The organism is Novosphingobium ginsenosidimutans (assembly GCF_007954425.1).
Classification (GTDB): domain Bacteria; phylum Pseudomonadota; class Alphaproteobacteria; order Sphingomonadales; family Sphingomonadaceae; genus Novosphingobium; species Novosphingobium ginsenosidimutans.
The window spans coordinates 2,086,189-2,535,350 of record NZ_CP042345.1 but is presented as its reverse complement, the minus strand read 5'-3'; the positions used below and the strand labels follow the sequence as shown (position 1 = coordinate 2,535,350).

Annotated in this window: 412 protein-coding genes, 11 tRNA genes and 1 other RNA gene (2 of these 424 only partly in view); 180 read left to right on the top strand and 244 right to left on the bottom strand. The window is 64.5% G+C overall.

Annotated features, from left to right (window positions below):
* Positions 1–317, bottom strand: the beginning of a protein-coding gene (gene recG, locus FRF71_RS12485) for an ATP-dependent DNA helicase RecG (protein ID WP_147090958.1). It extends 1,741 nt beyond the left edge of the window; the window shows 317 of its 2,058 coding nt (coding positions 1–317); it begins with the start codon at positions 315–317; its stop codon lies beyond the left edge, outside the window.
* A 112-nt stretch (positions 318–429) separates the two neighbouring features.
* Here recG and FRF71_RS12480 point away from each other — a divergent pair, with 112 nt between their 5' ends.
* The 4 genes from FRF71_RS12480 (at position 430) to mfd (ending at position 5,304) form a co-directional block, all read left to right on the top strand.
* Positions 430–930 (top strand): hemerythrin domain-containing protein, encoded by a 501-nt coding sequence (locus FRF71_RS12480; protein WP_147090957.1) that lies wholly within the window; start codon positions 430–432, stop codon positions 928–930.
* A 96-nt stretch (positions 931–1,026) separates the two neighbouring features.
* Positions 1,027–1,431, top strand: a complete 405-nt coding sequence (locus FRF71_RS12475) for a host attachment protein (RefSeq protein WP_147090956.1) — start codon at positions 1,027–1,029, stop codon at positions 1,429–1,431.
* Positions 1,432–1,472: 41 nt separating this feature from the next.
* Entirely contained in the window at positions 1,473–1,739 is a 267-nt protein-coding gene (locus tag FRF71_RS12470; protein WP_147090955.1) for an FAD assembly factor SdhE, read from the top strand.
* A gap of 91 nt (positions 1,740–1,830) precedes the next feature.
* Entirely contained in the window at positions 1,831–5,304 is a 3,474-nt protein-coding gene (gene mfd / locus FRF71_RS12465; RefSeq protein ID WP_147090954.1) for a transcription-repair coupling factor, read from the top strand.
* Here mfd and FRF71_RS12460 read toward each other — a convergent pair.
* A complete protein-coding gene (locus FRF71_RS12460) occupies positions 5,301–6,575 on the bottom strand; it encodes a GGDEF domain-containing phosphodiesterase (protein WP_147090953.1) in 1,275 nt (424 codons plus the stop codon). The two genes, mfd and FRF71_RS12460, sit on opposite strands and share 4 nt — an antisense overlap.
* 102 nt (positions 6,576–6,677) lie before the next feature.
* Between FRF71_RS12460 and FRF71_RS12455 the strand changes: the two genes are divergently transcribed.
* A complete protein-coding gene (locus tag FRF71_RS12455) occupies positions 6,678–7,457 on the top strand; it encodes an NAD kinase (protein WP_147090952.1) in 780 nt (259 codons plus the stop codon).
* A gap of 68 nt (positions 7,458–7,525) precedes the next feature.
* Positions 7,526–7,600: transfer RNA gene (locus FRF71_RS12450), tRNA-Asn, on the top strand.
* Positions 7,601–7,642: 42 nt separating this feature from the next.
* On the opposite strand, the gene FRF71_RS12445 is transcribed toward FRF71_RS12450, so the two are convergent.
* The 4 genes from FRF71_RS12445 to FRF71_RS12430 all read right to left on the bottom strand — a co-directional run bounded on the left by FRF71_RS12445 (position 7,643) and on the right by FRF71_RS12430 (position 11,889).
* Positions 7,643–8,374, bottom strand: a complete 732-nt coding sequence (locus tag FRF71_RS12445; protein ID WP_147090951.1) for a sulfite exporter TauE/SafE family protein — start codon at positions 8,372–8,374, stop codon at positions 7,643–7,645.
* A gap of 22 nt (positions 8,375–8,396) precedes the next feature.
* Complete coding sequence (secA, locus tag FRF71_RS12440; protein WP_147090950.1) at positions 8,397–11,102, bottom strand: preprotein translocase subunit SecA; 2,706 nt, start codon at positions 11,100–11,102, stop codon at positions 8,397–8,399.
* An 89-nt stretch (positions 11,103–11,191) separates the two neighbouring features.
* Positions 11,192–11,470 (bottom strand): hypothetical protein, encoded by a 279-nt coding sequence (locus FRF71_RS12435; RefSeq protein ID WP_147090949.1) that lies wholly within the window; start codon positions 11,468–11,470, stop codon positions 11,192–11,194.
* Between the two features lie 146 nt (positions 11,471–11,616).
* Positions 11,617–11,889: an HU family DNA-binding protein gene (locus tag FRF71_RS12430; protein WP_147090948.1), complete on the bottom strand. Its 273-nt coding sequence runs from the start codon at positions 11,887–11,889 to the stop codon at positions 11,617–11,619.
* 30 nt (positions 11,890–11,919) lie between these two features.
* Between FRF71_RS12430 and FRF71_RS15480 the strand changes: the two genes are divergently transcribed.
* The gene (locus FRF71_RS15480) at positions 11,920–12,060 is read left to right on the top strand and encodes a hypothetical protein (protein WP_161597964.1); all 141 of its coding nucleotides are present in this window, start codon (positions 11,920–11,922) and stop codon (positions 12,058–12,060) included.
* 52 nt (positions 12,061–12,112) lie between these two features.
* Here FRF71_RS15480 and lon read toward each other — a convergent pair whose 3' ends face one another.
* Positions 12,113–14,521 (bottom strand): endopeptidase La, encoded by a 2,409-nt coding sequence (gene lon / locus FRF71_RS12425; RefSeq protein WP_147090947.1) that lies wholly within the window; start codon positions 14,519–14,521, stop codon positions 12,113–12,115.
* A gap of 186 nt (positions 14,522–14,707) precedes the next feature.
* Between lon and FRF71_RS12420 the strand changes: the two genes are divergently transcribed.
* A complete protein-coding gene (locus FRF71_RS12420; RefSeq protein ID WP_147090946.1) occupies positions 14,708–16,000 on the top strand; it encodes a Xaa-Pro dipeptidase in 1,293 nt (430 codons plus the stop codon).
* Positions 16,001–16,018: 18 nt separating this feature from the next.
* On the opposite strand, the gene FRF71_RS12415 is transcribed toward FRF71_RS12420, so the two are convergent.
* The 8 genes from FRF71_RS12415 to FRF71_RS12380 form a co-directional block, all read right to left on the bottom strand.
* Complete coding sequence (locus FRF71_RS12415; RefSeq protein ID WP_147090945.1) at positions 16,019–16,357, bottom strand: YbaB/EbfC family nucleoid-associated protein; 339 nt, start codon at positions 16,355–16,357, stop codon at positions 16,019–16,021.
* A gap of 1 nt (position 16,358) precedes the next feature.
* Positions 16,359–18,113 carry a DNA polymerase III subunit gamma/tau gene (locus tag FRF71_RS12410; RefSeq protein ID WP_147090944.1) on the bottom strand — a complete coding sequence of 585 codons (1,755 nt, stop codon included), beginning with the start codon at positions 18,111–18,113 and terminating at the stop codon, positions 16,359–16,361.
* Between the two features lie 40 nt (positions 18,114–18,153).
* Positions 18,154–18,248, bottom strand: an RNA gene (ffs, locus tag FRF71_RS12405) — signal recognition particle sRNA small type.
* A gap of 171 nt (positions 18,249–18,419) precedes the next feature.
* On the bottom strand, positions 18,420–19,469 hold the full coding sequence (locus FRF71_RS12400; RefSeq protein WP_147090943.1) for a hypothetical protein: 1,050 nt from the start codon (positions 19,467–19,469) through the stop codon (positions 18,420–18,422).
* Positions 19,470–19,533: 64 nt separating this feature from the next.
* Positions 19,534–19,812, bottom strand: coding sequence for an ETC complex I subunit (locus FRF71_RS12395; protein WP_147090942.1), 279 nt, complete (start codon positions 19,810–19,812; stop codon positions 19,534–19,536).
* Positions 19,813–19,843: 31 nt separating this feature from the next.
* On the bottom strand, positions 19,844–22,294 hold the full coding sequence (gene hrpB, locus FRF71_RS12390; protein ID WP_147090941.1) for an ATP-dependent helicase HrpB: 2,451 nt from the start codon (positions 22,292–22,294) through the stop codon (positions 19,844–19,846).
* Between the two features lie 49 nt (positions 22,295–22,343).
* The gene (gene sciP, locus FRF71_RS12385) at positions 22,344–22,649 is read right to left on the bottom strand and encodes a CtrA inhibitor SciP (protein ID WP_272949942.1); all 306 of its coding nucleotides are present in this window, start codon (positions 22,647–22,649) and stop codon (positions 22,344–22,346) included.
* Between the two features lie 172 nt (positions 22,650–22,821).
* A complete protein-coding gene (locus tag FRF71_RS12380) occupies positions 22,822–23,838 on the bottom strand; it encodes a polyprenyl synthetase family protein (protein ID WP_147090940.1) in 1,017 nt (338 codons plus the stop codon).
* A gap of 88 nt (positions 23,839–23,926) precedes the next feature.
* Here FRF71_RS12380 and FRF71_RS12375 point away from each other — a divergent pair, with 88 nt between their 5' ends.
* Together FRF71_RS12375 and FRF71_RS12370 are read left to right on the top strand one after the other, a co-directional pair.
* Positions 23,927–24,217, top strand: coding sequence for a chorismate mutase (locus FRF71_RS12375; protein WP_147090939.1), 291 nt, complete (start codon positions 23,927–23,929; stop codon positions 24,215–24,217).
* 71 nt (positions 24,218–24,288) lie between these two features.
* Complete coding sequence (locus tag FRF71_RS12370; protein ID WP_147090938.1) at positions 24,289–25,038, top strand: DUF2059 domain-containing protein; 750 nt, start codon at positions 24,289–24,291, stop codon at positions 25,036–25,038.
* 18 nt (positions 25,039–25,056) lie between these two features.
* Here the strand turns inward: FRF71_RS12370 and FRF71_RS12365 are convergent, their stop codons facing one another.
* The 4 genes from FRF71_RS12365 to FRF71_RS12350 are packed head-to-tail and all read right to left on the bottom strand — an operon-like array spanning position 25,057 to position 28,367.
* On the bottom strand, positions 25,057–26,445 hold the full coding sequence (locus FRF71_RS12365; RefSeq protein WP_238339226.1) for a sensor histidine kinase: 1,389 nt from the start codon (positions 26,443–26,445) through the stop codon (positions 25,057–25,059).
* Between the two features lie 6 nt (positions 26,446–26,451).
* On the bottom strand, positions 26,452–27,129 hold the full coding sequence (locus tag FRF71_RS12360; RefSeq protein WP_147090937.1) for a response regulator transcription factor: 678 nt from the start codon (positions 27,127–27,129) through the stop codon (positions 26,452–26,454).
* A gap of 57 nt (positions 27,130–27,186) precedes the next feature.
* Complete coding sequence (locus FRF71_RS12355; RefSeq protein ID WP_147090936.1) at positions 27,187–27,480, bottom strand: PepSY domain-containing protein; 294 nt, start codon at positions 27,478–27,480, stop codon at positions 27,187–27,189.
* Between the two features lie 44 nt (positions 27,481–27,524).
* Positions 27,525–28,367: an aminotransferase class IV gene (locus FRF71_RS12350; protein WP_147090935.1), complete on the bottom strand. Its 843-nt coding sequence runs from the start codon at positions 28,365–28,367 to the stop codon at positions 27,525–27,527.
* 66 nt (positions 28,368–28,433) lie between these two features.
* On the opposite strand from FRF71_RS12350, the gene FRF71_RS12345 reads away from it, so the two are divergent.
* Positions 28,434–30,224, top strand: coding sequence for an ABC-F family ATP-binding cassette domain-containing protein (locus tag FRF71_RS12345; protein ID WP_147090934.1), 1,791 nt, complete (start codon positions 28,434–28,436; stop codon positions 30,222–30,224).
* Here FRF71_RS12345 and FRF71_RS12340 read toward each other — a convergent pair.
* Positions 30,221–30,694 carry a DUF6456 domain-containing protein gene (locus tag FRF71_RS12340; RefSeq protein WP_147091650.1) on the bottom strand — a complete coding sequence of 158 codons (474 nt, stop codon included), beginning with the start codon at positions 30,692–30,694 and terminating at the stop codon, positions 30,221–30,223. The two genes, FRF71_RS12345 and FRF71_RS12340, sit on opposite strands and share 4 nt — an antisense overlap.
* A gap of 93 nt (positions 30,695–30,787) precedes the next feature.
* Here FRF71_RS12340 and FRF71_RS12335 point away from each other — a divergent pair, with 93 nt between their 5' ends.
* Both FRF71_RS12335 and FRF71_RS12330 read left to right on the top strand, forming a co-directional pair.
* On the top strand, positions 30,788–31,360 hold the full coding sequence (locus FRF71_RS12335) for a helix-turn-helix domain-containing protein (RefSeq protein ID WP_147090933.1): 573 nt from the start codon (positions 30,788–30,790) through the stop codon (positions 31,358–31,360).
* Between the two features lie 14 nt (positions 31,361–31,374).
* Entirely contained in the window at positions 31,375–32,538 is a 1,164-nt protein-coding gene (locus FRF71_RS12330; protein ID WP_337678487.1) for a glycosyltransferase, read from the top strand.
* Here the strand turns inward: FRF71_RS12330 and secF are convergent.
* Genes secF through yajC form a run of 3 tightly spaced genes read right to left on the bottom strand, consistent with a single transcriptional unit; the run spans position 32,535 to position 35,502 of the window.
* A complete protein-coding gene (secF, locus tag FRF71_RS12325) occupies positions 32,535–33,512 on the bottom strand; it encodes a protein translocase subunit SecF (RefSeq protein ID WP_147090932.1) in 978 nt (325 codons plus the stop codon). The genes FRF71_RS12330 and secF overlap by 4 nt on opposite strands.
* Before the next feature lie 12 nt (positions 33,513–33,524).
* Positions 33,525–35,135 (bottom strand): protein translocase subunit SecD, encoded by a 1,611-nt coding sequence (gene secD, locus FRF71_RS12320; protein ID WP_147090931.1) that lies wholly within the window; start codon positions 35,133–35,135, stop codon positions 33,525–33,527.
* A 31-nt stretch (positions 35,136–35,166) separates the two neighbouring features.
* A complete protein-coding gene (yajC, locus tag FRF71_RS12315; protein ID WP_147090930.1) occupies positions 35,167–35,502 on the bottom strand; it encodes a preprotein translocase subunit YajC in 336 nt (111 codons plus the stop codon).
* A 255-nt stretch (positions 35,503–35,757) separates the two neighbouring features.
* Here yajC and FRF71_RS12310 point away from each other — a divergent pair.
* A tRNA-Pro gene (locus FRF71_RS12310) sits at positions 35,758–35,834 on the top strand.
* A gap of 28 nt (positions 35,835–35,862) precedes the next feature.
* On the opposite strand, the gene FRF71_RS12305 is transcribed toward FRF71_RS12310, so the two are convergent.
* From FRF71_RS12305 to FRF71_RS12295, 3 genes are read right to left on the bottom strand one after another with little or no spacing between them, the layout of a single operon-like run.
* Positions 35,863–37,722, bottom strand: a complete 1,860-nt coding sequence (locus FRF71_RS12305; protein WP_147090929.1) for an acetyl/propionyl/methylcrotonyl-CoA carboxylase subunit alpha — start codon at positions 37,720–37,722, stop codon at positions 35,863–35,865.
* Between the two features lie 11 nt (positions 37,723–37,733).
* Positions 37,734–39,335 (bottom strand): carboxyl transferase domain-containing protein, encoded by a 1,602-nt coding sequence (locus FRF71_RS12300; RefSeq protein ID WP_147090928.1) that lies wholly within the window; start codon positions 39,333–39,335, stop codon positions 37,734–37,736.
* Positions 39,335–40,501: an isovaleryl-CoA dehydrogenase gene (locus FRF71_RS12295; protein WP_147090927.1), complete on the bottom strand. Its 1,167-nt coding sequence runs from the start codon at positions 40,499–40,501 to the stop codon at positions 39,335–39,337. The genes FRF71_RS12300 and FRF71_RS12295 overlap by 1 nt, the downstream gene beginning before the upstream one ends.
* Positions 40,502–40,717: 216 nt before the next feature.
* Here FRF71_RS12295 and FRF71_RS12290 point away from each other — a divergent pair, with 216 nt between their 5' ends.
* From FRF71_RS12290 to accC, 7 genes are all read left to right on the top strand, one after another.
* Positions 40,718–41,161 (top strand): MarR family winged helix-turn-helix transcriptional regulator, encoded by a 444-nt coding sequence (locus FRF71_RS12290; RefSeq protein ID WP_147090926.1) that lies wholly within the window; start codon positions 40,718–40,720, stop codon positions 41,159–41,161.
* Positions 41,154–42,233 (top strand): HlyD family secretion protein, encoded by a 1,080-nt coding sequence (locus FRF71_RS12285; protein WP_147090925.1) that lies wholly within the window; start codon positions 41,154–41,156, stop codon positions 42,231–42,233. Before FRF71_RS12290 ends, FRF71_RS12285 begins: the two co-directional genes overlap by 8 nt.
* Positions 42,234–42,239: 6 nt before the next feature.
* Entirely contained in the window at positions 42,240–43,853 is a 1,614-nt protein-coding gene (locus tag FRF71_RS12280; protein WP_147090924.1) for an MDR family MFS transporter, read from the top strand.
* Between the two features lie 121 nt (positions 43,854–43,974).
* Positions 43,975–44,388, top strand: a complete 414-nt coding sequence (locus FRF71_RS12275; protein ID WP_147090923.1) for a holin family protein — start codon at positions 43,975–43,977, stop codon at positions 44,386–44,388.
* A 102-nt stretch (positions 44,389–44,490) separates the two neighbouring features.
* Positions 44,491–44,760 (top strand): hypothetical protein, encoded by a 270-nt coding sequence (locus FRF71_RS12270; protein ID WP_147090922.1) that lies wholly within the window; start codon positions 44,491–44,493, stop codon positions 44,758–44,760.
* 136 nt (positions 44,761–44,896) lie between these two features.
* Positions 44,897–45,346, top strand: coding sequence for an acetyl-CoA carboxylase biotin carboxyl carrier protein (gene accB, locus FRF71_RS12265; protein ID WP_147091648.1), 450 nt, complete (start codon positions 44,897–44,899; stop codon positions 45,344–45,346).
* Between the two features lie 12 nt (positions 45,347–45,358).
* Positions 45,359–46,708, top strand: a complete 1,350-nt coding sequence (gene accC, locus FRF71_RS12260) for an acetyl-CoA carboxylase biotin carboxylase subunit (RefSeq protein WP_147090921.1) — start codon at positions 45,359–45,361, stop codon at positions 46,706–46,708.
* A 24-nt stretch (positions 46,709–46,732) separates the two neighbouring features.
* Here accC and FRF71_RS12255 read toward each other — a convergent pair whose 3' ends face one another.
* Complete coding sequence (locus FRF71_RS12255; RefSeq protein WP_147090920.1) at positions 46,733–47,197, bottom strand: Lrp/AsnC family transcriptional regulator; 465 nt, start codon at positions 47,195–47,197, stop codon at positions 46,733–46,735.
* Positions 47,198–47,404: 207 nt separating this feature from the next.
* On the opposite strand from FRF71_RS12255, the gene FRF71_RS12250 reads away from it, so the two are divergent.
* The 7 genes from FRF71_RS12250 to FRF71_RS12220 all read left to right on the top strand — a co-directional run bounded on the left by FRF71_RS12250 (position 47,405) and on the right by FRF71_RS12220 (position 54,456).
* Positions 47,405–49,054, top strand: a complete 1,650-nt coding sequence (locus FRF71_RS12250) for a histidine kinase dimerization/phospho-acceptor domain-containing protein (protein WP_147090919.1) — start codon at positions 47,405–47,407, stop codon at positions 49,052–49,054.
* A gap of 85 nt (positions 49,055–49,139) precedes the next feature.
* A complete protein-coding gene (locus tag FRF71_RS12245; RefSeq protein ID WP_238339223.1) occupies positions 49,140–50,099 on the top strand; it encodes a polysaccharide deacetylase family protein in 960 nt (319 codons plus the stop codon).
* A 42-nt stretch (positions 50,100–50,141) separates the two neighbouring features.
* Positions 50,142–50,218 (top strand) — tRNA-Ile (locus tag FRF71_RS12240).
* 45 nt (positions 50,219–50,263) lie between these two features.
* Positions 50,264–51,733, top strand: coding sequence for a M20 family peptidase (locus tag FRF71_RS12235; RefSeq protein WP_147090917.1), 1,470 nt, complete (start codon positions 50,264–50,266; stop codon positions 51,731–51,733).
* Positions 51,734–51,754: 21 nt separating this feature from the next.
* Positions 51,755–51,831: transfer RNA gene (locus FRF71_RS12230), tRNA-Pro, on the top strand.
* Between the two features lie 91 nt (positions 51,832–51,922).
* Positions 51,923–53,308, top strand: a complete 1,386-nt coding sequence (locus FRF71_RS12225; RefSeq protein ID WP_147090916.1) for a DUF1800 domain-containing protein — start codon at positions 51,923–51,925, stop codon at positions 53,306–53,308.
* 2 nt (positions 53,309–53,310) lie between these two features.
* Positions 53,311–54,456, top strand: coding sequence for a DUF1501 domain-containing protein (locus FRF71_RS12220; RefSeq protein WP_147090915.1), 1,146 nt, complete (start codon positions 53,311–53,313; stop codon positions 54,454–54,456).
* On the opposite strand, the gene FRF71_RS12215 is transcribed toward FRF71_RS12220, so the two are convergent.
* Positions 54,453–55,796 carry a M28 family peptidase gene (locus FRF71_RS12215; protein ID WP_147090914.1) on the bottom strand — a complete coding sequence of 448 codons (1,344 nt, stop codon included), beginning with the start codon at positions 55,794–55,796 and terminating at the stop codon, positions 54,453–54,455. The genes FRF71_RS12220 and FRF71_RS12215 overlap by 4 nt on opposite strands.
* Positions 55,797–55,908: 112 nt before the next feature.
* On the opposite strand from FRF71_RS12215, the gene ettA reads away from it, so the two are divergent.
* The gene (gene ettA, locus FRF71_RS12210) at positions 55,909–57,588 is read left to right on the top strand and encodes an energy-dependent translational throttle protein EttA (protein ID WP_147090913.1); all 1,680 of its coding nucleotides are present in this window, start codon (positions 55,909–55,911) and stop codon (positions 57,586–57,588) included.
* Positions 57,589–57,592: 4 nt separating this feature from the next.
* On the opposite strand, the gene FRF71_RS12205 is transcribed toward ettA, so the two are convergent.
* Positions 57,593–58,183 carry a pyridoxamine 5'-phosphate oxidase family protein gene (locus FRF71_RS12205; protein WP_147090912.1) on the bottom strand — a complete coding sequence of 197 codons (591 nt, stop codon included), beginning with the start codon at positions 58,181–58,183 and terminating at the stop codon, positions 57,593–57,595.
* Positions 58,184–58,320: 137 nt separating this feature from the next.
* Here FRF71_RS12205 and FRF71_RS12200 point away from each other — a divergent pair, with 137 nt between their 5' ends.
* A complete protein-coding gene (locus tag FRF71_RS12200) occupies positions 58,321–59,295 on the top strand; it encodes an RcnB family protein (protein ID WP_147090911.1) in 975 nt (324 codons plus the stop codon).
* A gap of 63 nt (positions 59,296–59,358) precedes the next feature.
* Here FRF71_RS12200 and FRF71_RS12195 read toward each other — a convergent pair whose 3' ends face one another.
* Complete coding sequence (locus tag FRF71_RS12195; RefSeq protein WP_161597963.1) at positions 59,359–59,913, bottom strand: cytochrome b; 555 nt, start codon at positions 59,911–59,913, stop codon at positions 59,359–59,361.
* Positions 59,914–59,998: 85 nt separating this feature from the next.
* Here FRF71_RS12195 and FRF71_RS12190 point away from each other — a divergent pair, with 85 nt between their 5' ends.
* Together FRF71_RS12190 and FRF71_RS12185 are read left to right on the top strand one after the other, a co-directional pair.
* Positions 59,999–60,673: a prolyl hydroxylase family protein gene (locus FRF71_RS12190; protein ID WP_147090909.1), complete on the top strand. Its 675-nt coding sequence runs from the start codon at positions 59,999–60,001 to the stop codon at positions 60,671–60,673.
* On the top strand, positions 60,664–62,484 hold the full coding sequence (locus FRF71_RS12185) for a DUF885 domain-containing protein (protein ID WP_147090908.1): 1,821 nt from the start codon (positions 60,664–60,666) through the stop codon (positions 62,482–62,484). The genes FRF71_RS12190 and FRF71_RS12185 overlap by 10 nt, the downstream gene beginning before the upstream one ends.
* Positions 62,485–62,564: 80 nt before the next feature.
* Here the strand turns inward: FRF71_RS12185 and FRF71_RS12180 are convergent, their stop codons facing one another.
* Positions 62,565–64,157, bottom strand: a complete 1,593-nt coding sequence (locus FRF71_RS12180) for a lysine--tRNA ligase (protein ID WP_147090907.1) — start codon at positions 64,155–64,157, stop codon at positions 62,565–62,567.
* Between the two features lie 109 nt (positions 64,158–64,266).
* On the opposite strand from FRF71_RS12180, the gene FRF71_RS12175 reads away from it, so the two are divergent.
* Positions 64,267–65,952 (top strand): amidohydrolase, encoded by a 1,686-nt coding sequence (locus FRF71_RS12175; RefSeq protein ID WP_161597962.1) that lies wholly within the window; start codon positions 64,267–64,269, stop codon positions 65,950–65,952.
* 3 nt (positions 65,953–65,955) lie between these two features.
* Here the strand turns inward: FRF71_RS12175 and FRF71_RS12170 are convergent, their stop codons facing one another.
* Complete coding sequence (locus FRF71_RS12170) at positions 65,956–66,513, bottom strand: phosphoribosyltransferase (protein WP_147090905.1); 558 nt, start codon at positions 66,511–66,513, stop codon at positions 65,956–65,958.
* A complete protein-coding gene (locus tag FRF71_RS12165) occupies positions 66,506–67,522 on the bottom strand; it encodes an adenosine deaminase (protein WP_147090904.1) in 1,017 nt (338 codons plus the stop codon). The genes FRF71_RS12170 and FRF71_RS12165 overlap by 8 nt, the downstream gene beginning before the upstream one ends.
* Positions 67,523–67,813: 291 nt before the next feature.
* Between FRF71_RS12165 and FRF71_RS12160 the strand changes: the two genes are divergently transcribed.
* Positions 67,814–70,525, top strand: a complete 2,712-nt coding sequence (locus FRF71_RS12160; protein WP_147090903.1) for an ATP-dependent DNA helicase — start codon at positions 67,814–67,816, stop codon at positions 70,523–70,525.
* Entirely contained in the window at positions 70,522–71,061 is a 540-nt protein-coding gene (locus FRF71_RS12155) for a SixA phosphatase family protein (protein ID WP_147090902.1), read from the top strand. Before FRF71_RS12160 ends, FRF71_RS12155 begins: the two co-directional genes overlap by 4 nt.
* Here the strand turns inward: FRF71_RS12155 and FRF71_RS12150 are convergent.
* Entirely contained in the window at positions 71,058–71,597 is a 540-nt protein-coding gene (locus FRF71_RS12150; RefSeq protein WP_147090901.1) for an MOSC domain-containing protein, read from the bottom strand. The two genes, FRF71_RS12155 and FRF71_RS12150, sit on opposite strands and share 4 nt — an antisense overlap.
* A gap of 154 nt (positions 71,598–71,751) precedes the next feature.
* Here FRF71_RS12150 and FRF71_RS12145 point away from each other — a divergent pair, with 154 nt between their 5' ends.
* Complete coding sequence (locus FRF71_RS12145; RefSeq protein WP_147090900.1) at positions 71,752–72,732, top strand: NAD(P)H-dependent flavin oxidoreductase; 981 nt, start codon at positions 71,752–71,754, stop codon at positions 72,730–72,732.
* Positions 72,733–72,734: 2 nt separating this feature from the next.
* Here the strand turns inward: FRF71_RS12145 and FRF71_RS12140 are convergent, their stop codons facing one another.
* The 3 genes from FRF71_RS12140 to FRF71_RS12130 all read right to left on the bottom strand — a co-directional run bounded on the left by FRF71_RS12140 (position 72,735) and on the right by FRF71_RS12130 (position 74,644).
* Positions 72,735–73,262, bottom strand: coding sequence for an AHH domain-containing protein (locus FRF71_RS12140; RefSeq protein ID WP_147090899.1), 528 nt, complete (start codon positions 73,260–73,262; stop codon positions 72,735–72,737).
* Positions 73,262–74,044, bottom strand: coding sequence for a hypothetical protein (locus tag FRF71_RS12135; protein WP_147090898.1), 783 nt, complete (start codon positions 74,042–74,044; stop codon positions 73,262–73,264). Before FRF71_RS12135 ends, FRF71_RS12140 begins: the two co-directional genes overlap by 1 nt.
* Positions 74,045–74,170: 126 nt before the next feature.
* Complete coding sequence (locus FRF71_RS12130) at positions 74,171–74,644, bottom strand: flavodoxin family protein (protein ID WP_147090897.1); 474 nt, start codon at positions 74,642–74,644, stop codon at positions 74,171–74,173.
* 96 nt (positions 74,645–74,740) lie between these two features.
* Here FRF71_RS12130 and recJ point away from each other — a divergent pair, with 96 nt between their 5' ends.
* The 9 genes from recJ (at position 74,741) to phoB (ending at position 83,842) form a co-directional block, all read left to right on the top strand.
* Complete coding sequence (recJ, locus tag FRF71_RS12125; protein WP_147090896.1) at positions 74,741–76,528, top strand: single-stranded-DNA-specific exonuclease RecJ; 1,788 nt, start codon at positions 74,741–74,743, stop codon at positions 76,526–76,528.
* A gap of 81 nt (positions 76,529–76,609) precedes the next feature.
* A tRNA-Glu gene (locus FRF71_RS12120) sits at positions 76,610–76,685 on the top strand.
* A gap of 73 nt (positions 76,686–76,758) precedes the next feature.
* Complete coding sequence (locus FRF71_RS12115) at positions 76,759–77,946, top strand: sensor histidine kinase (protein WP_147090895.1); 1,188 nt, start codon at positions 76,759–76,761, stop codon at positions 77,944–77,946.
* Between the two features lie 57 nt (positions 77,947–78,003).
* Complete coding sequence (locus FRF71_RS12110) at positions 78,004–79,038, top strand: substrate-binding domain-containing protein (RefSeq protein WP_147090894.1); 1,035 nt, start codon at positions 78,004–78,006, stop codon at positions 79,036–79,038.
* 28 nt (positions 79,039–79,066) lie between these two features.
* Positions 79,067–80,461 (top strand): phosphate ABC transporter permease subunit PstC, encoded by a 1,395-nt coding sequence (pstC, locus tag FRF71_RS12105; RefSeq protein ID WP_147090893.1) that lies wholly within the window; start codon positions 79,067–79,069, stop codon positions 80,459–80,461.
* On the top strand, positions 80,454–81,683 hold the full coding sequence (gene pstA, locus FRF71_RS12100) for a phosphate ABC transporter permease PstA (protein ID WP_147090892.1): 1,230 nt from the start codon (positions 80,454–80,456) through the stop codon (positions 81,681–81,683). The genes pstC and pstA overlap by 8 nt, the downstream gene beginning before the upstream one ends.
* Positions 81,683–82,468 carry a phosphate ABC transporter ATP-binding protein PstB gene (gene pstB, locus FRF71_RS12095; protein ID WP_147090891.1) on the top strand — a complete coding sequence of 262 codons (786 nt, stop codon included), beginning with the start codon at positions 81,683–81,685 and terminating at the stop codon, positions 82,466–82,468. The genes pstA and pstB overlap by 1 nt, the downstream gene beginning before the upstream one ends.
* Entirely contained in the window at positions 82,468–83,151 is a 684-nt protein-coding gene (gene phoU / locus FRF71_RS12090) for a phosphate signaling complex protein PhoU (RefSeq protein ID WP_147090890.1), read from the top strand. The genes pstB and phoU overlap by 1 nt, the downstream gene beginning before the upstream one ends.
* A gap of 1 nt (position 83,152) precedes the next feature.
* Complete coding sequence (gene phoB, locus FRF71_RS12085) at positions 83,153–83,842, top strand: phosphate regulon transcriptional regulator PhoB (RefSeq protein ID WP_147090889.1); 690 nt, start codon at positions 83,153–83,155, stop codon at positions 83,840–83,842.
* A 4-nt stretch (positions 83,843–83,846) separates the two neighbouring features.
* Here the strand turns inward: phoB and FRF71_RS12080 are convergent, their stop codons facing one another.
* Genes FRF71_RS12080 through FRF71_RS12060 form a run of 5 tightly spaced genes read right to left on the bottom strand, consistent with a single transcriptional unit; the run spans position 83,847 to position 92,275 of the window.
* The gene (locus FRF71_RS12080; protein WP_147090888.1) at positions 83,847–87,338 is read right to left on the bottom strand and encodes an error-prone DNA polymerase; all 3,492 of its coding nucleotides are present in this window, start codon (positions 87,336–87,338) and stop codon (positions 83,847–83,849) included.
* 3 nt (positions 87,339–87,341) lie between these two features.
* A complete protein-coding gene (locus FRF71_RS12075; RefSeq protein ID WP_147090887.1) occupies positions 87,342–88,802 on the bottom strand; it encodes a UdgX family uracil-DNA binding protein in 1,461 nt (486 codons plus the stop codon).
* Positions 88,799–90,061, bottom strand: a complete 1,263-nt coding sequence (locus FRF71_RS12070) for a putative DNA modification/repair radical SAM protein (RefSeq protein ID WP_147090886.1) — start codon at positions 90,059–90,061, stop codon at positions 88,799–88,801. The genes FRF71_RS12075 and FRF71_RS12070 overlap by 4 nt, the downstream gene beginning before the upstream one ends.
* Positions 90,062–90,102: 41 nt before the next feature.
* A complete protein-coding gene (locus tag FRF71_RS12065; protein ID WP_147090885.1) occupies positions 90,103–91,626 on the bottom strand; it encodes a DUF6504 family protein in 1,524 nt (507 codons plus the stop codon).
* Complete coding sequence (locus FRF71_RS12060) at positions 91,577–92,275, bottom strand: hypothetical protein (RefSeq protein ID WP_192900011.1); 699 nt, start codon at positions 92,273–92,275, stop codon at positions 91,577–91,579. Before FRF71_RS12060 ends, FRF71_RS12065 begins: the two co-directional genes overlap by 50 nt.
* Before the next feature lie 113 nt (positions 92,276–92,388).
* Here FRF71_RS12060 and FRF71_RS12055 point away from each other — a divergent pair, with 113 nt between their 5' ends.
* Positions 92,389–92,865 (top strand): pyridoxamine 5'-phosphate oxidase family protein, encoded by a 477-nt coding sequence (locus FRF71_RS12055; RefSeq protein ID WP_147090884.1) that lies wholly within the window; start codon positions 92,389–92,391, stop codon positions 92,863–92,865.
* A 72-nt stretch (positions 92,866–92,937) separates the two neighbouring features.
* Here FRF71_RS12055 and FRF71_RS12050 read toward each other — a convergent pair whose 3' ends face one another.
* Entirely contained in the window at positions 92,938–94,491 is a 1,554-nt protein-coding gene (locus FRF71_RS12050; protein WP_147090883.1) for an amino acid permease, read from the bottom strand.
* Between the two features lie 144 nt (positions 94,492–94,635).
* On the opposite strand from FRF71_RS12050, the gene panB reads away from it, so the two are divergent.
* Complete coding sequence (gene panB / locus FRF71_RS12045; protein ID WP_147090882.1) at positions 94,636–95,505, top strand: 3-methyl-2-oxobutanoate hydroxymethyltransferase; 870 nt, start codon at positions 94,636–94,638, stop codon at positions 95,503–95,505.
* A 9-nt stretch (positions 95,506–95,514) separates the two neighbouring features.
* Complete coding sequence (locus tag FRF71_RS12040) at positions 95,515–96,585, top strand: DUF475 domain-containing protein (RefSeq protein ID WP_238339219.1); 1,071 nt, start codon at positions 95,515–95,517, stop codon at positions 96,583–96,585.
* On the opposite strand, the gene FRF71_RS12035 is transcribed toward FRF71_RS12040, so the two are convergent.
* The 7 genes from FRF71_RS12035 to FRF71_RS12005 form a co-directional block, all read right to left on the bottom strand.
* Positions 96,569–97,498 carry a bile acid:sodium symporter family protein gene (locus FRF71_RS12035; RefSeq protein ID WP_147090881.1) on the bottom strand — a complete coding sequence of 310 codons (930 nt, stop codon included), beginning with the start codon at positions 97,496–97,498 and terminating at the stop codon, positions 96,569–96,571. The genes FRF71_RS12040 and FRF71_RS12035 overlap by 17 nt on opposite strands.
* Before the next feature lie 25 nt (positions 97,499–97,523).
* A complete protein-coding gene (locus tag FRF71_RS12030) occupies positions 97,524–98,582 on the bottom strand; it encodes a CaiB/BaiF CoA transferase family protein (protein ID WP_147090880.1) in 1,059 nt (352 codons plus the stop codon).
* Between the two features lie 72 nt (positions 98,583–98,654).
* Positions 98,655–100,334 carry a tetratricopeptide repeat protein gene (locus tag FRF71_RS12025; protein WP_147090879.1) on the bottom strand — a complete coding sequence of 560 codons (1,680 nt, stop codon included), beginning with the start codon at positions 100,332–100,334 and terminating at the stop codon, positions 98,655–98,657.
* Positions 100,327–101,691 (bottom strand): PEP-CTERM-box response regulator transcription factor, encoded by a 1,365-nt coding sequence (prsR, locus tag FRF71_RS12020; RefSeq protein WP_147090878.1) that lies wholly within the window; start codon positions 101,689–101,691, stop codon positions 100,327–100,329. The genes FRF71_RS12025 and prsR overlap by 8 nt, the downstream gene beginning before the upstream one ends.
* Positions 101,691–103,823: an XrtA/PEP-CTERM system histidine kinase PrsK gene (gene prsK, locus FRF71_RS12015; protein WP_147090877.1), complete on the bottom strand. Its 2,133-nt coding sequence runs from the start codon at positions 103,821–103,823 to the stop codon at positions 101,691–101,693. Before prsK ends, prsR begins: the two co-directional genes overlap by 1 nt.
* A gap of 1 nt (position 103,824) precedes the next feature.
* Complete coding sequence (locus tag FRF71_RS12010) at positions 103,825–105,210, bottom strand: TIGR03013 family XrtA/PEP-CTERM system glycosyltransferase (protein ID WP_147090876.1); 1,386 nt, start codon at positions 105,208–105,210, stop codon at positions 103,825–103,827.
* 75 nt (positions 105,211–105,285) lie between these two features.
* Entirely contained in the window at positions 105,286–106,674 is a 1,389-nt protein-coding gene (locus tag FRF71_RS12005) for a helix-turn-helix domain-containing protein (protein WP_147090875.1), read from the bottom strand.
* Positions 106,675–106,819: 145 nt separating this feature from the next.
* Between FRF71_RS12005 and FRF71_RS12000 the strand changes: the two genes are divergently transcribed.
* A complete protein-coding gene (locus tag FRF71_RS12000) occupies positions 106,820–108,406 on the top strand; it encodes an isocitrate lyase (protein ID WP_147090874.1) in 1,587 nt (528 codons plus the stop codon).
* A gap of 68 nt (positions 108,407–108,474) precedes the next feature.
* Positions 108,475–108,651 (top strand): hypothetical protein, encoded by a 177-nt coding sequence (locus tag FRF71_RS15525; RefSeq protein WP_192900010.1) that lies wholly within the window; start codon positions 108,475–108,477, stop codon positions 108,649–108,651.
* A gap of 211 nt (positions 108,652–108,862) precedes the next feature.
* Here the strand turns inward: FRF71_RS15525 and FRF71_RS11995 are convergent, their stop codons facing one another.
* The 7 genes from FRF71_RS11995 to efp form a co-directional block, all read right to left on the bottom strand.
* A complete protein-coding gene (locus FRF71_RS11995) occupies positions 108,863–109,462 on the bottom strand; it encodes a DUF3501 family protein (protein WP_147090873.1) in 600 nt (199 codons plus the stop codon).
* Between the two features lie 4 nt (positions 109,463–109,466).
* A complete protein-coding gene (locus FRF71_RS11990) occupies positions 109,467–110,792 on the bottom strand; it encodes a heterodisulfide reductase-related iron-sulfur binding cluster (protein ID WP_147090872.1) in 1,326 nt (441 codons plus the stop codon).
* 65 nt (positions 110,793–110,857) lie between these two features.
* A complete protein-coding gene (locus tag FRF71_RS11985) occupies positions 110,858–111,283 on the bottom strand; it encodes a rubrerythrin family protein (RefSeq protein ID WP_147090871.1) in 426 nt (141 codons plus the stop codon).
* A gap of 147 nt (positions 111,284–111,430) precedes the next feature.
* The gene (locus FRF71_RS11980; protein WP_147090870.1) at positions 111,431–112,747 is read right to left on the bottom strand and encodes a M20 metallopeptidase family protein; all 1,317 of its coding nucleotides are present in this window, start codon (positions 112,745–112,747) and stop codon (positions 111,431–111,433) included.
* A 44-nt stretch (positions 112,748–112,791) separates the two neighbouring features.
* A tRNA-Leu gene (locus FRF71_RS11975) sits at positions 112,792–112,875 on the bottom strand.
* 53 nt (positions 112,876–112,928) lie between these two features.
* On the bottom strand, positions 112,929–113,750 hold the full coding sequence (locus FRF71_RS11970) for an inositol monophosphatase family protein (RefSeq protein ID WP_147090869.1): 822 nt from the start codon (positions 113,748–113,750) through the stop codon (positions 112,929–112,931).
* A gap of 7 nt (positions 113,751–113,757) precedes the next feature.
* Positions 113,758–114,324: an elongation factor P gene (gene efp, locus FRF71_RS11965; RefSeq protein WP_147090868.1), complete on the bottom strand. Its 567-nt coding sequence runs from the start codon at positions 114,322–114,324 to the stop codon at positions 113,758–113,760.
* 141 nt (positions 114,325–114,465) lie between these two features.
* Here efp and FRF71_RS11960 point away from each other — a divergent pair, with 141 nt between their 5' ends.
* On the top strand, positions 114,466–114,837 hold the full coding sequence (locus tag FRF71_RS11960; RefSeq protein WP_147090867.1) for a hypothetical protein: 372 nt from the start codon (positions 114,466–114,468) through the stop codon (positions 114,835–114,837).
* Here FRF71_RS11960 and thiE read toward each other — a convergent pair.
* A complete protein-coding gene (gene thiE, locus FRF71_RS11955; protein WP_147090866.1) occupies positions 114,834–115,451 on the bottom strand; it encodes a thiamine phosphate synthase in 618 nt (205 codons plus the stop codon). The two genes, FRF71_RS11960 and thiE, sit on opposite strands and share 4 nt — an antisense overlap.
* Before the next feature lie 16 nt (positions 115,452–115,467).
* Positions 115,468–116,127: a lysoplasmalogenase family protein gene (locus tag FRF71_RS11950; RefSeq protein ID WP_147090865.1), complete on the bottom strand. Its 660-nt coding sequence runs from the start codon at positions 116,125–116,127 to the stop codon at positions 115,468–115,470.
* Between the two features lie 71 nt (positions 116,128–116,198).
* Between FRF71_RS11950 and trmFO the strand changes: the two genes are divergently transcribed.
* A complete protein-coding gene (gene trmFO, locus FRF71_RS11945; protein ID WP_147090864.1) occupies positions 116,199–117,560 on the top strand; it encodes a methylenetetrahydrofolate--tRNA-(uracil(54)-C(5))-methyltransferase (FADH(2)-oxidizing) TrmFO in 1,362 nt (453 codons plus the stop codon).
* Here the strand turns inward: trmFO and FRF71_RS11940 are convergent.
* Both FRF71_RS11940 and FRF71_RS11935 read right to left on the bottom strand, forming a co-directional pair.
* The gene (locus FRF71_RS11940) at positions 117,557–118,024 is read right to left on the bottom strand and encodes an EF-hand domain-containing protein (RefSeq protein WP_147090863.1); all 468 of its coding nucleotides are present in this window, start codon (positions 118,022–118,024) and stop codon (positions 117,557–117,559) included. The genes trmFO and FRF71_RS11940 overlap by 4 nt on opposite strands.
* A 24-nt stretch (positions 118,025–118,048) precedes the next feature.
* On the bottom strand, positions 118,049–118,597 hold the full coding sequence (locus FRF71_RS11935; protein ID WP_345336111.1) for a squalene/phytoene synthase family protein: 549 nt from the start codon (positions 118,595–118,597) through the stop codon (positions 118,049–118,051).
* A 231-nt stretch (positions 118,598–118,828) separates the two neighbouring features.
* Here FRF71_RS11935 and FRF71_RS11930 point away from each other — a divergent pair, with 231 nt between their 5' ends.
* The 3 genes from FRF71_RS11930 to FRF71_RS11920 are packed head-to-tail and all read left to right on the top strand — an operon-like array spanning position 118,829 to position 121,325.
* Positions 118,829–120,412: a pilus assembly protein TadG-related protein gene (locus FRF71_RS11930; RefSeq protein ID WP_161597961.1), complete on the top strand. Its 1,584-nt coding sequence runs from the start codon at positions 118,829–118,831 to the stop codon at positions 120,410–120,412.
* Between the two features lie 8 nt (positions 120,413–120,420).
* Positions 120,421–120,873, top strand: coding sequence for a TadE/TadG family type IV pilus assembly protein (locus FRF71_RS11925; RefSeq protein WP_161597960.1), 453 nt, complete (start codon positions 120,421–120,423; stop codon positions 120,871–120,873).
* Positions 120,870–121,325: a TadE family protein gene (locus tag FRF71_RS11920; RefSeq protein ID WP_147090859.1), complete on the top strand. Its 456-nt coding sequence runs from the start codon at positions 120,870–120,872 to the stop codon at positions 121,323–121,325. Before FRF71_RS11925 ends, FRF71_RS11920 begins: the two co-directional genes overlap by 4 nt.
* A gap of 120 nt (positions 121,326–121,445) precedes the next feature.
* On the opposite strand, the gene FRF71_RS11915 is transcribed toward FRF71_RS11920, so the two are convergent.
* The 3 genes from FRF71_RS11915 to FRF71_RS11905 all read right to left on the bottom strand — a co-directional run bounded on the left by FRF71_RS11915 (position 121,446) and on the right by FRF71_RS11905 (position 124,301).
* The gene (locus FRF71_RS11915) at positions 121,446–122,804 is read right to left on the bottom strand and encodes a pyruvate dehydrogenase complex E1 component subunit beta (RefSeq protein ID WP_147090858.1); all 1,359 of its coding nucleotides are present in this window, start codon (positions 122,802–122,804) and stop codon (positions 121,446–121,448) included.
* Positions 122,804–123,874: a pyruvate dehydrogenase (acetyl-transferring) E1 component subunit alpha gene (gene pdhA, locus FRF71_RS11910; RefSeq protein ID WP_147090857.1), complete on the bottom strand. Its 1,071-nt coding sequence runs from the start codon at positions 123,872–123,874 to the stop codon at positions 122,804–122,806. The genes FRF71_RS11915 and pdhA overlap by 1 nt, the downstream gene beginning before the upstream one ends.
* A gap of 118 nt (positions 123,875–123,992) precedes the next feature.
* A complete protein-coding gene (locus FRF71_RS11905) occupies positions 123,993–124,301 on the bottom strand; it encodes an FtsB family cell division protein (protein WP_147090856.1) in 309 nt (102 codons plus the stop codon).
* A 341-nt stretch (positions 124,302–124,642) separates the two neighbouring features.
* On the opposite strand from FRF71_RS11905, the gene FRF71_RS11900 reads away from it, so the two are divergent.
* Positions 124,643–124,987: a winged helix-turn-helix domain-containing protein gene (locus tag FRF71_RS11900; RefSeq protein ID WP_161597959.1), complete on the top strand. Its 345-nt coding sequence runs from the start codon at positions 124,643–124,645 to the stop codon at positions 124,985–124,987.
* 1 nt (position 124,988) lies between these two features.
* Here FRF71_RS11900 and FRF71_RS11895 read toward each other — a convergent pair.
* The 4 genes from FRF71_RS11895 to grxC form a co-directional block, all read right to left on the bottom strand.
* Positions 124,989–125,065 (bottom strand) — tRNA-Arg (locus FRF71_RS11895).
* Positions 125,066–125,102: 37 nt separating this feature from the next.
* A complete protein-coding gene (locus tag FRF71_RS11890) occupies positions 125,103–125,570 on the bottom strand; it encodes a DUF1178 family protein (RefSeq protein WP_147090854.1) in 468 nt (155 codons plus the stop codon).
* 8 nt (positions 125,571–125,578) lie between these two features.
* The gene (locus FRF71_RS11885; RefSeq protein ID WP_147090853.1) at positions 125,579–126,397 is read right to left on the bottom strand and encodes a carbon-nitrogen hydrolase family protein; all 819 of its coding nucleotides are present in this window, start codon (positions 126,395–126,397) and stop codon (positions 125,579–125,581) included.
* Positions 126,398–126,406: 9 nt separating this feature from the next.
* A complete protein-coding gene (gene grxC, locus FRF71_RS11880) occupies positions 126,407–126,670 on the bottom strand; it encodes a glutaredoxin 3 (protein WP_147090852.1) in 264 nt (87 codons plus the stop codon).
* Between the two features lie 137 nt (positions 126,671–126,807).
* Between grxC and FRF71_RS11875 the strand changes: the two genes are divergently transcribed.
* A complete protein-coding gene (locus FRF71_RS11875; RefSeq protein ID WP_147090851.1) occupies positions 126,808–127,281 on the top strand; it encodes an Hsp20 family protein in 474 nt (157 codons plus the stop codon).
* Positions 127,282–127,505: 224 nt separating this feature from the next.
* On the opposite strand, the gene FRF71_RS11870 is transcribed toward FRF71_RS11875, so the two are convergent.
* The 3 genes from FRF71_RS11870 to tpiA all read right to left on the bottom strand — a co-directional run bounded on the left by FRF71_RS11870 (position 127,506) and on the right by tpiA (position 130,462).
* On the bottom strand, positions 127,506–129,140 hold the full coding sequence (locus FRF71_RS11870) for a CTP synthase (RefSeq protein WP_147090850.1): 1,635 nt from the start codon (positions 129,138–129,140) through the stop codon (positions 127,506–127,508).
* A gap of 100 nt (positions 129,141–129,240) precedes the next feature.
* Complete coding sequence (secG, locus tag FRF71_RS11865) at positions 129,241–129,630, bottom strand: preprotein translocase subunit SecG (protein ID WP_147090849.1); 390 nt, start codon at positions 129,628–129,630, stop codon at positions 129,241–129,243.
* Between the two features lie 73 nt (positions 129,631–129,703).
* Positions 129,704–130,462 carry a triose-phosphate isomerase gene (tpiA, locus tag FRF71_RS11860; RefSeq protein WP_147090848.1) on the bottom strand — a complete coding sequence of 253 codons (759 nt, stop codon included), beginning with the start codon at positions 130,460–130,462 and terminating at the stop codon, positions 129,704–129,706.
* 214 nt (positions 130,463–130,676) lie between these two features.
* On the opposite strand from tpiA, the gene FRF71_RS11855 reads away from it, so the two are divergent.
* The 10 genes from FRF71_RS11855 (at position 130,677) to lexA (ending at position 141,465) form a co-directional block, all read left to right on the top strand.
* A complete protein-coding gene (locus FRF71_RS11855) occupies positions 130,677–132,611 on the top strand; it encodes a peptidylprolyl isomerase (RefSeq protein ID WP_147090847.1) in 1,935 nt (644 codons plus the stop codon).
* Between the two features lie 12 nt (positions 132,612–132,623).
* Positions 132,624–134,135 carry an anthranilate synthase component I family protein gene (locus tag FRF71_RS11850; RefSeq protein WP_147090846.1) on the top strand — a complete coding sequence of 504 codons (1,512 nt, stop codon included), beginning with the start codon at positions 132,624–132,626 and terminating at the stop codon, positions 134,133–134,135.
* Positions 134,136–134,180: 45 nt separating this feature from the next.
* The gene (locus FRF71_RS11845) at positions 134,181–135,245 is read left to right on the top strand and encodes an alpha/beta fold hydrolase (RefSeq protein WP_147090845.1); all 1,065 of its coding nucleotides are present in this window, start codon (positions 134,181–134,183) and stop codon (positions 135,243–135,245) included.
* An 8-nt stretch (positions 135,246–135,253) separates the two neighbouring features.
* Positions 135,254–136,222: a prolyl aminopeptidase gene (gene pip, locus FRF71_RS11840; RefSeq protein WP_147090844.1), complete on the top strand. Its 969-nt coding sequence runs from the start codon at positions 135,254–135,256 to the stop codon at positions 136,220–136,222.
* Positions 136,223–136,255: 33 nt separating this feature from the next.
* Positions 136,256–136,840 (top strand): anthranilate synthase component II, encoded by a 585-nt coding sequence (locus FRF71_RS11835; RefSeq protein ID WP_147090843.1) that lies wholly within the window; start codon positions 136,256–136,258, stop codon positions 136,838–136,840.
* The gene (gene trpD, locus FRF71_RS11830; RefSeq protein WP_345335483.1) at positions 136,837–137,802 is read left to right on the top strand and encodes an anthranilate phosphoribosyltransferase; all 966 of its coding nucleotides are present in this window, start codon (positions 136,837–136,839) and stop codon (positions 137,800–137,802) included. The genes FRF71_RS11835 and trpD overlap by 4 nt, the downstream gene beginning before the upstream one ends.
* 206 nt (positions 137,803–138,008) lie before the next feature.
* Positions 138,009–138,785 (top strand): indole-3-glycerol phosphate synthase TrpC, encoded by a 777-nt coding sequence (gene trpC / locus FRF71_RS11825; RefSeq protein WP_147090842.1) that lies wholly within the window; start codon positions 138,009–138,011, stop codon positions 138,783–138,785.
* Between the two features lie 219 nt (positions 138,786–139,004).
* Positions 139,005–139,478: a cyclic pyranopterin monophosphate synthase MoaC gene (gene moaC / locus FRF71_RS11820; protein ID WP_147090841.1), complete on the top strand. Its 474-nt coding sequence runs from the start codon at positions 139,005–139,007 to the stop codon at positions 139,476–139,478.
* On the top strand, positions 139,478–140,680 hold the full coding sequence (locus FRF71_RS11815) for a molybdopterin molybdotransferase MoeA (protein ID WP_147090840.1): 1,203 nt from the start codon (positions 139,478–139,480) through the stop codon (positions 140,678–140,680). Before moaC ends, FRF71_RS11815 begins: the two co-directional genes overlap by 1 nt.
* 95 nt (positions 140,681–140,775) lie before the next feature.
* Positions 140,776–141,465: a transcriptional repressor LexA gene (gene lexA, locus FRF71_RS11810; RefSeq protein WP_147090839.1), complete on the top strand. Its 690-nt coding sequence runs from the start codon at positions 140,776–140,778 to the stop codon at positions 141,463–141,465.
* On the opposite strand, the gene FRF71_RS11805 is transcribed toward lexA, so the two are convergent.
* Positions 141,459–143,672, bottom strand: coding sequence for a ComEC/Rec2 family competence protein (locus FRF71_RS11805; RefSeq protein ID WP_147090838.1), 2,214 nt, complete (start codon positions 143,670–143,672; stop codon positions 141,459–141,461). The genes lexA and FRF71_RS11805 overlap by 7 nt on opposite strands.
* 28 nt (positions 143,673–143,700) lie before the next feature.
* Here FRF71_RS11805 and gltX point away from each other — a divergent pair, with 28 nt between their 5' ends.
* The 3 genes from gltX to FRF71_RS11790 are packed head-to-tail and all read left to right on the top strand — an operon-like array spanning position 143,701 to position 146,698.
* Positions 143,701–145,143, top strand: a complete 1,443-nt coding sequence (gene gltX, locus FRF71_RS11800) for a glutamate--tRNA ligase (RefSeq protein WP_147091645.1) — start codon at positions 143,701–143,703, stop codon at positions 145,141–145,143.
* A gap of 9 nt (positions 145,144–145,152) precedes the next feature.
* Positions 145,153–146,439, top strand: a complete 1,287-nt coding sequence (locus FRF71_RS11795; protein ID WP_420359382.1) for a citrate synthase — start codon at positions 145,153–145,155, stop codon at positions 146,437–146,439.
* A gap of 43 nt (positions 146,440–146,482) precedes the next feature.
* Positions 146,483–146,698 (top strand): hypothetical protein, encoded by a 216-nt coding sequence (locus tag FRF71_RS11790; protein ID WP_147090836.1) that lies wholly within the window; start codon positions 146,483–146,485, stop codon positions 146,696–146,698.
* On the opposite strand, the gene FRF71_RS11785 is transcribed toward FRF71_RS11790, so the two are convergent.
* The 4 genes from FRF71_RS11785 to FRF71_RS11770 form a co-directional block, all read right to left on the bottom strand.
* A complete protein-coding gene (locus FRF71_RS11785) occupies positions 146,654–148,090 on the bottom strand; it encodes a sensor histidine kinase (RefSeq protein ID WP_147090835.1) in 1,437 nt (478 codons plus the stop codon). The two genes, FRF71_RS11790 and FRF71_RS11785, sit on opposite strands and share 45 nt — an antisense overlap.
* Positions 148,091–148,092: 2 nt before the next feature.
* Entirely contained in the window at positions 148,093–149,049 is a 957-nt protein-coding gene (locus tag FRF71_RS11780; RefSeq protein ID WP_147090834.1) for a hypothetical protein, read from the bottom strand.
* Between the two features lie 25 nt (positions 149,050–149,074).
* Positions 149,075–150,253 carry a hypothetical protein gene (locus FRF71_RS11775; protein WP_147090833.1) on the bottom strand — a complete coding sequence of 393 codons (1,179 nt, stop codon included), beginning with the start codon at positions 150,251–150,253 and terminating at the stop codon, positions 149,075–149,077.
* A 100-nt stretch (positions 150,254–150,353) separates the two neighbouring features.
* A complete protein-coding gene (locus FRF71_RS11770) occupies positions 150,354–150,653 on the bottom strand; it encodes an Hpt domain-containing protein (RefSeq protein WP_147090832.1) in 300 nt (99 codons plus the stop codon).
* Between the two features lie 71 nt (positions 150,654–150,724).
* On the opposite strand from FRF71_RS11770, the gene FRF71_RS11765 reads away from it, so the two are divergent.
* Complete coding sequence (locus FRF71_RS11765) at positions 150,725–153,322, top strand: coiled-coil domain-containing protein (protein ID WP_147090831.1); 2,598 nt, start codon at positions 150,725–150,727, stop codon at positions 153,320–153,322.
* A 113-nt stretch (positions 153,323–153,435) separates the two neighbouring features.
* Here the strand turns inward: FRF71_RS11765 and FRF71_RS11760 are convergent, their stop codons facing one another.
* The 24 genes from FRF71_RS11760 to rpsB all read right to left on the bottom strand — a co-directional run bounded on the left by FRF71_RS11760 (position 153,436) and on the right by rpsB (position 176,986).
* A complete protein-coding gene (locus FRF71_RS11760) occupies positions 153,436–155,397 on the bottom strand; it encodes a potassium transporter Kup (RefSeq protein ID WP_147090830.1) in 1,962 nt (653 codons plus the stop codon).
* Positions 155,398–155,486: 89 nt separating this feature from the next.
* The gene (locus tag FRF71_RS11755; RefSeq protein WP_147090829.1) at positions 155,487–156,176 is read right to left on the bottom strand and encodes a tetratricopeptide repeat protein; all 690 of its coding nucleotides are present in this window, start codon (positions 156,174–156,176) and stop codon (positions 155,487–155,489) included.
* Entirely contained in the window at positions 156,173–156,586 is a 414-nt protein-coding gene (locus tag FRF71_RS11750; RefSeq protein WP_147090828.1) for a cytochrome c-type biogenesis protein, read from the bottom strand. Before FRF71_RS11750 ends, FRF71_RS11755 begins: the two co-directional genes overlap by 4 nt.
* The gene (locus FRF71_RS11745; protein WP_147090827.1) at positions 156,583–157,131 is read right to left on the bottom strand and encodes a DsbE family thiol:disulfide interchange protein; all 549 of its coding nucleotides are present in this window, start codon (positions 157,129–157,131) and stop codon (positions 156,583–156,585) included. The genes FRF71_RS11750 and FRF71_RS11745 overlap by 4 nt, the downstream gene beginning before the upstream one ends.
* Positions 157,128–159,071, bottom strand: a complete 1,944-nt coding sequence (locus tag FRF71_RS11740) for a heme lyase CcmF/NrfE family subunit (RefSeq protein ID WP_147090826.1) — start codon at positions 159,069–159,071, stop codon at positions 157,128–157,130. Before FRF71_RS11740 ends, FRF71_RS11745 begins: the two co-directional genes overlap by 4 nt.
* Complete coding sequence (ccmE, locus tag FRF71_RS11735; RefSeq protein ID WP_147090825.1) at positions 159,068–159,514, bottom strand: cytochrome c maturation protein CcmE; 447 nt, start codon at positions 159,512–159,514, stop codon at positions 159,068–159,070. Before ccmE ends, FRF71_RS11740 begins: the two co-directional genes overlap by 4 nt.
* On the bottom strand, positions 159,511–159,651 hold the full coding sequence (locus FRF71_RS15520) for a hypothetical protein (protein ID WP_192900009.1): 141 nt from the start codon (positions 159,649–159,651) through the stop codon (positions 159,511–159,513). The genes ccmE and FRF71_RS15520 overlap by 4 nt, the downstream gene beginning before the upstream one ends.
* Positions 159,644–160,384: a heme ABC transporter permease CcmC gene (ccmC, locus tag FRF71_RS11730; RefSeq protein WP_147090824.1), complete on the bottom strand. Its 741-nt coding sequence runs from the start codon at positions 160,382–160,384 to the stop codon at positions 159,644–159,646. The genes FRF71_RS15520 and ccmC overlap by 8 nt, the downstream gene beginning before the upstream one ends.
* Before the next feature lie 121 nt (positions 160,385–160,505).
* Positions 160,506–161,570: a Glu/Leu/Phe/Val family dehydrogenase gene (locus tag FRF71_RS11725; RefSeq protein ID WP_147090823.1), complete on the bottom strand. Its 1,065-nt coding sequence runs from the start codon at positions 161,568–161,570 to the stop codon at positions 160,506–160,508.
* Between the two features lie 41 nt (positions 161,571–161,611).
* A tRNA-His gene (locus FRF71_RS11720) sits at positions 161,612–161,688 on the bottom strand.
* Between the two features lie 186 nt (positions 161,689–161,874).
* Complete coding sequence (locus FRF71_RS11715; RefSeq protein ID WP_161597958.1) at positions 161,875–164,220, bottom strand: TonB-dependent receptor; 2,346 nt, start codon at positions 164,218–164,220, stop codon at positions 161,875–161,877.
* Positions 164,221–164,410: 190 nt separating this feature from the next.
* Complete coding sequence (rpmE, locus tag FRF71_RS11710; RefSeq protein WP_147090821.1) at positions 164,411–164,635, bottom strand: 50S ribosomal protein L31; 225 nt, start codon at positions 164,633–164,635, stop codon at positions 164,411–164,413.
* Positions 164,636–164,847: 212 nt separating this feature from the next.
* The gene (gene fabZ / locus FRF71_RS11705; protein WP_147090820.1) at positions 164,848–165,342 is read right to left on the bottom strand and encodes a 3-hydroxyacyl-ACP dehydratase FabZ; all 495 of its coding nucleotides are present in this window, start codon (positions 165,340–165,342) and stop codon (positions 164,848–164,850) included.
* Positions 165,343–165,363: 21 nt separating this feature from the next.
* Complete coding sequence (locus tag FRF71_RS11700) at positions 165,364–166,137, bottom strand: OmpH family outer membrane protein (protein ID WP_192900008.1); 774 nt, start codon at positions 166,135–166,137, stop codon at positions 165,364–165,366.
* Positions 166,137–168,863 (bottom strand): outer membrane protein assembly factor BamA, encoded by a 2,727-nt coding sequence (bamA, locus tag FRF71_RS11695; RefSeq protein WP_147090818.1) that lies wholly within the window; start codon positions 168,861–168,863, stop codon positions 166,137–166,139. Before bamA ends, FRF71_RS11700 begins: the two co-directional genes overlap by 1 nt.
* Before the next feature lie 149 nt (positions 168,864–169,012).
* Positions 169,013–170,128 (bottom strand): RIP metalloprotease RseP, encoded by a 1,116-nt coding sequence (gene rseP, locus FRF71_RS11690; protein WP_337678486.1) that lies wholly within the window; start codon positions 170,126–170,128, stop codon positions 169,013–169,015.
* Positions 170,125–171,282 (bottom strand): 1-deoxy-D-xylulose-5-phosphate reductoisomerase, encoded by a 1,158-nt coding sequence (locus FRF71_RS11685; RefSeq protein WP_147090817.1) that lies wholly within the window; start codon positions 171,280–171,282, stop codon positions 170,125–170,127. Before FRF71_RS11685 ends, rseP begins: the two co-directional genes overlap by 4 nt.
* Positions 171,282–171,959, bottom strand: coding sequence for a phosphatidate cytidylyltransferase (locus tag FRF71_RS11680; RefSeq protein WP_147090816.1), 678 nt, complete (start codon positions 171,957–171,959; stop codon positions 171,282–171,284). The genes FRF71_RS11685 and FRF71_RS11680 overlap by 1 nt, the downstream gene beginning before the upstream one ends.
* On the bottom strand, positions 171,946–172,590 hold the full coding sequence (gene uppS / locus FRF71_RS11675) for a polyprenyl diphosphate synthase (RefSeq protein ID WP_147091643.1): 645 nt from the start codon (positions 172,588–172,590) through the stop codon (positions 171,946–171,948). Before uppS ends, FRF71_RS11680 begins: the two co-directional genes overlap by 14 nt.
* Before the next feature lie 44 nt (positions 172,591–172,634).
* Positions 172,635–173,192, bottom strand: a complete 558-nt coding sequence (gene frr / locus FRF71_RS11670; RefSeq protein ID WP_147090815.1) for a ribosome recycling factor — start codon at positions 173,190–173,192, stop codon at positions 172,635–172,637.
* A 4-nt stretch (positions 173,193–173,196) separates the two neighbouring features.
* On the bottom strand, positions 173,197–173,916 hold the full coding sequence (gene pyrH / locus FRF71_RS11665) for a UMP kinase (RefSeq protein ID WP_147090814.1): 720 nt from the start codon (positions 173,914–173,916) through the stop codon (positions 173,197–173,199).
* A gap of 101 nt (positions 173,917–174,017) precedes the next feature.
* On the bottom strand, positions 174,018–175,034 hold the full coding sequence (locus tag FRF71_RS11660; protein WP_147090813.1) for an aldo/keto reductase: 1,017 nt from the start codon (positions 175,032–175,034) through the stop codon (positions 174,018–174,020).
* Positions 175,035–175,172: 138 nt separating this feature from the next.
* Positions 175,173–176,099, bottom strand: a complete 927-nt coding sequence (gene tsf, locus FRF71_RS11655) for a translation elongation factor Ts (RefSeq protein ID WP_147090812.1) — start codon at positions 176,097–176,099, stop codon at positions 175,173–175,175.
* Between the two features lie 89 nt (positions 176,100–176,188).
* Positions 176,189–176,986, bottom strand: coding sequence for a 30S ribosomal protein S2 (gene rpsB, locus FRF71_RS11650; protein WP_147090811.1), 798 nt, complete (start codon positions 176,984–176,986; stop codon positions 176,189–176,191).
* A gap of 335 nt (positions 176,987–177,321) precedes the next feature.
* Here rpsB and FRF71_RS11645 point away from each other — a divergent pair, with 335 nt between their 5' ends.
* Positions 177,322–177,573, top strand: coding sequence for a hypothetical protein (locus FRF71_RS11645; RefSeq protein WP_147090810.1), 252 nt, complete (start codon positions 177,322–177,324; stop codon positions 177,571–177,573).
* On the opposite strand, the gene FRF71_RS11640 is transcribed toward FRF71_RS11645, so the two are convergent.
* Genes FRF71_RS11640 through FRF71_RS11630 form a run of 3 tightly spaced genes read right to left on the bottom strand, consistent with a single transcriptional unit; the run spans position 177,518 to position 180,180 of the window.
* Positions 177,518–178,261 carry a CDP-alcohol phosphatidyltransferase family protein gene (locus FRF71_RS11640; RefSeq protein WP_147091642.1) on the bottom strand — a complete coding sequence of 248 codons (744 nt, stop codon included), beginning with the start codon at positions 178,259–178,261 and terminating at the stop codon, positions 177,518–177,520. The two genes, FRF71_RS11645 and FRF71_RS11640, sit on opposite strands and share 56 nt — an antisense overlap.
* Positions 178,262–178,299: 38 nt before the next feature.
* Positions 178,300–179,049 (bottom strand): phosphatidylserine decarboxylase, encoded by a 750-nt coding sequence (locus FRF71_RS11635; RefSeq protein ID WP_147090809.1) that lies wholly within the window; start codon positions 179,047–179,049, stop codon positions 178,300–178,302.
* Positions 179,050–179,052: 3 nt separating this feature from the next.
* Positions 179,053–180,180, bottom strand: coding sequence for a beta-ketoacyl-ACP synthase III (locus FRF71_RS11630; protein WP_147090808.1), 1,128 nt, complete (start codon positions 180,178–180,180; stop codon positions 179,053–179,055).
* Between the two features lie 150 nt (positions 180,181–180,330).
* Between FRF71_RS11630 and FRF71_RS11625 the strand changes: the two genes are divergently transcribed.
* From FRF71_RS11625 to FRF71_RS11605, 5 genes are all read left to right on the top strand, one after another.
* Positions 180,331–180,416: transfer RNA gene (locus FRF71_RS11625), tRNA-Tyr, on the top strand.
* A 41-nt stretch (positions 180,417–180,457) separates the two neighbouring features.
* Positions 180,458–181,264: a 23S rRNA (guanosine(2251)-2'-O)-methyltransferase RlmB gene (gene rlmB / locus FRF71_RS11620; RefSeq protein WP_238339217.1), complete on the top strand. Its 807-nt coding sequence runs from the start codon at positions 180,458–180,460 to the stop codon at positions 181,262–181,264.
* Between the two features lie 5 nt (positions 181,265–181,269).
* Positions 181,270–182,142, top strand: coding sequence for a hypothetical protein (locus FRF71_RS11615; RefSeq protein ID WP_147090807.1), 873 nt, complete (start codon positions 181,270–181,272; stop codon positions 182,140–182,142).
* 33 nt (positions 182,143–182,175) lie between these two features.
* Positions 182,176–183,402 carry a bifunctional glutamate N-acetyltransferase/amino-acid acetyltransferase ArgJ gene (gene argJ, locus FRF71_RS11610; RefSeq protein WP_147090806.1) on the top strand — a complete coding sequence of 409 codons (1,227 nt, stop codon included), beginning with the start codon at positions 182,176–182,178 and terminating at the stop codon, positions 183,400–183,402.
* Entirely contained in the window at positions 183,399–184,202 is an 804-nt protein-coding gene (locus FRF71_RS11605) for an inositol monophosphatase family protein (RefSeq protein ID WP_147090805.1), read from the top strand. Before argJ ends, FRF71_RS11605 begins: the two co-directional genes overlap by 4 nt.
* Here the strand turns inward: FRF71_RS11605 and trxA are convergent.
* The 9 genes from trxA to FRF71_RS11560 all read right to left on the bottom strand — a co-directional run bounded on the left by trxA (position 184,199) and on the right by FRF71_RS11560 (position 197,780).
* Positions 184,199–184,519: a thioredoxin gene (gene trxA, locus FRF71_RS11600; RefSeq protein WP_147090804.1), complete on the bottom strand. Its 321-nt coding sequence runs from the start codon at positions 184,517–184,519 to the stop codon at positions 184,199–184,201. The genes FRF71_RS11605 and trxA overlap by 4 nt on opposite strands.
* Positions 184,520–184,585: 66 nt before the next feature.
* Positions 184,586–188,059, bottom strand: coding sequence for a double-strand break repair helicase AddA (addA, locus tag FRF71_RS11595; protein WP_147090803.1), 3,474 nt, complete (start codon positions 188,057–188,059; stop codon positions 184,586–184,588).
* A complete protein-coding gene (gene addB / locus FRF71_RS11590) occupies positions 188,056–191,049 on the bottom strand; it encodes a double-strand break repair protein AddB (protein WP_147090802.1) in 2,994 nt (997 codons plus the stop codon). The genes addA and addB overlap by 4 nt, the downstream gene beginning before the upstream one ends.
* Complete coding sequence (locus FRF71_RS11585) at positions 191,042–191,746, bottom strand: nucleotidyltransferase family protein (protein ID WP_147091640.1); 705 nt, start codon at positions 191,744–191,746, stop codon at positions 191,042–191,044. The genes addB and FRF71_RS11585 overlap by 8 nt, the downstream gene beginning before the upstream one ends.
* A 20-nt stretch (positions 191,747–191,766) precedes the next feature.
* Positions 191,767–192,750, bottom strand: coding sequence for an aminoglycoside phosphotransferase family protein (locus FRF71_RS11580; RefSeq protein WP_147090801.1), 984 nt, complete (start codon positions 192,748–192,750; stop codon positions 191,767–191,769).
* A complete protein-coding gene (gene tsaE, locus FRF71_RS11575) occupies positions 192,741–193,190 on the bottom strand; it encodes a tRNA (adenosine(37)-N6)-threonylcarbamoyltransferase complex ATPase subunit type 1 TsaE (protein ID WP_147090800.1) in 450 nt (149 codons plus the stop codon). Before tsaE ends, FRF71_RS11580 begins: the two co-directional genes overlap by 10 nt.
* Before the next feature lie 144 nt (positions 193,191–193,334).
* Positions 193,335–195,692 (bottom strand): sensor histidine kinase, encoded by a 2,358-nt coding sequence (locus FRF71_RS11570; protein ID WP_147090799.1) that lies wholly within the window; start codon positions 195,690–195,692, stop codon positions 193,335–193,337.
* Between the two features lie 85 nt (positions 195,693–195,777).
* Positions 195,778–197,208: an adenosylhomocysteinase gene (gene ahcY, locus FRF71_RS11565; RefSeq protein ID WP_147090798.1), complete on the bottom strand. Its 1,431-nt coding sequence runs from the start codon at positions 197,206–197,208 to the stop codon at positions 195,778–195,780.
* 113 nt (positions 197,209–197,321) lie between these two features.
* Positions 197,322–197,780 carry an S-adenosyl-L-homocysteine hydrolase gene (locus FRF71_RS11560; protein WP_147090797.1) on the bottom strand — a complete coding sequence of 153 codons (459 nt, stop codon included), beginning with the start codon at positions 197,778–197,780 and terminating at the stop codon, positions 197,322–197,324.
* Positions 197,781–197,952: 172 nt separating this feature from the next.
* Between FRF71_RS11560 and FRF71_RS11555 the strand changes: the two genes are divergently transcribed.
* Positions 197,953–198,432, top strand: a complete 480-nt coding sequence (locus FRF71_RS11555; RefSeq protein WP_147090796.1) for a peroxiredoxin — start codon at positions 197,953–197,955, stop codon at positions 198,430–198,432.
* Positions 198,433–198,437: 5 nt separating this feature from the next.
* Positions 198,438–198,794 carry a DUF3147 family protein gene (locus tag FRF71_RS11550; RefSeq protein ID WP_147090795.1) on the top strand — a complete coding sequence of 119 codons (357 nt, stop codon included), beginning with the start codon at positions 198,438–198,440 and terminating at the stop codon, positions 198,792–198,794.
* Between the two features lies 1 nt (position 198,795).
* Here FRF71_RS11550 and FRF71_RS11545 read toward each other — a convergent pair whose 3' ends face one another.
* From FRF71_RS11545 to FRF71_RS11525, 5 genes are all read right to left on the bottom strand, one after another.
* Complete coding sequence (locus FRF71_RS11545; protein WP_147090794.1) at positions 198,796–199,224, bottom strand: PaaI family thioesterase; 429 nt, start codon at positions 199,222–199,224, stop codon at positions 198,796–198,798.
* Position 199,225: 1 nt separating this feature from the next.
* A complete protein-coding gene (gene folE / locus FRF71_RS11540) occupies positions 199,226–199,831 on the bottom strand; it encodes a GTP cyclohydrolase I FolE (RefSeq protein WP_147090793.1) in 606 nt (201 codons plus the stop codon).
* A 2-nt stretch (positions 199,832–199,833) separates the two neighbouring features.
* The gene (locus FRF71_RS11535; RefSeq protein ID WP_238339215.1) at positions 199,834–201,330 is read right to left on the bottom strand and encodes a phospholipase D-like domain-containing protein; all 1,497 of its coding nucleotides are present in this window, start codon (positions 201,328–201,330) and stop codon (positions 199,834–199,836) included.
* 213 nt (positions 201,331–201,543) lie between these two features.
* Positions 201,544–201,620 (bottom strand) — tRNA-Arg (locus FRF71_RS11530).
* Positions 201,621–201,665: 45 nt separating this feature from the next.
* On the bottom strand, positions 201,666–202,070 hold the full coding sequence (locus FRF71_RS11525) for a (deoxy)nucleoside triphosphate pyrophosphohydrolase (protein ID WP_272949941.1): 405 nt from the start codon (positions 202,068–202,070) through the stop codon (positions 201,666–201,668).
* 80 nt (positions 202,071–202,150) lie between these two features.
* Here FRF71_RS11525 and FRF71_RS11520 point away from each other — a divergent pair, with 80 nt between their 5' ends.
* Both FRF71_RS11520 and FRF71_RS11515 read left to right on the top strand, forming a co-directional pair.
* Positions 202,151–202,345: a Flp family type IVb pilin gene (locus FRF71_RS11520; RefSeq protein WP_147090792.1), complete on the top strand. Its 195-nt coding sequence runs from the start codon at positions 202,151–202,153 to the stop codon at positions 202,343–202,345.
* A gap of 94 nt (positions 202,346–202,439) precedes the next feature.
* On the top strand, positions 202,440–202,625 hold the full coding sequence (locus FRF71_RS11515; protein WP_147090791.1) for a Flp family type IVb pilin: 186 nt from the start codon (positions 202,440–202,442) through the stop codon (positions 202,623–202,625).
* Positions 202,626–202,704: 79 nt separating this feature from the next.
* On the opposite strand, the gene FRF71_RS11510 is transcribed toward FRF71_RS11515, so the two are convergent.
* From FRF71_RS11510 to FRF71_RS15715, 5 genes are all read right to left on the bottom strand, one after another.
* Positions 202,705–204,198: a M48 family metalloprotease gene (locus FRF71_RS11510; protein ID WP_147090790.1), complete on the bottom strand. Its 1,494-nt coding sequence runs from the start codon at positions 204,196–204,198 to the stop codon at positions 202,705–202,707.
* Between the two features lie 100 nt (positions 204,199–204,298).
* The gene (locus FRF71_RS11505) at positions 204,299–205,246 is read right to left on the bottom strand and encodes an acetyl-CoA carboxylase carboxyltransferase subunit alpha (protein WP_147090789.1); all 948 of its coding nucleotides are present in this window, start codon (positions 205,244–205,246) and stop codon (positions 204,299–204,301) included.
* Positions 205,247–205,255: 9 nt separating this feature from the next.
* Positions 205,256–206,149 (bottom strand): tyrosine recombinase, encoded by an 894-nt coding sequence (locus FRF71_RS11500; protein WP_147090788.1) that lies wholly within the window; start codon positions 206,147–206,149, stop codon positions 205,256–205,258.
* Positions 206,146–207,999 (bottom strand): hypothetical protein, encoded by a 1,854-nt coding sequence (locus FRF71_RS11495; protein ID WP_147090787.1) that lies wholly within the window; start codon positions 207,997–207,999, stop codon positions 206,146–206,148. Before FRF71_RS11495 ends, FRF71_RS11500 begins: the two co-directional genes overlap by 4 nt.
* The gene (locus FRF71_RS15715; RefSeq protein WP_272949940.1) at positions 207,996–208,124 is read right to left on the bottom strand and encodes a hypothetical protein; all 129 of its coding nucleotides are present in this window, start codon (positions 208,122–208,124) and stop codon (positions 207,996–207,998) included. The genes FRF71_RS11495 and FRF71_RS15715 overlap by 4 nt, the downstream gene beginning before the upstream one ends.
* 84 nt (positions 208,125–208,208) lie before the next feature.
* On the opposite strand from FRF71_RS15715, the gene FRF71_RS11490 reads away from it, so the two are divergent.
* Positions 208,209–208,793: a shikimate kinase gene (locus FRF71_RS11490; protein WP_147090786.1), complete on the top strand. Its 585-nt coding sequence runs from the start codon at positions 208,209–208,211 to the stop codon at positions 208,791–208,793.
* The gene (gene aroB / locus FRF71_RS11485; RefSeq protein WP_147090785.1) at positions 208,784–209,896 is read left to right on the top strand and encodes a 3-dehydroquinate synthase; all 1,113 of its coding nucleotides are present in this window, start codon (positions 208,784–208,786) and stop codon (positions 209,894–209,896) included. The genes FRF71_RS11490 and aroB overlap by 10 nt, the downstream gene beginning before the upstream one ends.
* On the opposite strand, the gene FRF71_RS11480 is transcribed toward aroB, so the two are convergent.
* The gene (locus FRF71_RS11480; RefSeq protein ID WP_147090784.1) at positions 209,880–210,653 is read right to left on the bottom strand and encodes an SDR family NAD(P)-dependent oxidoreductase; all 774 of its coding nucleotides are present in this window, start codon (positions 210,651–210,653) and stop codon (positions 209,880–209,882) included. The genes aroB and FRF71_RS11480 overlap by 17 nt on opposite strands.
* Positions 210,654–210,860: 207 nt before the next feature.
* Here FRF71_RS11480 and FRF71_RS11475 point away from each other — a divergent pair, with 207 nt between their 5' ends.
* Positions 210,861–211,802 (top strand): NAD(P)H-binding protein, encoded by a 942-nt coding sequence (locus tag FRF71_RS11475; protein ID WP_238339211.1) that lies wholly within the window; start codon positions 210,861–210,863, stop codon positions 211,800–211,802.
* 77 nt (positions 211,803–211,879) lie between these two features.
* The gene (locus FRF71_RS11470) at positions 211,880–212,284 is read left to right on the top strand and encodes an MAPEG family protein (protein WP_147090783.1); all 405 of its coding nucleotides are present in this window, start codon (positions 211,880–211,882) and stop codon (positions 212,282–212,284) included.
* Between the two features lie 17 nt (positions 212,285–212,301).
* Here FRF71_RS11470 and FRF71_RS11465 read toward each other — a convergent pair whose 3' ends face one another.
* The gene (locus FRF71_RS11465; RefSeq protein ID WP_147090782.1) at positions 212,302–213,090 is read right to left on the bottom strand and encodes an SDR family oxidoreductase; all 789 of its coding nucleotides are present in this window, start codon (positions 213,088–213,090) and stop codon (positions 212,302–212,304) included.
* A gap of 13 nt (positions 213,091–213,103) precedes the next feature.
* Positions 213,104–213,277 carry a hypothetical protein gene (locus FRF71_RS15475; protein WP_161597957.1) on the bottom strand — a complete coding sequence of 58 codons (174 nt, stop codon included), beginning with the start codon at positions 213,275–213,277 and terminating at the stop codon, positions 213,104–213,106.
* 144 nt (positions 213,278–213,421) lie between these two features.
* Between FRF71_RS15475 and FRF71_RS11460 the strand changes: the two genes are divergently transcribed.
* Both FRF71_RS11460 and FRF71_RS11455 read left to right on the top strand, forming a co-directional pair.
* Complete coding sequence (locus tag FRF71_RS11460) at positions 213,422–214,753, top strand: alginate export family protein (protein ID WP_147090781.1); 1,332 nt, start codon at positions 213,422–213,424, stop codon at positions 214,751–214,753.
* A gap of 341 nt (positions 214,754–215,094) precedes the next feature.
* Positions 215,095–216,597, top strand: coding sequence for a peptide MFS transporter (locus tag FRF71_RS11455; RefSeq protein ID WP_147090780.1), 1,503 nt, complete (start codon positions 215,095–215,097; stop codon positions 216,595–216,597).
* Here the strand turns inward: FRF71_RS11455 and FRF71_RS11450 are convergent.
* Positions 216,594–217,370, bottom strand: coding sequence for an acyl-CoA thioesterase (locus FRF71_RS11450; protein WP_147090779.1), 777 nt, complete (start codon positions 217,368–217,370; stop codon positions 216,594–216,596). The genes FRF71_RS11455 and FRF71_RS11450 overlap by 4 nt on opposite strands.
* A 47-nt stretch (positions 217,371–217,417) precedes the next feature.
* Here FRF71_RS11450 and FRF71_RS11445 point away from each other — a divergent pair, with 47 nt between their 5' ends.
* The gene (locus FRF71_RS11445; RefSeq protein WP_147090778.1) at positions 217,418–218,182 is read left to right on the top strand and encodes a cyclase family protein; all 765 of its coding nucleotides are present in this window, start codon (positions 217,418–217,420) and stop codon (positions 218,180–218,182) included.
* On the opposite strand, the gene FRF71_RS11440 is transcribed toward FRF71_RS11445, so the two are convergent.
* The 8 genes from FRF71_RS11440 to FRF71_RS11405 all read right to left on the bottom strand — a co-directional run bounded on the left by FRF71_RS11440 (position 218,179) and on the right by FRF71_RS11405 (position 226,524).
* Positions 218,179–218,613, bottom strand: coding sequence for a DUF488 domain-containing protein (locus FRF71_RS11440; RefSeq protein ID WP_147090777.1), 435 nt, complete (start codon positions 218,611–218,613; stop codon positions 218,179–218,181). The genes FRF71_RS11445 and FRF71_RS11440 overlap by 4 nt on opposite strands.
* A gap of 20 nt (positions 218,614–218,633) precedes the next feature.
* Entirely contained in the window at positions 218,634–220,652 is a 2,019-nt protein-coding gene (locus FRF71_RS11435) for an acetyl-CoA carboxylase biotin carboxylase subunit (protein WP_147090776.1), read from the bottom strand.
* Positions 220,653–220,663: 11 nt separating this feature from the next.
* Positions 220,664–222,787 (bottom strand): methylmalonyl-CoA mutase, encoded by a 2,124-nt coding sequence (gene scpA, locus FRF71_RS11430; RefSeq protein WP_147090775.1) that lies wholly within the window; start codon positions 222,785–222,787, stop codon positions 220,664–220,666.
* An 11-nt stretch (positions 222,788–222,798) separates the two neighbouring features.
* Positions 222,799–223,410 (bottom strand): glutathione S-transferase family protein, encoded by a 612-nt coding sequence (locus FRF71_RS11425; RefSeq protein WP_147090774.1) that lies wholly within the window; start codon positions 223,408–223,410, stop codon positions 222,799–222,801.
* Positions 223,410–224,207, bottom strand: a complete 798-nt coding sequence (locus FRF71_RS11420) for an enoyl-CoA hydratase-related protein (protein ID WP_147090773.1) — start codon at positions 224,205–224,207, stop codon at positions 223,410–223,412. Before FRF71_RS11420 ends, FRF71_RS11425 begins: the two co-directional genes overlap by 1 nt.
* A gap of 101 nt (positions 224,208–224,308) precedes the next feature.
* A complete protein-coding gene (mce, locus tag FRF71_RS11415; protein WP_147090772.1) occupies positions 224,309–224,761 on the bottom strand; it encodes a methylmalonyl-CoA epimerase in 453 nt (150 codons plus the stop codon).
* A gap of 9 nt (positions 224,762–224,770) precedes the next feature.
* Positions 224,771–224,995 carry a hypothetical protein gene (locus FRF71_RS11410; RefSeq protein WP_147090771.1) on the bottom strand — a complete coding sequence of 75 codons (225 nt, stop codon included), beginning with the start codon at positions 224,993–224,995 and terminating at the stop codon, positions 224,771–224,773.
* A complete protein-coding gene (locus tag FRF71_RS11405; protein WP_147090770.1) occupies positions 224,992–226,524 on the bottom strand; it encodes an acyl-CoA carboxylase subunit beta in 1,533 nt (510 codons plus the stop codon). Before FRF71_RS11405 ends, FRF71_RS11410 begins: the two co-directional genes overlap by 4 nt.
* Positions 226,525–226,634: 110 nt before the next feature.
* On the opposite strand from FRF71_RS11405, the gene FRF71_RS11400 reads away from it, so the two are divergent.
* A complete protein-coding gene (locus tag FRF71_RS11400) occupies positions 226,635–228,035 on the top strand; it encodes a helix-turn-helix domain-containing protein (protein WP_147090769.1) in 1,401 nt (466 codons plus the stop codon).
* Here FRF71_RS11400 and FRF71_RS11395 read toward each other — a convergent pair.
* From FRF71_RS11395 to pgi, 4 genes are read right to left on the bottom strand one after another with little or no spacing between them, the layout of a single operon-like run.
* Positions 228,032–229,048 carry an NAD-dependent epimerase/dehydratase family protein gene (locus FRF71_RS11395; RefSeq protein WP_147090768.1) on the bottom strand — a complete coding sequence of 339 codons (1,017 nt, stop codon included), beginning with the start codon at positions 229,046–229,048 and terminating at the stop codon, positions 228,032–228,034. The two genes, FRF71_RS11400 and FRF71_RS11395, sit on opposite strands and share 4 nt — an antisense overlap.
* Positions 229,049–229,060: 12 nt before the next feature.
* Positions 229,061–229,783: an SDR family oxidoreductase gene (locus tag FRF71_RS11390; RefSeq protein ID WP_147090767.1), complete on the bottom strand. Its 723-nt coding sequence runs from the start codon at positions 229,781–229,783 to the stop codon at positions 229,061–229,063.
* A 54-nt stretch (positions 229,784–229,837) separates the two neighbouring features.
* Positions 229,838–231,184 carry a glutathione-disulfide reductase gene (gorA, locus tag FRF71_RS11385; protein ID WP_147090766.1) on the bottom strand — a complete coding sequence of 449 codons (1,347 nt, stop codon included), beginning with the start codon at positions 231,182–231,184 and terminating at the stop codon, positions 229,838–229,840.
* A gap of 41 nt (positions 231,185–231,225) precedes the next feature.
* Entirely contained in the window at positions 231,226–232,740 is a 1,515-nt protein-coding gene (pgi, locus tag FRF71_RS11380) for a glucose-6-phosphate isomerase (RefSeq protein ID WP_147090765.1), read from the bottom strand.
* Between the two features lie 161 nt (positions 232,741–232,901).
* On the opposite strand from pgi, the gene lepB reads away from it, so the two are divergent.
* From lepB to FRF71_RS11360, 4 genes are all read left to right on the top strand, one after another.
* On the top strand, positions 232,902–233,771 hold the full coding sequence (gene lepB, locus FRF71_RS11375; protein WP_147090764.1) for a signal peptidase I: 870 nt from the start codon (positions 232,902–232,904) through the stop codon (positions 233,769–233,771).
* 4 nt (positions 233,772–233,775) lie between these two features.
* A complete protein-coding gene (rnc, locus tag FRF71_RS11370) occupies positions 233,776–234,444 on the top strand; it encodes a ribonuclease III (protein WP_147090763.1) in 669 nt (222 codons plus the stop codon).
* A 41-nt stretch (positions 234,445–234,485) separates the two neighbouring features.
* Complete coding sequence (gene era / locus FRF71_RS11365) at positions 234,486–235,394, top strand: GTPase Era (protein ID WP_147090762.1); 909 nt, start codon at positions 234,486–234,488, stop codon at positions 235,392–235,394.
* Between the two features lie 77 nt (positions 235,395–235,471).
* The gene (locus tag FRF71_RS11360; protein ID WP_147090761.1) at positions 235,472–236,191 is read left to right on the top strand and encodes a sterol desaturase family protein; all 720 of its coding nucleotides are present in this window, start codon (positions 235,472–235,474) and stop codon (positions 236,189–236,191) included.
* Here FRF71_RS11360 and FRF71_RS11355 read toward each other — a convergent pair.
* The 4 genes from FRF71_RS11355 to topA all read right to left on the bottom strand — a co-directional run bounded on the left by FRF71_RS11355 (position 236,188) and on the right by topA (position 239,921).
* Entirely contained in the window at positions 236,188–236,367 is a 180-nt protein-coding gene (locus tag FRF71_RS11355) for a hypothetical protein (RefSeq protein WP_147090760.1), read from the bottom strand. The genes FRF71_RS11360 and FRF71_RS11355 overlap by 4 nt on opposite strands.
* 198 nt (positions 236,368–236,565) lie before the next feature.
* Positions 236,566–236,982, bottom strand: coding sequence for a response regulator (locus FRF71_RS11350; protein ID WP_147090759.1), 417 nt, complete (start codon positions 236,980–236,982; stop codon positions 236,566–236,568).
* A 65-nt stretch (positions 236,983–237,047) separates the two neighbouring features.
* On the bottom strand, positions 237,048–237,311 hold the full coding sequence (locus FRF71_RS11345; protein ID WP_238339209.1) for a hypothetical protein: 264 nt from the start codon (positions 237,309–237,311) through the stop codon (positions 237,048–237,050).
* 78 nt (positions 237,312–237,389) lie between these two features.
* Entirely contained in the window at positions 237,390–239,921 is a 2,532-nt protein-coding gene (gene topA / locus FRF71_RS11340) for a type I DNA topoisomerase (protein WP_147090758.1), read from the bottom strand.
* Between the two features lie 78 nt (positions 239,922–239,999).
* On the opposite strand from topA, the gene FRF71_RS11335 reads away from it, so the two are divergent.
* Positions 240,000–240,560, top strand: coding sequence for a hypothetical protein (locus tag FRF71_RS11335; RefSeq protein WP_147090757.1), 561 nt, complete (start codon positions 240,000–240,002; stop codon positions 240,558–240,560).
* Here the strand turns inward: FRF71_RS11335 and FRF71_RS11330 are convergent.
* The 3 genes from FRF71_RS11330 to plsY are packed head-to-tail and all read right to left on the bottom strand — an operon-like array spanning position 240,557 to position 242,581.
* A complete protein-coding gene (locus FRF71_RS11330) occupies positions 240,557–240,907 on the bottom strand; it encodes a hypothetical protein (RefSeq protein ID WP_147090756.1) in 351 nt (116 codons plus the stop codon). The two genes, FRF71_RS11335 and FRF71_RS11330, sit on opposite strands and share 4 nt — an antisense overlap.
* 10 nt (positions 240,908–240,917) lie before the next feature.
* Entirely contained in the window at positions 240,918–242,000 is a 1,083-nt protein-coding gene (dprA, locus tag FRF71_RS11325) for a DNA-processing protein DprA (protein WP_147090755.1), read from the bottom strand.
* Positions 242,000–242,581 (bottom strand): glycerol-3-phosphate 1-O-acyltransferase PlsY, encoded by a 582-nt coding sequence (plsY, locus tag FRF71_RS11320; RefSeq protein WP_147090754.1) that lies wholly within the window; start codon positions 242,579–242,581, stop codon positions 242,000–242,002. Before plsY ends, dprA begins: the two co-directional genes overlap by 1 nt.
* A 75-nt stretch (positions 242,582–242,656) precedes the next feature.
* Here plsY and murI point away from each other — a divergent pair, with 75 nt between their 5' ends.
* The 3 genes from murI to hemA all read left to right on the top strand — a co-directional run bounded on the left by murI (position 242,657) and on the right by hemA (position 245,650).
* Positions 242,657–243,460 carry a glutamate racemase gene (gene murI, locus FRF71_RS11315; protein ID WP_147090753.1) on the top strand — a complete coding sequence of 268 codons (804 nt, stop codon included), beginning with the start codon at positions 242,657–242,659 and terminating at the stop codon, positions 243,458–243,460.
* The gene (locus FRF71_RS11310; RefSeq protein ID WP_147090752.1) at positions 243,460–244,371 is read left to right on the top strand and encodes an MBL fold metallo-hydrolase; all 912 of its coding nucleotides are present in this window, start codon (positions 243,460–243,462) and stop codon (positions 244,369–244,371) included. The genes murI and FRF71_RS11310 overlap by 1 nt, the downstream gene beginning before the upstream one ends.
* Positions 244,372–244,435: 64 nt before the next feature.
* Positions 244,436–245,650, top strand: coding sequence for a 5-aminolevulinate synthase (hemA, locus tag FRF71_RS11305; protein WP_147090751.1), 1,215 nt, complete (start codon positions 244,436–244,438; stop codon positions 245,648–245,650).
* Between the two features lie 76 nt (positions 245,651–245,726).
* Here hemA and FRF71_RS11300 read toward each other — a convergent pair whose 3' ends face one another.
* From FRF71_RS11300 to FRF71_RS11285, 4 genes are all read right to left on the bottom strand, one after another.
* A complete protein-coding gene (locus tag FRF71_RS11300; RefSeq protein WP_147090750.1) occupies positions 245,727–246,917 on the bottom strand; it encodes a type III PLP-dependent enzyme in 1,191 nt (396 codons plus the stop codon).
* 128 nt (positions 246,918–247,045) lie between these two features.
* Positions 247,046–248,290, bottom strand: a complete 1,245-nt coding sequence (locus tag FRF71_RS11295) for a serine hydrolase domain-containing protein (protein ID WP_147090749.1) — start codon at positions 248,288–248,290, stop codon at positions 247,046–247,048.
* Between the two features lie 36 nt (positions 248,291–248,326).
* Positions 248,327–249,526 (bottom strand): carboxynorspermidine decarboxylase, encoded by a 1,200-nt coding sequence (locus tag FRF71_RS11290; RefSeq protein WP_147090748.1) that lies wholly within the window; start codon positions 249,524–249,526, stop codon positions 248,327–248,329.
* On the bottom strand, positions 249,526–250,737 hold the full coding sequence (locus FRF71_RS11285; protein WP_147090747.1) for a saccharopine dehydrogenase family protein: 1,212 nt from the start codon (positions 250,735–250,737) through the stop codon (positions 249,526–249,528). Before FRF71_RS11285 ends, FRF71_RS11290 begins: the two co-directional genes overlap by 1 nt.
* A gap of 49 nt (positions 250,738–250,786) precedes the next feature.
* On the opposite strand from FRF71_RS11285, the gene FRF71_RS11280 reads away from it, so the two are divergent.
* The 3 genes from FRF71_RS11280 to FRF71_RS11270 all read left to right on the top strand — a co-directional run bounded on the left by FRF71_RS11280 (position 250,787) and on the right by FRF71_RS11270 (position 252,721).
* The gene (locus tag FRF71_RS11280) at positions 250,787–251,764 is read left to right on the top strand and encodes a threonine ammonia-lyase (protein WP_147090746.1); all 978 of its coding nucleotides are present in this window, start codon (positions 250,787–250,789) and stop codon (positions 251,762–251,764) included.
* Between the two features lie 71 nt (positions 251,765–251,835).
* Positions 251,836–252,267, top strand: coding sequence for an MAPEG family protein (locus FRF71_RS11275; protein WP_147090745.1), 432 nt, complete (start codon positions 251,836–251,838; stop codon positions 252,265–252,267).
* A gap of 16 nt (positions 252,268–252,283) precedes the next feature.
* Positions 252,284–252,721 (top strand): MAPEG family protein, encoded by a 438-nt coding sequence (locus FRF71_RS11270; protein ID WP_147090744.1) that lies wholly within the window; start codon positions 252,284–252,286, stop codon positions 252,719–252,721.
* Positions 252,722–252,771: 50 nt separating this feature from the next.
* Here the strand turns inward: FRF71_RS11270 and FRF71_RS11265 are convergent, their stop codons facing one another.
* Positions 252,772–255,291, bottom strand: coding sequence for a TonB-dependent receptor (locus tag FRF71_RS11265; RefSeq protein ID WP_147090743.1), 2,520 nt, complete (start codon positions 255,289–255,291; stop codon positions 252,772–252,774).
* A gap of 220 nt (positions 255,292–255,511) precedes the next feature.
* On the opposite strand from FRF71_RS11265, the gene infA reads away from it, so the two are divergent.
* The 5 genes from infA (at position 255,512) to FRF71_RS11240 (ending at position 257,618) form a co-directional block, all read left to right on the top strand.
* Positions 255,512–255,760 carry a translation initiation factor IF-1 gene (gene infA / locus FRF71_RS11260; RefSeq protein ID WP_147090742.1) on the top strand — a complete coding sequence of 83 codons (249 nt, stop codon included), beginning with the start codon at positions 255,512–255,514 and terminating at the stop codon, positions 255,758–255,760.
* Positions 255,761–255,769: 9 nt separating this feature from the next.
* Entirely contained in the window at positions 255,770–256,348 is a 579-nt protein-coding gene (locus FRF71_RS11255; RefSeq protein WP_147090741.1) for a Maf family protein, read from the top strand.
* Positions 256,341–257,291 carry a ribonuclease E/G gene (locus FRF71_RS11250; protein ID WP_147090740.1) on the top strand — a complete coding sequence of 317 codons (951 nt, stop codon included), beginning with the start codon at positions 256,341–256,343 and terminating at the stop codon, positions 257,289–257,291. Before FRF71_RS11255 ends, FRF71_RS11250 begins: the two co-directional genes overlap by 8 nt.
* Positions 257,288–257,458: a DNA gyrase inhibitor YacG gene (yacG, locus tag FRF71_RS11245; protein ID WP_147090739.1), complete on the top strand. Its 171-nt coding sequence runs from the start codon at positions 257,288–257,290 to the stop codon at positions 257,456–257,458. Before FRF71_RS11250 ends, yacG begins: the two co-directional genes overlap by 4 nt.
* 84 nt (positions 257,459–257,542) lie before the next feature.
* A tRNA-Phe gene (locus FRF71_RS11240) sits at positions 257,543–257,618 on the top strand.
* 36 nt (positions 257,619–257,654) lie between these two features.
* Here the strand turns inward: FRF71_RS11240 and FRF71_RS11235 are convergent.
* Genes FRF71_RS11235 through FRF71_RS11205 form a run of 7 tightly spaced genes read right to left on the bottom strand, consistent with a single transcriptional unit; the run spans position 257,655 to position 265,588 of the window.
* Positions 257,655–258,932, bottom strand: a complete 1,278-nt coding sequence (locus tag FRF71_RS11235; protein ID WP_147090738.1) for a methyl-accepting chemotaxis protein — start codon at positions 258,930–258,932, stop codon at positions 257,655–257,657.
* Positions 258,929–260,497: a putative bifunctional diguanylate cyclase/phosphodiesterase gene (locus tag FRF71_RS11230; protein WP_147090737.1), complete on the bottom strand. Its 1,569-nt coding sequence runs from the start codon at positions 260,495–260,497 to the stop codon at positions 258,929–258,931. Before FRF71_RS11230 ends, FRF71_RS11235 begins: the two co-directional genes overlap by 4 nt.
* 42 nt (positions 260,498–260,539) lie before the next feature.
* Positions 260,540–261,382, bottom strand: coding sequence for a CheR family methyltransferase (locus FRF71_RS11225; RefSeq protein ID WP_147090736.1), 843 nt, complete (start codon positions 261,380–261,382; stop codon positions 260,540–260,542).
* 4 nt (positions 261,383–261,386) lie between these two features.
* Positions 261,387–262,481 (bottom strand): chemotaxis-specific protein-glutamate methyltransferase CheB, encoded by a 1,095-nt coding sequence (gene cheB, locus FRF71_RS11220; protein ID WP_238339538.1) that lies wholly within the window; start codon positions 262,479–262,481, stop codon positions 261,387–261,389.
* Between the two features lie 2 nt (positions 262,482–262,483).
* Entirely contained in the window at positions 262,484–262,858 is a 375-nt protein-coding gene (locus FRF71_RS11215; RefSeq protein ID WP_238339207.1) for a response regulator, read from the bottom strand.
* 49 nt (positions 262,859–262,907) lie between these two features.
* Entirely contained in the window at positions 262,908–263,339 is a 432-nt protein-coding gene (locus FRF71_RS11210; protein ID WP_147090733.1) for a chemotaxis protein CheW, read from the bottom strand.
* On the bottom strand, positions 263,336–265,588 hold the full coding sequence (locus tag FRF71_RS11205; RefSeq protein ID WP_147090732.1) for a chemotaxis protein CheA: 2,253 nt from the start codon (positions 265,586–265,588) through the stop codon (positions 263,336–263,338). Before FRF71_RS11205 ends, FRF71_RS11210 begins: the two co-directional genes overlap by 4 nt.
* Positions 265,589–265,741: 153 nt before the next feature.
* On the opposite strand from FRF71_RS11205, the gene FRF71_RS11200 reads away from it, so the two are divergent.
* On the top strand, positions 265,742–267,145 hold the full coding sequence (locus FRF71_RS11200) for a methyl-accepting chemotaxis protein (protein WP_147090731.1): 1,404 nt from the start codon (positions 265,742–265,744) through the stop codon (positions 267,143–267,145).
* 280 nt (positions 267,146–267,425) lie between these two features.
* Here FRF71_RS11200 and FRF71_RS11195 read toward each other — a convergent pair whose 3' ends face one another.
* From FRF71_RS11195 to FRF71_RS11180, 4 genes are all read right to left on the bottom strand, one after another.
* Positions 267,426–268,517: an LLM class flavin-dependent oxidoreductase gene (locus FRF71_RS11195; RefSeq protein ID WP_147090730.1), complete on the bottom strand. Its 1,092-nt coding sequence runs from the start codon at positions 268,515–268,517 to the stop codon at positions 267,426–267,428.
* A 72-nt stretch (positions 268,518–268,589) separates the two neighbouring features.
* Complete coding sequence (locus tag FRF71_RS11190; RefSeq protein ID WP_147090729.1) at positions 268,590–269,504, bottom strand: aldo/keto reductase; 915 nt, start codon at positions 269,502–269,504, stop codon at positions 268,590–268,592.
* On the bottom strand, positions 269,501–270,514 hold the full coding sequence (locus FRF71_RS11185; protein WP_147090728.1) for a LacI family DNA-binding transcriptional regulator: 1,014 nt from the start codon (positions 270,512–270,514) through the stop codon (positions 269,501–269,503). The genes FRF71_RS11190 and FRF71_RS11185 overlap by 4 nt, the downstream gene beginning before the upstream one ends.
* Entirely contained in the window at positions 270,511–272,508 is a 1,998-nt protein-coding gene (locus FRF71_RS11180; protein ID WP_147090727.1) for an alpha-glucosidase, read from the bottom strand. Before FRF71_RS11180 ends, FRF71_RS11185 begins: the two co-directional genes overlap by 4 nt.
* Before the next feature lie 193 nt (positions 272,509–272,701).
* Here FRF71_RS11180 and FRF71_RS11175 point away from each other — a divergent pair, with 193 nt between their 5' ends.
* Complete coding sequence (locus FRF71_RS11175) at positions 272,702–275,089, top strand: TonB-dependent receptor (RefSeq protein ID WP_147090726.1); 2,388 nt, start codon at positions 272,702–272,704, stop codon at positions 275,087–275,089.
* 162 nt (positions 275,090–275,251) lie between these two features.
* Here FRF71_RS11175 and FRF71_RS11170 read toward each other — a convergent pair whose 3' ends face one another.
* Complete coding sequence (locus FRF71_RS11170; protein WP_147090725.1) at positions 275,252–276,487, bottom strand: MFS transporter; 1,236 nt, start codon at positions 276,485–276,487, stop codon at positions 275,252–275,254.
* 76 nt (positions 276,488–276,563) lie between these two features.
* Here FRF71_RS11170 and FRF71_RS11165 point away from each other — a divergent pair, with 76 nt between their 5' ends.
* Positions 276,564–277,670, top strand: a complete 1,107-nt coding sequence (locus FRF71_RS11165; RefSeq protein WP_147090724.1) for a YeiH family protein — start codon at positions 276,564–276,566, stop codon at positions 277,668–277,670.
* On the opposite strand, the gene FRF71_RS11160 is transcribed toward FRF71_RS11165, so the two are convergent.
* Both FRF71_RS11160 and FRF71_RS11155 read right to left on the bottom strand, forming a co-directional pair.
* On the bottom strand, positions 277,667–277,963 hold the full coding sequence (locus FRF71_RS11160) for a DUF1330 domain-containing protein (protein ID WP_147090723.1): 297 nt from the start codon (positions 277,961–277,963) through the stop codon (positions 277,667–277,669). The two genes, FRF71_RS11165 and FRF71_RS11160, sit on opposite strands and share 4 nt — an antisense overlap.
* Positions 277,960–278,715 carry a hypothetical protein gene (locus tag FRF71_RS11155; protein ID WP_147090722.1) on the bottom strand — a complete coding sequence of 252 codons (756 nt, stop codon included), beginning with the start codon at positions 278,713–278,715 and terminating at the stop codon, positions 277,960–277,962. The genes FRF71_RS11160 and FRF71_RS11155 overlap by 4 nt, the downstream gene beginning before the upstream one ends.
* 83 nt (positions 278,716–278,798) lie before the next feature.
* Here FRF71_RS11155 and FRF71_RS11150 point away from each other — a divergent pair, with 83 nt between their 5' ends.
* The gene (locus tag FRF71_RS11150; protein WP_147090721.1) at positions 278,799–279,263 is read left to right on the top strand and encodes a YybH family protein; all 465 of its coding nucleotides are present in this window, start codon (positions 278,799–278,801) and stop codon (positions 279,261–279,263) included.
* A gap of 109 nt (positions 279,264–279,372) precedes the next feature.
* Positions 279,373–281,505: a S46 family peptidase gene (locus FRF71_RS11145; protein ID WP_147090720.1), complete on the top strand. Its 2,133-nt coding sequence runs from the start codon at positions 279,373–279,375 to the stop codon at positions 281,503–281,505.
* 17 nt (positions 281,506–281,522) lie between these two features.
* Here the strand turns inward: FRF71_RS11145 and FRF71_RS11140 are convergent, their stop codons facing one another.
* From FRF71_RS11140 to FRF71_RS11095, 10 genes are read right to left on the bottom strand one after another with little or no spacing between them, the layout of a single operon-like run.
* Positions 281,523–281,831: a YciI family protein gene (locus FRF71_RS11140; RefSeq protein WP_147090719.1), complete on the bottom strand. Its 309-nt coding sequence runs from the start codon at positions 281,829–281,831 to the stop codon at positions 281,523–281,525.
* Entirely contained in the window at positions 281,831–282,727 is an 897-nt protein-coding gene (locus FRF71_RS11135; RefSeq protein ID WP_238339205.1) for a VOC family protein, read from the bottom strand. The genes FRF71_RS11140 and FRF71_RS11135 overlap by 1 nt, the downstream gene beginning before the upstream one ends.
* A complete protein-coding gene (locus FRF71_RS11130; protein WP_147090717.1) occupies positions 282,727–283,479 on the bottom strand; it encodes an enoyl-CoA hydratase/isomerase family protein in 753 nt (250 codons plus the stop codon). The genes FRF71_RS11135 and FRF71_RS11130 overlap by 1 nt, the downstream gene beginning before the upstream one ends.
* Complete coding sequence (locus FRF71_RS11125; protein ID WP_147090716.1) at positions 283,476–284,342, bottom strand: polysaccharide deacetylase family protein; 867 nt, start codon at positions 284,340–284,342, stop codon at positions 283,476–283,478. The genes FRF71_RS11130 and FRF71_RS11125 overlap by 4 nt, the downstream gene beginning before the upstream one ends.
* Positions 284,342–285,154: an SDR family NAD(P)-dependent oxidoreductase gene (locus tag FRF71_RS11120; RefSeq protein ID WP_147090715.1), complete on the bottom strand. Its 813-nt coding sequence runs from the start codon at positions 285,152–285,154 to the stop codon at positions 284,342–284,344. Before FRF71_RS11120 ends, FRF71_RS11125 begins: the two co-directional genes overlap by 1 nt.
* A gap of 2 nt (positions 285,155–285,156) precedes the next feature.
* Positions 285,157–285,462, bottom strand: coding sequence for an EthD domain-containing protein (locus tag FRF71_RS11115; RefSeq protein WP_147090714.1), 306 nt, complete (start codon positions 285,460–285,462; stop codon positions 285,157–285,159).
* A gap of 13 nt (positions 285,463–285,475) precedes the next feature.
* Positions 285,476–286,633 carry an amidase gene (locus FRF71_RS11110; RefSeq protein WP_147090713.1) on the bottom strand — a complete coding sequence of 386 codons (1,158 nt, stop codon included), beginning with the start codon at positions 286,631–286,633 and terminating at the stop codon, positions 285,476–285,478.
* Positions 286,633–287,991, bottom strand: a complete 1,359-nt coding sequence (locus FRF71_RS11105) for a phenylacetate--CoA ligase family protein (protein WP_147090712.1) — start codon at positions 287,989–287,991, stop codon at positions 286,633–286,635. Before FRF71_RS11105 ends, FRF71_RS11110 begins: the two co-directional genes overlap by 1 nt.
* The gene (locus FRF71_RS11100) at positions 287,988–289,265 is read right to left on the bottom strand and encodes an MmgE/PrpD family protein (RefSeq protein ID WP_147090711.1); all 1,278 of its coding nucleotides are present in this window, start codon (positions 289,263–289,265) and stop codon (positions 287,988–287,990) included. Before FRF71_RS11100 ends, FRF71_RS11105 begins: the two co-directional genes overlap by 4 nt.
* Entirely contained in the window at positions 289,262–290,494 is a 1,233-nt protein-coding gene (locus FRF71_RS11095; RefSeq protein ID WP_147090710.1) for an MmgE/PrpD family protein, read from the bottom strand. Before FRF71_RS11095 ends, FRF71_RS11100 begins: the two co-directional genes overlap by 4 nt.
* A 44-nt stretch (positions 290,495–290,538) precedes the next feature.
* Between FRF71_RS11095 and FRF71_RS11090 the strand changes: the two genes are divergently transcribed.
* Positions 290,539–291,282 (top strand): GntR family transcriptional regulator, encoded by a 744-nt coding sequence (locus FRF71_RS11090; RefSeq protein ID WP_147090709.1) that lies wholly within the window; start codon positions 290,539–290,541, stop codon positions 291,280–291,282.
* Between the two features lie 6 nt (positions 291,283–291,288).
* Here FRF71_RS11090 and FRF71_RS11085 read toward each other — a convergent pair whose 3' ends face one another.
* The 8 genes from FRF71_RS11085 to FRF71_RS11050 form a co-directional block, all read right to left on the bottom strand.
* Positions 291,289–292,374 carry a CaiB/BaiF CoA transferase family protein gene (locus tag FRF71_RS11085; protein WP_147090708.1) on the bottom strand — a complete coding sequence of 362 codons (1,086 nt, stop codon included), beginning with the start codon at positions 292,372–292,374 and terminating at the stop codon, positions 291,289–291,291.
* An 11-nt stretch (positions 292,375–292,385) separates the two neighbouring features.
* On the bottom strand, positions 292,386–293,597 hold the full coding sequence (locus FRF71_RS11080; protein WP_238339203.1) for a CaiB/BaiF CoA transferase family protein: 1,212 nt from the start codon (positions 293,595–293,597) through the stop codon (positions 292,386–292,388).
* Complete coding sequence (locus tag FRF71_RS11075) at positions 293,594–294,781, bottom strand: acyl-CoA dehydrogenase family protein (RefSeq protein ID WP_238339201.1); 1,188 nt, start codon at positions 294,779–294,781, stop codon at positions 293,594–293,596. Before FRF71_RS11075 ends, FRF71_RS11080 begins: the two co-directional genes overlap by 4 nt.
* Before the next feature lie 11 nt (positions 294,782–294,792).
* Positions 294,793–295,302 (bottom strand): MaoC family dehydratase, encoded by a 510-nt coding sequence (locus FRF71_RS11070; RefSeq protein WP_147090707.1) that lies wholly within the window; start codon positions 295,300–295,302, stop codon positions 294,793–294,795.
* A 2-nt stretch (positions 295,303–295,304) separates the two neighbouring features.
* Entirely contained in the window at positions 295,305–296,117 is an 813-nt protein-coding gene (locus tag FRF71_RS11065) for an HpcH/HpaI aldolase/citrate lyase family protein (RefSeq protein ID WP_147090706.1), read from the bottom strand.
* A gap of 120 nt (positions 296,118–296,237) precedes the next feature.
* Positions 296,238–299,285, bottom strand: coding sequence for an efflux RND transporter permease subunit (locus FRF71_RS11060; RefSeq protein ID WP_147090705.1), 3,048 nt, complete (start codon positions 299,283–299,285; stop codon positions 296,238–296,240).
* On the bottom strand, positions 299,285–300,328 hold the full coding sequence (locus FRF71_RS11055) for an efflux RND transporter periplasmic adaptor subunit (protein WP_147090704.1): 1,044 nt from the start codon (positions 300,326–300,328) through the stop codon (positions 299,285–299,287). Before FRF71_RS11055 ends, FRF71_RS11060 begins: the two co-directional genes overlap by 1 nt.
* Before the next feature lie 124 nt (positions 300,329–300,452).
* Positions 300,453–302,978, bottom strand: coding sequence for a TonB-dependent receptor (locus FRF71_RS11050; protein WP_147090703.1), 2,526 nt, complete (start codon positions 302,976–302,978; stop codon positions 300,453–300,455).
* A 116-nt stretch (positions 302,979–303,094) separates the two neighbouring features.
* On the opposite strand from FRF71_RS11050, the gene FRF71_RS11045 reads away from it, so the two are divergent.
* Genes FRF71_RS11045 through FRF71_RS11015 form a run of 7 tightly spaced genes read left to right on the top strand, consistent with a single transcriptional unit; the run spans position 303,095 to position 312,034 of the window.
* Complete coding sequence (locus FRF71_RS11045; RefSeq protein ID WP_147090702.1) at positions 303,095–303,754, top strand: GntR family transcriptional regulator; 660 nt, start codon at positions 303,095–303,097, stop codon at positions 303,752–303,754.
* A gap of 42 nt (positions 303,755–303,796) precedes the next feature.
* The gene (locus FRF71_RS11040; protein WP_147090701.1) at positions 303,797–304,720 is read left to right on the top strand and encodes a hydroxymethylglutaryl-CoA lyase; all 924 of its coding nucleotides are present in this window, start codon (positions 303,797–303,799) and stop codon (positions 304,718–304,720) included.
* A gap of 28 nt (positions 304,721–304,748) precedes the next feature.
* Positions 304,749–306,797, top strand: coding sequence for a hydantoinase/oxoprolinase family protein (locus FRF71_RS11035; RefSeq protein WP_147090700.1), 2,049 nt, complete (start codon positions 304,749–304,751; stop codon positions 306,795–306,797).
* 13 nt (positions 306,798–306,810) lie between these two features.
* Positions 306,811–308,697: a hydantoinase B/oxoprolinase family protein gene (locus tag FRF71_RS11030; protein ID WP_147090699.1), complete on the top strand. Its 1,887-nt coding sequence runs from the start codon at positions 306,811–306,813 to the stop codon at positions 308,695–308,697.
* A gap of 3 nt (positions 308,698–308,700) precedes the next feature.
* Positions 308,701–309,894 (top strand): CaiB/BaiF CoA transferase family protein, encoded by a 1,194-nt coding sequence (locus FRF71_RS11025; RefSeq protein WP_147090698.1) that lies wholly within the window; start codon positions 308,701–308,703, stop codon positions 309,892–309,894.
* Positions 309,894–310,526, top strand: coding sequence for an N-carbamoylsarcosine amidohydrolase (locus tag FRF71_RS11020; RefSeq protein ID WP_147090697.1), 633 nt, complete (start codon positions 309,894–309,896; stop codon positions 310,524–310,526). Before FRF71_RS11025 ends, FRF71_RS11020 begins: the two co-directional genes overlap by 1 nt.
* Positions 310,523–312,034 (top strand): aldehyde dehydrogenase family protein, encoded by a 1,512-nt coding sequence (locus FRF71_RS11015; RefSeq protein WP_147090696.1) that lies wholly within the window; start codon positions 310,523–310,525, stop codon positions 312,032–312,034. The genes FRF71_RS11020 and FRF71_RS11015 overlap by 4 nt, the downstream gene beginning before the upstream one ends.
* 3 nt (positions 312,035–312,037) lie before the next feature.
* Here the strand turns inward: FRF71_RS11015 and FRF71_RS11010 are convergent, their stop codons facing one another.
* On the bottom strand, positions 312,038–313,201 hold the full coding sequence (locus FRF71_RS11010; protein WP_161597956.1) for an FAD-dependent monooxygenase: 1,164 nt from the start codon (positions 313,199–313,201) through the stop codon (positions 312,038–312,040).
* 50 nt (positions 313,202–313,251) lie between these two features.
* Here FRF71_RS11010 and FRF71_RS11005 point away from each other — a divergent pair, with 50 nt between their 5' ends.
* The 4 genes from FRF71_RS11005 (at position 313,252) to FRF71_RS10990 (ending at position 317,764) form a co-directional block, all read left to right on the top strand.
* Positions 313,252–314,544 (top strand): MFS transporter, encoded by a 1,293-nt coding sequence (locus FRF71_RS11005; protein WP_147090694.1) that lies wholly within the window; start codon positions 313,252–313,254, stop codon positions 314,542–314,544.
* 105 nt (positions 314,545–314,649) lie between these two features.
* Positions 314,650–315,867: a class I SAM-dependent methyltransferase gene (locus FRF71_RS11000; RefSeq protein WP_238339199.1), complete on the top strand. Its 1,218-nt coding sequence runs from the start codon at positions 314,650–314,652 to the stop codon at positions 315,865–315,867.
* Between the two features lie 11 nt (positions 315,868–315,878).
* A complete protein-coding gene (locus FRF71_RS10995; RefSeq protein ID WP_238339197.1) occupies positions 315,879–316,223 on the top strand; it encodes a hypothetical protein in 345 nt (114 codons plus the stop codon).
* On the top strand, positions 316,223–317,764 hold the full coding sequence (locus FRF71_RS10990) for an FAD-binding oxidoreductase (RefSeq protein WP_147091633.1): 1,542 nt from the start codon (positions 316,223–316,225) through the stop codon (positions 317,762–317,764). The genes FRF71_RS10995 and FRF71_RS10990 overlap by 1 nt, the downstream gene beginning before the upstream one ends.
* Before the next feature lie 27 nt (positions 317,765–317,791).
* On the opposite strand, the gene FRF71_RS10985 is transcribed toward FRF71_RS10990, so the two are convergent.
* Positions 317,792–319,231, bottom strand: coding sequence for a flavin monoamine oxidase family protein (locus FRF71_RS10985; protein WP_147090692.1), 1,440 nt, complete (start codon positions 319,229–319,231; stop codon positions 317,792–317,794).
* Positions 319,232–319,387: 156 nt separating this feature from the next.
* On the opposite strand from FRF71_RS10985, the gene FRF71_RS10980 reads away from it, so the two are divergent.
* Genes FRF71_RS10980 through FRF71_RS10970 form a run of 3 tightly spaced genes read left to right on the top strand, consistent with a single transcriptional unit; the run spans position 319,388 to position 321,514 of the window.
* Positions 319,388–319,771 (top strand): c-type cytochrome, encoded by a 384-nt coding sequence (locus FRF71_RS10980; RefSeq protein ID WP_147090691.1) that lies wholly within the window; start codon positions 319,388–319,390, stop codon positions 319,769–319,771.
* A 4-nt stretch (positions 319,772–319,775) separates the two neighbouring features.
* A complete protein-coding gene (locus FRF71_RS10975; protein WP_147090690.1) occupies positions 319,776–320,729 on the top strand; it encodes an alpha/beta fold hydrolase in 954 nt (317 codons plus the stop codon).
* Complete coding sequence (locus FRF71_RS10970) at positions 320,726–321,514, top strand: alpha/beta fold hydrolase (protein ID WP_147090689.1); 789 nt, start codon at positions 320,726–320,728, stop codon at positions 321,512–321,514. Before FRF71_RS10975 ends, FRF71_RS10970 begins: the two co-directional genes overlap by 4 nt.
* A gap of 59 nt (positions 321,515–321,573) precedes the next feature.
* On the opposite strand, the gene FRF71_RS10965 is transcribed toward FRF71_RS10970, so the two are convergent.
* Both FRF71_RS10965 and FRF71_RS10960 read right to left on the bottom strand, forming a co-directional pair.
* On the bottom strand, positions 321,574–324,147 hold the full coding sequence (locus FRF71_RS10965; RefSeq protein ID WP_147090688.1) for a TonB-dependent receptor: 2,574 nt from the start codon (positions 324,145–324,147) through the stop codon (positions 321,574–321,576).
* Positions 324,148–324,260: 113 nt separating this feature from the next.
* Positions 324,261–325,055, bottom strand: a complete 795-nt coding sequence (locus FRF71_RS10960) for an IclR family transcriptional regulator domain-containing protein (RefSeq protein ID WP_238339196.1) — start codon at positions 325,053–325,055, stop codon at positions 324,261–324,263.
* Between the two features lie 118 nt (positions 325,056–325,173).
* Here FRF71_RS10960 and FRF71_RS10955 point away from each other — a divergent pair, with 118 nt between their 5' ends.
* A complete protein-coding gene (locus FRF71_RS10955; RefSeq protein WP_147090687.1) occupies positions 325,174–326,229 on the top strand; it encodes a DUF1838 family protein in 1,056 nt (351 codons plus the stop codon).
* 35 nt (positions 326,230–326,264) lie between these two features.
* Positions 326,265–327,578, top strand: coding sequence for an MFS transporter (locus FRF71_RS10950; protein WP_161597954.1), 1,314 nt, complete (start codon positions 326,265–326,267; stop codon positions 327,576–327,578).
* Here the strand turns inward: FRF71_RS10950 and FRF71_RS10945 are convergent.
* A complete protein-coding gene (locus FRF71_RS10945) occupies positions 327,575–328,498 on the bottom strand; it encodes an alpha/beta hydrolase (protein WP_161597953.1) in 924 nt (307 codons plus the stop codon). The genes FRF71_RS10950 and FRF71_RS10945 overlap by 4 nt on opposite strands.
* Between FRF71_RS10945 and FRF71_RS10940 the strand changes: the two genes are divergently transcribed.
* Both FRF71_RS10940 and FRF71_RS10935 read left to right on the top strand, forming a co-directional pair.
* On the top strand, positions 328,498–329,661 hold the full coding sequence (locus FRF71_RS10940; protein ID WP_161597952.1) for a serine hydrolase domain-containing protein: 1,164 nt from the start codon (positions 328,498–328,500) through the stop codon (positions 329,659–329,661). The genes FRF71_RS10945 and FRF71_RS10940 overlap by 1 nt on opposite strands.
* Positions 329,658–330,836, top strand: a complete 1,179-nt coding sequence (locus tag FRF71_RS10935; RefSeq protein ID WP_147090683.1) for a serine hydrolase domain-containing protein — start codon at positions 329,658–329,660, stop codon at positions 330,834–330,836. Before FRF71_RS10940 ends, FRF71_RS10935 begins: the two co-directional genes overlap by 4 nt.
* Before the next feature lie 4 nt (positions 330,837–330,840).
* On the opposite strand, the gene FRF71_RS10930 is transcribed toward FRF71_RS10935, so the two are convergent.
* Genes FRF71_RS10930 through FRF71_RS10920 form a run of 3 tightly spaced genes read right to left on the bottom strand, consistent with a single transcriptional unit; the run spans position 330,841 to position 334,038 of the window.
* Entirely contained in the window at positions 330,841–332,097 is a 1,257-nt protein-coding gene (locus FRF71_RS10930; protein ID WP_147090682.1) for a hypothetical protein, read from the bottom strand.
* 2 nt (positions 332,098–332,099) lie between these two features.
* Entirely contained in the window at positions 332,100–332,846 is a 747-nt protein-coding gene (locus FRF71_RS10925) for a maleate cis-trans isomerase family protein (protein ID WP_147090681.1), read from the bottom strand.
* A gap of 13 nt (positions 332,847–332,859) precedes the next feature.
* The gene (locus tag FRF71_RS10920) at positions 332,860–334,038 is read right to left on the bottom strand and encodes an FAD-dependent oxidoreductase (RefSeq protein WP_337678485.1); all 1,179 of its coding nucleotides are present in this window, start codon (positions 334,036–334,038) and stop codon (positions 332,860–332,862) included.
* Positions 334,039–334,238: 200 nt separating this feature from the next.
* Between FRF71_RS10920 and FRF71_RS10915 the strand changes: the two genes are divergently transcribed.
* The 7 genes from FRF71_RS10915 (at position 334,239) to FRF71_RS10885 (ending at position 341,999) form a co-directional block, all read left to right on the top strand.
* Complete coding sequence (locus FRF71_RS10915; RefSeq protein ID WP_147090679.1) at positions 334,239–335,156, top strand: polysaccharide deacetylase family protein; 918 nt, start codon at positions 334,239–334,241, stop codon at positions 335,154–335,156.
* Positions 335,156–336,007 (top strand): isocitrate lyase/PEP mutase family protein, encoded by an 852-nt coding sequence (locus FRF71_RS10910; RefSeq protein ID WP_147090678.1) that lies wholly within the window; start codon positions 335,156–335,158, stop codon positions 336,005–336,007. Before FRF71_RS10915 ends, FRF71_RS10910 begins: the two co-directional genes overlap by 1 nt.
* Positions 336,008–336,066: 59 nt before the next feature.
* Positions 336,067–337,497: an aldehyde dehydrogenase family protein gene (locus FRF71_RS10905; RefSeq protein WP_147090677.1), complete on the top strand. Its 1,431-nt coding sequence runs from the start codon at positions 336,067–336,069 to the stop codon at positions 337,495–337,497.
* A gap of 9 nt (positions 337,498–337,506) precedes the next feature.
* Entirely contained in the window at positions 337,507–339,840 is a 2,334-nt protein-coding gene (locus tag FRF71_RS10900; RefSeq protein WP_147090676.1) for a transketolase, read from the top strand.
* A 69-nt stretch (positions 339,841–339,909) separates the two neighbouring features.
* Positions 339,910–340,830: a DUF1838 family protein gene (locus tag FRF71_RS10895; RefSeq protein ID WP_161597950.1), complete on the top strand. Its 921-nt coding sequence runs from the start codon at positions 339,910–339,912 to the stop codon at positions 340,828–340,830.
* Between the two features lie 24 nt (positions 340,831–340,854).
* Entirely contained in the window at positions 340,855–341,358 is a 504-nt protein-coding gene (locus FRF71_RS10890) for a DUF3598 domain-containing protein (RefSeq protein WP_147090674.1), read from the top strand.
* The gene (locus FRF71_RS10885) at positions 341,355–341,999 is read left to right on the top strand and encodes a hypothetical protein (protein WP_147090673.1); all 645 of its coding nucleotides are present in this window, start codon (positions 341,355–341,357) and stop codon (positions 341,997–341,999) included. The genes FRF71_RS10890 and FRF71_RS10885 overlap by 4 nt, the downstream gene beginning before the upstream one ends.
* Before the next feature lie 60 nt (positions 342,000–342,059).
* On the opposite strand, the gene FRF71_RS10880 is transcribed toward FRF71_RS10885, so the two are convergent.
* Positions 342,060–344,600: a TonB-dependent receptor gene (locus FRF71_RS10880; RefSeq protein ID WP_147090672.1), complete on the bottom strand. Its 2,541-nt coding sequence runs from the start codon at positions 344,598–344,600 to the stop codon at positions 342,060–342,062.
* A gap of 146 nt (positions 344,601–344,746) precedes the next feature.
* The gene (locus FRF71_RS10875) at positions 344,747–345,430 is read right to left on the bottom strand and encodes a hypothetical protein (protein ID WP_147090671.1); all 684 of its coding nucleotides are present in this window, start codon (positions 345,428–345,430) and stop codon (positions 344,747–344,749) included.
* Positions 345,431–345,592: 162 nt separating this feature from the next.
* On the opposite strand from FRF71_RS10875, the gene FRF71_RS10870 reads away from it, so the two are divergent.
* From FRF71_RS10870 to FRF71_RS10835, 8 genes are read left to right on the top strand one after another with little or no spacing between them, the layout of a single operon-like run.
* Positions 345,593–348,067 carry a TonB-dependent receptor gene (locus FRF71_RS10870; protein WP_238339194.1) on the top strand — a complete coding sequence of 825 codons (2,475 nt, stop codon included), beginning with the start codon at positions 345,593–345,595 and terminating at the stop codon, positions 348,065–348,067.
* The gene (locus tag FRF71_RS10865; protein ID WP_147090670.1) at positions 348,067–349,095 is read left to right on the top strand and encodes a VOC family protein; all 1,029 of its coding nucleotides are present in this window, start codon (positions 348,067–348,069) and stop codon (positions 349,093–349,095) included. The genes FRF71_RS10870 and FRF71_RS10865 overlap by 1 nt, the downstream gene beginning before the upstream one ends.
* Entirely contained in the window at positions 349,085–349,813 is a 729-nt protein-coding gene (locus FRF71_RS10860) for a DUF3108 domain-containing protein (protein ID WP_147090669.1), read from the top strand. Before FRF71_RS10865 ends, FRF71_RS10860 begins: the two co-directional genes overlap by 11 nt.
* Positions 349,810–351,045, top strand: a complete 1,236-nt coding sequence (locus FRF71_RS10855; protein WP_202878082.1) for an MFS transporter — start codon at positions 349,810–349,812, stop codon at positions 351,043–351,045. Before FRF71_RS10860 ends, FRF71_RS10855 begins: the two co-directional genes overlap by 4 nt.
* On the top strand, positions 351,042–352,592 hold the full coding sequence (locus FRF71_RS10850) for an FAD-binding oxidoreductase (RefSeq protein ID WP_147090668.1): 1,551 nt from the start codon (positions 351,042–351,044) through the stop codon (positions 352,590–352,592). The genes FRF71_RS10855 and FRF71_RS10850 overlap by 4 nt, the downstream gene beginning before the upstream one ends.
* On the top strand, positions 352,589–353,650 hold the full coding sequence (locus FRF71_RS10845; protein WP_238339192.1) for a nitrilase-related carbon-nitrogen hydrolase: 1,062 nt from the start codon (positions 352,589–352,591) through the stop codon (positions 353,648–353,650). The genes FRF71_RS10850 and FRF71_RS10845 overlap by 4 nt, the downstream gene beginning before the upstream one ends.
* Entirely contained in the window at positions 353,650–354,375 is a 726-nt protein-coding gene (locus tag FRF71_RS10840) for a DUF3108 domain-containing protein (protein ID WP_147090667.1), read from the top strand. Before FRF71_RS10845 ends, FRF71_RS10840 begins: the two co-directional genes overlap by 1 nt.
* A complete protein-coding gene (locus tag FRF71_RS10835; RefSeq protein ID WP_147090666.1) occupies positions 354,375–355,373 on the top strand; it encodes a zinc-binding dehydrogenase in 999 nt (332 codons plus the stop codon). Before FRF71_RS10840 ends, FRF71_RS10835 begins: the two co-directional genes overlap by 1 nt.
* Here FRF71_RS10835 and FRF71_RS10830 read toward each other — a convergent pair.
* Complete coding sequence (locus FRF71_RS10830; protein ID WP_147091628.1) at positions 355,370–356,368, bottom strand: aldo/keto reductase; 999 nt, start codon at positions 356,366–356,368, stop codon at positions 355,370–355,372. The genes FRF71_RS10835 and FRF71_RS10830 overlap by 4 nt on opposite strands.
* Positions 356,369–356,383: 15 nt before the next feature.
* Positions 356,384–357,403: a zinc-dependent alcohol dehydrogenase family protein gene (locus tag FRF71_RS10825; protein ID WP_161597949.1), complete on the bottom strand. Its 1,020-nt coding sequence runs from the start codon at positions 357,401–357,403 to the stop codon at positions 356,384–356,386.
* 106 nt (positions 357,404–357,509) lie between these two features.
* Here FRF71_RS10825 and FRF71_RS10820 point away from each other — a divergent pair, with 106 nt between their 5' ends.
* Positions 357,510–358,676 carry an FAD-dependent monooxygenase gene (locus FRF71_RS10820; protein WP_147090664.1) on the top strand — a complete coding sequence of 389 codons (1,167 nt, stop codon included), beginning with the start codon at positions 357,510–357,512 and terminating at the stop codon, positions 358,674–358,676.
* On the opposite strand, the gene FRF71_RS10815 is transcribed toward FRF71_RS10820, so the two are convergent.
* The 7 genes from FRF71_RS10815 to FRF71_RS10785 are packed head-to-tail and all read right to left on the bottom strand — an operon-like array spanning position 358,673 to position 363,526.
* The gene (locus tag FRF71_RS10815) at positions 358,673–358,930 is read right to left on the bottom strand and encodes a hypothetical protein (protein WP_147090663.1); all 258 of its coding nucleotides are present in this window, start codon (positions 358,928–358,930) and stop codon (positions 358,673–358,675) included. The two genes, FRF71_RS10820 and FRF71_RS10815, sit on opposite strands and share 4 nt — an antisense overlap.
* Entirely contained in the window at positions 358,918–360,105 is a 1,188-nt protein-coding gene (locus tag FRF71_RS10810) for a class I SAM-dependent methyltransferase (protein WP_147090662.1), read from the bottom strand. The genes FRF71_RS10815 and FRF71_RS10810 overlap by 13 nt, the downstream gene beginning before the upstream one ends.
* A complete protein-coding gene (locus tag FRF71_RS10805; RefSeq protein ID WP_147090661.1) occupies positions 360,102–360,611 on the bottom strand; it encodes a DUF1330 domain-containing protein in 510 nt (169 codons plus the stop codon). The genes FRF71_RS10810 and FRF71_RS10805 overlap by 4 nt, the downstream gene beginning before the upstream one ends.
* Positions 360,608–361,063 carry a hypothetical protein gene (locus FRF71_RS10800; protein ID WP_238339191.1) on the bottom strand — a complete coding sequence of 152 codons (456 nt, stop codon included), beginning with the start codon at positions 361,061–361,063 and terminating at the stop codon, positions 360,608–360,610. The genes FRF71_RS10805 and FRF71_RS10800 overlap by 4 nt, the downstream gene beginning before the upstream one ends.
* Entirely contained in the window at positions 361,060–361,971 is a 912-nt protein-coding gene (locus FRF71_RS10795) for a polysaccharide deacetylase family protein (protein ID WP_147090660.1), read from the bottom strand. The genes FRF71_RS10800 and FRF71_RS10795 overlap by 4 nt, the downstream gene beginning before the upstream one ends.
* Complete coding sequence (locus FRF71_RS10790; RefSeq protein ID WP_147090659.1) at positions 361,968–362,846, bottom strand: polysaccharide deacetylase family protein; 879 nt, start codon at positions 362,844–362,846, stop codon at positions 361,968–361,970. Before FRF71_RS10790 ends, FRF71_RS10795 begins: the two co-directional genes overlap by 4 nt.
* Positions 362,846–363,526, bottom strand: a complete 681-nt coding sequence (locus tag FRF71_RS10785; protein ID WP_147090658.1) for an isochorismatase family protein — start codon at positions 363,524–363,526, stop codon at positions 362,846–362,848. The genes FRF71_RS10790 and FRF71_RS10785 overlap by 1 nt, the downstream gene beginning before the upstream one ends.
* Before the next feature lie 80 nt (positions 363,527–363,606).
* Here FRF71_RS10785 and FRF71_RS10780 point away from each other — a divergent pair, with 80 nt between their 5' ends.
* From FRF71_RS10780 to FRF71_RS10750, 7 genes are read left to right on the top strand one after another with little or no spacing between them, the layout of a single operon-like run.
* The gene (locus FRF71_RS10780; RefSeq protein WP_147090657.1) at positions 363,607–364,992 is read left to right on the top strand and encodes an alpha/beta hydrolase; all 1,386 of its coding nucleotides are present in this window, start codon (positions 363,607–363,609) and stop codon (positions 364,990–364,992) included.
* Positions 364,993–365,002: 10 nt separating this feature from the next.
* Entirely contained in the window at positions 365,003–365,485 is a 483-nt protein-coding gene (locus FRF71_RS10775) for a DUF3598 domain-containing protein (RefSeq protein ID WP_147090656.1), read from the top strand.
* A 9-nt stretch (positions 365,486–365,494) separates the two neighbouring features.
* Positions 365,495–366,862 (top strand): 3-isopropylmalate dehydratase large subunit, encoded by a 1,368-nt coding sequence (locus FRF71_RS10770; protein ID WP_147090655.1) that lies wholly within the window; start codon positions 365,495–365,497, stop codon positions 366,860–366,862.
* Positions 366,859–367,464 (top strand): 3-isopropylmalate dehydratase small subunit, encoded by a 606-nt coding sequence (gene leuD / locus FRF71_RS10765; protein WP_147090654.1) that lies wholly within the window; start codon positions 366,859–366,861, stop codon positions 367,462–367,464. The genes FRF71_RS10770 and leuD overlap by 4 nt, the downstream gene beginning before the upstream one ends.
* Complete coding sequence (locus FRF71_RS10760; RefSeq protein WP_147090653.1) at positions 367,461–368,393, top strand: hydroxymethylglutaryl-CoA lyase; 933 nt, start codon at positions 367,461–367,463, stop codon at positions 368,391–368,393. Before leuD ends, FRF71_RS10760 begins: the two co-directional genes overlap by 4 nt.
* Complete coding sequence (locus FRF71_RS10755; RefSeq protein ID WP_147090652.1) at positions 368,390–369,571, top strand: CaiB/BaiF CoA transferase family protein; 1,182 nt, start codon at positions 368,390–368,392, stop codon at positions 369,569–369,571. Before FRF71_RS10760 ends, FRF71_RS10755 begins: the two co-directional genes overlap by 4 nt.
* The gene (locus FRF71_RS10750; protein WP_147090651.1) at positions 369,571–370,137 is read left to right on the top strand and encodes a VOC family protein; all 567 of its coding nucleotides are present in this window, start codon (positions 369,571–369,573) and stop codon (positions 370,135–370,137) included. Before FRF71_RS10755 ends, FRF71_RS10750 begins: the two co-directional genes overlap by 1 nt.
* A 48-nt stretch (positions 370,138–370,185) precedes the next feature.
* Here FRF71_RS10750 and FRF71_RS10745 read toward each other — a convergent pair whose 3' ends face one another.
* The 7 genes from FRF71_RS10745 to FRF71_RS10715 all read right to left on the bottom strand — a co-directional run bounded on the left by FRF71_RS10745 (position 370,186) and on the right by FRF71_RS10715 (position 378,025).
* Positions 370,186–370,860 carry a hypothetical protein gene (locus FRF71_RS10745; protein ID WP_147090650.1) on the bottom strand — a complete coding sequence of 225 codons (675 nt, stop codon included), beginning with the start codon at positions 370,858–370,860 and terminating at the stop codon, positions 370,186–370,188.
* Between the two features lie 39 nt (positions 370,861–370,899).
* Complete coding sequence (locus FRF71_RS10740; RefSeq protein WP_147090649.1) at positions 370,900–371,256, bottom strand: hypothetical protein; 357 nt, start codon at positions 371,254–371,256, stop codon at positions 370,900–370,902.
* A complete protein-coding gene (locus tag FRF71_RS10735; protein ID WP_147090648.1) occupies positions 371,253–372,467 on the bottom strand; it encodes a class I SAM-dependent methyltransferase in 1,215 nt (404 codons plus the stop codon). Before FRF71_RS10735 ends, FRF71_RS10740 begins: the two co-directional genes overlap by 4 nt.
* Positions 372,468–372,632: 165 nt before the next feature.
* Positions 372,633–374,003 (bottom strand): cryptochrome/photolyase family protein, encoded by a 1,371-nt coding sequence (locus FRF71_RS10730; RefSeq protein ID WP_147090647.1) that lies wholly within the window; start codon positions 374,001–374,003, stop codon positions 372,633–372,635.
* Between the two features lie 54 nt (positions 374,004–374,057).
* Positions 374,058–375,011: a metal-dependent hydrolase gene (locus FRF71_RS10725; protein WP_147090646.1), complete on the bottom strand. Its 954-nt coding sequence runs from the start codon at positions 375,009–375,011 to the stop codon at positions 374,058–374,060.
* Between the two features lie 21 nt (positions 375,012–375,032).
* Positions 375,033–376,082: a 2-oxoacid:ferredoxin oxidoreductase subunit beta gene (locus FRF71_RS10720; RefSeq protein WP_147090645.1), complete on the bottom strand. Its 1,050-nt coding sequence runs from the start codon at positions 376,080–376,082 to the stop codon at positions 375,033–375,035.
* Complete coding sequence (locus tag FRF71_RS10715) at positions 376,079–378,025, bottom strand: 2-oxoacid:acceptor oxidoreductase subunit alpha (protein ID WP_147090644.1); 1,947 nt, start codon at positions 378,023–378,025, stop codon at positions 376,079–376,081. Before FRF71_RS10715 ends, FRF71_RS10720 begins: the two co-directional genes overlap by 4 nt.
* A 194-nt stretch (positions 378,026–378,219) precedes the next feature.
* Between FRF71_RS10715 and FRF71_RS10710 the strand changes: the two genes are divergently transcribed.
* Complete coding sequence (locus tag FRF71_RS10710; RefSeq protein ID WP_147090643.1) at positions 378,220–379,158, top strand: alpha/beta hydrolase; 939 nt, start codon at positions 378,220–378,222, stop codon at positions 379,156–379,158.
* 16 nt (positions 379,159–379,174) lie between these two features.
* Entirely contained in the window at positions 379,175–379,690 is a 516-nt protein-coding gene (locus FRF71_RS10705; protein WP_147090642.1) for an RNA pyrophosphohydrolase, read from the top strand.
* On the opposite strand, the gene FRF71_RS10700 is transcribed toward FRF71_RS10705, so the two are convergent.
* From FRF71_RS10700 to FRF71_RS10680, 5 genes are all read right to left on the bottom strand, one after another.
* Entirely contained in the window at positions 379,691–380,197 is a 507-nt protein-coding gene (locus tag FRF71_RS10700) for a tetratricopeptide repeat protein (RefSeq protein WP_238339189.1), read from the bottom strand.
* Positions 380,198–380,235: 38 nt separating this feature from the next.
* The gene (locus FRF71_RS10695) at positions 380,236–381,414 is read right to left on the bottom strand and encodes an RsmB/NOP family class I SAM-dependent RNA methyltransferase (protein ID WP_147090640.1); all 1,179 of its coding nucleotides are present in this window, start codon (positions 381,412–381,414) and stop codon (positions 380,236–380,238) included.
* Positions 381,415–381,421: 7 nt separating this feature from the next.
* Positions 381,422–382,876 (bottom strand): IMP dehydrogenase, encoded by a 1,455-nt coding sequence (guaB, locus tag FRF71_RS10690; RefSeq protein WP_147090639.1) that lies wholly within the window; start codon positions 382,874–382,876, stop codon positions 381,422–381,424.
* Positions 382,877–382,951: 75 nt separating this feature from the next.
* Positions 382,952–384,415 (bottom strand): M28 family peptidase, encoded by a 1,464-nt coding sequence (locus FRF71_RS10685; RefSeq protein ID WP_238339187.1) that lies wholly within the window; start codon positions 384,413–384,415, stop codon positions 382,952–382,954.
* Positions 384,416–384,547: 132 nt separating this feature from the next.
* On the bottom strand, positions 384,548–385,303 hold the full coding sequence (locus FRF71_RS10680; RefSeq protein WP_147090638.1) for a 3-hydroxybutyrate dehydrogenase: 756 nt from the start codon (positions 385,301–385,303) through the stop codon (positions 384,548–384,550).
* Positions 385,304–385,394: 91 nt separating this feature from the next.
* Between FRF71_RS10680 and ypfJ the strand changes: the two genes are divergently transcribed.
* The 3 genes from ypfJ (at position 385,395) to FRF71_RS10665 (ending at position 388,218) form a co-directional block, all read left to right on the top strand.
* Entirely contained in the window at positions 385,395–386,282 is an 888-nt protein-coding gene (ypfJ, locus tag FRF71_RS10675; protein ID WP_147090637.1) for a KPN_02809 family neutral zinc metallopeptidase, read from the top strand.
* A 112-nt stretch (positions 386,283–386,394) separates the two neighbouring features.
* Positions 386,395–387,033, top strand: coding sequence for a hypothetical protein (locus FRF71_RS10670; RefSeq protein WP_147090636.1), 639 nt, complete (start codon positions 386,395–386,397; stop codon positions 387,031–387,033).
* A gap of 36 nt (positions 387,034–387,069) precedes the next feature.
* Entirely contained in the window at positions 387,070–388,218 is a 1,149-nt protein-coding gene (locus FRF71_RS10665) for an alpha-hydroxy acid oxidase (protein WP_147090635.1), read from the top strand.
* A 65-nt stretch (positions 388,219–388,283) separates the two neighbouring features.
* Here the strand turns inward: FRF71_RS10665 and FRF71_RS10660 are convergent, their stop codons facing one another.
* Positions 388,284–389,819, bottom strand: a complete 1,536-nt coding sequence (locus FRF71_RS10660) for a M56 family metallopeptidase (protein ID WP_147090634.1) — start codon at positions 389,817–389,819, stop codon at positions 388,284–388,286.
* The gene (locus FRF71_RS10655) at positions 389,816–390,202 is read right to left on the bottom strand and encodes a BlaI/MecI/CopY family transcriptional regulator (protein WP_147090633.1); all 387 of its coding nucleotides are present in this window, start codon (positions 390,200–390,202) and stop codon (positions 389,816–389,818) included. Before FRF71_RS10655 ends, FRF71_RS10660 begins: the two co-directional genes overlap by 4 nt.
* A gap of 416 nt (positions 390,203–390,618) precedes the next feature.
* Between FRF71_RS10655 and FRF71_RS10650 the strand changes: the two genes are divergently transcribed.
* The gene (locus tag FRF71_RS10650; RefSeq protein ID WP_147090632.1) at positions 390,619–390,861 is read left to right on the top strand and encodes a type II toxin-antitoxin system ParD family antitoxin; all 243 of its coding nucleotides are present in this window, start codon (positions 390,619–390,621) and stop codon (positions 390,859–390,861) included.
* On the top strand, positions 390,858–391,148 hold the full coding sequence (locus tag FRF71_RS10645) for a type II toxin-antitoxin system RelE/ParE family toxin (RefSeq protein WP_161597948.1): 291 nt from the start codon (positions 390,858–390,860) through the stop codon (positions 391,146–391,148). The genes FRF71_RS10650 and FRF71_RS10645 overlap by 4 nt, the downstream gene beginning before the upstream one ends.
* A gap of 332 nt (positions 391,149–391,480) precedes the next feature.
* Here FRF71_RS10645 and sdhA read toward each other — a convergent pair whose 3' ends face one another.
* The 3 genes from sdhA to sdhC are packed head-to-tail and all read right to left on the bottom strand — an operon-like array spanning position 391,481 to position 394,070.
* On the bottom strand, positions 391,481–393,286 hold the full coding sequence (sdhA, locus tag FRF71_RS10640; RefSeq protein WP_147090630.1) for a succinate dehydrogenase flavoprotein subunit: 1,806 nt from the start codon (positions 393,284–393,286) through the stop codon (positions 391,481–391,483).
* Positions 393,283–393,669, bottom strand: coding sequence for a succinate dehydrogenase, hydrophobic membrane anchor protein (gene sdhD / locus FRF71_RS10635; RefSeq protein ID WP_147090629.1), 387 nt, complete (start codon positions 393,667–393,669; stop codon positions 393,283–393,285). The genes sdhA and sdhD overlap by 4 nt, the downstream gene beginning before the upstream one ends.
* An 11-nt stretch (positions 393,670–393,680) precedes the next feature.
* Positions 393,681–394,070: a succinate dehydrogenase, cytochrome b556 subunit gene (sdhC, locus tag FRF71_RS10630; protein WP_147090628.1), complete on the bottom strand. Its 390-nt coding sequence runs from the start codon at positions 394,068–394,070 to the stop codon at positions 393,681–393,683.
* Positions 394,071–394,192: 122 nt separating this feature from the next.
* Between sdhC and FRF71_RS10625 the strand changes: the two genes are divergently transcribed.
* Genes FRF71_RS10625 through FRF71_RS10610 form a run of 4 tightly spaced genes read left to right on the top strand, consistent with a single transcriptional unit; the run spans position 394,193 to position 397,649 of the window.
* Positions 394,193–394,912, top strand: coding sequence for an SDR family NAD(P)-dependent oxidoreductase (locus FRF71_RS10625; RefSeq protein WP_147090627.1), 720 nt, complete (start codon positions 394,193–394,195; stop codon positions 394,910–394,912).
* On the top strand, positions 394,902–395,807 hold the full coding sequence (gene bla / locus FRF71_RS10620; RefSeq protein WP_161597947.1) for a subclass B3 metallo-beta-lactamase: 906 nt from the start codon (positions 394,902–394,904) through the stop codon (positions 395,805–395,807). The genes FRF71_RS10625 and bla overlap by 11 nt, the downstream gene beginning before the upstream one ends.
* The gene (locus tag FRF71_RS10615; RefSeq protein WP_147090625.1) at positions 395,804–396,760 is read left to right on the top strand and encodes a 50S ribosomal protein L11 methyltransferase; all 957 of its coding nucleotides are present in this window, start codon (positions 395,804–395,806) and stop codon (positions 396,758–396,760) included. Before bla ends, FRF71_RS10615 begins: the two co-directional genes overlap by 4 nt.
* A 7-nt stretch (positions 396,761–396,767) precedes the next feature.
* Positions 396,768–397,649, top strand: a complete 882-nt coding sequence (locus tag FRF71_RS10610) for a DMT family transporter (protein WP_147090624.1) — start codon at positions 396,768–396,770, stop codon at positions 397,647–397,649.
* An 83-nt stretch (positions 397,650–397,732) separates the two neighbouring features.
* On the opposite strand, the gene ligA is transcribed toward FRF71_RS10610, so the two are convergent.
* The 6 genes from ligA to FRF71_RS10580 form a co-directional block, all read right to left on the bottom strand.
* A complete protein-coding gene (gene ligA / locus FRF71_RS10605; protein WP_147090623.1) occupies positions 397,733–399,793 on the bottom strand; it encodes an NAD-dependent DNA ligase LigA in 2,061 nt (686 codons plus the stop codon).
* 9 nt (positions 399,794–399,802) lie between these two features.
* A complete protein-coding gene (locus FRF71_RS10600; protein ID WP_238339185.1) occupies positions 399,803–400,492 on the bottom strand; it encodes a GNAT family N-acetyltransferase in 690 nt (229 codons plus the stop codon).
* A complete protein-coding gene (recN, locus tag FRF71_RS10595) occupies positions 400,489–402,153 on the bottom strand; it encodes a DNA repair protein RecN (protein ID WP_147090622.1) in 1,665 nt (554 codons plus the stop codon). The genes FRF71_RS10600 and recN overlap by 4 nt, the downstream gene beginning before the upstream one ends.
* 160 nt (positions 402,154–402,313) lie before the next feature.
* Positions 402,314–404,803 (bottom strand): TonB-dependent receptor, encoded by a 2,490-nt coding sequence (locus tag FRF71_RS10590; protein WP_147090621.1) that lies wholly within the window; start codon positions 404,801–404,803, stop codon positions 402,314–402,316.
* Between the two features lie 98 nt (positions 404,804–404,901).
* Complete coding sequence (locus FRF71_RS10585; RefSeq protein ID WP_147090620.1) at positions 404,902–405,084, bottom strand: YezD family protein; 183 nt, start codon at positions 405,082–405,084, stop codon at positions 404,902–404,904.
* Positions 405,085–405,196: 112 nt separating this feature from the next.
* The gene (locus FRF71_RS10580; protein WP_147090619.1) at positions 405,197–405,631 is read right to left on the bottom strand and encodes an RrF2 family transcriptional regulator; all 435 of its coding nucleotides are present in this window, start codon (positions 405,629–405,631) and stop codon (positions 405,197–405,199) included.
* Between the two features lie 236 nt (positions 405,632–405,867).
* Here FRF71_RS10580 and FRF71_RS10575 point away from each other — a divergent pair, with 236 nt between their 5' ends.
* Positions 405,868–407,988 carry a transglycosylase domain-containing protein gene (locus FRF71_RS10575; RefSeq protein WP_147090618.1) on the top strand — a complete coding sequence of 707 codons (2,121 nt, stop codon included), beginning with the start codon at positions 405,868–405,870 and terminating at the stop codon, positions 407,986–407,988.
* A gap of 1 nt (position 407,989) precedes the next feature.
* On the opposite strand, the gene FRF71_RS10570 is transcribed toward FRF71_RS10575, so the two are convergent.
* Positions 407,990–408,799, bottom strand: coding sequence for an outer membrane protein assembly factor BamD (locus FRF71_RS10570; RefSeq protein WP_147090617.1), 810 nt, complete (start codon positions 408,797–408,799; stop codon positions 407,990–407,992).
* Positions 408,800–409,025: 226 nt separating this feature from the next.
* Here FRF71_RS10570 and FRF71_RS10565 point away from each other — a divergent pair, with 226 nt between their 5' ends.
* The 6 genes from FRF71_RS10565 (at position 409,026) to FRF71_RS10540 (ending at position 414,087) form a co-directional block, all read left to right on the top strand.
* The gene (locus tag FRF71_RS10565; RefSeq protein WP_161597946.1) at positions 409,026–410,171 is read left to right on the top strand and encodes a GGDEF domain-containing protein; all 1,146 of its coding nucleotides are present in this window, start codon (positions 409,026–409,028) and stop codon (positions 410,169–410,171) included.
* A 443-nt stretch (positions 410,172–410,614) separates the two neighbouring features.
* The gene (locus FRF71_RS10560; protein ID WP_147090615.1) at positions 410,615–411,127 is read left to right on the top strand and encodes a LuxR C-terminal-related transcriptional regulator; all 513 of its coding nucleotides are present in this window, start codon (positions 410,615–410,617) and stop codon (positions 411,125–411,127) included.
* 59 nt (positions 411,128–411,186) lie between these two features.
* On the top strand, positions 411,187–411,522 hold the full coding sequence (locus FRF71_RS10555; RefSeq protein WP_147090614.1) for a hypothetical protein: 336 nt from the start codon (positions 411,187–411,189) through the stop codon (positions 411,520–411,522).
* A 463-nt stretch (positions 411,523–411,985) separates the two neighbouring features.
* Entirely contained in the window at positions 411,986–412,573 is a 588-nt protein-coding gene (locus tag FRF71_RS10550; RefSeq protein ID WP_161597945.1) for a JAB domain-containing protein, read from the top strand.
* The gene (locus FRF71_RS10545; RefSeq protein WP_147090612.1) at positions 412,570–413,121 is read left to right on the top strand and encodes a helix-turn-helix domain-containing protein; all 552 of its coding nucleotides are present in this window, start codon (positions 412,570–412,572) and stop codon (positions 413,119–413,121) included. The genes FRF71_RS10550 and FRF71_RS10545 overlap by 4 nt, the downstream gene beginning before the upstream one ends.
* A gap of 273 nt (positions 413,122–413,394) precedes the next feature.
* Complete coding sequence (locus FRF71_RS10540) at positions 413,395–414,087, top strand: hypothetical protein (RefSeq protein ID WP_147090611.1); 693 nt, start codon at positions 413,395–413,397, stop codon at positions 414,085–414,087.
* A 33-nt stretch (positions 414,088–414,120) separates the two neighbouring features.
* On the opposite strand, the gene FRF71_RS10535 is transcribed toward FRF71_RS10540, so the two are convergent.
* The 6 genes from FRF71_RS10535 to FRF71_RS10510 all read right to left on the bottom strand — a co-directional run bounded on the left by FRF71_RS10535 (position 414,121) and on the right by FRF71_RS10510 (position 421,127).
* Positions 414,121–415,173, bottom strand: a complete 1,053-nt coding sequence (locus tag FRF71_RS10535; protein WP_147090610.1) for a DNA cytosine methyltransferase — start codon at positions 415,171–415,173, stop codon at positions 414,121–414,123.
* Complete coding sequence (locus FRF71_RS10530; protein WP_147090609.1) at positions 415,170–415,877, bottom strand: MAE_28990/MAE_18760 family HEPN-like nuclease; 708 nt, start codon at positions 415,875–415,877, stop codon at positions 415,170–415,172. Before FRF71_RS10530 ends, FRF71_RS10535 begins: the two co-directional genes overlap by 4 nt.
* Positions 415,874–416,965, bottom strand: coding sequence for a DUF262 domain-containing protein (locus FRF71_RS10525; RefSeq protein WP_147090608.1), 1,092 nt, complete (start codon positions 416,963–416,965; stop codon positions 415,874–415,876). Before FRF71_RS10525 ends, FRF71_RS10530 begins: the two co-directional genes overlap by 4 nt.
* A gap of 318 nt (positions 416,966–417,283) precedes the next feature.
* A complete protein-coding gene (lepA, locus tag FRF71_RS10520; protein WP_147090607.1) occupies positions 417,284–419,101 on the bottom strand; it encodes a translation elongation factor 4 in 1,818 nt (605 codons plus the stop codon).
* An 80-nt stretch (positions 419,102–419,181) separates the two neighbouring features.
* Entirely contained in the window at positions 419,182–420,534 is a 1,353-nt protein-coding gene (locus FRF71_RS10515; protein WP_202878081.1) for an MATE family efflux transporter, read from the bottom strand.
* A complete protein-coding gene (locus FRF71_RS10510) occupies positions 420,531–421,127 on the bottom strand; it encodes a TetR/AcrR family transcriptional regulator (RefSeq protein ID WP_147090606.1) in 597 nt (198 codons plus the stop codon). Before FRF71_RS10510 ends, FRF71_RS10515 begins: the two co-directional genes overlap by 4 nt.
* 98 nt (positions 421,128–421,225) lie before the next feature.
* Between FRF71_RS10510 and FRF71_RS10505 the strand changes: the two genes are divergently transcribed.
* Positions 421,226–422,146, top strand: a complete 921-nt coding sequence (locus FRF71_RS10505) for an NAD(P)/FAD-dependent oxidoreductase (protein WP_147090605.1) — start codon at positions 421,226–421,228, stop codon at positions 422,144–422,146.
* Here the strand turns inward: FRF71_RS10505 and FRF71_RS10500 are convergent.
* Positions 422,143–424,365: a putative bifunctional diguanylate cyclase/phosphodiesterase gene (locus FRF71_RS10500; protein ID WP_147090604.1), complete on the bottom strand. Its 2,223-nt coding sequence runs from the start codon at positions 424,363–424,365 to the stop codon at positions 422,143–422,145. The two genes, FRF71_RS10505 and FRF71_RS10500, sit on opposite strands and share 4 nt — an antisense overlap.
* 93 nt (positions 424,366–424,458) lie before the next feature.
* Positions 424,459–427,065, bottom strand: a complete 2,607-nt coding sequence (locus FRF71_RS10495; protein ID WP_147090603.1) for an EAL domain-containing protein — start codon at positions 427,063–427,065, stop codon at positions 424,459–424,461.
* Between the two features lie 194 nt (positions 427,066–427,259).
* Here FRF71_RS10495 and FRF71_RS10490 point away from each other — a divergent pair, with 194 nt between their 5' ends.
* Positions 427,260–428,570: an FAD-dependent oxidoreductase gene (locus FRF71_RS10490; RefSeq protein WP_147090602.1), complete on the top strand. Its 1,311-nt coding sequence runs from the start codon at positions 427,260–427,262 to the stop codon at positions 428,568–428,570.
* A 95-nt stretch (positions 428,571–428,665) separates the two neighbouring features.
* Positions 428,666–430,420, top strand: a complete 1,755-nt coding sequence (locus FRF71_RS10485) for an N-acyl-D-amino-acid deacylase family protein (protein ID WP_147090601.1) — start codon at positions 428,666–428,668, stop codon at positions 430,418–430,420.
* 10 nt (positions 430,421–430,430) lie between these two features.
* Here FRF71_RS10485 and FRF71_RS10480 read toward each other — a convergent pair whose 3' ends face one another.
* Entirely contained in the window at positions 430,431–431,507 is a 1,077-nt protein-coding gene (locus tag FRF71_RS10480) for a DUF2855 family protein (RefSeq protein WP_147090600.1), read from the bottom strand.
* A gap of 163 nt (positions 431,508–431,670) precedes the next feature.
* On the opposite strand from FRF71_RS10480, the gene FRF71_RS10475 reads away from it, so the two are divergent.
* The gene (locus FRF71_RS10475; RefSeq protein WP_147090599.1) at positions 431,671–431,943 is read left to right on the top strand and encodes a DUF4242 domain-containing protein; all 273 of its coding nucleotides are present in this window, start codon (positions 431,671–431,673) and stop codon (positions 431,941–431,943) included.
* Between the two features lie 51 nt (positions 431,944–431,994).
* On the opposite strand, the gene dnaN is transcribed toward FRF71_RS10475, so the two are convergent.
* The 4 genes from dnaN to FRF71_RS10455 all read right to left on the bottom strand — a co-directional run bounded on the left by dnaN (position 431,995) and on the right by FRF71_RS10455 (position 435,998).
* The gene (gene dnaN, locus FRF71_RS10470; protein ID WP_147091623.1) at positions 431,995–433,113 is read right to left on the bottom strand and encodes a DNA polymerase III subunit beta; all 1,119 of its coding nucleotides are present in this window, start codon (positions 433,111–433,113) and stop codon (positions 431,995–431,997) included.
* 330 nt (positions 433,114–433,443) lie between these two features.
* Positions 433,444–434,193 carry a 3-oxoacyl-[acyl-carrier-protein] reductase gene (gene fabG, locus FRF71_RS10465; RefSeq protein WP_147091622.1) on the bottom strand — a complete coding sequence of 250 codons (750 nt, stop codon included), beginning with the start codon at positions 434,191–434,193 and terminating at the stop codon, positions 433,444–433,446.
* Positions 434,194–434,204: 11 nt separating this feature from the next.
* Positions 434,205–435,140, bottom strand: coding sequence for an ACP S-malonyltransferase (fabD, locus tag FRF71_RS10460; protein WP_147090598.1), 936 nt, complete (start codon positions 435,138–435,140; stop codon positions 434,205–434,207).
* A 45-nt stretch (positions 435,141–435,185) separates the two neighbouring features.
* Positions 435,186–435,998: an LD-carboxypeptidase gene (locus FRF71_RS10455; protein WP_147090597.1), complete on the bottom strand. Its 813-nt coding sequence runs from the start codon at positions 435,996–435,998 to the stop codon at positions 435,186–435,188.
* A gap of 185 nt (positions 435,999–436,183) precedes the next feature.
* Here FRF71_RS10455 and FRF71_RS10450 point away from each other — a divergent pair, with 185 nt between their 5' ends.
* On the top strand, positions 436,184–437,608 hold the full coding sequence (locus FRF71_RS10450; RefSeq protein WP_147090596.1) for a glutamate ligase domain-containing protein: 1,425 nt from the start codon (positions 436,184–436,186) through the stop codon (positions 437,606–437,608).
* Here the strand turns inward: FRF71_RS10450 and FRF71_RS10445 are convergent.
* Positions 437,597–438,547 (bottom strand): DUF808 domain-containing protein, encoded by a 951-nt coding sequence (locus FRF71_RS10445; protein ID WP_147090595.1) that lies wholly within the window; start codon positions 438,545–438,547, stop codon positions 437,597–437,599. The genes FRF71_RS10450 and FRF71_RS10445 overlap by 12 nt on opposite strands.
* 113 nt (positions 438,548–438,660) lie before the next feature.
* Between FRF71_RS10445 and FRF71_RS10440 the strand changes: the two genes are divergently transcribed.
* The 5 genes from FRF71_RS10440 (at position 438,661) to FRF71_RS10420 (ending at position 442,442) form a co-directional block, all read left to right on the top strand.
* Positions 438,661–439,518 (top strand): cupin domain-containing protein, encoded by an 858-nt coding sequence (locus FRF71_RS10440; protein ID WP_147090594.1) that lies wholly within the window; start codon positions 438,661–438,663, stop codon positions 439,516–439,518.
* Positions 439,519–439,657: 139 nt separating this feature from the next.
* Positions 439,658–440,020 carry a 30S ribosomal protein S6 gene (gene rpsF / locus FRF71_RS10435; RefSeq protein ID WP_147090593.1) on the top strand — a complete coding sequence of 121 codons (363 nt, stop codon included), beginning with the start codon at positions 439,658–439,660 and terminating at the stop codon, positions 440,018–440,020.
* Between the two features lie 3 nt (positions 440,021–440,023).
* On the top strand, positions 440,024–440,248 hold the full coding sequence (gene rpsR, locus FRF71_RS10430; RefSeq protein WP_147090592.1) for a 30S ribosomal protein S18: 225 nt from the start codon (positions 440,024–440,026) through the stop codon (positions 440,246–440,248).
* A gap of 13 nt (positions 440,249–440,261) precedes the next feature.
* On the top strand, positions 440,262–440,891 hold the full coding sequence (gene rplI / locus FRF71_RS10425; RefSeq protein WP_147090591.1) for a 50S ribosomal protein L9: 630 nt from the start codon (positions 440,262–440,264) through the stop codon (positions 440,889–440,891).
* 117 nt (positions 440,892–441,008) lie between these two features.
* Positions 441,009–442,442, top strand: coding sequence for an AMP nucleosidase (locus FRF71_RS10420; protein ID WP_147090590.1), 1,434 nt, complete (start codon positions 441,009–441,011; stop codon positions 442,440–442,442).
* Between the two features lie 61 nt (positions 442,443–442,503).
* On the opposite strand, the gene FRF71_RS10415 is transcribed toward FRF71_RS10420, so the two are convergent.
* The 5 genes from FRF71_RS10415 to FRF71_RS10395 form a co-directional block, all read right to left on the bottom strand.
* On the bottom strand, positions 442,504–444,315 hold the full coding sequence (locus FRF71_RS10415) for a M2 family metallopeptidase (RefSeq protein ID WP_147090589.1): 1,812 nt from the start codon (positions 444,313–444,315) through the stop codon (positions 442,504–442,506).
* A gap of 96 nt (positions 444,316–444,411) precedes the next feature.
* Positions 444,412–445,152, bottom strand: a complete 741-nt coding sequence (locus FRF71_RS10410) for an alpha/beta fold hydrolase (protein ID WP_147090588.1) — start codon at positions 445,150–445,152, stop codon at positions 444,412–444,414.
* A gap of 12 nt (positions 445,153–445,164) precedes the next feature.
* On the bottom strand, positions 445,165–446,190 hold the full coding sequence (locus FRF71_RS10405; protein WP_147090587.1) for an aspartate-semialdehyde dehydrogenase: 1,026 nt from the start codon (positions 446,188–446,190) through the stop codon (positions 445,165–445,167).
* 28 nt (positions 446,191–446,218) lie between these two features.
* Positions 446,219–447,577: a putative 2OG-Fe(II) oxygenase gene (locus FRF71_RS10400; RefSeq protein ID WP_147090586.1), complete on the bottom strand. Its 1,359-nt coding sequence runs from the start codon at positions 447,575–447,577 to the stop codon at positions 446,219–446,221.
* A protein-coding gene (locus tag FRF71_RS10395) for a S9 family peptidase (RefSeq protein WP_147091621.1) crosses the window boundary here: on the bottom strand, positions 447,574–449,162 show its 3' portion. Its footprint extends 649 nt past the window's final position; the window shows 1,589 of its 2,238 coding nt (coding positions 650–2,238); its start codon lies beyond the right edge, outside the window; its stop codon occupies positions 447,574–447,576. Before FRF71_RS10395 ends, FRF71_RS10400 begins: the two co-directional genes overlap by 4 nt.

Here is a 449,162-nt window from a genome sequence, read left to right as displayed (position 1 = left end):
GCGGAATAGGACGCCCGCCCAAAATAGCTGATCGCACACACATTGCCGATCGCATCCTGGGCCAGCACTCGAAACGGCCCCCGTCCACTTGAGCTGCGATGTTCGATCGGTGTCAGCGCAATGACGATGTTCTCGCCAACCGATGCCTCATCCAGATTGGCCACCGCCCGGCGTTCCACAAAGCGATCCGGGAGGTGATAGGCAAAGTCCTTGACCCGGGTCAGCCCCAGCTTCTCAAGCGGGCGCGCCAGCCCCGGGCCGACGCCTTTCAGGCTGTCAGCTGCCACAAACAGGGGGTTGAGCCGTTCGGGTCGCATGCTTCCTGATAGCCGCACGAGCAGCATTGTCGCCACCCTTAGCTTTAGATTGGCTGACGGAACTCAATGCCGCCCAATCCCGTTATGGCGAGGCACCCAATAGGAGAGTCCCGTGGCCGAAATTGAATTCACCGACGCCATTGCCATGCTGAAGGCCGATCATCGCAAGGTCGAAGACCTGTTTGCCAAGTTTGAGAGTGCCCGGGGTGAGAGCCGCATGCAGTCGCTTGCCACGCAGATCTGCAACGAACTCAAGGTTCATACGATGCTTGAGGAAGAGATCTTTTACCCGGCGCTCAAGGGCAAGATCGAAGACGACCTTTTGAACGAAGCCTACGTCGAGCACGACGGTGCGAAGGTGCTGATCAACGATATCTTGGGCGCTGCGCCGGACGAGTTCTTTGAAGCCAAGATCAAGGTCCTGTCGGAAGAGATAGAGCATCACGTCAAGGAAGAGGAAGAATCCCGCGTTGGCATGTTCGCTCAGGCGCGCAGTGCCGATGTCGACCTTGTGGCCCTGCGCGATGCGATGTTGGCCCGCAAGGCCGAACTGATGCCGCAGGCGGAAGCCAACGAACTGCCCGAGGCCGAAACCCGGACAATTCACGAATAGGCGCGCCGAACTTTGATGTAGCGCATGGACTGGCAACCCTGCGCGACATCAAATCAGCCGTGGGTCGCAACAGAACGCGGAACTTAGGAGCCGGACATGCTGCTGCCACATGGATGCTACGTCGCCCTGGTCGATGGTGAGACCTTTGACGTTTACCGCAACGCCGGTGCGGAGGCCGAGCCGCAACTGCTGCTGCTCGATCCGCCTGAAATTGACGCGACCAACCATTCGGGCGGCAGTCACCGTTCCAGCCCCGGAAACCACGCCGATAGCCAGGTTGCCGAGGACGCTCATGCCCGCGCTGCGGTGCACTGGCTGAACAGCCAGGTGCTGGAACACCGGATCAAGGATCTCGTCATCCTCGCTCCGCCGCGCACGCTGGGTGAGATGCGCCGCCACTATCACGGCAAGTTGCAAGAGGTTCTGCGCAAGGAAGTTGGCAAGGATCTGGCCGGGTTCGATCCGCGCGACATCATCCACGCGCTGCGCGAAGAACGCTGACCGCTTGCCTTGGCCGCTGTCGAAGCCTAGCGGCGTGAGCCATGATCGAGCCCAATCGCCTCAAGCGTCTGCAGTTCCGTGCCTGGCATCGCGGTACCCGCGAAGCCGATTACATGATCGGCGGCTTCTTTGATCGCTACCATGGCGAATGGGGCGAGGCCGAATGCGCCTGGTTCGAAGCCCTGCTTGAGGAAGAAGATGTTGACATCATGGGCTGGGCGCTTGGCACGCTGGACGTACCGGAAGAATATCGCGGTCCGTTGATGGATGCCTTCCGCAAGCTCGACTACGTCGAAATCCCGCACTGACACGGGGCTAAGCCCGCGCTAAGGCCGCCTTACCGATTCCCACCCCGCTGGCCGCAAAATGGCCCGCGGGGCAATTGTTGTTGCGCGCATCATGGTTGACCTGAACAAGATCCTCTCGGCGAAAGCGCCGCTTACCCTCGCCGGACTAGCGCGCGGGGCGCAGCCATTGGTGCTGGCAGACCTCGCCCGTGCCGCCACGGGTCGTGCCGTTTTCATCGCCCCGGACGAGGCGGCCATGCAAGCCGTTGCCGATACCGCTAGCTTCTTCGCGCCGGAGCTCGATGTCATTACCTTCCCGGCCTGGGACTGCCTGCCCTATGATCGCGCCAGCCCGGCCCTGTCGATCAGTGCCCGCCGCCTCGCTGCGCTCTACCGGCTCCAGGGAAAGCGTGAGGGGCCGCAGCTGCTGGTCACCACCATTAACGCCGTACTCCAGCGGGTTCTCACCCCGTTCCGGATCCGCGAATCGGTAAAGTTGCTAAAGCCTGGCATGGAGATCGGGCGGGAAAGTCTGATCGGCCTGCTCCAACGGCAGGGCTACAGCCGCACCGACACGGTGGTCGATGCCGGCGAGTTTGCCGTGCGCGGCTCGATCTTCGATATCTATCCCTCTGGCCTCGAGGCCGGCTTGCGGCTCGATTTCTTCGGGGATGAGCTGGAGACGCTGCGGCTGTTCGATCCCAACACGCAGCGCTCGATCGGCACGCGCGAGCAGCACCTGCTGCTGCCTGCCAGCGAAGCCTTGCTCGACGACCACAGCATCAAGCGGTTCCGCACCCGCTATCGCGAGCTGTTTGGGGCCAATGCTACCAGCGATCCGCTTTACCAGGCGGTCAGCGAAGGCCGCCGCCTCGCTGGCATGGAGCATTGGCTACCGCTGCTTGAAGATCGCATGGATACGCTGTTCGATCATCTTTCTGAAGACGATCTGATGGTGATCGACAGCGCCGCCCAGGGTGCCGCCGACGAACGCCTTGGCGACATCGCAGACTATTTTGCTGCGCGTACTGACACGGCCGGCAAGGCCGCTGGATCCTATCGACCGATCCAGCCCGATGCACTCTACCTGTCGCGCGATGAACTTTCAGATCGGCAAGCTGGCTGGCCGATCCACCGCGCTGATATCTTTGCCCAGCCAGACAGTGGCACCGTGGTCGATTTCGGCTTCTCCTCGGGCCGCGACTTTGCCCCCGAGCGTGCGCGCGGCGACAATGTTTATGAAGCGGCCGCGCGCTACCTCAACGGGCAGGCGGCCCAAGGCCGCAAGGCGCTGATTGCCTGCTATACCGCTGGCAGCCGGGCCCGGATTGCGGCGATCCTGGGCGAAGCGGTCAAGCCTGCGCCGGTCGAGGCGGAGACCTGGCAAGAGGCGCTAGGCCTTGCCGCCAAGGGCGTGCCGGTCGCGCTGGTGCTGCCGCTGGATAACGGCTTCTCGAACGCCGGCCTTGAACTGATCACCGAGCAGGACTTGCTGGGCGACCGTTTGGTCCGCCGCAAGAAGCGCAAGAAGAGCGCCGATGCGTTCCTGGCTGAACTGGCCGCGCTGACTCCGGGTGACCTGGTGGTCCACATGGACCACGGCATCGGCCGGTATGAGGGTCTGCAGTCAATCCCGGTCGGACAATCGCCGCACGACTGTGTCATGCTGACCTATGCCGGCGGCGACAAGCTCTACATTCCGGTTGAGAATATCGATGTCCTCAGCCGCTATGGCAGCGACAGCGAGTTGGTCGCACTCGACAAGCTCGGCGGCGAAGGCTGGCAGCGGCGCAAGTCTCGGCTGAAGGAACGCATCCGCGAGATCGCGCACGAGTTACTGCGCACCGCTGCTCAGCGCGCGCTGCGTCAGGCCGCCGTACTCGCGCCGGAACAGGCCAGTTACGACCAGTTCACCGATCGCTTTCCCTGGGCCGAAACCGAGGATCAGGAACGGGCCATCGAGGACGTTTTGGAGGATCTTTCTGCCGGAAGGCCAATGGATCGGCTGGTCTGCGGCGATGTCGGCTTCGGCAAGACCGAAGTTGCTCTGCGGGCCGCCTTTGTTGCCGCAATGAGCGGCCATCAGGTGGCGGTGGTTGCCCCCACGACCCTGCTTGCCCGGCAGCACTACAGCAATTTTGTAGAGCGCTTCGCAGGCTTCCCGCTCAACATCGGTCGCCTCTCGCGCCTGGTCCCGGCCAAAGAAGCGACCGCAACCCGCGATGGTCTGGCCGAGGGCACGATCGATATCGTGATCGGCACGCACGCGATCCTGTCGAAGTCGGTCAAGTTCAAGCGGCTCGGCCTGGTCGTGGTCGACGAGGAGCAGCGCTTCGGCGTCAATCACAAGGAAGCGCTGAAACAGCTGCGCACCAATGTCCATGTCCTGACGCTCACCGCCACGCCAATCCCGCGCACCTTGCAGATGGCCATGTCGGGCTTGCGGGAACTCTCCACCATCCAGACCCCGCCGGTCGATCGCCTGGCGGTTCGGACCTATGTGATGGAATGGGACAACATGGTGATGCGCGAGGCCCTTCTGCGCGAGCATCACCGCGGCGGGCAGAGCTTCATCGTCGTGCCGCGGATCGCCGACATGGAAGAGGTCGAGCAGTGGCTGCGCGATACTGTGCCCGAAGTGCGCTTCGTCACCGCCCATGGCCAGATGGGCGCGACCGAGGTGGAAGAGCGAATGAGCGCCTTCTACGAGAAGAAATACGAGGTGCTGCTCTCAACCACCATCGTCGAGAGCGGGCTCGATATCCCAAGCGCCAATACGATCATCATCCACCGTGCCGACCGGTTTGGCCTGGCACAGCTTTACCAGCTGCGCGGCCGGGTCGGTCGGTCCAAGCTGCGGGCCTACGCCTATCTGACCACGCCCGCTGATACGCAGCTCAACGCAGTGGCGGAAAAGCGGCTCAAGGTGCTGGGCGATCTCGACAGTCTTGGCGCCGGCTTCCAGCTTGCCAGCCATGATCTTGATATTCGCGGCGCAGGCAACCTGCTGGGTGATGAGCAATCGGGCCATATCCGCGAGGTCGGGTTCGAACTTTACCAGTCGATGCTGGAGGACGCGATCCTGGCCGCCAAGGCGGGGGACATGGGCATTGCCAAGGAACGCCACGCCCTTTCGCCGCAAATCACGGTCGATGCGCCGATCATGATCCCGGAAGACTATGTGCCCGATCTGGCAGTGCGGATGGCACTCTACCGCCGTCTCAACGATGCCGAGGACACGGGCGAAATTGAGGGAATCTCGGCCGAAATGATCGACCGCTTTGGCCCCCTGCCGGCACCAACCGCCAATCTAATCAAGCTGATCCAGATCAAGCAGCAGGCGATCATCGCCAACATTGCCAAGATTGATGTTGGGGCCAAAGGCACCTTGGTGAGCTTCCACAACGACGAGTTCGTCGATCCGGCTGGGCTGATTGCCTATACCGAACGGCTCAATGGCGCAGTCAAGCTGCGGCCGGACAGCAAGCTGGTGGTCAATCGTGCCTGGGCCGATCCGGTGGCGCGGCTCAATGGCCTGTTCCAGTTGACGAAGGGTCTCAGCGCGATCGCACGCAAGGCCCGTTAGGCGCTTGCATCGGTCAGGAACGCGCTTGCAGCCAGCGGTGGCGAGCGCAGGAACCCTTGATAGGCAAAGCAGGCTTCAGCCGCTGCGAGCAACCGTTGCGCTTCGGTCTCAACGCCTTCGACAATGATGGCGAGGTCAAGCGCGCGGGCCATGGCGATGATAGCGCGCAGCACGGCAAGATCCCGGGCATCGGTAGCCACGCCTTCGATCATCGAGCGATCGAGCTTGAGGTAATCGAGCGGCAGGAGCTTCAGATAGCGGAAATTGCAGAACCCGGCCCCAAAGTCATCGAGTGCAAACTTGATCCCGCTGGCTGCCAGACCGTTGAAGGCGGTCGCGGCGGCCGCAACATCTGCCAACAGGACTTGCTCGGTAACCTCGAGCGTCAGCCGCCAGGTCGGAAAGCGGCTGGCCTTGACCAAGGCGGCGAAGCTTACGCCAAAATCCCCGGCTGCAAGGTCATTGGGGGTAACGTTTAGGGAAAGACGCAGATCGCCGGGCCAGCGGGTTGCTGCCGTCAAGGCAATGCGCGCGATATGACGCGACAGTTGCGGAACATGGTCTGTCCGCTCGGCAATCGCGAACAGGCCGCCAGCACCAATCCGGCCAAGCGTCGGATGGTTCCACCGCGCCAGTGCCTCGGCCCCGATGAGTCGATCGGTGCCGCACGCATATTGCGGCTGGAACAGGACCTCGATCTCGTCGCGGTCGAGAGCTTGCAGTAGATCCGCCTCAAGCTGTGCTGCGCTGCGTCCGGGTCGTGTGCCCTCGCCATCAGCCCAAGCCAGCCGGCGACCCGGCTGGGTCACCAGCGTATCCAGCGCGTGCCCCAGGCGATCAAGCATCGAATCGGCACCTTCGCCGTCCAATCCGCGCAGCAAGGCAGCACGCGGGCTGAGGCGCAGCGTGCCGCCCACCGCCGCAATTGGGCGGGACAGTGCATCAAGCAACTGCGTCGCGACCAGCTGCCAGCGTTCGCGGCTGCACGGTTCGGAGCTCACCAGCAGGAATTGCCCGCCGCTGCTGCGGGCGACCAACCAGCTGCCCTCCAGTTCATCGGCCACGAAGTGCTTCAAGCGCGCTGCGCTCTCGATCAGCGCTGTATCGCCTGCGGCTGCGCCATAGGCCAGGTTAACCGCGTCGAACCGCCGCAGGCCGATCAGCAGGGCATGAACCTGCACCCCCTCGCTCAGCCATTCTGCCAGGCGCGTGCGCGCGGCATCCCTCCCGACCAGTCCGGTCAGGCTGTCACGGGTGACATCGAAGGGCATTGGCACACTCATTCAAGTGCTAACTAACAGCAGCTACCTACCAAACCCTTGCCAGGGCTATGCGTTGCCAAAACCGCCTGCGCCCCATATGCACCACGCAAGATGAGCCAACCGCCCCGCCTCGCCCTGCTGGCATCAGACACGCCGCGCGCCCAAGAGGCTGCCGAAGCCTATCGTGCGCGTGAAAGCTTCGTCAGCGAGGCCGAGGCTGAAGCCGTAATCGTCCTGGGCGGCGACGGGTTCATGCTGCAAACGCTACACCACATGCTCGATAGCGGGCGCGTGTTGCCGGCTTATGGCATCAACCAGGGCACCATCGGCTTCCTGATGAACCATCCGCGCGGGACCCGCACGCTGGCAGAGCGCGTGGCGCGGGCCCGCCGCATTGCCGTTGCCCCGCTGGAAATGACTGCGACCACCGGCAGCGGCAAGCAGGAGGCCTTCTACGCAATTAACGAGGTCTCGCTGCTGCGCGAAACGCGTCAGACCGCGCGGCTTGAGGTATCGGTCAATGGCAAGGTCCGCGTGCCGGACCTGGCCTGCGACGGCATCCTGGTGGCTACGCCGGCCGGCTCGACCGCTTACAATCTCTCTGCCAACGGCCCGATCCTGCCGCTTGGTTCGAACATGCTGGCCCTGACCCCGATCAGCCCGTTCCGCCCGCGGCGCTGGCGCGGGGCGATCCTGCCGGATCACTACGAGATTGAATTCCGCGTGCTCGATCCGGTCAAGCGGCCGGTCGCCGCCGTGGCTGACCAGAAGGAACTGCGCGATATCCTGGCGGTCAAGGTTCGCACAGCCCCGTCGCAGGCGCTGACGCTGCTGTTCGATCCGGGCAAGAGCCTGGAGGAACGCATCTTCGCAGAACAATTCCAGTTCTGACGCGCGACCCCCTTGCCAACCCGGTTTGCGGTGGTATAGGCGCGCACCTGTCCCGGAAACGGGACTGCTCCTCGATAGCTCAGCGGTAGAGCACTCGACTGTTAATCGAGCGGCCGTTGGTTCGAATCCAACTCGAGGAGCCACTATTTCCCAAAGGCCTCGCCGATCGGCGGGGCCTTTTGCTTTCAGCGCAGCAGCAATTGCGATCCGGCCCAGATTGTCAGGGCGGCGGTCAGCCAGCGGATTACCTTTTCGGGCAACAGGCGCTGCGCCATCAGGCTGCCGAGCTGTCCACCCGCAATCACCGCCACCAGCAAAGGCAAGGCACCGCCCAGCGCCTCGGCAAAGCGTTCCGGCCCGTTCTTGGTCAGTTGGCCGACCAATCCGGCGATCGAATTGATCAGGATGAAAAGGCTGGCCGTCGCCGCGATCTGCCGCGCGCGATTCCAGCGGGTGAGGTGCAGCAGCGGAGCGAGGAAGATTCCCCCGCCAATTCCAACGAGGCCGGCCAGATAGCCCAGTGGAGCAGCCGCAAATCCCATCCAGCGAGCGGCCGGCGCTGGTTGGCCTTCGCTCTCAGGAGAACGCGGCAACAGCAACGCCAGACCAGCCAGGATCAGGCTCAAGCCGAGCAGCAAGAGGAAAGTTGCTTCCTTGATCGGCGTCAGGCCGCCAAGAAACGCCAGGGGAGCGGCAACCAGGGCGAGGGTCAGCGCGCCGCGCCAAGGCACCAGCCCACTCCGCGCGAACCGAACCGTGCTGCCGCTGACGACTACGATATTGCAGCAAAGCGCGACGATCGGCAGCAGCCGATAATCGAACCCCACCAGCGCCAGCAGCGCGCTGTAGGTCGAACCGCCGCCGAACCCGACCGAGGCATAGAGCAGCGCAGTAACGAAGAAGCCCAGCGCCAGCATCAATCCCCCCTGCGCTAACCGGTCAGGCCACGGCGCCGTGGCAGTGCTTGTATTTCTCGCCCGAACCGCACGGGCACGGCGCGTTGCGTGACAGGCCCATTGCGGCATAGGGATCGCCACCCGCGGCAGCACCAGTACCCAACGCACCGAGCATGGCAGAAGCGCCCGGGGTCGAGATCGCGTCGTTCTCACCGGTGAAGGGGTCGATGTGGCTGGTCAGGAAATCGGGCAGATCGGGCAACTCGACCGGATCAGGCATGCGCAGCTCACTGTTCATCAGGATGCGGGTCACGTCCTCGCGGATCACTTCCAGCATGCGTTCGAACAGGCCGAAAGCTTCCTGCTTGTATTCGTTGATCGGCTGCTTTTGCGCATAGGCGCGCAGGAATACCACTTGGCGCAGCGCATCGAGCGTAGCGAGGTGTTCCTTCCAGTAGTGGTCAAGCCGCTCAAGGAGGACCTGCTTTTCAACCTGGCGCCAGATCGCGGCATCCTGGCCAACCTTGGCCTCCGCCCGCTCGTCCGCAAGAGCGACGATCCGCTCCTCGATGACGTCAGGCTCTAGCCCGTCTTCCTGCAGCCAATCCTGCACCGGCACGTCCATGCCGAGGATTTCGCCCAGCTTCAGTCGCAGCCCATCGATATCCCACTGTTCCGGATAGGATCCCGGCGGGCAGGCAGTGCCGACCAGCGCATTGATCGTATCGTGGCGCATGTCGACCACCACGTCGTCGATCGTTTCGGCATCCATGATGTCCGCGCGCTGTTCGTAGATTACCTTGCGCTGGTCATTCATCACGTTGTCGTATTCGACGACCTGCTTGCGGATGTCGTAGTTGCGCGCCTCGACTTTCTTCTGCGCAGTCTCGATCGCCTTGGACAGCCACTTCGATCCGATCGCCTCGCCATCGGCAAGGTTAGAGTTCATCATCTTCGAAAACAGCGTGTCCGGCCCGAAAATGCGCAGCAGGTCGTCTTCCAGACACAGGTAGAACTTTGACAGGCCTGGGTCGCCCTGCCGGCCCGAACGGCCGCGCAGCTGGTTGTCGATGCGGCGGCTTTCATGGCGTTCGGTGCCGATCACGCAAAGCCCGCCAGCGGCGAGCACTTGCTGCCGCTCAGCCTCGATCTCAGCCTCGATCTTCGCAATCGCCGCGTCGCGCTCGGGCCCTTCGGGCATGTCCTTGAGCTCATCCTCGATCCGGAACTCGGCATTGCCGCCCAGCTTGATGTCCGTCCCGCGGCCAGCCATGTTGGTCGCGATGGTCACTGCACCAAGCCGGCCGGCCTGGGCGACGATGTGGGCTTCCATCTCGTGGAAGCGGGCGTTCAGGACGGCGTGCTTGACCCCTTCCTGCTTGAGAAACTCCGAGAGCATTTCCGACTTTTCGATCGAAACCGTGCCGACCAGTACCGGCTGACCGCTTTCGTTCCTTTCGCGGATCAGTTTGGCGATCGCCTGAAACTTGTCGTTGGTGTTCTTGTAGAACTCGTCCTCTTCGTCGATCCGCTGGACCGGCACGTTGGTCGGGATCGAAACCACGTTCATGCGGTAAATGTCAAAGAATTCGGCCGCTTCGGTCGCCGCAGTACCGGTCATGCCGGCGAGCTTGGGATACATGCGGAAATAGTTCTGGAACGTGATCGAGGCCATCGTTTGGTTCTCGGGCTCGATCCGCACCCCTTCCTTGGCTTCAACCGCCTGGTGCAGGCCATTGGACCAGCGCCGGCCGTCCATCATACGCCCGGTAAACTCGTCGATGATGACGACCTTTTCGTCCTTGACGATGTAGTCGATGTCCCGTTTGAACATGACATTGGCCTTGAGGCTCTGGTCAAGGTGGTGGACCACCTGGGTGTTCTCGACATCGTATAGGTTCGACCCCACCAGCAGCCCAGCTGCCTCAAGCTGGCGCTCGGCCCATTCCACCCCTTCCTCGGTCAGGGTGATGTTCTTGGTCTTTTCGTCCTTTTCGTAATGCTCTTCAGCGATCTGCTTCACGATCGCATCAACTGCGATGTAGAGCTCGCTCTTGTCATCGGTCGGACCGGAAATGATCAGCGGCGTGCGCGCCTCGTCGATCAGGATCGAGTCTACTTCGTCGACGATCGCGAAATTGAACGGGCGATGGACCATCTGGCCCCGCTCCTGCTTCATGTTGTCGCGCAGGTAATCGAAGCCCAGTTCGTTGTTGGTCGCATAGGTGATGTCGCAGGCATAGGCCTCCCGACGCTGATCTTCGGGCATGTTGGGCACAATCACGCCAACGGTCAGGCCCAGGAACTTGTAGATCTGCCCCATCCATTCGGCGTCACGCTTGGCGAGGTAATCATTGACCGTGACGACGTGGACCCCCTTGCCTTCCAGCGCATTGAGGTAGACCGCCAGCGTCGCCACCAGGGTCTTGCCTTCACCGGTACGCATTTCGGCAATCTCGCCGCGGTGGAGAACGATCCCGCCGATCATCTGGACATCAAAGTGGCGCATGCCCATTCGGCGCTTGCCGGCCTCGCGCACGGTGGCAAAGGCCTCGGGCAAAATGTCGTCAAGCGTCTTGCCCTCGTCCAGCTGGCGGCGGAACTTGACGGTCTGGGCGGCCAGCTCTTGGTCGGTCAGGGCTTCGATCGTCGGCTCGAAAGCGCTGATCTGGCGGACAATCTTGTCCAGTGACTTGACGTACCGGTCGTTAGACGAACCGAAAATGGCCTTGGCGATGGCGCCGATCATGGGCAATTCCTGCTGATTCAATGGGATATGGGCAGGCGCGCAGCCGCCTGTGGCCGCGCGCGATCAGTGTACGGGATTTTGCGGAAACGCTATTCGAGCGCGCGGTCGGGACCGTAAAGAACCGAAGGAATATAGACCCGCCCACGCCCAGGACGAACCCGCGTGGCCTGACGTTCCCGCCGTTCCTTCTGGGTAACTGGGGCATCGACGGCCTGGGTCTGTGTTGGCGATGGCCGGGCCGAGCCGCGCACACCATCGGTCACGCCGATTTCGGTATCCGCATTGCCGTTCATGCGCGCCTGGACCGGGGCGGCCTGGGCGACAAGGCCGGTCATCAATGCCAGCAGTGCAAGGAGGATACGCTTCATTAGCGGCAATATAGGTGAGCCGTTGCCAACCGTCCACCCCGTGCGGACTCCCCTCCCCGAAAAGCCAAGCGCCGCGCCTGCATGGAGCAGACGCGGCGCAATCTGGCTAGGCGACCGCGAGGCGGTGCGGCCGTCAGAAGAGCTGCTTAGTTGACAGCATCCTTCAGGCCCTTGCCGGCCTTGAACTTCGGCTGGGCCGAAGCCTTGATCTTCATCGGTTCGCCGGTGCGCGGGTTGCGGCCGGTCGAAGCCTTGCGCTTGGCAACCGAGAAGGTGCCGAAGCCGACGAGGCGCACTTCATCGCCCTTCTTCAGGGCGCCAGTGATGGCGTCAAAAACGCCTTCAACAGCCTTGGTGGCGTCGTTCTTAGTCAGGCCGCTGGCATCCGCGACTGCGCCGATCAGGTCTTGCTTGTTCATGGAGAGTACCCCCTACCTTTATGGGAATTGATGACTGGTTTGATTCGCCTCGAAAAGCTGGCGGAATTGAGCCGCTTTTCCGGAAACTGTCAAAGCGAAACCTTGCTGATTTCGGGCGATTATCCACCGATTCCCGCCATTCCTGACCGTCTTTGTGCAGTAAAGCGATGATCCGGGCCGATGCTGCGATGCAGCGAATCGGCCCGGACCATGCAACCGGAACTCAGTGAGCGGTTCGCGCATCACCCGCGGGGGGGACAGTTGCGGCACTTGGCTGGCTGGCCAGATCGTCTGCCTCGGTCCATTCGATTGGCTCGGGTACCGAAACCAGCGCCCGCTCGAGCACTTGGTCGACATGGGCAACGGGCACGATCTCAAGCCCAGCCGTGATGTTCGCTGGCAGTTCAGCCAGGTCCTTCACGTTCTCTTCCGGGATCAGCACGGTTGTGATCCCACCACGCAGCGCCGCCAGCAGTTTTTCCTTGAGCCCGCCGATCGCGAGCACCCGCCCGCGCAGGGTGACTTCGCCGGTCATGGCAATGTCCTTGCGCACCGGGATCCCGGTTAGAGTCGAGACGATCGAGGTGACCATGCCGATCCCGGCGCTCGGGCCATCCTTTGGCACCGCTCCTTCGGGCAAGTGGATGTGGATGTCCTTGCGCGAGATCAGGCTGGGCTTGATCCCATAGGCCGGTGAACGGGCGCGGACGAAACTGAAGGCCGCCTGGACGGATTCGTTCATCACCTCGCCCAGCTTGCCAGTAGTCTTGATCCCGCCTTTGCCCGGCACCGTGACGCTTTCAATTGTCAGCAGCTCGCCGCCAACCTCGGTCCAGGCGAGCCCCGTGACGGCTCCTACCTGATGCTCTTCTTCGGCCTCACCAAATTTGAACCGCCGCACGCCGGCATATTCGCCTAAGTTGTCAGGCGTGATCGTGATCGTGGTTTCCTTGCCTTCAAGGATCTTGCGCAGGCCCTTGCGCGCCAGCCGCGCAATTTCGCGCTCCAGCGTACGAACCCCGGCTTCGCGAGTGTAATAGCGGATCAGATCGCGTAGCGCGGCTGATTCCAGCGTAAACTCACCGGCCTTAAGGCCATGGGCCTCGATCTGCTTGGCAACCAGGTGGCGCTCCGCAATCTCGACCTTCTCGTCCTCGGTGTAGCCCTCCAGCCGGATGATCTCCATCCGATCGAGCAAAGGCTGCGGGAGGTTGAGGCTGTTCGCCGTGCAGACGAACATCACGTCGGAGAGATCGTAGTCCAGCTCCAGATAGTGGTCCTGGAACTTGGCGTTCTGTTCGGGATCAAGCACCTCAAGCAGCGCCGAGGCCGGATCACCCCGGAAGTCCTGGCCCAGCTTGTCAATCTCGTCGAGCAGAAACAGCGGGTTGCTGGTCCCAGCTTTGCGCAGATTGCTGACAATCTTGCCCGGTAGCGATCCGATGTAGGTGCGGCGGTGGCCGCGGATTTCGGCTTCGTCGCGCACGCCGCCAAGCGACTGGCGAATGAATTGCCGCCCGGTCGCCTTGGCGATCGACTTGCCCAGGCTGGTCTTGCCGACACCCGGGGGGCCAACAAGGCACAGGATCGGGCCCTTGAGCTTGTTGGTGCGGGCCTGGACCGCGAGATATTCGACGATCCGGTCTTTGACCTTTTCCAGCGCATAGTGATCGGCATCGAGGATCGCCTGCGCAGCGGGAATATCACGCTTGAGCTTCGACTTCTTGCCCCACGGCAGCCCCAGCAGCACATCGAGATAGTTGCGGATGACAGTCGCCTCGGCGCTCATCGGCTGCATCGTGCGCAGCTTCTTGAGCTCGGCATTGGCCTTGGCCCGCGCTTCCTTGGACAGCTTAAGCCGGTCAATCTTTTCCTGCAATTCCTGCAGTTCGTTGCCATCGCTGGCATCGTCGCCGCCGAGCTCCTGCTGGATCGCCTTGAGCTGCTCATTGAGGTAGTATTCGCGCTGGGTCTTTTCCATCTGGCGCTTCACGCGCCCGCGGATGCGCCGCTCCACCTGCAGTACGCCCAGTTCACCTTCCATGAAGGAGTGAGCCATCTCGAGCCGCTTGAGCGGATCGATCTCGCTGAGCATTGCCTGCTTGTCGGCCACCTTGGTCTGAATGTGCGCGGCCACGGCATCGGCCAGTTGCGAAGGCTCGTTGATTTCGCCCAGGTTCTCACCGGCGTCCTGAGGCAGCTTCTTGTTGAGCTTGGCGTATTCGGCGAATGCATCGACGACCGAGCGCATCATTGCCTCGATCTCGCTGCCGCTGGCCTCGGGCTGGTCCATCGCCTCCACGCTGGCGACAACCATTTCGCCCGACGCCGTCGTTTCCAGCCGCAAGTCTTCCAGCCGCGCTCTTTGGCGAGCCTCGACCAGCACCCGAACGGTTCCGTCTGGCAACTTGAGCAGTTGGAGCACGGTCGCGACCACGCCGACGTCATAGAGATCGTCACCGTCGGGATCGTCGCAGCCCGGATCGAGCTGTGCGAGAAGAAAGATGTCCTTGTCGCCCGCCATTGCGGCTTCCAGCGCCGCAACCGACTTTTCGCGGCCAACGAACAGCGGCACGACCATGCCGGGAAACACAACAATATCGCGCAGAGGAAGTAGGGGGAGCAGTTGCATGGTGCTATCCAAAAATCATCCGGCGCCCGCCGGCGCCATCCGGGTGAATCCCGGTCTTGTCGCAGATATGGGGTCGACTCATGGACGGCGCAATGGGGGGCACTTTCAGGTCTGTGGACGGCGTGGGATTGCTATTGGCGTACGAACCTATCATCGTTGCGACGGTATTTAAGGAGATCATTGTCCATGAAGCGCCTTGCTCTTTCGCTTTCGGTCGCCGCCGCGGTGCTCGCTGTTCCGGCGCTGGCCAAGCCGACAGTGATCACCGCCGACCGCTATCTCGATGTCGCGAAAGGGACCTATGTTGAGCACCCGGCGATCTTCGTTGACGATGCTGGGCGCATTACCGGCATTGCCGATGCGCGAGTCATCAAGCTTTCTGCCGATGCGCAAGTAATCGACCTGCCCGGCAAGACCCTCGTACCCGGCCTGATCGACATGCATGTCCACCTTGACGGTCCCGCAGACATTGGCGGCTATCGCGGGCTAGAGTTCACCGACAGCTTCTTTGCGATGACTGCGGTCGGCAACGCGCGCGCCATGCTCGACGCTGGTTTCACCACAGTTCGCAATGTCGGTTCGGGCAACCGCAACGATATCGGCTTGAAGCAGGCAATTGCGAATGGTTACGCGATCGGCCCTCGGATTGTCCCAGCTGGCTACGCCCTGGGCGCCACTGGCGGGCACTGCGATTCTACTTTCCTGCCGCCCTCGCTCGAAAAGGCGACGAAGGAGGAAGGCGTCGGCGATGGCGAGGAGGAGCTGCGTTACCAAGTTCGCCGCCAGCGCAAGTTCGGCGCTGAAGTGATCAAGGTCTGCGCCACTGGCGGGGTCTTCAGCCGCAATACCGAGCCTGGCCAGCAGCAGCTTAGCGAGAGCGAGCTGCGGGCAATCGTCGATGAAGCGCAGATGTGGGGCCTGCGCGTTGCTGCCCACGCCCATGGCGCTCAGGGGATCAAGGCGGCGATCAGGGCTGGGATCGACACGATCGAGCACGTTAGCCTGGTTGACGATGAAGGGATCAAGCTGGCCGCAGCGCGTCCCAAGCCGGTCTATTTCTCGATGGACATCAAGAATACCGACTACACCCAGGCCGAAGGCAAAAAGAACGGCGTGCTGGAAGACAACCTGCGCAAGGACCGCGAAGTGGCGCAGATTCAGCGCGACAACTTCCGCAAGGCCTTCAAGGCAGGCGTAAAGATGGTGTTCGGATCGGATGCCGGGGTCATGCCTCACGGGCAAGTTGGCCAACAGTTCGCCACGATGGTCCAATACGGCATGACCCCGCTCGATGCGATCCGCGCCGCAACCCTCACCGCCGCGCAGGCGCTCGGCCAAGAGGGCGATGTTGGCCAGATTGCAACGGGGCGTTATGCAGATCTGGTCGCGGTTGAGGGCGACGTTCTGACCAACGTCCGCCTGCTCGAAAAGCCGGCAGCCGTCATCAAGGGCGGTAAGCGGATCGAATCGGCGCGCTGATCGGCGCGCCGAACCGCCTTACATTCCTGGCAGTTTGAACCCTGGCGGCAAACCCATGCCCGACTGCATCCGGGCCATTTCCTGACCGGCCACCTCATCCGCCTTGGCGCGCGCGTCGTTAAATGCAGCGGCGATCAAGTCTTCGAGAATACCCTTTTCTTCGGGCTTGAGCAGGCTGTCATCGATGTTGACGCCAATGATCCGGCCCTTCGCCGAGGCGCGGATCGTGACGAGTCCGCCGCCAGCCCGCCCTTCAACTTCAATCCCATCGAGCTTGGTCTGGCTTTCGGTCATCTGCTTCTGGATGGTCTCGGCGGCTTGCTGTGCGGCCTTGAGCATCTCTTCCATCGACTTCACGTCAGTTTCTCCACTTGTTGCCCAAGCTCGCGACGCGGGCGTCGGGCGTGTCTTCGATAATCTCAGCCTGCGGGAAGACCGCGAACGCAGCCTCGACCAGCGGGTGGCTCCTCAGCGCCGCATCTTCGGCGGCCTTTTTCGCTTCGGCCTGCTCACGCAAGGTCGGCGCTCCCTCGCCCTCGCCGCGCTGAACGGTCCAGCGCTCACCCGTAGCGCGGAGCAGCGCATCGCGCAGCTCGGGGCCAACATCGCCTGGATAGCCTGCGGCGACGGCATAGGTCAGCTCGCCGGGTGTCAGGGTTATGACGCGCACCCAATCGCGCATCACTTGCGCGACACGAAGCTGGCCAGAACGATCGACTGTTTCGATCAACTGCTCCCAACCCAGGCTTGCAACCGGAGCTGCTTCCAGCGCGGGTGCGGCGCCGCTTTCAGCTCTTGGGGCATTGGCCAGCGCGCTTTCCAGCTGCTTTGCCAAAGTGCCCGGATCGGGCAGGTCCGAAGCATGCAGCACGCGCAGCAGCGCCATCCGCGCGGCGACCAGCGGGTCCGGCGCAGTCTTGACCTCGTCATGGCCCTTCAACAGCAGCTGCCACAAACGGTGCAACTGGCCGGCCGACAAGCGTTGGGCCCATTCGCTCACTGCATTGCGTTCATCTACGGAGAAGGAAGATTCGTCGCGGCCAAGCTGCGCCAGCGTCACGCGGTGGGTTAACTCAAGTGCACCGCGCAGCAGCGCAGGGGGGTCGACGCCAAGGGCGAACTGCTGGTCGATCAGGTCCAGCAAGCCAGTAGCATCGCCACCTACCAGCGCCGCAAACAGTCGGCGCTGCGCCGTCTTGTCAGCCAGGCCCAGCATTTCCTGAACCTGGACAGCACTAACCTTGCCATCGCCGCCCAGATCAGCATGCGCAATCGCTTGATCAAGGATCGAAAGGCCATCGCGGACCGAACCGTCTGCAGCCGCAGCGATCATCGCCAAGGCTTCAGGCTCGGCCTCGACCCCTTCCTTGCCGCAGATCATCGCGAAGTGATCGGCGAGCAGTTCAGACGGGATCCGCTTCAGGTCGAACCGTTGGCAGCGCGAAAGCACTGTAACCGGCAGCTTGTCGACCTCGGTTGTTGCAAACAGGAACTTCACATGCGGAGGCGGCTCTTCCAGCGTCTTGAGCAGCGCGTTGAAGGCGTTGCGGCTGAGCATGTGGACTTCGTCGATGATGTAGATCTTGTAGCGCGCGGAAACGGCAGCATAGCGGACCGCCTCGATGATCTCGCGCACGTCATCCACGCCGGTGTGGCTGGCGGCGTCCATCTCGATCACGTCGATGTGGCGGCCCTCGGCGATCGCCAGGCACGGCTCGCATTGCCCGCAAGGATCGATGGTCGGGCCGCCCTGCCCATCCGGCCCAACGCAATTGAGCGCCTTGGCAATCAGCCGCGCGGTCGAGGTCTTCCCCACCCCGCGGATGCCCGTCATCAGAAAGGCATGGGCAAGCCGGTCACGCTTGATCGCGTTGGCCAGGGTCTGGACCATCGCATCCTGGCCGATCAGCTCGGCAAAGGTCTGGGATCGATACTTGCGGGCGAGCACCCGATAGGGCTGCGCAGAAATCACCGGAGCGGCAGCAGCTGGCTTCGGCGCCTGGCGCGGCTCTGGCGCGCCGAACATCGACTCCTGACCGGCAGCCTCGAGATCGGCTGCACTCAGGGCCTCTTCTTCAGGCTCGTCGCCGAAAATGTCGGGTGAATCGTCCATCGCGTCATAGGTAGGCGCTGGCGCTCGAATTGTCGAAGGTTGAAAAGGAGCCGGCCGACCCGCCGCAACCCGTTGTGGCTGCTTCCTTCCGGACCTGACCAGGTTGGCGGACGCAAGCGTCCGACCGACTCCCGGGCGGCCATATGGCGGCCTTGTCGCGTTTACGCAAGTCTTCGGAGAGCGAATCGGTTATCCCGAATGAGAGCAGCCCTCTGATGGGTGGAAAAACGGTCGGTCTTCGGGCCGACTGTTGCGGAGGCCGCCGGACGCCAACAGCGCGACCCTGGCGGATGGCGGCCCCGCTTACTAATCCAGACCAATCCCGAGCCGCTTTGCTTCCGCTTCAAGCACTGCGTTGACCCGAGTCCAATAGGCAACCTGCAGCCGGCTCTTCTCTTGCTCGAATACCATCAGCTTGCGCAACGCTTCGCAGCTTTTCGCAGCATCGCCGTTTTCACGCGCCGCAGCCAGCTCGCCACCGATCGCAAGAAACTGCATCATCTGGCGCATTTCACTATCGACGCTGGCCTTGGCCGCCGCTTCGCGCAGTGCAACCAGCCGGTTGTCATCGAGCTTGCCCGAACCGAGCAGCTTCCATTCCAACCAAGTGTTGAGCCGTTTGCCATATTGAGCCCGATCGCCTTCCTGCATGGTTGCGGCCAGGAACGGCACAAGCTCGGGCGATGCTTCATCAAGCTGGCCTTTTTCGACGGTCAGGCGCTGCAAGGCAGTCGATTGGCAGGCAGCCGGTTCTGGCAGGCGCAGGGCCGGGTCATAGGGCGGCGGCACTGGGCGCGGTGAGCCAGGTTCAAGCGTTCCGTCCTGCTCACGCCGCGACAGTTCCAGCAGGCCGGGATCGCCGCACCGCAAGGCCAGCGCGCCCGAGGCATCGAATTCGAGCAAAAGGCGCTGCTTGCCCTGCGGCCCGTCAACTTCGCGCTCCAGGGTCCGGCCGCCCAGCACACTTAGCGGCATGATCGTGTCGCCAAGTACCATCGGCTCCCACCCGGCGCGCATCATGGTTTCATCGAAACCTTCGAGCAGCGCATCATTCACATCGCCATCAGGGCTGGCAGCACGGAACGTGATCGCGGCAACCTTGCCGGACCAAGCGGTTTCTTCCAGTTCGGCTTCGGTGAAAGGTCGATAGCTGTCCGGCAGCTTGCGCAGACTGCGAAGGAGTTCGGGCGGCTGCTCGGCCCGGGTTGCCCCCAGCCGCAGCCCCGGCATGCCGATTACGGGGCAGGCCCGCGCAACCAGATCGGCGGAAATCGTTGGCAGTGCGGCTTGCGCTACCGCAGGCGCGCCGGTGGCGAGCAAGACGGCCGCGCAGACGCTGGCGATGAAGATCTTCATACTGGCAAATCCCCTGTCACGCGCAGCACATCAGGCAATCCGCCCGAATGCAGCATGAATAGGATCAGCGGAAATTGTCGGCGTAGCTCTGCAGCTTGAGGCGGCGCGGCGGGGTGGCGTGCACCGTCGCGGCAATGCCATGTTTGGCGGCATAGGCCTGAGCTTCGGCCATGGTCGCAAACCTTAGCTGCACCTGGGTCTGCGTATCGCCCGAACCCGACCAGCCCATCAGCGGATCAGGCTTGCGTGCCTCAGCCGGGGCGAAATCGAGGATCCACTGGTCCAGCAGGGCCTTGCCCGACTGCATGGCGTTCTTGGGGCGTTGGTAAATGCGTGCAGACATGGCCGTGCTTTCGGGCGAATCGTTGCGGGAATCAAGAGCGGCGCGACGCTTCGAAGGCGTTTTTCGTCTTGAGGCTGGGATCCTCGGTCCACGGGGCGTCGGGCCAGCGGTGCTTGGGATAGCGGCCCTTCATGTCCCGCTGCACGTCCTTCCACGATCCGCGCCAAAAGCCCGGCAGGTCGCGCGTGGTCTGTAATGGCTTGCCGCCTGGATCGGTCAGCTTGAGCAGCAACGGCAGTGGCGGCTGCCCAAATGTGGGGTGCCGGTCGATCCCGAACAGCGCCTGGACGCGAACTTCGACCGAAGGTCCGCCGGGATCGTCGTAATCAATGGCATGGCTTGTTCCGGCCGGCGAGGTGAACTGCGCTGGCACCAGCTTGTCGAGCGTCTGCAGCGCCGAGTAGTCCAGCCGGGCCCGCAAGGCGTCATGCAGCTTGCTGTGCTCGAGCGCGTCGAGCCGGCGGGAGAGCATCGGGCCAAGCCACTCATCAAGATCGGCCAACAGTGCTTGGTCGGAAAGCACCTCGATCCCGGCAAACCGCGCACGTTTGCGCAGTGCCTGGCTCGACTGGCCGAAGGGCACCACATCCAGCCCGTCCTTTCGAATGCGTTCGATCAGGAAGGCTCGGATCGCGGCAGGATCGGGCGAGGGATCGGATCCGCGGGCCAGGCCAATCGCGCCAAGGCGGGACTCGACCAATGCTTCGACCCGGCGCTCGTCCGATACCCAGCGCAGCACGGAACGACGTTCGATGCGATGCAGAAGCCAACGCTGGACCTCGGTTTCGCTCAGGGCAATCGCGCCAGTGATCCGCGCACCCTTGGCTTCACCCTGGGCATCGCCGACTGCAAGCCATTCCGCCCTAGCTAGTGAAGTGGTTGGATCAATCCGCAGTCCCCTGCCCCCGGCGGTCAGCCAGTCTTCGCCAGCAGCATCACGGCGCTTGGCCAAATTGTCCGGAAAAGCCTCTGCCAACAGAATGGCCAGCGGCGGCTGATCGTCGCAGCAATCCGGAACCAATTCCCTGGCCCGAACAGCCCAGCGCCGTGCCAATTGCCGTGATGCTTCAGCGCGGGGCGAGCGATCGCCATTCCAGCGGTCCAGGCGCTGTGCCAGGTCCTCCCCGCGGCCACCCAAGCCGCGTTCTTGCAGCAAGAGTGCCAGCTTCGCGGCATCTTCGGCTGCATCATGCTGCGCAGCATAGAGCAGCATGTGAGCCAGCCCGGGTGCCATCGGCAGGCTCGCCATGCTGCGTCCGTGCGGTGTGATAGCCCCCGCGTCGTCGAGTGCACCGAGTGCCTGCAAGCCAGTCTGCGCTGCGGCCAGAGCTGCGGCCGGCGGCGGATCGAGCCAGGCCATCTCAGGCACATTGGTTGCGCCCCACTGCGCCAGAGTCAGCAGCAGCGGAGCAAGATCGCTGGTCAGGATCTCCGGTGGCTCGAAGGCCGGGCGGCCTGCATGGGCCGCTTCTTCCCACAGCCGATAGGCAACCCCCGGCCCTTGCCGTGCCGCACGTCCTGCCCGCTGGGCAGCAGCGGCTTGCGAAGCGCGGTGCGTGACCAGCCGCGTGACCCCGGCCGCTTTGTCAAATTCCGCACGGCGCGAGAGGCCCGCATCGACCACGACTGAAACGCCATCGAGGGTCAGGGATGTTTCGGCAATGGCAGTTGCCAGCACGATCCTTCGTCGCCCCTCCGGATCACGCCTGATTGCTGCGCGTTGGGCAGCGGGTTCGCATTGTCCGTGAAGCGGCAGGATCGGTACATCGGCCAATCGCTGCACCAGCCGCTCACGGGTCCGCTCAATCTCACCGACACCAGGCAGGAAGGCCAGGATATCGCCCTGCTCCTCCCGCCAGGCGGTCAGGATTGCGCTCGCCATGGCCTCGTCCAAGCGCATTTCGGGACGCGCGCCGAGCCAGCGGGTTGCCAAAGGCCAGGCCTTGCCTTCGCTCTCGATCACCGGCGCATCGCCAAGCAGGCGGGCGAAGCGAGCGCCGTCGAGCGTCGCTGACATTACCACCAGCCGCAGGTCCTCGCGCAGCACGCTCTGGCTCTCGATCGCAAGGGCCAGGCCAAGGTCGCTATCGAGGTTCCGTTCGTGGGCCTCGTCGAACAGCACGGCCGAAACGCCCGCCAGTTCCGGATCGTTGAGCAGCGATGAGACGAAGATCGCCTCGGTCATCACGAGCACGCGGGTCTTGGCTGAGCGTTTGCTATCCAGGCGCGTAAGGTAGCCGATGGTCTCGCCGACCGGTTCGCCGAGCAGTTCCGCCATGCGCTCGGCTGCCGCACGCGCAGCAACCCGGCGCGGCGAGAGGATAATAACAGTACCACCGGTACACCAATCTTCACCAAGCAGGGCCGGTGCGACCGCTGTCGTCTTGCCCGCCCCCGGCGGCGCTATCAGCACTGCTGATGCCCGCCTCCTCAGGGCAGCCAACAGGTCTGGCAGGACAGCATGGATCGGCAGCGTGCTCACGCCTGACGCCATGGCGGGCCAGCCGCCATAGCGTCAAGTGAGAGCCCGGTCAGGAATTCAGCAGCTGCCGGCTCCGCCGCGCGGCGCGATCAAGCTGAACTGCGGCAACGCGCAGGCCAGCAACACCGGAGCGATCCAGCGCGTCTTCCCAGCTATAGTATTCGGCAAGTGACAGGTTGTAGCGTGACAGCGCTTCGTCGAGCGGCAGCAAGCCCGACTGGACTGCTGTAACAACCTGAGCCTTGCGGCTTGCGACCCAGCGCGTGGTGTGCGGCGGCGGCAGAGTTTCCAGGGTGAGTATTTCTCGGTTCGGACCAACAATCCGGACCGGGCGCGAATTCGTATATCCAAGCATGACCATGACCTCAGTTGAGTGAAACAACATCGGCCCCCAAAGCGAATCTCACTTTGGGCTGGCATGGTTAAATTGGCCTAAATTTGGAGCACGGCTCGTCGCACCTAAGCCGCAGAAATCGGCCAGTTGTGAGGCTGCGACGGTGAACGGTTCGTCGGTGCGAAAGCAACCCTTAGAAGCGCCGTGCGACAGCGAATTCGGCTGCTTCGACCATCGCCGCATGGGCTGCGCCTGCCGGAAAACCGGCAATAGCATCGATCGCGCGCTGGGCGAAATGGCGGGCACGTTCACGCGTGGCGCTGACGGTATCATGCCGCGCAATCAGCGAGATCGCATGGGCCAGGTCGGCATCCGAACTGCGATGGCCCTGGATCGCATCTTGCCAGAAGCGCCGCTCTTCATCTGAACCACGGGCGTAAGCCAGAATCACCGGCAGGGTCATCTTGCCCTCGCGGAAATCATCGCCCTTGCCCTTGCCCATCTCGCCGGCGTCGGAATCATAATCCATCGCATCGTCGACCAGCTGGAAGGCGATGCCGAGGTTGCGGCCATAGTCTTCCAGCGCGCGCTCGTCCGCTTCGCTGCGCTCGGCCACCACGGCGGCGATGCGGGTGGCGGCGGCAAACAGTGCAGCGGTCTTCGAACCGATGATCGAGAGATAGCGTTCTTCGCTCGTCTCAATCTGGCGCTGGGCGGTCAATTGGTCGACCTCGCCCTCCGATATGACCGAGCTTGCGTTGGATAGGATCTTCAGCACCTTTAGGCTGCCATCCTCAACCATCAATTCGAACGAGCGGGTAAACAGGAAGTCGCCGACCAGCACGGTAGCCGGGTTGCCGAATACGATATTGGCAGTCGACTTGCCGCGGCGCAGTTCGGAGCCATCGACCACATCGTCGTGCAGCAGGGTAGCGGTGTGAATGAACTCCACCGCAGCGGCGAGCTTATGGTGCCGCGTGCCGTGGTAATCGCACAGCGCCGCACCGGCCAGCGTCAACATCGGCCGCATCCGCTTGCCGCCGCCGGCGATAAGATGTCCTGCCAGGGTCGGGATCAACGGGATGCGGCTCTGCATCCGGTCAAGGATCACGGCATTAACGGCGTTCATGCCGTCGGCCGTGAGGGCAAGGATCGGCGCCAGTGAAGGCTCGGTGGCGCGCTTGCGCAGCGGGATAATGTCAGCGCTCATCAACAGCGCCCTAGCGAGGGTGCCCGCCCATCGGCAAGTGCAATTGCAGTAATAGCCTTTCGCAAAAGTGCATGCTAGCGCATCGAATATGTCCGAACCCGATCCCGTCCTCGCCGGCTATCGTGCCTCCATCGACAATATCGATGCCGCCTTGATCCACATCCTGGCCGAACGGTTCCGGATTACAAAGGCAGTGGGCACCTACAAGGCCGAGCATGCCCTGCCGGCTTCCGACCCCGGCCGCGAGGAACGCCAGATCGCCCGGCTGCGGCGCCTTGCCGTGGAGGCGAACCTCGATCCGGAGTTCTCAGAGAAGTTCCTGCGCTTCATCATCCAGGAAGTGATCCGCCATCACGAGCAGGCAGCTGAAGCGAAGTAGCCAACTTCGGCCGAGACAGGTCAATTTTTCAATGGCATAAGCCGGGGATTGCCACCACGGGAACCCTTTGCATGAAACACCTGCTGCTGATTGCCGCAGTCACCTTGTCCAGCCCGGTCCTGGCCCAGGAAGCGCCAGCGCCGCAGCCAGGTGTCGAAGCTCCGGCGGCCGAACCGGCCCGTTTGGCAGCAGCCCAAGCCGTGGTCGACAAGCTCTTTCCGACCGGCACCTATGCGCGGATTATGAACGGGACGATGGACACCGTCATGAAAGGCGCCATGGCCAGCGTCGGCGAGCTGCCACTGAAGGATCTTGCCGGGATCGGCGGCGTTCCGGAAGAACAGCTCAAGCAAATGGGCGATGGCAAGCTCAAGGAAATGCTGGCGATTCTCGATCCTGCCTTTGACCAACGGATGGCCGCCAGCATGCGGGCAATGATGCCCGAGCTCACCAAGCTGATGACCCAGTTCGAACCCGGCATTCGCGAAGGACTGACCGCTGCTTACGCCCGCCGCTACACGCCCGAGCAGTTGGCTGAAATGGGCCAGTTCTTCAGCACCCCAACGGGGTCGCTCTATGCCTCCGAATCGATGGTGATCTTCATGGATCCCGAGGTCGTGAACCGAATGATGGGCATGATACCAGAGATGACCAAACAGATGCCCACCGTGATGGGCTCTGTCGAACGCGCGATAGCCAGCCTGCCGAAGCCCAAGTCCCTCGAAGACCTCACCAAGACGGAGCGCACCCGCCTCGCAGCCTTGCTCGGGGTTAGCGAAGCCGAACTGATCAAGCGCAACAAGACCGATAAGCGCAGATAGGCGATCGTTGCAGGTCGATTAGGCGGCGCTGCGGCTGCTCGCCCGCGGCAGCCTTAGCTTGACCAGCAGCCCGCCAAGATCCTCGCTTTCTTCAAGCGTGACGCTTCCGCCATAGATCTCAGCCACGTCGCGGACGATGGCGAGGCCGAGGCCCGTGCCTGGCTTGCCAGTGTCCAGCCGTGCGCCGCGGTCGAAGATGCGGGTCCGTTCGGCCTCAGGTATGCCAACGCCATCGTCTTCGACCCAGATCTCGCACCATTCGGGCTCGGCCGTGGGGTCGATCGTCACGAAGACCGAACCGCCGCCATATTTGGCGGCATTCTCGATCAGGTTGCCCAGAATCTCATCCAAGTCCTGCCGTTCGATCGCCACTTCGGCGGCGCGATTGCCGTCGAGATCGAAGCGTGTCTTCTCGTAAAGCCGGGTCACCGCACGCAGCACGGCTTCAACGCTCTCGGCGACCGACGCGCGGCTAAGGCCAACAGCCCGCCGCCCCACTGCGCGCGCGCGGGCAAGATGGTGATCGACCTGTCGGCGCATCACCGCAGCTTCACGGATTACCGTATCGGACAGGTCAGGCGCCTTGGCCGTCGCGGCATTCATCACGACGGTCAGCGGCGTTTTCAGCGCATGAGCCAGGTTGCCGGCGTGGGTCCGCGCTTCCTCGGCCTGCTTTTCGGAATGGGCCAGCAGGGCGTTCAATTCCTGAACCAGCGGCTGGACTTCGAGCGGCAGGGGTTCGATCAGGCGGTTCTGGCCGGTCGTCCGCAAGTGTTGGATGGCAAGGCGGACGCGGCGAAGCGGGCCGAGGCCGTACCAGGATTGCAGCGCCGCCATCAGAAACAGGCCAAGACCAAGGACCAGAAAGCTCCAGACCAGGATCGACCGGATCCGGCTGATCTGCTCATCAAGGTCTTCGCGGCTCGCGGCGACGGCAAATTTCCAGCGGGTCTGGCTATCGGGCAGGATGACCGATCGTTCGATCACCCGCAGCGGCTCATCCGGGTACTGGAAGTTGTCATAGATGTGCGCCGCCTTGTCGAAGTGGTCGTGCTTCAGTTCAAGGCTGCGGTCCCACAGCGAGCGCGAAGGGAAATTCTCGTGCCCTTGCCCGGTCACCAGCCAGTAGCGGCCGCTGTTCGGCTCAAGGAACCGCTGGTCGCCAAGCGGTCGATTGAAGAACACCTCGCCATCCGGCCCGATTTCGGCTGAGGCAATCATTGCGTTCATTACATATTCGAGCTGCTCGTCGAAGTTGCGGCTGACGAGGCCGTTTAGTGTGCGATCAAGCGCAAAGCCGCCGAGCGAGAGCAGGACCACGATCCAACCCGCCGCAATCAGCATCATCCGGCGTGATAGCGACCCGGTATGCGCGGCATTCCGCGCCGAGGGATCACTCGCCGTCATCGTTGCCTAGCCGCGGCTGCCTTCGGCCGGATCGTCAAGGCTGTAACCGAGGCCGCGGATCGTGGTGATCACATCGGCCCCCAGCTTCTTGCGGATGCGGGTGACGAAGACCTCGATCGTGTTCGAATCGCGATCGAAATCCTGGTCATAGATGTGCTCGATCAGCTCGGTGCGGCTGACGACCTTACCCTTGTGATGCAGCAGATAGGAAAGGAGCTTGTATTCCTGCGCCGTCAGCTTGACCGGTTCGCCATTCAGCGTGACCCGACCCGAGCGGGTATCAAGCCGCACGTCGCCTGCGGTCAGTTCGCTGCTGGTATTGCCCGAAGCACGGCGGATCAGCGCGCGCAGCCGGGCGATCAGTTCCTCGGTCTGGAACGGCTTGGCCAGGTAATCGTCAGCCCCCGCGTCAAGCCCGGCAACTTTGTCCGACCAGCTGTCGCGCGCGGTCAGCACAAGGACCGGAAACTTGCGGCCTTCCTTGCGCCACATGCCCAGGACGGTAAGACCGTCAATCTCTGGCAGGCCCAGGTCTAGGATCACAGCATCGTATTCTTCGGTCGAGCCCATAAAGTGCCCGTCTTCGCCATCGGTCGAGAGATCGACAGCATAGCCGGTCGCTTCGAGCGTGGACTTGAGCTGCTTGCCAAGGGTCGGTTCGTCCTCGACGATCAGGATACGCATCGCAAATTTCCCCAGTAGTGTGATGCCGTTCTGCTTGGCGCGGGCAATGCCGTCAAGCTAACGGGACTGCCGCAAAACTTCGCCGGTGCGGGCGTCTACGTCGACGAACATGACGCGGCCGTCGCGAATGAACTTGAGGCGATAGGTATAGGCCGCCGGATCGTACTCCGGGCCAAGGTATTGCGCCCCCGCCATCATCGGCAGAACCCGGCGCTCGATCTCGCGCAGCGGGCGGACATTGCCGGCGCGAAGGTCCTTGCGGGCCATGCCAGCTTCGTCACCTTGGCTCGCGAAGGCAGGCAGAGCGGGAACGCTGGCCGCAAGGGCAAGGGCAAGAACGGTGCGGATCATGGCTCAGCGCCTAACCTGCCGGGATTGAACGGCCAGTGAATGGTTCATGATGCGCGCAACCGCCCAATGTAACGCTGCCGCAATTCCCCCGTCAGTGGGCCGGGTCGGCCATCGCCGATCGCGCGTCCATCAACTTCGACCACCGGCATGACGACCGTGGTCGCACTGGTGATGAAGGCCTCGCGTGCGGCAAACAGCTCTCCGACCGAGAAGGCCCGCTCTTCGACCGTGAGGCCCATGTCCCGCGCCAGCGGGAGGACCGAGAGCCGAGAGATGCCCGGCAGCACGCCATGGTCGACCGGGTGCGAAACCAGCACGCCCCGGCTGTCGATGATATGGGCGTTGGCACTGGTCCCTTCGGTCACCATGCCATCGTCAACCAACCAGGCGTCGTCCGCCCCCGCCTCGCGCGCCGCCTCCTTGGCCAGCACGGCATAGAGCAATTGCGTCGTCTTGGCCGAACGGAGCGCCCAGCGGCCTTCCGGATGCAGCACGATGCGCATGCCCTCCTGGGCCTTTGGCTGGTCGACAACCGCTGCGGCCTGGGTGAAAGCGAAGCGGGTGGCGGGAACCGGCTCAACTGGAGAGAGAAAGTCGCGGTCGGCCGGCGCGCCGCCGGTCACCTGCAGGTAGATCCGGCCTTCGGTCAGTCCATTGCGCCGGATCAGTTCATCAAGGATCGGCGGCCAATCTGTATCGTCCGTGATCCGCGCCAGCGCCATCGACCGCGTCAGCCGCGCCGAATGATGGGGCCAGTTACAGAAATGCCCATCGATCACCGGAGTAACTTCGTAGACTCCCTGAGCGAAGAGCAGCCCGCGATCGAAGATCGGGACCTTTGCTTCCGTTTCGGGCAGGAACTCGCCGTTGAGCCAGACTGTGCGCATGTCCCCTCATCCGCACCCCATCGGTGCTTGTCAACGCTCTGCCTCTCCCGCTAGGGCGCCCGGGCTATGGCCGCCGCACCGATCCTTTCCTGGGAAGCCCTGGGCCTGCAACAGGGCTCCGGCTGGCTTTTTCGCGATCTTGACCTGCACATCGGCCCGCGTGACCGGCTGGCGTTGATCGGCCGCAATGGTGCCGGCAAGACCACTTTGCTCAAGCTGATCTCGGGCGAGGTCGAGGCTGACAAGGGCAAGCGCTCGATCCAGCCTGGCACGAAGATCGTGATGCTGGAGCAAGATCCGTTCTTCACCGGCTATGACACGCTGATGGACTTTGCCTTGCACGGCAAGGATGCCCCGCCCCGTCACGAGGTGGAAGCCATCGCTGGCCAGTTGGGCATCGACATGAGCAGAAAGTCGGATAGTGCCAGCGGCGGGGAGCGCCGCCGTGCAGCGCTTGCCCGGGCGCTGGCCAGCGAGCCAGACTTGCTCCTGTTGGATGAACCGACCAACCACCTCGATATCACCGCGATCGACTGGCTGGAAAGCTGGCTCAGCCGCTATACCGGGGCCTTCGTGGTGATCAGCCACGACCGTACATTCCTGGAACGGCTAACCAAGGCAACCATCTGGATCGATCGCGGTTCGCTGCGCCGCAAGGAGATTGGCTTCGGCGGCTATGAGGCCTGGATGGAGCAGGTCTATGCCGAAGAAGCCCGCGCGGCTGAAAAGCTCGATGCCAAACTGAAGATCGAGGCGCACTGGCTGGAACGCGGCGTCACCGCGCGGCGCAAGCGCAACCAGGGCCGGTTGGAAAAGCTCTGGGAAATGCGTGCCCAGCGTGCCGCGATGCTCACCCCGCAAGGCACCGCGAAGCTGGGCCTGGCTGTGGATGATGCCAAATCCAAGGCCGTCATCGTGGCCGACAAGGTTGGCAAGAGCTTTGGCGACCGTCCGATCATCAAGGACTTCACCTTGCGGATCACGCGTGGTGACCGGATCGGGATCGTCGGCTCAAACGGTGCAGGCAAGACCACGCTCTTGAAGCTGCTGACCGGCGAGCTTGAGCCCGACACCGGCACGGTAACCCGCGCCAAGACGCTGCAAGGCGTGCTGATCGACCAGCAACGCAGCTTGATGTCGCCCGAAAAGCGGGTGCGTGATGTGCTGGCCGAGGGCGGCGACTGGATCGACGTGCGCGGGGTGCGCAAGCACATCCAGGGCTACCTTAAGGACTTCCTATTCGATCCGGGCCTCACCGATGCGCGGGTGGGAACGCTGTCCGGCGGCGAACGCTCAAGGCTGCTGCTGGCCCGCGAATTCGCCCGATTCTCAAACCTGCTGGTGCTCGATGAGCCGACCAACGATCTTGACTTGGAAACGCTCGACCTGCTGCAGGAAGTTATCGCGGACTATGACGGCACCGTCCTGATCGTCAGCCATGACCGTGACTTCCTGGATCGGACCGTCACGATCACGCTCGGGCTCGATGGCAGCGGCAAGGTCGATATCGTCGCAGGTGGCTATGCCGACTGGGAGAAGCAGCGGACCAGGCGGAATGTACCAGTCAAGGTAGCAAGGTATGCCGCCGATGCAGCGTCCGCCGCCCCACCGCCGCCGCCGCCAAAGAAGGCCAAGCTATCCTACAAGGACCAGCGCGATTACGAATTGCTTCCCCAGCGGATCGAAGAACTGCTGACCCAGATCGCCCGCGACGAAGCGTTGCTGGCAGATCCGGCGCTCTACACCCGCGATCCCGCCAGATTCGCCACGCTGACCAAGGCAATCGAAGCGGCCCGAGCTGAAAAGGAAGCGGCGGAGGAGCGCTGGCTGGAGCTGGCCGAGCAGGTCGAGGGCTAACCGATCCGGTAGAATCCGGCCACCCGATCAAGCGCAATTCGCAACACCAGTTTGCCGCTGCGCACCGGCCAGGCCAGCGCGCGCTCCGCAGTGGGGATGGACTCCCCGGCGCAGACCACCCGCCAGAGAATATCGCACAAGTCCCTGCCCGCGGCTGACAGCGCGCCATCAAAGCGTTGCCGCGCGGCAAGCTGCCGTTCGGTCGGGTTAAGCCCCCGCTCATTGCCACTGCCAGCCATCCGCACGACATCCCACCGCATCGTTACCCCGGGTGCGAGCTGGGCGCGCTCGAAATCGCGCCGCAAGCACTCGCCTGCCGCCAGCTGGGCATCGTTCAAGTGTCCGCGCGCGTGGAGCCAGGACAGCGGGCTTTCCGCAAGGTTCACGGTTACACGGCGGTGGCCGGCGCGTGGCGGCGTTGTCAGCGGGCCGGTGCTAACCAGTTCGCGTTCTACCAGAACCTGTTTGATGCGCGCCTCCTGTGATTCAACCGATTCGCAGCTTGCCAAATATGGCGATGTGTAGGAAAGCAGAAAAACCAATCTGGTTAATTGAGGTGCACCGTGATCAACCGCATCCGTGACATCCGCAAGCAGAAGGGCCTGACCTTGGCTGACGTGGCGGAGCGCTGTTCGCCGCCAACCACGGCCCAGACGATCGGCCGACTCGAAACCGGGATGCGGCAGCTTTCGCTCGCCTGGATGAACAAGATCGCTGCCGCGCTGGAAGTGGAACCCGAACTGCTGGTGCGCGGAGCAGAAAGCGAGCAGCCCCGCTACATCGCCCGCTTTACCGAGAACGGCGCCGAAGCCCTGCCAGCACCGCGCGATGCGATACTGCCGACCGAGCTGGGCGGGGATGCGCCGCTTGTGGCGCTGGCGATCGAGCAGGGCGCGGGAGACTATCGCGCCGGGGACCAGGTCTGGCTGCGGCAACACGGGCCAGAACACTTTGCCCGTCTGCTGAACCGCGATGTACTCGCCCCCCGTCCCGGGGGCCGGTTTGCCTTTGGACGGATGATCGATCGCGACGAGAAGCGGATTGCCATCCTGCCACCAGGTCCGGGCACGCGCCAGGTGGTGATCGATGGCCCGGCCTGGATCGCAGTTGCGGAAATGCTGGTTCGCAAGCTGTGACGCGGCCCTTGCGCGTGCTGTCGATCAGCACGCTCTATCCAAACGAACATACCCCCAATTTTGGCGTGTTTGTTGAGCGACAGATGCAGGCCGTGGCCAAGCGCGGCGATGTCGATCTGACCTTGGTCAACCCCATCGGCCTGCCGCCCTTCCCGCTCTCGCTCCACCCGCGCTATCGGCAGCTGCGCGACCTGCCCGAACGTGAGCACCGCAGTGGTGTAAACGTACTTCGCCCGCGCTTCAGCCTGCTGCCAATGGTGGGCGCACGGTTCAATGCCGGCGCCATCGTTCGCGCCGTCCTGCCACTCGTTCGGCGACTTCATGCCGAGCAGAAGTTCAATCTGGTCGATGCCCAGTTCTTCCACCCCGATGGCTACGCCGCCGTGCGGATCGCCGCCGTGCTCGGCCTGCCCGTCTCAATCAAGGCGCGCGGCGCGGACATCCAGCATTGGGGGCGCCAGCGCGCCACCGCGGCGCAGGTGCGCAAGGCCGGCCGCCGAGCCACCGGCCTCCTCGCCGTTTCCAACGGCCTGATTGACGATATGACGGCGCTGGGCATGCCGCGCGAGAAGATCACGCTGCACCGGACCGGTCTCGATGCCGACCTGTTCCGGCCTTACGATCGCCGATTGTGCCGCGACCAGCTGGGCCTGCCGCGTGACAAGCCGGTACTGGCGACCGTCGGCGCCCTAATCCCGCGCAAGGGCCAACGCTATGCAATCGAAGCGTTGGCGAAACTCCCTGGGGCAATCCTGCTGATCGCCGGTAAGGGCGACGATGAGGCGATGCTGCACCGCCTCGCAGCGCAGCTGGGCGTGGCCGAGCGGGTCCGTTTCCTGGGCGCAGTGCCGCACGCTGAATTGCCGGTCCTGCTCAACGCCGCCGATGTCCTGGTCCTGCCCTCAAGCAGCGAAGGCCTGGCCAATGCCTGGGTCGAGGCGCTGGCTTGCGGCACGCCGGTCGTGACCACGCCGATCCCCGGCGCACAGGAATTGATCACCGATCCCGACTGGGGCCGACTGGTCCCACGCGACGGCTCGGCCATCGCCGCTGCCGTCAGTGCCCTGCTGGCCGAACGTTCCTCACCCGAGCGGGTCCAGGAAGCCGTCGCAGGGATGAGCTGGCAGGCCAATGCCGCCGCGCTCGTGGAGCACTGGCGGCGCCTGGCCGGCGCTTAGGCGCCTTCGCGGGCCAGCCGTTCCTGACGTTCGATTTCGGTCTCGGTCGGCACGAAGCTGCTGGGATTGACCTTCAGCCAGATCAGGATTGGCGCGGCCATGTAAACCGAGCTGTAAGTCCCGACGAAGATCCCCAGCGTGATCGCAGCGGTAAAGCCGAAGATCACGTTCGGCCCGAGCAGCAGCAACGCGACTAGCGTGATCAGCACCGACAACGACGTCACCATAGTGCGGCTCAGCGTTTCATTGACCGACAGGTCGAGCAGTTCCGGCATGGGCATCTTGCGGAACTTCTTCATGTTTTCGCGGATCCGGTCGTAGATCACGATCGTGTCGTTGAGCGAATAGCCGATCAGCGTCAGGATCGCGGCAACGATGTTGAGGTCAAACTCCATCTGCGTCAGCGCAAACATGCCCAGCGTCAGCGACACGTCGTGGACCAGCGCGAACAGCGCACCGACGCCGAATTGCCATTCGAACCGGACCCAGATGTAGATCGAGATCGCGACCATGGCTGCAAGCAGTGCCTGCATCCCGGTCTTGAACAACTCGCCCGAAACCTTACCCGAGACCGAATCCACGCCATCAATCCGCGCATCGGTATGATCGGCCTTGATCGCGGCAGTAATCTTGCGCGCCATCTGGTCGGCCAGGTCGGCGTTCTGGGCTGAACCTTCGGGCAGTCGCATCCGGATCGAAACTTCGTTCGGCTTGCCGAATTGCTGGATGATCGGCTCGCCATAACCCAGCTTGCCAACCGTCTCGCGCAGTTCGGCGACTGGCGCGGCAGGGGTGTTGACGAAGGTCACACGGATCATCTGGCCGCCGACAAAGTCGACCCCCAGGTTGAGCCCCTTGGTCAGGATCATGCCCCACGAGGCCGCGATCAGCAGAAGGCTGATCGCGTAGAACGGCACGCGCCAGCGCAGGAAGCGGATGTTGGTGTTGTCGGGAACTAGCTTGAGCAGTTTCATCGGTTGGCTCCCTCAGAGCACCAGGTCCGACGGGCGCGCGCTGCGCAGCCAGCCGGCGACCCACATCCGGGTCAGGGTAACGGCGGTGAAGACCGAAGTGGCGATCCCGATCATCAGCACGATCGCGAAGCCGCGAACCGGGCCGGATCCGAATGCAAACATCAGCACGGCAGCAATCAGGTTGGTCGCATTGCCATCGAAAATGGCGCTGCTGGCTTCCTTATAGCCCATCTCCACTGCGTTAACGACGCGCCGCCCGCGCGCCCGCTCTTCACGGATACGTTCGTTGATCAGCACGTTGGCGTCCACTGCCGCACCGATTGTCAGCACGAAGCCGGCGATACCGGGGAGGGTAAGCGTGGTGTTCATGATTGCCATGATCCCCAGGATCATCAGCGTGTTTATGATCAGCGCGAGGTTGGTGTAGACCCCGAAGCGGCCATAGGTGATCAGCATGAAGATCATCAGCGCCAGGGTGCCAACGCCGAATGCAATCGCGCCCTTCTCAATCGAGTCCGCACCCAGGTCCGGACCGACCGAGCGCTCCTCTACCACCTTGAGGTCGACCGGCAGCGCGCCCGAGCGCAGCGCAATGGCCAGCTGGTTGGCGCTTTCGATGGTGAAGCTGCCCGATATCCGGGCCGTCCCGCCGATAATCGGCTCGTTGATCACAGGCGAGGACAGCACCTTGCCGTCAAGAATGATCGCAAAGGGCTTGCCAACATTATCCGTTGTTAGCTTGGCAAATTTGGCCCCGCCCTGCTGATCGAAGGTGATGGTGACGACCGGTTCGTTGGTTTGCTGGTCAAAGGACTGCTGGGCATTGGTCAGGCGATCGCCCTTGATGCCGCCAAGGCGCTTGACGGCAATGGCGCCAGCCGGCTGGTTCGAGCCCGGAGCAGCTTCCAAAGGCACGATTTCCGATCCCGGTGGGGCAATACCCTGGGCCACGTCGCTCGGCAGGGCCAGGCTGTCGACCAGCTTGAACTCCAGCTTCGCAGTCTGGCCCAGCAGGCTTTTCAAGGCGGCCGGATCCTTGAGCCCGGGCACCTGCACCACGATGCGGTTTGAACCCTGACGGATGATCGTCGGCTCGCGCGTGCCCAGCGCGTCGATGCGCTTGCGCACCACTTCGGTCGCGGTATCCATTGCCTGGCTGATCGCCAGGTCAATTCCCGCCTGGGTTGGGCGCAGAACGATCCGGTTGCCATCGAGCACCTGCAGGTCCCAATCGCGCTGGCCCGTCAGCTGGGCGCCACTGGTCAACGTTTGCAGCTGTTCGCGCGCAGCATCGATCTGGCCCGGGTCGGCCACGATGAAGCTGACCGTGCCGTCCTTGGTCGAAATGTCGCCGATGCGGATCGCCGGGTCAGCCTGGCGCATCCGTGCGCGGACATCCTCTTCCATCGTCTCAAGCCGCTGGCGCTTGACCTGCTCGGGGTTCGCCTCAAGCAGGATGTGGCTGCCGCCCGCAAGGTCGAGACCCAGATTGATCTTGGGGCTCGGCAAGCTGTCAGGCAGGTTCACCCCGCCGACCGACAGGAGCGAAGGCAGCGCCGCCAGGCAGGCCAACAGAGTAATGGACCACAGCCAAAGCTGCTTCCAGCGGGGAAAATCGAGCATCGAGGACCTGCCTTGGTAGTTTTTGACCGGATCAGTCGTTCGCGGCCGTGCCGTTCGGCGGGATCACGTCGGCGATGGTCGACTTCAGCGCCTTCACCTTCATGTTCTGACCTAGTTCGATCTCGGCGTAATTCTCATCAACCTTGATCACCTTGCCGATCAGGCCGCCGCCGGTCAGCACCTGATCGCCCTTCTTGATCGCGGCCAGCTTGGTTTGATGCTCCTTCTGACGGCGCATCTGTGGGCGCAGGATCAGGAACCAAAAGATCACGACCATAGCGACCAGCGGCAGGAACTGGATCCAGACCGGCGGTTCGGCGGCAGCACCGCCAGCGGCGGCAAGGAAGGGAAGAAGCGGTGTGTGCATCGCGGTTACGGCTTTCGTGACATAGGGTTGCCCCACGCCCGGGACCCGAGCCCCCGGCGCAATTGCGCGCGACTAGCAGCAAGCCGCTGCCATAGCAACGCAGCCACCCGTCGAACCCGGCGCAGATGGCGCTTGTCCGCGCAGGTTCAAGGTCTTGAACTGTGCAGTGATCCGATTGTCGCTGTACGCTTGCCATGATGCCACACCCTGCCTATAGGCGCGGCTCCCCAGCCCGCCATGCGGGCAGGAACCGGTCGGGACGTAGCGCAGCCTGGTAGCGCATCACACTGGGGGTGTGGGGGTCGGAGGTTCGAATCCTCTCGTCCCGACCAATTTCCACGGCAGCTTTTGAAATTCGCTTCAGTCGCCCTGCGGCTCGATCCGTGCCAGCAAAGCCTCGACCTGCACCTGCGACCCGGCCACGGCCGAAAGTTCCGCCACCACGCCGTCGAACGGAGCCACCAGGGTGTGCTCCATCTTCATCGCCTCAAGCGTCAGCAGCTTCTGGCCCTTGGTGACAGCCTGACCCTGGGTCACCTCGACTGCAATGATCTTGCCCGGCATGGGCGAGAGAATGTCGCCGTCATGGGCGGAGTGGTGGCCACCGCCATCGACCCGTTCCAGGCTATAGCGACGGGCAAACCCGGCGTTGAAGGTCAGCACTTCGCTGGCAGGAGTGTCCGCTTCGACTTCGTCCACAGCGACAATGTGCAACGCACCACCATCGTCAACCAGCCGAACTTCGGCGCGTGGTGCAGAGTTGGCCCGAAAGCCAAGTGCGGCGGACCAGGGCCCTGTTCCCGGGCTTGCGGCCAGCAAGGCCGCCGCTTCGGCCAGTTCTTCCGCGTCGGGTGCTGGCGCATGGACCAGCACATCAAGATCACGCCCGATCAGGCTTGTATCAACATCGCCAGACTGGAATTGAGGATGCTCAAGCAACAAGCCGAGGAACCCCGCATTGGTCCGAACCGGCCAAACTTCAGTCTCATCGACGCCTTGCAGAAGCGTTTGGATTGCTTCGTCCCGGTTGGTGCCGCGTGCAATGAGTTTCGCGATCATCGGATCATAAAAGGGCGAGACTGCGCCCCCTTCTTCGATCCCGGTGTCAATCCGCAGATCGTCGCCGAAGCGCAAATGCTCAAGCGGCCCAATGGCGGGCAAGAACCCTTTCGCCGGATCCTCGGCATAGAGCCGCGCTTCCATCGCCCAGCCATTGATGCTCAGTTCATCCTGCCGCAGCGGCAGCGGCTCCCCGCTCGCCACCCGCAATTGCCATTCAACAAGATCGACGCCGGTGATCTCTTCGGTAACCGGATGCTCCACCTGCAGGCGGGTGTTCATTTCCATGAACCAGATCCGGTCGGCGCGCAGGCCTTCAGACGCATCTGCGATGAACTCGATCGTGCCGGCGCCTTCGTAGTTGACCGCCTTGGCCGCGCGGACAGCAGCAGCGCAAAGCTCGGCGCGGGTTGCTTCATCCATTCCCGGCGCCGGGGCTTCCTCAATCACTTTCTGATGGCGGCGCTGGAGCGAACAATCGCGTTCGAACAGGTGCACGATGTTGCCGTGGCTATCGCCGAACACCTGCACTTCGATGTGGCGCGGGCGCTGGATGTACTTCTCGATCAGCACGTGGGCGTTGCCGAACGAGGCGCTGGCCTCGCGCTGGCAGGAAGCGAGGCTATCGGCGAAGTCGTCGGCCTTCTCGACCAGCCGCATCCCCTTGCCGCCGCCACCCGCCACAGCCTTGATCAGCACCGGACAGCCGATCTCGGCAGCCTGCTGCGCCAGGAAGGGCGGGTCCTGATTTTCGCCCAGATAGCCCGGGGTAACCGGTACGCCAGCTGCCGCCATCAGCTGCTTGGCGGCATCCTTCAGTCCCATCGCCTCGATCGAAGCCGGCTTGGGGCCGACCCAGATCAGTCCGGCATCGATCACCGCCTGCGCAAAGGCAGCATTTTCGGACAGGAAGCCATAACCGGGATGGATCGCCTCGGCTCCGGTAGCTTTTGCGGCGGCAATGATCTTCTCGCCCAACAGATAACTTTCGCGCGCCGGTGACGGGCCAATATGCACGGCCTCATCAGCGTGGCGAACGTGCAGCGCCTTCGCATCAGCATCCGAATAGACCGCAATAGTGCGGATACCCATTGCGCGCGCCGTGCGGATGATCCGGCAAGCGATTTCGCCACGATTTGCGATGAGGAGGGAGTTGATCATCAATTCCTCCATCACATCCGGAACACGCCGAATGCCGGACGATCCGGCATCGGCGCTTCAAGCGCGGCGGCCAGCGCGAGCCCCAGCACATCCCGCGTCTGGGCCGGGTCGATCACCCCGTCATCCCACATCCGCGCCGTCGCGTAATAGGGATTACCCTCGTCCTCGTACTTCTGGCGGATCGGGTTCTTGAAAGCCTCGGCCTCTTCCGGCGTCCACTTGGCGGCATCGCGGTGGACGGTTGCCAGGACCGATGCAGCCTGTTCACCGCCCATCACCGAAATGCGAGCATTGGGCCAGGTGAAGAGGAAGCGCGGCGAATAGGCGCGGCCGCACATGCCGTAATTTCCGGCGCCAAAGCTGCCGCCGATCAGGACGGTGATCTTGGGGACAGTGGCGGTGGCAACCGCCGTCACCAGCTTGGCTCCGTGTTTGGCGATGCCTTCCGCCTCGTATTTGCCGCCAACCATAAAACCCGAGATGTTCTGCAAGAACAACAGCGGGATCTTGCGCTGGCAGGCGAGCTCGATGAAGTGCGCGCCCTTCACGGCGCTTTCGCTGAACAGCACGCCGTTGTTGGCCAGAATTGCCACCGGCATGCCCCAGATATGGGCAAAGCCGCAAACCAGCGTGCTGCCGTAATGCGCCTTGAACTCGTGGAACTCGCTGCCATCGACCAGCCGGGCGATCACTTCGTGCACGTCATAGGGCGCGCGGACATCGTCCGGGACTACGGCGTAGAGTTCCTCCGCATCGTACTTCGGCGCGCGCGGCTCCATCAGCGGCAGGCCGTGATCGTGGCGCGGGCCAAGATGGGAGATGATATCGCGAACGATGGTCAGCGCGTGCTCGTCGTTCTCAGCCAGGTGATCGACCACGCCCGACTTGCGGGCGTGCAGATCGCCGCCGCCCAGGTCTTCGGCGCTGATTTCCTCGCCGGTCGCAGCCTTCACCAGCGGCGGCCCGGCCAGGAAGATTGTGCCCTGGTTGCGGACGATCACCGTTTCGTCCGACATCGCCGGGACATAGGCCCCGCCGGCGGTGCAGGATCCCATGACGCAGGCAATCTGCGGAATGCCCTTGGCACTCATATTGGCCTGGTTGAAGAAAATCCGGCCGAAATGATCGCGATCCGGGAAGACCTCGGCCTGGTGCGGCAGGTTGGCGCCGCCGCTGTCGACCAGATAGATGCAGGGCAAGTGATTGGCCTCGGCAATCTCCTGCGCGCGCAGGTGCTTCTTGACCGTCAGCGGATAGTAGGTGCCGCCCTTCACCGTCGCATCATTGGCGACGATCATGCACTGGCGGCCTGAAACGCGCCCGATCGCGGTGATGATCCCGGCGCCGGGGATATCCTCGCCATAGACACCATTTGCCGCGAGCTGCCCGATTTCGAGCAAAGGAGAGCCCGGATCGAGCAGCCGTTCGACCCGCTCGCGCGGCAGAAGCTTGCCACGGCTGGTGTGGCGTTCACGGCTCTTCTCGTCCCCGCCGAGCGCCGCATGCGCCACCCTGGCGCGCAACTCCTGCGCCAGCGCCCGGTTGTGCGCTGCGCGGGCCTTGGCCTGCGGATCGTCGACGTTCAGCGTGGTTGCGATGACCGGCGCGCTCATCAAGCCGCCCCGATCAGTTCGCGACCGATCAGCATGCGGCGGATCTCGTTGGTCCCGGCGCCGATATCGAGCAGCTTGGCATCGCGCAGGTACCGTTCGACTGGCCAGTCCTTGGTATAGCCAGCGCCGCCCAGCGCCTGAACGGCCTCGCCCGCCACCTTGAAGGCATTCTCGCTCGCCAGCAGGATCGCACCAGCCGCATCGAAGCGGGTGGTCTGCCCGGCATCGCAGCTCTTCGCCACGGCATAGGTATAGGCGCGGGCTGATTGCAGCGCGACGTACATGTCCGCCACTTTCGCCTGCATCAGCTGGAACGCGCCGATCGGCTTGCCGAACTGCTTGCGTTCCCGCAGGTAGGGAATGACCGTGTCGAGGCAGGCCTGCATGATGCCGAGCTGCAGCCCGGCAAGGACCACGCGCTCGTAATCAAGGCCGCTCATCAGCACGCCGACGCCGCCGTGGAGCGGGCCCATGATCCGGTCTTCGGGAATGAAGCAATCGTTGAACACCAGTTCGGCCGTGGGGCTACCGCGCATGCCCATCTTGTCGATCTTCTGGCCGATCGAAAAACCCTCATCGCCCTGCTCAATCAGGAAAGCCGTAATGCCGCGCGAACCAGCCTCGGGCGAGGTCTTGGCATAGACCACCAGCGTATCGGCATAGGTCGCGTTGGTGATCCAGAACTTGGTGCCGTTGAGCACGTAACCGCCCTGCACTGCGTCGGCCTTCAGCTTCATCGAAACGACGTCCGAGCCGGCCCCGGCTTCCGACATGGCGAGGCTGCCAACGTGTTCGCCCGAGATCAGGCCGGGCAAGTACTTCGCCTTTTGCTCATCATTGCCCCAGCGGCGGATCTGGTTGACGCACAGGTTGGAGTGAGCGCCGTAGGACAGGCCGATTGAGGCCGAGGCCCTGCTGACTTCCTCGACCGCGATAACATGATCGAGATAGCCCAGGCCCAGCCCGCCCCATTCCTCTTCCACGGTAATCCCGTGCAGGCCCAGCTCGCCCATTGCCGGCCACAGTTCGGCGCGGGGGAACCAGTCCTCCGCATCGGCGCGGGCGGCGAGCGGGGCAATCTGCTCATCCGCGAACCGGCCGGTGACCTCGCGAATCATCTGGGCGCTTTCGGTCAGGGCGAAATCGAAATCTGGGGTGGCGCGCATGGGGTCTCCTCTTGCCGGATCCGCATTAGCAAGGCGGACGGCTATCGCAAACAGGTTGCGGGTGAAATCAATTGCGCAAAAGGGCTACACAGATTGCGGCAGGCGATGGCCCCACGATCAAGGCCAAGGCCCGCAGGCGCCTTAGCGCGATAAACCGCAGCGCACGATCAGACATCTGTTGATTTACTAAGCCAGCATACTATATGAATGCTCGCTATGAGCACGACAGCATATCTTCTGAGTGATACGGCGCGGCATTTGCGGCGGGCCTTTGACGCACGCGTCCGGCGGCTGGGCATGACCAGTGCCCAGGCCCGGCTGCTGCTGACCCTGTCGCGTCAGGAAGGTGAGAATCAGGCCTATTACGCCGAACTGCTGGAGGTCGAACCGATCTCGCTGGCGCGGATGGTCGACCGGATGGAAGAAGCCGGATTGCTCGAGCGGCGGCGCGATCCCGCTGATCGTCGCGCCTGGCGCCTGTTCCTGACCGAGCGGAGTTTTCAATTGATTGACAATGTGAAGGCCGGGCTGGCCGGGCTGGAGGACGAAATGCTCGATGGTCTCGATGACGCCCAGCGCGCCCTGCTGTGCGCGGCGCTCGAGGCTATCCGGACCAACCTGTCGGGTTCCTTCGCGGTACTGGAGGCGGTCAATGGCTGACGCCGATCCGCAACTGAACGTGGCCGGAGAAGGCCACAAGGAAGCGCGGTTTCAGGCAGCAAAGCCAGCCCGGCGTTGGGGCCGGCTGGCCCTGATGCTGTCTTTGCCGGTGGCGCTGATTATCGGCGGTGCGATCTATTGGAGCAGCCTGCAGGGCAAGGTTTCAACCGACAACGCCTATGTTCACGTCGACAAGATTTCCGTCAGCGCCGAGGTTGGCGGCAAGATCATTGGCGTGTTCGTAAAAGAAAACCAGCACGTCAGAGCTGGCGACTTGCTGTTCAAGATCGATCCGCAGCCCTTCGAACTGCAACTGGCGCAGGCCGATGCCGCCATTGCCACGGCCCAGGCGAGTGAAATCGCGTTGTCCAATTCAACCGCACTGTCCGGGGTCGATCTTTCTTCGGCGCAGGAGCAGTTGGCCTTCGCCCGGACCAAGCTTGAGCGGCAGGAAGCGCTCTGGCGACGGGGGTTCACGACCAAGGCGACCTTTGATGCCGCCCAGCACGAGGTCGAAATTGCCAAGGAAGCCGTGCGCATGGCCGACGCCAAGCGCCGGGAGGCTGCTGCCAAGCTCGCCACCGGTTCGCAGGTGCCCGGCATCTATCCGCAGGTCGCGGCCGGACTGGCCCAGCGGCGCAGCGCCGAACTCAATCTGAGGCGCACTGAAGTGCGCGCACCGGTGTCCGGCGTGATCGGCCAGGCCGACCGGCTGATGGTCGGCCAGGATATCATCACCGGCCTGCCCGCGCTTACCCTGGTGGCGGACGGTTCGCAGTACATCGAGGCCAATTTCAAGGAAACCGACCTTGCCGAAATGCAAGTCGGTCAGCGCGCCGAAGTGCGGATCGATGCCTATCCGGGTGTGGTCCTCAAGGGGCATGTATCGGCCATCGGGGCAGGCACCGGCAGCGAATTCTCGGTGCTGCCTGCGCAAAATGCGACCGGCAACTGGGTCAAGGTAACGCAGCGCGTGCCCGTGCGGATCGCGATCGATACGCCCAGCCCGCGCCCGCTGATTGCCGGCCTATCCGTGAAGACCACCGTCTTCACCGCCAACCGCAAGGACTGATCCGCCGTGGCCGGCCAGGCACGTCCGGCCAGTACGGCACGGGGTCCAGCGGCATTGACTGTGCAGGAAGATGTCGCAGTCCTGCCGGTAGAAAGCCCCTACCTACTCGCGGTCGGGGTTATGCTGGCATCGCTGGTGCAGATCCTCGATTCGACCATCGCCAACGTCGCCATTCCGCACATGCAGGCGACACTGGGTGCGACCCCGGACGAGATCAGCTGGGTCCTGACTAGCTATATCATCGCTGTGGCCATCACCATGCCGATCACCGGATGGCTGGCCGACAAGGTTGGATCGCGCCGCCTGTTCCTGTTTTCGGTCGTCGGCTTCGTGCTCTCGTCGATGCTCTGCGGTATGGCCCAGAACATCACCGAGATGGTCATTTTCCGTGCGTTGCAAGGCGCAACTGGGGCTTTCATTGCTCCGCTCAGCCAGGCCGCGATGATCGATACCAACAAGCCGTCGCGTCAGGCGCAGATGATGGCGGTCTGGGGCATGGGGATCATGATCGGGCCGATCATGGGGCCGATCCTGGGGGGCTGGCTGACCGAAAACTGGAACTGGCGCTCGGTCTTTTACGTCAACGTGCCGGTCGGCATCATCTCACTCGCCATCCTCATCCCGCAGCTACCGTCGCGTCCGATCGTCAAGCGCCGGTTTGATGTGACCGGCTTTGCGCTGCTGGCAACCACGCTGACCGCGATCCAGCTGCTACTTGACCGCGGCAATCACATTGACTGGTTCGCCTCGGGCGAAGCCTGGATCTATGCCTTCCTCGGCTTGTCGGGCGCATGGATGACCTTGATTCACATGACCACCACCAGCAATCCCTTGTTCAACCGCAGCCTGTTCAGCGATCCCAACTTTGTTTCCTCGATCGCGCTCAGCGTGGTTATCGGGGTGGTGATGTTCGCAACCATGGCGCTGCTTCCGCCGATGCTACAGCGCCTGTTCGGCTATGGCGTGATCGATACTGGCGAGGCGCTGATGCCGCGCGGGATCGGCACCCTGATCACGATGCAGCTATCAGGCTGGCTGGTGCGCCGCGGGTTCGATCCGCGCATCCTGATTGCTATCGGCTTCACCATCGCGGCGGTCTCGCTTTGGGAAATGTCACTGTGGTCGCTGCAGACCGATTACAGCCACATCGCCTGGTCGGGCTTTATCCAGGGCGTCGGCATGGGGCTGGTCTTCATGCCAATGAATGCCAGCGCCTTTGCCACGATTACCCCGGCCCTGCGCACCGATGGCTCCAGCCTGCTCAACCTTTCGCGCTCAATCGGCTCGTCAATCGGCATTTCGATTGTCACCGCGATGCTCGCACGCAATCTCCAGGTCAGCCATTCCGACCTGGCTTCGCACATTACGCCTAGCTTCATGCAGATGGTCGATTTCTCGACCCTTGACCGTTTTCAAGACGCTGGGGAAACGGCGCTGCGGCTGGTCGATGCAGAGATCAACCGGCAGGCGGCGATGGTGGCTTACATCGACAATTTCTACATGATGATGTGGATGACCATCTTCACGATTCCGCTGGTCGCCTTGATGCGTCGCACCAACCTGCGGCAGCAACGTCCTGCTGCTGGCAAGCCGATGCCAGCTGCCGACATACCGCACTGATCGGCCGACACACGCCTGGCGGCTCCGGGGCGCTGGCCGAGTAACGCGGTCATTGAACGTTTTCCTACTCCCGCAAATTCAGTTATCTGGTTCGGCTTCTTGCTACCAAAGGAGCCCTCCCATGCCCATTCTCGAAGCCCTGATCGGCCCGGTTGCCGCGCTTATCGACAAAGTGATTCCGGACAAGGGCGCGCGCGACAAGGCCAAGCTTGAGCTCCTGCAACTGCAGGGCTCGCAAGCCCTGGCCGAGATCGAGGCGCGGCTTTCGGCCATCGTCGCCGAGGCCAACTCGCAAGATCCCTGGACCAGCCGGGCCAGGCCCAGCTTCCTCTACGTGATGTACCTGTTGCTGCTGTGGTCGCTGCCGATGGGGCTGGTCGCTGCATTCCGGCCCGAAACCGCCCAGGCCATCGCCGCCGGGATGACCGCCTATCTTTCGGCTTTGCCCGAGGCGCTCTATGCACTCTTCGGCACGGGCTATCTCGGCTACACGGCAGCGCGTCAGTGGGGCAAGGTCGCCGGCACCGACAAATAATCCCCATTGGCATAGTTATTTTCGAGTAAGCTTTTTGCGCTATCGCTCCTGTCCTGCTTGGACAGTTCCATCCGCCCAAAGCAGGACAAGGAGTGATTTTGCGTGTCTGATCGTGTCCCTACCCCCAGAAAATCGCTTGTGCTGGCCGCAACTGCGCTGGCCCTCGTGCTGGCGGGCTGTTCGGGCCGGGATGAGGCTGAAAAGATCGCAAGGGCCGAAGCCGCCGCCGATCGCGCCGAAGACGCCGCCAAGCGCGCCGAAGCTGCCGCCAAGCAGCTGCCGCCGCCGCCCGTCGAACCGGCTGCTGCCGACGAACCCGAAGAGCCTGAACAGCAGGCCGACGAGCCAGCGCCGGAACCTGAACCGGCCTAGCAAACCCTGTGGGTTGCGGCCCCCATGCCTTATCTCTGCTCTTGCCTAGGCTCGCGAGCCCGCGCATAGGCGGTTGCCAAAGCAACCAGTCGAGGATCGCATGGCCGACAGCAAGGCAGGCAGCCGCCCCACCGGAATGAATATCGATACCGCGCTGGTGCGCGAACTGGCGGAAATGCTCGCCGATACGGGCCTGACCGAAATCGAGGTTGAGGACGGCGATCGCAAGATCAAGGTTTCGCGCGGCGGCGGTATCGCCCCGGTGATCCACCACGCACCAGCCCCGGTTGCTGCCCCTGTTGCACCGGCTGCCGCAACTGCACCGGCCGCGCCGGTCGCGCCTGCCGCCGATCCCAATGCAGTCAAGTCGCCGATGGTCGGTACCGTCTACATGGCTCCCGAACCCGGCGCAGCCAACTTCGTGAGCGTCGGCCAGGCCGTGAAGGAAGGTGACACGCTGCTGATCATCGAGGCGATGAAGGTGATGAACCCGATCGCTGCCCCGCGTGGCGGCACGGTAACCGCGATCCTGGTCGACAATGCCCAGCCGGTCGAGTTCGACCAGCCGCTGGTCGTGATCGCGTAAGGCGCAAACTCAATGGGTATCAGCCGAATCCTGATCGCCAACCGCGGCGAGATTGCACTGCGCATCCACCGCGCGGCGCATGAAATGGGGATCGAAACGGTAGCGGTGCACTCGACCGCCGATGCCGATGCCATGCACGTACGGCTGGCCGATCATGCCGTCTGCATTGGCCCGCCGGCAGCCAAAGACAGCTACCTCAACGTCGCGGCGATCATTTCGGCAGCCGAGATCACCCATGCCGATGCGATCCATCCCGGCTATGGCTTCCTTTCGGAAAATGCCAAGTTCGCCGAAATTGTCGAAGCCCACGGCATCACCTGGATCGGCCCCAAGCCGGAGCATATCCGCACCATGGGTGACAAGATCGAGGCCAAGCGCACGGCCGGTGCGCTGGGCCTGCCGCTGGTGCCGGGTTCGGACGGCGCCGTTTCCGATATCGCTGAAGCCAAGGCGATTGCCGAAGCCGCCGGCTATCCGGTTATCATCAAGGCCGCCTCGGGCGGCGGTGGTCGCGGGATGAAGGTCTGCAACGGCCCGGACGAGTTGGAGACGCTGATCCAGCAGGCTGGCAGCGAAGCCAAGGCCGCGTTCGGCGATGCGACCGTCTACATCGAGAAGTACCTTGGCAATCCGCGCCACATCGAATTCCAGGTGTTTGGCGATGGCAACGGCAATGCGATCCACCTGGGTGAGCGCGACTGCTCGCTCCAGCGGCGCCACCAGAAGGTGCTGGAAGAGGCCCCCTCGCCCGTCATCAGCCCCGAAGAGCGCGAGCGGATGGGCGGGATCGTTTCCAAGGCGATGGCCGACATGGGCTATCGCGGGGCCGGCACGATCGAGTTCCTGTGGGAAAACGGCGAGTTCTATTTCATCGAAATGAACACCCGCCTGCAGGTGGAACATCCTGTGACCGAAGCGATCACCGGGGTCGACCTGGTGCGCGAACAGATCCGCATCGCCGATGGCAAGCCGCTGTCGGTCAAGCAGGAAGACATCGAGTTCAACGGCCATTCGATCGAATGCCGGATCAACGCCGAAGATCCCTGGAACTTCGCCCCCTCACCCGGCCTGGTCAGTGCCTATCACCCGGCGGGCGGGATGAATGTTCGCGTCGATTCAGGACTTTACGCCGGTTACAGGATCCCGCCCTACTACGATTCGATGATCGCCAAGCTGATCGTCAAGGGCCGCACCCGCGAAGGCTGCATCATGCGTCTGAAGCGCGCGCTTGAAGAAATGGTGATCAGCGGCGTCAAAACGAGCATCCCGCTCCACCAGGCGCTAATGAGCGAGCCCGACTTCATCCATGGCGATTATACGATCAAGTGGCTGGAGGAGTGGCTGGCGGGACGCCAAAGCTAATACCACCCGACTGAAAAGTCTGGATCACTCCAGCGGGACGCCCGGCATCTGCTTGGCAGTCCGAATCGTCAGCGAGGTCTTCACGCTCGCCACGTTCGGAGCCGGGGTCAGCTTGCTGGTCAGGAATTCCTGGAAGCTCTGCAGATCCTTGCTGACGATCTTCAGGATGAAGTCAATTTCGCCATTCAGCATATGGCATTCGCGCACTTCGGGCAGGCCTTTCATCGCCTCTTCGAACTGGCGCAGCGAATCCTCTGCCTGGCTCTTGAGACTGACCATCGCGAAGACGGTGATCGCAAAGCCCAGCTTCGAAGCATCGAGATCGGCGTGATAGCCGCGGATCACGCCCGATTCTTCCAGGCTGCGGACCCGGCGCAGGCACGGCGGCGCTGTCAGGCCAACGCGCTGCGCCAGCTCGACATTGGTGACGCGCCCTTCGGCTTGCAGTTCGGCGAGCAGACGCCGGTCGATTCCATCCAGATTTGCCATTTCACCCACCTTTTCGCGAGTGCCGCGGCCAGACAATGGTCCGGAACGGCAATATTCACAGTATTCCCTGCGTCTGCGCGATAATTTTATTGTTTCATATCGCAACCGTCCCGCTTTGCAACGCATCAATCGGAACGCTATGGCTGCGGCACCGGTTTGCTATGGCGGGTTGTCACCCGTGCGCCCTTGGGAGCAGAGCACAACCCGATGCATTTTGACGATCGCCTTGCCACGGTCCTGCGCTTGCGCGCAGACGGAGCCGCGCTGGGCCGCATCCAGTATCGTCAGTTGCTTGACCTTCTTGGCACGCAACCCAGTGAGGCGCGCGGCCCGAGCGTAGAGGCGGCCTATGCGCGGCTGGCCGAGCTGTCTGCCGTGATTCCCGCCGCCGATCGCGTTACCATGCTGCGCGATCAGGCGATGCGGTTGCGCTCACCGCGCCTCATCGCCACGCTGGCCGCTGCCGAACCGCAATTGGCCGAAGCCGCGATCGATGCCGCACGGTTGGAGCCGGCCGAATGGGCTGATCTTCTTCCCGCCCTTCCCCCCGCAGCGCGTGCGCGTCTCGGGAGCCGCAGCGATCTGCTGCCGCTGCTGGCCGACCAGCTGGAACGGCTTGGCATCCTGCGCCCGGGCTTGCCAGCATCGGCAAGGACTGTGGAAGTGGCGCCGCCAGCTGCGCCCTTTGTTGCCGCTCCGCCCGCCAAGCCGGCTGAGCCCGCGGAAGATTCGATCGGCGCGATCGTCAAACGCATCGAAGCCTACCGTAAGGCCCGCTCGCCCGACGGCCATGGTGAGGCCCCCCGGCTGCCGCTGGGCGAGGAACACATCCTGCAGGTACCGCAGTCGGCGGCGGCCTTCGATTTCGCCACCAATGCCAATGGGCAGATCGTCTGGGCCGATCCCGGTGTCGCGCCGATGGTAACCGGCCAGATGCTGGCACCGCCCGGCACGTCGGGCACTTTGCTGGCAGCAATCACCCGTCGTCAGCCGATTGCGGCCGGGCGGGTCGAACTGGCTGGTAGCAACTCGATCGCCGGTACCTGGCGCGTTGATGCAGCTCCGCGGTTCGATCCGCTAACCGGCCAGTTCCTGGGCCATCAGGGCCGGATGCGGCGCTGGCCCAGCACGCCAGCGCCGGCCGCGGCAACGCCGGACAGCGAAGCCGATCGGATCCGCCAGCTGCTCCATGAACTACGCACCCCGGTCAATGCGATCCAGGGTTTCGCAGAGGTCATCCAGCAGCAGTTGTTCGGCCCAACTCCGCACGATTACCGCGCGCTCGCCGCGACCATTGCCGGCGATGCGGCGCGGATGCTGGCGGCTTTCGAGGAACTGGAGCGGCTGGCCAAGCTGGAAAGCGCGGCAATGGCCCTGGAATCCGGCGAAACTGACGTCGCCGAAGTGGTCACTTCCACGGTCGCCCAGCTCGCCGCCCACACCGGCCAGCGCGGCAGCGGATTTACCGTTACGGCGACCGGCGGCCCCTGCCCGGTACCGCTTGACCGGCTGGAAGTGGAACGACTGGCCTGGCGACTGCTCGCTACTCTGGCTGGCACGGCTGCCCCAGGCGAGCAGCTGGGCCTGACGATTGTCAACGATCATGGCCAGCCAAAGATCACCTTTGCGTTGCCTGCAGCCCTGCAGGCTCGCTCTGACAAGGAACTGTTCGAGGCGGCACCTGGCGCTATCCCACAGGCAATCGCCGCAGGGGTATTCGGGGTTGGCTTTGCACTGCGCCTGGCACGGGCTGAGGCCGCCGCGGCCGGCGGCAAGCTGGAACGCGATGGCCCGGATCTGGTCCTGACACTCCCGGGCTTGACCAGCGCAGCGGAGCACCATAGCCAAGCGGGCTGAAACCGCAGCAACCTGCGGCAAAAAAGGGGAAAGCCGCACCGTGCCGCAGGTTCGCATTACCGACTTGCCGGCGCCGAAGCAGCATGTGCATTTTCCCGCCGACTTCGGCCAGCGCTTTATCCTGACAGTCGATACCGAAGAGGAGTTTGACTGGGCACAGCCCATTCGGCGCGAAGGCTATACGCTGCACTCGGTCACGCGGCTCGCTCGCTTCCAGGAATTCTGCGAAGGCGTGGGCGTCGTACCGATCTACCTGGTCGATTATCCGATCGCGACTTCACCCGCAGCTTGCGAAGCCCTGCGCCCGGCGATCGCAGCCGGTAAGGCTGAGATCGGGGTCCAGCTGCATCCGTGGGTCAGCCCGCCGCATGACGAAGATGTCAATGAATTCAATTCTTTCGCAGGCAATCTTCCCGCAGCGCTGGAGCGGGAAAAGTTCCGCAGGTTGCGCGATGCGATTGAGCAGGGGTTTGGCGCCATTCCACTGATCTATCGGGCGGGACGGTATGGTCTCGGGCCAGATACTGCCAGCGTCTTGACGGACCATGGCATTGCCATCGACACCTCGGTCCGCTCGCGCTTCGATTACAGCGTTGGTGGCGGACCAAACTATCGCGACCATCCGATCGTCCCTTGGTGGATCGACCCTGTGCGCGGTCTAATGGAACTGCCGCTAACCACCGTCTACTGGGGCCTGCTGCGCCAGTTCGGACCTTGGCTCTATCCCAAGATGTGGCGCGTGCCGCAGTTGCGCGGGCTCTTGGCGCGGATCGGCATGCTAGAACGAATTCCGCTTACCCCGGAAGGTGTTACGCTGGACGAGGTGATCCGCGGCATCGACATTGCGATCGACGAAGGCGTGCCGGTGCTGGTCTTCTCGTTCCACAGTCCTTCGCTCGCGCCCGGATTCACCCCCTACGTCCGGAGTGAAGCGGACCTTGACGCATTCTATGACTGGTGGCGGGCAGTCTTTGCCTACCTCCAGCGACGCCAGATTGCGCCAACCTCGGTTGCCGGGCTGATGCAATCGGTCACCCTTGCCTAAGCCGCAGGCGCGGGCTAACCGGAAATTCGCCATCGCGCAGATGGGCCTGTAGCTCAGTTGGTTAGAGCTGGCCGCTCATAACGGCTAGGTCGCGGGTTCGAGTCCTGCCGGGCCCACCACCCCTTCCACGGCCCATTGCCGACCGGCGGGGAGGGGAATTGAGAATGCGCAAGAAGATCGGGTTGGGAGTTCTGCTGGGCCTTGGCATTGCGGCCGGCGTGGTTGCCTGGAACACCGCGACGTTCAAGCCCGCCGGTCTGGCATCTGCCGATGATATCAAGCTGGCCGATGCGATCGATCCTGATCTCAACGCTGCGGCGAACCGACTGGGCGAAGCAATCCGTTTCCAGACCGTGTCGAACCAGGATCCGGCGCAGAACCGCATGGACCAGTGGAGCGGTTTCCAGTCTTGGCTCCAGACTACCTACCCCGCCGCGCACAAGGCCATGCAGCGAGAAATCGTCGGCAAGGCGACCCTGCTTTACACTTGGCCCGGAAGTGATTCGGCACTCCCGCCGATCATCTTGATGGCGCACCAGGACGTGGTGCCCGTCACCCCCGGCACGGAGAAGGACTGGAAGCACCCGCCGTTCGGCGGCGTAGTCGCCGATGGCGCGGTCTGGGGCCGCGGCGCGATCGATGACAAGGGTTCGCTAATCACCCTGTTTGAAGCGATGGAGCTGCTTGCTGCCAAGGGCTTCAAGCCAAAGCGCACAGTTATCGTAGTGGCCGGGCACGACGAAGAAGTTGGCGGGACGGGCGCTCAGGCAGCGGCCGCTGTCCTCAAGACTCGCGGCGTGAACTCGCTGTTCACGCTCGACGAGGGCAGCGCGATCATCAACGACGCGCCAATTGTCAATGGACCCGCGATCATGATTGCTGTCGCCGAAAAGGGCTATGCCACTTTGCGGGTCACGGCCAAGGCCGCCGGAGGCCACTCTTCGATGCCTCCGGAGGAGATTGGCACGGTCACCCTGGCCAAGGCGATCACCGCGATTCACGCCAAGCAGTTCCCTGCGCGGCTGGAACAACCGGGCTTTGGCACGGTCGAGGCACTGGCCGCCGAGAAAGGCGGGCTGATGAAGGTTGTCGCCGCCAATCCCTGGCTGTTCGGCAGCCTGATCAAGTCGCAGATGGGCAGCACGCCTGCAGGCGCCGCGCAGCTCCACACCACTATCGCTCCAACGATGCTGCAGGGCAGCCCCAAGGAGAACGTCCTGCCGCAGGAAGCTTTCGGCCTGGTCAACTACCGCCTGGCACCCTGGGATCGCTCAGCCGATGTCCTGGCCCGGGTGAAGGAAGCCGTTGGAAACCTGCCGGTCACATTCGCGTGGGAACGCGTGCCGGTTGAAGCCTCACCTGTCTCATCGACCAGTTCGCAAGGCTGGAAACTGATCCGCGCCGCCGCCGAAGCAGAGGCTCCGGGCGCGCCGGTGGCACCTTTCCTGGTCGTCGGCGGCACCGACAGCCGCTATATGAAGGATGTGAGCCAGGACACCTACCGGTTCCAGGCAATGCGGCTCTCCACCACGGAGACCAAGATGATTCACGGCACCAACGAACACATCACCACCGAAAATCTGCGCAGCATGATCCGTTTCTTCACGCGCCTGATTGCCACCAGCGCAAGTTGAGCCTAAGGCGCGCCCCACGGTCGGGGAGTGGCGCAGCCCGGTAGCGCGCTTGCTTTGGGAGCAAGATGTCGCAGGTTCGAATCCTGTCTCCCCGACCAATCTCTTTCCCAGCGACATCCCGATACAATTTGCGGCGTGACAGCGCCGGTCGGTACGGCATTGTATTGCCGATTGTGAGGGAGATCGCCGGTGCGCGACAGCAGCGTTGCACTCAACCGATTTGGCCTGGGCGGCAGAAAAGGCGAAGCACCGCCGCCAGAACCGCGCCGCTGGCTGCTTGAGCAATTCACGCGATTCGAGCCGCGTCCAGCGGCCATCCTGGCCCTGCCGGATAGTCCTGCGCTTGTCACCATGTTCCGCGAAGCGCGTGACAATCAGCGGGAAGCCAAGCGCGAAGCCGAGGCTGGTGACAACAAGCCTGATATCGCCCCCGAACTGCGCCCCTACCGCGCCCTGCGAGATGCCTATGGTGAGGCGGCGATGGTGCGGACCAATCTGGCCCTGAACACCCCCGCCCCGTTTGTCGAACGGCTGGTCCATTTCTGGGCCAATCACTTTGCCGTCTCGATCGACAAGCTGGTCTCCCTGGGGCTGGCCGGGGCGTTCGAGTTCGAGGCAATCCGCCCCAATGTGCTGGGCAAGTTCGGCGATCTGCTGCTGGCCGTAGAGCGCCATCCGGCCATGCTGCTCTATCTCGACCAGGCCCAGTCTATCGGCCCGGATTCGATGCTGGGCCAGATTGCCGCGCGGCGCGGAAACGCGCGCGGGTTGAACGAGAACCTGGCGCGCGAAATCCTGGAGTTGCACACGCTCGGTGTCCGCTCTGGCTACAGCCAGGATGACGTGACCGAATTGGCCCGGGCGCTGACTGGCTGGAGCGTGGGTGGCCTCGCCCAGCAGCCACGGCTGCGCGGCCCGGGCCCCGGATACTGGTTTGCCGACCTGATTCATCAACCGGGCGAGCGCAAGGTTCTGGGCAAGCGCTATGGTCAGCGCGGCGAGGCCCAGGGCGAGGCAATCCTGCGCGACCTGGCCGTCCATCCGGCAACGGCGCGCCATATAGCCACCAAGCTGGCGCGACACTTTGGCGGCGACGAACCACCCCCGTCGCTCATTACCAAGCTGGAGCAGGCGTTCCTCCGCTCGGGCGGCGACTTGCCGACAGTCTATCGTACCTTGATCGAAGCCCCGGAGCCGTGGAGCGGGCCACCGAAGTTCCGCACGCCGTGGGACTGGACGCTCGCCACCTTGCGCGCGGTCGGAACCGAGCGCCTGCCATCGCTGATCAACGCGAATGCGCTCAACCAGCTTGGCCAGCCGACCTGGAAGCCGGGTTCGCCGGCCGGATGGGACGATACGGCGCCAAGCTGGGCCGGTCCGGACGCGCTCTATCGCCGGGTCGAGGTGGCCGAGCGGATCGCCGCCCGCGTCGGCCCGATTGATGCGCGCACACTGGCCGAGCAGCTGTTTCCCGGTGCCCTCTCCGAGCCGACTCGCAAAGCGCTTGCCGGTGCGGAAAGCCCGGCCCAGGCCTTGGCGCTGTTGCTGGCTTCGCCCGAAATGATGCGGAGGTGACTATGATCGACCGGCGTTCCTTGCTGGCCAATGGTGCCCTGCTCTCTGGCGCGCTCTTTGCGCCGCGTATGGCCTGGGCAAGCGCGCCCACGGAGCGGCGGCTGGTCTTCGTGATCCAGCGCGGCGCAGCCGACGGACTTGCCACTCTGGCGCCGACGGGCGACCCGGCCTATGCGGCGCTGCGCGGCGAGCTGGTCGATATTGGCGGTGGCATCAAGCTGGACGGCATGTTCACGCTGCATCCCGCGCTGGCCCAACTTGCCTCGCGCTATCAGGCTGGCGAGGCGCTGTTCGTTCATGCCACCGCCTCGCCGTATCGTGATCGCTCGCACTTTGATGGGCAGAACGTGCTCGAGACTGGCGGCAAGCTGCCCTATGATCGTGACGATGGCTGGATGAACCGGCTGATCGGCTTACTGCCGAACAGCGATGCCAAGGCGCTAGCACTGTCTCCCGCCATCCCGACCGCACTGCGCGGACCAGCCTCCGTTTCGAGTTACGCCCCGACCAACCTGCCCGAAGCTTCAAGCGAGTTCCTGCAACGGGTCGGCAGGCTCTATGCCGAGGATCCCCAGCTTCACGGCCTGTGGAGCGAGGCGGTCCAGACCCGAGCCATGGCCAGCTTGCAGGGCGACGACAATGGCCGCGGTGCGGCGGCGGCAGGCAAGCTTGCCGCCTCGCTGATGACCGGGCCGGAAGGCGCGCGGCTGGTGATGGTCGAATCAAACGGCTGGGACACCCATGCCAATCAGCGCGGGCGGCTGGCCAACCAGCTTGGCGGGCTGGATGCCATGCTGGCCGCGCTGCGCGATGGGCTTGGGCCAGCCTGGGCCGACACCCTGGTGATCGTCGCGACCGAATTCGGCCGGACTGCCGCCGTCAACGGTACCGGAGGAACCGATCACGGCACCGGCGGTCTGGCGCTGCTCCTGGGCGGCACAGTCAAGGGTGGGCGCGTGCTGGCGGATTGGCCCGGCCTTGGGCCGTCAGCACTCTATGAAGGACGCGACCTTAGGCCGACCACGCCGCTAAACAGAGTGCTGGCGGGCGCGCTGGCCGGTCACTTCGGTCTCGACCCGGTCCGCGCAGCCAGCACGCTTTTCCCGGGCGGGACCGGCAAACCGCTGGAAGGATTGATCCGGACTTAGTTGCCGCTCAGCGGCCCGGGCTCGTTAGCCACGATCGCCAGCACGCGCCGCCATGCCTCGACATTCTGGGCAAGCTGCGCCGGGTCGACTTTATCCAGCGTATCGTCCGATGTGTGGTGCAGATCGAAATAGCGGGTGCCATCCTGGCTAAGGTCCACCACGGCGAGCTTCTGCGCCTTGGCAATCGCGCCTACGTCAGCCCCGCCGTTGGCCTTGCCGCCGGCACGGACCACTCCGATCGGCGCAAGCGAAGCCGCGATCCGGTCCGCCAGCGCGGCATTGCCAGGGCCGAAGTCGAACTGGACGCGCCAGACCTTGTCGGCGCCGAAATCGCTTTCCATCGCCAGGCCGTGCGGCTCGTTCTTGTGTGCCTCGGCATAGGCCGCGCCGCCGAACACGCCGACTTCCTCTGCTCCGGCCCAGAGGACGCGGATGGTGCGCAGTGCCTTGCCTTCCTTCTGAGCTGCCAAGGCGGCTTCAGTGATGATCCCGCAGCCCGCGGCATCATCGAAGGCCCCGGTGCCAAGGTCCCAGCTATCGAGGTGGCAAGCAACCAGGATCGGCGGTAGCGAAGGATCGCGGCCCGGCAATTCGGCAATGACATTGCCCGAAGGCAGCTTTGGCACTGGCTTGCCTTCCAACTGCAGCGCCAGGATCATCGGCTTGCCGCCCTTGGCAATGCGGGCGATCAGGTCCGCGTCGGGGTTTGAAACCGCGCCAGCCGGGATAGCTGTGACATCCTTGCTCCAGCTGGTCGCGCCAGTGTGCGGGTTGCGCTGCCAGTCGGTGCCGATCGAACGGATCACCACACCCGCCGCGCCCTTGGCGGCAGCAATCGAGGGGCCTTGCCGTCGGGCAGCGCCATAGGGGCCATAGCCTGCGCCATCCTGCGCCGCGCGCATGGCGTGGTCGATGAAGGCAATCTTGCCATTGAGCGAACCGTCCGGCGCCGCCTTCAGCGCGTCGAGCGTAGGGAAGTAGACCAGCGGCGCGTTGATCCCGCCCTTCGGCGTCGGCGCACTGTAACCCAGCGCGGCAATCGCCAGCTTATGCGGATAGGGCGCAGTCAGGCTGGCGCTTTCGGGGCCGCGGACCCAGCCATCGAACGTGAAAGGTTCGATCCGCACATTGTCAAAGCCCAGCGCTTTCAGCCGGACCACTGCCCAGTCACGCGCGGCCGCCTCACGATCGGAGCCGGCGAGGCGCTGGCCGATCTCGGTCGTCAGGCCGGCGGTGATGTCCCAGGCGGTACCCGAACCTTCGCTGGGCGGGCCGGCATGGGCAGCAGTGGCTAGCAGAAGGGCGGAGAGCGCGGCGGCGCGGGTAAGGGTCTTGAGCATGGACCTGCTTTAGCTCGCCGCCCTGCAAAGGCAATCCGCTTGCCCCGTGCCCTCCCGGCTTGTAGAGGCGCGGCCAAATCCCGTTACTCTTTTAGATTCCAGAGGACCCCTGATGGCCGCCCAATACGCCTATGTCATGAAGGGCATGACCAAGACCTTCCCCGGCGCGCAGAAGCCGGTGCTGAACAACATCAGCCTGCAGTTCTATCAGGGTGCAAAGATCGGCATCGTTGGCCCGAACGGCGCGGGTAAATCGACCCTGATGAAGATCATGGGCGGGATCGACACCGATTTTACCGGCGAAGCCTGGCCGGGTGAGAACATCACGGTCGGCTACCTTCCGCAGGAGCCGGAGCTCGACAAGACCAAGACCGTGCTTGAGAACGTCAAGGACGGCGCGCGCGCCACGGCCGATCTGGTCGATCGCTTCAATGCCATCTCCGCTGAAATGGGCGATCCGCAGGACGATACCGATTTCGACGCGCTGATGGAGGAAATGGGCGACCTGCAGGCCAAGATCGATGCGGTCGATGGCTGGACGCTCGACAACCAGCTCGAAGTCGCGATGGAAGCGCTGCGCTGCCCGCCGGGCGACTGGTCAGTCGAGAACCTGTCGGGCGGTGAAAAGCGCCGGATCGCGCTGACCCGCCTGCTGATCCAAAAGCCGGATATCCTGCTGCTCGACGAACCGACCAACCACCTCGATGCCGAAAGCGTCGAATGGCTGGAAAACCACCTCAAGGAATATGCCGGCGCGGTGCTGATGATCACCCACGACCGCTACTTCCTGGATAACGTCGTCGGCTGGATCCTCGAACTCGATCGTGGCCGCTACTTCCCCTACGAGGGCAACTACTCGACCTACCTGGAAAAGAAGGCCAAGCGCCTGGAACAGGAGGACCGCGAGGAAAGCGGTAAGCAGAAGGCGCTGCAGCGCGAACTGGAGTGGATCCGGCAGACCCCGGCCGCCCGCCAGACCAAGTCCAAGGCGCGTATCCGCAAGTTCGAGGAACTGCAGAACGCCCAGGACAATCGTCCGATCGGCAAGGCCCAGATCGTCATCCAGGTGCCCGAGCGCCTGGGCGGCAAGGTCATCGAGGTGAAGAACATCTCGAAGGCCTATGGCGACAAGTTGCTGTTCGAAGACCTCTCGTTCACCCTGCCGCCGGGCGGCATCGTCGGCGTGATCGGACCGAACGGCGCGGGTAAGTCCACGCTGTTCAAGATCATCACCGGCAAGGAAGTGCCCGACAGCGGCACGATCGAAATCGGCTCGACCGTGCACCTTGGCTACGTCGACCAGAGCCGCGACCATCTCGATCCCAAGCACAACGTCTGGGAGGAAATCTCCGACGGGCTCGATTACATGAAGGTCAACGGCCAGGACATTTCGACCCGGGCCTATGTTGGCGCGTTCAACTTCAAGGGCGCGGACCAGCAGAAGAACGTCGGCAAGCTCTCAGGCGGTGAACGCAACCGCGTGCACATGGCCAAGATGCTGAAGCAGGGCGGCAACGTGCTGCTGCTCGACGAACCGACCAATGACCTTGACGTCGAAACCCTCGCCGCGCTCGAAGACGCGATCGAGAACTTCGCCGGCTGCGCCGTGGTCATCAGCCACGACCGCTTCTTCCTTGACCGTCTGGCCACCCACATCCTGGCCTTCGAAGGCAACAGCCATGTCGAATGGTTCGAAGGCAACTTCGCGGCCTATGAAGAGGACAAGCGCCGCCGCCTGGGCGATGCGGCGGATCGTCCGACCCGCCTGGCCTACAAGAAGCTGACGCGCTGACCCGTCAGGGGATCACCCAGGTCCCCTGCCAGTCCTGACCCGGTCCGCTGCGCGCGAACTGCGCGCGGCGGTGGCCGCCATGCGCCAGGAAGAGCCAGTCAAGCAAAGTCGGTTGAACCAGCAGCACGGCAAAGTTTTCGCGCGCCGGCAGCAGTTGCTCCTCGCTGGGGCGAATGCCCTCGACCTCTACCGGCAGGCCGGAGCGCGGCTGGTCCGTGGGCGATCCCGGTGCGCCCAATGCCAGGTAGCAGCGCCGGGCATATTCGGAGGCCGCCGCCCAGGCTGCGTCGGCTACCGGCCCCGTACTTTCGATCCGGGCAGGACCTTTGACCCGCAACTGAATCTTGGCTTCAGGGTCAAAAGCCAGCACGCTCGCCATGCCATTTGCGCCGATCAATTGCGCCTTGGGACTGCGCGCATCGGTGTGAAACCGGAGCAGGCCGATGCCCGCATCGCAAGCGCGCAGGACCATCATCCTGAGGTCGCCATCGGCCGTTCCCACAACCGGGACATGCATCGGTGACTTCCGGTCGCGCGCGGCGCGAGTCAGGTGAGCAGCGGCATCGGCCAGCACGGCATCAAGCGTCTCGAACATGGCACGCCCCATACATCGCCCCGGCGGAAACCTGAACAGAGAACCCTAACGTCCATTCACCGTGGCGACAGCGCGAATCGCTTACCAAGTCCTGCAAGGTCGCCGCCGATGGTGCGGCGCGAGGATGGAGAACGGCCATGGCCGTCAAGTTCAAGTCAATCACCGGCAGGGTCAGCGCGCTGGCGCTTGCCGTTTCCGCATTGGCCCTGCCAGCTGCTGTGCAGGCCCAGGAACAAGGTGGCCGGTTCCGCGACCGCGAGGCGGCCGGTAATGTCGGTGGAGATAACGAAGCCCGCCGCGCGCCGCGCTCGGCTCCGCAGGGTGACAATGGTGGCGGCTGGTCGCGACCGGCCCGCACGGTCACTCAGGCCGCTCCGGCGGGCGACAACCAGCAAGGCCGTGCTGACCAGGCGCCCGGCTGGAATCGCAGTGCCGAGCGCCGCGAAGGCAATGGTTGGAACGGCAATGGTCGCAGCTGGGAAAACCGCGGCGGCGGTAACTGGCGGGGCGACAATGCCCGCCCGGCACCCGCCCCGCAGCCGCAGGCTGCGCCGGCGCCAACCGCCCAGGGTCGCAACCGGAACCAGGACCGGACGCTCCGTTCGGAGGATCAACGCCGGACTGATCGATCAGGCACCTGGTGGCGCCAGGAGGGCGACCGGACCTATCGCGATGCCGACCGCCGCGGCGATGACAACCGCTGGCGCGACCGCAACCGCGACGAGTACCGGCGCGACAATGACCGCCGCTGGGACAACAATCGCGGCGACCGCCAGCGCTATGGCTACAACCATGATTATCGCCGCTGGGACAATCGGTGGCGCGATAACCGGCGCTATGACTGGTATTCGTATCGCCGGAGCTACCCCAGCACCTTCCGGGTTGGCATCTACTACTCGCCCTACCGGAACTACAGCTATCGGCGCCTGAACATCGGGTTCTTCTTGGATTCGCTGTTCTATTCGAACCGCTACTGGATCAACGATCCCTGGCAGTATCGCCTGCCAGACGTCTACGGACCCTATCGCTGGATCCGTTACTATGACGACGCCTTGTTGGTGAACACCTACACCGGCGAAGTGGTGGACGTGATCTACAGCTTCTTCTGGTAACGGCTCACGAGTGGACGAGCCGTAGGAGGCCCCTGCCCGTAAACGGGTGGGGGTCTTCCCACATTAGCGCAGGAACGGCAGCATCCGCGCCATGGTGCCATCGCGGTCGAGGAACTGATGCTTGAGCGCGGCAGCGACATGCAAGCCGATCAGCAAGAGCATGGCCGTAGCGGTCACCTCATGCAGTTCATGGTACAGGCCGATAGTCGGTTTGTCCGATCCGACCGGGAGCGCGGGAAAATCGAACAGGCCGAACATGCTGACCGGCTTGCCCTTGCCGAAGGCCGAGTGGAGTCCCAGCCCCGCGAGCGGGACGGCCAGCATCAGCAGGTAGAACAGCGCATGGGTGGCCCGTGCCAGCGTCGCTTCCCAGGTCTTGAGCGTGGCGAGCAGTGCAGGCGGGCGATATACGAAGCGCCAGCCGATCCGCACCAGCGTCAGCAGCAGGATCAGCACACCATTGGCCTTGTGATAGCCCATGATGATCATCTTCTGGTCACGCGGCAGGTCTTCGGATGTCCAGGCACCGATGAAATTGCCAACGATCAAGAGGGCAATCAGCCAGTGGAGGATGATCGCTCCGCGCGAATAGCGTGCTGCGCTGTCACTTGTGCTCATGGAACAGCAGGTTGGCGCAAGCCAGGCGCGGCTGCAAGCAGCTTTTGCTTGCCCTGGCGCGCGGCGCGACGATAGGCAGGACAGCATGGAATATCCCCCCTGCCCCAACCCCGACAAGGTGGCGCTGATGCGCACGGGCGCACATGTCCGCCGCCGGCTGGAGGCCGACCCTGCGGTGCATAAAGTGCCGGTTGAACGGGCCGAAATCTGGGCCCTGTCAGAGTTTGTCAGCCCTTCCGAGTGCGAACAGCTTATTTCGATGGTCGATCGCACCGCCAAGCCTTCTGCCGTGCTCGACCATGGCTATGCTAATAACACCTGGCGTACGTCCTATTCCGGCGATGTCGAACGCGACGATCCCTTCGTGAAGATGATCGAACGACGGATCGACGACCTGCTGGGCCTGCCACACGAGTTTGGCGAAACCATGCAGGGGCAACGCTACGCCCCGGGGCAGGAATTCAAGGCCCACCAGGATTGGTTCTGGACCAAGGCCCCCTATTGGAAGATCGAAGCCAAGCGCGGTGGTCAGCGCGCAATCACGGCGATGATCTATCTCAATGATGTCGAGGAAGGCGGGACGACCGATTTTCCCAGGATCGGCGTCTCGATCCCGCCCCAGCGCGGGGCGCTCATCGTCTGGAACAACAGCACTCCGGACGGATCGCTCAACCAGGACACACTCCACGCCGGTACTCCGGTGATCAAGGGCACCAAATACATCATCACCAAGTGGTATCGTACCCGCAAATGGGGCTGACACGCGCGCTCTTGCTGGCGCTGGTGACGGCCGGGCTGCTGGCCCCAGCCGCTGCCCAGCCGATCCCGTCTGTCCCAATCGCGGGGGCACGGCAGGATGAGGACGCACGGCTGCTGGCCTTGCTCAACTCCTTCGCCCGCGCGCAGGAAGCGCTTGATCCGCTTGGTGCCGTCGCGCGCGGCGACAATAGCAATCCGGCGCAACTCCAGCGGCTGTTCAGCGATGAACTTGACGCCGCCAGGCGCGCCGAGCTGCGCCGCGAACTCGCGCTGATCGGTCGGATCAACCGCGCCGGATTGAGTCCTGAGCGGCAACTCTCCTATGATGCCTTTCAGCTGGAAACGCGTGAGGCGCTGGGCTGGCTCTCACCGGATATCCTCGCGCTCACTGCGGTGCGACCGTTCAACCACTTTGGCGGCTTGCATGAGGATTTCCCGGCGCTGATCGGACCGGGCGGCAGCCTGCCTTACCGCGATGAGCGGGAGTACCGCCGCAACCTGGCGTTGCTGCGCGCCTTTCCTGTCGTGCTTGACCGCGCCGTCGTGCGTTTTCGTCAAGGCGTGGACAGCGACGTGGTGGAGACCCGTCTGACCACGGCCAACATGATCGCCCAGCTTGACGAGATTCTTGCGCAGCCAGCGGAAGACTCGGTCTTTGCTGCCCCGTTGGTGGAAATGCCCGAGACAATCCCTTCCGCCCGGCAAGCGCTGATCCGCGCGGACTGGCTGGAAACCGTGCGCGGTGACGTGCTGCCCGCCTACCGCCGCCTGCGCCAGTTCCTGGCCGAGGAATACCTTCCGGCAGCCCGCGCAGAACCGGGCCTGGCCGCGATGAAGGGCGGCGCCGGGCTTTATCGGCGGCTGATCTTGCGCCACACCACGCTGCCGCTTGAACCAGGCACCGTGCACGCCCTGGGCTTGAGCGAAGTGATCCGGATCCAGGCCGAGATGGAGCAGGTAAAGGCAGCCCTCGGGTTCAAGGGCACCCTGTCCGCCTTTTTCAACCACATCCGCACCGATCCGCGCTTTCACCCCAAGACCGCCGAGGAGCTGGCTGAAGGTTACGCGGCCGTAGCCCGCGCGGTCGATGCGCAGCTGCCGCGCTTCTTCACCCGGCAGCCGCGCGGCCAGATGACCATCGCCGCCTATCCCGCCTCGCGCGGCAAGTTCGAGGCCGGTGGTTCCTATTCGCTCGGCTCTGCAGACGGGCGGCGGCCCGGAACGTTCTATTTCAACACCTATGACCTCGAAAGCCGGTTCCGTTCTGGCGTCACCACACTCTACCTGCATGAAGGTATTCCCGGGCACCACTTCCAGACCAGCCTTGCCCAGCAGGACCAGTCCTTGCCGGATTTCCAGCGCTTTGGTGATAACGCCGCCTATGTTGAAGGCTGGGCACTCTATGCCGAAACGCTGGGTTACGAGATGGGCCTCTACAAGGATCAATTGCAGCACTGGGGCACGCTCGATGACGAGATGCTCCGGGCAATGCGGCTGGTCGTGGACACCGGCCTTCACGCCAAGGGCTGGAGCCGCAGCCAAGCCGTTGCCTACATGCTCGCCAATTCCGGCATGGGCCGCAGCGATGCCGAGGCTGAGGTCGATCGCTACATTGCCAATCCCGGCCAGGCGCTGAGCTACAAGATCGGGGCCTTGACGATTCAGCGGCTGCGGCGCGAGGCCGAGACGGCGCTTGGCCCACGTTTCGACCTCAAGGCCTTCCACGAACAGGTTCTGGGTAGCGGAGTGCTGCCCTTGCCTGTGCTTGAAGCAAAGATCCGGCGTTGGATCGACGAAAGTTCACGGGGCTGAATTCGGCAACCAGGGTCGATGCGATTGGCTCCCATCAGGCTGCGCCAGACTGGTCGAAACCCGACCCTGATTCCGCCGACCTAGCTAAGCGCCTCGGCAATCAGTTTGCGGGTGTTGGCGATGCCGTAGAGCGCGATGAAGCTGCCCATGCGCGGCCCCTGGCTTGAGCCAAGCAGGGTTTCGTAAAGGCACTTGAACCAGTCGCGCAGCTGCTCGAACCCGTAATGCGGGTCCTTGCCGATTTCGTAGACCAGGTTCTGTAGCTCTTCCGCCGTGGCATCATCGCTGGTGGCAGCCAGTTCCTCGTCGAGCGCGGCCAGCGCCTGGGCTTCATTGCCCTCAGGTTTGCGGCGCTGCAGCGTCGGGGCGATGAAATCGCGGTTATAGGCCAGCGCATTGGTGACCAGCTTATCGAGCTGCGGGTGCGCCGCCGGATCGGCATTCTCGACATAGTTGCCAAGATAGGACCAGACCTGTTCCCGCGTCGCTCCAGCGCCCAGCACGCCAACCAGGTTCAGCAGCAGGCCATAGGTCACCGGCAGCTTGTCACCCGCCCCGCCCGCATCGCCATTGGCGCGCAGCAGGTGCCAGACCGGGTTGCCGAGTTGCTGCTCGACCGGCTGCTCGGCCAGCTTTTCGCGGAATTGCCAGTATTCGTCGACCGCGCGGGGGATAATGCCGACGTGGAGGCTCTTGGCGCTCTTGGGATCGCGGAACAGGTAAAAACCGAGGCTCTCTTCGCTGCCATAGGTCAACCACTGCTCGATCGTCAGGCCATTGCCCTTGGACTTGGAGATCTTTTCGCCGTTCTCATCAAGGAACAGTTCGTAGATCATGCCCTCCGGCGCGCGGCCGCCCAGCGCGCGGGCGATCTTGCCGCTTTCGCGCACGGAATCGGTCAGGTCCTTGCCGCACATCTCGTAATCGACGCCCAGCGCGACCCAGCGCATCGCCCAGTCGACCTTCCACTGCAGCTTGGAATTGCCGCCCAAGATGCAGCTTTCGACTATCTCGCCGTGATCTTCGAAGCGGACCAGGCCCGCTTCGGCATCGACGACCTCGACCGGCACCTGCAGCACTTGTCCAGTCTTGGGGCTTACTGGCAGGACCGGTGAATAGGTCTGGCGGCGCTCCTCGCGCAGGGTCGGCAGCATGATGTCCATGATCGCCTGCCAGCCCCGCAGAACGCCGCGCAGGGCATCGTCGAACTGGCCCGAATTGTAGCGATCGCTGGCCGAGACGAACTCATACTCGAAGCCGAACTGATCGAGGAATTCCCGCAGCATAGCGTTGTTGTGGTGGGCGAAGCTTTCATACTTGCCAAAGGGATCGGGAATGCGGGTCAGCGGGTGGCCAAGGTAGGCAGCCAGCAGGCCCTTGTTCTCGATATTGTCCGGCACCTTGCGCAAGCCGTCCATGTCATCGCTGAAGGCAACCAGCCGCGTCGGCGCGCCGCCCGTCAGCGTTTCATAGGCACGGCGGACCAGCGTGGTGCGGAGCACCTCCTGAAAAGTGCCGATATGCGGCAGGCCCGATGGACCATAGCCCGTCTCAAACAACACGGGCGTGCCATCGGGTTTCCCATCCGGATACCGCTTCAGCAGCTTGCGCGCTTCTTCAAAGGGCCAAGCCTTGGATACCTGTGCGGCGGAAAGGAGTGCTTCGTCGGTCATGATGCGGCCCTTTCGCGCCAAAGAGCGCGCGTTGCAAGGCGCGATTGCCGCTTGCATCGGGCGATCTGCGGCCCGAAAGTCCGGCCCCAAGAGGACGGGAGGGGCAACAATGCGAATTGCGGGATGGCTGGCGGCAGCCTGTCTGGTGCTGACCGCGCCGGCAACGGCGAAGGATGCAAGTGCCACGCTGTGGCGCGGCGGCACGATCATCACAATGGACGGCGAAACACCCGCAACGGCCGAGGCCGTGGTCGAACGCGATGGCAAGATCGTCTTCGTCGGCCCCGAACTTGGCGCGCGAGAAGCGGCCGGCAAGGATGCCAGGACGCGCGATCTCAACGGCGCGACGCTGTTGCCAGGCTTTGTCGATGCGCATTCGCACTTCGCGATCGGGCTCCAGACAGCAGGCGGTCTCGATCTGGCAGATCCGGCGATTGGCGATACTGCGTCCGTCAGCAAGCTTCTCGCCGCGGTCAAGGCTTATGGCGCCAAAGTGCCGAAGGGTGGCTGGGTCGTGGTCTGGCGCTATGACGATGCGCAATTGGCCGAACGCCGCCATGTTACGCGCGCCGAACTGGATGGCATTATGCCCGATCGCAAGGTCGTGCTGCTGCATATCTCGCTCCACGGTCTCGTCGCTAACAGCGCCGCGCTAAAGGCGGCAAAGCTGCGCGATGGCATGAAGCCGCCCGCTGGCGGAGTCATGCCCAGCGATGAAAAGGGCAGGCTGACCGGCCTGCTGTTCGAAAAGGCCATGCTGCCGATGTCGGCCGTGCTCCCGCAGCCGAGCAACGAGGCCCGACTTGCCGCACTTGACGGGGTCCAGATGCGCTATGCCCGCGAAGGCTTCACTTGGGCGCAGGACGGGGCAACCAACCCAGTCGATCTGGCCTTCCTTACGTCTCCAGCGGCCCAAGCAATGCTGAAGATCGATCTGGCGCTGCTGCCCTTCGCCATGACCGGGATCGATGCCGTGCTGGAGAACCCGGCCATGACCCCAGGCGCGCGGTTTGGGCGGGTCAAGTTGCAAGGCATAAAGTTCACGCTGGACGGCTCGCCACAGGCGCGCACTGCCTTTTTTACCCGTGACTATGCACTGGGATCACCCGATGGCCAGCATCCATGGCATGGCCAGCCGGTGACCAGCGATGCTGCCTTCCAGGCCCTGGCCCGCAAGGTCCATGAACGCGGCTGGCAGATCTTCGTCCACGCCAATGGCGATGCGGCGATCGACATGGCGATCCGCGGCTTCGATGCGCTGGGGATCAAGGCTGCCGACAATCGCCGTCCAGTCGTGATCCATTCGCAATTCATGCGGCCCGACCAGATCCCGGCCTATGTCCGGATCGGGGTCGGCCCCACCTATTTTTCCAACCATACCTTCTACTTCGCGGATACCCACCGGCGAAATTTTCCGGATGAGGTGGTCGATTTCATCAGCCCCTTCACCGCCAGCCGCGCCGCCGGGCTGATCCCGTCAAACCACTCGGACTATCCGGTCACACCGCTTGATACCCGCGCGCAGATGTGGAGTGCGATGGCCCGAACCTCGCGCAGCGGCGTGGTCAGTGGCGATGGCCAGCGCGAAAATGCCTTTCAGGCACTTCAGGCGCTGACCACAGGACCGGCCTGGCAGGTCTTCGAAGAAGACCGGCGCGGGCGGATCAAGGCGGGTCTGCTTGCGGACTTTGTGGTGCTGGATCGCAACCCGCTTACCACCCCAGTTGACCAGATCCGGGCGATCAAGGTGCTCGAAACGGTGAAGGAAGGCGAAACGGTCTGGCGCGCGAACTGACCATCAGCCTTCGCGAAGAATGATGCTCGCACCCGGCTTGTGAGCGCGGATTTCCGCTTCGGTCAAACCGCAGATCTCGTGCGGGAAGACCAGCCATTCCTCCGTTTCATGGACGAAGTAATCGGGCTTCAGCGAGGTCTGGTTGCGGCTGGGTTTATAATAGACCGTCGCGATCCTGACCGTTTCGGGCATGTTGTGCCGGCACCGGGTTTTCAATTCCTTGAGGAAGGCCTCGACCGAGCGGCCCGTGTCGAACACGTCATCGATCACCAGCAGCCGGTTCTCGGGGTCGAGCACGTCGATCAGATAGCCCAGGGCATAGACCCGCACTTCCTTGTCTTGCTTGTCGATCCCTGAATAGCTGGCCGTGCGGATCGCGATGTGATCCGTTTCCACGCCGCGATAGGCCAGCAGTTCCTGCACTGCGATGCCAACCGGTGCCCCGCCCCGCCAGATCCCGACGATATGGGTCGGCACGAAGCCCGAATCGATCACCTGGTTGGCCAGGGCAAAGCTGTCTTCCAGCAGCCGGTCGGCGGTGAGGTAAACCTTATCAACCACCGGCCACCTCGGTTATTTCAGCCAGGTGCTGGATCTGATCGGCCATTGGCAGGAACGAGCCGGTAAAGCTGTTCTCGGCCAGCTTGACGATCTCGGCCTCCGACAGGTCCAGCGCATCGGCAATCGCCCGGAAATTGTCGTTGATGTAGCCACCGAAATAGGCCGGATCGTCCGAATTGACCGTCGCCTTAAGGCCAAGGTCGAGCATCTTGCGCACTGGGCTTTGGCCGATGTCCTTGATCACGCAGAGCCGCAAGTTGGACAGCGGGCAAACCGTCAGCGTCAGGCCTTCGTCCGCGATCCGCCGGACCAGCGCCGCATCCTCCAGCGCGCGGTTGCCATGGTCGATCCGCTCTACCTGCAGCAGGTCCAGGGCCTCATGGACATATTCAGGAGGGCCTTCTTCCCCGGCATGCGCCGTGACGTGAAGGCCGAGTTCGCGCGCCTTGGCAAAGACCTTTTGGAACTTGCTCGGCGGATGGCCAACCTCGGACGAGTCCAGCCCAACGCCGTGAATGCGATCGATGTGCGGCATTGCCTGATCAAGCGTGGCAAAGGCCGCGTCCTCGCTCAAGTGGCGCAGAAAGCACATGATCAGCCGGTAACTGATCCCCAGCTTTACCTCACCGTCCCTCAGCGCCCGCTCGATGCCGTCCAGCACGGTCTCGAAAGCTAAACCGCGCTCAGTGTGCCCCTGCGGATCGAAGAAGATTTCGACATGGCGGACCGTATCTGTGGCCGCCCGCTCCAGATAGGCCCAGGTCAGGTCATAGAAGTCCTGTTCGGTCTGCAGTACAGACATCCCCTGATAGTAGATGTCGAGGAAGTCCTGCAGGTTCGAAAAGGAATAGGCCGCCCGCACAGCCTCGACCGAGGCAAAAGGGATCGACACCCCGTTGCGCTGGGCCAAAGCGAACAGCAATTCAGGCTCGAGCGAACCTTCGATATGGAGGTGGAGCTCGGCCTTGGGCAGGCGGGCGATCAGAGCGTCACGCGATGGATTCGACATGGCGGCATAGCTGGACTGCGCGCCTCGCGGGGTCAACGGGAACTACGGCGGCGCTGCCGCGTTATCCCGCGGCAACAAATGGGGCTTTTGCTATGCTCAACTTGCCTAGCCGTTCGCGCTTTCAGCATCTGCCACTCCACACTCCCCGCAACCTTGATCCGGTGCGGCGTCGCATGATCTTCGGCCCGCTGCGGCCAATGGAGAGCGACCAGCCCTGGTGGGAGCGACTTTTCAGCCGCTGAGGCGCTGCTCTGGCTTTTCCACGTTCCATTTTCGTTCTAGCAAGATCGGGTGACGGCCGCTCTGCCTTTGCCCGCGATTCACGCCAGCCATTCCGGCTGCTGGCTGCGCGACGGCTATGGCAACACCCGTGCGACCGGCAAGGGCGAGGCGATCATCGCCGCGGCCGACACGCCGCTGCTGTTGCTCAATGCCCCGCTCGTGGCGACGCGGCTGGGCTATCCCGACCTGTCCGGCCTCGACCTGCTGGAGCTGTTTGCCTTTGTCCACCCGGCGCGATTCGTGGTGCCGACCCCCAAGGGCTTGGCCCATGCATTGGACCTGCCCGAGCCGACCAGCGACGACGCTGTCCCCGCCCTGCTCCAGGTCGCGGCCGAAGCCTTGCTTTCCACTTGTGCCGACCCGGCCTGGCCAGAACGCGAAGGCGCGTGGAGCGCGCTCCAGAACCTGACCCGGCTGCGCTGGCCCTGGGCGCCCTTGCTGGCAGCGCGGCTGGATGCCCCGGCCAAGGCCGAACGCTGGCTCTTCGCACGCCTGCCAGAGTGGGAGGAGGCGCCAGAACGCCCCCAGCCAGCGCAGGTCTCGCTCCCGCAAGAAGCTATCACCCAGCGGCTGGGCCAGCTCACCGGTAGCGGGGCTGAAGCCCGTCCTGCCCAGGCCGCTTATGCCCGCGAGGCCGGCGAGGTGTTCGCCCCGCGCCGCCGCGAGGGACTGCCGCACTTGGTCCTGGCCCAGGCCGGGACCGGGATTGGCAAAACCCTGGGCTATCTCGCCCCTGCCTCGCTATGGGCCGAGCAATCGGGGGGGACGGTCTGGGTTTCGACCTATACCAAGGCGCTGCAACGCCAGCTCCGCCGCGAAAGCCGGCGCGCCTGGCCCGCGCAGCACGGCAATGGCACTCAGCCCGTTGTCGTGCGCAAGGGCCGCGAAAACTACCTGTGCTTGCTGAATCTCGAAGACGCCTTGCAGGGCGGTTTTGCCGGTCGCGCGGCGATCCTGGCGCAACTCGTAGCGCGCTGGGCAGCCTATAGCCAGGACGGCGACATGATCGGCGGGGACCTACCCGGCTGGCTTGGCACCCTGTTCCGTCAGCGCGGGATCAAGGCGCTGACCGACCAGCGCGGTGAATGCGTCTATGCCGGCTGTCCGCATTACCGGAAATGCTTCATCGAACGCGCCGCCCGCGCCTCAGCGCAAGCTGACCTCGTGATCGCCAACCACGCGCTGGTCATGGTCAACGCCGCGCGCGGCCGCGACCACGCCCAACGCCCGACCCGGCTGGTCTTTGACGAAGGCCATCACGTGTTCGAAGCGGCGGATTCTACCTTCGCCGCCGCGCTGACCGGTGCCGAGACAATCGAATTGCGCCGATGGGTGATCGGCCCGGAACGCGGCTCCAAGGGGCGGCGGCGCGGTCTGTCCGCTCGCCTTGCCGATGTTGCCAGCTATGATGAGGCCGGGGGCAAGGCCATTGCCGCCGCCCGCTATGCCGCCGAAGCCCTTCCCGGCGATGGCTGGCTCCAGCGTCTGGGGGAGAATGCGCCGTCAGGACCGCTTGAAGAGCTGCTCGCCGCAGTGCGCGCTACCGTCTATGCCCGCGACGAAAGCGGCGGACAGGACGCTGGCTATGGCCTCGAGACCGAGGCGGCGCAACTCGATGGCGCTTTCGTCGAGCGTGCCCAGGCGGCACAGGAAGCTCTGGCCGAACTGCGGGTGCCGCTGGTCCGGCTCGGTGTGCGGCTGGAGGCGATCCTGGCGGAGCCGCCCGACTGGCTCGACGGCGCGGGCCGCGCCCGGATCGAAGGGGCGCGTCATTCCCTGTCTTGGCGGATCGACCTGCTTGCGGCCTGGGAGGCCCTGCTCGACCGGCTCGGCGGTCCGGCCGATCCCGAATTCGTCGACTGGCTGGCGGTGGAACGCAGCGAGGCGCGCGAATTTGACGTCGGCATCCACCGCCGCTGGCTCGATCCAATGAAGCCGTTCGCCCGCACCGTGCTCGAAGGTGCGCACGGGGTCATGATCACTTCCGCCACCCTGCGCGACGGGCCGGATTGGGACACCGCAATTGCTCGCAGCGGCGCGGCTTCGCTCGAAATTGCTCCACGCCTGTCCAGCTTTGACAGCCCGTTTGACTACGCTGGTCAGGCCGAAGTGCTGATCGTGACCGACGTAGCCAAGGGCGATGTCGCTGCGCTGGCCGGAGCCTATGGCCGTCTGATCGAGGCCTCAGGCGGCGGTGTCCTTGGCCTGTTCACCGCGATCCGACGGTTGCGCGCGGTCCATGGCCGGATTGCCGACCGGCTCGCCCGCACCGGCCTGCCGCTTTATGCCCAGCACGTCGATCCAATCGATACTGGCACGCTGGTCGATATCTTCCGTGACGATCCGCGCTCCTCGCTGCTGGGCACCGATGCCCTGCGTGACGGGGTCGATGTGCCCGGCCATTCGCTGCGACTGGTGGTGATGGAACAGGTGCCCTGGCCCAAGCCTTCGATCCTGCACCGCGCGCGGCGGCTGGCGGGGGGCGGATCGGCCTATGACGACCAGATCATCCGCGCGCGCCTGGCCCAGGCCTTTGGCCGGCTGATCCGCAGCAAGGAAGACCGCGGCCATTTTGTTGTGCTCTCCTCGGCCTTTCCTTCGCGCCTGCTCTCGGCCTTTCCGGGCGGCACTCCGATTACACGGGTGACTTTGGACGAGGCTTTACAACGCGTCGGCACCGGTGTTTCTGGGCGCACCATTCCTAACGAGAGCCCTGCGTGAAAATCCTCGGTCTGTTCCGCCATGCCAAGTCCGACTGGGGCGATCCGCGCGCGCGCGATTTCGACCGGCCGCTGAATGAGCGTGGGCGCGCCGGTGCCGCCATAATGGGAAGGCACATTCGCGATCATGGGGTGCAATGGAACCGGGTTCTGTCCTCTCCCGCGATCCGCTGCGCCGAAACGATTGAACTTGCCTGCCACGCCAGCGGACAGCCAGTGAAGGTCAATTGGGACCGCCGCATTTACCTCGCCAGCAGCGTCACCCTGGCTGACGTGCTGCGTGAGCAGGATGACGATCCGTCCGCGATCCTGATGGTCGGACACAACCCTGGGCTGGAAGACCTGATTTTTGACCTGGTCCCGGACGATGGCACCAGCTCGCTGCGCGACGCGGTCGAGGAAAAGTTTCCCACTGCCTGTTATGCCGTGCTTGAGCTGGACATCGACCGCTGGGCCGACCTGCGCGATCGCTGCGCGCGCCTGGTCCACCTGACCCGCCCGCGCGATCTCGACCCCGCGCTGGGGCCCGCCTTCTAGACTACGCCCAGCCGCACATGGTCGGCCGGCACGTGTTCCAGGGCGACGACATCCCCAACTGAAACCATGCCGCTCGCCACCACGATCGCCATGATCCCGCACTTGCGGATAAGGCTGCCATCGGCCGCACGGTCAAGCACGGCGTCCATCAAACCGAGGGCAATCCCGTTGATCTGATGGCAGGGGTTGCGCAGGCCCGTCACTTCAATGACCGCATCCGGACCGAGCCGCAGACGCGTGCCGACCGATAGTTGCAGCAAGCCAATTCCTCGTGTGGTCACATTCTCGCCCAGCTGACCTGGCGCGACCTGGAACCCCTTGCCGGCCAGTTCTTCGAGCAGTTCGGTGTGGATCAGGTGAACCTGGCGCAGGTTTGGCAGGTGCGGATCCTTGGCCACCCGTGAACGGTGTTTCACTGTAATCCCCGCGTGGGCATCGCCCTCAACGCCGAAACCAGTGATCAGATGCAGCCGCTCTGCCGCCGCTTTCGAGAAATTGTGCGCGCCATCGCGCCCCAATGCAATGATCGTCCCCATGAGCAGACCGGAATAGCCCGCGATTGTGGCGGCAAGATGCCAAGCGCATCATTTTGCGCTCCTAGTTTTGGCAGGGTTCCCCCTCTCGACAGTGGCTTGGCCTCTGCTATGAGCGTCTTTAACCGTACGATTAAGCTATCGGAGAATGCCACCCATGCCGCTGCCCGCCCCGTTTGACCGCCTGCGCCTGCCCGTCATCGGTTCGCCGCTGTTCATCGTTTCGGGCCCCGAACTGGTGATTGCCCAGTGCAAAGCCGGGATCATCGGCAGCTTTCCGGCGCTCAACGCCCGCCCCTCGGGTATGCTGGATGAGTGGCTGCACCGCATCACCGAGGAACTGGCCGCGCACAACCGTGACAACCCGGATCGCCCGGCCGCGCCCTATGCCGTCAACCAGATCGTCCACAAGACCAACAACCGGCTTGAGGAAGACATGGAAGTCTGCGCCAAGTGGCAGGTGCCGATGACCATAACCTCGCTCGGTGCGCGCGAGGACATCAACAACGCGGTTCACGCCTGGGGCGGGATCGTGCTGCACGATGTGATCAACGATCGCTTTGCCCGCAAGGCAATCGAGAAGGGTGCCGATGGCCTGATCCCGGTCGCCGCAGGTGCGGGCGGCCATGCCGGCACATTGTCACCCTTCGCGCTGATGCAAGAAATCCGCGAGTGGTTCGATGGCCTTGTGGCACTTTCGGGCTCGATCGCCTGCGGCCATTCGATCCTCGCGGCGCAGGCCATGGGCGCGGACTTCGCCTATATCGGCACACCGTGGATCGCCACCAAGGAAGCCAATGCGGTTGACGGCTACAAGAACAGCATCGTCGAAGGCCGCGCTGACGACATTGTCTATTCGAACCTCTTCACCGGGGTACACGGCAATTACCTGCGCCCCTCGATCGTCGCTGCTGGCCTTGATCCGGACAATCTGCCGCAGAGCGATCCGAGCAAGATGAACTTCGGTTCGGGCGGCAATACCGAAGCCAAGGCATGGAAGGACATCTGGGGCTCCGGCCAGGGGATCAACGCGGTCAAGGCTGTCGAAAGCGTGGCTGACCGGGTTGATCGGATGGAAAGCGAATACAACCGCGCCCGCGCCGAACTGGCCGAAAAGGCCCGGATGGCGCTCGCCTGATCCTATGGCCCGCTGAGGTCAGTCGCAGGCCACAGGTCATCCACCAGGGCATCCAGTTCAGCAAAGTCAATACCGCTCCCTAGCGGGTCCTTGCGGCTGAGCAGCAGGCGCCGCCTTTGATCAAGCAAACGCCGCCGCAGGGCGCGTTGCAGCAGTTCGAGCCGGCCCAAGGCATCGATAACTGCTGCTTCCGGCGTCTGCGGGCGGGTGCGGGCCCAGCTGGCTTCGATCTGTCCAACCCGCTCGCTGACCAGTTCATTATAGGTGCGGTGCGGCCCACGGTGGAGCGGCAGACCGATCCGCAGCGCAGCTTGATCGGTTGCCGGCAGCAGCAGGCCATTGTGACGAAAATCCTCAAACCGCAGTCGATCCCGTCCGATCGCGCGCAGCAGGTTGGCCGTGCCATCCTGGCGAAGCAACTGCCGGGGCAAAAGATGGTGGCGCTGCAATCCGGGATCGAAGCTAGGCAAATCACGACGATTGACGGCGCGGAACGGCAACCAGGTCCGATCGCCCCTGCCGTGCGGCATTATTGCTCGCTATCCAGGCCGCTGACCAGAATACGTAGCTCGGTCCCGTCGCGCACGGGGACGGCCAGCAGGCGCTCCCCCCCCGGACCCGTGAAGTCGCGCTCTCGCTGCAAGGGGCCAATTTGGACCAGTTCGTGGATCAGCCGTACCGCCAGCCGGGCCAAAGTGGCGGCGGGCAGGCGCTTGTCAGGCTCAAAATACAGTTCCTGGCCGATCAGAAGCTGCAGCCCGCGCGAGGCAATCGCTCCGTTGGCCTTCTGCTCCAGCGCCGTCAGGATCAGGCCAGGAAAGGCGCCGCCATCAAGCCAAACCGCGATCGCGCGGCGGAACAGGTCCGGCGCCACCCATGATCCTGCCGGGGTCCATGTCACGGCCAGGACCCCAGAGAGTGCGGCCAAGTTGGCTCCCAGCTCGGCAATAACTTGCAGGACCGGGATCAGCCCCGCCCCACCCGCCAGATGCGGTGCTGGCGCAAGGCTGATAACTTCACCGGCCGGCATCGAGCGCAGGCCAACCGGCGGACCCGCCGGCGGTTGGGCATCGCCATCACCCGGTGCAAGGCCAGTGCAATCGAACGTCAGCCCATGCAGCAACAGTTCCGCCCAGGTGCCATCCGGGCTGCGATGGCTTAAGGAAAAGCTTGTGGCAGCCGAGGAGCCGCTGGCAGTGTCGGATGGCGAGACGGCAAGCGCATCCAACGCGGCGAGGTCGGGCCGGGAACCGGGCGCAAAGACAAAGCACAACCGTGGCGCTGCCCCCCAGCCCTGACTGATCTCGACCATATCGATCGCCGGTCCTCGTAAACTTTCGGAATGTCTCGCATTTTTAACAGCGCTTAGTCGAGTCCCTGCGGGCAAGTTGCGTCGGGTTTGGACCGAATAGTTGGAGCAAGCACCAAATCTAGCCCATCAAAAGACACCGCTGGCCAATCCTTCCGCGAGCGCGGCGCCAAGATCGGCAGCGCTCTCCAATGCGGCGGTCGGAACGACTTTTGGTGCAAGGATCGCCTCGGGCGTCTGCGCAGCCAGATTGACAATCAGCCGTTCAGCCACCCGCCGCAACCGCCAGCCGGTCACGATCCGGTCAAGTTGGGCCTGGGCACCATGGCCGTCGCTGCCTGCTGCGATAATGGAGGCGTATGCCCGCCCCTCGATCTGCCCCAGCAGCGGGTAGTAGCTGCGATCGAAGAACTCTTTCATCGCCCCGGTCATGCTGCCGAGATTCTCGGGAAAGGCGAAGAGATAGCCTTGCGCCGCCAAAAGATCGTCGGGCCTGGCCCGCTCGGCGGGAAGCAGAACGGCGCGCCCCTCCGCCGCTGTGAAGGCAGCTTCGGCCAAAGCGCGGGCGGCGCCAGTGCGGCTGTGCCAGATGATTGCCAGCATCGCGCAATCATGGCCCAGCGCAGCGTCGCTGCAAAGCCGTGAAAAGCAGCACCTCGCCCCTTCTCAGCGCGGACCGGTTCGGGTAGCCGGAATGCGATGGCCGCTGCCCCCTCCTCCATTCTCGGTATCGAGCGTTCACTGACCGGGCGCGCCTGGCGCTGGCGCGGTGGCAACATGGATCTTTCGACGAGCCCCGCCTCGCTCGATCACGATCTGGTCACCCAGCTTCTGCTGGCTCGCGGCGTGCCGCAGGATGATGTCGAGCGCCACCGCAACCCCTCGCTTCGCGCCTTTCTGCCCGACCCCTCAATCTTCCGCGACATGGACCTGGCGGCCGAACGGCTCGCCAGAGCAGTGCTGACAAACGAAACGCTGACCGTCTTTGGCGACTATGACGTCGATGGCGCGACAAGCGCCGCGTTGCTGATCCGGCTGCTGCGGATGCTTGGCCACCCAGCACGCTATTATATCCCCGACCGCTTGCTTGAAGGCTATGGCCCCTCGGGCGAAGCCCTGGTCCGGCTCGGCGAGGAAGGCTCAAGCCTGATCGTCACAGTCGATTGCGGGGCCATGGCCTATGAAGCGCTCGAAATGGCGCAGACCGCCGGGATCGACGTAATCGTGGTCGATCACCACAAATGCGCGCCCGAACTGCCCCGCGCACTGGCTCTGGTGAACCCCAACCGGCTTGACGAGGACGAACTCGCCGCCGCGCATGGCCATCTCGCTGCAGTCGGCGTCGCTTTCCTGCTGGCGGTAGCGACCGTTCGTCTGTTGCGCCAGCGCGGCTACTTCGAGAGCCGGCCTGAACCGGACCTGTTCTCGCTGCTCGATCTCGTTGCGCTGGGGACCGTGGCCGATGTTGCTGCACTCCATGGCCTCAACCGGGCGATGGTCGCCCAGGGGCTGAAAGTCATGGCGCGGCGCGAGAATGTTGGCATGGCCGCGCTGATTGACGCCAGCCGTCTCAACCGGGCCCCAACCTGCAGCGATCTGGGCTTTGCACTCGGGCCGCGCATCAATGCCGGAGGGCGCGTTGGCGAGGCAACGCTTGGCGTGCGCCTATTGACCACGGAAGACCCAGACGAGGCCCGTGCCATCGCCGCCCAGCTCTCACAGCTTAACGAGGAACGCCGCGCGATCGAGGCGGCGGTGCAGGAAGCAGCAGAGGCCCAGCTCGAAAGCCAGCACAATCGCGCGGTCGTGCTGCTGGCCGGTTCCGGTTGGCACCCGGGGGTGATCGGAATTGTCGCTGGGCGGATCAAGGAAAAGTCGGGCCGTCCCGCCATCGTCATCGCACTCGACGCAGATGAGCATGGCCACGGCAAAGGTTCGGGCCGATCAATCGCCGGGGTGGACCTGGGCGCTGCGATCATCGCCGCGCGCGAGGCCGGACTGCTGGTCGCTGGCGGCGGCCATGCCATGGCGGCGGGGCTGACTGTCGATCCTGCGCGGCTGAGCGCCCTGGCTGAGTTCCTCGACGAGCGGCTTGGTGCAGCCGTTGTTGCAGCCCAGGCCGGCCAATCGCTGCAACTCGACCTTGCGGTTGCACCCGGCGGGCTGGTGCCGCCGCTGGTCGAGACGCTGGAAAGCGCCGGCCCCTATGGCATGGGCTGGCCGGGACCACGGGTAGCGGTCGGTCCCGTGCGGCTGATCAAAGCCGATCTTGTCGGCAAGGACCATGTCCGGCTTATCGTGCGAGGCGACGACGGCGCGAGTTTCAAGGCGGTCGCCTTCCGTCAGGCCGAGACCGAGCTTGGCCAGGCGCTGCTCAACCGCGCACAAGGCCGGCGTTTCTGGCTCGCTGGCCGGGCCAAGATCGACGACTGGGGTAGCCGTCCGGCCGCAGAATTGCATGTTGACGATGCCGCCTGGGCCGATTGAAATATTCTTGCAAAAAGCGGCTTGACCCTCTCCCCCGGCTTCCCTAAACGCCCGGCCTGCCTGACGGCCTCAAGCCGGTTTGGCCCCTTCGTCTAGCGGTCTAGGACGCGGCCCTTTCACGGCTGAAACACGGGTTCGAGTCCCGTAGGGGTCACCACCAGCTTCCGGCAGGTGCCAGCGCAAAACGCTGCTGGCATGGCTTGCCCGGACAGACTAATCATCCCACCCGCATGACCGGCAAGCTCCCGCTCCCAGGATTGTTCCTTGCCGCACTTGGCGCGTTCGGACTTGCCGTCGCCGGCGTGAGCCTGTGGCTGGTGGCTGCCGTGCTGCTGATCTGGGGCGGTTCGCTGTGGCTGACCCTACCCGAACCCGAAGTGGCTGAAGCCCGCGTCGACAAGGCCGTGGTTACGCGCGATGCCGTGCGCGAAGCGATCGAATCGCTTGGTGCGCCGTTGCTGGTGCTGGAAGGCACGCGGATTGTCATGGCCAATGCCGCCGCCCGCGCCGCGCTCGGGGCCCATGTTCAGGGTCAGGACGCGCGAATCGGCCTGCGCCATCCAGATGCCATGCGACTGCTCGACATGGGCGATGGTGATAGCGTCACCATCCCCGGTTTCACCGGCACCCGCAGCCTGTGGCAGCTGACCCGTCGCCAGATCGACAAGCAGCGCTGGTTGATCGAGCTGGCCGACCGCACCACCGAGGCGGATGTCAGCCGCGCCCATACCGATTTCGTCGCCAATGCCAGCCACGAACTGCGCACGCCGCTCGCCTCGATCATCGGCTATGTCGAAACGCTGGAGGAAGGCGGCCCGGCGGTCGATGCCGAGGCGCAAAAGCGGTTCCTAAGCATTGTCCTGCGCGAAGCACGGCGGATGCTCTCGCTGGTCGAAGACCTGCTCTCGCTGAGCCATGCCGAGGCCGAAAAGCACGATCACCCCACCGAACCGCTCGATCTGGGCAAGCTCGCCGCCCGCGTGGTGGGAGAGGTCGCCTCGCTGCGCGGTAAGGAACAGGTCAAGCTCGTCGCTGCTGCGGACGGCGCGGTGGTGGCGGGCGATGCGACCCAGCTAGAACAGCTGCTCCGCAACCTGATCGACAACGCGCTTAAGTATGGCGGCGCAGATTCGCCGGTCGAAGTGAGCGTGGCAGCACAGCAAGCGAACACGATTGAGCTGATCGTAACCGACCACGGTCCAGGTATCGCACCCGAGCACTTGCCGCACCTGACCCGGCGCTTTTATCGCACCGATCCGGGCCGCAGCCGCGCATCGGGCGGCACCGGTCTGGGGCTGGCGATCGTCAAGCATATTGTGGAGCGTCACCGCGGGAAGCTGGACATTACCAGCACCCTCGGCGAAGGAACGCGGGTCGCTGTTTCGCTACCGAAAACCGAGCCGGCGGCGTTGTCATAAACTTGTCATGGAACTACTCCAGAGCGCTCTGGATCATGCTGATCGGAGGTTGATTCCATGAACAAGACCAAGCTGCTTATCGCCGCCGGTGCTGCCACCCTGCTGGCCGCCTGTGGCACCCAGTCCACTTCGCGTGACCAGATCCGTGCTGTTGGTTCCTCGACCGTCTATCCCTTTGCCAAGGCGATTTCGGACTCGCTCGCCAAGTCGAACGCCGAGATCAAGTCGCCAATCATCGAATCGACCGGCACGGGCGCCGGGATGAAGCTGTTCTGCGCCGGTGTCGGCGTGCAGCATCCCGACATCGTCAACGCCTCGCGCCGGATGAAGAAGTCGGAGTTTGAAGACTGCCAGAAGAACGGCGTGAAGGACATCATCGAAGTCCAGGTCGGCCTTGACGGGATCGCCTTCGCCGAAGCCAAGAATGGCCCTGACATCAAGCTGACCCAGGCCGATGTCTACGAGGCGCTGGCCGCCAACCCGTTCGGCAAGCCCAACACTGCCAAGACCTGGGCCGACGTGAACCCCGCCCTGCCGGCGATTCCGATCCTGGTCTATGGCCCGCCGTCGACTTCGGGCACGCGCGATGCGCTTAAGGAGCTGGTCCTGATGAAGGGCTGCGACACCGATCCGGCGATGAAGGCGCTTAAGGACAGCGACAAGGAAAAGCACGAGAAGATCTGCACCGAAGTGCGCAACGACGGGGCCTATGTCGACGCGGGCGAGAACGACAACCTGATCGTCCAGAAGCTGGAAGCCAATCCCAAGGCGCTGGGCGTGTTCGGCTTCTCCTACCTTGAGGAAAACGCCGACAAGCTGAAGGGCTCGCCGATGAACGGTGTCGACCCGACCTATGCCTCGATTTCGGACTTCAGCTATCCGGGTGCGCGGCCGCTTTACATCTACGTCAAGGCCGCCCACGTCAGCGCCATCAAGGGCCTGAAGGAATTCGTTGCCGAATGGGCCAAGAACTGGAGCAAGGGCGGTCTGCTCGCGCGCCAGGGCATGGTTGTCTCGCCGGATGACGTGCAGGCCAAGAATGCCAAGGTTGCCAGTGACCTGACCGTCATGGATGCCAGCGGCCTCAAGTAAGCCGTTACAACAGGGACCAGTACGAACGATGTCGCCAGCCATTCCTCTCCTGCTCGCCATTGGGCTGGGCTTGATTGCATGGCTGGCGGCACGTTCGAAAGCCTGGACCTTTAAGCGCGCGGCCCCGCCGGGGACCCGCGCGCCGCTGCATTCACTTCCCAATTATCATGGCTGGTACGTTGCCCTGTGGGCCGTCGTGCCAGCCATAGCCTTTGCTGCGGTCTGGGCGGCGATCAGCCCCAATCTGATTGTCACGCAAGCGCTATCCAACCCCGCTGCCGCCAGCCTGCCAGCGTTCGGCGTCGAACGCGATGCGATCATTGCCGAGGCTTATGCCACGGCTTCCGGATCGGCGGCTGCAGCCTTCAACCCCGCCGCGAACGCACTGGTCGAGCCTTTTGCCAGCGCCATTCGCCAGTTCGGAACAATCGGCCTGGCCGTTACCCTGCTGCTGGGCTTTGCAGGCGGCGCTTATGCCTTCCTCAAGCTGCGCCCGGATTTTACCGCCCGGACCCGGGTCGAACGTGCGGTGATGCTCGGTCTGTTGCTGGCCTCGCTGGTCGCCATCCTGACCACGTTCGGCATTGTCGCCTCGCTGCTGTTTGAGACGATCCGCTTCTTCGGCTTTGTCAGCCCGGCCGAATTCCTGCTTGGCACGCACTGGGGCCCAGACCCAATGGCGGCACCGGGTCCCAACCTGGGCGAGAACTATGGCGCCATTCCGCTGTTCTGGGGCACAATCTTTATCGGCGCTATCATTGCCATGATCGTGGCCATTCCCCTTGGCCTGATGAGCGCAATATACCTGACGCAATATGCCAGCGCCAATGTCCGCAAGTGGATGAAGCCGCTGCTCGAGATCCTCGCTGGGGTCCCGACTGTGGTCTACGGCTATTTCGCCGCGCTGACCGTCGCCCCGCTGGTGCGCGACGCGGCGCAAGGCATCGGCATCGCCAGCGCCTCGAGCGAGAGCGCCATGGCGGCAGGCCTGGTCATGGGCATCATGATTATTCCTTTCGTTTCCTCGATGGCCGATGACAGCATCGCCGCCGTGCCGCAGGCGATGCGCGATGGCAGCCTGGCCATGGGTGCGACCACCTCTGAAACGATCAAGAAGGTGCTGATCCCGGCTGCGCTCCCGGGCATCGTTGCCGGCGTCATGCTGGCCGTCAGCCGCGCGATCGGCGAGACTATGATCGTTGTCATGGCCGCGGGTGCGACCGCGCGGTTGACCGCCAACCCGTTCGAGACGATGACCACGGTGACCTTCCAAATCGTCGCCATGCTGACCGGCGAAGGCAGCTTCGATCACCCCGCGACCCTTTCGGCCTTTGCCCTGGGGTTCGTGCTGTTTTGCGTCACTCTCGCCCTCAACTTTATCGCCCTGCGCGTCGTCAAGCGGTTCCGCGAAGCTTATGAGTAACGTCTCCTCCGCCCGCCTGAAGGCCCGCTACGCGGCTGAGCGCCGGTTCCGCATGCTCGGACTGGCCGCCGTGGTGTTTTCGGCCCTGGTCCTGGCCTTCCTGCTCGTCACGATGACCGCCAACGCGGTCGGCGGGTTCAAGCGCGCCGAGCTGCGCTTCCCGGTCGATCTCGCGGCCAGCGGAATGACGGTCGATCCGGCCAGCCTGTCTGCCGACAATGCGATTGCGCAGCTGGAAGCGGCTGGCCTGCCCGACATTGTCGCAATGGCCGCCACCAAGGCTCTTGGTGCCGAAGCGGCTGCGGAAGTCGATCCGCAGGCCTGGCGCGAGCTGGCCAAGCGAATTGCCGCCGATCCGCAACTGCTACGCGGCACGGTGGAAGCCGAGCTGCCCGCCAGCGACGATCTCGCCTCGGCGCTGCGCGGCGATGGCGCGTCGGAAAGCCTCAAGACGATCGCCGCCAAGCTTCAGTCTGAAGGCAAGCTGGCCCAGGCCTGGGATCCCGGCTTCCTGAGCCGCGCCGACGCGACTGGCCCACAGGCCGTCGGCATTTGGGGGGCGCTCAAGGGCTCGATGCTGACCATGCTGATCACGCTCGCTCTGGCCTTCCCGGTCGGCGTACTGGCAGCAGTCTATCTTGAGGAATACGCCCCCAAGAACCGCTGGACCGAAGTGATCGAGGTTTCGATCAACAATCTGGCAGCCGTGCCTTCAATCATCTTCGGCCTGCTTGGTCTGGCGGTGTTCCTCTGGATCTTCCCCAATTACCGCTCGGCCCCGCTGATCGGGGGGATGACCCTGGCGCTGATGACCATGCCGGTGATCGTTATCTCCGGTCGCAACGCGATCAAGGCGGTGCCGCCCTCGATCCGTGACGCTGCGCTGGCAGTCGGAGCCAGCCGCGTCCAGACCGTATTCCACCACGTGCTGCCGCTGGCGCTGCCTGGCATCCTCACCGGTACGATCATCGGCATGGCTCGCGCGCTGGGTGAAACCGCGCCGCTGCTGATGATCGGGATGCGTGCCTTTGTCGCCACCCCGCCCGAAGGCTTTACCTCGCCGGCTTCGGTCCTTCCGGTCCAGATCTTCCTCTGGTCCGACGAGATTGATCGTGGCTTCGTCGAACGCACTTCCGCCGCGATCATCGTCCTGCTGGCCTTCCTGCTGGTGATGAACGGCCTCGCCATCTACCTTCGCAACCGTTTCGAGAAACGCTGGTAATGACCACGACCCACTCCCTTGATCCCGTGAACGCCAAGATCAGTGCGCGCGACGTCTCCATTTACTATGGGGACAAGCGCGCAATCGATGAGGTGTCGATCGACATCCCGACCGAATATGTCACGGCCTTCATTGGACCGTCGGGCTGCGGCAAGTCGACCTTCCTGCGCGCGCTCAACCGGATGAATGACACGATCGCCGGCGCCCGCGTCGAAGGCGAAATCACGCTCGACGGCGAAGACATCTACAAGTCCGGCATGGACGTGGTGCAGCTGCGCGCGCGGGTTGGCATGGTATTCCAGAAGCCCAACCCCTTCCCCAAATCGATCTATGAGAACATCGCCTATGGGCCGCGCATCCATGGCCTGGCCGGGAGCAAGGCCGATCTGGACGGCATCGTCGAGAAATCGCTCAAGCGCGCCGGCCTGTGGGAAGAGGTGAAGGACCGTCTGACCGAAAGCGGCACAGCCCTATCGGGCGGCCAGCAGCAGCGCCTGTGCATTGCCCGCGCAATCGCGGTTGATCCCGAGGTAATCCTGATGGACGAGCCCTGCTCGGCGCTCGATCCGATCGCCACGGCCCGCATCGAGGAGCTGATCCACGAGCTCAAGGGTCGTTACGCCATCGTTATCGTCACCCACTCGATGCAGCAGGCCGCGCGCGTCTCGCAGCGCACCGCCTTCTTCCACCTCGGCAAGATGGTGGAATACGGCAAGACCAGCGATATCTTCACCAATCCCCGCGAAGAGCGGACCAAGGATTACATCACAGGACGGTACGGCTGATGGCACAGGAACACACCGTAAAGGCCTTCGACGAGGACATCACTCGGCTGCGCGGCCTGATCGCCGAAATGGGCGGCCTGGCCGAAGTCTCGTTGGCCGAGGCAATGGAAGCCCTGGTCAAGGGCAACAGTGAGCTGGCCAAGGGCGTGATTGCCCGTGACAAGCGGATTGATGCCCTTGAAGCCGAAGTCGACCGTCTGGCCATCCGCGTGATCGCCCTGCGTGCACCGATGGCCGATGACCTGCGCGAAGTGATCGCCGCGCTGAAGATCGCCGGCGTGGTCGAACGCATCGGCGACTATGCCAAGAACATAGCCAAGAGCACCGACAAGATCGAGGGCCGCAAGAAGTTCGAGCCCCTGACTCTGATCCCGGCGATGGCCGAGGTCGCGGGCGAGATGGTCCACGATGTGATGACCGCCTTTGCCGCGCGCGATGCCGCGCTGGCAGCGGAGATCGTGGAACGCGATGACAAGGTCGATGCCTTCTACAACTCGATTTTCCGCAACCTCGTCAGCCACATGATCGAAAACCCGTCATCGATCAGCAGCGCCGCTGAACTGCTGTTTGTCGCCCGCAATATCGAGCGGATCGGCGACCATGCGACCAATGTGGCCGAAATGGTCCACTATGCGGCGACTGGCGCCTATCTGACCGACCGGGAAGACCTGGCAGGAGCCTGACATGAGCAAACCACGCCTGCTGCTGGTCGAAGACGATCCGGCGCTGGCGGAACTGCTGGAATTCCGCTTCACTGCGGAAGGCTATGCCGTGTCCGTCACCCCCGATGGCGATGAAGCCCTGCTGCTTGCCCAGGAGGAAGCACCCGACCTCGTCGTGCTCGACTGGATGGTCGAAGGGACCAGCGGGATCGAGGTCTGCCGCCGCCTGCGCCGCGACAAGGCCACGGCCCACGTGCCGATCATCATGTTGACCGCGCGCGGGGCCGAAGATGACAAGATCCGCGGGCTCGAAACCGGGGCGGACGATTACCTGACCAAGCCCTTTTCTCCGCGCGAGCTGATTGCCCGCGTCGGCGCGATCATGCGCCGGATTCGACCTGCCCTGGCCGGCGAAACGATCAGCGTGGGCGATCTCTCGCTTGACGCCACCGCCCACAAGGTAACCCGGCGCGGCCAGGTGGTTCAGCTTGGCCCAACGGAATTCCGGCTGCTCAAGTTCTTCATGGAACACCCCGGCCGCGTGTTCAGCCGCGGGCAGCTGCTCGATGCGGTTTGGGGCACCGAGAGCGAGATCGAACTGCGCACGGTCGATGTCCACATCCGCCGCCTGCGCAAGGGGATCGAGATCGATGGCGCGCCCGATCCGGTGCGGACCGTGCGTTCGGCGGGCTATGCGCTTGAGGCGGTTTGACGCTTCAATGAAAATCCCGCGATTTCGGAATAACGCGAGCATCGCGGGGATGGCCAGCACGGTGATAGGCTGGCATCCGGCCTTCGATCGGACGGCGCACTTCATCGGCGCGGTCTAGTGTTTCCGGCAGCAGGTCATCCGATAGTGCGTGGAGCGCTGGGGTGGCATCCGTCAGGTGGGTGGCGATGACGTGGATCACCTCGTCATCGTATTCGACCCGGCCCTTCACCTCGATCAGCCGGGCAGCCATGATCACCTTGCGCTGCTTTTCCATCAGGTCTGGCCAGATCACCAGGTTCACTACCCCCGTCTCGTCCTCCAGCGTGATGAAGCAGACGCCCTTGGCGCTACCCGGACGCTGACGGATCAGCACCACGCCCGCCACCTGCACGGCTGAGCGGTACTTGCGTTCCCTGAGTTCGCTCGCCCGGACAAATCCCCGGTCGGCCAGGCTGGCGCGCAGGAAGGCCAGCGGATGGGCCTTCAGGCTGAGCCGCTGGGTTTGGTAATCGGCGACCACTTCTTCGGACAAGGGCATGGCCGGCAGGCGGGTCAGCGCAGCCTCTGCCCCCTCGTCGCGCGCCGCCATGGCGGCGAACAGCGGCAGATCGGGTGCCGCGACCAGGCTGCGCGCATCCCACAAGGCTTGCCGCCGCGTGAGGCCGAGCGAGTTGAAGCAATCGGCCGCCGCCAGCCGCTCGATCAGCGCCGGGGATAGCCCGGCCCGCTCCTTCAGCTCACGCACATCGCGAAACGGCCCGGTTTCCCGCGCTGCAACGATCCGGGCGGCAGCAGCTTCGGGGAAGCCATCGACCTGACGCAAGCCGAGGCGCAAGGCACCGTCCTCCAGCCCATTGTCCCACCCGCTAGCATTCACATCGACCGGCAGCACCGCCACCCCATGCTCGCGCGCATCGCGCACGATCTGGGCCGGGGCATAGAAGCCCATCGGCTGCGAATTGAGCAGCGCGCAGGCGAAAGCCGCCGGGTAATGGCACTTCAACCAGGACGAGACATAGACCAGCAGGGCAAAGCTGGCGGCGTGGCTTTCCGGGAAGCCGTATTCGCCAAAGCCCTTGATCTGGCTGAAGCAGCGCACGGCAAAGTCCGGGTCATAACCGCGCGCCACCATCCGCCCGACCATCAGCTCTTCCAGTTCGTGGACCATGCCGCGGCTGCGGAAAGTCGCCATTGCCTTGCGCAGGCGGTTGGCCTCAAGGCTGGAGAACTTGGCGGCATCGAGCGCGATCTTCATCGCCTGTTCCTGGAAGATCGGCACTCCCAGCGTCCGGCCGAGGATCGCGGTCAGTTCATCCGGTGGCCCGTGTGCCGGACCGGGCGCCGGAATCTCCACCGCCTCGGCCCCGCGCCGCCGCTTGAGGTAGGGATGGACCATGTCGCCCTGGATCGGCCCGGGACGGACAATCGCCACCTCGATCACCAGGTCATAGAAGCAGCGGGGCCTGAGGCGCGGCAGCATGTTCATCTGCGCCCGGCTTTCGACCTGGAACACGCCGAGCGAATCCCCTTTGCACAGCATGTCGTAAACCGCCGGATCCTCACGCGGGACCGTGGCAAGCGTCAGGTCCTGCCCGTGAGACCCTCGCAGCAGATCAAGGCACTTGCGGATACAGGTCAACATACCCAGCGCCAGCACATCGACCTTGAGGATCCCGAGCGCGTCGATATCGTCTTTGTCCCATTCGATGAAACTGCGATCGGCCATGGCACCGTTGCCGATCGGCACGGTCTCGGTAAGCGCGCCTTCGGTGAGGATGAACCCGCCGACGTGCTGCGACAAATGCCGCGGCATTCCAATCATCTGTTCGGTCAAAGTCAGAACACGCCGCAAGTGCGGATCGGTGAGGTCCAGCCCGGTTTCCTGCGCGACATGGGCCTCCTTGATCGAGCGCCCGTGTCCGCCCCAGACCGTTTTTGCCAGCACAGAGGTGACATCCTCGGACAGGCCCATCGCCTTGCCGACCTCGCGGATCGCCATGCGCGGGCGATAGTGGATCACCGTGGCGCAGAGGCCGGCGCGGTGGCGACCGTACTTTTCGTAGATGTGCTGGATCACCTCCTCGCGCCGCTCGTGCTCGAAATCGACATCGATATCGGGCGGCTCGTCACGGTCCTCGGAAATGAAGCGTTCGAACAGCAGCGCGTGCTCAACTGGGTTGACCGAGGTGATCCCCAGGCAGAAGCACACGGCCGAATTGGCTGCCGAGCCGCGCCCCTGGCACAGGATCGGCGGCTCGCGGCTGCGCGCGAAATCGACGATCTCCTTGATGGTCAGGAAATACTGCGCAAGGCGCTTCTTGCCGATCAGCGCCAGTTCCTTGTGCAGCGTTTCGGCCACGCTTTCCGGCACACCGGTGGGGTAATGCAGCGCCGCCCCTTCCCAGGTCAGCCGCGCAAGATAGGCCTGGGCATCGAGCCCGTCAGGATAGGACTGGCGCGGATATTCATAGCGCAGTTCGTCCAGGCTGAACCGGCAAGCATCGGCAAGGTCCCGCGCCGCCGCGATTGCATGGGGCCAGCGCGCAAACAGCCGCTGCATCTCCTCAGGCGATTTGAGGTGCCGCTCGGCATTGGGCTCCAGCAGGTGCCCGGCTGCGGCGACCGTGGTCTTGTGGCGGATGGCCGTCATCACATCGTGCAGCGGGCGGCGCTGCGGGGCATGATAAAGAACCTGGTTGGTGGCGAGCAGCGAGAGGCCATGCGCCCTGGCCAGGGCATCGAGCCGCTCGATCCGGGCCAGGTCATCGCCGATGTAGAGATAGCTCGCGGCAAGGTGGCCCAGCGTTGGCAGCCGGGCGACCAGTTGGGGGAGCAGGTCCGGGAACGGGGCGGTAAGCAAACTCCCCCTCCTCTTTAAAGGAGGGGGTCGGGGGGTGGTGAATGTCCTGTTCGCTGCGCGAGCGCTGCCTGCGGCATCGCCACCACCCCCTTGCCCCTCCTCTAAAGAGGGGGGGGGGAAATGGATGATGTTACTCTCCACCGCCACCGTCAGTTCCGCATCGAGCTGCTCCGGCGGCACCAGTACCAGATGTACCCCTTCACTGTGCTCCGCTAGCAGGGCGAGGTCGATCTCGCAGGCGCCCTTGTCCTGCCATTCGCCATCCAGCTTAGTCATCCGCCCGGCCGAAATCAGGCGGCAGAGCCGGCCATAGGCCGCGCGGTCGGCCGGATAGGCAAGGAACACCAGCCCCTCGACCGTCTCGATCCGGCAGCCGATCACCGGCTTCAGGCCCAGCGCCTTCGCTTCGGCATGGATCCGCACCACCCCGGCCATGGTGTTGGCATCGGCGATCCCCACCGCGTCATAGCCCAGCGCTCGCGCCGTGGTGACCAGATCGACCGCATCGGACGCGCCGCGCAGGAAGGAAAAGCAGCTGACCAGCCCCAGTTCGACGAACGACGCCCGCGGCGGCGGTCCAAGGCCGGGAACGGGATCGACCCGCCGCCGCTCAGGGGTAAGCGGAGCCTCGGGCACGGGTCATCCCGCCAGTTCGGCCAGCCGCGCCGCAACCGCCCGCAGATCGCCGGCAAAGCGGCCTTCTTCCTGCGCACGCGGGCCGTCGTTAAGCCGCAACAGATAGGACGGGTGGGTAGTGATCCACAGCTCGCTGCCGTCATCCAAGGGCATGGGCTGGCCGCGCACCTGCTGGACGCTGACGGTTTTCCCCAGCAGGCTGCGCGCCGCACTCGCCCCCAGCGCCAGGACCAGGCGCGGGCGCAGCAAGGCGCGCTCACCCTCCAGCCACCAGCGGCAGATGTCGATTTCCTTGGCGGTAGGGTTCTGGTGGAGCCGCCGCTTGCCGCCCCCCCTCATTGGCTTGGGCACGAATTTGAAATGCTTGACCGCATTGGTCAGCCAGGCCCTCGACAGGTCCAGCCCGGCATCCTCCAGATGCGCGCGCAGCAGCCGTCCGGCCGGGCCGACGAAGGGCCGGCCCTGCTCTTCCTCGCTATCCCCCGGCTGTTCGCCGACGATTATCAGGCCGCCAAACCGGGCGGGATCGCTCTGCCCCTCGCCCGGCACGGCGCGGGTTCCATTGCAGCCGATCGGGCAGCGGCGACAGGCCATGATCGCCTGGGCAATTTCGGGCAGCGAACCAGGGCGCTCCTCGCCAAACATGGTGCCACCTTGATCGACCATCGCCGCCTCGCGTGCCTGGGCCCCGGCGATCAGCTCGGGGATGAGCGCCGCTTCGGGCAGGTTCTTCCAGTACCGGCGGGGCATCTCCTTGAGCATGGCCCCAACCTTCAACCGCGCCGGATTGAAGATCGATCCATAGTAGCGCCGCCACAGCTCTTCGGCGGCATCTTGAGCCGGGGCATCGGCGCGGGACGCGGGCGGACCTTCGGACAGCACCGCGCCATCCCAGTGGAGCGAACCCTGCGGGGTCAGGATCGCCCACCGCATCCCGGCAAAGCGGTTCACGAAGAACTCCGCATTGGCGCGCAGGATGTGATGCTCAGGCTCGAACCAGGCGATGTACCGTTCATCCTCCCCGCTGCCGATCTGCCGAAAACGGACGAAGGCGCGCATCTTGTGCATGTCACGCCGCACGGTTCGGGTCAGGCGGTGGAGCTGGCGGACATCGGCATCCGCCTCGTCCTCCATCAGCCCAGGGCGCTGCTGCAACCGCCAGAGCAAGCGGTAAAGCAAGGCAAAGCGCCCCTCGTCGCGGTGCAGCGCGGCCTTGGCGGCAAGGTCCAGGAAGGCCCGCGGCACCCGCGGCTGCGGCGCGTCGGCACGCGGCACGGGCAGACGTCGGCCGCTGGCAAAGAGATCACCCCCGCCCTCGCCCGGCATGTGCCAGGTTACCCGGTCCGGCGGGACATCGGCCATCAGCAACCGCCGCGCCTGCCCCCGCCAGCCGGCAAAATCGTCAGGCGCGGCCAGCGGCACGGCAAAGGCATCGGCGATCCGGGCGTCGCGGAAGGGAGTCATGCCGCGAACAGTTCAAGCTGCTGCGCCTTCGGCGGGGCGATCAGGGTCTTAAGGTCGGCCCGCTCGGTCAGCAGGGTCGGCCGCCAGTCCGCAGTGACGATAAAGGGGCGCAGCTTGGCGATCGAAACGGTCAGCCGCGCCACGTCATCAAGCCGCAAGGTGCGGTGGCGACGGGCAGAGAGGATCGCACCGACCGCCCGCGTGCCCAGCCCCGGCACACGCAGCAGCGTCTCGCGCGGGGCGCGGTTGACGTCGACCGGGAACTGGTCGCGAAACTTCAGCGCCCAGGCCAGCTTGGGGTCGATATCGAGCGGCAGCATCCCGTCGGTGCCCGCGGCCTGCTGCACCTCCTCTGGCGCGAAGCCATAGAACCGCATCAGCCAATCCGACTGGTAGAGCCGGTGTTCGCGAATCAAAGGCGGGCGCTGGAGTGGCAAGACCGCGCTGGCATCAGGGATCGGGCTGAAAGCCGAATAATAGACCCGGCGCAGGCGATAATCGCCATAAAGTCGGCTGGCCTTGCCGACGATGTCGGCATCGCTCGCGCCATCGGCGCCGACGATCATCTGGGTCGATTGCCCGGCCGGGGCAAAGCGCGGGGCCGACTTGAACCTTTTGCACGCGTCTTTCGCCTCGACAATCGCGGCCTTGACCGTGTCCATTGCACCTTCGATCGTCGCGGCGTTCTTGTCTGGCGCCAGCCGGGTCAGGCCGGCAAGGGTCGGCAGTTCGACATTGATTGAAACGCGATCGGCATAGAGCCCGGCGCGGGTAACCAGTTCGGAATCGGCCTCGGGAATGGTCTTGAGGTGGATATAACCGCGAAACTCATGCTCCTCGCGCAGGATCCGCGCCGCCTCGATCAGCTGTTCCATCGTGTGGCTGGAGCTTTTGACGATGCCCGAGGATAGGAACAGCCCCTCGATGTAATTGCGCTTGTAGAAGGCCATGGTCAGGTCGGCCACTTCCTGCGGCGTGAAGCGGGCACGGCGAACGTTCGAGCTCTTGCGGTTGATGCAGTAATGGCAATCGAACACGCAGTGGTTGGTCAGCAGGATCTTGAGCAGCGAGATGCAACGGCCATCGGGGGCATAGGCATGGCAGATGCCCATCCCCTCAGTCGATCCGATTGCCTTGCCGCCTCCTTTCGCGCCGTCCTTGCTGGTGCGGCGCGTGGTCCCCGAAGAGGCACAGGAAGCGTCATACTTGGCGGCATCGGCCAGGATGCCAAGGCGTTCGATCAGACTCGGTTGCGACATATGTTCTACATATGTTCTTATTGATCACCTGACCAGTCCCTTCAGGCGCAAAGGCCTTGCAAGAACCATTCAGGTACGCCCCCGCGCCCATCATCGGGCAGGCCGTTGCGGTAGATCCAGTAGCGTCGCCCTTCCCCGTCCTCGATCCGGTAATAATCGCGCAGTCGCACGGTCGAGCGTTCGCGCCACCATTCGGGGGCGATCCGCTCCGGCCCTTCGGCGCGGGTGATCTCGTGCACCTGTCCGCGCCAGCGGAACCGGCGTGGCAGGCCATCGGGGCTGGCATAGAGCACCGCGATCGGTTCGGCCCGGTCGAGCAGCTTCAGGGGCCGGGTATGGAACGGCAGATCGCCTTGGCTGACGCTCTCGCCCGCCAGCGGCGGCACCCAGCGCTGCGCGCGTTCGGGCACATGGCTGGCGCGCGGGACGGGACGGCGCACGGCATCCGGGCCAAGCCGGATCGAGAGCCGGTCGATACAGGCAGCGAGCGAGGTGCCGTGCATTTCCGCCGCCGCCTCGAAATCGCGCTGGCTAAGTGGTAGCGGCTCGGTCCAGGGCGCGCGCAGGCGGGCGAGTTCGATCCCGAACCCGGCGTCGAGATCGTCGAGCTTGCGGCCGAACAAGGCGGCAATATGGGTCGGATCGCGGCTGGCAGCGGCGAGTTCGAGGCGGCACTGCAGCACCTCGCCATCGACCTTCCACAGCGCCAGTTCCAGCCGCCGTGCGCCCAGTGCCCGCCCTTCCAGCACCCGCACCAGGTCGGCGCAGAGATCGCCCAGTACCTGATCGAGCAGGCTGCGGTGGCGGATCGGCTCCATCAGCCGCCGCTGGACCAGCGGCACGTCGACCGGCAGCACCGGCAGCAAGGGTTCCGGCACCCGCCCCCGCAACTGGTCGAGCCGGATCAGCGGATTGGCAGCAGGCGCCTTGTGGTTGCGGAACCGCCGCGCCAGCGCATCGCGCGCAACGCCTGAAAGTTCGCCGATCCGCTTGAGGCCAAGCCGGCGCAGCACCAGCACCGTTGCCGGATCGAGCCGCAGTGCGGCTACGGGGAGGTCGTCGAGGCTATCCTCCGGCTGGAGAATCGCTCCCTCCGGCCCATAATGCGCCAGCGCCCAGGCCGCGCCGGCCGTGGGAGCAATCGCCACCCGGGCCTTAAATCCACGCCGGGCAAGCAACTGAGTGGCATCGGCGATCAAGCCAGCCTCTCCCCCAAACAGGTGCGCCACTCCGGTTACGTCGATCACCAACCCGTCGGGCAGGTCAAGCGCAGACCATGGCCCCCAGCGCTGCGCCCACAGCGCCAGGGCCTCCAGCGCGGCGCGGTCGCCCGCCGGATCGGCCTGGGCCACGGCCAGGGAGGGGCACAAGGCCCGGGCATCGGTCAGCATGGTGCCGACCTGCACCCCCGCCTCCTGCGCAGCCGCATTGGTCGCGGTAAGCCGCGGGCCGTGGGCAGTATCGCTGATCAGGGCATGGGGAGCGGCATCGGCACCTTCCCCCGCACGCAGCCCTTCAGCCAGCCGCCAGCGGTCGATCGCCAGCCGCGCCAGCCAGATCGACATTATCCGTCGATTGCTGGGCTGGCTGGGCGACGAGAGCCTGTCCGTCATCGCGCAGGATCCATTCTCCGGGCGGGTGGTTGCGGGCGCGGAACAGTTCGGCGTGCCAGGCAGCAGTGCCGGGGGCCTGCGCGTTCCAACGCGGCGGAAGCGAGGCGGCCGGGCGCAAGGCCCAGCGCTGGCGGGCGGAGGACAGGTCGCGCTGTGCCCCCACGCGCACCAGCCACAGCGGTACGCCATGCTTTTCCGCCGCCAGACTGAGCCGGCGCTGGGCAGTGAGCGAGAGCGCGCGCGGGTTGCCAGCCATTTCCCCCACCACGAAAGCCAGGTCGCGGCAGCGCAGCCCCTCTTCCAGTGCAAACAGCGCATCCTCGGGAGTGGCGGTGACGACATGGATCAGCCGGTGGCGCAGCGCAGGCGGCAAGCCGGGGCGATAGGGCCGCCCGGTCTGCCGCAGGCTGGCGCGATCCTGCACCCACAGCCAGGGGCGCTCATCTTCCGGCGCCGCACGCTGGCTTTCCAGCGCCAGGGCAAAGGCCGCCCCGGCACAGTCCTGCGCGCTGGCAAACAGCTCGGCATGGGTCGCCCCGCCCCGGGCAGGAACAAGCGCGGCAGGCAGCGCAGGAGCGGTGAATGGGGCGGCGGCAATCATGCGAATCGAACCTTTTCTGTTCTTATTATGTTCTGTTTCGTAAAAGTGGCAAGGGGAACCCTGCCCGACCTCGCCCTCTTTCCCTCCTGCCTCATCAACAAGGAGACAAACCAATGCACTACGATCAGGGCGACCCCGAAGAGCTCAAGGAAAAGTTCTGGAAGGCGCTTGCCGCCTCCCCCTTCCTGATGCTCCAGCTCGATGCCGAACCGGACAGCGCCGCACCGATGACCGCCCAACTCGACAAGGATGCCAATTCGGCGATCTGGTTCTTCACCGCACCCGGCAACCGCTTTGCCACCGGTGGTCCGGCCACTGGGCACTTCAGCAGCAAGGGGCACGATGCCTTCGCCCGGATCACCGGCAAACTGACAGAGGAAACCAGCCGCGAGCGCAAGGATGTGCTGTGGTCCAACATGGTCGAGGCCTGGTTCCCCGAGGGCAAGGACAGCGCGATGCTGCTGCGGATGGACCTGGGCGATGCCGCGATCTGGGCCGGGGAACTAGGCGCGATCAATACTGCCAAGATGTTCCTGGGGATGGATGTCACCGACAGCATCAAGGGCGGCTATACCGAAACCAAGCTCTAGCACCGAAAAGGGCCGCTTCCTTTGCCAGGAAGCGGCCCCCTCTCCCCACCCATCCGGGTGAACTGGTTTGACTTAGTCGATGCTGGCGCCCGGCAGCGGCGGAACCGGCTGCGGCGGAATGCCGGCATCCTGTTCGTGCACTTCAACCAGGCCCCGGCCAACGTGGCTCTTGCGGCGGCCATAGGAGAAGTAGACCACCAGGCCTACCGCCGCCCAGCCCAGGAACATCAGTTCCGTGTAGCCCGACAGGTTGAAGAACAGGTAGGCGCAGCCCAGCACGGCCGCCGGCCCAACCAGCCAGATCGCCGGCGTGCGGAACGGGCGATGACGATCCGCCGCAGTGCGGCGCAGGATCAGCACCCCGATCGCAACGGTCATAAAGGCGAACAGCGTGCCCGAGTTCGAGATGTCAGCCAGCTGTCCAACCGGGAAGAAGGCCGCCGCCGCCGTCACGAAGACGCCGGTAATCATGGTCACCACGTGCGGGGTCTTGAACTTGGGGTGCACCTTGGCCAGCCCTTCGGGCAGCAGGCCATCACGTGCCATCACGAAGAAGATGCGGGTCTGGCCGAACAGCATCATCAGCACCACCGACGGCAGCGCCAGGAAGGCCGCGAGGCCGATCAGGTTGCCGACGTTGACGTAACCGATTTCACGCAGGACGTGGGCCAGGGCTTCGTCCGAGCAAACCAGCGGGGTATTACCTGCACCAGCCAGTGCAGCGCACTGTGCCTGCAGTTCCTTGCTGCCCGTGGCCAGCGCCTGTCCGGCCGAATCCATCACCGGCTGCGCGCCCATGGCGCCAATCGCGCCCGAGGCGACCAGCAGGTAGAAGATCGTGCAGATCACGAGGCTGCCGATCAGCCCGATCGGCATGTTGCGCTGCGGGTTCTTGGTTTCCTCCGCCGCGGTCGAAACCGCATCGAAGCCCACGTAAGCGAAGAAGATCGAGGCGGCAGCGGCCGAAATCCCGCCGAAGCCCAGCGGCGCAAACGGCTCGAAGTTCTCCATCTTCATCACCGGCACGGCCAGGATGATGAAGGCCGTGAGCGCGATCACCTTGATTACCACCAGCACGGCGTTGAACATCGCCGACTCCTTGGTGCCGATCACCAGCAGCGCGGTGACCAGCAGCGCGATCACCACGGCTGGCAGGTTGATCCCGCCGCCCACGGCCGCAAAGGCGCCCTTGGTGAAGAACGTTGGCAACTCTACGCCCAGGCCGGATTGGACCAGCCCGACGAAGTAGTTGGACCACCCGACCGAGACCGCCGAGGCCGCAATCGCATACTCCAAAATCAGCGCCCAGCCGACGATCCAGGCGACGATTTCGCCCATCGAGGCATAGGAATAGGTATATGCAGAGCCAGAAACCGGCACCATCGAGGCCATTTCCGCATAGCACAGCGCCGCCACCGCGCAGACGAAGCCGGCGATGATGAAGCTGATCAGCATACCCGGACCGGCCTTTTGCGCGGCTTCCGCAGTCAGCACGAAAATCCCGGTGCCGATGATGGCGCCCACACCAAGCATGGTCAGCTGGAAGGCACCGAGCGAGCGGTGGAGCGATTTCTTTTCGGCGGTAGCCAGAATGGCGTCTAGTGATTTGACGCGACCGAACAACATGCAATTCCCCTAGAATTAACGAGGCCGGTTACGCATCGCGCCCGGCCTTCCTGTCCCTGGCGTGGAAGCTAACGCCAACCCGGCCATTGGCAAGCGCAAACTCGCAGACTTCCCCAGCTTTGCCAGACAGTCTAAAGCCCCATCATGTCCACGACCTTCCAGCTCGACACGGCCACCAGCCGCGCCAATCCCACCCCCGCGCCGATGAAGCGCCTGACCATCCCGGCGATCCGTAAGCGCAAGGTGAATGGCATCACAGTCGAGCCGGTCGTAATGCTGACCGCCTATACCGCGCGGCAGGCACAATTGCTTGATGCGCATTGTGATCTGCTGCTGGTCGGGGATTCGCTCGGCCAGGTCATTTACGGCCTGCCCTCCTCGGTCCCGGTGACGCTTGACATGATGGCGGCGCACGGCGCGGCGGTGGTACGCGGATCCTACCATGCCGCCGTGGTGGTCGACATGCCCTTTGGCGCCTACGAAGCATCGCCCCAACAGGCCTTTGAAAGCGCCGCCCGGCTGCTCAAGGAAACCGGCTGCGCAGCGGTAAAGCTCGAAGGCGGCGCGGCCATGGCCGATACGGTCGCTTTCCTGACCCAGCGCGGGATCCCGGTGATGGGCCATGTTGGCCTGACCCCGCAGGCGGTCAACGTGCTGGGCGGCTACAATGCCCGCGGCCGGAGCGATGCCGAAGCCGCCAAGATCGTCGCCGATGCCAAGGCGCTGGATGATGCCGGGGCCTTTGCGATCGTCGTCGAGGGCGTGGTTGAACCGATCGCCATCGACGTCACCAAGGCAGTTAGCTGCCCGACCATCGGCATCGGCGCTTCGGCCCAATGCGACGGGCAGGTCCTGGTAACCGAGGACATGCTCGGCATGTTCGAACGCGTGCCCCGGTTCGTGAAACGCTATGAGGAAATCGCCGAGACGATCTCTGCAGCGGCGGCGCGCTATGCAACCGAAGTGCGGGAAAGGACTTTCCCTGGGGTTGAACAGACTTACCAGCCGAAATAGGGGCCCCTAATGCTGATGCGTTTCTACAAGGGCTCGATCCTTTTCACCCTCGTCTGCCTGGCGCTGGGCGCATGGTACGGCTGGGCCATGACCGGCAATGTTGCGGCGACAGCCTCGATGCTGTGGATCATCTTCGTCCTCTCGATCCTTGAGGTGTCGCTTTCATTCGACAATGCCGTGGTCAATGCGGCGGTGCTGAAGGACATGGACGACGTTTGGCAGCGCCGCTTCCTGACCTGGGGTATGGTCATCGCCGTGTTCGGGATGCGGATCGTGTTCCCGCTGGCAATCGTTGCCATTGCCGCCGGCCTTGGCCCGATCGATGCGCTCAACCTCTCGCTCAATAATCCGGCGGAGTATGAGCGGATCGTCAACAGCGCCCACGTCGGCATTGCCGGATTCGGCGGGGCATTCCTCGCCATGGTCGGTCTGTCGTTCTTTTTCGATGGCGAAAAGGACGTCCACTGGATCACCTGGATCGAGGAAAAGCTCTCGCTCGTATCGAACATCAAGGCCGCCGAGATCGCCCTCCTGCTACTGGTGCTCTATGCCATTTCGGGCATACTGCCGGCGGATGAGGCACTGACCTTCTTGGTCTCTGGGGTCCTGGGCCTGGTGACCTTTATCGCAGTGGAAGCGATCAGCACGATTCTGGAGATGCGCGAGGAAGCCATGAAGCTGCAGGGCGCCGTCGTTCGCTCAGGCCTTGGTGGATTCCTCTACCTCAACATCCTCGACGCATCTTTCAGCTTTGATGGCGTGATTGGGGCCTTTGCGCTGTCCAACAACATGGTGATCATCGCGCTGGGCCTGTCAATCGGGGCGATGTTCGTCCGCTCGATGACGATCCACTTGGTGAAACAGGGCACTCTCGCCGAGTATCGCTATCTTGAACATGGGGCATTCTGGGCGATCATTGCGCTGGGCGCGATCATGCTGCTTTCGGCAAGATTCCACATTCCGGAGACAGTTACCGGGCTGATCGGCGCAGTGCTGATCGGGCTGTCGCTGTGGTGGTCGATCCGCCACAATCGGCGCAATCCCGATGGTGAACTTGAGGCTGCTATTCGGGCGGATTGAGCCGTCCGGCAATCGGCGCAGCGATCACCAGCTGGACCAGGTGATAGAGCAAGATCGGCAGCAGCACGATGCCGGCGGCTGCGGGCGGGAACAGCACGGTCGCCAGCGGCGCACCCATCGCCACGCTTTTCTGCGCTCCGGCGAATAGGAAGGTGATCCGATTGGGCCGGTCCAGCCCGACTGTGCCGCCGACCAGCCAGGCGCCAAGGTGACCAAACACCAGGAACAAAGCTGTCCCACCCGCAAGCCACAGCCAACCCGCCGGGTCAATCAGCTGCCAGAACCGCTGCTCGACCGCGCCTGAGAAGGCAACATAGACCGCGATCGCAATCGAGGTCCGGTCCATCCGCGTGACCAGCTGACGATGCCCCGCGACCCAGCCGCCGAGCCGGCCCTGCAGGGCTTGCCCCAAGAGGAAGGGGATCAGCAGGATCGTTACCACCTTGATCAGCCCCTGGGCATGAAACTCCGCTGCCCCGCTCCCGGCGAGCAGCGAGAAGAGCGGTGCCGTGATAAAGACGCCAAGGATGTTAAGCAGCGCCGCTGCGACCACTGAACTGGCCACATTTCCGCCCGCGAGTGAGGAATAGGCCGTCGCCGACTGGACCGTGGAAGGCAGGCAACCCAGATAGAGAAAGCCCAGCGCCAGCAGCGGTGGCATCCAGTCTTGCCCGCCCCGCCATAGCACCCAGCCAGCCAGGGTCATGGCCCCGAACACCCATGCGTTCAGCGGCCAGAGGAGGCGATGATTGCTCATGCCCGCCAGTACTTCATGGCGCGGCAGGCGCAGGCCATTGAGGAAGAACAGCAGGAACACCGCCGCATTGGCAATGAACTGGGCGATGTCTCGCGCCGCGCCGTGGACCGGCAGGACCAGCGCCAGCCCGATCGCCAGCGCGAGCAGCCGCACCATCGGGTCGATGCGGCTCAGCAAAGGATCAGCGCCCAGCCAGTTTTACTGGCGGTGCTGGCGTGGCCGAGAAGCGCGGCGCCGGGGCCGGCTGGATCATTCCGCCATCTTCCACAAAGGTGCTGCGCGCCACGTTATGGGGGTGCTGCGGAGCTTCCTTGAGGCTGAGTACCGGGGCAAAACAGATGTCGGTGCCGTCCATGATCGCGCACCATTCGTCGCGGGTTTTGGTCAGGATCAGCGCAGTCATCCGCTCTTTCAGCTCATCCCATTTCATCGGGTTCATCTGCTGCACGAAGTCCGGGTCGCCAGCCAGGCCAGTCTTCTCCATTAGGATCGCGTAGAACTGTGGCTCGATCGAACCGAGCGAGATGTATTTGCCGTCCTTGGTTTCATAGGTGTCGTAGAAGTGCGTGCCGCTGTCGAGCAGGTTGACCCCGCGCTCGTCACGCCATTGGCCATTGCCGAGGAAAGTATAGGTCATCGCCGAAAGAATCGCCGCCCCATCGACCATCGCACAGTCGACCACCTGCCCCGCGCCGCCCGAGCGGGCATGGAGCACGCCGGCTACCACGCCAAAGGCCAGCATCATCCCGCCGCCGCCGAAATCACCCACGGCGTTGACCGGGAAAGTCGGCTTCTCACCCTTGCGGCCATAGGAATGGAGCGCGCCCGAAAGTGCGATGTAGTTGATGTCATGGCCGGCCAACGGCGCCATCGGCCCGTCCTGACCCCAGCCCGTCATCCGCCCGATAACCAGCTTGGGATTGATCCCAAGCAGCACGTCGGGCCCGATCCCCATCCGCTCGATCACTCCGGGACGATAGCCTTCGATCAGCGCGTCGGCTGTCTTCACCAGATCCTTGAGCTGCTCGATCGCGGCGGGGTCTTTAAGGTCGAGTTCGATCCGTTCGCGATTTCGATTGAGGATGTCACGGTTGCCGCCATCGCCAAAACGGCTGGAGGTGCCGGGGCGTTCGACCCGGATCACTCGCGCGCCGTGGTCGGCCAGCATCATGCCGCAAAAGGGTCCTGGGCCGATCCCCGCCAGTTCGATCACGGTAACCCCAGCCAGAACCCCTGCCATATCGCATCCTCCAAAATTTAATCGCGCGATTAGTTTTGGCGGGAGAGGCCCGGCTTGTCGAGAGGAAAGGCGTCAGCGCCGCAATTGCGCGCGGGCTTCCTGCAGCAGCGGATTACTGCCGCCCATCCGTTCGGCCTTGTCGAGTAGCGTAGCCGCCAGGTCCTGATTGCGGCGCAGTTTGGCCAAAGCCATCCCCTTGGCCAGAGCGGCAACGGGGCTGGCGCGTTGCAGGGCATAGGCCTTGTCCGCCGAAAGCAGCGCCGCCTCGGCATCGCCGCTGCGGAGCTGGGCGAGCGACAGTTCGGCCAGCAGCCGCGCATCACCGTGGCCAAGCCGTAGGTCAGCCTTCTCCAGCAAAAGACGGGCTCGCGCCCATGCCCCTGCCTGCGCCGCGCCGCCTGCCACAAGCCGCGGGGCGAGCAGACTTGCCGGATAGGCTGCGAGATAGCGTTCAGCCAGGGCCAACCCGTTGGCACTGCCAGCAGCGTAGGCTGCGCGCAGCATCAGCCATTCGGGAAAACGTATCTGCGCAGCGCGGCTATAGGACGCCAGCGCATCGCCGTTGGCGCGCTTCAGCAGGGCACTGTCCCCGGCCAGGACGAAGCTTTCGAACGAGCCAGGCCGCGCACCGCCAGCGCGCTCGCGTACCGCGAAGGGCAAAGCGCCCGCCGTCGCGGCACGATCGAGCAGCGCTGCCGCAGCGGCGCGATCACCCGTGTGTTCGTAAGACCGGGCGAGGACCGTCAGCAAGTAGGGCGAGGCATCCGGCCGGGCCGCATCAGGTCCAAACCGCTGCCGCAGCCGCGCGTGGTCCTCCACGGCCAGCAGCGCGCGGGCAAACAGCAGTTGCACCCGGTTGTTGAACGGCTGGCGCCGATCCAGCCGTTCCAGCATGTCGACCGCTATCGCGCTGTTCCCGGCTTCCAGCTCCAAGGCAGCCTGGAGCAGCTGCGCTGCCGGAACCTCGCCCAACTGGTTGCCGTTGCGATTGAGCAGATTCCGGGCCAGGTCGACCCGGCCCGCGCGCGCAGCAAGCACGGCTTGAAAATAGTACGGCATGGGGCTGCGCGGATTGAGTTCGGTAAAGCGCCGGACAATCGCCAACATCTCCACGGCGCGTCCGGCTTCGCCCAGTGCCGCAGCATAACCGATCAGCAGCGGCAAGTCGTTTGGCGCTGTCTCGAGTCCGCGTTCGAACAGCGGGATAGCAGCTACTGGTCCGGCGGCATCGTTGAGCAGTTGAGCGCGCAGTTCGATTGCGCGGGGACTGTCTGGCCCGGCCTGCATGGCCCGTTCTGCTGCCTCGATCGCCAGCAGATGTTCACCGCCGACGTAGCGCAGCCGGGCGATATCGACCCATAGCAAGGGATCGTTCGGGGTCAATGCCAGGGCCTTGTCAAAAGCCAGCCCGGCTTCCGGCAGCCTGCCTTCCAGCCGCAACAGCCGACCGGTCATTCGCCAACCGAGCGCCTGATCGGCCTTCGCGAACGCGCCCGGCTCCAGCCATTCACGGGCCTTGCGCAGATCACCCTGCAGCAGCTGCGCCTCGCCCATCCGAGCGGCGACATCGGCGCGGGTTGCCCCAGCGGCCAGGGCCTTGCGCAGTTCGACTTCGGCCGTGATCCCCTCGCCGCGTTTGGCCGCATCGGCAGCGGCACTCAGCGCTACTTCGACCGCTTCGGGCCGCGCGCCGAGCGGGCTGGTCAGCGCCAGCAGCGCTGCCGCAACCAACCCGAAGCGCCTGTCAGGCATGGAGATCGTATTGCTTGAGCAGGTCGTAGAGCGTCGGGCGGCTGATCCCGAGCAACTTGGCGGTGTTCGAGATATTTCCCTCGCACCGCGCCAGGGCGTGGCGGATCACCCGGCGATCGGTCTCTTCCCGTGCCGACTTGAGGTTGAGCACGTCATCGTCCTCAAGCTCCTTGTCAGCCAGATCGAGATCAGCCGCTCCGACCAGCTTGCCTTCGCTCATGATGACAGCGCGCTTCACCCGGTTTTCCAGCTCGCGCACATTACCTGGCCAATGCCAGGCATCGATCGCGGCAAGCGCGTCCGCGGCGAAGCCCTTGACCTGCGGGTTCATCTCGCGGGCGAACCGAGCGAGGAACGCTTTGGCGAGCAAGCCCGCGTCGCCCGGCCGTTCGGCCAGGCTGGGAATCTTCACGACGATTTCGGCAAGGCGATAGAACAGGTCTTCGCGGAAGCTGCCGGCCGCGATCATGGCTTCCAGGTCCTGGTGCGTGGCGCAAACGATCCGCGTATCGACCGGGATCGACTTTCTCGATCCAATCCGCTCGATCACCCGCTCCTGCAGGAAGCGCAGCAATTTGACCTGCAAGGGCAGCGGGATGTCACCAACTTCATCCAGGAACAGCGTGCCGCCCTGGGCCTGCTCGATCTTGCCCTCGGTAGTCTTCACCGCGCCGGTGAAGGCGCCCTTCTCGTGACCGAACAGTTCACTTTCAAGGAGATTTTCCGGAATCGCAGCGCAGTTGATCGCCACGAACGCCCCGCCCGCGCGGTCGCTCGCTTCGTGCAGGCCGCGGGCGAGCAGTTCCTTGCCGGTCCCGCTCGCGCCGAGCAGCATGACCGAGACATTGGTGTTGGCCACGCGCTCAATCGTGCGAGCCACCTTGACCATTTCCGGCGCTCCGGTGATCAGCCGGCCGAGTACCTGGTTGCCATGGTCGCTCTTGCTTGCGAGTTGGCGGTTCTCGGCCTCGATCTGGTGGAGCCGGTAAGCACGCTGGACGATCAGGCCCAGCGTCTCGATGTCGACCGGCTTCTGGTAAAAGTCATAGGCCCCGCGCGCGATCGCCTGGAGCGCAGATTCCCGCGCGCCATGGCCCGAGGCTACGATCACCTTGGTATCTGGCTTCAATGCCATGATCTCATCGAGCACGGCAAAGCCCTCGCTGGTGCCGTCGGGGTCAGGCGGCAAGCCAAGGTCGAGCGTAACGACGGGCGGCATTTCAGCCCGCAGCGCGGCCAGGGCCGAGGCCCGATCGCCGGCAATGATCACCGAGAAATCCGGATAGGCCCATTTGAGCTGGGCCTGCAGACCGGGATCGTCCTCGACGATCAGCAACTTGGGTTTGTAGTCGTTCATCAGGCTACCTTCGCGGCAAAATTGTTCAGCAGTTCGGCCGCCTCGGCCAAGGGCAGGCGGATCGTGAAGCGCGAGCCGAGCCCCTCGCGGCTTTCGACCGCCAGTTGCCCGCCCATCGCCTTGACCAGTTCGCGCGCCTCATAGGCGCCAATCCCGAAGCCACCCGCCTTGGTCGAGACGAAGGGCTTAAACAGCCCGGTGCGGACAAATTCGGCGCTCATACCCGCACCAGAATCGACCACTTCGATAAGGCCGTGAAACTGTTCGACCCCAACCTGGATATAGATGGGGCTGTCCGGTGCGCTGGCATCGATCGCATTCTGGATCAGGTGAACCAGCACCTGTTCGATCACTTCTTCGCGCCCGGCAACCAGGCAGGGCGCGGCCCGGACCAGTTCGACCGGGTGGCTCGCCTTGAACTGCGCAGCAACTCGTTTGGCCACCTGGTCAGCGGCAACCGGCGAGAGGCCCTCAACCGTAGTCGTTCCATAGCGCGACAGCCGCGCAAGCAGCGCGTTGAGCTTGTCGGCCGCATTGCGCAGCGTCACCAGCATGTCGGCCCGGAAATCCGGGTTCTCGGCGTGTGCCTCGGCGTTGCGGGCTAGGAGGCTCAACTGGCTGGCCAAGTTCTTGATGTCGTGCATCACGAAAGCAATGCGGCGATTGAAATCGTCAAAGCGCCCGGCCTCGGCCAGCGCTTCCTGACCGGACTGCTCCGCAAGGTAGCTGGCGAGTTGTTGCCCAGCGACGCGCAGCAGGTCGAAGTCTTCCCAATCGAGCCGGCGGGTCAGCGCCGGTCGCGCCAGCACCACCATGCCGACAAGCCGGTCAAAATGATGCAGCGGAACCAGCGCCCAGGCCCGCGGCTCGGCCAGCAACCAGTCCGGAACCGCGAGCTGCGGCGGCGCTCGGTCACCACTTGGCAATGACTCACCCCCGCGGAGTTCGTCGAGATCGACAATGAACCCGCCCGAACGATCTGCTTCAAAGCTCCGGACCGCCGCCATTGGCAGGGCAATGGCGGGCACGTCGGCCGTCGGCCATTGCCAGCGGCTGGCCAAGGCAAGGTCGCCCTGCTCGTTGGGCGTCAGCAGCAAGCCGGCGGGGCTGTCGGTCATGTCGGCGACGGCGCGGATGACGCGTTCGTGCAGCGGTCCGCCCTCGGGCCCGACGTGGGCCATGGTGCGGGTAAAGCGCAGCCATTCCTGCCGATAGTCATAGCGATGCTGGAACAGGTGTTTGGCCAGGGTAACCCGCAGCTTGGCGCGCAGTACGCGCGACGAAGCGAGGGTCGCCAGCATGATCGCCGCTGTCCCGGCGAACGCCAGCTGCAGTTCGGCGGTCAGCTCTTGTCCGGCCCATGCCAGCCAGCGTGCAATTGCCACCATGAAGACCAGGTATGCCCCGATGATCATCAGCGAGGCCGACTGGAACATCACGGCGCGCGACGGACTGAAGCGCAGCGCCTCGCTGCCGCGGCGCAGACCAAGCGCAATCAGTGCGCCAATAGCGAGTGCCGCAAGCCCGCGCAGTGCGACCAGGCCTTCACTGGTGCCGGCGAGGAGGTAGGAAACCGTATAGTGATTGAGGTCAAAACCCCACTGCGCGGCCAGCGCGAGCGCGGGCCAGCGCAACAATAGCCGGGCATTGGTCGATGCACCGCCATAAAGGTTGTGCACCAGCATCAGCCCGCCGGTCGCAACCAGCAGTCGGAACAACGTGACCGTGTGGAACGCCAGTTCGGCGAAGTGCCCCCCAAACGGGCTGGCGATCAGCAGGAGCTCGATCGCCAGCTGCAACAACTCGACAAACCCGACGGCCACCAGCAGCGGCCGAACCGGGGCCAGGCTGGCATGACGGCCATCGATTCCGAACAGACGGTAAAGTGCAAAGAGCCAGGCCAGGTTTCGCAGGCTGTCGGCCAGCTCGGCGCCAAGCGCGGCTGGTCCGGCCAGCGCGCCAATCAGCGCCCACAGCCCGGTCACTGCAACCGCAATGGTCAGCGCGGGTCGGGCCGTGCCGAATTTGCCTGGCCCAGCATGGAGCTGGCCAGCCGCGACCAGGCAGACGAAAGCCCCGGTCCCCCAGGCGACCGAGCCAACAATTGGCCACAGACCCGAAGTCACGCTCATCTCAGCGCGCCCCCTCGTTCCACAGCACCACCCGCAGGGTCTGCAAGAGGATCAATAGGTCAAGGAACGGGCTGTAGTTCTTGGCGTAATACAGATCGTATTCAAGCTTGTGCCGGGCGTCCTCGATCGAGGCTCCATAGGGGTAATTGATCTGCGCCCAGCCGGTGATGCCGGGCTTCACCATGTGACGCTCGGCATAATATGGCAGGTGCTGTTCCAGATCGGCGACGAATTCCGGCCGCTCCGGGCGAGGGCCAACGAAGCTCATCTCCCCCTTCAGCACGGTCCAGAGCTGGGGCAGTTCGTCGATCCTGGTCTTGCGGATAAGATTGCCGACGCGGGTAACGCGCGGATCGTCTTTCGCCGCCCACTGAGCTCCGGATGCTTCGGCATCGGTGCACATCGAACGCAACTTGATGACGCTGAACGGCTGGCCATAAAGCCCAACGCGGGTCTGGCGATAGAAGGCCGGGCCCCTGCTATCGAGACAGACCAAAAGCGCGAACAGCAGGATCACTGGTGCGGTTACGAGCAGAACCAGCCCGCTCGCGACAATATCGAAAAGTCGCTTGAGCGCGCGCGAGACCATTTGGCCCGATGAAAAGCCGTCGTTGAAGATGAGCCACGAGGGATTGACTGTCTCCAGATCGACCCGGCCGGTCTCGCGCTCGATGAAGCTGGAAAAGTCGTTGACGTGGACCCCAGTGGTCTTGATCCGCAGCAAGTCGGCCAGCGGCAGGGCATTGCGCCGCTCTTCCAGCGCCAGCACCACTTCGCTGATGCCCAGCCCTTCGACATGGTCGGTCAGGTTGTCAATTTCGTCGCGCAGAACCGGACTTGGAACGACTGGCTGAGCCCGGGTCATGGCGATGAAGCCGGCAATACGAAAGCCGCTTTCGGGACGCAGCGACAGCTGACGCAGGCGTTCGGCCCGCTGGCCAGCACCCAGCACGAGGATCTGGCGGCGAAAGGCATCGGCGCCCACTGCGGCCCCAACCAGAAGGCGATTGAGAACCAACGCGAAGACCGATCCAAGCATCGCGTAGGCCAGCGTGGAGCGCCAGAAGTTGCCCCCACCGGCGATAAAGTCGAGGAAGGCGAGGCCGATGATCCCGAACGAGATCGCTACCATCAGCCGCGCGGCGGCATAGCGCATCGACCGCAGCGCTTCGGGGCCATAGACGCCCACAGCGATCATCGCGGTCAGCATGACGATCGAATGCCCGCCCAGCTGCCAGAACCGATCCGACGTCGCGCCCGGATCCATCCCGATCTGCGCGGCCCGCAGCCGCCATGACAGATCACCTGCCAGATAGAGCAGGATCAGATCGATCACCCCGACCAGAATGACGGCATGAGGGATATAATGTTTGAACAGCCGGATCATTGGTCCCTGCGAGCCCGAGAACGTCGAACATGCCTAACGGGGACTTATGAAATGTCGGTAAACTTTACAGACGCGTCAGTCGGCAATGGTAAATGGCGTAAGCCCGCGGGAACGCTCGTCAAAGGCCAGCGCAGCGCCGCGCGGCGGGAGGGAACGTTGGCCGCAATCCTTGCGGTGACAGCCCGCACAGCCCGGCCCGATCGGCACGGCATGCGGCGCCTCGAACGAAACTCCGCGGGCCTGGGCCAGCGTGCCGGCCAGGCCCGCATCGATCCCCAATGCCACCACAAATCGCGGGCCCTGACCGCCCGGTGCGCCGCTACCCTCCACCGTCCGGGCAATCGTCAGCCAGAAACTCTCGGCCCCGCTCGGTTCGACGAAGCTGGCAAGCTGGACGCAGAGCTGCCCGGCCCGTTCGAACGCACGGTGTGCCACCCACAACGGGCAGCCGGTATCGCTGTCGAGCAAGGCGGTGCCACTGGCCCCGGCATAGCGCTTGGAGAACTGCCCCGCCCGGTCGACCCTCGCCATGAAGAACGGAAGCCCGCGCTGCCCGACGCGCTGGAGAGTGGTGAGCCGGTGAGCCAGCTGCTCGAACCCGACACCAAAGCGGCGTTGCAGGATCGGCAGGTCATAGCCAGTCGCCTCGCAGGCACGGATGAACCGGCCATAGGGCATCAGCACCGCTGCAGCGAAATAGGCCGTCAGGTGACGCCGGAACAGGCGCCACGCGGCGCGATCGGAGAATTGCGCGCCATTGGCCAGCGCGGTGATCTCGTCGCGCTGCTCAAGCAGGGCGAGTTGCAGCGCGATCTGGAAATTGCGCGACGAGGTGTCGAGCAGCTCCGACAATTGAAGCTGGCGGGCATGCAGATCGAGCCGGCGCAGCGCATCGGGCATGACTTCGACCGGCAGGATCCGCACCGCAATCTGGTGCTTTTGGCGCAGCCGCTCGGCCAGGGCAGCGCCTGTATCGGCATTGGAGAGGCGCAGCTCGTCGGCCATGGCCTCGGCCGCGCTGTCCAGATCGGGGAAATGGTTGCGCCAGCGCTCGATTTCGCGCCGAACCAGCTCCATCGGTTCGTCCGCCGCCGCGAGCCCGCCCCCGCCGCTGGCATCGAACAGGCGGGCGAAAGCGATCGCCGCCTGCGGGGCGGCGCTCAGCCATTCAGCGATTTCGTCACGATCGATTGCCAGGTCGGCAAACCGCGCATCGGCCAGTCGGCGGCGCAGGCCATCAATCCCGCCAACCGCCTCATCCTGGCGCAGGCTGCGCGGATCAAAGTCATACGCTTCCGCCAGCCGGACTAGCAGGCGGGCCGAGAGTGGTCGCTGGTTGCGTTCAACCAAGTTGAGGTAGCTGGGCGAAATGCCAAGCTGCGCGGCCATGGCCGATTGGGTCAGCCCCTCCCGCTTGCGCAGACGGCGGATTGCGGGTCCGGCAAGAAGCAGGGTGTCTGGCATCACCGCAATTTGTAACTTTATTTACAACTTTGCAAGCCAAGTCTTGTTTTGAAGCGCATCAAGACAAGAATTTTTGTAATTTGTTGGACAGCGACTCACCTCGCTCGGGTTAAGCAGGCGGTGTTCAAGCCCCTGGAGGTTCCCCGTGTCCTATTCCGATACCATCGCCGCCGCTGACAGCCAGATCAGCCGTTTCAACAACTGGGACGGGATCGACGCTGAATCGGTCGCTCGCATGCAGTTGCAGAACCGCTTCAAGACCGGGCTGGATATCGCCAAGTACACCGCCAAGATCATGCGGGCCGACATGGCCGCCTATGATGCCGATCCAGCCAACTACACCCAATCGCTGGGCTGCTGGCACGGTTTCATCGGGCAGCAGAAGCTGATCTCGATCAAGAAGCATTTCGGCAGCACCAAGGGCCGTTACCTTTATCTGTCGGGCTGGATGATCGCCGCGCTGCGCAGCGAGTTTGGCCCGCTGCCCGACCAGTCGATGCACGAGAAGACCAGCGTTCCGGCGCTGATCGAGGAACTCTACACTTTCCTGCGCCAGGCCGACGCCCGCGAGCTGGGCATGATCTTCCGCGAGCTGGACGAAGCCCGCAAGGCCGGTGACGCGGTCAAGGCCAAGGCGATCCAGAGCAGGATCGACAGCTACGAAACGCATGTCGTGCCGATCATCGCCGACATCGACGCTGGCTTCGGTAATGCCGAGGCGACCTATCTGCTCGCCAAGAAGATGATCGAGGCCGGTGCCTGCGCAATCCAGATCGAAAACCAGGTCTCGGACGAAAAGCAGTGCGGCCACCAGGACGGCAAGGTCACCGTCCCGCACGAAGACTTCCTCGCGAAGATTCGCGCAGTCCGTTACGCCTTCATGGAACTGGGCGTTGAGGACGGCATCATCGTTGCCCGCACTGACTCGCTTGGCGCAGGCCTGACCAAGCAGATCGCCTTCACCCGCGAAGCCGGTGACATCGGCGATCAGTACAACAGCTTCCTCGATTGCGAGGAAGTGACCGAGATCGGCCACGGCGATGTCCTGATCAGCCGCGACGGCAAGTTGCTGAAACCCAAGCGCCTGCCCAGCAACCTCTACCAGTTCCGCACCGGCACCGGTGAGGACCGCTGCGTGCTCGACTGCATCACCAGCCTCCAGAACGGCGCGGACCTGCTGTGGATCGAAACCGAAAAGCCGCACATCGGCCAGATCGGCGGGATGGTCAGCCGCATCCGCGAAGTCATTCCGAACGCCAAGCTGGTCTACAATAACTCGCCCAGCTTCAACTGGACGCTGAACTTCCGCCAGCAAGTGTTCGATGCTTGGACCGCAGAGGGCAAGGACCTGTCGGCCTATGACCGCGCCAAGCTGATGAGCGTGGACTACGACGGCACCGAGCTCGCCGCCGAAGCCGATGAGCGCATCCGCACCTTCCAGCGCGATGCCGCGGCCCAAGCCGGGATCTTCCACCACCTGATCACCCTGCCGACCTATCACACCGCGGCGCTCAGCACTGATAACCTGGCTCGCGAATACTTCGGCGAACAGGGCATGCTGGGCTACGTCAAGAACGTCCAGCGCCAGGAAATCCGCCAGGGTATCGCCTGCGTGAAGCACCAGAACATGTCCGGTTCGGACATCGGTGACGATCACAAGGAATACTTCGCCGGTGAAGCCGCGCTCAAGGCCGGCGGCGAGCACAACACGATGAATCAGTTTGCGGCATAAAGCCGCAGCAGGAACCAGTTCGCGGCATAAGGCCGGGAAACAAGACTAGCAGCAAGGAGTAAGGTGCGATGACCGATACGACCGCTACCGAAACCCGCGAACCGCAGCGCGCCCGCGCCCTGCTTTCGACGGCCGATTTCCAGCTGCTCCGGGCAGCCCTGGCCAGCCACGCGCGGGCCGTAGACGCCCCCGAAGAAATTGCGCGGATTAACGCGCTCTACCATCGGCTTGGCACCTATAGCTAAGCCCTAAGGCCTCCTGGGGAGGAGAAACGACGGTCGTCGGGGTGCCCCTTTCACCCCGGCGACCGTCAACGTTTTTGCAGCCACCTGGGAAATGCAGGGCAATTGGCCCTCGCCCGCTATAGTAGCGGCCAGGCGACGCGGCGTACCTACCGTGCCGCTTTTACCGCGTTTGCTGAAGCATTTCGCAGCGGCGCGGCATCGCTCAACGCGTTCAGCCGAAGCATTCCCGGCCGAGGTATTCGCGGCTGTCAGCACTGATGATCGCGGCGTGACCGTAGTTCGGGTGGTCGATCACGAGCATCGCGCTGCCCTCGCCCGACTGCCAAGCAGCAATCGCCGCATCATCGAAATCGAAGTGCAGGAAATGCACCGCGCTGGCCTTGCCGTCGCTCTCTCGCGTGCGTTCGACATCGCCCTCGGGCCGGGCCTTGATGACCTGACCGCCGACCTGGATCGCAATGTGGTCTTCCACCCCGCCGATCGTGCGCAGGAAGGCATCGCGGCGGACCGGATCCTCGATCTCGAACAGCAAAGTGCAGGTCAACTCGCGACCCTTGGGGACCATCGGGTCATAGGCCGACAGTTCGTCAACCAGCTGGTCCGCCCCGCCCTTTTCGATTCGCAGCATTTCCTGGACCTGCAGCCACATCGAATCCCAGGTCTCAAACAACGCGGTCGCATGGGGGCCAACGCCCATGCGGGTCAGCTTCTTGCGCAGCAGGGCTTCCTGCTTCTTGTCGTTCCGAATCAGCTCATAGCGATCGAGCGGCAGGATATCGTCGGCAGTGATGGTGCGGGCGTTTCTGGGCATGATCTTACAATCCATAAGCCTGGGCCATTACCTCAATCGGATGGCCAATACGGTCAGGGGCCACAGCCCCAGTGGTTTCGATCACCTGCTTCAGATGCGGGCCGGCCAGCGGGCATTCGCTGACGATCACATCGGGCTCGCTCTTCAGCAGGTTGCGCGCGGCGGGCTTGCCCACCTTCACGGCGCGGTCGAAGTTGTCCTTGAAGATCCCCCACTTGCCGCCGTGGCCCGAACAGCGCTCGGTCAGCGCGGGCTTGGCTTCGGGGATCAGCTTCAGCATCTCCATCGCCTTGGGACCCATGTTCTGGGCGCGGGCGTGGCAGGCAAAGTGCACCGCGATCGACGACGGCATGGCTTCGATCGGGGCAAGGCCAGTCTCTTTCGACAGCGCCACGACATATTCGGACACGTCGAAGGTGTGCTTGCTGAGCAGCTTCACCGCCTCGTTCTCCGGCTCGATCAGCGGCCATTCGAACTTGAGCATCAGCGCGCAGGAGGTGGTCAGCGGGACAATGTCCCAACCCTGCTCGATCAGCGGCTGGAAGAAGGCGGAGATGCGCGTGGCGGCACTGGCCACGGCGGGCAGATCGCCATTCTCGAACTTGGGCATGGCGCAGCAGTCAGGGTATTCAACCCGCACCTGCACACCGTTATGCGCCAGCACCTTGATCGCGGCCTCACCGGGGGTGCCATCGTTGAAGTTGTCGTGGCAGCCGGCATAGAGCACAACCTTCTTGCCGAAGGCCGGACCATCCGGATTGGGTGGCGGCGTGATGCCCACGGCCTTGTTGACGAGCGGCACCTCGGCAAAGGTCGGCACGTGGGCACGGCGATCGATCCCAAGGGTCGATTCCATCAGGCCGCGGGTAAAGTCATTGTCCGGATCTGTCGCCCAGTTGGCGATCCCGGCCACAGCCGAGCCCAGCTTGCCGTTGCGCGTCATCTTGGCGAGTTCGCGGTCGGCCAGCTTGGTTTCGCCCTTGCGATGCTCGATCGCGCGGGCGCGCAGCATCAGGTGCGGGAAATCGAGATCAAAGCTGTGCGGCGGCACATAGGGGCACTTCGTCATGAAGCACATGTCGCACAGCGTGCAGGCATCAACGACGGCCTGAAGCTGCGGCTTGGTCAGGTCCTCGACTTCCTCGTTCGGCGCCTCGTCGATCGCGTCGAACAGGATCGGGAAGCTGTCGCACAGGTTGAAGCACCGCCGGCAACCATGACAGATGTCATAGACGCGGCGCAGCTCGGCATCGAGCGCGGCTTCATCGTACCAGGCCTCATCCTGCCACGGAATAACGTGGCGGGTCGGCGCCTCCAGGCTGCCTTCCATGTCGGGAACCCCTGTATCTGGAATCAAACGCCGCCCCGGGACGGTCCCGGGACGGCGTAGATGGATCACGCGTCGGCGAGCAGGCCGTCGAGCGTCTTCTGGAACTTACCGGCGTGGCTCTTTTCAGCCTTCGCCAGGGTTTCGAACCAGTCGGCGATTTCATCGAAACCTTCGTCGCGGGCGGTCTTGGCCATGCCCGGGTACATATCGGTGTACTCGTGGGTTTCGCCGGCGATCGAAGCCTTCAGGTTGGCAACGGTGTCACCGATCGGTTCGCCGGTGGCCGGATCGCCGCACTCTTCGAGGTATTCAAGGTGGCCGTGCGCGTGGCCGGTTTCGCCTTCCGCGGTCGAGCGGAACACGGCGGCAACGTCGTTGTGGCCTTCGATGTCAGCCTTCTGTGCGAAGTACAGGTAACGGCGGTTCGCCTGGCTTTCACCAGCGAAGGCAGCCTTGAGGTTTTCCTCGGTCTTCGAGCCCTTAAGTCCCATGTTGTGTCTCCTTTGGCGGGGATTCGTGACTTTTGCGCAATGGGCAAAAGGTTCCCGCAATTCCAAAGGAAATTTCCGCGCTCGCTGATCGACAAAAGCGATCAATTTAATGCGAATAATTCGCAAAATCGGTTCATCGCAGAAGCGCTACTTTCGCGGCATCAACTCCAGGGTCGAGGCAACAAGCGCCTCGGTGCCGGCAGCGATCACCTTGTCCGCCTCGGGTGACCAGAACGGGCTGTGCAGCCCGGGGAGCTGGCGCCCCTCCTTTGCCGCCGCCTCTAGCTCAGCCGCTGGCCGTCCGCCGATCCAGAGGATCAGCGACTGCGTCTTGGGACCGGCCGCACGGGCGATTTCGCCAAAATCCTCGCCCGCCATCGAGGGGGGCGGGCTGGCGATGCGGTCCGCGCCGAACCGCTTGGTCAGCACGCCGCGCATCCGCTCGGCCAGTTCGGGCGTGTTCCAGGTCGCCTTGGCATAGGGCTCCATGATCGAGACGGCGGGCATGCGATCTTCGGGGACGCCCGATGCCATGGCCTCGGCCTTGGCAATCCGCTTGATCCCGTCGAGCAGCAGCTTGCGCGAGGCATCGGAATAGGAGCGGACCGTGATCTGCAGTTTCGCTTCGTCCGAAATGATGTTGTGTTTGGCCCCGGCATGGAAGGCACCGACCGTGACCACGCTGGGATCAAGCGGGTTGCTTTCGCGGCTGACCAGGGTCTGAAGCCGCATCACGATCGCGCTGGCGAGCACGATCGGGTCCTTGGTGGTGTGCGGATAGGCGCCGTGGCCGCCCAGGCCCTTGACCGTGATGTCGACGCTATCGACGTTGGCGAGGGCGAAGCCCGCTTTCACGCCAACCGTGCCCGAAGGCAGTTCGGCGGTGTCATGAAAGGCGATGGAATAGTCCGGCTTTGGAAACCGGGTCAGCAGACCGTCCTTGATCATCTCCAACGCGCCGAGGTTGATCTCCTCGGCCGGCTGGCCAACCATCACGAGCGTCCCTGACCACTTCGCCTTGTTGGCCGCCAGTACCCGTGCGGCCCCAATCCACCCCGCCATGTGGGTATCGTGTCCGCAGGCATGCATGATGCCGCTTTCGACGCCAGCAGTCGAAACCCCCCGCGCCTTCGAGGCATAGGGGAGGCCCGTCTGCTCGATCACCGGCAGTGCGTCCATGTCCGCCCGCACCAGCACCACCGGACCGGGACCGTTGCGCAGCACCGCGACCACGCCGGTCCGGCCCACGCCTTCCGTCACCTCGAACCCGGCCTTGCGCGCCGCATCGGCCATGATCTTGGCCGAGCGGACTTCCTGAAAGCTCAGTTCCGGGTGCTGGTGGAGATCGCGATAGATCTCCATCAGGCTGGGCAGCTCGGCCGCAACCTGGTCACGAATCGGATCGGCCTGCGCCGGCGCAGCGGAGGCAAGCAGAAGGGCGGCGAACGGGAGGATGTACTTCATGCGGCAAGGCTAGGCGGCAGAGCCGGCTCTAGCAATCCCGCAAATGGTGCCCCTGGCCCGACTCGAACGGGCACGTCTTGCGACAAACGATTTTGAGTCGTTCGCGTCTACCATTCCGCCACAGGGGCTCCTGCAACGCCGCGCGGCTTAGCCGCGCGGCCGCGCGGGTTCAAGTCATGCCTTACGCCTTCAGGCCGCCGACCAGCGACTTGTGCAGCCTTGAATGCAGCACATCGTTGGCGGCAAGGACCTGGGCATCGCAAACAGGCTGGGACACACCGCGCCAGTCAGACACGAAACCACCGGCCTCGCGCACCAGCAAGCACCCTGCAGCCGTGTCCCACGGCGATAGGCCGCTTTCCCAAAAGCCGTCAAAGCGGCCGGCCGCCACCCAGGCAAGATCCAGCGAAGCGGCGCCGAAGCGGCGGATGCCGGCAACCTGTGGTGCAAGCGCGGCATAGATCTTGGTCCATTCCACGCTGTCCCCACGCCCGGCAAAAGGAATGCCGGTGGCGATCAGGCTTTCGTCCATGTGGCGGCGCGAGGAGACCCGCAGGCGGCGATCCTGCAACCAGGCACCGCGGGTCTTTTCGGCCCAGAAGCTCTCGTCGGTGACCGGCTGGTAGACCAGGGCGGCGGTGATCTCGCCCCAGCCCTTCCCGTCAAGCCGCGGTTCCTGCACCGCGATCGAGATCGCGAAATGCGGGATGCCGTGGAGGAAATTGCTGGTGCCGTCGAGTGGATCGATGATGAAGCGGGGCTTGCCTTCTTCACCGGCGATCTCGCCGCCTTCTTCCATCAGGAAGCCCCAGCCCGGACGCGCCGCGCGCAGCTCGTCCCACAAAGTGCGCTCGGCGTGCTGATCGGCCTTGGACACGAAATCGGCCGGCCCCTTGCGGCTGACCTGAAGGTGCTCGACCTCGCCAAAGTCACGGCGCAAGCGGCCACCCGCCTTGCGGGCGGCCTTTTCCATCACGCGAATGAGGCCCGAAATGGCTGTCATGAGTGGTTTAGCCCGCCTTGCCGACGTAGGAACGCTCGTAAACGTCAACCACAATGCGGGTGCCGCTTTCGATATGCGGCGGCACCATCACGCGCACACCATTATCGAGGATCGCCGGCTTGTAGCTGGACGAGGCGGTCTGCCCCTTCACCACGGCGTCGGCCTCGACGATCGTCGCTTCGACCTGTTCGGGCAGCTGGACCGAAATCGGACGCTCGTCATACATTTCCAGCAGCACGGTCATGCCGTCCTGCAGGAAAGCCGCAGCATCGCCGAGCAGGTCGGACGGCAAGGTGATCTGGTCGTAGGTCTCGACATCCATGAACACCAGGTCATCGCCCTCGGCATAGAGGAACTGGAAGTCCTTGGTGTCGAGCCGGACGCGCTCGATCGTGTCCTGGCTGCGGAAGCGGACGTTGGTCTTGCGGCCGTCGATCAGGTTCTTCATCTCGACCTGCATGAAGGCCCCGCCCTTGCCCGGCTGGGTGTGCTGGGTCTTGGCAACCTTCCAGATGCCCTTTTCGTATTCGAGAATGTTACCGGGACGAATGTCCACGCCGCTGATCTTGGCCATAACGCCTGCCTTGCTGGATTGAGAAAGAGCCCCCCGCCAGTGGCGGGTGAAGGCGCGCCCTTAGCGCTTGGCGGCGCATCGGGCAAGGTGCGGACGCTAGGTGGCTGGCATGGCCGCGCCGGTGCTGCTAGGCGTTAGGACATGACCCGCGCCCTGTTCCTGCTTGCCGGCCTAGCGGCCTGCGCCCCGGCCCAGCCGATCAAGCCCGTTCCCGGCGGCGAAATCGGCGTCCTGCAGCAAGGCTTCTACGTTTGTGAGCTGCCCGGCGACGCAACCGGCCCGGCCGGCATTCGGCAGGATGCGCAGGACTTTTCGGTCCATAACGGTTCACGCTATTCGACTTCGGAAGGGCGCGGGACCTACTTGTTGACCGGGGACTTCGTGGTCATGACCAGCGGCCCCAAAAAGGGCCAGCAATTCCGGCAGCTGTCGAACAATTTCCTGCGAGAGCTTAACGCAAACGGCAAGGAAACCGATCTGCGCTGCGTCCGCCGGGTGCAGAACAACCGCTAGGCGGCTGCCAACACCTTCGCAAAGGCACGGACCGCCTCTGCCTCGTCGCCATTCCAGACCGCGCCGGACACGGCAATGAAGTCTGCCCCGGCTGCAACCAGCGGCGCACAATTGTCCGGCGTGATCCCGCCGATCGCGACGCAGGGGATTTCCATGATCGCCTGCCACCACTCGAGCAGGTCAGTGCCGGCCTGGTGCTTCACCTCCTTGGTGGTGGTCGGGAAGAAGGCCCCGAAGGCCACATAGTCGGCCCCGGCCTCACCGGCTTCCATCGCGAGATGACGGCTGTCGTGGCAGGTCACGCCAATCTGCGCCTCGCGCCCGAGCCGCTGGCGAGCTTCCTCGACCGTGCCGTCGTCCTGACCGAGGTGCACGCCATCGGCACCAATCCGCTTGGCCAGGCTAATCGAATCGTTGACGATAAAGGCCACTTCGCGCGTTGCGCAGATTGCCTGGAGCGGCGCAGCCAGTCGGACCGCCTCGTGCTCATCAATGCCTTTGACGCGAAACTGGAAGGCCGCGACCGGACCCGCATCGAGGGCGCGGGCAAGCCGCTCGGGGAAAGTGCCGCCCACATCGAGCGGTGAGATCAGGTAAAGCTGGCAATTGCTCATAGCCTTGCGCCCTAGGTCAGGCCGGCGTCACCGGCAAGTCTTGCCGCCGCCGCAGCTCACCCACCACGCCGGTGCAGATCAGGAACTGCCCGAAATAGTAGAGCGGCCAGATCAGCAGGTCAGGCAACGGGCTGTCCGCCATCACGCCTAACCGAGCAAAAATCAGCAGGTCCGAAGCGACAAACATCAGGGCGCCAACGCCAACGCGGTAGCGGCTGAAGCTGCTCAGCCAGGCACTTGCTGCCATGCCGCCCAGGCCCACGGCATAGAGCGCCACCATCGCCCCGCCGAGCTGGAACGAGATCAACGGGGTCAGCACCAGCAGCGCCAGCGCTGCCGCCTGCTGCGTGCCGGAAGGACGGGTGCGGCGATGCTGCCAGTAAAGCCGGATGGCGATTAGGTGGCCAATCAGGAAGGCGACTGCCCCTGCCTCCAGCTTGAACTCGATCAATACGTCGCCCAGGGCACCAAAGGCCATGACCGCGGCAATCGTGTTGGCATCGTGCCCCTTGTGCCGCGCCAGGGCATAGACCGCGAGCAGCGCCACCCCCGCGCCCTTGAGCGCGATCTGATAGAGTCCCGGCAGGCCGGTGTCCTTCAGCAGCCAGAAGCCGATCCCCGCGGCCAGGCTGGCCAGCAGCCAGGGTCGTTTCTCGATCAGGGCACGATGCGGCATTTGGTCTCCCCTTCCCTCGTGCGCAGGCTTGCCGCTGGATTGTCGGCCTTGCAAGCGTTAGGGGCGCGGGCATGGCATACGACGTTCACATCATCGGCGGCGGCATGGCCGGCAGCGAAGCCGCCTGGCAGCTCGCCAAGCGCGGGCTGAAAGTGCGCCTTTCAGAAATGCGCGGGGGCGGCGAGATGACCCCGGCGCACCAGACCGCGGGCCTGGCCGAACTGGTCTGTTCCAACTCGTTCCGCTCTGACGATGACGAGAAGAACGCCGTTGGCCTGCTGCATTACGAGATGCGCCAGCTCGATTCGCTGATCATGGCGGCGGCGGCCAAGGCGCGGGTGCCGGCGGGTTCGGCGCTGGCAGTTGACCGCGATGTCTTTTCGGCCGAGGTCGAGGCAGCCCTTGCTGCCCAGCCGACCCTGGAAGTGGTGCGCGAGCGGATCGACGTGCTGCCCTCGGCCGGCCTTACCATCGTCGCGACCGGGCCGCTGACGGCCGAGGCGCTGGCGCATTCGATCGGCGCGGCGACGGGGGCGGACAGCCTGGCCTTCTTCGATGCGATCGCCCCGATCGTCTACCGCGAATCCATCAACATGGACGTCGCCTGGATGGCCAGCCGCTGGGACAAGGGCGCCGAAGCCTCGCTCGAGATGGGCGGTGACGGGCGCGACTATATCAACTGCCCGATGACCAAGGACCAGTACCTGGCCTTCCGCGAAGAGCTGCTGGCCGGACAGAAGACCGAGTTCAAGGAATGGGAAGCGAGCACCCCCTATTTCGACGGCTGTATGCCGATCGAGGTGATGGCCGAGCGCGGGGTTGAAACGCTGCGGTTCGGGCCGATGAAACCGGTCGGGCTAGACAATCCGCACTGGGCCACGCCCGAGCATCCCAATGGCCGCTGGCCCTATGCCGTGGTCCAGCTGCGCCAGGACAACAAGCTGGGCACGCTGTGGAACATGGTCGGCTTCCAGACCAAGCTGAAGCACGCCGAACAGGTCCGCGTGTTCCGCACCATCCCGGGGCTGGAGCAGGCGGAGTTTGCGCGGCTGGGCGGGCTGCACCGCAATACCTTCCTCAATTCGCCCACCCTGCTCGACCGGCAACTGCGGCTGAAGAAGGCACCGCACATCCGCTTTGCCGGGCAGATCACCGGCTGCGAAGGCTATGTCGAAAGCGCTGCCGTCGGCCTGCTGGCGGGCCTGATGGCGGGCGCCGAAGCAAGCGGGCAGAACTGGTCACCGCCGCCCCGCACAACCGCGCTGGGCGCGCTGCTGGCGCACATCACCGGCGATGCCGAGGCCGAATGCTACCAGCCGATGAACGTGAACTTCGGGCTGTTCCCGCCGGTCGCGCCCGACGTGAAGAAGAAGGTTCGCAAGGAAGCCTATACCGCCCGCGCCAAGGCCGATCTGGCCGGCTGGATCGCCTAGCAGCGACAGCCGGGCCGCTGGGCCTGCTTGGGCTTCGTGGTGGCAAACTCCGCGCGGGTCAGCTGGCCATCGCCATTGGCATCGCCGCCCTTAAAGCGGTTTGAAGTGGCGACGGCCCACTCCTCAAAGCTCAGCAGGTTGTTGCCATCCTTGTCGAGCTTGCGGAACATGGCGACGCGCGGCTGAAGCGCTTCGCTGCGGTTGATCAGGTTGTCGCGGTTGCGGTCGAGCCGGTTGAAGCGGCGCTCTTCCCGCGTCTCCTCGTCCACCTCGGGCAAGGCCGCCCCCATGATCCCCTCGCCGTCTTCGGTCGGTATCGCTTCCAGATCGCCCTCGTTCGGAATCTCCGCCAGGGTTGGCGGCGGCGGGGCGGCGCTTTCCACCGCAGCGCGGCCCTGCCACCAGAACAGACCGGTGGCCGCAAGTAACAAGGCCCCGACAGCACCCAGCACGGTCCGGTTCATCGCCAAGCCTTTCCTCGTGTAGTTTCAGCGCCCTATCATGCCGATCCGGATCGCGGCTGCCAAGGCCAATGGCCCTTCCAGAAGCGGCAGCTGCCCTTTGCGCCGCCGGGCCAGGCCGTGGAGCACCGCGAGCGCCCGCAATTCGGGCGGGAGGCTGAGCTTGGGGAGTTCCCCGCCTGCCTCAGAAGAGGCAAGGCTCCATCCGTGCAGGGCCGCGCCCGCTGCTTGTGCCGACGCGGGCAGGCCCGCCTGTTCAGCCAGACCACGCCCCAGCGCCGCGCGGGCCTCTGCCAGGGCCTGCAGGTCGGGCTGATCCGGATCGAGCATGGCCTCCCACCCATCGACCAGAGCCTGCAAGGGTTCGGTCGAGCCGCGCCACGTTGCCAGCGCCACCAACAGTGGCTGCCCCCTAGGACGAGACGCTGGCTCCTCCGCCAGCCGTTCGCGCCACCAGGCCAGCTTGATCTGCGCCAACAGCACCTCACGCGCGCCAGCAACAATGTCCGCCAGCTTCGCATCCAGCGCAAAGGCGGCGAGCTGGGTTTGACGGTGCGCGGCCGGCGCATAGGCCAGCGCCAGGCGGACTTCGGGGGGCAGGGTCGCTTCGAACAGGGGATCAGCTCCGGATCAGGCCCGCGCCCTCTGCGCGCGCCGGGCCGATGAGGCAAGCCCCGGATCGCGTCAGCCTAACGCCATGTTAACCCGCTTCCTTCAAAGAGTGCAAACCAGCGTTGGGCTAGAACCAGCGTGCAATAGACCGATTCCACTCGCGGGGGCGCCATGATCGCTTCGATTCGTCGTACCATGCGCAAGTTAAAGCGCAGCACCAGTGGCAATGCCACGATGCTCGTCGCGCTCGGCATGCCGGCGCTGATCGGCAGCTCGGGCCTCGCGGTCGATTTTGCGCAGTGGTACATGTGGAAACGCGAGATTCAGTTCGCAGTTGACCAGGCCGCACTGGCCGGGGCCTGGGCGCGTAGCTCCACTACCAGCTCAAGCACCTATGTATCGCGTGCAAGGCAGGAGTTTACCGCAAACCTGGCCGCCACCCGTGGTGTGACATCGACCCCCACTGTGACGCTTGGCAATTACAATGGCGGTACCAACAATGCTGTCCAGGTAACGGCCACGGCCAGCAAATCGCTGCCCTTTACCACCTTCATTACGGGCGGCGATACCGTGGTAGCGGCCAGCGCCACTGCAACATTCTCACAAAGCCAGACCTTCAGAACCTGCATCTTGTCGGTGAACCCGACCGAGAACCGCTCGGCCATCTTCGGGAACGCGATCACCGGCGGATCGAACTGCGGGGTTGGCGCGCTTTCCACCGGCACGCAGGCGATCGTCGAAACAGGCGATTCCGAGGTCCAGCTAGGGGATATCGTCTCGGCGGGCGGGATCGAGGATACCTTCTCGAACAACGGCACGATCCATGAATTTGTGACCGGCCTGTCCAACCCCTACGCCGGCCTAGATGCGCCAAGCTCAGCCGGACAGCCTTCGCGCACCTATAGCTGCCCGACATTCTCGACCGGCACGACCAGCTGGACCGCACCTGTGACCGTCCGCACCGTAATCACGTATGAGTATCGGCGCGGCGCGAACAGCAATGGCACCAACATTACGGTCACTTCTGGCCAGGCCGGTTACATGGCCCCGTCCGATTCGACCACCGGCCCGTCGACCACGACCTATTACACTGCCCCGACACCTGGTACTACTACGGTTGGCCCAACCAACGGTACTTGGGAAAACGTGAGCGGATCCGGCCAGAACCGGATCTGGCGGCGTCCAGTAACCACCACCACCACCACGATCGGTACGGTGACGGGTCCGGTCACGACGGGCGCCAGCGATGGCATCGCCCGCCCGCTGCCTGGCGTCTACACCGGTATCAACATCACTTGTGACACCCAGTTCCAGCCCGGCATCTACTGGATCAGCGGCTCGATCGATTTCGGCAACAACCGGGCGGTATCAGGTTCAAACGTGATGTTCGTGATGACGGGCAGCTCGAACGACATTCGCATCAATTCCACCTCGATCGTCACGCTTTCGGGCATCAGCGAAGCGACATTGACGGGAACTTATGGCGTCAGCGCCAGCGATGCAGCGAAAATGAAGAACATGCTGTTCTTCGACAAAAACAATACCAGCGACTTCGATATCAACGGTAACGCCACGCTTGACTTGAACGGTATTCTTTACATGCCGTCCCGCGAAGTCAAAATTAACGGCAACATGAGCAGCGGCAGCCGCTGCATCATGCTGGTTTCCGACACGTTCTGGATCACCGGCTCGGCCAACCTGACCAATTTCTGCGCCCCCGATAGCGACGGCGGCATGCAAATCGGTGAGCGCCCGGCATCGGTGCGACTGGTGGCATGATGCGGGCCTTGCATTCCCTTCGCCAGCTCGCCCGCAACCAGCGCGGCGCAGTTATGATCGAGACAGCGATCGTGGCACCCGTGCTGATCCTGATGAGCCTGGGCGCGTTCCAGGTATCGGAGATTGTCGCCCGCCAGACCGAACTGCAGGAAGCTGCCGCGCAGGCGGCATCGATTGCCATGGCAGCGCCCCCCGATACGGCAGACAAGCGCGCTGTCCTTAAGGACGTAATCGTGGCCCAGACCGGGCTTGACTCATCGCAGGTGACGGTCACCCAGAAGTTCCGCTGCGGCACTGCCTCGAGCTTCGTCAACAGCGCTAGTTCCTGTGTCGGGGTCAAGGTCGCCAACTTCGTTCTCATCCAGCTGGACGATACCTATAACCCGGTCTGGACCCAGTTTGGCGTTGGTAGCGCGCTTCTTTTCAATGTTGATCGCTATGTCCTGGTGAATCAGACATGAGCTACAAATCCACCTTCTTGCCGGCAATTCGCCGCGATTCGAAAGGATCGGTTGCGGTCGAGTTCGCCCTGATCGGACCGGCGATGCTGGCAATGCTGCTGGGCGTGCTCCAGTTCGGCATTGGCATGCAGAACTATAATGCATTGCGTTCGGTTGCTGGCGAAGTCGCGCGCTATGCCGTTACCGATGCCCAAGATGCCGCGGCCCGTTCGAACATGACCTTGCGCGATACGAATACCCAGCTTGAGCAATATGCCCGGGAAGTCGCCACCGACTCGCCCTATGGCTTGCAGGGCAGCCGCCTGACAGCCACCGTTACCTCGGTTCCGACCCGCGTAGACGGCGCGAGCGAGCGCACGATCCAGCTGCAGTACAGCATCCCATCGATGCTGGGCATCATCGGGATCGACGCGATTCCGATTACCTACACCCAGACGGTATTTATCGCCTGACAGCGCCTGCGCGCGGGACGACTGCGACATTTCGCAGCCCTTCCCGCGCTAGCGCGGATAACGGTATGATGGCACTCAGCCATCCGGGGCAGATGAACTGATCACCCGCCCTGCCCGGCCTCAGCGATAGCAGACCTTGCGCACCGCAGCGGCAATCCGCGGCGCATCGATGATCGCGGCCTTCTCGAGGTTCGCGGCATAGGGCAGCGGCACGTCCTCATCGCAAACGCGCAGGACCGGGGCATCGAGGTGGTCGAAGCCGTCTTCCATGCAGATCGCCATGATTTCGGACGAGATCGAGCACTGCGGCCAGCCTTCTTCGGCCACGACCAGCCGGTTGGTCTTGGCCAGCGAGGTCAGCACCGCGTCCTTGTCGAGCGGGCGCAGCGTGCGCAGGTCGAGCACTTCGGCATCAATCCCTTCACCCGCCAGCACTTCGGCCGCTTCAAGCGCCAGGCCGACGCCGATCGAATAGGACACGATCGTCACATCCTTGCCTTCGCGCATGATCCGCGCCTTGCCGATCGGCAAGACGTGGTCATCCAGTTCTGGCAGCTCGAAGCTGCGGCCGTAGACCAGTTCGTTTTCGAGGAAGACCACCGGGTCATCGCAGCGGATCGCGGCCTTGAGCAGGCCCTTCGCGTCGGCCGCGTCATAAGGCGCGATCACGACCAGGCCAGGGACATTGGAGTACCACGGGCCATAGTTCTGGCTGTGCTGCGCCCCCACGCGGCTGGCGGCGCCATTGGGCCCGCGGAACACCACCGGGCAGCGCATCTGCCCACCCGACATGTAGTTGGTCTTGGCGGCAGAGTTGATGATGTGGTCAATCGCCTGCATGGCGAAGTTGAAGGTCATGAATTCGATAACCGGGCGCAGGCCGCCCATCGCCGCGCCAGCACCGATCCCGGCAAAGCCATATTCGGTGATCGGGGTGTCGATCACCCGGCGCGGCCCGAATTCCTCGAGCAGACCCTGGGTGACTTTGTAGGCGCCCTGGTACTCGGCCACTTCCTCGCCCATCACGAAGACGCGGTCGTCGCGGCGCATTTCCTCAGCCATGGCATCGCGGAGTGCTTCGCGGACGGTCGAGACCTGCATGTTGGTGCCGGCCGGGATCGCCGGATCGGCCTTGCGCGGCGTCGGCGCCGGACGTTCAGCTGCCTCGACCGGTGCAGCCGCTTCAACCGGAGCGGCAGCGGCGGGAGCTGCCGGAGCGGGGGCAGGAGCTGCTTCACCCTCTTCCCCAATCACAGCGATGACTGCGCCGACCTTGACCCCTTCGGTCCCTTCCGGAACCAGTATCTGGCCAATCACGCCTTCATCGACGGCTTCGAATTCCATCGTCGCCTTGTCGGTCTCGATCTCGGCCAGGATATCGCCCGACTTGACGGTATCGCCTTCCTTGACCAGCCACTTGGCGAGCGTCCCCTCTTCCATGGTCGGGGACAGGGCGGGCATCTTGAGTTCGATCGCCATCAGTAGCTCTCCACCAGCACATCGGTGTAGAGTTCGGTCATTTCAGGCTCCGGTGAATTCTCTGCAAAATCAGCGGATTCGGCAACGATGCTGCGAATCCGCTTGTCGATATCCTTAATGCGCTCCTCGGCAATCCCGCGCGCCAGCAGTTCGGCCTTGGCAGCTTCGATCGGGTCGTGCTTGTCGCGCATTTCCTGCACTTCCTCGCGGCTGCGATACTTGGCCGGATCGGACATGGAGTGGCCGCGATAGCGATAGGTGTTGAGCTCCATCAGCACCGGACCATTGCCGGCGCGGACATAGTCGAGCGCGATTTCGGCAGCGGCGCGCACTTCCAGCACGTCCATGCCGTTCACATCCATACCCGGGATGCGGAAGGCCGTGCCGCGGCGGTAGAACTCAGTCTCCGCCGAGCCGCGTTTGACCGCGGTGCCCATGGCATAGCCGTTGTTCTCAACCACGAAGACGATCGGCAGCTTCCACAGCGCCGCCATGTTGAAGGCTTCGTAGACCTGGCCCTGGTTGGCCGCACCATCGCCGAAATAGGCCATGCAGACGCCGCCATCGCCCCGATACTTGTGCGCGAAGGCCAGCCCCGCGCCCAGCGGCACCTGGGCACCGACAATGCCGTGACCGCCGTAGAACTTGTGATCGACGCTGAACATGTGCATCGACCCGCCCTTGCCCTTTGAAATGCCGGCGGCGCGTCCGGTCAGCTCGGCCATGATCACCTTGGGGTCGATGCCATAGGCCAGCATGTGGCCGTGGTCGCGATAGCCGGTGATCACGCTGTCCTTTTCGCCATCGAGCGCCGATTGCAGCCCCACCGCGACGGCTTCCTGGCCGATGTAGAGATGGCAGAAGCCGCCAATCAGGCCTAGGCCGTAAAGCTGGCCGGCGCGCTCTTCAAAGCGGCGGATCAGCACCATCTGTTCATAGAAGGTCAGCAGCTCTTCATCGCTGGCGGCATAGCGCTTGTTGGCGGCATGCGCTTCTTGCAGGCTGCGCAGCGCAAAGCCTTCATCGGCAGCGGCGGATGCAGCCTTCGCGGCAGTCGGTTTCTTGGCCAATTGTGGTCCCCTGGGGTGGAATCCTCTTCAGCCGCCTATAGGGCGGGAGTGCCGTAAGGGAAACCGGTGCATTCGTATTTTTGAGCAGGCCGCCGCGCCATGGCGGCGCAGCTGCAGATCAGTTGAGCAGGATCACCATCTCGTCGGGGTGGACGACGTTGAGATCCTTGCGCAGCAATTCGCCGGCCATGTCAGGATCGACATTGTCGGGATTGAGCAGGGCAACGCGGTTCTTGAGCACATCCCGTTCGGCCTTCAACTTTTCGAGCTGGGCGTGCTTTTCCGCCAGAGTGCGGTTGTATTCGCTCCAGGCCAGGATGCCGCTGGGTCCGGCCAGGGCCAGGCCGAGCAGGAACAGCAGGGCAAACAGGGGGGATGCCTGCCGAAGGTTCTGACTGATTATGTTCGGTTCGTTTCGCCCACCCATGGTTAACTTAGAATCATATTCGATTCAGCGATTCAAGTGGAAAGTATGAGGATTCGTCCTAATTTCCGGGCGCAGCAGAAAAATGAATCAATATCAACAAGTTGCCCTTGGTACGAAATCAACCCCGCTACAGAATGACTTCGGCTGGATTTGTTGAGAGCATCAAGCGCCGATTGTTCCGGGTGAACTACCGTAAATCCTGAGCGATCCGTCGCACAATCGATTGGCAGCACGCTGCGAAGCGGCCAGCAGTCCCCATCGGCGAAAGCGGGTCGCCATAACTGCGGGGGCGCAGGGATCGCAAGAATGCCAGTCGGGAGCCTAAGGTCATGGCGGTGAGCATGACCTGGCCGCAATATCTGCGGAGTGAATGCACGGTTACAGGATTTACCGTCAAACTTACCGAGTACGAAGCCGAGGCGCTGCTGCTGTTGATGCTGCGCTGCCCCAACCCAGTCAGCAAGCAAGAGATGATCGAATGGCTCTGGCCCGATCCTTCGCTTGAGCCGGAGTTTACCGAGAACATGGTCTACCACACCATGCGTCGCCTGCGCGCCAAGGTGGGGGAGTTCCACATCACCTCACGCGTGACCTTTGGCTACCGCATGATGCAGAAGCCTGAGCCAGAGCGCGGACGCGAGCGTGGGAAACGGGGGCCGGCGCGCAGTCTGCAGATGGCCGCCTAAGTGGTGCGCCTGACGGGATTCGAACCCATGGCCCCCAGATTAGGAATCTGGTGCTCTATCCTGCTGAGCTACAGGCGCCCGCGCCTCCCTTAGGGCGCGGCGCCGGGGCTGGCAATCAGTTCGCCTGATCGGGCGGGACTACGGGGAACGGCAGCGGCATTACGGCCACGCCTTCTTCCAGGAGTTCCGTGGCCTGTTCCAGCGTCGCCTGTCCGTGGATCGCTTCGGCTTCGCGCTCGCCATAGTGAATGGCACGGCTCGTTTCAGCGAAATCCTTGCCCACCCAGCGCGATTGCTTGAGCGCTTCGGCCTGCATTTTTGCCAGCTTTTCCATGACTGCCAAGGCTTCTGGCGGGAGGCCCGAAGCGACTTGGGCGGCCTGGGCGGGCTGTGCGGGGACAGACACCTGATTGCCCTTTCTTGGCACAGCCGGGGCCATAGGCGCCTTGGCAACCGAACTGGAACCGCAATGCGGACAATCGACCAGCCCGCGCCGCTGCTGTTCGACAAAGGCTTCGGATGAAGCGAACCAGCCTTCGAAGCGATGCCCGGCTGGCTGACAGATCAGGTCAAACACGATCATGGCGCGGCCTATGTGTGTATCGGCCGGCGATTGGCAAGACTGGGGAGCTGCGCGCGCACTTCGGCGATGCGCGCTGGATCGATCTCCGCAAAGCCGAGGCCGGGTTCCTCACCGCCCAGGTCGAGCAGCACCTCACCCCACGGGTCGATCACCAGGCTGTGGCCATAGGTCTCGCGCCCATCCTCATGCTTGCCCACCTGCGCAGCGGCGATGACATAGGCGCTGGCCTCAATCGCGCGTGCGCGTTGCAGCACGTGCCAGTGCGCCGCGCCGGTTGGCCGGGTGAAGGCAGCGGGAATGGCAATCGCATCGCAATGCGCCTGGCCCAGCGCCTCGAACAGCGCCGGAAAGCGCAGGTCATAACAGATCGTCAGGCCGAGCCGGCCGAGCGGCGTGTGATCGGCCGTCACCACCTGTTCACCAGGGGCATAGGCGCTGGATTCGCGCCAGCTCTCGCCCGTCGCCAGATCGACATCGAACATGTGGATCTTGTCGTACCGCTCCGCGATCACCCCGTTTGGATCGATCGTGAAGCTGCGGTTGGCCCAGCGCCCATCCGCGCGCGCGACGGCCAGACTGCCCAGCGCAACCCAGATCCCTGCCCCGGCGGCCGCTTCACGCACCGCTGCAAGGACCGGGTTCTGGCCTTCCGGCACGATATGCTGGCTGCCGCGCGCCCGGTCGCGGTCGAGCAGGCCGGACATCTCGGGCGTGAACAGCATGCTGGCCCCGCCGCTCGCCGCCGCGCCGATCGCGCTGACCAGGGTCTGTGCATTGGCCGCCGGGTCGATCCCGGTGGTCGTCTGCAAGACAGCGATACGGGTCATCGGGCGCGCTTACAGGCCTAGCAGCGCGTCAAGCTTGCCCGCGGAATCGAGCGCCATGATGTCATCGCAGCCGCCCAGCGCCTGATCGTCCACCAGCACCTGGGGCACTGTGCTGGCCCCGGGCACACGGCGCAGCATCTCATCCCGATCCTTGCCGCCGAAGGTAATGTCGATCTCGTTGTAAGAGACACCCTTGGCATCGAGCAGCGCCTTGGCGCGCACGCAAAAGGGGCAGCCCCACTTGGTGTAGATATCGACTTTCGGCGCGGACATGCGGGCTCCTCTTGAAACAGGCTGCGGCTAGCATACATCGGTGGCGGTGTCATGGTCCGCAAGGGGATGATGCCAAGCGGCAGGGCGCCACAACGGGTCCTGCCTTGAACCAGAATTGCTCATTGGAGGATTTTGCCATGAACCGTTTTGACTTTACCCCCTATCGCCGCACCATGGTTGGGTTTGATCGGCTGTTCGATCTGCTGGAAAACCACAACCGTCTGAACAGCGGTGACAATTACCCCCCGTTCAACATCGAGCGCCGCGGCGAGGAAAGCTATCGCATCACCCTGGCGGTGGCAGGATTCAAGCCCGCGGATATCGAGATTACCGCTCAGCAGAACCTGCTGGTGATCCAGGGCCGCAAGGGTGAAGAGCCCCAGGCCGGGCAGTTCCTGCATGTCGGCATCGCCCAGCGCGGGTTTGAGCGCCGCTTCGAACTGGCCGACTATGTCCGGGTTGAAGCCGCCAATCTTGAGGACGGCCTGCTGATCATCGATCTGGTCCGCGAAGTGCCGGAGGCGATGAAGCCGAAGAAGATCCCGGTTGGCACCCTGAAGGCACTGAGCGTGGTGAGCGACACAGCTGACGAAAGCAGTGTTGCCGCCTGATTTCCAACGATTTTAATGAATTGGGGGTGGGGCCTGGCGGCTCCACCCCCGCGACGCTTTCGCGCCGCCTCGTCGCGTCTTTGATCGTCCGGGTCGCAATAGACGATCAGACCATCGACAAGCCCTGAATTTCGCTGCGGCCCCCTTGGTCCCGGCTAAGGGAAACGACCGGACCATTGCAAGCGCAATCTTTGCAATTGCCTACGTTGCGTTAGCCAGACCTATCAAACCAGTCGCGCCTGCTGGACTGCCGCAGCGATGAACCCGGCGAACAGCGGGTGCGGATCGAACGGCCGGCTCTTCAGTTCCGGGTGAAACTGGACGCCGATAAACCAGGGATGGTCCGGCCGTTCGACGATTTCGGGCAGCAGCCCGTCGGGCGACATCCCCGAAAAAACCAGCCCACCCTGCTCAAGCGCATCGCGATAGGCTGAGTTGACTTCGTAGCGGTGGCGGTGGCGTTCCGAAATGGTCGTCGCGCCGCCATAAACGGAGGACACGTGGCTATTGGCGCCAAGCTTCGCCTCATAGGCCCCCAGCCGCATGGTGCCGCCAAGGTCGGTATTGGCACCACGCTTTTGCAGGCCTTCGGCGCTCATCCATTCGGTGATGATGCCAACCACCGGCTCGGCCGGCTCGCCAAACTCGGTCGAGCCCGCCCCGGCAATCCCAGCCGTATTGCGTGCGCCCTCGATGCACGCCATCTGCATGCCAAGGCAGATGCCGAAGAACGGCACCTTGCGTTCCCGGGCGAAGCGGACCGAGGCAATCTTGCCTTCCGAGCCGCGCACCCCGAAGCCGCCCGGCACCAGGATGCCGTGCATCGGCTCAAGCCGGTTGACGATCTCGTCGTCGCCCGCCTCGAACAGTTCGGCATCGATCCACTTGATGTTGACCTTGACCCGGTTGGCCATGCCGCCGTGCACCAGCGCCTCGTTGAGGCTCTTGTAGGCGTCCGGCAGACCGACATACTTGCCGACCACGCCGATCGTCACTTCGCCTTCCGGATGCTGATAGCGGTCGACAATATCGACCCAGCGCGACAGATCCGGCGCCGCACTCGTCATGCCGAAATGGTGCAGCACTTCCGCGTCGAGGCCCTCTGCATGGTACTGCAGCGGCACGGCGTAGATGCTGCTGGCATCAAGCGCCTGGATCACGGCTTCCTTGCGGACGTTGCAGAACAGCGCGATCTTGGCGCGCTCGTTTTCGGGCAAAGGATGCTCGCAGCGGCACAGCAGCAGATCTGGCTGGACGCCCAGGCTGGTCAGTTCGCGGACTGAGTGCTGGGTCGGCTTGGTCTTGAGCTCACCGGCGGCCGAAACATAGGGCACCAGCGTGACGTGGACCGAACAGAACTTGTCACGCCCCAGCTCGTTGCGCAGCTGGCGGATCGCTTCGATGAAGGGCAGGCCTTCGATATCGCCGACCGTGCCGCCAATTTCGCACAGCACGAAATCGAGGTCGTCGGTATCGGCCAGGGCGAAGCGCTTGATCTCGTCGGTTACGTGCGGGACGACCTGGACCGTCGCGCCCAGGTAATCGCCACGGCGCTCCTTCGTGATGATGTCGCGATAGATCCGGCCTGACGTGATGTTGTCCGCCTGGCGCGCCGAAACGCCGGTAAAGCGTTCGTAGTGGCCCAGGTCGAGATCGGTCTCCGCGCCATCGTCGGTCACGAAGACTTCGCCGTGCTGATAGGGGCTCATCGTGCCCGGATCGACGTTCAGATAGGGATCGAACTTGCGGATGCGGACCTTGAATCCGCGAGCCTGCAGCAGCGCTGCAAGGCTTGCCGCCATAAGACCTTTGCCAAGCGAGGAGACCACGCCGCCGGTAATGAAAATGAACCGCGCCATGGGAGTCGGGCCTTAAGCAATAAAGGTGGTCGCGGGCAAGCACTGCCTGCCGCAATCCACAAGTTCGGAGAAACGGCCCGCCGCAAAGCGGGCCAGACTTTTACTGCTTGGCCGGACCTTCCGGAGCAGTTGCCGGGGCCGAAGCGCCCGCAGCCGGAGCCGCCGGGCTGGCAGCCGGGACGGCCAGCGGATCGGCGCTGACCGGCGGGCCAGCCGGAGCGACGGTGCGATTGAGCGAGGTATCAAGCCCGCTGCCCGACGCGGTGCTGGCCGCGATTGCCGCCAGGGCAATGCTCAGCACCACAAACAGCGTGGCCAGAACTGCGGTCGAGCGAGTCAGGAAATCCGCCGCCCCGCGCGCTGACATCAGCCCGGCCGGGCTACCACCCACGCCCAGGCCGCCACCTTCCGACTTCTGCATCAGGATCACGGCGACCAGCATGGCGGCAACAATGGCCTGCACAACGGTAAGGAAGATAAAGAGCGACATGGGCGGCTTTCCGCTGAAGAGATTAAGTTGCCCGCGCATCTAGGCGCACGGAGGCCCGGTTGCAAGCTTGGCGCTATTCTTCGCCGGGACCGCCGGCAGCGAGAACAATCGCCAGGAAGCTGTCCGCCTGCAGGCTGGCGCCGCCAACCAGAGCCCCGCCCACTTCGTCGGCCGCGAGCAGTTCCGCCGCATTCGCGGCGTTGACTGAACCGCCGTAGAGGATCGACACACCCGCGCCGTCCTCGCCATAGATCGTAACCAGCCGCGCGCGGATCGCGCGGTGGATCGCGCCGATGTCTTCAACCGAGGGCACCCGACCGGTGCCGATGGCCCAGACAGGTTCATAGGCGACGGTTACGCGCCCGGCGACGCCTTCACCCACCGGCAGCGAGCAGTCGAGCTGGCCGCAGACAACAGCTTCAGCCTGGCCAGCGTCCCGCTGGGCCTCGGTTTCGCCAACGCAGACAATCACTTCGAGCCCGGCAGCCAGCGCCGCTTCCGCTTTGGCGCGAACGATTTCATCGGTCTCGCCATGCATCGCCCGGCGTTCGCTATGGCCCAGGATCGTGAAGCTGGCGCCGCTGTCCGCCAGCATCGCCGCCGAAACATCGCCGGTATAGGCGCCGCTGGCAGCGGCGTGGCAATCCTGTCCGCCGATTGCCATGGTCTCGGCATTCTCGGCCAAGGCCTGGATCAGGGTGAACGGCGGGGCGACCGCAACCCGCACGCCGGCATGCCGCGCCGCGCCGCGATCGATCGCGCGGGCTTCGGCCAACATTGCCCGCGTGCCGTTCATCTTCCAGTTGCCGACAATGAAAGGCCGATTAGCCATGCCCGTTATCCTGCTTTACGATTTTGGCCCCGGATTTGCCCCGGTGAAGCCCCGCGCCTAGGCCAGGGGAGCCCCGCTTGTCAAAGCAGGTTGTGGATCATCACTGGCTTTGTCCGTTCGGTGACCAAGCAGCATTGCCCGCACGGCAAATGGTGCCTAAAGCCGCGCCTCGGGCCTGTATTCGCAGGCCATCAACTGATCTTGGCGAGTTGGCATGCTGCAGTTCTTCCGCAAGTCCTTCAATTCAAAGTTCGGTCTGGCCCTGGTCATGGGTTTCCTCCTGCTGCTGGGCCTGGCCTTTGCCGCGGGTGACATTGCCGGCAACAAGTCGTTCGGCGGTGTCGCCGGGGGTGATCGCGCTGCGACCGTTGGCAAGGGCCGGGTCGATACGTCTGAAGTCGAACGCGCGGTAACCCGCACGGTTGAGAACCTGCGACGCGAACAGCCGACAGTCACGCTCAGGGATTTTATTGCCCAGGGCGGGTTCGACCAGGTCCTGCGCAATGTGATCGATCTCGCCGCGATCCATGAATTCGGCAAGAAGCATGGGCTGTTCATCGGTGATCGGCTGATCGACAGCGAGATCGCCAAGCTGCCCGATGTCCAGGGGCCCGATGGCAAGGTTAGCGATCAGCTTTACCAGGCTTTCCTGCGTCAGCGCGGGCTGACGGACGCGCAGCTGCGCCGAGAGCTGGGCAATTCGCTGATGGCCCGCCAGCTTCTTGCGAATGCTGACCTGGGCGTTGCCGTGCCTTCTGCCGTGGTGCAGCGCTATGCCGCTGTCGTGACAGAGCGGCGCACCGGCCAGATCGGCCTGCTGCCGTCTGCCGCATTCGCGCCGAAGACGGTGCCCAGCGACAGCGAACTGGGCACCTGGTACGCAGCCAACCATAAGACCTTCGTCCGCCCCGAGCGCCGCGTGATCCGCTATGCGACTTTCACCGATGCCGTGCTGAAGACTGTGCCGGCGCCGACCGAAGCGGAAATCGCCGCCGCCTACAACGCCAACAAAGCCAAGTATGAAGCCAGCGAAAACCGCAAGGTCAGCCAGCTGATCTTGCCGACCGAAGCAGCCGCCAAGGCCGCGCTAGCCGAAGCTGCCGGTAAATCGCTTGAAGCCGTTGCCGCTGGCAAGGGCCTCAGCGTTGCCACGCTGGCTCCGCTCGGCAAGTCGCAGCTGGCGATCCAGACGTCGCAGGCCGCCGCCAATGCCGCTTTCGATGCGCCCAAGGGCAAGGTCCTGGGTCCGATCAAGGCGCCGCTGGGCTGGGTGCTGCTGCGGGTCGATGCGATCGAGGGCAAGGCCGGGAAGACGCTGGACCAGGCCCGCGCCGAACTGCTGCCTGAGCTGACCACCCAAAAGCGCCGCGCCGCGCTGACCGACTTTTCGGCCCGGATTGAGGAAGAGTTCGACAACGGTTCGACCCTGACCGACGTGGCCAAGGAACTGGGCCTGACGCTTACCGAAACTCAGCCGCTGCTCGCCAATGGCCAGGTTTTCGGCCAGGACGGCAAGACGGCGCCGGCCGAACTTGCCCGCGTCTTCACCACCGCTTTTGCGATGGAAAGCGAAGGCCAGCCGCAACTCGCCGAAGTCGAACCCGGAAAGCAGTTCATCGTTTTTGACGTCGCCCAGATCCAGCCTGCGGCACCGCCGCCGCTGGCCGAGGTCAAGCAGCAGGCGATTGCCGAATACCAGCTGGCCAAGGGGGCAATCGCCGCCCGCGCAGCCGCGCTGAAAATCGAAGCTCAGGTCAAACAAGGCAAGGATCTGGGCGCAGCCCTCGCCGTGCTTGGCCTGCCGCTGCCGCCGGTTGATCAGGTCAACCTGCCACGCGAACAGGTGCAGCAAATGGGCCAGCAGACCCCGCCGCCGCTGGCCATGCTGTTTGCCCTCGCCAAGGGCCAGGTCAAGCTGATGGGCGCGCCGCGCAACCGCGGCTGGTACGTGGTCAGGGTGACCGATGTCATCCCCGGTCAGGTCGCCGCCAACGATCCGCGCCTGCCGGAATTCCAGCAGACCATGGCCCGCGTCACTTCGCAGGAATACTCTCAGCAGCTGCGTGCCGCGATGCGGGGTGAAGTAGGTGCCAAGCGCAACGACGCAGCGATCAACGCGCTCAAGACCCGCCTGTCCGGCGGCAACTGACGGGGTGCGCAAGTGCCGGGCCTGAACAACCGCGAAGCCGCGCTGGCGTTGCTGGCCGAAGGCCGGCCGGCGCTGGTCTGGCAGCGGCTGATTGCCGATACCGAAACGCCGGTTGGCGCGGCGGTGAAGCTGATCGAAGCCGGGCGCGGCGATTTCCTGCTCGAATCGGTTCAGGGCGGCGAGGTGCGCGGGCGCTACAGCCTGCTTGGGCTCGATCCCGACCTGGTGTTCCGCGCGCAGGGCACTGCGGCTGAAATCAACCGCGCCTGGCGGCATGACCGCAGCGCCTTTGCCCCTTTGCCCGGTGACAGCCTGACCGAGCTGCGCGCGCTGGTCGAAGCCTGCAAGATTGACGTGCCCCAGCCGCTGCCATCGGCGCTGGCCTGCCTGGTCGGCTACTTCGGCTATGAAACCTATGGCCTGATCGAAAAGCTGCCGCGCCCGTCCCCCAACACGCTGAACCTGCCCGACATGCTGTTCGTGCGCCCGACACTGCTGCTGGTGTTCGACCGGCTAAGCGACGAGCTCTTCGCCATCGCCCCGGTCTGGCCCGGCGGCGGCGCGCCCGAGCGGATGGTCGAGCTGGCCGGAGAGCGGATCGAGGCCGCACTGGCTCGCCTGGCCCTGCCCGCGCCCGCTGCTACGCGCACGGCGGACCTGCCGCTTCCCGCGCTCGAGCCGGTTCTGGTCCGCGAAACCTATGCGGACATGGTGCTGAGGGCCAAGGACTACATCGCTGCGGGAGACATCTTCCAGGTCGTGCTGGCCCAGCGCTTCACCACGCCCTTCGCCCTGCCCGCGCTGGACCTTTACCGCGCGCTGCGGCGGATCAATCCCTCGCCCTACCTCTATTTCCTCGACCTGCCGGGCTTTGCCCTGACCGGATCGAGCCCGGAAATCCTCGTCCGCGTCCGCGATGGCGAAGTGACGATCCGTCCGATCGCCGGCACCCGCCCGCGCGGCAAAACGCCGGAAGAGGACCGCGAGAACGAGGTCAGCCTGCTGGCCGATCCCAAGGAGCGCGCCGAACACCTGATGCTGCTCGATCTGGGCCGCAACGACGTTGGCCGGGTCGCTGAAGCGGGCACCGTGCAGGTTACCGAGAGCTATACGGTCGAACGCTACAGCCACGTGATGCACATCGTCTCGAACGTCGTCGGCAAGCTCGACAGCGTGCACCACGATGCGCTCGACGCGATGTTCGCGGGCTTCCCCGCCGGTACCGTGAGCGGCGCGCCCAAGGTCCGCGCCTGCGAGATCATTGCCGAGCTCGAACCCGAAACGCGCGGCGCCTATGCCGGCGGGGTTGGCTATTTCTCGCCTGACGGCAGTCTCGATTCGTGCATCGTCTTGCGCACCGGGGTGGTCAAGGATGGCATCCTCCACGTCCAGGCCGGAGCCGGGATCGTCGCCGACAGCAACCCCGAATACGAACAGCGCGAATGCGAAGCCAAGGCTGGCGCGCTGATTGCCGCGGCGCGCGAAGCCGTGCGGGTCGCGAGCGAAGCAGACTACGGCCAATAGTCCCACCTGCTTGACCCAGAGCAGCGCTCGGCTAGCGTGCCGGCCATGCGCAAACTGCTCTTCCCCCTCCTCGCCCTGATCGCAACACCGCTCCACGCCGAAGACTGGCGCGCCAAATCGACCGAACGCGATGTCGTCCTGAAGGACTTCGCCTTTGCCGAGGGCGTCCAAATGGACGTTAATATGCACGTCACCACGCTCGGCACCCCGCGCCGGAACGCGGCGGGCGAGATCGAGAACGCGGTGATGGTGCTGCATGGCACGGGCGGCTCTGGCTACCAGTTCTTCCGCCCGCAGTTCGCCGATGAGCTGTTCGGCCCTGGCCAGCCGCTCGACCTGGCCAAGTATTACGTGATTCTGCCCGACAACATCGGCCACGGCAAAAGTTCGAAACCCAGCGACGGGATGAAGATGGCCTTCCCGCGCTACAACTATGCCGACATGGTCGCCAGCCAGCACCGTCTGCTGACCGAAGGGCTGGGCGTGAAGAAGCTCCAGCTTATCCTTGGTACCTCGATGGGCTGCATGCACGCCTTCGTCTGGGGCACGACCCGCCCGGGTTTTGCGGAGCGGCTGGCGCCTTTCGCCTGCAACGCCATGGAAATCGCCGGGCGCAACCGGATGTGGCGGCAGATGTCGATCGACGCGATCCAGGCCGATCCGGCTTGGAACGGCGGCTATTACACCAGCCCGCCCGAAAGCGGCCTGCGCACTGCGCGCTATCTCTCAATGATCGCCGGGGGCAATGCCTGGGCGCTGCAGAACGAATACCCGACCCGCGAAAAGGCCGAAGCGGCCCTGCGCACCGGCTATGCCGCCCGCGCCAATGGCGACGCCGACGCCAATGACCAGATCTATCAGCTCGACTCTTCGCGCGATTACAACCCGGCGCCCAACCTCGCCAAGATCACCGTCCCGGTGCTGTGGATCAACAGCTCGGACGATTTCATCAACCCGCCTGAGCTGGGCCTGGCCCAGCAGCACGCCAAGCTGATGCCCAAGGCGCAGTTCAAGCTGCTGCCCTTCAGCCCCGATACCAAGGGCCACGGCACCCACACCTGGGCGAAGTTCTGGAAGGCGGACCTCGCTAAGCTGATGGCCACGAAATGATGGCCAATATGACTAGTGAGCGCCGCGCCCTCTATCCGCCGATCGAACCCTACGCCTCGGGTATGCTCGAAGTGGGCGATGGACACACGCTCTACTGGGAACGCGTTGGCACCCCCGGCGCCAAGCCGGCCGTCATGCTCCATGGCGGCCCCGGCGGCGGTTGCAGCGAGGGCCATCGGCGCCAGTGGGACCCGGCGCTTTACGACGTGCTGCTGTTCGACCAGCGCGGCTGCGGCCGCTCCACGCCGTTCGCCAGCCTTGAGGCCAATACCACCTGGCACCTTGTCGCCGATATCGAGGCCCTGCGCGAAATGTGCGGGCATGAGCGCTGGCAGGTGTTCGGCGGGTCATGGGGCTCAACCCTTGCGCTGTCCTATGCCGTCACCCATCCCGAGCGGGTGACCGAGCTGATCCTGCGCGGAATTTTCCTTTCCAGCCGCAAGGAGCTGGAGTGGCTGACCCGCTATGGCGCGAGCGAGCTGTATCCGGAAGAATGGCAGCGCTTCGTCGCCCATGCCGGAGGGGCCGAGGGTCAGGACATGACCGAACCCTATTGGGCGCTGCTTGACGATCCCGACCCGGCCGTGCGCCGCGCCGCCGCTGCGGCCTGGAACCGCTGGGAAGGCGTGACGGTCACCTTGCTGCCGTCCGAAGAAACGGTCGACCACATGGCCGAGGGCGACAATGCCGTGGCCACCGCGCGGATCGAGAATCACTATTTCCGCCACCAGTGTTGGCTCAAGGAAGGTGAACTGCTCGAACGGGCGGCCGCTACATTGCGGCACATCCCCGGCGTCATCGTCCAGGGCCGCCACGATTGCTGCACGCCGCCGGCCGCCGCCTGGGCGCTCAAGCAGGCCTGGCCTGAGGTGGACCTGCAGATCGTCCCCGATGGCGGCCACCTGTTTACCGAACCTGGCATCACTGATGGCCTCGTCCGCGCCACAGATCGCTTCGCGGGCAAGACTGACGCTTGATTGCCGCCCGCTAACGGTCCAAGGCCCCAAGCCATGATCCTCGTTATCGATAACTACGACAGCTTCACCTGGAACCTAGTCCATTACCTGATGGAACTGGGCGCCGCGGTTGAAGTCGTGCGCAATGATGCGCTGTCGGCGGGGCAAGCGGTCAGCAGCGGTGCGCAGGGCTTCCTGATCTCGCCCGGCCCCTGCACCCCGAACGAAGCCGGGATCAGCCTGGACCTGGTCGGTGCCTGCGCCGATGCCGGCAAACCCCTGCTCGGCGTCTGCCTGGGGCACCAGTCGATCGGCCAGTATTTCGGCGGCAAGGTGGTGCGCGGCGGGCTGATGCACGGCAAGACTTCACCCGTGACCCACGATCGCACCGGGCTGTTCAAGGGCCTGCCCTCGCCCTTCACCGCAACCCGCTATCACTCGCTGATCGTCGAGGACATTCCGGACAGTCTCGTAGTCAACGCCCGCTCGGATGACGGCCATGTCATGGGCTTCCGCCATGCGCATCTGCCGATCCACGGCGTGCAGTTCCACCCCGAGTCCATCGCCACCGAGCATGGACACGCCATGCTGGCGAATTTCCTTGGCCTCTGCGGTATCAAGGCGAAGGAACTGGCGTGAGCCTGTCGCTGGGGGACGCCGAAGCGCTGTTCGGGCGAATGCTCGATGGCGGCATGGCCGATGACGAAATCGCCGCGACCCTGATCGAGCTGGCCGAACGGGGCGAGACTGCCGAGGAAGTCGCCGGGCTGGTCAGCGTCATGCGTGCGCGGATGAAGCGCATCACGGCTCCCGATGGCGCGATCGACGTCTGCGGCACAGGCGGCGATGGTCAGCACAGCCTCAACGTCTCCACCGCCGTGGCGCTGGTCGTCGCGGCCTGCGGCGTGCCGGTGGCCAAGCACGGCAACCGCGCCGCGTCCAGTAAGGCCGGCGGGGCCGATACCCTGGAAGCACTTGGGCTGGACCTGGCCCGTGCTTCGGACCTGGCAGAGCAAACCTTGCCGGACCTGGGCATCGCCTTCCTGTTCGCCCAGGCCCACCATCCGGCGCTGGCCCGCGTCGGCCCGATCCGCAAGGCCCTGGGGCGGCGGACGATCTTCAACCTCTGCGGCCCGCTGGCCAATCCGGCCGGGGTCACGCGGCAGCTGGTCGGCGTGGCCCAGCCCGGCCTGATCGCGCTTTACAAGCAGGCGATGGAACTGCTCGGCACCGAGGCCGCGCTGATTGTCTCGGGCGCCGAAGGGCTGGACGAACTGTCGATCGAGGGCACCAGCTATATGGCCGCGATCGGCCTGCCGCCGCTGCCCGCCGAAGTCCGCCCGGAAGATGCTGGCCTGCCCAGCCACCCGCTCGATGATCTGCGCGGCGGCGATGCGGCCTACAATGCCGAAGCGGCGCGCCGCCTGCTGCTGGGTGAAACGGGGGCCTATCGCGACGCCGTCCTCCTCAACAGTGCCGCCGCCCTGCTCGTCGCGGGCCACGCCGAGGATTGGTTCGAAGGCGTCGAGGAAGCCGCCGAAGCAATCGACAAGGGCCTCGCCAAGGCGCTGCTGGACTGCTGGATCGAGACGGTTCGGTAGCCCCATCCACTTCCTTTTCCGTCTTTCCACTTCCAACTTCGTCATCCCCGCGAAAGCGGGGACCCATCTCCTAAGATGGCAACTGGCACGACGGCGGCGATGACACGTGATGGGTCCCCGCTTCCGCGGGGATGACGATTGGAGAGGAGGTTATGATCCAATCTCCCCCTCGACACATCCCGCTGCCCAAGGCATGGGCGCAGCCGATGACCGACAAGCTCGCCGAAATTTGCGCCACCAAGCGGGTGGAAGTTGCCGCCCGCAAGCCGCAGGGCCTTGCTCGCTGGCCCGCCCCCACCCCGGTGCGCGGGTTTGAAGCGGCGCTGCGCGCAAAAGCGGCAGACGGCTTTGCCCTGATCGCCGAGATCAAGAAGGCCAGCCCGTCCAAGGGCCTGATCCGTGCCGATTTCGATCCGCCGGCCCACGCCCGCGCTTACCAGGCCGGCGGCGCGGCCTGCCTCTCGGTGCTGACCGACGCGCCCTATTTCCAGGGGCATGAGGATTACCTGATCGCCGCCCGCACGGCTTGCGACCTGCCGGTGATCCGCAAGGATTTCATGGTCGATCCGTGGCAATGCGCCGAAGCCCGGGCGATGGGCGCCGATGCGATCCTGATCATCGTGGCCGCTCTGGAAGACGCCGCAATGGTCGAGATTGAGACCGCCGCGCGCGAACAGGGCCTCGACGTGCTGGTTGAAGTGCATGACGAAGCCGAGATGGAGCGGGCGCTGGGGCACCTCCGTTCGAAACTGGTCGGGGTCAACAACCGCAATCTTAAGACCTTCGAAGTCGATCTTGCCACAACAGAGCGGCTTGCTGCCATGGTCCCGGCCGACGTCCTGCTGGTCTGCGAAAGCGGGATCGGCAGCCATGCCGATTGCGAGCGGATGGCAGCGAGCGGTGTCCGCACCTTCCTGGTCGGCGAAAGCCTGATGCGCCAGCCGGACGTCGAAGCAGCTACCCGCGCCCTGCTGCTGGGGTAAGCTCCGGCATTTTCGCGAGTTTCCTACTTGGCCAAAACCTGCCATTCCTGAATCCATGGCAGGACCGATCACACTTTTTTCCGATGCGGGACAGATTGACCCCGAAACCGGCTTAGGAATCGCAGATTTCTCGGCTTTCAAGCCTGTTGGAAGAAGCGGACAGGGTGTCAACTGTGTCAAGTCCAACGTAACGCTGCGTTCAGTCCGGAAGGCCTTGCGATGAACAAGCTCACGCACCTTGACGATGCCGGCAATGCGGCGATGGTTGACGTATCGACCAAACCGGCGACCGCGCGCGAGGCGCTGGCCGAAGGGCGCATCACCATGTCGGCCGAAGCCCTTGCCGCGATCCGCGCCGGAGCGGTCAAGAAGGGCGATGTTCTTGCAACGGCCCGCATTGCCGGGATCATGGCTGCGAAGAAAACCAGCGAGTTGATCCCGCTGTGCCATCCCCTGATGCTGTCCAAAGTGGCGGTCGATTTCGAGTTTGAAGCCGATGGCCTGCGGGTAACCGCCCTGGCGCGCCTTTCAGGTCAGACCGGAGTGGAAATGGAAGCACTGACCGCCGCTTCGGTCGCACTCCTGACAATCTATGACATGGCCAAGGCGCTCGACAAAGGCATGGTGATCGGCGGCCTGCGGCTGCTGGAGAAGCGCGGCGGCAAGTCAGGTGACTGGAAGGCGGCAAGCTGATGTCTGCGCCGCTGCCGCTGGAGGAAGCACAGCAGCGCTTGCTGGAGCTGGCCGAGCCACTGCCGCTGGAACGGGTTGATCCGCCCTCGGCGCTGGACCGCTGGCTGGCCGAGCCGCTGGTGGCCGCGCGCACCCAGCCAGCCTGCGCCATGTCGGCCATGGACGGCTATGCCGTGGCCGGGAACGACCTTTCCGGCCCCTGGCAAGTGATCGGTGAAAGCGCTGCCGGCCACCCCTTCGCGGGCTTTGTTGCGGCCGGACATGCAGTGCGGATCTCGACCGGCGCGGTCCTCCCCGACGGGGCTGGCGCCGTCGTGGTGCAGGAAGACGTCAGCCGCGATGGCGACCGCTTGATTCTGACCGGCGATGGCCCCGGCAGCCCCGGCAAGCACATCCGCCGCGCCGGCTCCGATTTTTCGGAAGGCGCGGTCCTGGCTGACCTCGGCGCCAGGATTAGTCCGGCGCATGTCGCGCTGACCCTGTCGGCGGGGCATCGCCACGTTGCCGTGCGGCGGATGCCGCGCCTAACCATCATCGACAGCGGCGACGAGCTGGCGGCCGATCCAGCCGACTGCGCGCCGCACCAGGTGCCCGCCAGCAATGGCGCCATGCTCGCCGCGCTGGTTGCAAGCCATCGCTGCGAAGTCAATCGCCGCGGGCCGATCCCCGATCAGTTGGACGAGCTGATCGCCGCGCTCGAGGCTGCGGCCGGGGCAGACGTGATTGTCACCAGCGGCGGGGCATCGGTCGGCGATCACGATCTGGTGATCCCGGCGCTGCAGGCCTGGGGGGCCGAGCTCGATTTCTGGAAGGTAGCAATCAAGCCCGGCAAGCCGCTGCTGGTGGCGCGGCGTGGGCGGCAGATCGTGCTGGGGCTGCCCGGCAACCCGGTATCGAGCTTCGTGACTGCCTGGCTCTTTCTGCTGCCGCTGCTGCGCCGCCTTTCTGGCGCGGCAGATCCGTTGCCGATGAAACGTACGGCGCATCTCACCGCCGATCTGGCCGCAGGCGGCGAACGGCGCGAGTTCCTTCGTGGCGTTCTGACGGAGGGGGTAGTGACTCCTGCGCTTGGCCAGGACAGCGGCGCACTGGCGGCCCTTGCCGGCAGCAATTGCCTGATCGACCGCCCCGCCCACAGCCCGGTTCTGCCGGCCGGAACGCCGGTTTTGGTCTATCCGCTCGAAAATGGCGGAATTGCTTGACGCCGATTCAAATGTTGCTTACCTGTTCCACATTCGTTCACTAAACGGCACGGGAACAGAGTCGTTCTCCCGGCCGCGAATGGGAGGTTGTGGCAATGCTGACGCGCAAGCAGCATGAGTTAATCCGGTTCATCCAGGTAAAGCTTGAAGAGACCGGGGTCTCCCCTTCGTTTGAGGAAATGAAGGAGGCGCTTGACCTCAAGTCGAAGTCCGGCGTCCACCGCCTGATCTCGGCGCTGGAGGAACGCGGTTTCATCCGCCGCCTGCCCAACCGCGCCCGCGCGCTGGAAGTGCTGAAGCAGCCGGAAGACGTGGTAACCAAGGGCCCCCGCGCCGCCAACTCGAACAGTGCCGCGGCTGCGGTGATTCGCCCGCCCGAGGCAAAGCCCGCCCCGGCCAACGACGTGATCGAAATTCCGCTCCACGGCCGCATCGCCGCCGGTGTGCCGATCGAGGCTATGGAAACCAGCGCGATGCTGCCGGTCCCCGCAGCCCTGCTCGGCGCGGGTGAGCACTATGCGCTCGAAGTCTCCGGGGACTCGATGATCGAAGCCGGGATCTTCGACGGCGATTATGCCTTGATCCGCAAGACCGACACCGCCCGCGATGGCGAGATTGTGGTGGCGCTTGTCCGCGGCGAAGAAGCGACGCTCAAATACCTGCACCGCGACAACGGCATGATCCGGCTCGATCCGGCCAATGCCGCTTACGAGCCGCAGATTTATCGTCCGGGCGAAGTCTTGGTCCAGGGCAAGCTGGCCGGCCTGCTGCGCCGCTATCACTGAACGGATTGGATGGGCCGGGGCCGGTATGGTGCTGGCCCCACCCACCAGCCGTGGTCGCCCTGGCTATCGGCCACGCTGACTACTTGGCGATCGGCCAGATCGATCGCCAAGCCCCCGCTTCGCTCCAGATAGCGCCGGTCCGCCTTGAGCCACCTGGGCTGGCAAGACCGAGGCAGCCAGCGGTCGGAGATCACCACATCGACCCGCTCACAGGCCGCCGCCAGTTCGCGTTCGGGCAACCGGTCGCGGGTCCGGGTCAGCAACAGACGCCAGGTGCGCTTGCCGCGCCAGACCTCGACTAGGCAAAGGTCGGCATTGCAGCGCGCGGCGGGCCACTGATCGAGGCTGCGCGGCGTACCGGTCATCCCGGCAAGCTCGAGCAGGGTATCCTGGGCATAGCCCTCGCGCCCCTCGCGCAAGACCAGCAGCTCACCCGGCACCTCGCCGGTCAGCCCGACATGCCGACCATCGCCCGAAACCAGCAGGTCTGGTGGCCGAAGTGTCACCAGCAGCAGGGCCCCAAGGCCCGCAGGCAGCAGCCCCCACAACCGCACCCGGCCTTGCCACAGCGCCAACCACAGCCCGCCTGCAACAAACAGCATGAACGCTTGCCAGCCCATCGCCGGCATGGTCGTCACGGCGCCGGGCTGACTGGCGGCATAATGCGCCAAAGCCAGCAAAGCATCGAGCGACTTGCCCGCCAGCCACCAGACCGGGCCGCCCCAACCAAACAGGTCGAGCAGCAGGGCGAGTGCAATGAGCGGCATCGAGACAAAGGTCGTCAGCGGGATCGCCACGACGTTGGCGAGCGCGCCGTAGACGCCCGACTGGTGGAAGTGGAACAGCCCGATCGGCATCAGCGCCAGCTCGATCACCACCCCGGTCAGCAGCAGCATGGCAAGGTTGCGTCCGGCCCGCGTCAGCCATCCCTCCTCGCGGGGGGCAAGGAACGCCTGGATCGGCGCCGCGCCGTGCAGGGCAACGATGGCGATCACGGCGGCAAAGCTCATCTGGAAGCTGGGCCCCACCAGCGCTTCGGGCCAGAACAGCAGGACTACGAAGGCCGCAACCGCAACCATCCGCAGCGACAGGGCTTCCCGCCCCAGCGCCAGCGCTGCCAGCACCAGCAGCGCAGCGATGCACGAACGCACCGTCGGCACTTCGGCCCCGGTCAGCAGGGTATAGCCGATCCCCGCCAAGGCGCCCGCTGCGGCGGCCGCTAAGGGCAGCCGCACCCGCAGCGCCAGCCATGGCCACAGCGCGCCAAGCTTGAGCACGACAAAGTAGACCGCCGCGATCACTGCGCTGACGTGCAGCCCGCTGATCGACAGCAGATGTGCCAGGCCTGAATTGCGCATGGCCTCCTCGTCCGCCTCGGCAATGGCCCCGCGGTCTCCACTGGCATAGGCCGCCGCGATGGCACCGGCCGAGCCAGGCAACAGCGCCCGGACATGCGCTGATAGATCGCGCTGGATGTCCTCCAGCCCGCCGCCCGGCGGAGCAGCGCGCACGATTGCGATCTCGCCCAGGGCGGAGCCCGTTGCGGCGATGCCCTGGAACCAGGCCGCACGGGCGAAGTCATACCCTCCGGGCAGCATCGGCGGGGCGGGCGGAACCAGCCTTGCCCGCAAGCGCACTTGCGCACCGGGTCGCAACTCGCCCCGATCAAGCGCTACTGGCACGTTGATCCGCGCCTTGATTGCACGGCCGCTCTCCGGTTCCCGCGCCGCCAGCAGTAGCCGCACGCGTCCTTCGGCGGGCTGCTCCTGCCGCGACAGCACAGTGCCGCTGAGCTCTGCCGCCTGCGGCCGCGCAATCGGGGCGGCGCCGACCAAGCTCGATTTCAGCCAAACGTGCCCGCAGCCCAGCGCGAGGGCCAGAGTCAGGGCCGCCAACGCCTGGCGCAGAAATGGGAACCTGCCATCCTCGCGCAGCACCAGAAGCGCGCCGGCGGCCACCACGCTGCAGGCCAGCAGCAGCGCGATCCACCAGCTGGCCGACGGCAGCGCGAACCAAGCGGCTATTCCCGCTGCAAAGCCCACTACCAACCACGGTGCGCGAGCGAAGCCGGCCCTGGCGAGAAAGCTCTCGACCCCGCTAAGTCCGCTTGCCAAGTTCACCCGCTTGCGCCAAGGGCCATGCTGCAATGCAGCGTCCCCTACGGGGACGACGCCAAGCGGCACATCAGGCAAGGCTTCGCGGGCCATGTCTGTACAAGACAGGATGGAGCGGGTGATGGCAAGTGTCGGAGCAACAAGCGAAAAGACGACGGGTCGCCCGGTCGTTACCCGCTTTGCCCCCTCGCCGACCGGCTATCTCCATATCGGCGGTGCGCGCACCGCGCTGTTCAATTGGCTCTATGCGCGCCATCACGGCGGCACCTACCTGTTGCGGATCGAGGACACTGACCGGGCGCGCTCGACCGAGCCCGCCATTGCCGCGATCTTCGACGGGCTTGAGTGGCTGGGTCTCGCCGGCGATGAACCCGCAACGTTCCAGTTCGCCCGTTCGGACCGCCATGCTGAGGTTGCCCACCAGCTACTTGAAACTGGCCATGCCTATCGCTGCTACCTGACCCAGGAAGAGCTGCAGGCCCGCCGCGAAGCCGCGCAGGCTGAACGCCGCACCTTCCGGATCGACAGCGAGTGGCGCGATGCCGACCCCGCGTCTGCGCCTGCCGGCCAGCCCTTCGTTGTCCGCATCAAGGCGCCGCGAGAGGGCGAAACGGTGATCGACGACGAAGTCCAGGGGCGGGTCACCGTCAGCAATGCCGAGCTCGACGACTTCGTCCTACTCCGCTCCGATGGCACCCCGACCTATATGCTGGCCGTAGTGGTCGACGATCACGACATGGGCGTGACCCACGTAATCCGGGGCGACGACCACCTCAACAACGCCTTCCGTCAGCTCGCGATCATTCGCGCGATGGGATGGCCAGAGCCGACCTACGCGCACGTGCCGCTGATCCACGGACATGACGGGGCAAAGCTTTCAAAGCGCCACGGCGCGCTCGGCGTCGACGCCTATCGCGACGAACTGGGGGTGCTGCCGGAAGCGATGTTCAACTACCTGTTGCGGCTCGGCTGGGGTCATGGCGACGAGGAAATCATCAGCCGCGACCAGGCGGTTGAGTGGTTTGACATTGCCCATGTTGGCAAGAGCCCGTCGCGCTTTGACCTTGCCAAGCTGCTCAACCTCAACGGCCATTACTTGCGCGAGGCCGACGATGAGCGGCTGGCCGCGCTGGTTGCTCAGCGCATGACCGGTCCGATCGATGAAGCCCTGCTCGCCCGCGCCATGCCAGTGCTGAAGGTGCGCGCCAAGGACTTGAATGAACTGGCCGCCAACGCCGCCTTCCTCTTCGCCCAGCGCCCGCTGACAATCGAGGACAAGGCCGCAGCCTTGCTGACCGACGAAGCGCGCGGCCTGCTGGGCCAGATCAAGAGCCGTATTGCAGCGCAGAACGATTGGACAGCTGAAAGCCTTGAAGCCAGCCTCAAGGCAATGGCAGAGGAACTGGGCCTCGGTCTCGGAAAGCTTGCACAACCCCTTAGGGCCGCGCTAACGGGCCAGACAACCTCCCCGGGTATATTCGACGTATTGGTTCTGCTTGGTCGGGATGAAAGCCTGGCGCGGATTGCCGCCCAGTCGCTTCCGGCCGGTGCGGCGCAGGATTGAAGGAGCAAGATGGTGGGCAACCAGGTTAAACTGAACGCAAACGGCCAGGATTTCGATTACCCGGTGCTTTCGGGCAGCGTCGGTCCCGACGTGATCGATATCCGCAAGCTCTACGGGCAAACCGGCATGTTCACCTTTGACCCGGGCTTCACCAGCACGGCCAGCTGCGAATCTGCCCTTACCTACATCGATGGCGATGAAGGCGTGCTGTTGCACCGCGGCTACCCGATCGGCCAGCTGGCCGAACATTCCAGCTTCATGGAAGTCAGCTATCTGCTGCTGAATGGCGAACTGCCGACCCAGGCAGAACTGAGCGACTTCAGCCGCACGATCACCCGCCACACCATGCTGCACGAGCAGCTCGCCACCTTCTATCGTGGCTTCCGCCGCGATGCGCACCCGATGGCGATCATGTGCGGCGTGGTCGGTGCGCTCTCGGCCTTCTATCACGACAGCACCGACATTTCCGATCCGATGCAGCGCAAGATCGCCAGCCATCGCCTGATCGCCAAGATGCCGACGATCGCGGCAATGGCCTATAAGTATTCGGTTGGTCAGCCGTTCATCTATCCCGACAACAACCTATCCTACACCGGCAACTTCCTGAAAATGACCTTCGGTGTCCCGGCCGAACAGTACGAAGTGATCCCGGCCGTCGAACGCGCGATGGACCGGATCTTCATCCTCCACGCCGACCACGAGCAGAACGCCTCGACCAGCACCGTGCGTCTCGCCGGCTCGTCAGGCGCCAACCCGTTTGCCTGCATTGCCGCGGGGATCGCTTGCCTGTGGGGCCCCGCGCATGGCGGCGCGAACGAAGCCGCGCTCAACATGCTCAAGGAAATCGGCACGCCCGACAAGATCCCGCACTACATTGAGCGCGCCAAGGACAAGAACGATCCGTTCCGCCTGATGGGCTTCGGCCACCGCGTCTACAAGAACTACGACCCCCGCGCGACTGTCATGCAGAAGACCGTGCGCGAAGTGTTCGACGCGTTGAAGGTCACCGATCCGCTGTTCGAAACCGCGCTGCGGCTTGAAGAAATCGCACTGAACGATCCCTACTTCGTCGAGAAGAAGCTGTTCCCGAACGTGGATTTCTATTCGGGCATCATCCTTTCGGCGATCGGCTTCCCGACCACCATGTTCACCGCGCTGTTCGCCCTGGCCCGCACCGTCGGCTGGGTGGCGCAGTGGAACGAAATGATCAGCGATCCTGGCCAGAAGATCGGGCGTCCGCGCCAGCTCTATACTGGTCCGACCCAGCGCGATTACGTGCCACTCGACAAGCGGTGATCTGCGGGTGATAGTGCGCCCTTGAACATACAAGGGGAAGCACATGGAAACCGTCAGAAACGTCCTCAGGCTGCTTTACATGGTCTTGGGCGGGCTGCTGGCCTTCTCTGGCTTTTTCTGGGCCCTGCAGGGCGCCGGGGTCATCATGTGGCCCAAGGAAAGCTTTATGCTGGCTGATCCGGCCTGGATCCGGAACGGACTGATTACCGCCGCACTAGGCCTTGGCCTGATCTGGGTGCTGCGCGGTCGTCGGGCTTAAGGCCAGCAAGTCAGCCGGCACTTCGACCGTGAACCGCGCGCCTTGTCCGGGTGCGCTATCAACCGTCAGGTCGCCGCCCATCGCGCGGGCTAGGCGACGCGAGATGTAAAGCCCAAGGCCCGAACCACCGTCCTCACCGCTGCGGCCAAGTCGCTCGAACTTTTCGAACACCTTGGCTTGCTGCTCATCCGAAAGCCCCGGCCCCTGGTCTGCGACGATCAGCCGTGCCCGGCCGCCGGCATCCTCCAACCTAATCCAGACCTGCGAGTTGTCCGGGGCATAGCGGATGGCATTGCCAACCAGGTTGAGCAGGATCTGCAGCACGCGGCGAAATTCAGCGATGGCCGGGAGGTGCTCGCCAGCTTTGGGCGCATCGATGGTAATGCCGCGCTCTTGTGCCCGCACCGCCAAGATCCCGGCGGCACGGCGCGCGACATCGGCCAGGTCGATCCGGTCAGGCGCAGTGTTGAAGTCCTCTGCTTCGACCACTTCAAGGTCAGCCAGATCTTCGACCAGCGAAAGCAGATGTTGGCCCGCTGCGGCAATATCGGCGGCATAGGCAGCATATTCCTCCGCCAGCGGTCCAGCCAGGCGCGTACGGATCGTTTCGGCATTGGCAATGATCCGGGAAATGGGCTGACGCAAAACCGGCGCAATGTCGCGCCCAACCGGGCCAGGCTCGTTGCTGGGCATGCGGTTCTCGCCCGGGACCGAATGCGATGGCAGAGCCGGCACGGGCAGGACGGTTTCGGAGGTCAGGCACAGTTCAAAGCCATGAATCTCGGCAGCGATGCCGGTCTTGGGAACCAAGGTGGCGCGCCACTTGCGTTCAGAGCCGGGCACCTTCACTGCAGCGCCATCAAGCAGGCGCCAGTGCACCGGCTGGCGGTGGGAACTGCCTTCGACAGTGATGAAATCGGTCCACGGGCGCCCTACGCCGGCCTGCATTGCGGCGGCGACCTGTTCCAGATCCGGCGCCTCGGCATTGACGGCGATCACCCCTTGCGCTCCATCAAGCACGGCGATCAGCTCGGCCACCGTGCGATCGATCGCGATCCGGCGGGCAACGGTTTCGTTGAGGTCCTCCGCCGGCAGCGGCGTCGCCTGCCAGCTGATCACGGCAATCTCGCACGCGCCGCTGTCCGGATCGGGTACAACCTCAATCCAGGCCGTAATGGCATCCTGACCATCGGACGCTTCCATTCGGCGCGCGATCTTGAGGCCCAGGCTGCGGCCGCGCTGAACAATCTCGCGCAGGGCGGGAATAGCAATCGGACCGGGCACGTCGCCGCCACAGCGCTGCTGTAGCAGGGCCACCAGCTCATCAGCCGATGTCAGAACGTCATTCCCGTCGCACGAGGCGCGGGCCAGCAAGGCACCGCCTGGGGTCATTCCTAGCGGCCTGCCCCCGCAAGGGAGCCCGCCAGCATGGCAGCGGCGCGATCGGCACCAAGCGCATCGAAACCTTTGGGCAGGCTCACATCAGGATGGATTGCCAGGAACTGCCCTTCGATCGCCTCGGGTCGTGCCCCGGCGGCCCGCAAGGCTAGCGCCAGACGCGCGAGCTGGCCTTCATGTGCGGCAAGTGCGGTCAGGTCGCGATCCTGGCCAGCGCCGAGCGAGAGCGCCGTCAGAAACAGACCAACCCCGGCGTGACTGACATCTAGCGCCGCCGCAGCACCACCGCCCATGCCGTGCACCAGGCGGGAAAGCAGGCCAAGGCGGCTGCGACCTTCGTCATAGTTCGCACGCAAGGTCTTTTCCGCTGCGGTCAGCGTAGCAGGCTCGGCTTCGAGCGAACGCAGCGCCTGAAGCACTTCATGAAACAGATCGGCCGGTAATTCACCTAGCGGCAGCTGCATCCGGCGTTGGGCCTGAACGAAGCGGGCCTGGGCAGCCAGCAGAGCGACCGCACTGGCCGCAGTGCCGCTATCCTGCGAAGCAACCAGGGCCTGCAGCAGTGGCGAGAGGACCGGATCAAGCGCAATGCGGGCCTGAAGCCGCTCGGTCAGCTGGAACTCCAGCGCCTGGGCGTGAGCATGGCCCAGCAGAGCTGACCGCTCGACCAGTTCGGCCACCACTCGAGCGATTGCTTCCTCACCGTGATCGCGGCGAGCACCGTTCCCTTGCGCGTCCTCGACCGCATCAAGCACCTGGCGGGCGATGTGATCGATAATCCCGCGCACGCGCGCGACGATCTCGTCGTTGAACAGCGAATGATCGTCATTGGCCAGCAGGTGGCGCAGAATTGGCGCGATTGTGCCGATAACGGCATCACCCTGCGTCAGTTGAACGCGCAGCACGTCTTCGACGGTGGGTTCGGCCCGGACCGGTGCAAACATCTCGCTCATTTGACAGGCCTTAGCGCAGGTTTGGTTAAGACGGTGTTAGCCGCCCAGCCCCTTGCGGCCAAAGGATTCCGCAGGCCGCCAGCGCAATTGCCAGTCCGTAAACCATTGGCGCCCCGGCCCCGGCCAGCAGGCCAAGACCAATCAGGATCGCCAGCAAGGCCCTGTCTTCCAGCCAGGCGGTCCAGGCCTGGCTCAGCACGCGCGGGACAATCCGCAGCAATGCCAGCAACATAAGCGGCGGGAACAACCGATCCAGCGGGCCAAGCCACGGCCCCGCCGGCACAGACCAGGCAATCAGGGTGACTAGCAGAGCATCGACACTCCAGTCGAACAGGCTGCGCAGGCTGAGATTCCGACCGGGCGGCACCACCCGGTCAGCCTCGATCCGCCGCAATACGGCGGTCGCCTCACCCAGCAACCAGGCCAGCGCGACTGCGCCCAGCGCCGGCCCTGGCCAGCCCAGGGATCCAATCCCCAAGGCCAGCGCCAGCAAGACGACAGCCCCGCTGATGACGAAGCGCGATCCGCTACCAGCATGGAGCAAGGCCGGACCGAAGCTGCGAACCAGCAACCGGGCGAGCCCGCGGGTCGGGCTGAACGGGCGGACATGTCGGATTCGACGCCGGATCCACAGCGGCTCAAGTGCGTGGGCCTGTTCTTCGTTGGCAAGGAGCGTCCAGAACCCGTCTCCCTGCCCCGCTGGTGGCAGCGGCCGCTGCGCGATCCCGGCCTGCAGCGCAATCCGCAGCAGCGCCGAAAAGGCATCGCAATCGTGCGGCAAGTCTGCCAATCGCTCAACCAGCCGGCCGGGGATGCGCAAGGCGCCGCCGCTGGCCAGGCTCGGATCAATTCGCTCAAACCCGGCCTCAACGCCGCTTTCCGCCGGCTGGACCAGCACCGTCGGCCCCGGCTCAAGCAGCGCCACTGCATCCCCAACCGAAGCGAACAAGCCATCGGCCAGTGCGATCACTTCATCGGTGGCGGTAACCTGCCCCAGCAAGCCGCGCGGGCCCGGGATAAGCTGAAAGCGTGCCCCGGCGCGCTCGGCCTCGTGCTGCAAAGCTGCAATCTCCGGCGTCATCCGCCCGGCCAGACAGAAGATCCGCTCACACCGCATGGCAAGGACCAGCACCAGCTGCTCCAGCGCGACCGATACCCCGCCCACGCGCAAGGCCCCGCGCGGGGCGGTGCCGCTTTCAAGCATGGATATTAGCGCGACCCGCAAGGGCGGCCTCCGCGTTTGTTGGCGTGAGGGTGAGTAGCCAGACTAGTGGCTCAATCCCCCCGGCACAACCCGCGCAAGGTCAGGCGGCGTATTCATCCAGGAAGGACTTGATCTTGCGCACCGGGATTGGATCACCGGGAGCCGAGATCAATGCCTCTTCCGCCAGTTCCATCAGCGCGTCGGCGTGAAAGCTGGCGGCCAGGCCCTTGATCCGCATCGCCGTGATCTGCCAGTTGCCATCGCAGCGCGCACGGCCCAGCAGGTCGACTTGCCGCGCCAGGCTTTCGACAAATGCTTGACGCAGCTCAGCAAACAGGGCCGCATCCTCGCCGGCGGCGGCAGAGAGGGTGGCGTCAAGGGCTCCAACTTCATAGGCCATGGCACGAGCATATGGCAGCCAAGGGTTAAAGTGGGGTTTATAGATTGCCCGGGCGTGGTATCAGTTTAACCATGACCAGGGGATCTCGCATCGTTGCGATCGACGCAGGCGCGCCGGAAGGCGCGACAGTCGTGGCTGAAACCGGCACCGAAACGCCGCTGACGCTTGAGGAGGAATGGGCCGAAGCCCCGGTGGCGGAAGAGGGTTATGCCCCCGCCCCGCGCCGGAACTGGTTGGCGATCCTGGGCCCAACCGCCGCCGCCCTGGCGGTGGCCGGATGGACCGCGCTGTTCTTCCTGGCCCATCAGAGCGAGCTGCTGGCGGGCGGCACGGTCCAGCAATGGGCGACCTGGCTGAGCGATTGGTCGGTTCCCGTTCTGCTGGTTGCGGTTGCCTGGCTACTGGCGATGCGCAACAGCCGCCGTGAAGCAACTCGCTTCAACGACGTCGCCCAGTCGCTTGCGCGGGAATCCGCAGCGCTTGAGACGCGCCTGACCACGGTCAACAGCGAACTGAGCCTGGCCCGCGAATTCATCGCTGCCCAGGCCCGCGATCTGGAATCGCTTGGCCGCGTAGCTAGCGAGCGGCTGTCCCAGCACGCCAGCCAACTCGCCAGTCTGGTTTCGGACAATGGCACGCGCGTCGAGACGCTGGGCAATGTCAGCGCCGCCGCGCTGGAGAACATGGAAAAGCTGCGCGGTCAGCTGCCGGTCATTGCCAGCTCCGCAAAGGACGTGACCAACACCATCGCAGCGGCCGGGCGAACTGCCCATGCGCAGATTGAAGACCTGATTTCGGGCTTCAATCGTCTCAACCAGTTCGGCCAGGCCAGCGAACGCCAAGTCGCCGCGCTGACCGACAAGATCGACACGGCCATCGCCGAATTCACCCGCCAGACCGAACAGCTCGATACGATTGCCAGCGCCAGGTTCGTGGCCCTGGCCGAGCGTGGTGAGGCGTTCCGTGGTGAACTCGACGCGCAGGAAGTGGCGGCCCTCGCCGGCATTCGCACCCGGGCCAATGCCCTGGCCGCAGAACTGGCCGAAACCCGCAGCCTGCTGGACCGGACCGAAGAGGAAAGCCTGCTTTCCCTGCGGGCGCGGCTCTCGGCCATGCGTGACGAAGGCAGTGCGATTGGCCGTTCGCTGCGCGAAGCCGAGGCAGGCGCGCTTGAAGCCTGGCAGAACGCCACGACCCGGCTGGTCGACGATCTGCGCAATGCCATCGGCCAGGTCAGCGAAATTGACGAGCGGGCCCTTGATTCCGCACGCCACCGTCTGGCCGAACTGGCCAAGGAAGCAGAAGATGTCGACCTGCGCCTGGCCGAACGCGACCGCAATTTTGCCGAAGAGCTGGAGCGCCGCCGCACCGATCTGGCCGCGCGGCATGAGCAGTTTGGTGAAACGCTCAAGGCGCAAATGGAAGCACTTGACCTGGTTATGGCCCAGCGCCGCGCCGAGCAGGAAGAACGCGCCCAGCAAATGCTGGCCTATACTGCCGAGATTGCGGCCCAGCTCGACACATTTGGCGAGAACATCCGCGCTGCTGCTGCCCAGGGGAGCACCGCGCAGAACGACCTAGCGGAGAGCCTGGCAACCTTGGCCGAACGCCTTGCCGCCAGCAGGGAAGCCTTAGCCGGGACCGACAAGTCGGTACTCGAACTGACTGACAACTCGGTCCGCCTGCTCGAACTGATTCAAGCCAGTGTCGCCCATGCCTCTACCGACCTGCCCGCCGCGATGAGCGCCGGCGAAGCCAAACTTGCCGAAATCGAGGCCCGCACCGCCGCACTGCGAAACGTCGCGGGTGAGGCAGAGGCGCGCGGCGTTGGCCTCTTGACCCAGATCGAGCGCAGCGAAGAACTGCTGATTGAGATTGCCGGGAAGACCGACAGCCAGTCAGCCGCGCTCGGTGCGATCCAGCAGACCCTTGCTGCGACCCGCGGTGAAAGCCTCGCCCTGGCCGAGCAGGCCCAGGCCGAGCTGAGGAATGCGATCGAAGCCCTGGCCGCCGCGGCGCGCGACACCGTCGGCGAGCTTGAAAGCAACAGTGCGGCAGCCGTGAAATCCCTGGCGGAGCGTCTTGCCGAACAGAGCGGTGCCGCGATCGACGCCGCCGTAAGGGCTCGCACCGCCGAAGTGGCGGAGCAGCTTGAAGCCGCCGCCGCGCGCGCCTCAGGCGTCAGCCGCGAAGCTGCGATCCAGTTGCGCGACCAATTGGCCAAGGTCAACGAACTGGCCGGCAATCTGGAACGCCGTGTCGCGCAAACCCGCCAGCGCGCCGAAGAACAGGTTGACAATGACTTTGCCCGCCGCGTCGCCCTGATTACCGAGGCACTCAATTCGAACGCGATCGACATCGCTCGGGCGATGGACGCCGATGTGTCTGATACGGCTTGGTCAGCCTATCTCAAGGGCGATCGCGGGGTCTTTACCCGCCGCGCTGTAAAGCTGCTTGAGCCGGCCGAAAGCAAGGCCATCGCGCGCCTGTTCCAGGACGAGGTTGGCTTCCGCGAACATGTCAGCCGCTATATCCACGATTTCGAAGCGATGTTGCGGCAATTGCTCTCAACCCGGGACGGCCATGCCCTGGGCGTGACGCTCCTCAGCAGCGACATGGGTAAGCTATACGTTGCACTTGCGCAGGCGATCGAACGGCTGCGGAATTAGCGGCATCATCGCCAAATCCGTCACCCCGGACTTGACCCGGGGTCCAGCGTCTTTGCGCGAGAACGAACAGCAGGATCCCGGGTCAAGCCCGGGATGACGAAGGGCTGCGGCGCCTAGATTTCCACCTGACTGCCCAGTTCCACCACGCGATTGGTGGGCAGGCGGAAGAACTCCATGGCGCTTGCCGCATTGCGCAGCATCCAGGCGAACAGCTTTTCGCGCCACAGTGCCATGCCAGGCTTGGCCGAAGGGAGGAGGGTTTGGCGCGAGAGGAAGAAGCTGGTTTTCATCATCTCGAACGGGCCGCCGCAGATGTCGGCACGCTTGAGCGCGGCCGGCACGTCGGTCTCCTCCAGGAAGCCATAGCGCAGCGACATCCGGTAGAAACCTTGACCAAGGTCCTTGACGCTGCACCGCTCGGTTTCGTCGACGAAGGGCACGTCCTGAATCGCCACGGTCAGAATCACCACACGCTCGTGCAGCACCTTGTTGTGCTTGATGTTGTGGAGCAGCGCCGAGGGCACACCCGAAGCGGCCGAGGCCATGAAGATTGCCGTACCGGGAACGCGGGTGGCGCTGGAATGGGCGCTCTTGGCGAAGACCTCCATCGGTATCGCACCCTCAGCCATCGAGGCGCGCATCAGCGCACGGCCGCGGGACCACGAAGTCAGCAGGGTAAAGATCGCCAGGCCGATCACCAACGGCACCCAGCCGCCTGAAGGCACCTTGAGCAGGTTGGCGCCAAGATAGGCCATATCGACAATGATGAAGGCAACGACCAGCGGCGCCGCCTTCCACACGGGCCAGCGCCAAAGGCTGACCAGCACGGCGGCTAGCAGGATCGTGTCGATGAACATGGCCCCGGTCACCGCGATGCCATAGGCCGCAGCAAGGTTGCTGGACGAACGGAAGAACAGCACCAGGAAGATCACCGCGATCATCAGGCCCCAGTTGATCACCGGGATATAGATCTGCCCAGCGGCAGCCGCGCTGGTATGCTTGATTTGCATGCGGGGCATGAAGCCCAACTGGACCGCTTGCTGTGTCAGGCTGAACGCGCCTGAAATCACCGCCTGGCTGGCAATGATTGTGGCCAACAGCGCCAGAAAGATCACGGGCAGGCGTACCTCATCGGGGATCATCAGGAAGAACGGATCCTTGATCAGCAGCGCCGCCTGTTCAGGCGTTTGCGACAGAACCATGGCCCCCTGCCCCATGTAGTTGAGCATCAGCGCCGGCAGGACGAAGACCATCCAGCTGACCCCGATCGGCTTGCGGCCGAAGTGGCCCATGTCGGCATAAAGCGCCTCGGCCCCGGTGACCGCCAGGACGACCGAACCCATCGCCACAAAGGCACGGTAGCCATCGGTCGCGAAGAAATTCAGCGCATTTAATGGGTTGATCGTTGCCAGCACGACTTGCGGCATGGCCGAAAGATGCATCACGCCCAGCCCCGCCAGGGTGGCAAAATAGAACAGCATGATCGGCCCGAACAGCTTGCCAACCCGCTCCGTCCCGCGCGACTGGATCGCAAAAAGGCCAAACAGGATCGCCACCGCAATCGGTACGATCCAGGCCTCGAAACCCGGGTTGACGTATTGCAGACCCTCGGTCGCCGAAAGCACCGACATGGCTGGGGTGATCATGGAATCGCCATAGAACAGCGCGGTTGCAAAGACCCCTAGCAGGATGAATGGCCCGGTCCACTTGCGATTTTCCGACTTGCGATTGATCAGCGCCAGCAGCGCCAGGCTGCCGCCCTCGCCCTTGTTGTCAGCCTTCATGATGGTGAGGACGTACTTGAACGTCACCACGATCATCATCGACCAGAATACCAGGCTGAGCACGCCGTGGATGTGGACCGGATCGACCTGAATCCCCGGCACGCCATGGTGCGAGGCGAAGGTTTCGCGGAAGGCGTAGAGCGGGCTGGTGCCGATATCGCCGAACACCACGCCGATTGCGCCCAATGCCAGCTTGGCCAGTCCGCCTTGCGCATGCCCGTGCCCATGGCCGTGCTCATGGGCAAACTGGGCGGCCGCAGCCCCGCTGTCAGTCTTGGCGGTATCAGTCATCAGTGCGTCCCATTAACGGCGAGACTCGACCCGCCCCCTGCCGCAAGGTTTCAGCGATTAGCAGTGTGTTGCGGCACTCGCAACGCGGCTCACGGGGCTGTCCCGCCTTGTGCCGGATCGGACGGGGGCGACTGCTGGGCCTGCATGGCGATGAAAGCATCGAGCCGCTGCAGCCGCTCGGCCAGATCAGCCCGCCAGGGCGCATCGGCCGGGCTGCGCTCCAGCAGCTGCGCCCAAATGCCGCGCGCCTCTGCCAGCTTGCCAGACTGCGCCAGGGCCAGACCGAGGAAGAACGGCGGCCCGGGGTGCATTGGATCAGCTTGGCCGGCGCGGCCATAGGCATAGAGCGCGGCCGGTGTCAGATTGCCCTCGGCATGGCCGACCAGGGCATTGGCCAGGGCCAGCCAGGCGTCGGCGTTGTTCGGTTCCTTTTCGACCGCGCCCAGGATTACGCCGGCCGCCTCGCCATACTGGCCGTTGCGGGCCAGGGCATCGCCGATGACCATCCAGCGGTTGAGCCCCTGCCCGCTGGCCTGCGCCTGGGCAAGCTGCTGCCGCGCTTCGACCAAAGCCGCGCCGCTCTTGGCGGCTTGCTCAGCCCCTTCTTTCGGCGCGCCCGGAAGACCAGGAGAGGCTTGAAAGGCATAGCCGGCGATCCCGACCAGCAGCGCTGCGCCGATCGCTTCCCAGCCCTTGCGCGGTGCGCGCAGCAGCACGGTCAGGCCGAATGCAGCCAGCGCGGTTAAGATCACCAAGGCCCAAGTAAATCCGGGCGTCATTGCTCACTCCCCCGGCGCAGACGCCGCCGCAGCACCAGGCCAACGCCCAGCAGCAGCAGCAGCGGAATGGCATAGAGCGGCCAGGTCAGCTCGGTCACGCGCGGCTGATAGCTGACATAGTCACCATAGCGCTCGACCAGCCAGGCCCGGATCGCCTCCGGCTCTTCGCCGGCAGCAATCCGCTCTCGCACTAGGCTGCGCATGTCGCCCGCCATCGGCGCATCGGAATCGGCAATCGACTGGCTCTGGCACTTGAGGCAGCGCAGGGTCAGCATCAGGGCGTGGGCCTTGGCCTCCTGCGCCGGATCGGCCAGCTGGACATTGGCATAGGGCGCCGGTGGAACGGCGTCCTGAGCCGCAACCGGCAGGGCCATGAACAGCGCAAAACAGGCCAGCAGCAACCGGATCATTGCGCCGCCTCCTTCAGCTTTTCACGCAGCAGCGTGACATGCTCGGGCCGGATTTCGCCGATATGCTGGTAACGGATCGTGCCCTTGCCATCGATCACGAAGGTTTCTGGCACGCCCGATGAGCCGATCCCGAGCTGGACGATCGAGCGATCATCCGCTCCGATCCGGGCGAAGGGGTTGCCATGCCGGGCCAGGAACGTGGCCACATCCTCAGGCCGGTCCCGGATCGCGACACCGGCAATCTCGATACCCTCGGCCTTGAGCGTGGCAAGTTGCGGTGCCTCGACGGCGCAGGGCACGCACCACGAGGCAAAGACGTTGAGCAGGCGCGGCTTGCCGTCAGCGAGGTCTGCACGCGCCAAGCCCGGGCGATCCGCCACCGCAGCGCGCAGGGTGAACTCGGGCAGCGGCTTGCCGATCATGGTGCTCGCCACTTCCCGGTCGGCCGGACGATACAGCCCGATCATCACCAGAGCGATGAAGCCCAGGAATAGCGCCAGCGGCAGCCACAGTGTCCAGCGCGCAGTGGGCTTGGTCTCGCTCATCGGCCCTGCCTCATCCGGCGGTAGGCAATCTTGTCCCGCGCGACCAGCCGCTTCAGGTCGCTGGCCAGCCGACCCAGCAGGGCCATCAGTCCGCCCAGTGCGATCAGGATACCGCCGTACCAGATCATCGGCACAAACGGCTTCCACCAAAGCCGAAGCTGCCAGCGGCCATCCCCAGTCGCCTGGCCCAGTACGGCATAAAGCTGGCCGTTCCAGCGGGTCTTGAGCGCGGCCTCGTTGGTCTCGTTCGGCGGTGCCCAGAAAGTCCGCGCCGCCGGATGAAGTTCGGTAACCGAGCCGCCCTTGTAGCTAACCGCCAGATCGCCGCGCAGCGCGGTCCAATTCGGGCCAGCGACCGGTTCGATCCGTTGCAGGGTAACCTGCCAGGGGCCGACATCAACCACCTGGCCCGCGCGGACCGCCACCAACCGTTCGGTGGTAAAGGCCGCGTCGCTGGCCATGCCAAGCAGCGCAACTGCAATCCCGAAGTGCGCCGTTACCATGCCCCAGACCGGCAGCTTGACCTGCCGCAGCTTGCGCCCACGCAGCGGCATCACGCTGGCAACAGCAAGCGCGGCCGACAGCGCCAGGCCCAGCGCAGGCAACAGCCCGACCGCTTGGCTTGCCGCCCAGATCAGCGTACCGACGAGCAACACCGCCGGGATGGCGATCTGCAACCTGATCCGGCGCAAGCTGTCACGCCGCCAGCGCAGCAGCGGGCCGACCATGAGGACCAGCAGCATTGGCACCGCGAAGATCGCGCTGACCGGATTGAAGTAAGGCGGCCCGACCGAAACCTTGGCGCCCAGCGCTTCGGCCAGCAGCGGATAGAGGGTCCCGACCAGCACGATCCCCAGGATCGCACTGAGCATGACATTGTTGAACACCAGCGCGCTTTCGCGGCTGGTTGCGGTAAAGCGCTCCCCCTCCGTCACGCTTGAGGCGCGCAGCCCGAACAGCACCAGCGCCCCGCCAATATTGAGCGCCAGCAGGCCGAGGATGAAGCTGCCGCGTTCCGGATCGACCGCAAAAGCGTGGACCGAAGTAAGAATACCGGAGCGGACCAGGAAAGTGCCGACCATCGACATCGAAAAGGCCACCACACCCAGCATCACCGTCCAGGCGCGCAGCGCATTGCGCGCCGCCAACACCGAAACCGAGTGGAGCAGCGCCGTCGCCGCCAGCCACGGCATCAGGCTGGCATTCTCGACCGGGTCCCAGAACCACCAGCCGCCCCAGCCAAGTTCGTAATAGGCCCAGTACGAGCCGGCCGTGATCCCCAGCGTCAGGAAAATCCACGCGCCCAGCACCCAGGGCCGCATCGCGCGGGCAAAGGCCGGACCGACTTCGCGCGTAACCAGCGCGCCAATCGCGAAACTGAAGGCGACCGAGAGGCCGACATAGCCGATGTACAGCGGCGGCGGATGGAAGGCGAGGCCGGGGTCCTGCAGCAGCGGGTTAAGGCCCGCCCCTTCGATCGCCGGTGAACTCAACCGGGTGAACGGGTTCGAGGAGAGCAGCAGGAAGGCATAGAAGCCCAGGCTGACGAAGGCTTGGCCGGCCAGCGTCGCCAACATGGTTGGCTCGGGCAACCGGCGTTCAACCGCGGCCACGAATGAGCCAGACAGCCCCATGACCATCACCCACAGCAGCATCGAGCCTTCGTGGTTCCCCCAGGTGCCGGAGATCTTGTAGATCAGCGGCTTCATCGAGTGAGAATTCTTGGCGACGAGTTCCACCGACAGATCGGTCTGGGCAAACAGGGTGATCAGCGCGGCAAAGGACAGCGCAACCAGCACACCCTGCACCACCGCGACCGGGCGAACGAGCCCCGCAAGCGCAGCCCCGCGCGGGGTGAGTGCCAGCGCCCCGGCGATCAACTGGAGCGCGGCCAGTGCCGCAGCAAGCCACAGGGCAGCAAGGCCGAATTCCGCGATCATTTGGTCTCTTCGATCGCCTGGCGGGCCTGTTCGGTGGTCATGTCCTTCATTTCGCGCGGAACATAGTTCTCGTCATGCTTGGCGAGGACATTGTCGGCAAGGAAGCTGCCGTCAGGCTGGCGGCGGCCTTCGGCAACGGCGCCCGATCCTTCGACGAACAGGTCAGGCACGATGCCCTTGAAGGTAACCGGCACGCGCGCCTTGTCATCATGGATCACGAAGGTGATCGTCACGCCATCGGCGGCGGTCTTGATCGAGCCTTTCTCCACCATGCCGCCTAGCCGAACCGCGCGGCCAGCTTCAGGCGGGTTGGCGGCATAGTCAGCCGGCAGATAGAAGAACGAGGCCTGGCTGCGCAGCGCCCAGGCGGCGAGCACGCCTGCACCAACCAACGCGACAAGCGCGATCAGGGCCAGGATCAGCCGTTGATGCTTGGCTTTCATCGGCCGCGGCTCTTGTCACGGCGCGCTTCGGCGCGGCGCATGGCCAGCCATGATTGCGCCACCAGTGCCAGCGTCCCACCGATGCCCAGCGCGAACGAGGCAGCAATAAACGGCCAGTGATCAAGGCCCTCACGCATCTTCAAGTTCCATAGCTTTGCGGCGCAGGCGGGCATCGGCCTGGGCATTGGCCAGAATTGCCCGCATCCGCGCCAGCACAACCCCGCCAAAGATCAGTGAGAAGCCCAGGCTGGCGGCGAGCAGGCCATAAAGGAACACCGGTGCCATCGCGGATTTGCCCATAGCAATGCTGGGCGGCTGGTGCAGCGAATTCCACCACAGCACCGAATAGTGGATGATCGGAATGTTGATCGCGCCAACCAGGCCGAAGATCGCCGGAATGCGGCTTTGCCCCGAACCGTTGCCGCCATCGCGGTCCGCCGCCTCCGCCAGAGCCATATAGGCCAGGTAGAGGAACAGCAGCACCAGCATCGAGGTCAGCCGCCCGTCCCACACCCACCAGGTGCCCCAGGCCGGACGCCCCCACAGCGAACCCGTGGCAAGGCACAGTGCGGCGAAAAAGGCCCCCGGCAGCGCAACTGCCCGCGCGCCTATTGCTGCTAGCGGATGGCGCCATACCAGTTCGGTCAGGCTGGCAATCGCCAATGCACTCCAGCCGCCCATGCCCAGCCAGGCGGCGGGCACGTGAACGAACAGAATTTTGGCGGAATCGCCCTGCAGGCGCTCGGCCGGCGCGGCCAATAAGGCCCAGGTCAGCGTTATGCCGGTAAGGACCAGTCCGGTGACCAGCAGCAACGGCGTCAACCAGCGCGCAAGGCGCAGGAAGCGAGCAGGATTGGCAAAGCCGTGCATGCGTGGCGATAGGCCCGAAATAAGGTGAGCACCCTTTGGCAGGGCGCGGGGATTCGGGCAAGTAGTGCTTAGGGGAATGATGTGGGCGCTGCGGCCCCCGCCACCTGGCCTAAGCGCTGGCTTACCGCCCGATCAGCGCCTGTGCCATGCTGTCTGCCACCTGGTCCGCCGAGCGGCCACTGGCCTTGCTCTCGTCCCAGATCGCGGTCAGGCGGCCGGGGATTTCCTCCAGCCGGCGGTGCACTTCATCCAGCGAACTCGGTTGGCCATGCTCGCGCGCCAGGTATTCCAGCGCAACCGCGATGATCCCGCCGGCATTGATCACATAGTCAGGCGCATAGAGGATCCCGCGCGCGGCGAGGACCTGGCCGTGTTCGGGCCGGGCCAGCTGGTTGTTGGCTCCGCCCGCCACGATTGGCGCGCGCAGCCGCGCGATTCCGGCATCGTCCAGGATCGCACCCAAGGCATTGGGGCTGAATACATCGCATTCAATGTCCATGATCGTCTCGGCTGCGACCGCCACGCCGCCCAGTTCGGCAGCGAGCGCCTTGGCGCGGTCAGCGTTGACGTCGGCCAGGGTCAGCCGCGCGCCTTCACCAGCGAGCAGGCGGGCCACGCCGCCGCCGACGCTGCCGGTGCCCTGGATCGCGACATGGACGCCGGCGAGGCTATCGGTGCCCAGCTTGTGGGCGACGGCCGCCTTGATGCCATAAAAGATCCCGCGCGCGGTGAACGGGCCGGGATCGCCGCCAGCCTGGCTGGCATCCTGCGGCGGCAGGCCAGTGACGTGCCGAGTCTTGGCGGCGATGGCGACCATGTCGGCCTCGCTCATCCCCACGTCCTCAGCCGTAACATAGCGGCCGCCCAGCGCATCGATCGCGCTGCCAAAGGCGGCAAGCAATTCGGGCGTCTTGGTGCCGACCGGATCGGCCAGGACCACGGCCTTGCCCCCACCCATCGGCAGGCCGGCCATGGCGTTCTTGTAGCTCATCCCGCGCGACAGGCGCAGCGCATCGCGCATCGCCATGGCCGGATCGCCATAGTGCCAGAACCGCGTACCACCCGCGCCGGGGCCGAGGCGAGTCGAGTGTAGTGCGATAATCGCGGTCAGCCCGCTGGCGCGATCACGCACCACCTGGACCAGTTCGTGATCATCGAAATCGGGCTCTTCCCAGATCGCAGGCACGCGGCTCTCCTTGTGAGCGGCGTGCTGGATCAAGGGAGAAATGGGGCGATCGATGGGGTTCGAACCCACGACCTCCGGTACCACAAACCGGCGCTCTAACCAACTGAGCTACGATCGCCATATCTCCCGGCGCCCGCCGGACTGCGCGCTGTTAGGCAGCGCCCGCCCGCCCCGCAAGCAGCGATTGGGAGAGGCGCGCCCTCTTGCACAGGACCCGCCCCTTGCAAAGCGAAAAATCGCTGCACCCGACAGTCCGCGTAATTTTATTACGCGGTGCTTTTCGAGCCGAGTGCAGCGCGAATCATCAGAACTTTGCGCCGACCGAGACAGTCACCGTCGCCGGGGCTGCCCAGCCCTGGAAAAACACGGTGGGCAGTGACTGGGTGCGATAGGCTTTGTCGGTCAGGTTCTTGCCCGCCACCCGCAGGAAGTAGCCCTTGTAGTCAAGCGTGGCCGAAGCATCGAGCAGGCCGTAGCTGGGCTGGATGTCGTTGAGCGTGCCAAACGTTCCGAGCGAGAAGCTATCGATCCACGAATAGCCGACGGTGAGCGAGAGCTTCGCGTCATCCGAGAGATCGCGGACATAGCTGCCGCGCAGGGTGAAATTGTTCTTTGGCACGCGCTGAAGGAGCACGCCGGTGAAGTTGGCAGTGGTGCCAGGCGCGCCGGCCTGGGCCCCGGCACCAATCGCCGCCGTTTGCCCATTGACCCGGCCGTCCTTCACCTTGGCGTCCTGGATCCCGAGCGTGCCGGAGAGCCGGAAGCCCTCCATCGATTCGGTCATCTTGCCGAAATCAAGATCCAGCTCGAACTCCAGCCCCTTGATCTGAACCTTCGGGAAGCTGGTGACATAGGTGTTCGTGCCAGGGCCATAGCCGGGCGTCACGACAACCTGCGATTGCTGGAAGTTGTCGATGTTGTTGATGAAGCCAGCCGCGTTGAAGGTGACCGCGCGGTTCAGGAACCGGCTCTTGATCCCCCCTTCATAGGTCGTGTTGGTTTCCGGCAGGAACGAGAGGAAGTTGTTGTTCGGGCAGCCGCCGACAACCCCGCAGTTGGTCTGGCTGGCTTGCCGCTCTGACAGCGTGCCGCGGATCGAGAAGCCGCCCGAGCGGAACCCTTCCGAACGGTTTGCATAGAGCAACACATCCGGCGTTGCCTGCCACTGCACGTTGAAGCGGGTAATCAGCTTGTCCCAGCTGCGTTTGTCGTTGATCTGCGGGATCAGCGGGATCGTGCCGAGCAGGATATACCGGGTGTTAAAGCTCTTGGTCTCGGAAATGTTGCGCACCCCGGCCGAGAGCTTGATCGTGTCAGTCGGATTGAGGTCAATGTTGCCAAAGAACGACCAGCTGTGGGCGTTTTCGCCTGAGAACTGGTCGATCGCCTTGTTGGTGTTCTGGTGCAGCGTAATCTTGTGATCGTAATAGAACGCGCCGACGATGTAATCGACCAGGCCATTCGCTGCGCTGCCCTGAAGCCGGACTTCCTGGGTGAACTGCTTGTAGGTCTGATCACGGTTGGTCAGAAGCTGGCTGCCAGTGGCGGCCAGCAGCGGATTGCCCACGCTGGTGCAGCCCGCGGCGCCAACACAGGTGCCGTCAAAGTCCTGGTTCACGGTATCGGCGGAAGACATGTACGAGGTCTGGGAGACGAGTTCGCCGATCGGGGTCTTCGCCTTGAGCGCAAGGCTGATGATATTGGTATTCAGGCGGTCCCAGTCGGCATCAAGGTTGTTGCCAATGTCGCGCGGCTTCAGACCATCGGGGCTGCCCGTCTCAGCATTGTACTTGGGCCAGATCAGCGCAGGATTGCCGCCCGAAAGGATGGACGCGGTCAGCTTGTTGCCGAACTGCACCGGAGTGCCGCCGCCGGTCTGATGGATGTTGTCATAGCTGAGATCCGCATTCAACCAGTCGGCCAGGTCGTAGTTCAGCTTGATGTTGAAAGCGCGGTATTCCGAATCGCCGGCACGCCGCCCTGTGAAGACGTTGTTGAGGATGCCGTCGATGCTGCGATACTGGCCAGAGAAGGCGATGCCGCCCCGGTCACCCAGCGGCGCGTTGACCACGCCGCGGCCGTAGAACTCGTTGAACGAGCCATAGCCCGCCTCAAGGCTGACCCCAAGCTCGCGCGTGGGCGCGCAGCGGGTCAGGTTGATCAGACCTGCGGTGGTGTTCTTGCCATAGAAGATGCCCTGCGGCCCGCGGTCGACCTCGACTGAGCAGATGTTGAACATGTCGAGCAGCTGGCCGGTGTTGTTACCGAAGAACACACCGTCCTGGATCACGCCGACCGGCGGGCTCTGGGTCTTTTCGACGTCGGCGTAGCCCTGCCCGCGGATGAAGATGGCGCTCTGCGCGGGGGCGGCGGTGCCGCTGCCGATAAACACGTTCGGCGCCGAGCCCTGGATATCGAGCAGCGAGCGCGGGGCGAGCAGTTGCAGGTCTTCAGTGGTCAGCGCAGTCAGTGCGACGCCGACGGTCTGCTTGTCAGCCGCCTGGCGCGTGGCCGTTACGATGATGACATCCTTGTCCGCCGCTTGGGCGTTGGTGCCCTCATCGGCCGCTTCAGCCGCATGGGCCGGAACAGCCAGGGAAACCGCGACCGCCGCGAGCGACGACCAGCCAAGAACGCACGAGTACCGCATGCCCCTCTCCTCTTGTCCAAACGCGACCGGGGCCTGCGGTTTGTTCGCGCAGTGCTCACTCCCGGCTTCTGGAACAGAGGTTTGACAGCCCCCCTTGGCGCGACAATCGACAAAAGTGAGAGGCATGCGGAGCACACAACGAAAAAGGGCGGCCACTGGCCGCCCTTCACGAGTTCCGCTGGAACCTGGCTTACTTCTTGAGCGTAAGCCCGCCGAAGCGCTTGTTGAACTGGGCAACGCGGCCGCCCTGATCGAGCTGGCGGGTGCCGCCGGTCCAGGCCGGGTGCGAGGTCGGGTCGATTTCCAGGGTCAGCGTGTCGCCTTCCTTGCCCCAGGTGGAGCGGGTTTCGAACACGGTGCCGTCGGTCATCTGCACCTTGATCATGTGATAATCGGGATGGATATCGGCCTTCATCGCTTTGGTCTTTCGCTAGGGCCGGTTCCGACCGGCCTGAAAAGGAAGCGCGGCGCTTAGCGTCGCTTTTGATTCTTGTCCAGCCCGTCAGCTGGATTGTATCACCGGTCCGCGCCCCCGGCCCAGCCACCCCAAGAGTACCATGTCGGGTGGCTGGGCCGGGGGCGCGGGCCGGTGATGCCAGGATGAGCCGGATGGCGCATCCGTACCAATCAAGACTCAGGCGGATCCGCAACCATCGCGGTAAACTGCACTTCGCAGGTCACCTTTCCTTCGATCGAGGCCTTGCCCCAGAATTTGCAGACCCGGGCTCGCTTCTGGACGAAGCCAACCTCCAGGTCGAGCAGCACGCCCGGCTCAACCGGCGCGCGGAACTTCGCTTCCTCGATCGCCATGAAGTAGACGAGCTTGCCCGACCCAGCCAGCTCCAGCGTCTCGATCGCGAGGATCGCGGCGGCCTGGGCCAGGGCTTCGATCTGCAGCACGCCCGGCATGATCGGACGGCCCGGGAAATGGCCCTGGAAGAACTGCTCGTTGAAGCTGACTGCTTTTACCGCGTGGATGCGCTCGCCGATCTCCAGCGATTTGACGCGGTCCACCAGCAGCAGTGGGTAACGATGCGGCAGGGCATTGAGGATCTGCCGGATATCGTAGGTGACCGCGGGCGCGGGTTCAGCCGCGCCCGCCGGATCAGTCGTCTCGCTCATCATTGCCCCCCGGCGATGCGCTTAGCGGCCTTCGGGCTGCGGGCCAGCCGGCTTGGCCGGAGCCGCTGCAGCCGGTGCAGGCGCGGCGGCTGGACGAGCTGCGCCCTGCTGAGCCGCTTGCTGTGCACGGGCTTCACGGATTTCGCGCGGTTCCCAACCCTGCGGCGGCACCAGCTGCGCGGTCGGCAGCAGGGCGTTGAGTTCGGTCACGATCTCATCCGTCAGGTCATAGGCATTGGCGCGCGCCACCACGGCACCGGGCTGCAGCAACAGGCTGACCTTGCTCTTTTCCATGGCCTTCTGGACCGCCTGGTCGAGCTTCTCTTCCAGCTGCTCGTTGACGAAGGCTTCCGAAAGGGCGACCGGCAGCAGAATCTGCTGGATTTCCTGCTTGCCCTTTTCCTGCAACTCCTGGATCGCGCGGGCCTGGCCCTGGAGCTGGGTCTGCAGAGCCGGGGTCAACGTGCCCTGGCGGGCTGCGTTGAAGCGGTCGATCATCGGCTTGATCTGGGCTTCCAGTGCGTTCCCGCGGGCCTGAGCCTGATCAAGCTGCGGCTTGTAGGTCACCGGTCGCTGCTGCTGGGCAATGCGGAACGCATCGGCATTGGCAATCGCCGCCTGCAAGTTCGCCACGGCAATCCCCTGCACGACATTGCTGACCGGCGCAGCGGCCGGAGCCGCCGCGGCTTCCTGGTCCTTGTTCTTGTCCTTGTTCTTCTGGGCCAGCGCCGGATTGGCCGAAAGCGCGGCAAGCGAGATCGCGGCGACCAGCGCCGAATTACGGATCAGTTTCATCAGAATTGTGTTCCCACGTTGAAAGTGAAGCTCTTGGTATCGTCCCCGGGCCGCTTCAGCAGCACCTTGGCGAAATCGATGCGGAACGGCCCGAACGGCGAGTTCCAGTTAACCCCGATGCCGATCGAAACGCGCGGCCGCGGCGAATTGCCCTGGAAGATTTCCTGGAACGGCGCGACGCTGCTGCCCAGGGCCGTGTTGACACCGGCCGTCAGACCAGTGGGAACGCACGGCAGCACGACCGCGCTGGTCGGGCTGGTAACCTGCGAAACGGTGGCAATCGTGCATGAGGTAGTACCATCGGTGTTGGTGGTCTGGGTGACCGTATCGACCTGCTGGTACAGCGCATTGCCCGTGGAATCGCGGGCCGGAATGAAAATTCCGTTCGGGAACGGGCTGCTTTGGAGGAGCGGGCGCTTTACGCCCCAGACTGCCCCGGCATCGAGGAAGATCGATGGGCGCAGGCCCAGCTCACGCGCGCCCGAACCGAGCGGAATCTCGAGTTCGAGGTGACCCAGGTAGTAATAGCGGCCGCCCAGCGCGTCATCGATCACCGAATTGCGATCGGTGATGACCTGCGGATTACCGTTGGCATCGGCAATGATCGATTGGCGGATGACGCGCGGACCAACCCCGCGGATGTCAAACCCGCGCATTTCCGGCTCGCCCAGGTAGAAGCGGTCGGTCAGGCGAACCGGATCAACCCCGGCGCCGCGGTTCTCGAACGACTTGATCAGGCCGCCCTCGCCGCGAACCGAGAAGATCCAGCCCTTGGCCAGCGGCCAATACTGCGCGGCATTGGCGCGCAGGCGGCCGTACTTGACCGAGCCGCCAAGCCCGGCGAACTCGGCCGTGACCGAAGCGGCCCGACCGCGCGACGGACGCACGCGACTGTCGAGTGAATCGTAGATCAGCGACAGACCCAGGATCGAGCTGGTGCGCTTGCCGATCGCTTCGCAAAGGTAACGGCCGGCCAGCAGTGGGTCGCACTCGAAAGTCGGCGGATTCTGCCGGTTGGTAAAGAACTGCGCCTTATCGAGCGTCACATCATCAATGTTGAACGTATAGCTGCCGACCGCCGAGACATATTCGGTCAGCGGGATCCCCGCGCGCAGCTGGAAGCCGGTGGTTGCCTGCTTGTAGGTCGTGTTGCGATCGTTGTTGAGGTAGTTGAAGCTGTTGTAATCGCGGCGATAGACGTTGAAGCCCAGCGAAACGTTGCGATCGAACAGGTAGGGTTCGGTAAAGCTGATTTCAGCGCTCTTCGAATAGTTCGAATAGCTGAGCGACAGACCGATGGTCTGGCCGCGGCCACGGAAGTTACGCTGCTGGACCGATCCCTGGAATATCAGCTTTTCAAGGCTGGAGTAACCGGCCGAAAGCTGGAGTTCGCCGGTCGGCTTTTCCTCGACATTGGCTTCAAGCACGATCCGATCAGGCGCCGAACCCGGCTTCTGCTCGATCTCGAACTTTTCCTGGAAATAGCCGAGCGAGTTGATGCGGCTGGTCGAACGCTTAACCTGGAGCGAGTTAAACGCGTCGCCCTCGGCCAGGCGGAACTCGCGGCGGACCACCTTGTCCTGGGTCAGCGTATTGCCGTTGACGTCGATCTTTTCGACATAGACGCGCGGCGCCTCGGCGATCTGGAAGGTGATCCCCATGCTGAGATCATCTTTGTTGCGATCGTAGTTGGGGCGGACGTCGGCAAAGGCATAGCCAAAGGCACCGGCCGTTTCATTGAGCTTTTCGATGGTGTCTTCCACCATCTTGGCATCGTACCAGTCACCCTTCTTCATCGGCAGCTGGGCGGCGAGGCGATCGCTGTCAAAGTCGCGCAGCTGGCTGTCGACCTTGACGTCGCCAAACTTGTAGCGCTGTCCTTCCTCGACCACGTAGGTCAGGATGAAGTCCTTCTTGTCCGGCGTCAGTTCCGCCACGGCCGAAACGATGCGGAAATCGGCATAACCCTTGGTCAGATAGAACTGGCGCAGCTTCTGCTGGTCAAAGGCCATCCGGTCCGGGTCATAGCTGGTGCCCGAGCTGAAGATCTTGGTCAGCCCGGTTTCCTTGGTGACCATCTCGTCCTTCAGGTCGCCATCATCGAACATTTCATTGCCGATGATGTTGATTTTGCGGACCTTGGACTTCGGGCCTTCCTGGATTTCGAAGACGATGTCGACGCGGTTCTGATCAAGCAGCACCATCTTCGGCTCGACCGAGGCAGCAAAGCGGCCCTGGCGCTTATAGAGCTCGATGATGCGGGCAACGTCGGCCCGGACCTTGGATCGTGTGAAGATCTGGCGCGGCGCCAGCTTGATTTCGGGGAGGATCTTGTCCTCCTTCAGCCGCTTGTTCCCTTCCAGGATGATGCGGTTGATGACCGGGTTTTCCTTGACCGTGATGGTCACGTTGCCGCCATCGTTGCGGATCTGGACGTCGGAAAACAGCTCGGTCGCGAACAGATCCTTCAGCGCCTGGTCAGCGGCCTGCTGGGTATAGGCCTGGCCGACGCGCAGCTTGATATAGGAGCGGATCGTATCAGGCTCGAGCCGCTGCGAGCCCGACACGGCGATCGACTGGATCGTGGCGGGCGCTTCGGCCGGAGCAGCCGGCGCTTCCTGGGCCTGGGCTGCTTGCGGCAGTCCGGCAAGGATCGAGGTGCCCAGCAGCACCGCGGCAATGCGAAGGGACGACTTACGTTTGGTGGCAATTCGGTTCTTCGACACGGCTGTTCCCGTCTAGATGCACAACGCCCCTCGCCCACCCAGGCGATAGCGCGGGCGCGCTGCTGGCAATTCGCCGCCCTTGCCCGATGCGGCCACGCCGATCAAGCAAAGTCGCCGGGTTTTGCCCGCAGTTTTACCCTTCCTGCCGCTTAGCCGCCGAAGATCGACAGCGAAGCGATATCATTCAGCGTGACGAACAGCATAAGAGCCAGCATGAAGGCCATGCCCGTGCGGAACGCCCATTCCTGACTGCGCGCACCCAGCGGCTTACGACGGACAGCTTCTGCCGCGTACATAGCCAGGTGCCCGCCGTCGAGGGTGGGGATTGGCAGCAGGTTAATGAATGCCAAATTAATTGAGATGAGCGCCGCGAAGGAGACGAACGATAGCCAGCCCAGCGAGAGCTGCTCGCCCGAATATTTGGCAATCTTGATTGGCCCGCCCAGTTCGTCCAGCGGGCGCTCGCCGGTAACGATCTGCACCATGCCCGCAGCCATGGTGCGGATAATACCCATCGACTGATCAAAACCAGTCATCACGGCCTTGATCGGGCCAACATCCTGGAATTCCATCGCCGCCGGACGGATGCCAAGCAGCCCGCGGCGGATCTCGTTGCCGAAGCGGTCCTTCTGGACATCGGTGGCCAGCTTGACCGGCTGGGTAAAGCTCACCCCGCCCCGTTCAGCCGCAATCGTGATCGTGCGCCCAGGATAGAGCGCGACGCGCTCAGCAATGTCCATAAAGCTCTCGACCCGCGTTCCGTCGATAGCGACGATCCGGTCACCGGCCTTGAAACCGGCCGCCTGGGCGGCTGAGCCCTTGGAAAACTCCCCAATCACCGGGGTCGCCGTCGGAACGCCGTAAGCCATGTTGAAGGCGGCGAAGATGCCCACGGCAACGAACAGGTTCATCAGCGGCCCCGCCAGCACGATCAACGCGCGCTGCCACAGCGTGGCAAACTGGAACATGCCCTTCTTTTCTTCGGGGCTGGCCTTCTCCGCATCAGGATTGGGGACCGAAGTGGGGTTCATATCGCCCGCGAACTGGACAAAACCGCCCAGCGGCCAGGCGGCGATCCGCCACCTGGTGCCGCGCTTGTCGGTCCAGCCGACCAATTCCTTCCCGAAGCCGATCGAGAACACATCGGCCTTCACCTTGAAGGCGCGGCCTACAAGGTAGTGACCCAGCTCGTGCAACACCACCAGCGGGCCGAGCACGAGCAGGAAGGCACCGATCATCATCAGCACGGAAGGGGATTCGGTCACTGTGTTACCAACTCCAAAACACTGCGCGCCTCAGCCCGCGCCGCCGCATCGATGGCCATGACATCGGCCAACGAAGCAGGCTTGGGCGGAGCATAACGCGCCAGCACTTGCTCGACCATTACCGCAATCCGGGTGAATGCAAGCTTGCCATCCAGAAATGCGGCCACGGCAACCTCGTTCGCGGCATTGAGCACCGCCGGGGCCGCCCCGCCCGCCTCGGCCGTCGCGCGACAGATCCGCGTGGCGGGAAAGCGCTCCTCATCCGGCGCACGGAAGGTCAGCTCGCCAATCGCCGCCAGATCGAGCGGAGCCAGCGGCGTTTCCATCCGCTGCGGCCAGGCGAGGCACGAGGCAATCGGCACGCGCATGTCGCTCGGGCCAAGCTGGGCAAGGGTCGATCCGTCGCGGTATTCAACCATCGAATGGATCACCGATTGCGGGTGCACGATGATCTTCAGCCGGTCCAGGCCGACCGGAAAAAGGTGATGCGCCTCGATCAGTTCCAGTCCCTTGTTGAACATGGTCGCGGAATCGACGCTGATCTTGGCGCCCATCGACCAGTTCGGATGCTTGACCGCCTGTGCCGGGGTGGCGGTATGAAGCTGCTCCAGCGTCCAGTCGCGGAACGGCCCGCCGCTGGCGGTCAAAGTGATCGAGCGGACATGATCGTAACTGTTGCCCGCAAGGCATTGAAAAATAGCATTGTGCTCGCTGTCGGTCGGCAGCAAGGTTGCGCCGGTGCGGGCAACGGCTGCGGTCATCACCTCGCCTGCCGCGACCAGCGCTTCCTTGTTGGCCAGCGCCACACAGCGGCCCTGTTCGATCGCCGCCATCGTCGGAGCCAGTCCGGCACAGCCGACAATGGCCGCCACCGTCAGGTCAGCGGGGCGCGATGCGGCTTCGACCAGCGCTGCTTCGCCGCCGGCTGCATGAATGTTCGTGCCCGCCAAAGCCTCGCGCAAAGCGGGCAAGGCGGCCTCGTCAGCAACGACCGCGATCTCGGCAGCAAACTCCCGCGCAAGTTTTGCCAGTTCGCTGGCATTGCCATTGGCGGTAAGCGCCACGATGCGCCACTGCCCCGGCTGGCGGCGGATCAGGTCAAGGGTTGAAGCGCCGATCGAGCCCGTCGCGCCAAGGACCGAGATCGCGCGCATCACAGAACGCTCAATCCGGCCAGCAAGGCCGCCAGGAAGCTAACCGCGATCAGCCCATCGACCCGGTCAAACAGCCCGCCGTGGCCCGGGATAAGCTTACCCGAATCCTTCACCCCTGCCCGGCGCTTCATCCAGCTTTCGAAGAAATCGCCTGCCTGAGCTACGATCGCCGCCAGCACGGCCAGACCGAGAACCTGCCACCAGGCCGGTGTGGCCTCGCTCAGCTTGGCCGAGAGGACCAGGACAGCTAGCGCGCCGAGGATCCCGCCCAGCAGCCCGGCCCATGTCTTCGACGGGCTGATCGCAGGGGCAATCTTGGGTCCGCCAATCGCGCGGCCGGTGAAATAAGCGCCGATATCGATCGCGGCGACCAGTGCGATCAGGGTCAATACGTCGGCAAAGCCGCGCTCGCCATCGCGCATCAGCATCAGCATGGCCGCAGCCGGGGCGAGGTAGAGGATTCCGCCCAACGTCCAGAGCGTTTCGCTCAGCGGCGACGGCTTCCACGCCCGCGCCAGCGCCCGCCACTCGTAAAGCACGCCGCCGGCAACGATCATCGCAAATCCGGCCCAGATCCAGCCACCAAGCCATAGTGCAGTCAGCGCAATGACGACGACAACGATGGCCGAGGCCACCCGCACCGGCAGGTCGGCGTTCTTGCCGTTACCGTCCGCCATAGCGCCGCTCCCGCCGACCAAACTCGACCAGGGCCTCGCGCAAATGGTCCGGGGTAAAATCCGGCCAAAGCACCTCGGTGAACCACATTTCGGCATAGGCCGCTTGCCACAGCAGGAAATTGGAGAGCCGCACTTCGCCCGAGGTTCGGATCAGCAAATCAAGCGGCGGCAGGCCAGCCGTATCGAGCTCGGCCTCGATCGCTGCCGGGGTGATCGCACCCTTTGCAGCGGCCTTGGTAGCGGCGCGGACAATCTCGTCCTGCGCGCCGTAATTGAGCGCAATCACCAGCGTGGTGCCGTCATTAGTGGCCGTGCGGGCTAGTGCATCGTCGAGCAGCGCGACGACATCGGCTGGCAGGGCGGTGTGATCGCCAATGATCCGCAGGCGCACGTTGTTGGCCACGAATTCATCGATATCGGCTACAATATAGCGCTTGAGCAGGCCCATCAGCGCCGAAATCTCGTCTTCCGGGCGGCGCCAGTTTTCAGTGCTGAAAGCATAGAGCGTGAGTGCCTCAAGCCCCATCTCGCGGGCCGCACGCACCAGGGTGCGCACGGCTTCCACCCCGCGTTGGTGCCCAACGGCGCGCGGCAAGTGACGCTTTTTGGCCCAGCGCCCGTTGCCATCCATGATGATGGCGACGTGACGCGCGCCCTCAGTGGCGCGCTTGGCCGTCACTTGCCCAGGATTTCCTGTTCCTTCTGGGCCGCGACAGTATCAACTTCCTTGATCATGTCGTCGGTCAGCTTCTGGACTTCGGTCTCGCCGCGCTTGCGCTCGTCTTCCGAGATTTCCTTCTTGTTCTCGTCAGCCTTCAGCGCATCGATCCCGTCGCGGCGGACGTTGCGGATCGCGACACGGGCTTTTTCGGCATAGGAATGGACCAGTTTGGCCAATTCCTTGCGACGATCCTCGGTCAGATCCGGGATCGGCAGGCGAATGTTGTTGCCATCGTTGATCGGATTAAGGCCCAGGCCGGCCGAACGGATCGCCTTCTCAACCGGGCCAATGTTCGACTTGTCCCAGACCTGCACCGACAACAGCCGCGGCTCGGGCGCGGAAACGGTTGCCACCTGGTTCAGCGGCATCTTGCTGCCATAGACCTCGACCGTGATCGGATCGAGCAGCGCGGTATTCGCGCGCCCGGTGCGCAGCCCGCCCAGATCGCTGCGCAGCGATTCGACCGCGCCCTTCATGCGGCGTTCGAGATCGGCCTTATCGTACTTGGCCATGGTCCTAACCCTTCTTCACGATTGTCTGCGTCCCCTGCCCCGCCAGCACCTTGGCCAGGTTGCCCTGTTCGCGGATCGAGAAGACGACGATTGGAATGTTGTTATCACGGCACAGCGCGACGGCACTGGCATCCATAACCTTCAGATTGTCTGCCAGGACTGTGTCGTAATCGACTGTATCATAACGTTTTGCATTGCTGTTGGTCTTGGGGTCGCTGTCATAGACCCCATCGACCGAAGTACCCTTGAGCAGGGCATCGCACCGCATTTCAGCGGCGCGCAGCGCCGCGCCGGAATCGGTGGTGAAATAGGGAGCGCCAACGCCAGCCGCGAAAATCACCACGCGGCCCTTCTCGAGGTGACGTTCGGCCCGGCGGCGGATCACGGGCTCGCAGACCTTATCCATCTCAATCGCCGATTGGACGCGGGTCGGAACGCCAAGCTGCTCCAGCGCGTTCTGCATGGCCAGCGCGTTCATCACCGTGGCCAGCATGCCCATGTAATCGGCCTGCGCCCGGTCCATCCCCTTGGCCGCCCCGGCCATGCCCCGGAAGATATTCCCGCCGCCGATCACCAGGCAGATCTCGAGGCCGGTTTCCTTGGCCGCCTTGACCTCGGCGGCAAGCTCGGCGACGAACTCGGGATCGATCCCGAACTGCTGACGCCCCATCAGCACTTCGCCCGAGAGTTTCAGGAGGATACGCTTGTAGCGGGGCTGGGACATGGGGTTCGACATCGCTCTCACTGGGGTTTGCGCGGCCTTATACCGTGGACCGCGCAAAGCCAAGCCGCGAGGCGGCACAAGCCCCGGCAATCGGCCCCAATTCACCCCATCGGATAGCGGATTTCCTTCGAAACCTTGTCGATCGCCTTCATCACCTCGTCCGACAGGATCAGGTCGCCCGCGGCGAAGATGTCCTCAAGCTGATCCTCGCGGGTCACCCCGACGATGGTCGAGGCAACGAAATCGTGCTGCTTGGACCAGGCCACTGCCAAGGTGGTCGGGCTCATGCCGGCTTCGGCGGCAATCGCCATGAACCGTTCGGTCGAGGCGAGCGAGCGTTCGTTGACGAAGCGCTTGGCCATCACCTGTTGGCGCCCTTCCATGCCGAGATAGCGCGAGAAGCGCGCGCCGTCGGGCCGGGCGCCGGCCTGGTACTTGCCGCTCAGCACCCCGCCGGCGATTGGCGAGTAGGGAATGAGGCTGACCCCTTCCTTGCGGCAGACCTGCGCCAGCTCATCCTCGAACCTGCGGTTGTTGAGGCTGAAGTTGTTCTGGATCGTCTGGTAGCGAACTGTGCCAAGCCGCTCAGCCGCGGCGATCGACTTCATCAGGCCCCATGACGTCTCATTCGAGCAGCCGGTGATGCGCACCTTGCCATCGCGCACCAGTTCATCGAGCACTTCCATGGTCTCGTCGTAGGACGTGTCATGATCAGGCCAATGGGTCTGATAGAGGTCGATATAGTCGGTCTGCAGCTTGCGCAGACTATCCTCAACCGCCGTAATGATGTTGCGCCGGTCGAGCGCGGTCATCCCCGAACGCTTGGGGCTGCGGAACCAGACATGGCTGGGACCGGACACCTTGGTCGCCATGATGATCGCATCGCGCGGCTTGGTCTTCATCCAGCGGCCGACGATTTCCTCGGTACGCCCCACCCACTTGGTGTCGGGCGGCACCGGATAGCCTTCCGCCGTATCGTAGAAGTTGATCCCGAAATCGAAGCAGCGATCGAGAATGCGGTGCGCCTCGGCTTCATCCGTCTGGCTGCCGAAGGTCATGGTTCCCATGCAGATGTCGGTGACGGTAATGGCCGATTTGCCGAGGCGGCGGGTCTGCATGGTCAATTCTCCCTGTTTCGCTTTGCCGCGCTGATGGCGCGCGGGTGCCCCCTGCGTCAACAGCGGACACGCAAAAAGGGCCCGCCGAACGGCGAGCCCTCTCTGTTTTGCCAGCCCCGGGAATGCCAGGGCGAATGCTTAGTTCAGACCAGCGGCAGCGGCGACTTCGGCAGCGAAGTCGCTCACTTCCTTTTCGATGCCTTCGCCGAGCTGGAAGCGGACATAGTCCTTCAGCACGATCTTGGCCCCGGCGGCCTTGCCGGCCTGCTCGACGACCTGGGCGATCGGGGTCTTGTTGTCCATGACGAACAGCTGGCTGAGCAGCGCGTTGTCCTTGGCGAACTTGGCGACCGCGCCATCAACCATCTTGGCCTGCACTTCCGCCGGCTTGCCGCTTTCCGCAGCCTTTTCGGCGGCGATCTTGCGTTCACGCGCGATCATGTCGGCGTCGAGGTCTGCAGCGTTCAGCGCCAGCGGGAAGGCCGCGGCGATATGCATGGCGATCTGCTTGCCCAGCGGCTCGAGCACGTCGGCACTGGCTTCCGATTCCAGCGCGACCAGCACGCCGATCTTGCCGAGCATCGGCGCGGCAGCGTTGTGCATGTAGGGCACGACCACACCGTTCGAGACCGAAACGGTCTTCATGCGGCGGACCTGCTGGTTTTCGCCGATGGTAGCCACGTTGTTGGTCAGCGTGTCACCCACGGTGCCGCCGCCCGGATAGGCCGCAGCCTTGAGCGCTTCGACATCGTCCGCAGCCAGACCCAGGGCGGCTTCGGTGGTCTTGCGCACGAAGTCTTGGAACTGGTCGTTCTTGGCAACGAAATCGGTTTCCGAGTTGACCTCGACGGCCACGCCCTTGGTGCCCGAAACGGCCACGCCGACCAGGCCTTCGGCCGCGGTGCGGCTCGACTTCTTGGCGACGGCCGCGAGGCCCTTGGCGCGCAGCAGGTCAACCGCGGCTTCCATATCGCCGCCGGTTTCGTCCATCGCCTTCTTGCAATCCATCATGCCGGCGCCGGTGCGCTCGCGCAGGTTCTTCACGTCAGTGGCGGTGTAAGCCATTGAACTGGTCCTTCTTGAATGGAATTGGCGGCCGGGACCATTGGCCCCGGCACGCTACAGGTTTGTGACTGAAGCTGAACCCAAGAGGCTCAGGCTTCGGTCGAAGCTTCTTCAGCAGCGGCTTCGGCAGCGACTTCGACCACGGCTTCTTCAACCGGGGCTTCTTCCAGCGCACCGACATCGACGCCCGAATCCACGACGCCCTCGCGGCGGCCCTTGGTGGCAGCAGCGGCAACGGCTTCGCAGTAGAGGCGGATGGCGCGGCTGGCGTCATCGTTGGCCGGGATCGGGAAGGCGATGCCATCGGGCGAGACGTTCGAATCGAGGATCGCGACGACCGGGATACCCAGGACGTTGGCTTCCTTGATCGCCAGCTCTTCCTTGTTGGCATCGATCACGAACATCACGTCCGGAATGCCGCCCATGTCGCGGATACCGCCCAGCGACAGTTCGAACTTGTCGCGCTCGCGGGTCAGCTGGAGCACTTCCTTCTTGGTGAGACCGGTGGTGTCACCCGAAAGCTGTTCTTCCAGCGCCTTGAAGCGCTTGATCGAGCCCGAGATGGTCTTCCAGTTGGTGAGCATGCCGCCCAGCCAGCGGTGGTTGACATAGTGCTGCCCCGAAGCGCGAGCGGCCTGGGCGATCGGTTCCTGCGCCTGGCGCTTGGTGCCGACGAACAGCACCTTGCCGCCAGCCTGGACGGTAGCCGAGACGAAATCGAGCGCACGGGCCATCAGCGGCACGGTCTGCGACAGGTCAAGGATGTGGATACCGTTGCGGGCGCCGAAGATGTACGGCTTCATCCGCGGATTCCAGCGGTGGGTCTGGTGGCCGAAGTGGGCACCGGCCTCGATCAATTGCTGCATGGTGACGACGGGAGCCGCCATAGATAATTCCTTTCCGGTTTACTGCCTCTGGAAAGCTGGGACCGTGCGGAGCTCCCGCTGCGGAACCGGTATGTGTGCTTTCCATGTGGATTTGCCGTCACCAGAGGGAATCCCCGGATCGAGCGGGGCCGCCCTTAACGGCTGAATGGCGCAGAATCCAGCCCAAAAGCATTTGCCCGACGCAAAGGCGCCAAAAACCTGCTTGACATGTTGGAACAAATAGGGAACATTGCGACTCATCGGAGAACAGCCGCTGTTCTTCCACATGGTTATCAACAGGAAGTCCACAGGACAATGCCCAGGTTGGCCGCGTCCTGCAGCATAGGAACGACACGATGATCGCGCTTCTCGTCCTGGCCGCCACCATCCTCGCCCTCTCCGTGGGCGTCATCGCCGCCACCTGGCAACGTTACGGGCAGGCAGCAATGAACGCGCGGCAGGAATGGCGGGACTGCCCGCAGACGCGCGAAGTGCGGTTCCGGATTGTGCAGTACGGGGCGAAACCGGCGGGCCGCGTCATCACCCTGCCAGTCAGGCCGAAGGCTGCTCCGGTGCTGGCTCAGCCGCCGCTGCGCGCTGCCGCCTGACCCGGGCATAGATCGCCATGCCCACCGGCATGAGCGCCAGGTAAACCACACAGATCCCAACCAGCGTCCACCACGGTTCGGTCAATAGTGCCGCACCCACCAAGCCAAACAAGGCCAGAAGCTCAAGTCGCACCGATCGGCGCGGGCGCAGCCGCCCCCAGGTGAGCGTCGGCACGGCCGAGATCAGCAGGAAGCCGACAAAGACCAGCCAGGCACCCACGACCAGCGGGTCGCGCACTTCCTCGCGGCCCGTCGCAATCCAGAGGTACATCGGCAGGAAAGCAAGCCCTGCCCCGACCGGTGCGGGAACGCCGGTCAGGAAGCCGGCCGCCTTGCGCGGCTCATCCGCCATGTCGATCCGGGCATTGAAGCGGGCCAGCCGCAGCGCGCAGCCGATTGCGAAAGCCAGCGCGGCGAACCAGCCGAGCCGCGGCAGGTCCTGCAGCGACCACAGGAACAGGATCAGCGCCGGGGCCACCCCGAAGGAGACATTGTCCGCCAGGCTGTCGAGCTCGGCGCCGAAGCGCGACTGGGCGTTGAGCAGGCGGGCGATCCGCCCGTCGATCCCGTCGAGCACTCCGGCCACGACTACGGCCAGGATCGCCTTTTCCCATTCGCCGGTAATGGCGAAGCGGATGCTGGTCAGCCCCATGCACAGCGCGGCGGCGGTAATCGCATTGGGCACCATGGCCCGCAGCGTCAGACCCCCGCGCAGTGTGGGATCGGTCACTGGCTGATGCCCTCGATCAACAGCGTCTGGCCCAGTTCGGCCAGCACGGTTTCGCCGGCGACGATCTTCTGGCCCAGCAGCACCCGCGGTTCGGTCCCGGCCGGTAGATAGACGTCAACGCGGCTGCCAAAGCGGATCAGGCCAACGCGCTGGCCCACGGCCAGCATGTCGCCCGGCTTGACGAAGGGTACGATCCGGCGAGCGACCAGACCCGCAATCTGCGTAAAGCCGATCGCAACGCCATCGCCGCGCTCAATCAGGATATGCTGGCGCTCGTTCTCTTCGCTCGCCTTGTCGAGATCGGCATTCATGAACTTGCCAGGCATGTAGACCACGCGGCGCACAGTGCCGCCGATCGGCGCGCGGTTGATGTGGACATCGAACACCGACATGAAGATCGAGATGCGGGTCACCAGACCCGGCGCCAGACCCTTGGTCCCGCTGCCATCGTCAATCACCAGCTCACGCGGTGCCTCGACCTGCTGGATCAGCGTGACGAGGCCATCGGCCGGAGCAACGATGAAGCGCTCTTCCTGCGGCGTAACGCGCACCGGATCGCGGAAAAAGGCGCAGATGCCCAGCACTAGGAAGCCCAGCGGCCAGGCTAGCGTTTCCCAGGCAAAGAAGGCGGCAGCCGCGCTGGCCACGGCAGCAATCGCGGCAAATTTGTGCGCTTCGGGATGGATGCGCGGCCAGTGCCAGGTGGCTTCGCCGCGTCCGCGATTGTCGAGAATCTCGTTGGCCATGGGTCAGGCTACCTTGCGCACGAAGACGGTGCCAGCGGAATAGCCCGCGCCGAAGGAGCAGATCAGCGCGGTGTCGCCCGCCGCCAGATCGCTGTTGTGAAGATGGAAGGCAATGATCGAGCCCGCGCTTGAGGTATTACCATAGCTATCAAGCACGGTCGGGCTCTCGTCCTCGCTCGCCTCGTGCCCCAGCACGCGCTGCGAGATCAGGCGGTTCATGCCCGAATTCGCCTGGTGCAGCCACAGCCGGCGCAGGCTGGCCGGATCGATCCCCAGATCACCCGCATGTTCGACGATCATCGTCGCCACCATCGGCACCACTTCCTTGAACACCTTGCGCCCTTCCTGGACAAACAACTTGTCGGGCGTGCCGATGGTTTCCGGCGTGGCTGCATTGAGGAAGCCGAAATTGTTGCGGATGTTGTTGGAGAACACCGTCTTCAGCCGGGTGCCGACGATCTCCCAGTGCTGCTCTGGCGCGATGTCCTTGGCCTCAACCAGCACGGCGGTCGCCACGTCACCGAAGATGAAGTGGCTGTCGCGGTTCTTCATGTTGTTGTGGCCGGTGCAGATCTCCGGGCTGACCACCAGCACCGAGCGGGCATTGCCGCTGCGGATGAAATCGGCCGCCGTCTGGATGCCGAACGTGGCCGAAGAACAGGCGACATTCATGTCAAAGGCGAAGCCCTCGATGCCCAGCGCCTGCTGGATCTCGATCGCCATCGCCGGGTAAGGCCGCTGCATGTTGGACGCGGCACAGAGCACCGCATCGACATCCTTGGGATCGCGCCCGATCGCTTGCAGCGCATCGAGCGCCGCCTTCACGCCGATCTCGGCCATGACCGACAGTTCGTCGTTCGAGCGTTCCGGCCAGCGCGGCCCCATCGTTTCGGGATCGAGCGTCGCGGCCTTGCTCATCACATGGCGCGACTTGATGCCGCTGGCCTTTTCGATGAACTCGGCGGAACTCGGCTGCAGTTCCTCCACCTTGCCGGCAGCGATCTCGGCCGCGTGCCGGGCATTGTGGAGTTCCACATAGGCGTTGTAGCTGGCGACCAGCTCGTCATTGGTGATTGTCTCGGGCGGGGTATAGAGGCCCGTCGCCGAGATCACGGGGGTGATTTCGCTCATGGCGCGGCTTCCTATCCGCCGCGAAGGCGCACGACAAGTCGATTGGCCCATTGACAGCACGGCCCGCCTTGTCCAAAGGCGCGCTCTCTCGGCCGGACGGTCCCCCTGGGGGCCACATTCCGGGGCAACCCGGCACCGGCTTACTGGTGTGGACAGGTGGCCGAGTGGTTAAAGGCAGCAGACTGTAAATCTGCCCGCGCAAGCGTACGCTAGTTCGAATCTAGCCCTGTCCACCACCATCCCCTAGTGACCCGATAACCAGCAGGGGATTCGCCACATGAGCCGCAATCGTGACACCAAGCCCAGCCGTGCCCTGCGTGGCCGCGCGGGCCGCATGCAGGGCGGGCGCGGTTCGGGCCGGGCCAGCGCCGGCGCCGTGCGCCTGTGGGGTCGTCATGCGGTCGAAGCGGCGCTCAAGAACCCGGAACGCAATCACCGCAAGCTGTGGGCGACGCGCGAGGGCGTGGCTTCGCTCGATGGCGAGCTGCCGCCAGATTTCCCGGTTGAATATGCCCAGCCGGCCGATCTTGCCCGCCTTGTCGCCCGCGATGCGCCGCACCAGGGTCTGGTGCTCGATTGCGATGCGCTGGAAGACCGCTTCCTCGACGAGGTGATGCAGGGCGATCCCGCCCGGCCGCTGGTCGTGCTCGACCAGGTGACCGATCCCCATAATGTCGGCGCGATCATGCGTTCGGCCGCCGCCTTCAACGCCGCCGCGATCGTCACGCAAGACCGGCACTCGCCGCCCGAATCCGGCACGCTTGCCAAGTCCGCCTCGGGCGCGCTCGAAGTGGTGCCGTGGGTCCGCGTGGTCAACCTGGCCCGCGCGCTCGAAGAAATGGCCGAAGCGGGCTATTGGCGGATCGGTCTTGATGGCGAAGGCAAGGCCACCTTGGGAGAGGCCCTGCCCGCTGGCCCCGTGGCGCTGGTGCTGGGCGCCGAAGGTGACGGAATGCGCCACAACATCACGCAACATTGCGACGCGATCGCCCGCCTGCCGATGTCGGGCGCGGTCGAAAGTCTCAATGTTTCCAATGCGGCAGCAATCGCGCTATATGCCCTGGCAGTTCGTCCGCAGGGGTAAATGCCATGATCACTAATGCCCGCAGAGTTGCCGCAACCCTGGTCGCGGCAGCAACCCTGCTGCTGAGCGGCTGCTTCGTCTCTCCCGGCAGCTTCACGTCGGCAATCGACCTGCGCAAGGACGGACGTTTCAGCTATTCCTACAACGGTGAGATCTATCTGCTGGGGCTGAGCAAGCTGGCTGAACTGGGCAGCAAGGCCAAGGACCTGGAACCGTTCAAGGCCGCGCCCTGCTACACCGACAATGCCGCAGCGGACGAACGCGAATGCTCCAAGGATGAGCTCGCCAAGCAGAAGGCCGATTGGGAAGAAGACCGCAAGTCTGCCGAAGACAAGAGCAAGCGCGATGCGGAAATGATGAAGGTCATGCTGGGCGGGATCGACCCATCCAGCCCCAAGGCCGCCGAGGAGCTGGCCGACCGCCTGCGCCGCCAGGCCGGCTGGAAGTCGGTCGTCTACAAGGGCGATGGCCTGTTCGTGGTCGATTTCGCCATTGCTGGCCGGCTCGATTACGATTTCCAGTTCCCGACCATGGAACGCTTCCCGATGGCCAATGCCTTTGTTGTGCTGAACAAGCGCGCCGATGGCGCGGTGCGGATGGACGCCCCGGCCTTTGGCCAGCCCGGCCAGGGCAATCCGATGGCCAACATGGGCCAGCTGGCCGCCATGGGCGCGGCGCTGGGCTCAAAAGACAAGGACGACGGGGGCCTGAAACTGCCCGAGCTCAACGGCACGCTGGTCCTGACCACCGACGGCACGATCCTGGCCAACAACACCGATGAAGGCCCCATCGCGGGCCCCACCGGCCAGCGGCTGGAATGGAAGGTAACCCCGCGCACCACCGCCGCCCCAACAGCGTTGGTGCGGCTGGGGGGATAGGCAGAGCCGCAGCGGCTCGTTAGGGGAGCCTCCATGGCCCACCCCGTTTCGCCCCTTGCCCGCCCCTTCCCCGCGATCCCGCCAATTGCCGGTGTTACGCCGCGCGTCGCCCGCGCCGGGTACAAGGACTGGGGCCGCTGCGACCTTACCTTCATCGAGCTGGCCGAAGGTACGGCGGTCGCCGGTGTGTTCACACGCAACATATGCTGCTCGTCCGAAGTCGAGCTGGGCCGACAGAATGTGGCGCAAGGTCACGCGCGTGCGCTGGTGGTCAATGCCGGCAATTCGAACGCCTTTACCGGCTATCGCGGGCGCGAGGCGGTTGAGGCGATCATGGCCCAGGTCAGCGCGCACCTCGGCTGTCCGCAGGAGCAGGTCTTCGTTTCTTCGACCGGGGTGATCGGCGTGCCGCTGCCCAAGGACAAGGCCAAGGCCGGGATCGAGGCGGCGCTGCTAGCCGAGCCGTGCGACTGGCAAGCCGCCGCCGAGACAATCGGCACCACCGACACCTTCGCCAAGGGCGCCATGGCCAAGGCCGTGGTCGATGGCCGGACGGTGACGCTCGGCGCGATCATCAAGGGCAGCGGCATGATCGCGCCCGATATGGCGACCATGCTGGGCTACATCTTCACTGACGCAGCGGTTGAGCCGGGGTTCCTCCAGCAGCTCCTTTCCGCGGCCAACCAGCGGACCTTTTCCTGCATCACGGTCGATAGCGATACTTCGACCAGCGACACCGTGCTGGCCTTTGCCACCGGCGCAGCCGGGAATGCCCCGCTGTCCTCGTTCGACAGCCCCGGTGCCGATGCCTTTGCCGCCGCGCTGGAGGATGTCTGCCGGCAGATGGCCCACCTGGTCGTCCGCGACGGCGAAGGCGCGCAGAAGTTCATCGCCGTGACCGTCAGCGGCGCAGTCAGCGACGAGAGCGCCCGCAAGATTGGCCTGGCCATCGCCAACTCGCCGCTGGTCAAGACTGCCATTGCCGGTGAGGACGCCAACTGGGGCCGCGTCGTCATGGCCGTGGGCAAGGCCGGCGAACCGGCCGACCGTGACCGGCTGTCGATCGGCTTTGGCGGCACCTGGGCCGCGCGCGAAGGCCAGCCGCTGGCCGATTACGACGAGGCGCCCGTGGCCGCGCACCTCAAGGGACAGGACATCTCGATCGAGGTCGACCTGGGCTTGGGCGATGGCCGCGCCACCGTCTGGACCTGCGACCTGACCCACGGCTACATCTCGATCAACGCGGATTACCGCTCATGAGCGCGGCGCTCGATGCGGCGGTCCTTGCGGTCATCAAGGATGCTTCAGCGCGTGCTGTCATGCCGCGCTACCAACAGCTTGAAGCCCACGAAGTGATCGACAAGTCGGTTGGCGAGCTGGTCACCGTGGCCGATCGCGAAGCCGAAGTAATCCTGGCCGAGGGGCTAGCGAAGATCCTGCCCGACGCGACCATCGTTGGCGAGGAAGCCTGCGAGGCCAATCCGGCGCTGATGGACCGGTTAGGCGATGCGCTGTGCTGGATTATCGACCCCATCGACGGGACGAACAACTTCGCCGGCGGCAAGCCGCCCTTCGGGATCATGGTCGCCCTGGCCGAAGCCGGGGAAACCATCGGCGGCTGGATCTACGATCCGCTGCGCGGCCGCTTCTGCACGGCGCAGAAGGGCCAGGGCGCCTGGATTGATGGCGAGCGGATTACCGCCCGCTCCAGCGGCGAGACCCCGCCGATTGCCGCGATTTCGCTGGTCTTTGCCGACCCGGCCCGGCGCGAGGCGCTAAAGACCCACATCGCCCCGCACTATACCCTGGTCGACATCCCACGCTGCGCGGCTGAGCAGTACCCGCGGATCGTGCTGGGCGAAAACGACATCACGATCTTTGAACGCACCCTGGCCTGGGATCACGCTGCCGGGGTGCTGTTGCTCAACGAGGCTGGCGGCAAGGTCGCCCGGCCGGACGGAAAGCCCTACCGGGTCGATGAGCACCTGCGCCCCAGCCTGATCGGCGCCGCCAGCCCGGCCCTGTGGGATGAACTGGCGGAGCGGATGGCCGCGCTTTAGAGAACGCTTTCCAGCCAGCCCTTGAGCTGGCTCTTCGGCGCAGCGCCCAGCTTCTGGGCGACCGGCTTGCCATCCTTGAACAGGATCATCAGCGGGATCGACTGGACGCCGAACTGGGCGGAAACGTCCGTGTTTTCCATGATGTCCACCTTGGCGATGGTCACCTGATCGGCCAATTCTTCGCTGATTTCCTCCAGCGCAGGGGCGATCATCTTGCAGGGGCCGCACCAGTCGGCCCAGAAATCGACCAGAACGGGCTTGTCAGAACCCAGCACATCTGCGGCGAAGCTGGCATCGGTAACGGCTTTGGTGGCCATGGGGAATCTCCTGAAGGGTTGTTCGTCAATCTAGGTAGCCGCGCGCGCTTCGGCAATCGCCTTGGCTCAAAAGCTTTCCTGCGCGGCCAGCAATGCCTGCTTGTGAACGGCCAGCAGATCATCGGGCAGGGCCAGCAGACGCGGAGCCTGCGTGTAAAGCAGCGCCGCCTCAACCGTCCGGCCCGGATAGGCCGCCTCCAGCGCGGCGGCATAGGCTGCCATCTGGCGCAGGATCGAGACCGGCACGGCATCAAGGCTTTCGGGTGGACGCCGCGCAGTCTTGAAATCGACCAGGCGGATCCGGTCGGGCAGGACCACCATTCGGTCGATCGTTCCAACCACCACCTGCCCGCCGACCGTCGCGGCGATTGGCACTTCGGCCAGCGCGCCCGGTGCAAACAGGTCAGCCCAGGCCGGTTCAGCGAGCACGGTCAGCGCCGAGCGGACCATGTCGGCCCGTTCCGGCGCGGTGAAATCTCCGCCGTTCCTTGCCAGCCAGGCCTCAGCCGCGGCCTTGCGGTCGGGCACCGGCAGTTCGGGCAGCCGTTCGAGCAGCTTGTGTAGCAGGACACCACGCGCAGCCGCCTGCCCCGCTCCCGGCGGGAATGGAGGATCGGTCGCCAGGTCCTCACCCAGCGACGATGGTGCAAGCGGGCGCGGCGGGCGCGGTTCGGCAGCGACCGGGCGCTCGAGCCAGGCCGGCAGCAACGGCAGTTCGCCGCCATCGCCCGGCTTGGGCGGCGCCGCGATCGCGGGCGCATCGCCATAGGTTACCGTTGCGCCCCAACGCGCATCCTCGACCCAGTCGGCTTCGTCAAACAGCCCGGCGAGGCGCGCATACCAGCTATCGGCGTGCGGCGCCTTCTCGCGCGCAGTCAGCGCGCCGCCGATGAACAGCGCCTCCTCGGCCCGGGTCATGGCGACATAGAGCAGCCGCCAGTGCTCCTCCATCTCGGCCTTGGCGTTGGCAGTGATTACGTCGGCAATCCGACCAAGTTGCTGGCTCTGCGGCAGGCCGGGGAGCGGGATCGTCTTGCCGCTGGCCGGGTCCTCCAACTCCACCGGGCTGCCCCGGCTGCGCGCCGGATTGTCCGCCGCATCGGCCAGGATCACGATCGGCGCCTGCAGGCCCTTGGAGCCGTGGACCGTCATCACCCGCACTTCATCGCGGCTCTTGCCGGCCTCGCGCTTCAGCTCGCTGGTTCCGGCATCGAACCAGCGGATGAAGCCGGTCAGGCTGGGCACCTCGTTGGCGGCATAGGCGCCGGCGGCACTGAGCAGCTCGTCGATCGGGTCGTTCGCCTCGGTCCCCAGACGCGCGACCAGCCGCTTGCGCCCCTGCCACGGCCCGGTCAGGATCCAGTGCAGCAAGGCGCGCGGCGGTTCGAAGTCCGCGATCCGCAGCAGGTCACCCAGCTGGTGCCAGACGCGGTCAACTTCCGGCTGGCCGCGCGACTTGCGCAGGTGTTCGTAGAGCCCGACCCCCTCCGGTCGCCAGCCCCAGCGCAGCAGATCGTCCTGACTCCAGCCGAGCAGCGGCGAGACTAGCAGGCAGGCGAGGTTGAGGTCGTCGCCCGGTTGCACCGCAAAGCGCAGCGCCGCCATCAGATCGCGCACCGCCAGCGGCGTTGCCAGCCGCAAGCGGTCAACCCCGGCCACCGGAACGCCCGCCGCATGGAGCCGCGCCACGATCAGACCGGCCAGTTCCTTGCGCTTGCGGACCAGCACCATAACGTCGCCGGCCGTGGCGCGGCGGGCCTTGCCTTCCGCCTCACCCTTGACCAGCGGGAAGCCATGATCGAGCCAGTCGCGCACCTGCCGCGCGATCCGCTCAGCCATCTGGCGATCGCCACGGCTGAGCCAGCCTTCGGCGCCCTCGTCGGCCGCCTCCCCTTCCTCGCCATCGCTACTCTCGCCGCCGATCACGCGCCACAGCGTGACTTGACCGGGGCGCTCCTGCCCAACGTGCGGTTCGGGTGGCGTGGCGAGCCCGAGCCCTTCATGGCCCACCAAGCCAATGGCTTGGTCGACGAATTCAAGGATCGCCCGGGCCGTGCGGAAGCTCTGGCCCAGGTCCAGGTCCTGCAAGGTCCGCCCTGCCCCGCCGCTGCGCTGTTCGGCCAGGTTGGCCGCCGCATCGCGCATCATGTCATCGACCCGCGCCTTGGCCTTGGCGAAGTTTTCCGGGCTGGTTCCCTGGAACCGGAAAATCGCCTGCTTGTAATCGCCCACCACGAACAGCGTGCGCAGCTTGTCGTCGCGCGCGCCCTGGCCGGCAAAGAACTCGTCGGTCAGCGCGCCGATGATCTGCCACTGCGCGGCATTGGTATCCTGCGCCTCGTCGACCAGGATGTGATCGAACTGCCGGTCGAGCTTGTAGCGGATCCATTCGGACAGGTCGTTGCGGGTCAAAAGCTGCGCCGCCTGGCGGATCTGGTCATCAAAATCGATGAACCCGGCCCGCGCCTTGGCCGCTTCCCAGGCCAGCGCGAACTTGCGCCCGACTTCCAGCGCCGGGACCAGGAAATCGACCAGCTCCAGCAGGGCGCGCCGCTCCTGCACCGCCATGGAGCTATCAAACACGGCAAAGGCCGCCTCCTCGATCCCGCTTTCCAGCTTGACCAGCGACTTGAGGTTCTTGATCTGGCCTTCCTTGCCAAACAGCTCCTTGTGCAGGGCATCGAGGCCGGCCAGACGCTCAGTCGGGCCGCTTTCCAGCCAGTCGCGGATCAGTGCGGAAACCTTGGTGCCGGTCGCGGCCGACCAGGCGGAATAGGCCGATAGGCAGCACTCCAGCGCTTCGGTATCGAACACGCCGTTGCTGCACAGGTAGAGCAGGTCGCCAGGCCCGGCATCGGCTGGCAGGCCGAGCAAGCGATGGACACCGTCCTTCATGGGCGGCTGCCAACCACCCGGCCCTTCCCACGCCTCGCGCGCGGCGGCGCAGCGCAGCAGCCAGGCTGGGACTTTCTCCGGCCCCATCCGCACCGAAAGCCGCGCCAGGGCATCCAACGTCGGCGCATCGTTTGTCCGTTCCGCCACCAGCAGCAGGTCGGCCAGCACCTCGCGCAGGAGCAGATCCTTGTCGCGGTCTTCCATCGCCTTGACGCCAGGCAGCAGCCCGGCCTCGTTCGGGAAGGCGGCCAGCAGCCACTGCGCAAAGGCGTGGATCGTATCGATCCGCAGCCCCCCGCCCGGGCAATCGAGCACGGCGGCAAACAGCTTGCGGGCGCGGGCCACGGTGTCCGGCCCATGGTCCGCCCCGATCGCCAGCAGTTCCTTGGCCAAGGTCGTGGCATCAAGCCGCACCCAGCGCGCAAGCACCTCGTTGATGCGCGCGGCCATTTCGGTCGCGCCGGCCTTGGTGAAGGTCAGGCACAGGATCTGATCGGGCTGCACCGCCGGTTCAAGCAGCAACCGCAGCACGCGGGCCGACAGCACCTGGGTCTTGCCCGTGCCGGCCGAGGCCGAGAGCCAGACGACCTCGGACGGCTCAACCGCCGGGCGCTGTTCGTGCGTCAGGGGAAAGACGCGGCTCATGCCTCAGCCTCGCCGCGCGCTTGCCATTCGTCCAGCCGCATTAGCTGGTCGTAATCGTTGTAGCCCGGCAGGTCCGGATTGAGCCGCGCCACGAAGGCCTCGTCACCCTTGATCCAGCGGTCAATCGCATCGATCAGGTATCGCTCGGTCTCGCTCAGGAACTTGTCGCGCGGTATGCCCGACTTCTTCGGGGGCTCAAGCACCGGTTCAAAGCAATAGCCAAAGCCGGTCTCGCTCCTGTCGTCTTTCCCGAACGACCAGTACTCGAAGCCGCTCGGTACCCCGGCAATTCCTTCAAAGCCCCCGGCGGCGGCCATCAGCCCCAGCGTGCCAAGCTGCAGCGCAAAGCCTTCCTGCACCTGCTTGCCCTTGGGCGGTGCGCCGGTCTTGTAATCAACCACGATCAGCTGCCCGTCGGCGCCGCGATCGATCCGGTCGGCGCGGCCCTTGATCATGACCCCGGCCAGGGTGAAGTGGCCCTTGATCTCGCTCGCCAGCACTTCGCGGCCCAGACCGCGATCGCGGGTGATCTGGGCGTCGATCCATTCGAGCCCGCGTTGCAGCCGCGGCCACCATAGGCTGCGCGTGACGGGGTGGGCCTGCATTTCGGCCAGTTCTTCCGAGGCGATCGCGAGCAGCTCGCCCGCCCTGCCCCCGGCCTTGTGCCAGCGTTCCATCACGTTGTGGACGACCGTGCCCTGCCAGGCCGCAGTCGGATCGGCATCCAGTCCGTCAAGTGCGCGCAGCCGCAGGATTGCCTGGGCATAGAACTGGTAGGGATCGCCGCGCAGCCGGTCGATCGCCGTGACGTTGAGCGCGACATTGCGCTGCTCGGCGCTAGGGACCGGCTTGGGCTGCGGGTAAGGTGGCTGCAGTTGGGCGTAATCGATCGCCCGTGCCAGTTCGACTGCGCGGCGTTCGCGGTGACTATCTGCCAGCTCACCCAGCATCGCTTCAACCCGCAGCACAAAGCGGCTGGGGATCACCGGGCCGGCCTCATCGCGCTGGGCCCAGCTCAGCACCACCTCAGGCGCGCCGAGCGCCCCGGCCAGGTCATGCGCAGCCAGGCCAATGCGGAACTCGCCCGCCGGCACGCCCAGCGCGCGCAGCACGGCTGGCGGCAAGAGCGGCTCGGGCGAGGGGCTGGCCGGCCATGACCCTTCGGTCAGCCCGGCGCAGATCACCAGGTCGGCCCGGCTCATCCGCGCTTCGAGCAGACCGTAAATCGCGATGCGCGGATGGCCGCCCCACGGCGGACGCACCGGCACGCGGTCCATCGCATCGCGTAGAACTTGGGGCAGGTCCGCACGGGCAAGCCGGGTGCCGATTGCGGCGCTCGCATCGCGCAGTTCTTCCACCCAGCCGGCCAGCGCGCGGCCATCGGCCTCACCCCACAGCCTCGAGCCGCACAGCGCCTCACCGGCGGCAGACAGCACGTCGAGCGCCTCGGCCAGCGAGGTCTCTTCCGGCAAGGCCAGGACCGGGGCGAGCAACTCCGCAACACGCTGCCACCACGCGGCAATGCCCTCGCCCCGCTCGCGCTTGGCAAGCTTGGCCACGGCCGTCTCAACTGGTGCAAAGCCCGGCTTGGGACGCGGTCCGCGCAGTTCCAGATCAAGCGCGCGGGCGTTCTCAAGCCAGGCCGCCCGCCCTTCCCCCGCCCCGACCAGCGGGTGGACCAGCAGCGCCATCAGCGGGACCGGCGCCGCCTCGGTTCCCGCCAGTTCGGCCAGCAGCAGCAGGACGCGTCCCGCCGTGGTCTGCGGCAACGGTTGCCCGGCGGAATCGTCGGCAACGATATTCCAGCGCCTGAGATGCGCGACGACGCGGCCAGCCAAACCGCGATCCGGCGTGACCAGCGCGACCCGCCGTTCCGGTTGCTCCAGCGCCTCGCGGATCAGCACGGCAATGGCCTGCGCCTCCTCGCCCGGATGGGCACTTTCCATCAGCCGCACGCCCGAGAGGCGGCGCTGCTCGGCCTTGAGGTCAACCCAGCGCGCGCTACCTTCCGGGGGCAGGAACAGGTTGGAGATCGCCCGGCTCCGCTCTGGCGGCGCGGCAGCCAGACCGGCACGGTGCCAGGGATCAACCTCCGCCCGGTTCACCCCCATCCGGTTGAGCAGCAGCTTGAGGTGGTACTGTGGATGGGTCAGGGCATCGCGCTCGCCAAACGGCGGGCCATCCGGTTCGTCCGGCACGCCCGCACAGCCGAGGGCGTCCCAGGTTTCCTGATCCAGCGCCAGGTCGAGATCGGGCAGGATCACCGCACTATTGGGTAAGTCGGCTATGGTCCGCAACAGCCGTGCAAGGCTGGGTGATGCGCTGGTGATCCCGGCTGCGACGATCGGCTGGCTGGGCGGGGTATCGCGCCAGCGCCGCGCCGCATGATCGAACAGCAGATTGCGCCGAACCGGCGGATCGACCTCGCCCCGGACCGCTAGCTCGGCCAGCCAATGCGCCTGAACGCGCGCGAAATGGCGGGTCGATTCCTGCCAGTGGCTGGCCAGATCGCCGACGATCCCGGCGACGCGTTCCTGCAACAGGTCACCAAGTTCGATCCCCTCGATCGCCAGCCGGTCCATCGTCCGCGCGGTATCGAAAGCCAGCCGCAGCAGACCCGGGGCCTTGGGGGCATCCTGGCCGAGTTCCGCTCGCAGCAATTCGGCCAGTCGCAACCAGCGCCGCGCCGGATCGGCAGCGGGCGGCACCGCACTTCCCGCTCCCAGCGGATCAAGCAGCGGCCCCAGCGTTTCGTCGAGATCGAGATCACCCACTACCGCCATGCGTGGCAGCAGCAGGCCGCCGCCTGAAAGGCGTACGAAGGCTTCGGTAACGATCCGCTCGGCACGGCGGCTGGGGAGCAGCAGGGTCAGCCGCGCCAGGCCCAGGTCAGACTCGGCATAACGGGGGATCAGCCCTGCCACCAGCGCATCGGCAAACCCGCGATGCGCGGCAATGGAATATACGTTTGGCCCGGCTCGTTCAGCCATCGGCTGCGGCACTGGCGAGCGCGGCCTCGGTCAGGCCGATTGCTTCGGGATAGCCAACATCGAACCATTCGCCCTGGTGGACCAGCCCGAAGCAGCGCCCGGCGGCGATGGCTCGATCCCAAAAGATATTGGTGGAGAATACGTCAGCCGGTGGATCGGTGATCAGGTGCTTGGCCAGCAGCTGCACCCCGGTCCAGTCATAGCCGCGCGGTCCCTTCGGCCCTTCGCGTGACAGGCGCCCGTCTTCACCCAGGTCGAAATCACCGACCCCCTTGGTGTTGCGGGCGCGTTCGTGCGGTACGACGAGCATCAGCACGTCCATCCGCGCCGGGTCCCAGGCCTCGGCCAGCCGGACCAGCGGGTTGGTGCCGCGCCAGGTGAACCAGTTGTCGGCATTGATGCAGAAGAATGGATCGTCCGGGATCAGCGGCAGGGCCTGGACCAGTCCGCCGCCGGTATCGCGGAGCAGTTCGCGCTCGTCCGAGATGGTGACGCGGAAGCGGCTCTCGCGCGCCAGGTGCGCCTCGATCTGATCGGGCAGGTAGTGGACATTGGCAACGATCCGGCCAATCCCGGCATCGGCCAGCAAATCAAGCACGTGATCGAGCAGGCTCACCCCTGCCACCTCGACCAGCGGCTTAGGCCTGGTCGCGGTGAGCGGCATCATCCGCGTGCCCTTACCCGCAGCCATGATCATCGCAGTGCCGGGCAGATCGATCACGGCTGCCAGTGGCCCCCGCCTGACTGGCGTAGCTCGGCTGGCACATTGGCATCGAACCAGCGCGCCACGGGGGCGAGCGCCGGGTGGGCCAGGTCACGCTCAAGCAGGGCCCAGACCCGCGGGATGTAATCGAGGTAGCGCGGCTTGCCATCGCGCTTCCACAGTCGGACGAAAATGCCCACGATCTTGGCGTTCCGCTGTGCCCCTAACCGAGCATAGTCTGCTGCGAAATCAGGTCCAGGCGCGGCCTTGCTGACGTAATAGTCAAACATCGCCGCCTCCAGCTCGGGCGAGACATCGCGGCGTGCATCTTGCAGCAGCGAAACCAGGTCATAGGCCGGATGGCCGACCAGCGCGTCCTGGAAATCGAGCAGGCCCTGCGTTTGCAACGAGCCAAGCAGCATGATGTTCTCGGCATGGTAATCGCGCAGCACCACCACGCCGGGCCGCTGACGCGGCAGCATCGAGCTGAGCACAGCTTCCCAGGCCGCCGCATAGCCCGGGCCATCGATGTAGAGGTTCTGCGCCGGGCAGTACCAATCCACGAACAGCTTGGCCTCGCGCTGATATTCGGCAAGCGAATAGTCGAGAAAAGGCCCCGGCGGCATGCGGTGCAGTTCGACCAGCGCGTCGATCGCCGCCTGGTAGACTTCACGCTCATCGTCCGGCCACTGGTCCAGATACTCGCGCATCCGGACTTCACCAAAGTCCTCCAACAGGACGAGACCGCGGGCAGCATCTTCGGCCAGGATCCGGGGCGCGCGCAAGCCATTGCCATCAAGCCACTTGGCCGCCCGCAGGAACGGTGCCGGATCCTCGTTGGGCGGCGGCGCATGCATCAGCATGGCGCTCCGCTCGCCCCTGCGGATACGGAAATAGCGGCGGAACGATGCATCGCCCGCAAGGGGTTCGATCGCCGCCTCGCCCCAGCCAGCACTGGCCAGAAACGCCTCAAGCCCTTCGGGAAAGTTCAGTTCCATCCCATCCGCCCTAACCAATCGGCCCCCGGCTCGACAATCGCAGTCCGCTCCGTTTCCGCAGTTTCGATTGTAATGGCAAGGCAGCCTGGCTCATGCGCAAAGCCGCCGGCCTGATCGGGCCATTCGGCGATCAGGGCAGCGCCTTCGCGGTAATCGTCGAGCCCGATCTCATCGGCCTCCTCGGGCCGGTTCAGGCGGTAGAAGTCGGCATGGACCAGCGGCAGGCGCACAGCCGGCGGATCGTAGGTTTCGATGATCGCAAAGCTGGGCGAAGGGACCTCGCCCACATGGCCGAGCGCCGCAATGATCGCCCGCGCCAGCGTGGTCTTGCCCGCGCCCAGCCCGCCTGAAAGGGCCACGACATCGCCGGGCCGCAGCACAGCGGCGATCCGCGCGCCCAGCGCCGCGGTCGCGGCCAGGTCTGGCAGTGGAATCCTCATGCTACTCCCCCTCCTCTTCAGAGGAGGGGGTCGGGGGGTGGTGCAAGCCGGCAGCCCCGGGCATAAATCGCACGATGCAAGGCATCGCCACCACCCCCATACCCCTCCTCTGAAGAGGAGGGGGGATTTTGATTGCTGATCCCCTCACGGCAGGTCGATGATCGCGGCGGTGCCCTGCCCTGGCTCGGACAGCAGTTCCAGCGTGCCGCCATGGGCCTCGACCAGCCGCCGGGCGAGCGGCAGGCCCAGGCCTTGGCGGCGTTCGATCGCCTTGCCATCGGTCGACAGCTTGATCCCTTCGAGTGCACGGGCCAGCGTGGCAGCATCCATCCCCGGTCCGTTGTCGGAAATGACGATCCGCGCCCGGCCCTTGCGGCCTGACAACTCGACCAGCACCCGTCCGCCAGGTGGCGTCGCGGCAATCGCATTGTCGAGCACGTGGCCAATTGCACGCGCGAGCCGCCGGGCATCGCCGGTGATCCGGCCGACCCCCTTGTCACCCCGCAGGTCGAGCGAGAGGCCAGCCTCGCGGATGCGGGGCGCGCGGTCTTCGACCAGTTTTGTGACCAGGGGGTAGAGCTCGACCTCCTCGCGTACCAGCGGCAGCAGCCCGGCCTCGCTCTGCGACAGGTCGAGCACCGATTCGATCTGTTCGCCCAGCCGGTCGACCGAGGTCAGGATCGCCGCAACATATTCATGACCCTGCGGGGACAGTTCCCCGCCCAGTCCGGCATCGAGCAGTTCGGCAAAACCGCCGATCGAGGTCAGCGGCGTGCGGAATTCATAACTCATGTTGGCGAGGAAGCGGGTCTTCAGCGCATCAGCCTCTTCCAGCGCGGCAGCGCGCTGCTTGAGAGCTTCCTCGGCCTTCTGGCTGTCGGTGATGTCAAGCACGGTCAGCAGGCCATTGCCATCGGGCAGCGGCACCCCGGCGAATTCGAGCGTGCGGCCATCGGCCAAGACCGCCCGGCCCCCGGTCTGGCGGCGATCGAGGGTCGCGGCGCGGACCACATCGCCGACTTGCTTCGCCCGCTCAGGCTTCTTGAGCCGCATCGCGATCCGTTCGAGCAGCGTTTCGATCCGCGGGTGACTATCCAGGATCGTATCGTCGAGGCCCCAATCGGCCGCGAACCGCCGGTTCCAGAGCTGGAGCTTGCCGTCGGGGGCGAAAACCGCGAGCGATTCAAACAGACTGTCGAAGGTTGCGGTGCGGGTGCGCAGCAACGTGTCGCGGTTAGCGGAGAGGCGGAGCTGTTCGGTCCGGTCCTCGGCAATGAGCAGCAGGCCGCCATCGGGCAACGGCTGGGCCACGACGCGCAGGTGCGTGCCATCGGCCAGCGACCAGGTTTCTTCCTGCGCCTCGCTGGCCAGGAACCAACCGGCCTTCTCGCGCCGCCAGGCCGGGAAGTCGCGCGCCTCGGGGACCTTGCCGCCATCGCGGGCCAGGTCGAGCAGGCGCTCGAACGGTGCGGGATCGATTAGCACGGCGGGCTTGAGCCCAAAGATCCGCAGGAACGGCTGGTTGGCAAAGGTCAGCGTGCGGCGCGCGTCGAACTGGGCAACCCCGGCCGAAAGCTGATCAAGCATCGAGCGCTGGGCCTCGCGGAAAGCCCGGAAGTCGCGGCCGAGTTGCTCCATGTCCTCGATATCGACCGCATAGCCGGCGATCCCTTCCTGCCCCAGCGGCAGATCGGAAACGCGCAGCGAACGGCGCTGACCACCGATCGTGGCAGGGACGATCCGTTCGATCGGCAGATGTTTGCCGGCCGCCTGGAGCGCGACCTGTTTTGCTGTCAGGCCGTCGATACTCTCGACCAGTTCGATCCCGTCAGCCACGACCTGGCGGGCATCTTCACCAGCCACGGCCTCAACGTAAGCCGAGTTCACCAGCCGCAATTCGCCATCGGGGCCGCGAAACCACATCGGCATCGGCGCGGCTTCGATCAAGCCGACGAGAGCGGCAAAATCTTCCTGCGCCCGCCGCGCCGCATCGCGCAGCTGAACCAGCTCGCTCTCGCTGTCGGAAAAGTCGAAGACCCAGACCAGCGCGGCTCCACCCGGCGAAATCTGCGGATCGGCCAGGTGTCCGCGCAGTGCCAGGCTACGTTTCGAGCCTTTGGGCGTCACCACCATGCGAAACGGATTGGCGGTGCGCTGGCAGCGCCGCACGGCTTCGATCAGCTCATTGAGCTGCTCGCCCGTCAGTCCGCCACCGCCGCCGTCGATCCGGCCACCATCAAGCTCGGTCAGGAACTGCGGGACCACTTCCAGCCCCAGCCAGTTGGCCAGGCGCTGCGGCGCCTCGATCCGGCCATCGGCGCGGACCAGCAAGGGAATCGCCGGGCTTTCATCAACCATCCTCGCCAGCCGCCGCGCCTGCCGCTGGCCGCCTTCGGCGCGCTTTTCACGTCCGCGCGCCGCCAGCACCGCCCAGGCCGCCGCAACGGTCCAGGCCGAAAGCAGCAGCCCGATCAACACCAGCGCGGTCGGGGAAAGCGTCATGGCTTCCAGCTATGCGCGAGGGCGCGCAATGGCAAGCGCAGCCCTCACGATATCGTCATCCCGGCGCGTGGCTGGGACGCGTCGATCAGTAGCGGTAGTGATCCGGCTTGAACGGACCGGCTTCCGGCACACCGATGTACTTGGCCTGCTTTTCGCTGAGCTTGGTCAGCTGGACACCCAGTTTGTCCAGATGCAGCGCCGCAACCTTTTCATCCAGGTGCTTGGGCAGGACATAGACTTCGTTCTTGTACTGCTCGCTCTTGGTGAACAGTTCGATCTGCGCCAGCGTCTGGTTGGTGAAGCTGGCCGACATGACGAAGCTGGGGTGGCCGGTGGCGCAGCCCAGGTTCACCAGGCGGCCCTTGGCCAGCACGATGATCTGCTTGCCGTCCGGGAATTCGACCAGATCGGTGCCTGGCTTCACTTCGGTCCACTTGTAGTTGTCGAGCGCGGCGATCTGGATCTCGCTGTCGAAGTGGCCGATGTTGCAGACGATGCTCATCGGCTTCATCGCCTTCATGTGCTCGGCCGTGATGACGTCTTCGTTGCCGGTGGCGGTGACGAAGATGTCGCAGCGCTTCACGGCTTCTTCCATGGTGACGACTTCATAGCCTTCCATGGCCGCCTGGAGCGCGCAGATCGGGTCGATTTCGGTGACCATCACGCGGGCGCCGCCCTGGCGCAGCGAGGCGGCCGAGCCCTTGCCGACATCGCCGAAGCCGGCGACGCAGGCGACCTTGCCGGCCAGCATCACATCGGTGGCGCGGCGGATCGCATCGACCAGCGATTCCTTGCAGCCATAGAGGTTGTCGAACTTCGACTTGGTGACGCTGTCGTTCACATTGATCGCGGGGAACGGCAGCTTGCCGTCCTTGGCGATCTGGTACAGGCGGTGGACGCCGGTGGTGGTTTCTTCCGAAACGCCCTTGATGTGGGCGACCGACATGGTGAGGTAGCCCGGCTTGCGCTTCAGGAAGGCCTTGAGCGCGCGGACGAATTCGATTTCCTCGGCATTGCTGGGTTCGAACAGGTCCTCACCCGCTTCGACGCGGGCGCCCCACAGCGCGAACATGGTGGCATCACCGCCGTCATCCAGGATCATGTTGGCGGTGCGGCCGGTGCCATCGTCCCAATCGAAGATCGAGCCGACATAGTCCCAATAATCGGCCAGGCTCTCTCCCTTGATGGCGAAGACCGGAATGCCGGCTGCGGCGATGGCAGCAGCGGCGTGGTCCTGGGTCGAGAAGATGTTGCAGGTGGCCCAGCGCACTTCGGCGCCCAGTGCTACAAGGGTCTCGATCAGCACTGCGGTCTGGATCGTCATGTGCAGAGAACCGGTGATCCGGGCGCCCTTCAGCGGCTGCGCGGCGCCGAATTCCTCGCGCAGCGCCATCAGGCCCGGCATTTCGGTTTCAGCGATCTTGATCTCGGCGCGGCCAAAATCGGCAAGGCCGATATCGGCGATGGCATAGTCACGGGTCTGGGCGGCAGTGGCCACGGGTCTTCTCCTGAACATCGCAGGCGCCCTGCCGCAAACGGCAACAGGCAGCGCCAATCATGACGCTGCCCTTAGCCGCTCACCTTTCGGGAGGCAAATATAAAGATTGCTTTATATGTTTCCTGAGGCGCTCAACGCGCCCAGGCAAAGCGGGCTGAGCCGTTGCTGGCCAGCAACTGATCCGCCGCTTCGGCCAGAACCGCCGGCCCCTCAGCCTGCGCCAGGCTGCGGGCTGCGACCTTTAGTTCGGCACAGCTCAGCCACGGGTGCCCCTGGCCATAAGTGTTGGCCATCGTCACGCTCAGCTTGTCGAGCGCACGAGCAGCCTGGGCCGGGCCGACCCGAGCCGATAGCTGCCACTGCAATTGGCGCGCAGCGCCATTCAATGCCAGAATATGCTTGGTGGTGAAGCGCTGATAGTCGGCCTGAAAATTGTCCGGCGTGTTGCGGCAGCGTAGCCCCGTTACCATCAGCATAATGTCCAGCCGTCGCAGTTTTTCCGCCTGCGTTGCTGAATTGGCCTCGGCAGGCACCGATGCCAGCATCCCAAGTACGGCCGCAGCCGCAGCGATTCCCTTTGCGATCCCCATCTTGCAGTCTCCCGGCGGGACCCTGTTCCCGCACCAGCAGACTGCGCCATCGTCTTTACCGGTTCTTAAAGCGGCGGGGTAAAGCAAAATTAAGCATAACCGCCCGTTGCCCTGCGGCCGGCGCGGACTATATCCCACCAGCAAGAATTCCATTCCAGACAGGAGAACGAATATGACGATTGCTGTTGGCGACAAGCTGCCCGACGTGAAGCTGGTCAAGGCGACCGAGAACGGTCCCGAAGCCGTCCAGTCGGCTGAATATTTCAAGGGCAAGCGCGTGGCGCTGTTCTCCGTCCCCGGTGCCTTCACGCCGACCTGCTCGGCTAAGCACCTGCCGGGCTTCGTCGAAAAGGCTGACGAACTAAAGGCCAAGGGCATCGACGAAATCGTCGGTACTGCAGTCAACGATCCCTTCGTGATGGGTGCCTGGAACAAGGCTTCGGGATCGTCGGACATCACCATGCTGGCCGATGGCAACGCCGATTTCGCCAAGGCCGTGGGCCTGACGATGGACGGTTCGGGCTTTGGCCTGGGCCTGCGCGGCCAGCGTTTCTCCATGGTCGTCAATGACGGCGTGGTTGAGCAGCTGCACGTCGAAGCCCCGGGCGAGTTCAAGGTCAGCTCGGCCGAACACCTGCTCGAAAACCTCTAAGACCGATGGATTGGGGGCAGCTGGCGCTGAAAGCGCTGCTTTCCGGCGCGCTGATCGCCGCTGCCTCCGAACTGGCCCGCCGCAGCCCCGGCTGGGGCGGGCTGATCGCCAGCCTGCCGCTGGTTTCGACCCTGGCGATGATCTGGCTGTGGCGCGATACGGGCGACGGCGCCCGGATCGCAAGCTTCGCGCTTTCCTCCACACTCTATGTGCTGGCCTCGTTGCCGGCCTTTGTCGTGATCGCCACCGTGCTGCGCAAGGGTGTGGCCTTCCCGCTGGCCCTTACCGCCTTCGTGGTGACCGGCTGGCTGGGTTACTGGCTGATGCAAGTCGCCGGCCGCCGTTGGGGCTGGCCAGTCTAGTTCACCCGGGAATGGCGTAGGTCACGACCGCCTGCCCGACCACGTTGGCCGGGTCATCCTGCCACAGCCGGCAATCGACCGTCGCCAGCCGCTTGCCCAGCTTAAGCAGCACGGCATCGCACCATACCGTCTGCTGCTTGACCGCGCGCAGAAAGCTCATGTTGAGGTTGCTGGTTACCGCCATGGCGACCGGGCCGATATGCGCCAGGATCACCGCATAGGCTGCCCGATCGACCAGCCCCATCTGGGTTGGACCCGAGACGATCCCGCCGGGGCGCAGGTTGCTGCTGTCAGGCTCCAGCGCCAGCCGGACAAAGCCAGGCTCGATGCTATCGATTCGCCCCAGCCGGTCATGATCCCCAACCGGAAAGGCCTGTACGAAGAAGTCCGACAGCTCCCCGACTGTCATCACGGGCACCAAGGCAGTCATGTCAGTAGCCCATCAGGCTCAGCACTTCCTTGCGGCTGCGGTTGTCATCCAGGAAGCACCCCATCAGCCGGCTGGTGACCATCCCCACCCCCGGCGTGCGCACGCCGCGGCCAGTCATGCAGCCGTGCTGCGCCTCGATCACCACGGCCACGCCGTGCGGGTGAAGGTTATCCCAGATGCACTGGGCGACTTCGGCGGTCAGCCGCTCCTGGATCTGCAGGCGCCGGGCGAAGGCGTGGAGCACGCGGGCCAGCTTCGAAATTCCGACCACGCGATCCTTTGGCATATAGGCAATCGCAGCCTTGCCGGTGATCGGCGCCATATGGTGCTCGCAGTGCGACTGGAAGGGGATATCCTTCAGCAGCACCAGCTCGTCATAGCCACCCACTTCCTCGAACTGGCGCGAGAGGTGATAGGCTGGATCCTCGCCATAGCCCTGGCAGTACTCCTTCCAGGCGCGCGCGACGCGCGATGGTGTATCGATCAGGCCTTCGCGCTGCGGATCATCGCCCGACCAGCGGATCAGGGTACGGATTGCTTCCTGCACTTCGGGCGGTACCGGCAGCTTGCCGTTCTCGTCCAGCTCGGGCTCATGATCGCATCCCATCCTCACACCTCCAGTCGCGGGCGGCGCAGGAAGCTGCCGCGGCGAAACAGCCCCCGGCGCTTGTTGAGCGGCTCGAACAGTTCTTCGGGCCGCTCCGGATCAAGCAGGGCGTTATCTGCGACTGCTCTCTCCGTTTCGCTGAGGGGACGCAAGGCAAAAGGTTCAAGGTACTTGCCCTTGCGTGGCGCATTCTCGATCAGGTTGAACATCGAAGGATCGCGTTCCAGCGCCGCTTCAACTTCACGCCGCGTCAGGCCCAGATGCTCGGCCAGCAAGGCGTAACGCAGCTTGGTAATACCGGCACGCGCATGGCCGTTGCCCGGACGGGCGGCATCGATGAACATGTCGCATTCGCTGTCCAGTCCCAACGAACGGTTGTTCATGTTGGCCGAACCGATCCGCAGCACCTCATCGTCGACGATCATCGTCTTGGAATGAACATAGATCGGAGTGCCGGCGGCGTTATGGGGAATGAAGATGCGGAAGCGGTTACGGTGGTCGACATCCTCGATCGCGTGGGTCAACCGAACCCGCGCGCCGTCCATCGCTACCTCCTCCAGCCAGCCTTCGGCAGAGATCGGGTTGATCAGCACGATCTCAGGCGGATCGGGTTCGGCCACGCGCTTGGCAATTGCCTCGGCAATCTTGCGGGCGGCGAAGTATTGGCTTTCAGCGTAGATGAAATGACGCGCCCGGGCGATATGCTCAAGAAACAGCGCCTCGATCTCGCGCACTTCGCTGACGTTGTTCCACTGCGATCGGGTCCGCGCGATGCCCACCTCGACATCGTTGAAATCAGCCTTGAGCGTTGAGGGCCAGGGGCTGGACACCTGCGGCCGGCACGGCTCCATCGCCTTGCCGCCAGCCTGAGCCCAGCGTTCCCGTCCCAGTTCGCCCAGCGCGAGGGCTGCGTCGCCCTCAACCATCAGGGTCAGATCGTGCCACGGGCCAAACAGCCGCGGCGAAAAGGGCAGGCGGCGGCGCAGATCATGTTCCTTGTGCTCGGGCGTGTCCCAGCGTCCGGCGGTCATGTCGATCCCTCCGCAGACGGCAAAGCGATCGTCGATCACCACGATCTTCTGGTGATGACTGCAGCCAAGCGGATGCGCGGAATCGAACTTGAAGTCGATCGCCGGGCTGCGCCACCAGCGCCAGAGATCGAGGATCATCGAGCCGCGGAAGACGAACTTGAGCGCGCCGAAGTTCCATTTCAGCACCCGCACTTCCAGTCCGCGCGTGCGCTTGCACAGCCACAGCATGAAGGGGCCGAGCCGCGCCGGCTGCGAAAGCTTATCCGGCCGGTTCCACCAGCGCCGCCCCTGCCCCAGCAAGATTCGTGTGTCGAAATCCCAGCCGATCATCATGATCCGTTGGCGCGCGCGCATGAAAGCTTGCTGCATCAGGGCGAAATAGGGTGCGGCATCAATGACCACGTGAACGCGGCTCGCCCGTGCATAACGCCAAACGGAAGGGGACTGGGCTTTGGGTTCGTCGGCCACAGGGTCTCTTAGCGGTTCAGGGGGCACTGGGCAGCAAAAACCGTTCGGACACCGGTTTGGTTGCGTGCGAGCCTGTGGTCCAAAATGAGGAGGCCAGCTGCGGCTTTGAAGCTGGCTGCGTCTAAAGCCGATTTCACAATCAACTCAGAACGCCTCGCGCTGCCTTCGGCAGCACGCCGCTCCGAGACCCGGAAATCGATGGTTTGGGGAAAATGGCGCGCCCGGAACGATTCGAACGTCCGACCCTCAGATTCGTAGTCTGATGCTCTATCCAGCTGAGCTACGGGCGCGTTGGAGTGGCGCTCATAGGCAGGTCGTTCCGGCTTGGCAAGCGGCTAAATCGACGAAATCAGTGCCTGTGCCAGCGGCACGTCGAGCGGCGGCATTTCATGCGCCAGCAGGTCCTGCGGGGCTACCCAGGCTATGGCCTCCCCAGCCAGACAGACCGGTTCTCCGGCCCAGACGCGGCAAGTGTAAAGCAGAATGACATGTGGATTGCCGGGCTCGCTGGCGCTGGCGAGATAGACAAGATCCGCCGGATCGACGGCCACGCCCAGTTCCTCTGCCAGTTCGCGAACCAGCGCCGAATCAGGGTTTTCCCCCGGTTCCACCTTGCCTCCCGGAAACTCCCATAGCCCGCCAAGCGCTCCATCCAGCTTGCGCTGGTGCAGCAGTATCCGGCCATTGGCGGCAATCAGAGCGGCCGCCACCACCGGAATGATTGTCGGATTATTTTGCACGTTAAGGTCCGTTCTCAATAAATCGTTAGGACTGTGATGCGATCTCAACCCTCACCCGCACCAAACGCGGAGAGGGAACGATGAAGAACAAACTCCTCATAAACCTGATCCGTGACGAACGGGGCACGTCGGCCGTTGAAATGGGGCTGATCGTGGGACTGGTCGTGATTGCCATGTTTAGTGCTCTGCAAAGATTTGCCGACGCCAACATGGAAGTCTGGACCACTGTCAACACTAAGGTTGCTGCTTCCAACGAGGCTGCGACCGGCGGTTAAACATTTCGCAAGACTTATCACCTAACTCGGGGATCGCTCGATCCGGGTGACAGGGAAAGAGCCGGGTACTGAAGACTGCTACAGGAGACTGACCATGAAGTTCATCAACAAGCTGTTCCGTGACGAAGCTGGTGCCACCGCGATCGAATACGGCCTCATCGCCGCTCTCATCGCCGTTGCTGCGATCACTGCCATGCAGGGTCTGGGTAACGAACTGAAGACCACCTTCAACACTGCCGGTGACAGCATGGCGACCGCCAACGGTTCGGCTGGCGCCTAATCGGCACGGCCGAAAGGCCAACAGAATTGGGGGCGGCGGGGAAACCCGCCGCCCTCTTTCGTTTGTCTGGAGCAATCGTTCAGTAGGTTACCAGCTTGATCTTCTGACCAGGAACGATGCGGCTGTTGGCGGTCAGGCCGTTGAGCACCAGGAACCGGTCCAGCGGCGCGTCGGTATAGGCCATGCGGCTGGCCAGCGACTGGACCGTATCCCCCGGTCGCGCCGCGATCACCGCCAGCTTGCGGGGCTTGATCGCCGCCGCTTCGGCCGCCGTGATCCGCCGCATCGATCGGAACATCGGATCGAACACGCCGGTCCCGCCTGGCTGGGTGATCGTCACGAAGTGAAAGGCCTGGTCCGGCCCGAACTGATAGGCGAAGACGGTAACCTCAACCGTCGACTGACCCGTGTTGACCCGCGTCGTCGCATAGGCAGCGGGCAGGCCATTGATCGTGGTCCGGCTGACCTGGCCCGGATCGATCTTCTGCTGGCCCTGCTCAGTCAGCGCGCCAAAGGCGTCGCGCACATAGGCATCGAGATCGCCCGAGAACGGCCCGGTGGTAAACTGCCCGCGGCCCGACTGGCCATTGATCGAAACGGCGCGGGTGCCGTTCATCATGTAAAACCCGCTTGGCGCATCATAGGCAAGCTTCAGGTCCGGATGGGTAAACCGGCGTCCATCGACAACGCCCTGCCTGGGATCGTCGCCATAGGTCATGCCGGCGATCCGGGTCAGGAAGGTGTCGCGATTGGTTACACCCGTGGCACTGCTACCCGCCCGCGCCAGCGCCGTGCGCACGCGCGAGGCCGGATCCGGGTGAGTCGAGGCCCATTCGGGCACCTGATTGCTCGATCCCATCAACCGCGCATCAAGTGCATTCTGATTGGCAAGCGATTGTAGCACCGTGCTCATCGCCCGCGGATCATAACCCGCGCGGCGCAGGTAATCGATGCCAAGGTTGTCGGATTCGGTCTCCTGCCCGCGTGAATAGCGCAGCGTCAGCAGCTGCGAACCCTGCAGCAGGGTGCGCTGCAACGCCTGTCCGACCTGGTTGTTGCCCAGGACAGCACCTGCCAGCACGGCACCGAGCACGCCGAAGATGGTATTCTTGGTTGCCGCGCTCTGGCGCTTTGCGGCATGGCGTGCGGCGACGTGGCCAACCTCATGGCCCAGCACCGCGGCCAGTTCCGCCTCGTTGTTCATCAGCGAAACGAGCTGACGCGTGGTGTAGATATAGCCGCCAGGAATGGCGAAGGCGTTGTTCACCGGCGAGTTGAGCAGCGTTACCGTAAAGTCCCCGCGCGCATTGCTGAGGCCTGACTGAACCGCAATGTTCTTGCCAACGGTCTCGACGTAGGCCGCCTGCGGTCCGCTCTCGGCACCGCCAAATTCCTCCAGCAGTTGCGGGTGCGCCTTGGCCCCTTCGGCCTTGTCCTTGGCGCTGATCGCCTGGACCGGCGCGGGCTTGGCCACGGCCTGCGCACTTGCTGCGCCGCCGCCACATGCCGACGAAGCCAGGATCGTCGCCAGGCCAGCCGAGGCGAGCGCGATGTGTCTGATACTGCTAGGCATGAAAAGCTTTCCTGTTCAGTTGACCCGGTAATATCGCTAGACCGGATGAACGGAATTGGAACAGCAAAAGTTCCCGCGCAGGGCGCTGCCCCCCCTCGCGTCAGGCTTCACCGATGCGCAGGAAGCGCTCTTCGCGCAGCGCGCGCAGCTTGGCCGGGCTATGCTTGGCAAGAGCATCGAGCTCTTCGCCGATCGCTTTGGCCAGGGCTGCAATCGCCTGCTGCGGATCGCGATGCGCCCCGCCGACCGGCTCCTTGACGATCCGGTCGATCACGCCAAGTTCGAGCAGATGCTGAGCAGTCACCCGCATCGCTTCCGCCGCATCGGCCGCCTTTTCAGAGGTGCGCCACAGAATTGAAGCACAACCTTCCGGACTGATCACCGAATAGACCGCGTGTTCGAACATCAGCACGCGCTCCGCACTGGCAAGCGCCACGGCGCCGCCGGAACCGCCCTCACCCACGATCGCCGCCACCATTGGCACGCCCAGCGCCAGGCAGGCCTCGGTCGAACGGGCAATTGCCTCGGCTTGGCCGCGCTCTTCGGCCTCAACGCCCGGGAAGGCGCCCGAGGTGTCCACCAGCGTGACCACCGGCAGGCCGAACCGGCTGGCCAGTTCCATCAGGCGGATCGCCTTGCGATAGCCTTCGGGCTTGCCCATGCCGAAATTGTGTTTGATCCGGCTCTGGGTGTCGTGGCCCTTCTCGTGCCCGATCACCACCACGCGGCGGTTCCCCAATTTGGCCAGCCCGCCGATGATCGCGTGATCCTCGCCAAAGCAGCGGTCCCCGCCCAAAGGGACAAAATCGGTGAAGGCTCCAGCGATGAAATCGCGGAAATGCGGGCGCATGGGGTGCCGCGCGACCTGGGTCTTCTGCCAGGGAGTCAACGCAGCATAGGTGCTGGCCAAAAGGTCCGCGCTCTTTGTCTCAAGCCGGCGGATTTCCGCCGCGATATCGACATCGCCGCCTTCGGCTGCGGCGCGCAGTTCGGCAATCCGCGCTTCAAGCGTGGCGACCGGCTTTTCGAACTCGAGATAGGAAATCATGCCCCCGCGCTAGCCCGCCGGGCGGCGATGGGCAAGAGGATGCCGTGCGTTGACCAGTTCCACCAACCGGGTGGAGTCGACGTGGGTGTAGATTTGGGTCGTCGCAATGTCGGCATGGCCCAGCAGCGTTTGCAGCACGCGCAGGTCAGCTCCGCCTTCCAGCAAGTGGGTGGCAAAGGCATGGCGCAGCACGTGCGGACTGACCCGTTCAGGATCGAGCCCCGCGCGCAGGGCAAGGGCGCGCAGCAGCTGAAACAGGCGAACCCGCGTCAGGTGGCCGCTCTTGCCAGTCGAGGGAAACAGCAATCGCCCCTTGTCACCGCGGAGCGCCAGCCAACGCGACAGCGCCTGCCGCGCACGACCACTCACCGGGACCATCCGTTGCTGCCCGCCTTTGCCCGTAACCGTCAGGAATGGCGCATCGCGCGGCACGGCGTTGAGCGGCAGGGAAACAAGTTCGCTGGCACGCAGGCCAGAGCCGTAAAGCAGCTCAAGCAAGGTGAGCAGCCGCACGGCCTCCGGCCTGTCACTTGCCGCCTCGGCCTCGGCCGTCGCGAATAGCGCCTCGACGTCACCGTGACCAAGGATGCGTGGCAGCGGGCGCCGGGTGCGCGGGCGCGGCAGCGCGGGTGAAGGATCGTCGCCGCGCCAGCCTTCGTCGACCAGGAAGCCGAAGCATTGGCGCAGGGCGGAGCATTTGCGGGCAAGACTGGAGGGTGCCAGCTTCACCCAGGCTCCAGCCAGCCGGGCGAGATCATCGCGGGTCGCTCCGCTAAGCGGGCCAATGATTTCCTCAGCAGTCTCAAGATCGCGGCGGTAAGCGGCCAGCGTATTGGCCGCAGCGCCGCGCTCTGCAGCCAGCATGGCGAGGAACGCCTCGACCGCGGCGGACAGGGCCCTTATCCCCGCGCCACTGCCTCGGCCGCAATCATCCGGGCTTCGGCGGAAAGGCCCACCCGGTTAAGCGCCGAGACGATGTGATAGAGGTGCACACTGGTCATCTTGTCCCAGCCATCGCCCTGCATTCCCACGCCCGCCAGGAAGCATACCAGCGCCGGGTTGTTCACATCCGCAGCCTGGCTAATCAACCGGGTCCAGCGGGTCTGGCGGTTAAGGTCAATCTCCAGCTTCGCCGCGAAGTTCGCGGCCACGGCCTGATCAACCCGGCCAAGACCGGCAAGGCCGGCGAGCAGGAAGCGTGACTTGCGGTAATTGTCGCTCGCGTCGTCGGAATAGAACGATTCCAGCGCGCCCGATGCCACCAGGTTGCCGCGCACTGGCGAGGCCAGCGTCAATTGCGCCCAGGTCAGCGAGCCAACCTCGGCCTGCGGCGTCCAGCGCAGCGCATTGGCATCAAGCCCCGCGGCCAGCATCGCCGCAACCAGATCGGCCGACTGGCCGGCAAAGCCATCTTCCACCGGCATGCGCGCAGCGGCATAGGCGGTCAGCACCAGGCGCGAATAGCGCGTTCGGGGATCGCTGGCACCATCCCACAACTGGGCAATCGCGGCCATCCGGTCCTTGGGCGTCTCTCCGGTATAGGCCGTGCGCAGCAGGCCTGCCCGGTCGGCCCATTCGCCCGTAATGTCTTCCTGCGCATAGATCTGGCTGTAGAGATCGACCATTGCCGCGCTGGAGAGAATTCCGGCGGCGGCGGCCTTGTCCGCCCCGCTCGCCCGCGTGGTCAGCGGTACCATCGGCGCCAGCGCAGCGGCATAGGCATAGCGATCAGGGGCATTGCGCATCAGCGCCGCTGGCGGCTCAAGCCCGGTCGCAATGGTGAAGGCGTAACGCCACGGGGTCATCACGCTGACCCCGTCCCACTCGATCGTCACGGCCCGGCGGGATTTACCGGCGGCCCCGGCGTATTTCTGCGCCAGCAGCATATCGATCTCAGGCCAGACCTTGCCGCCCTGCATCCGGTCCAGCTGCGCCATGGCAGCGGCACCATCGCCCTGGAAGGCCTGGCAAACGGTGCGCAGCACGCGCCATTCGGCATCCTTGCGCGCGCCGCCCTGGACCGCGATGACCGGGCAGATCCCGGTGATGTCGGCGGTGAAGGCATAGGCATCAAGCGCGGCGCGGGTCAGGCTGTCAGTGAAGTTGCCGGCATCGACATCCTGCACCACGGCGCGGGCCACTTCGCCCTCACCCATCCGCACCAGCAGGGCGGCGCGGCTGGCAGCGAAATCGGCCGGGTTCATGCCCTGCGGTGCATCGAGCCGCGAAGCCAGCGCGCGGCGCAGCAGGATATGCCCCCAGCGCGAGACAAGCTGCCCCTTGTTGCCATCGAGCGCGGCGCGGACCAGCGCCCCGCTCTGGTTAGCCAGCGCTCCGGCGGGCAGCCCGCCCTCGTAATCGGCCAGCACGCCAACCTGCTTCAGCGAGCGGCGGGCGGCAGGCGGCATGTCGGACCGCGGCTTGAGGCCGAGCAGCTCGTCAAGCTCTTCCGGGGACATCCGCTCCAGCTCTTGCAGGGTCGGCACGCGAACGCCCGGCGGCAGACCGGGCGCGGCGGAACCGGCTGCTGCGCCCGGCACCTGCTGGACCACTGGCACCGAAACGCTGGATGATCCGCTGCTGGTGCTGCCTTTGGTCACAGTCACCGGCGCCGCCGGGGCCTGTTTCGGTGCCGCGCGCGGCTTGTCAAAGCCGGGCGGCAGCAGCGATTCGGGCGCATCCTGCGCCACAACCAACGCCGAAGTAAGCGCCAGGGCCGAGCCAAGCGTCAGCAGCAGAGCACTCCGCTTCATGCGTTCACTCCGGGCAGCGTAACCGGCTGCGCAATCAGGCGTTGCGGGACTTCGCCGCCGTCGTGCCAGGCCCAGCCCAGCAACGCGGCAGCGGCCAGAGCCAGCACCAGCCATCCCTTGCGCATGCTCACCGCCACACGTTGCCTTTCTGCGCTGAAACCCGTCCCATACTTGCGAACCCGGTTAGCCCATCTATAGGCAGGGCCGCAATGGACCATGACGAAACCGAGCTTTCGAATGCTGAGATCGCCGCCCTGGCGCGGCGGATCGATCGTCCGATCGTGCTGGTGGGGATGATGGGCACCGGCAAGTCGAGCATCGGGCGGCGCCTCGCCACCCTGCTCCACTTGCCCTTCGTCGACGCTGACGAGGCGATCGAAGAAGCGGCACAGCTGACCATTGCCGAAATCTTTGAGCGCCACGGCGAAGCCGCCTTCCGTGATGGCGAGCGGCGCGTAATCGCGCGGTTGATGGATGGCGCCAATGTCCATGAACGGCGTAAAGTGATCGCGACCGGCGGGGGGGCCTTTGTCAACCCCGAAACCCGGGCGCTGATCCTGTCAAAGGCGATCACGGTCTGGCTTGACGCCGATATTGACACCCTGGTTGAGCGCACCGCGCGCAAGAACACCCGGCCTTTGCTGCGCCAGGGCGACCCGCGCGAAATCCTGACCCGGCTGCGTGAAGAGCGCCGCCCGGCCTATGCCGAGGCGCCGATCCATATTACCTCGGGTCGCGGCCCGCAGGCGCGCACGGTGGCGCGGGTTCTGAAGGAAATCGACGCATGGCTGTAATCCCGGTCGACATCGCTGGGCGCCCTTACGAGGTCCAGGTAGGCAGCGGATTGCTGCCACGGCTGGCCGAACTCGCGGGACCGCGCCTGCGCAAGCGGCGCGTGCCGATCGTGACCGATGCCCATGTCCACAAGGCCTGCGGGGCCGCGGTCGAAGCCTCGCTGGCGGCTGCCGGACACGAAGCGGCCTGGCGCATTCTACCACCGGGCGAGGCGACCAAGAGCTGGGAGCAGCTTGCCGCCACGGTTGACTGGCTGCTGGCCGAGGAAGTGGAGCGCGGCGATCACATTATCGCGCTCGGCGGCGGGGTGATTGGCGATCTGACCGGGTTCGCCGCCGCGATCCTGAAGCGTGGCTGTAACTTCATCCAGGTTCCCACCACACTGCTCGCCCAGGTTGATTCCAGCGTCGGCGGCAAGACCGCGATCAACACGCCGGCTGGCAAGAACCTGGTCGGTGCGTTCCATCAGCCCGCCCTTGTGCTCGCCGATCTCGATGCGCTGGGCACCCTGCCGCAGCGCGAGCTGCTGGCCGGCTATGCCGAGGTGGTGAAATACGGCCTGCTCGGCGATGCGCCGTTCTTCGATTGGTGCGTGATCAATGGCGCGGCGATGCTGGCCGGAGACGCAGCGTTGCGCGAATATGCCGTCGCCCATTCGGTCGCGGCCAAGGCGGCCATCGTCAAGGCCGACGAGCGCGAGACGCTGGGCCTGCGCGCCCTGCTCAACCTCGGCCACACCTTCGGCCATGCCCTGGAAGCGCAGACCGGCTTTTCCAACCGCCTGCTCCACGGCGAAGGCGTCGCGCTTGGCATGGTCCTCGCCGCGCGCTTCTCGGCCCGGCGCGGGTTGATTGCGGCGGCGGATGCAGAGCGGATCGCCGCCCATTTCACCGATGTCGGCATGGCGAGCGAGATCGCCACGCTCGGCCTCAACTGCGATGGTCAGGCCCTGGTCGCGCACATGCTGCACGACAAGAAGATGGACGCCGGCACCCTGCCTTTCGTCCTCCTCCGTCAGATCGGCGAAGCCTTCCTGGCGAAGGACGTGGACCTTGGCGAAGTGGCGACGTTCCTTGACGCGGAACTCAGCGGCCGCCGGTGACATAAAGGCACTGCCCCGTCACCCAGCTTGAGGCGGGCGAGGCGAGGTAGACCACGGCTGCGGCGATATCCTCTGGCTCGCCATAGCGGCCCAGCGGGATGCCGATCATCTCCAGCAGCTTGGCGCGCTTTTCCTCGGTGTCGGTGCCCATGCAATCGTCGAAGTTCTCGGTCGGGATTGGTCCCGGCGCGACGGCATTGACGCGGATCTTCGGCGCCACTTCCACCGCCAGCGTGGTCGTCAGGCTGTTCACCGCTGCCTTGGCCGCGCCATAGGGCCCGTTCTTCACCTGCGGGCCATAGGCCGAGCGCGAGGAGATGTTGATGATCGCCCCGCCATCGGCGCTCATCGCCCGCGCGGCGATGGTCGCGCCCAGCCAGACGCCCTTGAGGTTTAGCGCGATCTGCGCGTCGAAACTGTCCTCCGAAGTGCGCGTCAGATAGCGCGGCGTGCCATCGGGGATGCCGCCGGCATTGTTGACCCAGATCGTCAGCTTGCCGAGCTGGCGCACGGTTTCCGCCGCCAGCCGCTCGAGCGCGGCGGCATCGGTCGCATCGGTCACCAGCGGCAACGCCCGCCGCCGCAGCGCCCGGATTTCCGCCGCCACGGCATCGAGATCGGCCTGGGTGCGCGAGGCCACCGCCACATCCGCCCCCGCCTCGGCCAGGCCCAGCGCGATCGCCCGCCCGATCCCCTTGCCGGCCCCGGTCACCACCGCAACCTGGCCATCGAGCCGAAACTTGTCGAGAATGCCCATCGCCTGCTCCTCTGCGCCGCTATCGGTGGGGGTTTAGTCTGGGCCGACCGAAGGAACACTGGCGGTTGAGATAGGCCGCCCAAGATCGGAGTTGACGATCCGACCGGCTGGTCCGATCAATCGGCAAAACAAGCGCGGGCAGCAGTTATTCCGGACACTCCAAACCAATCGGCAGGCCAGAGCGAAGCGGACCGATCCGGCCGGCGCGTGCTTGTGCTGGGTGCGACCGGTACGATCGGCCGCGCGACTGTGCAGGCGCTGCTGGGGCGCGGACACAGGGTGGTCTGCCTCAGCCGGCGCCAAATCGATACCCTGGCAGGCGCGACCGTCCGGGTGGGCGATCCGACCGACCCAGACTGGCTCAGCCGCGACGGCATCCGGGGCGAGCGCTTCGATGCCGTGCTGTCCTGCCTCGCTTCGCGCACGGGCAGTCCGGACGATGCCTGGGCGATCGATTACCGCGCGCATATGACAGCGCTCGCCGCCGCGCAGCAGGCTGGCATCCCGCAATTCATCCTGCTCTCGGCGATCTGCGTGCAAAAGCCGCTGCTGGCGTTCCAGCACGCCAAACTGGCCTTTGAACAAGCGCTGATCGCATCGGGCCTGACCTGGTCGATCGTCCGGCCGACCGCGTTCTTCAAGTCGCTGTCAGGCCAGGTCGAGCGGGTGCGGCAAGGCAAGCCTTTTCTGGTGTTTGGCGATGGCAGACTGACCGCCTGCAAGCCGATCAGCGACCGCGACCTGGGCGCCTTCCTGGCCGATTGCGTGACGGACCCGGGCCGCCACAACCGCATCCTTCCAATCGGCGGCCCCGGTCCTGCGATAACCCCGCGTGATCAGGGCGAGGCGCTGTTCCGGCTGCTGGGCCAGCCGCCGCGCTTTCGCCACGTCTCGGTCAAAGTGCTCGACGCCATTATCGCGCTGCTCAGCCTGCTCGGCCATGTCTTGCCCGCGGCGGCCCGCAAGGCTGATCTTGCCCGGATCGGCCGTTACTATGCGACCGAATCGATGCTGGTGCGCGATCCCGCCACCGGGCGCTATGACGCCGAGGCCACCCCCGCGACCGGCAGCGACCTGCTGTTCGACTATTACCGCCGGTTGATCGATGGCACCGAACAGGTTGAGCGAGGCGATCACGCAGTCTTCTAGGCTGCAAAAGTGCGAGTTGCCGCCCCGCCTGGGTTCAGCCAGCCTTGGCGCTTCCTTGGGGGAAGGCACACGCATCCATGACCGATCCTTACAGCTATGTCGTGATCGTCAGCGCGCTGGCGCTGCTGGCCTATTACTTCACCCTGCTGATGGCCGGGCTGGCGCGGGGGCGCTTCAAGATCGAGCCACCGTCGCACAGCGGGCCGCCCGAGTATGAACGCTATGTCCGCGCGCACCAGAACACCCTGGAACACCTGGCGCTGTTCCTGCCCGGCCTGTGGCTGTTTGCCTTTGTCGTCAGCCCGGTGTGGGCGGCCGGGATCGGCGCGATCTGGCCGTTCATGCGGGTGCTCTATGCGCTGGGCTATCACAAGGCGGCCGAGAAGCGGCTGATCCCGCTCTATATCTCGATGCCGCCGATCTACATCTTCGTGCTCGGCTCGCTGATTGGCGGGATCATCCGCGTGGCGAACGCCGGATAGGGGATGCCGGGGTCGGCCTAGAACGTCGACGTGCCGATCCCGCCATCAACCACCAGTGACTGGCCGGTGACGTAACTCGCCTGATCGCTGCAGAACATGGCAACCAGCGCGCCCAGGTCCTCGGCATCGCCAAAGCGCCCGGCGGGAATGCGCACAGCCTTGACGAAAGCGGCGACTTCCTCGTCATAGCTGCGCCCGTTGGCCGCGGCGCGGGGGCCCAGCACCTCCTCAATCCCCGGGGTGTGGTGCATCCCCGGCAGCACCGAATTGATCGTGACGTTATGCGGCGCCAGCTCCTTCGAGATCGCGTGGCAATAGTTGGCCAGGGCCGCACGCGGCGGGCCGGAAAGCACCCGCATCGCCGCGGGGTACTTCGCCGCCCCGGTGCTGATATTGACGATCCGCCCCCAGCGCCGCTCAACCATCGGCACGGTAACGGCCTTGATGTAATCGATCGGGCTGAGCAGCGCCGTTGCCACCGCCTGGGCGAGCGCCTCACGCGAAACATCGCGGAAATCGCCGGTAAACGGCGGAGGGGCACAGGTGGCGACGAAGATATCGGGATCGGGGCAAGCGGCCAGGATCGCCGCGCGGCCCACGTCGCTGGCGTGATCGGCGATGATCGCGTGCACTTTCGCGCCGGTCTCGGCGGCGATGGCGGTGCAGGTGGCTTCCAGCCGTTCGGCTCCGCGCGCCGAGAAGAACACCTCGGCCCCCTCGCGCGCCAGCGCCAGCGCCGCCCCGCGCCCCATGCCCGCGCTGCCGCCATTGACCAGCGCCTTGCGCCCCGCGATCCTCAGATCCATTGCGATATCCTCATCAGCGATTGCCGCGCTCTTCCCGCTGGAAGTAACTGAACGTCAGTTCCAGCCGCGCCAGCCATCCAGCCTCTCGCACAGAGCGTAAACTGGCGATAGTGCTGGCCTGCATGGCTGATCCGCCCCGCATCGGGCGCGGCATGATGGCGCGGACAAGTTGGCGCTGGGCGATCACGCGGTGCTCCAGGCCTTGCCGCCGGTCGGTGCTGACGCTAATCAGCAGCGCGTCGGGGCAAGATGACCTCCCGGCCGTAAGCGGCCATGCCGCTCAAGCGTCATCCTGCTGCAACCCTGGCGCGCCAGGGCCGATGGAGGGTGTATGCGTCTGATTGCTCTGATCGTTCCGGTTGTTACTCTTTCTGCGCAGGTCGCGCAGGCCGAAGATGGCCTGTCGCTGTCAGGCAGCGTTCGAGCGCGGTATGAGGCGATCGAAAACCAGGCACGGGTCGGGTTTGATCGCAATGACGACCTGTTCAACGTCCGCACCATCCTGGCCGCTGAGTACCGCCAGGATAGCTGGCGGATCGGCGGGGAACTGTGGGACAGCCGCGTCTATCTGCAAGAGCCGGGCACGCCGGTCACCACCGGTGAGGTCAATACGCTCGAACTGGTCTCGGCCTATGTCGCCACCGATATCACCGCGCCGTTCGGGCCGGGCAGCAAGCTGACGCTGAAAGCGGGGCGCTCGCTGCTCAACCTGGGCTCGCGCCGGCTGGTCGCGGCGGACGACTATCGCAACACCACCAACAGCTACACCGGCCTGCGCGCCGACCTGACGCTGAAAAGCGGGCTCACCGCGACAGCGATCTATGTCCTGCCGCAGAGCCGGCGGCCTGACGATCCGCAGGGCCTGGCCAGCAACCGCGTGGCACTAGACCGCGAGAGCTTCGACCTGGTGCTGTGGGGCGGACTGGTGGCCAAGCCCCAGGCGATCGGGCGGACCATGGCCGAAGTCACGTTCTTCCACCTGGGTGAGCGCGACGCGCCGGGCCGCCCCAGCCGCGACCGCTCGCTCAATACCATCGGCCTGCGGCTGATCCGCGATCCCAAGGCCGGCCAGTTCGATCACGAGGTTGAGGTGATCGGCCAATGGGGCCGCGCCAGCACGTCGCTGGCCGCCACGGCCCCGCGCAAGCCGGTGCGCGCCTGGTTCGCCCATGCCGATGCTGGCTACACCTTCCCCGGCGCGCTTGGCGCGCGGCTCTCGCTCGAGTTCGACTATGCCAGCGGCGATTCCGGCGGTGCGCACTATGGCCGGTTCGATACACTGTTCGGGATGCGCCGCGCCGACCTCGCCCCAGCCGGCCTCTACAACGCCATAGCCCGCGCCAACATCGTCACCCCCGGCGTGCGGTTCGAAGCCGCACCGTCAAAGCGGCTCGATTTCTTCGCCAGCTACCGCGCAATGTGGCTCGCCTCGGCCACCGATGCCTTCGCCACCACTGGCGTGCGCGATCCGCTCGGCCGCACCGGCCGCTTCGCCGGCCAGCAGATCGAAGGCCGCGTGCGCTGGTGGGCAGTGCCAAAACGCCTGCAACTGGAAATCGACGCGCTGACCCTGATCAAAGGCCACTTCCTGCACCGCGCGCCCAACGCCCCGGCAGGCGGCGACACGCGTTACATCTCGTTCAATGCGACGGCGCATTTTTGAGCGGCATTTTCCTACACTGCGAAAACCTGTCATCCTCCTGGCCATGCCCCAGCCCAGCCCCGCGCGATGAGTCGCGTTGCCGCCCGTCCTGACCGCAATAGGCCGCGCCGGCTGCGCGGCCTTGGTGTGTCTGGGGCAGGTTTTTTTCTTCGCCCAGTCGTACAAACAGCCTGCTTCACACTGGAACCCCAGCTTTTCTGCGGGGTTCGCGATGTTGGAAGAAGCGGACAAGGTGTCAACTGTGTCAAGTCCAACGTAACGCTGCTGCGCCGCCGGTGCCGCTTGCCTCGATCCGTCCCGGCGGGTAGCCAGTTACCAACGAAACCATCCGGGGGGATGACATGACTGCCGCCGAAGCCACGCCAGAGCTTGAACTGCCCGCCCATGACCGGGCCTTCCTGGGCCATCCCAAGGGGCTGGGATACCTCGCCTTTGTCGAAGGGTGTGAGCGGTTCTCTTACTATTCCATGCAGACGCTGCTGGTGCTCTACATGGTTAAGTACCTGCTGCTGCCCGAGCATATCGGCAACGTTATCGGCCTGCAGTGGCTGCAAGGCGCGGCTTATGATGGCAAGGAAGGCCAGCCGCTCGCCTCGGCAATCTTCGGTGATTACACCAGCCTGGTCTACCTGACCCCGATCGCCGGCGGCCTGATTGCCGACCGCTGGCTGGGGCGGCGGGCGACGCTGCTGGCGGGTGCCGTGGTCATGGCGCTGGGCCACTTCCTGATGGCTTTCGAGGGGCTGTTCCTGTTCGCCCTGCTGGCGCTGGTGGTCGGCGTCGGGCTGTTCAAGGGCAATATCGCCAGCCAGGTGGGTGAGCTGTACGGCCCCAACGACCTGCGCCGGGCCATGGCCTTCCAGATCTTCTACATCGCGATCAACGTCAGTGTGATCATCGCGCCGCTGATCTCGGGCACGCTGGGTGAAAAGGTCGGCTGGCATTACGGCTTTGGCACGGCCGGCGTGGTGATGGTGGCGGGGCTGCTGCTCTACATCAAGGCCGGGCCGTGGCTGCCCAAGGAGGACCGGGCGGCCGATGCCAAGGCCTCTGCCGATGGGCTGGACAGCAAGCGGCTGCTGGGCTTCACCGCTGCGGCACTGGCCGTGCTGTTCGTGCTGGGCAAGCTGGTGCCGGATTTTGCCGCCATCGGCTTTTCGGGCGAAGTGGGCCTGGCCGTCGCGCTCGGCCTCCTGGCGGCGGTGACGGCGGCAGACCGGCCGCGGGTCTTTGCTCTGCTGCTGCTGATCCCGATCCTGGCGCTCGCCATGTTGACCAACCAGCAGATCTTCAACGCCTACCTGGTCTGGGCGGATGAGCATTTCCAGCTGACCTTCTTTGGCACCACGCTCCCCACCAGCTACATGATCACGATCGACGCGGCGCTCAGCTTCTCGATGCTGGCGGCGGTCGCGCTGTTCTGGAAGTGGCGCAGCGACAAGGGCGCGTGGGAGCCGGACGAGATCGGCAAGATGATCATCGGCTCGGTCTTCGTGATGGGCGGCGGGCTGTGCCTTTACCTGGCCGCGATCACGCAAGGGTCGGGCAAGATCGGGCTGTTCTGGCCGGTGATGTTCCACCTGCTCAACTCGATCGGCTTCTCGCACATCATGCCGGTCAGCCTGGCGCTGTTCACCAAAGTGGCGCCCAAGGCGATCGTCGCGACCGTGGTCGGGATCTACTACCTGACCTTCTTCGCCGCCAACAAGACGGTGGGGATCATCGGCGGCTGGTATTCGACCATGGACACGCCCAGCTTCTGGCTGATGCACGTTGGCACTGCGGCGGCGGGCCTGGTCGGCTTTGCCGCGTTCAAGCTGGTGATGGGGCGGCGGCTGGCTTAGCCGAACAGGGCGATGGATTGCATGCCCGCAGCGATTGCCTCGCCATCGGCGTTCCAGATGCCCATGTCCTGGCTGGAGCAGCCGTGTTCGGCATAGTTGCCGGCAGCGCGCAGCAGCCACCAGCCATCGCGGCTGACGGGCGCTGGAGTAAGGAGGTTGACGATCCAGGTCATCGAGCTGACCGCCGTGGTCTTGCTCATCAGCGGCATCACCCCCGGCGGCAGGGCATCGGCGCAGAGCAACAGTTCGACCATCGGGTCGATCCCGGCGCGCTCCTTGAGGCGGACCCACCAGACCAGCTCGGGGACCTTGTCATCGCCGCGCGGCATGGCGAAGCGGCGTTCGAAGTTGCGGGTGAACAGCGGGCCAAGGTGTTCGGGGAGCACTGCGGCCTCGTCGACCGGGATCAGGCCCTGGGGCGGCGGCGCATCGTGGAGGTGCAGGCTGCTCTCCACGGGGCCCATGAAAACGAAGGTTGCGGTCAGGCCGATGCCAGCCTCGCTGGTGACTTCGGCCGCGATCCAGGTGGCGTTGCGGCCACGGCGCAGGACTCGCGTGGCAACCTCCACCTCGCCCGCCAGCGGTCCGACGAAGTTGATGGTGGCCGAGCGCAGTGGCGGCAGATCATCCGCCACCTGGCGCGCGGCTTCGAGCGCAAGGGCGGACGACAGCCCGCCATAGGAGGTACGGCCCTGCATCCACTCTTCAGTGATTGTGGCGACAAGACCGGTTGCGGTCGGGCGGGCGGCGGCTAGGATTGCAGGTAGGCTCATGAGTTGACCTTAACGTAAACGTAAAGCCGGTCAAGGCGGGGTGGACAATGCAATTCATCGATCTCTCGATTCCGATCACCAACCACGTGGTCTCCGACCCGCCGGTGATGCGGCCGCAGATCCACTACACCACGCATGAGACCAGCTGGGAACAGATCGCGCTGTTCTTTCCGGGCCTGCAGAAGGAAGACCTGCCCGATGGCGAAGGCTGGGCGGTGGAGACGCTGACACTCTCGACCCACAACGGCACCCACATGGACGCGCCGTGGCATTACCATTCCACCACCGACAGCGGTGCCCGCAAGGCCCCGAGCATTGACGAGGCGCCGCTTGACCGCTTCTTCCGCCCCGGCGTGAAGCTGGACTTCAGCGCCCTGCCCCACGGCACCGTCGTCAGCGCCGCCCAAGTCGAGGCAGAGCTGGCGCGGATCGGCTACACGCTCCAGCCGCTCGACATCGTGCTGGTCCAGTCGGGCGCAATCTATGGCACCGAGAACTTCACCGACCAGGGCGTCGGCCTCGGCGCCGAAGCGACACTCTGGCTGACCGAGCGCGGGGTCGAGGTGGTCGGCACCGATGCCTGGTCATGGGACGCCCCTTTCAGCCACACCGCCCGCCGCTGGGCGGAAAAGCGGGACCCGGCGATCATCTGGGAAGGCCACAAGGCTGGCCGCATCCGCCCCTATTGGCAGATCGAAAAGCTCACCAACCTCGCCGCCCTGCCCCCGCACGGCTTTACGCTAAGCTGCTTCCCGGTGAAGATCGAAGGCGCCAGCGCCGGGTGGATCCGGGCGGTGGCGCTGGTGGGCTAGGGGTAGAGATCGACCGCGTCGCAGTCCGCCAGCATAGCCTTGCGCAGCAAGGTGCGGTGACAGCAGCCAGGCTCTCGCTCATAGCAGAGCAGTGCCACGCGGCGTTCGCGGGCCAGGGCGGCGAGTTCAGCGCCGGCAGCGAGGGCTTCGGGCAGTTCGAGCTGGCCGGCATAGATCCGCTCCAGCTTTGGCAGATCCAGCGCTCGCGCCGCCGCCCGGCCATCGGCCGGCGTGCCAAGCGCGCGAAAGTGGCGGTATTCGATCCCTGCTTCAGCCAGATTTGCCGCCAGCGCGTTCTTGGAGAAGCCAGGCCTTCGTGACGCAGCTATCGCGCGGACATCGGCGAGGACCTCAATGCCCGCCCCTTGCAGGGCGGCAAGGAAGGCAGGCATCGCGGTTTGCTCGTAACCGATGGTCCAGACGGTGGGCATGGCGGTGAACGCCCGGCCCGCTACTCCAGTTCCAGGATCACCGCGTCGACCGCCAGGCTGTCCCCAGCCTTGGCATTGACCTTCTTCACAGTCGCGGACTTCTCGGCGCGGAGGATGTTCTCCATTTTCATCGCCTCGACCACGGCCAAGGGCTGGCCAGCCTCGACCTTGTCACCCTCATTGACATGGAGCGCAACCAGCAGCCCCGGCATCGGGCAGATCAGGAACTTGGAGAGGTCCGGCGGGACCTTCTCGATCATGTGCTTGGTCAGGTGGGCCACGCTGGCCGGCAGGATCTGCACCTTGTGGATCGCCCCGCGCGTGGTCATCACCAGGCCGGTGCGGCTCGGTTCAACCTTCACGCCATAGCTCATGTCACCCACCTCGGCTTCGACCAGCCGCTCGCCCGGTGTGTACTCCATGGCCAGATCGATCGCTTCGCCATCGACGGTGATCTCCTCGTCAAGGCTGACGGCATAAGCCTGTCCGCCGATCGTCACCGACCAGTCGTACGGCGGCTCCAGCTCGCCATCGAGCTGACCATCGATCTGGCGCGCGCGGTCGGCGCGGGCCGTGGCGATGAAGCCGGCGATGGCGGCAAGGTGCTTGGCGGTTTCGGCCGAGGTCGCCGCGCCGGTGAAGCCGTCGGGGTACTCCTCGGCAATGAAGCCGGTGGTCAGTTCGCCCGAGCGGAAGCGCGGATGCTGCATGATCGCCGAGACGAAATCGACGTTGTGACCCAGCCCTTCGAGCTGAAACCGGTCAAGCGCGGCGATCTGCAGATCTGCCGCCTCATCGCGGGTCTGGCCCCAGGTGATCAGCTTGGCGATCATCGGGTCATAGAACATCGAAACTTCGCCGCCTTCATAGACGCCGTCATCCACCCGCACGCCGCCCAGACCGCGGCGACCATTGGCCTCGCCATCATCCTCCCAGCCCGGCACCGGCGGCTGATAGCGCACCAGGCGCCCGGTCGAGGGCAGGAAGCCGCGATAGGGATCTTCGGCATAGACGCGGTTCTCGATCGCCCAGCCATCGATCTTGATGTCATCCTGGGTGAAGGCCAGCTTCTCGCCCGCGGCAACGCGGATCATCTGCTCGACAAGGTCAATCCCGGTGATGCATTCGGTGACCGGGTGCTCCACCTGCAGGCGGGTGTTCATTTCGAGGAAATAGAAGCTCTCCCCCGTCGGGTCCGCGCCCGAGACGATCAGCTCCACCGTACCCGCGCTGTAGTAACCGACAGCCCGCGCCAGGGCGACGCACTGCTCGCCCATCGCCTTGCGCATCTTCGGCGTGACGAAGGGCGATGGCGCTTCCTCCACCACCTTCTGGTGGCGGCGCTGGATGCTGCACTCACGCTCGTTGAGGTAGAGGATGTTGCCGTGCTGGTCGCCCAGAATCTGGATCTCGATGTGGCGCGGATTGAGGATGAACTTCTCGATAAACACGCGGTCATCGCCGAAGGAATTCAGGCCCTCGCGCTTCACCGCCTCGAAGCCTTCGCGCACGTCCTTTTCGTCATAGGCTAGGCGCATGCCCTTGCCGCCGCCGCCGGCGCTGGCCTTCATCATCACCGGATAGCCGATCTCGTTCGAGATCCGCACCGCGTGCTCGGTATCCTCGATCTCGCCGACGAAGCCGGGGACGACATTGACCCCCGCTTCCTTGGCGAGCTTCTTGGATTCGATCTTGTCCCCCATCGCCGCAATCGCGCCGACCGGCGGGCCGATAAAGGCGATCCCCTCGGCCTTGAGCTGCTCGGCAAAGCTGGTCCGCTCGGACAGGAAGCCATAGCCCGGATGAACCGCTTCGGCCCCGGTCTGTTTGCAGGCTGCGATGATCTTGTCCGCGATCAGATAACTTTGCGCGGCGGGCGACGGGCCGATGTGGACCGCTTCATCCGCCATCTGCACGAAGGGCGCGCGGGCATCGGCATCGGAATAGACCGCGACGGTCTGGATACCCATCCGGCGGGCGGTCTTGATCACCCGACAAGCGATTTCACCACGGTTGGCGATGAGGATTTTCTTGAACATCTTATCGTTCCTTAGGCCTCGAGAGGCGGCATATTGTGGCCAAGCAGGCGGAGCATGTCGGCAGCGCATTCGACGACGTTGGAGCCGGGGCCGTAGATCCCCTGCACTCCCGCTTCGCGCAGGAAGTCATAGTCCTGCGGCGGGATGACGCCGCCGGCGATGACCTTGATGTCGGGGCGTCCGGCGTCGCGGAGCAAGGTGATCAGCTGCGGAACCAGCGTCTTGTGCCCGGCGGCGAGCGAGGAGGCGCCGACGGCGTCGACATCCTTCTCCAGCGCCAGCGCCACGGTCTCTTCCGGCGTCTGGAACAGCGGGCCGGAGGTCACGTCAAAGCCCATGTCGGTAAACGCGCTGGCGATCACGTTGGCGCCGCGGTCGTGGCCGTCCTGGCCCATCTTGGCGACGAGCAAGCGCGGCTTGCGGCCCAGGCGGCGGGTAACCGCTTCGACCCCTTCCAGCACCTGGTTGTAGCGCGCGTCCTCGGCATAGGCGGGGCCATAGACCCCGGTCACCGGCACCGGCTGGGTGCCATAGCGGCCGAACACGCTTTCCATCGCATCGCTGATTTCGCCCAGTGTGGCGCGGTGGCGGGCGGCTTCGACGGCGAGTGCCAGCAGGTTTTCCCCGCCCTTTGCCCCGGCGGCCAGCGCGGCCAGCGCGGCCTGGCACTTGGCCTCATCCCGCGCGGCCTTGACCGCCTTGATCCGGGCGATCTGGGCATCGCGCACGGCGTGGTTGTCCACCTCCAGCGTGTCGAGCTGGTCTTCCTGCGCCAGCTTGTACTTGTTGACGCCGACGATCACGTCCTCGCCCCGGTCGATCCGCGCCTGCTTGGCGGCGGCGGCCTGTTCGATCCGCTGCTTGGGCATGCCAGAGGCGACCGCCTTGGTCATGCCGCCCAGCGCGCCTACTTCCTCGATCAGCTTCCAGGCCTCTTCCACCAGCGTCGAAGTCAGCGCCTCGACGTAATAGGACCCGCCGAGCGGATCGACGACCTTGGTGATCCCGCTTTCTTCGGCCAGCACGATCTGGGTGTTGCGCGCGATCCGGGCCGAGAAATCGGTCGGCAGGGCAATCGCCTCGTCGAGCGCATTGGTGTGGAGGCTTTGCGTGCCGCCCAGCACGGCTGCCATCGCTTCAATCGTGGTGCGGATGACGTTGTTGTAGGGGTCCTGCTCCTGCAGCGAGACGCCCGAAGTCTGGCAGTGCGTGCGCAGCATCTTGCTGCGTTCGTCCTTGGCGCCCAGCCCATCCATCACCCGGTGCCACAGCGTCCGCGCGGCGCGCAGCTTGGCGACTTCCATGAAGAAGTTCATGCCGATGCCGAAGAAGAAGCTGAGGCGGCCGGCGAACTTGTCAATGTCGAGCCCGGCGGCCATCGCGCGTTCGACGTACTCCTTGCCGTCAGCAATCGTGAAGGCCAGCTCCTGCACCGCCGTCGCCCCGGCTTCGTGCATGTGATAGCCCGAGATCGAGATCGAGTTGAACTTGGGCATTTCCGCCGAGGTATAGGCGATGATGTCCGAGACGATCCGCATGCTCGGCTCGGGCGGGTAGATATAGGTGTTGCGGACCATGAACTCCTTGAGGATGTCGTTCTGGATGGTTCCGTCGAGCAGGTTGCGGGCAACCCCCTGCTCTTCCCCGGCAACGATGAAGAAGGCTAGGATCGGGATCACCGCGCCGTTCATGGTCATCGAGACCGACATCTGATCGAGCGGGATGCCGTCGAACAGGATCTTCATGTCCTCGACGCTGTCGATCGCCACGCCGGCCTTGCCGACATCGCCGACCACGCGCGGGTGATCCGAGTCATAGCCGCGGTGCGTGGCAAGGTCGAAGGCGACCGAAAGCCCCTTCTGCCCGGCCACCAGGTTGCGGCGATAGAAGGCGTTCGATTCCTCGGCGGTCGAGAAGCCCGCATACTGGCGGATCGTCCAGGGACGTCCGGCATACATCGAGGCGCGCACGCCGCGGGTGAATGGCGCAAAGCCGGGCAGGCCCGGATCGCCAGCGTCCTCAGCCGTGTACAGCGGCTTGATCGCAAAGCCCTCGGGCGTGTTCCAGGTAAGGTCCTTGCCCTTCACTTCCTTGGCCGCTGCAGCCTGCCATTCGGTAACGGTCGGTTTCGTCATTGGTACACCATTCAAGCCGCGGCGCTGGGCCGGGCGGAAACGCGCGCGTGCCAGGCGCGCAGGGAGGGAAGATCGTCAGGGATCGGAATGCCGATGAAGCCAGCGAAGTCGATTGTGGTCAGCAGCAGGATATCGGCGATCGTGAAGTGATCGGCGGCGAGGAACTCGCGGCCTTCCAGCGAGACATCGAAGAAACGCATGGCATCATCGACGCGCGGGCGGTTCGCCTCGCCCCATTCGGCGTTGCGGCTGGGCAGGCGCGCAGTGAACGGGTGCGTGTGGACCCAGACCGCGCTGACCGGAGTGCCCAGCACCTGTTCGGCACGGCGGCTCCACATTTCGACCCGGGCCTGTTCCAGCGCCCCGGTGCCGAACAGCGGTGGCTGCGGGTGCAGCGCTTCGAGATAGCGGCAGATCGCGACGCTTTCGGCGATCACAGTGCCGTCATCGAGTTGCAGCGCGGGGATTTGGCCGCGCGGGTTGATCGCCAGGAATTCTTCGGACTTGTGCTCCCGAGCCGGAATCGAGAGATCGCGCATGGGCAGCGCGATCCCCTTCTCCGCCGCAAAGATGCGGACCCGGCGCGGGTTAGGCGCCGGGTTCGGGCTGTTGAAAAACAGCATCAGCGGCCCTTGAACTCGGCCTTGCGCTTCTGGAGGAAGGCCAGACCGCCCTCGCGCGCGTCGTCGCTGGCGCCGGCAATGCGCTGGCCTTCCGCTTCGGCCAGAAGCACCTGCGGCAGGGTGCCATCAAGCGCGGTCTGGATGTTGGCCTTCATGGTGGCATAGGACACGGTCGGCCCTTCGGACAGGCGGGTGGCGAGCGCCATTGCCTCGTCCATCAGCACGGCATCGTCGACTGCCTTGTAGATCAAGCCCCAGTCTTCGGCCTGCTCGGCGCTGATCTTTTCGCCCAGCATCATCATCCGGGTGGCGCGGGCGCGGCCGATGGCGCGGGCCAGCAGCCAGGTGCTGCCGCCGTCGGGCACCAGCCCGATGTTGACGAAGGCCTGGAGGAAATAGGCGCTCTTGCCGGCCAGCACGAAATCGCCAGCGAGGGCAATTGAGCAACCGACGCCGGCCGCGGCGCCATTGACCGCGGTCACCACCGGCACCGGCGCACGCAGGATCTGGCTGACCAGCGGGTTGTAGTGGTTCTGCAGCGCGCGGTGGCTGCCGCCCTTTTGCTGCAAGGCGCTCGCTTCGCCGCGGGCCGCCAGGTCGGCGCCCGAGCAAAAGCCCTTGCCCGCCCCGGTGATCACCACCGCGCGCGCATCGCCCAGGTCATAGAAGGCCGCGCCCAGCTCGTCCGCCAGCGGGATCGAAGCAGCATTGAGCCGCTCTGGCCGGTTGAGGGTGATCTTGAGCACATTGCCCACGCGCTCGGTCAGGATCGTTTCGTAGTCTGCCACCGTACTCATCCTCTCACTTGTCACCCCGGACTTGTTCCGGGGCGGTGCTATCATCCTTCACTGCCCCACAGGCAGCACTGGCCCGGAACAAGTCCGGGCTGACACGTGCTTCAATTCGACCAGTGCGTATCCTCGCTTGGCGTTTCCATGATTTCAGTCAGCACCCCGCCCATGTCCTTGGGGTGGATAAAGAAGATCAGCGTGCCGTGAGCCCCAATGCGCGGTTCGCCCAGCACGCGCTTGCCCATGGCCTCGAACTCGGCCTTGGCGGCGTGGATGTCGGGCACTTCGTAGCAGACGTGATGCTGGCCGCCGGCGGGGTTCTTGTCGAGAAAGCTCTGGATCGAGGTGTTGCCCGGCAGCGGCTCGATCAGTTCGATCTGCGTGCCGTTGAGCGCACCATCGGCGCCCGGCGTATCGACGAAGCAGACCTTCACGCCCTGGGATTCCAGATCGAACGGCTCATGAATCTTCGTCGCGCCCATGACGTCGCGGTAGAAGACGATGGAGTCCGCGATGGACGGTGTTGCCACGCCGATGTGGTTGAGGCGGCCTAGTTTCATTTCCGTGTCCTACCCTTTTACCGCATTCCAAAGCGACCCGACACCAACGACAACACAGATGGCCAGCGCCGAAACGTTTAACGTTACTCCGAACCAGTACCGCCCCGGCGACCACTCACGCTCTCCATACCAGCCATCAAAGAACGTAATCTTGTCCCTTAACGCAGCGCGCAACTCCCACGAAAAGCAGGCACTCGCGGCCATGAAAAACAAAGCGCCGACCCAGTTGATCATAGCGGAATATTGTCATGCTTCTTCCACGGGTTCTCGAGCTGCTTGTTGCGCAGCTTCCGCAGTCCCAGCGCGATCCGCCGCCTGGTATTCCGTGGGTGGATCACCTCGTCGATAAAGCCCTTGCTCGCTGCCACGAAGGGGTTGGCGAAGGCGTCTTCGTATTCCTTGGTGCGTTCGGCGATCTTGTCGGGATCGCCGATGTCCTGGCGGAAGATGATCTCCACCGCGCCCTTGGCGCCCATCACGGCGATTTCGCCGGTCGGCCACGAATAGTTGAGATCGCCGCGCAGATGCTTTGAGCTCATAACGCAATAAGCCCCGCCATAGGCCTTGCGGGTGATCACGGTGATCTTCGGCACGGTCGCCTCGGCATAGGCGAACAGCAGCTTGGCGCCGTGCTTGATGATCCCGCCGTACTCCTGCGCTGTGCCGGGCAGGAAGCCGGGCACATCGACAAAGGTCAGGATCGGGATTTCGAAGGCATCGCAGAACCGCACGAACCGCGCGGCCTTCTTGCTGGCGTTGATATCGAGCACGCCCGCCAGCACCATCGGCTGGTTGGCAACGACGCCGACGGTGCGCCCTTCGACCCGGCCGAAGCCGACGATGATGTTGGCGGCGTGGGTTGGCTGAATCTCGAAGAAATCGCCTTCGTCCAGCACCTTACGCACCACTTCGTGCATATCATAAGGCTGGTTGGCATTGGCCGGGATCAGCGTATCAAGGCTGTCCTCGATCCGGTCATAGGGATCGGTAGTGGGCCGCTCGGGCACGCCAACACGGTTGTTGGCCGGCAGGTAATCGATCAGGTCACGCGCGGTAAGCAGCGCCTCGATATCGTTTTCGAGGGCAAGATCGGCGACCGAGGTTTTGGTCGAATGCGTTACCGCCCCGCCGAGTTCCTCCTGCGTCACGATCTCGTTGGTCACGGTCTTGACCACATCAGGACCAGTGACGAACATGTAGGAGCTGTCCTTCACCATGAAGATGAAGTCGGTCATCGCGGGCGAATAGACCGCCCCGCCCGCGCAGGGCCCCATGATCAGCGACAGCTGCGGGACAACGCCGCTCGCCAGGACGTTGCGCTGGAAGATCTCGGTGTAGCCGCCGAGCGACGCCACACCTTCCTGGATGCGTGCCCCGCCACTGTCATTGAGGCCGATGACAGGCGCACCGACCTTCATCGCCATGTCCATCACCTTGCAGATCTTCATTGCATGGCGTTCCGACACGGCCCCGCCGAACACGGTGAAGTCCTGCGCATAAACGTAAACCAGACGGCCGTTGATCGTGCCGCTGCCAGTGACAACGCCGTCACCCGGAATGGTCTGTTCGGGCATGCCGAAATCGACGCAGTTGTGCTCGACATACATGTCGACTTCTTCGAACGAGCCTTCATCGAGCAGCACGGTCAGCCGCTCACGCGCGGTCAGCTTGCCCTTGGCATGCTGCGCATCGATGCGCTTTTGCCCCCCGCCCAGCCGGGCTGCGGCGCGGCGACGTTCCATTTCGGCGATGTTTGCGGACATGAAATCCCCGTTTCCCAATTCCAAGCCTGCGGGATGGAACGGCAAGACGGCAATGTCCAATGTGAATTTGCGAAGTTGCGAAGTGAGAGTTTGCAAACTACGACAGCACCATGACGCCGCGCCGCCTTTTCGCCGGAACCCGCCTGCGGGCCATCCGCGCCGAGCACCGCCTGAAGCAGGCCGAACTAGCCGCGCGGCTGGCGATCAGCACCTCCTACCTATCGCAATTGGAGAACGATGACCGCCCACTCACTCCAGCACTCATCGAACGCCTGAGCCGTGCCTTCCCGCTCGACTGGCGCGAGATTGGTGCCGGTGATGCCGAAACACGGCTGGCCGCCTTGCGCGAAGCCAATGCCGATCCGCTGTTTGCCGAACCCATGGATGCCGCGCAATTGGCCCGCTTTGCCGAACAGCAGCCGGCACTGGCCGAACGTTTCATTGCCCTGCACGAAGCCTACCGCCGATCCGGCCAGCGGCTGCAGATGGTAGACGAGGCACTGGCGGCCGAGGGCACCAGCGGCCCACGCCTGCCCTGGGAGGAAGTGCGCGACTGGTTCCACCTGGCGGGCAACTATGTCGACAGCCTCGACCGCGCGGCCGAGGCAATGGGCGAACGGCTGGGCACTCCCTCCCCCGATACCACCGCGATCGAAGGATACCTCAAGGGCGCGCTCTCGGTCTCGCTGATCTATTCGGGGCAAGCCGGACTGCGCTCTTACGATGCGCAAATGGGCCACCTGACGATCGACCCCGGCCAGCCTTCCGAAACCCGCCGCTTCCAGCTTGCTCACCAGCTTGCCGCGCTGGCGCTGAAGGATGAAATCGCTGCCGTGGTGGAAAGCGCCGAACTGCGCAGCACCGCCAGCCGCCAGCTCCTCTTCGTCGGCCTGTGCAATTACGCGGCGGGCGCATTGCTGATGCCCTATCGCCGCTTCCGCAGCGCCGCGCGCGCGGTGCGGCACGATATCGACCGGCTGGCGCAGCAGTTCGGCGTCAGTTTCGAACAGGCCTGCCACCGCCTCTCCACTCTCCAGCGCGAGGATGCGCGCGGGGTGCCATTCTTCTTCTGCCGGGTCGACATGGCCGGCAACATCACCAAGCGTCATTCGGCGACCCGCCTGCAATTCGCCCGGTTTGGCGGGGCCTGCCCGCTGTGGATCGTGCACGAGGCCGTGGCGATCCCCGACCGGATCCTGGTCCAGCTGGCCGAGACGCCCGACGGGGTGCGCTATGTCTCGATGGCCAAGGGGCTGGTGAAGCCCTCTGGCTCATACGACCGCGCCCCGCGCCGCTATGCCGTGGCGCTGGGCTGCGAGGCCGAGCACGCCAGCGAGTTCATCTACGCCGATGGCCTCGATCTGCGCTCCACCAGCGCGGCGGCGCGGATCGGCATTTCCTGCCGCATCTGCCCCCGCGCCGATTGCGACCAGCGCGCCTTCCCACCAAGCGACCGCGCAATCAGCGTCGATCCCGACCAGCGCGGGGTGGTACCGTACCGGGTCGGCTAGACCTTCACGATCCCCAGCCGGATCATGTCGCGAGCGGTATCGAGGATGCTTTCCTCAGGCGGACGCGGGTTCCAGCCGAGCTTGGTGCGGGCGTGGCTGATATCGGTATCGCGGACATTGCCGAGTTCGCCCAGCACCTGCCGCACTACCGGATCGAACCGCCCGACCAGCCGCATCAGCCAGTCGGGCAGCTTGCGCGTGGGCACCTTGCGCCCTTGCGGCCCCAGCCCTTCGCGCAGGATCGCGGCGACTTCGGCCATCATCAGGAACGGGCCGGAGCAGATGAAACGCTCGTTCGCCATGTCCGGCTGCTCCAGGCAGCGCACGTGCATATCGGCTACGTCGCGCACATCAACGACACCAAAGCCGAAATTCGGCAGGCCTGGCAACGAGCCTTCGAGCAGCTTCTTGATTGCCTCAAGCGAGGTCGAGAAATCGCCCGATTGCAGCGGTCCGAGCACCAGCGCGGGATTGACCGTCACGAACTCCATCTCCCCGCCCTCGGCCGCCACCCAGTCGCGTGCGGTGCGCTCGGCGATGGTCTTTGATTTGACGTAGGCATAGGCATCCGGGCTGTTCGGATCGGTCCAGTCGGCCTCGGTGAAGACCGACTTTGAACGGCCGTGGCCATAGGCGATCGCTGCCATCGAGCTGGTCATGACAAAACGCTTCACCCCCGCTGCCTTGGCGGCCTTGAGCGCGCGCAGGGCCCCGTCGCGGGCTGGCACAATCAGCTCGTCATCGGTCTTGGGGGCATTGCTGGGCAGCGGCGATGCGACGTGAGCCACATGGCTGCAGCCCGCCATCGCCTCAGTCCAGCCGGCGTCGCTCATCAGGTCAGCCGCGAAGAATTTGAGCTTGCTGTCATCGACCGCCAGGCTGGCGCGCACCGCGCTTTCCTTGGCGAGATCCCGGATCGAGGTGTGGACCATCCAGCCCCCTGCGACCAACTGACGGATGAGGAAGCCCGCGATATAGCCGCTGCCGCCCGAGACGAAGACCGTGCCTGCCATTGTCGTTACTCCCTAAAACCGGATCATGATCTTGCGCGCCAGCGCGGGTGAAATCGAGTTCACCAGCTGCAGCACCTTGACCATGCCGACGTTGGCCTCATCCGCATTGCCTTCCATTCCAGCCACGATCTGGCGGGCGCATTCATCCGGCGCCATCTTCTTGCTGCCGCGCCCGGCGGTCAGCTTGGTCTCCACCACCGGCGGCAAAGCCTCCAGCACGTGCACACCGGTGCCCTGCAACTGAAAGCGCAGCGCCTGCGAATAGGACCGCAGCGCCGCCTTGGTCGCGCAATAGACCGGTCCGCCCGCGCGCGGTGCAATGGCGAGGCCTGAGGTGACGTTGACGATCATCGCCTCCGGCCGCGCCTTCAGCACTGGCATAAGCCCCGCGATCAAGTGGATCGGGGCATTGAGGTTCAGGAAAATCGTCGCGTCAGAGGCCGCCAGATCGGGTGCCGCTTCGCGGAAGTCATGATCGACCCCGGCCCCGGCATTGTTGACCAGAACGTCGATCTGCCGGCCCGCAACGCCGGCGAGTACGGCCTCGACACCAGCTTGGGTGGAAAGGTCAGCCTCGATTACCTCAAACCCGGCAGCGCGGGTTGCGGCAACCCGCTCGGCATTACGGCCCTGGGTGATGACGGTCGCGCCCTTTTCCCGCAGCTGACGGATCAGCTGGGCGCCGATCCCGTCGGTCCCGCCGGTGACCAGGATGGTCTTGCCCGCAAGGTTCATGCAATTTCTCCCCGTGTTTTGCGGGGAGACTAGCGGTTAAGTTGCAAAACGCAACTAGCGCATCAACACCAGTTCTTCGGCCATGCTGGGGTGCAGTGCGACGGTATCGTCGAACTGCGCTTTGGTCAGACCAGCCTTCACGGCAATGGCTGCGGCCTGCAGAATTTCGGCCGAGTCCGGGCCGATCAGGTGCAGGCCGACCACGCGGTCAGTCGCGCCATCGACCAGCATCTTGTAAAGCGCACGCTCGGGCCGGTCGGCCAATACGTTCTTCATCGCCCGGAAGTCGCTGCGATAGACCTTGAGCTCGGGATAGAGCGCGCGGGCCTCGTCCTCGGTGGGGCCGACACCGGCAATCGGCGGGTTGCTGAACACCGCGGTCGGGATCGCGCTATAGTCGATCGTGCGCGGGTTGTTGCCAAAGACGGTATCGGCAAAGGCATGGCCCTCGCGGATCGCGACCGGGGTCAGCTGGACCCGGTTGGTCACGTCACCCACTGCATAGATCGAAGGCACATTGGTACGGTTGTACGCATCGACCACAACCGCGCCTTCGCCATCCAGCGCAATACCGGCAGCCTCAAGCCCCAGCCCCTTGGTATTGGGTACACGGCCAATCGCCCAGAGTACCAGATCGGTCTCGATCGGCCCGGCATCACCGCCATCGACCAGCAGGCTGCCATCAGCCTGGCGCGTTACCGCGCGGAACGGGAAGTTCAGGCGAACGTCGATGCCCTTGTGGCGGCTGATGTCGAGCAGCTTGCCGACAATCTCCTGATCGTAGGACCGGAGCATCTTGTCGCCACGCGTGGCCAGGGTCACCTCGACGCCGAGTTCGTTGAAGATTCCGGCAAACTCATTGGCGATGTAGCCAGCGCCCGCAATCACGGCGCGGCGCGGCAGAGCGGGCAGGTGGAACACCTCGTTCGAGGTTATGCCCAGTTCTGCCCCCGGGATTGGCGGCTGGCCCGGCCAGGCCCCGGTCGCGATCAGGATATTGGCGGCGGTGATGGTCCGCCCGCTGGCGAGTTGGACCATGTTCGGCCCGGCCACCACGGCACGTTCGCGGAACACCTCAACCTTCGCATTGCCCAGCGTCTGGCCATAGAGCCCTTCCAGCCGGTCAACTTCGGCCGCAACGTTGTCTCGCAGGGTCGGCCAGTCGAACGTTGCGCCACTGGTATCCCAGCCGAAGCGGCGGGCATCGGCCAGATCTTCGGCAAAGTGACTGCCATAGACCAGCAGCTTCTTGGGCACGCAGCCCCTGATCACACAGGTGCCGCCGACGCGAAATTCCTCGGCCACGGCCACCTTCGCGCCATGCGAGGCGGCGATCCGGCTGGCGCGCACGCCCCCCGATCCTGCGCCGATCACGAACAGGTCGTAGTCGAATTCTGCCATCGGAAACTCCCTTTGCGGCCCATATGGGACTGAAAGGCGGCCTAGGCTAGCCCCGCCTCGGCAAGCAGCGCGGTGGTGCTGGCATCGAACGCCGCGCCTTCGGTGCCAATCGACTTGGCAATTTCCTTGCCCAGCTCGACCCCGAACTGGTCAAAGGCGTTGATCTCCATCAGCACGGCATTGGCGAAGGTCCTGTGCTCATGAAAGGCGATCAACGCGCCGAGCGTGGCTGCATTGAGGTCCTCGCACAGGATCGTAGCCGAGGGGCGATCACCCGGATAGGCCCGTGCCGGATCGTCCGAGGTCTTGCCCGCCATCAGCGCTGCCCCCTGTGCAAAGCAATTGGCAAGCAGGTTGCGGTGATGTTCTGGCGAGAGTTCATCCCCCGCCGCGATGCAGGCGATGAAGTCGACCGGCACCACATGGGTCCCCTGGTGCAGCAGCTGGAACACGGCGTGCTGGGCATCAGTCCCCACCCCGCCCCAGGTAATCGGCGCCGTTGCTCCGTCGACCGGGCGGCCATCGGCCTTCACCGCCTTGCCGTTCGATTCCATCTCGAGCTGCTGGAGGTAGGACGGGAACAGCCGCAGCCGCTCATCATAGGCAAAAACCGCGCGGGTCTGGCAGCCGCGCAGGCGGGCATAGGTGAGGTCGGCAAAGGCGGCCCGCAGCGGCAGATTGTCGGCCCCGTCAGTCTCCAGGAAGTGCCGGTCCATGGCTGCGGCGCCATCGAGGAACTCGGCAAACTCGTCCCAGCCGAGCGCGAGTGCTATCGGGAAGCCGATCGAGGACCACAGCGAGTAGCGCCCGCCAACGCTCTCCCCGAAGGGCAGCACCCGGGTTTCATCCACGCCCCACTCGACCGCCTTGTCGGGGTATGCAGTCAGCGCAATCACCCGACCATAGGGATCATCGACCCCGTTCTCGCGCAGCCAGGCGAGCGCTGAGGCGGCGTTGGTCATGGTCTCGGTGGTGGTAAAGGTTTTCGAGGCCACAGCGATCAGCGTGGTCGCCGGATCGCACCTGGCAAAGGCCGCTTCCAGCGCGCAGCCATCGATATTGGCAACCACGTGGACGTCAACCACCGAGCCATCGCGGGTCAGTGCATCAAGTGCCAAGGCCGGGCCGAGCGCCGAACCGCCGATCCCGATGTGGATCAGGTGGCGTACTTCGCCCAGAGCGCCGCCATGGATCGCTGCGACCAGCCCGGCCATCCGGGCGTGGAGCGCCGCAGCTTCCTCAACGCTGCTGTCACGCCCGACGCCGCGCTGCGCGGCATGTTCCACCGCGCGGTCTTCGGTGACGTTGATCTTTTCACCCGCAAACATCGCGCCGCGCATCCGCCTAAAGCCAGTCGCCTCGGCCAGTGCGGTAAAACCAGCCAGGTGCGCGGCATCAAGATGGGTTTTCGACCAGTCAAAACGGATCGCCCCACCGGGCAGCTCAAGCCGTGAAGAGAGCACGTCGACCCGGCCCGGATCGGCGAACAATTGGGCCAGGCTCGGACGCGGCAGATCGTTCAGATTTGCCCAGGCTGCGGCGACGGCGTCGCTCATTTTTCGTACTCCTTCAAGTCGGCGCCCTAATGCCCGCCTGCACCCTTAAGGGAAAGAGCGATAAAAACGTATTCGGGCCAGGCCATTGCTGCTGACCTGCCCGTGCCGCGCGATGAAGCTAGCCCTTGACGCGCGCCGCCGGCGCTCCGATGGAAAGGATAATGAACGAACCGGTCGCCACTGCTGCACCCGAACCTGCCCCCAAAGCCCCTGCGGCAGCGCCGGAAAGTGCGCCTTCACAGCATCAGGCTCGCAAGGAAGACAGCTTCCTGATTTTCCTGCTCAAGCTGGTTGTGCTGGTTACGCTGTTCCGCAGCTTCGTCTTCTCGCCCTTCAATATTCCAAGCGAATCGATGCTGCCGCGGCTGGTGAACGGCGATTACCTGCTCGCCGCCAAGTGGCCCTATGGCTACTCGCGCTATTCGCTCCCCTTCGGCCTGCCCGTGCTGCCGGAGGAGCGCGTTCTTGCATCGCCGCCAGAACGCGGCGACGTGGTGATCTTCAAGCAGCCGCCGCTGAAAGAGCTGGACTATATCAAGCGCGTGATTGGCCTGCCCGGCGATCTGGTGCAGATGGTCGATGGCCAGCTATATCTCAACGGGGTGCCGGTACCGAAACAGCGGATCGCCGATTTCGAGATCGCGATTTCGCCCAACACCCAGTGCTATTCGCTCCAGTTCGTTGCCAAGCGCCCAGATGGAACGGATGTCTGCCGCTATCCGCGCTATCGCGAGACCCTACCCGGCGGGCGGTTTTACGAGGTGCTCGACCTGGGCACGCGCCAGATGGACAATACGGAGCCGGTGCTGGTGCCCCAAGGCCACCTGTTCCTGATGGGCGATAACCGCGACAATTCCGAAGACAGCCGCTTCCCGGCCGAACCCGGTCGGGGCATCGGTCTGGTGCCGATGGACAACCTGGTTGGCCGGGCCAGCGTTGTCATGTGGTCGACCGACGGCAGCGTCGAATGGTTCAAGCCCTGGACCTGGTTCAGCGCCGCACGTTGGGACCGCCTGGGCGGGACCTTTTGAGGCAATGCTGGCAGCCGAGACCCATGCTTTCCTGACCGGCCTGGCGGACCGCGAGCCAGTCGATGAAGGCCTGTGGCTTGAAGCTCTGACGCACGGCTCAACGGGGGCAGCGCGTGATTATCAGCGGCTGGAGTTTCTTGGTGACCGCGTGCTCGGCCTGGTCATTGCCGAATGGCTCCATGCCGCGGAGTCAGGTGACGAGGGCCGCCTTTCGCAGCGGCTCAACGCGCTTGTCTCACGCGCCACCTGCGCCCGGATCGCCCGGTCCATCGATCTTGGTGCCCACATCCGTCTGGGCAAGCAGGCGCGCGACGATGGCGGCGCTGACAGCGACAATATCCTGGGCGATGTGATGGAAGCGGTAATCGGGGCCAGCTTTGTCACCCACGGCTTTGATGCCACCCGCACCATGGTCCGCCGGCTCTGGGCCGATGCCGTCGGCGGCCAGACCGGCCAGCGCAAGCACCCCAAGTCCGCACTCCAGGAGTGGTGCGCAGGCAACCGCCGCAAGATGCCCGACTATCGCCTGGTCGAGCGAACCGGGCCGGATCATGCCGCGCGCTTCACCGTTGCTGTCAGCGTCCACGGCGTGGGTGAAGCGGAAGCGACTGCGGGCAGCAAGCAGGAAGCCGAAACCAAGGCCGCCGAAGCCTTCATGAAGCGGTTTGGGTAAGTCCTTCGACAATTTCCCCCGGCTCCGTTATGGCGCCCGCAATGACTGATATCGAAGCCCCCACCCGCTGCGGCCTGATTGCCGTGCTTGGCGCCCCCAATGCGGGCAAGTCCACCCTCGTGAATGCCCTGGTCGGCCAGAAGGTCGCGATCGTTTCGGCCAAGGCGCAGACCACCAGGGCGCGGCTGATGGGGATCGCGCTGGAAGGCAACGCCCAGATTATCCTCGCCGACACCCCCGGCCTGTTTGAGCCGCGCCGCCGGCTCGACCGGGCGATGGTGAATGCCGCCTGGGAAGGCGCGGCCGAAGCCGATGCGATCCTGCTGATCGTCGATGGCCGCAAAAAGAAGCTCGATTACCTCGAACCGATCCTGACCAGCCTGGCCGGTCGCCCGGAACGCAAGATCCTGGTGCTCAACAAGGTCGATGAAGTGGCCAAGGAGCCGCTGCTGGTCACCGCCCAGGCCCTGGCCGGCGAAGGCCAGTTCTCCGAAGTGTTCTTCATCTCGGCATTGACCGGCGACGGCGTGCCCGAACTCAAGACCCGCCTGGCCGAGCTGATGCCCGAGGGCCCCTGGCACTATCCCGAAGACCAGGTGTCGGATGCCAGCGAACGCCTGCTGGCCGCCGAAATCACCCGCGAACAGCTTTACCGCCAGCTCCACGACGAGCTGCCCTATGACAGCACGGTCCGACCCGAAAGCTACACCCAACGCAAGGACGGCTCGGTCGAGATCCACCAGCAGATCGTGATCGCCCGCGACAGCCAGAAGGGCATTGTCCTCGGCAAGGGCGGCGCGCGGCTGAAATCGATCGGGGAAGCGGCGCGCAAGGAACTGACCGACCTGCTCGGCACCAAGGTCCACCTCTTCCTCCACGTCAAGGTCGACGAGAAGTGGGGCGAGGACAAGGAAATCTACGAAGAGCTCGGACTGGAATGGGTGAAGTAAGGGCAGCATTTGCCCGATAGTCAAAGCTGGCTTAGTCTTCCTGCATCGGGGTCGCAGTTTCAGTGGGGAGACTGCCGATGGGTACATATCACTACATCGCGCTAGGCATGTTCGTGTTGCTGGCGCTGTTCGACTATTTCGGGCGCGGGCACGAACTGGCCGACGTGCCGCAATGGCGCTTGCTCGGCACAGTGTCCGCGCTCAGCTATTTCGCGATCATCACTTATGCCCCGCTGCTGTGGGACAGCCTGCTGGGCCAGTACCGTCTGATCCCGGCCGATACCTATCCGCTGTGGTTGCAGGTGATCGGCGGCCTCTTCGTCTATGAGCTGGGGGTCTATTGGTGGCACCGCACCATGCACAGCTTTGACTGGTTGTGGCGCCATACCCACCAGATGCATCACAGCGCTGAACGCGTCGATATCTGGGGGGCCTTCTGGTTCCATCCGCTCGATTCGATGGCCTGGGCCCTGCTCGGCTCGCTCTCGCTGGTCTGGATTGTGGGCGTATCAGCCGAGGCAGCGCTGATCATCAGTGCGATCGGCACTTTCCCGGCGATGTTCCAACACGTGAACATCAAGACGCCGCAATGGCTGGGCTACATCGTCCAGCGGCCGGAGAGCCATTCGATCCACCACCAACGCGGCGTCCATGCCTATAACTATGGCGATCTGCCGATCTTCGACATCCTGTTCGGCACCTTCCGCAATCCGAAGGACTGGCAGGAAGAAGCGGGCTTCCATCCCGGATCGACCCGGCAGATCGGCGAGATGCTGGCGTTCCGGAAGATCAGCTAGCGCAGCTTGACAATCCCGATCCCGTCGATCTTGGCGCGTTCCTTGGTCGATTCCTCGCTGCGGTTGAGCGCTTTGGCGATCTCTTTCAGCCCCTTGCCCTTGGCGGCAAGGGTACGCAGCTTGGCGACTTCGTCGCTCTTCCACGGCTGGCGGTGCTTGGTGAACTGTTCGGCCATCAAGCTGACCTAGCCCAAGTAGCGGCAGGCCCCCAGGATTTTCCTACCCGGCCCGAACGCGATAAACTGGTGGTCGCTCTTTGTAACGTTAATTCATGCACTTGTCGCGCTCGCCTATATGGCGCTGCGCGCGTGTTTCATCAACTAAAGTCCGGCGACTCCGCAGGGCTGCGTGGGTGCAGTGCGCGCAAGATGCGCTCAAATCGCGCCGATCGCCTGCAACTTGGCGCGCAAGGTCGCCTCGTCGAAAGGTTTGGTGACATATTCGTCCGCCCCGGCAGCAATGCCGCGGTGGATGTCATGCGCGCCAGACTTGCTGGTGCAGAACACCGCCTTGGCCTTCTCGTTGCCTCGGATCGCCCGGAACGAGGCGATGAATTCAATCCCGGTCATGATCGGCATGTCCCAATCGAGCAGGACCAGATCGGGCATCGACAGCTGGCAGCGGCCAAGCGCTTCCTGGCCATTCTCAGCCTCGGTCACGACATAGCCGAGTGCCTCGACGATCCGGCGCGAGACCTTTCGCACCACGCGCGAATCGTCGACGATCAGACAGTGGCGCTGGCGCGGTGCCTCAGGCTGCGGCTGTGGCACGGCGACCGGCGCCGATGGCATCTGGACCGGAGGAATAGCCGCGCGGCCCATCGCCGCAGGCTTAACCGGCTGGTGCGAGCGTTTGATCAGGTCGCGAATGGCACGACCTCCCCGCCAGCCACGCCCGGCAGCATCCCGCCAATTTCGCCAGCAGTGCGGCGGACATGGATATAGGGCATCCAGACATCGCCGAAATCGGCCTTCTGGTACCATACGTCGAGAACATCGTAGGAAGCCCAGAAGCCGTTCGGTTCCTGCAGCCGGATGCCTTCGCCGATGCGCGGCACAGAGGCGAAGCGCAGCCGCTCCTGGCTCTGGTAGGATTCGTTTTGGATTTCGATCTCGATCAAGGTCGCACTCCTCGAGGCCCGCCCCGCTCGAGGTAAGCAACAATCCTTTCCGAAATCCCAACGCTGCGACGACCTGCTTCAGCTCTTCTTGGCGGCCTTCTTTGCTGGTGCCTTCTTCTTGGCCGGAGCCTTCTTGCGACCGCCCTTCTTGGCTGGGCCCTTGGCAGCTTTTTCGGTGATCAGCGTAGCGGCTTCCTCAGCCGTCAGGGCCTCGGGCTGCTTGTCCCGCGGCAATGTCGCATTGGTCGTCCCGTCAGTGACATAAGGACCATAGCGACCCGCCATCAACTTCATCTCGCCGCCGCTTTCGGGGTGCGGACCGAAGGTTTTGAGCGGCTCGGCCACCGCGCGCGCACCGCGCCCACCCCCGCTCGCCGCCTCGGCCAACTTGGCTACGGCGCTGTTCATTCCGGTCTCGAAAATCTCGGCCGTGGAGCGCAGCTTCGCGTACTTGCCCTGGTGCGCCAGGTAGGGGCCATAGCGGCCGAGGCTGGCCGTGATCGGTTCGCCCGACTCGGGGTGATTGCCGATCGTGCGCGGCAGGCTGAGCAGCTTGACCGCCCAATCGAGATCAAGCTCGCCAATGTCCTTGGGGATCGAACTGCGCTTGGCTTCCTTGCCGCTGCCCATTTCGATGTACGGACCAAAGCGGCCAGCCTTGCGACTGATCGGCTCGCCAGTTTCGGGATGCTTGCCGATCTCGCCATCGGCCTCGCCACCATTGCCGCCGGGCTGGGCAAACTTGCGGGTAAACTTGCACTCCGGATAGTTCGAGCAGGCGACAAAGGCCCCGAACCGCCCGCCGCGCAGGGACAGGCGGCCATTGCCGCAGTTCGGGCACTTGCGCGGATCGCCGCCGTCTTCCTGGGCAGGGAACAGATAGTCGGCAAGGTACTCATCCAGCGCCTCGGTTACTTCGGACGGCTTCTGGCCCATCACTTCGTCCGACTTGGGCTTGAAGTCCTTCCAGAATGCGGCGAGCACGGCCTTCCATTCAGCCCGCCCGCCCGAGACATCGTCCAGCTCTTCTTCCATCCCGGCGGTGAAGTCATAGGCGACATAGCGCGGGAAGAAGCGTTCAAGGAACGCGGTGAGAAGGCGGCCGGATTCCTCTGCAAAGAAACGGTTTTTCTCGGTCCGGACGTAGTTGCGATCCTTGATCACCTGAATCGTCGCGGCATAGGTCGAAGGGCGGCCGATGCCGAGTTCTTCCAGCCGCTTGACTAGCGTTGCTTCGGAGTAGCGCGGCGGCGGCTGGGTGAAGTGCTGGCTGGCCTCAACCCCGCGCTTGGCCGGGCTGTCACCCTTGGCCATCACCGGCAGCAGGCCGCTGTCATCTTCGTCATCGCCGGGCTTCTGGTCGAGCGTTTCGTCATAGACAGCCAGGAAGCCGGGGAACTTTACGACCTGGCCCGTGGCGCGCAGTTCGTGTCTGCCGGTTCCGTCGCGCAGGGTAACGGTGGTGCGCTCGATCTGAGCACTGGCCATCTGGCTGGCAATCGCGCGCTTCCAGATCAGTTCGTAAAGCCGCGCCTCGTCGCCGCTGCCGAAGTGATCGCGGCCGAAATCGGTCGGCCGGATTGCTTCGTGGGCTTCCTGGGCATTCTTGGCCTTGGTTTCGTAATGGCGCGGCTTTTCTGGCAGGTAATGGCCATTGTTGTAGCGATCGCTGATCGCCTTGCGCGCCGCCGAAATGGCGCTGGGATCCATCTGCACCCCGTCGGTCCGCATGTAGGTGATTGCGCCGGCCTCATAGAGGTTCTGCGCCACCCGCATGGTATGCGCGGCGGCAAAGCCCAGCTTGCGCGCGGCTTCCATCTGTAGGGTGGAAGTGGTGAACGGCGGCCAGGGGTTGCGGCGGGTCGGCCTGGTCTCGACCTCCTCGACCCGGAAGGCTCCGCCCTCGACGGCAGCCTTGGCCCGCTCGGCGCTGCCTTGGTCGCCCAGGCTGAGCTTCTCCAGCTTCTCGCCATCGAACTTGACCAGGCGGGCGGTGAAGGCCGTCCCGTCATGCTCCAGCTGCGCGGCGACTGACCAGTATTCCTGCGGCCGGAACAGCTCGATCTCATGCTCACGCTGGCAGATCAAGCGGAGCGCAACCGACTGGACGCGGCCGGCGCTCTTGGCCCCGGGGAGCTTGCGCCACAGCACCGGCGAAAGCGTGAAGCCGAACAGGTAATCGAGCGCGCGGCGGGCCAGATAGGCATCAATCAGGTCATGATCCAGCTCGCGCGGCTGAGCCATGGCAGTGGTCACGGCTTCCTTGGTGATTGCATTGAAGGTTACGCGCTGGACGTCCTTCGGCAGCGCCTTGCGCTTGGCCAGCAGTTCCTGAACGTGCCACGAGATCGCCTCACCCTCGCGGTCAGGGTCGGTGGCCAGAATCAGGCGGTCGGCGGTCTTGGCCGCATCGGTGATCGCCTTCACCCGGCTCGCCTTGTCGCCATAGAGTTCCCAGTCCATCGCGAAGTCCTCGTCCGGGCGGACCGAGCCGTCCTTGGGCGGCAGATCGCGGATGTGGCCGTAGGAGGCGAGGACGGTGAAATCCTTGCCCAGATACTTCTCGATGGTCTTGGCCTTGGCCGGGGATTCTACGATGACAAGTTGCATGACGGGTGATTGCAATCCTTACGCGTATACGTACACGCGAGGGTGGCGGCCCTGCTGGCCCGCCGTCAAGGGGGATGAATGGTCCGGTTTTGGAGCATGATCGGGCTGGCGCTGGCGGTGGCACCGTCAAGCCTGACTGCGCAGACCACTCCGGCAGAACGGCTGGAGGGAGCCCTGCTGCCGGGCTATGTCGTCGCCTACAAAGCAGGTGATCAACAGCGTTCGATCCGCGAGGAAGTGCCGCAGGGCGAAAATGTGCAGCGCTGGTCGAGGATGATCACGACGCAGCGATTCGCCGGCATCGCTGCGCGTATTGGGGCGGCAGACTTCGCCCGGCTGATGACGCGCGGCGTGATCGGTTCCTGCCCCGGCGCGACGAGCAGCACCCCCACCGAGCTGACCGTTTCGGGCCGGCCCGCGGCGCAATTACGGGTCGATTGCCCGCAGGTCCCCGCGACCGGCAGGCCCGAGACCTTCGTCCTGCTTGTCGTGTCAGGCGAGCAGGACCTGCTGGCGCGCCAGGTTGCCTTCCGCAGTGTACCGACCGAAGACGACCTGCAATGGGCCGATGCCGTGCTGAGCGGCTCGGTCGTCTGCAGGAGCGGGGACATGGACCCGCCGTGTGATCGCAACGACTAGGGGGTTCGCCGCCAGGCCAGCCAGAAGCCCAGCCCCAGCGCCAGATCGATCGCGGCGAAGAAGGCCACGGGCGCGGCAACCGGATAGCCCTGGGCAAAGAGCGCCAGCGCGGGCAGCCCGAACACCAGCTTCTCGGCCACGGCGGGCAGCATCAGGGCGCGATACTTCACCGGATCTCCGCCAATGATCCAGAAAACTACCTGGAAGACGAGTGCCAGGCCGACAAACCCCAGAAATGTCTCGGCCATCACTGGCGGCAGCGGCGTTAGGTAGAGCGGCGCAAGGACAATAACGCCATAGATCGCCGCCCAGCGGAACATCCGGCGGGGAAAGACGAGTTCGGTCATGACTTGCTCCTCAGGTTCGGCTGACCCGTCCGCCGGCATGGCGAACCAGGGTGCCCGCGAGTTCCAGCTCAAGCAGGGCCAATTGTACGGCCCCGGTGGAAGCGCCACTCTGCCGGACCAGTTCGTCAACCGCGACCGGTGCCGTGGTCAGCAGGCTGGCAATGTCGGCCGGGTCATCTGCCGTCTCGGCAAGCTCCCAGTCCTTCGATGCTTCGCGCAGGACCAAGCGAGGCTGCCCCTGGAAGCTGGTCAGCAGTTCGATCACGTCCTCGGTGCGCTGAACCAGCGTGGCCCCATCGCGGATCAGCTGGTTGCAGCCCTGCGAGCGGCTGTCGAGCGGCGAACCGGGCACTGCCATCACCTCGCGCCCCGCCTCGCCAGCCAGCCGCGCGGTGATCAGCGAGCCGGACCTGGGTGCAGCCTCGACAATCAAGGTCCCGGCGGCAATTCCGGCGATGATCCGGTTGCGCGAAGGGAAGTGGCGCGCCAGCGGTTCGGTTCCTGGTGGCTGTTCGGCCAGCAAGAGGCCACGCATGGCAACCGCCTCCTGCAACTCGGCATGTTCGGGCGGATAGGCAATCTCGATCCCGCTGGCGATGACGCCAATCGTGCCGCTGGACAGGCTGGCCTGGTGCGCCGCGCCATCGATTCCGCGAGCCAGGCCCGAAACCACCACATAGCCCGCCTCGGCCAGTTCCCCAGCGAACATCCGCGCCAACTTTACGGCCGCCGCAGAAGCATTGCGCGCGCCGACAATGGCCACGCAAGGCTTTTGCGCGAGGTCGGCATCACCTCGACAGGTGAGGATCGGCGGCGCGCCGTCAAGTTCGGCCAGCAGCGGCGGATAGTCTGGCGAATCGTGGAACAGATAGCGCGCGCCCGCCGCCCGGACGGCCTGCACCTCCACCGAAACGCGTTCCTCGCTTGCCGGGCGATAGCCACCACTGCCTTTAACCAGGTCCGGCAGAGCCGCTATCGCCAACTCTGCGGTGCCAAAGCGGCGCAGCAACTGCCGATAGGACACCGGCCCGACGTTGGGCGAACGCAGCAGGCGGATCCGGGCAAATGCCTCCGCCTGACTGAGCGCCTCCATCAGCCCTTGCCGCCCACGCGCGGTTCGGTCCCCGCTAGCAGCCGCTGGATATTGCCGCGATGGAGAATCAGTACGAGCACCGCAATGCCAGCAAGCACCAGTGCATAATCGAGCTTGCCGATCCACCAGGCCGCAATCGGCGCAACGATCGCGGCGGTCATGCCGGCTAGGGATGAAATCCGCAAAACCGCCAGCAACCCTAGCCAGGTTACAGCGTAAGCCAGGCCAATCGGCCAGGCCAGGCCCAGCGAGGCGCCCATCATCGAAGCAACGCCCTTCCCGCCCTTGAACCGCAGCCAGACCGGAAAGCAATGGCCAAGGATCGCGCCAAGCGCGGCCAGAGCCTCATGCCCCGGCCAGAAGTGGCGGACGAGCAGGACGGCGGCCAGCGCCTTGAGCAAATCGAGCAGCAGGGTAGCCGCTGCGATGCCCTTGCGCCCAGTGCGCAGCACGTTGGTGGCACCGATATTGCCCGAGCCGATGTTTCTGAGGTCACCCGCGCCGGAAAGACTGGTCAGGATAAGCCCGAAAGGGATCGACCCAAGCGCATAGCCCAGCCCGAGTGCAACCAGGTTTTCCATCCGAACGATCCCTTCCCTTTACCAACTGATCGTAGCTACAAGGGTGGCACACCGGCAAGACCGGCCCGGGGGGATATGTCCGAAATCGATCCTGCTTCGCCCTTGCTCCTGTTCGATTCCGGGGTCGGCGGGCTGTCGGTCCTGTCCGAGGTACGCACGCTTTTGCCCGATGCGCCGGTGATCTACGCGGCTGACAACGGTGGCCTGCCCTATGGCCCCAAGACTGAGGCCGAGGTCGCGGCAAGGGTCTGCGGCCTGCTTGGGCGGATGGCCGAACGCTATCGCCCGCGGCTGGTCTGCATCGCCTGCAACACCGCCTCCACCATCGCCCTTGGCATGGTCCGAGACGTGCTGGAAATCCCGATCGTCGGCACCGTCCCTGCGATCAAACCGGCGGCCGAACAAACCCGCAGCGGAACCTTTGGCCTGCTGGGCACGGCCGCAACGATCCGCCAGCCTTATGTGGACCGGCTGGAGGCCGAATTTGCGCAAGGCAAGCAGCTGCTGCGCGCCGCCGCGCCGGAGCTTGTCGCTGCGGCGGAGGCCAAGCTGCGCGGCGAACCCGTCGATCCGGCTGTCTACCTGCCCGCCGCAGCCGCACTGCGCGATCAGCCCGCCGGCGCGGCGATCGATACCGTCGTTCTGGCCTGCACGCACTTTCCGCTGGTCGAGGCGGAACTTGCCGCAGCCTTCGGACCAGGGGTCAGCTTCGTTCACGGTGCGGCAGGCATTGCCCGCCGCATTGCGCGCCTCTGCGAAGGCCAGCCAATGCAACGCGTGCAGCCTGACTTTGCCCTGTTCACCCGCGATGAGCTGGGGCTTTCCGCCCTCGCCCCGGCCTTGGCCAGCTATGGCCTTGCCGGCATGGAGCAGTTGTGATGCGCCGCAAAATCAACCTGACATTGCTAATCCTGGTCCTGCTGATCGGTGTGCCGTACTATTGGCTGTTGCTCGACAACCGGCCAGGCAATGCCCAGGCCAAGCCGATATCGATCGCGCAATTGCGGGAACTGTCGGGTTCAGTGCCTGGCCAAGCGCCCAAGGCAATCGAGCTGGAACTGACCGCCCACCGCCTGGTCCCCCGCACGCTGTTTGCAGCCGGCAATGGCTTGAAGCGGGCCGTGATCGGGGTGATGGCCTGGCGGCTGCCAGTGGAGGGCGGAAAGCCGATCGTGATCGATACGGGTCTGAACGCGATCGATGCCAAGGCCATGGGCATGGCCGAGTTCTGGCCCGAGCGGCAGGCCAAGGTCGAACGCGCGATGGACGAGGCCGGACTAATCCTCGCTACCCATGAGCATCCCGATCATCTCGGCGCGTTGGCGCGCAAGGGCGGCGCGGCGCTGGCCAGCGTGGCTCGGCTCAATGCCGGGCAAGTCCCGCCGTCTTCCTATGCGGCAAGCCTGGCATGGTCGGAAAAGCCGCCCCAACCGAGCCTGGCTGCCGAGGGTCTGCAAGCCGTCGCGCCCGGCGTAGTGGTGATTCCCGCGCCCAGCCACACGCCAGGCTCGCAGATGATCTACGTGCGCCTTGCTGATGGCCGCGAAGTCCTTTTCGCGGGAGATATCGCGACAATGGCGGCCAGCTGGCAGGAATTGCGTGCCCGTTCGCGCCTGGTCGGGGACTACCTTGCGCCTGAAAACCGCAGTGAGGTCTTTGCTTGGCTTCGGACGATTCGCGCGCTCAAGAAAGAGGCGCCGGGGCTGCTGGTGATCCCAGGGCATGATTTCGAATGGTTGATCCAGGACAAGGCGGCAAAGGCGGTGGTTCGCATAGGGTTCCGACAATAAGTCGCTGGCGCGGGGGCCCCGCATGAGCTAGAGGCGCCCCGAAAGCAGGAAGCGGAACCCGCTAGTGAACTACGATCAGATTTTCGACCAGGCGATTGACCGGCTGCATTCGGAAGGCCGCTATCGGGTGTTCATCGACATCCTGCGCAACAAGGGCGCTTATCCCAACGCCCGCTGCTTTGCCGGGCACAATGGCCCCAAGCCGATCACCGTGTGGTGCTCCAACGACTATCTCGCCATGGGCCAGCATCCGACCGTGATCAGCGCGATGGAAGAGGCGCTGCACGATGTCGGCGCCGGATCGGGCGGCACCCGCAATATCGGCGGCAACACCCATTACCATGTCGATCTGGAGCGCGAACTGGCCGACCTGCACGGCAAGGACGGCGCGCTGCTGTTCACCTCGGGCTATGTCTCGAACGATGCCACGCTGTCGACGCTCGCCAAGATCCTGCCGGGCTGCGTGATCTTTTCGGACGAATTGAACCACGCCAGCATGATCGCCGGCATTCGCAATTCGGGCGCTGAAAAGAAGGTGTTTCGGCACAACGATGTCGCACACCTGGAAGAGCTGCTGGCCGAAACTGACCCCGCCCTGCCCAAGCTGATCGCCTTCGAAAGCGTCTATTCGATGGACGGCGATGTCGCCCCGATCCACGCGATCTGCGACCTGGCGGACAAGTACAATGCGCTGACCTATATCGACGAGGTCCACGCCGTCGGCATGTACGGCGCGCGCGGTGGCGGCATTTCCGAGCGTGACGAAGCGGCAAGCCGCATCACCATCATCGAAGGGACGCTGGGCAAGGCTTTTGGCGTGATGGGGGGCTATATCGCGGCCGATTCGAAGATCATCGATGTGATCCGCTCCTACGCGCCCGGCTTCATTTTCACGACCTCGCTCTCGCCGGTGCTGGTTGCCGGCGTGCTCGCCTCGGTCCGCCACCTCAAGCAGTCGAGCATTGAGCGCGAAGGCCAGCAGGCCGCCGCCGCCTTCCTCAAGCGCTCGTTTGCCGAGGCTGGCCTGCCGGTCATGCCCAGCACCACCCATATCGTGCCGCTGATGGTCGGCGATCCGGTCCGCGCCAAGCAGATCAGCGACATCCTGCTGGCCGAATACGGCGTCTATGTGCAGCCGATCAACTTCCCGACCGTGCCGCGCGGCACCGAGCGCCTGCGCTTCACCCCTGGCCCCGCCCACACCGAGGCCATGATGCAGGAACTCACCGAAGCCCTGGTCGAAATCTGGGAACGCCTGGAGCTTAAGTTGGCAGCTTAAGCCAAGCTATTCGGATACAGAAAGGGCGGCCCCACGTCGGTGAGGCCGCCCTTCTTGCTTGAAGTCGGGGTCCCGCTCAACGCAGGCTGACGACGTTGTCACTCTGGCGCGGATCAGCCCGGTCGCCGCGATAAAGGCTCGCCATCGGCTCGTCGGTCGCGCCGATTGCCTGAGCCTGGCCAAATCCGTTGAACGCGGTTTTCATGGCCGCGCCGTAAGCACCCAGCATGCCGATCTCGATATAGTCACCGGCCTTGATATCAGCTGGTAACTGGAACGGGCCTTCCATGTAGTCGGCATCGTCACAGGTCGGGCCATAGAAGGCAAAGCCCTCTCCGCCTTCGCTGCGGCCTTCAGTCAGGCACTGCACCGGGAAACGCCAGCCGACATGGGCAGCGTCATAAAGCGCGCCATAGGCCCCGTCGTTGATGTAAAGCTCATTCCCGCGGCGCTTTTCAACGCGCACGATCAGCGAATTGTATTCGGCGCAAAGCGCGCGGCCGGGTTCGCACCACAGTTCGGACGAATAGGACACCGGCAGCGATTCCGCTGCGCGGTGAATCACGCCGAAATAGTCTTCCAGCGGCGGCGGTTCCATGCCCGGATAGACCGAGGGGAAGCCCCCGCCGACATCGATAATGTCGATAGTGACCGAGGCATCGACGATTGCCGCGCGAACTCGCTCCATTGCCTGAACATAGGCAAACGGCGTCATCGCCTGGCTACCGACATGGAAGCAGATGCCAAGGCTATCGGCCACCTGACGGGCAGCCTGGAGCAGCGGCGCGGCATCGGCCAGGTCCACCCCGAACTTGGAAGCAAGGCTCAGCTCCGAATAGTCGGATGAAACGCGCAGGCGGACACAGAGCGAGAGGTCGGAGGCGTTCTCGGTCGCCTCGACGATCTTCTCGAGCTCCTCCTGCGAATCCAGGCTGAACACACGCACGCCATGCTGCCGATAAGCCTCGGCAATGGCGCCGGGGGTCTTCACCGGATGCATGAAGCACAGCACGGCCTCGGGCAGCGTGGCCCGAACGAGCCGCACCTCGGTAATCGAAGCAACGTCAAAATGGGTCACGCCGGCGTCCCACAGGACCTTGAGCAGATCCGGCGAGGGATTGGCCTTCACCGCATAGAGCGACTTGCCCGGGAACTTCTCAACAAAGAAGCGGGCAGCGCGCGTGGCGGCGTGCGGGCGGTTCAGGATGACCGGTTCTTCGGGCGCGAGCGCGCGAACTACGGACAGAGCGTCAGGATACTGGTGCAACTCAAGGGACCCCCAATAGGCCTACCGGCCAGGTAACACGAAGACGAGGCTGCCTTGCGGTTATTGGAAGTCCCCTTGGGGCAGCGGGGGCGGGCTATAAAGATTCGCGCCTTAATCGCAAGTGAAAATCACCCCCTTGCAAGGTGCTCCGCAACGGCCCGGAAGGCAGGCAGTGAAGTGGGATCAAAGGCGGTGTTGGCGGCGATTGGATGCGAACCGAACCGAGCGATGACAACCTCAGCTGCTGGGTCGACATAGATGGCCTGACCGTGGATCCCGCGGGCTGAAAAAGCGCCGTCATTTCCGGGCATTATCCACCATTGCCGGGTGTAGGAGCCGTCCTTCAGCCACTGGTATCCGGCCGGTGCGAAGGCCGCTTTGCTGCCCCCTGCCTTGACCGCTGCGACCACTTCGCGCGCAATGATCTGCCCGCCATTGCCGTACCCATCGCAGCGCATCGCTTCGCCGAATCGCGCCATGTCCCGCAGTACGGGATTAAGTCCCCCGCCAGCAAAGGGCATTCCGGTCGAATCGATCAGGAAATCGGCGTCCTGCTCCATGCCCAGCGGCGCCCAGATTCGCTCTGATAACACCTGATCGATTCGCTTACCTTCGGTCCGGGCGACGATCCAGCCCAGCACTTCGGTATTGCAGGTGCGGTAAGTGAAACGCTCGCCATGCCCACCGCTTTTGCTGATCGTTGGCAGGAAGGCATAGACATCACCAGGGCCGGCGTATCCCGGTGCCCGCGGCGTCAGTCCAAGCGCGTTGCTCATTGCACCGATGCCCGAACTTGGATCGGTGTATTCCTCCGAGAAGTCGAGTGCAGTGGTCATGTCCATGACCTGGGCCAGCGTTGCATCGGCAAAGCCGCTGCCGGCCATTTCAGGTAGCAGGTCTGCAATTGGCGCCTGCGGATCGAGCCGCCCTTCCCCGATCAGCATCTCCGCCAGAGTACCAACGAAGCTCTTGGTCACCGAAAAGGCTATGTGCGGCGTATCCTGCCGCGTGGCACCCAGGTAGCGCTCGTAAACGATCGTGCCCCGATGCAGCACCAGCACGGCATCGGTGAAATTGACGGCTAGCGATTCTGCCCAGGTCAGCTCTCGCCCGTCATCCATCGCTTTGAAGGTGATTGCATCGATGTCGTCGCGCAGCGCCGCAGGCAGTTGCCAGATCGAGCCGGTACCGCGCGAGACGCGCGCAGTTGGCAGGAACTCACGCATGCGCGAATAGGCATAGCGATGGGTCGGAAAACGCATGTGATCCGCCCGCGCCCAGGCCAGCCGCTTGTCCGGCGCGGGCGGTAGCCCCTCCATCCAGCCCATGGTGACGGGGTCGGACGAATGGGCATCGAGGATCTTATCGGGCACTGCGCTCTCCGGCTTTGTTATGCCGGGGACTGTGCCTCAGGAAAGGCGGTCGCGGAAGTCCTCGTAGTCAAACCGCTTCACGCACTCGAGTTGGTCGGTCTCGCTGTCCCACAGCCAGATCGAGGGTAGCGGCACGCCATTGAAGGTTGTGGTCTTGACCATCGAATAGTGCGCCTGGTCGAGGAAGGCGAAGCGCTGGCCAACCTGCGGCCCCTGTGCGAAGCGGTAGTCGCCGATTACGTCGCCTGCCAGGCACGAAGGCCCGCCCAGCCGCACGGCCCCGCCTGCACCCTCGTCGACCTCAGTCGCGACCTGCGGCAGTTCACCCAGCATCGCCGGTCGATACGGAGCCTCGATCACATCGGGCATGTGGCAGGTCGCGGAAATGTCGACGATCGCAACCGGCATCCCGTTCTCGCCAAGATCGAGCACGGTCCCGACAAGGATCCCGGCGTCGAGCGCCACGGCCTCGCCCGGCTCAAGATAGACCTCCGCCCCGGTATCGTCCTTCAGGTCCTGCAGGAATTCGACCAGCTCGTCGCGCTGGTAATCGGCCCGGGTGATATGGTGCCCGCCGCCCAGGTTGATCCACTTGATCTCACCAAAGTAGGGTTCAAGGTAATCGAAAGCCACGTCCCAGGTCCGCTTCAACGGCTCCAGATCCTGCTCGCACAGGGTGTGCATGTGAATCCCGTCGACCAGCGCCATGTGCTCCGCCGTCAGCTGGTCAATCGGGAAGCCCAGCCGCGAGTGCGGCGCGCAGGGATCATAACGCGGCACCTCGCCTTCGGGATGCAGCGGATTGATCCGCAGGCCGATGTCGAAGCTTTCGCCCCTCGCCCGCGCCGCCTCGATGATCGCCGAGCAGCGCACGATCTGCAGCGGCGAATTGAAGATCACATGGTCTGAGAGGCGCAGGATCTCATCCAGGTCCTCCGGCTTGTAGGCAGCGCAATAGGTTGCGATCTCGCCGTCGTAGAACTCGGAGGCCAGCCGCGCTTCCCACAGGCCTGACGTACAGACGCCGTCGAGATATTCACCCACGATCGGCGCGACCGACCACATCGAGAACGCCTTGAGCGCAGCCAGCACCTTGATCCCGGCGCGGTCGCGGACATCGGCCAGGATCGACAGGTTCTGCCGCAGGCGGGCCGCATCGACGACGAAGGCAGGGCTATCAACCCGCGCCAGGTCAAACTGGGCAAAGGCCCCGGGATCGCCAGCCCTGGTTTCCATCAGAAGTCCAGCGGCCCGGCCAGTTCCTTGACCTGCCAAGGCAGACCCTGGGTGTTCAGCATGTCCATGTAGGGATCGGGATCCATCTGCTCCATGTTGAACACGCCCTCGCCGCGCCAGGTACCGGTCAGCATCATCGCCGCGCCGATCATTGCCGGAACGCCGGTGGTATAGCTGATCGCCTGGTTCCCGGTTTCGTGGAACGCTTCTTCGTGATCGCAGATGTTGTAGATGTAATAGGTCTTCTCACCCGAGCCATCGAGCGCCATGCCGGTGGCGATATCGCCGATGTTGGTCTTGCCGGTGGTGGTCGGACCCAGCGTTTCGGGCTTGGGCAGCACGGCCGCCAGGAACTGCAGCGGCACGATCTCCTTGCCCTGGTACAGGATCGGTTCGATGCCGGTCATGCCGACATTCTGAAGCACAGTCAGGTGGTTGATATAGGCATCGCCAAAGGTCATCCAGAAACGGCCGCGCTCCAGCTCGGGCAGGAACTTGGCCAGGCTTTCGAGCTCCTCATGGTACATCAGGTACATGTTCTTGGGGCCGACAGCTTCGAAATCGAAGTTCTGACGGATCGTCATGGCCGGGGTCTCGACCCACTCACCCTGGTTCCAGTGACGCGCCGGGGCGGTCACTTCGCGGATGTTGATTTCCGGATTGAAGTTGGTGGCAAAGGCCTGGCCGTGATCGCCGCCGTTGCAATCAAGGATGTCGAGCGTGCGGATGGTCTTGAGCTTGTGCTTCTTCAGCCACATCGCGAAGACCGAAGTGACGCCCGGATCGAAGCCCGAGCCGAGCAGCGCCATCAGGCCCTTTTCCTTGAAGCGGTCCTGATAGGCCCACTGCCACTTGTATTCGAACTTGGCCTCGTCCTTCGGCTCATAGTTCGCGGTGTCGAGGTAATCGACCCCGGCAGCCAGACAGGCGTCCATGATTGGCAGGTCCTGGTAAGGCAGCGCCAGGTTGACCACCAGCTTGGGGCCGATCTGCTGGATCAGTCGGGTCAGCGCGGGCACTTCCTCGGCATCGATCTCATAGGTCGAGACGGTAACGCCGGTGCGTTCCTTGACCGAGGCGGCAATGGAATCACACTTTGACTTGGTGCGGCTGGCCAGGTGGATTTCGCTGAAAATCCCGGCGTTCATCGCCATCTTGTGGACGCAGACCGAACTAACCCCGCCCGCACCGATCACCAGAACCTTGCTCACCTTCATCTCTCCTTTGCGAGGCGCGAAGGCGCGCATATAGGCTGGTTTTATGACGACACAACCGATGCGCGCTCCGACCAGCCAAGGCGTGGCTCGCGCCGCCGCCAAGATCGCTGAACTGCTGGCCCAGACACCACTCCTCGAGACTGAGGTCAACGGGGCAAAAGTGTGGTGCAAGGCCGATAGCTTGCAGCCGATCGGCTCCTTCAAGATCCGCGGGGCGTGGCACCGGCTGTCAGACCTTACGGAAGTGGAACGCCAGCGCGGTGTCGTCGGCGTATCGAGCGGCAACCATGCTCAGGGAGTCGCTTGGGCGGCACAGCGGCTTGGCATTCCGGCGACGATCGTCATGCCGGTCGACGCTCCGGCAGTGAAGCTTGCGGCGACCAGGGCCATGGGAGCCAATGTCGTGCTTTATGACCGACCTGGCGGCGAGGACCGCGATGCCGTGGCCCAGCGGCTGATCGACCAGTCAGGAGCAACCCTGGTTCATGCCTATGGCGATCCTTGGGTAATCGAGGGCCAAGGCTCCGCCGGAATTGAGATCGCTACGCAGATGCAGGCGCGCGGGCTGGCGGGCCCGACCCGGATCGTGGCCTGTTGCGGCGGCGGCGGATTGACCGCAGGCCTGGCCCTCGCCTGCCCGGATGCGGAGATCGTGCCGGTTGAACCCGAAGGCTGGGACGATGTTGCCCGCAGCCTTGCGACTGGGGAGATTCAACGTGTCGCCAAGGATGCACCGCCAACAGACTGCGATGCGCTGCAGACCCCGGCAACCTGGCCCATCAACTTCGCAATCCTCAAGCAGCGGTGCGCTTACGGCCTCTCGGTCACTCCAGCAGAAGTGCGCGCGGCGCAGCGTTTTGCCTTTGCCAGGCTGCATCTGGTGCTGGAGCCGGGCGGCGCGGCGGCGCTCGCGGCAGCGCTGGCCGGCAAGGTTCCGCTTGATGGGCGCACGGCCATCATGCTGACCGGCAGCAACACCGATCCTGCCAGCTTTACCAAGGTGCTCAGCAGCAACGATTAGTTGCATTTGACAATCGGTTTCGGCCGGAACAACCTGCTGTCCTTGCGTTCAATCGAACGAAGGGGGAGAAAATGCAGGCTCAGATACTGGCTCCAGCCGCCGTGCTGGTACTGTGGACAATCGTCATGCTGTTCTGGATGGCCGGTACCAGGCTGCCGGCCTTGGCCAAAGGCGGCGGCCTGGGAGCAGCCAAGCCCGGAGGTCGCGGACAGGATCTTGAAGGGGTGATCCCGGACCAGATCAACTGGAAGTCACACAATTACACCCACCTGATGGAGCAGCCGACGCTGTTCTATGCCACAGTGGCGATCCTGGCGATCATGGGCCCGGTGGAGCACGACGTGCTGTTCGCCTGGGCCTATGTCGCGCTGCGGATCATCCATTCGATCTGGCAGGCAACGGTCAACAAGGTGCCCGTGCGCTTCACGCTGTTCCTGCTATCGACATTGTGCCTGCTGATGCTGGCGCTTCACGCCGCCAAGCTGACGCTAATGACGGCCTAACGGGGGAGAGAATACAATGATTGGTATGGAAATACTGAAGCCAGTGGCTGTTCTGGCTGGCTGGACCATGGTCATGTGGCTGTGGATGTACGTCACCCGCATCCCGGCAATGGGCAAGGCCAAGATTGACACCAAGAACCTGGTTGGCGGGACGGGCCAATCGCTCGACCAGGTGCTGCCATCAAACGTCCAGTGGATCGCCCACAACTATAACCACCTGCACGAAGCGCCGACGGTGTTCTATGCCGTGGCACTGGCGCTGGCCTTGATTGGCCAGGGTGACGGTCTGAACGGTCAGATCGCCTGGGCCTATGTTGGCCTGCGCATTGCCCACTCGATCGTTCAGGCAGTCTGGAACCGGGTGATGGTCCGCTTCCTGCTGTTTGCCCTGTCGAGCCTGGCTCTGATGGCACTTTCGCTGCACCTGATCCTGGCGGTGTTCCACTCCGCCTGACCTGAGGCTGCCCCGACCTGTCGCTGCTGGTCGGGGCACCTCACATTGCATCAGAACATCTTGCGGAACTCGATCTCGATCAGCCGGCCGCGCGGGTCAATCAGATCGGCCTGATAACCAATCGGCACGGCACCGGTCCCATCGGTCACCTTCTGGCGGCTGTCGAACAGGTTCTCGAACCGCAGCGAGACTTGCGAGCCCTTGAAGAACGGGGCCTTCTTGACCAGTCCTTGCTGCTGGCCAAGCGCGGCAAAGAAATTGATGTTCATCCGCGTCACGCTGCCAAAGCGCAGGTTGGTCGCGCCGGTAAGTCGCGAAGGGCTGGTCCAGGTGCCATTGAAGAAGGTGCCGAAACCGCTCTTGAACAGCCCGCCGTTGAATTCGACCGTATGACGCGGCGAGCCGGTTGACGACAGCAAGTCTCCACCCAGCAGATCGAGCACCGGAACGCCCGGCGCGATCAGCACCTGGCTGTCGAACTGCGCGGTATGGAACACGCCCAGGCTCCAGCGGCCGGGACCGCGTCCGCCGCCCATCATCGCCATCATGCCGCCGCCTCCACCGCCGCGGCCTGCTCCGCCGCCCTGCGGACGGGGTCCGGGCGGAGGACCACCGGCGCCGGCAGGACGCTGCGGCGGACCACCCATCATACCCATAAAGCCGCCGCCCGCCGGGGCCTTGCCGAGTTGCCCTGAAACGTTGAGGCCCCAGCGCAGACGCGAGGCGCGCTGCTCGGCAAAGGTCACCGGCCGCTGATCGACCGAGACCAGACGCCCGCTGACATCGCGGGTCACTCGTCCAGGGAATGCGGCTTCAATCTCTGGCGTCAGCAGCGGGAAGCTGGCCGTGACATCATTTGAGCGATTGCGGAAGTATTCGACCACCACGCTCGAGTTCTGCAAGAACGGCAACTGCCAATTGGCCCCGAACTTCAAGTCACGCTGCTGCTCCTTGCGGAGCGCCGGATTGCCGCCGCTGATGACCGTTGCCAGCACGGTTTCGCCGCGTACCAGATCGAAGATCGGCACGTTCAGGGTGGTAGCGATCGGATTGCCGAGTTCGGAAAGCCCCGGTGCCTGCTCGTTGACAAGGTAACTGGCGTTCAGGCTCAACTTCTCGAACTTGAACGGCGACCAGGTTAGGCCCGCACTCCAGTCCATGACAGCGCCGAAATCGGACAGGTGATCCCAACCCACACTGAAATTCAGCGAGAAGTCACCCAGCCCCGCACCATAATTCTCGCGGCGGCTGGTGATCGGCACCCCCACGTTGGCACCGGCGGTAAAGCGGTTGCGGTTTAGGTTGACCTTGCCAACCGCGCTGCGGGTATCCTCGGTATCGAACGACAGGAAGGTGAAGCCGGTTCGCAAGGTGGCCGCAACTTCACCGCCGGGCAGCCGTGCCGGACGGCCGATCAGCGTAACCAGGCCATCCAGCCGATCGGAATTGGACAGGGCCAGATCCTGCCCGGCATTGGCGACCGCCGGCAAAGGCCCGGTAATGGACAATGTTCCAGCTGCGGCCGCCGCCACCAGCGCCGCTGTGTTGGCGCGGCGATCAATGGCCGTGCGGTTTTCGGTGTGATTGCCATCCAGCGTGGCATTGAGCTGCCAATTGCCAAGCCTGGTATTCATGGCAGCCCCACCCTGCGCCGAGGTGGTGCGGGTGGTCCGTTCCAGCGGATCGTCAAGCGCGCGGATTGCGGTTGCACCGCCAGGTGCGGCCAGCACAACGAGATCAAGCCCCGAGTTACGCCGACTGTCTGTTCGCGTAAGGTTGCCGTTCAGGCTGAAGTTACCGCCCAGCCCATCCTTGCCAAGGCCCTGCGCAAAGGAAGTGTTGAGGCTAAGCTCGCGACTGTCGGCAATCAGCGAGCGGAATTCGGCCGGATTGGGATCGGTGGATACGGTGGGGACCGAGCCAGCGGTCTGTATGACCCTGCGCTCGGCCTCGGTCAGCTCGGAGCTGTCATCGATCCGGGCGGTTACGCTGAAACGCTTGGGACCGTTGATGCGCAGCGCGGTCGCTTCAACCTCATAGGTCTGAAAACCGCCACGGGTGGGAAAGCCAGTCTCGGCCTCGATCGTTTTTGAAGAGAAGTTGTCCTTGAGGATCATGTTGACGACACGCGTGTTGGCCGGAAAGCCAAATCGCAGCGCCACTTCTTCAGGCAGGATCTCGACCCGGCGGATCGCTTCTTGCGGGAAATTGCGCATTTCGCGGAAGTTGCCGATCCGCTGCCCGTTGATTAGGACCACCGGCGGCCCCGAAACACGCCCTCGGCCAGAGCCGGTCTGCGGAGCAAGTTGGGTCAGGACATCGGCCAGGGTTGTCGCGCCCAGTGCCTGGATATCCTTTTCGTCCAGCACGGCAATCGGCGGACTGGGACTTTCGACCTGGCCACGAATCCGCTCTGCCACCACCAGAATTTCGCTCCCGTGGCGTTCGGTATCACCTTGCTCGGCGTCCTGCGTTGCAGGCGGCGTAGCTTGCGTTTCACTTTCAACGGTAGCCAGCGCCGGAGCAGCAAACAGGGCCAGCGGAAGCGGAAGGAGGGACAAGCTGCGCATTAATACTCCGTGATCGCTAGAAAAATACGATCTGGTGTCCCCGCCCGGCATCGCAAATGGTCTGTTGCTTCGGTAATGGCAAGACATTCCAAGGTAACATTATGTCGCAACTCGACGAACGGTGAACACAGTGGGATCAGCGCCGAAGGCTTTCCTTTTTAACCTTCCGTCGCTATGGCGCGCCGCAATGTCGGCGAACAACAACGGAATCTAGGCCCGGATGGCGAAAGAAGAACTCCTCGAAATGCGCGGGACGGTGGTCGAACTGCTGCCGAACGCGATGTTCCGCGTCCGCCTGGAGAACGATCACGAGATCCTGGGTCATACTGCAGGCAAGATGCGCAAAAACCGCATCCGTGTGCTGGTAGGCGACGAAGTCCTGGTTGAGCTGACCCCTTACGATCTGACCAAGGGTCGCATCACCTATCGCTTCATGCCTGGCCGCGGCGGCCCCGGCCAGTTCGGCTAAGACCTGCGGGTGACCGCGCCAAGCCTGGTTCTGGCCTCGTCCTCACCGCGCCGCCGCGACCTGCTCGCCCGGATCGGGGTGACACCGACCCGGATATCCAGTCCAGACATCGATGAATCGCCGCTAAAGGGCGAACTGCCGCGGGCCTATGCGCTGCGCTTGGCCCAGGCCAAGGCTGCAGCGGTTGCGCGCGCGCCGGATGAGATCGTGCTGGCCGGGGATACGACCGTGGCTCTTGGGCGCCGGATCCTGCCTCCGGCCGAGGACGAGCAAACGCAGCGAAAATTGCTCGGCCTGCTATCGGGCCGGCGCCACAGCTGCATCTCTGCGATCTGCGTGATCGACCGTATGGGTACCGCTCGTACCCGGATGGTCGAGACAGTCGTTGCCTTCAAGCGGCTCTCGGAGGCCGAGGTTGAGGCCTATGTCGCCAGCGGTGAGGGCTTGGGCAAGGCCGGTGGATACGCCATTCAGGGCCGCGCCGAAGCGCTGATCCGGTTCGTCGCCGGCAGCCATTCGGGCGTGATCGGCTTGCCGCTGTTCGAAACGCGCGCATTGCTGCTGGCAGCGGGTTACCCCCTTGGCTGAATGGCAAGTCGAACACGGGATCGGCGAGACCCGCGCGATTCTGGTCGACGGCGGTGAGGTGCTGGCCGCGCGGCTCGATTGGCCGGGCGGCCTGGCCGCAGGGCTGGTTGAAGACGCCGTTCTGATCACCCGCGCTGCTGGTTCGCGCCGTGGCACGGCCCGGTTTGCGAACGGCGAAGAGGCGCTAGTCGACCAATTGCCGCAGGACGCCTGTGAGGGCGCACCGATCCGGCTCAAGATCTTGCGTTCGGCCATGGCCGAGGCGGGCCGTCTGAAGCGCGCCCAGGCCCGTCCGACGAAGGATGCGCCCTGCCTTGCTCTCGGACCCGCCGGCCGCGTTGTCGGGTCCTTTTCAGAGGGCCTGTGGGAAGACGCCTGGACCGACGCCTGGCACGGCCAGATCGCGTTCGCGGGGGGCACGCTTACCGTCACCCCGACGCCAGCCATGACCGTTATCGATGTCGATGGTGACTTGCCGGCTCGCGCCCTGGCGCTCGCGGCTGTTCCGCAACTCGCCAGTGCTATTCGGCGGTTGGATCTGGCCGGATCGATCGCGATCGATTTTCCCACGCTATCCGATAAGGCTGATCGCCACGCGGTCGATGTTGCGCTGGCAGCGGCGCTGTCAGGCTGGCCGCATGAGCGCACTGCGATGAGCGGCTTTGGCTTAGTCCAGCTGGTTGCCCGGCTTGAGCGCCCATCGCTGTTGCACCGACTGGCCACTAACCGCGCCGGTGCGGCCGCGCGGATGCTGCTTCGTCGGGCTGAATTGGTGCGCGAGCCAGGCCATGTAGTGCTGCTGACTGCGCATCCTGCGGTGAGGGCTGCCATGAATGGCGACTGGCTTGACCAGCTTACTCGGCGGACTGGCCGGACGATCCGCTGGCAAGACGATGCCAGCCTTGCGCTCGACGGCGGTTTCGCTCAGGCGCTGCAAGCATGACCGGTCCCGTCGTCCGCAAGTGTCCACTCTGTGGCAAGCCCCGCAGCGCTGAGCATGCTCCGTTCTGCTCGACCCGCTGCAAGGACCGCGACCTGATGCGGTGGCTTGACGATGGCTATGCCCTGCCCGGCCCGCCGGCCCTCGATGAGGAAGAAGGAAAGGCCTGAAAGGCTCTTGCCAAGCCGCCTTCGCTTCGCCATAGGCGCGCTTCCTGACGCGAAGCGACCGTTATGGTCACTTCAGGATGCGTTGCCCGGATAGCTCAGTTGGTAGAGCAGCGGATTGAAAATCCGCGTGTCGGTGGTTCGAATCCGCCTCCGGGCACCACTCCCCCACAGCGCTGAACCAAACGGCCTTCCCGTGTCAGGCCGCCTTGCGCACGTGATTGAGAAAATCGTCGACCTGGCTGCGCAGCGCGGCTGACTGGTGCTTGAGTTCGCTTGACGAGGTCAGCACCTGGGCGGCTGCGGCGCCGGTCGCGATCGAACCGGTACGGACCTGGCCGATCGAGCTCGACACCCGCTCGGTGCTGCGGGCTGCGATATCGATGCTGCGCGCCAGATCCTTGCCTGCCGCCGACTGCTGATCGACCGCTGCGGCGATCGAAACCGAGGTCACTTCGAGATCGCTGATCTGGCGGGCAATCGACTTGAGCGAGTTCACGCTGAGGCTGGTGTCTTCCTGGATCTTCTGGATCTGCACCGCAACGCGCTCGGTTGCTTTGGCAGTCTGGGCCGCCAGTTCCTTGACCTCGGCCGCGACAACCGCAAAGCCGCGCCCGGCTTCGCCGCCGCGCGCCGCCTCGATCGAGGCATTCAGCGCCAGGAGGTTGGTTCGCTGGGCAATCGAGGAGATCAGTTCAACAATCTGCCCGACTTCCGCAGCCGATTCCGCCAGAGCACCGATCTTGGCATCGGCTTGGCGAGTTGAATCGGCAGCCTTGCGGGCCAGTTCGGCCGAGCCTGAGGCCTGCCGGCTGATCTCATTGATCGAAAGCGAGAACTCGTCGGTAGCGGCAGCGGCCGCGGTCACGCCGGCAGCGGCGCTATCCATGGCTTCGGCTACGGTGCCCGACTGATTGGCCGAGACCTCGGCAGTCTGCGCCATGGCCGTCGCTGTGGATTCAAGCTGCGATGAAGCCGCGGCTACGCCGTTGACAATATCGCTGATCTGCCGTTCGAAGCGGGCCGCAAGCTCGGTCAGCTGGCGATCGTGGAGTTCCTGCTGGCGCTGACCGTCTTCGCGGAGTTCCTGCAGCAGAAACGAAGCCTTCTTGGCCTTTTCCAGCGAGCGGCTCATTTGGCCGATCTCATCCTCACGCTCGGTATGACGAATCTCCAGATCGTAGTTCCCGTTCGCGATCTTGTTCATGCCGTCGGTCAAGTCTTCGAACGGCTTGATCACGTTTTCGGTGACATATTTGCCCATGGAGAAACCATAGATCACGCTCAACGCCGCCACAGTCAGCGGCAATGCGATCATGCCCCAGTGCGCGCCCATGCTCACCAAAGTGCCAGCGCAGATCCCGCCGACTGTCACGGTCACCACGTTAGAAGCGATGATCAGCACCCGCAGCTTGGCGGCCACCGTGAGATTGACAAACCAGCTCTTGGCTTGGGCATTGGTAGGCATTTCACTCATCCTAGCTTCTTTGCAGCGATCGGTCGCACGGGAAGGTGTTCAATCTTGGCAAGCTGCTCATTCTGTATCGCCAGTTGCCGTTCCAGGTCGGCTGCCGGAACGGCCTTCGAATAGAGCCAGCCCTGCATCTGGTCACAGCCGGCATTGCGGGCCAGCGAGGCTTGCAATTCGGTCTCGATCCCCTCGGCCGTCACTTGCATGCCGAGCGCCTTGGCCATCTCGACGCTGGACGACATCACTGTCCGGGTGGCGCTATCTCCCGCCGCATCAACGATCAGCGAGCGATCAAGCTTGAGCTTTTCGAAGCGGAACCGGCGCAGGAAGCCGATCGAGGCATAGCCGGTGCCATAATCGTCAAGGACGATCCCGACCCCGAAGTCGCGCAGCATTTCAAGGTTGCGGCCGGCCACCAGCGGGTCGCCGACCAGGAAGGTCTCAGTCAGCTCGAGCTCCAGCCGTTCGGCCGGGAAGCCCGTCTCTTCCAGAATTTGGCCCAATTGCAGAGGGAACTGGGTGTTGCGCAGCTGAGCGACCGATACGTTCACCGAGACCTTGATCCCGTGCCAATCACGCGCGTCGCGGCAGGCACGGCGCAGAACCCACAGGCCGATCGCTTCGATCAGGCCAGTTTCCTCTGCAATCGGAATGAACTTATCGGGGCCGATCCGCATGCCATCGGGACGCTCCCACCGCAGCAGCGCCTCGACCGCCGAGACCCGTCCAGTGGTGCAGTCGATCAGGGGCTGGTAGTGTACTTGCAGCTCCTCCCGATCGAGCGCAGCGCGAAGATCCAGGTCAATCGCTTGATGCTCTGCCCGATCACGGTCGAAATCCTCGTTGAACCAGGTCAATCGTCCCTTGCCGCGCGCCTTGGCCACGCTCGTCGCCACGTCGGCCTGGCGCAGGAGGTTCGACGAGCTTGCCCCGCGCCCCGGTTGAGCACGCGCAAGACCAATACTCGCGCCAAGTCCGATCGCCCGATGCTCCACCATCAACGGGCTCGCCAATCGCGCTAGAACGCGTCGGCAGATTCCTTCAAGAATGTTGCCAGCAAGCGGCCCCTTGGCAACGATGGCAAATTCGTCGCCGCCAAGCCGATAGGCGCGCGCACTGTCGCCGCACAGATCGACCAGGACTTCGGCAAAGGCCTTCACGGTCCGATCGCCGATCGAATGGCCATAGAAATCGTTCACCAGCTTGAAGCCGTCGAGATCGATTAGGGCGATGGCCAGTTCGGCATCATCAGCCTCTTCATTTGCGCTTTCGGCATGGAGCGCGCGGCGGTTTGGCAAGTCGCAAAGACTGTCGGTCAAGGCGAGGCGTTCAAGCCGCCGACGCTCCTGCCATTCGCGGCTGACGTAGCTAATGGCAGCGGCACAGTAGAGCACGATGCCGGCCAGCAGCACGACCCCGTTCCAGGCCCGGCTGGCGCCGCCGGTACGCTCGGCCACCAGCATTGCCACGAGAATGGCTGTTGGCACACCGAATAGCAGCGCCAATCGCCACGAAACGGCAATCTCGGTAAATCGACGCAAGGCACCGCCCCCAGTGGATAGAACGTTCATCTAGGCCGGTTACGGTTAAGATGGTGCTAACCGCCGGTAAGGTTAGGCAGCCAGGGCGCGCTCTATACGGCGGTACAAGGCACAGTCCGGCGATGCCGCAACCAGACCGCTGGCGGGTTCAAGCGTGCCCTCCCCGCCGCCCAGCAGCAGCCTGCCATGTCCGGCCAAAGCCTTGCGCAAGCTCGCGCAGGTGCGCCGTTTGGCGTCATCGTCGAAATAGATCAGCAGATTGCGGCACAGGATCAGGTCAAACGGCGGCCCTGGTGGCGGGCCTTCAAGCACATTTCCGACCTGGTAACGCACCATCCCGAGCAGCTGGCGCGAGGCCTGCCAGCCATCCTTGCCCTCCTCGAAATGGCGCAACATCTGGCCCACGCCAAGTCCGCGCTGGATTTCGAACCGGGAGTAACGTCCGGCCTTTGCCGCATCGATCGCCGCGTGAGAGATATCTGTTCCCACCAGATCGATTGTCCAGCCGTTGCCCCGTGTAAGGCCCAGTTCGATCAGCATGATCGCGAGCGATAGCGGTTCCTGCCCGGTCGAACAGCCCGCTGACCAGATCCGCAAGGTCCGCTCCTCGCTGCGAACCCGACAGAGCGCCGGCAGGACGGCGCCAGCCAAGTGACTGAAAACCTGGCGATCGCGGAAGAAATAGGTTTCGTTGTTGAGCAGTGCTTCGATCAGTTCCCGCTCTACAGCACCGGCGTCAGGCTGAGTCAGCAGGGTCAGGATATCGTTGCTGCTGGTGACGCCGCGGTCGCGCAGAACGGTCTCGATCGCCCGATCAACCCGCCAGCGCCGGTCCTCACTGATGACCTGTCCGGTCCTGTCGCGCAGCAAGCGCGCAATCAGTGAGATGGCGTGCTGATGGATGGCCGGTTCCATCTGTTCACCTTCGGCCCAGCGAGGCTGCAACGCGCAATGCAATATCGCGGGGATGGAGCTCTGCTGCGGCAAGTCCCGCCCGGGCAATCGAGCCCGGCATGCCCCAGACGGCTGAACTGGCCTCGTTCTGAACCAGCACCTCGCCGCCAACCTCAACCAGCTTGCGCGCGCCTTCGGTCCCGTCGCGTCCCATTCCGGTCAGCACGATTCCCAGCACTTTCGCGCCGTAAATCGCCGCCAGCGATGCAAACATCGAGTCGACCGAGGGCATGCAGCCACTCTCGGCCGGGTGCCGGTCCAGCTGGATAACAACCTGTTCCGAACGGCGCTGTACCGTCACGTGGGCATCACCGGGCGCAAGATGAATGCAGTCGTTGCGCAGAATCTGGCCGGTCGCGGCAATCTGTACCTCGCGTCCGCAAAGCTCATGCAACTGGCGCGCGTAGGGCTGGCTGAATTCGGCCGGAAGATGCTGCGTGATGATAATCGGAATGCCGATCACCGCTGGCAGGGCGGCCAGAAGCTGTCCCGTCGCATGGATCCCGCCGGTTGACGCACCAATTGCCAGCACCGCTGGTCGCACGGGACTGGCAGTGCGCCGTACCAGTGGAGGCCTGGCGGTTTCGGCACTGGCCACGGCCCGGCGCAGCGATCTGCCGCCCAGGCTTTGAATCCGCTCAACCAGCCTGTCGCGGTAATCGCGGTCAAAGCCGCCTGCACCCGGTTTGAGCAAGGCATCGGCGGCACCCAGCGCCAGCGCCTGGACCGTATGTTCTGCACCTTCGCCGGTCAGGCTTGAAACCACCATGACGCGGGCCTTGCCCGAGCTGCGGATGATCTCGGGCAGGGCCCGCATCCCACCCATTCCAGGCATCTCGAGATCGAGCAGCACGACGTCTATCGGCTGATTGGGAAACTGACTTAGCGCCTCCTCGGCCGAACCGGCGGTTCCGGCCAATTCAAGGCCGGGCGCGTCTCCAACCAGCCGCGAGAAGATCGCGCGGACAACGCTGGAATCGTCGATTATGAAGACCCGGATCGCGCCAGTGTCAGAGCCTTCCTGTTTGGTACCTCCGGGGTCGTGCCGCGGAGAGAACATGTTCACGGCAGAATCCCGATCAGCTGGAGCTTAAGCAGAAGGGTTTCATGATCGAACGGCTTCATCACGTATTCGTCGGCGCCGGCGGCGATCGCCTCGCGGATATGTCCAGCTTCGTACTCGGTGGTGCAGAAGACCACCTTTGGCGCAGCACCATCGGGCCGCGCCCGGAGCGCCCGCAGGAACTCGATCCCGTCCATGACCGGCATGTTCCAGTCCAGCAGGATCAGATCCGGCATGGCCTGATCGCAGGCGGCCAGGGCCTGGACGCCGTCCTCTGCCTCGAGCGCAGTCATGCCCAGGCTTTCGACAATGTGCCGCGAGATGCGCCGGATGACGCGCGAATCCTCAACAATCAGGCAAGTGAGCCCAGTCACTGGAACCTCCACAGGTTCGCCCGAGAGTGGGCCAGAAATTGCATTCATATCAAGCTGCCTCCAGTTCTGGGCCAGCGACCAATCGAGCCAGATCGACCAGCAGGACCGTGCCAATCGACGTATCGACCATTCCGACCGCGCTATGCGCCCAGCCGGGTGCGAGCTTGATCTTCACGGGTTGCGCCGGGCCAAGGGCGGGAATGACATTTTCAACCGCATCGACCGCCAGGGCGTAGCCAACCCCGGCGATCTCAACGACCACCGCAAAGCGGGCCGCGGGTCCGGTGGGCGGCAGACCTAGTGCCAGGGCGACATCGATCACCGTCAGGGTGCGGCTGCGCTGCGTGGTCAGCCCTACTACGGGAAATGGCGCAAGGGGCACTGGCACGATCTCGCCCAGTTCAATGACCGACTGGACCTCGATCGCGCTGAGCGCAATCCGCTCTCCGTCCACCCGGGCGATCAGCAAGTCGTTGGTCATGATGCTTTCCGCTGGCTGGCGAGTTGCAGTGCCGCTTTGAGCGCAGCCACATCGCCGCGCGCGACAGCAAGCCCCTGATCACCGATCACCACGCTGTCGGACCGCGCCGAATCGATGCGGATCGCAAGGTCGGCCGGCCGCGACTGTTCGACGATGCGGTAGCCAGCGCTTTCCACCAGTGGCCGCAGGAAAGTGCGGGTCCAGGCGTCATCGTCCGGAAGGTGGCAGGTCGGCTGATTGTCCAGCGGGGTAGCCAGATCGAGCAGTTCGATCGAATGCCCGTCCAGCAGGGCCAGCCGGCGGCCGGTTTCAGTCGTGACCGTCGCCAGATCAATGTCCGATGTGTCGACCGCTCCGCCTGTCGCGTAAGCGAAGCGGCGGCCTTGATCGGCGAGGACCAGGACGTCGATCGACTGCGCTGCAGTCTGGCGGTCCAGGCCATGGAGGGGAATGATCGTCTCTTCAAAGACGATATGCGCGGCATCGCCGCTGCGGCCTATCGCGCCTGCCGGAACTTCGACCAGCCGTTCAACCTGTTCAAGTGGCACAGCCCGGCGCTGTCCATCAAAGCCATCGAAGACGATCATTGCGGCCAGTTCGCGCGCTTCTTCCACTGCCGCAGGCTCTGTCACGATGCGGCTCTGCTTGTCACTGGCGATGCCACCGAGCTGCGAAACCCCGACCAGATCGAGCATCAAGGCCGGACGGCCATCATTCAGCTGGGCAACGCCGACATAGAGCCCCGTCGCAATCACCTGGGGCGCAACCGGGCGGATCACCAGATCGCAATGGTCGGCAATGTCATCAACGCAAAGCGCGAAGACTGAGCCGTCGATCATCGTCACCATCACCAGCACCTGCCGCTCCGGATCGGCCTCACAGGCAATCCCGAACAAGGCTCCCAGGCCAAGGCACGGGTAAAGCTCGCCGCGGACCCGGACATGCCGCATTCCGCCGATCCGTTCGGCTTCCACATCGTGGCCGTTGCGGACGATCTCGCGGACATAAGAGCGCGGAACCGCGAAGACCTGATCGCCAACCTCGACCGTGATCGACGGGACGATGCTGAGCGTCAGCGGTACGTCGAGCAGGAAGCGCGTCCCTTCGCCCGGCGCGCTGACGATCCGCAGCTTGCCGCCGATGCGTTCAATGCTGGCACGAACAACATCCATACCGACACCGCGGCCAGAAATGGCCGTCACCTCGCGCGCGGTCGACAGGCCTGGTTCGCAGATCAGCATCAACTTCTGCGCGGTTTCCATCCGGGCAGCTTGCTCTGCCGTGACGATCCCGCGCTCGACAGCGCGGGCCGCGACCTGGCCGGCATCAATCCCGCGCCCATCGTCAAGGATGGCGATGCGGATCTCGTTGCCGGTCTGGCGGGCCGATAGCATCAGCCGCCCTTCCGGCCGCTTGCCGGCGGCCTGCCGCTCGGCCGGCGTTTCGATCCCGTGATCAATCGCATTGCGGATCACGTGGAGCAGCGGATCGCGCAGCAGTTCGATCATCTCGCGATCAAGTTCGACCTGGCCGCTTTCGATCTCCACTTCGACCTGCTTGCCAAGCTCGGCAGTCAGGTCGCGGATCATCCGCTGATAGCCATCGAACAGCGTGCTGATCGGCTGCATCCGCACCCGTGCCATCGCCGCCTGCATTTCCGACAGCAGCGAAGACAACCGCCCAAAATTGGCAATCAGGGCAGGATCGTCATCGCTTTTGCGGAGTTGCCGTTCCAGCTCGTTGCGAACCAGGATCATGTCCGAGACGCCGCTCATGACCCGATCGACCAGGCTGGTCGGCAGGCGTACAGAGCGGAACGGCTCGCGGGCAGGAGCAGCCTTTACCGGAGGAACCACCGGTTCAACCGCCATCGGCTCCGGCTGGACCAAGGCAAAGCGCGCGATCAGGTCACTGTCGTCGCCACCAGCAATGTCCTCACCGGCTGCGATCGCCTCAATCATTTCGCCGATCCGGTCGACCACGGCGAGCACAGCGTCAACCAGGCTGCTATCGATCGCCCGCTTGCCGGCCCGCACCTCGCCCAGAGCGTCTTCCGCTGCGTGAGCCAGGGCTGCGAGCCTGGGCAGGTCGAAAAAGCCGCAATTGCCCTTCACCGTGTGGACGAACCGAAAGATCTCCGAAAGTCGCTCGCGATCCGCCGGATCCCGCTCCCACGCCACCAGTCCGCGTTCGAGTGCTTGCAGCATCTCGCGCGTTTCGGCGATGAATTCGGTGATCAGGTCATCCATGGGTGGCACGTCTCCGCCGCTGGCTATGGCCGAAGATAGTTAATGGCGGGTTATTCCCTGCTAATGGTTGCGACCAGCCGAGCGCCCGCTGGTTGACCACCTGTTAACCATTCGAAGCTAGCCAGTCCGGGCAACACAGCCGGGGCCACTTGCATGTACGTTGAACCGATCCAGACCGGACTTCCCCTCCTTGACCAGTCCGCCGCGACCCATTGCGGTGAACTTGCCGTGGGCTGCACCGAGGCCGCCGGCCAGATCGAGCGTGCCACCGACCAGATGCAGCGCCAGATCTCCGACCTCGCTGAGCTCGACGAGATCGCCAGCGCGCTCGAAATGGACCAGCGCCACATCGCCGAATCCGCTGACGAGGCCAAGCTGCTCTCGGCCCAGGCCTATGACCGGCTCGGCAAGGGCACCGAACGGGTCGGGGCTGCCGTGGTCGAGTTCCGCTCGATCATCACGCTGATTTCGCGCCTCGGCCTCCATGTCACCAACTTCGCGACCGTGATGGAGCAGGTCCAGCAGGTCTCCAAGGGCATCGAGACGATTGCCCGCACCACCAACATGCTCGCGCTCAACGCCACGATCGAGGCCGCCCGCGCTGGCGAGGCTGGCAAGACCTTCGCCGTGGTGGCGAGCGAGGTGAAGAAGCTTGCCCAGAACACCTCCGCCGCCGCCGAGGAGATCCGCCAGGCCGTCGGCAAGCTGGTCGATGAAGCCGCTGGCCTTGTCACCGAGATCCAGTCCGGCGTCGACCAGTCGAGCAAGGCAGAGGAACGGCTTGAAACTGTGACCGACGTCCTGGCCGAGACCACCCGTCTCGTCTCCCAGCTCGACGAGACCGGCGAACGCGTCGCCCGCCACTCGGCCGAAGTGCACGCCAAGGGCGTCGCCGTGCGCGAGGCGCTAGACACCGTCATCGGCTCGGTCCGCGCCAACGCCCAGCTGCTCGACGCGACCCGCAGCAACGTCATTGCCATGGAGATCACCTCCAACAGCCTGTTCAACGCCGTGATCAGCGCCGGTGTCTCGCCGCGCGATACCGAGATCGTCGAGCTTGCCGCCTCATTCCGCGACGAGCTCGTCGCCGTGACCGAAGCCGCGATTGCCAACGGCGAGCTGCGGCCCGACCAGCTGTTCGACACCAATTACCGCCTTGTCCCTGGCACCAACCCGGAACTCTATCGCACCGGTCTTAGCGACTGGGCCGATGCCAACTGGCGTCCCCTGTTCGACCGCCTGCGCATCACCCACCCCAGCGTCATCATGTGCAGCGCCGCCGACATGAACGGCTTCCTGCCGACCCACGTCACCGAACACTCGCGCGCGCCGATCGGCGAGCTGGCGCATGACACCAAGTACTGCCGCAATGGCCGCATCCTGCTCGACGATGTCGACAAGCAGGCCAAGGCCAGCCAGGCACCGTTCTTCATGACAGTCTACCGCCAGGAAGGCGACGGCACCAACTATGTCACGGTCCGCAACGTCTACTCCCCGGTGGTCATCCAGGGCCGCCGCTGGGGCGATTTCGAGGTGGCGTACCAGATCAGGGGATAGGCCAGATCAGGGCCTAGGCCCGACCTGACCGGGCAGCGTTACGCTCAAGTTGACACAGTTGACACTGAGTCCGCTTTTCCCAACATTAGTTTTTCGTTATATTTCAGTTACTTAACTGTGAAACAGGTCAATCCGCCCGGTTGGTCGGAAAAAATTCCATGCCCAGGTCCAACCCCTGCCGCACTCCACGATAGGAATGACCAGCCGCGAATGTACCGGATCGCGGCGGTGTAGGAAAATGCGCCCCACCCTTCCCCCGCAATGGCGGAAAGTTTGACGCCTAACCCGCAATCGGCGCGTGCTGGATCTGCGGCAGGACATAGCGCGCGAACATGTCGCATTCCTGCATGTGCGGATAGCCGGAGAGGATGAAGGCTTCCATTCCGGCCTCCTGATAGGCGCGCAGCTTGGCAATGACCTGATCGGGGTTGCCGACAATCGCCGCGCCGCAGCCGGAGCGGGCGCGGCCGATGCCGGTCCACAGGTTCTCCTCGACAAAGCCATCGCCATCGGCGGCGCTGCGCAGCTCCTGCTGGCGCTGGACGCCGTAGTTCTGGGCATCCAGGCTCTTTTCCCGGATTGCGCGGCCCATCTCGTCATCAAGCTTGGACAGCAGCCGGTCGGCATAAAGGCGCGCCTCGTCCTCGGTCTCGCGCACGATCACGTGGGCGCGATAGCCGAACTTGAGGGTGCGGCCCTTGGCGGCGGCGCGGGCCTTCATGTCGGTGACGACTTCGCGGACGTTTTCCATCTTGTCCGGCCACATCAGGTAGACGTCGGCCGCCTCGGCAGCGCATTCGCGCGCTTCGTGGCTGAGGCCGCCGAAGTAGAGATTGGGGCACTTGCCCGAGATTGTGCTGATCCGCGCCGGATCGAGCTTGAGCTGGTAAAACTCGCCCTGGAAATCGAGGTGCTCGCCATTGAGCAGCGTGCGGATGATCTTCATCACCTCGGTCCCGCGGCGGTAGCGCGGGGCGCTGTCCATTGTCTCACCAGGCATCGGCGAGGAGATGATGTTGACGTTGAGACGCCCGCCAGTGCCGGCGGCATTGGGGCCCAGGATCCGGTCGATCGTGGCGATGCGGCGGGCCAGCTGCGGCGGCCAGTCCTCACCCATGCGGGTGGCCCAGAGCAGCTTGATCCGCTTAACCTGCGTGGCAACGGCGGCGGCGAAGGCGGTGGTATCGACCCCCAGTTCATAGCCCGAGGGCAGCAGGATATTGTCAAACCCGCCCTCTTCGGCGCGCATCACAATATTGCGGCAATGCTCCCAGCTGGACTTGAGGTACTGATCGGGAACGCCGAGGAACTCGTAATCGTCGTCGCACAGGGCCGAGAACCAGGCGATTTCGGGCGGGTTTTGGGCGGTCATGGCAGTCTCTCCGTCAGGTCAGTTTTGTGGCGGGTCTCTGGACGTTCGCGCCCCAGCCCGCCTTGATCGGTATCAAGGCAGCGGCACGCCGCGCGCGGCGACCAGCACGGCGTACCAGTCGGTCCGGGTCCAGCGGACCTTCAGCGCGGCGGCGCCTTCGGCAATCCGTTCCACCTGCTGCGAGCCGATGATCGGAATGATTCCGGCGGGGTGCACCATCAGCCACGAATAGGCGGCGACCGAGCGCGAGACGCCAGCCTCGCCCGCCACCTTGTCAAGCGCGGCGCAAATGGCGTTATCGCGCGCGCTTTCCGGCTTGGCGAGGCGCCCGCCGCCGAGCGGCGACCAGGCCAGCGGGGTGAGGTCCAGCATCATCGCCTGATCGAGCTCGCCGTTCTCGAAGCAGTCGATCCGCAGCGGGCTGATCTCGGGCTGGGTCGAAACCAGTTTGTGACCGAGGAAGTGATTGAGCGCGGCAGTCTGCGCTTGCGTGAAGTTGGAGACGCCGAGCGTGCGGATCTTGCCCGCCGCCACCGCATCATCCAGCACGCGCGCCACTTCCTGCGGATGGGCCAGGATATCCGGGCGGTGGATCTGCCACAGCTCGACGCTATCGGTCTTCAGCCGGGTCAGCGAGGCATCGATCGCCTTGCGCAGGTAAGCGGCGCTCTGGTCATACGGCAGCGGCGGCATGATACCACCCTTGGTGGCGAGGACCATGCGGCTGCGCAGGCCCGGTTCGGCGGCCAGGACTTCGCCCAGCAGCGCCTCAGCATCACCGAACCCGCCGCTGCCGTTGAAGCCATAGATATCGGCCGTATCGAGGAAAGTGATCCCGGCATCGAGCGCCGCGTGAACCAGCCGGGCCGCCTCGGCAGCGGTGCGGCCGTTCTCGGCCAGGCGCCACATCCCCCAGGCGATCGGGGAAACTTCGATCCCGCTGGCGCCAAGCTGGCGGGTGACGGGCGGGAGAGGCAGTTCGCTCATGATATCTTCCTGTATGGCGGCGCGACGGATGCGCGCTCGATGAGTTGGTGCGGCAGGCGGCGATGGGTGATGTCGCCCCCTTCGATCAGGATTTCCGCCGCTGTCTGCGCCAGTTCGGCCATCGGCTGGTGGATCGTGGTCAGCGGCGGCCAGACCGTGCGGGCCAGCGTCGTATCGTCAAACCCGGCGACCGAGAGCTCAGTCGGCAGCTCGATATTGCGATCGTGCGCGACGGCGAGGACCCCGGCGGCCATATCGTCGTTCGAGGCGAAGATTGCGGTCGGGGGCTCGGGCAGGTCGAGCAGGCGGTTCCCGCCGCGCACGCCGGAATCGAAATCGAACTCACCATCGCAGACCAGCACCGGATCGAAGGGAATTCCGGCCCGGTCGAGCGCGCGGCGATAGCCGGTCAGGCGGTCTTCCGAGCCCTTGTGGTTGGGGTGGCCCTTGATGAACCCGATCCGGCGGTGACCGGCGTTGATCAGGTGCGTCGTCATGTCATCGGCAGCCTGGGCATCATCCATGAAGACGGAACTGGTCAGCGCGTGATTGGTGCCGGGGGAGATGCGCACGAAGGGGATGTCCATCGCCTCCAGCGCGCGCAGCACCGGCTCGCAATCGGTCACCGGCGATGACAGGATGATCCCGTCAACCTGCGTTTCGGTCACGAGGCCGCGCACCTGGTCTCCCACCGCGGGGTCGGCCACGTCGACCGGCTGGGCCAGCAGGCGGATGCCCTTGGCGCGGCAGACGTCCCAGCAGCCGGTCTGGATCTGGAACATGTAGTAGGGGCTGTGATTATCGTAGATCAGCGCGACCTGATTGCTCTTCGCGCCTGAGAGGATGCGCGCCGCGACCGAAGGCCGGAAATCGAGCGCCTTCATCGCCTCTTCGACGCGTGCCTTGGTATCGGCCGAGACATAGGGATGGCCGTTGAGCACACGGCTGACGGTCTTGACCGCCACCCCGGCCCGCGCGGCGACATCGCGAATGTTGGAACGCTCGCTCATGGATGACGTAGCCCTTGGAAAAGCTCGGCGTAACCACTTTGCGCACGATAGAATACCGGCGGACAGCCAATCGGAGCGGCAACCATATGGGTGCCAGCAGAAAAGGTCTCGCCGGTGAAGGCATGGACCCATTCCCCTTCACCCGGCAAGATCACCTGGCGTTCGCGCGCGCGCTCCTCGATCACCGGCGCGACGACCAGATCGGCACCATAAAGGTACTGGTCCTGCACCGCGTAAAGGCTCGCATCATCGGGATGGTGCAGGAACAGCGGGCGCTGCGCCGGCAGGCCCAGCTCGACCGCCTCGTTGCAAAGGTGGCGGACATAGGGTGCAAGGTGCGCATGGACCCGGCTCCAGCGCGCAAAGCAGGCCAGCAGCTCAGGCGTGGAATCGTATTGCAAGTTATCGTCGGGCCGGTTGCCTTCGTGGCTGCGCATGACCGGGGCGAAGGCCGCCAGCTCGCACCACCGCTCCATCAGCTCCACCGTGCGAACATTGCCGAGCAGCGAAGTGTAACCGCCGCAGTCCGAGTGGCTGTAGGCATTGCCGACGAGGCCCGCCGATAGCGCTGCGGTGATGACCGTGCCGATCCCGTCATGCCGGGTGAAATCGACCGACTGGTCGCCGGCCCACAGCAGCGGGCAATGGCCCTGCACGCCCGAGAACCCGGCGCGCATGAAGAATACGGCATCGCCGGTCTTGCCCCGGCTCGCCACGGCCTGGGCATTGACCTCGGCCCACAGCACGGGCCAGCGGTTGTGCGCTTCCATCGGATCCGAGCCATCGGCCAGCCGCACGTCGGTCGGCAGGTATTCGCCGAAATCGGCCATCCAGCCGGAGATGCCGATGTCGAGCATTTCCTTGCCCAGCACCTTTTCGGCGAACCAGTCGCGGGTTTGCGGCCGCGTGAAATCAAGCACGCCGCAATCGAACTCGCCAAAATCGACCAGATAGACTTCGTCGCTGTCGGGCTTCAGGCAAAAATGCCCGCCCTCCAGCGCCTCTTCATAGAGGATGCCGTCGTTGCAGAGGTAGGGGTTGGCATAGGCGAGGAAGCGGATGCCGCGCGCCTGCAGCGCAGCGATGCGCTGCGGCAGGTCGGCATAGCGCTGGTTGTCGCGCCGCCAGTCCCAGAACAGGCGCCGACCGAAACTGGTTTCGCGGATCCCGGCCCAGTCCTCGCACCACAGGCCTGAAACGGCAGCGCCGGCCTGGATGAAGCCTTCCAGCCGCTCGAAGCTGCGGGTCCCGTCCTTCAGGCCGACAATCGCCCCGCCAATCGCCCAGTCGGGCAGCGGCGGCTGGCGGCCGAAGCGAGTGGAGAGTTGGCCGACCAAGTCCTGCGGACCGTCGGCGGCGAAAAGTTCGAAAGTCGCCGCGCTACTCCACACCGCGAAAGCGTGGTGGGCCGGATCGGCGCAGTCGATCACGGAGTAGCAGGCGGCATCGAGGTGCACGGCCAGCCAGCGCGAGGTCAGGATCGTCGGCTGCGGGTAATTGGTGTGGTAGTAATCCCCGCCCGCCATGCCGCTTTCGTCCATCTGGCGGGTCAGCTCGGTGGTCTTGTCGCGGCCGACGCCCGGCTCGCTGGTCCACATCGGGAACTCGCGGCCGTTGAGGGCGAAGTAGCTCATCTGCTCGCCCCCGCCCCAGACGGTTTCGCCGGGCTCGGCATGCCAGCGCAGGCTGATGCGGTCATGCCCGGGGGTCAGCAGCGTAACGGTCAGCCGATTGTCAGCCAGCTCCAGCCGCGCCACCGCTGCGCCCTGATGCGACAGCGTTACCGCGCCATCCTCTAGCGCACAATCGAGCGGCGTGAGCTGCCCTTCAGGCGCATCGTCGATCTTGAAGTTGCCGCGGTACATCAGGACGCTCGGATTGCCGCGGGCTGAGTCGAGCACCGGTGCATCGGGGCGATGGCGCAGCACCAGCCGGCCTGCGAAGCGCAGGTCAAAACCGCCCTCAACCGCCGAAAACCCGGCTTCCAACTCCATTCCCCCAGCCTCTCGTCCGCGCTGTTGCGACAATGTCACAAGCGGCCCGCGATCCACGCTTGTCCCGTATGACACCGCTTGACATATCGACCGTCTCGCCGCAATTCAAGCACCAACCGGAAGGGTGAATCCCTCCGGCAGAGGAGAATTCCACCGCGGGGCAGGAGGCCCCCGGTGCAAGGGAGGAACATCCATGAAGTCGATGCTTCGCACCTCGTCGGCCCTGCCCCTGGCAGCGCTGGCCATGGTCGCTTTTGCCGCTCCGGCCTATGCCCAGGACGCGGCCAATGAAGACGAAGGCGCCCCCGGCGAAATCGTCGTCACCGCCCAGAAGCGCTCGGAAAACGTCCAGGACGTGCCGGTCGCCGTTTCGGTGCTTAGCGGCGAACGCCTGGCCGAAGCCTCGCGTCCGTCGATCGAAAGCGCCGCCCAGATGGTGCCTTCGCTGAACTTCTTGAAGTCAGGCACGACGCTTAACCAGACGATCTTCCTGCGCGGCGTCGGCACGGCCACCTTCTCGATCGCGGGTGAGCCTTCGGTCTCGACCGTGGTTGACGGCGTGGTCTATTCGCGTTCGGGCGAAGCCTTCTCCGACATGGTCGACGTGGCCCAGATGGAAGTGCTGCGCGGCCCCCAGGGCACGCTGTTCGGCAAGAACGCCTCGGCCGGTGTGATCAACATCACCACCCAGATGCCGAAGATGGACTTCGGCGGCAGCCTCGAAGCCAGCTACTTCGATCGCAACGAGTTCCGCCTGAAGGGCGCGGTCAACCTGCCGCTCGGCCAGGACCTCGCCGCCCGCCTGACCGCCTTCTACGGCGAGTATGACGGCAACATCCGCAACACCACCACCAATGAGTGGGTCAACGGCTACAAGCACTACGGTGTGCGCGGCCAGTTCCTGTACGAGCCGAGCGACGACCTGCGCCTCTACCTCGCCGCCGACTATTACAAGAACGACGACGATTGCTGCGCTGATATCATCGCCACTGGCGCGCTGACCGGCGCGGGTGCGCCGACCACCAGCCTGGGCTTCCTGGCCCTGCCGACCCCGCTGGGTGCCGATACCCGCGCGGTTGCGCAGAACCTGGTCACCTCGACGATCGAAGAAGGCTGGGGCGTTTCGTTCCAGGGCGATCTGGCGCTGGGCGATCACACCCTGACCAGCATCACCGCCTATCGCGGCTGGGACAACACCGAAATCCGTGACGGTGACTGGCTTGACCGCGCCTATGTCGGTTTCGCCCAGCTGCATGACAGCGGCCCGCAGACCTCGAACACCCTTACCCAGGAACTGCGCCTGACTTCGCCTGCCGACCAGGCGCTGTCCTATGTGCTGGGGGCGTTCTACTCGCGCGCTGAATCGGAGCGGACCTTTACCCGCAACGTGACCCAGTGCACCGCCGCTGCCGGTGCGCCGACCACCTCGCTGGTGCCCTGCGGCAGCGCATTCGCCAACCCCTCGACCACGCCGTCGGGTTCGGCGACCTTCGGTTCGACCTTCAACAACTTCGCGGTGTTCGGCCAGGCGACCTACAAGCTGTCGGACACGATCCGCTTCATCGCGGGTCTGCGCTACACGCATGACAAGCTATCGGTCTTCCACAAGCGCGTCTCGCCGCTGACCGGCCCGGGGATCCAGCCGAACTTCGATCAAGGCGTCTATAACGAGTACATCCGTCTGCTCGGCCTCGGCACTGCGCCGGGTGCGGCTGCAACGGCTGCCGTTGCCGCGTCGAACGGGGTTCCTTGGACTGCCGAAACCAGCAACGACAACCTGTCGGGCAAGGCCGGCTTCCAGTTCGACCTGAACGACGACACGATGGCCTATGTCACCTACGCCCGCGGGTATAAGGGTCCGGCCTACAACGTATTCTTCAACCTGACCGGCACCGGCACGAACGTGATCGAGCCGGAAACCTCGAACTCGTTCGAGCTCGGCCTGAAGAACACGCTGCTTGATGGCGCGCTGACCTTCAACATCGCTGCCTACTATGCCCGCTACAACAACTTCCAGGCCAACAACCCGGATCTGGTGGCTGGCGTGGTGGTGACCCGCTTCACCAACGCGGGCACGGTTTCGACCAAGGGCATCGAAATCGACATGAACTACCGCGTTGGTCGCAACACCAACATCAGCGGCGGCCTGTCGATCAACGACGCCCACGTCGTGAACTTCAAGGCTCCGCTCGGCGCGGCTTCGATCCCGGCCGGGACCAAGCTGGGCTATGCTCCGGTCTGGAAGGGCTCGCTGGCGGTGGATCACACCATCGAAACCGGCAGCTTCGCCAACCTCGCCTTTGGTGTTTCGACCAACTTCCAGTCAAAGCAGCTCTCGCTGTTCGCGGCGGATGCTGTGCAGCGCCAGCTCGGCACGATCCCGGCCTATGCCCTGGTCAATGCCCAGGTCGGCCTGGTCGATCCGGACGACAAGTGGAAGCTGACCTTCGTGGTCCGCAACCTGTTCGACAAGGCCTATCCGGCCGCAATCGTGAACGGCGGCGTTGGCGGGTCGTACCGCTATCAGATCCCGCGCGATGCGGACCGCTACTGGGGTGTGACGGGCCGGTTCAGCTTCTGATCCAGCCCGGCCCTGGCGGCCATATAGAAAGGCCCCCTGCCTCGCGGCAGGGGGCCTTTTCTTATGCCCACCATTCCCTGGTCATTGCCAGGTCGCAGGCCACGACAACTCGGGCATGGTTAGCTCACGATCACCAAGCGATGCGGTTGGCTTATGCCGCGCTCACCCCTCATCATGTGCCACGATCCGCGGCACCAGGAAGTGGATCACGCCCAGCGCCAGCAGATAGGATACCGCCGCGCCGTAAAACAGCGGGGTGTAGCCGTGACCGTTGGTGAGCAACCAGCCAGTCGCTTCCTGGATGCCGAAGCCGGCGAGGTTCCCGGCAATCGCCCCGATCGCCATAACCGTGCCGACGCGTGAAGTGGGTACGGCATCGGCGGCAAAGCCGAAGATGTTGGTGGAGAAGCCCTGGTGCGCAAACAGCGCCATGCCGATGATCGCGGCGGCGGTCCACGGGCTGTTGGCGGTCAGCGCCAGTGGGATCGGGACGATAATCAGCGCGTACATCAGCAGCGCCGTCTTGCGCGAGCGGTTGACGCTCATCCCGCGCGCCAGCAGGCGCGGGAAGACCACCCCGGCCGAAAGCGCGCCAACAGCCGCCAGGGTAAAGGCCAGCGCGGTCGGTCCGATCAGTTCCTGCTGGCTGAGACCGAAGACCTTCACGAACAGGTCGGGCAGCCAGAAGGTAAAGAACCACCAGAACATGTCGGTCAGCGCCTTAGCGCCGGCGATCGCCCAGGTCACCTTGTCCTTCAGCGCCTCACCGAATGAAGGCTTGGCCGCTTCGACCAGCGTATCGGCGACCGGCTGCAACCGGCGCGTGCCGCCGATCCAGAAGGCCAACCAGACGAAGCCGATCAAGCCGGTAACGATAAACGCCGCATGCCAGCCAAACATCGCAGCAAAGGGAATGACGGTCAGCGGCGCAATGATGTTACCCAGGTTGGGGGCCGAATTGACGATCCCCATTGCCATCGAGCGTTGCTTTAGCGGCAGGAACACGGCCGCTGCCTTGACCGCCGCCGGGGTATTGATCGCTTCGGCCGCGACCAGCGCGACGCGGGCGGAAACGAACTGGGTGACCGTCGCAGCAAAGGCATGGGCTATGCCCGCCAGGCTCCACAGGCCCACCGCCGTCCCATAGGCCCGCCGCACGCCAAACCGGTCGAGCAGGTAGCCGACAAAGATCAGCGCCGAGGCGGCCGCCAGCTGCGACATCGAGGCGAAGTGCGCAAACTCGGCATCGCCCCAGCCATATTCCGCCTCGATGCTGGGCTTGAGCAGCGAGAGCACCTGGCGATCGACGTAATTGATGATCGTGCCAAAAAACAGCAGCCCGATCAGCAGGTTGCGTGAACGGATCAGACTTGCTTCGGTGTGGTTTGCGCCGCCCATGGCCATGGCTCTTCCCCAGATTTTGTTTTTTCGTTGCTTGCAGACTAACGTTTCGCGGGGATAAGGGAAGGGCAATATGACACCGCAGGACAGAAACGTGGTCACCCGACCCGCGATCGATTGGGACGCCCTGCCCCACGGCGGCGATCTTTATGGTGAGCTGCACCTGGCCGAGCTGACCGCCCAGGCTGAGAGCAAGAAGGCCGGCCTGTTTCCTGGCCTCGCCATTTGCGGCGTAGCAGCGGCGGCAGCAGCCTGGCTGTCAGAGCATTACGGTTTTCCGATCATCCTGCTGGGCCTGCTGATCGGCCTCTCGCTGAACTTCATCGCCCGCGAGCCGCGCTCGCATCCGGGGCTCGACTTCGCCTCGCGCACCTGCCTGCGGGTCGGGATTGTCGTGCTGGGCCTGCAGGTGACGATCGAACAGATCACAGCGCTGGGTGCCGCACCGTTCCTGGCGCTGCTGGTGGTGATGGCAACCACCTTCTTCGCCGGGATTGCCGGCGCGCGCTTTGCTACACAGTCCAAGTATGCCGGGATGCTCGCCGGCGGCTCGACCGCGATCTGCGGGGCCAGCGCGGCGCTGGCGCTCTACGGCGTGATCGGCAAGGAGCGATTGAGCCAGGCCCAGTTCGCGCTGACCCTGGTCGGCGTCAGCCTCGCCAGCGCCTTTGCCATGTCAGTCTACCCCGCGCTTGCCGCCGAACTGCACCTGACCGATCAGCAGGCCGGCTTCCTGATCGGCGCGTCAATCCACGATGTCGCCCAGGCGATCGGCGGCGGCTATGCTTTCTCGGACGCGGCGGGATCCTATGCCACGATCGTCAAGCTGGCGCGCGTCGCCCTGCTTGCCCCGGTGGTCGTGCTGGTCAGCCTGATGCTGGGTGGTGGCTCGGCGGGCGGCGCGGCCCAGCCGGTGTGGAAGCGCCTGGCGCTGCCCTGGTTCATCACTGCTTTCCTGGCGACGGTCGTGCTCAACAGCGTGGTGACCGTGCCGCAGGTGATCAGCCATTATGCGCTGATCGCCTCCAAGGGGCTGCTGCTGCTGGCGGTCACTGCCACTGCGATGCGCAGCCGGATGGACCTGCTGCTCGACATGGGCTGGCGCGCGACGATCCCGGTGGTGACAGCCACCCTGGCCAGCTTCCTGACCGCGCTGGGCTTTGCGGTGCTGCTGCTCTAGCCCGGTTGCTCGATCACCTGGATCGACACGTCGGCCAGCCCCTCGCGCAGCTTCTTCACCTCGGCATATTCGGGCGAGTTCCAGAAGGCCAAGATCGCGGCCTTGTCGGGCCATTCGGAAATCACCACCGAGGCGCCGGGCCAGCCCTCCCCCTCCAGCACTTGGGCGCCAGGGGCGCGGACGATGTACTTGCCGCCGAACTGCCCGATCAGCTTGGCCGCTGCCGGGCCATAGCCGGTGATGAACTTTTCGCGGTCGTGAATCCGGGCAGTTACGATCATCCAGGCGGTCATGGTTTGGCTCCATAGCTGGCAGGCATGGCCAAGGTGGCGGGATCGATCGGCTGGCCGACCACGGCCTTGTCCCAATAGACCGTGTTCTGCCGCACGCCGTTGTAGAACAGCGTGACGCTGCGCGCCTGCAGCCAGCGCGGGCTGCGGAAGAACACGAAATCGTCATAGACCCGCTCGTGCCAGCCGCGCGGGGTGGCAAAGCCCATGTAGCGGATGTAGCGGCTCTTGGCGTCGATCCCGAACAGTGTGGCCTGGCCGGACGGATCGACGATCCGCACCATGTCGAGCGCATGGCCATCCACAGTCCGGTCCGGCGCACGCTCCAGCTTGAAGCCCTGCTTCAGCGCCATACGGATTATGCCGAAGCCGAAGTTGGCGGCCCAATAGGCATCGGCCTCTGCCTTGGGCACTACGCCCTTTTCGTTCCACGTCGTCTCGCCATCATAGCCGACATCGAACAGCAGCTTGCCGCCCGAACGCGCGGTGATCCGCACCTTGCCTTCTGGCCCGTGGGCCACGGTGCGGTTCGGATCGAGCACCCGCCACATCACATAGCTTTCAGCGCGGCGAACCACGCCGGGCTGATTGGGCGCATAGAACTCCGCCCGCCCTTCCAGCCGCAAAGTCGCCGGGCTGAGCCAGGTCTCACCCCCGGCCACCTCAGCGGCCTTGCTGATGATTGTGCGCGCGTCTTCCGCCGCAGCAGGCTGACTTAGCGCCAGGGTGGCAGCAGCAATCAGGATCAAGCGCATCGCAGTCCCTCCGATGCCAAGGACTATGGATTTGTCCGGACATCTTTGCAATGCTGGCCATCCGGTCCTGAAGGAGCCTTGCGATGATCCGAACCCTACTGCTTGCCCTCGTGCTGGCGCTGCTGCCATCCGCCGCCCTCGCGCGCGACCAGAAGGCCGAGATTGCCGCGCAGGGTGACCTGTGGAACGCGGCCTATTCGGCCGGGAACTGGGCGGCCCTGCGCAAGCTCTACACCGATGACGCCTGGCTGATGACCGACAAGGCCCCGGTCGCCAAGGGCGCCGACGCGATCATCGCTTACCTGCGCCGGTTCAAGGACCAGGGCGCCACGGTCGCTTTCCGCTTCGAGCCTGAGCATATCGCGATCGAGGGCAAACTGGGCGTGCTGGTCGCCAAGTACTGGATGACCGCGCAGCTTCCCGGCAAACCTGCGATCCGCACCGCCGGCCGCTCAATGCTGATCTACAAGCGCGCGGGCAAGGGCTGGCTGCTTTGGCGCGACATGGACAACACCACGCCGGATGTGAAGCCCGACCCGGCCCCCTGACCACCCTGCCCCACGATCCAGCTTGCGGCGCGCGCGAAGTTGCGCTTTGGCGCGCTCCATTCGCGGCCGGGTGATTCCGGTGCGCGCAAGAACTGACGTGGAGAGCTGAATGACGTTTCGCATGATTGCTGCCGGCGTATCGGTACTGGCCCTGGCCGCTCCGGCCGCCGCCGATGAAGGCATGTGGTTGCCCAGCCAGATGGCCGAAGTGGCCGCCCAGATGAAGGAAGCCGGCGCGCAGGTGCCGCCCGAACAGCTGGCTGACCTGACCAAGGCTCCGATGAACGCGATCGTCTCGCTGGGCGGCTGCTCGGCCTCGTTCGTTTCGCCGCAGGGGCTGGTCGTTTCGAACCACCACTGCGTCTACGGCTCGATCCAGTACAATTCGAAGCCTGGGCAGGACTACCTGACCGACGGCTTCCTGGCCAAGGACAAGAGCGCCGAACTGCCTGCCGCGCCCGGCACCCGGATCTACGTGATCGAGGACCTGCGCAACGTCACCACCGACATGCTTAAGGGCGTCACCCCCAAGCTGACCAGCCGCCAGCGCTATGACCGGATGGATGCCAACCGCAAGGTGCTGATCGCCGCGTGTGAGAAGCAGCCAAACCGCCGCTGTGATGTGCGCAGCTATTTTGGCGGGGAGCGCTACTTCCTGCAGCAGCAGCTGGAGATCAAGGACGTCCGCCTGGTCTATGCCCCCGCTGGCGGGATCGGCAATTTCGGCGGTGAGACCGACAACTGGCAGTGGCCGCGCCACACCGGCGACTTCGGCTTTTACCGCGCCTATGTCGGCCCGGATGGCAGCTCGGCCAGCTATTCGAAGGACAATGTCCCCTACCAGCCCAAGTCCTGGCTGACGCTGGCCAAGGACGGGCTGAAGGACGGTGATTTCGTGATGCTGGCGGGCTTCCCCGGCAACACCAACCGCTGGCGCATGGCGAGCGAGACCAAGTCAGTCTTCGCCGATCGCTATCCGCTCAACCAGAAGCTGCTGTCCGACTATTCGGACCTGGTGAACAAGCTGACCGCAGGCAACCAGGCTGCGCAGATCAAGTATGCCAGCAGCGTCAAGGGTGCCGACAACACCAAAAAGAACCTGCTGGGCCAGATGGCCGGGGCCGATGCAATCCGGCTGATCGAGGCGAAGGACGAAGAAGACAAGGCCTTCCGCGCCTGGGTTGCCGCCGATCTCAAGCGCCAGGCGGCCTACGGCCCAGCGCTCGCCAAGCTCGACGCCCTGCTCGCCGCGCAGGACAAGCGTGCGGTGAACGACATTCGCATGGGCCAGCTTGGCCGCGCGCAGCTGCTGTCAGCCGCGACCACGCTGTACCGCTGGGCCAAAGAGCGCGAAAAGCCCGACGCCCTTCGCGAAACTGGTTTCCAGGACCGTGACCGCACCCCGCGAAGCGAAGGGCTGAAGCAGATCGAGCGCCGGTTTGACGCCGGCGTCGATCGCCAGATCATGGAATGGGCGCTGACCCATTACCGTGCGGTCCCGGCAGGCGAGCGCAACGATGCCCTGCTGACCAAGCTCGACACTATCGGTCTGGACAAGCTCTATGGCGAGACCAAGCTGGCCGACACGGCCACGCGCCTCGCCTGGCTCGACAAGCCGGCGGCCGAGTTCGAGGCCTCGACCGATCCGTTCATCCAGCTGGCGGTAGCGGCCTATCCCTGGAGCCAGAAGCGGCTGGACGAAGAAAAGGACGAAAGCGGCAAGCTGAACGAAGCGCAGCGCACGGTCATGGCCGGGCGGATGGCCTTCACCCGCGAACAGGGCAAGCCGGTCTATCCCGATGCCAACTCTTCGCTGCGGATCACCTGGGGCAAGGTCACCGGCCGCAAGCAGGACGGCGTAGCCTGGAGCGCCTTCACCACCGCCGAAGGCATGGCCGCCAAGCACACCGGCAAGGGCGAATTCGACGCACCGGAAAAGGCGATCGCGCTGATCAAGGCCAAGGACTATGGCAGCTATACCGCACCCGAACTCGGCACGCTGCCGGTCAATTACCTGACCACGGTCGACATCACCGGCGGCAATTCCGGCTCAGCCACGCTCAACGCCAAGGGCGAGCTGGTTGGCCTGGCCTTTGACGGCACGCTTGACGGGGTCATCTCCGACTGGCGCTTCAACCCGGAGATCAACCGCACCATCCATGTCGACCACCGCTATATGCTGTGGGTCATGGACAAGGTCGACGGCGCCGATAACCTGCTCAAGGAAATGGGCGTAAAGTAAGGGCTAAAACGGGGCGGTCAGTTCTTCCAGGCCGCTCCGCCCACACTGGTGCCCGCCACGGCGGCAAAGGCCGCGATGTGGATCTGGCTCCACAGACCGGCCCCGGCATAGGGATCCCGATTTAGGAAAGCGCGGGCATCGGCCTCATCCGCCGCCTCGACCACCAGCATCGAGCCGATGGTCTGCCCTTCCGCATTCTTGAGCGGACCGGCGACGAAATAGCGATCGATATTGGCCTCGACATGGGCCAGGTGCGCCCCGATCAGCCGCGGGCGGATTTGTGCACCCTCGGGTCCATCAATCGCGTGAATGCAATAGAGCGCCATTATCCCACCTCCACCAGTTCGATCAATTCGCCGGCATAGCCCAGGCAGGTGCCCGCGCGGCGGCCTTCGTAAAGCGCGCCATCGCGAGGCACTGGCGGTGCAATCCAGTCCACCTTGCAGGCATCCAGATCGCGCATCGCCAGGCTTACCAGCGCATTGCCCGGCGGGAGCATCCCGGCGTGACGGGCGCGCGGCCGGGCCTGCGCGGGGTAATCGTCGACTTCGACAATCGGCATCCGTCCGGCCTGGACCATGGTCAGCGCGGTGATGGTGTCAGCCGGCAGACCGAAGGCGTCGTTGATCATGGCATAGGGCAGTTCGAAGGTGTCGACCGGCTCCAGCCCCAGCCGCTCCTGGTACCAGCGGCAAGACTCCGCCCGGCTCGGCGTGCCCAGGATGACGATAAAGATCCGGTCGGTGATCGACTGGGCGCGCGGCAGATCGACGTTCGCCATGTCGCCAAAGACCTGGTTCAGGTAAACCATCTCGCGCCCGGTACCGAGCACCTGCATCGGGATAAAGGCGTCCATCCCCGGCAGTTCGCGCGGTTCGCCAACGATGGTGAAGCCGCTGCCCTTGAGCCGGTCGGGCCAGCCGAACACGTCTTCGACCGTGCACTCGAACGCGCCCCAGCCGAAGGTGGTCGTGGGCTTGAATTCGGGATGGTCGGGCTGCTCGACCAGCCGGAACCAGCACGGGTTGCCGCTTTTGGGCCGCAGCACGGCATGGCGCGCGCCGGCGCTGGCCGGACAGCCCCAGCTGGCCGCGAGGTCCTCCGGCAGCGGGCCTTCGTGAATCAGGTCAAGCTTCAGCACACCCTGGTAATCGGCCAGCGCAGCGGCCAGGTCCGGCACCACCGAGAGCCCGCCCATGATCGTTCCGTGGGGAATGGCCATCATTTGAACTCCGGCTTGCGCTTGGCGACGAAGGCGCTGGTCCCTTCGAGGAAATCGGGCCCGGTGAAGGCCTGTGCGAACACTTCCAAGGTCTCCGCATCGTCATCGGCCTGCCCATCGAGCACGCGGCGGACAAAGCGCTTCATGCCGCTGGTCGAATGAAGCGAATTGGCCGCGATAACGTCTTCGAGATGGCCAGGGCTAGCGGCGATTTCATCCACCAGCCCAATCCGCAACGCTTCATGCGCATCGAGAAGCATGCCGGTATAGAGCATCCGCTTGGCCTGCCCCGGCCCGACCAGATCGACCAGCAGCTTGGTGTCATGCAGCGGATAGACCAGCCCCAGCTTGGCCGGGGTGATCCCCAGCCGTGCGCGCGGGGTGGCGACGCGGATGTCGGCCGCCAGGGCAATTCCGCAGCCGCCGCCGACACAATCGCCATCGATATAGGCGATCACCGGCTTTTCGGCCCGCGCGAGCACGTGCTGGGCGCGGTTGATCGCGGCCTGGTTGGCCGCGCGCCACTGGGCTTCGTCCTTGTTGGCGAGGAGTTCGGCAATGTCCGCCCCGGCGCAGAACACGCCGGGATGGGCGGATTCGATCGTCAGCAACCGCACCGCCGGATCGGCCATCGCCTGCAGCACGAGTTCGGGAAGCTGCTCCCACATCGCCTGGTTGAAGGCATTGCGCTTGTCCGCCCGGTCGATGAACAGCCGGGCGACATGTTCGCCAGTGGTGAGCCGCAGCGTCATGCCGGCACCGTCTGGGCAAAGTTATCGGCAATCGCCTTGCGCGTCGTCACCCAGACCCCGTCGTGCTGGCGGACGTGGCGGAAGAACTCCTCCAACGCCCAGATTCGCCCCGGCCGGCCGATGATCCGCAGATGGAGCCCCAGGCTCATCATCTTGGGATTGCCTTCCAGCCCTTCGCGGTAAACCTGATCGAAGTTGCGGATCGCATAGGCCAACCACTGCTCCGGAGTCATGGCCGGATCGGTCCACATCTTCATGTCGTTGTTGTCGAGCTGATAGGGCACGATCACCATCGGCCGCTCCGGAACCGTCTCGCGATCCCAGAACGGCACGTCACCGCTGTAATCGTCCATGTGGTACGAGAAGCCCTCCTCGATCAGCAGGCGGCGGGTGTTGTCGGTCAGCATATAGCGCGACAGCCAGCCATAGGGGCGCACGCCGCAGGTCTGCTCGATGCTCGCCACCGCCTTACGGATGAACTCGCGCTCCTGGTCCTCGTTCAAGCGGAACTGGTGGACCCAGCGCCAGCCGTGGCTGACCGGCTCGTGGCCCAGTTCGACGATGGCCTCGGCAATCTCGGGATGGTTCTCAAGCGACAGGGCGGCAACCGTCCAGCTTGCCATGATATCGAAAGCTTTCAGTAGCTTGACCACGCGCGGCGCACCGGCCTTGATCCCGTAAAGGTAGTTGCTCTCGTTCGCATAGTTGCGGATCGGGGCCTTGATGAAGATGCCCAGCTCGTCGACCGGCTCCATCCCCTTGTCTCCGCGGGCAATGGTCTGCTCGCTGCCTTCCTCGACATTGACCACGACCGACAGCGCCATCTTCGCGTCGCCGGGCAGGTCCATCCGTTCCTCACGCATCAATGCATCTCCTCGCCGCCCGAGACGTTGAGCGCCTCGCCGGTGACGTAAAAGGCGTCGTCGCTGGCGAGCCAGGCGCAGGCAGCAGCCGTATCGCTGGGCAGGCCCGGGCGGCCCATCGGGTTCTTGGCGGCCATGTTCTTGAGGTAGGCCTCGACCGTGTCGAACCCGAGCAGCTTGGAGAAATACTCGTTCTGCTGCGCGCCCAGGCCGGTGGTGACATGGTTCGGGCAGACCGCGTTGACGGTGATCCCGTGCGCGCCCAGCTCGACCGCCGTTGCGCGGGTCAGGCCGACCATGCCGTGCTTGGAGCTGACATAGGCCGGCAGGTGCGGGAAGCCGGTCTTGGCCGCCTGGCTGGCGATGTTGATGATCCGTCCGCACCCCCAATGTCCCTTTGGCCCGGCAGCGATCATCGCCTTGGCTGCCGCCTGGGTGCAATAGAACGCGCCCGACAGATTGACCGCGATGACCGTCGCCCAGTCCTTCGGATCAACCTCCAGCATCGGCTTCATCATGAACCCGATCCCGGCGTTGTTGACGAAGACATCGACCGAACCCAGCGCCGCGACCGCCTGATCGACCAGCGCCTGGCACTGGGCCGGATCGGACACGTCGCAGGCAATCGTCGCAACCTTTACACCGCGCCCGCGCAGGTCTTCGGCCACGCCCTCGGCCTCGGCATCGATCGCCAAGTCCGAGACGACGCAGTTCGCGCCCTCATCGGCAAAACGGCGCAGGATGCCCTGGCCCAGGCCCTTTTCCTTACCCGAGCCGGTGACGACTATCGTCTTGCCCGCGAACCGGCCCATTTTCAGAGGTCCTCGGTCAGGATGAAGCAGGGGTTGTCGGTGAATTCACCAAACCCTGCGGCGACCTTCTGGAATTCGGGATCGGAGACATCGGCCACGAAAGCATCCATCCCGTGAATGTCGATCACCTCGATATAATCATAGGGCGGCTTGGCATCCGAACCGAACAGGCCGGTGGCGCGGTGGACGGTGAAGCCGCGCACCGAGCCGAGCGCATTGACGCCAGGAATGTCGGTGCCGCGGGCCCAGGCCTCATAGGCTTCGCGGCTGGCGCCTTCCTTCAGGTTGAACAGGCAGACGATGCGCATGGTTTCTCTCCCTTCAGATGTCGATGTTTGGCGGACGGCGGTAAGCTTGCAACTGGTTATCGAGCTGGCGGGCTAGCGCGATCAGGCCCGGCTCACTGCCCGGCGGGCCGACCAGTTGGACGCTGACTGGCAGGCCATCCTTGCTCCATCCTGACGGTAGCGCCAGCGCGGGCAGCCCGGCGACATTGGCGAGGCAGGTGAAGTCGGCCTGGTTTGACGGGGCGCGGGTGCCGTGGGGAAAGGCCACTTGCGGCGCAGTCGGCATGATCAGCACGCCGTCGCTGCCCAGCGCCTCACGCAAGGCAGTGCGGGTACGGGCCAGCACTTCGGGGCGCTGCTCCATCCCGGCGGTGATCTTCAGGATGAACTTGAGCTCATCCGACAGGCCCGGGTTATCCTCGCGGTACTCGGGGCCAAGATCGGCAATCAGCCACTGTCCGGCACTGACCAGCCCGGCCATGCGGATGTCGGTCAGGCTGTCGGGCAGGTCGAGCATTGTGGGCGTCAACGGCAGAGCGCGCAGCGCGGCTTCGAAACCGGCCGTGACGGCAGGCTGAACCGCAACTTCACCTTGGCGACCAAGCACGAAAGCGCGGTTGAACGTGACCGCATGGCCCGGATCGCTTGCCAGGATTGGCCAGGCCTGCTCCAGCATGTCGAGGCTGGCGGCGAGCGGCCCGATGCAGTCAAGCGAGGGCTCCAGAAAGGCCAGTCCATCGCTGCTCACCGCGCCCTCGGTCGGCTTCAGGCCATAGACCCCGCAATAGGCCGCCGGAATACGGACCGATCCCATCGTATCGGTGCCTAGCGCCAGATCGCACAGCCCCGCCGCCACCGCCGCACCGCTGCCACCAGACGAGCCGCCGGGGGTGTAGTCATGGCGGTGCGGGTTATGGGTGCGGCCATAGAAGGCATTGTCGGTAAGGGCCCCCAATGCTGCTTCGTGCATGTTGACTGTGCCCAGGATCACCGCCCCAGCCGCGCGCAGGCGGGTGACCACTTCGGCATCGCGGCCCGCGATCCGATCGCGATAGAGGCCCATTCCGCCGGTCCAGGGCAGGCCCTTGACCATGATGTTGGACTTTACGCCGACGGTCAGCCCTGCGAGCGGCCCCTCGCCGCCCTGGGCGTCGGGATCAAGATCGACGAAGGCGCCCCAGCGGTCCTCCATCACACACCGCGCTCGTCGATCAGCCGGATCGGCTTCTGGCGGGTATCGATCTGGGTTGCTGCCGCTGTTTCGCCGGGTGCGCAGAGCTGCACCGCCACTTCGACGCCAAGGCCCCGGCGCAGGACTTCGGCCAGTTCGCTGGCATCGCTGCCGCCGCGGCTTTCGATCGTCACCACCATGTCATCGCGCTTGGTCGCGGCATCGCGGCGCAGGTGGCAGACATATTCGCCGGTCAGGTCGGGCCGGTTCTCGATCAGCGCGGCAATGGCGTGGGGGAACAGGTTGATGCCGCGTAGCTTGACCATGTTGTCGCTGCGGCCCTTGAACCCGGCAATCCGCTTGAAGCCCAGCTCGCCCCGTCCATCCAGCTCATGCGTGATATCGTGGGTGTTGAAGCGAATGCAGGGGGCGATGTCGTCCTTGAACAGGCAGGTGACGACCATATCGCCAGTCTCACCCTTGGCCACCGGCGTGCCGCTCTCGATATCGAGCAGTTCCAGGTACTGGGCATCCTCCCACACATAGAGCCCATCCCGGTCCGGCCCTTCGCCGGCGATCGAGCCGGTATCGCCCACCCCGTACCAGTCATAAGCCTTGGCGCCGTGCCAGGCGGCTTCGGTCGCGGCGCGATCTTCCGTGCCCAAATGACCGATGATCATGCGCAGCTTGATCCGATCAAAAAGTTTTTCATTTTCAGCTACTTCGGCCAGCTTCCTGATGTAATCTACGAATCCCACCATTACCGTAACGCCGAAGTCCGCCAGCAGGTTGACCTGGTTGACCGAGCGGGTTTCGATCCCCGTCCCGGCCGAAAGGAAGAGCGAATTGGTGAAGTGGGTCACCGCCTCGCGGATATAGTGGCCGCCGTTGATCATGCCGTGGCCATAGACCGAATGGACCACATCTTCCGGCTTCAGCCCCATCCAGCGGTACATCCGCCCGACCAGCAGGTTGGTGACCTCGCGCCCCTTGGGCCCGAACATCAGCGGCTGCGGGCGACCGGTGGTGCCGCTGGTGGTGTGGAACACGACCGGCGTATTGCCACGCCCGTCGAAATCGCCGTAAGGCGGGTGCGCGTTGACCGAGGCCATCAGGTCGGTCTTGTCATAGACCGGCAGCTTGGTGATGTCGGCCAGCCCGGTGATGTCGCCGGGCTCGATCCCCTGCGCGCCCCATAGCCGCTGGTAGAATGGGATCTGCCAGCCGCGCTGCATCAGCCGCCGGAACTGGGCATCCTGGATCGCGAAGATCTCGTCGCGGCTGATATTGCGATAGCGCGCGGTAAAGGCATCCCCGACCGGGTAATCGGCCAGCATCTGCTTGATGTCGAAGGCTTCAAAGTAAGTCGGGAAGCTCATGTCGGGTCCGTGAAATAGGTCAAGGGATCGGTGAACAGACGTGGGTCATGCCCAGCCGGAGCGAGTTCGCGGGCGAAGTCCAGCTTGGCCTGCGTTTGGACGGGCGAGAGCGGCGCATCGGGGCTGCCCAGCGTGTGCGGCACGGCGATGGTCTGCGTCACCCCGCCGGCCGTGACGCGCAGTTCCTGCGGGAACAGGGCGTTGGGATCGGCATTGCCATCTGCCACCAGCCCGACCTTGCCGGCCAGCGCTGCGAGCGACGGATCGGCGAAGTTTGCCGGCGTGAAGCGGCGCGGGTCGATCCGCCCGTCAGTCAGCATCAGCGCGGCCAGGAACGGCAGGCACAGGCGCGCATAGGCCGGGGTCATGTCCGGCTTGTAGGGCCGCCCGACCAGCCGGTGGATCAACGGCGGACAGGCGAGCTCAATCCGCTCCACGTCCTGCCCGGCAAGGCCCTGCAAGGCACCCAGCGCGGCATGGCTGGCGCGGCCGGAGGGAAACGGTTTGGTGCTGATCTCGGCAATCCGCCAAACCTGACCCAGATCGCGCGTGTAGCGTGACAGGTCGCCCTGATCGATCAGCTTGAAGTACCCGAACGGCCCTTCCAGCGGATCGAGCGGCGCGGTAAATCCTGCCTTTGCCAGATCGCTGGCTGTCACCGCCGCGCGGGCGGCATTGGCGACCTGGAACGGCAGGGTGATTGAGCCTTCGACGTGCGCCTGCATCGTCCCCGCCGCGCTCGAATAGGCTAGCCCCAGCGCGTGCTCCAGCGGAGCGCCATCAATCCGCGCCACCGCCAGCGCCGCGCCGATCACACCAGCCGTGGCGGGACGGAAGAAGCTGAGCGCCGAGTCCGCGGCAATGCCAAGGCCCGAAGCAACATCGACACCGATAGCGAGCGCCACCAGCGCCGCTTCAGGATCGCAGCCACCCTTGCGGTCAATCGCGGCTCCCAGCGCCGCAGTCACCACGCTCATGGCGTGAACCACGGCCGGTTCGTGGACCGCATCCCATTCCAGACAGTGAATGCGATAGCCATTGACGAAGGCCGCCCCGGGTGCGGGTAAGCGTTCTGCTGTCCCGATCAGGCGGGCCTCGGCACCATTGCCCATGGCCCGCGCCGCAGTGAGGATCGCCTCCGCGCCCGGCGCGCTCACGCCGGCCGCGCCGACCGCCAGCGTATCGCCGAGTAGCCGCACGGCGTCGGCGCGCGCAGCCGCGGGCAGACGGTGCGCTGCCCCGGCAAAGGCGAGGAGATCGCCGGTCGCGCTCATCCCAGCCAGTCCTCAAGCAGATCGGCAATCGCCGCGGCATCATCGCCTTCCAGCGCCAGCGCGCAGGCGCGCTCCGCCTCTTCCGGTGGCAGCCCGCCCCAGGCAGCGAGCGTGTGCATCTTTTGCTTGATCACCGCCTCGTCGACCGGCCGCTCAGGATCACCGCGCGTGTCGATCAGCTCCAACCCATTGAGGCGGGCACCGAAGTGTTCCGGGTATCGCATTGTAATTGCTTTATCTTCCGAAACCGAAACCTCTGCCCGCAGTGCCGCCAGTTCGGCAATCGCCTCAGGCGTGAAGTCCTCGGGCCGCGCCTCGCGTCCGCTCGCGATCACTGCCACGGCGTGCTGCAGGCTGAACTTGGCGTTGACCTCGGTCACCGGGTTGGGCCGGTCGCAGAAGGCGATGGCATCGGCATAGGTCTCAACCCGGAACGGCGCGGTCAGCTTGCCTTGCGCCCGCAGTTCCAGCGCACAGTCGATCACCGGATGGGCATGGCGGCAGGCCGCCCAGGGCTTGAAGCTGACTTCGTGGATCCGCCACCCTGCATCCAGCTCAAGCGGCTTTGGCGCAGCGCAGGTTGCGGCATAAAGCCCCTGCGGCCCCTCCAGCACGGATGCCGTGCCGGTCAGCCCGCGTGAGGCCATATAGGCGGCGAAGTAGCCATTGTTGCCGGCCATGGCGACGTGCCACTGCTTGGTCATCCCGGCTTCGTGCCGCATCTGCCACAGCCCGCCAGTGGTCGATCCGGCATTGCTCAGCGCGGCGACCAGCTGCGCTTCGTCCAGCCCCAGCACCGATCCGGCGGCGGCAGCGGCCCCAAACGGACCGGCGGTCGCCGTGTTATGATAGTGCGCATAGTGCTTTGCGTCGAAGCTCGCGCCGATCGCGATCATCGCCTGATAGCCGCGCACCGCCCCATCAAGCACGGCATCCAGATCGGCATCGACATCGCCGGCAGCTTCCAGCGCCGCCGCCCAGATCACTGGCCCGGGATGGAGCAGTGCGCTGCGGTGGACGTCATCCATCTCCAGCACCCCGCCCAGCCAACCGGCCCGGCGCGCACCGCCCAGGTCAGCCTGATACAGCACCTTGGCCACTTGCGTCTGGCGCGCCCCCGCGACACAGGCGAGCCAGTCCAGCAGGTGCAGCCGCGCACGCGCCCTATCGCTTTCCGTGATCGGGCGCGCTAGTGTCCGGACAAGTTGGACCAGCAAGGGCTCGCTCATAGCCGCCCTCCGGGACCAGACGGGAGCAAGGATTGACTGCCAGCATGACCGTTACGCGTGATCGCGAAGCCCCCCGCTACCTGCAGGTGGCCGGGGAACTGCGCGCCGAAATCCTTTCCGGCAAGTTTGCCGCGCGTGACCAGTTTCCCACCGAAAGCGAGCTTTGCCAGCGCTATGGCGTTTCGCGCTTCACGATCCGCGAAGCGCTGCGCCGGTTGCAGAACGAAGGACTGATCGCCCGCAAACGCGGCTCTGGCACGGTGGTGCAACCCGCGGCCGCGCGCGGCGGCACGCTGCACCAGCCGCTCTCCAACGTGGGCGAAATCCTGCAATATGCCCGCGATACTCACGTGACCTACGAGCCACGCGGCCGCGGTGACCTGCCGCGCGAAATCTCCGAGCAGATTGGCGAGGATACCAGCGGGGCCTGGACCTGCTTTCGCGGCGTCCGCAGCCCGCAACTCGACGGTCAGCCGATCGCCGCGACCGATGCCTATTTCCACGAAAGCGTCGATGCGGCGGTGGAGCGGCTCGATCTTGGTGCCGGCACGTTGTTCAGCCAGATCGAGCAACTCGCCGGAGTTAGCATCGGCAAGGTTACGCAGGATATCCAGGCCGTTGCCGCCAGCGCCGACATTGCCCAAGCGCTCGATCTCAAGCGCGGTAGCCCGGTCTTGCGGATCCTGCGCTGCTACCTTGATGCCAAGGGCCGCGTCTTTGAAATCTCGGTCAGCCACCACCCGGGCGATCGCTTCGCCTATTCGATGCATATCGACGTCGACGGCTGACATCGCCTAGCCCTCGCCCAGTTCGGGCACAGTACCGGGTACCCACGGCGCTTCACCTGCAAAGCGGATCGGCGGAGCGATGTGGTGGCGGCCATCAGCCTCGACCAGCAAGCCGCGCTGGGCAACGTGCGGCTCATCCAGTGCCTCGCGGAAATCGAGCACGGGGGCGAAAGCCACGTCCTTGTCGTGGAACCACGCCACCCATTCGTCGCGGCTCTTGGTCAGGAACGTCTCGCGCAGGTATGCGATCAGCGGCGCCTGGACTGGCCCGGCTTCCTGTTCGGCTAGGGCAATCAGGTCTGGCCGGCCGAGCGCGGTAAGCAGGTTAGTGGCGAACTTGATCTCGCGCCCGCCGAGCACGACGTGGCGGCCATCGCTGGTCTGGTAGACCTGGTAAAAACCCGCTCCGCCGAGCGAGCGCTGCTCGCTCGACTTGGGCGACGGCCCGCCGGCAATCGCGCTGCCGGCCGTATGCGCGCACCACGGCAGAAGGCTGTCGAACATGGCGACATCGATATAGTCACCCTCGCCCGTCTTCTCGCGCCCGATCAGCGCCATCAGCACGGCCGAAAGCGCGGTCAGGCCAGCGGCAAGATCGGCGCTGGGCGCGCCCGGCACCGCCGGCGTCCCGTCGGGTCCGTCATTTACACTCATGAACCCGGCGAGCGCCTGGACCGCCATGTCATGCGCCGGATGGTGGGCCAGCTCACCCTCCTGCCCGAAAGCGGAGATCGAGCAGTAAACGATGCGCGGATTGAGTGCGCGGACGGCCGGGTAATCGAACCCCAGCCGCTTCATCACACCGGGCCGGAAGCCTTCGACAAAGACGTCAGCCTCGGCGATCAGCGCCCGCAGGGCGGCCTTGCCATCGTCGCTCTTGAGGTCGAGCACCCGGCTTTCCTTGCCGCGGTTGAGGTTGGAAAACCAGATCGACTGGCCATTCTCGAACGGTGCCTGGCTGCGCACCGGCTCACCGCCGCGCGGCTCGATCTTGATCACCCGCGCGCCTTGGTCGGCCATCATCACGGTCATGGCCGGACCCGGCAGGAACTGCGTCAGGTCGACAACGGTGATGCCGCTCAGCTTGCCCATCGCCCCCTCGATCAGACAACGCCGGCGGAGCGTAGCCGGGCGAAGTCATCCTCGCCATAGCCAAGCTCAGCCAGGATCGCGGCGGAGTCTGCCCCCAGCAGCGGCCCGGCCCGGTTGGGCAAGCGCTGGCCATCGAGCTTGATCGGGCTGGCGAGGACCTGGAAATCGGGATTGTCGGGATGGACCACGCTGTCGCGCATCCCGATCGTCTGCAGCCACGGGTTATTGAGCGCCTGGTCCAGCTGGTAGACCGGCGCAACCGGCACGTGTCCTTCCAGCAGCGCCTGCCAGTGCGCCATCGGCTGGCGCGAGAAGATCGCGTCGAGCACTTCGGTTAGCGCAGCGCGGTTGGCGAGGCGATCGGGGTTGGTCTTGAATCGCGGATCCTGACCCAGTTCGGGGTGACCGATCCGTTCGACCATGATGTCCCAGAACTTGGGCAATTGGCACATCACGAACATCCAGCCATCGGCCGCCTTGACCATCTGGCTGGGCGTGGCGCTGGGATGAGCCGAACGCGGGGTGCGGCCCGTCACGTCGCCGTTGTTCATGTACCACAGCGCCGGATAACTGGTCTGGTGCACGGCGGCGGAGAGCAGATCGGTATCGACATCGCGCCCCTGCCCGGTGCGCTGGGCATCGATCAGTGCAGCCAGCAGGCCGATCGCCATGATCGTGCCGGTCATGAAATCGACCATCGAGAGCCCCATCCGCTGCGGCTCGCCATCGGGATCGCCAGTCAGAGCGCAAAAGCCCGCCTCGGCCTGCATCAGATAGTCATAGCCCGGCCACTTGGCCCGCGCATTGTCGCGGCCGTAGGCGGAAAGGTGCGCACAGACGATCGCCGGGTTGACGTCCTTCAGCGCATCATAGGTAACGCCCAGCTTAGCCGGCAGATCGCCGCGCAGGTTGTTGACCATGGCGTGGCTGGTTGCCACCAGATCGCGCAGGATCGCCTGGCCTTCGGGCGCGTTGAGATCGAGGGTGAGCGATCGCTTGTTGAGGTTGAAAGCGTGGAAATAGACGCTTTCCCCCGGGCGGGTGAAATGCGGCCCCACCCCGCGCGCGGTATCGCCCCCGCCCTTCCCGTCCTTCTGCGGCGGCTCGATCTTGATCACTTCGGCACCTAACTGTGCCAGGAACATCGTGCCATAGGGCCCCGCGCCGTACTGTTCGGCGCTGATAACCCGGAAACCCGAGAGGGGAAGGTGCAGTTCGCTCACGCCGGGTTCCGTTTGACCCACTGCTTGGAGATGATCATCCGCTGCATCTCGTTGGTACCCTCGCCGATGCACATCAGCATGGAATCGCGATAGAACCGCTCGATGTCATACTCCTTGGAATAGGAGTAGCCGCCGTAGATCCGCATGGCTTCCTGGCTGTTTGCCACGGCCGCTTCGCTGGCAAAATACTTGGCCATGCCTGCTTCGAGGTCGCAGCGTTCGCCCTTGTCATAGGCAATCGCGGCATCGAGCGTGAGCAGGCGCGCGGCGCGGGCGCGAGTGACCATTTCACCGATCTTGAGCTGGATCGCCTGGTGCTCAGAAATCGGCTTGCCCATGGTCTGGCGCTGCTGGGCATATTCGGTGGCGAGCCGCAGCGAACCTTCCGACAGGCCAACCCCGCGCGCGGCGACGTTGATGCGGCCAAGCTCAAGCCCGCCGGTCGCCTGGAAGAAGCCCTGCCCTTCCACGCCGCCGATCAGCTGGTCAGCCGGAATGCGGTAATCCTCAAAGATCAGCTCGGCGCTGTCGATCGCCTTGTAGCCCAGCTTGTCGAACTTCTTGCCGGTGGTGAAACCTTCGCGCTTGTCGGCGATGAACAGGCTCATCCCCTTGTAGCGCGGATCGGCATCGGGATCGGTCTTGACCAGCAGGGCAAAGCACGAGCCGTTGAGCGCGTTGGAGATCCAGGTCTTGGTGCCGTTGATGACGTAGTGGTCGCCATCACGGCGGGCGACCGTGCGGATCGCTTGCAGGTCGGTCCCGGCATTGGGTTCGGTCAGCGCCAGGCCACCGCGGATCTCGCCGCTGGCAAACTTGGGCAGCCACTTGGCCTTCTGCGCCGGGGTGCCGAACCGCTCGACCGCTGCGGCCATGATCAGGTGCGAATTGAAGATGCCGGTCAGCGCCATCCAGTAGGAGCTGATCTTCATCACGATCTTGGCATAGGTCGTGGCCGGCAGGCCGAGGCCGCCGTATTCCTGGCCGATGGTCGCGCCGAACAGCCCCATATCGACCATCTCGTGCACCAGCTGCTCGGGCCAGATGTCGTTATGGTCGTGATGCAGGATCACCGGTTTGACCGAGCGTTCGATCCAGCGGTCGATCGCGTCGAGGAAGGCTTCTTCCTCGGCCGGATCGATCGTGCGGCCCTGATCGCTCATCATGTCCACGGCGGTTGCCATCTCAGATCTCCTTAATCGTCGCCGGGGCCGAAGCCGCGCTTCCAGATCAGCATGATCCGCACGAAATCGCAGACTACATCACCATGCTGGTTCTTGCCCACGGTCTTGATCGTGACGATGCCCTGCTGCGGGCGCTTTTCAGACTCGCGCTTTTCGAGCACTTCGGTTTCGGAATAGATGGTGTCACCGGCAAATACCGGCTTGAGCAGGCGGATGTCCTTCCAGCCGAGGTTGGCGACGGCCTTCTGGCTGACATCCGATACGGACTGCCCGGTCATGATCGCCACGGTCAGCGGCGAGGCGACCAGGCACTTACCGAATTCGGTCTTGCTGGCATATTCGGCATCGCAGTGCGCCGGATGCTGGTTCATCGTCAGCAGGCTGAACCAGGTGTTGTCAGTTTCGCTGATCGTCCGGCCGGGGCGATGCTCATAGATGTCCCCGACGTTGAAATCCTCGAAATAGCGGCCGAAGGTCTCGCGGTACCGGCCCGGTGCGACTTCGATTGCCCCGTCACGCATTGTCAGTTCCCCTTCCGGCTGAGCACGGCCTGGTAACGCTTGACCAGCGGTGCCTCCAGCATCTTGCCCTTGAAACGGATTACCTTGCCTCCGGCCGCATCATAGGCAGCGAGTGCGGCCTCGGCCTCGGCCACTTCGGCGGCGGTCGGCGTAAAGGCGGCCTCGATCGCTGCCACCTGATTGGGGTGGATTGCGGCCTTGGCGGCAAAGCCCAGCGCCTTGGCCTTGGCGCATTCGTCAGCAAGGCCTTGGGCATCGTCAAGATTGATCCACGGCACGTCGATCGCCGGCACCCGTGCTTCGGCACAGGCCAGGATCAGCGCCTGGCGCGCGGCCAGCAGCGGCTCCCAGGCCAGCGCCACGCCGAGCTCGCCCGAAAAATCCCCGCCGCCGAACATCACCCCGCCAACCATCGGCGCCGAAGCGATCGCAACCGCCTGGCGCAGGCCCTTGGGCGTCTCGATCAGCGGGATCAGTTCGGGGCAACGCTCACCCAGGGCGCGGGCGACAATCTCGATCTCGACCGCGCTTTCAACCATCGGCACGAACAGGAACGGCGGCAAGTGTTCGGCCTCAATCAGTGCCGCAAGGTCGGCAATCCCGGCCGCCGTGGCCACGCCGTTCATGCGGATTGCCCAGCCCGCTTCGCCGCTCGCAACCTGCGCCAGCGCATTGACCCGTGCCGCGGCCTTTTCTTCGGCAGGAACGGCATCTTCCAAATCGATAACAGTCAGCCCCGCCCCGCTGCCATGGGCCTTAGCGAACCGGTCAGGCCGCGAACCAGGCACAAACAGGAAGGAATTGGCGGCAAACATGTAGACAGAGTGCTCCCGGCGGTGTGCTTTCCCCCGCCTTGGCACGGATAATTTGTCCGGACAACTTCAAAGTCAAGCAATTCATCCGCCAGATGGACAAACTGCCGTAACGCCTCTTGCTCAGGCCTCTGGCGGCGGCGCTCCGCGGACCAGCAGCAGGTACATGGCCGGGATGACAATCCGGCTCAGCAGGGTCGAGGAGACCAGCCCGCCAATGATCACCCAGGCCAGCGGCGCATAGAGCGGCGAGCCCGACAACGCCAGCGGCAGCAGGCCGCCAATCGCCGTGACCGAGGTGAGCAGCACGGGCAGGAAGCGGATCTCGCCGGCCCGCTCGATCGCCTCCATCAGCTCCATCCCTTGCTGGCGCAGCTGGGTGGTGAAATCGACCAGCAGGATCGAATTCTTGATCTCGATCCCGATCAACGCGATGAACCCGATGACCGCCAGGTATGACAGCGAATTGCCGGTGAAGATCAGCGCCCAAAGACCGCCGAACAGGCCCAGCGGCACCACTCCGGCGACTACGGTCACTTCGCGGAAGCGGCCGAACTCCAGCACCAGCACGCACAGGATGCCAAACACCGCCAGCATGGCGATGCCGCCTACCCCGTTGTTGTTGCGCGCCGAAACCTCGGCCTGGCCGCCTACGCTGATCGAATAGCCGGGTGGCAGCGGGATCTTGCGCACTCGTTCCAACGCATCGCCATTGACCTTGGAGGCAAGGTAGCCGTCCTTGACGAACGAGGTCACCGTAACCAGTCGCTCAAGCTTGAAACGATTGATCGTGGCGGGCCCGGCCTGCAATTTCGGCGTGGTAAGTTGCGCCAGCGGGATCGCCGCGCCCGACAGCGAGCTGACATAGACCTGGTTGAGCACCTCCACCGGCACCTCGCGGTCAAACGGCAGGCGGGCCACCACCGGATAGGAATCGCCCTCGGCATCGCGCAGGCTGCTGGCACGTTCACCCGAGATGGCGAGCCGCAAGGTACGCCGCACGGCATCGGGCGCAACGTTGAGGAGGCCCGCCTTGGCCGGATCGACCGAGAGATCAAGGTCGATCCGGTCAATCGCCAGCGGATCGACCACGTCACGGGTGCCCGGGGTCTGGCGGATCGTCGCAGCAAATTGTGCCGATAGTCGCTTCAACTCGCCCAGTTCCGGGCCGCTGATCCGGATTGCGATGGGCGCGTCGATTGGTGGTCCCTGCTCGAACTGCTCTACCGTGACGCGTGCCGAAGGATAGCGGGCCAACTCATCGCGCAGCTTCTCAACCAGCGCGGGGGTATCCTTGGGCGAGAATTCCTTGAGCGTAACGAACAACTCACCAAACTTGGTATCGGCCTCACGCGGCAAGGCATTGTAATAGATCTGCGGGTTGGAGCGTCCGGTGTTCTCCATCACATCCTGCACTTCGGGCTTCTGCTGCATGATCGCGGCAACCTCGCGTACGGCCTTGTCCGCCGTCGCCAGGCTCGATCCCTCCGGTGCTTCGATCCGGACCAGGAAGTACGGCACGTCAGCCTTCGGGAACAGACTGAAACCGATCCACGGTATGGTTGCGAACATCAGCACGCAGGCCGCCATTGCACCCCAGACGGTCTTGTGCGGATTGGCTAGGCTCCAGTGCAGGGCCGGGCGGTACCAGTGCTCGATCCGGTCGGTCACCCAGCGCAGGAAGCGGTTGCCATCATGGCTCTCGCTGGCTGAGAGAATCCGGCTGGCGGCAAAGGGAACGAGGCTCATCGAGACGAGCAGCGAGGCGGCTACTGTCAGCAGCACGGCCATCGGCAGGCTGCGGGTGAAGTCACCGGCCGTCTCTGGCAGGTTGGCCAAGGGCAGGAAGGCGAAGATCAGAACCCCGGTGGAGCCCATCACCGCCAGGGTGATCTCTCTGGTCCCCTCGATCGCGGCGGTGACCCGGTCCTTGCCCATCCGGATGTGGCGTTCGATATTTTCGGTCACGACGATGGAATCGTCGACCAACAGGCCCAGCGCGACAATAAAGCCCGATACGGTCAGCTGGTTGAGCGAATAGCCCAGGATGTTGAGGCCGGTGAGGCCGATCGCCAGCGAGGTCGGGATCGAGAGCATGACCACCAGCGAAGCGCGCGGCCCCAGCGGCAGCAGCGTAACCAGCACCAGCACCAGCGCGATGCCGAAGTCCTTGGCCAGCTGGTTGAGCTTGCGTTCGATATCATTGCTTTGATCGAAGACCGAGACCAGCTTGATGTCGGGCGGCAGCTGCTGCTGGAACGCTTCCTTCACCGCCTTGAGCCGGTCGCGCAGCACGAGGGTGTCGGTCATGTCCTTCTTGCGCACGCCGATGAAGACCGCGCGCTGACCGTTCAGCCGGGTGATGTGAAGCCGCTCCGCCTCGGCCCATTCGACGCTCGCAACATCGCCCACGGTCAGCAGTTGTCCGTCCCCGCCGCGCAAGGGAATTGCCCGGATCGCCTCGAGGCTGCGATAGGCCCCGCCCGACTGGACATTGAAACGGCGATTGCCGGCATTGACCGCCCCGGCCGGTACATCCACCCCGCCCTGCGCAATCGCACTCGCCACCAGCCCCGGCGGCAAACGCCGTTCGGCCAGGCGTGCTGGATCAAGCGCGATCCGCACTTCGGGCGTCGGCAGGCCGTAAAGCTCGGTATTGCGAACCCCATCCAGCGCGGCGAGCCGGTCGCGCAGGTCCTCAGAGTATTTCTCCATCCGCCGCCAGGACGCGGTCTCGCTGACTAGCGCGATCTGGGAAATGGCTGCCTCGGTGGTGCGCGGGCGGCGTATCTCGAGCCGCTGGATGCCTCCCGGCAGTTGCGGGCGGAGCGCATTTACATCGCGCACCGTCCGGTCATAGGCCTGCTCGGCATCGGTGCCGTAATCGAACCAGATCGAAATGCTGGCAAGACCATCGCTGGAGGTCGAGCGGATGTCGCGGACATTGTCGAGGCCCTGCAGCACGCGCTCCAGCGGCTTGGCAACCGTCTCCTCGATCTCGGCCGCGTCGGCGCCCGGCAGGGTGACGATCACCACTGTCAGCGGAATCGGAAAATAGGGATCGACTGCGCGGGGAATGGCGCGAAAAGCGTTGAATCCCAACAGCGCAAGCAGCAGGAAGGCCACCAGCGTGATCTGCCAGCGGCGAACGGCAGTGGCGACGAAGCCCATCAGCGGCCTGCGCTTACCGGATCGATCTGTGTGCCGTCGCGCAGCCGATCAAGGCCGGAAAGGGCAATCACCTCGCCTCGGTTGAGGCCAGAGAGTACTTCGGTGCCTCCGGCGGTGAGCGGCCCCAGCGCGACCCGGCGGGCCTTCACCCGCTTTTGCGCATCGACCACATAGACGAAGCCTTCATCGGCACGGACTGAAAAGATTGCGGTCGGCGGGATAATCAGCCCGGCCGAGCCACCGGCCGCCGGCGTAGCAATCGTCGCGCGGCCGACCAGGCCAGAGCGCAGCCGCGGATCAGGCGGGAGCGCGATCTCGGCGGTAAAGGCCCCAGTCCCGCGATCGGAGCGACCACCGACCTCGATCACCGGACCGGACAGGACAATGCCAGGCAAGGCATCGAACCGGACCTCGGCCGGAATGCCAGGCCGAACCCGCACGGCATCGCGGTCTGCCAGCAGCACCCGCAGCACGAAGCCGCTGCTGGCATCGCCCAGGGTTACCACTGGCATGCCGGCATCGATGATCTGGCCTGGCTCGGCCATGCGGCTGAGCACGATCCCGTCGGCCGGGGCGACCACGCGGGCAGTCTGCAGTGAGAAACGCCGCGCCGAAACATTGGCGCTCGCGCTGCGGGCGGCGGCCTCGGCTGCTTCAAGCCGGGCCTTGGTGATCCAGCCTTGCGCGTAGAGCTGTTTGAGGCGGGTCAGTTCGGCCCCGGCGCGGTCACGCTCAGCAGCGGCGGCTTCGAGCGAGGCGCCGACGCTGGTCATGTCGAGCGTCGCCAGCACTTGCCCGCGCCGCACCCGGTCCCCCTCCTGCACCGTGATCCCGGCGATCTGGCCGGGGGTGGTGAAACCAAGCGGAATTTCCTTGCGGAGCGCTGCCGTGCCTGCCGCCTCGATCTGCGGTGCCGCAGCTTCCTGGCCGACTTGCGTCACACTGACACGCAGCGGCTTGGCCGGGGGTGGCGCTTCGGCAGCGCCGCAGGCGGCAAGCAGCGGCAAGAGCAAGGCGGGGAATAGGTGTTTGGCACGAGACATTTAGCAGCTCATGCCGTTTTAGGTTGCAAATTGCAACCCGGTATTTATGCCTTGTCCAGACAAGCAAAAGGGCCGGAGGCGAAAGCCCCCGGCCCCTTCGTTTGTTCGGTACGAACCGCTGTGCTTAGAACTTCACGCCAGCTTCGACGCCGATCAGGCGGCGCCCACCGGGCGAGATGAACGAGCCACCGAATTCGATCGCGGGGATCGCTTCGGCGATGTACTTCTTGTCGAACAGGTTCTCGGCGAAGACCACCAGGTGGTAGTTATCGGTTTCAAGGCCGAGGCGGGCGTTGAACACGCCAAAGGTATCGCGCTGTGCCACGTCATAGCGGGCATTCCCGACCACACCAGGCAGCGCCAGCGCCGAAATCGGCAGCAGGCCGCTGAACAGCGTCGGTCGCTCCTGATTCTGGACGGTGTGGAACCAGGTCGGCCCAGTCAGGCGGTAATCGGCGCGACCGGTGATCCGCAGGCTGTCGTTCACCGGCACCTTGATTTCACCGCCAACGTTGAGCGTCCAGTCCGCCGTGTAGGGCGATTTGTTGCCCACGGTGTAGGTGCGCGACGAGTTCTTCTTGATCTCGCTGTCAGTCACGTTGAACGACCCGAACAGCTTGAACCCGTCGACCACCTTGGCGGTAAGGTTGATTTCCGCGCCCTTCACATCGACCGTGTCGATATTCGAAACCACGCGCAGCAGGCCGAAGCTGCCGACGAAGAATTCGAAGAACTGCATGTCGCTGATCCGGGTATAGTACCCGGCCAGGTCAAAGGTAATGCGGTTGTCAAACAACGTGCCCTTGACCCCCGCTTCGAACGCGCTCGACTTTTCCTTGCGGTACTGGTCGTTGATGCGGACATTGGCGTTGATCGTGCCGGGGGTCACGCCATTGTTGAAGTTGGCGTTGATCAGGGCCGAAGAGCCCTGGTTGTTGAAGCCGCCAGATTTGAAACCGATGCCCCAGTTGGCATAGACGTTGAGATCGCTCGTCGGGGTCCAGCTCAGCGTGATCTTGGGCTGAAGCTGCTTGAACGAGGCGGACTTGGGCGTCAGCGGGCCAAAAGCCTGGCCGGGGTTGATCGGACCGCCGGTAAACGGATCGGTCGCGGTTGGCACCAGCGAGTTCGAAGCGCGGTCTTCAACATCATAGCGCAGCGCCAGACCAGCCTTGAACTGGTCGTTGGGCTTGAATTCTAGCGAGCCGAAGGCGGCATAGACGTTGGTATCGAACTGGTCCGCCAGCAGCAGCGAGGTAGGGTTCACGCTCGACGGGCCGTTGTAGAGGTTCTTGACCACGCCACTTCCGGTGTCGCCGCCCAGGCTGACGCCGGTCTGCCGGTCGATGTTGAGGTAATAGGCGCCCAGCTGCCACGAAAGCGGGCCATCGCCGGTTGAAACCAGGCGGACTTCGGCGCTGATGTCCTTCTGATTGCGCAGCTGGTACTGGATGCCGTCGCAGGTGGTCGGGCTATAGGGCCCAAAGGTCGAGCCATTGGCCGGGGCAAAGATGAACGGCACCGGGATCGCGCCGATCCCGCCGGGCTGATTGACCGGATAGCCGGTGTTGGCAGCGGTGCTGGCAAAGCAAGAAGCCACCGTGGCCCCGCCCGAAGGCAGCGCAGCGCTGATGTAGCGGGCAAAGTCAGCCGAAGTGCCATCGGCCACGAGGTCCTGCTTGATGTCCGAGAACAGCGCCCAGGCCACCAGCTTCATGCTGTCGAAACTGTGTTCGACCTTGATCGAGGCATCGAAGCTGGTCTGATCGTTGGTGGCGCGAATGTTGTTGTAGAAACGGAATTCGTGCGCATCGACGTCTTCGTAGAACTTGGGGTTCACCGCGGCAAAGTTCGGCAGGTGGAACGAGGCATTGAACGGCAGCGAGGCACCGTGGAACTCCGCCCAGCGCAGCTTGACGTCAAACTCCGTGTCCTCGCCCAGCTTGAAGACCAGGCGGCCATCAAGGTTGTAGGCTTCCTTGTCGTCGACGGTCTTGCTGTTGCCGAGGAAGATGTTGCGGAAGAAGCCATCGGTGCGCTGGAACCCGCCGCTCAGCACCATGCCAGCGCCTTCGCCCAGCGGCAGCGAGGCATAGGCCGAGGCGTCCCAGGTGTTCTCGTTGGCGTAGGACACGCGCGCGCCGCCTTCAGCCACGTCCTTGGGCTTCAGCGTCTGCAGCACGATCGCGCCAGCCGCAGCGTTGCGGCCATAGAGCGCGCCCTGCGGACCTTTGAGGATTTCGACCTGGCGCAGCGTGCCCTGGACCTGGTTAAGCTGCGCGGTGTTGGTCTTGAGAATGCCATCGACCACCAGCGCGACCGAACTTTCCGCGTCGCGCGCGCCGTTGATCCCGCGAATATTGATCTGGGTATCGCCCGCTTCGGCCGTCCCGGTGACGATCGTCACGCCGGGGGTAAGCTGGGCAAAATCGTCGGCGTTCTTCGCGCCGGTGTTCTGCAGCGTTGCGGCGGAGAGCACCGCAACCGAGGCCGGGACATCCTGCAGCCGCTCATTCTGGCGGCGGGCAGTGACGATGATGGCCTCTTCCTCACTGGCGCCATCGGCCGCGCTGTCCTGCGCGAAAACCGGGGTGGCACCAAGGGCAAGACCGGCGGCCGAAGCCGAAAGCAGCAGGCGCGTGATCCGCATGTTGTAGTACTCCCTGTTCACCGCCGCCCATTCTTGACCCATCATCGCCAGGCGGCTTGCGAGGACTGCAGCTTATTGTATACAAATAGTCCAGGTCAAGTCATTCAGGCTGCTTCATGTCGCGCGCATCAGAACATGCCTATACGGTAATTCGGGGAATGATCCTCGCCGGCGAGCTGCCGCCCGGTGCGCAGCTCAGCGAGGAAGCGCTGGCGCTGCGCTGCGAGGTCTCCCGCACACCGGTGCGCGATGCGCTGCGGCGGCTCGAGTCCGACCTGCTGATCCGCCGTAGCGAAAGCCAGCGCAGCTTCGTGGCCGACTGGTCGGATGACGATATCGAAGACGCGTTCGAGCTGCGATCCATGCTCGAAGCCCAGGCCGCACGCCGCGCCGCAACGCGGATTGCGCCGGCCCAGCTCGAAGCGCTGCGCCATCACAATCGGCTGATCGGTGCAGCGATCGCGGGAGCCCATGCCGACATTCCAGCCTTTCTCGATCACAACCGCGCCTTTCACGAGATCATTCTGGCGGCAGCCGGATCGTCGCGCCTCGCCAGCCTGCTGACTCGGCTGATTGAACAGCCGGTGGTCTGGCGTACCGCCCAGAATTACGATCGCGAAAACCTGCAACGCTCGCACCGCGAGCATGAGGAACTGCTCGCCGCATTTGCCCGCGGCGATGCTGGGTGGGCCGCTTCGATCATGACCGGCCATATCCGCCGCGCCTATTACGCCTATCTCGATGCTTACACCGCACAGCGAACAGCCGCCGAATAGGCCCCTTGCAGTTTTGTATACAGAAATGGCATAGCGCCCATCATGAGCTCTCTCCCCTATCCTGCAGCAATCGAGTTCGTCGAGGTCGGCCCACGTGACGGGCTGCAGAACGAAAAGACGCTGATCGCGACGGCGGACAAGCTGGCGCTGATCGGCCATGCGATCGCCGCAGGCGCACGCCGGATCGAGGTGACGAGCTTCGTCAATCCCAAGAAAGTCCCGCAAATGGCCGATGCAGAGGAAGTCTGCGCCGGCTTGCCGCAGCGGGATGACGTGACCTACATCGGCCTCGTTATGAACCTGCGCGGGGCCGAGCGGGCACTCGCCACTGGGCGGATCGACCAACTCGGCGCCGTTTGCGTCGCGACCGACCGGTTCGCCATGGCCAACCAGGGCCAGACCAGCGACGAATCGGTCGAGGCGGCCAAGGCGATTGTTGCGCTGGCGAAGGAACATGGCCGCACCGCCCAGGTCACGATCGGGGCCTCATTTGGCTGCCCCTTCGAAGGCGAGGTTAGCGAGGACCGCGTTGTGGCGATGGCCGCAAGGCTGGCCGAAGCCGGTCCGGTCGAAGTGGCGATTGCCGACACGATCGGTGTTGGCAACCCAGCCCACGTCACGCGGCTGGTCGAACGTGTCCGGCAGGCGATCAACCCGCTGCCGGTGCGGGTCCACTTCCACAACACGCGCAATACCGGGCTGGCCAATGTCTGGGCGGCGGTTGCTGCCGGGGCGGCGGTGGTCGATGGCGCGCTGGGCGGCCTGGGTGGCTGCCCCTTTGCACCGGGAGCGGCCGGGAACGTGCCGAGCGAGGACGTGGTCTACATGCTGGAACGCGGCGGGATCGCCACCGGCATGGACCTGGCCCGGATGGTCGAAGCGAGCCACTGGCTGGCCGGGGTAATGGAACGGAAATTGCCGGGAATGGTGGCGCAGGCCCCCGTCTTCCCGAAGGTCGCGGATTAATCAGGTTTCTTTCGGGGAGTAGGATCGCATGGGTTATCGCCTGGGTGTGGATGTCGGCGGGACGTTTACCGACCTCCTCTTGTTCAATGTCGATACGGGGGCCTTCTGGCGGCACAAGACGCCGTCGACCCCGCATGACAGCTCCGAAGGGATCCTGAACGGCGTGACGGCGATCTGCGCCGAGGCCGGGATTTCGGCCGACGCGATCGAGTATTTCCTGCACGGCACGACCGTGGCGACCAATGCCGTGCTGGAAGGCAAGGGCGCGCGGGTCGGCCTGGTGACGACCGAGGGCTATCGCCACATCATGCAGATCGCCCGTTCCTATGTGCCGGGCGGTCTGGCGGCCTGGATCATCTGGCCCAAGCCCACTCCCCTCGCCCGGCTGGAAGACACGGTCACGATCAAGGGCCGGATCGACGCGGCGGGCAACGAAGTCCGTCCGCTCGACGAGAATGACGTGCGCACCCAGTTGGGCGTGCTGAAGGCCCAGGGGGTCGAGGCGATCACGGTTAGCCTGGTCAACGCCTATGTCAGCGGCGCGCACGAAGCCGTGGTCGGCAAGCTGGCGGCAGAGATCCTCCCTGGCGTGCCAGTCTCGCTCAGCCACGAAGTGCTGCCCGAAATGCAGGAGTATGAGCGCACCCTGACCACCGTCGCCAACGCCGCCGTCCGCCCGGTTGTGGGCAAATACGTGGCCAACCTCCGCACCCGACTGGCCGATGCCGGGATGGCCGGCAAGCTCTCGCTGCTGCGCTCGGACGGCGGCCTGATGAGCGCCCAGAAGGCGGAAGAACATCCGGTCAATATCCTGATGTCCGGCCCGGCCGGCGGGGTGACCGGGGCGCTGTGGGTCGGCAAAAATGCCGGGATCCGCAATATCCTGACGCTCGATGTCGGCGGCACCAGCACCGACGTGGCACTGATTGAAAACCTCGAGCCGCGCCGCCAGCGCACCACCGAAGTCGGCCACCTTTCGGTCCGTGCCTCGGCGCTGGACGTGAAGACGGTCGGCGCCGGCGGCGGCTCGATCGCCTATGTGCCGGACCTGACCAAGGCGCTGCGCGTCGGCCCGCAATCGGCCGGCGCAGTTCCCGGCCCGGTGGCTTACGGCAAGGGCGGCGAACTGCCGACCGTGACCGACGCCAATGTGGTACTGGGCTACCTCCCGGAGAATCTGCTGGGCGGTGCCTTCAAGCTTGACCGCGAAGGCGCCAAGAAGGCCGTCCAGACCATCGCCGATGCGCTGGGGATCGATCTGATGGCCGCCGCGCGCGGGATCATCGACATCGTCAACGAGAACATGTTCGGCGCGCTCCGCATGATCTCGGTTCAGCAGGGCTATGACCCGCGCCACTTCGCGCTGATGGGCTTTGGCGGGGCAGGCCCGCTCCACGTCAATGCCGTGGCCCGCCTGATGGGCTCCTGGCCGGCTGTCTCGCCGGTTTCGCCGGGCGTGCTTTGCGCGCTGGGCGATGCGACGACGCGGATGCGGACGGAAACCGCGCGTTCGTTCTCGCGCCTCGCCACCACCACCCAGGCTGATGAGCTGATCGCGATCCTGGAGGAAATGGCCGCCCAGACCCGCGCCGAGCTGCTCTCCGATGGTGTCCCCGAAGCCGACATCACCAGCGAGTTCGAAGTCGACGTGCGCTATGCCGGCCAGGCCTTCGAAGTGCCGCTGACGATCACCCCCGATGTGCTGCGCGCCGATGGCGTCGCCGGGATCCTCAAGCGCTTCGATGAAGAGCATCACCGGCTCTTCACCTTCAACATGGATACCCCGCACGAGATCGTGAACCTGCGCGCCGTTGCGCTGGGCAAGGCGCTGGACCTGCCGGCGGCCGAACTGCCCAAGGGCGATGGCAACCCGATTGCCGCCAAGATGCGCGACCACACGCTGTGGATGGACGGCCGCGAACAGGCCGCCGTGATCTACGACCGGTCAAAACTGCGGCAGGGGGATGTTATCCCCGGCCCGGCGATCGTGGTGGAAATGGACTCCACCACGCTGATCGAAAGCGGCTGCATCGCCAAGGTCGACGCTGTCGGCAACATCCTGATCAACCTGGCCTGAGGGGAGACGAGCCATGCCCGCAACCATCGTCGAAACCAACCCGACCCCCTTCAAGTCGATCCCGATCGATCCGGTCACGCTCGACATCATCGAGAACGCGCTGCGCAACGCCCGGATCGAGATGGACGCCACCCTGGTGCGCACCGCCATGTCACCCGGCATCCGCGAACAGGGCGATGCCTTCCCGCTGATCGCCGATCACACCGGCAAAATGATCGTCGGCCAGTTCGGCAGCTTCATCGGCGGCTTCCTCAAGAGCTATGAGGGCACGCTGGAAGACGGCGACATGATCTTCCTGTCCGATCCCTATTCCTGCGGCGGCGCGATCAGCCACTCGAACGACTGGCTGGTGCTGCTCCCCGTTTTCAAGGACGGGCGCCTGCTCGCCTATACCGCGATGTTCGGCCACCAGAGCGACATCGGCGGCAAGGTGGTCGGCTCGATGCCGATAAACGCCCGCTCGATCTTCGAGGAAGGCGTGCGCATCCCGCCGGTAAAGATCTGGAAGAAGGGCGAATACAACGACGATCTGATGAAGCTGGTCATGCACCAGACCCGCAAGCCGGACTGGTGCCAGGCTGACCTCAACGCCCTGATCGCCTCGTGCCGCGTCGCCTCGCGCCGCGTGATCGAAATGGCCGAGCGGTTTGGCGATGACGTCTATGTCTCGGCCACGCAGGAGCTCCTGGCCCGCAACCACCGCGCGATGCAGGCCCTGATCGGCATGGCGATCGCCGAGGAGCCGGTCAGCTTCGAGGACTACATCTGCGACGATGGCGTGGGCTATGGCCCCTACAAGATCCGCTGCACCATGTGGCGCGAGGACGGCAAGGTCGTGCTCGATTTCGCGGGCACCGACCCGCAATCGGCCGCCTCGATCAACTTCTTCCTCAACGAGAACATGTTCAAGATGTTCTTCGGCATCTACATGATCATGGTCTTCGACCCGCAGATCCTGTTCAACGACGGGTTCTACGACCTGATCGATGTGCGGATCCCCGAAGGCAGCCTGCTCAAGCCGAAGTTCCCCGCCGCGCTTTCGGGCCGCACCCACGCGCTGGGCCGGATCTTCGATATCCTGGGCGGCCTGCTGGGCCAGAAGACACCGGAATTCCTCAATGCCGCCGGCTTCAGCTCCAGCCCCCACCTGTTCTATTCGGGCAACGATACGCGGCCCGGCAAGGGCGGCGAATGGTTCCAGCTGTTCCAGATCGGCTTTGGCGGCATCCCGGGCCGTCCGCTGGGCGACGGGCCGGATGGCCACTCGCTCTGGCCGGGCTTCACCAACGTGCCGAACGAGTTCCTGGAACGCTACTTCCCGATGCTGATCGAACGCTACGAGACCGAGCCGGACTCGGGCGGCGCCGGCCTGCACCGCGGCGGCAACGGCATCCACATGACCTACCGCTTCCTCAGCCCCGGCACGATCTCGATCCATGATGACCGCTGGTTCGTTCCGCCTTGGGGCGTCAACGGCGGTGAGCCAGGCAAGCGCGCGCGCAAGATCCTTGAAAAGGCCGATGGCACCAGCGTGATCGTTGGCAACAAGGTCGAAGACGTCGAGGTCGAAGTGGGCGACCAGCTGCACTTCATCACCTGGGGCGGCGGCGGCTGGGGTGACCCGCTGGAGCGTGATCCGGCGCTGGTCGGACTGGAGATTGTCCAGGGCCTGGTCACGCCGGAAGGCGCCAAGGCCTATGGGGTGGTCGCCGATGCCAAGGGCATTGTCGATACTGCGGCAACCGAAGCGCTGCGCGCCGAAATGCGGGCCAAGCGCAGCGATCTGCCGCTGTTCGATTATGGCCCAGGGATCGAAGTGCTGCGCGCCAATTGCCAGGCGGAAACGGGGCTTCCGGCGCCGATCCAGCCGGTTTGGCCGCACCTCGAAGCCGCCGAGTAAGCCATGGCCGAAAATACGGGTGCACTAAAGGGACTGCGCGTCGTCGAACTGGGTCAGCTGCTGGCTGGTCCGTTCTGCGGGCAATTGCTGGGCGACATGGGCGCCGACGTGATCAAGGTCGAACCGCCGGGTGCGGGCGATCCGTTCCGCGTCTGGGGCATGGGCGATGAAAAGGTCGTCTGGGAAGTCCTGGCCCGAAACAAGCAGTCGGTCTCCTGCAACCTGCGCGTGCCCGAGGGCCAGGCGTTGGTCCGCAAGCTGATCGCCACGGCCGACGTGCTGGTTGAGAACTTCAAGCCCGGCACGCTGGAAAAGTGGGGCCTGGGGCCGGATGTACTCCATGCCGACAACCCCGGCCTGATCATCGCCCGCATGTCAGGCTATGGCCAGACCGGCCCCTATTCCGATCGCGCCGGCTTCGGCGGGATTGGTGAGGCAATGGGCGGCTGGCGCTATATCGTTGGCGATCCAGACCGGCCGCCGGCCCGCATGGGTGTTTCGATCGGCGATACGCTTTGCGCCACCTACGGCGCGATGGGCGTGCTGGCGGCGCTGCACCACCGCGAGAAGACCGGCCAGGGCCAGGTCGTCGACACCGCGCTGTACGAAGCCGTGTTGCAGGTGATGGAAGGGCTGGTGCCGGAATACGTCCACAACGGCTTCATCCGCGAGCGTTCGGGCTCGATCCTGCCGGGGATCGCTCCCTCAAACGTCTACCAGTGCAGCGACGGCGTCTACATGATCGGCGCGAACAACGACCAGATCTTCAAGCGGCTGGCCAAGGCGATGGGCCGCCCTGAACTGGGCGACGATCCACGCTATTCCACGCACATCGCGCGCGGTGAGCGCCAGACCGAGCTTGATGACCTGATCAACGCCTGGACCCGGACGCTGACGATCGACGAGGTCGATGCGTTGATGATCGAGCATTCGATTCCCGCCGGCCGGGTCTATCGCGCGCCCGACATGCTGGTCGATCCGCACTTCCAGGCCCGCGAGGCGATCATCGAGGTGGAGACCGAACGGTTCGGCCCGCTAAAGATGCAGAACGCCTTCCCCAAGCTTTCCGCCACGCCCAGCGGCGTGCGGCGGCCGGCCCCGTCCAAGGTAGGCCAGCACAATGCCGAGATCTATGGCGGCGTGCTGGGCCTGAGTGCTGCGGAGCTGGATGGGCTGAAGGCGGCAGGGGTGATCTGATGGCCAAGGAGGAAGGCGACCTCGGAGAGAACTACAAGGGCGCCTTCGACGGCCATCTGCCGTTCGGCAAGAAGCCGGCCCTGCTGATCGTCGATTTTGTCGTCGCCTATCTCGATCCGGCCTCCCCGCTCTATGCCGGGGTTGAGGATGCGCTGGCGAGCAACGAACGCCTGCTAGCGGCAGCCCGCAAGGCCGGCATTCCGGTGCTGTTCACCAATGTCGAGTATTCGCCCGGCGGGGCCGATGGCGGCGTGTTCTACCGCAAGGTTCCCGCGCTCAAGCTGTTCGAGCGCGGCTCACCGATGGGCGCCTTCCCCGCCAGCCTCCAGCCGCAGGACGGTGAACTGGTGATCACCAAACAATACGCTTCGTCGTTCTTCGGAACGACCCTGGCCGCGACGCTGACCGCGATGGGTGTCGATACCCTACTGATTACCGGCCTTTCCACCTCTGGTTGTGTCCGCGCGACAGCGCTCGATGCCTGCCAGCACGGCTTCCTGCCCTTCGTAGTGCGCGAGGCCTGCGGCGACCGGCATCCCGGCCCGCACGAGGCGAACTTGTTCGACCTGCAAGCAAAGTACGCAGAAGTCATTTCCGAAACTGAGGCGATCGCGCATATCAGCGCACCATGACCGACCTGTCCGCGCTGACCGCCCCCGCCCATTCCGCCGCCGCTTCGGAATTCCTCTCCCGCGCCCCGCATGGCCACCTGATCGGTGGCAGCTGGCAGGCTGCGGGCGAGACGTTCGACACGCTCGATCCGGCAACCGGCAAGGTTCTTGCCGCTGTGGCGCGCGGGGACGCCGCCACGGTGGACCGCGCCGTCGCGGCGGCCCGGAACGCGCTGGAAACCGGTGCCTGGCCCGCCATGACGCCAATGGACCGAGCAAAGCTGCTCTGGGCTATCGCCGACAAGCTCGAAGCCCATATCGATGAGCTGGCCGAGCTGGAAACGCTCGACCAGGGCAAGCCGCTCTATGTTGGCCGCTGGGCCGAGATTCCCGGCGCGATCAACCAGTTCCGCTTCTTTGGCGGCCTCGCCAACCAGATCGAGGGCAAGTCGATCCCGACCTCGGTCAACTACCAGCCCCCGGGCAAGGAGGTCTTCGCCTATACGGTCAAGGAGCCGGTCGGCGTGGTCGCCGCGATCGTGCCGTGGAACTCGCCGCTGGTGCTGACCGCGATGAAGCTGGCCCCGGCGCTGGCCGCCGGCTGCACTGTGGTGCTCAAGCCGGCCGAAGACACCAGTTTGACCGCGATCCGCCTGCTCGAACTGATGATCGAAGCCGGCCTGCCCGCCGGGACGGTCAACTTGGTCACTGGCTTCGGCCGCGATTGCGGTGCGGCGCTGGCGGCCCATCCGGGCGTCGACAAGATCGCCTTCACCGGCTCCACCGCCACTGGCCGCGCGATCATCGATGCCGCCAAGGGCAACTTCAAGCGGCTGACGCTGGAACTGGGCGGCAAGTCGCCCGTGGTGATCCTGCCCGATGCCGACCTGGCCATGGCGATCCCCGGCGCGGCCAATGCGATCTATTTCAACGGCGGCCAGGTCTGCGTTGCTGGCTCGCGGCTCTATGTCCATGATTCGGTGTTCGACCAGGTCGTCGCAGGCATCGCTGCGGTCGCCCAGGGCATGGTGCTGGGCCACGGTCTTGACCAGGGGACCCAGATGGGCCCGCTGGTAAGCCAGCACCACGCCGCGAAGGTTGCTCAATACATCGCCGATGGGCGCAAGGCCGGGGCCAGCGTGATCGCCGGGGGCGAAACCGCTGGACCGAACGCCAGTTTCATCACCCCGACCGTGCTGACCGATGTGACACCCGACATGGCCGTGGTGCGCGAGGAAATCTTCGGCCCCGTCGTGGTCGCCCAGCGCTACAGCGATCTGGATGAAGTGGTCCGTGCCGGGAACGACAGTGAATATGGCCTCGCCGCCTCGATCTGGACCGAGAGCCTGTCCTACGCCCACCGCCTCGCCAAGCGACTGCGTGCTGGGACGGTCTGGATCAACACGCACTCGATGTATGATGCCTCGCTCCCCATCGGCGGGATGAAGCAATCGGGTTGGGGCCGGGATTCGGGCGTCGGCGCACTCGACAACTATCTCGAGACTAAGACTGTCTGCGCGGTGATCTAAAGCTCAGATCGGACAGGTCACTGCATCATAGGCAAACAGTCCGAGCGTATCCTCGTTGAGGATCGGGCCCTTACCGAAGCTTTCCGGGTCCTTGCCCTGGAACTGCAGGCCCAGCAGGCGCGACTGGGTCTGGACCATGGTGGTCCGCTCGCGCCGCGCGGATTCATAGCGCTGCAAAGCCTCGGCCTTGGGGAACTCGATCAGGCAGCGCGCCAGGACCAGTCCGTCCTCCATAGCGGTTGCCGCACCCTGGCCCATGAAGGGCAGCATGCCGTGCGCGGCATCGCCCAGCAGGGTGACCGAACCGGCGGTCCAGCTATCCAGCGGCTCGCGCGCATGGAGCGCCCATTTGAACAACTGATCGGGCGGGGTCGCGTCGATCATCGCCAGCAGCATCGGCTCAGCATCGGCATAGTGGCTGCGCAGCTCGGCAATCGTCGAGGGGATCGCCCAGCCCTCTTCGCTCCACCCTTCCAGGTTCACGAAGGCGGCATAGTTGACCAGGTCCCAGCCGCGCATCGGATAGCGCATGAACAGGCGCTTTTCGCCGATCCAGATGCCGGGCGGCAAGTCCTGCACTTCCGGCGGCAGGGCGGCGCGCGGCAGGACCCCGCGCCAGGCGACCTGGCCGGTGAACTGCGGCGGGGCAGTCTTGAACAAGGCATCGCGCGTGGCCGACTTGACCCCATCTGCCCCTACTGCCAGCGCCGCGGCGGCGCGCTTGCCCCCGGCAAAGGTCATGGTCACGCCTTCCGCATCGCTCGCGATTGCTTCCAGCTTATGATCCAGCCGCACCGCGCCGGGCTGCGCCGCTTCAAGCGCATCGGCCAGCAGCGCGTGAAGATCGGCGCGGTGCAGGTGCAGATAGGGCGCGCCATATTGCGCCTCCACCCCGTCGCCGCGCTCGCGCTCAACCAGCACCTTGCCGGTCTGGAGGTTCTGGGTGAGCTGGCGCGGCGGCACAACGCCCAGACGGCGCATCCCCTGCTCCAGCCCCAGGTGGATCATGATCCGGCTGGCATTGGGGCTGAGCGTGATCCCCGCCCCAACCTCGCCCAGTTGCGGCGCCTGTTCATAGACCGCGACGCGCAGGCCCGCCCTGACCAGCGCCAGCGCGCAGGTCAGGCCGCCCAGGCCGGCTCCGATGATGGCTATGTCCCCGCTCATGCCGCCCCTCATGCCCGCAGCGCCGGCTGCTGCCTTGCCGCAGCCGCGCCATGTCCGCCCAGCGGATAGAAACACGTCCGCAGCATTTGCCAAAGCCGCATCGCTTCGCCAAGCTGCCGGGCATGAGCAGCACGCCATACCCGCAGCGGCAACTCGGCACGTTGTTCCTGATCACCTTCATCAATCTGGCTGGGTTCGGGGTGGTCCTGCCGGTCTTCCCGTTCTTCGGCACGCTTGTTCACGCCACGCCGGGCCAGATCACCGTGGCGATGGGGGCCTATTCGCTCGGCCAGTTCCTGGGTGCGCCGCTGTGGGGCAAGCTTTCGGACCGCTATGGCCGCCGCCCGGTCCTGATTGCCAGCCTGCTTGGGGCCACCGTCTCTTATCTGATCCTGGCCCATTCGCGCGATATCGTGACCCTGGGCGCGGCGCGGCTGTTTGGCGGGCTGATGGCCGGGAACGTGGCGGCCGCCTTTGCCTATGTCGGCGATATCACCAGTCCGGAACAGCGCCCCAAGGCAATGGGGATGATCGGTGCAGCCTTTGGCCTGGGTTTCATCTTCGGCCCGGCGATCGGCGGCTTGCTGGCGGGCAACCATCCCGATCCGTCGGACTTCATCACCGTCGGCTATGCCTCGGCTGCGGTTTCGGCGCTGGCGGCGCTGGCCGCCTGGCTCCTCCTTCCGGAAAGCCTGACCCCGGAACGCCGCGCCCAGGCTCATGCCAGCCGCAGCGATCTGAGCGCCGGCGCTGTATTGCGTGCCAAGCCGGTGATCTGGGCGCTGATGGCACTGACCCTGCTGGTGATCGGCGCGGCGGCAATGATGGAAACCACGCTGGCCTTCTTCTCGCACGACAGCTTCGGCTGGGGGCCCAGCGATGTTGGCCTGGCCTTTGGCGCGGTTGGGCTGATTTCCACGATCCTCCAGGGCGGTGCGGCCGGCCCGCTGGCGCGGCGATTTGGCAGCGGCGCGCTGGCGGTGGTGGGCGTCGCCTTTCACGCCCTGGGTCTGGCCATGCTGGCGCTGGCCGGCTCGGGACTGACGCTGATGGCCGGACTGGCGGTGATGTCGATCGGGCTGGGCCTGTTCAACCCGGCCTTCCAGACGCTCGCCTCCGAACAGACCAGCGACGGCGATCGCGGGCTGGTGATGGGTCTGACGCAAGGCGCATCAAGCCTGGGCCGCGTGGTTGGTCCGGCGGTTTCGGGATCGATCTATGCCGAGATCGGCCACCGCGCGCCCTTCGCGATCGGGGCGCTGATCATGGCGCTGACGATCGGAGTGGCCCTGCTGGTGGCCCGCGCGCCCCGCCCCGCACCGCAGGACCGCCACCACGCTTGACCGGCAGGCGGATAGAGCGGCATCTTCGCCTGCGGAATGCTGCGCCGGTGGCATGGATGGCGCCAGCCGTTTGGATGGGATGGGACCCGCAAAGGATTTACGCCGATGGACATGGTCAACACCTTCCAGCAACATCAGCACGCTGCCCTGCCCCGCGCCAACCACGACGAACGGGCGCGGCAGGAATTCACCAAGAGCCTCAAGCAATTCGTCCAACAGGGGCTGCTGCCCGGTCTGACCCCGGTCTATCAGACCCGCGCCGCCAAGGCCTTTGAGAAGGAGCACGGCAAGCCGCCGGCCGATCGCTGGGATATCCGCAAGGCGATGGTCAAGGACCTTTATTTCCAGCACTACGCCGCTACCAACCGGATCGCGCAGGAGCTACTGTGGGAAGCGGTGATCGGCTCGGTCGAGCGGCAATTGCCCGAACTGGAGAAGGCAATTGCGGACCTAACCGCCAGCAATCCCGCCCCCCTGGAAAGCGATCCCGCCTTCCCCGTCCCGCGCTATGTTTCAGCGCTCGACATTCACTGCATGCCCGGCGGCTATGCCAGCGAGATCGACGGCAAGGACATTGCTCAGGGCGCGATCTATGACCGCGGCGTCTATCTTTATGCCATGGGCTATATGGGCCCCGACAACGACGACATGGGCCGTTCGGTCTGCAACTACGTCAAGCGGAAGATGCCCGGGTTCCAGCCCAAGCGGATCCTCGACATGGGCTGCACCGTTGGCCATTCGACCGTGCCGTTCAAGGAGCAGTTCCCCGATGCCGAGGTGATCGGGATCGATGTGGGTGGACCCTGCGTTCGCTATGCCCATGCCCGCTCCAAGGCGCTGGGCCATGATGTCAGCTTCATGCAGCGCAGCGCCGAGGATACCGGGTTCGAGGCCGGCAGCTTTGACCTGGTGGTCAGCCACATACTGCTACACGAAACGAGCGGCCAGGCTATGCCGCGGATCTTCCGCGAATGCCACCGGCTGCTGAAACCCGGCGGGCTGATGATCCATGCCGACCTGCCGCCGTTCGACCTGATGGACCCGTTCACCCAGTTCATCCTGGACAACGAGACCTACTACAACAACGAGCCGTTCTGGGGCGCAATGCGCGACAAGGACCAGATCGGCATGGCCCGCGACGCCGGGTTCCCGGCTGAGACAATCCGCTTCGATACTGCCCCGATGGCGATCATGGAATTCGCCGGGGCCGACACGACCTATACCGAGGACGCCGCCGAGGCCCTGGCCGAGCGCGAGTTCACCGCTGGCGAATATGCCCCCGGCGGCGGCTGGGAAGTCCTGATCGCCCAAAAGGCCGCTTGAGGGAAATGACCATGCGCAAGCTCGAACGTAATGCCCGCGGCAAGCGGCCGCAGTTCTACGAAACCCCCGGCATGGACGAAGCCATGTCGATGATCCTGGTCCTCGCCAACGAATTGTCGGTGGTGCGTGACCGGCTCGACACGGTCGAGAAGGTCGCGGCGGCCAAGGGCATCATGCTCGATGCCGAAATCGAGGCCTATGAGCCCGACCAGGCCACCCTTGAGGCGCGCGAACTGCGACGGCAGGATTTCCTCGCCCGGCTGTTCTACGTTGCCCGCAAGGAAGCGGCCGAACTGGCGACGCAGGACACCGCCGAGCGCTATTCCAAGGCCCTCGACGATATCGCGGTGAACTGATGGGCCTCGTTCAAAACCTGACTCAGCAGCTCGGTGCCGAGAACGTCCTGACCGGCGAGGCTGACCGGCTGTTCTACGGCCATGACGTGTTCCGTGCTGGCGAACTTCCGGCTGCCGTCGTCCGCCCAGGTTCGGTCGAAGAGCTCCAGGCCATCGTTCGCGCCGCTTACGAAAGCGGCACGCCGCTGGTCACCCGCGGCGGCGGAGCGAGCTATACCGATGCCTATGCCCAGCGCCGCGCCGAAGGGATCACGATCGACAGCAGCCGCCTCAAGCAGATCGAGATCGACGAAACCCGCGCGACCGTGACCGTTGAGGCCGGGGTGACCTGGGCCGAACTGCGCGAGGCGGTGCTGGCGCGGGGGTTCAAGACCCGGTTCTGGGGGTCCTATTCGGGCCTCCACGCCAATGTCGGCGGCGGTATGTCGATGAACGCGATCAGCCATGGCCAGGGCTGCGCAGGCGAAGCGGCGCTGTCGTTCGATATCATTACCGGCACGGGCGAGCTGCTGCGCACCGGCAGTGCGCTCTCGGACAAGTCCGTACCCTTTTTCCGCCACTTCGGACCCGACCTGACCGGGCTATTTACCGGCGACTGCGGCGTGCTGGGCGTGAAGGCGCGGATCACGCTGCCGCTGGTCAAGGCGCGCTCCGCATTTGCCACGGCCAGCTTCTCGTTCCCCAGTTTCGAGGCGCTCCACGGCGCCTTCCGCGCGGTCGGGATCGAAGACATCTGCGAAGAGAACTTCGGCCTCAACGAGGTGCTTCAACAGGGTCAGCTCGGCAAGGCTGACACTGCCGCCAAGGTCGAGATGGCGGGCAAGATCGTCAAGCAATCGGGCGTGCTGAAGGGCGCGGCAAAGCTGGCGAAAATGGCCTTCGCCGGTGAAAAGGAAATCGCCGCCGCCAGCCATGCCGGGCATTTCATCGTCGAGGGGATCGACCAGGCCGAAGCCAATGGCCGGATCGCGCTGGTCAAGCGGCTGTGCAGCGAATTCGGGACCGAGATTCCGAACTCGGTGCCCGAAGTGGTGCGCGCCATGCCCTTTGCCCCGTTCCACAACGTGCTGGGCCCCAAGGGTGAGCGCTGGCTGCCGTGCCACACCAAGCTGCCGCATGACCGGGTGGTGCCGTTCCACCATGCCCTTCAGGCTCTGCTGGCCGAAGAGGAGGACTGCATGGCGCGCCACGGGATCGTCGTGGGCGGCATGTTCATGGCCGTTGGCTCAACCGCCTTCGTCTATGAACCCGCATTCTACTGGCCGGACGCCCAGAACGCCTATCACCAGCGGATCGTCGATCCAGACTACCTGGCCGGCCTCCCGACCTATCCCCGCTCCGAGGCCAACGAGGCCGAAGCGCTGCGGATCAAGGGCCGGGTGGTAGACCTGATGCACCAGTTCGGCGGGATCCACTTCCAGATCGGCAAGGTCTATCCCTATGATCAGGACCACAACCCGCCGCACTGGGCGGCGCTGAAGGCGCTCAAGGCCGAGTTGGACCCCAAGGGCATCCTCAATCCCGGCAACTTGGGGCTTTAGAGCCTCCCCAAACTTGGTTGGGGAGGTTCAGGCGCTCAGAACCTCAATTGCCACGCGTTCCGAGCTTTCGAGCGCCGCCTCGAGCCCGCGCGCACCGGTTGCCGTGTGCTCGCCGGCAAAGTGGACCCGGCCGGCCGGCAGCGCCATCGTGGCGTGGAGGTCGCGGATTTGACCCGGCATGAACACCGCCCAGGCCCCGGTCGAGTACTCCTCCGCGCCCCATGAGTGGTAGTGCACCGGATTGACCGTACCCTTCGCGGCGGGGCGCAACTGCTCGAGCGTCTGCACCACCATGGCCATGGCGGCATCGCGGCCCATCCGGTCCCAGGCCAGAGCGAGTTCGCCGCGCGCCTGGAACAGCAGCCCGGTCACCTCGCTATCGGTGGCGCCGAAGTACTGCGGGAAGATCGTGCCGAGCGGTGAGTTGGTCCACATCCCCGGCCCCAGCTTGTCCTCTTCCCAGAACGGGCGGCTGACCGTGGCGAAGATATTGGCAAGCTGCTGGTAGGGCACGGTCGCGATCGCCCGGGCCTGCGGTTCGGGCAGGCTGGGCCAGTAGGCGATCCGGCGCATCACCCCCAGCGGCAGGGCGCAGACCACGCGGCGGGCCAGCATGGTGGAGCCATCGGCGCAATAGACCGTGGCATGGGCATCGCCGCTGTCGATCCCGACCACGCGCTTGCCGGTGATCAGATCGCCCTTGAGCAGCTTCGCCAGGCCAATCGGCAGCTTCGCATTGCCGCCCTTGATGGCGTACTGGCGCGTACCGACGGCGATCTGGCCCTTCACGAAGCCATCGTTCCATTCCAGCATCAGCGCCGAAACATCCCAGGCCGAATTGCCATAGGCCGGGGCCGTATCGTTGACGAGGCGGATCGCCGCATCGCTCAGGCCCTGCTGCTTCAGGAAGGCGTGCAGCGAAATGTCGTTGGCCGCACTTTCGGGCAGGTACCACTGGGTCCAGTCGGTCAGCGGCGTGTGCTGCGCGATCAGCCGGGGCACCACTTCCCACGGCATCAAGGCCTTCAGCGGCGCAGGCAGGGGATTGCCGTCAAACGCAGCCCAGGTCTCGCGGGTGAAGCTCTTGCCGCCCAGGTACAGCCCCTGCGGGGGCGCCTTGCGATAACGGGCACTGGTCTCGATCAGCTCCAACCCGGCGCGCTGGGCGGCATCGAGCCCACGGCCATAACCCTCGCCCATGGTGTTGAAGCCCATCTCGGGAGTGCCGGGCTGATCGAACAGCGTGTGCACCCGCCCGCCGACGCGGGTACGGCCTTCCAGCACCGCCACCTTTTGCCCCTCGGCCTCGAGCAGCAGTGCGGTGTTGAGGCCGCTCATTCCGGCACCGATCACGATCGTATCGAGCATGGCCGGGGCGGCGACCTTGGGCTTCGGCTTGGCTCCGGCGGAGACGGCGATACCGGCGGCGCCAAGGCCAAGGGCGAAGGAACGGCGGGACAGGTGCATCGGCAATCTCCTTGCTCCCTCAATCTGCCTCTCGCCCTTGCAAAGGCAATGGCAAAGCGGCGTTATTCGCCAGTCGATCATTCGGCAGCAGCGTTGCCCCCGGGCACTGCCCGCGCCTAGGATGGGCAGCAAAGCTATCCAAAGGGTCTTCTTGTGATGTTGTTGCGTCTGTTGCCCACATTTGCCTTGATCGCTTCGGTGCCAGTGGCCGCCCAGTCCGCTCCCGGGGGCGATCCGGTGAAGGGTTCGCGTCAGTTCCTGCAGTGCAAGGCCTGCCACAACGTGGCTGAAAAGGGGCCGCACGCCGTCGGTCCAAACCTGTGGGGCGTTGCCGGTGCCAAGGCCGGCAGCAAGCCCGGCTTTAACTATTCGCAGGCGCTGACCAAGGCCGGGATTACCTGGACCCCGGAACAGCTCGATACCTTCCTGGCACGACCCAACGGCAAGGTCCCGGGTACCAAGATGGTCTTTGCTGGGATTGCCAATCCGCAGGCGCGCAAGGATGTGATTGCCTACCTTGCCACCCTGAAGAAGCGCTGAGCCGATGCTGGCCCGGCTGATCCTGCTGCCGCTCGCCCTGCTGCTGATGGGCAATGCCCCGGCGGCGTCCAACTGGCTCAGCCTTGATCAGCTCAAGGCCAAGTACCAGGACAGCCAGAGCCGCTATGCCACCATTGCCGGCCTGAAAGTCCACTACAAGGACGAGGGGCTGAAGCGCGCCGATGCGCCGGTGCTGCTGCTGGTCCACGGTTCCTCCAGTACGCTCAAGACCTGGGACGGCATGGTCCCGCTGCTTAAGGCGCATTACCGCGTAATCCGCTATGACGTGCCCGGCCTGGGTCTGTCGGACGACGTGCCTGACAGCGTGGTCGCCGCCGCCACGCCGGCGGAGATCGCCGAAGGGCTGCTGACCCAGCTTGGCGTGAAGAAGGTGACGGTTGTTGGGGTTTCCAGCGGCGGCACGCTCGGCGTGTTTCTCGCCGCCAAGCGGCCCGATCTGGTCGAGCGGCTGGTGATCTCCAACGCCCCGTCCGATCCGGTCGATACCTCGCACCTCGTGCCGACGCCCGAATGGGCCGCCGCCCAGGCGCGGGCCAAGGCCAATGGCTATCAGGATGCCGATTTCTGGAGCCAGTTCCTCTCGTTCTTCGCTGGCGACGGCAAGCGGATCGACCAGGCGACGCGGCTGCATTTCTACGATTTCAACCGCCGCACCCCGCACAAGAATTTCATCGCGATGATCGCCAAGGTTGGCGATGCGCCCAAGGCACGGGCGGCGATGGCGGCGGTCAAGGTGCCGACCCTGCTGATCTGGGGTGGCAGTGATGCCCTGCTGCCGACCAGCGCGGGGCGGACGCTTTATGGTTATCTGGCAGGCGCGGAACCGGCGCTGGTCTACCTGCCCGATGTTGGCCACTTCCCGCCGATCGAGACCCCGCAGCGTTTCACCACGGTTATGCGGGCCTGGATCGAGGCCGGGGTGCCCAGCAAGAAATGACCACGCGCCGGGCCTATGTCGATGGCCCCTATGGCCAGCTTCATCTGCGGATTGCAGGGGATGGCACACCCTTGCTCCTGCTGCACCAGTCCCCGCTCAGTGGCGACCAGTTCAGTGCAGTGCTGCCCCTACTGGCCGAGGCGGGTTTCTGCACCGTGGCCATGGATACGCCGGGCTTCGGTCAGTCCGATCGCCCCGCCGACCCGGTCGGGATCGCTGGCTATGCCGATGCCGTTCCCGCCGTGTTGGCCGCGATGGGGTGGGACAAGGCCCACGTGCTGGGCCACCACACCGGTGCCTCGATCGCTGCTAGCCTCGCAGCGCGGCGGCCGGCACTGGTCGACCGGTTAATCCTCAATGGCGTGGCCCTGCTCTCTAACGAAGAGCGCGCGCACTTCGCCCAGTTCCGCTTTGCCCCGCTTGAACCGCAGGCCGATGGCAGCCATCTGCTTGCCGCCTGGAATCAGCGGCTGGCCGCCTCGCCCGGCTGGACCGAACTGGAGGCCATGCACCGCTATGTGACGGCACTGCTAGCCAATCCGACGCACTACTTCTGGGGCTTCGAGGCGGCCTTTGCCCATGACATGGCAGCCGACCTCAAGGCGATCACCGTGCCGACCATGATCTTCAGCAATACCGGCGAAGATCTCTACGCCGCCTCGCAGCGCGCCCACGCCTTGCGCCCTGACTTTGCCTTTGACGCGCTGGACGGCGGCACGCACGACATTATCGATGAGCAGCCCGAAGCCTGGGTGGCCGCCGTCGCTGCATTCCTGCACGGCTGAAATAGAAAGGGCGGGAGACCCGAAGGTCCCCCGCCCCATCCCCCTTTAAATCGGTCGGGTCAGTACTTGGCAGTCAGCGTCACGCCCATCCGGCGGCCTTCGCCGAGATAGATCTCGGGGATATTGAAGGCGACCGGGATGCCCGCGCGCGGCTGGTTGATCGAGTTCTGGACATAGGTCTTGTCGAACAGGTTGGTCGCCCACAGCGAGACGCCGAACTGGTCGTTCGAGAAGGTCAGGCGCGCGTTGGTCAGCGTGCGCTTGCCATAGCTGATCGTATTGATGATGTTGGTAAAGGCTGGGCCGGTGTGGCTCACGTCCACGCGGGCCTTAACTTCCCAATCGTCGGTGAGGTCGAAGCCGGCGGTGGCGTGGAGGTTCCACTGCCACTTGACCGAACGCGCCGGCCGCAGGCCTTCGAGCGAAGGCACTGCGCGGACCGCGCCCGACGGCGTGGTGACCACGATCGGTGCCGGGCAGCCCGGAGCCGCCGTGGCCGCCGCGCCCGTACCGACTACGCACTGCGTAACCGTGCCGCCATCGTAGACGCCGGGGCCAAAGGCCACGTCCGAATAGACCACGCTGCCGCCGAAGCCGAGCTGCTTGGTCGGGCGGACTTCAGCCTGGGCTTCGAAGCCGTCGGTCTTGATCGAGCCAATATTGCGGATGATCCGGACCGGGTTCACCGCAGTCGGGTTTTCCGTGAAGCTCGATACCTGGGCGTTCTTCCAATCGACATGGAAGTACGAAGCGTTGAGCATCAGGACCTTGTCGAACCATTCGCTCTTGAAGCCGGCTTCGTAAGTCCAGTTTTCTTCTTCGTCATACGGCACTTCGCTGGCGAGAATGCCTGTGGCGCTGACTGCATTGGCGGTGTTGAAGCCACCCGCGCGCACGCCCTTGGCGACCGAAGCATAAAGGAAGATGTCTTCCGAAGCCTTGTAGTCCAGCGTGAAGCGCGGGGCGAAGCTTTCAAAGGTCTTGGCGAACAGCGGACCGACCACCGGGAAGGTCCCGGCCGCGGGCGGCGTGGTGCCCACGATGTGCTGGTTGATCCCCGGCGCACTGAGCGGGTTGGAGACCGAGAAGACCTGCGCCTTCTTGCGGTCGATATTGTAGCGCCCTTCCGCCGTCGCCCGCAGTGCCCCGAAGGTATAGCCCAGCGATCCGAAGATCGAGAAGGTCTGCGTGCTGGCCTTTGAGTAGCTCGACGAAAGCTGGCCAACGTTGGAATCGTTGACGACGAAGGGGTTGGCGGTGAACTCGTAAGCCCCCACGCCGGCAGTCGGCACGGTGCCAACCTGGGTCACTTGCATGAACCGTTCAGTGGCCAACAGGCCGGCACGGTCGGCACCGATCCCGCCCGCAGTAAGCGGGATCTTCTGGTCGAAGTAGTTCGCACCGAAGATCCACTGGAGCGGCGAGTCATTGTCAGACTGGAGCCGCAGTTCCTGGCTCATCGTGCGGACCCGCTCCTTCGAGATCGAGACCAGGTTGGTGCGTACCAGGCGGGTATAGGCCCCGGCCGGGAGGCAGACTGGTCCGCCGCAGACGCCCAGCAGCACACCGGCCGACGAGGCGTCATAGTCGTTGAAGGTATCGTTCTCTGCCCCGGAGAAGCCAGTCAGGCTGACGATCCGGACACCGTCGAGCTTGTACTCGAGTTCGAGCGAACCCTGGCGCGTCTTGGACCGGGTTTCAGGGATACCCGGGCTGATGTCGCTGACCTTCTTGGCGGTCAGCGCACCGCAGTAAAGCTGGCGCAGGCCCAGCGTTACCGCTGCCGTACTGGTGGTACCGCAGTTGAAGGTGCTGATGGCCGGCTGGCTGACCGGGCTCATCTCGGTCTTGCTGTCGGTGATGAAGCCTGACAGCGTGGCGGTGAAGTCCGGGCTTGGTTCCCAGACCACTGTGCCGCTGACAGCCCACTTCTTGGTCCCGCCCAGGTTGTCGTCGGGCGCGGCTGAGTTTTCGCCCCAACCGTCATAGGTCAGGTAGCCGCCCGAAAGGCGAACGCGCAGGCTGTCGCCCAGCGGGGCCGAAATCGAGCCCTTGATGCGATAGTCTTCGTCCACGCCAACCGTGGCAGAGACGTCGGCCGAGAAGGTGCTTGTCGGCTTTTTGGTCGCGATGCTCAGCGCACCGGCAAAGGTCGAACGGCCAAACAGCGCCGACTGCGGCCCCTTGGCCACTTCGATCTGGCCAACATCGAGCACAGAGATGATGTCGAGCGTGTTGCGGCTGGTCTGGTAGATGCCATCGATGAACACGCCAACGTTGGCTTCGGTGTTCAGGTCGTTGGCAGTGTTGGCTGGCGCCAGGCCGCGCACGAAAACCTGCTGCACCGTGCCGCCGGCAATGCTGGTGATGGCAACGCCCGGGGTCGAGTTGCCAAGATCGTTAAAGTTCGAAATGCCGCGCTCGGCGAGCTGGTCAGCCGTATAGGCCGTGATCGCGATCGGCACGGTCTGGATGTCTTCATCGCGCTTGCGCGCGGTCACGACGATGTCGTTGCTGTCGGCGCCATCTTCGTCGGCTTCCTGGGCATAGGCCGGAAAAGCCGTGGCAATGGCAACCAGCGCGGTCCCAGAAAGCGCGGCACGCTTGAGAAATCTGTGCGCAGTCAGATTCATTTTAGCCTCCCTGTGTCGTCCCACTTGCTGATGCAGGACGCCCGATCACCAAGCTATCGCACACTTGTCCGGACAATATCCTCCAGCGGCTTTTATTCGCCTGTCGAACAGGCCTAGCGCCCCAGCGTACCGGTCAGTTCAGCCGAGATTGTCCTGGCCGTCGCTGACAAAGGCGCAACAAATTGGGCGACCGCCTTCTCCATCGTCATGGCAACCGAGAAGAAGATGATCGTGATCGCCCCGACTACTTCCTCGCCCCGGAACAAAGGCACCGCGATTGACGAGGTCTTACCTGGGTTGGCGGTGTAGGCGTTGCGCGATTGGGTGGCGTAACCCTGGTTACGGACTTCGCGCAGCAGGTTATCGTTCGACAGCAGCAGGGTGGCCATCTTTTCGGCCGCGCCCTCAATCGTCCGCAGGCCGTCGAGCAAATGCCCGCGCTCGGCATCACTGCAGAACGCCATATAGGCCTTGCCGCTCGAGCATTCCATGATCGGCAGGGTGAAGCCGGGGTAATAGTTGTTGAGCGTCAGCGATGTGCGCGTGTGGGTGGAATCGCGTACCATCATGTGTGCGCCGACCCGGCTGGTGATCGAAATCGGCCAGAGCAGCTTGTCGGTCAATGCCTCGATGTGGGGGCGCGCCACTTCAACGAGGTGACTGTCGTCGTGGTAGCCTGAAGCCAGGCTCTGGACGAGCGCCGTCGCCCGATAACGTTTGCGGGCCGGCTCGCGCTCGATCATCCCTTCGTGCAGCAGCGTCTGCACGATCCGGCACGCCGTGGGATAGGGCACCTGGCTGGTCCGGGCGATCTCCATCATGGTAATCGAGCCGCCGCGGTTGACCGCCTGGAGCACGGAAAGCCCCCGCGTAATCGCGCGGATCGGAACGCCTTTTTCCATCGTCATCGCCGAGCCCACCCCTGTTCTATCCGTCTGCCGGTCAAACTAACGGGAGTTTCATGTTGGTCCAGATGGCATGGCAGGATAGCCTTCGCATTTATCCACCTAGCGAGGAAAAACCCGAATGGACCGCCGCGACTTCCTCTCCTCCGCCGCGATGCTCGCCGCTGCATCCGGCGTGATCCCAAGTGCCGCAGGGGCCAAGCCCGCCGCTGGCAAGGGCGGCGGCGTGCAGACTTCGCTCAAGGGCCCGCACCTTGACCTGACCACCTCGCGCGGGTGCCGCGATGCCTGGGCGCGGTTGGCCGGCAATACCGACATGAAATCGACCAAGTACGGCTGGTACCATGGCGTGGTCCAGGCTGTCCGCCCTGGCGAGGCACTGCGCGATCTGGTGGGCTTCACCGGCTTTTCCTGCGCCCGTCTGCTCCCGAACGAGGGTGAGGACGGCGGCTACAAGAAGGTGCTGCGCGAGGTGGGCTATTACACCGACCTCAAGAGCGGCGAGATCATCGAGGAGTGGACCAACCCCTACTTCAACGAAGTGGTCAAGGTGGTGCCGATCGCCAACGATCCGTTCAACCACACCATCACCGATTTCTATCCGCCGCCGCCAGCCTATGGCGGGCTGAACAAGGACAAGCCGCCGAAGGTCCCGGTCAAGCTTGACTTCCGCCGCCGCGACAACCGGCTGCACTGGTTCAGCAATATCCACCTGTTCTACCCCTCCGCACTCCAGCCCGCGAAGTGGCCGCGCGAGAGCGGATCGCCGTTCAACCAGGTGACCGAGACTTTCCTGTACCAGATCGACTGGCGCGACATGCAGGACCCGAAGAAGACTTCGGTCGAGTACGACGGTACCTGGGCGCGGACCACGCCATGGCTGCCGTGGATGCTGATGGGGCAGACCCCTGGGCATTGCGCGTACCAGTGCTTCATGGGTGCCCACGACAATATCGAGGTCATCGACCGCCGCGTACTGGACTACACGGAGAAGCACTTCCCCAAGTTCATGCATGCGCCCGAAGCCTGGTCAGACGTCTCGCTCTCAAGCCTCGAAAACTACGCGCGGACCCAGAAGCCCGCACCGGTCGGCCCCGAAGGCCCCCCGCGCGCCAAGGATCCCGAGCTGCCGGCCTGGTTCCGGGCCATGCAGGCCGGCGGAGCGCCCAAGACCTGAACAGCCTGCCGCGATAAGATACAGGGGAGATCGAGTTGAACGACAGCACAGCGGCGGGGCCGGGCCTTCCGGCACAGGTGGCATATGGCTTTGGCCAGATCGCTGGCCAGGTCTTCCGCGATGTTCCCTCGCTGCTGCTGCTGTTTTTCATGACCAGTGTGCTGGGGGTCTCCCCGGCACTGGCAGGGACCGCGATCTTCGTGCCCAAGCTGGTTGGCGGGATCGTGTTTGACGTCTCCGCCGGCCTGGTCTCTGACCGCTATCAGCACCGCTTTGCCCGCCGCCACTGGCTGCTGATCGGGGCCCTGGCCGCCCCTGCGGCAATGATCGCGCTGTTCCATGTACCGCGCGGGACGGAAAGCGAGATGGCCGGCTATGTTGCCACTGCCTTCGCGCTCTACATGGCAGTCTTTGCCTGCCTTTCGGTGCCTTACCTGGCAATCGCCGGCGACTTGCAGCTGAACCCGCACCAGCGCACTGTGCTGATGGCCTGGCGGCTGGCCTTTACCGCGATCGGAGTGCTGATCGCCGGGGCAGTCGCACCAGCCTATGCCGCGGCTTCGGGCGGTGGACAGCCGGGCTATGAAGCTATGGCGCAAATGCTCGCCGCGCTTTGCACAGTATCGCTGCTGATCGGTTGGTGGGGCGCCGGGGCCGCTGCCAAGCGTGTCGGCCTGCGCCCGGCCTCGCAGGAAGTGGTCACACTGCGCGCCGCCCTGACCGCCTTGGCGGACCGGCGCTTTTCCGTCCTGGCCCTGGTCAACCTGCTGCAGCTAGTCGCCGCCGGCATGGCCTATGCCGGGCTGATGTACTTCATCAGTTACAACCTCGGCATCGCCGACGCGCTCAACCGGGTCGGACCAGTGGTGCTGATCGCCAGCGTGGGCATCATAATTGCCCAGCCGCTGTGGGTTAAGGTGGCGGCCCGGATCGGCAAGCGGCGCGCCTATGTCGTCGCCGCGCTGATTCATGCCGTCGCCCACCTTGGTTGGGCGGCCTCGTCGATTGGCGGCCTGCCGCTGCTCTATGGCTTTGCCCTGGTCCTGGGGATCGGCAATTCAGGCTGGGCCATGCTTGGTTTTTCGATGGTCAGCGACATCGCTGGCGAGGGCAAGGCCGGGCTCTACTCGTCGGTGTTCATCGCGCTCGACAAGATCGCTTTTGCGCTGGGCGGGGCGCTGATCACCGGGTTGATCCTCTCGGCCTTCGGCTTCGATGCCGTGGCTGCGGCGCAGGGTGGGCCGCAGCCGGCCTCGGCCCTGACCGGGATCCTGATCGCCTTTGCCCTTGCCCCGGCCGCCTGCAACGTGATTGCGGCCGCAACCTTCGCCAAGTGGGGCCGCGACTAGAAGCCCCTGGCTTCCAGCGTGCCCGCCTTGGGTTTGAACCTTGCCGCCTTGCGCGGCGATTTCAGGAAGGCCAGCGTCAGCGGCACCAGATCGGCAAAGGCCGCCTCTGCCTTGGGCCCCGGCAGTTCGGGCCGGCCATAGATCCCGCCGAAATAATGATCGGCATCGGTCCCGACATAGGCCAGCGACGGGCCCTTGGCCTGGTTGTAGGCGGTCAGGTGATCCTGCCACTTGGGTGCGATCATCGGGAAGGAGTCTTTCGTCCCCGTGACCACCAGCAACGGCTTGTCCTCGGGCGGCATCGGCAGGCCGGGTAGCGGCCCCGGCGGCGAGATCGCGATGACCGAGCGCAGCGCCGAATCGTTCCAGAGGATCGCGATCAGCGCGCCAAAGCTGTGCCCGGTGGCATAAAGCGGTGCCCTGCCCAGGCGCAGGCCGAACCGCCCTGCCAGCATTGGCAGCCATGCGCGCACCAGCGCCATGTCGGCCAGCCGCCAGGGCAACTGCTCGGCCTGTTGCGGCTTGGTTCCGGTCCAGTCGGTGCTGTCGCCGTGGAGCGGCGCGACCACGAAGTAGCCGGCCTCGGCCCATTTCTCGGTCAAGGCCGCATACTTCGCCGGGCTGGACAGCGCCCCGTGCGAGAAGAACAGCACGCCCTTCACGCGCCCCTCCGGCTTCACCAGGGTGACCGGCACCGTCCGCCCCGCCCCGTTGTCGAGCGGCACGACCGCGCTCTCCGGACGGGCAAAAGCGGGTGCGGAGAGCAGCGCCAGCAGGGCGGCGAGCAGGGTCAGGAAGCGCATCGTGGCAGCATAGCTATACCCAACGCACTGTTCACGCCATGCCGCCAAGTGATCGACAACCGGATAGACCCGCGGCAGACAGTGGTCCTGACCCCTTACTGCGGCAGGATCGCTCAATGCTGCGCCATATCGTCGCAGGCCTTGGCCTGCTCATCGCCCCAGTTGCGGTTTCCGCCGCGCCCAGCCCGCAGGCCATGGCCAATATGGGCAAGGCGATGGGCCAGCCGATCACCCGAACCGATCACCTGACACCGGCCGAAGCAGTGCCTGGCTGCCCGGCCAAACCCCTCGCCGCTGGATCGGCCGCCACCTTGGCGCCGGGCGCATTCGCAGCGATGAAGCAGTGGTCCGATGCGCGCGGCGGTGCCGGGTTGATCGTGCTGGTGGATGGCAAGGTCGTGGGCGAAAGCTATGCCCCCGGCGTCACCGGCGCCACGCCGCTTCAGACCAATTCAACTCACAAGTCGGTCGTCGCCCTGCTGATGGGCGCGGCGATTGCCGATGGGCTGATCAAGTCGGTCGACGATCCGGTCGGCCGCTATATCCCGGCACTGCAGGACGATCCGCGCGGCAAGATCACCCTGCGCCAGCTGCTGTCGATGGCAAGCGGCCTCAAGAACCCGTCACTGGCTAAGCGCGAGGATGCGGCAATCGAGTTGATGCTGGGCAATTCCAGCCAGACTGCTCTGGCCTTGCCGCAGGAAGGCCCGCCGGGTGCCTTCAATTACAACAACGCCAACCTGCAACTGGCGGGACTGGCCCTTGCCAATGCGGCCGAACGGGCCGGCAAGGGGCGCTATGCCGAATACCTCAGCAAGCGGCTGTGGTGCCCACTCGGTAACGGACCCGCCACGCTGTGGCTGGATTCGGAAGGCGGCCAGCCGCGCTTCTACGCCCATCTCAACGCCGGCCTGAGCGATTGGGCGCGGCTGGGTGAGCTGATCCGCCACAAGGGCAAGTGGAATGGCAAGCAAGTGCTGCCCGCCAAATGGATCGCGGCGATCACCGCGCCATCGGCCGGCAATCCCGGCTATGGCATGGGGATCTGGCGCGGATCGCCCTATGTGAAGGAGCGGCGCTATTCGAAGGAATCGGCGGTGACCGTCCCTCAGGCGGAGCCGTTCCTGGCCGATGACGTGGTCTATTTCGACGGGTTCGGCGGGCAGCGGGTCTATATCGTGAGATCGGCCCAGCTGGTCATTGCCCGGGCGGGAACGCCGGGTCCGGACTGGGACGAGGGCGTACTGGTCAATCTGGCGCTGAAGGGATTGCAGCGATGAGCCTGAAACTGCTTCACTCGGTCCTTGCGGGCCTTTCTCTCAGCGCATCCGTCGCCGCGCTGGCGGATGATGCCGCGATCTACAAGGAGCGCTGGGAGACCTTCCTCAAGGCCCCCGGACAGGTCTCGTTCGGTCCGCTTGAAGAGGTGGTTGGCGCCAAGCCCAAGCCCCTGCCCCGCCTCACCCAGCCGAGCATCCCGGCCGCCGCGCTGGCCGAAGCCGATGCCTATGCCGCAGCCAACAAATCCTCGACGCTGATCGTCTGGCGCAAGGGCAAGATCGAGTTCGAGCGCTATTATGGCGAGCGGAACGCCGAGAGCCTGCTGGTCTCCAAATCGATGGCCAAGCCGATTACCGCGATTGCCGTCGGCCGCGCGATCAAGCTGGGTTACATCAAGTCGCTTGACCAGTCTGTCGCCGATTTCGTGACCGAGTGGCGCGGCACGCCCAAGGCGGCGATCAAGGTCCGCTACCTGCTCGACATGCGCTCGGGCATGCTGGAACAGGGCTTCAGCACCGATCCCGACCACCCGCTCAACCGCGCCTATCTCGATACCGACCACGGCCGCCACATTGTCGAGAATTACCCGCTCGTCGCTACCCCCGGCTCCGTCTACGGCTATGCCAATGCGCCAAGCGAGTTGGTCGCGCTGGTGATCGAGCGCGCCACCAAGATGCGCTACGCCCAGTTCGTTGGCCGCCAAGTGCTCCAGCCGATTGGCGCGAAGGGCGGCAAGGTCTGGGTCAACCGGCCTGGCGGCCTCGCCCATTCGGGCTGCTGCATGCACTTGCCGGCCGAGAGCTGGCTGCGGCTGGGGCTGCTGCTGCTGAATGACGGCAAGGTGGGCGGGAAGGCGCTGCTGCCCAAGGGCTATGTCGCGGAAATGCGCCGCGGCACGGCGCAGAACCCGCACTTTGGCCTTGGTATCTGGATCGGCAATCCGTGGCAGGAACGCCGAGGCTTTGGCGCACCAGGCCGCCCGGGCCCGCAGGTGCTGCACAGCGAGCCCTACCTCGATCCGGACCTGTTCCTGTTCGATGGCAACAGCAACCAGGTGCTGTACCTTTCGCCTAAATATGACCTCGCGATCCTGCGGATGGGCGATACGCCGCCGGCCAAGCCCGAGTGGGACAATGCGAAGCTCGCCAACCTGATCATGCGGGCGGTTAAGTAGGGCGTTACTGCCCGGCCGGCGCCGGAACCATATCAATCGCACCGGGCATCGTATCGCGCTTCAGCATATTGATCACCGCGCGGCGGACCTTGGGGTCGCTGACTGGGCCGGACGAGATGATCATCGTGGTGCCCGGCGCGAACTTGTCGGGATCGGCCAGTAGCGCATCAAGCGTGGCGTCATCCCACACCGCGTCGCGCTTGCCCGCCAGCGCCGGGGAATAGTGGAAGTTCGGCACCGAAGCGATCCGCTGGCCGAAGATGGCATAGAGGTTAGGCCCGGCCTTGGTCTTTCCGCCCTTTTCGAACGTATGGCAGAACCCGCACCACTTGTAGGTCTGGCTCGCGACGGTGCGCTCGTATTCGGTCTCGGCCCAGGCCTGCACCCGGGTGACTGGCGCCGCGTGCGAGGTTAAGCCGGCCGGGCCCGCGATCACATCGCCCATCGGCCAGGGCGCAACGCGGAACATCGCATAGGGGCCATATGACCCGAGCGCGAGAATCCCGGTCACCACCGCGGCGGCGGCGAGGCGGCCCTTGCCCATCGGCTCGGGCGCGCGCTCCTTGGCCTTGCGCCAGCGGGCGATCAGTGCACCCACCGCCCAGACCACGACGATGATCGCGATGTAGCGCGCCACGGCCGCCGGCCCCGGCGCGCTCGATTTGAAGGTCGCCATGGCATAGCTGGTCGTGCCCAAGGCCAGCAGCGATTGCACCCCGAATCCCGGCGGAAATGTCGTCAGCAGACCCTTGCCATAACGCAGCCAGGCATAGGCCGCCGTCAGCAGTGCCGCGAGGTTTAGCAGCATCGCCATGAAGCCGGCGCCGGAGTGGAAATAGCCCGCAAACAGCCACAAGCGATAGCTCTCGGGCAGCAGCACCGGCACCTTGAACAGTGGCCCGACTGCAACCAGCGTGCCCCCGCCCCAGGCAAACAGCGCGCCGAAGATCGGCATCGCGAAGATCAGCAGATAGCTGGCCAGCGCTAGGGTGCGGGCCCAGTTGAACAGGCCGGGGCGCAGGCCATGGACGGGCGCCATCCCACGTTCCTCGCGCCACCACAGCCACAGCCGCCACACCACCAGCGCCAGCAGGGTCAGCCCAACGAGGACGTGCCAGTTGCGCAGCTCCTCGCGCAGCGGCAGAGTCTTGTCGGTACGGGGCAAATTGATCGTCAGAATGGCCTGAACCAGCCCGACCGTCGCCAGCGCCCAGCCCGCCCGCACGGCATTTGCCGAATAGCCCTTGCCCCCGTCAGCCATTTTCAATGTTCCTCAAGCAGGCGGCCCGCGCCGCTGATCTTGTCCGTGATCCCGATCGCCCGCAAGGCATGCCAATAGGTCGCGGTGTTGATGGCAATCACTGGCTTGCCCAGTTCGCGCTCCTTATCAGCCGCCAGCTGCACCATCGACAGGTTGGTGCCCACCTGGATGATCGCGTCGACTTCCGGTCCATCAAGATAGGCGATCACTTCGCTCAGCCGCTCGGGCGAGACCTTGGCGATGTCAGTCCAGCACTTGCATTCCAGCGGCACGTCGCGGACCGTCTCGAATCCACTTTCCTCGAGGTAACGGCGCACCTCGGCATTGGCGACGGGGTAGTAGGGTGAGACGAAGCTGACGCGCTTTATCCCCCCGAAAGCGTTAAGCGCGGCGATGGTGGCCTCCGACCCGGTTGAGGCCCCCACGCCGGCCAGGGCTTCGACCTCGGCCTTGAACTTCGCGCCGCCGGCAATGCCGCCGTAAAAGGTGATCGCCGACATCCCGAGCACCAGGTAATCGGGCTTGCAGGTCATCGCCTCGCGCACCGCGGTCATGGTGTTGTCGGAAATGGCGGTAGTGCCCGCCAGGAAATCCTCGTTCGAAAGCGCGACCGGATCAGTCACGAAGATCCCGCGGTAATGGTTAGTCACGCCCACTGGACGCATCCGCTCCATGTCGGGCTGGACCACGGTGTTAGTCGACGGACCGATCACGCCCAGAACCGCGCGATAGCCTTGAACATCGGTCATAGCGTCTGCTTTCCTACTGGATGGCCGCAGCCTGCTCGAGGCTTTCAAACATCGCTTGCCGAAGAAGATAGGCGCGGCGCTGCTCATCATCCTGCTTGATCGCCAGCATCTCCTGCCGCCGGCGCTCATGCGCCTGGTCGGACCCGCCCTGGATGAACTCCATATTCTTGATGGTCTGCGCCTGGGTGAAGGCGTGAGTGACGGTGCGGCGCTGGCGATCATAGAGCGCCAGGCTGCCATTGGGCTTGCCCGCCTTGATCGCCGGCAGCAGCTTTTCAGCCAGGTTGAAGGCATCGTGGACGCCCGAATTCATCCCGAACCCGCCGAGCGGATTGTTGAGGTGGCAGGCATCGCCGACCAGCATTACCCGGCCGCTCAAAAAGCTCTTCGCGACCCGCTGGTGCACCCGGTAGACTGTGCGGTGATAGGTTTCGACCGCTGCGCCATCACCGGTCAGCCGGTCAAACACCGCGTTCTTCATCGCGTCGGAACGCAGTTCCTCGTCGGTTGCATCCGGAGCCGCGGGCAGCAGCACGCGCCACAATTTGGGCACCCGCAACAGCACGAGCCACTCGTCCGGATCGGAGACGTAATTCACATGGGCCAGGCCCGGCAGATAGTCGCCCAGCTCGGTCGCGGTGGAGAGGCACAGGAACTTTTCGGGGTACGTGAACCCGTCGAATTCGGTCCCCAGCCACTTGCGCACCAGGCTGTTCGCCCCGTCAGCCCCGATCAGCCAGTCGGCGCGGAAATGCGCAATCGAATAGGGTGTTTCAGCCGCGATCGCGACGCCTTGCTCATCCTGTTCGAACGACAGCAGCCGGTGCCCGAAGCGGACCGAGGCGTTGGGATACTGCTCCAGCCCAGAGGCCAGCGCGCGGCTGAGGTGGTACTGCTCGCACTGGATCCGGAAGGGATAGCGGGTGCGATCCCCGATCTCGGTCAGGTCGAACTCGATCACTTCGCCCGAACGGCGATCGCGCCAGTGATAAACCGGCGCCTTCAGCCCGCGCTCCAGGAGCATCGGGGTGATCCCGATCTCGTCCAGCATTTCCAGCGTCGGCGGGTGGAAGGTTGATGCGCGCATGTCCTGCGCGCAGTCTTCGCCGGCTTCGAGCACGATTACGTCGATGCCGGCGCGGGCCAGCAGCGTGGCCATGACCGTGCCGACGGGGCCCGCCCCGGCGATCATAACCTGGCATCGCTCAACGCTTGCCATAATTCCTGCCAACTCCCGCGTAACTGCGTCCTTGGCCCTCCCTATGGGCGCACATTTCCCGGCGAGATCGACCAAGACCAATTCTATCCGTCTGGCGAAGAGCGGCCCCGGCTGGCATGAAACGGCAGGCGTGACGCGCGAAGGGGTTGCCCGTCACGCCCGGGGAGAGGCCTATGGAATACGATTACGTGCCAATCAGCCAGCGCCAGCCGCTGCAATGGCCTAACGGCGCGCGGGTCGCGCTGATCCTCACCTTCAACCTCGAAACCTGGGACCTGACCAAGGATACCGACAAGCCCTATTACGCGGGCGGGCCGGCGATCCTGCCGGATGTGCTGCCTGGCAACGTGCCCGATTTTCCTAACTACACCTGGCGTGAATATGGCCAGCGGGTTGGCATCTGGCGGCTCTATGACCTGTTGGACGAGCTGGGCGCCAAGGCCAGCTGCACCACCAATGCCGTCACCTTCGAACGCCGCGCCGCGATGGTCGATGCCTGCCTGGAGCGCGGCTGGGAACTGCTGGCACACAACTGGGAACAGGGCGAACTGCTGAGCAACTTCGCCCACCAGCCCGACAAGGAGCGCGAGATCGTGCTGCGGACCCTGGCGCAGTATGAGAAGTACACCGGGCGCAAGGCCAAGGGCTGGCTTTCCTCTTCGCTTCGCGGGACGCTCCAAACTGCAGACATCCTCGCCGAATATGGTTGCAAGTTCTACTGCGACATCATGAATGACGATCAGCCCTATCTGCTGCGCACGCCGCACGGGCCGATTGTCGCCACGCCCTATTCGAACGAGATCAACGATTTCACGTTCATCACCCGCAAGAACTTCACCACCGACCAGTTCCGCGATGCGCTGATCGAGGAGCTGGACGTGCTCTATGCCGAGGGCGCGAAGACCGGGCGGATCATGAATGTTGGCCTGCACCCTCACGTGTCGGGTCGCGCCCACCGGATCCGCGCGATCCGCGAGTTCATCCAGCACGCCCAATCGCTCCCCGGGGTGTGGTGGGCAACGCGTGAGGAAATCGCTGACTGGTATCTCGCCAATCACGAAAGCCACATTCCCGGCCAGCTCAAAGACTGATGGATCGCCACTCTGCCCTTGCCGCTGCAGTGCCCGGCCATGCGCGGGGGCAGGTGCTGTCGCTGCCCGGCGTCTGGGATGGCCTCTCGATCAGGCTGGTCGAGCAGGCTGGCTTTCCAGCCGCGTTCCTCTCTGGCGGTGCCCTGTCGATGGCGCGGCACGGGCGGCGCGACATGGGGTTGGTCACCATGAGCGAACTCGCCCAAGCGGTGCAGCTGATCCGCGAGGTGTCGGAGCTGCCGCTGTTCGTCGATGCCGATACCGGCTTTGGCAACGCGGATAACGCGGTCCGAACGGCTCGCGTGCTCGAAGCTGCGGGCGCGACCGCGATCCAGCTGGAGGACCAGCTTTTTCCCAAACGCTGCGGCTTCCTGGCCGGCAAGGCAGTGATCCCGGCGACAGAGTACATCGACAAGCTCAAGGCCGTGCTCGATGCGCGGCGCGGGCCGATGCTGGTGATCGCACGGACGGATGCACGCTCGATCGAAGGCTTTGCCGCCGCGCTCGACCGGGCCTGCGCCTATGCCGAGGCCGGGGCCGACCTGGTCTTCCTGGAAGGGCCGGAAACGGTGGCCGAGATGGAGGCCACTACCGCCGCCCTCCCCGCCGTGCCGCTGGTCCACAATCTGGTCGAGGGCGGAGTCAGCCCGGTCTCGACTGCCGCCGAACTTCAGGCCCTGGGCTATGCCATTGCCCTGCACCCGCTGGTCCTGCTGCACGGCTTTATCCGGCAAGGGCCGGCCCATCTGGCCGTGCTGCGCCAGACCGGTTCGACCGACAGCCTGCGTGACCAGCTCGCCGACCTGCACGAATTCGGCACCCTGCTGACACAGGACACCCCTTCACCCTAAAAGTTGTCTGGACAACTTTGCGTGAGCCAGCAAAGGTGCGCGCGAACAGGAGCCTCCCCATGACCATCCCCGTCCGCAATCCCCGCACCGGCGAAACCGACTATGCGATCGAAGCCGTACCAGCTGACGAGATCGCCGCGATTGCCCTCCGTCTGCGCGCCGCTCAACCTGATTGGCTGGCGCTGGGCGCCGAAGCCCGCGCGGCCGTGCTGGTCAAATGGGCCGAGGCGATCGAGGCGCGCGGCGGTGATCTGGTCGCCAAGCTCAGCGTCGATACGGGCCGTGTCGCCATCGCCAATGTCGAGGTGTTCAGCGTGGCCGGCACCTTGCGCCGCTGGGCTGCCACCGGCCCGGCCATGATCGCCGCGCTGGACCTGAAGGACGTGCCCAGCGCCACGCCTGGCGTCACCATCAGCAACCGCCACGTCCCTTACCAGCTGCTGGGCGTGATCGCGCCGTGGAACTTCCCCATGCTGCTGGCGCTGATCGATGCGATCCCGGCGCTGCTGGCCGGCTGCGCGGCGCTGATCAAGCCGAGCGAAATCACGCCCCGCTTCATCCCGGTGCTGCGGGAAACCATTGCCGCCGTACCCGAACTCGCCAAGGTCCTGGCCATTGTTGAAGGCGATGCTGACACCGGCAAGGCGATCGTTGGCAATGTCGATTACGTCTGCTTCACCGGCTCGGTGGCGACCGGGCGCAAGGTGGCCGAAGCGGCGGCTGCTGCCTTCATCCCGGCCAATCTTGAGCTGGGCGGCAAGGACCCGATGATCGTCCTGCCCTCGGCCGATCCGGTCAAGGCGGCCAGCATCGCGCTACGCTCCAGCGTCGCGGCCAATGGCCAGGCCTGCCAGTCGATCGAACGGCTCTATGTCCATCGCAGCCTGGCCGATGCCTTCCTGGCCTCGCTGGTCGAGCAGGCCAAGGGCGTCGAATTCAACTATCCTGACATTACCAAGGGCCACATCGGCCCCTTCATTTTCCCGCCCCAGGCCGACAAGGTCCAGGCCCAGATCGATGCCGCCGTCGCCCAGGGCGCCAAGGTGCTGCATGGCGGCCAAGTCGAAACGCTGGGCGGCGGCAAGTACCTGCGCCCGACCATCCTGACCGACGTCACCCCCGACATGGCCATTATTGCCGAAGAAACCTTCGGCCCGGTCATCCCGGTGACGATCTATGACGATGTCGAGGAGGCGATCCGCCTGGCGAACGACACGATCTATGGCCTCTCCGCCGCCGTGATCGGCGATCCGGCCGAAGCGGAAGAGGTCGGCGAGCGGCTTGAGGCCGGGGCGATCTCGATCAACGACGGCTCGATGACCGCCGGGGTCTGGGATGCCGAGAACTGCTCGTTCAAGCAGTCCGGCATGGGCCCCAGCCGGATGGGCAATGCCGGGCTCTATCGCTATTTCCGGGTCAAGGCGATCATGCGCCAGAATGGCGAAGCTGCCCCGATTGCCGCCTATGCGGAACAAGCCGTGGCAGGCTAAGGGCCGCCCATGCCCAAGAAAGATTCGCGTGCCGAACTGATCCGCACCCTGGAGACGATTGACCAGCGCCTGCGCTGGCTATCGGCCTGGATCATCCACAATGCCAACCACCTGCGCGAGAGCCGCGACGGGCTGAAAGTCGGCGGGCATCAGGCGAGCTGCGCCTCGATGACCGCGATCATGTCCGCGCTCTATTTCCACGCCCTCCGCCCGCAGGACAAGGTAGCGGTGAAGCCGCACGCCGGGCCGGTGCTCCATGCCCTGCACTACCTGCTCGGCAACCAGAGCCTGGATCAGCTCAAGGCCTTCCGCGGCCTTGGCGGGGCACAAAGCTATCCCAGCCGGACCAAGGACAAGGTGCCGGTGGACTTTTCGACCGGCTCGGTCGGCCTGGGGGTTGCCATCACCGCCTTTGCCAGCCTGGTCCAAGATTACCTGATCGCCCACGGCCAGCTGCCCGAGGGTGAGGCCGGGCGGATGATCGCGCTGATGGGTGATGCCGAGCTCGACGAAGGCAACATCTATGAGTGCCTGATTGAAGGCTACAAGCACGACATCCGCAATTGCTGGTGGATCGTCGATTACAACCGCCAGTCGCTCGACAGCACGACCGCCGACCGCATGTTCCGCCGCTTCGATGACATCTTTGAGACCTGCGGCTGGCGCGTGATCACGATCAAGCACGGCAAGCTGCAACGGGAAGCGTTCAAGCGCCCCGGCGGCAGGGCGATCGACCAGTGGATCGATGATTGCCCCAATGCAGAGTATGCCGCCCTCACCTATCAGGGTGGCGCCGCCTGGCGCGAGCGGCTCAATGCCGATCTGGCTGGCGACAAGGCCGCGCTCGATCTGGTCGCCAGCTTCGATGACGATGGGCTGTCGCGGCTGATGCTCAACCTGGGCGGACACTGCATCGAAACGCTGGTCGATGCCTTCGAGCGCGCCCAGGACGAGGTCCCGACGCTGTTCATCGCCTATACGGTCAAGGGCTATGGCCTGCCGTTCCAGGGCCACAAAGACAACCACGCCGGATTGATGAACCCCACCCAGATGGCCGACTATCGCGCCAGCCTGGGGATCGCCGAAGGAACCGAGTGGGAGCCCTTTGCTGGGATGGGTGACAATAGCGCGGCGGCGCTCAAAGCCTTCCTGGAACCCTTCCGCACCAAGCTGACGCACCCGGCCCGCACCGCCCCGGCGATTGCCGTGCCGGATTGCCTGCCGGTTCCGGAAGGGGCCGAGCAGTCGACCCAGGCCGCCTTTGGCCGGATCCTGCTTGATCTGGCCAAGTCGGGCCATCCGCTGGCGGACCGGATCGTCACCACTTCGCCCGACGTGACCGTTTCGACCAACCTTGGCGCCTTCGTGAACCAGCGCGGGCTGTTCCGGCGGCAGGAACTGAAGGACGTCTTCGCCGGTGCCAAGATCCCCAGCCCGCAGAAGTGGGCCGGGCACGAGGCCGGCCAGCATATCGAACTGGGCATTGCCGAGAACAACCTGTTCCTGATGCTCGCCGCGCTCGGCCTGTCTGCGCCCTTGTTTGGTGAGCGGCTGCTGCCGATCGGGACTGTCTATGACCCGTTCATTTCGCGCGGGCTCGATGCGCTGAACTATGCCTGTTACCAGGATGCGCGGTTCCTGCTGGTGGCGACACCGTCGGGGCTGACGCTGGGGCCGGAGGGCGGCGCACACCAGTCGATCAACACGCCGCTGATCGGCATGGGCCAGCCAGGGCTGACGCACTATGAACCCGCCTTTGCCGATGAACTGGCGCTGTTCATGCACCGCGCCTTTGCCGAGATTCAGGCGCCGCACGGCGGCTCGACCTATCTGCGGCTCTCAACCCGGGTGATCGACCAGCAGCCGCGCGCCGATGCCGCCTGGGAAGCCGACGCGCTGGCCGGCGGTTACTGGCTGCGCGCGCCCGCGCCCGGCTCGCGCGCCGCGATTGCGTTCTCAGGAGCCATCGCGCCCGAAGCCATCGCCGCCTGGGAGCAACTGGCGGATGATCTGCCGGGCTTGGGCCTGCTGAATGTCACTTCCCCCGACCTGCTTCATCGGGGCTGGTCGGCGGCGCGCGCTGCGCGGTGGCGGGGCGGCAGGCGCGAGCGGAGCCATGTCGAAACGCTGCTCGCCCCCCTGGCGCCCGATGCGGGGATCGTGACACTGCTAGATGGCTCCCCCGCAGCGCTATCATGGCTCGGCGGCGTGCGCGGGCAGCGGATCAGTCCGCTCGGCATCGACCGCTTCGGCCAGACTGGCGACCTGCCCGACCTCTACCGGACCTATCGGCTCGACGCCGATGCGGTGGTCGAGGCGATGGCGGAACTGCTTTTGCCCTGAACCAATTCTCCGCTTGAAAGTTGTCCGGACAAATCTATGCTCCGCACCATAACCGATAAGGAGCGGATCATGCGGGCAATCAAGTGGATGATGACGGCAGCAGCGCTGGCGATAACGGCCAGCCCGGCCCTGGCAGCGGGCAAGGCCCGGATGCTGGATCTCGACAAGCCCGAAGACGCGTTGGAAGTGGCCAAGCGCGCCCAGTGCGGCGAGGCGGATGGCAAACCGGCGGTCTATCACTGGTCCGGCAAGTTTTATTCGCGCGTCGCCGGTGAGCCTGACCGCCTGCTGTTCAAGGGCGAAGGGATGAACATCCGCACCTGTGTGACCGTAGACGATCCCAAGCGCGGCAAGGGCTGGCGCCTGATCAGCCGCGAGATCATGCTCTATCTCGATCCCAAGACCGGCGAAGTGGTGCGCAAGTGGACCAATCCGTGGACCAATGAAGTGGTCGACGTGATGCACATCGCCAACGATCCGGTGAACCAGCGCCCGCAATTTGCCTATGGCCCCGATGGCGCGCCCTACAAGTTCACCGGCCGGCGCGAGGGCCGCTGGATCTTCGCCCCGTTCGAAGCGCCGCTGTTCTATCACAACGTGCTGGGCGGCGATTATCAGGACTATATCGGCGGCAAGTACCACGCGATGGAGATCTTCGACTTCGCCTATGACGCGGAGGAGATGCTCAACACCAAGAACCCCACCGCCTATCCGATCGTCTCCTGGGTCCGCATTTCCGACTGGATGCCATGGATGAAGATGCGCGGCCGCCAGGGCCAGATGGTGGTCAACGCCATGGGCAACAAGCTGAAGAGCTTCGATGAGCTGCCCAAGGTGCTGAAGGACGAGATCGCGCTGAACTATCCCACCTACACCTCGCCGCCGCCGCTTGATGACCAGCGGCCCAACGAGACCACCTGGACCGTGTTCAAGAAGTGGATCGCCGAGAAGGAAGGCGGCAAGAAGCCCGCGCCCACGGCCGGACACTGACCTTTGGGAGCGATCGCCGGGACCATGCCCCTCGTCGCCAGCCAGGCGGGGGTATGGCAGGGCGAATATGTCCACTTCGATGCCGAACACCGCGAGATTGACCGGCATAAGTCGACCCTGGTCTGCCGGCTGTTCGACGGGCCAGACGGCACGGCGCGGCTGGCGCAGACCAACATCTATGACTGGCCCGACGGCACCCGCGAGATCCGCTATTTCGACGGGGTGCTGCAGGGCGATCGGATCAACATCTCCAACGTCAATATCGATGGCTGGGTCGCGCCGCTGGCAATGGACGAGACGCAGCGCACAATCATGGTGCTGTGGACCCGCGCCGGAGCGCCCGACTTTCGCTATTGCGAAATGATCACCGTGGCCGAGGATGGCCGCGCCAAGAACCGCACTTGGCACTGGTATGACAAGGGCCGGCTGTTCCAGCGCACCTTGATCAATGAGGACTATGTGACCGCCGACTGGCAAGCGCACGACGATCCCGCGTTCTATGCATTCCAGCCAAGGGCCCCCCGATGAGCCAGATGATCCTGCTGGCGATCCATACCGTGGTGCTGGGCTACTGGCTGGGCTCGGACCTGGTGATCAACAGCGAGTATCGCTTCATCGTCCACCGCAATGACCTGCCAGTGGCGGCACGGCAGGAAATGACCGATCACCTGATGAAGGTCGATCAGCATGTCCGCTATGCGCTGGTCCTGCAGGCCACACTGGGGACCATGCTGCTGGCCGGTCTGGGCCTGTTACCTGCCAACATCGGCAGTATCGCGCTCGTCGCAGGCCTGGCCTGGCTTGGCCTGGTTGAAGCAACCCATCGCACGCGCAAGACTGCACTTGGCCAGCGGCTTGCCCTGCTCGACCGGGTGGTGCGCTATGCAGTTGCACTGGCGTTACTGACGCTCGCCGCCACGCAAGGCGACTGGCCGGCTTGGCTGCGGCTTAAGCTGGTGCTCTTCGCCGGGGTGATCGGTTGCGGGCTGCTGATCCGCTTTCAACTGATCCGCCACTTCACCGTCTGGGGTGAGGTCCGGGCGCAGGGCTCCACGCCCGGGCGCGAAGCGAGCCTGCGCGCAACCTACCGCCGCGCGACCACGATCCTCGCCTGCCTGTGGCTGCAGGTCTTTTCGATCGCTGCGCTGGCCGTGCTCCGCCCCTTCTGAGCCTAAACGAAAAGGGCGGCGGCCGCGCTGGCCACCGCCCTTTCCGCAATCGCGGTGGCGTCAGAAGTTGACGCTGGCTTCCACGCCGAAGGTCCGTCCCCGCCGCAGCGTCGCGAAGAAGGCGCGCGGGGTGCCGGTTTCGATCTGAGCCGGACGGCCATCGAAGCTGACCGAAGCGGCCGGCGGCAGGCCCGTCGTCCCAGCGCCATAGCGCAGATCGAACCAGCGGGTCGCCAGCGGGATCGAGTCCTCGTCGGTCAGGTTTCGGCCAAAGACAGCGATCGAGAAGTTCGCAGTCTTGATGCCCAGCCGGGCGTTGAGCAGGAAGGCATCGCCGGTCTTCGCCAGGTTATCGACCTGGATGTACTTCGCGTCTTCATAGCTGAAGTTCGAGTTGGCGAAGAATTCGAGCCCGTTCGAATTCAGCTCCTTCGACCAGCTAACCGAACCGTTGACGATGATTGGACTACCCAGCGGCAACTTGCGGCCGCTGATGTCGCACAGCGCCTTGCCAGCCGCAGTCGGGTTGCGGGTATCGAAGTTCGGGCGGAGGCCGCCCGAATTGAGGATGAACTCGTCCGCGTCGCAGCCTTCGGTGAACTTGGCATCGACATAGGACAGGCCCAGGTTGATCAGCAGGTTATCGGCCGGCGCCGCAGTGATTTCCAGTTCAAGCCCCTTGGTCTGCGCCTTGCCAGCATTCGAGACGATCGAGGTGACCGCGCCGGTGCCCGCTGGGTTCGGAATTGAGGTGGTGAGCTGGTAATCGGTCAGTTCGTTGTAGAAACCGGTGACATTGACCCGCAAGCGGCGGTCCAACGCATCGAACTTCACGCCCAGTTCCCCGCCCTTAGACTTTTCGGGCAGGTAATTGACGAACTGCGTGCCCGGATACTGGGTTTCAGCCGTGACCCCGGCCGTGCCATTGAAGCCGCCGGGCTTCCGCCCCGTAGCGAAGACGGCATAGATCAGCGTCCCGCCCGGCGTGGTGTAATTGACCGTAATGCGCGGATCGGTACCCGAGAAGGAGCCCGCCCCGCGGCAAGTGCCGGCAAAGCCAAAGGTCGCGGCCCGGCCGCTTTCCCCAGCGCAGAAGATCGAGGCGGCCGTGGCGCGGTCGATCAGCGTCTTGGTTTCCTTGGCATGGCGCAGTTCGGCGGTAACCGAAAGGGCGTCAGTGATGTCCCATTCGACCAGGCCGAAAATCGCCTTGTTCTCCACCGTCGCATACTGCGAACCATCGGTGCCCAGCGCCAAGGCACCCTTGCCGCTGGCGAAAGTGATGTCAGTCGTCTCGAAGTTCTGCTTGTAATAGAACCCGCCGATCATCGCGCGGATCGGCTTGTCTTCAGGCGTGCTCAGCCGCAACTCGGCGCTGACATCCTTCTGCACATCGCGATTGGTGTTGGCGAAGGCCGGCTCAGTGTTGAGCGTACTGGCCGCCGTCCCCGCGAAATAGGCAAAGGCATCAGAATGGTCTGAATCCGTACCGAAGTAATTGTAGTTCTTGCGCCAGCCGCCCAGTGCATGGATCATCCAGCCCGAGCCGCCCAGGTTCCAGTCCAGCACCGAGGTGACCAGCACCTGCTTGTTCTCGATCCCGTCAAAGGCCGTGCCATCGCGGGTCCCCAGCACCGGGTTGATCAGCAATGGATCGGTGTTGAGCCGGACATTGTTTGGCTGCGGCTGGATTGTGCCGCAGAAGAACTGGTTGGTATTGGTTGAAGCAAGCACGGCGGGTGCGAGCGGCACAAACGGCGAAGCTGTGCGATAGCGTGGCGAACGATAGCCAGGCTTGCAGTTGTTGGCAGCGGCACCCTGGAGGAAGATCGCCAGCGGGCCATCCTCATCGTGTTGCCAGTTCACGCGGGTACGCCATTTGATGTCGCTCGACGGCTCGAGCTGCAGGGTCAGATAGGCAGAGGTGGTCTTCTCATTGCCAACCTTCTTGCCGGTCAGCTGGTTGGTATATTCGCCGCCATACTTGTAGAAGCGCCCACCAGCGCGGAAGCCGAACACGTCAGGGATCAGCTGACCGCTGACCGATCCGGCAATCTCGTACTCGTCATGCTCAGCGGCGCGGGCGCGACCCGAGATGGTCAGGTCCTTGCTTGGGTCCTTGGTAATGTAGTTGATCGCGCCGGCGTAGGTGTTGCGACCATAAAGCGCGGATTGCGGCCCCTTGATTACTTCGACTCGTTCGATCGACTGCGGGTCGAAGCCCTGGATATCGCCCTGGTAATAGACCCCGTCGACGAAATAGGCGGCACCGGTTTCCACACCGGCCTGCACGCCGGCCAGCACGTTCGATTGACCGCGGATCACCGGGCGATCGGTGGTCCGACCGAAGGCCTGGCTGAAGCTGATGCCGGTCGATTGCTTGGCGAAATCATCGATCGAGTTGAGACCCAGTTCGTTGATCTTCTCAGAAGTCACCACCGAAACCGCGACGGGCGCGTCAGACAGCGTTTCCGATGTCTTGCGGGCCGTCACCACGATATCCTTGATCCCACCTTCCTCGGCCGGGGCATCCTGGGCCATCGCCAGGCTCGGTGTGAACACTGTGGCCGCCAACAGCACCACGCGCAGTGAACGCTTCATAAAATCCACCTCCCGTTTCAACGGGATGATTCCCGTCACTGCAAAAGCTTCGCCAGGTGGACAAAAGTTGTCCAGACAATTCGCAGTGCGGATAGTATTTGTCCGGACAACTGTGGCGTGTCAGCAACTACAGTCGGAAATCTGAATCAGGGGATCGGCTTGACCGCACCAAGGTAGGATGTGATCACCAGCAGCAGGTAGGTCAGCCAGACCCACCAGCGGGTGTTGTCCATCGTCCGCCGCAGCGGCACTTCGGTCGCATCGCTTGACCCTTCGGCCAGCAACCGACCGAGTTGCGCGCCGACCGGCTTGAACGACACATCGATCATTATTGCGGCGGCAAAGATCGCCCCGAACAGCAGCGCCTTCCAGGCCAGCCAGGTTGGCGCAATCGGGTGACCGGTGAGGACCGATTCCAACCCGAGCCAGAGGTACCCGGCGCAGAGCAGGTAGCGGATCCAGCCCTCGATCCGGCGGTTGCGGGCAGCGCGCGGGGTCATATCATGGGCGTGGGCATCGAACACCAGCCACAGCCAGATCGCGGCGATGATCCAGCCAAACCAGACGATGGCAAGGGGCAGGTCCCACCAGCCCCCCATGTAGGAAACCGACAGCGAGAGCGGCACCATCAGCGCCCAGGCTGCGCGCGGCGTCAGGTCGACGATCACCAGCAGCTTGAGCAGGGCAATCCGCTGATCGAGTGTGTAAATGTCACGCTTACGAAAATGCTGGCCCAGCAGGAACACCCCAACGTCTGCACCCAGCCACAACACAAACAGCAACAGGTGCACGTAGACCAGCGTTGGATAGGCAAGATCGGCTAGGTTCATGACTCGGTTCCCCCGCAATGTTGTCCAGACATGACCATATTTCGCAGCTTGACAAAAGCACAAATGTCCGGACAACTTTACCCCCGCGGGATGAACACCTCTTTTGCGCGACCTGGAAGCGATATCCAGGCGCCGTATCGAACTAACAGGGAAGGACCGACGATGACCCGTACCGCACTGCTAAGCGCCGTTTCGCTTGCCGCCATGCTGGCTTCGCCGGCATACGCCCAAGATACTGCCAAGGATGACCAGGGGCTTGAGGACATCGTCGTCACCGCCCAACGCCGCGCCGAAAGCGCGCAGGACGTGCCGATCGCAATCACTGCATTCAACGCCGAAACACTGCAGACCCGCGGGATCAACACCGCGCTCGACGTGACCCAGTTCGTGCCGAACCTGGTGGGCCTGAACAACACCGGCCTGGGTACGGCCAATGCCTATTACCTGCGCGGCGTCGGCAATACGGAATCTATCGCGACCTTCGATCCGCCGATCGGCACCTATATCGATGATGTCTACATCAGCCGCCAGAATGCCAACAACTTCAGCTTCTTCGATGTCGAGCGCGTCGAAGTGCTGCGCGGCCCGCAGGGCACGCTGTTTGGCCGCAACACCACTGGCGGCGCCATCGCCGTGGTGATGAAGGATCCGGGCGACACGATCGGCGGCTATGTCGAGGCTGGCTATGGATCCTATCAGCGCAAGCTGGCGCGCGGCTCGATCGACCTGCCGCTCTCGCCGCAGTTCGCGATCAAGCTTTCGGGCTATTGGCAGGACGACAACGGCTACGCCAAGAACACCACCACGGGTGAACGCACCAACGAGAATGACGGCTGGGGTGTGCGCCTGGGTGTCAAGGGCGAGCTGAGCGACAGCATCACCTGGCGCGCCAGCTACATGCACACCTTCGCCGATGCCTCGAACGTCGCCAACTTCGATTGCGATCCGGCCAACCCGGCCAATTGCGACGGCCGCTTCGTCACTACCGGCCTCAAGAAGGTCAACGACTTCGGCGGCCGCTTCACCGGGCGCAAGGACGATTTTGGCCTGGGTAACACGGCGCGGATGGACATGGTCACATCCAACCTCGAGGTTGGCCTCAGCGGCGACATGAAGCTGAACCTGATCACCGGCTATCTCGATATGGCGCAGAAGTTCGCGCTCGACTTTGCCGATGGCCGGGCGCTGCCCAGCCTGGTCCTGCCCTCTCCGCCGGTGCGCGGCTATACCCTTGGCGGCTTCGTGATCGCCAATGACGGCAAGCACAAGCAGTTCACCCAGGAAGTGAAGCTCTCAGGCTCGCTCGGTGACGGGCTGGTCGATTACGTTACCGGCGTGTTCTACATAAATGAAAAGAACGACACCGACTTTGCCGATCTGTTCAACCTGGGCCTCGCTCCGCCGCCGGCCGGCTTCCCGTTCCTGCTGGCCGACCGCCGCCTGAAGAACAATACCAAGGCATGGGCTGGCTATGCCCAGGCCGACGTCAATGTCAGCGATGCGCTGACGCTGACGGCAGGGATCCGCTACACCGACGAAGAAAAGACCTTCAACATCTCGGACAACAAGGCCAGCTGCAACGACGGCACGATCGAGGCAACCTGCCTGTTCAATGCCAACCTCCGGGCGGCAAACGGCGTGGCGATCCCGACCACGATCCGCACCAAGGTCTGGACCCCGCGCTTTGCGCTGAATTACAAGGTCAACGACGACGTCCTGCTGTTCCTCAGCGCGACCAAGGGCTTCAAGTCGGGCGGCTGGAACGCCCGCGCCACGGCCCCGTCGGAAGCCCTGCCGTTCGGCCCGGAAACCGCCTGGTCCTATGAAGCGGGCCTCAAGGCGGACTTGATGGACAACCGCCTGCGCGTGAACCTCACGGGCTTCCTGCTCGACATCAAGGGTCTGCAGACCCCTTCGGCCTTCACGCGCGCGAATGGCTCGATCGCCTTCATTACCCGCAACTTTGCGAACTATCGCAACAAGGGGCTTGAGCTGGAAGTCACCGCGCGTCCGGCCGATGGCTTCACCGTGTTCGGTTCGATCGGCTACATGGATGACGAATACCGGCTCGACAAGAATGCCGCGGCCTTTGACCTTTACGGGGTGCAGGCCGTTGCCGGTCAGCTCGCCGCCTGCGCCGCGCAGCTGGCAGCCGGCAAGATCCCGGTCGGCTCGGGCGCCGACAATGCCACCGCCTGCGGCGTCGGCATCGTTGCCCCCGATGGCAGCCTGGCCGAACCCGTCCGTAGCCCGGCCTGGACCATGGCCTTCGGTGCCAGCTACGATGCCCCGCTGGGCGGCGGGCTTTCGCTGGTCCCCTCGGTCAACGCCAGCTGGCGCGCCGACAGCGAAACCGGCACCAGCCAGGTCAGCTTCTATAGCCAGAGCTTCACCAGCCCCGGCGGCGTGACCTATGGCGGCAACCTGAAGGGTCTGGGCAACTTCGTGACCGGATCGTTCAGCAAGGCGCGGTGGATCGCCAATGCCTCGCTGGCGCTGAAGTCCGAAGCCGGCTGGTCGCTGACAGCAGAGTGCAAGAACTGCTTCGATCAGGAAGCAGTCGAAAGCACCCTCGCCAACGTCCTCTATCTGAACCCGCCCCGCACCTGGACGCTGCGGGCCAAGTTCGACTTCTGATGAAGCACCCGGTCGCGGCGGCAATTGTCCTTCTTGCCGCTGCGGCCCACAGCCCGGCGCAAGCCGGTGTGGCCGCCGATCACGGTGTCGCTCCCTGGAGCGAGGCAGTGGTCGGCGTCGCTGCATTTGCGCCAATCACCAGCCTGCTGCACGCCGAAGGCGGCTGGACCCGCAAGGCGGCTGGCAAGGTCAATCGTGCCGAGCTGGCCGCCTGGAACCTGCCCGCCGCAGCTAGCGCCACATTCGAGCGCTGGTGCGCCCCGCAGGCCAGCAGCGGCTGCGTGCGCTTCATTCGCTTTGCCGGCGTGCCCCAGCGCCCGGTGCGGCTGGGCGCGCGGGCCTGGGATCCAGGCGGAATCTATTCGCTGATGGTCCGGTCAGACAATGTCCCGGCGCTGTTCGATGCCGCGATCAAGGCCGGCTGGTGGGCGGAGAGCGAGCCGGTGCGCTTCACCTTTGGCGCATCCGACCTACGCAACGTGGTGCTGACCGGCCCGCACGGGATCAACATCGCAGTCTACCAACGCGTCAGCCCGCCCTTCACCGCCTTTCCGGTCGGGCGAATCAGCCATGCCTTCAATTCGATGCGGATGGTCAGCAACAAGGCGCGCGCCCGCGATTTCTACCTGAACAACCTGGGCTTCGAGCTGGTGTTTGACAGCGACAAGGAACCACCGGAGCCCGCCCGTTCCAACTTTGGGATCCCGCTAAACTACACCCCACGCATCCCCCGCGCCGCCGCAGCACTGCAGCCAGTGCCAGGTGAGACTGGGAGGGTCGAGGTGATGGAGATGCAGGGTTTCACAGGCACCGACCAGTCGGCTCACGCCAGCCCCCCCAACCTGGGCGTGTTGCTATTGCGCTTCCCGGTGCGCGATCTGGCAGCCTATCGCCAGGCCGTCGAAGCGAAGGGCACCAAGATTGCCTATGCCGCGCAGAGGGTGAGGATCACCGGCCTGGGGACAGTCGATCTGTTCGCCGTGCGCGATCCAGATGGGAACCTGACCGAATTCTACCATGCGCACTAAGCTAGTTCCCCTCCCCCGCCGAAGCGGCCGCATCTCCTACCGTCACCGCAGCGATGAAGCCGAGTGGGGTTTCGAGGACTTCACACTCACCCGTGACATGAGCGGTGGCCGCTGCCTGTCAGTCCACTGCGAGATGGCTTTCGACGCCGAACACGTGGTGCGCGAGACTGTGCTGAACGTCGATACCGACTTCCAGCCAATCGACGCCTATGTCCGGATCCTCAACCACGGCGTGCCGACCGGCTCCGGCTGGTTTCGCTTCGGCGATGAGGAGGCCGAGGGCGAAATCTTTACCCGCGACCAGGGTCGGATCAGCCAGCGCGTGCCGATCCGGAAACCGATGCGCGGCTTCGGTGTCCATGCGCTGATGGGCGATGGCTGGCTGGCCGCCAGCTTCCCGTTCGACCGCGGCGCCGGGCACACTCATTTCCTGGGCAGCCGCAACCTACTGCACAGCCTGCACCACTTCGGCGCGACTGGGCCCAGGCTCGAAATATCCGCCAGTGGATTAACTTACATTGGCCGCGAGACAATCGCAGTGCCCGCTGGCAGCTTTGACTGCCATCGCCTGGCCTTCACCGGCATGACCAACGCCCACCCGCCTTACCACATGTGGATCAGCGCGGATGGGGATTACCTCTACGTTCAGGGGGTGGTCGAAGGGTATATGGATTCGCTGTTCGTGCTCGAACAGCTTGAGGGAGAGCCATTGGCATGACCGCGCAGAAGTCCGAATTTGCCATGGGCTGGAAAGTGCTGCTGGCCGGCCTGGTCGGCGTGGCCTGCGGGGCCTCGCCGCTGCCGTTCAACACGATCGGCTTCGTGCTGGCACCGCTGAAAGAGGAATACGGCTGGTCCTTCGCGCAGACCTCGCTCTCCATGTCGATCTACGGCATCACCGCCGCGCTGCTGGCGCCCTATTTCGGCTCGCTCGCGGACCGGCACGGGGTGCGCAAGGTAGCGCTGCTCTCGACCTTGGCGTTTGGTCTGATTTTCGCCGCGCTGGGGGCAACCCCGGCCTCGATCTTTGCCTTCTACTTCCTGTGGTTCCTGATCGGTCTGGTCGGGATCGGCTCAACGCCGGTTACCTTCAGCCGTGCAATCAACATGTGGTTCTACAAGAACCGGGGCCTGGCACTGGGGATCCTGCTGCTCGGCACCTCGTTCGCGGCGCTGGTCGTGCCGCGGGTCGCGGTCTGGGCGATCGACCAGTGGGGCTGGCGCGGCCTCTATCCGACGATCGCGCTCTTCCCGCTGCTGCTCTCGCTTCCGGTTGCCTACCTGCTGTTCCGCGAGCCCAGGCCCGAAGAGATGCCCGCTGGCATTTCCGTGGGCGGCAACCTGACCGGCGTGACCCTCTCCGAAGCTGTGCGCGACCGCCGCTTCTGGACGATCTGGCTGTCGATTGCCCTGGTCGCGCTGGCCTATGGCGGGGCGCATATCCACATGCCCGAGATCATCAAGCAGCACGGCATGGGCACGGCCGAAGGGGCCAGCATCATGGGCATGATCGGGCTGGCGCTGATGGCCGGGCGGATCATCACCGGCTGGCTGCTCGACCGGATCTGGGCGCCGATCGTCTGCCTACCGATCCTGCTGATCCCGGCCGTGGCCTGCTGGTGGCTGATGGGTACCAGCACCGATGTGCAGACGATCTACATCGCCGCCTTCATGCTGGGCTTTGCTGCCGGGGCGGAGAGCGACCTGATTGCCTACCTTGCCAGCCGCTATTTCGGCATGGCCAGCTACGGCAAGATCTATGGCATGCTCTACATGCCCTTCGGTCTCGCTTCGGCGATCTCACCCGTGCTCTATGGCCGGGTCCGCGACGTTACCGGCAGCTATGACCAGATGCTCTACGCATCGATGTTCCTGTTTGCCGCCGGGGCTGTCCTGCTGATCACCCTGGGCCGCTATCCCACCTTTGGTGCAAAGGAAGAAAACGCATGAACGCGATTCTCGCCAATCCGCTCGCCGCGCTCGACGGCAAGGTCGGCGCCGGATCACTGCTGACCGATGAGGCCAGTCGCGAACTCTATCGCCACGATGTCTACGCCGCCGGGCCTGCCCCGCTGGCCGTGTTCCGCCCCGCCTCGGTCGATGAGCTTGCCGCTGGAATTGGCGCGGCAACCGCAGCCGGGATCGCCATTGTCCCGCGCGGCGGCGGCATGAGCTATACCGGCGGTTATCTCTCCCCCACTGCCAACTTCATCCTGATCGATACGGCCAGCCTCAATCGCGTGATCGCGGTCAATGAAACCGACATGACCGTCACGGTCGAATGCGGGATCACCTGGGAAGAGCTGCGGCGCGAGCTGCAGCCGCGCGGTCTGCGCACCAAGACCTGGGGCACGCTCTCCGGCATCAACGCCACGGTCGGCGGCGGGATGAGCCAGAACGGCGTGTTCTGGGGTGCCGGCAGCGGCACGGTGGTCGATTCCGCGCTGAGCTTTGACGTGGTCCTGGCCGATGGCTCAATGGTTTCGACTGGCTCCAGCTTTTTCCGCCCTTATGGCCCGGACCTGACCGGCCTGTTCGCGGCCGATTGCGGGGCCTTCGGGGTCAAGGCGCGTGCCACGTTGCGGCTGGTGCGCGAAGGCGCGGCCTTTGGCTATGGCAGCTTTTCGTTCGATACTTCCGACCAACTTTTTGCCGGGATGAGCGCGGTCGCCCGGGAAGGACTGGCTAGCGAGAGCTTCGGCTTCGATCCCTTCCTCCAGGCGCAGCGGATGAAGCGCGATAGCCTGGCCAGCGATGCCAAGAGCCTGGTCAACATGATGAAGGCGCAGGGCTCGCTGCTGAAGGGCCTGAAGGAAGGCGCCAAGGTCGCACTCGCGGGGCGTAGTTTTCTCGATGATGTGCCATTCAGCCTGCACTGCATTTCGGAGCGCCGCCGCCAGAACGAGGCCGATGCCGACATGGCCGAAATCACCCGGCTGATCGAAGCGGCAGGCGGCAAAGCGATCGAAAATACGATCCCCAAGATCCTGCGTGCCAATCCCTTCCCGCCGGTCAATTCGATGGTCGGGCCAGAGGGTGAACGCTGGGTCCCCGTTCACGGCTTCCTGCCGCATTCGAAGCTGGTCGAAGGCTGGAACGCGGTCCAGGCACTGTTCGCCAGCAGGGCTGCCGAAATGGCCGCACTCGGCGTCAATGCCGGGGCGATGCTTGCTGCGGTCAGCCCGCAGGTCTGCCTGATCGAGCCAGTGTTCTTCTGGCCCGAAGAGCTGAACCCGCTGCATCGCCATGCGGTTGAACCGGCACACCTGGCCAAGCTCAAGGGCTTTCCCGCCAATGCCGCCAGCACCGCGCTGGTGGCTGAACTGCGTGCCGGGGTGGTTGCCGAGTTCCAGAAGCTGGGCGCCGTCCACCTGCAGATCGCGCGGACCTATCCGCTGAAGGCTGGCCATTCGCCCGGCAGCTGGGACCTGCTCAAGTCGCTCAAGGCCAAGGTCGATCCCAAGGGGCTGATGAACCCGGGAAGCCTGGGCCTGTGAGTTCAGTGCCCGGCCCCTATGCCGCCGTGGCGATGCAGTTGCTGGCCAGGTCGGTCGAGCGCTGCGCCGATGCGGCGGCGGCGCGGGCGCAGATCCTGAGCCACATCGGCGAGATCGAAGGCCAGATCCGCGGCGCAAAGATCTTCATCGAGCAGTTCCAGGGCCGCCCGGTCAAGCTGGCGGTGCTGCCGGAGTACCTGTTCACATCCTACCCCGGCCGCATTGCGATCCCCGACTTTGCCGAACGTGCCGCCTTTGCCGCCGATGGTCCGGAATATGCCGCGCTCGGCGCCATGGCGCAGCGGCTGGGGCTGTTCGTGGCCGGCAATGCCTATGAAAGCGATGCGCACTTTCCCGGCTTCTACTTTCAGACCAGCTTCGTGATCGACCCGGCGGGTGCGGTGGTGCTGCGCTATCGCCGCCTGCTGTCGATGTTCGCGCCCAGCCCCCATGACGTGTGGGACCGCTATCTCGATCACTATGGGCTGGAGGGCGTATTCCCGGTCGCCGATACGGAGATCGGGCGGCTCGCAGCGATCGCTTCGGAGGAGATCCTCTACCCCGAGATCGCCCGCGCTCTCGCTTTCCGCGGGGCCGAGGTCTTCGTCCATTCGTCGAGCGAGATCGGCTCACCGCTCGGCACGGCCAAGGACGTGGCCAAGCGCGCCCGCGCCTGGGAGAACATGGCCTATGTCGTCTCGGCCAACACCGCCGGGATCACCGACTGCTCGCTGCCGCTGGCCAGCGCCGACGGCAACAGCCAGGTCGTCGGCCCCAACGGCAAGGTGCTGGCCCAGTCGATGAGCGGCGAAACCTTCACCGCCTTTGCCGAGATCGACATCGCCCACCTGCGCGAAACCCGCCGCGTGCCGGCCATGACCAACAGCCTGGCCCGCCAGCGCCCCGCCCTGTTCGCCGCCGCCTATGGCGCCGCCGCGGGCCAGGACGGCAACGCCATGCTCGATGCCAATGGCGCGCCGCAGGTGCCCGAGCGCGAGCACTTCCTACGCGCCCAGGCCGCAGTGATCGAGAAACTGTCCAAAGCCGGAGTAATCTGATGAAGCACCGCACCGTCGCCGGGAAGATCCGCTACACCTCCGTCAAACCCGGTATGGAAGGGCAGGAGCGCGGGCGTGAGTGGTTCAGCTTCACCCACCACGCCGACGGCAGCACGATCATGAACGCCCGCTGCGAGATCGAGGAACCCGATCCGACCGTGCTGCGCAACATCACCTATCACCTCGGGCCCGACATGGTGCCCCAACACCTCCACGTGCACCTGACTGTCGGCGACAGCTTCATGGGCTCTGGCTGGATGCGCCATGATGCCGCGACTGGCACGATCGAGTGCGAGAGCTATGGCCCCTCGATCGGGCGGCTGTCGCAGCAGATGAAGGTTGGCGCCTTCGATGCCTTTGGCACCCACCCGGTCGTCGCTGACGCTTACCTTGGCCGCAAGATGGACATCAGCAAGGGCCCGCACCGCCGCAACATGCGCTGCTTCCTCCCCTCGCCCGATCACCGCGGCGCCACCCCGCCGATGATCGCCGAGGTCAACATCACGCTCGAATATGTCGGCGACGAGGAAAAGACCGTCGCGGCTGGCACCTTCGCCTGCCATCACTTCCGCTTCGTCGACGAGAGCGACCACGGCATGGGCGGCACCAAGCACCCGGCCTATGACATCTGGGCCACGGCCGACGAGGACTGCATCCTCGTCTATGCCGCGATCGACGGCTATATGATGAACCGGTACGAGCTGGTCGAATTCCACCGCGACTGATGACCTACCGCGCGATCGAGCAGTGCCGCTTTGCGGACAGCTTCCGCGCTGCCACCAGGATTGTCGAGCTGCCCTTGCCGGAGCCCGGCCCCGGCGAAGTGCTGGTGCGCAATGCCTGGGCGGGCGTGAACGGTATCTTCGACACCCAACTGGCCCGCAATGCTGTCGGCACGATCCGGATGGAACCGCCGTTCCTGACCGGAGTGGAGGCAGTCGGCACGGTCGAGGCGGTAGGACCTGGGGTAACCGATTTCGCTGCTGGTCAGGCCGTCGCCGCAACCCGCTTTCGCGGAGGCTACCGCGAGGTCAACTGCGGACCAGCAGCGGATTTCGTGTCGGTGCCAGAAGCCAGCGCCGATGCTCTGGCGCTCGCCTCCAGCGGAGTTGCCGCCTGGCTGGCTCTGACTTTGACCGGCCAAATGCAGCGCGGCGAGACCGTGGCGATCAGCGCAGCGGCGGGCGGGTTGGGCCACCTAGCCGTCCAGCTGGCCAAGCTGCACGACTGCCATGTCATCGCGATCTGCGGCGGGGCGGCTAAGGCGGCCTTCGTCAAGGAGCTCGGCGCCGACCGGGTGATCGACTACCGCACCGAAAGTGTCGCCGAAGTGATGGCCAGCGAATACTGCGACCGGATCGACCTGGCACTCGATACCGTCGGCGGCGAAGTCTTCGATGCGCTGGTCGATAACCTTGCCGATCATGGCCGGCTGATCATCAGCGGCTGGGCCAGCGACATGGTCGATGATCAGCCCAGGCCGGTTACTGCCCCGCGCATCGGCCACAAGCTCTACTACAAGGGCGCCTCGGTCCGCGCCTTCATGAACGCGCTGCATACTGCGCATTGGCCAGAGGCGCGGGCGCGGTTGTTCGAGCTTTACGCCAAGGGCGCGCTGCGACCGCATGTCGATGTGCTGGGTCAGGGCCTGGACTCCGTCCCTGCTGCAGTCGAGGCCCTGCTCGCCAGCCAGACGATGGGAAAGGCAGTCGTGCGGCTCTAGAGCCGGACGGTCGCCATCCCGGCCGGGCGATAGCGCGGGCCGCTGGTCCCGCCGACCGGTGCGACGGCCGAAATCTCCGCCACATCCTCGGCCGTCAGCGCCAGCTCGGCCGCTGCCATCGAATCCTCAAGTGTGACCCGGCGCTTGGCCCCTGGGATCGGCACCACGTCGGGGCCCTGCGCCAGCAGCCAGGCCAGCGCGACCTGCGCGGGTGAGGCACCGCGCCGCTCGGCCACAGCCTTGACCACGCCGACGATGCGCATGTTGGCGTCGTAATTGTCCTGCTGATAGCGCGGATCATGGCGGCGATAGTCGCCCTCGCCCAGATCCTCGGCGCGGGTCACCGTACCGGTCAGGAAGCCCCGGCCGAGCGGCGAATAGGGCACCAGGCCGATGCCCAGTTCGCGGCAGGTGGGCAGGATCTCGTCCTCGATCTCGCGCTCCCAGATCGAATATTCGCTCTGCAGTGCGGCAATCGGCGCGACGGCGGCGGCGCGGCGGATCGTGCTGGCAGCAGCTTCGGACAGGCCGATGTGCTTGATCTTGCCCTGGGTCTGCAGGTCCGCCAGCACGCCGACGACATCCTCAATCGGCACCTGCGGATCGACCCGGTGTTGGTAATAGAGATCGATGCAATCGATCCCCAGCCGCTGGAGCGATCCCTCAACCGCGCGGCGAATGTTCGCCTCGCTCGAATCGACGCCCAGGAACTGGCCCTCGTCGGTGAACTTGAAACCGAACTTGGTGGCAATCACCAGCCCGTCGCGCTTGCCCTTTATCGCCTTGCCGACCAGTTCCTCATTGGCGCGGGGGCCATATACCTCGGCGGTGTCGAAAAAGGTTACGCCCAGGTCGATCGCGCGGTGGATCGTGCGCACCGCCTCGTCGAGGTCGGCATCGCCGCCATAGTTGAAGTTGCCGCCCTTCAGCATGCCCATGCAGCCCAGGCCGATGGCGGAAACGGTCAGGCCCTGGCCCAGTTGGCGATACTTCATCGGCATGTCCTCTCGTCAGATCGTGATGGCAATCTTGCCCAGATGCGCGCCGGCGGCAAGGTGACGATAGGCCTCCTGGGCATCGGCAAAGGCGAAAGTCGCATCGACCACCGGTTCGGTCCCAGCCTTGCCGATCACATCCAGCGCCGCCTCCAGCATCGCCCGGCTGCCCGAGGCGATCCCCTTGATTGCGATATTGCGCGCGATCAGCATGCCTTGGCTAACCCCCGCCTGAGCCTGCGGCGTGCCCGAAAGCGCACCCACCGTGCCGATCCGGGCGTTAACCGCGCAGGCCGCTACCGTCTCACCCAGCACGTCGAAGCCCAGCGTATCCACCACCACATCGGCCCCGCGCCCGCCGGTCGCTTCCAGCAATGCAGCGGCCCAATCGGGGCGCTCATGGTAGTTGACGGTGAAATCAGCGCCCAGTTCGCGGCAACGGGCGAGCTTCGCATCGCTCGACGAGGTAATCGCCACCTGCGCGCCCAATGCCTTCGCCAATTGCAGCGCAAAGACCGAGACGCCGCCAGTGCCCTGGGCCAGCACCAGCTCACCGGGCTGGACCTGGCCGAAGGCGACCATTGCGTGCCAGACCGTTGCCGCCACGACCGAGACCGTTGCCGCACCCAGGTCGCTCATCGCATCGGGCACGCGCACCAGCGCGGCGGCGGGTAGGACGATCTGCTGCGCCAGCCAGCCATCGGCGCTGGAACCCAGGTCCGCCGCGAAGACGCTGAGCGAATAGGGCCCGTCGATCCAGGTCGAGAAATGCGGGGCGATGACGCGCTCACCAGGCGACCAGCCGGTGACGCCCTCACCCAGCGCGGCAATCCGGCCGACGCCGTCCGCCAGCGGAATCCGCTCAGCCGGCTTGGGCGTACCATAGCGGCCTTCCAGCACCATCAAGTCGCGGTAATTGAGGCCGGCAGCAATCACTTCGACCAGCACTTGCCCTGGGCCGGCTACCAGGTCGGCCCGCTCGGCCAGCCGCATCCCGTCGATCCCCGTGATCGAACCGATTTCCCAAGCTTTCATCGCCGCTTTGTCCCTCTGCTGATATCCCCAACGGCTAGCAGAGTTGTCCGGACATTCCCAAGCGGTAATCCTTGTCGGTGGAGCAGAATTGCGCCAGCTTCCCGCCATGCGAACAAATGATCCGGTGCTGGTGATCGGGGCGGGCCTGGGCGGGCTGACAGCTGCCATTGCCCTTGCCCGCGCGGGCCTGTCTGTCGAGGTTCATGAAGCGGCGAGCGAGCTGCGTGAAACCGGCGCGGGTCTGACCCTGGGGCGCGGCGCGCAGCACGTGTTCCGCGATCTTGGCATTCAGCGCGAGGTTGCGGCGATCGCCTGCCCGGCAGGTGCTCTCCCGTTCCTTCACTACCAAAACGCGCGCCTGCTGATGGGCGCGCCGGACCGGGGCGACGGGCGCGCCGACGATGGGGTGAGCGACATCGTCCGCCACTGCTACCGCGCCGACTTGCAGACCGTGCTGATCGCCGCAGCGGAGCGACTGGGTGTGGCGATCCAAACTGGCCGCCGCCTGATCGGGCTGGAGCAGAATGCGGGCAAAGTGATCGCCCGCTTCGCCGATGGGTCCAGCGCGAGCGGATCGGTCCTCGTTGGCGCCGATGGCGTCCGCTCGGCCGTGCGCGCCCTGCTCTTCCCCGGCGACGAGCCGCGCTACACCAACCACCTGGCCTATCGTTTCCTGGTCCCCGCCGATCAGGCCGAGCCCTTCATGGCCCTCGGTCGCAGCGCGATCTTCATCGGGCCGAAGCGCACCTTCAACCGTTACACCATGGCGGGGGGCAAGGTCGTCAATTGCGCCGGGCTGGTCGAGACCGACGAGGTGGTCGGCGAAGGCTGGTCGATCAGCGCCAGCCGCGACGAGGTGGCGCGCGCCTTTGCCGGCTGGCATCCGGACGTGTTGGGCCTGATCGAGCAGGCCGGACCGATCATCAAATGGGGGCTTTACGACCGCACCCCGCTGCCGCGCTGGTCCGTCGGCCGGGTCACGCTGCTGGGCGATGCGGCCCATGCCATGCTGCCCTTCCTGGGCGCTGGCGCCGCCATGGCGATCGAGGATGGCTGGGCCTTGGCCCGCGCGCTGCAACTGGAGCCCGAAGTCGAAACCGCGCTGGCCCGCTACGAAGCCGCGCGCCGCCCGCGCACTGAACTGCTCCACGCCATGTCGAAGCGGCAGGGCGAGGTGACCCAGGCGATCAATCCCGATACCTTCGTGCCCTCAACCGCGCCGCTTTCGAACGAGGCGGTCATGGGCTTCAACCCGGTCGAAGCGGGGGTCTAGGCTCCGCGCACCGGCTCGAACACGCGGTCGATAAAGGCCTTGAGCTTGGCCTCACGATCCGCCGGGGCGGCGCCCTTGTCCTCTTCCAGTGCCAGCAGGCGTTCTTCCTGGACCCAGACTTCCTGGGCCAGGTTCATCACCACGGCAACGAAGCGGTCCATCCCCGGATCGGCAAAGAACCGCGCGCGGCCCAACCCGTCATAGATTTCGGTCGGGGCGTCTTCGGGGCGCAGATCGTCCTTCACTGCTTCCACGCTCCGTAACCGAACCACATAACCCCTTCGGCCAGCCGCCCGGTGGTGGCCTGGCCCACCGCCTCAGCCTGGTCGCTGGCGACCATGTCGGCAATCGCCTGCTCGCCGTAGATGCCAACCGAGGGCACCACGAACTGGAAGTAGTTTTCCGGCGCGAAGCCGGCGCGGGCGCAAAGCTCGGGCGGGCTTTCGTCGCGGTAGCCTTTATAGAACGGCTCTTCGTTGTAGTAGCTGTCCCAATCGAGGTAGAACCCGTCAAAGGCGCTCATCTCGCCATTGGGCGGCAGTTCCATATGCAGCATCAGCCCGCCGGGCTTTAGGACCCGGTAAGCTTCGGCAAAGGCGGCGGCGCGGGTCTTCTTCGACAATTCGTGCAGGAACATCGAGCTCCAGACCATATCGAAGCTGGCATCGGGGAAATCGAGACTGTCAGCGCACATCTGCTGGAAGTGCACTTCCAGGCCCTGCATCTTGGCGCGTGCCGAGCCATAGACCAGTCCGCCTGGCGCGGCATCGATGGCAATTACTTCGGCATCGGGATAGGTCTGCTTCCACGGCAGGGTGTTGTGACCGATAGTGCAGCCGGTATCGAGGATCCGCTGCGGGTGGAAATCGGGGTAACGCAGCGAGATATATTTCGCCATCGACAGCCCGATATCGTCGAGGTTCGCCCCCATCAGCCCCATCGAGAAGACGGCCAGCCCGCGGTCATAGATCGCGCCGGCCTCCAGGCTGTCTTCCCCGCGGACATAGCTGCCCGGCATCAGGTGGACGTCGATCGCCGAGACATTGCGCGGCACTTCGAGGTTCGGATTGAGCGTAACGGAGCCGGGCTGGTTGGAAACCTTGGCGGCCTCTGCCGCCAGCTTGTCGCTTTCCCGCGCCACGCTGTCACCCACGCTGGCCCAGACCATCTTTTGCGCCTGGACCCGCATCGCGGAATAAATGTTGAAGGCCGGATCGCCGCGCAGCGCCATGTGGGCATCGCGGCTGCTGGCCGGCTCGCGCCCCTCACGCTTCTTGAAAGCCGGGGCGGCGCGCTTGTCGTAGGCCGTCTTGAGATCACCTGCCAGGTCGTTGAGGATCAGGCTGCGGATGCCTGACACGAACCGGCCGCGCGCCAGCTCCTCAGGCGTCTTTTCCGGGTTCATCGGGTGGTTGAGCGCAAGCGTCATTGTCCGGTTCCTTTGGCCTGGGGCACGGCGGCGGCATCAAATTCGGCACGATAGCCATTATCGCCCACCTTGCCGATCAGATCATCGCGCAAGGGGACTTCGGGGTAAACTGTCACAAAATAATCCCCAGCCGAAGGGTTTTGCCGCAGCGGCAGGATCTGCTTCTGGTACGCCTCGCTGTTCCAGAAGGCGCGGGCGTTCTCCAGACACGGGAAGCGGACCATCAGCGTGGTATAGCCGGCCGGCGGGCTGCCCTCGCACTGCGCCACGGCCTGCGGGGCATTGAGGTAGTAGCCGCCTAGTTGCTGGTAGAGCCGACTCTCGGCGATCGCCTTGCCATAGGCGAGCATCCGCGCGCGGTCGCGGGTTGGCCCGGCAACGACCATGATCACCGGCTGGTCGCAAGTGCTTGAGGACGGCGCGGCAGCGCGCGGGGCTTCAAGCGGCTTGGCCTTGGTCACTGCGGGATCGACCGCCTGGGCCAGGAAGAGCAGCGCGGTGATCAACCCGTCTTTTCCTCGTTACAGTGGGTCCACTTCCACGGGCGGCCATGCTGGAACCATTCCCAAGTGCGCGAACGGGTCTGCCCGTCCGCGGCAATGGCAATCATCTCGATGTAATAGGCATCGGGCACGTCCTGCCGCTCCAGCCGCAGCATCAGCACGTCTTCGTGCGTCTGCCAGCCGTAACCACCGAACCGGTCGGTCTGCCAGACCAGGTTATTGCCCTCCAGCCGTCCGCCGAACTCGTAAGTCGCCGTGCGGCCGTCATCCCATTCCAGCCAGTTGTGCTGGATGTAATGCCACTCGCCCGCGTCCGGAAACTCGCACCAGGTCTTCACCCGGTGCGCGTCGATCATCTTCCCTTCGCCATCGAAGTGGCGGTACCAGCCGTCCCACCAACCTTCGTGACGCAGCATGGCGGGCATGGCCCGGGCGAGTTCGGCGCGGTTGCTCATTGTTGGGCCTCCCAGCTGGAGACGATCTGATCGCCGCGCGCGAACCAGCATTCGCTGCGCTGGCTTAGCCGTTCAAGCAGGCGCTCAAAGGCGGCGATGCGATAGGGCAGGCCCATGATGTAAGGCGTGACATGGATCGGCAGCATCCGCCCCGATCCGGTTGCGGCTGCCTCTGCTGCCAGCCAGTCGAACGCGTCTTCCAGGCTCTGCGCCCAGCTATCCGCTGATTGCTGCTGGACCGCGATGATCGTCCGGTCGGACAGTTCATGGTTGAGCGGAAGGTTGATCAGGCCATTGGTGAAGTGATAGGGCATTTCATCATTAACCCAGTCACAGCAATAGGTTAGTCCGATATCCTTAAGTAAATTCAAGGTGTTGAAGCTCTGTGAGCGGGCAATGGAAAGCCAACCCGTTGGCCGTACACCGCTGGCGAGCTTGATCCGGTGAATTGCGTCGTTGATCAGATCCCGCTCGGCATTTGCCGCCAGCGATGAATCGATCGTGCCGTTCATATCGGTCGAATGGGCGATCAGTTCGTGCCCGCCATCCAGCACGGCCCGGACCAGTTCCGGATAGCGTTCGGCCACCGCGGCATTGGTGGCAAAGCTGGCCTTGGCACCGGCCCTGGCCAGCGCATCGAGGAAGCGCCATGCCCCCACCCGGTTGCCGTAGTCGCGCGCGGTATAGTGGCGGTAGTCAGGATAGGCCGTTTGCATGTGCCCCGGCGCGGCAAAGGCCCCGCCCGGTACGATTGGAAACCATTCCAGGCTGACACAGACCCAGACCGCGACCGAGCCTTGCGGCCACTTGACCGACGGGCGCTCATGGAGCGCCGACCAGGCATAGAGGTCGTGGTCATAGCCATGGCGGCGCTTGGGATACTCGAGATAGGCCGGATCGAGGGTCACGCCTGGGCCCTCCACGCGTCGATAATCTCACCGGCCCGCGCGATCCAGGCGCGGCCGTCCGCAGCGATATGCCGCAGCGCCTCCTCGAACGGGCCGATCCGGTGCGGCTGGCCGATCAGATAGGCATGCAAGGGAATGCACATGACTGTGCCGGATGCCTCGCCCTCAGCCGCCAGGCGCTCGAACTGGCGGATCAGGGTGTCAGCATATTCGCGGCCGGACATATTGTAGACGAAGAAGCCGTAGTGGTCGTTGACCTCAAGGCTATAGGGGATCGACGCGAGCCGGCCGGACCGGACCTTCACTTCCTGCACCTGGTCATCGTGGTAGAGATCGCAGGTGTAATCGAGCCCCATCTCGGCAATCAGGTCGAGCGTGCGCGGCGTGTGCGTCAGCGCCGGGGCAAGCCAGCCACGGATCGTCTGTCCGGTCGCCTCGCGGACGGTGCGGATCGAGTCCGCGATGATCGCGCGCTCCTGATCTTCCGACATTTCATAGGCATAGCGGGTATTGTAAATGCCGTGGCTGAAAAACTCCCAGCCACGCGCAGCACCATCTGCCACGACTTCCGGGTGATGCTGGCACAGCGCGACCGACAGGCTGACCGAACCGGGAAAGCCGTGCTTGCTCATCACTTCGGCCATGCGCCAGTGGCTGACCCGGTTGGAATGGTCGCGGTGGGAATAGCCGACCACGTCCGGATGCGGCCGCGCCCAGGCCTTGCGCTTGGGGTGGGCCGGCGGATCGATCTCGTAATATTCCAGGTTGGGCGCGACCCAGACCGCGACGGTCTTGCCACCCGGCCAGACCACCTTCTTGCGGCCGCGATAGGGGGCATAATCGTAAAGCTGCGGATCGCCCGCGCCTTCCTGCATTACCGCGCCTCCAGCCAGTCGATCACAGCCTGGACCGGTTCGACATCGGCGTACTTCAGTTGCAGGTCGGTAAGGTTGGCGAAGTGATAGGACTCGTGCTTGTCCGCGCAGGTCTCGATCGGCACAATCGTGCGATAGCCGTGGCTCAGCGCATCGACCGCCGTGGCGCGGACGCAGCCAGAGGTCGATCCGCCGGTCACCACCACCGTATCGACCTTGTGCCAGACCAGATAGCTGGCCAGCTGCGTTTCGAAGAAGGCTGATGGCATGCGCTTGGTATATTGCAGGTCATCCGGTCCGATCTCGACCCGCAGATCGTATTGGTGGCGTTCGCTGTCGTACTTGATGTTCTGGAGCGAGTCCGGCGTATCGGTACGGGTGCCCCAGACCCCGGCATCGCCAGCATCAGCCTTGTAGGCCACCCGGGTCCAGATCACCGGCATGCCCTTGGCGCGGGCCAGGCGGCTGATCGTGTTGGCATACTCGATCTGGCGCGGATCGGTTTCATAGGCGGTCGCGAACTTGTCGATCGCCGTATAGGCCTGCTGGAAATCGACGTTCACGATCGCGAGCTTGCTGCCAAACCCGAACTTCTTGCGCGCCGGGTTGGCCATGACCTCTTCAAAGATCTGGCGGGCGGTCTTGCCATCGCTCACCATCCGCGTGCCGATCAGACTCATTAATCGTGGCTCCCTTGCTTGCGCAGACTTTGCCGCCGCACTATGGGCTTGTCGAGAACAATTTGTCCGGACAACTTGCCATGGCCGCAGCGATTACCCGCCACTACCTGACCCTGGGCAGCGGAGCGAGCAAGCGCCGTGTGCATTATCGCAGGGCGGGCACTGGCCCGGTGTTGCTGCTGGTCCACCAGAGCCCGCGTTCGGGCGGCGAATATGAAGAACTGATGCAGCGCTGGGGCGCGCATTTCACCTGCATTGCTCCGGATACGCCGGGTTTCGGGCAGTCCGAACCGCTCGCCAAGGCCAGCCCGGACATTAACGACTATGCCGATGCGATCGTCGAATTCATCGCCGCGCTCGGGCTGGAACAGGTTCCGGCCTATGGCTTCCATTCGGGCGCGATCATCCTGATCACCGCGCTGAAGCGCCATCCGCAGCGGTTCAGCGGGATCGCAGCCGGTGGCTATGGCGTCTGGACCGAGGCTGAGAAGGCTGCCTTCGGCGCCAATTATACCCCGCCCTTCCTGCCGCTACCCTATGGCCAGCACCTGGTCTGGGCCTGGAACCGGATCCTGGAGCAGGCCTGGTTCTTCCCCTGGTACGATGCCCGCAACGAAACCCGGATGCGCAATGCGCACGACGATCCGGCGCGGGTCCATGACATCATCATGGAGATCCTCGACGCCGGGGACAGCTTCCGCCATGGCTACGCTGCCGTCCTGGCGGCCCCGCGCGACATTCCGCCGCCGGACAGCGTCACCGCCCCGGTCTTCATCACGGCTTATGATGGCGATCCGATGCAGGCCCATATCGACCGGCTGGGCGCGATGCCGGCCAGTTGGTCGGCCCAGAAGGTCCGCACGCCGGACGATCAGACTACAGTCAGCCTGGAATTCCTGAAGACCCTGCCGACGGGTCCCAGCATCGAGCCCAAGGCCGATGGCCATCAGGGCTTCATTACCGTCAACACGTCGTCCTTCACCGGCCAGCTCCACTGGCGCCGGGCCGAAACGGGCGCGCAGGATATGTTGCAGGTCCACGGACCGGGCGAGGCGCTGGACTGCATCGCCATCAGCGGCACGGCGATCGATCTGCCCGGCCACGGCCTGTCGAGCCCTTGGCCAGGCGAGGCCCCGACCGACTGGGCACCCTGGGCCGATGTGATCGAAGCGGCACGTGCAGCCCTGGGTGTCAGCGCCGTCGCCCTGCCGCCCCTCCCGGTGGGCGATCCGGCCCGCCTGTTCCCCGATTTCACCCCCGACCGCTTCGGCGCCTATCTGACCCGCGCCTGGGCGATTGCCCGCGCCCGGCACTTCTTCGCGCCGTGGTATGAAGGCAATGCCGCCTACGCGATCCCCTTCGCGCCGGAAGACATCGCGCTCGAACGCCTTGCTACCGAGTGCCGCGCGCTAGTCCGCGCCAGTGCCGCGCGTCAATTCGCCATCGCCCTCCAGAACAAAGGATAAGTCCCTCCCCATGACGAATATCCGTGAAGCCATGCCGCTCCTCGCCCGCCACGAAGGCGTCTGGGAAGGCACCTATTCCTACTTCAACGCCGCCAACGACAAGGTGGACGAGCATGCCAGCCGGCTGCTGTGTCGCTTTCCCGATGAGGGCCCGCACCCCTACCACCAGACCAACCACTACACCTGGGCCGATGGCCGCACCGAAGTGCGCGAGTTTCCGGCCGAGTACCGCGATGGCCGGGTATGGTGGGACAACGAACTGATCAAGGGCTGGGCCGCCGAGGTCCCGCTCGATGAATACAACCGCACGGTCATGCTCTATTGGCAGCGCCAAGGCGATCCTTCGCTCTACCTCTACGAGATGATCCAGCTTTCGGACGATGGCCAGAACCGCTGCCGCACCTGGCACTGGATCAGGAACGGCCTGCTCGAAACCCGCACCGCGATCCAGGAAAAGCTGGTAACGCGCGACTGGCGGAGTTTTGAGGGCTAGGATCGGGCAATGGGCCGGACACTGTTCGACAAGATCTGGGACGCGCACCGGGTGGCAGAGACCACTGGCGGCGCAGCCCTGATCGCGATCGACCGGATATTTCTGCACGAACGCACCGGCGCCGCCGCGCTCAAGTCGATGGCGGCGGCGGGCCGCCCGGTTCAAGATCCGGCGCGGGTTTTCGCGGTCATGGACCACATCGTCGATACGCGTCTGGGCCGCGGCGACCAGACACTGATGCCCGGTGGTCAGGCCTTCATCACCGAAACCCGTGAGGCAGCGCTGGCTGCCGGGATCACCCTGTTCGATGTGACCGACCGCGATCAGGGCATCGTCCACGTGATTTCGCCCGAACAGGGCATCGTCCTGCCCGGCGTGACCCTGGTCGCGCCTGACAGCCATACCTGCACCCAGGGGGCCTTTGGCGCGCTCGCCTGGGGGATCGGCTCAAGCGAGGCCGAGCACGCCATGGCCACTGGCGTCCTGCGGCTCGCCCGGCCCGGCACCATGCGGGTGACCTTTACCGGCGCCTTGCCATCCGGCGTCACGGCGAAGGACATGGCGCTCGCCCTGATCGCTCGCCACGGCGCGGGCGGCGGGGCCGGACACGTGGTGGAATTCGCTGGCGAGGCCGTGCGCTGCCTCGACATGGAAGGGCGCATGACCCTCTGCAACATGGCGACCGAGTTTGCGGCCATGACCGGGATCATTGTACCCGATGCGGCGACCTTTGCCTATTTGGCCGGGCGGCCATATGCGCCCGCCAGCTTCGATGCGCCTTACTGGTCGAGCCTTGTCAGCGATCCCGATGCGCGGTTCGACCGGGAGATCGAGATCGATGCATCGGGCCTTGCCCCGATGGTGTCCTGGGGCACCAGCCCGGAACAGGCCATCGCCATCGACGCGCGCATTCCTCAGGGACCGCCGCGGGTCCATGAATACATCGGCCTCAATGCCGGACAGCCGATCGCCGGAACCCCGATCGACGCGGCCTTCATCGGGTCTTGCACCAACAGCCGCCTCTCCGACCTGCGCCGCGCCGCTGCGCTGCTCAAGGGCAAGCACATCGCCCCCTCGATCAAGAAGGCGCTGGTCGTACCCGGATCGATGGCGGTCAAGCGTGCGGCCGAGGCCGAGGGGCTCGATCAGGTCTTCACCGCCGCCGGGTTTGAGTGGCGCAATTCGGGCTGCTCGCTGTGCTTCTATGCCGGCGGCGAAGGTTTCGAACCCGGCAGCCGGACGATCAGCAGCACCAATCGCAATTTCGAAGGCCGCCAGGGCCCCGGCATCCGCACCCATATCGCCAGCCCGGAAGTGGTCGCAGCCTCGGCGCTGGCCGGCGTGATTGCGGATCCCCGCAAGGTCTTGGCGTCATGAAGCCTGTCTCGACCATCGCCAGCCCCGGCGTGCCGCTGCTGATCGACAACATCGATACCGACACGATCATCCCCAGCCGCGAAATGCGCAGTACCGGGCGCACCGGCCTGGCGGGCGGCCTGTTCGCGCCGTGGCGCTATACCGATGCCGACAAGCGCATCACCGATCCTTCCTTCGTGCTCAACCAGCGCGATGCGATCGGCACGCGCCTGCTGCTGGGCGGCAAGAACTTTGGCTGCGGATCGAGCCGCGAGCACGCCGTCTGGGCGCTTGCCGAATTCGGGATCGAGTCGATCATTGCCCCCAGCTTCGCCCCGATCTTCAAGAGCAATTGCATCCGCAACGGCCTGCTGCCGGTCGAACTGCCCGAAGAGGTCGTGCGCGAGCTGCAATGGGCCATGGTGACGATCGACCTGGCAGCGCAAACTGTCGCAGCCAAAGGCAAGACCTGGCACTTCGTGATCGACGAAGAGGCCAAGGCCATGCTGCTCGAAGGGCTCGATGCGATCGACCTGACGCTCAAGCACCGCCAAGCCATCGCCGCCTGGACCGAAACGGATCGCGCCGCGCGGCCGTGGGTCTACCTGGAGAAACGTGCATGACCGAGATCCTCGTCTCCGAAGTCGGCCCGCGCGATGGGCTTCAGTCGATTGACCGGGTCATGTCGCTCGAAGCCAAGAAGGCCTGGATCGCGGCCGAGGCGGCGGCCGGGGTGAAAGAGATCGAGGTCGGCTCCTTCGTGCCGCCAAGCCTGCTGCCGCAGATGGCGGACACCGCGGAGCTGGTCGCCTTTGCGCGGACCATTCCGGGCCTCAACGTTGTCGCGCTGGTGCCCAATGCCAAAGGCGCGGCGCGGGCGGTCGAGGCCGGGGTCCACGCCATGTCGATCCCCTTCTCGATGAGCGAGACCCATTCGCTGCGCAATGTCCGCAAGGACCACCCGGCGATGCTGGCCGAGATCGCCGAAGTGGCGCAGATCGCCAATGCGGGCGGGGTGCATTTCGCCGTCGGACTCTCAACCGCCTTCGGCTGTACGATCGAGGGTGCGGTCAGCGAGGAGCAGGTCGTCCGCCTGGCCGCCGCCGCTGCCGAAGCCGGAGCGCAGGAGTTCAGCCTGTCCGACACGACGGGCTATGCCGATCCGGCGCAGGTCAAGCGGCTGATCGGCAAGGTGCGCGGCGCAGTGGGGGACAAGCTCACCACGCTCCACCTCCACAATACCCGCGGCCTCGGCCTGGCCAATGCGCTGGCCGGGCTGGAGGAGGGGATCACCACGCTCGATGCCTCGCTCGGCGGTCTGGGCGGGTGCCCCTATGCCCCCGGTGCTTCGGGCAACCTGGTGACCGAGGATCTGGTGCTGATGCTCAATTCGATGGGCCTCAAGACCGGAATCGACCTCGCCAAACTTCTGGAAGTCCGCCAGATCCTCGCCGAAGCGCTCCCCGGTGAGCCGCTCTACGGCTTCACGCCCGATGCCGGGCCGATGCTCGATTACAACGAAAGGATCGCCCCCAAGGAGTCCGAGGCATGAGCGCACCCACCCCTCTCGCCGGGATCAAGGTGGTCGAATTCACCCACATGGTGATGGGGCCGACGGTCGGTCATATCCTGGCCGGCCTGGGCGCCGAGGTCGTGCGGGTCGAGCCGATCGGCGGGGACCAGACGCGGCGACTGCTTGGTTCCGGTGCGGGCTACTTCCCGATGTACAATCGCGGCAAGCAATCGATCTGTCTCAACCTCAAATCCGCCGATGGTCTTTCCGTGGCCAAGGACCTCTGCGCCAACGCCGACGTGCTGGTCGAGAACTTCCGCCCCACCGCGCTCGACCGGCTGGGGCTGGACTATGACAGCCTCGCCAGCACCAATCCGCGGCTGATCTATTGCTCGGAAAAGGGTTTCCTGCCCGGCCCCTATGAACAGCGGACTGCGCTGGACGAGGTTGCACAGATGATGGGCGGTCTCGCCTATATGACCGGGCCGCCGGGGCGCCCGCTGCGCGCCGGGGCGAGCGTAATCGATGTGACCGGCGGGATGTTCGGGGTGATCGGCATTCTTGCCGCGCTGGAGGAACGCCACCGCACCGGACGCGGGCAAAAGGTGGTGGCCAGCCTGTTCGAGACCACGGCCTACCTCGTCGGCCAGCACATGGCGCAGTTTGCGGTGACGGGCAAACCCGCCGCCCCGATGCCGGCGCGGGTCTCGGCCTGGGCGATCTACGACGTGTTTGAGACGCAGGACGATCCGGTCTTCATCGGTGTGGTCACCGATGCGCTGTGGGAGAAGTTCTGCGCACTGTTCGGCCTCGACGACCTGTGGGCCGACGAGACCATCCGCGCCAACAACCAGCGCGTCCTGGCGCGCGACCGGATCCTGCCGCGCATCCGCGAGCTGGTCGGCCAGATGACCCGCGCCGAAGTGATCGCCAAGCTGGACGGCACCGGCATGCCCTTTGCCCCGATCGGCAAGCCCGAGGAGCTGTTCGACGATCCCCACCTCAACGCCGGGGGCATGGAGCCGGTCACGCTTGATACCGGCGCGCAGACCAAGCTGCCGACCATTCCGCTCGAGATGGACGGCAAGCGCCCCGGCGCGCCGAGTGCCTTGCCCAAGCCGGGCGCGGACGCGCGCGCGGTGCTGGCCGACCTGGGCTATTCCGCTGACCGGATCGCCAGCCTGATAGATTCCGGTGCTGTTGAGGAGAGCCAGTGATGCGCTTCGCTCTGCCGCTGCTGGCCTTGGCTGCAGCGTCGTGCGCCCAGGCCCAAGACAAGCCGACTGCACCGGGGGTGACAGCCCCCACCGAGCGCGTGCCGACCGATGTCCGACGCACCACGCTGATTGTCCGCGACATGGAAGCCAGCCTGAAGCTGTACCGCGATGTGGTGGGCATGAAGGTCAACTATGACACCGTGGTCGAAACCAGTGGCGTTGCCCTGCCCGCCGGCCCGCCGGGGGCCAAGGCTCGGCTGGTGCTGCTCAATGCCAATGATGGCTGGGTCGGCTGGATCGGACTGATGCAGTGGATCGAGCCGAAGCTGTCGGCTGCGCCCTATCCCACTCGCATGGGGCCCGGCGGCGTGGTGATCGTGATGAACACGGATGATGTCGAAGGCCGCTGCAAGGCGGCCAGGGCAGTGCCCGGCGTAACCTTCACTGCCGAACCGCGCCTGCAGGTCTATCCCGGCCGCAATGGCGGGCCTGATATCCGGGTGATGGGCTGCAACTTCTTCGATCCTGACGGGATCCTGATCGAGATGAACCAGATCCTGAAATGAAAAGGGCTCCCCAACCGGGGAGCCCTTCGCGTTTCGGATGGGTCTTCCTCAGAGCGGCTTGACCGTCCCCAGGAAGCAGATCCCCGAAATGGTGATCCAGTAGATATAGGCCAGCATCCGGCCCCAGCCGATCTCGCGCTCCAGCGCGGCCTCGGCGGCTGGATTCGGGCCTTCGGCTAGTTGGCGAAAGCGCGTGGTCCAGGCGCGCATGATCCAGCGCAGACCCAGGCCGATGCACAGCGCCCAGCCATACAGAGTGAACTTCAGCGCATACCAGCGCATCCCCTCGTCCGCCACGAACGGACCATTGCCCATCAGCGAGGAGATGCCGACCACGAAGATCGTCGGGATCAGCACCCAGCGCACCATCTCGTCCAGCTTGGTCAGCTTGATCCCAAGATCGGTCTCGCGCTTGAAGAAGGCGGCCCAGCACAGCCCCAGCCACAGCGCGACGAATATCCACATACCGGTCAGGAACGAACCGCCATAGGGCTGCAGGCCATAGATATTACCCATGTGCAGACCCAGCGGCAGCAGCATGATGATGCCGGTGCGGGCCAGGATATCGATCCGATAGGCCGTTTCCATGTGCCGCCGCCGCTCTTCAAGCGAGAGGCTGCGGTTGATCACGTTGTAGCTCGTCTGGAACACACCCCATTCACCGCCCAGCCAATAGACCATGGCGAGGATGTGCAGCCAGCGCAGCACCAGCACTTCTTCCATCTGCTTGCCCCCCTTCGTGCCGCGATCGGCGGCCGCCCGTTACTTCGAGAACTTTTCCACCCAGTCCATGATCGGCGGATCGGGATTTTCGAGGGCCTCGACCTCCTGTTGGAAGCCGCGCATCACGCGGGCGATATAGGCGCGGGTCAATTCACCGCGCTCCTCGCCAGCCAACTGATCGGGCTGATAGGCCTCGATATCGGCGCGGCTGATCGTGCCCTTGGCCTCGAGCAGCCGCTCGACCGTGTCGAGCCGCTCGCGCAGCACTGCAACCTCACCCACCACCGCCATGGTCAGCGACAGCAAGCGGTCGATCGCCGGGTCTTCAAAGAAGGCGGGGCGCCGTCCCTTGGGTTTGGCCCCGGCGCGGGCGATCCAGTCAATCCCCTCGGTCATGCCGCCAACTCCTTCGCCACCGGCTTCCAGGCGCCATACGCGTTCCACACTGCGGCCCGGCCATAGTCTTCCTGCTCTTCGCTTTCAGCGGCCGGGAAGATCGAGCGATCGACCACCGCCCTCACGCCGACCACGAACTGATCCGCCTTGTTGAAGCCGGCACCGGCCATCACGTCCTTCAGGTCCACACCATGCATCGCCGACCAGAACGGCTCGTTGTTGTTGAAGGCGTCCCAATCGCGCATGAATTGCTCAAACAGCGGCATTTCCGGGGAATACTGCGGCTGTTCGACATGCAGGATCAGTCCGCCCGGGGCGAGCACGCGGTTACATTCCGCTAGCAGCCGCGGCATCGATTCCGCCGACAGCTCGTGCAGGAACATGGTGGTCTGCACCCAGTCAAAATAGCCATCCGGATAGCGCGACAGATCCTCGCCGCTTGCCTGGACGAACTTGATGTTCTTGACGCCAAGCCCAGCCGCGCGTGCCGCGCCATAGCGCAGCGAGGGGCCGGCGGTGTCGATCGCGATCACTTCGGCATCGGGATAGGCAGCGGCAATCGGCACGGCATTGTGGCCTACGGTGCAGCCGACATCGAGGATCCGGCGCGGCTGCCAGTCGGGCCGCTCCTTCTTGGCCCAGGCAACCACAGCCTGCCCGCCGCCATCGTTCAGCCCGCCGAGCGCGCCGCCGGTCGTGGCGAAGATGCCGACATCGTAATTGGCCCCGGCCGAGACATCGCCGGGACGTTCCTCGCCGTGGTAGCCACCCGGCTGGCAGTGAATGTCCACCGCGGTCTGGTAAATCGGCTGTTCGATCTTGGGATCCAGCTCAAGCTGGCCGGAATGTTCGTTGAACTGGCGAGCCTGGGCATCAAGCTCATCAAGCTGGCGCAGCACGGTCGAGCGGCCGTTCTGCTGGCGCATTTCCATCGAGTTGCGCTTCAGGGCCGACCACATCCGGTGGAACGGGTCCTGGTTCATCAAATCGCGGATTTCATAGCGGTGTTCGGGATCGCGGCCATGCTCTTCGCGGAAGGCCGGGAGCACGCGCTTCTCATAGGCCAGCTTGTTGCCCGGCCCGAGTGTACCCGAGAGATAGCGATTGAGGTGCGTCAGGAAATTGAACCGCGCGGATTCATCATGGTTGGTGCGCGCCAGCATCGGGTGCTTGGTCAGCGCGGTATAGGGGGGCGGCAGTTCGGCACTCATGACCACTCTCCAATCTGGCGGCATCGCCAAATTTGTCCGGACAACTTTTCATGGGGCCGCGACGCTGTCAAGCTAGTTGCGTCCCATTGGCTGACCTAACCATAGCACAAATGGCCCGCTTTGACCGAGGTCAAAGGAATGGCGGGGAAGTTCACCGCTGTGCGATCAAACTGCTTTCATGGCCGCATGAGCTGCCAGGGCGCGGGCGCGTCCCTCGGTGTGTTCGACAATCTTGGCCGGATAGCCGCGCGGACGCAGCAAGCCGGGATCATGGATCTCAGCATCGCCCAGCCCGGCAAGTTCGGGCACCCACTCGCGGATATAGCCGGCGGCATCGAACTTCGGGCTCTGCGTCAGCGGGGCCATGATCCGCACGAACATGTTGGCATCGACGCCCGAACCGGCGCTCCACTGCCAGTTGACCGCATTCTGGGCATAATCGGCATCGACCAAGGTGTCCCAGAACCACTCCTCGCCGCGCCGCCAGTCGATCAGCAGATGCTTGATGAGGAAGCTGGCGACGATCATCCGCACCCGGTTGTGCATCCAGCCAGTCGCCCACAGCTCACGCATGCCGGCATCGACGATCGGATAGCCGGTGCGGCCCTGCTGCCAGGCCTTGAGATCGGCCTCAGCCTCGGGCCCGGTGCGCCAGGGCAAGCGCTCGAACTCTTCCTTGTAGGAATGCGCGGCGTAGTCCGGGAACTGATGGATCACATTGGCGGCGTAATCGCGCCAGCCCAGTTCACCCAGGAACACGTCAACCGAACCGCCGGCATTGGCCACGCCGTGCCAGACCTGTGCCGGCGAAACCTCGCCGAAATGGAGGTGCGGCGAGAGGCGCGAGGTGCCGAGCATCGCCGGCAGATTGCGCCGCTCCGCATAGCGTGCGGCGCGGCGGGCAAAGGTTTCCAGGCGCTCAGCCGCGCCAGCCTCGCCCGGGGTCCATTCCGCCCGCATTCCGCCCGCCCAATCGGGGTGTGTCGGGAGCAATTGCCAGTCTTCCAACCGATCGCTGTTGGGCCAGGCTTCCGGCGCCGTCAGCTTTGGGGCCGGCAATGGCGGCGCTGGCGGCATCCGTTCCTGCAAGGCCCGCCAAAACGGGGTGTAAATCTTGAACGGCGTGCCGCCGCCCGTCAGCACCGAGCCGGGCGGAGCAAGGTAGATCCCCTGATGCAGCTGCAGATCAAGCGCCTTGCGCACGGCACGTTCGGCATTGCGCCACCAGGGTTCGACATGGTGCAGCGCATGAACTTCGTGCGCCCCGCTTTCCACCGCGAGGGCCGAAAGCACGTTCTCGCTCCTGCCACGGCGCAGGATCAGCCGCGAACCTGCCTGCTCCAGATCGGCCGCAAGCCGCGCCAGCGAATGATGCAGCCACCAGCGCGAGGCCGCCCCCATCCGCCGGTACCGTGGCGATTCGTCATCAAGCACATAGACCGGGATTACGGGGCCGCGCGCGGCGGCAGCCCGGAAAGCGGGCTGATCAGCCAGGCGCAGGTCGCGGCGGAGCCAGACGATGATGGGCGCGGACATACACTGGCCATTCCCGGCCATTTCAGGATCATCAAGCTGGACTTTGGACCTAATTTATCCGGCGGGCAGCGGCACGCACTTGACTTGCGGTAGCGCGACGGAAAACCGATCCCGCGCCCGCGGACCATAGAACCGCGCATCGCGCAGGATAACCGAGCCGTCCACAGTCCGTTCAACAAAGGGAGCCTGCGACCAAAGCAGGAAAGCCGCCACTTGGGATCCGCCTCTCGCCAACTGGACCGGGGATGGCATCTGGCAGCGTTCAGCATCAGGATAAGCATAACCTTGACCGGCGGACAGGCCTGTCCAGGCTGAGGACAACCATGCCCCATCCTGCAGCCGGACAATTCGCTCGCGTTCCCAGAAAGCCAGCGGCACCGGACTGGCGATCGCCTCGACCGGATAGGGTTCACGCATCAGGCTGCTTGCTTCGGTCCGCCAGGTAATAGCGCTGTTGAGGCCGATATAGGCCGCCATCACCGCAATCGCGACCCGTGCTGGATGCTGCCACTCTCCCCCCCGTCGTTCCCGCCGCAGCGAGAACCAGAGGCCAAAGCCTAGTAGCGCCCACAGCCAGACATCGATGATGAACAGCACATCGCCGTGGAACCACTTGCTGGAGAACGGCTCAAGCAGGCGGATGCCATAGACGTTGAACCAGTCGAACAGCGGATGGCTGAGCGTGCCGATCAGGCTGAGCAGGTAGAGCCACTTGAAGCTGACCGGCAAACGGCCCTCTGGCCGAGTGCCGCGCCCGCTTTGCCAGCGATCAAACCACCACAGCGCGCCAGCCAGCAGCAAGGGCAGCAACACCATCGCTGGCGGCCCATGCGTGATACCCCGCCGGAAGCCCAGATGCTCGGTGCCTTCCAGCCAGAAGAAACAGGCCGCGTCGATATCGGGAATGTTGGCGCCGATGATCAGCGCCGGCATGGCCAGACCCGTGCGACGCTTGAGCCCCGCCTGTCCCAGCACCGCACCGATCAGCGAATGAGTCAGGTTGTCCATGCTGGCGCAGGCCAGGTCGGATTACAGCTCCGGCCCGTCTTCGGTCACCGTCCAGGTCTGACCCTTAGCCAGCAGCTTGGCCAGGTTGGGCTCCTTGCCGGCACTGGCCTGTTCGCGCTCCGCTGTGACCACCTCTTCGAAGGTCGGGCGCGGATCGTCGTAGAGCACACCCAGCGCCATCGGGAAATCGGCGAAGCGCGGCATCACGCGCAGGTCGACCAGCATATAGGCGACCGAGCGGTTGGTCACGTCGTGAACGATAACCCCGGCCGACTTCCAGTCGCCATCGACGACATCGACCACCTTCAGCGTCAGGTCGTCCTGGCACAGCGAGATGCCCTTAGTACCGCGATCGAACAGCATCGGCTCGCCATGCTTCAGCCACAGCTGCGCGTGTTCAGCACCCTTGGGCGCGGCAAAGTCTTCGAACCGGTCCTTGTTGTAGACGATGCAGTTCTGAAAGATCTCGACGAAGGCCGCACCCTTGTGGTGATAGGCCGCCTTCAGCACCGTGGTCAGTTCCTTGGACACGTCAAACCCGCGGGCGACGAAGCGTGCCCCGGCACCCAGCGCAAAGGCGCATGGGCTGGCCGGGCGATCCACCGAGCCAAGCGGCGTGGTCGGACTGGTCGTGCCCTGACGGCTGGTCGGCGAATACTGGCCCTTGGTCAGGCCGTAGATCTCGTTATTGAACAGCAGCACCTGGCAGTTCAGGTTGCGGCGCAGCAGGTGCATGGTGTGGTTGCCGCCAATGCTCATCCCGTCGCCGTCACCGGTCACCAGCCAGATATCGAGCTCTGGATTGGCCAGCTTGATGCCGGTGGCAAAGGCCGGAGCGCGGCCGTGGATCGTATGGAAGCCATAGCTCTCCACGTAATAGGGGAAGCGGCTGGAGCAGCCGATGCCTGATACGAAGACAGTGTTGGCCGGATCCGCGCCAAGTTCGGGTAGGGTGCGCTGCACCGCCTTGAGGATCGCATAGTCCCCGCAGCCTGGGCACCAGCGTACTTCCTGGTCGGTTTCCCAGTCCTTGATGGTGGTCGTCGCCGCGATCTTGGTCATCTCGTTCATGGGTTCACCGCCTTCACGCTGGGCAACTGCTTGTCATTGGGGGGCACTTCATCCCCGCCGGCGTTGCCGGGCACGCCATCAAAATAGGTTGCGATCGCCGCTTCGATTTCGGCAATGGCGAACGGCTGGCCGCTAGTCTTGGTAAGCGGCTGGGCATCGACCAGGAACTGGTCGCGCAGCACGGTCTTGAACTGGCCGGTATTCATTTCCGGCACCAGCACCCGGTCATAACCCTTGAGCAAGGCACCAAGGTTCTGCGGCAACGGCCAGATATGCCGAACGTGGATGTGGCTGACGTCCAGCCCCTTGTCACGCGCGCGGCCGACCGCCTGGTGGATCGGGCCATAGGTGCTGCCCCAACCGACCACGGCAAGCTTGCCACCGGGTTCACCCAGACAGACATCCTGGTCCGGGATCGACTTGGCAATGCCATCGACCTTGGCCTTGCGGGCATCGGTCATCGCCTGGTGATTGGCCGGCGAATAGTCGAGGTGGCCAGTATCGACGGCCTTCTCGATCCCGCCGATCCGGTGCATCAGGCCCGGCGTACCAGGCTTGATCCACGGCCGCGCACCCTTGGCATCGCGCTTGTAGGGCAGCAGGATATCGCCGGCGTTCTTTTCCGCCAGGAAGGTAACCGGAAATTCGGTGTATGCGGAAGGATCCGGTACCTTCCAAGGCTCGGCTGCATTGGCGATGTAGCCATCGGTCAGCAGGATCACCGGGGTCATGTATTGCACGGCGATCCGGCAGGCCTCGATTGCGCACTCGAACGCGTCGGATGGACTCCGCGCGGCAATCACCGGGATGGGCGCATCACCGTTGCGGCCATAGACCGCCTGGTAGAGGTCCGACTGCTCGGTTTTGGTCGGGAGGCCGGTCGACGGTCCGCCGCGCTGCGAGTTGACGATCACCAGCGGCAGCTCGGTCATTACCGCCAGGCCCATCGCCTCTCCTTTAAGCGCGATACCCGGGCCGGAGCTTGAGGTCACGCCCAGCTGGCCGGCATAGCTGGCACCGATCGCGGCGCAGATCGCGGCGATCTCGTCTTCCGCCTGGAAGGTCGTGACGTTGAATTCCTTCAACCGCACCAGCGCATGGAGGATCGAGCTGGCGGGCGTAATCGGATAACCGCCAAAGAACATTGGCAGGTGCGCCAGCTGCGCCCCCGCGACCAGCCCGAGTGCGACGGCATCGGCCCCGGTGATCGTGCGATAGAGCCCCGCGGGGGTCGCCACCGGCCCGAGATGCAGCTTGTGTATCGATCCTTCAAGCTCGGCCGTCTCGCCATAGGCATGGCCGGCGTTGAGCGCGGCAATATTGGCATCGGCCAGGACCTGGTTCTTGGCGAATTTCTGCTTCAGCCAGTCAATCAGCGGCTGGCGGTCGCGGTCGAACATCCACAGCGCCAGGCCCAGCGTCCACATGTTCTTGCAGCGCAGGGCTTCCTTGTTGCCCAGGCCGAACGGCTTGACCGATTCCAGCGTCAGCGCCGAAATGTCGAACGCCAGAACCTGCCATTTGGCGAGGGTGCCATCTTCCAGCGGGCTGACTTCGTACTTCGCCTTTTCGAGGTTGCGCTTGGTAAACTCGCCCGTGTCGGCAATGATCAAGCCGCCGGGCTTCAAGGCGCCGACATTGGTCTTCAGCGCCGCCGGGTTCATTGCCACCAACACGTCAGGCGCGTCGCCTGCGGTGTCGATCGCGGTCGAACCGAAATTGATCTGGAACGCTGAAACGCCGAACAGTGTGCCCTGCGGTGCGCGGATCTCGGCCGGGAAGTCTGGGAAAGTGGCGAAGTCATTACCCGCCAGCGCGCTCGACAGGGTGAACTGCCCACCGGTCAGTTGCATCCCGTCACCCGAGTCGCCGGCAAAGCGGACAACAACAGATTCCTGTGGTGCGTTAGACTTAGCGGTGGGTTCGGCCAGTTGCGTTGCCATGCTTATTCCTCATCAGGCGGACCGGTCCGCCTCGTCCTCGCGAAGCCCCCTAGTCGCCTCCCCCGACACCCGGCAATCAAGAAAAACTGCGCGCCGGGCAACCTCGTTCACTTGAGGAGCGCCAAGGCGGCTAGTCAAGTGTCAAAACGCGACTTAACCTGTCGGTTAAATCATCAAAAGAGAGAGGTGCCCGCGTGTCCGATTCCACTCCGCTGTTCCGTGAAGACGTGCAGGGTTTTCTCGCACTGGTGAACAGCCTGCCCGCGCCGGAGCGGCTCGATCCTGCGGAACAACGCGCTGGCTATCTGGGCCTCAAGGCGATGACGGAGGCCGATCCCCGCCCGCTGGCGGTGATCAAGGACCTCACCTGCGCTGGCCCAGCCGGGCCGATTCCGGTGCGGTTCTATGATATCCGCGAATCCCGCGAACCGGCGCCGGTAATCCTGTTCTTCCACGGCGGCGGCTTCGTGATCGGCGATCTCGATACGCACAATTCTTTGTGCACCGAATTGTCGGCCGAACTCGATCTGCCAGTGCTGGCAGTGCATTATCGCAAGGCGCCGGAGCATCCCTTCCCGGCCGCGCCGGATGATTGCGAGGCGGTGGCGCGATGGCTGGCTGCCAGTCCGGCCGAACTGGACCGGCGGGTGACCGGCCTCGTCACCATCGGCGGCAGTGCTGGCGGCAATCTGGCGACGGTCACTGCGCGCGCCTTGATGGACAAGCCAGCCGCCGCGCCGATGCTCCTTCAGGTGCTGCTCTATCCCGCAACCGACGAAAGCCAGGACGGTTCGATGGCCACTTTCGCCGAAAAGCATCTGCTGACCAAGGTGGCGATGGACTGGTTCTATTCGCTCTACCTGCCCGAAAGCGGCAATCCGCGGGCCTTTCCGATCCATGCCGAGGCCAAGGGCATGTGCCCGACAATCGTCGCGACTGCGGGGCTCGACCCACTGCAAGACCAGGGACGCCGTCTGGCGGCCAAGCTGGTCGATGCCGGGGTCGATACGCTCTACCTCCACATCGCCGGCATGACCCATGATTTCTCCACGACCCGCAAGGCTCTGCCCAGCGCGCACGCGGCCACGGCAAAGATCATTGCCGCGATGAAGTTGATGCTGACTAAGGTTTAGCGCTAAGGCGCGCGGGATGAATGACACCAGCCCCACCGCCGACTTTTCAGCCCTGCCCTATCGCCCCTGCGTGGGGGTGATGCTGGTTAATGCCTCGGGTCTGGCCTTTGTCGGCAAACGCATCGACACGCGCGGCCAGCCCGACGAGGGCGGGGTCTACTGGCAGATGCCGCAAGGCGGGATCGACGAAGGCGAAGACCTGCGCACCGCCGCCTTGCGCGAGCTGTGGGAGGAAACCGGGGTACAGGAAGAGCACGTCACGATCCTGTCCCAGACGCGCGAGGAAGTGCTTTATGACCTGCCGGATGAGCTGATGGGCAAGCTCTGGGGCGGCCGGTATCGCGGCCAGCGCCAGCACTGGGTGCTGGCCCGCTTTACCGGTGAGGATCACCACATCCGACTCGACGCGCACGACCCAGCCGAATTCTGCGAATGGCAGTGGATGGAACCGGCGCAGCTGCCGGAAGTGATCGTACCCTTCAAGAAGCGGGTCTACCGCGCCGTCCTCGACGAGTTCCGCGACTTGATCTGATCAGTTGGTCGTGACGGTCGGCTTGGCCTGAACGGCTTCGGCGCTGACCATCTGCGGGGTCGGGCCTTGCTGGATCGCAGCCGCCAGTTCCCTGGCCGGAACGCAATTTGCACCGCAGACCTGCTCAAGCCGCGCCAGATTACGCCGGGCCCGTTCGACTGCGCCCTTTTCGGCGAGAGCCATGCCTTCGCCGGACAGCGCGTAGATGTTGCCAGGCTCAACCTCCAGCACTTCACGGTAATAGCGCAGCGCCTTGCCCTGCATGCCTTGCTTGCGGGTTGCCTCGGCCAGGTTGAGCAGGATCGCGACATGGCCGGGCTGGAACGCGAGGGCAGCTTCGTAGTCATCGATCGCGGCATTGGCATCACCGCTGGCAAGCGCCTTGCGCCCATCGGCAACCAGGATGGCGGCACGCGGATCAAGCGGAACCGGCGGGGCCGAAATGCTGACGCTGGCCGTAACTGCCGCCAGCAAGGACAGCGCAAGCGCGGCAGGGGTGTATCGCATCAATTGCTCCCTAAGGCTCGACATCGCCGATCCTGTTATCAGGTCTTCCGGAAACAGGCGACGAAAAAGCCATCCGTGCCGTCGCGGCCCGGTGCCAGCCGCACGCCCGGTCCGCGCGAGGTTCCTGCCGCAAGGTGCAATTCCTGCGCTGACCAATCGGGGTGACGCGCCAGGAAACCGGCGGCCTGACCGGCGCCCTCAACATCAAGCAGCGAACAGGTCACAAAGCCCAGCCGGCCGTCGGGCCTCAGCAGGCTTGCGGCAAGATCGAGCAGCCGCGCCTGGACTGCGGCATAGCGCGCAAGCTGGTCAGGGGTGAGCCGCCAGCGCCCTTCCGGGCTGCGGCGCCAAGTTCCGGTGCCGGAACACGGCGCATCGACCAGCACGGCATCGGCCTGTCCCGCCAGGTCGGCCAGCGCCTCTGCCTCGCGGCCCGGATCAAGCAGGCGGGTTTCGGCGATGGTCACCCCGGCCCGCCAGGCGCGCGGCTCCAGCCGGGAAAGGCGCGCCCGATCGGTATCGGTCGCGATGAGCCGCCCGCGATTGTCCATCGCCGCCGCCAGAGCCAGGGTCTTGCCGCCGGCCCCGGCGCAAAGATCGATCACCAGTTCGCCCGGCTGCGCGCCCAGCGCCGCGCAAACCAGCTGCGAGCCGATGTCCTGCACCTCGATCTGGCCGGTGGTGTAGGCTTCCCAGCTTTCTACCTGCGTGCCGTGCGGCAGCCGCAGGCTCTGCGGAGCCAGGCCCGGTTCGCCCGGCTGAGGCAGCGCCAGCGTCGCGCGATCGGCCTTGAGCGTGTTGACCCGGAGGTCAAGCGGAGCGCGGGCCAGCAGGGCCTGGGCTTGGTCGCCGCTGATATCGCTTTCAGCCAGGGCCCGTTCCAGCCATGGCGGCGCGACACCGCCAGCCGCAACCGGCTCCTCCGCCGCAATCGGCGCGGGGGCGTGGCCCTGTCCGTCGAACAGACCGGCGAGGCTGGGATCATCCTGCGCCAACCGCAGCATTGCGGCGCGGCCGCTGATCGGCACCGGCCCGCAGGCGCGGATGGCGGCATAGACCAGGTCCCGCACTGCGCGGCGGTCCTTGCTGCCGGCAAAGCGGCGGGTGCGGAACCATTCGCCGACGATCCGGTCAGCCGGCGCGCCATTCGCGCGGGCAGCCGCTATCACCAGATCAAGGATCTCGATGGCCGCCTGGACGCGGGCGCCGGGGGTCACCGGCCCGTCACAGCTTGTAGTTCGGCGCCTCGCGGGTGATCGTCACGTCATGGACGTGGCTTTCCTTGAGCCCGGCGTTGGTGATGCGCACGAAATTGGCATTGGTGCGCAGGTCCTCGATCGTGGCCGAGCCGGTATAGCCCATTGCCGCCTTGATCCCGCCGACCAGCTGGTGAACCACATCGCGGGCGTGGCCCTTGTAAGGCACCTGGCCTTCGATCCCTTCGGGCACCAGCTTCATCTGGTCCTTGATGTCACCCTGGAAGTAACGGTCCGCGCTGCCGCGGCCCATCGCCCCGACCGAACCCATGCCGCGGTACGATTTGTAGGCGCGGCCCTGGTAAAGGAACGTCTCGCCCGGCGCTTCCTCGGTCCCGGCCAGCATCGAGCCGACCATGATGGTTGAGGCCCCGGCGGCGAGCGCCTTGGCCGCATCGCCCGAAGTGCGCAGGCCGCCATCAGCAATAATCGGCGTCTTGCTGTCCGCTGCGGCGCGCGCGGCTTCCATGATCGCGGTCAGCTGCGGCACGCCAACGCCGGCGACGACGCGGGTGGTGCAGATCGAGCCTGGCCCGATCCCGACCTTGACCGCATCGGCCCCGGCATCGATCAGCGCGCGGGTCGCTTCATAGGTCGCAACATTGCCGGCAATGACCTGGGCCGAGTTGGACAGCTTCTTCACCCGCTCAACCGAGCGCGCAACGTCCTTGTTGTGGCCGTGCGCGGTGTCGATGATCACCACGTCGCATTCGGCCGCCAGCAGCGCTTCGGTCCGTTCAAAGCCCTTGTCGCCAACCGTGGTGGCTGCGGCAACGCGCAGGCGCCCGGTCGCGTCCTTGGTCGCGTCGGGATAGGTGATCGCCTTTTCCATGTCCTTGACCGTAATCAGACCGGTGCAATGGAAATTCTCGTCCACCACCAGCAGCTTTTCGATCCGGCGCTGGTGCAGCAGCTTGCGCGCCTCTTCCTGGCTGACGCCAGGGCGGACAGTCGCCAGGTTTTCATGCGTCATCAGCTCGCGCACCGGCTGGGCCGGGTTATCAGCAAAGCGAACGTCGCGGTTGGTAAGGATGCCGACCAGCCGGCCCCCTGCTTCCACCACTGGAATGCCCGAAATGCGGTTGGCCTGCATCAGCGCGCGCGCCTCACCCAGGCTGGCATCGGGGCCGATGGTGATCGGGTTGACCACCATGCCGCTTTCGAAGCGCTTGACCGCGCGGACAGCAGCGACCTGTTCCTCGATCGTCAGATTGCGGTGGAGCACCCCGATCCCGCCAAGCTGGGCCATGACGATCGCCATGTCAGCCTCGGTTACGGTGTCCATCGCGGACGAGATCACCGGAATGTTGAGCCCGATCTGCGCGGTCAGCCGCGTGCTGGTATCGGCCATCGAGGGCAGAATGTCGGATTCGGCCGGACGCAGCAGCACGTCGTCGAAGGTGAGGCCGAGAGGTATGTCCATGGGTGCCACTTTGCGTCTGGATGGGAAGATTCGTGGCGGCCCATGTAAACGCACTACCGGCGCGCCGCTAGTGCCTCATTTAGAACGTGGTGGAACCTTCCGGAGGTCCGCAAAATAGCGGACCAGCGCGACGTGGAAAGCGACATCCTCGGCCGTACCCGAGAGATCCAGACCAGCCTTAACCTGATCGCCGGGGCGATGGTAATCGGTTTCGAAGAACCGCTCGACCCGGGCCAGATCCGACCAACTGGACGAGACCATCACGGTCGGCACGTCGTGCTGTAACAGCGCCCAGCCATCCTGCCGGCGGATGTATGCATTGGCGGCATCGCCATCGACCACCTTGCGCTTCTGCGCCTTGGCCACCGCCAGGATACCCGGATCGAGCGGTGTCAGCCCGCGTCCGACAATGCCGAGCGGCGCCCCGCGCGGCGCAAGGGCAAAGCTATCGAGGTTGAAGGCAGCAACAATCTGGTTCAGCGGGAGCGGCGGATCGTCGGCAAAGGCTTCCGTTCCCAGCAACCCAATTTCCTCGGCCGTAGTCGCGAGGAAATAGATGTCGCGATCCATCGGCGGACCCTTGGCAAGGCGGCGGGCGATTTCTGTCAGCGCGGCGATCCCGCTGGCGTTGTCGATTGCGCCATTGCAGATCAGGTCCTCGGCCGGCGGCGCGGCGCATTCTCCGAAGTGGTCCCAATGCGCCAGCAACAGCACCGCGCCGCTCTCGGGCCGACGCCCAGGCAATCGGCCGATCACATTGTGCGTGTTGATCCGCGTTTCCCGGGTCGTCGCCTCAAGCGTAACCGTCAGATCGAGCAGCTTGGCCGAGAAGTCCGGCATTTCGGCAAGCGCCTTCAGACCCTTGAGATCGATCGGCCCACCAGCGAGCGCGCGTTCCAGCCCTTCGGCCGTGATAAAGGCTTCCAGATCGCCGCCGAGTTCCTCGGTGGCCAAGGCATAGCCCGAACGGCCGCGGCGGGCACTGACCTGTTCGAGTGTTCGTTCGCCATCCAGCACGGTCATTACGCCAGCGGCACCAGCCTTGAGCAGAGCGTTCTGCCGCTCGGAGCCATCCGTATCGCCATCAAAGAGCAGCGCGATCCGCCCCGCCAGTTCCGCCCGGCCAACTTCTGCACCGCCCCTCCCGACGAAGACAATCGGCGCGCTGTTGACCAGGGTACGCTTGCCCGAGGTGAAGACTTCGGTCGATCCCGGCGGCACGAACTGCGGGCGGCCGCGGCGGGTAAAGGTCGCCAGGCTTGAAGCAGGCTCGCGCGCCACCAGCTTGACCGGCGCAAACCACGCATTACGCGGATCGTTGGTGCCGGATTCAAGGCCGATCTCGAACCACTGCTGGCCCAGATAGCGCAAGGTCTTTGCCTCACCTTCGGTCCCTGGTTCGCGACCGTCGTAAGCATCGCTGGCCAGTTCAGTGACATGAGCGAGCAGTGCTGCCTCAAGCGCCTTGTCGCGGCGTTGCGCGATGGCCGGCGTGCACAGGATCGTGGCCGCAAGAGTAGCGGCGGCCAATCGGTTCATCGCTCTCCAACAACGCTTCATCGCCCCCAGTCCTACAGCAGACGCGCTTGTGGACAAGCGGCTTTGAAAAACCGCGCTACAGTTAAACCGCAGGGGTGGCATGAAGGTTACACCCCCATGCAACTTTATTCGCTATTCGGCGGTCCAGCCGCCATCCATGGAAATGTTGGCACCCGTCATATTGCCAGCTTCCGGACGACACAGGAAAACCGCCAGCGCGGCCACTTCATCAGGCTGGACGAACTTCTTGGTCGGCTGCTTGGCCAGCAGGACATCGTTGATCACTGCTTCGCGGCTGAGATTGCGGGTCTTCATCGTATCGGGAATCTGGTTCTCGATCAGCGCGGTCCAGACATAACCCGGGCTGATGCAATTGGCGGTCACGCCGCTGGTGGCGAGCTCCAGCGCGAGCGACTTGGTAAAGCCGGCCACGGCATGCTTGGTCGCCACATAGGGCGCCTTGAACGGCGAGGCGACCAGGCTGTGGGCCGATGCGGTCGAGATGATCCGCCCCCACCCGCGCGCCTTCATCCCCGGCACAGCCAGCCGGCAGGCGTGAAAGACCGCCGAAAGGTTGAGCGCGACGATCGCGTCCCATTTGTCGACCGGAAACTCGTCGACCGGGGCAACGTGCTGCATCCCGGCATTGTTGACCAGGATGTCGACCTCACCCGCGCCAGACATCAGCGCCTCTACCCCGGCGGCCGTCATCAGATCGGCCGCGACGTGGCGGGCGTTCATTTCCGCAGACAGCGCCGCGATCTCTTCATCCGAGCCGAAGCCGGACAGGATGACTTCCGCCCCTTCGGCGTACATCGCCCGGGCAATCGCCAGGCCAATGCCCGAGGTGGAACCGGTTACCAGCGCGCGCTTGCCCTTCAGAAACATGCTCGACTCCAATTGTCAGTTGCGAGACAGTCCATTGCGGACGGGGAGCGCCCCTGTCCAGTGCGAACAGGCCGACGGAAAGGGACGCGCCATGCGGCTGGATGATTTCGACCCCAATTCGATCAACGTCGAGGACCAGCGGGGCACTGGCGGTGGGTTCCGCATGGGCGGGCGCGGCGGGCAACTGGGTTGCGGGACGATCGTGATCGCGCTGGTTGGCTACTTCGTATTCGGGCTCGATCCGATCCAGACGATCAGCGGCATCCAGCAAATGGACAGCGGCGCGGGCCAGCAGGTTGGACCGGCAGTCGGCGGATCTGATGCAAGCCAAAGCTGCACTGTCGATGCACTCAGCCGCGAAAGCTGCAATGCCCTCTCTTCGCTGGACAAGACTTGGCAGCCGATCGTCACCGCATCGAATATCCGGTTCGAGCAGCCCAAGCTGGTGTTCTATTCGCAAAGCGGCTCATCCGGTTGCGGTGCGGCGCAGAGTGCGATGGGTCCGTTCTACTGCCCGACCGATCAGGGCATCTATATCGACACCGACTTTTACCGCGAGATGGAGCAGCGGTTGGGCGCAGGGGGTGACTTTGCCCGGGCCTATGTGATGGCGCACGAATATGGCCATCATATCCAGACACTGAGCGGCCTGGCTGACCAGATCCGGTCGGCCCAGCAACAGAACCCCAGTCGCGCCAATCAGCTTCAGGTGCGGATGGAATTGCAGGCCGATTGCTATGCCGGGGTCTGGGCCGCCAAGAACCGCGACAGGATCGAACCCGGCGATATCGAGGAAGGCATGACTGCCGCCCACTCGATTGGTGATGACACGCTGATGAGAAGCGCCGGGCGTCGTCCGGTCGAAGCTGCCTTTACCCACGGTTCCAGCGCGCAGCGGATGACCTGGCTGCGCAAGGGGCTGGAAAGCGGCAATGAAGATGCCTGCGATACTTTTGACGATCTTCGACGCAGCGGATGATTGTTGCCCGGGGGAACCTTGGCGCATAGACTGGCTTTATCCAACAGGGGGTTGCTGGAGAATTCGCGCAATGCGCCTTACCCTGATGTCTGCTTGCCTGATCGGCGCTTGCTTGACCTTGCCACCGAGCGCCCTGGCGCAGGAAGCCGCCCCCGTCGCAGCAAAGCCTGCCGAAGCCAAGGAACCCGAAAAGCCGGTTGGCGATCGCGACCCCAGCATGGGCGATGCGGTGGCCACGCCGGCATCCGATCTCAATCTCAAGAAGGACACGATCCCGCCGCTGCTGCTCGCCGCACAGGACCGGCCTTATAACCTAACGGGCATTCGGCGCTGCACCGAGATCGCCGCCGCCGTGGATGACCTTGATGCGGTGCTTGGCCCGGATGTCGACCTGCCCGCGGATTCCAAAGGCCGGGTGACCGCCGGACGGGTGGCGCAGGCTGCCGTCGGCTCTTTCATCCCGTTCCGCGGGCTGATCCGCGAGCTGTCGGGCGCCAATGAGCAAGAGCGCAAGATCCAGGCGGCGGTCCAGGCGGGCTTTGCGCGCCGCGCCTATCTGAAGGGTGTGGGCGAGGCGCGCGGTTGCCGCTACCCGGCGCGCTCGGCCGGTCCGGCCGATATTGCCGCACTGACCGCGCCGCTACCGCAAGCCGAGGCCAAGCCGGAGCCGAATCCGAAGCCTTCGCGCAAGCAGCGCGGCAAAGGCGTGACCTTCGTGACCGAACCCGTGGTCCAGCCAGTCAAGAAGTAGCTTTCGCAGGCTGCGGGCCTGCGCTAGCCCACGGCCATGCGCCTGACTGATTGCCACAACATCGCCGATTTCCGCGAACTCGCCCGCCGCCGCCTGCCCTGGCCGGTGTTCGACTATATCGACGGCGCCGCCGATGACGAGGTGACCAAGGCGCGCAATACCGCTGCCTTCGACCAGGTCGATCTCGTACCCGATGTTCTCGCCGGCGTGGCCGAGATCGATACCGCGATCACGCTGATGGGCCGCAAGAGCGTCCTTCCCCTGATGCTTTCCCCCACCGCGCTGCAACGCGTGTTCCACTGGCAGGGCGAGCGGGCCGTGGCCAAGGCCGCCGAGAAGTTCGGCCTGTGGTTCGGGATCTCCAGCCTGGCGACCGTGAGCATCGAGGAAACCGCCGCCCTCACCACGGGCCCCAAGCTGTTCCAGCTCTATGTCCATAAGGACAAAGGCCTCAATCGCAGCATGATCGAACGCTGCCAGGCGGCGAAGTTCGACTGCATCGCGCTAACCGTCGACACGATCGTTTCCGGCAAGCGGGAACGCTGCGCCCGCTCTGGCTTTACTTCGCCGCCCAGGTTCACCGCCCGCAACCTGCTGGGCTATGCGATGAAGCCGCGCTGGGGGCTGGATTACCTGCTGCGCGAGAAGTTCAGCCTGCCCAACCTTGACACTCATGTCGCTGAAGGAACTGGTGAGGCCGTCTCGATCGCCGGGTACTTCAACACCATGCTCGACCAGTCGATGGACTGGAACACCGCGGCCGATATCCGCGCGCAGTGGGGCGGCACCTTCTGCCTGAAAGGCGTGATGAGCGCCGCTGACGCCCGCCGCGCGGTCGAGATCGGGGCCGATGCGATCATGATCTCCAACCACGGTGGCCGCCAGCTCGATGGCAGCCGCGCGCCGTTCGACCAATTGCGCGAGATCGTCGATGCCGTTGGCGGCGAGATCGAGATCATCTGCGATGGCGGCGTGCGGCGCGGCACCCATGTGCTGAAGAGCCTTTGCGCCGGGGCCACCGCCGCTTCGGGCGGGCGGCTCTACCTCTATGCCCTCGCCGCCGCCGGCCAGGACGGCGTTGAGCGCGCGATCATGCTGCTGAAGGACGAGATCGAGCGCGGCATGAAGCTGATGGGCGTGACCAGCGTCGACCAGCTAACGCCCGACCGGCTGCGCTGGCGCTGAACCGGCGACGGCGGAGACGGATCGCTCCGCCCCCGCCGCTCCGGCAGGACTGCAAGGGGCTAGCTTCAGCCCTGCTTGGAAAGCCGCGCGATCTCGGCGTCGAGTTCCTTGACAATCTCATCGCGGATCGCCGGAGAAAGCTTGTCATCCTTGCTGATCCGGTCGCGCGCGGACTTGAGGCCATCGGCGGCCTTGGCCATGGCCGCGCCGGCCGAGCAAAAGCGCAACATCACCTTCTGCTTCTTGCCATCGGCACTCTTGCCCTCCGCTTCGAAGTTGGAGGTTTTGGCGCCGTCGGCGCAGGCGATGGCGATGTTCGCATCATCCTTGTTGCTCCAGGCCATCACGTGGGGGACGCCTTCGCCGTGGACCCGCTTGACGATCACGCGGCGCTCGCCATTGCCGGGAACGGGCGGGACATCCGGCATATCGGGCAGGTCCGGAAGCGCGGCCAGCGCCTTCTCGACCTTGGCGTCAATCTCGGCCTCGCTCAGCGCCTTGTCGGTTTTGATGACAATGGTCTTGCCATCCTTCTCGATCACCCGGGTCTTGAGGTCGCTTTCGTCCTGCTTGTCGCCATTGCGCTCGACGATGACAATGCGGTGCTCCTTGACGATCTTCGGCGCGGCCGGGGCTTCGGGCGCAGCCGGAGCCGCAGGGGCCGCCGGGGGCGCTGGCGGTGCGACTGTGTCCTGCGCGGCGGCGTAGGAAATCGAAGCTGTCAAAGGCAGGGCCAGGGCGGCACCGGCCAGCAGCAGGCGGCCGATATTGCGGCGCGCAGGGGTGGGATCAGTCATGGTCAGGCTCCTCAAACGATGGATGACAGAGGCCTCACCGACCACCGGGCAGGCGATCGAAGCGGCCAGGGAAACGCGCGGGGCGCGGGCATAGTCGGCGATCAAGGCGCCGTAGGCGGCGCGAATGGCGTGGTCATGGCCGGCAACGACACGGGCATCGCACGCCGCTTCCTGATCGCGCCGCAGCGCGCGCCAGGCCAGCCAGGCCAGCGGGTTGAACCAGTGCAGCGCCAACAGCGGTTGCACAGCGATATTCACCGCCAGGTCGCGGCCGCGATGGTGCTCCAGCTCGTGCGCAATGGCGAGGTCGCGCGCGGCGCGGTTCGGCTGGGCCATGAAGCCAGGCGGCAGGGCGATGACCTTGTCCGTCAGGCCAAAGGCCAGCGGCGTTGGCGCGGCTGGCGTTTCGACCAGCCGGATATCCTCCACCTGGCCCACCGGCCGGGCCTTGGCCAGCAGTTCGGCGCGCAGGGCGCGGTAACCCAGCAGCCGCCAGACCAGAAAGCCCACCGCCCCCGCCAGCCACAGGCCGATCATCAGCGGTTCAACCCAGGCAAAGGACAGGGCCGGTGGCGCAGCGGCAGCAGTCGCATCGGTCACCACCACAACCTCGCTGGCGGCAACTGGCACCGGCGCGGGCGCAGCCGGCAGGACCAGCGGCGGCAGGAACAGCCGAAGCAGCGGCAGGCCCCACAGCGCATAGGCCATGCCCGGCCCAAAATGGCGCGAGACCGGGCGGCGGATCAGCAGGACCAAGGCAATCAAGCCACCGGTCGTAACAAGCGTATCGGTCAGCCAGGTCATTTGCGGAGCTCCTTCAACAGGGCTTCGATCTGGGTCAGGTCCTTGTCGGTCAGCGCTTCGGCTTCGGCCAGATGCGCGAACAGGCCGGCGGCCGAACCGCCAAACAGCCGGTCAACCAGCCGCTTGGATTCGCCCGCGGCAAAATCCACCCGGGCGACGCGCGGCGAATAGAGGAAGCGCTTGCCATCGGGCGCGGTTTCCACTGCCTGCTTGGCCACCAGCCGCGACAGCAACGTCTTGACCGTGGCCAGCGTCCAGCCCCGCGCCGGGGCAACCGCATCGGCCACTTCGTTGGCCGTTAGCGGCGAGCGCGCCCACAGCGCTTCCATCACCGCCTGCTCGGCTTCGCTAATCCGTTCGTTCTGCGGGCCTTCGTCCGCCATGGCGCATCCTCTCGATGTCTACACACGTAATCGACTACGGATGTAATCTTGAACGCCGGATGAATGCAGCGTGACGTTGGACTTGACACAGTTGACACTGCGTCCGCTTCTTCCAACATCAGCAAACCCGCAGAGAAGTGCGGTTTTTCGGCAAATATCCGATGATTTGTTCGCCACCTGAAAGAAAAACATAGTCTGCCTCGATCCAGCCAGAGGCAGTGTGACAGGTTCAGGTGATGTAGGAAAATCGGAAGGTGCAGCGCCCCATCACCTGCCATTCGTCAGCCCGGACTTGATCCGGGCCTGGGCTTCTTCTTTCAGGTGACGGGGAGGAGGTCTGTTTGGTCCCCTCCCCTGAACTTCGGTCCTGGCCTGGGCCGATTGACGCAGATACCAATTTTTGGTAACAGTCTGTCATGGCCAGCAAGAACACCTCGATCGCCCTTGGTGAGCGCTATGTTGCTTACACCCGCAGCAAAGTGGAATCAGGCGAATACGGATCAGCCAGCGAAGTCATCCGCGATGCACTGCGCCTGCATGAAGAGCGGGCAGCGTTCCGCGCCAAGCTGCTTGAGGCGATCGATCAGGGGCTGACCAGCCCGGTCGATGCCGAATTTGATCTCGACCGCTGGTACGGCGAGGAATTCAGAGCGAAGTGAGAACGCTGGAATTCCGCGCCGCCGCCGTGGCCGATCTGCGGCGCACGGCGCGGGAAACACGCGCGCGCTGGGGGCAAGCACAGGCGGCGCATTATGTCGCCACGCTCCGGGATGACATCAAATCGCGGCTGGAGTTCCCACTGCGCTTCCCCGAATACGAACCTCGCCCCGGCTTGCGCCGGATGAACAGTGGCCGCCATGCAGTGTTCTATCTGGTGTTCGAGGACCGGATCGAGATCGTCCGAGTGCTGCACGCAGCGGCAGGCTTCGAGACCTGGTTGGGGTGATTGAGGCGCTAGCGCGGGTAAAAGCACCGCCGCTTGCAGCTTTAGTCTTTCAAAGCCGCTCACTTATTCGTCAGCCCGGACTTGATCCGGGCCTGGGCTTCTTCTTTCAGGCGGTGCGAGCCGGGCAGGCGTCCAGAAGAACAGCCTAGTCCCGGGTCAAGCCCGGGGTGACGGGGTGGGATGACCCACGCCCTGCATTTTTGGTGGCGAGAGCGCAGACATTGCGCTGCAAGTCCCAACGGCTCCGCTGGTCCTTGCCCAATGCTTCTGCCGCAACATCAGCAGAGTTCAGCCCGCGATAATACCTTGGCGGAACGTCACTCCACTCCGCATCAATACACCCGCTTCTTCGGCTTGATGTACTCGACATCGTCGGTCAGCGTGTATTCGTGAACCGGGCGGTAGTCGATCTTGACCGCACCGCCCTTGCCGCCCCAGCCATCGAACCAGGCTGCGGTGTGCTTCATCCACTGGGCGTCGTCGCGATCGGGGAAATCCTCGTGCGCGTGGGCGCCGCGGCTTTCCTTGCGGTTGTGGGCGCTGTGCAGCGTGACCGAGGCCTGGCTGATCAGGTTGTCCAGCTCGAGCGTCTCGATCAGGTCCGAGTTCCAGATCAGCGAACGGTCATGGACCTTGATGTCGGCCATCCGCGCATAGGTGGCGGCGAGCTTTTCCTTGCCTTCGGCCATCAGCTCATCATTGCGGAACACGGCGGCGTGGGCCGACATGGTGCGCTGCATTTCGGTGCGGACCTCGGCGGTGGGTGAGCTGCCGTTGGCGTGGCGGAAATGGTCGAGGCGGCCAAGCGCCATGTCGGCGCTGTCCTTCGGCAGTTCGGCATGGGCCGTGCCCGGCTTGATCGTCTGCTTGAGGTAGTGTCCCGTCGCCCGGCCGAAGACCACCAGGTCGATCAGCGAGTTCGAGCCGAGGCGGTTGGCACCGTGAACCGAAACGCAGGCCGCTTCGCCGACGGCGAACAGGCCCGGCACCGGGGTTTCCGGATCGCCATCCGGCCCGATGGTCATCACGCGGCCGTTATAGTCGCACGGGATGCCGCCCATGTTGTAGTGCACCGTCGGGACGACCGGCAGCGGCTGGCGGGTCAGGTCGACGCCAGCGAAGATCTTGCCACTTTCGGTGATGCCCGGCAGGCGTTCGGCCAGCACCTTGGGATCGATGTGATCAAGGTGCAGGAAGATGTGATCCTTGTTCGGTCCGACGCCGCGGCCTTCGCGGATTTCCAGCGCCATCGAGCGCGAGACGACATCGCGCGATGCGAGGTCCTTGGCCGAAGGGGCATAGCGTTCCATGAACCGCTCACCCTCGGAATTGGTGAGGTAGCCGCCCTCGCCGCGCGCGCCTTCGGTGATCAGCACGCCCGCGCCGTAGATGCCGGTCGGGTGGAACTGCACAAATTCCATGTCCTGCAATGGCAGCCCGGCGCGCAGCACCATGCCGCCGCCGTCGCCGGTGCAGGTATGGGCCGAAGTGGCGGTGTAATAGCAGCGGCCATAGCCGCCGGTCGCCAGGACCACGGCGTGGCTGCGGAAGCGGTGGATCGAACCGTCATCCATGCAGATCGCGATCACCCCGCGGCAGGCGCCGTTTTCCATGATCAGGTCGATCGCGAAGTATTCGATGAAGAAGTCCGAATTGTACTTCAGGCTCTGCTGGTAGAGCGCATGGAGCATGGCGTGGCCGGTACGGTCAGCCGCGGCGCAGGTGCGCTGCACCGGCGGGCCTTCACCCATGTTCTGCATGTGGCCGCCGAACGGGCGCTGGTAGATCGTGCCATCGGGGTTGCGGCTGAAGGGCACGCCGGCGTGTTCCAGCTCGTAAACCGCCTGTGGGGCTTCACGCACCATGTATTCGATCGCGTCCTGGTCACCCAGCCAGTCCGATCCCTTGACGGTATCGTACATGTGCCAGGTCCAGTGATCGGGCGTGTTGTTGCACAGCGAGGCGGCGATCCCGCCCTGCGCGGCAACGGTGTGCGAACGGGTCGGGAAGACCTTGGTGATGCAGGCGGTCCGCAGGCCAGCTTCGGCGCTGCCCATCGTCGCGCGCAGGCCCGAACCGCCCGCGCCGACGACCACCGTATCATAGGTGTGGTCGATGATCTTGTAGGCGGCAGTCATGCGGCAGCTCCCAGAGCGATACGGACAATCGCGAAGACGCCAAAGGCACCCCCAGCGAAGGCAGCGAGATTAAGCAGCGTCAGGCAGGCGTACTTGTTGGCGTGTTCGTGGACATAGTCCTCGATCAGTTCCTGCAGGCCCATCTGCGTGTGCCAGAAGCTGGCGATCACCAGCAGGACCAGGCCCGTGGCGCTGAGCGGCTGGGCCGCCCAGGCCTTGACTGTCTTGAAGGTCAGATCGGGCAGGCCGATCAGCGCGAACAACAGCCAGAAGCCCAGGACGAGCAGCGCAATCGAGGTGAGGCGCATCGCCAGCCAGTGCTTGGTGCCCGAATGGGCCGAGCCCAGTGCGCGAACGCGGCCGATATTGGTTCCGTTACCCATTGTCCGTTCCCTCAGCGCAGCAGGATGTAGGCCCAGGTGGCGCCAGTCAGCGCCAGGGCGATCAGCGGGGTCAGGATCGACCACAGCTGGTTGCTCTTCAGTTCGAAGCCCGCGCCGATATCCAGCACAAGGTGGCGGATGCCCGAGGCCGTGTGATTGAAGAAGGCCCAGGTCAGGCCGATCAGCAGGACCTGCCCGTACCATTCGCCCATGTGGCGGGTGAAGGTAAGATAGCTCTGTTCGCCGCCGGCCAGCGCGCCCAGCCACCACAGGAACACCGCCGAGCCGACAATCGACAGGCCATCGCCCGAAACGCGGTGGAGGATCGAGACCAGCATTGCCGGCCCCCACTTCCAGATTTGCAGGTGTGGCGAAATCGGACGGTTGCTGGCTCCGGCCATGCTTGCGTTCCCCTTTAGTGGTGCGGCGCAGTGTGCCGCCTTTGCGCCATCCCCATAATCAAAACGCGGGGCCGTGCAAGCGGTGGCTTGGCGCACATGCACCAAAGTCCTAGAGCAGGTCCATGACCCAACTTACCGCACTAGTCACCGGCTCTTCCCGCGGGATCGGCGCCGCGATCCGGGCCGCCCTCATCGCGCGCGGCGTCACCGTGATCGGCCATGCCAGCAAGGCCCACGATGCCGATACGATCGGCGCGGACCTCACGGACCCTACGGCAGCCGGGCGAATCTGGGACGCTGCGCTTGAACGATCGCCCAACGGCAAGATCGATGTGCTGGTCAACAACGCCGGGCTGTTTCAGGCCAACCCGCTCAGCCTGTCGGACATCGAATGGCTGGATAACTGGGAAGATTCGCTGCGGATCAACCTGACCGCAGCGGCCGAACTTTCGCGCTATGCCGTGCGGCAATGGCTGAACGATGGTCGCCCGGGCCGGATTGTCCACATCGCTAGCCGGGCCGCCTATCGGGGCGACTCGCCCGATCACTGGCACTATGCCGCTGCCAAGGCCGGGATGATCGGGCTGCACAAGACCATCGCCCGCCATTACCCCGCCAAGGGCATCATGAGCTATGCAATCTGCCCTGGCTTTACCGACACGGCCATGGCCGGCGACTACCTGGCAAGCCGCGGCGGACCTGGGCTGCTGGCCGATATTCCGCTGGGCCGTGTCGCCACCCCGGAAGAGATCGCGACCATGGCCGTGTTCTGCGCACTCGATGCGCCGGAAAGCATGACCGGGGCCGTGCTGGATGCGAATGGAGCCAGCTTTGTCCGCTAAGCGCCTGCTGGTCAGTGTGGCGGCTCTCAGCCTGGCCGCACCGGCATCACCGCAGATGTATATCCCGCGCCCGCAGGCCGAGCGCGATATGGTCAAGGCCTGCGCCGGCCGCGACGGTTGGGGCGATCCGGCCCCGCCCGCCCATGTCTTCGGCAACACCTGGTATGTCGGCACCTGCGGAATCACCACCCTGCTGGTCCAGACCCCGGACGGGCTGGTGCTGCTGGACGGCGGCATTCCCCAGGCTGCCGACCTGGTGCTCGACAATGTCCGCAAGCTGGGCTTTCCGGTGACGGCGATCCGCTGGATCCTGGTCAGCCACGAACACTTCGACCATGCCGGAGCCGTGGCCGAACTGCAGCGTCGCACCGGCGCGAAGGTCATTGCCGGACCGAACCAGGCGGCCATGCTGCGCAGCGGCCAGCCCGATCCAGCCGATCCCCAGGCCCCGCTGCTGCTCAAGGAACCGATGCGGCCGATCAAGGTGGCCAAGACCCAGCCGCACGGCACGGCGCTAGTGGCGGGCGGCGTCCGCTTCACCGCCTGGGCCAACCCGGCCCATTCGCCCGGCTCGACCAGCTGGACCTGGCAGCAGTGCCAGGGCGCGCAGTGCCGCACGATTGCCTATGCCGACAGCACCTCGACCATCTCGGCCGATGGCTATCGCTTCACCGACAATCCAGAGCGGGTGAAAGCGATCCGCCAGGGCCTGGCAGTCATCGCCGCGTTGCCCTGCGAGATCATCGTTACCCCGCACCCCTCTGCCAGCGATCTGTTCCCGCGCCTTGCGGGCCGACAGCCGCTGATCAAGCCAGACGCTTGCGCCGCCTATGCCGCCGCCGCAGGCCAGCGCTTTGCCGAGCGGCTGGCCCGCGAGGCTGTCGTCCCCAAATGACCAGCTGGAAGCTGACCGCCCTCGCCCCGCGTCCCGTGATCGAGGCCGCACTGCTGGCGCATGAGGACGCCTGGGACTGGAATCCCGACATCGTCATTTCCGGCAGCGAGATTGCCGAGGACAGGCCCGACGACTGGCGGCTGGAAGCCTGGCTGCCGCGCAAACCGAGCAAGGCCGACAAGGCCGCCATCCTCTCGCTCTTCCTCGATGCCAGGCCCGAACTGGCGATCGAACAATTGCCGGAGGTTGATTGGCTGACCGCCAGCCAGACCGGGCTCGAGCCGATCCGTGCCGGGGCGTTCCATGTCCACACGCCCGAACATGCGGCGCTGGGCCAGCAGGGCGTGCGCGATTTCTGCATTCCTGCCAGCCAGGCCTTCGGCACCGGCCAGCACGCCACTACGGCCGGATGCCTGTCCATGCTGACCCACATGAAGCGCCAGGGCGTAGTGGTCCGCAACCTGGCCGATATTGGCACCGGCACCGGGCTACTCGCCTTTGCCGCGCTGCACCTGTGGCCGCGCGCGCTCGCCACGGCGAGCGATATCGATGCGGTCTGCCTTGGCGTGGTGGAGGACAATGCCGCCACCAATGCGGTGCCGCTGGGTGCCGGCCAGGGCGCGCTGACCATGCTGGTTGCCGACGGGATGGCGCATCCCTTGCTGGCCGCGCGCGGCCCCTATGACCTGATCATCGCCAATATCCTTGCCGGACCACTGATCGGCCTGGCGCCTGACTTCGCTCGTCATCTCGTGCCGGGCGGGCACCTGGTGCTGGCCGGGCTGCTGGAGACGCAGGAGGCCCAGGTTCGCCGCGCTGCGCGCGCTGCCGGACTGCGCCTGGCAGCACGGCTGGTCAATGGCGACTGGTCGATCCTGTGGCTGAGAAAGCGCGGCGGCGCAGGCGCTCGGGTCTCCCGCCCCGGCCGCCTCCCTGACTGGACAAGGCGCTGATAGCCGCGTGAGCCTGCGCGACTTCCTGATCCTGGTCGGCATCTGTCTGATCTGGGCGACCAACAATGTCGTCAGCAAGATTGTGGTCAGCGACTGGCAGGTGCCGCCGCTGCTCTATGCCGCGATCCGGTTCGCGATTGTTGCGGCGGTGACATTGCCCTGGCTGCGACCCATGCCGCGCCCGGCCTGGCGGATCGTCGCCGTGGGCCTGCTGATGGGCGGCGGCAGCTTTGCGCTGTTGTTCATCGCACTGCAGACTGTCTCACCTTCGGCTGCGGCGGTCGTCAGCCAGGCCGGGGTGCCCATCACCACGCTGCTTTCGATCCTGATCCTGGGCGAACGGATCCACTGGCGCCGCGCGCTGGGCATTACCTTGACGCTGGTCGGCGTGTTGGTGGTGGTGTGGGAACCCGGGCTTGCAATCTCGGCCGGCCTGCTGCTGGTCCTGGCCGGGGCCGCCAGCGGTTCGCTTGGGGCGGTGCTAATGAAGCAGATGGGTGAAATCGCGCCGCTGCGGCTGCAGGCCTGGGTTGGCATGACCAGCACACTCCTGCTGGTTCCGCTCAGCTTGCTGCTTGAAACACCGGACTGGGGCCAGATCGCAAGTGTTGGCTGGCCCTTCGTGGCGGCGCTGGTCTTTTCCGCGTTGGTCGTCTCGGTCGGCGCGCACACGCTCTTCTACGTGCTGATCGCCCGCTATGAAGCAAACCTGATCGCGCCGCTGACGCTAATCACCCCGCTGGCGACGATCGCGCTGGGCGTAGTGATCACCAACGACCAGCTTGATACGCAGATGATCGTGGGTTCAGCGATCGCCCTTACCGGGGTGCTGATCGTTGCGCTCAGGCGAACCCGCGCCCCGATTGCCGAGGCCCAGGAACACTCCTGATTGCGGCAGTCACCTGGTCCAGCGGGCGGCTTCGCTGTACTTCTGCGCGGTGCTAGAGAACGAGTTGGCCGCGCTAGGGATCTCTACCCAGCCGAGCGGACAATTTCTGCCCAAGCGGCTTCATCGATCACTTCGATACCAAGCTCCTGCGCCTTCTTCAGCTTTGACCCGGCGCCCGGCCCGGCCACCACCAGGTCGGTCTTGGCCGAGACCGAACCCGCCGCCTTGGCCCCCAGCCGCTCGGCCTGGGCCTTGGCCTCATCCCGGCTCATGGTCTCTAGCGCACCGGTGAAGACCACGGTCTTGCCGGCCACGGCGCTATCCTTCGTCTCGACCACGTAAGGCGGCGGACTGACTTCAGAGAGCAGGTCTTCCCATACGGCGACATTGTGCGGCTCGTGGAAGAAGTCGCCCAGCGCATCCGCAACGGCGGGGCCGATCCCGTCGATGCCGGTCAATTCGGCCAGTGCTTCGGCATCGCCGCCGTGCGCCGCCTCGGCAACCGAGCGCAGGGCTTCAAGCGTGGTAAAGCGCTTCAGCAGGTCCCGCGCCGTGACCGCGCCGACATGGCGGATGCCCAGGCCGAACAGCAGCCGCGCAGCATCGGGCGCGCGCTTGGCTTCGATCGCTGCCAACAGGTTGTCCACAGACTTATCCTGCCAGCCCTCGCGCCCGACAATCTCGCCGCGGCGCTGGCGCAGGCGGAAGATATCAGCCGGGCTCTCCAACCAGCCAAGGCCAAAGAACTCGATAATCGTCTTCTCGCCCAGCCCCTCGATATCGAGCGCGGCGCGGCTGACGAAATGCTTGAGCCGCTCGACCCGCTGCGCCGGGCAGATCAGGCCGCCAGTGCAGCGCACGTCAACCTCGCCCTCTTCGGCGACGGCTTCGCTGGCGCATTCGGGGCAATGATCGGGGAAGGCATAGGCCGCGCGCGGCGCATCGCGGGTGAGGTTTTCGACCACTTGCGGGATCACGTCGCCGGCGCGTTGCAGCACGACCCGGTCCCCCACGCGCAGGCCCAGCCGGGCGATCTCGTCGCGGTTGTGGAGCGTGACATTGGCCACCACCACCCCGCCGACCGTGACTGGCGTCAACCGCCCGACCGGGGTTAGCTTGCCGGTCCGGCCAACCTGGATATCGATCGCTTCCAGCGTGGTTTCAGCGCGCTCGGCCGGGAACTTGTGGGCGATCCCCCAGCGCGGTGCCTTGGCGGCAAAGCCGAGCCGCTCCTGCCAGTCGAGCCGGTCAACCTTGTAGACCACACCGTCGATATCATAAGGCAGATCAGCGCGTTGATGCTCGATGCTGCGATAGTGGGCCAGCATCGCCTTGACGCTTTCGCACCGCACCAGGAGCGGGGAAACGGGCACGCCCCACGCCGCAATCGCGGCCATGACTGCGCTCTGGGTGTCACCTGGCACTGCCGAAGCCGCACCCCAGCCATGGGCCAGGAAGCGCAGCGGGCGGGCGGCGGTGACTGCGGCATCCTTCTGCCGCAGCGAGCCGGCGGCGGCATTGCGCGGGTTGGCAAAGACCTTGTCCCCGCGCGCTTCCTGCGCAGCATTCAGCGCGACGAAATCGGCCTTGGCCATATAGACCTCGCCGCGGATCTCGAAGACCTCGGGCACTGCGCCCTTCAGCGCCTGCGGAATGTCGGCGATGGTGGCAACGTTGGGCGTCACATCCTCACCCACCTGCCCATCCCCGCGCGTTGCTGCCCGCACCAGCTTGCCATGTTCATAGCGCAGCGAGCAAGACAACCCGTCGATCTTGTCCTCGGCGGTCATCGCCACTTCGGCATCGTCGGGCAGGTTGAGATAGCGCCGCACCCGCGCGGCGAAATCGGTGACGTCCTCGTCCGCAAACGCGTTGTCGAGGCTCATCATCCGCACTTCGTGGGTGACCTTGGCCAGCGGCGAGGCGGCGACTTCGTGCCCGACCTGGCGGCTTGGGCTGTCGGGCCGGATCAGATGCGGAAAGGCTGCTTCCAGCTCAGCATTGCGGCGGACCAGTGCGTCATAGTCCGCGTCGGAGATCTCCGGCGCATCCTCGGCATGATAGCGCTTGTTGTGATAGGCGATCTGCTTCGCCAGTCGCATCAGTTCATTGGCGGCGTCCGCTTCGGAGAGTTCGAATCCCATCGCGCTATCCTAGGCCAGCGCGAGGACCGTCGCCACCATCTCGCGCGCGGGGCGGAAGCCAAGCGATTCATAGAGCCGGATCGCGCTGACGTTTCCGGCATAGGAATGAAGATAGGGCACGTCGCCCCGTGCGACCTGGCCCGCCATCACCTGGCGGATCAGCGCGCCGGCGAGGCCCCGCCCGCGCTGGTCGGGCCAGGTGCAGACACCGCTGACTTCGGCCAGGCCCGGCGCCGGCCGCATCCGTTCGCCCGCCATGGCGAGGAGCCGCCCGTCCTCGCGCAGGCCCCAGAACTGGCCGTACTGGTGCGTCAGCGGTCCCCAGGGGCCTGGCTCGGTTGCGAGCGCGAGGTCAGTCATTTCGGCCACATCGCCAGCGCCGAGCGCCACGAAGGGGCCATCATGCTCCCGCAGCGGCGCGGGACTGTCCGCCACCATCTGCAACAACGGCGCAACCCGCACCACCCGCGTGCCGGCCGGGGCCGGCCATTCTTCGCGCTCCACCAGCCAGATCGTATCTTCTGGTCCGGATAGCGTCGCCGCCAGTGCCGCCTGCGCCTCGTCTGACTCGTCACGCGCCGCCGCAAAGGGGCCATAGCGCGGATCGATCCGCACCGCCGCGCCGGTCGCGACGGCCAGACCGGCCTGCGGCCCGGTCAGCATCGACCAGACCGGGCGTTCGAGCGCCGCTTCGCTCACACCCCCTCCAGCAGCCGATCCGCCTGGGCCCGTGCTTCGGCGGTAACCTCTGCACCGGACAGCATCCGCGCGATTTCCTCCTGCCGTCCGGCGCTATCCAGCAGCACGACCGAGGTCCGCGTCACCGTGCCCTCGCTCGACTTGGCGATCATGTAATGCTGGCTGCCCCGCGCCGCGACCTGCGGGCTGTGGGTGACGGCCAGCAATTGCCCGCCGCTGGCCAGCCGCGCCAGCCGTTCACCGATCGCGCTGGCGACCGCCCCGCCAACGCCGCGGTCAATCTCGTCGAAGATCACGGTTGCCGCCCCGCCCTGCTCGGCCAGCGCGACCTTGAGCGCGAGGATGAAGCGCGAAAGTTCGCCGCCCGAGGCGATCTTGGCCAGCGGGGCAAAGTCCGCGCCGGGGTTGGTGCTGATCAGGAATTCGACCGCGTCGATCCCGGATGGACCCCAGCGGTCCTCTGGCAGCGGGTTGACGCTGGTGCGGAACTTCGCCGCGTCGAGCTTGAGCGGGGCCAGTTCAGCTGCAACGGCCGCATCGAGCTTGCCCGCTGCGGCCTGGCGCGTGGCCGAAAGTGCTTCGGCCTTGGCGCGATAGTCCTCGCCCGCCTTTGCGGCGGCTGCCTCAAGTGCGGCCAGATCGGCGTCGCCGCCCTCGATCGCATCGAGCGCGGCGCGCAGGGACCGCATCTTGGCGGGCAGTTCATCGACGGTGCAATGATGCTTGCGGGCGGCAGCGCGCAGGTCGAACAGACGGGTTTCGATCCGGTCGAGCATCGCGGGATCGTGGCTGAGCGCCTCGGCCGCGCGGGCCAGCCGGTCCTCCGCCTCGCTGGCTTCGATCACGGCACGGTCGAGCGCGGCGAGCGCCTCGGCCAGCAGGGGATGTTCCGGCGCAATCCGGTCCAGCCGCCGCGCCGCGCCGCGCAGCGCCGCCAGCGCCGAATCCGATCCGGCCCAAAGGTGCTGCAGTTCGGCAAGGTCGCCCGAGAGGCGCTCGCCCTTCTGCATATCGGCGCGGGCGCTGGCCAATTCCTCTTCCTCGCCCTCGGCCGGTTCGAGCGCGGCGAGTTCGGCCAGGTGGGCGACAATCAGGTCGCGATCTGCCGCCGCCTGATCAAGGGCAGCATGGGCCGCCGCCAGCGCCTCGACCCGCGTGCGCCATTCGCGCCAGGCCAGGTCCACCCCCGCCGCATCGCCGCCGCAATAGCGATCGAGCAGCGCCCGGTGACCGCGCGGATTGACGAGGCCGCGGTCATCGTGCTGGCCGTGCAGCTCTACCAGTGCCGGTGCCAGTTCGCGCAGCAGGGCGACGCCGACCGGCTGATCGTTGATGAAGGCCTTGGAGCCGCCATCCGCCTTAACCCGGCGCTTGAGGATCAGCGGCTCGCCCGGCTCGACATCAACCTCTGCCTCAGCCAGCGCCGCCTTCACCACATCGGGCAAGCGCGTGAATTCAAAGCTGGCGGTAACGCTGGCCTGGTCTTCCCCGGCGCGGACCAGCCCGGAATCCGCCCGGTCGCCCAGTACCAGCCCAAGGGCATCAAGCAGGATCGATTTGCCCGCCCCGGTCTCTCCGGTCAGCACGCCCAGCCCGCCCGCAAAATCGAGGTCGAGCGCCTCGATCAAAACGACATTGCGGATGGAAAGGCGCGTCAGCATGTTCGCGGACTGTTCTAGCCACTTTTCCGCGCACGGCAAAGCCCGTGCTCCACAATCTCCCCTCCCGCTTGCGGGAGGGGTCGGGGGAGGGTCTGTTACTTCCCAGCTGCCGAGGCACAAGCCCTCCTCTAACCCCTCCCGCATGCGGGAGGGGAACTGGTCAGAGTGAAAGCTTGAGCGTCGCCCCGAAAGTGCGCTGGTCCCCCGGTGTGCCGGCAATCAGCCCGACATTGCCCGGTGCGACCTGGAGCAGCTCAATGTAGTTCACGTCGAAGGCGTTGCGGACCCAGCCGAACAGCTCGACCCCTTCGCTCCTGAAGCCCAGGCGGAAGTTGGTCAAGGCATAGCCATCGACCTTGGTATAGATCGAGGGCGAGGCGTTGGAGTTCCAGTCCGAGCGATAGTTGCCGTCGATCCCGAAATAGACCTGCCCGTCCTTGCCCAGCAGTGTAACCGGGGTGTTGGCCTCTGCCCCATAGGAGAACGACCACTTCGAGACGCCGGGCAGGCCCTGGCCGGAAATGTCGCACTGGCGCGGGCTGAGCGTGCCCGGCCGCCCGGCGTTGGAATAGTCCGGCGTGGCGCCCACCGGCTGCAGTGTACCGCCGGAGAGCTCGGGCGGGCACGGCGCATTGGTGAACTTCACATACTTGGCATCGGTGTAAGCCAGGTTGGTGTAGGCGGTGAACCGATCACTCGTGCGGATCTTGAAGTCCGCCTCAAACCCCTGTGAGCGGACCCGCTCGGCATTGGCAAGATAGCCGCGCACCGTGCCGAACTGGCCGCCGTTCACCGTCGCCTGGAAATCGTCGATCGTGGTGCGGAAGGCGGCGATATTGAAGGTTGCCAGCCGGTTCAGGAACGAAGTCTTGAGACCGATCTCGAAATGGTTGACCGATTCCGGCTTGACCGTACCGGCCGACAGATCGGGCAGGTTGGTCGCGCTGTTGAGCGGCAGGCCGTTCTGGTTGATGCCGACAGTCTTGAAGCTCTTGGCATAGGTCGCATAGGCCAGCACGTCGCGCGCCAGCTTGTAGTTCAGGTTGAGATCGTAACTGAAGTTCCAGTCACTGACCGATGGCGCGGTGCTCTGCGGCTGGTAGACCCCGCACTGCGCGGCCAGCACCGTCCCGGCTGCAGGCACCGGGTTGCAGGCGATCACCGTACCCGCGCCGGTGGTCACCACGCGCTGATAGAAGCCTTCCTTCTTGTCGTAATTGATCCGCACACCGGGCTGGATGGTCAGTTCGGGCGTCACCTTGTAGCTGACCTGGCCATAGAGCGCGGCGCTGTCGCTTTTGAGGTACTGGGTGTTGCTGGCAGTCAGGCCAGCCAGGATCGAGGCGTCGGCGGCCTGGGCGCCGGTCAGGCTCCAGCGGCTAGCATCGCTGCCCTGCTGCTCGGTCCCTTGCGTATCGATCCGCTGCTTGAAGCCGAACAGGCCGACCACGAAGTCAAGCTTGTCGCCGGAATAGTTGTAGCGGAATTCCTGGCTGTACTGATCCTGCTGCGAGGGGTTCTGCGACTTCGACACGATTGACAGGCCGGTAAAGTCGCGATCGTTCTGCGGTTTCCAATCCCAGAACCGCCAGGCCGAGATCGAGGTGAAAGTGCCGCTGCCCAGATCCCACTTCACCCGCAGTGAAGCGCCGCCGATCTTGTTGCCGGCCTGCAGGGTGGCATCGATATCGGTGAGCCGGTCATAGATGTTGCGGCTGGGCACCGCATAGTTGCGGCCCGGATTGGCGGCATTGATCGCTGCAACCAAAGCCTCGTACTGGCGGTTCAAGGCGCGCTGGGTGGTGCCGACGCGAACGAAGGCGGTGCCAAAGCCATAGGGATCCTGCGTGCTGTAATCGCCCGACAGGGTGATGCTTAGATCGTCATTCGGCTTGAACAGCAGCTGACCGCGCAGGCCTAGGTTATCCTGCTCGTTAATCCAGCGCTGGGTGCGGGTGTTGTAGAGCGTCCCGCGCCGGCTGGTGGTGGCGACAGCGATGCGCGCGGCCAGTCTGTCCGAGAGCGGGCCCGAGACTGCTGCCTTGGCCTGGCGATAGGAGAGGTTGCCAACGCTCAGCTCCGCCTGCCCCTCGAACTCGAAGGTCGGCTGGTTGGTGGTGATGTTGATCGCCCCGGCGGTAGTGTTCTTGCCATAGAGCGTGCCCTGCGGCCCGCGCAGCACCTCGACCTGCTCGACATCAAGGAAGTCGAACGTCGCGGCAGCGACGCGGGAGTTGTAGACATCGTCGACATAGATCCCGACGCCTTGTTCGAACCCGTCGCTGGTGAGGCCGAACGGCACCCCAAGGCCGCGGATATTGACCGAGGTGTTGCGCGGGTTGGAGGTATAGACCTGAAGCGTCGGGGCCAGCTGCTGGAGCTTCACCACATTGAAGTTGCCGGTCGATTCAATCGAATCCCCGCGGATTACGGAAATCGCCAGCGGCACCGACTGAGCCGTTTCCTGACGGCGGCGGGCGGTGACGATGATCACGTCGCTGCTGGCGGTCGTGGCGGTCGTTTCATCGCCATCCTGCGCGGCAGGCGCGGCGGCTTCGGCAGCTGCGTCAGTTACGACAGGATCGGCATAGGCAGTGGCGGGCAGCGCAACGGCGCTGGCCAGCAGGACAGAACGGACGAACGGATGCATGACTCGGCTCCAAGGTTTGGGTCGGGTCGCATCCGGTGGTCCGGTCTGCGGGAAATGGGTTGCGGGGCCGGCCATGCGCCGCCGGCCCCGCGAACTGGTCAGGCGAAGCGCTGGCGCTCCGTTACCTCAAGCTGGACCACCCGGCCGTCGTGAACGACCAGCTGGACCACCCCGAATTGCAACCGTCCGATCGCTTCGGCCGCAGCGCGCAGCGCGGCTTCGGTGGCATCACTCGGCGCAGGGTTCGGCTGGCGGGCCGGCAGGGGGCGAGAGCGTTGCATCGGACGATTCCTTTCGCCCGCAAACTATCTCCACCATTTCGATAGACAATGTAGTTTTTATTTGCCGCCGACGAAGCGCCGCTTTCTTGCGGCAGCTTGAAAGCGCGGCAGATCAGGCGTCTGCGAAAGGCGGTTCGAGTGTGATCGGATCGGCCAGGGTCATGCGATCGAGCATGGTCGCCATTTCGTCACGCAGGGTCAGCATCAGCCCGCGCAGGCGGCATTCGGCTTCGGGCAGGCAGTTCTGGCACTGCTCATGCGCATTGCGACTGGCGCAAGGAACCAGCGCCAGGCTGCCCCGCGTCAGGCGGATGATATCGCCATAGCGAATGTCGACCGGGGGCAGCGCCAACTCGTAGCCGCCATCGCGCCCGCGGGTCGAGACGACCAGCCCCTCTCGCCCCATTTCCGAGAGGATCACGGTCAGGAACTTGCGCGGAATGTTCTGCGCCTCGGCAATCGCGTCGAGCCGGATCGGCCCTTCGCGATAGTGGTCAGCCAGGTGCTGGAGCGCACGGATGGTATAGCGGGTCTTCTGCGAAAGCATCTTGGCGCAATTCAGCGCCCGCTGGACCCAAATGTCAACCTGCGGAGTAGAAACCGTTTCACCAGCGACCGGAACGGTGGCCAACTGCGCTGGTCGATGCGATGACGACATTCGCGGGGTTGCCTCTTCACAACCGCCCCAGGTGCGCCGATATCGTTGCCGACGGTTTACGCCACGTTCGGCAAGGGAGCAGCATTGTCTTGGGCCTGTTTGGCAAGACCTTCCGGACATCGCCGATGAACGAATTGCGGCCGGGCGATCGCGATCCGCATCTGTCCCCTGGCGCGTTGCCCCCGCACGAGGGCGGCGAACCAGCGCCGCTGCCGGTTCCGGCACGCGGCAAGTGGTGGTGGCTCAAGCGCTCACTTCAGGCGATGTTGCTGCTCTTTGCGCTGCTGATCGCCTGGTTGGCGCTGACTGCGCCGCTGTCCAAATCGCTGGAGCCGATCGCCCCGCCGCAGATTACCCTGCTCGCCGCCGATGGCACGCCGTTTGCGCGCAACGGGGCGATCGTCGACAAGCCGGTAAAGGCGGCCGAGCTGCCGCCGCACGTCAAGCAGGCCTTCATCGCGATCGAAGACCGGCGGTTCTATTCGCACTGGGGGGTCGATCCGCGCTCGATTGCTCGGGCAGTGGCAAGCAACATCACCTCAAGCCGCACCCAGGGCGGCAGCACGATCACCCAGCAGCTCGCCAAGTTCACCTTCCTTACGCCCGAGCGGAGCCTGACCCGCAAGGCGCGTGAAGCGCTGATCGCATTTTGGCTGGAGGCCTGGCTGAGCAAGGATGAAATCCTCGAGCGCTATCTGTCGAACGCCTATTTCGGCGACAATACCTATGGTCTGCGGGCGGCGTCGCTGCACTACTTCTATCGCCAGCCGGAAAAGCTGACACCCGCACAGGCCGCAATGCTGGCAGGGCTGGTCCAGGCGCCAACCCGCCTGGCTCCGACGCGAAACTATGCCGCAGCAAAAAAGCGTATGGAGCTGGTCAAGGCGGCGATGGTGGCTGAAGGATACCTGACCGCAAGTGCCGCCGCCGGGATGCCTTACCCCCAACTTGATCTGCGCAACCGCAACGACCTTCCCAGCGGAACCTATTTCGCGGACTGGGTGCTGCCGCAAATCCGCGCCGAAAACGAAAGCGGCTATGCGCGTGAGACGTTGCGGACCACGCTCGACACCCGCCTGCAGCGCGCCGCGCGCAATGCCATCGCCCGGGCCGGGCTTGGCCAGGCCCAGGCCGCACTGGTGGCAATGCGTCCGAGCGGCGAAGTTGTGGCGATGGTCGGCGGGCGCGACTATGCGGCATCGCCCTTTAACCGCGCCACCCAGGCGCGGCGCCAGCCTGGCTCAACCTTTAAGCTGTTCGTCTACCTGGCCGCGCTCAAGAATGGTTGGAAGCCGGACGATCGGATCGACAACCGCCCGATCCTGACCGGCGGCTACCGGCCGAAGAACTACGCCGATCGGTATTCGGACACGATCACCCTGCGCGATGCCTTCGCCACTTCTAGCAATGTCGCCACGGTCCGGCTGTTCAGCCAGGTCGGCGATCTCAAGGTGATAGCCCTGGCGCGGGCTATGGGGGTGACCGCGCCGATGGATCCGGGCGATCCCTCTGTGGCGCTAGGTACGTCGGGGATGACTCTGCTCGAACTGACCGCGGCCTATGCCGGGGTGGCAGGCAACAGTTATCCGGTAAAGCCGCGCGCATTTCCGGTTGAGGAACAGGGCTGGTTCGAACGGCTGGTGTTCGGCCCTTCCCGTTTTTCGGGCCAGGTGCACGAGGATATCGAGACCATGCTGCGCCGGACAGTCGAAGCCGGGACCGGCCGCGCCGCCGCCCTGGGCAGACCGGCCTTCGGCAAGACCGGAACCAGCCAGGACAATCGCGATGCCCTGTTTGTGGGCTATTCAGGCGATCTGGTGGTGGGGGTGTGGGTTGGCAATGATGACAACACCCCGCTTCAGGGAGTCACCGGGGGCGGCCTGCCAGCCAAGATCTGGCGCGACTTCATGCGTTCCGCCCGCGGGGCGCAGCCAGCCCCTGCGCGCCCCCAGCCCAATCCCAGCGGGCCAGTCGAGCCGCTCGACGCACCCGAAGCCCTGCCCATCCCCGAGATCCCGCTCGGCGATGCGCGGGTTCGCTTCGAGAACGGTCGCGCGGTGATCAGCACCCAGGTGGGCGGCACACCGGTCGGGGTCGATATCGATCTTGGGAACGAGGCCGCCGAAGCCCAGCGCCGCGCGGCTGCCGCCCTGCGCGAAGCCTCCGCACGGACCAGCGAGGCTGCCCGCGAGACGCAACGAAGGATCGAAGCGGAGGCCAACCGCAGGGCACAAGGCCCCGGCTAAGCTAGATTGCGGCAGTGCCCGGCGCGTACTTCTGCATCAGGTCGAAGGCTTTCTTGTACCATTCGCTGCCCGGGTAGTTGGCACCGAGTACGGCGGCGGCCTTCTGCGCCTCGGCCGGCACGCCGATCGCCAGGTTGCTTTCGACCATGCGATAGAGCGCTTCGGGAGTGTGGCTGGTCGACTGGTAGCCTTCGATCACGTTGCGGAAGCGCAGATTGGCAGCAAGCCACCGGCCCGAACGCTGATAGAACCGCCCGATCTCCATTTCCTTGCCGGCCAGGTGATCGTTGATCAGGTCGATCTTGAGCCGCGCATCAGAGGCATAACGGGTGTTGGGATAGCGCCGCACCACCTCGTTCATCGAATCGAGCGCAAGCCGGGTGATTTTCTGGTCACGGCTGACGTCGCTGATCTGCTCGTAATAGCTCAGGCCGATCAGGTAATAGGCATAGGGCGCATCGCGGTTGCCCGGATGGATCGAAAGGAACCGCTGCGCCGACTGGATCGCCTTGTTGTAATCGCGCGCCACATAGTACGAGAAAGCGCTCATCAGCTGGGCACGGCGGGCCCAGGGCGAATAGGGATGCTGGCGCTCCACCTCGTCAAACAGCGCGGCGGCCAGCCTGGTATCGCCGCGATCAAGCCGGTCCTTCGCGGCCATGTAGAGCGTATCGACATCGCGGGCGACAAAGGCCGTGTCCTTGGCCTGGTTGCCCCGCCCGGCGCACCCGGCGGTAACCAGCAAGGCCGCCGAAGCAGTGGCGAAAAGGGCGAGCTTGAGCGGCGAGCGGCTGGTGGGGGTTCCTGGCATGGCGCCAGCCTATAGCCAGAGCCTGCCTGAACGCCAAGTGAAGTTGCGCAGCCTATCCCCGCCCGCCGCTTGGCTCATCATCAGCTGCGCGGCCCGGTCTGCTCCCTATCTTCCCCCTTGGCCACCCTGTTGGTCTGCCTCGGCACTTATTCGGCCGCGTTTGGATCGTGCCATCCAAGTATTCGGCTTAAGACATATTTCAGGGGCTTTACCTATTGCTGCCGGCATGACGAGGCTGGCGGGCAAGCTGCGGGGCTACTTCGCGCCTCAGGTACCCGACGCGATCCGCGACGAATTCGTGGTGCGCGGCGCGGTGCAGATGCAGCGCAATTCGCGCCTGCTGTTTCTAGCGCTATTCCTCACCACGCCGACCGGCGCACTGGCTGCGGCTGAAGGGGCGACCTGGTGGGTCCGCTTTGGCACCCCGGCCGCGCTGGCCATGTTCTGCCTGGCCGGCGTGTGGAGCCTGGGCCGCGATATGCGTCTCGCCACCTCGGTCCGCCGCTCGCGCCGGTTCGTGCGCGATGCCGCTGTCGGTTCGTCGCTGATCGCGGTCATATGCAGCGCCTGGTGTGTCCATTCTTGGCTTAGTGCGCCGCCGGACGAGCGGATCTATTATCCGATCATCGTTGCGCTGGGGGCCTTCTCCACCGCCTACTGCCTGTCAAGTGCACGTACCGCCGCCGTGCTCAACCTGTTGATCAACTTGGTGCCGATGCTGGCGCTGCTGTACACCTCGGGCAGCAGGATGGACCTGGCCGTAGCGGTCAGCCTGTCTATCGCGGCGCTGTTTCAGCTGCACATGGTCCAATCGCACTTTCACACCGTGATCGATCTCTTGACGCTCCAGCGTCATAGCCGCGAGCTTGCTCGCACCGATCCGCTAACGGGCCTCCTTAACCGCCGTGCGCTGCTCGATCATGCCCTTGAGCTGGGCAGCGAGGGACCGGTTCGTCTGCTGCTGGTCGACATCGATCACTTCAAGACGATCAACGATGACCACGGCCACGACAAAGGTGACGAAGTGCTAAAGGTCGTGGCCGAGCGGCTGGCCCGGATCGCCGAAATCCGCGCCAGCGTCGCCCGGATCGGCGGCGAAGAATTTGCCCTGGTGGGCCACGCCGATGACCTGTCCGAAGCGCTTGCCCTGGCCATCCTGGCCGAGATCCGCACCGCCCCGATGCCGCACAACCGCCAGGTCACGGTCAGCATTGGCCTCGCCGATGGTCCCGCGGCGGATGAAGCTAGCTGGCGCCAACTGTTCAACCGCGCCGACGCGGCGCTCTACGCCGCCAAGGGCAAGGGCCGGAACCGGCTCGAACAGGCCAGCCCGCTGCCCGCCCCGACTGCCGCCCGGACGGCTGCGGCCTGAATGACTGGAACGGAAGCCAACAAAAAGCTTCTACGGGGCGGATGCGTTTACCATAAAGTACTGTAATCGTTTGCTGATTGACAATGATGAAAGTGAACGGCAGGCCTAGTCCACAGGGCCCTGCAAAAAGAGGCGATTCGCGTTCCGCCTATGACAACCGGAAAAACTCTTACGGGTGGAAGCCCTGCACTTGATGCATCCACTTTGGATGTAGTCTCCGACTGCATTGAGTTAGTCGAACAAGCGCAGGATATGCTTGATTCACTCGGAACTTCAATGGCTTCTGTTCATGTCAGTCAAGCCTTGGAAACGCTTCGGACCTTTCACGTTCGCATCGCATCTGGGTTGGACTAAGCCGAACACACCCCCGGCCCTATCCCATCAGTCACTGTCATTACCGGTGTGATATGGTATAAACACACCGCAACAGGGCCAGGGTGACAATGGACGACATTGCTAAAGCGCGCGCAAAGTTAGCGTCGCTGACTGAAAAGCAGCGTGCCGTTCTGGATCTGTTGATCCAGCACAAGTCGTCCAAGGAAATTGCCCGGACGCTCGATATCTCTCCCTATACCGTCGATCAGCGACTGGGCGGCGCGCGACTGAAGCTCGGTGCCGCTAGCCGGGGCGAAGTTGCACGCGCCTACGCCGCCCTGCTTTCGATATGCGATGAATCCGCATATGGATTTCCATATGTGGAACCTGACGCGGTTAGCGATGAAGGCTTGCCCCAGGCCGAAAGCTTGGAGCCAACGTATACTTTCTCGGACGCGGTAACGCTGCAGTATCGCGCACCCTGGGAAGCGACGACGGAACCGGCATTTGGCCTGGAGGCATTCGACAACCGCTTCGGCAAGAGCGGCAGAGTGATTGCGATCCTTGGCCTGGCAGCCGTGTTAGCTCTAACGCTGCTCGCTCTGGTCTCGATGGCAAAAACGCTCTCCGAGATGGTCTAGGCGGCGCCTCCGACAGCACACCTTAACGCCGATCCCAAAGGCGTTGCCGGAGATGAACAATGACCCTGACCCCACAGACTGCCACCAATCGGATTATCCGCGAACTGTGCGAAAGCGAAACGGAGCTTGACCGGACCCTGGCACGCAGTGCGTCGCTTCTCGCCACGATCGCGCAATCGCGGGTCGATGCCGGCGCATCGTTTGCCGATGGACAGGTTGCCATCATGCGTCTCGTGCGCTCCATTTCGTCGCTGACCGACGCCCGGGCCGATCTCGCCCGGACCCACGGCGAACTTCGCCGCATCGGCGAAGAGCGCGCCGACGTTATCCTTCCGCATGAATCAACCGGAAGTCTCGAAGCGATCGATTCTGACCTGGCTGCCCAGGCTGCCTAATCGCGAGTTCCGGGACTGCCATCTACGAGATAGTCAACATGATCGCGTCGTTAGCAGTCCTGGCACTCTTCCTTGGAACAATAGCATATGCATGGAAGTGTGGTGCCGCGCCCGAACGGCGCGGAGCCGCCACGCTCTTGATTGTCCTCTTGCTCAGCATGGTCCGCACCCAACTGGTTGGTTTTAACATCGGTGGTTTGGACTGGACCGGGCTGGCAATCGACACCTTTGCCTTTCTGATTTTTTCCAGAGTGGCAATCCATGCCTGGAGAGTATGGCCAATATGGGCGGCTTCCCTGCAACTACTGGCGGTCTTCTCGCACGCAGTGCGAGTACTAGAGATAGACATGGACCCGCTCGCTTACGGAATAATGCGTTCAGGTCCGACCTATTTCGTGGCGATAACCCTGCTGATCGGGACGATGTCCCACCGGCGCTTGATGCGCGCGGGCGTCAACAGGCCTTGCTGGCGCGACTGGTCGCAACCTTCGCACCGGCAGATGCTGACGCGATAGCCGCGCAGCTTCTGGCTACCTTCGGATCGCTGGGGCAGGTCCTGTCAGCGTCCGGATCGGCGGTGCGCGAGGTGACTGGTCACAGCGAGCTGGCCGATATGATCCTGATGACGAAAAGCATCGTGCTGGAAGCCATGCGCGAGGATTTTCGGCAAAGCGTCTTCGTCCCCGATGATCCCAAGTTCAACCAGTTCGTGATCGCGACCCTGGGCAGCGCCCGTCAGGAAAAGATGCTGGCGATCTTTCTGGATGCGCACTCGCGTTACATCAAGGACGAGATTGTCGCCCAGGGCGGCTGGTCCGAGGTCCAGTTGCGCCTTCGGTCCCTGCTGCGGCGGGCGATCGAGCTGGACAGTGCCCGGATCGTCCTGTGCCACAATCATCCGTCGGGCCGGGCTGAACCAAGCAAGCGCGACATCGAATTTACCGACCGGCTCGCCAAATGCGCCAGTGCCCTGGGGATCGAGCTTGTCGATCACCTGATCGTGGCCGGGCCGCGCGTGTGCAGCATGCGAACCGTGGGAGCGATGCGATGACCGCCACCAAACGGCAGATCCGCCAGCTCCGGGCAAACGCCGCCCAGCTGATCAAGTTGGCTGACGAACTCGAAGCCGCACTGGACCAGCCAGAGCAATCCGACGAAAGCCTGATGTTTGCACCGCCCCGCCTCTCGCCTGCGCTTGAGCGGGAACTGCTGATCGACCGGGTTGAGCTGGAATACGGCAATCGCCGGCGCCGGCGGAACTTCCTCGATGCCGATCTGTTCGGCGAGCCGGCCTGGGACATCCTCCTCGATCTGTTTGCCGCCCGGCTGAAGGACCAGACGATTTCCGTCACCAGCGCCTGCATCGCGGGGGATGTGCCGCCAACCACCAGCCTGCGCTGGCTGCGGCAGCTCGAATGCGTGGGACTGGTTGAGCGCATCGACAACCCGCATGACCAGCGCTCCAGCTGGGTCCGGCTGACGGACAAGGGCTATGGCGCGATCAAGGATTACTTTGAAAGCGCCCTTTCGCAGGCCGACCGGATGCGGCGTTCCTTCGAAGAGAGAATCATCCTGGCCTATGAACGGGCGCGATCGTGATTACACCGCGCCCATCCTGAGCGCCGCCACACCCGCTTCCCGCCGGACCAACCCGTGGCGCCGCGCCTTTGCGGGCACCGGGCGCCTGCGGGCACTCCGCCCCGCCAGCCATCCGGCCTGAGCGCCCGGGATCAGCCATGATCCCGGGCCAGAGCGGCGCATTGGCCCTCTTCGCGCGGGCAGAAACCATTTTCCTACAACCCCTTGGCTCAGGCATAATCCCGGGTTTCCTGCCCCGCTCCACTCGCCCCAGAACCCCCAGGACGCCCCGCCATGACGATCGACAAGCGCCAGCTCCCCGCCGCCCCCGGCCAGATCCCCGATTTCGCCCCCGTGCCGCGCGGCACCAACCGCCACGATGGCTGGACGGAAGACCGCCAGCGCCGCTTTATCGAGGCGCTGTCCGTCACCGGCAGCGTCAAGGCGGCGGCCCACCGCGTCAACATGACCCCCGAAGGCGCCTACCTGCTGCGCCGCCATCCAGAGGCGGAAAGCTTTCGCAAGGCCTGGGAAGCCGCGCTTTCCCTCGGCGTGCAGCAACTGGAGGACGTGGCGCTCGAACGCGCGCTCCATGGCACCGAGGTGCCGGTCTATTCCTACGGCAAGCTGGTCGGCAGCCGGATCAAGCACAATGACCGGCTGCTGATGTTCATGCTCAAGAACCGCGCCCCCACCCGCTTCAACGCGGCTGGCCAGGTGACCGAGCGCCGCAACACCATCGGCAACCCCGGCTATGCGACCGAGCTATCGCGGCTGAAAAAGCAGTGGCGCAAGGAATGGGAGGCCGAACAGGCCCTGGACCGCCGCAAACGCAGCGACGCCACCGCCGCCTCGATCAACGCCCAACTGGAAGCGATGAAAGCGCGCCGCCTGGCCGTGATGAGCCCGCGGACCCGGCGGCTGTACGAGGCCTATCTGGAATCGGGGCGGCTGGATGAGGTAAATGCGCGACGGCGGGGGGAGTGAGGGGGGAGACTTGGAAATTGGAAGACGATGGTCTCAATAATGGCTCGTTTGGGTCGATTGATTCTCGATATGATCAAGGAACAGCTCGCCGATTGCTTGGCCGATTTCTACAGGGACAGCATTGCCAATCAGTCTGCCAAAAGTCGCAAAGCTAGGCTTTGCGCCATCTGGAAGAAACTTGTAGGCGCGAGGGAAGCCTTGGAGCATTGCTGCTTCACGAAGTGAGATTGCTCGATCTTGCTCAGGATGACCGAAACGACCATTTCCATAACCAAAACATTGCGTGGTAATGGTTGGGCTCTGAGCATCCCATCGCATCCGACCATAAACTGACGGATAAGTCTGACCGGATTGTTTCTGATGGCACGCCGCGCGGAGTTCGGTCGGCCAATCACGCCACGTACCACCAGGGCGGGATGCTTGAATCCGTTTCAAGTTCAGATCGCTAAGCTTAGAAGCGCAGTGCATAGGATCGTCCGCATCCGCGTCACCGGCCTTCAAAGGGGGCAGCCCCGAAATTGCGTCGCGAACAGTGGTTTCTCGCTTACTGGGTAACTTCAATGATATTGGACCAAGTCGAGAGGCGACCAAAACAAGGCGCTGCCGGGTCTGTGGCAACCCAAGCTGCTTCGCCTCCACGATGTCCCAGTCAACGTAATATCCGTCTAGCAAGCCAAGCAGTTCACCGAACACCGACGCATCAGCAAGTGGTGGGACATTTTCCATTGTTACAAGCTCTGGCTTTAATGTCCGGACAATCTCGCCAAAGCGTTCAACCAAATACCAGTCAGCACCCCGCGCACGCTTGGCGCTGCGCGAGTAGGTCGAGAACGGCTGACATGGGGCGCACCCGGCAAGAAGCCGGATGCTTCCCTCACGGAAATACTGATCAAGACTCTCTGGAGCGATGTTTGCTACATCCTCAGCTGAGAACGCAGCCTTTATGTTTTGCTCAAACGGAAAACGGCACAACGGATCGATATCGACGCCAAGCTCAACACCAACTCCTGCCTGCTTGAGGCCCTGACTAAGACCACCAACCCCGCAGAACAGATCAATTGCCGAAATCTTCGATATCTTAGTCATATCGCAGCAACGATGTGCGCCTGATTTGCAACATGTTCCTCAAACGCCTTCGCAACGTATTCCATGTAGTCCAAAACAACATCAGCCAGCTTGCGGATTGCAGGCAAACTTTGATCGCTTGCGCCGTCCTCGAATGAGCGTCTCCCGTGCGCTATTGCATTCCTCCTTAGCGCGAGAAATTGCAACGGGGTTTTATCCCCGTATCCTGGGTCAGACGCGATTCTGGTCCAGATGTCCGCCGGCATCCAGAATGAGACATTCAAGCGCTCAATGCATTTTGCGATAGCCTTATCGTCCCAAGTGCCTGATGGCTTTTTAAGCGCTTGGGGGCCGCTAATTGACGGCGTCAGGAGCAGCGTCGACATCTGAAAAACCGTTGCGAGGCGCCCATCTTCGTTCCCGTCCGTAGTTCGGGCGACTATTGCCTCTCTAAGCCATTCTCTCAAAGAATGCTCTGTCCACTGCCTTGGATCGGACGAGCCAAGCGCACTTCCGACAGCGCTAAGTGCCTCACTCATGATCGCCTCGACGATGTTATAGAGGTGCACGAGAAGACCAGATTTTATCGTGTTTATATGCCGAACGGACAAGCTGACGGGACCCAACGTCGAATCCAGCATCATTCGGTCTTGCAAGGCCTCGGCCAACGCAAAGTGAGCGTCGAATTCTTCACGCCGGTCAGAAAGCGCCGCGCGCAGGCTCATGGTTCAACCAGAATAGATCGCACCAGATCAATTCTGCCCTCTAGCTTACTGCGGACATTCGCACCATCTGATACCACAATCTTGTCAAACGATCTATCTAGCATCCGCTGAGCGACAACTTCCTGAGAATGCTCAATGGCAGGATTCTCTCGGAGCGCCAGCGCAGTTCCGGTTGAAATCGCCTCAAATCGCACTCTCGGAACAGTGTTAGCATTCGATGTTTTTCGAAATCCGAAAGAGAATAAATCGTTTACTTTAAATAGCATACGATGAAATTCTGCGCGCATTTCGTCAATGATTGCTGGATTGTCTAGAGCCTGATCATTCGCCCTTTTCAAATAATCATAAAGATATTTCTTTGGCCTATCTCGATAATTTGGAAACCTACCATCAGGATGATCCCACCCATCAAGATAAGCAAAAAACCTTGTTACCAGCTCTTCACGCTCCCTTTGATCTATGATCTTTTGGGACATCGGGGTAGCCGCTTCAAATTGCGCATCTTCCGCAAGTTGCCGGATAAGGTCGGTCACTGGACCAGGCAAAGATCCCCGTCTAATCTCGGCTTCATTTGCCACCGTACCTGATTTGTTAATTCGAGCGAACATTTCAGCTCGCGTAGCAGCGTCGGTACTGGGATCGAGCACGATGGTTCTGATCGTAACATCTTCAAGTTTGTTCCGGCGATCCTGAGGCAGATCGTTGAACGAAAATCCATTCAGCTCCGGAACAAGCACTAGGTCTGAAAGCCTAAGGTTATCCTTCAGAAATGCGCGCATAGCCCTCATTCTCTGAGAGCCATCGACGATTTCCATCCTGCCATCGGTAGTTTGATAGAAAAATAGAAATGGTATAGGCAACCCAACCAATAAAGATTCAATAAATTCAGATTGCTGCCTAGGATGCCAAGCTAAATTTCTCTGGTACTCAGGTACAAAAAATCGTCCAGTATCGTCATTTTCAAAACGCTCGACATATACTGAGATTGGATACTCCGTCACCGTAAACTTCACTTGGCGCGATACTAGAACAATTGCGTCTTCAGCGTTTGCTATGGCTTCGGCGTTAGGCTTAACTTTCTTTGCCATAACCTCTCTCTTATGCTCAAAATGGCCAGTATTTGCTCTAAGATATGGAGTTTACGAGCAAACAACAGAAGAAAGTAAGAATTTTCCCCAGCTTCAAGCTTGGACTGACGGTCGTCGCATCAGAAGTTATCGGATGCTTTTCGGCACCACGACGTCTCTCTCTCCCACGCGCCGTTCCGCGATTGCTTGGGCAATCGCTCCATGCGCCACGTGACGTCGATCCGCGGCGCTATGCACCGAGGTCGGCCGGGTCGGGTGATGCGCTGGCGCGCACCGGCTTCTAAGCTACCGTTGCTGCGCAACGTCGCTTAGACGCCTTCACTCCTCCCCCATCCGCAACGCCGCAATAAACGCCTCCTGCGGAATCGACACATTGCCATACTCCCGCATCCGCGCCTTCCCCTTCTTCTGCTTTTCCAGCAGCTTCTTCTTGCGGGTGATGTCGCCGCCATAGCACTTGGCGGTGACGTCCTTGCGCATGGCGCTGATGGTTTCGCGGGCCACGACCTTGCCGCCGATCGCGGCCTGGATCGGGATCTTGAACAGGTGGCGGGGGATCAGGTCTTTCAGGCGTTCGCACATGTGGCGGCCGCGGGTTTCCGCGACGGAGCGGTGGACGATCATCGACAGGGCGTCGACCGGCTCGTTGTTGACGAGGATGCCCATCTTGACGAGATCGCCTTCGCGCAGGCCGATCTGTTCATAGTCAAAGCTGGCATAGCCGCGGCTGATCGATTTCAGGCGGTCATAGAAATCGAACACCACTTCGTTGAGCGGCAGCTCGTATGACACCTGGGCGCGGCCGCCGACGTAGGTCAGCCCGGTCTGGATGCCGCGGCGATCCTGGCAGAGCTTGAGGATGCTGCCCAAGTATTCGTCGGGCGTGTAGATCGTCGCCTTGATCCAGGGTTCGTCGATCTGCTCGATCCGGCTGGGATCGGGATAGTCGGCCGGGTTGTGCAGGTAGATCTCGCGCGCGTCGTCGGTCCGGCTGGCGCGCAGCTGGATGCGGTAGACCACGCTGGGGGCCGTGGTGATCAGGTCCAGGTCATATTCGCGGGTCAGGCGTTCCTGGATGATTTCCAGGTGCAGCAGGCCGAGGAAGCCGCAGCGGAAGCCGAAGCCCAGGGCGGCGCTGCTCTCCATCTCGAAGCTGAAGCTGGCATCGTTGAGGCGCAGCTTGCCGATGCTCTCGCGCAGCTTTTCAAAGTCGGCCGCGTCGACCGGGAAGAGGCCGCAGAACACCACGGGCTGGACTTCCTTGAAGCCGGGCAGCGCCTCGGCCGCCCCGCCCTTGACCGTGGTGATCGTGTCACCGACGCGGGCCTGGGCCACTTCCTTGATCTGGGCGGTAATGAAGCCGATTTCGCCGGCGGTCAGCTCGCTCAGCTGCTCGATCTTGGGGGTGAAGCAGCCGACCCGGTCAATCAGGTGTTCGGTGCCGCCGGCCATGAACTTGACCTGCTGACCCTTGCGGATCGTGCCTTCGACCACGCGGACCAGGATCACCACGCCAAGGTAGGGATCGTACCAGCTGTCAACCAGCATGGCCTTGAGCGGGGCATTGGCATCGCCCTTGGGCGGGGGGATGCGGGTGACGACGGCTTCGAGCACGTCCTCGATCCCGATGCCCGACTTGGCCGAGGTGAGGACGGCGTTGGAGGCATTGAGGCCGATCACTTCCTCGATCTCGTGCTTGACCTTTTCGGGCTCGGCGGCGGGCAGGTCGATCTTGTTGATGACGGGAACGATCTCGTGGTCGTGCTCGATCGACTGGTAGACGTTGGCGAGGGTCTGCGCCTCGACCCCCTGCGCGGCGTCGACGACGAGGAGCGCGCCTTCGCAGGCGGCCAGGGAGCGCGACACTTCATAGGCGAAGTCGACGTGGCCGGGGGTGTCCATGAGGTTCAGCTCATAGTCCTTGCCATCCTTGGCGCGGTACTTCAGCCGGACGGTCTGGGCCTTGATCGTGATCCCGCGTTCCCGCTCGATATCCATGTTATCCAGCACCTGCGCCGACATCTCGCGCTCGGACAGGCCCCCGGTGAACTGGATCAGCCGATCCGCCAGGGTGCTCTTGCCGTGGTCAATGTGAGCAATAATACTGAAATTTCTGATACTTGCGAGATCTGTCATGACACTTCCGCTAGGTTTGCCTCGCCCCTAGCAGCAAGTCAGCGCACTGTCACCGGCCCGGAAGGCCATAAGCCGTCTGGCTACCAGCGGGTCAGCTTGACGAACAGCGCCGTCGCCAGGCCCATCGCGATCATCGCGCTGACCGAAAGCGCGAAGACGCTCCAGAGCGGCAGACCTGCGTGGGCCAGCAGCCAGCCGCCGATCACCACCATCCCCAGCCGGATGGCCTGGGCGCCGATCGCTCCGCCCACCCGGCCCGCGCCTTGCGAGCCGAAGTAGAGGCACAGGCCGAGGCCGAAGAACGGGAAGCCGATCCCGGCGATCACGAGATACTGGTATGCCGTCTGGCGGACGACCGGGTCGGCCGTGAACAAATCGACCCACAGCCACGGCATCACTGCGACGACCGCACCGAGCACGCCGAGCGCCGTCGCGGCCATCGCCCCGGCGGTCCAGGCCACGGCCCGTGCGCGCGGCACATCGCCCGCACCCATGGCGGTGCCGACCATCGGCACAGAGGCTACGCCGACCGAGAAGGCGATCGGGATCAGCAGGAATTCCAGCCGTACACCGATCCCGTAGCCAGCCAGTGCCTCGGGTCCGAACTGTGCAACCAGACTGGTCAGGACCAACACGGTCGAAACCGACAGCAGCGGCGAGAGCATCGCGATCCAGCCAATCCGCATGATCTCACGCGCGCGGGCGGCAGAGAGCAAGCTGGCCGCAAAGGTCAGGCGCAGGCGCGAGCGCGGCGACAGGAGATAGACCAGCAAGGCGAGCGCCGCGCCCCAGAAGGCGACCAGCTGGCCTATCGCCACGCCGGCTATCCCGAGCTGCGGAGCTGGGCCCAAGCCCAACGCAAGCGTCCCGCCAATGGCAACCTGGACCAGTCCCGACACGAGCAGGATCACCGCCGGGACCGCCATGGTGCCCGAACCGCGGGCAATCGAGGCCAGCGTGTTCGAAGCCCAGATTCCGGCGATGGCGAAAGCGGCGATATGCGCGAAGGTTACGGCTTCCTCCAGGACCGCCCCATGCCCGCCCATCAGCCGGAAGACCGCGGGGCCGAGTGTCAGAACGATAAGGTTCAGCAGCAAACCAAAGCCCACGCCCAACGCCAGCGCGGTTAGCGCAAGACCGCGCGCCGCCGCAGCATCCCCCGCCCCCAGCGCGCGACTGATCGCGCCCGAGACCGTCCCCCCCATGGCCCCGGCCGAAAGCATTTGCATCAGCATGAAGACCGGAAAGGCCAGCGCAATGCCGCCAAGCGAGGCCACCCCCAAGCGGCCGACATAGGCGGTCTCGGCAATCGAAACGATCGTGGCAGAGCAGAGCGCAATCAGGTTGGGGAGGCTTAGCCTGGTCAGGGTTGGCAGGATCGGCCCGCTGCGCAACATGGCGGTCCGGGCATCGACGGCAACGGAGGCGTTCACAGCCCAAGCTCCTCTTTCAACGCGAGGAGACTGTCGCGCAGCACGGCATCGGATTCCGCCCCCGGCCCCAGTGCCCGGGCAATGGCCACTGCTCCGACCATTCGGCTGACAATTGCCCTGGCAATAGCCTGCGGATCGCTATGCCCTATCCGGTCCAGGGCCGCCACCAGGGTGCCCGTTATGCGCTGCAGTCCCTGACTGAAATGATCGCGCGTTGGCCCGGCGCTGCGGCCGCTATCGCTGGCCATCACCGGCAATGGGCAGCCGGCCTGCTTTCCATCCCGATGGGCGGGCGACAAATAGCCTGACAGAAAACCGCGAAGCGCAGCGCGGACATCGGCCTGCGGATCGGCCAAAGCGAGTTTGAGCTGCGCGCCTGAAAGCCGGGCTTCTCCAAACATTGTCGCAAGCGCTTCTTCGACCAGCGCATCCTTTGAGGGGAAATGCGCATAAAAGCCGCCGTGTGTGAGCCCCACGCTGGCCATGACCTCGCCAATCGCCAGCCGATCCGGCCCCTGTTCACGCAGGACGCGTGCAGCCGCATTCAGGATCTTCGTGCGGGTCTCGTGCTTGTGTTCGGACGTGTAGCGCATGGCCGCTCCTTTATATGATAATCATAATATAAAGAAGTGATCCGGCAAGGGCTTTCGGCCCGCATGGAACAAAGCCCCGCCCAGGAGGCTAAACCCCCATGAGCAAAAGCGATTACGACTGCGTGGTAATCGGTGGCGGACCGGCAGGATTAACGGCGGCGATCTATCTGGCGCGGTTTCACCTGAAAGTGCTGGTGGTAGACGCGGGGCAAAGCCGCGCGGCGCGGATCCCGCGCAGTCACAATTGCCCTGGTTTTCCCGACGGGATCAGCGGGACCGAGCTGCTGGCGCGAATGCGCACCCAGGCCGAAGGGTTCGGGGTCAAGCAGGTCAGCGGGATAGTGATGCGGATTGAGCCGGCGCAGGACGGCTTTTTGGTCGACTGGGGCAGCCAGCCGCTTCAGGCCTCGGCCGTGCTGCTGGCCACTGGGGTCACGAACCGGCGCCCGCCGATGGACCCGGACCAGCACGACCGCGCGCTGGCTGCCGGGCTAATCCGCTATTGTCCGGTTTGCGATGGCTATGAAGTAACCGATAAGCGCATTGGCGTGATCGGCACGGGCAGTCACGGCGTGAACGAAGCCGTGTTCCTGCGCAGTTACACGGCCGACGTGACCCTGATCGCTCCGGACGGGCCGCATCAGCTGGAGACCATCGACCGCACTCGCGTCGCCGAATTTGCCATCACGCTGATCGACGGACCTTGCCAGGCGATCGACCCCAAAGACCAGGTGATTGCAGTGACGACGCCTGGCGGAGTGGTGCACTATGACAGCCTTTATCCGGCGCTGGGATCGGACATCCATATCGAGCTGGCGCGGCAGGCCGGGGCCCGAATTGCCGAGGACGGCTCGCTGCCGGTCGATGCCCACCAGCGCACTTCGGTGCCAGGCCTCTATGCTGCCGGCGATGTCGTGCTGGGGCTGGATCAGATCAGCCACGCCATGGGCGAAGCGGGGGTTGCCGCGACCACGATCCGCAACGATCTGGCTCAGCGCAGGCCGTTGCTGCGCGCCTAGCCCAACTTTACTCCGCGGTGCTTGACTTCGACCGTGGCAAATTTCGGCAGGCTAAGCGGGGCGCCGGGCTGCTGCATCAGCTGCATCGGGTATTGCCCCTTGGGCAGGGCCTGAAGCGGCATGCCGGCCTGAGCCAGGACATAGGGCGAAACGCGGTGGCGGGTGCACAGGCCGCCGGCACCGTCGTCAACCAGCTGCTGTTCGAATTCCAGCCCCTGCATCGCGCCGGCGCTGCGCCGGACGTGCGCCACGGCCAACTGACCTTCGCCGAAATCGACCACGAAAGGCGTGCCAACCGGCACATCGACCAGGCCTTCGACCATGCAGCCACTGCGCGACAGGTTGCGCATCATCACTTCGTAGCGATGATCCTCGTGGATCAGACCGACCTTGCGCAGTACGGTGCGACGGTCCGGGCGATAGCGGCTCGGCCCATCGGGCTCGATCACCCAATCGCCGCTGAGCAAATTCTCGCTGACTTCATCGACCGGAACGGCCGAGGCGTAAATGAAGCCCTGGATCTGACTGACCCCCAGCCTGCGCATGGCCTTTAGCTCGTCGTGGGCTTCGATTCCTTCGGCGGTGGTGTCCATCTTCAGCGCCTTGGCCAGGCTGACGATCGCCGAAATGATCGCGGCGTTGCGGCTGCCAGGCTGGGTCACATCGGTGATGAAGCTCTGATCGATCTTGATTTTGTCGAACGGCGCGTGCTGCAGATAGCTGAGCGACGAATAGCCGGTGCCGAAATCGTCGAGCGCCAACCGCACGCCCAGCATCTTGAGCGCGTTGAACATGTCTTCGGTGCTCGACTTGTCGCCCAGGAAGACAGATTCGGTCAGTTCCAGTTCCAGCCGGTCCGGCGAGAGGCCCGAATGGGCCAGTGCCTGGGCGACCAGCGTCGGAAAACCAAGGTTGCCAAACTGCGCAGCCGAGACATTGACCGAAATCTTGACGCCGCCAGGCCATTCGGCGGCATCGGCGCAGGCTTGTTTGAGCACCCAATCGCCCAATTGCCCGATCAGACTGGCTTCCTCGGCGATCGGGATGAAGATCGATGGGGCAATTTCGCCCAGCTCTGGGTGCTCCCAGCGCGCCAGCGCCTCAAGCGAGACCACCTTGTTGGTCGTGGCATCAACGATCGGCTGGTAAACCACGTGCATCTGGTCGCTGGCCAAGGCATCGCGCAAATCATCCTCGATCTGCTTGCGCCGCTCCGCTTCGTTATGAAGATCACTTGAGTAGAAGCGGAACTGCCCGCGTCCCCCACCCTTCGAGGCATAGAGCGCAAGGTCGGCCGAACGAACCAGCTCTTCGCTGGTAATCCCGTCGTAAGGTGCGATCGCGATCCCAACCGAAGCGCCGATCACGCAGCGGCTGCCGTCAATCTGGTAGGGTTGCGACAGCATCGAAATGACTGTCAGTGCAATCTCGCCAAGGCGGCCGCGATCGTCGATATCGGGCAGAATCACCTGGAATTCATCACCGCCCAGGCGGCCAATCTCAAAGCTCTTGTCGCCCAGCACGCGATGCAGCCGCTGCGCCACCTGCTTGAGCAGTTCGTCTCCCGCCTGATGGCCCAGCGTATCGTTGACCTGCTTGAAGCGGTCGAGATCGAGCATGAAGATCGCACAAGCACGCTTGGCGGTCTTGTAGGCAGTGAGGATCGCGTTGAGCCGCTTGCCGATGCGGTGGCGGTTGGCGAGGCCGGTTAGCGAATCGTACTGCGCCAGGCGCGAGGCATCCTTGTGCGACTGGCGCGATGCGGTCACGTCGATGGCGTTGCCGTAATAGCCCATGAAATGACCAGTGGCATCGAACTGCGGCCGGCCGGCAATCGACCACCACAACTCGACTGAATCGCTGGCCGCCTTGACCGGCAGGTCGGCAAAGGTCTTGCGGGCGCTCAGGATCAGCGGGAGCGTCCGTTCAACCCCATCGTCTTCATCGCGTTCCAGGATGAACAATGATTGGACCGGCTGCCCGACCAGTTCGTCGACCGGGACGCCCAGAACCTGCGCAACACATTCGGACACATAGGTCAGCCGCCCATCGGCGCTGGTCGACCAGAACCAGCCGTGACCGGACTTTTCGTAGTCATGAGCCAGCTCGAGCAGGCGCTCGCGGTCGTTCCGACTGATTTCGGACGTCGATCCGCCATCCCGCCGGCTGCCCAGCAGGTTTCTGAAACGGCCAAGGGGTGAGGCATTGCCTCCGCTCATCGTTCTCGCTCGTTGTTTGACTTGTGCTTTTCTAAGCGAACATGGTTGCGAAAAGCCTAACAGCTGGCCTGAAATGGCAGCATTCCAGCGCTTTTAACCGGCTGCCTGGCGCCGCACTAGCGACAGGTCGGCGTTGCCGAGGGCAGGCTGACCTGCGCCAGGCGAACCCGCCAGCTGGGTGGCGAATTCGACGCCCATCCGGTTCTGCTGCGACCAGCGGGCGGTCGCAGTCATCACCTGGCCATCGCCCCATTCCAGTTGGAAAATGGTCCCCGCCGGGACATTCCACAGCCCTTCGATCAGCGCCCCGGTCGCCGAGAGGTTGCGGATCGTGGCCTGGTAGCGCTGCTCACCATGGACCAGCGTGACCTTGCGCAAGACGGTGTGCCGCGTTGCCCGGGCCGAGCGCGGGCCGCTGGGGATTGCAGTCAACCCTGAGGCCAGCCGTGCGCTCGCTTCGGCGAAAGTCAGCGGCTTGTCATAGATGTAACCTTGAACGTGGCTGCATCCGAGGTGGCGGATCAGATCGAGCTCGTCAAAGGTCTCGACGCCCTCGGCCGTGGTTTCCATGCCCAGCGCTTCGGCCAGGCTCACAATCGAGCTGATGATTGCGCCGTTCGGGCTGCCGGCCTGGGTGGCGCCGCGCACGAATGACTGATCGATCTTGATCTTGTTGAACGGCGCGCGCTGGAGATAGCCAAGCGAGGAATAGCCTGTGCCGAAGTCATCGAGCACCAGCCGCACGCCGATCCGCTTCAGCGCCGCGAACATCTTTTCGACGCCTTCGTCCTCGTTGAGAAACACGCTTTCGGTAATCTCCAGCTCTAACCGGTCAGGGCTGACCTGAGCATTTGCGAGCGCCTGGGTCACCACAGCCGGCAGGCCCGGATTGGCGAACTGCAAGGGCGAGACGTTGACCGCCACGCGGACCGATTCCGGCCACTTGGCCAGTTCCATGCAGGCCGTGCGCAAGGCCCATTCGCCAATCTGAGTGATCATGCCGACATCTTCGGCAATCGGAATGAACTTGGTGGGCGATAGCGGCCCATGGACCGGATGGGTCCAGCGCAGCAGCGCCTCAAACCCGGTAATTCGTTCGGTAGTGGTCTGGACTACTGGCTGGTAGGCCAGTTCAAGCCCACCAATGGCAACAGCCTCGCGCAGGTCCGCCTCAAGCTGGCGGCGTTCCTCGGCATCGCTGTGTAGATCGGCTGCATAGAAGTGGTGCCGCCCGCGCCCGCCATCCTTGGCCGCGTAGAGCGCCAGGTCGGCATTGCGGATCAGCGCGTCAGAAGTCACCCCATCGTCGGGGGACAGGGCGATCCCGATCGAGGCGCCAATGACCACGCGGTGGCCTTCAAGCTGGTAGGGCAGCGACAAGTTGTCGATCACCCGCTCGGCCAGCGCCGCCAGGGCTTCGCGCTTGTGCCGGCCGGGCAGGACGACCTCAAACTCATCACCACCCAGTCGGCCGACCCGGCCAAGCTCGCCAACGGTGTGTCTAAGCCTTTCCGCCACCTGCGTCAGCAAGGCATCGCCGACCGGATGGCCCATCGTGTCGTTGACCTGCTTGAACCGATCGAGGTCGAGCAGGAAGATAGAGCAGGCGCGCTGCCCCGGATTCGGCGCGGCCAGAATGCGTTCCAGCGTTTGAGCCATCTGCAGGCGGTTAGCGAGGCCGGTAAGCGAGTCGTAATGCGCCAGGCGCGAGGCGTGTTCCTGCGACCGGCGTTTCTCGGTCAGGTCATGGCCCGAACCCCGAAAACCCAGGAAGTTGCCGAACTCATCGTACAGCGGCCGGGCCGAAATCGACCACCAGCGCTCCTCGCCAGGAACGGCGGCGCGCAGGGCCAGGTCGTTGAAGGCCGAACGGGCCGTCAGATGGAAAGCCAGCGATCGCTCCCCCTCCTCGGCATCGGGCTGAAAGAGCACGGACAATGGCTCGCCGACAAGTTCGTGCGGCTCGCGGTCGAGCACCTTTCCCACGGTTGGCGAGACATAGAGCAGCGCGCCGTGCCGGTCGGTTTCAAAGAACCAGCCCTGCCCGCTCTCCTCGAACTCGTTGAGCAACTGTTCCGCGCGTGTCTGGTTGCGCCGGCGCTCACGTTCGGCAGCGAATTCGGCGCGGTCTTGGCGGGCCTGCTGAACCGACGCGTGAACCCCGATGGCCGCCCCGCCGATCAGGATCATCAGAGTATCGATATTGCCCGCGACCAGCGCCACACCCAGCCAGGTTGCGATAGTCGCCGCGATGATACTGGCGATGCGACGATTGAGGATCACAGCGGCCAGGGAAGAGGCGATCACGGGGGCGCTTATCGTCTCGCGCCAGTCCATCGATGGAATGCTCTCGGTCCAGAACCCGATCGCAAGGCCGAACAGCAGCATCGGCCCGCTGATGTGCAAGCCCAACAGGAGCTGACGGCGGGTCTGATCGTGGCAGCGCAGCTTTTCGCGCCGGTTGACGCGGGCGATGGGCCAGGTCAGCCACATCGCCGCAGCGATCAGGCTCAGCGCCGGGATGCCCGGTAGGGTGTCGGTCGCAGTGGCGATGACGATCGTGATCACCGCCATGATCGGTGCCATCAACCACCAGTTGTCACCAACCAGCTCCTGCGCTCGAGCCGTGTCACGCAGGCGAGCGCCAACTGGCGCGTCGCGCGCCGCAGCTTGAATCGTTCTCGCGTGCCTCGCGGACATGGCTGCGCTTTTGCCCGAGGCACTTTGAAAAACAGTTAACTTTCATAAGCAAAAGCGAGCGTGCGAGCAGCCCTGCGACTTTTGCCAGCCGGGTTGCAAAGCCCTTGTCTGCAAGGCATCCTGCCCAGGCAGAAAACGCGAGCGGAGTGGCTGAAAGTGGTCCTCCGCAGCGACCGGGGGAGGCCACGCAGGACATGCGCCACATCGCCATCATCGGATCAGGTCCCGCTGGCTATTACACCGCCGAAGCCGCACAAAAGCAGTGGGGCGAGGATGTCCGGGTCGATATCTTCGATATGCTGCCAGTCCCCTATGGCCTGATCCGCACCGGCGTTGCCCCGGACCATCAGTCGATCAAGGGCGTCTCGCGCCGCTATGAGGGAACGGCGCTGTCCGACAATGTCCGTTTTGTCGGCAACGTCATGATCGGCGAGGATGTGACCATCGCCGAACTGCAAGAGCTTTACGACGCCGTTGTCCTGGCGACAGGAGCCCCCAACGACAAGCCCGCAGGGATCCCTGGCGAGGGGTTGGAAAACGTCTTCGGCAGTGCTGCCTTCGTCGGCTGGTACAATGGCCATCCCCAGTTCGCAAAGCTCAATCCGGACCTGTCGGGCAGCACCGCCGTCGTCATCGGCAACGGCAATGTCGCCCTCGACGTGGCTCGGATCATGTCCAAGACCGCAAGCGAGTTTACCGGCAGCGACATCGTCGGTCATGCGCTCCATACGCTTGAAAGATCAAAGATTTATCGGATCGTCATCCTGGGTCGGCGCGGCCCGCACCAGATCGCGATGACCCCCAAGGAACTGGGCGAACTGGCCCACCTGGAACGCGCCTGCCCGCGGGTCGATCCAGCCGACCTGCCGGCCGAAGACGAGGACCTGTTCCTGGAACCCGGACAGCGCAAGTCGGTCGGCCACCTGCGCGGGTTCGCCGCGATCCCCGAGGAGTTTCGCGCCGACAAGCCGGTCGAGATCGACTTCGATTTCTTCGCCAGTCCGCGTGCGATCCTGGGCGATGACAAGGTGACTGGGATCGAGATCGAGCGCACCGTGCTCGACACCAATGGTCGGGCCAGCGGCACGGGCGAAACCTACACGATCCCCTGCAGCCTCATCGTCACCTGCATCGGCTACAAGACCAGCCCGATCCCCGGCGTGCCGTTTGAAGAGAGTGCCGGCCGCTTTGCCAATGACGAAGGGCGGATTCTCCCTGGCCTCTATTGCGTCGGTTGGGCGCGGCGCGGGCCTTCTGGCACCATCGGCACTAACCGCCCCGATGGTTTTTCCGTGGTCGAACTGATTGCCGAGGATATCGGCAACGGCGCAGGCAAGGCTGGCCGCCCCGGGTTCGACGCTTTGGCCGAGGCGCGCGGCCTCGATGTCGTCACTTTCCGCGACTGGAAGAAGATCGAGGCCGCCGAGGAAAAGCGCGCCCGCGACGGCGCCCCGCGCGAGAAGTTCGTCGATGTCGGAGACATGATCCGGGCCCTTGGGGAATAGGCCCCGCTTCTTCGCTTGCCCCCATCCCCGACCCGTGATTTAATCGCCCGGTTAAAGGCGCGACCCAAGAGAGTCGCGACCAGCGGAGAGAGCCCATGGCAACCTACGATCTGATCATTCGCGGCGGCACAATTGTCGACGGCACCGGCAATCCGCGCTTTACGGGCGACATTGCGGTCAAGGACGGGCTGATCGCCGCAGTGGGCAAGATCCAGGGCGACGCCACGGACGAGATCGACGCGGCGGGCAAGATCGTCGCGCCGGGCTGGGTCGATGTGCACACGCATTATGATGGCCAGGCCACCTGGGACCAGGAAATGGCGCCGTCATCGTGGCACGGCGTCACCACGGCGGTGATGGGCAATTGCGGTGTTGGCTTTGCCCCGGCTGCGCCGGATCGCCACAACTGGCTGATCGGACTGATGGAAGGGGTGGAGGATATCCCCGGTACTGCCCTGGCCGAAGGGATGAAGTGGGACTGGGAAACCTTCCCAGAATACCTTGATGCGCTGGAGCGGTTGCCGCGCGCCATCGACGTAGGCACCCATGTGCCGCACGGCGCGGTGCGTGCCTATGTGCTGGGTGACCGCGAAATGCCGGGCGCCGTCCCGACTGCCGATGATATCCAGAAAATGGCCGATATCGTCGAGGAAGGCGTGCGCGCCGGGGCGCTGGGCTTTTCCACCAGCCGCACCGTGCTGCACCGCTCGATCGATGGCGAACTGGTCCCCGGCACCACCGCGACCGAAGAGGAACTGGTCGAGATCGGCCGGGCGATGGGCCGGGTTGGCTATGGCGTGTTCGAAATGGCCAGCGACCTGCGCCGCGAATGGAATGAGTTTGGCTGGATGGGCCAGATCAGCCGCGAAACCGGCCTGCCGGTGACTTTCGCAGCGCTCCAGTCGATTGCCAAGGAGCAGCCGCTCGACGAGCAGATCGCCAATATGCGCGCTGAAAACGACAATGGCGCGAACATCGTCGCCCAGATCGCGCTCCGCGGCAACGGCATCATCATGGCCTGGCAGGGCACGGTCCACCCGTTCCGCCTGCGCCCCAGTTGGCAAGCGATTGCCGAACTGCCGTGGGAACAGCAGCGCGCCAAGCTGCTTGACCCGGCATTCAAGGCGCAGCTCTTGTCTGAAGCCTGCGATTACAGCCAGGTGCCGGAAGACATCATCGGCATTTCAATGGTGGTCAGCGGCGGCTGGGGCATGCAGTTCGAGATGGACCCCGATTTCGATTACGAGCCGCAGGCCGATGCCTCGATAGCCGCCCGCGCTGCTGCGGCCGGCGTCTCGGGTGACGAATATGCCTATGACCTGCTGTGCCGCGATGGCGGCACGGGCTTCATTTACCTCCCGATCCTCAACTATGCCGATGGCAACCTCGATTTCCTCGAGGCGTTGCAGCAGAGCGATGACACGGTCAACTCGCTGTCCGATGGCGGCGCGCACTGCGGCACGATCTGCGATGCGGCGAGCCCGACCTTCATGCTCCAGCACTGGGTGCGTGATCGCAAGCGTGGCAATCGCATCAGTCTGGAGAATGCTGTGAAGCGCCAGTGCCGCGATACGGCGCGGCTCTATGGGCTGGATGATCGCGGCATCCTGGCGCCGGGCTATCTCGCAGATATCAACGTGATCGACCTGGACAAGGTCAAGCTGGGCAAGCCCTGGCTCGCTTTTGACCTCCCAGCCGGCGGCAAGCGCCTGCTGCAAAAGGCCGAAGGCTATGTCTGCACGATCAAGACCGGCGTAGTCACCTTCCGTGACGGCAAGTGGACAGGTGCCACCCCCGGTGGCCTGATCCGTGGTCCGCAGCGCGCCGAGATGCTGGAAGCGGCGGAGTAACCTTCGCCGCTTAGGGCCGGATCACGATCCCCACAGCAGGATCGGCCCGGCCCGCCAGCGTCGCGAGGTAAGCCTCGCGCGCAGCCTCAAGCCCATGGCGTTCGTCAATCGTCAGCGCCCCGCCCGCTTCGGCGATGAAGCGCAGCCAACTCACCCCCACAGCCTCGCCAAAGGCTTTGGGGCCCTGTTCCTTTATCGCTGCGACGGCATGATCGGGGGCAAAGAACAGCACCGGAGTGGGCCCCGGCGGCGGGCCGTTGTTCTGTCCAAAGCCCGCACCGACATGTGTCGCACCGACGGTGCAGGAATACTTGAGGTTATCGCCCAGAGTGGTGTGCACGCCATGGATCAACCCAGCATTGCCGGCAAAATCGACCAGCACCGAGGAGACCTGCGGCAGACCGGTGAGATCGTCGTAAGCCAGCACCAGGTCATAGAACCCGCCCCGCTTCACGAAATCGACATTGCCGGCCGAGGTCAGCCCGATCCGCCTGATCCCTGGCGAGCGGTGCTTGGCCACCGAGGCCAGCCCCATCGCCGTCTTGGACGAGGCCGAGGTCAGCACCACCGCCTCAGCCCCGAACCAGCCCTCGCGGCGCATGAAGCTTTCGATCAGGAACCCGGTCTTGAACAACGGGCCAAAGATCATCCGCTCACCCTCGCGCGCCGGATCGTGTTCCGGATCGGCAGCGAGCCGGCTGTACTGGTTATAGATCGGGCTCATCGGCTGGCGGTGCGCGGCGGCATCGGTGAACCCGCCAGCGCTTACGCCGGTCGGCAGCACGTCAAGGCTGTCAGCCATCGGTAGGTAGCCATAGACCCGTTCGCCCTCGGCAATCTCCGGGTGGCGGCTTTCGGTGACCACGGCATGGCCCCACATCGGCACCACGCCCCACTCGCCCTCGCCCGGGAAGAAGTTCCAATAGCCAAAGGCATCACCAGCTACGGCATAGGTCACGTTGTTGGCGGTGACCGAGAAGCTCTCCACCTTCAGCCGCACCTCACCATCGCCCAGCGGCGCATCGGCGTATTGGGCAATCCGCGTTTCACCGAGTGCGCCGCGCTTTACCTGGACGGTCTGGGTCATGATCGCTCTCCCGCTTGAATCCTCCCAGTATTCCTAGGGGTTGACGGCGTAAGGTCAATTGGAGCGCGCTTGTATATTAACGGTGGCCAAGAGCACCGCTCCGGCCTATCCTCGTGCCATAAACACGGGTCGCTGCCACGCTTTCTGGAGAGGGTAGACGACAATGCCACAATTCGTAATCGAACGGGAAATGCCCGGGGCCGGCTCGCTGGATAGCGATGCGCTGAAGGGCGCTTCGCAAGCCTCATGCTCGGTGCTGCGAGACCTGGGGCCGCAGATCCAGTGGGTCCACTCCTACGTGACCGACAACAAGATCTACTGCATCTATCGCGCACCGGATGAAGCGATGATCCGCCAACACGCGGAGACTGCCGGGTTCCCGGCCAACAGTATTCAGGAAGTGCGCAATATCATCGATCCGACGACCGCCGAATAGCGGACCGTCCGGCTTGCCCGGGCCAGTGGACCGGCCCGGGCATAACCGCAATCAGACGCGCATCGGCATCAGCACGTAAAGCGCCGGGCTCTTGTCGTCCTGGCGGATCAGCGTCGGCGCGCCGGCATCGGCTAGGTGCAGTTCGACCGTGTCGCCTTCAATCTGGCCCAGGATGTCCTTGAGATAGGTGGCGTTGAAGCCGATCTCGAACCCGCTAGACTTGTAATCGGCCGGGACTTCTTCAGATGCCGTGCCGTTGTCGGGTGAGGTGACCGAGAGGGTCACCCGGTCATTGTCCAGCGCCATCTTGACCGCGCGGGTCTTTTCCGTGGCGATCGTGGCAACGCGGTCCACGCCCTGCCAGAAACTCTTAGGATCAAGCCGCAGCAGCTTGTCGTTGCCGGTCGGAATGACGCGGCTGTAGTCCGGGAAAGTACCGTCGATCAGCTTGCTGGTCAGCACGACGCCGTTTTCGCCGCCCAGGGTGAAGCGGATCTTGCTGGCCGAGAGGTCGATCAGGACATTGGCGTCCTGCGCCTCTTCCAGCAGCTTGCGGAGCTCAGCCACGCATTTGCGCGGCACGATCACGTCGGGCATGCCTTCCGAGCCATCCGGGCGCTTTAGCGTGAAGCGGGCAAGGCGGTGGCCATCGGTCGCGGCGGCCTTCAGCTCGTCATCGGTGACGTGCAGGAAGATGCCGTTGAGGTAATAGCGCGTTTCCTCGGTGCTGATGGCAAAGCGGGTGCGATCGATCAGCTGGGCAAGCGTTGCCGCCGGCAGTTCGAAGCTGGTTGGTAGATCGCCCTCGACGATGACCGGGAAATCGTCGCGCGGCAGAGTCGGCAGCGAGAAACGGCTGCGCCCGGCCTTGACTGTCATGCGGTTGTCGGCGGTTTCCAGGCTGACCTGGCTCCCATCAGGCAGCTTGCGGGCGATATCGAACAGCAGGTGGGCCGAAACGGTAATTGCACCCGCATTTTCGACCGAGACCGCACCGAGCGTTTCCACCACTTGCAGGTCAAGATCGGTTGCCATGATCTTGACCGTGCCGTCAGAGGCGGCCTCGATCAGCACGTTCGAGAGGATCGGGATCGTGTTGCGCCGTTCGACGACGGACTGGACGTGCGACAGGCACTTCAGGAGCGTCGCGCGTTCGATAGTGGCCTTCATGGTCGGTCTTTCGTCCCCAGGGAAGCGCACGGCCGGAATCGGCCGCAGCGCCGGAAATTCGGTCATTCGTTCTTAGCGCCGGGGGTGCGGCGGGCAAGTTTACTGCCTGCGATTCCCGGCTAAACTGGGGATAAATCGCAGTCCTCCTCCCCCTTGATGGGGGAGGGATAGCGGAGACTGGCAGCTTGCTGCCTGGCATAGCTTGGGTGGGGGTGGTGTCTCGGGCGCCCCCAAGCAATGCCGCACCAGCACCCCGATCCAACTGCGCCTAAGCGCTCTCACGAGCGCAAGGCTTCGTATCCTTCCCCCATCAAGGGGGAAGAACTCAAGTCAGAGCATCGCCATCCCGCCATTGACGTGCAGGGTCTGCCCAGTGATGTAACCGGCCTCCTTGCTGGCCAGATAGGCCACGGCAGCGCCGATATCCTCGCCCTCGCCCATCCGGCCCATCGGAATGCGCGCGTTGAGCGCGTCTTTCTGGGCATCGGGCAGCACGTCGGTCATCGCCGTGCGGATGAAACCGGGGGCCACGCAGTTGACCGTCACCCCGCGGCTGGCGATTTCCTGCCCCAGCGACTTTGACATGCCGACCAGACCGGCCTTGGCTGCGGCATAGTTCATCTGCCCGGGGTTGCCGGTCGCGCCGACCACGCTGGTGATCGTGATGATCCGGCCAAACCGGGCCTTCATCATCGGCTTGGTCGCGGCGCGCATCAGGCGGAAGGCGGCTTCAAGATTGATCTTGATGACCTGCTCCCACTCCTCATCCTTCATCCGCATGGCCAGGTTGTCGCGGGTAATCCCGGCATTGTTCACCAGGATGTCGATCTTGCCCAGCGTATCAACCGTCGCCGGGACCAGGCGTTCGACCTGTTCGGTGTTCGAGAGATCGCAGGTGATCTCAACATGGTCGTGACCATAGGTGTCGTTCAGCTCTTCGCGGAACGAGCGCAGCTTGGACGGGTTGGTCCCCGACAGCGCCAACCGTGCGCCCTGGCGGGCCAGGGCATGACTGATTGCCGAGCCAATCCCCCCCGCGGCGCCGGTGACGAGGGCGGTCATTCCGGAAAGGTCGAACATACGGTCCATGATCAAAGCTCCTTTGCCAGCGCCTCAATGTCGGCCATGCCGACCACGCTGGTCACGGTCACATCGTTGACGCTGCGGCCGATCATCGGCCCCAGCACCTTGCCGCCCAGCTCGACGAACGTGTCGACCCCGGCAGCCTGCATGGCAATCACACTTTCGCGCCAGCGGACGCGGCCGCAGACCTGTTCGACCAGCAGGCGCTGGACCTCGGCCGGATCGCTGACGACAGCAGCGGTGACGTTGGCAAACAGTGGCACGCGCAAGGCACCCGGCGGGGTTTTGCCCAGTGCCTCCGCCATGGCATCGGCCGCAGGCTGCATCAGCGGGCAATGGAACGGGGCCGAAACCGGCAGGGCAATCCCGCGCTTGATCTCGAAGTCCTTGACCATGGCGATGGCCCGCTCGATCGCCCCCTTGTGACCGGACAAGACGACCTGGGTGGGATCGTTGTCGTTGGCGACAGTGCAGACTTCGCCTTCTGCCGCCGCTTCGGCCAGCTTCTGGGCCTTGTCGATATCGGCGCCCAGCAGTGCGCACATCGCGCCAACACCCACGGGCACAGCTGCCTGCATCGCCTGTCCGCGCAGTTTCAGCAGGCGAGCCGTATCGGCCAGGCTGAACGCCCCAGCGGCGCAGAGTGCGGTATACTCGCCAAGGCTGTGCCCTGCCACGAAGTCCGCCTTGTCGGCCAGTGTGATGCCGCCTTCCTGCTCCAGCACCCGTAGCACAGCAATGGCATTGGCCATGATCGCCGGCTGGGCATTTTCGGTGAGGGTCAGGGCATCTTCCGGCCCTTCGCGCATGATCGCGGACAGCTTCTGGCCCAGCGCGTCGTCAACCTCTTCGAACACCGCGCGCGCGGCGGCGCTGGCTGCGGCCAGATCGGCGCCCATGCCGACCTTCTGGCTACCCTGACCGGGGAAAACAAATGCTCGCATGGTCCCTCTCCATTGCTCAGGCGCCTGCGCCTATTGGCTGGCGCGTCAGCGGGCAAGCCCGAAGGGCACAATCTTGTTGTCGATATCGTGGCCAATGTCGGCGCCACCAAGGAACGGAATAGCGTGGCGCTGGCACCAGTGCCGAACGATCTCTTCAGGCGCTGCGCCAAACGGTCGGTCATTCTCGGGCACTTCGCTGATCCGGCCCAGCCGCAGCCCGGCAATCCCGCCAAGGTGCGCGGTCAGATGGAAGAACAGCCGGTCAACCGCGTAGAGATACTCGCAGACCTCCTCGACCAGCACGACATGGCCGGCCAGCCCTGGCATCAAGGGCGTGCCGCAGAGCATGGCCAAGGTCATCAGGTTGAAGGCCACAGTTGGGTGATGATCGCGTGACGGCTCTTCGCCGGACTTGTCACCCCCCAACCAGGCCAGCGTGCGCCGTACCGCGGCCTCGCCGCCAGCGCGGCGGATATCGGCGGGCATTGGCGCGTGAACCGGCTGGCCGATCCGTTGGCGATAGAGGCCGCCAAGCAGCGTGCCGCCATCGGAGTAGCCCAGATACAACTTGCCCTGCGCCGCATGGTCGAAGCGGGCGAGCGCATCCTCGGCAATTCGCGCCGCGCCGTAGCCGCCGCGGGCAAACCACACGGCGTCGAATGCGGCATCATTGGCGCATTCGACGAGCGCGTCACAGCGCGCCGCGTCGGACCCGGCAAAGTGCCCTTCGCTGAGGAAGCACTGGGGATGGAAGTGGAGTTTGACCCCCGGAAACTCGGCCTCAGCCAGAGCCAGCACGCGATCCGCATCCTCTTTGGCAAAGGCAGCCGACGGCGCGCAGATCGCTACATTGGGCATGGCTCCCTCTCTAGTCCGGCTTTGTCATGAACGTCACCCCAGACTTGATCCGGGGTCCCGCTTTTGTTTGCAGCGTGGGTGAAGGCAGCGGGACCCCGGGTCAAGCCTTCGCTAGCCACTGGTCTCGCGAAGCGGGTGACGAAGAGGAGGTTGAGTTCATCGCGTTAGGTGCGTAGCGCAACGGAATGAGCGAGCTTAGCGATCCGGGCCTTTCTGGGCACCCCTGGTTCTTCTGCGGCATCGGCGGGTCCGGCATGCTGCCGCTGGCGTTGATCCTGAAAGGGCACGGCGCGAATGTCGCCGGATCGGACCGCAGCCGCGACCAAGGCCGCACGCCGGAGAAATTCGCCTGGCTCGAGCGTGAGGGGTTTACTCTCTATCCGCAGGACGGCAGCGGGATTACTTCGGCCGACCAGGTGCTGGTTGCCTCGGCCGCGGTTGAAGATACCGTGCCGGAAATGGTCCGCGCCCGGGAACTTGGCTGCCCGAAGATGAGCCGGGCCGAACTGCTCGCTCGCCTTTTCAACGCCGCGCCGCGCGGGGTGGCGATCGGCGGGACCAGCGGCAAGAGCACGGTCACCGGCATGACCGGCTGGATCCTGACCAGTGCCGGCCGTGATCCGACGATCATGAATGGCGCCGTGATGAAGAACTTCGCGCACGCCGACGCCCCTTTCGCATCGGCCCGGGTGGGCCAGGGCGACACCTTTGTCAGCGAGGTCGACGAAAGCGATGGCTCGATCGCACTTTATCGCCCGGCCGTCTCCGTGCTCCTCAACGTCAGCCTGGATCACAAGTCGATGGAAGAGCTGCGGGTGCTGTTCGGGGATTTCCTCGCCGCCGCAGCGGTCGCTGCGCTCAACGCTGATGATCCAGAGTGCCTCGCCCTCGCCCCGCGCGCCCAAGCCGTGATCCGCTTCGGGATCGACAGCGCCGAGGCAGAGATCGGGGTGGAGCCGGGTTCGATTGTCGAAGGGCCGACTTCGCTCAACGCAACCGTGCTCGATCGGCGCGACGGTTCGCACCATGCGCTGACACTGCGCGTGCCGGGCCGCCACAACCTTGCCAATGCCCTGGCCGCCATTGCTGCGGCCAATGCCGCTGGCGTTTCAGTGGCCGAAGCGGTTGCCGCGCTGGGCTCCTACGCCGGTCTGGCCCGCCGGTTCGAGATCGTCGGCACCAGTCCATCGGGCGTGACGGTGATCGACGATTTCGGTCACAACCCGGAAAAGTGCGCGGCCACGCTGCGGACGCTCAAAGCCCACCCCGGCCGCGTGATCGCCTTCTTCCAGCCGCACGGCTATGGCCCGCTGCGCCAGATGGGTCGTGAACTGGCCGAGGTCTTCGCCCGGCTGCTCGGACCGGACGACCTGACCCTGCTGTGCGATCCGGTCTATTTCGGCGGCACAGTCGATCGCAGCGAAGGCAGCGAACGCATCATTGGCCTGATCCGCGAGCATGGCGGCACAGCCGAATACATTCCGACCCGCGCCGATTGCGGCCGCTACATGGCCGAACTGGCCCGCCCCGGGGACCGGATCGTCATCATGGGCGCCCGCGACGATACGCTGAGCCTGTTTGCGCGCGAGGTCCTCGCCTTAGTGGGCTGACTTGCCAAACAGCGCCGGCACCTTGTGCAGCGCCAAGGCGACAATCGTGCCCAGGATCAGGCCGACTACGCCCGACAGCGCAGAATTGGTCAGCCAGCCCAGCACCCCGCCCAGCGCGCCGGTCGCCTCATGCACGACATGTTCCACCGCGTGGATCGCTTCGTAAGGCGGTTTGAAGCCCAACTTCTTGGCACCATCCACCATGATGTGCCCGCCCACCCACAGCATAGCAAGCGTGCCGACCACCGACAGGAAGGTCAGCAGCCTGGGCATGGCATGCAGCAAACCGCGTCCGAAGGCCTTGGCCGTCGCGCTGGTACGTTCCTGCACCATATGCAGGCCGATATCGTCCATCTTCACGATCAGCGCGACCACGCCGTAGACCGCCGCAGTAATGACGATCCCGACCAGCGCCAGGATTATCCCACGGCTAAGCAGCGGCTCGCTCGCCACTTCGGCGAGCGAGATCGCCATGATTTCGGCTGACAAGATGAAGTCGGTGCGGACAGCGCCAGAAATTCGCTCCTTCTCGAAGGTCGCCATGTCCTCGATCGGGTCTTCCAGCGTCTCACCGTGCTTGGCCCCACCCAGCTTCTCCAGCACCTTTTCGGCGCCTTCATAGCACAGGAACAGCCCGCCCATCATCAGGAGCGGGGTCATCGCCTGAGGCAAGAACTCGCTCAGCAGCAGGGCCGCGGGCAGCAGGATCAGTAGTTTGTTCTTGAGACTGCCTTTGGCGATCTGCCAGATGATCGGCAGCTCGCGATCGGGCGTAAACTCGGTGACATAGCTGGGCGTCACGGCGGCATCGTCGATCACCACGCCCGCCGCCTTAGTTCCCGCCTTGGCTGCAGCCACGCCAACATCGTCAATGCTCGCTGCCGCTGCCTTGGCGATCACGGAAATGTCGTCGAGCAGGGCAACTAGGCCGGTGGGCATGCGAATGTCTCCAATAGTTTGGCGCTACCTAGCCGGATGGAAGGCAATTCGACAAGCGAGCAAGCTTGACCCGCATCAAGGAAACAGCGCGGCCAGCAGGGTAGCTCCGTGCCATGTTAAGCCGCGATCATGTCGAATTTGTTCAGGCCCAGATGCTGCCCTGGCGGCGTATCGGCCATGGCCTGGCCCGTCCCGATGTCGAATACAAGCTGCTCAGCCGCGATTCCAGCGATGGGGCCTGCTCAATGCTGATGCGCTATCCACCAGGATGGTCGCGTGGAGGCCCTGAACATATTCTATCCGACGAGGAATTCTTCGTGATTGAGGGCGGGTTGGAGATGGACGGGCGCCGCTATGGCCCCGATTACTATGGCTTCTTGCCAGCTGGCTGGACCCGCGGGCACATGGCTTCGCCCGAAGGCTGCGTGGTGCTCGCGTTCTACAACCGCGAGCCAACGCTGATTGCGCAGGCCGGCGATGGCAGCGCCGAGCCGAGTTCCCGTGCCGTCCCGCTGCTCGATACAGCGGCCATGCCATGGGATCTGACGCTCAACGATCCCAACCTCAAGCACCTGGGGATCGGACGCAAGAACCTGAGGACCGATCCCGAAACCGGCGAGCGGACTTTTCTGTCGCTGATCCTGCCGCAGGCCATACCTCCGGGGAGTTCCGGTCCGCAGGAGATCCATCCGGTGGTTGAAGAAGCCTATCTTATCGGCGGGGACCTTACCGGGCCGCATGGAACCATGCGGCCAGGCGCTTATTTCTGGCGACCCCCAGGGATCGCCCACGGCCCGTTTGGGGCCCGCTGGGGGGCCATTTCGCTGATCCGCTTTGTGGGTGGGCGGCACGTGAATGTCTGGACCCCGGAAGAGGCTGCATTCAGCTTTGACGCACCCTATGCACCGGTTCTCCCCCCCGAGCTGGCCCACCTTGCCGCCCTTCCCTGGCAGCCGGCACCAGCCTGGTAAGTGCATCTAGGCTTGCTTTCCTGCTGGCTTGCGCTAATGGCCCGCGCTTCCGGAAGCGATTCCGGAGCAAAGAAAGCCGGAGGGGCCCCGCAATCCCGCGGATCAGCCAGCGATCGGTTAGATTGATGAAAGGCATAGTATGCCGCTCTACGAGCATACCTTCCTGGCGCGCCAGGATCTGAGCCAGGCGCAGGTTGATGCGCTGGCCGCCGCTGCCACGGAAATCGTTGAAGCCCACCAGGGCAAGGTCACCAAGACCGAAACCTGGGGCCTCAAGAACCTGGCCTACAAAATTAAGCGTAACCGCAAGGCTCACTTCGTGATGCTGAACATCGATGCCCCCGCCGGCACCGTTGCCGAGCTGGAGCGTCAGACCGCGATCAACGAAGACGTGATCCGCTGGCTGACCGTGCGCGTCGACGAGCTGGAAGCCGGCCCGTCGGTGCAGATGCGCAAGCAGGACCGTGAGCGCAGCAAGCGCCGCGAACGCGAGGAGTTCTAAGCCATGGCCCGCGCATTCTTTCGCCGCCGCAAGTCGTGCCCGTTCTCGGGCAAGAACGCCCCGAAGATCGATTACAAGGACACGCGCCTGCTCCAGACCTATATGTCTGAGCGTGGCAAGATCGTGCCGAGCCGCATCACCGCCGTTTCTGCCAAGAAGCAGCGCGAACTGGGCCAGGCGATCAAGCGTGCCCGTCACCTGGGCTTGCTGCCCTACCTCGTGAAGTAAGGGGAGAGAGACCATGGAAATCATCCTCCTCGAACGCATCGAGAAGCTGGGCACCATCGGCGATGTTGTGACCGTCAAGGACGGCTATGCTCGCAACTTCCTGCTGCCCAACAAGAAGGCGCTGCGCGCCAACGAAGCCAATCGCAAGGTCTTTGAAGCCAACCGCTCGAAGATCGAAGCCGACAACGCTGCGCGTCGTTCGGAAGCCGAAGGGCACGCCGGCAACGTCGAAGGCAAGTCGGTCGTGCTGATCCGCGCTTCGTCGAACTCGGGCCAGCTCTATGGTTCGGTTTCGGTACGTGACATCGTCGACGCACTCAACGCCGATGGCGCAGGCGTGTCGAAGTCGATGATCGTGCTGGAGCGCCCGATCAAGACCATCGGCGTGTTTGACGTCAAGGTTGCGCTGCACCCGGAAGTGACTGTGATGGTCAAGGTCAACGTCGCGCGCTCGCCTGACGAAGCCGACCAGCAGGCCAAGGGCGTCGACGTTATTGCCGCGATGTTCGAAGACGAAGCCGCCGAGGCTGCTGCCGCTGCGGGTGACTTCGAAGCCGGCAACGGTGAAGAGCCGGAAGCCGAGGCTCCGGCCCCTGCTGCCTCAGCTGCCGACGCCAACGCCGATGAGGGCGAAGAAGCCTAAGCTTCGCGCCATCGCCAACCGATCAAGGGGGTGCCTCGGCACCCCCTTTTTCGTTGGCGGAAAGGTTTCAATGGCAACGTAATTGAAATGTCATCGCGATCTGTCTAAAGGCCCGCGATGCTAAACACAGAAAAGACCATCGCGGAATTGGTCCGCGTTTACGACGAAGCCGTCGCCACCCTCCGCTCCGATATCGCCAAGTTTGCTGCCGACGGAAGCCTTCCTCCCGCCGAACGTCGCACCAGCCGCGCCTGGTGCTATCCTGAACTGCGGATCACCTACGGCGGCGCCGAGACCCGGCCGGACCTGGCCCGCGCCTTTGGCCGCTTGGCCCATCCGGGTACTTTCGTTACCACCGTCACGCGCCCCGCCCTGTTCGCCGATTACCTGGCCGAACAGCTGAGCCTGCTGGCCGATGACTATGACATCGAGGTCACCGTCGGCCGCTCGGCCCAGGAAATCCCGTTTCCCTACGTGATCGATGCCAGCTCGGGGCTTGGCGGGCTCAACCCGCCTGACCTCGCCCGGCACTTCCCGGCCACAGAGCTTGCCATGATCGGCGATGAGCTGGCCGACGGGATCGAACTCAGCGATCCGGACGGCACCCTCCCGCTCGCCCTGTTCGATGGCCTGCGCACCGATTTCAGCCTGGCCCGCCTGGCGCACTATACCGGCACGCCGATCGAGGACTTCCAGCGCTTCATCCTGTTCACCAACTATCACCGCTATGTCGATGAATTCGTTGACTGGGCCGGTAAGCAGCTTGGCAAGGATGAGTATGTGCGGCTGTCGGGCGCTGGCGGACTGCGGGTAGAGGAAACGGTGCCGAACGCCCGCGACATGCTGTCCGACACGGCCTGGCGGCGCCACCAGATGCCAGCCTATCACCTGGTCCGCGAGGACAAGATGGGCATCACCCTGGTCAACATCGGGGTCGGGCCGTCCAATGCCAAGACGATCTGCGACCATCTGGCGGTGCTCCGTCCCGAAGCCTGGCTGATGATCGGCCACTGCGGCGGCCTGCGCGATACGCAGCGGATTGGGGACTATGTCCTGGCCCACGCCTATCTGCGGGATGACCACGTGCTTGATCCGGTCCTGCCGCCGGAAATCCCGATCCCGGCGATTGCCGAAGTGCAGATTGCGCTGGCCCAGGCGGCTGAGCAGGTCAGCGGCGATACCGGCGCCAACCTGAAAAAGCGGATGCGCACCGGCACGGTCGCCACGACCGACGATCGCAACTGGGAGCTGCGCTACACCCAGTCCGCGCGCCGCCTCAGCCAGAGCCGCGCGATCGGGATCGACATGGAAAGCGCTACGATCGCGGCGCAGGGCTATCGCTTCCGCGTCCCTTACGGGACGCTGCTCTGCGTCTCGGACAAGCCTCTGCATGGCGAAATCAAGCTGCCGGGCCAGGCTAACCGCTTCTACGAGGAAGCGATTGCCGCGCACCTGTTGATCGGCACGACGGCCTGCGATCTGCTGCGCGCCGAAGGTGCCCGGCTTCATTCGCGCAAACTGCGGGCCTTCAAGGAACCGCCGTTCCGGTAATGCAAGAAGGGCGGCAGCACCGCAGTGCCGCCGCCCCTTTCAGCGTCCGGGATGCCGAGCCTTACCAGCCCGACTTCATCCCCTTGTTCTGCTTGTCGAGCCACTTCTTGAGCGGCGCGAAGTAGGCCATCATCGCCTTGCCGCTCATCTCGCGGCTGCCGGTGAAGGCCTGGAGCGCGTCGGGCCAGGGCTTCGATGCGCCCATTTCCAGCATAGCGTTCAGCTTGGTGCCGACATCCTTGTTGCCATAGAAGCTGCAACGGTGGAGCGGACCTTTCCAGCCAGCCGCCTTGCACGCCGCTTCATAGAACTGGAACTGCAGGATCCGGGCCAGGAAGTAGCGGGTGTACGGCACAACCGCCGGCACGTGATACTTGGCCCCGGCGTCAAAGGCGTCAGCCCCGCGCGGGCTCGGCGGGACGATCCCCTGGTACTTCAGGCGCAGGTCGGTCCAGGCCTGCTGATAGCCTTCGGGCTTCACCTGGCCTGAGAAGATCTGCCAGCGGTAGCGGTCAACCAGCAAGCCGAACGGCAGGAAGGCGACCTTGTCCATCGCCTGGCGCAGCAGCAGGCCGATGTCCTTATCCGCCGAGGGGACCTTGCTACGATCAAGCAGGCCAATCTGAACGAGGTATTCCGGGGTGATCGACAGCGCGATGGCATCGCCGATCGCTTCGTGGAAACCATCGTTGGCCCCGTCGAGATAGAGCGGCGGCTGCTTGTTGTAGGCGCGCTGGTAATAGTTGTGGCCCAGCTCGTGATGGATCGTGGTGAAATCGTCGCCGTTGACCTTGATGCACATCTTGATGCGCAGGTCCTCGACATTGTCGATGTCCCAGGCCGAAGCGTGGCAGACCACTTCGCGGTCCTGCGGCTTCACGAACTGCGAGCGCTCCCAGAAGGTCTTGGGCAGCGGCGCAAAGCCCAGCGAGGAGAAGAAGCCCTCGCCCGTCTTGACCATCTTGAGCGGGTCATAACCCTTTTCCTTGAGCAGTTCGGTGACGTCATAGCCGACATCACCGGCTCCGGCGGGGGCGACGATGTCGTAGATATTGCCCCATTCCTGAGCCCACATGTTGCCAAGCAGGTCAGCGCGGATTGGGCCGGTCTTGGCCTGCACCGCATCGCCATACTTGGCGTTGAGTTTGCCGCGCACATAGGTGTGCAGGCTGTCGTAGAGCGGCTTCACTTCCTGCCACAGCTTCTCGGTCAGCGCTGCGAACTCTTCGGGGCTCATGTCATAGTTGGAGCGCCACTGCGCCCCGACATCAGCAAAGCCGAGGCCTTGAGCGCCTTCGTTGCCCAGCGCGACGAGCTGCGCGTAGTCAGCCTTCATCGGCTTGCCGACATTGTCATGCCAGCTGGTCCACATTTCCTTTAGCTCATCGGGGTTGCGGCTGGTGCCCATCCGCTCCTCGATATCGCTGCCATTGATCGGCTGGCCGTTCAGCGTGCCCTTGCCCTTACCGTAGATGCCCTGCATCCGGGCCTTGATCGTGGCCATTTCCTGCGCAGCGCCCTCGCGGGTCGGCGCTGGCAGAGTGATTGCGGTGCGCATGCGGTCAAGCTTGCGGTCGGTGTCGTAGGACAGGTTGGGCGTCTGGGCATACTTCGCCGCCTGGAGCGCATTGCTGACCGCCAATGTCGTCACTGCCGCATCGGCCCGGGCGGTTAGCGCCTCGGTATCCTGGTTGATATAGGTCTCATAGACCCAGCCGGCCTGTCCGGCTTCGATAACGGCCTGGTTGAGTTCTTTCTCCGCCTTGGCAACGAAGGCGTCAGCCTCCGCCTGCGGGGTCTTGGCATCCTGCGCCAGGGCAGGCGCAGCCACCAGCGCCGTGGCCAGCGCGGCGAGCGAAACGATCCTCTTCATGGGGTCCATCCTCATTGCAAAACTTCCGGCCAAGCGGCCTTGTGATGACGCTGGCGAGGCCATTGGCGACGGTCAAGCGTCTATCGGCAAACGGCTTCAGCCGAGCAGGAAATCGCGAATGGCCTCGCCCAGTTCCGGCTTCGTGACGCAGCTCATGTGCGTGCCCGGCACAGTCACCAGCGTCGCGTTCGGCAGCGCCTCGGCCAAGCGGTCGGGCGAGCCGTTATCGCGGTCCTTGTCGCCATTTACCACCAGCGTCGGCATGGTTAGCGCGGCCAGCGCCTCTGGTGGAGTATCGCTGAAAGTCTGCAGCAGCAGCCGCGCCGCAACCCGATCGACTTTCATCGTCTTCATGAAGGAAACGGCGGCAAAGGCCGGATCGCCGTGTTTGACCTCGTCAAACCGATCAATCGCATCGGTGAAAAAGGCGCTGCGTCCGGTCCAGCCTGCCAGCCCTTCCAGCCCCATCCCGCCGAGCGCCAGCCTCCGCGGCCTCAGGCCGTTGATCACCGCGCGCACCGAAGTCCGCGCACCCAGCGAGAAGCCGACCAGGTCGAAATCGGTAAGCCCCAGCGCCTTGACCAGCGCTAGCGCATCACGCGCCAGCACGTCAGGCGGATAGGCGGCGGGGTCATGCGGCTTGCCGCTATCGCCGTGCGCACGCAGGTCCGGCATCAGGCATTCGAACCCAGCATCGGCCAGCAATTGCGCCTGACCCCAGTTCATCCAGTTCATTTGCGCGCTGGAAAACAGGCCGTGCAGCAGGATAACCGGACGACCAGCCCCAAGCCGATGCAACGCCAGCAGCGTCCCATCAAATGACGGAATCATTTCCATGATTGGAAAACCTCAACCTTTCTTGAGGTGGCGCCGCCCGAGCAGTTCAGCAATCTGGACGGCATTGAGCGCGGCCCCCTTGCGCAGGTTGTCCGAAACGCACCACAGCGACAGGCCATTTTCGACAGTCGAATCCTCGCGCACCCGCGAAACGAAGGTCGCGCCATCGCCGACGCATTCGACCGGCGTTACGTATCCACCGTCCTCGCGCTTGTCGACCAGCATCACGCCCGGCGCCTCGCGCAGCAGGTTCTGGGCCTGCTTGGCGCTGATCTCTTCCTCGAATTCCAGGTTGATCGCTTCGGAGTGGCCAACAAACACCGGCACGCGCACGCAGGTTGCGGTGACCTTGATCTTGGGGTCGAGGATCTTCTTGGTCTCGACCACCATCTTCCATTCCTCCTTGGTCGAGCCATCGTCCAGAAAACTGTCGATGTGCGGGATCACATTGAAGGCGATCTGCTTGGTGAACTTCACCGGCGTGCTGCTGTCACCCACAAAGATGTTGCGGCTCTGCTCGAACAGTTCGTCCATACCTTGCTTGCCCGCGCCCGAGACCGATTGGTAGGTTGCCACGACCACGCGCTTGATCTTCGCGGCATCATGAAGCGGCTTGAGCGCAACGACCATCTGCGCGGTCGAGCAGTTGGGGTTGGCGATGATGTTGCGTTTTTTGTACCCGTCGATCGCTTCAGGATTGACCTCTGGAACGACCAGCGGAACGTCTGGGTCCATCCGGTAGAACGAGCTGTTGTCAATCACCACGCAACCAGCAGCGGCGGCCTTGGGCGCATAGACCTTCGACACATCGGAACCTGCGGCGAACAGCGCGATGTCCCAGCCAGCGAAATCGAAGTGCTCGATATTGCGGACCTTGAGCATCTTGCCCGTCTCGCCGAACTCGATCTCGTCGCCGGTCGAGCGCGAGGATGCGACCGCAGCCAGTTCCTCGATCGGAAACTCCCGCTCGGCCAGAATATTGAGCATTTCGCGGCCGACGTTGCCCGTCGCGCCGACCACTACCACCCGGTAACCCATGGCTTACTCCTGTTGAATGGCGCTGCGGCTAGACCGGCTGACCGCTGTTGTCCACCGGCAGCGAATCAAAGGCTACCGTCACGCGTGGCGCGGCGCTTTCGAACGGCGTGGTGCCGTGCCAGAGGTAGGACGGGAAGAGCACCAGGTACCCCTCCTGCGGCAACACCACCCGCCGCGGGGCGAGGTCGAGCCCCAGCGCTGCATCGGGCACGCCAAAGGCGAGCGCGCCCGCCCCGTCGCCCGCGGCCACTTCCGGCGGCAGGCTGACATAATAGGCGCTGCTCAGCCAGCCTGCGGGATGGATGTGGCTGATGTGGAAGCCGGACGAAGCCAGCCGCACCGACCACGAGGTCGGGAAGCTGACCCGGCCGCTCAGCCGCCCCAGGAAGGGGTGTGAGGGATCCGGACGCAGGCTGGCAATGCGCTGTTCAATCGCGGCCTTGGTGGCACGGGCCAGCCCACCGATCACTGGATCGTCAGCCTCGAACAGGTTGCCGCGCGTCTGCGTGCCGCCGCGCAGCGACTGGTCGGCCGGGTGCGCCGCCAGCTGGTGGCGTGCCTCCAGAACGCCGAGCAGGCGCGGATCGAGCCCGAGGTCGATTGGCATGACCAGGTTGTCGTAATCGCACAGCCAGTGCTCGCGCTCGTCATCTAGCAGACGCCAAGCGACGCCGAGCAGCGCCCAGCTCGACTGGTCTTTGGGCAGCAGCCGTGCCGCAGTCTCCGCCGCGCCCGCAGCAGCCGCAGGATCGCCCTTGCGCAGCAGGATATGGGCGCGGATGGTGTGTCCGGGCGGATAGGTCGGTTCCTGCTCAAGCGCCATGTCGATCTTCGCGAGCGCTTCGTCATCGCGGCCAAGCGCAGTCAGCGCGTTGGCGACGAACGAGCTGATCATTGTATCCGTGCCAAACCGCTTCTCGGCCTGGGCGGCAATGTCCAGCAGCTGGTCCCAGGCCAAGTGTCCGCGAGCGATCGACATAGCTTCGACCCATAGCGCACCGACATGCGGTGCGCGCAGCAGCGCCTGGCGCAGACTGTCGAGCGCCTCGCCGCCCCGGCCAAGCTGCGGCAATAGGCTGGCCATGGTGCTGTGGGGCTCGACCAGTTCGGGCTTGACCCGCACTGCCTCGCGATAGGCCTCCAGCGCCTCGTCAAAACGACCCGCATCGGCGAGCAAATGCCCGCGCATCGTCGCCGTTTCAGCCAGCTTCAGCCCTTCGTTCCAAACCCGTTCGATCTCTACCAGCGCCTCGTCCGGCCGGCCGCACTTGCGCAGCTCTACCGCCAGGTTGTGCCGCGCGATCCGGTCGGACGGATTGGCTGCAAGCTGCTGCTGCAGCGCGGCAACCTGGGCCGGCGATCCGGTCGGGCCGATACCAAGATTCATGGTTTCACTCCGTGGCGCTCAAGGAAGGCAAAGATCGATTCCCACAGGTGAACGCCAACCTTTGGCCCGCCAACGCGGTGGGTATAGCCCGGATATAGCATCATCTCGAATGGCACCGCCTGCCCCTGCAATTTCGCGATCAGGGCCGAAGAGTGTTCGAACACCACGTTGTCGTCGGCCATGCCGTGGATTAGCAGCAGCGGATCCGTGATCTTGGCCGCATCGGCCATGGCGTTGGCCTTGGCATAGGCCGCGGCATCGGCCTTGGGATCGCCCATGTAGCGTTCGGTGTAATGGGTGTCGTAGAGCTCCCACTTGGTCACCGGCGCACCCGCGATCCCAGCGGCATAGACCCCCGGATTGGCCTGGAGCATCTTCAGCGTCATGTAGCCGCCATAGGACCAGCCATAGGTCGCGATCTTGTCACCCGCGACGAAGGGCAGCGTCTTCAGAAACTCCGCCCCGGCAAGCTGATCCGCAACCTCAACCCCGCCCATGGCGCGGTAGATCTGCTTGGCAAAATCGACGCCCCGGTTATCCGAGCCGCGATTGTCGAGCTCGAACCAGATATAGCCCTTGTCGACCACCGCCTGGGCCAGCGGGCTGCCCCAGTCACGCAGCACCTGCTGGTTGCTGGGCCCGCCATAGTGCGAGAAGAAGACCGGATAGCGCTTGCCCGGCTCGAGCGGCGGGGTGATCATGTTCCAGTGCAGCACGGTGCCATCAGACGCCTTGATCGTGCCGTACTCGGTCGGGCGGTGGCTGGCGAGATAGGGCGCATAGGGGTGCTTGGCGTCGAGCTTGTTCTCTTCAACCCAGGCGATCCGCTTGCCGCTCTGATCGGCCAGATAGACCTGCGGCGGCTGGTTCAGCGCCGACCGTGAGATCAGCAAAGACTTGCCGGAACGGTCCATGCTCGCGCTGTTGTGGAAGCCGGTTTCGGTGAGGCGCGTGATCTTGCCCGGGGTCTTGAGGTCCAGCGCATAGACCTGGTGCGCCAGCGGATCGTCCTTCGTGGCGGTGAAGAACACCTTGCCGCTGGCCTGGTCGACCCCAGCGAGCGCGGTGACGACCCAATCGCCCTTGGTTAGCTGCCGCCACTTGCCTTGCTTGAAGTGCCACAGATGACCAAAGCCATCGCGCTGCGACCACCAGACGAGGCTGCCATCCATGAGGAAGCGGTAGCTGTTTGAAAGATCAATCCAGTGCCCCGTGGCGGCCGTTTCGCTGAATAGCACGCGGCTCTTGCCGGTGGCGGGATCGACGGCCAGCATATCCAGTCGGGTCTGCCCGCGATCCTGTCGCTGGACATAAAGCGTCTTGCCATCCGGCGCCCAGTCGACCCGGGCGAGGTAGATGTCCTTGTCAGGTCCGAGGTCCACTTCGACCCGCTCGCTGCCATCGGGCTTCTGGACGAACAGCGAGACCACGGCGTTGGGCGTCCCGGCCAGCGGATAGCGCTGGGCAAAGGTCTTGGTGCCTTCCGCACCGATCGCGGCGCGTGTGACCACGGCAACCGGCGCCTCGTCAAACCGCTGCACAGCGATCCGGCTGTCATCGGGCGCCCACCAATAGCCGGTGTGGC

What these genes read in the sequence shown, in the direction of transcription:
- FRF71_RS12475 (WP_147090956.1), top strand. Translation starts at nt 1,027, where the DNA reads ATGCTGCTGCCACATGGATGCTACGTCGCCCTGGTCGATGGTGAGACC.
- FRF71_RS12470 (WP_147090955.1), top strand. Translation starts at nt 1,473, where the DNA reads ATGATCGAGCCCAATCGCCTCAAGCGTCTGCAGTTCCGTGCCTGGCAT.
- mfd (WP_147090954.1), top strand. Translation starts at nt 1,831, where the DNA reads ATGGTTGACCTGAACAAGATCCTCTCGGCGAAAGCGCCGCTTACCCTC.
- FRF71_RS12460 (WP_147090953.1), bottom strand. Translation starts at nt 6,575, where the DNA reads ATGCCCTTCGATGTCACCCGTGACAGCCTGACCGGACTGGTCGGGAGG.
- FRF71_RS12455 (WP_147090952.1), top strand. Translation starts at nt 6,678, where the DNA reads ATGAGCCAACCGCCCCGCCTCGCCCTGCTGGCATCAGACACGCCGCGC.
- FRF71_RS12445 (WP_147090951.1), bottom strand. Translation starts at nt 8,374, where the DNA reads ATGCTGGCGCTGGGCTTCTTCGTTACTGCGCTGCTCTATGCCTCGGTC.
- secA (WP_147090950.1), bottom strand. Translation starts at nt 11,102, where the DNA reads ATGATCGGCGCCATCGCCAAGGCCATTTTCGGTTCGTCTAACGACCGG.
- FRF71_RS12435 (WP_147090949.1), bottom strand. Translation starts at nt 11,470, where the DNA reads ATGAAGCGTATCCTCCTTGCACTGCTGGCATTGATGACCGGCCTTGTC.
- FRF71_RS12430 (WP_147090948.1), bottom strand. Translation starts at nt 11,889, where the DNA reads ATGAACAAGCAAGACCTGATCGGCGCAGTCGCGGATGCCAGCGGCCTG.
- FRF71_RS15480 (WP_161597964.1), top strand. Translation starts at nt 11,920, where the DNA reads ATGACTGGTTTGATTCGCCTCGAAAAGCTGGCGGAATTGAGCCGCTTT.
- lon (WP_147090947.1), bottom strand. Translation starts at nt 14,521, where the DNA reads ATGCAACTGCTCCCCCTACTTCCTCTGCGCGATATTGTTGTGTTTCCC.
- FRF71_RS12420 (WP_147090946.1), top strand. Translation starts at nt 14,708, where the DNA reads ATGAAGCGCCTTGCTCTTTCGCTTTCGGTCGCCGCCGCGGTGCTCGCT.
- FRF71_RS12410 (WP_147090944.1), bottom strand. Translation starts at nt 18,113, where the DNA reads ATGGACGATTCACCCGACATTTTCGGCGACGAGCCTGAAGAAGAGGCC.
- FRF71_RS12400 (WP_147090943.1), bottom strand. Translation starts at nt 19,469, where the DNA reads ATGAAGATCTTCATCGCCAGCGTCTGCGCGGCCGTCTTGCTCGCCACC.
- FRF71_RS12395 (WP_147090942.1), bottom strand. Translation starts at nt 19,812, where the DNA reads ATGTCTGCACGCATTTACCAACGCCCCAAGAACGCCATGCAGTCGGGC.
- sciP (WP_272949942.1), bottom strand. Translation starts at nt 22,649, where the DNA reads ATGCTTGGATATACGAATTCGCGCCCGGTCCGGATTGTTGGTCCGAAC.
- FRF71_RS12380 (WP_147090940.1), bottom strand. Translation starts at nt 23,838, where the DNA reads ATGAGCGCTGACATTATCCCGCTGCGCAAGCGCGCCACCGAGCCTTCA.
- FRF71_RS12375 (WP_147090939.1), top strand. Translation starts at nt 23,927, where the DNA reads ATGTCCGAACCCGATCCCGTCCTCGCCGGCTATCGTGCCTCCATCGAC.
- FRF71_RS12370 (WP_147090938.1), top strand. Translation starts at nt 24,289, where the DNA reads ATGAAACACCTGCTGCTGATTGCCGCAGTCACCTTGTCCAGCCCGGTC.
- FRF71_RS12365 (WP_238339226.1), bottom strand. Translation starts at nt 26,445, where the DNA reads ATGACGGCGAGTGATCCCTCGGCGCGGAATGCCGCGCATACCGGGTCG.
- FRF71_RS12360 (WP_147090937.1), bottom strand. Translation starts at nt 27,129, where the DNA reads ATGCGTATCCTGATCGTCGAGGACGAACCGACCCTTGGCAAGCAGCTC.
- FRF71_RS12355 (WP_147090936.1), bottom strand. Translation starts at nt 27,480, where the DNA reads ATGATCCGCACCGTTCTTGCCCTTGCCCTTGCGGCCAGCGTTCCCGCT.
- FRF71_RS12350 (WP_147090935.1), bottom strand. Translation starts at nt 28,367, where the DNA reads ATGCGCACAGTCTGGCTCAACGGCGAGTTCCTGCCCGAAACGGAAGCA.
- FRF71_RS12345 (WP_147090934.1), top strand. Translation starts at nt 28,434, where the DNA reads ATGGCCGCCGCACCGATCCTTTCCTGGGAAGCCCTGGGCCTGCAACAG.
- secF (WP_147090932.1), bottom strand. Translation starts at nt 33,512, where the DNA reads ATGAAACTGCTCAAGCTAGTTCCCGACAACACCAACATCCGCTTCCTG.
- secD (WP_147090931.1), bottom strand. Translation starts at nt 35,135, where the DNA reads ATGCTCGATTTTCCCCGCTGGAAGCAGCTTTGGCTGTGGTCCATTACT.
- yajC (WP_147090930.1), bottom strand. Translation starts at nt 35,502, where the DNA reads ATGCACACACCGCTTCTTCCCTTCCTTGCCGCCGCTGGCGGTGCTGCC.
- FRF71_RS12305 (WP_147090929.1), bottom strand. Translation starts at nt 37,722, where the DNA reads ATGATCAACTCCCTCCTCATCGCAAATCGTGGCGAAATCGCTTGCCGG.
- FRF71_RS12300 (WP_147090928.1), bottom strand. Translation starts at nt 39,335, where the DNA reads ATGAGCGCGCCGGTCATCGCAACCACGCTGAACGTCGACGATCCGCAG.
- FRF71_RS12295 (WP_147090927.1), bottom strand. Translation starts at nt 40,501, where the DNA reads ATGCGCGCCACCCCAGATTTCGATTTCGCCCTGACCGAAAGCGCCCAG.
- FRF71_RS12290 (WP_147090926.1), top strand. Translation starts at nt 40,718, where the DNA reads ATGAGCACGACAGCATATCTTCTGAGTGATACGGCGCGGCATTTGCGG.
- FRF71_RS12285 (WP_147090925.1), top strand. Translation starts at nt 41,154, where the DNA reads ATGGCTGACGCCGATCCGCAACTGAACGTGGCCGGAGAAGGCCACAAG.
- FRF71_RS12275 (WP_147090923.1), top strand. Translation starts at nt 43,975, where the DNA reads ATGCCCATTCTCGAAGCCCTGATCGGCCCGGTTGCCGCGCTTATCGAC.
- accB (WP_147091648.1), top strand. Translation starts at nt 44,897, where the DNA reads ATGAATATCGATACCGCGCTGGTGCGCGAACTGGCGGAAATGCTCGCC.
- accC (WP_147090921.1), top strand. Translation starts at nt 45,359, where the DNA reads ATGGGTATCAGCCGAATCCTGATCGCCAACCGCGGCGAGATTGCACTG.
- FRF71_RS12255 (WP_147090920.1), bottom strand. Translation starts at nt 47,197, where the DNA reads ATGGCAAATCTGGATGGAATCGACCGGCGTCTGCTCGCCGAACTGCAA.
- FRF71_RS12250 (WP_147090919.1), top strand. Translation starts at nt 47,405, where the DNA reads ATGCATTTTGACGATCGCCTTGCCACGGTCCTGCGCTTGCGCGCAGAC.
- FRF71_RS12235 (WP_147090917.1), top strand. Translation starts at nt 50,264, where the DNA reads ATGCGCAAGAAGATCGGGTTGGGAGTTCTGCTGGGCCTTGGCATTGCG.
- FRF71_RS12220 (WP_147090915.1), top strand. Translation starts at nt 53,311, where the DNA reads ATGATCGACCGGCGTTCCTTGCTGGCCAATGGTGCCCTGCTCTCTGGC.
- FRF71_RS12215 (WP_147090914.1), bottom strand. Translation starts at nt 55,796, where the DNA reads ATGCTCAAGACCCTTACCCGCGCCGCCGCGCTCTCCGCCCTTCTGCTA.
- ettA (WP_147090913.1), top strand. Translation starts at nt 55,909, where the DNA reads ATGGCCGCCCAATACGCCTATGTCATGAAGGGCATGACCAAGACCTTC.
- FRF71_RS12205 (WP_147090912.1), bottom strand. Translation starts at nt 58,183, where the DNA reads ATGTTCGAGACGCTTGATGCCGTGCTGGCCGATGCCGCTGCTCACCTG.
- FRF71_RS12200 (WP_147090911.1), top strand. Translation starts at nt 58,321, where the DNA reads ATGGCCGTCAAGTTCAAGTCAATCACCGGCAGGGTCAGCGCGCTGGCG.
- FRF71_RS12195 (WP_161597963.1), bottom strand. Translation starts at nt 59,913, where the DNA reads ATGAGCACAAGTGACAGCGCAGCACGCTATTCGCGCGGAGCGATCATC.
- FRF71_RS12190 (WP_147090909.1), top strand. Translation starts at nt 59,999, where the DNA reads ATGGAATATCCCCCCTGCCCCAACCCCGACAAGGTGGCGCTGATGCGC.
- FRF71_RS12185 (WP_147090908.1), top strand. Translation starts at nt 60,664, where the DNA reads ATGGGGCTGACACGCGCGCTCTTGCTGGCGCTGGTGACGGCCGGGCTG.
- FRF71_RS12180 (WP_147090907.1), bottom strand. Translation starts at nt 64,157, where the DNA reads ATGACCGACGAAGCACTCCTTTCCGCCGCACAGGTATCCAAGGCTTGG.
- FRF71_RS12175 (WP_161597962.1), top strand. Translation starts at nt 64,267, where the DNA reads ATGCGAATTGCGGGATGGCTGGCGGCAGCCTGTCTGGTGCTGACCGCG.
- FRF71_RS12165 (WP_147090904.1), bottom strand. Translation starts at nt 67,522, where the DNA reads ATGTCGAATCCATCGCGTGACGCTCTGATCGCCCGCCTGCCCAAGGCC.
- FRF71_RS12150 (WP_147090901.1), bottom strand. Translation starts at nt 71,597, where the DNA reads ATGGGGACGATCATTGCATTGGGGCGCGATGGCGCGCACAATTTCTCG.
- FRF71_RS12145 (WP_147090900.1), top strand. Translation starts at nt 71,752, where the DNA reads ATGCCGCTGCCCGCCCCGTTTGACCGCCTGCGCCTGCCCGTCATCGGT.
- FRF71_RS12140 (WP_147090899.1), bottom strand. Translation starts at nt 73,262, where the DNA reads ATGCCGCACGGCAGGGGCGATCGGACCTGGTTGCCGTTCCGCGCCGTC.
- FRF71_RS12135 (WP_147090898.1), bottom strand. Translation starts at nt 74,044, where the DNA reads ATGGTCGAGATCAGTCAGGGCTGGGGGGCAGCGCCACGGTTGTGCTTT.
- FRF71_RS12130 (WP_147090897.1), bottom strand. Translation starts at nt 74,644, where the DNA reads ATGCTGGCAATCATCTGGCACAGCCGCACTGGCGCCGCCCGCGCTTTG.
- recJ (WP_147090896.1), top strand. Translation starts at nt 74,741, where the DNA reads ATGGCCGCTGCCCCCTCCTCCATTCTCGGTATCGAGCGTTCACTGACC.
- FRF71_RS12115 (WP_147090895.1), top strand. Translation starts at nt 76,759, where the DNA reads ATGACCGGCAAGCTCCCGCTCCCAGGATTGTTCCTTGCCGCACTTGGC.
- FRF71_RS12110 (WP_147090894.1), top strand. Translation starts at nt 78,004, where the DNA reads ATGAACAAGACCAAGCTGCTTATCGCCGCCGGTGCTGCCACCCTGCTG.
- pstC (WP_147090893.1), top strand. Translation starts at nt 79,067, where the DNA reads ATGTCGCCAGCCATTCCTCTCCTGCTCGCCATTGGGCTGGGCTTGATT.
- pstA (WP_147090892.1), top strand. Translation starts at nt 80,454, where the DNA reads ATGAGTAACGTCTCCTCCGCCCGCCTGAAGGCCCGCTACGCGGCTGAG.
- pstB (WP_147090891.1), top strand. Translation starts at nt 81,683, where the DNA reads ATGACCACGACCCACTCCCTTGATCCCGTGAACGCCAAGATCAGTGCG.
- phoU (WP_147090890.1), top strand. Translation starts at nt 82,468, where the DNA reads ATGGCACAGGAACACACCGTAAAGGCCTTCGACGAGGACATCACTCGG.
- phoB (WP_147090889.1), top strand. Translation starts at nt 83,153, where the DNA reads ATGAGCAAACCACGCCTGCTGCTGGTCGAAGACGATCCGGCGCTGGCG.
- FRF71_RS12075 (WP_147090887.1), bottom strand. Translation starts at nt 88,802, where the DNA reads ATGACTCCCTTCCGCGACGCCCGGATCGCCGATGCCTTTGCCGTGCCG.
- FRF71_RS12070 (WP_147090886.1), bottom strand. Translation starts at nt 90,061, where the DNA reads ATGTCGCAACCGAGTCTGATCGAACGCCTTGGCATCCTGGCCGATGCC.
- FRF71_RS12065 (WP_147090885.1), bottom strand. Translation starts at nt 91,626, where the DNA reads ATGTCGATCTGGCTGGCGCGGCTGGCGATCGACCGCTGGCGGCTGGCT.
- FRF71_RS12060 (WP_192900011.1), bottom strand. Translation starts at nt 92,275, where the DNA reads ATGATTGCCGCCGCCCCATTCACCGCTCCTGCGCTGCCTGCCGCGCTT.
- FRF71_RS12055 (WP_147090884.1), top strand. Translation starts at nt 92,389, where the DNA reads ATGCACTACGATCAGGGCGACCCCGAAGAGCTCAAGGAAAAGTTCTGG.
- FRF71_RS12050 (WP_147090883.1), bottom strand. Translation starts at nt 94,491, where the DNA reads ATGTTGTTCGGTCGCGTCAAATCACTAGACGCCATTCTGGCTACCGCC.
- panB (WP_147090882.1), top strand. Translation starts at nt 94,636, where the DNA reads ATGTCCACGACCTTCCAGCTCGACACGGCCACCAGCCGCGCCAATCCC.
- FRF71_RS12040 (WP_238339219.1), top strand. Translation starts at nt 95,515, where the DNA reads ATGCTGATGCGTTTCTACAAGGGCTCGATCCTTTTCACCCTCGTCTGC.
- FRF71_RS12035 (WP_147090881.1), bottom strand. Translation starts at nt 97,498, where the DNA reads ATGGTGCGGCTGCTCGCGCTGGCGATCGGGCTGGCGCTGGTCCTGCCG.
- FRF71_RS12030 (WP_147090880.1), bottom strand. Translation starts at nt 98,582, where the DNA reads ATGGCAGGGGTTCTGGCTGGGGTTACCGTGATCGAACTGGCGGGGATC.
- FRF71_RS12025 (WP_147090879.1), bottom strand. Translation starts at nt 100,334, where the DNA reads ATGCCTGACAGGCGCTTCGGGTTGGTTGCGGCAGCGCTGCTGGCGCTG.
- prsR (WP_147090878.1), bottom strand. Translation starts at nt 101,691, where the DNA reads ATGAACGACTACAAACCCAAGTTGCTGATCGTCGAGGACGATCCCGGT.
- prsK (WP_147090877.1), bottom strand. Translation starts at nt 103,823, where the DNA reads ATGAGCGTGACTTCGGGTCTGTGGCCAATTGTTGGCTCGGTCGCCTGG.
- FRF71_RS12010 (WP_147090876.1), bottom strand. Translation starts at nt 105,210, where the DNA reads ATGATCCGGCTGTTCAAACATTATATCCCTCATGCCGTCATTCTGGTC.
- FRF71_RS12005 (WP_147090875.1), bottom strand. Translation starts at nt 106,674, where the DNA reads ATGCCAGACACCCTGCTTCTTGCCGGACCCGCAATCCGCCGTCTGCGC.
- FRF71_RS15525 (WP_192900010.1), top strand. Translation starts at nt 108,475, where the DNA reads ATGACCGATACGACCGCTACCGAAACCCGCGAACCGCAGCGCGCCCGC.
- FRF71_RS11995 (WP_147090873.1), bottom strand. Translation starts at nt 109,462, where the DNA reads ATGCCCAGAAACGCCCGCACCATCACTGCCGACGATATCCTGCCGCTC.
- FRF71_RS11990 (WP_147090872.1), bottom strand. Translation starts at nt 110,792, where the DNA reads ATGGAAGGCAGCCTGGAGGCGCCGACCCGCCACGTTATTCCGTGGCAG.
- FRF71_RS11985 (WP_147090871.1), bottom strand. Translation starts at nt 111,283, where the DNA reads ATGGGACTTAAGGGCTCGAAGACCGAGGAAAACCTCAAGGCTGCCTTC.
- FRF71_RS11980 (WP_147090870.1), bottom strand. Translation starts at nt 112,747, where the DNA reads ATGAAGTACATCCTCCCGTTCGCCGCCCTTCTGCTTGCCTCCGCTGCG.
- FRF71_RS11970 (WP_147090869.1), bottom strand. Translation starts at nt 113,750, where the DNA reads ATGACAGCCATTTCGGGCCTCATTCGCGTGATGGAAAAGGCCGCCCGC.
- efp (WP_147090868.1), bottom strand. Translation starts at nt 114,324, where the DNA reads ATGGCCAAGATCAGCGGCGTGGACATTCGTCCCGGTAACATTCTCGAA.
- FRF71_RS11960 (WP_147090867.1), top strand. Translation starts at nt 114,466, where the DNA reads ATGACCCGCGCCCTGTTCCTGCTTGCCGGCCTAGCGGCCTGCGCCCCG.
- thiE (WP_147090866.1), bottom strand. Translation starts at nt 115,451, where the DNA reads ATGAGCAATTGCCAGCTTTACCTGATCTCACCGCTCGATGTGGGCGGC.
- FRF71_RS11950 (WP_147090865.1), bottom strand. Translation starts at nt 116,127, where the DNA reads ATGCCGCATCGTGCCCTGATCGAGAAACGACCCTGGCTGCTGGCCAGC.
- trmFO (WP_147090864.1), top strand. Translation starts at nt 116,199, where the DNA reads ATGGCATACGACGTTCACATCATCGGCGGCGGCATGGCCGGCAGCGAA.
- FRF71_RS11940 (WP_147090863.1), bottom strand. Translation starts at nt 118,024, where the DNA reads ATGAACCGGACCGTGCTGGGTGCTGTCGGGGCCTTGTTACTTGCGGCC.
- FRF71_RS11930 (WP_161597961.1), top strand. Translation starts at nt 118,829, where the DNA reads ATGCGCAAGTTAAAGCGCAGCACCAGTGGCAATGCCACGATGCTCGTC.
- FRF71_RS11920 (WP_147090859.1), top strand. Translation starts at nt 120,870, where the DNA reads ATGAGCTACAAATCCACCTTCTTGCCGGCAATTCGCCGCGATTCGAAA.
- FRF71_RS11915 (WP_147090858.1), bottom strand. Translation starts at nt 122,804, where the DNA reads ATGGCGATCGAACTCAAGATGCCCGCCCTGTCCCCGACCATGGAAGAG.
- FRF71_RS11905 (WP_147090856.1), bottom strand. Translation starts at nt 124,301, where the DNA reads ATGGGTGGGCGAAACGAACCGAACATAATCAGTCAGAACCTTCGGCAG.
- FRF71_RS11900 (WP_161597959.1), top strand. Translation starts at nt 124,643, where the DNA reads ATGACCTGGCCGCAATATCTGCGGAGTGAATGCACGGTTACAGGATTT.
- FRF71_RS11890 (WP_147090854.1), bottom strand. Translation starts at nt 125,570, where the DNA reads ATGATCGTGTTTGACCTGATCTGTCAGCCAGCCGGGCATCGCTTCGAA.
- FRF71_RS11885 (WP_147090853.1), bottom strand. Translation starts at nt 126,397, where the DNA reads ATGACCCGTATCGCTGTCTTGCAGACGACCACCGGGATCGACCCGGCG.
- grxC (WP_147090852.1), bottom strand. Translation starts at nt 126,670, where the DNA reads ATGTCCGCGCCGAAAGTCGATATCTACACCAAGTGGGGCTGCCCCTTT.
- FRF71_RS11875 (WP_147090851.1), top strand. Translation starts at nt 126,808, where the DNA reads ATGAACCGTTTTGACTTTACCCCCTATCGCCGCACCATGGTTGGGTTT.
- FRF71_RS11870 (WP_147090850.1), bottom strand. Translation starts at nt 129,140, where the DNA reads ATGGCGCGGTTCATTTTCATTACCGGCGGCGTGGTCTCCTCGCTTGGC.
- secG (WP_147090849.1), bottom strand. Translation starts at nt 129,630, where the DNA reads ATGTCGCTCTTTATCTTCCTTACCGTTGTGCAGGCCATTGTTGCCGCC.
- tpiA (WP_147090848.1), bottom strand. Translation starts at nt 130,462, where the DNA reads ATGGCTAATCGGCCTTTCATTGTCGGCAACTGGAAGATGAACGGCACG.
- FRF71_RS11855 (WP_147090847.1), top strand. Translation starts at nt 130,677, where the DNA reads ATGCTGCAGTTCTTCCGCAAGTCCTTCAATTCAAAGTTCGGTCTGGCC.
- FRF71_RS11845 (WP_147090845.1), top strand. Translation starts at nt 134,181, where the DNA reads ATGCGCAAACTGCTCTTCCCCCTCCTCGCCCTGATCGCAACACCGCTC.
- pip (WP_147090844.1), top strand. Translation starts at nt 135,254, where the DNA reads ATGACTAGTGAGCGCCGCGCCCTCTATCCGCCGATCGAACCCTACGCC.
- FRF71_RS11835 (WP_147090843.1), top strand. Translation starts at nt 136,256, where the DNA reads ATGATCCTCGTTATCGATAACTACGACAGCTTCACCTGGAACCTAGTC.
- trpC (WP_147090842.1), top strand. Translation starts at nt 138,009, where the DNA reads ATGACCGACAAGCTCGCCGAAATTTGCGCCACCAAGCGGGTGGAAGTT.
- moaC (WP_147090841.1), top strand. Translation starts at nt 139,005, where the DNA reads ATGAACAAGCTCACGCACCTTGACGATGCCGGCAATGCGGCGATGGTT.
- FRF71_RS11815 (WP_147090840.1), top strand. Translation starts at nt 139,478, where the DNA reads ATGTCTGCGCCGCTGCCGCTGGAGGAAGCACAGCAGCGCTTGCTGGAG.
- lexA (WP_147090839.1), top strand. Translation starts at nt 140,776, where the DNA reads ATGCTGACGCGCAAGCAGCATGAGTTAATCCGGTTCATCCAGGTAAAG.
- FRF71_RS11805 (WP_147090838.1), bottom strand. Translation starts at nt 143,672, where the DNA reads ATGGCCCGCGAAGCCTTGCCTGATGTGCCGCTTGGCGTCGTCCCCGTA.
- gltX (WP_147091645.1), top strand. Translation starts at nt 143,701, where the DNA reads ATGGCAAGTGTCGGAGCAACAAGCGAAAAGACGACGGGTCGCCCGGTC.
- FRF71_RS11795 (WP_420359382.1), top strand. Translation starts at nt 145,153, where the DNA reads ATGGTGGGCAACCAGGTTAAACTGAACGCAAACGGCCAGGATTTCGAT.
- FRF71_RS11790 (WP_147090836.1), top strand. Translation starts at nt 146,483, where the DNA reads ATGGAAACCGTCAGAAACGTCCTCAGGCTGCTTTACATGGTCTTGGGC.
- FRF71_RS11785 (WP_147090835.1), bottom strand. Translation starts at nt 148,090, where the DNA reads ATGACCCCAGGCGGTGCCTTGCTGGCCCGCGCCTCGTGCGACGGGAAT.
- FRF71_RS11780 (WP_147090834.1), bottom strand. Translation starts at nt 149,049, where the DNA reads ATGAGCGAGATGTTTGCACCGGTCCGGGCCGAACCCACCGTCGAAGAC.
- FRF71_RS11775 (WP_147090833.1), bottom strand. Translation starts at nt 150,253, where the DNA reads ATGCTTGAAAGCGGCACCGCCCCGCGCGGGGCCTTGCGCGTGGGCGGG.
- FRF71_RS11770 (WP_147090832.1), bottom strand. Translation starts at nt 150,653, where the DNA reads ATGGCCTATGAAGTTGGAGCCCTTGACGCCACCCTCTCTGCCGCCGCC.
- FRF71_RS11765 (WP_147090831.1), top strand. Translation starts at nt 150,725, where the DNA reads ATGACCAGGGGATCTCGCATCGTTGCGATCGACGCAGGCGCGCCGGAA.
- FRF71_RS11760 (WP_147090830.1), bottom strand. Translation starts at nt 155,397, where the DNA reads ATGACTGATACCGCCAAGACTGACAGCGGGGCTGCGGCCGCCCAGTTT.
- FRF71_RS11755 (WP_147090829.1), bottom strand. Translation starts at nt 156,176, where the DNA reads ATGACGCCCGGATTTACTTGGGCCTTGGTGATCTTAACCGCGCTGGCT.
- FRF71_RS11750 (WP_147090828.1), bottom strand. Translation starts at nt 156,586, where the DNA reads ATGATCCGGTTGCTGCTGGCCTGTTTTGCGCTGTTCATGGCCCTGCCG.
- FRF71_RS11745 (WP_147090827.1), bottom strand. Translation starts at nt 157,131, where the DNA reads ATGAGCGAGACCAAGCCCACTGCGCGCTGGACACTGTGGCTGCCGCTG.
- FRF71_RS11740 (WP_147090826.1), bottom strand. Translation starts at nt 159,071, where the DNA reads ATGATCGCGGAATTCGGCCTTGCTGCCCTGTGGCTTGCTGCGGCACTG.
- ccmE (WP_147090825.1), bottom strand. Translation starts at nt 159,514, where the DNA reads ATGAAAGCCAAGCATCAACGGCTGATCCTGGCCCTGATCGCGCTTGTC.
- FRF71_RS15520 (WP_192900009.1), bottom strand. Translation starts at nt 159,651, where the DNA reads ATGCGTGAGGGCCTTGATCACTGGCCGTTTATTGCTGCCTCGTTCGCG.
- ccmC (WP_147090824.1), bottom strand. Translation starts at nt 160,384, where the DNA reads ATGCACGGCTTTGCCAATCCTGCTCGCTTCCTGCGCCTTGCGCGCTGG.
- FRF71_RS11715 (WP_161597958.1), bottom strand. Translation starts at nt 164,220, where the DNA reads ATGCGGTACTCGTGCGTTCTTGGCTGGTCGTCGCTCGCGGCGGTCGCG.
- rpmE (WP_147090821.1), bottom strand. Translation starts at nt 164,635, where the DNA reads ATGAAGGCCGATATCCATCCCGATTATCACATGATCAAGGTGCAGATG.
- fabZ (WP_147090820.1), bottom strand. Translation starts at nt 165,342, where the DNA reads ATGAGCGAGACGACTGATCCGGCGGGCGCGGCTGAACCCGCGCCCGCG.
- FRF71_RS11700 (WP_192900008.1), bottom strand. Translation starts at nt 166,137, where the DNA reads ATGAAACTGATCCGTAATTCGGCGCTGGTCGCCGCGATCTCGCTTGCC.
- FRF71_RS11685 (WP_147090817.1), bottom strand. Translation starts at nt 171,282, where the DNA reads ATGCGCGCGATCTCGGTCCTTGGCGCGACGGGCTCGATCGGCGCTTCA.
- FRF71_RS11680 (WP_147090816.1), bottom strand. Translation starts at nt 171,959, where the DNA reads ATGGCGGACGGTAACGGCAAGAACGCCGACCTGCCGGTGCGGGTGGCC.
- uppS (WP_147091643.1), bottom strand. Translation starts at nt 172,590, where the DNA reads ATGGATGGCAACGGGCGCTGGGCCAAAAAGCGTCACTTGCCGCGCGCC.
- frr (WP_147090815.1), bottom strand. Translation starts at nt 173,192, where the DNA reads ATGGCCAAGTACGATAAGGCCGATCTCGAACGCCGCATGAAGGGCGCG.
- pyrH (WP_147090814.1), bottom strand. Translation starts at nt 173,916, where the DNA reads ATGTCCCAGCCCCGCTACAAGCGTATCCTCCTGAAACTCTCGGGCGAA.
- FRF71_RS11660 (WP_147090813.1), bottom strand. Translation starts at nt 175,034, where the DNA reads ATGCAGACCCGCCGCCTCGGCAAATCGGCCATTACCGTCACCGACATC.
- tsf (WP_147090812.1), bottom strand. Translation starts at nt 176,099, where the DNA reads ATGGCTTACACCGCCACTGACGTGAAGAACCTGCGCGAGCGCACCGGC.
- rpsB (WP_147090811.1), bottom strand. Translation starts at nt 176,986, where the DNA reads ATGGCGGCTCCCGTCGTCACCATGCAGCAATTGATCGAGGCCGGTGCC.
- FRF71_RS11645 (WP_147090810.1), top strand. Translation starts at nt 177,322, where the DNA reads ATGATCGCGCTTCTCGTCCTGGCCGCCACCATCCTCGCCCTCTCCGTG.
- FRF71_RS11640 (WP_147091642.1), bottom strand. Translation starts at nt 178,261, where the DNA reads ATGGTGCCCAATGCGATTACCGCCGCCGCGCTGTGCATGGGGCTGACC.
- FRF71_RS11635 (WP_147090809.1), bottom strand. Translation starts at nt 179,049, where the DNA reads ATGGCCAACGAGATTCTCGACAATCGCGGACGCGGCGAAGCCACCTGG.
- FRF71_RS11630 (WP_147090808.1), bottom strand. Translation starts at nt 180,180, where the DNA reads ATGAGCGAAATCACCCCCGTGATCTCGGCGACGGGCCTCTATACCCCG.
- rlmB (WP_238339217.1), top strand. Translation starts at nt 180,458, where the DNA reads ATGAGCCGCAATCGTGACACCAAGCCCAGCCGTGCCCTGCGTGGCCGC.
- FRF71_RS11615 (WP_147090807.1), top strand. Translation starts at nt 181,270, where the DNA reads ATGATCACTAATGCCCGCAGAGTTGCCGCAACCCTGGTCGCGGCAGCA.
- argJ (WP_147090806.1), top strand. Translation starts at nt 182,176, where the DNA reads ATGGCCCACCCCGTTTCGCCCCTTGCCCGCCCCTTCCCCGCGATCCCG.
- FRF71_RS11605 (WP_147090805.1), top strand. Translation starts at nt 183,399, where the DNA reads ATGAGCGCGGCGCTCGATGCGGCGGTCCTTGCGGTCATCAAGGATGCT.
- trxA (WP_147090804.1), bottom strand. Translation starts at nt 184,519, where the DNA reads ATGGCCACCAAAGCCGTTACCGATGCCAGCTTCGCCGCAGATGTGCTG.
- addA (WP_147090803.1), bottom strand. Translation starts at nt 188,059, where the DNA reads ATGAGCCGCGTCTTTCCCCTGACGCACGAACAGCGCCCGGCGGTTGAG.
- addB (WP_147090802.1), bottom strand. Translation starts at nt 191,049, where the DNA reads ATGGCTGAACGAGCCGGGCCAAACGTATATTCCATTGCCGCGCATCGC.
- FRF71_RS11585 (WP_147091640.1), bottom strand. Translation starts at nt 191,746, where the DNA reads ATGATCATGGCTGCGGGTAAGGGCACGCGGATGATGCCGCTCACCGCG.
- FRF71_RS11580 (WP_147090801.1), bottom strand. Translation starts at nt 192,750, where the DNA reads ATGGAACTGAACTTTCCCGAAGGGCTTGAGGCGTTTCTGGCCAGTGCT.
- tsaE (WP_147090800.1), bottom strand. Translation starts at nt 193,190, where the DNA reads ATGAGGATTCCACTGCCAGACCTGGCCGCGACCGCGGCGCTGGGCGCG.
- FRF71_RS11570 (WP_147090799.1), bottom strand. Translation starts at nt 195,692, where the DNA reads ATGACGCTTTCCCCGACCGCGCTGGTGTTGATCGGGCTGCTGCTTTCG.
- ahcY (WP_147090798.1), bottom strand. Translation starts at nt 197,208, where the DNA reads ATGTTCAGGAGAAGACCCGTGGCCACTGCCGCCCAGACCCGTGACTAT.
- FRF71_RS11560 (WP_147090797.1), bottom strand. Translation starts at nt 197,780, where the DNA reads ATGGGGATCGCAAAGGGAATCGCTGCGGCTGCGGCCGTACTTGGGATG.
- FRF71_RS11555 (WP_147090796.1), top strand. Translation starts at nt 197,953, where the DNA reads ATGACGATTGCTGTTGGCGACAAGCTGCCCGACGTGAAGCTGGTCAAG.
- FRF71_RS11550 (WP_147090795.1), top strand. Translation starts at nt 198,438, where the DNA reads ATGGATTGGGGGCAGCTGGCGCTGAAAGCGCTGCTTTCCGGCGCGCTG.
- FRF71_RS11545 (WP_147090794.1), bottom strand. Translation starts at nt 199,224, where the DNA reads ATGACTGCCTTGGTGCCCGTGATGACAGTCGGGGAGCTGTCGGACTTC.
- folE (WP_147090793.1), bottom strand. Translation starts at nt 199,831, where the DNA reads ATGGGATGCGATCATGAGCCCGAGCTGGACGAGAACGGCAAGCTGCCG.
- FRF71_RS11520 (WP_147090792.1), top strand. Translation starts at nt 202,151, where the DNA reads ATGAAGAACAAACTCCTCATAAACCTGATCCGTGACGAACGGGGCACG.
- FRF71_RS11515 (WP_147090791.1), top strand. Translation starts at nt 202,440, where the DNA reads ATGAAGTTCATCAACAAGCTGTTCCGTGACGAAGCTGGTGCCACCGCG.
- FRF71_RS11510 (WP_147090790.1), bottom strand. Translation starts at nt 204,198, where the DNA reads ATGCCTAGCAGTATCAGACACATCGCGCTCGCCTCGGCTGGCCTGGCG.
- FRF71_RS11505 (WP_147090789.1), bottom strand. Translation starts at nt 205,246, where the DNA reads ATGATTTCCTATCTCGAGTTCGAAAAGCCGGTCGCCACGCTTGAAGCG.
- FRF71_RS11495 (WP_147090787.1), bottom strand. Translation starts at nt 207,999, where the DNA reads ATGAAGCGGAGTGCTCTGCTGCTGACGCTTGGCTCGGCCCTGGCGCTT.
- FRF71_RS15715 (WP_272949940.1), bottom strand. Translation starts at nt 208,124, where the DNA reads ATGCGCAAGGGATGGCTGGTGCTGGCTCTGGCCGCTGCCGCGTTGCTG.
- FRF71_RS11490 (WP_147090786.1), top strand. Translation starts at nt 208,209, where the DNA reads ATGGACCATGACGAAACCGAGCTTTCGAATGCTGAGATCGCCGCCCTG.
- aroB (WP_147090785.1), top strand. Translation starts at nt 208,784, where the DNA reads ATGGCTGTAATCCCGGTCGACATCGCTGGGCGCCCTTACGAGGTCCAG.
- FRF71_RS11480 (WP_147090784.1), bottom strand. Translation starts at nt 210,653, where the DNA reads ATGGGCATTCTCGACAAGTTTCGGCTCGATGGCCAGGTTGCGGTGGTG.
- FRF71_RS11470 (WP_147090783.1), top strand. Translation starts at nt 211,880, where the DNA reads ATGACCGATCCTTACAGCTATGTCGTGATCGTCAGCGCGCTGGCGCTG.
- FRF71_RS11465 (WP_147090782.1), bottom strand. Translation starts at nt 213,090, where the DNA reads ATGGATCTGAGGATCGCGGGGCGCAAGGCGCTGGTCAATGGCGGCAGC.
- FRF71_RS11460 (WP_147090781.1), top strand. Translation starts at nt 213,422, where the DNA reads ATGCGTCTGATTGCTCTGATCGTTCCGGTTGTTACTCTTTCTGCGCAG.
- FRF71_RS11455 (WP_147090780.1), top strand. Translation starts at nt 215,095, where the DNA reads ATGACTGCCGCCGAAGCCACGCCAGAGCTTGAACTGCCCGCCCATGAC.
- FRF71_RS11450 (WP_147090779.1), bottom strand. Translation starts at nt 217,370, where the DNA reads ATGAGCCTACCTGCAATCCTAGCCGCCGCCCGCCCGACCGCAACCGGT.
- FRF71_RS11445 (WP_147090778.1), top strand. Translation starts at nt 217,418, where the DNA reads ATGCAATTCATCGATCTCTCGATTCCGATCACCAACCACGTGGTCTCC.
- FRF71_RS11440 (WP_147090777.1), bottom strand. Translation starts at nt 218,613, where the DNA reads ATGCCCACCGTCTGGACCATCGGTTACGAGCAAACCGCGATGCCTGCC.
- FRF71_RS11435 (WP_147090776.1), bottom strand. Translation starts at nt 220,652, where the DNA reads ATGTTCAAGAAAATCCTCATCGCCAACCGTGGTGAAATCGCTTGTCGG.
- scpA (WP_147090775.1), bottom strand. Translation starts at nt 222,787, where the DNA reads ATGACGAAACCGACCGTTACCGAATGGCAGGCTGCAGCGGCCAAGGAA.
- FRF71_RS11425 (WP_147090774.1), bottom strand. Translation starts at nt 223,410, where the DNA reads ATGCTGTTTTTCAACAGCCCGAACCCGGCGCCTAACCCGCGCCGGGTC.
- FRF71_RS11420 (WP_147090773.1), bottom strand. Translation starts at nt 224,207, where the DNA reads ATGAGTACGGTGGCAGACTACGAAACGATCCTGACCGAGCGCGTGGGC.
- mce (WP_147090772.1), bottom strand. Translation starts at nt 224,761, where the DNA reads ATGAAACTAGGCCGCCTCAACCACATCGGCGTGGCAACACCGTCCATC.
- FRF71_RS11410 (WP_147090771.1), bottom strand. Translation starts at nt 224,995, where the DNA reads ATGATCAACTGGGTCGGCGCTTTGTTTTTCATGGCCGCGAGTGCCTGC.
- FRF71_RS11405 (WP_147090770.1), bottom strand. Translation starts at nt 226,524, where the DNA reads ATGTCCGCAAACATCGCCGAAATGGAACGTCGCCGCGCCGCAGCCCGG.
- FRF71_RS11400 (WP_147090769.1), top strand. Translation starts at nt 226,635, where the DNA reads ATGACGCCGCGCCGCCTTTTCGCCGGAACCCGCCTGCGGGCCATCCGC.
- FRF71_RS11395 (WP_147090768.1), bottom strand. Translation starts at nt 229,048, where the DNA reads ATGGCAGGCACGGTCTTCGTCTCGGGCGGCAGCGGCTATATCGCGGGC.
- FRF71_RS11390 (WP_147090767.1), bottom strand. Translation starts at nt 229,783, where the DNA reads ATGAACCTTGCGGGCAAGACCATCCTGGTCACCGGCGGGACCGACGGG.
- gorA (WP_147090766.1), bottom strand. Translation starts at nt 231,184, where the DNA reads ATGGCAGAATTCGACTACGACCTGTTCGTGATCGGCGCAGGATCGGGG.
- pgi (WP_147090765.1), bottom strand. Translation starts at nt 232,740, where the DNA reads ATGAGCGACGCCGTCGCCGCAGCCTGGGCAAATCTGAACGATCTGCCG.
- lepB (WP_147090764.1), top strand. Translation starts at nt 232,902, where the DNA reads ATGAACGAACCGGTCGCCACTGCTGCACCCGAACCTGCCCCCAAAGCC.
- rnc (WP_147090763.1), top strand. Translation starts at nt 233,776, where the DNA reads ATGCTGGCAGCCGAGACCCATGCTTTCCTGACCGGCCTGGCGGACCGC.
- era (WP_147090762.1), top strand. Translation starts at nt 234,486, where the DNA reads ATGACTGATATCGAAGCCCCCACCCGCTGCGGCCTGATTGCCGTGCTT.
- FRF71_RS11360 (WP_147090761.1), top strand. Translation starts at nt 235,472, where the DNA reads ATGGGTACATATCACTACATCGCGCTAGGCATGTTCGTGTTGCTGGCG.
- FRF71_RS11355 (WP_147090760.1), bottom strand. Translation starts at nt 236,367, where the DNA reads ATGGCCGAACAGTTCACCAAGCACCGCCAGCCGTGGAAGAGCGACGAA.
- FRF71_RS11350 (WP_147090759.1), bottom strand. Translation starts at nt 236,982, where the DNA reads ATGCCATCGGCGCCGGTCGCCGTGCCACAGCCGCAGCCTGAGGCACCG.
- topA (WP_147090758.1), bottom strand. Translation starts at nt 239,921, where the DNA reads ATGCAACTTGTCATCGTAGAATCCCCGGCCAAGGCCAAGACCATCGAG.
- FRF71_RS11335 (WP_147090757.1), top strand. Translation starts at nt 240,000, where the DNA reads ATGGTCCGGTTTTGGAGCATGATCGGGCTGGCGCTGGCGGTGGCACCG.
- FRF71_RS11330 (WP_147090756.1), bottom strand. Translation starts at nt 240,907, where the DNA reads ATGACCGAACTCGTCTTTCCCCGCCGGATGTTCCGCTGGGCGGCGATC.
- dprA (WP_147090755.1), bottom strand. Translation starts at nt 242,000, where the DNA reads ATGGAGGCGCTCAGTCAGGCGGAGGCATTTGCCCGGATCCGCCTGCTG.
- plsY (WP_147090754.1), bottom strand. Translation starts at nt 242,581, where the DNA reads ATGGAAAACCTGGTTGCACTCGGGCTGGGCTATGCGCTTGGGTCGATC.
- murI (WP_147090753.1), top strand. Translation starts at nt 242,657, where the DNA reads ATGTCCGAAATCGATCCTGCTTCGCCCTTGCTCCTGTTCGATTCCGGG.
- FRF71_RS11310 (WP_147090752.1), top strand. Translation starts at nt 243,460, where the DNA reads ATGCGCCGCAAAATCAACCTGACATTGCTAATCCTGGTCCTGCTGATC.
- FRF71_RS11290 (WP_147090748.1), bottom strand. Translation starts at nt 249,526, where the DNA reads ATGGAAACCAGGGCTGGCGATCCCGGGGCCTTTGCCCAGTTTGACCTG.
- FRF71_RS11280 (WP_147090746.1), top strand. Translation starts at nt 250,787, where the DNA reads ATGACGACACAACCGATGCGCGCTCCGACCAGCCAAGGCGTGGCTCGC.
- FRF71_RS11275 (WP_147090745.1), top strand. Translation starts at nt 251,836, where the DNA reads ATGCAGGCTCAGATACTGGCTCCAGCCGCCGTGCTGGTACTGTGGACA.
- FRF71_RS11270 (WP_147090744.1), top strand. Translation starts at nt 252,284, where the DNA reads ATGATTGGTATGGAAATACTGAAGCCAGTGGCTGTTCTGGCTGGCTGG.
- FRF71_RS11265 (WP_147090743.1), bottom strand. Translation starts at nt 255,291, where the DNA reads ATGCGCAGCTTGTCCCTCCTTCCGCTTCCGCTGGCCCTGTTTGCTGCT.
- infA (WP_147090742.1), top strand. Translation starts at nt 255,512, where the DNA reads ATGGCGAAAGAAGAACTCCTCGAAATGCGCGGGACGGTGGTCGAACTG.
- yacG (WP_147090739.1), top strand. Translation starts at nt 257,288, where the DNA reads ATGACCGGTCCCGTCGTCCGCAAGTGTCCACTCTGTGGCAAGCCCCGC.
- FRF71_RS11235 (WP_147090738.1), bottom strand. Translation starts at nt 258,932, where the DNA reads ATGAGTGAAATGCCTACCAATGCCCAAGCCAAGAGCTGGTTTGTCAAT.
- FRF71_RS11230 (WP_147090737.1), bottom strand. Translation starts at nt 260,497, where the DNA reads ATGAACGTTCTATCCACTGGGGGCGGTGCCTTGCGTCGATTTACCGAG.
- FRF71_RS11225 (WP_147090736.1), bottom strand. Translation starts at nt 261,382, where the DNA reads ATGGAACCGGCCATCCATCAGCACGCCATCTCACTGATTGCGCGCTTG.
- cheB (WP_238339538.1), bottom strand. Translation starts at nt 262,481, where the DNA reads ATGTTCTCTCCGCGGCACGACCCCGGAGGTACCAAACAGGAAGGCTCT.
- FRF71_RS11210 (WP_147090733.1), bottom strand. Translation starts at nt 263,339, where the DNA reads ATGACCAACGACTTGCTGATCGCCCGGGTGGACGGAGAGCGGATTGCG.
- FRF71_RS11205 (WP_147090732.1), bottom strand. Translation starts at nt 265,588, where the DNA reads ATGGATGACCTGATCACCGAATTCATCGCCGAAACGCGCGAGATGCTG.
- FRF71_RS11200 (WP_147090731.1), top strand. Translation starts at nt 265,742, where the DNA reads ATGTACGTTGAACCGATCCAGACCGGACTTCCCCTCCTTGACCAGTCC.
- FRF71_RS11195 (WP_147090730.1), bottom strand. Translation starts at nt 268,517, where the DNA reads ATGACCGCCCAAAACCCGCCCGAAATCGCCTGGTTCTCGGCCCTGTGC.
- FRF71_RS11190 (WP_147090729.1), bottom strand. Translation starts at nt 269,504, where the DNA reads ATGAGCGAACTGCCTCTCCCGCCCGTCACCCGCCAGCTTGGCGCCAGC.
- FRF71_RS11185 (WP_147090728.1), bottom strand. Translation starts at nt 270,514, where the DNA reads ATGAGCGAGCGTTCCAACATTCGCGATGTCGCCGCGCGGGCCGGGGTG.
- FRF71_RS11180 (WP_147090727.1), bottom strand. Translation starts at nt 272,508, where the DNA reads ATGGAGTTGGAAGCCGGGTTTTCGGCGGTTGAGGGCGGTTTTGACCTG.
- FRF71_RS11175 (WP_147090726.1), top strand. Translation starts at nt 272,702, where the DNA reads ATGAAGTCGATGCTTCGCACCTCGTCGGCCCTGCCCCTGGCAGCGCTG.
- FRF71_RS11170 (WP_147090725.1), bottom strand. Translation starts at nt 276,487, where the DNA reads ATGGGCGGCGCAAACCACACCGAAGCAAGTCTGATCCGTTCACGCAAC.
- FRF71_RS11165 (WP_147090724.1), top strand. Translation starts at nt 276,564, where the DNA reads ATGACACCGCAGGACAGAAACGTGGTCACCCGACCCGCGATCGATTGG.
- FRF71_RS11160 (WP_147090723.1), bottom strand. Translation starts at nt 277,963, where the DNA reads ATGACCGCCTGGATGATCGTAACTGCCCGGATTCACGACCGCGAAAAG.
- FRF71_RS11155 (WP_147090722.1), bottom strand. Translation starts at nt 278,715, where the DNA reads ATGCGCTTGATCCTGATTGCTGCTGCCACCCTGGCGCTAAGTCAGCCT.
- FRF71_RS11150 (WP_147090721.1), top strand. Translation starts at nt 278,799, where the DNA reads ATGATCCGAACCCTACTGCTTGCCCTCGTGCTGGCGCTGCTGCCATCC.
- FRF71_RS11145 (WP_147090720.1), top strand. Translation starts at nt 279,373, where the DNA reads ATGACGTTTCGCATGATTGCTGCCGGCGTATCGGTACTGGCCCTGGCC.
- FRF71_RS11140 (WP_147090719.1), bottom strand. Translation starts at nt 281,831, where the DNA reads ATGGCGCTCTATTGCATTCACGCGATTGATGGACCCGAGGGTGCACAA.
- FRF71_RS11135 (WP_238339205.1), bottom strand. Translation starts at nt 282,727, where the DNA reads ATGGCCATTCCCCACGGAACGATCATGGGCGGGCTCTCGGTGGTGCCG.
- FRF71_RS11130 (WP_147090717.1), bottom strand. Translation starts at nt 283,479, where the DNA reads ATGACGCTGCGGCTCACCACTGGCGAACATGTCGCCCGGCTGTTCATC.
- FRF71_RS11125 (WP_147090716.1), bottom strand. Translation starts at nt 284,342, where the DNA reads ATGCGTGAGGAACGGATGGACCTGCCCGGCGACGCGAAGATGGCGCTG.
- FRF71_RS11120 (WP_147090715.1), bottom strand. Translation starts at nt 285,154, where the DNA reads ATGGGCCGGTTCGCGGGCAAGACGATAGTCGTCACCGGCTCGGGTAAG.
- FRF71_RS11115 (WP_147090714.1), bottom strand. Translation starts at nt 285,462, where the DNA reads ATGCGCATCGTCTGCCTGTTCAACCTGAAGGAAGGCGCCAGCCGCGAA.
- FRF71_RS11110 (WP_147090713.1), bottom strand. Translation starts at nt 286,633, where the DNA reads ATGGAGGACCGCTGGGGCGCCTTCGTCGATCTTGATCCCGACGCCCAG.
- FRF71_RS11105 (WP_147090712.1), bottom strand. Translation starts at nt 287,991, where the DNA reads ATGAGCTTCCCGACTTACTTTGAAGCCTTCGACATCAAGCAGATGCTG.
- FRF71_RS11100 (WP_147090711.1), bottom strand. Translation starts at nt 289,265, where the DNA reads ATGAGCGCGACCGGCGATCTCCTCGCCTTTGCCGGGGCAGCGCACCGT.
- FRF71_RS11095 (WP_147090710.1), bottom strand. Translation starts at nt 290,494, where the DNA reads ATGAGCGAGCCCTTGCTGGTCCAACTTGTCCGGACACTAGCGCGCCCG.
- FRF71_RS11090 (WP_147090709.1), top strand. Translation starts at nt 290,539, where the DNA reads ATGACCGTTACGCGTGATCGCGAAGCCCCCCGCTACCTGCAGGTGGCC.
- FRF71_RS11085 (WP_147090708.1), bottom strand. Translation starts at nt 292,374, where the DNA reads ATGGGCAAGCTGAGCGGCATCACCGTTGTCGACCTGACGCAGTTCCTG.
- FRF71_RS11075 (WP_238339201.1), bottom strand. Translation starts at nt 294,781, where the DNA reads ATGGCAACCGCCGTGGACATGATGAGCGATCAGGGCCGCACGATCGAT.
- FRF71_RS11070 (WP_147090707.1), bottom strand. Translation starts at nt 295,302, where the DNA reads ATGCGTGACGGGGCAATCGAAGTCGCACCGGGCCGGTACCGCGAGACC.
- FRF71_RS11065 (WP_147090706.1), bottom strand. Translation starts at nt 296,117, where the DNA reads ATGTTTGCCGCCAATTCCTTCCTGTTTGTGCCTGGTTCGCGGCCTGAC.
- FRF71_RS11060 (WP_147090705.1), bottom strand. Translation starts at nt 299,285, where the DNA reads ATGGGCTTCGTCGCCACTGCCGTTCGCCGCTGGCAGATCACGCTGGTG.
- FRF71_RS11055 (WP_147090704.1), bottom strand. Translation starts at nt 300,328, where the DNA reads ATGTCTCGTGCCAAACACCTATTCCCCGCCTTGCTCTTGCCGCTGCTT.
- FRF71_RS11050 (WP_147090703.1), bottom strand. Translation starts at nt 302,978, where the DNA reads ATGCGGATCACGCGCCTGCTGCTTTCGGCTTCGGCCGCCGGTCTTGCC.
- FRF71_RS11045 (WP_147090702.1), top strand. Translation starts at nt 303,095, where the DNA reads ATGTCGCGCGCATCAGAACATGCCTATACGGTAATTCGGGGAATGATC.
- FRF71_RS11040 (WP_147090701.1), top strand. Translation starts at nt 303,797, where the DNA reads ATGAGCTCTCTCCCCTATCCTGCAGCAATCGAGTTCGTCGAGGTCGGC.
- FRF71_RS11035 (WP_147090700.1), top strand. Translation starts at nt 304,749, where the DNA reads ATGGGTTATCGCCTGGGTGTGGATGTCGGCGGGACGTTTACCGACCTC.
- FRF71_RS11030 (WP_147090699.1), top strand. Translation starts at nt 306,811, where the DNA reads ATGCCCGCAACCATCGTCGAAACCAACCCGACCCCCTTCAAGTCGATC.
- FRF71_RS11025 (WP_147090698.1), top strand. Translation starts at nt 308,701, where the DNA reads ATGGCCGAAAATACGGGTGCACTAAAGGGACTGCGCGTCGTCGAACTG.
- FRF71_RS11020 (WP_147090697.1), top strand. Translation starts at nt 309,894, where the DNA reads ATGGCCAAGGAGGAAGGCGACCTCGGAGAGAACTACAAGGGCGCCTTC.
- FRF71_RS11015 (WP_147090696.1), top strand. Translation starts at nt 310,523, where the DNA reads ATGACCGACCTGTCCGCGCTGACCGCCCCCGCCCATTCCGCCGCCGCT.
- FRF71_RS11010 (WP_161597956.1), bottom strand. Translation starts at nt 313,201, where the DNA reads ATGAGCGGGGACATAGCCATCATCGGAGCCGGCCTGGGCGGCCTGACC.
- FRF71_RS11005 (WP_147090694.1), top strand. Translation starts at nt 313,252, where the DNA reads ATGTCCGCCCAGCGGATAGAAACACGTCCGCAGCATTTGCCAAAGCCG.
- FRF71_RS11000 (WP_238339199.1), top strand. Translation starts at nt 314,650, where the DNA reads ATGGACATGGTCAACACCTTCCAGCAACATCAGCACGCTGCCCTGCCC.
- FRF71_RS10995 (WP_238339197.1), top strand. Translation starts at nt 315,879, where the DNA reads ATGCGCAAGCTCGAACGTAATGCCCGCGGCAAGCGGCCGCAGTTCTAC.
- FRF71_RS10990 (WP_147091633.1), top strand. Translation starts at nt 316,223, where the DNA reads ATGGGCCTCGTTCAAAACCTGACTCAGCAGCTCGGTGCCGAGAACGTC.
- FRF71_RS10985 (WP_147090692.1), bottom strand. Translation starts at nt 319,231, where the DNA reads ATGCACCTGTCCCGCCGTTCCTTCGCCCTTGGCCTTGGCGCCGCCGGT.
- FRF71_RS10980 (WP_147090691.1), top strand. Translation starts at nt 319,388, where the DNA reads ATGTTGTTGCGTCTGTTGCCCACATTTGCCTTGATCGCTTCGGTGCCA.
- FRF71_RS10975 (WP_147090690.1), top strand. Translation starts at nt 319,776, where the DNA reads ATGCTGGCCCGGCTGATCCTGCTGCCGCTCGCCCTGCTGCTGATGGGC.
- FRF71_RS10970 (WP_147090689.1), top strand. Translation starts at nt 320,726, where the DNA reads ATGACCACGCGCCGGGCCTATGTCGATGGCCCCTATGGCCAGCTTCAT.
- FRF71_RS10965 (WP_147090688.1), bottom strand. Translation starts at nt 324,147, where the DNA reads ATGAATCTGACTGCGCACAGATTTCTCAAGCGTGCCGCGCTTTCTGGG.
- FRF71_RS10960 (WP_238339196.1), bottom strand. Translation starts at nt 325,055, where the DNA reads ATGACGATGGAAAAAGGCGTTCCGATCCGCGCGATTACGCGGGGGCTT.
- FRF71_RS10955 (WP_147090687.1), top strand. Translation starts at nt 325,174, where the DNA reads ATGGACCGCCGCGACTTCCTCTCCTCCGCCGCGATGCTCGCCGCTGCA.
- FRF71_RS10940 (WP_161597952.1), top strand. Translation starts at nt 328,498, where the DNA reads ATGCTGCGCCATATCGTCGCAGGCCTTGGCCTGCTCATCGCCCCAGTT.
- FRF71_RS10935 (WP_147090683.1), top strand. Translation starts at nt 329,658, where the DNA reads ATGAGCCTGAAACTGCTTCACTCGGTCCTTGCGGGCCTTTCTCTCAGC.
- FRF71_RS10930 (WP_147090682.1), bottom strand. Translation starts at nt 332,097, where the DNA reads ATGGCTGACGGGGGCAAGGGCTATTCGGCAAATGCCGTGCGGGCGGGC.
- FRF71_RS10925 (WP_147090681.1), bottom strand. Translation starts at nt 332,846, where the DNA reads ATGACCGATGTTCAAGGCTATCGCGCGGTTCTGGGCGTGATCGGTCCG.
- FRF71_RS10920 (WP_337678485.1), bottom strand. Translation starts at nt 334,038, where the DNA reads ATGATCGCCGGGGCGGGCCCCGTCGGCACGGTCATGGCCACGCTGCTG.
- FRF71_RS10915 (WP_147090679.1), top strand. Translation starts at nt 334,239, where the DNA reads ATGGAATACGATTACGTGCCAATCAGCCAGCGCCAGCCGCTGCAATGG.
- FRF71_RS10910 (WP_147090678.1), top strand. Translation starts at nt 335,156, where the DNA reads ATGGATCGCCACTCTGCCCTTGCCGCTGCAGTGCCCGGCCATGCGCGG.
- FRF71_RS10905 (WP_147090677.1), top strand. Translation starts at nt 336,067, where the DNA reads ATGACCATCCCCGTCCGCAATCCCCGCACCGGCGAAACCGACTATGCG.
- FRF71_RS10900 (WP_147090676.1), top strand. Translation starts at nt 337,507, where the DNA reads ATGCCCAAGAAAGATTCGCGTGCCGAACTGATCCGCACCCTGGAGACG.
- FRF71_RS10895 (WP_161597950.1), top strand. Translation starts at nt 339,910, where the DNA reads ATGCGGGCAATCAAGTGGATGATGACGGCAGCAGCGCTGGCGATAACG.
- FRF71_RS10890 (WP_147090674.1), top strand. Translation starts at nt 340,855, where the DNA reads ATGCCCCTCGTCGCCAGCCAGGCGGGGGTATGGCAGGGCGAATATGTC.
- FRF71_RS10885 (WP_147090673.1), top strand. Translation starts at nt 341,355, where the DNA reads ATGAGCCAGATGATCCTGCTGGCGATCCATACCGTGGTGCTGGGCTAC.
- FRF71_RS10880 (WP_147090672.1), bottom strand. Translation starts at nt 344,600, where the DNA reads ATGAAGCGTTCACTGCGCGTGGTGCTGTTGGCGGCCACAGTGTTCACA.
- FRF71_RS10875 (WP_147090671.1), bottom strand. Translation starts at nt 345,430, where the DNA reads ATGAACCTAGCCGATCTTGCCTATCCAACGCTGGTCTACGTGCACCTG.
- FRF71_RS10870 (WP_238339194.1), top strand. Translation starts at nt 345,593, where the DNA reads ATGACCCGTACCGCACTGCTAAGCGCCGTTTCGCTTGCCGCCATGCTG.
- FRF71_RS10865 (WP_147090670.1), top strand. Translation starts at nt 348,067, where the DNA reads ATGAAGCACCCGGTCGCGGCGGCAATTGTCCTTCTTGCCGCTGCGGCC.
- FRF71_RS10860 (WP_147090669.1), top strand. Translation starts at nt 349,085, where the DNA reads ATGCGCACTAAGCTAGTTCCCCTCCCCCGCCGAAGCGGCCGCATCTCC.
- FRF71_RS10855 (WP_202878082.1), top strand. Translation starts at nt 349,810, where the DNA reads ATGACCGCGCAGAAGTCCGAATTTGCCATGGGCTGGAAAGTGCTGCTG.
- FRF71_RS10850 (WP_147090668.1), top strand. Translation starts at nt 351,042, where the DNA reads ATGAACGCGATTCTCGCCAATCCGCTCGCCGCGCTCGACGGCAAGGTC.
- FRF71_RS10840 (WP_147090667.1), top strand. Translation starts at nt 353,650, where the DNA reads ATGAAGCACCGCACCGTCGCCGGGAAGATCCGCTACACCTCCGTCAAA.
- FRF71_RS10835 (WP_147090666.1), top strand. Translation starts at nt 354,375, where the DNA reads ATGACCTACCGCGCGATCGAGCAGTGCCGCTTTGCGGACAGCTTCCGC.
- FRF71_RS10830 (WP_147091628.1), bottom strand. Translation starts at nt 356,368, where the DNA reads ATGAAGTATCGCCAACTGGGCCAGGGCCTGACCGTTTCCGCCATCGGC.
- FRF71_RS10825 (WP_161597949.1), bottom strand. Translation starts at nt 357,403, where the DNA reads ATGAAAGCTTGGGAAATCGGTTCGATCACGGGGATCGACGGGATGCGG.
- FRF71_RS10820 (WP_147090664.1), top strand. Translation starts at nt 357,510, where the DNA reads ATGCGAACAAATGATCCGGTGCTGGTGATCGGGGCGGGCCTGGGCGGG.
- FRF71_RS10810 (WP_147090662.1), bottom strand. Translation starts at nt 360,105, where the DNA reads ATGACGCTTGCGCTCAACCACCCGATGAACCCGGAAAAGACGCCTGAG.
- FRF71_RS10800 (WP_238339191.1), bottom strand. Translation starts at nt 361,063, where the DNA reads ATGAGCAACCGCGCCGAACTCGCCCGGGCCATGCCCGCCATGCTGCGT.
- FRF71_RS10790 (WP_147090659.1), bottom strand. Translation starts at nt 362,846, where the DNA reads ATGCAGGAAGGCGCGGGCGATCCGCAGCTTTACGATTATGCCCCCTAT.
- FRF71_RS10785 (WP_147090658.1), bottom strand. Translation starts at nt 363,526, where the DNA reads ATGAGTCTGATCGGCACGCGGATGGTGAGCGATGGCAAGACCGCCCGC.
- FRF71_RS10780 (WP_147090657.1), top strand. Translation starts at nt 363,607, where the DNA reads ATGGCCGCAGCGATTACCCGCCACTACCTGACCCTGGGCAGCGGAGCG.
- FRF71_RS10775 (WP_147090656.1), top strand. Translation starts at nt 365,003, where the DNA reads ATGACGAATATCCGTGAAGCCATGCCGCTCCTCGCCCGCCACGAAGGC.
- FRF71_RS10770 (WP_147090655.1), top strand. Translation starts at nt 365,495, where the DNA reads ATGGGCCGGACACTGTTCGACAAGATCTGGGACGCGCACCGGGTGGCA.
- leuD (WP_147090654.1), top strand. Translation starts at nt 366,859, where the DNA reads ATGAAGCCTGTCTCGACCATCGCCAGCCCCGGCGTGCCGCTGCTGATC.
- FRF71_RS10760 (WP_147090653.1), top strand. Translation starts at nt 367,461, where the DNA reads ATGACCGAGATCCTCGTCTCCGAAGTCGGCCCGCGCGATGGGCTTCAG.
- FRF71_RS10755 (WP_147090652.1), top strand. Translation starts at nt 368,390, where the DNA reads ATGAGCGCACCCACCCCTCTCGCCGGGATCAAGGTGGTCGAATTCACC.
- FRF71_RS10750 (WP_147090651.1), top strand. Translation starts at nt 369,571, where the DNA reads ATGCGCTTCGCTCTGCCGCTGCTGGCCTTGGCTGCAGCGTCGTGCGCC.
- FRF71_RS10745 (WP_147090650.1), bottom strand. Translation starts at nt 370,860, where the DNA reads ATGGAAGAAGTGCTGGTGCTGCGCTGGCTGCACATCCTCGCCATGGTC.
- FRF71_RS10740 (WP_147090649.1), bottom strand. Translation starts at nt 371,256, where the DNA reads ATGACCGAGGGGATTGACTGGATCGCCCGCGCCGGGGCCAAACCCAAG.
- FRF71_RS10735 (WP_147090648.1), bottom strand. Translation starts at nt 372,467, where the DNA reads ATGAGTGCCGAACTGCCGCCCCCCTATACCGCGCTGACCAAGCACCCG.
- FRF71_RS10730 (WP_147090647.1), bottom strand. Translation starts at nt 374,003, where the DNA reads ATGTCCGCGCCCATCATCGTCTGGCTCCGCCGCGACCTGCGCCTGGCT.
- FRF71_RS10725 (WP_147090646.1), bottom strand. Translation starts at nt 375,011, where the DNA reads ATGGACAACCTGACTCATTCGCTGATCGGTGCGGTGCTGGGACAGGCG.
- FRF71_RS10720 (WP_147090645.1), bottom strand. Translation starts at nt 376,082, where the DNA reads ATGAACGAGATGACCAAGATCGCGGCGACGACCACCATCAAGGACTGG.
- FRF71_RS10715 (WP_147090644.1), bottom strand. Translation starts at nt 378,025, where the DNA reads ATGGCAACGCAACTGGCCGAACCCACCGCTAAGTCTAACGCACCACAG.
- FRF71_RS10705 (WP_147090642.1), top strand. Translation starts at nt 379,175, where the DNA reads ATGAATGACACCAGCCCCACCGCCGACTTTTCAGCCCTGCCCTATCGC.
- FRF71_RS10700 (WP_238339189.1), bottom strand. Translation starts at nt 380,197, where the DNA reads ATGCGATACACCCCTGCCGCGCTTGCGCTGTCCTTGCTGGCGGCAGTT.
- guaB (WP_147090639.1), bottom strand. Translation starts at nt 382,876, where the DNA reads ATGGACATACCTCTCGGCCTCACCTTCGACGACGTGCTGCTGCGTCCG.
- FRF71_RS10685 (WP_238339187.1), bottom strand. Translation starts at nt 384,415, where the DNA reads ATGAACCGATTGGCCGCCGCTACTCTTGCGGCCACGATCCTGTGCACG.
- FRF71_RS10680 (WP_147090638.1), bottom strand. Translation starts at nt 385,303, where the DNA reads ATGTTTCTGAAGGGCAAGCGCGCGCTGGTAACCGGTTCCACCTCGGGC.
- ypfJ (WP_147090637.1), top strand. Translation starts at nt 385,395, where the DNA reads ATGCGGCTGGATGATTTCGACCCCAATTCGATCAACGTCGAGGACCAG.
- FRF71_RS10665 (WP_147090635.1), top strand. Translation starts at nt 387,070, where the DNA reads ATGCGCCTGACTGATTGCCACAACATCGCCGATTTCCGCGAACTCGCC.
- FRF71_RS10660 (WP_147090634.1), bottom strand. Translation starts at nt 389,819, where the DNA reads ATGACCTGGCTGACCGATACGCTTGTTACGACCGGTGGCTTGATTGCC.
- FRF71_RS10655 (WP_147090633.1), bottom strand. Translation starts at nt 390,202, where the DNA reads ATGGCGGACGAAGGCCCGCAGAACGAACGGATTAGCGAAGCCGAGCAG.
- FRF71_RS10650 (WP_147090632.1), top strand. Translation starts at nt 390,619, where the DNA reads ATGGCCAGCAAGAACACCTCGATCGCCCTTGGTGAGCGCTATGTTGCT.
- sdhA (WP_147090630.1), bottom strand. Translation starts at nt 393,286, where the DNA reads ATGACTGCCGCCTACAAGATCATCGACCACACCTATGATACGGTGGTC.
- sdhD (WP_147090629.1), bottom strand. Translation starts at nt 393,669, where the DNA reads ATGGGTAACGGAACCAATATCGGCCGCGTTCGCGCACTGGGCTCGGCC.
- sdhC (WP_147090628.1), bottom strand. Translation starts at nt 394,070, where the DNA reads ATGGCCGGAGCCAGCAACCGTCCGATTTCGCCACACCTGCAAATCTGG.
- FRF71_RS10625 (WP_147090627.1), top strand. Translation starts at nt 394,193, where the DNA reads ATGACCCAACTTACCGCACTAGTCACCGGCTCTTCCCGCGGGATCGGC.
- FRF71_RS10615 (WP_147090625.1), top strand. Translation starts at nt 395,804, where the DNA reads ATGACCAGCTGGAAGCTGACCGCCCTCGCCCCGCGTCCCGTGATCGAG.
- ligA (WP_147090623.1), bottom strand. Translation starts at nt 399,793, where the DNA reads ATGGGATTCGAACTCTCCGAAGCGGACGCCGCCAATGAACTGATGCGA.
- recN (WP_147090622.1), bottom strand. Translation starts at nt 402,153, where the DNA reads ATGCTGACGCGCCTTTCCATCCGCAATGTCGTTTTGATCGAGGCGCTC.
- FRF71_RS10590 (WP_147090621.1), bottom strand. Translation starts at nt 404,803, where the DNA reads ATGCATCCGTTCGTCCGTTCTGTCCTGCTGGCCAGCGCCGTTGCGCTG.
- FRF71_RS10585 (WP_147090620.1), bottom strand. Translation starts at nt 405,084, where the DNA reads ATGCAACGCTCTCGCCCCCTGCCGGCCCGCCAGCCGAACCCTGCGCCG.
- FRF71_RS10580 (WP_147090619.1), bottom strand. Translation starts at nt 405,631, where the DNA reads ATGCTTTCGCAGAAGACCCGCTATACCATCCGTGCGCTCCAGCACCTG.
- FRF71_RS10575 (WP_147090618.1), top strand. Translation starts at nt 405,868, where the DNA reads ATGAACGAATTGCGGCCGGGCGATCGCGATCCGCATCTGTCCCCTGGC.
- FRF71_RS10570 (WP_147090617.1), bottom strand. Translation starts at nt 408,799, where the DNA reads ATGCCAGGAACCCCCACCAGCCGCTCGCCGCTCAAGCTCGCCCTTTTC.
- FRF71_RS10565 (WP_161597946.1), top strand. Translation starts at nt 409,026, where the DNA reads ATGACGAGGCTGGCGGGCAAGCTGCGGGGCTACTTCGCGCCTCAGGTA.
- FRF71_RS10560 (WP_147090615.1), top strand. Translation starts at nt 410,615, where the DNA reads ATGGACGACATTGCTAAAGCGCGCGCAAAGTTAGCGTCGCTGACTGAA.
- FRF71_RS10555 (WP_147090614.1), top strand. Translation starts at nt 411,187, where the DNA reads ATGACCCTGACCCCACAGACTGCCACCAATCGGATTATCCGCGAACTG.
- FRF71_RS10545 (WP_147090612.1), top strand. Translation starts at nt 412,570, where the DNA reads ATGACCGCCACCAAACGGCAGATCCGCCAGCTCCGGGCAAACGCCGCC.
- FRF71_RS10540 (WP_147090611.1), top strand. Translation starts at nt 413,395, where the DNA reads ATGACGATCGACAAGCGCCAGCTCCCCGCCGCCCCCGGCCAGATCCCC.
- FRF71_RS10535 (WP_147090610.1), bottom strand. Translation starts at nt 415,173, where the DNA reads ATGACTAAGATATCGAAGATTTCGGCAATTGATCTGTTCTGCGGGGTT.
- FRF71_RS10530 (WP_147090609.1), bottom strand. Translation starts at nt 415,877, where the DNA reads ATGAGCCTGCGCGCGGCGCTTTCTGACCGGCGTGAAGAATTCGACGCT.
- FRF71_RS10525 (WP_147090608.1), bottom strand. Translation starts at nt 416,965, where the DNA reads ATGGCAAAGAAAGTTAAGCCTAACGCCGAAGCCATAGCAAACGCTGAA.
- lepA (WP_147090607.1), bottom strand. Translation starts at nt 419,101, where the DNA reads ATGACAGATCTCGCAAGTATCAGAAATTTCAGTATTATTGCTCACATT.
- FRF71_RS10510 (WP_147090606.1), bottom strand. Translation starts at nt 421,127, where the DNA reads ATGCGCTACACGTCCGAACACAAGCACGAGACCCGCACGAAGATCCTG.
- FRF71_RS10505 (WP_147090605.1), top strand. Translation starts at nt 421,226, where the DNA reads ATGAGCAAAAGCGATTACGACTGCGTGGTAATCGGTGGCGGACCGGCA.
- FRF71_RS10500 (WP_147090604.1), bottom strand. Translation starts at nt 424,365, where the DNA reads ATGAGCGGAGGCAATGCCTCACCCCTTGGCCGTTTCAGAAACCTGCTG.
- FRF71_RS10495 (WP_147090603.1), bottom strand. Translation starts at nt 427,065, where the DNA reads ATGTCCGCGAGGCACGCGAGAACGATTCAAGCTGCGGCGCGCGACGCG.
- FRF71_RS10490 (WP_147090602.1), top strand. Translation starts at nt 427,260, where the DNA reads ATGCGCCACATCGCCATCATCGGATCAGGTCCCGCTGGCTATTACACC.
- FRF71_RS10485 (WP_147090601.1), top strand. Translation starts at nt 428,666, where the DNA reads ATGGCAACCTACGATCTGATCATTCGCGGCGGCACAATTGTCGACGGC.
- FRF71_RS10480 (WP_147090600.1), bottom strand. Translation starts at nt 431,507, where the DNA reads ATGACCCAGACCGTCCAGGTAAAGCGCGGCGCACTCGGTGAAACGCGG.
- FRF71_RS10475 (WP_147090599.1), top strand. Translation starts at nt 431,671, where the DNA reads ATGCCACAATTCGTAATCGAACGGGAAATGCCCGGGGCCGGCTCGCTG.
- dnaN (WP_147091623.1), bottom strand. Translation starts at nt 433,113, where the DNA reads ATGAAGGCCACTATCGAACGCGCGACGCTCCTGAAGTGCCTGTCGCAC.
- fabG (WP_147091622.1), bottom strand. Translation starts at nt 434,193, where the DNA reads ATGTTCGACCTTTCCGGAATGACCGCCCTCGTCACCGGCGCCGCGGGG.
- fabD (WP_147090598.1), bottom strand. Translation starts at nt 435,140, where the DNA reads ATGCGAGCATTTGTTTTCCCCGGTCAGGGTAGCCAGAAGGTCGGCATG.
- FRF71_RS10455 (WP_147090597.1), bottom strand. Translation starts at nt 435,998, where the DNA reads ATGCCCAATGTAGCGATCTGCGCGCCGTCGGCTGCCTTTGCCAAAGAG.
- FRF71_RS10450 (WP_147090596.1), top strand. Translation starts at nt 436,184, where the DNA reads ATGAGCGAGCTTAGCGATCCGGGCCTTTCTGGGCACCCCTGGTTCTTC.
- FRF71_RS10445 (WP_147090595.1), bottom strand. Translation starts at nt 438,547, where the DNA reads ATGCCCACCGGCCTAGTTGCCCTGCTCGACGACATTTCCGTGATCGCC.
- FRF71_RS10440 (WP_147090594.1), top strand. Translation starts at nt 438,661, where the DNA reads ATGTTAAGCCGCGATCATGTCGAATTTGTTCAGGCCCAGATGCTGCCC.
- rpsF (WP_147090593.1), top strand. Translation starts at nt 439,658, where the DNA reads ATGCCGCTCTACGAGCATACCTTCCTGGCGCGCCAGGATCTGAGCCAG.
- rpsR (WP_147090592.1), top strand. Translation starts at nt 440,024, where the DNA reads ATGGCCCGCGCATTCTTTCGCCGCCGCAAGTCGTGCCCGTTCTCGGGC.
- rplI (WP_147090591.1), top strand. Translation starts at nt 440,262, where the DNA reads ATGGAAATCATCCTCCTCGAACGCATCGAGAAGCTGGGCACCATCGGC.
- FRF71_RS10420 (WP_147090590.1), top strand. Translation starts at nt 441,009, where the DNA reads ATGCTAAACACAGAAAAGACCATCGCGGAATTGGTCCGCGTTTACGAC.
- FRF71_RS10415 (WP_147090589.1), bottom strand. Translation starts at nt 444,315, where the DNA reads ATGAAGAGGATCGTTTCGCTCGCCGCGCTGGCCACGGCGCTGGTGGCT.
- FRF71_RS10410 (WP_147090588.1), bottom strand. Translation starts at nt 445,152, where the DNA reads ATGGAAATGATTCCGTCATTTGATGGGACGCTGCTGGCGTTGCATCGG.
- FRF71_RS10405 (WP_147090587.1), bottom strand. Translation starts at nt 446,190, where the DNA reads ATGGGTTACCGGGTGGTAGTGGTCGGCGCGACGGGCAACGTCGGCCGC.
- FRF71_RS10400 (WP_147090586.1), bottom strand. Translation starts at nt 447,577, where the DNA reads ATGAATCTTGGTATCGGCCCGACCGGATCGCCGGCCCAGGTTGCCGCG.